Source organism: Paenibacillus sp. FSL K6-1558, assembly GCF_038002565.1.
GTDB classification, from domain to species: domain Bacteria; phylum Bacillota; class Bacilli; order Paenibacillales; family Paenibacillaceae; genus Paenibacillus; species Paenibacillus polysaccharolyticus.
The window spans coordinates 1,672,475-2,133,847 of record NZ_JBBOCV010000001.1 but is presented as its reverse complement, the minus strand read 5'-3'; the positions used below and the strand labels follow the sequence as shown (position 1 = coordinate 2,133,847).

Sequence of the window (461,373 nt, the reverse complement as noted above, 5' to 3'; positions counted from 1 at the left end):
CAACATTTCTATCGTGGAATGGGATATGTGGATGCAGGAGCTTTACTGTTAGATACACAGCCATTAGAAATTATACTGATGAAGAAAATTGAAGCAGTCATAGTTGAAGGAGAATGAGATATGCGTGATAACATGATAGAGAAACAAGTCACTTTGCAACCGGTTACACAGGAAAATGAAAGTGAGTGCATCCTTCTGCAACCGAAGGAAGATCAGCTCACACTGGTAGCGAGCAATGCGGATTCCTTAATCCATGCGACCAAGGAAGTAACTTCAAGACCTTACGGGATCTATGCAGGGTATGAGATGGTCGGGTTTATTTTATTTGATAACGAGATCTATACAGATGGGCATTATTGGATTCTTCGTTTTATGATTGATGGAAAACATCAGGGTCAAGGTTATGGGAAACGTGCCATCCAGGAAGTTATTCACATGTTGCAGGAGCGAAGGGATTGTCGGCAAATCAGGGTATCTCATATCCCGCATAATGTTGCGGCTAATGCACTGTACAAGCGTTGTGGGTTTCAGGAAACAGGAGAATTAGAGGATAATGGTGACATTATTTTAGGTTATCAAGTTAGAGAGTAGAGGTGGCAAAAAAATGATCAGAGAAGCCGAAGCCAGGGATGCAGCAACTATTGACAAATTGTACAGGGAGCTGTTGCCCAACCACGCGCATACTGAGGTGCTTGCTGAACGAATTGAAGAGATCAGGCGTCACGAACACAGCTTCCTTTTTGTGTACGAAGTCCGGGAGCAGGTGGTAGGTACGGCACATTTACATATCTGCCTAGACGCTCTGGCAGGAAATCGGCCGTTTGGTTTGGTTGAAAGGGTTGTTATGTCTAGCGAGTTGCAGGGCAACGGATACGGAACAGAATTAATGGAACATGTGGAACAGGTATGTTTGCAGGTGAATGCATCCAAGATCCTCCTCGCTAGCGGAGCTTCCAGGCAAGGGGCCCATCAATTTTATCAAAAGCTAGGATACGATGGCGAGTCCAGCAAAGCCTTTAAAAAATATCTATAAATTTATTTCCAGAAGAAGGACTAGTCCAACAAGATGATAGATAAACATGATCGAATTTTGAACAATAGATTTATTGCCTTAGCGTTCTCATTGCTACTTACGACGTTATGCTGTCTTGGCATTGCGGTGTATCTGCGTGCAAAGTCAGGATCGAATATGTATGCCTTCCTAGACTGGGATATGTTTCTGGCATGGGTTCCGTTTCTCATTTCAACGATGATTGCTCTTATCTTTCGACGTAAGGCTGTGAGACCCGGATGGATGGGCATGGCGTTGACAGGTTTGCTCGGAATGATCTGGCTGTTCTTTCTGCCTAACGCGGCCTATCTGTTTACAGAAATGTTGCATGCATTCCGGTATTTTACTGCTCAGCCTGAGAGTGCTTTTTGGTTCGAGATGGATTTCTGGTACAGTCTGACCCTTACGTTTGGTGTAGCTACTTTAGGGTTGATGCTCTCCACATGTTCTATAAGGCAAATAGAACATGTGCTGCAATTGTTCGTACACAGGTTCGTTTGCTGGATTATTGTCGGATTCATTTTACTTCTAAGTGGTCTGGGCGTATATATCGGGAGATTTAATCGCTGGAATTCATGGGATATCGTGTCCAGACCCGGGCAGGTTGTTATGGATTTGATGAATGATTTTAGTTCAGAAAGCGGTCTTCCGGTGGCGTTTGTTACGCTGATGTTTGTGATCCAGGCATTTGCATATGTCATTATTTCATTGATAAGTGGTTCGATTACTCGGGAGGTAAGAAAATGAGCAATACTTCTGATTTTATCCATCAATTGCCCAGCATTTCTGAATGTCAGCGAATCTTCAAGGCAGTAGCGATGCTGGATGCAATTCTAATGCCAGAATGGGAGTACAGGTATTATTCGTACAATGCGCAGTGGGATGCGAACGAACAGATGGCTTCGATGAGAGATGGGGAGGGAGATCACTATTTCGCGTTATTTGATTCGAGCAACCGTTTAATCATCAAAGGTTACGACAAAGCTTATGCTTCCCTACATAAAGATCAACTTGGTGATGTATTGGAGGGTGTGCCGGCAGATTTCAAAAAGACGTTTCTGGACGAGCCTGCTTTTATGATGGATCAGATCACCTTCTGCGTCTGGCATGAAAAGGTACATAACGAGTGGACTTCGAGTCAACAGCTCGCGGATGAAGCTTATGTTCTTCTACAAGTTCTTGTGGGCGGTGCGGAGCACTACCATGCCTGGGCTCAGGAATACTATGAGATTGAACTTAATTTAGAGCCGATCCAGCATATTTTTGCCATGAAACCGTTGAACGAACGACTGTTGCAGGCATTAAACCCGGAGATCGAGTTAGATGAGTTGGAAGAGGACATCGCGGAAATCGGATACCCGGTTAAGGAGGAATGACATATGACTTTGACAGAGTGGTCTGCTGACACGCTTCAATATGATTTATCAGATGAATACTCAATTCGGCTTGCGGATGTTACGGAGTGGGGGTTATTTTGCACCATTTATTATGATATGGGATACGTCGGATTTTTTAGGGAAGAAGAATTCAGTTCCTCAAGATGCAGTGCGTACTGGATCTATCGCGGGGAAAGTAAAATAGGTGGTGTGCGAATGGAGCCTAACAAGATGTATCATTTGTTTCTCATCCCGCCATTCCAGCAAGGCTTTGAGATCGTCAAGCTGCTGAAACAGAAATTAATGCAGTGGTCGGATCGGAGTAAACGAATTCTGACATTTGAGATTCTACCAGGTCAAGTGGACTGGTTTGCGAGAGCGGGATTTTGGCCGGCCGAATTCAGATGCCGCTGGATGCAGCGTCCTACGGATCATTTCGAGGTGGATTGGGACAGCAGAGTGACTGTTAAGAGCCCAGAGATTATTGGAAAAGAATCAGGTGGCTTCAAATATGTAAACGAAGAGGAAATTGCCCAGTGTGATCTGGAAAGTTTCGGTGGAAGTCTAGAAGCAACGCGCAGAAAGCAGAGCTCTCTTGAAGATTTTACACCTGACGAAGATCCTAACTATACAAATGAAATCCTGACTCAGGCATCTACATTGGTATACGATCAAGCAACGGGTCAACTGGTCGCCAACTGCCGCTTGTGTTTACAGGACAATCAGGCTGCGGTATACAGTATAGGCGTAATCCCCTCGTACAGAGGCAGAGGAATTGCTACCCAAATGTTACAAAGAGCATTAACGATGCTCAAGGGGCACTATCCATTTTTGCGACTGTATGTGATGGAAGGCAATGATGCCGAGTCGGTATATCTGAATCTGGGTTTTGTTCAAGGTGTGCAGGAGATTCAGACGATGTATGTTCCTGAGGAGAAAGCGGAATGAAGGTGGCCATTTTTACCGATATTCACGGAAATGCTCCCAGGAGTTCCTTATGACAACAGGTAGCATCTTCAAGCGTATCGAAAAAGAAAATAATTAGCGAACAGGGGCGATCTGGTGAGATCGCCTTATCTTGTTGAAGAGGTGAGGGTATGATTCATGATTTAAAAGGGGAGGAAAATATGTCTTCTGTCACGGGGATGCTTTTCGCCGTGGTTAAAGAGAACAGTGATCGCCTGAAATCCATCACGGATTCCATGTCACAGGAGGAGGTCGATTACAGAGGACCTGGCAACCTATATAACAGTACAGCTCAGTTACTGAGACATATCACGTTCGTTGACCTGAACTGGGTGTATCGCATCAAAGGAAAAACGTTACCTTACGATATGTTGGAGCAATACGGTCCCATGATTGATGAAAACAACAAACTTCCTTTCATAGCGGGGATATCCAGAGACACCCTTATTTCTCAACATCAGTTGATCATGAACATGCTACAGGAAACGTGCACAATTCTTACGGATGCGGATATGGATATCGTAGTTGCTTTCGGGCATAGGAATGAAAAGCAAGCTTCTGTTCGCTGGGGACTTTGGCACATGGCTGACCACAATCGTTATCATCAGGCGCATATAAATCAGTTGCGGAAATGGTTCCATACTCATACATCTGATCGATGAAGAGAGGCTGCCATTGAATAAATGATAAAATAGGTTGTAACTAAAGTTCAATTCAGGTTGTTTTTATTATAAGAATAGTGGAAGCCCGTGGAAACGTGGAACAGAAGATTATAGAACATCATAATTCGGTGCTGAGCATGTTTGCTCATGTGGTGGACATGGCACACATTACGAGGTGATGAAGAATGAATAACACACGAAATATCAAACGATTCTGGTTGATTATAGGCATTATGGCAACTGCGCTAGCCCTGTACTTCGTGTATATGAACAACCGGTTTGTGGATATTGAAACCCCTTTATCTAGCGCGGAGGTTGTCCGTGCAGATACGAGCAAAGCGATATATACCAAGGGTGGCAGCGGAGTACAGATCCGTTTTGATGCAGCTGTTTTAAATGAAGCAGAAACAAGCAGAGTTGTTGATTGGTTGAATGAAGCTCCAGCGTCAGCGAAGACGGCTGTAGATCGCATTGAGGGCAGCATTCATATGGGCATCGCTCTGAGATTGAAGCATAACAATCAGGTCATGATACAATACAACGGCAAACAGATTTATGTTACGAAGATTGGCCGTTTCAGCAAAATTTCGAGGTACGCACTGCACCATCAGGCGTTGGAGAGTTACCTGGATCAAGAGCTGGAGGGAACCTATTACGGAGGAAATCTGGCTAAGGAGGAACAGGGGGAGACATAATGAAGATACATAAAAAAATATTCAATTTGTCGGCTTGGCTCGCTGTATTGGCTGTCTTTTTTATTCCGGGAACGCTGAATAATGATAACGAACCTTTACGAACCGAGTATGGATTCCCGCTTCGTTTTTTGACGGACTATCATGTCTCGAATTCAAACGGATCAATCTGGTTTATATCCAATATGCATATTAATTTACTGGTTTATTTCGTGAATGTTCTATTTATTTATGCTGGAATACATGTGATTGTCTATATCAAAAAAAGATTAACTAACAAATCAGTGGAATGAATAATAATTTATTGAATTGATCAAGAAGCTATAATGACCTAAGTACAGCAACATAGGAGGCTACGGTATGGAAACCTTTTTTCGATACAACTGGATCGTGCGTGAACAGTGGTATGCATGGTGTGCAGACCTGCCGCCAGAAGAATTACTTCGACCGCGTATAGGTGGTGTGGGAAGTATCCTGAAGACTTTTTTTCATATCATTGATGTGGAGTGGAGCTGGCTTCAACTGTTACAAGGAAAACCGGATACTGCGGAGGATTTTGCAAACTACCAGACGCTCGAAGCTGTTCGTGAGCTGGACCATAAGCTACATCAAGATGTGGAAGCATTTGTTTTATTGTGGGAGCCGAGTATGGAAAAGAGAACTTACATCGACCGCCGAACCGACGAACACGTGCATATCGATGCTTGGGGCGAAGTTATACGTCATGTAATTGCACATGAAATTCATCATATAGGGCAGTTATCTGTATGGGCAAGAGAACTTGGCCGAGAGCCCGTATCTGCTAATGTTATAGGCAAAGGATTGATTGAACCTAACCATGATGAAGGGCCGTGAGGTGAGTACAAGTGATACAACTTAGCAGTATCCGCTGGGTTCAACTGGATGAAGCGATTCGGCAGGGAATAGGTCAGGAGCATCGGATGATCCCGCTTAAGCCTGGATTGGAAGCGGATGTTATGCGTGTTGAACTTCATGATCAGCTATACGTACTGAAAATCTGGAATAAGGACTCACACCCGGATATTAGAAAACAATATCAGTTGTTGCACGAGCTGAGTCAAAGCGGGATTCAGGTTTCCAAGCCATATGGCTGGGGAACAGATGAACATCAGAATCAAGTGCTACTAACAAGTTACGATGGTGTGCCGGTTACCCGGCTAGATCATGGAATATTAAGACGGCTTGCTCAGACTTTAAATGATATCCACCAGCATCCAATCCGTGTTAAACAGCCGCAAACGAAAGAAGCAAAACAAGATTACATTCCTCATTACAATTTTATCGACTATTTTTTTCCTCAGCTGGCTAAGCACCGAGATATCCATCACATTGTTCATGACTTAATGAAACGTGTAAAGATCAGACAGGATCACTTCATTCATGGTGACTACAACCTAGGAAATATCGTAGAGATGGATGGAAAATACACCGTTATAGACTGGACCAACGGACAGTACGGAGACCCGAGATATGATGCGGCATGGTCTGTTTTTCTAATCACCATCTATAACGGAAGAGAGTTGGGAATGTTTTATCAGGCCGAATTACGAGCGGCTGCCGGCAATACGCTGGACGAGGAGGAGGGGTTTGAAGCATTGGCCTGGTTACGCTGGGTGTTGCTCTCGCGCGAAGGCGATGTTCCGAGAAATGCAGAAGTCATGCGGCGAGTGTTTGATGTAGCTACTCATAACCCTTACCTCCAAGCAGACTTGTTGTAAATGAAATATCCTCCCTATAGAATTTTTTCTTAAAGTCCTAAAATTACGATTTGGTATTCGAAATATCTTTTTAAGGTGGCCTACAAGCCTGTCCTAAACTCATATTTTCTGCATACCTATGGTAGTAGAGGAGTGTGATAAATAATGGAACAGAAGGTGCAGGCTTACTTTGAACTAAAACAGCAGCAGAAAGAGATCGAACAACAGTTATCTGTATTGAGAGATGAGATTGTGGCGTACTGTGCGCAGCAAGGGGTGTATGAGACCGAAGTAGGCGGATATAAGGTGAAAACGGTGCTCCAGCACCGCAAGGAATATGACGATCAGAAGCTATATGCATCCCTGCCCGACCCGGAGATTTGGAGGCTGCTGTCCAAGGTGGACAGCCATAAGCTGAAAAGCCTGATCAAGCTTAATGTACTCTCTGAAGAACAAGTCAGCCCGGCATGTACAGTGAAGCAAGTGACTTTGCTACAGATAGACAAGTTATAACGTATATTGCCTGTATTTCTTCTTTTTGTGCTGAAATTGGTAGAATTTCAGGGGGGAGAAGGTTTATTTTGTTCAGGGAAAGCGCATTCATTTTACGTTATGATGAAGAAATAAATCTGCGAGGAGGAACCAGGATGTCTACCGAAATTCCGTCCCTACATACTGCTTATGCCGATGCGTTCAAAATAGGTGCAGCAGTACATACAAGAATGCTACAATCCGAAGGGGAATTTATTGCGAAGCACTATAATAGTGTTACTGCGGAGAATCAGATGAAGTTTGAAGAAGTTCATCCGCGAGAACATGAATATACGTTTGAGGCAGCAGATGAGATTGTTGATTTTGCAGTGGGCCGTGCGATAGGTGTACGTGGTCACACGTTGGTATGGCACAACCAGACGCCGGCATGGGTGTTTGAGGATGCTTCCGGCGGACCGGCTTCGAGGGAACTGATGTTGTCCCGCTTGAAGCAGCATATCGATACCGTTGTTGGCCGTTACAAAGGACAGATCTACGCATGGGATGTGGTAAACGAGGCGATCGAAGACAAGACTGACGTGATCATGCGAGATACAAAATGGTTGCGATTGCTGGGAGAAGATTACCTGGCACAGGCATTCCATATGGCTCATGAAGCTGATCCTGATGCATTGCTGTTTTACAACGATTACAACGAGACTAATCCGGTCAAACGGGAGAAAATATACAATCTAGTAAAATCACTGCTGGATCAAGGGGTTCCGGTTCATGGTATTGGAATGCAGGGTCATTGGAATATTCATGGACCGTCCATAGAAGAGATCCGTGAAGCCATTGAACGTTATGCTTCACTGGATGTGCAGCTTCACGTCACTGAATTGGATGTATCTGTGTTTCAACATGATGATACGCGAACTGATCTGACAGAGCCAACGTCTGAGATGATGGAGCTTCAGGAGAAACGGTATGAGGAGATTTTCAAGCTGTTCCGGGAGTATCAATCCAATATTACTTCTGTAACATTCTGGGGTGCGGCTGATCATTATACGTGGTTGGATCATTTCCCGGTACGTGGCCGCAAAAACTGGCCATTTGTGTTCGATACCAAGCAGCAACCGAAGGATTCATTTTGGCGCATTCTCGGGCAAAAGTAAGAAGAAAGCTAAGGCAAAATTTCAGGCTCAATTTAAATATACGTTTAAGCTAAGCATACAGCGCTCTGCTGAGTGTTTCGGAATTACAGCCTTACATGCGGACCCCATAAAAAGGGTTAAGCCTGTAAGGCTTTTTTGAAGTATCTTATATATAGAGCAGATTTATTCGAATAATAGCATTGTCACATGGACGGTACGATGCCATACTGGAGAAAAAAAGGGGAAATGGCAGGTGAATCCAATGTACAAGGTCATTGTAGCAGATGATGAGCCGTTTATGCTGGAAGGCTGGAAAACGATGATCGATTGGCAAGGCTGCGGATATGAGTTGTGTGGAACTGCGACCGATGGAGAAGAAGCACTGGAACTGATCAATCATGTAAATCCGGATTTGGTGGTAACCGATATCCAGATGCCTGTGCTTGATGGACTGGGGTTGATCCGAACCATGCGTGAAGAGTTAAAATATGATTCCCAGATCGTGATCGTAACAGGGTATTCCGAGTTTGGTTATGCACAGCAGGCGATACGATATCGGGTGAATGAATATGTGCTCAAACCTTTGGTGCCAGAAGAAATTCACGAGTTATTACGGAACCTGATCGTACCGCTGGATACCCAGCGGCAGGAAATAGAGATCAAGCTTGCGGAAGAGCAATATCACGCCATGGAGATGCTGGACTCAACTACGGATGACGACGGCATGTTGGATGAGGCGGATCTGGAGAAAATGGCATCGCGGGCACGGCAGTTTATCGCGTTAATCGAGGCAGGAGATGTAACAGGCGTTGCTCGCATTGTTGATGATATGCTACAGGAGATACAAGAATCTCGGGCCGCGATGATCTGGGCTCAAAGCGCAGTCAGATACATCCATGGAGAACTACTACGCAGATATAGCATGATCGGAGCAGATCAGACTCTTCTCCAAGTGCGAACCTGGCATCATACAGAGAGTTGGTTCATGGGGGACTTGAAGAAATTGTTTATTCGGATTACGGAAACGTTTGCTTCAATGGCTCAGGCTGATCCAGGTTCCAGTGGTCTGGTGGCAGAGGCTGTCCAGTATCTGAAGGAGCATTATCGTACCAAAATCAAGCTGCAGCAGCTCGCTAATCACATTCATGTCAACTCGGCTTATCTAGGTCAGCAGTTCAAGCGTGAGATGGGAGTCAGCTTCAGTGAATATGTTCATCGTCTTCGTATTGAAGAGGCACGCAGGATGCTCCGCCGAACCAATATGAAAATCTCAGATATTGCATTTGAATTGGGCTATCATGATGCGGAGTATTTTACAGAAAAATTTAAAGCGCTTACAGGTGAGCTTCCATCTCTATATAAAAACAACAACCAAGGGTGATTATGTGCATAAGAAGAAGAGGACTTTTCATACGGTAAACGACATCCCCCTTCGATATAAATTTCTGCTGATCTATGTGGTCAGTATTCTGCTACCGATTATTGCGATTAATCTGTTTTTCTATCAACGAACATCTGCAGATATCAAAGTACGGGAACAGGAAAATCTGCGCAAATCGATTGATAGAGCCGCAGGAGAATTGGTTGGTATGATTGATGAGAGCGTGGCGCTAAGCCGTATGATTGCCGCCGATGATTCCTTATATGAAGCTCTGGATCGTACCTACGCGTCACCTGTGGATTATTACAACGAATATCATGTTTTCCTGCGTGACAAATTGACACGGTATATGTCGGCCAATATTTTGGAAGTCCGAATTTATACGGATAACGATACCATTCAGACCGGTAGTCACTACATCGTCATGAAGGACAAAACGACGTCGTTGCCGGGCATGGAGCAGTTAAATCAAGCAAACGGCGATATTTTAGTTATTGATTACGAAGAACAGTCTGGATTTAGCCGCGGGAAGCGAATTAGTGTCATTGGAAAAATGAAGACATTTACTTCATATGCTACCTACGCGAAGTATTCCAAAATTGATCTCGAAGTGAATCGCATTTACAGCATCCTTAATCGGGAGACAAACAGCCTGCAGCTCAGACTTGTGGACGGAAATAGCCGTCCGGTCGTTTCCAGTGCACGCTTCCCGGCAGAGGGATGGTCTTCCGATGCGAAGTCCGAATATATCATGGAGAAGTCACTTGGTAATCTGGCTTATCTGGACGGCTGGAAGCTGATCGGTGTTGCGGATACGCGGCATGTGGATCAGTTGTTGGACGAAGCGCGTAATTCCATTTTGTGGCTGGCGATTATCAGTGTCATCGTACCATCGGTGCTCATTTACTTTATTTTGCGTTCGTACCACTACCGTATCCGTAAATTGTCAAGGCATATGGAGAAAGTGCGGAATGAACGTTTTGACCTGATCGAGATCCAGGAAGGTCGGGACGAGATTGGCGGGTTAATTCGCACGTTTAATATGATGATCAGCAAAATCCATTCCCTGATTAACGACGTATACAAACTGGAGATCAGGCACAAGGATCTGGAACTGGATCAAGTCCGAACGGAGTTATCTATGCTCCAGAGCCAGATGAATCCACATTTTCTGTTTAATACACTGAACGCATTACTCGTCGTAAGCACTAAAAACGGCTATACCGAAGTATCTGAGATTATTAAAAGCTTATCTTTACTCATGAGACAGTTGCTCAGCAGATCAGACAACTTGATCCCACTCGAAGAGGAGTTACAATTCACAACACTTTATCTTCAAATTGAGAAGTTCAGATTCGGAGAGTTGTTTGATTATACTCTGGATATTGATCCAAAGGCTGCGGGCAAACGTATTCCGCGTATGAGTATTCAGCCGCTGGTGGAGAATGCGTGCAAACATGGATTGCAAGCACGCAAAAATGGGCGATTAATTCATATTACCGCAAAGCTAGGTGAATCCGGACTGGTTATTCGGGTTATCGATAACGGGATCGGGATGGAGCAGGATAAACTGCGGCAATTAATACAGGACGTACGCTCGGATCAGGCGAAGGACGGTTCACATGTGGGCATTCGTAATGTCTATCGCCGCCTGGAATTATTTTATGAAGGGGATGCAACGTTCACGATTCGCAGTGAGAAGGGCAGCGGTACGGAAGCCGGATTTCATATTCCGACAGATAGACTGTGACTGATGAACAAAGGGGGACAGCAAGATGTATAAAGTTCTATTGGTGGATGATGAGCCGTTTGCGATTGAAGGCCTGCAGTTGTTAATTGATTGGCGAAAATTCGGTTTTGAAATTAACGGTGTGTGTACGAATGGAGAAGAGGCAGTCGAAGCGATCCGTACGAGTAAACCTGATCTGGTTGTCACGGATATTCATATGCCAGCGATGAACGGACTGGAATTGATTGAAGAGGCACGCCGTCTGGGGCACGATTCCACAATGTTTGTCATTACAAGTGGCTACAGCGATTTTAATTACGCGAGGCAGGCTATTCGTCTTGGCGTCAGTAATTACTTAACCAAACCTGTGGATACGATGGAAGCGGACGATATGCTGGAGCGACTGGCGCAGGAGTTGAAGGAGAAGCAAGAGCGTGAAGTTGTTCGTGAACAGGCCAAAGTACAGGAAACACGGCATGTTTTGGCTACACTGGTTACCGGACAGGAAGTTGAGGATGCAGAACAGATGGCTCACGATATCGCTCATTTGTATGAGCAAGCTCAGAAGTGGACGTATGTGAAAGTGAGATTTCAGCGTGCTGATTCTGGTCAGATTCGCTCGGTGATTCATGAGACCGTAAGCCGTGAACCGTGCTGTTATGTGGTGGAAAATGAACAGGATGCCTGCGGTATTGTCTGGGGTGAAGTGTCCTCAGAGTTAGAAACATGGCAAGGAAGAGATCATCGGGATTTTGCGGAAAGGTTGTTGTCTGACTTAAATGAATTTGTTCCAGACGGAGTTCAGTTTGCCGTAGGTTTGCCTGTGCAGCAACCGGAAGCCTTATCTCTTTCCAGAAGTATGGCTGTCGAGACGGAGCGTTTTTTGTTTTTGCACCAAGGGAATTTGCTATTCGCCGAAGATCTTCAGGAACAACGTCTAAGATTTAATCCCGAATCTCTCTGTGAAGTGGATCTCATTATGGAGCATCTGGAGAACGGTTCGCCAGAACAATTAAGTCTGTCGATTAGAGAAGCATTCCATCAATTTGTAATGAACAAGACTGCACCTGAATTTGTGCACATATTCATGACCCAGATTTTATTCCGCGGTTTTTCTCTATGCAAGGAGCTTGGAGGAGAAACGAAGGATCTGTTGCTGGATACAGCCTTTCATTCCGATGACCGGTATCACTGGAACATCGAAAAATCAGCGAGTATGATGGAAAAGTTTTGCTTGAAGTGTCAAGCTGTGGCATCATCTCTACGTCAAAAACAGCTTGGCGGAACACAGGCGATGGTAGCTGAATACTTGCAAGCGCATTTTAGAGAGACCTTTACCATTAAGGAGCTTGCCGAGCGATTCTTCATGCATCCTGTGCATCTGGGCCAATCTTTTATGCGCAAATATGGCAAGGGTGTTCTGGACATGGTACATGATCTTAGGATAGAGGAAGCGATGAGACTGCTCAGAGATTCAGACGATGCTTCATGTGCGATTGCAGAGCAGGTTGGTTATAAGAGTTACCAGCATTTCCTGAAACAGTTCGAGCGGAGAACAGGGCTGAAACCGGCTGAGTATCGCCTTAAGCATGCTAATTAGAGCACATATAAGGAGGTATGATCCGGTTCAAGACCTCCTGCAATTAAGGGGGGGAGATGCTTAAATCTGTTTATTTTGAAACCGCATACATTTCCTCATAATGAAATCAGTAAGGCAAACCACTTCCAAGGAGGCGCAATACATGGGGGGATTGAAGAAAAAGAAACTTTGGGGTTCCGTTTCTCTTGTTCTGGCACTAACTCTGGCACTGGCAGGATGCAGTGGAGAAGAGGCCAAAACGACGACACCCGATGGTAAGGAAGTATTAAACATCTCGGCATTTATTGGTACACCAAATCAGGCACCGGCAGCGGATAACCGCATCTACAAAAAGATTGAAGATGAGCTGGGTGTCAAACTAAACATGGAGTTTCTGGTCGGTGACTTGCAACAGAAGCTAGGTGTTATGGTTGCGGGTGGAGAATACCCGGATCTGATTACAGCAGATACCAAACTGGTTGCGGCTGGCGCGGTTATTCCACTGGAGGATCTGATCGAGCAACATGCTCCAAATCTCAAAAAGCATTACGCAAAAGACTGGGAACGGATGAAAGATTCCAGTGATGGACATATCTACTGGTTGCCAAACTACGGTGTATACACGGGTGAGTTCATCAGTAACTACTATTCCGGTCCTGCGTTCTGGATTCAAAAGCAGGTACTGAAAGAAGCCGGATATCCAACACCGAAAACACTTGATGAGTATATGAAACTGATTCGTGATTATACTGCAAAACATCCAACAACAGCGGATGGACAGCCAACGATTGGTTTCACAACTTTGGCTTCCGACTGGAGAACCTTCCCACTGCTCAATCCGCCAGAGCACTTGACAGGTCATCCGAATGATGGCGGGGTTGTGGTTGATGATAAAGGTGTTGCAAGCGTATTCGCGGATAAAGATATTTCGAAAAGATATTATAAAGAGCTGAACAGTCTCTATAATGAAGGACTGCTTGATAAAGAAGCTTTCGTTCAGAACTATGACCAGTATCTGGCTAAAATCTCATCTGGACGCGTTGTCGGTATGTTTGACCAGCACTGGAACTTCCAGCAAGGTGAAGATCCACTCGTAGCTCAGAACAAAATTGGTGAAACGTATGTTGGTTTCCCACTTGTATATGACACAAGCATCAAGGATCACTACCTGGATCGTCCGGTTATCAACTTGAACAACGGTTTTGGTATCAGTAAAGATGCTAAAGATCCTGTTGCAATCCTGAAATTCCTGGATAAGTTGATGGATGAAAAGTACCAAAAGTTGCTGTCTTGGGGTGAAGAGGGCGTAGACTACATGGTTAACGATAAAGGCAGATTCTATCGTACACCTGAACAACGTCTTCAGCAGGAAGACCCGGCATGGAAACTGGCTAACAAAGCAGAAGGTTTCTACGGTGCAGCACCGAAAATGGAAGGTACTTTCTCGGATGGCAACGCGATTGGTGCAACCAATCAGCCTGAAGAATTCTATGATGGGTTGAAAAAAGAGGATAAAGAATTGCTGGATGCATACGGTTTCAAAACATGGAGTGATTTCTTCTCTCCTGCACCTGAAAACCCAGTGTATTATCCAGCATGGCAAGTGGACTTGAAAGAAGGTTCAGATGCTTCGGTAGCCAACAAACAAATGACCGATACATCGCTGAAGTACTTGCCTAGAGCGATCATGTCCAATTCAGATCAATTTGATTCGATCTGGAGCGAGTATGTGGACGCTTACAAGAAAATCAACGTGAAAGCGTATGAAGACCGAATCAATGAGCAATTACAATGGCGGATTCAGAACTGGACCGTGAAATAAATAAAAGCGGTTGTTGAATTAGCTCGGAAGGTGTCAGGTGCATGGATGTAAATCATGCCTTGTGCCTTCTGAGCAATTCATCCCCAAATCCGCTGTACGTTGATAGGAGGAGTGAAAGATGGCGAATACGCCGGGAGCCATACAGGAAAAATCTGCTCCAACCGTTGTGACCAAGACGCCTCTGATGAAGCGCCTGCGCAGTCAAAAACAACTGATGTTTATGTCTCTGCCCATCGTCGCTTATATTTTGGTTTTCTCGTATTATCCGATCTGGGGCTGGGTTATGGCGTTCCAGAATTACAGTCCAGCGAAGAAATTCTCGCAACAGGAGTGGGTCGGACTTAAGCACTTCAAGTTTCTGCTTACGGACGACGCGTTTCTGAACGTGCTTCGCAATACGATCGCGATGAGCTTAATTAACATGATTCTTGGCTTCGTGACAGCCATTGTTTTTGCGATTTTGCTGAATGAAATCAAACACAAGCTGTACAAGCGCACGATTCAAACGATCTCATATCTGCCTCACTTCCTGTCATGGATCATCGTTACGGGCATTGTAGCCAGCTCGTTATCGGTTGATGGCGGGATTGTGAACGTGGTGCTGATGAAGCTGGGATTCATTAAAGAACCGATCATGTGGCTCAGCGTTCCAGAGTATTTCTGGGGTATTGTCGGTGCATCACACGTGTGGAAAGAAGTCGGCTGGAATGCAATCATCTATCTGGCTGCGATCACTTCCATTGACCCTTCACTCTATGAAGCGGCTGAGATTGATGGAGCTAACCGGTATAAAAAAATGTTGTATGTTACGTTGCCTGGCATCAAGTCCATCGTCATTATCTTGTTGATTATGAACATGGGATGGATTCTGGAAGCTGGATTCGAAGTCCAGTACTTGCTTGGAAATGGTGTCGTTGTTGACTGGTCTCAGACCATTGACATCTTTGTCTTGAAATACGGGCTACAGATCGGTAACTATTCACTAGCTACCGCAGCCGGTATATTCAAAACGGTCGTAAGTATTACCCTGATATTTGCGGCTAACTCAATATCCAAACGATTCGGTGAAGACCGATTAATATGAGGAGGACACATCGATGGGAATAAACAAATCTCGAGTTGAGCCGATTGTCTTCCACACATTTAACGGCTTGCTGATGATCTTTATTGCAGTAGTAACCTTATATCCATTTTTGAACACACTGGCTATTTCTTTTAATGCGGGTAACGATACGATTCGGGGCGGAATCTATCTGTTGCCGAGGGAGTGGACTACCCAAAACTACAAAGCTGTATTTGCGGGTGGAACCATATTCGCGGCTTTTGGGGTCTCGGTTGCCAGAACTGTACTAGGTACTGTTCTCAGCTTGTTCCTCACTTCCATGCTGGCATATACGCTGAGCCGCAAAGACTATATTCTGCGCAAACCGATCACGATTATCGTTGTATTGACCATGTATTTCAGTGCAGGTCTCATTCCAACATACTTCCTGATCAAAGATTTGCACTTGCTTAACAACTTCCTGGTATACATCATTCCGGGTCTGATCAGTGCGTTTAATATGATCGTTATTCGGACGTATATCCAGACGTTGCCTGAAGGATTGATTGAGTCAGCCAAGATTGATGGTGCCGGCGATTTCAGAACGTTTATGTCGATCATTTTACCGTTGTGTCAGCCTGTACTTGCAACGGTCGCGTTGTTCATTGCGGTAGGGCAATGGAACTCTTGGTTTGATACGTTCCTGTACGCTTCATCCAAGCAAAACCTGAGTACGTTGCAGTACGAGTTGATGAAACTGCTGTCCTCTTCTATGAATACCAACAGCAGTGCTGCGGTATCCAGCGGGGCTGATATGGGGCAAGCGCGTAACATGGTTACGCCGATATCGATCCGGGCAGCGATCACTATTGTTGCAGCATTGCCAATCCTGGTCGTGTATCCGTTCTTGCAAAAGTACTTTGTACACGGATTGCAACTGGGTAGTGTGAAGGAATAGTAAGAAGCAGCAACGATGAGTTATCATCGTTAGGAAACGAATTATAGTAGAATCTAAAGAAGTCGGCCAAATGAGGTCGGCTTTTTTGTTTGGTATACGCATGTATAAGCAATATGAGAAGAAAATGACATCCAAACATTTGCTGTATATGTTATTATTTTCAATAATACAGTGTAATCTTGCGAGTCAGCGGTTCAATGGAATGAAGATCGAGCCGAAACGATATATCTTGAAGAGTTATAAATTGAATTCAAGATGGAGTTGAATAAGATGGAAAGTATCCGTAATAATGCGTTAACGTTTATCGGAAATTTCGCAATGGCCTATTTTATTTTCGGAGAGGGAAGGGTCGTTAAACCGCTGATATTTGCGTTCTGGATGTTTATCTTAATGATGGGGATAGACTGGTATAAACGTAGAGGGAGTCATACGCTGAATTAGCATATGGTACCATGGAGCCGGTCCCGGCAGAGGATTGGCTATTTGGTGTACAATTTTGGAGAGGAGGTGCTGGATTGCTGTCACGACCGTTTTCGCTGGATTCATTCCGATGCTGGATGCAACGTAAACAGGAACAACTGCAGGTGCTCCAGATCTCTACGGAAGAGAGAAAAGGAAGTCCTGAAAATGAGAAGGAGTGTACTCCCGATCCTTTCATTGGATATGTTCATGAATCGGAGAGAGCTATGGGGCAGGTCACGATATGGGCCTCTCGGCAGATGGAGTTTGAGGTAATAAACATCGACACAGAAGAACGTTTATTGTGGACGTATGTTGAGCAGATTGAAGAACAAGACGCAATTTTCGAAACGATGTTGAAGCCTTACTTCGGCGCGTTGCAGTCTGGAGTTAAAGCCTAACAAAGCTTGTCGGAATTGTGTATTGAAGACAGAATGAGGACACCCATTTACATCCGAGCCGTTGTTCATTACACTTGATAAGTAACGCTTATAAATAGGGTATATGTAATATCAATTCAGATTATCAGGAGGACGTTATTATGCATCAATCAGCACACATTCAGGAAGCACGCGATTACATATTAAACCGGATCAACTCCAAGCCAGTGGTAGGTATGATTCTGGGTTCAGGACTGGGAGCACTTGCGGACGAGATTGAGAATGCAACAGTGATTCCTTATACAGAGATTCCATATTTTGCTCAATCCGAAGCCATTGGACACGCTAATGAATTGGTGATTGGAGAATTAATGGGGAAGACCGTTGTAGCCATGAAAGGCCGTCTTCACTACTATGAAGGTTTTACCTTAGATGAAGTAACATTCCCGGTTCGCATTATGAAGGCACTTGGCGTTGAACAACTGATCGTCACCAACGCTTGTGGTGCGGTCAACACCGGTTTCGAACCAGGCCAGCTCATGCTGATTACGGATCATATTAATCTGGTTGGCAACAATCCCCTGATTGGACCAAACAATGCTGATCTGGGCGTGCGCTTCCCGGATGTGTCTCAAGTATACAACCGTGAATTGCGTAGTGTCGCTCTACAGGTTGCTGAAGAGCAAAATGTAAGCCTGCAACAAGGGGTATACGCGTGGTGGAGTGGTCCAGCTTATGAAACACCTGCTGAGATTCGCATGATTCGCACGATGGGTGCGGACGCTGTAGGAATGTCTACTGTACCAGAAGCGATTGTTGCCATTCATGGCGGCATGAAGGTATTAGGAATCTCCTGTCTGACAAACATGGCATGTGGTATTCTGGATCAACCTCTCAGCCATGATGAAGTGATTGAGGTCGCAGCCAAAGTGAAAACAACGTTCATTGGCTTGGTTAAAGGTATTTTGCAAAAAATGTAACATCGCATCGCGCTATACTAGTAGAATCCATTCGCAGGCATTGTCTCATCAGAAACTTCTGGTGGGGCAATGTTTTTTTTGCAGAGAGGAGGCTGATGCAAGAATATATTCCTGCATCAGCTTGTGTGACTTATAACTTATAAGTTTTTAAAATGCCTGAAATGCGGTCCAGATGGCAAGAAGCATGCACAGGACGCCTCCTATTTTGCACATAACATAATAAAAATCACTTGGCTCGGGATTATTCACCCATACCCATTGGAAAGAAATCCAGAAGAGAGCCCGCTGAAATGATTCGTAATAAAACGTGCACCATCCGTAGATGAATACCGCAATGGCGAGGAATAGAAAAGCAGACATACCTGGTTTCTCGTGGTACTCTGGGAAGGCGGCCGTTACGAGCATAACCGGTGTATATTGTTCCTCGCCCTCTGCAATGATGCGTTCCCCGTTTAGAACGTCACTTTGCGGAGGAGCCATATGACCTTTTTCATCATAACTCAATAAAGTGCCGTGTTGTTGCTCGACTTCATATTTGTGCCCCTGCGGGTAAAATACATTATATGTTGCAATAGGTGTGGAAGCGGTTTGGGTAACCATATAATTCTGCTCGTCAATCGTAACGATACGTTTGTGCTGTTCGACTTGTACCTGAATGGGGACTGCATCTTGGCTTAGATAGGTGATCCTTGTGCCATGCTCATGGTCTGAAACATATTTATGTTCATGGATATAGAATACAGGCTGTGTAAAATAAGATTTCGAACTGATCCCGACAATGATGGATAAAACAGCAAGACAAGCTAGCATAATGAGGGTAGGCCCATGTTTTTTAAATAGAGAATTCACAGATGAATATCCAATCCTTTCCTGTAAACGAATGTTCTTTTTAATACGCAATGTTTGGTGAAGGGTTGCGTTTGTTCTGTTGGGGAGTAGGCATTTCGTATACAATGGAATAAGCATCTAAAAGGACTGACAGGAGGCGAAGGGATGATTAAGGGATTGACCAAGGCAGGACTTGGCAAGCTGGAATCCGATGAACAATATATCACGTATGCAGCCAGGTATGGTTTTGGGGCAGTTGATTTGAATCCGCTCTCATTCTTACAGACGTATGGCATAGGACAAGCCCAGCATCTGCTGGAAAGCAATCAGGTTAGCATTGGCTCAGCGGATTTTCCAGTAGAATGGCGCTCAGACGATGAACAATTCCGAGAGGGGCTGCCGAATCTCGTCGCGATGGCCGAAGCAGCTGCCGCACTGAACGTAGACAAGTGCTGTACCTACATTCTACCCTCTACCGATCAGCCTGCTGCGCTATTTATGGCTGTAGCGACCAAACGACTAAGACTTTGTGCTGATATTCTGGATGCTTATGGTATCCGGCTCGGACTGGAGTTTGTAGGATGTCATCACTTGCGTACGCAATGGAAGAATCCGTTTCTTTGGCGTGTAGGGGATACGTTGGACTGGATCGATACGATACATGCACCCAATGTGGGTCTGCTCGTCGATTCGTATCACTGGCACACGAATGGGATGGAGATGAATGAGCTACTGAAGCTAAAGCAGGAGCAGGTGGTTCATGTACACATCAATGATGCTTATGACCTGCCTATTGAGGAATTGAAGGACGGAGAACGGCTTTATCCGGGAGAAGGTATCATTAATCTAACAGGTTTTCTGAAAAATCTGCAGGCCATCGGTTATAACGATGTTGTGGCTCAGGAAGTGCTTGCACCTGCATCCGAACTGGATGTGGAGACACGGTTTGCCAAGTCAAAGGCAGGCTTTGATCGGGTGTTTGCTTCCCTTTAAAAAAATACGCTAACCTTTGACCCATGCAATTCGTATGGGTTATTTGTGTTGCAATCACGAGGCGAGCCGAATTGTAATGAAAATTTTACAATATGAATGTGTTTATATGAAAACATTGACAACACGTTAACAATTCCAAGATTTCCCGTTTACAAATCCCTCCTATAATTACAAACGTGATAGGTCATTTTTACTATGAACGTGGATAGTTTGGGGGGATGAGGCGAACTAGCTCTCATATAGACGATACATGCAAACATACCAAGCAGGGCACAGCAATATCAGGCAAGATTATATGGAGAAAAGAAGGGTGACAAAAGCCAATGTCAATGAAGAAGACGTTAGTAGTGTCCATGGTAGCCACAGTATTAACAACCTCTGTGGCTCACGCAGTATCGGCTGCTCCTGCAACAAAATCTGTAGCTAGTACGAGTGCAGCTCAGGTGAAAAACTCCACGTTTACCATAAACGGTAACAGTATCATTGTACGTTCCATTGTGAAAAATGGAGAAACACTTGTAGCCGTTCGTGATGTGATCCAAGCGATCGGTGCACAAGCTGAAATTGCAAACGGAGCGACGGTGATTCAATTGAATGGTCACACGGTTAGCTTGCAGAACAAGTCCAAGCAGCTTGTCGTGGACGGGGCTAAGGTGAATCTGAATCAGCCGGTTACGATCATTGGAGGAGTAAGCTACGTTGCACTTCGTCCGCTCGTGGCAGGCGTAGGCGGTACCGTTGGTTTGAAGAACGGTCAGCTTGAAGTCAGCACGATTGCTCTGATTGAAGGTACAGAGAACCCGCGTTTTGCCGGAGCAAATGAGCTAATTGTCTCCAAAAATGACGATGAGGGCAGAAGTGATTATCTCATCAATACGGCTACTGGAAAATATGAGCTGTTGTTAACGACTGAAGGTGGTTCAGACCTCGTTGTATCCCCAAGCGGCAATCAGGCAGCCTATACGAATGCAGAAGGAGCCGTATACGTTATTGACTTGAAAACGAAGGCTTCCAAGCTCATTACGAATGATACAAGCATCAAACCGGAACTGGTCTGGTCTGCGGACGAGAGTTCGATCTATTTCCTGCAAGGAGATAAAGGATCGGTGATCGCGAACTTGAATCTGGCGGACGGTACCATCAAGAAACTGGTGGAAGATAAAGTCGATTACAAAGAAAACTTGAATGTGTCACTGAGCGGCAAACGATTCGTCTATACCGTGACTACTCTGGGCAAAGTAACCGCAGATTCGACGAATGTAGATGCAGACAATGTGGATATTGATTTCTCGGCGAATCAACAGCAATTATTTTCGTATAACAACGGTGATGACAAACCATCGGCAGTGAAGTTAACCACTTCAACGGATGATAAAGTATTTATTTATTCTGCAGATGGTCAGAAAGCTTACTACGTAAGTGTACCTTCTGAGGATGGTAATGCTTCACTGATGTCTGTAGATGCATCCCAGAAACCAGTCACCGTGTACAACGAGCATGATGTAGAACAAGCAGTTTTGTCAGGCGGTACCTTATACGTACTTGCTGCGCAGGATGACAAGAACAGCGTGATTCTTTCCATCGATACGGTAACCGGACAACAATCCAAGTTGTACACCGTGTCCTCTGATGTATCTTCTATCGTTGTGAAGGGTTCACAGATTGCTGTCGTTGAGAACGGACGAGTGCTGGTGCAAGCAGATGGAAGCTGGAAAGCTGTAACGAAGTAAAACTAAAATGTACTGAAAACTAAAATAGAACGTTAAATTCGAGAGGAGCTTTTTACAATGAAAAAATGGATTAAACCTTTCACAGCCATGCTGATGGCTGTATCCCTGGTTGGTGGACTTGGTGGTGCAATGACAGCATCGGCTGCCAAAAGCACAGAGAAAGGCAAAATTGTCATCAATGGATCTTCTGCACTCCTTCCATTGACGCTTCAAGCTGCAAGTGAATTCAAGAAAGACAATCCAAAAGTTAAAATCTCGGCATCTGCTGCGGGTTCCGTGACAGGGCCACAATCCGTTCGTAAAGGCATTGCAGATATCGGTGCGGTAGACTGGGATGCATCCAAGGATGTTCCTGGCTTCAAAAAGTTCGACGGACAGGTTGCTCATCCGGTAGCTGTAACCGTGTTTACAGCGGTAGTAAATACAAACGTGGGTGTAACGAGTCTGACTACGAAACAATTGCAAGACATCTTCTCCGGCAAAGTAACCAACTGGAAAGAAGTTGGCGGTTCAGACGGTAAAATCGTTGTGGTTAACCGTAAGTTCGGATCAGGTACACGTGTTAACTTCCAACAAAAAGCACTCGATGGTAAAGACTTCATGAGCAAAGGTGACAACTACAAAGAAGTAGGTTCAAGCGGTGACATGAAAACGACGATCGAAACGACACCTAACGCGATTGGTTATATCGACCTGCCTTACGTAACAAGCAAAATGAAAGCTGTATCCATCAATGGCGTAGCTCCAACAGAGAAAAACGTGCTGAACAAAACATACAAAGTATGGGGTATCGGATACTACATGACGAAAGGTCAACCAACGGGTGCAACGAAGGCATTCATCGAATACATCCAAAGCAACAAATTCCAGAACGGTTCCCTGAAAAAGCTGAAATTCATTCCGCTCGCAGCCGTTAAGTAAAACGTTCAGTCTGATCTGAATCAGACTTCAACATCCTGCACCTGCATTTCATAAGAAAGGGATAGCCAGCTTCCGCGCGTGGTCGCCAAGCTGGCTTCTCTATGTGAAAGGAAGAGTCCTCTATGATGGAAATGAATCCACCGGCGAACAGCCCGGCTCCGAATGAGCTGGGTTCAAGCCTTGGCAAAGCGCCCGAGAAGAGACGACGTTTTGACCGTAAAGCCCGGCTCCGGTGGTCTAACCGCATGTTTCGCATCCTCTGCATTAGCAGTGCGGCCTTTGTCTGCCTCGTTCTGTTCTGTATTCTGGTGCTTATGCTTCGTACAGGTGTCCTCACTTTTGCAGACGTCTCGCTGAAGGAGTTCTTTTTCTCCACGAACTGGGACCCGGAAAATGAGCACTACGGTGCGTTGACCTTTATTCTGGGTACGTTTGCTCTCACTGGACTTACGATGCTGATGGCGATTCCTCTATCCGTAATCATTGCTGTATTTTTGGCGGAAATGACACCAAAATGGCTTCGTCGCCTGTTGCGTCCGGTGCTGGATCTGCTGGTGGGTATCCCGTCCGTCGTATACGGTTATCTTGGTTTGACGGTATTGATCCCATGGCTTAGAGACTTGAGTGGACGTGATCTGGCAGATGGTCTGCTTGCGGCGTCTATCGTGCTCACCATTATGGTGCTACCGACAATTAGCCGAATTAGTGATGATGCCATCTCCGCTGTTCCGAACAAATACCGGGATGCGGCGTATGCACTCGGTACGAATCGGTTTCAAACGATTACCCGGGTTGTGCTTCCTGCGGCAAGAGGCGGCATTATGTATGCAGTTATTCTGGGCATGACACGTGCCATTGGTGAGACGATGGCAGTGGTTATGGTTATTGGTAACACGGCGCAGCTGCCGACCAGTCTGTTTACGCCAACTGCCGTGCTGACCAGTAACATTGTGATGCAAATCTCCAGTGTGGAATTCGATTCGATCTGGAATCATGGCTTGTATATGATGGGCTTTATTTTGCTGGCGATTTCCATCCTGATGATTGTTGCCGTGAGAATGCTGCAGAAGAGAGGGGGACGCCACCTGTGAGTATGAAAAGAGAGGTTAATCTGGCTACTGCGTATTCCTTTGGCAAACGGCGATCGTCCTCGGCATGGATGGATCGGCTGTTTACGGGGACGGTGTGGGGCGTAGGTATTATCGTCATTTTATTTATTGTGGGATTGTTGTTCCTGTTGTTGCAAAAAGGATTGCCGATGCTCAGCTGGGATTTCCTGTACGGTGTACCGAGTGAGATTGAAGAAGGCGGAGGCATTGGCCCTGCGCTGTTCAACTCTTTCTATGTGCTGATTCTGTCCCTTCTCATCTCGATTCCGATCGGGCTTGCAGCAGGTATTTACCTTGCAGAATTTGCACCAAACAACAAATTGATCGAGGTTGTGCGTATATGCGTGGAAGGGCTGTCGTCCGTGCCATCGATTATTTTTGGTTTGTTTGGGATTGCACTGTTTGTCGAATATTTCGAGATCGGTCTGACAATTCTTGGAGCTGCGGTCAGCCTTGCCTTCCTGAACTTGCCTGTATTGACACGGGTAACAGAGGAAGCTGTTCGTGCTGTACCAACCGAGCTTCGTAACGGTTCGTTTGCACTGGGTGCAACGCATCTGCAGACGATTCGGCAAGTGGTTCTTCCTGTTGCGCTGAACGGAATCATGACAGGCATCTGTCTGACCGCAGGCCGTGCTTTTGGCGAAAGTGCCGTTATTATTCTGACCGCGGGTGTATCCACGTCCGGCGAGATGTGGGATTTCAATCTGTTGTCGCCAGGCGGTACGCTTGCGGTGCATCTGTGGTATATCCAGTCCGAAGCTATTGTGCCCGATGCGGAGCAGATTGCCCAGAAATCCACAGCCGTACTGATCTTTGTCGTGCTGCTGATCAATATTTTATTCCGTGTGCCACTGTGGTTTAATTCTCGTAAAAATCAAATGTAACGTAGAGCCAAAGTATGTGCGGCATACCTTGGCCTACAGCATTCGCTGCAAAATAGTATATTCCAATTCATCGCCAGGAGGGCACATGGTGCAATCGATTATTGAAACGAATAAGCTGAACTTATTTTACGGTACCTTTCAGGCGCTGAAAGAAGTATCTATTGAAATTCCCGAACGCGCCATTACGGCATTTATCGGTCCATCCGGCTGCGGCAAATCTACTTTGCTACGCACCCTGAATCGTATGAATGACCGGATACCTGGCACACGAATTGAGGGAACGGTGGCTGTTGGTGGAACGGATATTTACAGTGGTGATGTGCATGTAGAGACACTGCGCAAGAAGATCGGTATGGTCTTCCAGTCACCGAATCCTTTTCCGAAATCCATCTATGACAACATTGCATTCGGACCAAGACAGCATGGGATTCATGGCAAAAAAAAGCTCGATGAGATCGTTGAACGCAGTCTGCGTTCCGCTGCTCTCTGGGATGAAGTCAAGGACAACCTGAAGCGCTCAGCGCTTAGTTTGTCAGGTGGACAACAGCAACGCCTGTGCATCGCTCGTGCTCTGGCCGTGGAACCGGATATTCTACTCATGGATGAAGCGACGGCTTCCCTTGATCCCGTCTCCACCTTCAAGATTGAGGAACTGACACATGAGCTGAAGGAGCGTTACACCATCGTGATGGTCACCCACAACATGCAGCAAGCCGCGCGTGTCTCCCAGCAGACCGTGTTTTTCCTGAACGGCGAAGTTATAGAGTATTCGCCTACGAAGAGCATGTTCTCCGAACCTGTCGATGTGCGCACACAGGATTATATCAGCGGCCGATTTGGTTGAGATGGTGCTGCTTAAGCAGTAGACGAGAGCCTTTCAGAAATGGTCTGAAAGGCTCTTTTGTGATTTACATTTTCCAGGGGAGACGAGGGTACTTGTAACGAAAAACGGTGTTGTTCTCATGTTTAACATAAATCCATGGAGGTGGGACGGGGGTGCCAAACGCTTTGTATAAAGTTGTTCCGTCATCACTTGTTGAATATGGTTCTATGCTGTCCAGAAAGTCTTCCGCGTGCAAGTTTCCTTGATAAGACAAGGTCTGCCCCTGCGTGCTGATATGAGGTGCACCTGAGATGAATCTGTAGGTTGTATTGATCAAGCCCACCTTCTGGGAAGATAACATTACGAGTTCACTTAGAAGTAGTACGCTGATGAAAAGCATAAGAATTGCACTCGTAATCCAGCGTTTTTTCTTCATTTGCAGACCTCCAGGATGTTTATGATAGAATAAATAATTAAGGATGATGAAACGGTAGAGGACGGAATGAAACATGAATAAAACAGAACGACAGCTCGCCATTACCCTGGAACTACAACGAACAAAACTGATCAGGGCGGAGGATCTGGCCGCTCAGTTTGAGACAAGTGTTCGTACAATATATCGTGACATTCAAGCATTAAGCGAGGCTGGAGTGCCCATTGCAGGTGCACCGGGTCATGGGTACTCTCTGATGGATGGATACTTTCTTCCCCCGGTTAGTTTTACTGCGGAGGAAGCCGTGTCGCTGCTCATGGGAGCGAAGTTTATCGAACAGAGATGGGATACCGCGTATGGTATTCAGGCTAAGTCTGCACAGCGTAAGATTGAAGCGATTCTACCAGAAGCTGTTCGCAAACAGTCCACACGTGTACAGGAAACGATGCGTGTGCTTCATCCGATGGGACCTGATACAACCGGGATGGTGAGAAGTTACCTTAACGATATACGTAATGCCATTCTGGAGCAACGCAAAATCAGCTTGATGTATCTGAAAAAAATGCCGGGCTCGGACGGGAAACGCTCGAATCAGCGTGTCGTGTCGCCATATGGGCTTACCTTGGTGCGGGAAAATTGGGTGTTGATCGGAAGGTGTGATCTGCGGCAAGATATTCGTCATTTTCGTTTGTCCCGCATGTCGGAGCTTTCTGTTCTGGAAGAGAAATTTCGTCTGCCGCCAGATTTTGATCTGAATCGGTATCAGCCGCCGGATGATCGTAGCGAACATGTGCTTGTTCAAGCAAAATCAGAAGTTGCTGACAAAATGATGGAGACCCTTCATTTTTATATTGACCGTGTGGAGGAGCACGAGGACGGTATTCATTTCCACTTTCGTGTCCGCTATCCTGAGGAAATTATGCATCATCTACTTGGTTTGGGCGGAGATATCCAAGTGATGGAGCCGGAGTCCCTGCGTGTACGTATGCGGGAGATGGCGAAAAATATCTTGAAGCACTACTGACATACCCTTGTCAGTAGTGTTTTTTTATACTGGAATTAATCAAGATGAAGAGGAGTTGTTTGTAGGATGAAGAGCACAAATGAAATATTACAATCTTTCGAGACTACAGTAGAGAGGTATGTAGCAGAATTAAATCTTTTGAATATGGATGAGTTACTACAAAAAGAGAATGAAGAGGAATGGTCGATCGGGCAGATGTACATGCATTTGATTCAATCGGCGCTGTTCATGCAATTGCGTAACATTGACCATTGTTTGGCCAAGAATGAGAACACAGTAGATTTTGATGCTGAAAAAACAGAACTGGGCAGTCAGGTATTCGAGGCAGAACAATTCCCTCCTGTTCGGGTTAAAGTACCAGCTTCTCCGCAATATACACCATTGCAACCCGAAAGTAAGGAACAAATTGCCCAGGGACTGCAGCAGGTTGTGGATCGGATGCGAGCTACAGCAACTCTTCTTGCTTTAGAAGAAGCGGACACAGGCTCCAAAGTGCTTCACCCCCGTCTTGGAGCGTTAAATGCTCATGAGTGGTTCCACTTGATCGAGATGCACTACAAACATCATTTTTTACAGCTGGATCGGTTGAAAATGAATCTGGTAATGTAAATCGAATAGTCAATTATATAAGTCTAACCATCTATGTACACTTTAACGGAGAAGGCTTTATACATTTGCAATTTTTCTAAACAGTATGAAAAGAAATGGCTCATAAATTGTTTTATGAGCTCTTTTTGTGCGCTATAGATCAAGCTAGATTGAATCCAAATCACAATAAAGAGCTCAATGGCAGGATGTGACATCTAAAGAAGGGGATAGTTAAGCGTTGTCGAATGAAGTAGTAATACTTCAAAGGAGTTGTCAGTTTATGCAGTATGATCGGGATATATTAACGGTTGATGATGTTTTTGACTATGAGTCTCATGAGGTAAGAAGTGTGTTACGGTCTGTTAGATATAGTATAAGGGTAGGAGACCCTTTTTTTATTATTACTCCTTACAATGATGAGATGTATGTTGTAGAAGAGATCGAGGAACATTATGACAGTTGGACTGTTATTTATAATGGAGGAAGAAGAGTAGCAGAGAAAGATGTATTTCCCCTATTCACCGTGGGTTCATTAATAAACATGTTATCTTATGATAATGAGTTTGATTTACGGACTGCTGGGGCTAAGTGGATTGTAATTATTGATCATTGCCATGAGTATGCTTCAGAGGAAAGTGAGCTTCTTGTTACATTTTTATGGTATGTGCTTGTTGATTTAAGTGTACGAGGACTAATTAGTCGTGATTAAGCAGACGAGAGGAAGATACCTGTGGTAGTCCCAAATACCAATCCCAAAGTAGATGAATATTTAAGCAAAATCAAAACGTGGAAAGAAGAATCCGTGAAGTTAAGGGAGATTATTCAGGAGTTCGACCTGACCGAAGATTACAAATGGATGCATCCATGCTACACGTTGAACGGGAAGAATGTGGTGCTGATTCATGGCTTTAAGGAGTACTGTGCGATCCTCTTTATTAAAGGAGCTTTGCTCAAGGACACCCATGGCCTCTTGGTTCAACAAACGGAAAATGTGCAAGCGGGTCGTCAGATTCGTTTTACTAATTTGCAGCAGATTGTAGAGCAGGAAGACATGCTGAAATCGTATATTCAGGAGGCAATTGAAGTCGAGCAAGCCGGATTGCAAGTAGAGAAAAAGAAAACAGAGGAATATGCGGTTCCTGACGAACTCCAGCACCAATTCGATGCCAATCCTGCCTTCAAGGAGGCATTCGAAGCACTAACCCCTGGTCGTCAGCGGGCGTATCTGTATCACTTTTCACAGCCAAAACAATCCAAGACCAAGACAGCTCGCATTGAAAAATGTATGCAGCCTATTATGGAGAGAAAAGGGTTGAATGACTGATGCTCCAAGCGCTAACGATCTCCACGGAGCTTATTTGGCAGATTTCTCGCGTGATAAAATTCTAACGATCCTCAGGAACGCTATTTAAGCCAAGCTAGGTTTCAAGTCTTGAAAAAGGCCGAATCTCGTCAAACTAACCTCCGTACGGATCGTTAGAATTCACAACTGCTCGAAAAGGGGCAAATAGCGTCTTCTGTGATCGTTAGAATTTTTGAAACAATAAAAGGCTATCTCCTGTCGTCTGCATGACGTATAGGAATAGCCTTTTTTGTTTTGTTAGTACTTTTGATAGAAACACATGATTATTTTACACGATTCTACAAACTACACCTTGTTAAGGATAATCATATCCCCCGCCTGTGATATTACATCTCCGAAGGCGCTTAATACCCAGTGAAAGGCCCTTGACAGTTCCATACTTCTCAATGGCTTGAATCATATACATGGAACAACTGGGCTCATAACGACATTTGTCCCGCAACTCTAAAGGAGCGAATCGTTGATAGATATGGATAATCCAGACTAGAATGGCTCTGGCTCGAATCAGAACGATGAAGAACATGCTTGCTGCAAAAACCAATGGGACACTCATTGAAGCATACGCTGGAATGAACGGCTTGGAGCTATAAAAAAAGATTAACGATACCAGCAAAGAAATACATAATGATAGGGTAACCTTGCCAATAACATTTAACCAATTCACTTCCGGGATCACATGAGTTCTAACATAAAAATGGCTTCGAGGGTCATTATTCTCTTGATGTCTATGTAAGAGTTTTATTAGTTCTTCTTCGGATGGCATCGTATTGTAAATAGGTTCCTCGGATGCTGAGCTTTTCATGAATCTTGCACGCTTATTATACTTCTCTGTAGAATATTAGCATGTAATGGTGTGTTGTTACGGGTTGTTGGAGACAACCGGGTTTTTCGGTAACCGCAAGGGACTCCATGGATTGGTAGATCCATCCTGACTCTGCTTTGTGATTAATAATATCCGCAAATAAATTGACAGCGGCTTGGGTATCCCCTCGATTCACTTGAACATTTTTGGGGCCTGGTACTACAGTGTACTCTCTCATCTGAATTCATCCTTTTCTAATGTGAAATATAACAATGGGCATTCCATTATTTTACTATGAATACAGGTGAACTGTCGATTAGAACTTATCCATCCTGTCATAGCAGTCTGTTGATAAAAGGAGATATTCTCATATGATTCGAACCTACAAATATTACGCCATTCTTAACTTTGCAGACGACGGAATTAACGTCTCGTTCCCTGATCTGCCAGGTTGCCTTACCTACGGTCATACCCTCGAAGAAGCATTGATCATGGCAAAAGATGCGCTAGAACTATATCTGGATGGAGAAACCGTGGAAAAACCGTGGAAAAACCGTGGAAAAACCGTGGAAAAACCGTGGAAAAACCGTGGAAAAACCGTGGAAAAACTCCCGCCTCCTCAGACCATGCCTCAGTTATCAAACCCTAATGATAAAGCATATTTAATTGAAGTAAATATTCATTACTAAAGACATGGACTGTACAGGACGCAAGGGAAGAGCTTGATTTTCACCCATTCTACTCTAACTCTGACTTAATTCTTCTTACTAAGTAACGCTGGCCTTACCACACGGTATTTGGCTGATTAAATAATAACTTAGCAACTCTAGTAGTTGTGTTGTAATTAATTTTTGTTAGTATCATCAGAAAGTTTTTTTTTGTTCTCATTTAAAGTTCTTTTTAGATCCAAAACCTCATTTTGTAAATGATCAATTTTTGATTTTAAACCTGAATTATTAAGAACAGAGCTAACAACAAAATAGATGATTAGATAGTTGGCGGCCATTATCATTAGAAAAATAATGAGCTCAGGTACTCCTCGTACAACTAGTGGCATATCATTTTCCTTTCTTCAAAATATTATTTTAAATTCCCTCTTTATATGGATAATTGTAACATAATACAATTTTTTATATATAAGTCTTCGATATCATTGAACCGGTGCAAAACTAAACTTCAGTAATATATTAAGCGGATTTTAAGAATGAAAAGAACTAAGAAGCAATTCATCGTTAGAAGATTTATGTTATTGCTAGTTCAATGAGAGTATATGTTTTGCAGTTAAAGAAGAAAATCTACTCCATTGTTGGCTCACCACACGGCATTAAGAACCTCATCTACCTCTTTGATGCGTGTGACGGATGGATTCTGAATCAGATTACCTTTGACCATAACCAGCGACATGTTGGATAAAGCTTCGATCTGTTCTAGCGGATTTTGATCCAGGACAATCAAGTCGGCCTGTTTGCCGATATCCAACGTACCCGTCACTTTGTCGATCCCGAGAATTTTGGCATTGTTACGGGTGACCATGTCAATGACCTCTTTATTGGTCAGTTTGGTCTGTCTCATATAATGATCCATCTCTCTCCACATATCGTAGTGGGTCACGTAGGACATGGCTGCATCGTTTCCGATTCCAAAAGTGATGCCGTTGTCGATGGCCTGTTTCACCCCTTTGAGCATGGAGTCGTAGACCAGTCTGGCGTTTTCTTTGACCGTCGGACTTAACTTGGTCACACTTGGATCGAGCGAAGCGGATGGATAAGCGGCTTGCAGGGTAGGGATCACTGCGGTGTAACCATGAAGAGCCTTGGGGTTATTTTTATACAACTGAATAATCTCGTCATCCATCTCAGCCCCATGCTCAATCGTATCCACGCCCCCTTGAAGCGCAACGCGCACACCTTCCGTGCTCTCCACATGAGCGGCAACCTTCATTCCAATCTTATGTGCTTCATCGCAGACCGCCGCGACCTCGTCCACCGTCATCTGCAGTCGTCCAGCTTCCCCAACCATCTTGGCATCCGTTACGCCGCCCGTCACACAGATTTTGATCCAGTCCACACCGTTCTTCACATTAATTCGTGTATTTTTGCGCATTTCCCAAGGTGAGTCACCCTCCAGCGCCAAGTAAGGAGCACCATGTCCACCTGTCACACTCAGGAAAAATCCTGACACCAGCAGATTCGGACCGACCCACTCCCCACGGTTAATCTCATCCCGCATCTGCACATCGGTATAAAAGAATTCGCCCACACTGCGCATGGTTGTTACCCCCGAATGGAGTGCGGTAAGTGCGTTACGTTTCATGCGTTTCTTCAAAATATTTCGACCGAATCGGGTATTCAAAATCCGATGATAGGCAAAATTCAGCAATCCTTCACTGACGGAGAGGGTGAGCGGTTTACCATCGGCGAATAGATGCACATGTGCGTTGATCAGCCCTGGCATCACATATTTCCCGGTAAGGTCGATTGTTGTATAGTGACTGGGGATATGCAGTTCCTGATCTGGGGCGATGTTTTCAATACTTCCCTGTTCGTTGACGAGAATCGTCATGTTGGGCTGCAGATGGCGGCTGGAGTCGCCATGGATCAGGTTGACATTTTTTAAAGCATAAGCGGTGTTCATGGTGTGTTCCTCCTTGGGTGTGGGTGGTGTTACATGATGTTACTTGTTGAATCAGTCGAGTGATACGGTTCTGTGTTATTTGGTTTCTCTGTGCAAAGTATTCTGGTGTTCTAAAAGTGAATTAATAATTCATTTTTGGGTTAAAAAAATAGATTGGCTTGCCTATGCTTAATTTTTGCGTGCAAATCAGGGGAAAGTACAACTGATCTGCACGCTTGGCGACGAGTAGTGATCTATGGTAAAAGTGGACTTTTACTTTGTAGCGTTCAAGCACTATTCCTTATTCATTCAAGCTTTTCATGCCGTAAAGTCGGTATATATACAACGCTTCAAAAATCTGCTTGCGGCTGTCCTCGCTCATGTCTCGTTTCAATAAATCCAGATTCATGTCAATGACGTTATGTGCCAGAATGTTCAGCAGAATCAGGTTCTCCTCGGTGCCGATCTCATAGTGTTTGTATTGATTTTTGAGATAGGCTTTCTTCGTTTCAATCATCAGCTCAACCAGCTCGTTCTTGGCGTTGGTGTAGATGGTGCCTTTGTTCTTTTCAAAAATAATGATGATCTGATTCCGATACTTCCGCAGAACATCTACCTGTTCCTGCAGTAGGACAGATCGCTGCTCGCTGTTCGTTTCCTCAAATGCGTTCTGGTTATCAAAATGAATCGTCTCCACCAGTACCTTTTTCAGATATTCCACCAAATTCGGCGGAACAACGGCGTAGAATAGTTCCTTCTTATTCCTGAAATAGGTATAGATATTGCCAACCGATATATTGATCTCATTCGCAATATCGTTCATCTTGGCATCCGCATAACCCTTCTCAAAAAAGACCTTAAGCGCCGCGTATTCAATCTCTTTCCTGACTTCGTCTTTCTTGGCCTGCACCATCGGGAACGACTCCTTAATAGTGAATGGATGATTCGTTATTAGGATAGACCTTTTTGGAGAGGGTGTCAAATGGGGAGAGTAAGTATAGAAAAAATACTTCAAAAAAGTAATTTTAATAATAAAATGGGTATATAGGAGGGGTTTTAGGTATAATTGGCGAATGTTGTGAGTGAGTTGTTTTGAAAATAGGACTATTTTATCAAATTCCTACAGAGGCACTGTGGAGGTAAATAAATTGCTTAACGAATTTAATCCTTATGTAGACGATAACTTTTTGGACTTGTTCTATCATGAAATTAAAAATTTTGATTTAGATGGTTTGAATACGAAGGTGAATCTCCATACTTTAAAAATTGAGAATAATGCATTTGTTTATTCAGAATTGGTGGACAAATTGTTTGATTGTGTAGTGACATATTGTTTGTCTAGAAAGGAATTAGAAGTATATAAAAATAATAGAGGGGTATATGTTAAAGCAATTCAAAAATTGAGAAAGTGGGAACATAACGATGGAGAGCTAGGTGAGGTTTTACTCTACTGTTTCTTAGAGTCTCATTTACGCGCACCAAAAATTTTCACGAAAATGGAGCTGAAAACATCTCCTAATGACTATGTAAAAGGATCTGATGGAGTTCATATTTTACAGATAGATCATAATAACTATCAATTGATATTTGGCGAATCTAAACTTGAAAAATCCCTACAAAGAGCACTGTATGACGCATTTGGTTCCATAAATGATTTTATGAATAGAGGTACAAATAATATTCATGATGAAATAAAATTACTAAATACACATTTGGAAAGAGAGAGTATTTCACCAAATTTATATGAAATTTTAAAAAAGATCATATTCCCAAGTGCTAGAGAAGAAGAAATATTTAAGGATAACGCATTTGGTATCTTTGTGGGATTTGAGGTTTCTATTGATGAAGAGTCCCGAAAATTAAGTAATTCAGAGTTTAGAAAGTTGATACGATCAAAAATAAAAGCTGAGGTAGAAAGTCAATATAGTTATATACAAAAGAAAATTAAGGAGTATAACTTACATGGGATATCATTTTATGTTTATGCGTTCCCATTTGTCGAAATAAGCGATACTAGAAAGAGAATTATAAAAAACTTAATGGAGGCCAACAATGATTTTTGATGATCTCTCTAAAGATGTATTATTAGATGATTATTTTAATCAGTTATATAAAATATTATTGAAAAATATCGTATCGACAGAATTATTAATTGATGACCCTTCTCCTATAGATGAAAAGCAATTAGTTCACTTATTAAGGTTTAGTGACATACTATCAAACTCTACTTCTAATAGTAATAGGAATATTGCTTATAGGATAGTTGCATCTTTAAGTCCAGCTTATAAAGATAACCCTATCTTTAAAACATATTCGACCGCAATATTGAGCAAATTAGGTAATTTCCCAGCTATTAAAAATTTGCAACATATTGTAGAACTTCCTTTTGTAAGGGAGATAGAAAAAGTTGTGAAAAAAGAGATACAGAGGATTCCAGGTGCTGAGGATCAATATTTTACTGATTCACAATATGAGTTGTTTGAACGATTAAAGGACTCGAACTTTTATAGTTTTTCTGGGCCTACATCAATGGGCAAATCGTTTATATTCAAGACCTTCATACGTGAAAAAATAATTGGAGGAGATCTAGGGAATTTTGTGGTAGTGGTACCTACTAGAGCATTAATAAATCAATTTTCGTTTGAAATTAAAGGTGAGTTAAAAAACTTGTTAGAAGATTTTGATTACAAAGTTATAACTAACTCTACTGTTAATGATAATAATCAAGAAGAACTTTCAAAACGATACATTTTTGTAATGACACCAGAAAGACTACTAAGCTACATATCTAATAAAGAAAACCCCGTTATAAATTACTTGTTTGTAGATGAAGCACATAAGTTAGCTGCTGAAAAAGACTACAGAAGTATTACAATGTATCTATCAATAGAGAAAAGCTTAAAGAAATATAAAGAGTTGAAAGTTTACTTTGCTTCGCCAAATGTCTCCAATCCAGAGGTGTTTTTGGAATTATTTCAAAAATCTAGTAGAAAAACTTTTAGCACAATAGAATCTCCTGTTACGCAGAATCTTTTCTTTGTAGATCTGCTACTAGGGAGAGTTAGTTACTATAATGATGGTACAAAATACAATTTCGATGATATTTCTGTTGATAAGTATTCAACATCAAACGAAATCATTTACTTTATTGGTAAATCAACATCAAATGTTATTTATTGTAATTCAGTTGAAAATACAATTAATAAAGCAAAAGCTTTCGTCGATTATTTGAAAAAAAGCACCATAGATTCACAGAAAAATAGGAATGCTCAATTGGATAATTTGATTTTGGAAATCAGAAAGATGATTCATAGCGATTATTATCTAGCTGAGTGTTTAGAATTTGGAGTAGCATTTCATTTTGGAAATTTGCCACAAGTTATCAGAAATAAAGTGGAGAAACTCTTTAAGGAAGGTAAGATAAAGTATTTATTCTGTACTTCCACATTGTTAGAAGGGGTGAATTTGCCAGCTAAGAATATATTTATTTTAAATAATAAAAAACATAAATCAATAATGTCGAAAATTGATTTTTGGAACTTAGCTGGTAGAGCTGGAAGGTTAAATTACGAGTTGTTTGGTAACGTATTCTGTATTAGGGAAGAAAATAAAGATTGGAAAAATTTAAAGGTTTTAGATGGTACATCAACTACCAACTTGCAAGTGAATGTTACTCATCAATTAGATAAGAATCAAAAGAATATAGAGCAACTATTGTCAGAAAAACAAATTGACTCTCCAGAAGCAGAAAAAGAAGTGCTTAAATATATAGCCAACATTATAAGCATTGATTCATTGGAACAAAATGATGAATATAAAAGTCCGGTTATTAACAAATTGTATAAAGATGGGAAAATGGATGTGCTTTCTAAAGCCCAAGAGAGTATAAAGGATCTAACGGTGCCCTTCGAAGTGTTAAACAATAATCAATCGATTATGGTTAGGCAACAAAATAATGTCTACGAATTTATAGTTAGATCTCAATCATATGAAGAAAAAATTCAACTTCCAAGTGAAATTAATTACAACAACTGTATTGCTGCCTTAGAACTGTTACATGATAAATACAACTGGGGAATAAACGAAAGTAAAAACGATATAGCTAACAAAAATTCATTGAAATATTATGCCCTTCTAGTTAACCAATGGATTAATGGACAAAGTTTAAGTGAGATGATTAATTCAGCATTGCATTTTTATGAAACGAATAACAGAAATTTAATGTTTTATGAGAACAATACTCCAGTATTTGAGCCATACAATAAAAGTAAGCGACATATTAATAAAATAATTAATAACCTGATATCGGATATTGAAAATGTTGTGAGATATAAGTTGGAGAAATACTTCAATAACTATCATGCTCTTTTGGTAGCAGTGCTTGGTGAAACTAAAGCAGGTACAAACTGGAATATTTTTCTTGAATATGGGACTAGAGATACGGTTGCAATCTATTTGCAAAATATGGGGTTTTCTCGTCATGTTTCTTCAATTCTGCTTAAAAATTATAAAGATGCATTTGATATTAAGGATGGCAAATTGATCTCAATAGATAGAAAGAAGCTAACCAACCAATTAGTAAGTGGATCTCCAGAATACGACGAAGTGATGATGTTACTCTAACCGTAAATGTATATAAAGGTGGGGTGTTTTTGAGAGAAGAAAAAGATGAATTGATAAATTTCGTGAAAGAATGTAAAAATGCATATTTAAGTAAAATGAATAATTCAACTTTTAAAATGAGTACACTTGTATTTTTTCTTACTGGTTCTTTAATTTGGTTTATTAATACTACTCCCAGCTCTAAACCAACATTTGACCAATATTATGTATTACTAATCTCATGTACAGTTTTTTTAAATATTGTTGTACTAGGATTTGATTTGATAAATCGGATTTTTAGAAGGAATTTGGTTGAAAAGAATATTTTTGGTGAGCTTAGTAAACTTGAACGACAATATATGAAACCAATTTATATTACAACCTTTATTTTTAATATTTTATGGATCTTACTACTTATATCTAGTAGTGTAATTATGTTCTTTTTTAGTCACAAACTTTGGTTTTTGGCGCTACCCAATATACTAGTAATCAAATTAGCTTTTATGACCTTAATAAATTGTCTAATTCCACTTTTTAATAACTATACTAATTACAAGATACCTGTTCCAAATGAAGCAAAGGAGAGTAGTAAGAAATACTCTTTTGCTATTGTGTATTATAATTTACTTCCAACATCAGTGTTGATCTATTATTTATTGTGTTTTATGTTAAGTGACTTTTTCTTTGAATATAAAAAGACCATTTTATTTTCTTTGTATCTAACAGGTGGAATTGTATCTATATTACTAATAGCAAGAGAATGGTCAAATAAAATAATCTATTCATGGTTAGAGGACCTTTACATTGCAATCTATATGAAGAATCTTTCCTACTCACAAATTAAAAAAATTCTTAAAGAAAATTTTAGTGCTGGAAGAAATATTGAAACAATGGTTTATACTGAGGACGATTGATTTAGAATAGGAATGTATACAGTTGATTAGATTTATATATCATGAATCTCAATAATTTCTCTAATATCATCAATATCCAACGCTTCCGCAATCCGCTCAATATGAGCAAAATTGATATTCTCACGTTTCCCAGACTGTAACTCACTTAACGCAGCGTGGCGGATATCGGCCAAACGTGCTAACTCCCGTAGTGAAATATTATGTTTCTCTGTGAGTTTGTGAATGTTGATAACAACCTTTTTCGCCATCATAAATCACTCCTAAAATTCCCATATGGTCTTGACGTTACGCATGAGCGTACCATATACTTTTTGTATATCTGGTACTCTTATGCGTACCAATTTTAGGAGTGGTGACATGACAAGTACCTACAGCGAAGATATGGCTTCGCAGTACGCACAACTCGTAAAACAAGAAGACGATTACGTCGATCAACTGGTCACGTGTAACAAACTCATTCTGGATGCTATGGACATTATCGCGAAGCGGGCAGGGGTGCTGCATATGGATACGGTGAAACAGGCGGCATATCACCTTCACGCGATGGAACAGGATTTGAACCGCAAGTTATTTGAAGTCAGGCTGGAGAAGAGCATCTTGGCCCATCACATGAGCCAGTCTACATAACCGTATGAACGAAAGGGACAGTACAGGATCATTCTAGGGATGATCTTGACTGTCCTTTTAATCTTTTTAAGGGCTCCCAAATCATTCCCCCATATAAGCATTTCAATGGACGTAGGCATGGAGACTTCCAACGCAAACCTGATTATTAACTAATCATTTTTCTTTATTGTATTCATTTTATTTTCCAAGTTAGAAACTCTTTTTGAGAGCCCCGACACCTTACGAAATACATAGTATATTCCGAATAAAACCAAGATAAGACATATAGTTAAAATGATAAATTCCGGCCAATAGAACCAACTCATATAAATCCACCTCCTTGACACTTAAGCTGAATTTTATCATTTAGTAACAATTATGTTAAATATAATAAAACGTACAAGCTAATTCTTCTTTCTTGCTAGCTCAATCTTGTTAGTAATAAGCATTGACTTTCCATACCAATCCCCCTAAACTTCAATTATTAAAATACTTTTAAAAACCACCCTCCAATACTTTCTCGAATACGCGATCACCCTTCAATATAAAAACGAAAGGAGGCACACCACAAACGATGTTACCCACATCCCACAACACCCAACAGGTCAAACGGATTAACGTTGAAATTGTAAAAAACACACTTCGGTCGATGGGCGTAGGCACGAAGGCTTCCATCGCAAACCTGACCAAACTCAGTGTGGCAACATGCGGAACGATACTAAACGAATTACTCCAGACAGGGGAGATCATTGATCTCGGCCCGGATGAGTCGAGCGGGGGCAGACCGGCGAGTCGGTATCAGTTTAATGCGGACTACGCGAGTGTGCTGTGTCTGATTATTCGTACGGAAGGTGGCATTCATTCGATCACACATACATATGCCAACCTGAGCGGAGATATGGAAGACGAACGGACGCTTGTTTTAGATGAGATTAATGTCACGGTGGTGGAGGAACTCATTGCCGGGCTGATCGAGCAGCATCACAATGTGCAGGCCATCGGAATCGGGATACCAGGGGTGGCGCACAATGGTGTGATCGGTATCTGTGACGTACCAGAGCTGGCTAATCAGCCGCTGGGGTTAAGACTCAAAGAGCAATACGAAGACATCGAAGTGGTCATTGGCAACGATATGAATCTGACGGTGTACGGACTGTACAATGAACAGCAATTTGAGCAAGAGAAGAACTTTGCGGTGGTGACGTTCCCTGAAAATCATTTTCCGGGAGCAGGTTTTATTATCGATGGTCGGCCACTCACCGGGAATACGCAATTTGGGGGAGAGGTGTCCTTTTTGCCATTTGGCGTGTCACGGGAAGAGCAGCTGCGCATGTTGAAAACGACAGACGGATTGCAGGAACTCGTCGTACAGACGCTGGTCTCCATTATTGCCATCATCAACCCAGCGGCCATTGTAGTGACGGGCGATACGATGGACCCCGCGATGCGGGATGGCCTGATCCAAGGTTGCCGAGATCACCACATTCCACAGGAGCATATGCCTGAACTCACGATTCGCCGCGACACCCGGCGCGAGTATGTTACCGGGCTAGTAGCCGTAACGTTGGAAAGCCTGACCTACCGTATTCAGGTAGTTGAAAAGCAGTGGTAGAAACGACTTATTATGAAGTGAAGTTAAGCAAAATTTTTTACACGAGAGCGGAGAGGGCAGAGCCAATCTGGAGAACGCCTTTATCAATGTATTTTCACCTTTAGAAAGAAATTCAAAAAATACAGGGATAACAGCGGGCGGAAGGTAGCACTGCAATCGGAGGTACAGCGTGTAACCATTTTTCTGGACACAATGGAGGAACTTATTTTGAATCAGCAAGCAAGTACACAAGGCAACAAACGAAAGTTTAACAAGCTGTACGCCATGCAGCTGGCAACGATCTTTCTTGGATTTATCGTATTTGGCATCTCGGAAAATATTAAAGGCCCAGCCATTCCGCGTATTCAGTTCGACTTCAATCTGGATGAGAAACAGCTCGGGACGTTGTTGTCCCTGAACGCTCTGGGATATCTGATCGCCTGCTCGTTTACAGCTATATTGGTTCGTAAATGGGGAATTAAGGCAGTCAGCATTATTTCTTTTACCTCGATGATTCTGTCTGGTGTGTTCATTTATGTATCGCATACGTATCCGCTCTTTGCGTCATCGTACTTCTTCATGTACATCGGTAACGGGATGCTGGAGATTGCGCTGGCGATTCTCGGGGCGCGGATTTTTGTGAAAAATACAGGCACGATGATGAACCTGTCCCATTTCTTCTATGGACTCAGTTCAACGGTAGCGCCGTTGCTGGCGACAGGTGTGATGTCGCTGACGGTATTTGGGCACCTGCTGGACTGGCGCGGCATGTATCTGGTTATGCTGTCGCTGTGCCTGCTGCCGATCATTGCGGCACTGCGCAGTAAATTCCCCGGGGATGATCTTGCCCATGAAGATCGCACCTCGCTTAAGACGTTAACACGTGATCCGGCCCTGTGGCTGATGGTGCTTATTCTTTCTTTTGGCGTGGTATCGGAACTGGCGGTTGGAGGCTGGCTTGTTAACTTCCTGGAGAAAGCCTACACGTGGGACACGGTTAAAGCCTCTGGTCTATTGTCGGCATTTTTCCTTACGTTCTCGCTGGGGCGTTTGCTGCTAGGACCGTTGACGGATCGCATCGGGTTCGTACTCTCATTGATTTTGTTCTCGGCTTTCTCGGCGATATGCACGTTTGTAGCACTTGCAGGGGGAGAAAGTCTGGCGATCTTCTTCGCGATATCGGGCGCAGGCATTGCGATGATCTATCCCACAGTAATGGCCTTTATCGCCCGCAGATATCCGAACGGCAGTGATACGGCAATTACGTTTACGGTAACGCTCATGGGGGTTGGTAGTGTTATAGGCAACTATGTGATTGGCTGGGTGATTGAAGGTGTGAAAAACATTTACGGTGCCACAACTCAGCTGGGTCTGCTGCGCGGACTTCAGGCTGGGTATGGATTCATTGGTTTATGTGCGGTCATTTGTGCGGTATCTGGCGTGGTGCTGTATGTTTATTTGAAAAGAAGACGGGAACTGATTTAGAAAACTCTTGTTAAGTTAGGAAATGAACCCGTTACCAATCTACATTAATAACAAACAAACATTGTTTGAACTCTCTCTTTTGCCTCGTGTAGATGAGAGAGTTTTTTTAATTCATGAACTCAAAAAATAGGACTGTGCTTTTTATTATAGCAAGTTGACAAACTATCATTTCTCGTTAGATTATGAGTTATATTAAATTTAAAGGAGAGTGAACACATGGAGAAAAAATTAGAGATTCAAACTCCCTCTATTCAAACCTTTTTAAATCATGCATACCCGCTAGCAATCCTAGAGAAGAATGAAGCTTTCTCAGGTTGGTTTTTTACAAACTATACTCAGCTTTATACTTTTTACAATAGGAAGAACCCAGTAGGAGACTTTAAAATTGATTTCTATTCTCACAATGGAAAATACCCTACTATCCCTTTTCTCGAGTTCGGAAGTATTGATGGACATACAATTAAAACTTTAGGAAAAAGTATTCTGGATATAGTGATAGAAAATATCGATTTGAATTACTATTTAGAAGTTGGTATAGATGAATATTACTGGTCTAACAAAGCAAGTTATATGCAAGAACACTTCCATCATGACAATTTAATATATGGTTACAATAATAACGATAGGGTATTGTATTATCTTGGTTATAATAAAGACATGATCTTTGGTCAATATTCTGTTCCATATGAAGAATTTGTTTTATCATTCATAGAAAATCCGGTCTCGAATATTAAATTTATTAAAAATATAACTCCAGAATTAACAAGTACTACTACCAAGTATGTCTATCATTTTAATTTGAATTTTGATCTGGATATTTTCAGAACATATTTAGAAGACTTCCTTAAATCCAGAAATTCTTTCCTTACACATAGAGGCAGCGAAGACTCTGTTTTCGGATTAGCAGTATATGATGAATTGATAAGAAGATGTTCCAATGACACCATTCTAATTGAGGATATGAGACTATATAGAATAATATGGGAACATAAGAACATTTTCAGTAAAAGAATAGATTATTTAAATTCTAAAGGGTATTTAAAAGCTGAGAATTATGAAAGCTTATCAGATAAGTCTAGATCTCTCTGTAATGATTGCTTGTTGTTGAAAAATTTATCAATGAAATATGCTATTACTAATGATATGAAAGTTTTTTCGAAAATTTTAACAAAATTAAAGGAGATACAACTGTCTGAAGAACAATTGGTAACAGATTTATTAGTATGTATTACATAGTAACTTATTGGGTTCATTTGAATAAATATGCTTATATTGAAGATGTTTCTTATTCTCAAAAACAAAAGCCCCGCCGATTCTCATAATCGCCAGGGTTTACATTTAATTTCAACAAGTGAGAAAGTTTAAGCTAACCGTAACGTCCCATCTCACTTCCCTTACTTCAAGCAAGCCTCTACTTGTCTAAGCGGGTCTCTTTTTCCAACGTTTCAGTAGCATGTATAGTCCAAATCCAATCAGGAAGATCATGCCTGCCGGGATGACATACGGTTTAACCACTTCGCCGACGTTTTCCCATTGTGCACCCAGTTTGTAGCCAAGGTAGACGTAGATGGATGTGATCGGAAGCATGGCTAAGAAGGTAAATATACTGAATTTGAATACGTTCATCTTTGCCATTCCGCAAGGGATGGAGATAACCGTTCGAATGCCGGGTACGAAGCGTCCATAGAAAGCGACCCCGCTGCCGTATTTTTCGAAAAACTTATCGGAAGCCTCAACATGGTGGGGGCGGATGAGGAAGTATTTGCCGTACTTCTCGACCATCGGTCTGCCACCGTAGCGTCCGAGTGCATATAACGTTAATGGGCCAAATGTGCCGCCAACGGTTCCTGCCAGAATAGCCAACCACAGCTTCATATCCCCGAGATATACCCAATATCCCGCCATGGGCAGAACAAGTTCAGCAGGGACGAATTCAAACGATAAGGCAATAACAAGACCTGCGTATGATAAATCCTTAAAAAAAAGTATGAATTGCGTAATCCACTCCGTCATGCTTTCCCTCCATGAATCTATCTATTTTTGATATAAGTAGACACTGCTCTCTTCAGAGTACCAAGGGCGAACAGCGCTTGTCAAAACTCACAGGCAAGACCATTTATCCTGTTAACACCGTATATGTTAGCCTATACATAAGCCAAAGACAGCCCCTAGTTAGATACGAACAATCTCGGTCTAAGGTTTCTTATTTACTTATAATCGTTCTGGAGCCAATATGAATCTAGGTGATGAAGACACTCTGAAAATGTTTCCAAATATAGTATGATAAGACTATCGCTAGATTTGCCATACAGAGCCTGAATTAGTTCTGAAGCGATCAGACGAAGGCTAGTATAGTGTTCACGAAGACCATCCTATATATAGAGAGAAGGAGAACCGAACATGAACGTACAATCACAAACCATCATCGATCAGATTCGTATTGTTGAATACAACGCTTCTTATGCGGCTAGCTTGGCAGATATGTGGAACCAAAGTAATGAGAGCTGGGGAGGCGGTACAAGGCAGCGGACAGAAGAAGCGATTCGTCAGGAGATGGAGAACTCCTCCAATCTGCATGTTTTTCTGGCGGTTCATGATGAAGAGGTCGTCGGTTTTTGCAGCTTTGCCCACTATCGTTTTGACGAGAATGCACTATATGTCCCGCTGCTCAATGTACGCCCCGACTACCACGGTTACAAGATTGGCCGCAATCTGATCTTAAAGGCAGTGGAGAAAACAGTCGAGGCCGGATGGCCGCGTCTGGATCTGTTCACATGGCCGGGCAATACGAAGGCGGTGCCGATGTATAAGAAATGTGGATTCTTTTGGGAGAAAAAAGACGATAGCGTACATCTAATGAACTTTATCCCGACGGTATTGCAGACCGAGGCACTAGCACCTTACTTTAAAACATTGGATTGGTACGCTGACAGCACCCGTGAACTGGTGATCGAGCCGGATGGACGTCAGGAGCAGGGCTTCGATTTCTTGGATTATACGTGGCAAAAAGGAGAACTCTCCCTGCGGGCATCTTTTGAAAAAACAGGCCGCGGTCTGGCCGCGCTCGAAACGCCGGATTACAGCATCCACACCGAAGTAGACCATCATGATCTGGTGTTTGGTTCGAGTTATCCCGTGCGTTATCATATCCAAAATAAATCTAATTCCGATCTTGAGTTTGAGATCAAAGGACAGGACGACAAAAATATCCGTTTTGCTATGGATGTCGTGCAAACGTTGCAGCCAAGCGAAACGATTACCGTAGAGGGGGAATTTTACCTCGACCCGGTGACCGAAGAACAGAACAAGAATAAAACACATCCAGTCATTAGCAGCACTTGGCTTATTGGCGGGAAGAAGGCTCAGTTCCGTCTGGGCGTTCATCCTAAATTCCCGGCGAAAATTACGCCGGTTCTCCCCGTGAAGGAATTATATCCGGGTATTCCGGCAGAGCTGATCCTTAACGTGGAAAACAATGTGGATGTGGAAACAGAATTTGTTATGGAACTACCGACAGATGCCTTTCTAGACTGGACAGAACGTACGTTGCGTTTCAGTGTGCCTGCGAAGGGCAAACGCTCGGTGTCCGTTCCGTTTACACTGCATTCATATGGCATCTATGCACAGGATGTGGAGATTACCGCTGTTCCGGCGGGGGGATTGGAGATTTCTTTTAGAAGAAAACTCTCAGTGCTGATGAAGGGCATTGAAGGAAGATATGGCGGTGAGGCGAACGGCCAGTGGATTGCGGTGAACGGGGCCTACTCCCTTCATATGAACAAACATGATAATGTCATGTGGATCGAATACCCTGGGTCGTATCACTCCTTCTGGTGGAATTATCCGAAGCTGGGGAAACCGTACTCGGAGGAGTTGTCCCTAAAAGAAGCCAAAGAAGTACAGATCGTGGCTGAAGGGAATCATCAGGTTATGGAAGCGGCCTATGAATTGGAAAATTTCCCGGGATTACTGCTGAAGACGGTTGCCAAACTGTCCGCTAACGGAATCGCTACGTTCTCCCATGAGGTTGTGAATACACGTGATACAGCATGGGAAGAAGAACTGTTCCTGATGGATCACTTTGGTTTCTTCGGCAATCGGCTCATTCTGCCCTATCAGGGTCGTTTTGTAGATATGGGGGATGATTATGCCGGGGATCCAAACCATTGGGATACGGGACAGATTACGGAGAACTGGCTATTTTGCAAGGAAGAGTACGGAGCGTGCGGCATCTATTGGGACCCTTCGCTGAAGCTGATCAAACCCGAATATACGCTGGCATTACAGCACGAGCTGGGACGTTTGGAGGCCGGGGCCTCGGTAGCCACGAAGGAAACGGTATTTGCGCTTAACACGTTTGCCAAGTGGACGGATTTCCGCGCATTCGCCCGTAAACAACCTAATGGAGTTATTCCGATGCTGGACAGTCATCTGGATGTGACGTTGAATGATGGCAATCCATTTGCTGCGGACGTACTACAGGCTGAATTGGTTGAGCGTAAGCTTGTTAAGCTTGCTGGTACGCTGGAGCTGTACGTACAGCAAGGTAAGGAACCCGAGATTAAAGCTCGTACGATCGAGTTCGATACGACGGAGCAGTTGAACTCGTATAAGCTGGAGTTTTCGCCTGAGGAAACGGTAGTGGGAGCGCCGAAGGCAATGACAGCGGACCGCCTTGACCCGCAAGGGTCTGACTCCCCTGACAGTACCAACCCATATGAGCAACTGAATATATGGAAAGTACGGGGCGTGTATCGTGGAGAAGATCGGATTCAGGAACGAATCTCTCTTTGGTTCCCGCAGACACGATCTGAAGTGCAGCAAGGGATTGAAAAGGGAGCAGACGGTTCAGGGACGTTATATACCGTCAACAATGGTGTGTTATCTATTACGGCTGATCCGGCATTCGGGGGGATTGTACACTCTCTGAAAGTTCAAGGCGAGGAGTGGCTGGACAGCTCATATCCTGAACCTGCCGCTCGTTCGTGGTGGAATCCTTGGTATGGTGGGATGGCTGTTGATATTCCAGGCATGAACGGCTTTAGCCGTCAATTGGAGCAAACGAGTCTATCGTGGTCGGAGCAGAAGGATCAATTCGGTAATGTTTGGAAAGGCTTGAAGGTGACCACCCGCATCGAGAAACATGAAGCGAACCGGGGAATGACCATTCATCAGCATTATCTGATGCTGCCTGGCGTTCCCGTACTTTGCACCTTACTTGCGGTGACCAACAAGTCTGGTCTGACACGAGCAAATTATGCTCTTACAGAAGGTCGTTTCTTCAAACCTTCGGAAGTATATACAGAAGGCTGGATCGAGCAACCGGGTCAAGATCGTTTTCCGCTCGGCAAAGTAGACATTGGGCTGCCTTTGAAGCACATATCCCGAATAGGCTCGCTTTCACGTCAAAACATGCTGCATGCGGTGAATCGTTATCCGAACCAGAGTGCTTGGGCTTTTGCTAACAATCTGGTGACAGGACATAACATAACACATGAGCTTACGATACAAGATGGCGAAACCGTCTGGACGGAGCCCACTTATCTTGTTCTGGGGCCGATCCCGCTTCATACGATGGATATACATGATTTGTTAAAACTGAACTTTGTAACATCAACAAGCGAAGAGGAGGCCTTCGATGCCCATCATTGATATTCACATTCATCTATCCGATATCGACAGCTTTCACCGTACTGCGATTGATCTGTCCAAAGTAGACTACAGCGCGGCGGGTCTCAAGGCAGAATTTGATCGCAATGATGTTATTCTTGGCATTGGCATGGGGGTGAGCGAGCAAACGAAAGGGGCTTTCCCGGATTCCAGTTCCCCTAACCCGATGGGACTGGATCTGGAAGAACAGGTTCCATCGTTTCTGATGGAATGTGTAGGCATTAACCCTAACCGACTGGACGGCAAACAAGCTCAAGACGAGCTGGACCGGATCGAAGCCAGATTGCAATCGTCCGAAGTTGCGGGAATCAAGCTGTATGCCGGATACTATCACCACTATGTGTATGACAAAATCTATACCCCGGTCTATGAGCTGGCTGCAAAATACAATCTGCCTGTGGTCATCCATACGGGAGACACCTACTCCATGAACGGGCTGCTCAAATATTCGCATCCGTTAACGGTGGACGAGCTTGCCTTGCAACAGCGCAGCGTAAACTTCATGATCTGCCATCTCGGTGATCCCTGGGTGATGGATGCAGCTGAGGTGGTTGCTAAGAACCCTAACGTGTACGCAGATTTATCTGGGCTTGTGGTGGGGGATCGCCCACACTTCGAACGCTTTATGAATGAGCCACTGTTCATGGATCATTTCCGCAGGGCTTTGGTTTACTCGGATCATTATGAGAAGATGCTGTTTGGAACCGATTGGCCGCTTGCACCTATCGATCTGTATGCAGAATTCGTCCGCCGGCTTGTGCCAGAGCAGCATCATGAGAAGGTGTTTTACGAGAACGCATTCAGCCTGTTTCCACGTATCGGTCAGCGTATTGCGGAACTGGGGAAGTAATCTGTCATAAATATATTCTGTATCGTCCTGAACTCAAAAAATCCCAAACGGATATCCGAATTATAATCTGGATATCCGTTTGGGAAAATATAACGATTAAGATCAATTAGTCAGCAATAGGTATGGAATACTGGCTTTTGATTATGCCCTGTTTGGTGAAATCGGCGAGGATTAGCTCTAGCGCTTCTTTTTCCAATTGGTACAGAGAGTTAAGTTTATCAATTAATTTATTAATATTGATATCTTTTTGGGTTATTAAACATTTCAAGAATTGGTTGAGTAGGATAGTTGTTTCTTTTTCGACTTGAAGATAGTTATTTTTAAAAACATCTGGGAAATAATAGTGTCCTTCTTGTTCAATATAATTTATTTTTAGATTCATAAATTTTTTATGTTCTTTGAGTGTATATAGAAAGCGTGTTTCAAGGTTCAGTTTTTCGGAAAGATTTAACGCTAAGAAAGCAGTTAGTTTTTTATAGATATTCAAACCAAAGGTTCGGTCTGAGTAAAGCTCGGGAGTGTAAAAACTTTGGAAATTCTTCATTTCATTAAATGAGGTATAATAGTTTTCCATGCATTCTGCAAAATAAGAAATAGAGAAATTATATATTTTTCCATTATGGTATTCTGGATTGATTTTCAGCAGATGAGTGAAGTTAAGATAATCATCATAGATATGGCATTCCTCGAATGCTTTCTTGAATTCATCGTATGAAACAGTTGTTTGAGAGTAGATGCGGTCATTGAAAAATCCTGCAAGCTGAAACTCCCGGGTCGAGTCATCATAGCCAAAAACCATAACCGCGTGAGTGTACCTATCGTTATTATATGAATTCGTGTTAGGGATGAAGTACTCATCAACGTGTGTCAAAATGTAATAATTTGAGTTGATTTGATCTTTAATAAACGAGATTAAGTCGGGTATGGACTTCAATATCAGGTCGCGATGTAATCTTTGTGAATCTTTAAACCATGGGTTGAAGTGATGTTCAGGTGTCTGGACAAAGAAATCAAGGAAAAACTCATTGTTTGGTAATTCTGATAAAAACAAATTCGTATAATTTGAATAAATCCATGGTTGACATTCCTTATTTTCAGAAATAATGGATAGATAGAAGGCATGTTGAGGATAATTTGAAATTAGAGGTTTACAAAGTGGTAACGTTTTCATTAGTGGTTTCTCCCCATTTAGGTGATATTTTTTTGTGTAATGCAATTAAACTAATTAACTGAAAAGCAGGCGGCCTTTTTTTGAGCTTCAGTTGTCGTGTTTTAACTAGATTTTTTAAGTGATGTGAGTGGGGTTTTTGTTATATTATTCATAAATCTAACTTAAATGAGAAATATTAACTTGGTTCTTTTTAGTATTTTAACATATTCTTAGTTTAACTTGTATGATGGAGTGTAATATGAAGTGACGTCCAGCTATTTGGATGTAATACAGGATTGATAGTAATTGATTTGCTTTATGGAAAGTACAGGTCAAATAATGAAAAAGAAAGGAAGATAGCTATTGCCAACCCAAAAAGTATTGCCTATAAAGTATCCTTTAATTACTTCTCTGCCAGCATTTGCTAATACAAATGCTATACTTTGCACTTATGAGGAAGCATATTACCCATGGTTTATTCATAATCATATTCAACTAGTAGGCTGGGGAAATCCAGAGGTGTACCTACAATTTTACACGCCTGTTTTTCGGGAATATTATAGACTGTTTACGATGCACCATTACGAAAAAAGAGTCTTGTCCAAGTGGTGTGATAATATAGTGCAGTTTATTATTGATGCAATAGATGATGGGAATTATGTGTATTTGAGTATTGATCAATACTATATTTCATCCTATCGAAGTTTTAATAAGTGGCATGGGGCACATGATATGCTCATTTATGGATATGACCAAGAAAGGGGAATTTTTTACATAGCTGATTTTTTTGATACCACCTACTGCTTCTCGGAAGCTGATTTTAAAAGCGTTAACAAAGCATTTTTAAGTCCCTATTCCGAGGGGGAGTGGTTTAAAGGCGTACAACTGTTGAAGTTTAAAGATCACAAAATAGAATTTAAGTTTGATCTCAAACTTCTAATAAAACAATTAAAAGAATATTTATATGAGACTAAATCTTCTGTTGACTACAAACTGATCGAAGAGCCGGGCAATGATTCAGATAGCTGGGGAATCGGCGTTTATCCATTTCTTATCAACTACATTAAAGAGAATGAAGAGTTTGTTTTCAGCCTGGTTAGATCTGTACATTTACTTTCAGATCATAAAGAAGTCATGCTGAGAGGTCTGGAATATCTGAATACTCTAAACCTTATTACTGAATATGATTTACATTTTGAAGCATACACAGACATTAAAAAGCAATGTTTGGTGCTAAGAAATATATGTCTAAAATATATGCTCACAGAAAGTACAAAAGATATACAACATGTTATTGATTTCATAAATCAGATTGAGATTAAGGAGAGGAAGGCGATACAAAAATTAATTTTAGATCTTGAAAAAGTAAAATAGAATAAATGAGTGAGCATTTAAGCGAAATGAGCTGGTCTACTTAGGTTTCAAATTCAAATTCTTTTTTTGAAAACGCTTTATTATCTATCGAACGATTTAATAAAAACCGATATTAAAATATCAAATATTATATTGGTTCATACAAAATCGGGATGGATGGTGGAAGTGTTTATGTTTTTTGCAAAAGTAGGACAGCGCTTAAGGAATATGTCTTTTCGGGTCAAATTACCATTAATGATCAGTCTCCTCGTGTGTATCGTACTGACCGTAACGGCTGTGCTGTGTTATAAGATAGCTGAAGGTATTACACAGGATAAAAGTAAAGATGAAATTCATGCCAATTCGGATCGGATCGGAGCGGGATTGTTTACCTCCCTGCAGTTGTCTAAGCAAGCCGCATTTCTAATGACCAAACATAAGGCTTTTGAACAATTGCTGGCGATTCGGAGTGCGAATCAAGGGCAGGATGCAAATGTCTTTTTCGAGGAAAATCAGAGCTTAATTAGTGAATCCAATGATATATTAGCTCAAAGTTTAGAAGGTATTGAGGGCGCTGTTGTGCTCATGCTGATTGATAAGAATGGCACGGTAGTCGCAGCGAACGACCCTAAGGCCGTGGGCGGAGATCGGGCAGATCGGGCTTATTTTAAGGAAGCAATTCAAGACCGTCAGGTAATCAGTGAAGGCATCATTTCCAAAACGCTGGGTACACTTGGCACGGTTTTTGCCTCTCCAATGTATGATGAAAACAAGCAAGTAAACGGAGTACTTATTGCCACGATATCTACGTCATTTTTTGTGAACCAATTGCAGAACGTCAAGATTAATGATGAAGGTAAAGTGATTGTTCTGGATCGGGTGGGTAAGGTGATGTATCACTCGGCAGATGCAGATATGGCAGGGAAACCGTTAGAAAGCGGGGAATACAAGTCTCTTGTGGATTTGGCTCCAAGTGATAAATTACAACAGGGCGAGGTAAGCACGGACGAGAAAGTGGTGTTTTATTCCAAAATTCCACAATCGGATTGGACGATTATAGTTGAGGATTCCTACGTAGACGTCAATCAACCTCTAACAAGCATGGCGAATAAAATGTATATTGTTCTATTCAGTTCCATTGCCTTTTCCATCATTGTAGGGATTCTTCTCTCACGCGTGATGACCAGACCAGTCGCGTCCATTACTACGTTGTTTAAACAGCTTGCTGGTGGAGACTTGACGGTACAGGCGAAGGAGAAATACAGTGGGGAGTTCGGCGAACTCGCGGATAGCTTTAACACGATGGCTGAAGGAAACAGACAACTGATTGCCAGTATGAACGCTTCTATTGGTGTTTTGAATAAAAGTACGGCGGAACTGGATCAGTCTGCACAGCAGACATCTACATCGATTACCGATACCACAGCCACTGCACTTGAAATATCCCGGGCGATGGAGTCGCAGGCTAACGATACAGAGGCGATCGTGGATCAATTTATGAACGTGGGTAGCAAAATTGTAAATGTAAACGAGATGTCCCAGTCTGTCATGGCTCAAGCGGATGAAATTACGGATGCATTCCGAGATAATCATGACGTGATCGATGCCCTTATCGCCGTTAATGATCGGAACGAAGCAGAGGTAAATAACATCTCGAAGATTACGGTTCAACTTGCTGCGAGCTCATCCGGTATTCAGCAAATCACAAGTACCATTGCCGAGATAGCGAATCAGACCAAGCTGCTTGCGCTGAATGCATCGATTGAGGCGGCGCGTGCAGGAGAACAGGGCCGTGGATTTGCCGTGGTTGCGTCCGAAATACGCAAACTGGCCGAACAGACAACGGCGCAATCCGAGGACATTCACCGTATTGTTATGCAGACGATTGAACATGTGGAGCAGAATAACCAGAGCGTACAGGCCATTGAGGCCATTGCCGAGCAACATAAGAGTAGCGTGATGCAAACCAAGGAAACCTTTAATTTTGCAACGCGAAATATGCAAAATATGATGAATCAGGTGCAGGCGATCGCATCCGAGATCGAGTCCATTGAACGGGATAAGGACGAAGTCCTTGGCGCGGCACAGAACTTGTCTGCTTCGGGCGAGGAAGTGTCCGCATCCATTGAAGAAGTCACCGCCACGATGGAAGAGCAGTCTGGAATGACCGAGCATTTGGCAGAACTCGTGCAGACCATCGATGCTTTGACCAGACAGCTCGCTGAGGAATCAGCACGATTCAAGACGAGCTAGCAAGGATTGAATGAAGTATACCCAATGATACAACTTGAAAGATTTCATTAAATACATTAAACCTCATATCCCAAATAGTGGATTAGGAGGTTTTTTATGTGTTTATGCTCGCACGGTAAAAATATCTATTGTTGTTAAAGGAGTATCTTTATTTTTTGCCTGGCTCTGATACCAGCGTGAAGTTATTAATGAACCCTTCTTTTTGCAGAAAAACAGTCACTATCTCATCCGTTTTCATATCATAATAGTAAATACCTCTCTCGGTATCGCCATTTCCTTTTTCCCCAAGAAAATAAAATCCGTTACCGTTTTTGTCCAGAAATAATTCACTACTGGCCTTGATCGGCAGATAAAGTTCCTTTCGTTGTCCTGTCTTCAGATCCACAAGACTATATCCGATGGGCATTTTATTAATGTGTTTTGCCGTTGCGATGAGAAGCTGGTTTCCTCTTGAGGATAAAGTGAGAATCTGTTCATCTTTGAGTTTGATGATTGCACGAGTTTGATTCGTTACGGGATCAATTTCGATAATGGTATGACTTGGTGGAACCATCGGTTTTTGGGTCTGATTTGATTTTTCCATCTGCTCATATTGTTCTTCCTCAGAGTATTGGATGGCGTATGCTTTTTCTGTTTCTGGGTTATATGCGATGTCCCATGTGGTCGTATCTGAATCTTGCTCATTTAATATCGAGATTTTTTGTGTTGCTTTATCCAGAAACATGACCTTTACAGGGCGTTCTCCTTTTTGCACAGCAGCCATCATTAGTGTATTCTCAGTGACATCCGGGATTATTGCATTTATCGCAAATAAATTAGAACTTAATTGCTGTACTTGCTGTGTTCTCATATCATAAGCGAATAGCTCATCCCCTTTATTTTTGCCCTCACCCGAATAATACGTGGTGTCTTCTGCCAACGAAACTACGGTCAAGGGATATTGTGAGTTATATGGCAAGTCAGTCATTTTATTGAGAGCTTTGGACTCTAAGTCGTATGTATACACATTCATTTTCATTCCATCCGTGGAATCTGTCTCATTGACGTATTCGGTGTTAGTAATGGAAAGGTATTCGCGAGTCTGTGCTTCGCCAGGCTTAATTGTTGGTGGAGGGGCTTTAGTGCTACTTTCACCGCTACTGCATCCTGAAATAAATATGAGTGAGAGTATGAGAATAGCTTGGTACAGGATATGATGGTTTCTCATCGGTAGTCCTCTTTTCTTGAGTCGTACTGTGTTTAGGGCGCTTGTAAAATAAACGTTACAAGTCGTAGAAGGGTTTGGTTATCAATCAACATAATAATATAAAGAACTTGCTTGCTCTGGAATTTGGTTAATAAAGTAGATTTACCAACAAAACCTCTCTTTCCGCAACATTGTGGGAGAGGGAGGTTCTGTTTCTAATCTTCATCCATGCAAAGTGATTATTTAACAGACCATTCCGTAGATTCAGACGTTACATTAGCTACATCCCGCAGATCATACACCTTTACGTTACTTCCGTAAATCGTCGAATCACTGCTGAGACGGAAGGAAGGGAAATTATTTTCGGATTGCAGACGTAAACAGGCTTCAAAGTGAATTTTTTGCTCTTTATTAATCACAAACGGAAGTGAACCAGCCTCAATAGGCACGTCATCACTGTCTCGTTCATTTAAAATCAGAAGTACCGCAATTCCATCAGAACTGCAACCAGCAGTATCATAGAACAATTTGAAAAAGCCGGGCCGATTCCCCAATTGCTCCATAAGTCGTGCTTCTGCTTGCGGACTCACTTGAATGATCATGGCGTCGTCACACTCCTTTGTTTCCCAATGAATTCGCTTACAATTTAATATATGGACCATAATTGCCGATTAGAATGTAAAATAATATATAAGGAAAGGGGGAGAGGTAAGTTGAAAATACAGCAACTGAATCATGATCCCATTGAACATTATGCGTATTTGAATGCGATTCCCGGTGGCGAGGTCATTCAGGCTCAGCTTCCGATCTATCATGGTACATTAGATGGCTTGCCTGAAGGTATCGATGCACTGATTGTCACTTCAGATTTGCAGGGAATTGTACCTGTGATGGAGAAGGAATCTGATGCCGCCTCTGACACGGGGGCTACGGATAAGCTTTTGGGTGAGATGTTGCCTGCCTATATTCGTCTGCTGATGGAGGTGGAGTGGCCTGAGCTCGATCCGCAGAAGACGGGTGTGCTGTTATGTGGAGATATGTATGCCCTGCGCGGGAAAAGGGGAGCGACTGGCAATCCGGTTCCCGTCTGGCTTGCCTTCAGGGCAGCCTTCGGCTGGGTTGCCGGCGTCCACGGCAACCACGATCTAACCGATGATGCAGACGCTCATCGGTTACACCACAGCGAGGGCATCCATTGCATGGATGGCCCAGCTGCGATTATTAGCGCTGGCCACCCACCGGGTGGCCTTGCGCCCCACGCCGCCAAGGCGCGTCAGCTACGCATCGCGGGCCTTGGCGGCATCATCGGCAGGCCGGACAAGCCGAACCGGCTGCCGGCAGAGCCGTACCTGCAATCCGTGCGCAAGCTGCTGAAGCAGCAGCCGGATTGCTTGCTTTTGCACCAAAGCCCGGGCATCGCCGAGCTTGGGCTTAGGGGTGAACCGCTCATCCGGCAGGCCTTGGAGGCCGGGCCGGAGACGCTGGTGTTCAGCGGGCATACCCATTGGGATATGCCGCTGGTTCAACTGAGCAACGGCACACAGGTAGTGAATGCCGACAGCAAGCTGTTTATTTTCACACGCCATATAAGTTGAACTATTCTTTTACACATTAACGAAGAGGACAGAAAAAACCTGAAAAAGCGGAGCGTTCGCCTTTATTACCGGATTTTTCCCTTTAGAAAGGGGAATCAAAAAGAATCTGGGGATAACAGCGATTGGAAGGTTATTCTGTCATCGGAGTGGCTTGTGTAAATTCTTTAGTTCAACTTATATAGCATCTTGTAGAATGAAATGCATTTCATTCGTGATATCTTATCTGGTATGATAAGCAGGTAAATAGAGAAAAAAGGAAGGTTTCCCCCCTATGACATCGATCACCATATATGATATTGCGAAAGAAGCAAACGTATCTGTATCGACCGTCTCCCGGGTGTTGAATGATACGGCTCCGGTTCGTGCCAGCACGCGAGAGAAGATAATGTCGATTATCGAGAAACATCAGTTTCAACCGAACGCTCAGGCACGCAGCCTGATCAAGAAAGAGACGGGCACCATCGCCATCATTTTGCCGGATATCACCAACCCTTTTTTCCCTGAAGTGTTCTGGGGGGCAGAGAATGAAGCACGTGGACTCGGATATACGTTCTTCTTATGTAACACAGCAGGGGACTCTAATCGTGAGTCTGAATATCTCTCCATTTTGCGGGAGAAACGGGTGGATGGCATTATCTTTCTCGGCGGACGTATCAATTTACAGGTCTGCCCTGATAACATGGCACAGGAATTGATGGATATGAGCAGGCATATGCCTATTGTGCTGGTCAATGGTAATATTGCCAAGAGCGGACTTCACCGGGTATACACTGACGAGGGAGCCGGTGCGGCTATGGCTGCAGAGCATCTACTTGAGCTGGGGCATCGGGAGATTGCTTTTGTCGGGGGAATGAAGGAGCTATCTACCACGATGGTCAAGGTGAAAGCGGTACAGAAGAAACTACGTGAACATGGGATTGAAATACCAAAAGAACGCCAGCTGTTAGGCGGTTTCTCGATTGACGACGGCAAGCGGGAGATGTCCAAACTTCTGCAGCAGGACAATCCGCCAACGGCAGTGATTTGTGTCAACGACAATAATGCGATTGGTGCAATTAAATCGACCATTGAGTATGGTTTGTCGATCCCGAAAGATATTTCGATCATCGGTTTTGATGATACACCGCTAGCGAGTGCCGTGATTCCTGAACTGACAACGATATCCCAGAATACGTATCAATTGGGCAAACAGGCAGTGGATATGTTACATGACCTGATCAATCAAGGCAAACCGAAGAAACAGAATGTATTGGAACCTAGGCTGATTATCCGCCAAAGTACAGGACCTGCCGCCCGGTAGTGGGTCTGCTTCTCAAAAAAAGAAAGCGTTGACATTTCTTTGAAGCGTGAAATATAATGAGGGCGTAAATGAGACCCTTTTCATCCTGTGGAACGGGTTTTAATTTTCAACTTAATGAAACCGATTTCATGAAATGGGTTTCAAAATGTACACAACACGAGCAACTTCACAAAATGAACTACATCAACTTAGAAGATCTATGGATCACGAAAGAAGGAGTCACGATGGCACATCATGAACAGCGTTTCAGGGGCAGACGAGGTTTGGTATTCGCAGGTACAGCCTTGCTTGCCTTGGTAGCCGTAGGAGGAGTTGCTATCAATCATTATATGAATCCATCCCCCGAGGTACTTGTATTTCAGGAAGATCCGGTGCATCTCAAGCTGGAGCAGTCGTATGATCATTTTGAAGGCTGGGGTACGTCGCTGGCTTGGTGGGCGAATGATCTCGGTGGCTGGAAGGATCAGGCGAAGGTGGATGAGGTTATGGATCTGATATTTGATCCGGCCAAAGGCTTGGGACTTAACATCGTTCGTTACAATATAGGCGGTGAAGAAAACCCGGAAATGAACGCGCTTCGTCCAGGTGGTGACGTTCCAGGTTTTCAGCCTGAGCCGGGCAAGTGGGATTGGGAAGCGGATGCGGGTCAGCGTTCCGTAATGCAGGGTGCGATCAAACGCGGAGTCAACATCACGGAGGCCTTCTCTAACTCACCTCCGTATTGGATGACGATTAGTGGCTCGGTCACTGGTGCCGAGGATGGAGGTAATAATCTGCGTGAAGATCAGTACGATGCGTTCGCCGACTATTTGACGGAAGTGGTGAAGCATTATCGGGATACGTGGGGCATTACATTTCGCACCCTTGATCCGCTGAATGAACCTTCTGCCGACTGGTGGAAAAAAGGTAACCAGCAGGAGGGCAGTCATTTCAGTACCGAGAAACAGGCCGAAATTATTAAGAAAACGGCCGCCTCGCTCAAAAACAAAGGACTGGATGGCACGGTAATCAGTGCCGCGGACGATAACAGCATCGATGAGACCGTATTTAATTTCAGCTTGTATGACCAGGACACGCTTGATGCGGTGCAACAGATGAATACCCATTCGTATAACGGCAGCAAAATGGAAGAACTGCGTGCTCTGGCTGATAAACTCGGCAAAAAGCTCTGGATGTCCGAATATGGTACCGGCGGCAGTGAGCCGCATAACCATGAGGACATGACCTCGGTACAGGAACTGGCAGACAGGATCATGTTTGATCTCAAAATCATGCAACCGTCCGCCTGGGTATACTGGCAAGCTGTTGAAGACGAAGGAGCGAACAACAACTGGGGCTTCATTCATGCGAATTTTAACGGTGATGAGCAATACGAGTTGACCAAGCAATATTACGGTATGGCTCAGTTCACGAAGTACATTCGTCCAGGTGCGGTCATTATTCCGACGGATGAAGGCAGAACACTTGCGGCTTATGATGCCAAGGCACAGCGGCTTGTACTGGTGATTCGGAATGAGTTGTCAGCGGAAAACAAAGCATTTGACCTGACCGGCTGGGATGTTGCCAAAACAGGCTCCGCCCAGGTGTACCAGACATCACCGGAGCTCAATATGCAGAAGCTGGAGGATATCCCGGTGTACACCAACGGCATTGAAGTGCCAACCGCAGATAACTCCATCACTACTGTCGTGCTTGAAGGTGTTCTGCCATCTGCAGAGTAATAGCGGAGAACAGCACCGATCTGCAAGTTATTCTGACATCGGAGTGATCCGTGTAAATTCGAAGTTCAATAGAGAGCGTTCTTTATCTATAAATAAGAGAAGGAGGGGATCGCGTTGACAGAACCAACATCACTTTTGTTTCAAGAACAAGAGAATAACAAGCTCAGCAGCAAGAATGATGTTCATACGGAGCTGACATATGATGCGCGCAGCTTTTATCTAAACGGTGAACGTATCTTCCTGAACAGTGCGACCATTCATTATTTCCGTATGCCGAAGGAAGAATGGCGTGATGTCTTAATGAAGGCCAAGCTGGCAGGTATGAACTGCATTGATACCTATTTTGCATGGAATGTACACGAACCGGAAGAGGGACAATGGTCCTTCGAAGGCGATAACGACTGCGGTGCATTTCTTGATCTGTGTGCAGAGCTAGGTATGTGGGTTATTGCACGACCGGGTCCGTTTATCTGTGCGGAATGGGATTTCGGTGGATTTCCGTACTGGTTGGGAACGAAAGAGAATGTAAAATTCCGTGAAAATAATGAAACGTACCTTCATTATGTGCAGCTCTACTTTGATCAGATCATCCCTGTTATTCGTAAGCGTCAATTGTCTGCCGGAGGTACGGTAATCCTCGTCCAGGTCGAAAATGAGTACGGTTATCTGATGGATGATGAGGCGGCAAGCACACATATGACCACACTTAGGGACGGGATACTGGAACGAGGGATAGACGTCCCGCTGATTACATGTGTTGGCGGAGCGGAAGGAACGATTGAGGGAGCGAACTTCTGGTCTGGTGCGGATGGACATTATGCGAATTTACGTTCGAAACAGCCAGATACACCAAAGATTGTTACTGAATTCTGGACCGGCTGGTTTGAAAATTGGGGAGGACCTTCGGCAATCCAGAAGACGCCTTCTCTGCTGGACCGAAGAATCATGGAAATTCTGAGAGCCGGATATACCGGAATCAGTTATTACATGTTCTATGGGGGGACTAATTTCGGTGGATACGGTGGAAGAACGCTGGGTGACAGTGATATTTTCATGATCACATCGTATGATTACGATGCTCCGCTGAGTGAATATGGACGTGTGACGCCGAAATATGCCGTGACGAAAAACCTCTCTTATTTTGTGCGTGCGTTTGGATCACTGCTGATGGAATCTGAGGAAATCGCTGCTGAACAGATTCAGGTGCGGCATCCGGGCGGCATATCCGTGCGCGGTAGACAGACGGGGCAAGAAAAAATCTGGTTCGTGGAGAGTCACAAGGATGAGCGTGAGACGGTGAACGTTACGCTTGAGGAAGGCCGTACGTTGCCGATATCGATTCATCCGGGACAGATTGTTCCATTGCTGGATCGCGTGCAAATTGCTGAACAGGTGTACCTTACCGCAGGAGCTTTAATAACCGGTAATGAGATGATTAATGGAGAACTGACGTTGTTCATCACAGCTGACAGAGGACAACGCTCGGTAGTTGAGCTGGAACTGGGAACAAGAAGGGAATCGGTCGCAGGAAATATCATTCTGAAAGAAAGCACGATGCAAGTACTGATTGAACAGGATGCGGGGAGAAATGCATATCGTTTTGACCTATTCCATTTTCAGGAGCCGGGAATAATGCGTTTTGAAGCCAATGGCATGTCCATTCGGTTCATCATTCTGGATCGTGACGCGATGAATCGCACATGGCGAATGGAATCTGCTGATGGCCAAAGCTTGCGTTATGCCATCGGTTTTGACGATGTGGATGTCACGGGGTCCGGGCAAGTGAAAGGCATGATCTCTGATCCCGAGCGTACAATGATGTTGCTGGGCGACTGGCTAAATGGTGAACAGGCACGGACTGGACGTGAGTTTTTTACTCAAGAAGTGGAGACACAGCCTGAATCGGCATCTATTGCAGTTGAAGATCAGCCTGCTTGGGTGATTCCTCCTGCGCCGCCGGCTCCGGTGTTGCGCAAATCTCCTGAGTTCTCCCGTGTTACATTAACGGCAAAGCAACGCTCTGCGAGCGGGCATCCTATCGATTTTTCCGAGTACGGTCAGGACTTTGGCTACCTGCTGTACGAATGTGATTTTGCCAGTATGGTGGGTGGAATGATGAATCTCGTGCTGCCTAGCATACAAGATACCGCGAGAATTATCGTAAACGGTGCTGAGCAAGCGCTAGTGCGCCAGGTTGGTGCGGCGGCTGTTCCCATTCAGGTAACTCAGGGGGAGAATACGTTGCAATTGCTTGTACAGCATATGGGCCGACTGAACTTTTCTCCTTATCTTGGGGAACACAAGGGTGTAGCAGGAGCGGTGTACCTTGGCGGGCAAGTACAGGATATTCGCCGCGATTGGCAGATGGAGCCAGAGACAGGAACAGAAATAGGAACTATACATTTGGATGAAGTGAACTCCATTCGGGGAGGAACGGTGCTTCGTCGAAGTTTTACGCTGGATGGTATGGATCGGGCTGTACTTGTGGGTGCTCCGAGCAAAGGTTTGCGTATTAACGGCATTGAAATTCCGATGCCTGCTTATCAGGACTGGTTTGCGTTCCAGACGCTGGACATATCCGGCTACGTAAAGTCTGGAGTTGTAAATACGCTTGAGATGCCATATAGTCGGTCACCACTCAATCGACTTGAGCTGATTACTTATCTTCATGAGGGTGAGCTTCAGGATTGGCGAATGGCTGGTACGGATGCGTTACTTCCTGCGTCATGGGAGTCATGTGATCTCTCAGAGGATACACCAGGAGTGACTACACCGGGCGCTTCATACGGTCAGCCGGTATGGTATCGCTGGCGTTTTGCCAAACCTGTCACAGCCGGGCATCACAAAGTAAACTTGATGCTTCGCTTGACAGGCATGAGCAAAGGAACGATTCATGTCAACGGACACCATTTGGGCCGATACTGGCAGATTGGGCCGCAGGAGGATTACAAAATTCCTGTTGCGTGGCTGAGGGAAGAGAATGAACTGCTCATTTTTGACGAGGAAGGCAGAACACCCGAACGGGTAAGATTGCTGCTGGATGAGATGTCACGATATCCGTGGAGTACAGTGGGACAATAGAAATAGCAACTAAAAATAGCATGTAAAATAGAAGGGAAATACAGAATTTAAAATAGAATTGAAAATAGAAGTAAGAATATAAGTAAGAATAGAACTAGAAATTAGAAATCTTTTAAGAGCCATGCATCTAAGATGTATGCAATAGAGCAAGTATAAATAATATTGGATAACGATAGCCCTAGGTGTTAGCAATAGCCTTAGACTGTAGGAAATTGCCCCTCATTCTTATATATAAATCTAAATCATAGGAGAATTTGGTATAGATAGCGACTCTTGGTTCAAACTGATTTATATGAGAATGAGGGGATTTAAGCGAATTCATAAAGAAAGAAAAGTAGCAGTGCTTCATCTCTATGTTCAAGAGAGGGAGACAAAGATTATATTTTGTAAGCGTATACATAAAGCGTGTATTCCTGTAAAGGGGGTGATGTTTCATGTAAATGGGACGGGAGCAGATACCGTAACAGCTTCTTGGCAAAAGGAAGTATGTTTATGCACACACTTCGTTCAGTCAGAAGGTAGTCCAATATGATTCTTATGCAGGATAAGGAGCTGGGTTCATGTTAACCAAAAGGAAACGCAGGGCACAGCGATGGGGCAAACATAGAGCTGTACTCCTACTCACGTTAGGATTGTTGATGATATTCACGATCACATTCCCGATTACGGTGAAAGCAACAACCAGTGTGTATACGATGACGGCTTTTACGAACACAAGCGAGTCCAACATGTATATCTATGAGTCATATAACGCGAAACACTACGGTTTGCTGAAAGGTCCAGCATATACCCCACCTGCGGCGGACTTAATTCGCGATCCCAGCATCATGAAACACACCGATGGTTTGTATTATGTGGTGTACACCACCAACTGGTCAGGCAATACGGTTGGCATCGCGTCCAGCCCGGACAAGATGAATTGGACGTTTGTCCGCAATATTACGTTGTCTACTACAACCCCGATTGCCCATACCTGGGCACCGGAATGGTTCAAAGACACGAATGGTAGTGTGAACATCATCGTCTCTCTCTCTCCTGGCAACTATGAGAACTTCAAGCCACATGTCATCACCGCATCAGGAAGCAATCTGGCATCCACAACGTGGTCTTCCCCTGCGGTGCTTACAGGTCTTGCTTCCAATTATATTGACACTTTTGTAGTAAAGACAGGCTCGACCTATCACGCGTTTACGAAGAACGAAACGACTAAATACATTGAATATGCCACGTCCAACTCGCTGAAAGGGCCATACACGTTTAAAGGCACAGGTAATTGGGCGGGCTGGGGTTCCTGGGTAGAAGGACCGGCGTTGATCCAACTCGATAATGGTTCTTGGCGAATTTATTTTGATGGGTATGCAGATCACAAATATTATTACAGCGACTCGGCGGACAACTTTCAGAGTTGGAGTGGCAAACAGGAGATCGCGGGTCTGTCCGGCATGGTACGCCATATGACCGTACTGAAAGAATCCGGTCAGCCGGGTGATATTCGCAAGCTTGAATCGTTTAACGTACCAGGCAGTTTCATTCGTCACTATAACTATCAAGCTCGGATTGATGCCAGCGTGAGTCCAGCAGAGGATGCGCAGTTTCGGATCATTCCTGGTTTGGCGAATGCGATGGGCATCTCGTTTGAAGCGATGAATTATCCTGGTTATTTCCTGCGCAATAATAATGGCAATGTTGTGCTGGTGAAAAATGACGGAACTGCTGCGTTCCGCAATGATGCGACGTTCAAACGGGTTAACGGGCTGGCGAATGCAAACTGGTCTTCGTATAGCTTATTTAACAATCCGAATCTGTATCTGAGACATTACGATCAAGTGTTACGTTTGCAACCTGTTGTCACGGCTCTGGATAAATCCGATGCAACTTTCCGGGAGATCACTCCATAGCTATTGGCAAGTGTCAAGAATTAGCAGACGATTTCGATTTTAATAGTCAGGATGGTACCCGAATGTTTTTACCCAATGACTTATCTAAAAAATGTATAAGGAGTGAAGTGGATGAAGTGGTTGAAACGAATGAGTGCGGTGCTATTAAGTGGCACACTGCTGGTTGGAAGCTTGGGTTCAGGGTCCGAAGTATCGGCTGCTGGAGCTTATACGGCTGTGGCTGATCCATCGAAACAATATCAGACAGTGGAAGGTTGGGGAACATCGCTGGCTTGGTGGGGTAAGGTCGTTGGTGAATATTCAAATCGGGATGAATATGTGGAGAAAATGTTTAATCCAGCGACAGGAATTGGCATGAACATTCTGAGATATAACATCGGAGGCGGGGATGACCCTTCATCCAATGTCCTTGAATACCGTAAAGCGGTTCCTGGTTTTCAACCTTCTCCAGGTGTGTACGATTGGACTGCCGACGCTAATCAGCGTTACATGTTGCAAGCTGCCAAGGCACAGGGAGTCAACATCATTGAAGCTTTTGCTAACTCGGCACCTTACTGGATGACGATCAGTGGCGGTGTCTCGGGAGCGCCGAATGGCGGTAATAACCTCAAGCCGGATTATTATGATGATTTTGCTGATTATTTAACGGAGGTTGTGAAGCATTTCTGGGATCATTGGGGCATTACATTTGATACGGTGACACCACTGAATGAACCAATCTCGAATTGGTGGAAGCAAGGGAATGATCAGGAAGGCATGCACTTCGGCCTTGCTGAGCAGAATGCGATTCTAAGTCAGGTTCAGGCATCATTGATTGCCAAAGGACTAACCACCAAGCTAAGTGCACCGGAAGAAAACAATCTGGATGATACCAACACCTCCTATAAAAGCTACAGCACTGCCGTTCAATCAGCGATCAGCCAGATTAACACACATACGTATAATGGTAACAACCGGACAGCAATGCGTAATACGGCAGCATCTGCGGGCAAACACTTATGGACATCCGAATACGGAGATGGAGATGCAAGTGGTCTTACCATGTCACGTATCATTCTGAAGGATATGCGTAACATGGGAGCTACGGCTTGGGTGTACTGGCAGGCCGTAGATAGTGCGGAAGGCTGGGGATTTTTCAAAAACGTGCTGAACAATACAAAAACGACCAGTTATACGGTTAATCAGAAATACTACGTTATGGGGAATTACAGCAAATTTATTCGTCCAGGTTACAAAATCATTGGCATGAGTGATGCGAATACCCTTGCGGCGTATGATGCGGCATCCGGCAAAGTGGTACTCGTTACGACAAACTCGGAATCTACCGATACTTCGGTAACCTATGATTTGAGTCGCTTCTCAAGTGTAGGTTCGTCCGTACAAGTGTACCGAACTTCGGCAACGGAGAAATTACAACAGCTTACGAACATACCGGTCCAAAACAAAAAGTTTACAACGACGTCTAAAGCGAATTCGGTAACTACTTATGTGATCTCTGGCGCAGCCTACAGTGGCAGCACAGGGTATGAAGCAGGGGCTATTTACAAGCTTGTTAACCGTAACAGCGGTCTTGTACTGGATGTGAATGGTGCTTCATCAGCCGGAGGCGCGACCATTATTCAATGGAATGATAACGGAGCAGCCAATCAGCAATGGAAGTTGGAGCCGGCAGGCAACGGATATTACAACATCCGGAACGTTGGCAGCGGATTGTTGCTTGATGTCAATTCCGGTTCCACACAGGGCGGAGCATCGCTAATTCAGTGGCAGGCTAACGGAGGTTATAACCAGCAGTGGCTGCCGATTGATGTAGGCGGATATATTGTTTTGGCGAATCGCAACAGCGGCCTTACTGTCGATATCAACCAAGGATCGATGAGTGCGGGTGCTTCTACGATTCAATGGGAGGATAACGGCGGAGCGAATCAACAATGGAGTCTGGTTAAGGTGAACTAGAGTACAATCTCTTCGATTGTAGGATGATGCACGAGGAACAGCTTGCTTATAGCAGGCTGTTTTTCATTTGAGAGGATCTACTGGCTTAGCATTTCGGGATTGCAACAAAATGAATCTCCCTTACGTTACAAAGGATATACCATTTTTACTGGGGGTGGGTACAAATGAAGCATAAATTCATATTAAGTAAGATGCCAGTTATGTTAGTAACAACTATGTTAGTAACGACCCTTATTCTCATCGGATGCGAGACTGAAGGTGATCGTGGAGTCATGGCTACCGGTGATGCAGGGATTTCAAATGAATCTGTCCAACAAAAAGTACATGAGGAACCCAATTTCGAAGCTATGGTTCTGGATAAAAATGAATCAACGATAACCGTATCACCTACTAAAAGTACGGAACAACAATACATATTGGGAACGACAGGAGTAGATTATAGTGCTCAGGTTGGTGACGTAGTGCGGGTATGGACAACAGGTCAGTATGAGGATAGTTACCCTAGTCGAGGGGTAGCTACCAAAATAGATCAGGTGAAATGAAGTTATAGTTATAGTGGATACATCTGCCTTTTGATGTCTACTTAACCGGGCTATGACCACGTGCAAGCTGCTCTTTTTTTCTATAATGTAACCCTAATCCCCATACTGTGCAGCCATGGCTTGCAACTTGGTGCGAATCTGGTCACGGACCTGCGGGGGATGCGTCACATGGGCATCTGTTCCCAAGCCAAGAAAGAAACCGACCACCCAAGGGGTGTAGCTTGTGCCTATATGAGCATGAATTGTTCCTGAGCCGTCCTCGTTGACCTTCAAAAATTGTGATAACCACACATCCGATTGACATCTTCGCACGCCTTCTGGCGACAGTGAGACTTTAAGTTCCAGTGGTGTTTCCAGATCCTCACGTATGATCCATTCTTGAATATTTTCTTCGTTCAGATCGACTTTTTGGCTTTGATCCACTTCACATTGCAGTCCACTAACCCGGTCAACCCGAAATACACGATGATCCATTGCACGAAAACAATAGGCCCTACAATACCATAAACCATTCATCGTATACAGTCCAAGAGGTTGAATCAATCGATCCTGGACCGAGCTTGCTTCATAGCGAATTTGTACGATTCTCTGTTCCAATGCCGCCTCCAATAGTTCCTTCAAGTAACGAACATCGAGTTCATGCGGTGGTACCCAGAATATGAGTCTTTGCTGCATTCGTTCAATTTTATGTTTGAGGTCACTGGATAAATAATGGAAAAACTTGCGTAACGCACTTTGTACTTCATTGTTAAAAGGTAGAGATTTATAGTTCTGTAACGATTGAGCGGCAAAAAACAAAGCCATAGCTTCATGCTCGGAAAAACTGATGGGTGGGAGCACCTTTTCTCGTAAAACACGATACCCACCATGAGGACCAACTTCGGAATAAAGGGGGATGCCCAGTTCGCTTAATTCCGCCAAATCTCGAATCATGGTTCGACGTGATACTCCGCATTCATCGGCCAGTTCTTGTACGGTAAACGTTCTGCGTTCATTCACTAACATAATTAACTGAACAAGCCTTTGCGCTTTGTGCATATATACTCCCTAAAATTAATTTATAATCATGCCAGTACTTGTCACTATTATCTATTATGCTTAATTTCGAAGTCAAGACGAGTTGCCTTCGATTCGTGATATAGAAACTTTGGGAGGAATAATAATGAATGAAGTAACGGTTATTGGTTTAGGAAAGATGGGGGGAGCTATAGCTCAAACATTACTGGAAAAGGGATATCATGTGACTGTATGGAATCGTACAGCGACAAGGGCAGATTCCATCGTTGAAAAAGGAGCAGTACTCACATCTACGGCGGCTGAGGCAATTCGTGCTAGTCAGGTATCCATTATCTGTGTGTCTGATTACAAGACTTCATATGAAGTACTGCATGTAGAAGACGTACATGCGGCCTTGTCGGGGCGAGTGCTCATCCAACTTACTACAGGAAGCCCTGAACAGGCTCAAAAGATGGAAATCTGGGCAAACACCCATGGTGCTGCATATATAGATGGAGCAATAGCGGCTGCCCCAACCCAGATCGGTGGCTCTCATGCAACCATCTTCACTTCTGGATCGGTGGAAGCTTTTGATCAAGTAAAGCCGGTTCTCGGTGCACTAGCAGGTCATGTCCCTTATTACGGAGAACAGGTTAGTGCGGCTGCTTCAATTGACCTGGCATTCCTCTCTTATCTGTTTGGATCATATCTTGGATTCTTCCACGCATCACGAATTCTTGAATCCGATGGTTTGCGTATTGATGATTTTGGTTCTATGATTGCTGGAGTCTCGCCTATGATTGGCTCCATTCTTCAATACGAAGGTGAGGTCATTCAACATTCCAAATACGAAAATCCACAAAGTTCTCTTCAAATGTCTATGGTAACGGTTGGTCTGCTCATGGAACAGGCGCGTGAGAAGAGTATGAATAACGAGTTTCCGTTGTTCTTGCAAAACATGTTTCATAAAGCTATAGAAGCTGGTTATGGCGAGCAAGATATAGCATCACTTGTGAAAACGATGCGTTAACAATTCAATAGAGGGCATTTATCTTGAAGAATGAATGCGCCGATCTATTCAATCGAATATCTAAAATTAGTTATAAATTACTCGCGACCATTCCCGATTAGCCAGGGGGTGGTCTTTTTTACTCCTCTTAACCCATGGTGATCATTCTATTATATGACTTGGTTAGATCTAGTTGACGTAGTAAAATAACACAGGGACTATAACATACATAAATGGAAGAGATTTTGCATGTAAAGGAGATTACGTATGGATACATTATTTACATTTGACACGTTTCCGCAAATAGAAACAGAGCGATTTGTGCTCCGTGCAGCAACAGACAGTGACAGTGGGGATCTGCTGGCACTGTATTCAGATGAGACTGTCGTCGAATATATGCCCTTCACACCCTTCGAATCCGAACAGGATGCATTAGATGAGATGAGCTGGTATAAGAAGATTTTCAATCAACAGACGGGTTTACGCTGGATGATCGAAGATAAGCAGTCTCATCAAGTCATTGGAACGTGCGGATATCTGGAGTATGAAGAGCAACATCATCGCGCAGAGATTGGTTATGATCTGCTTTCATCGTGCTGGGGCAAAGGGGTGATGACTGAGGTTGCTCGAGCTGTGCTGGAATTTGGATTCAACCAGATGCAATTGAACAAAATTGAAGCGAAGGTGGACCCGGGAAATGAGGCGTCCATTCGTCTACTGCATAAGCTGGGGTTCCGGCAGGAAGGTCTGCTACGGCAGCATGAGTTTGAGAAGGGCAGATACGTTGATCTCGCTGTTTTCTCGAAGCTACAGAGTGACAACTAGCCCCTGTCTTCCATTTTCATGTCCATCACATACTCAACTCCCATCTCAGTCCTTGTCACCATAATGTGATGTCTTGTCCCGTGAATCAGGCTCATGTTATATTGGAGAGATGTGAGGGGATGAGAATATGAAGCTGGTGTCCTGGAATGTGAATGGACTTCGAGCGTGTGTGAATAAAGGATTTATGGATTATTATCAACAAAGCGAGGCCGATATTTTCTGCCTTCAGGAGACGAAATTACAGGCTGGACAGATCGAGATGGATCTGGGCGAAGACGTCTATCAGTACTGGAATTATGCGATCAAAAAAGGATACTCCGGCACGGCTGTATTCAGCCGCATCAAGCCCTTGTCTGTGTATTACGGTATGGAAGAGGACAGCGAGCCGGAAGGCCGGATGATTACGCTGGAGTATGATGCCTTTTATCTGATTAATGTCTATACTCCCAATGCCAAACGTGATCTGACCCGGCTGCTTTACCGTCTGGAGTGGGAAGACCGCTTCCGGTCCTATGTCCTGCAACTGGAGCAGACGAAACCTGTAATCATCTGTGGGGATCTGAACGTGGCTCATCAAGAGATTGACTTGAAGAACCCGAAGCCAAACATGGGCAACTCTGGATTTACGGATGAGGAGCGAGGCAAGATGACTGACCTGCTTGCATCAGGATATGTGGACAGTTTCCGTCATCTGCATCCAAATCAAACCGATGTGTACAGCTGGTGGTCGTATATGCCTAAGGTCAGAGAGCGGAACGTGGGCTGGCGCATTGATTATTTTCTTGTGTCCAATCAGCTTGCACCAAGTGTAGCTGAAGCCTATATCGACTGTCATGTCATGGGCAGTGATCATTGCCCGGTAGGCGTTAAGCTGAAACTGTGAGAACACACACTTAGCAAACAGAACCTGACAACCGTTTGTATCCCGATAAAGGGATGCAAGCGGTTTTTTACGTTATCCTGCGCCTCAGAGGTAGGGGAGAGGAACTGGACTTTGGTTGGGGAAAGGACTGGACTCCGGATTGTTTCAATCCCGCCATTTCTTGGGTACGATTGAATCATACATATATTATAAATTGAATTGTTCAATGATACAGAAGGAGGAGGGTTGTATGAAAAAGTTCAAAGTCATCACCCGATTCCTATCGATCCTTGCAATAAGCTGTCTGATATCTTTGACGGTGTTATCGTTGTCAGTCATCTGGATTGACATACCGTAGATGTGTACACGTTATTCAGCAGACAATGGAGTTCGACTAAACGAAGGAGGGATGGGCAATCAGCATACAGAAGCATACTTCAGATGTAAGAATGTGATTTGGAGAATGACAACATAAAACAACCAGAAGGAGTGATTTTTAATGGTGAAAAAGAAAAAAGTTTTGCTGGCCTGTGCTGCGCTGGCTATGATGGTGGCTTTAAGTGCGTGCAGCAGTGCTGCTGACGAGCCCAAAGGTGAATCTGAGAAGGTAAATAGTGAAGCAACATCTGGAACCGCTGAGCCAGCTGCTACAGAAAATACAAGCGAAGCAGCGACAGATACAGATAAAGGAGCCGCATCCACGCCGGCAACTTCGGAATCATCTGCAAGTAAAGGTGAAAGTAGTGCGGCGGAAGGCATGCCGGAATACTTGCCTAAAGATTTCCCGTTACCGGACGATGCCAAGATTACGACAGCGACTTCCGGAGAGAATGAAGGGAAGAAATCGGCAATGATGATTTTTACTACGGAACAGGACATGAAGACGGTATCGAAGCTGTACAAGGATTATTTTACAGAGAAGAAACTGACAGACTCCGGACAGCTGATTGATGAGAAAAATATTGTTATTCAAGGGACTGATCCGGATACGAAGCAGGAATGGTCTATGATCGGTGGAGCACTGGCGAGTCAGGAAGGTGTCGTTGAACTCACGTTAACCTGGTCTGAGTCGTAAAATCAAAATAGAATCTTTATACATGAACTTGTTTATTTACCCACACCTTGTGGTGGTACAGCGTTAAAGCTGTCCCTCTGCAAGGTATTTTTGATTTACATCTGGAAACCTGACAAGTTACATGTTATGTTATATCCTTAGATAGACTTATAGACAAAAGATTCAGACAGGGAGAGGATTAAACATGATTAAAGTTGGTATCGTAGGTTACGGTAACTTGGGTAAAGGTGTCGAGAAAGCAATTACCCAGAATGATGATCTAGAGCTGGTTGCTGTATTTACACGTCGTAATCCAGAGCAAATGGTGGCTGAAGGTACAGAAGTTCGCTTTGAGCATATCTCTGCGGCTGAGCAGTACATAGGCAAAATCGATGTCATGATCTTGTGCGGTGGTTCTGCGACGGATTTGCCGGAGCAGACACCTGTAATCGCTAAGCTATTTAATACGGTAGATAGCTTTGATACCCACGCAAAGATTCCTGAGTTCTTTGAAGTTGTGAATGCGGCGGCTGAGCAAGGTGGACATGTAAGCGTGATCTCAACAGGCTGGGACCCAGGCTTGTTCTCGATGAATCGTCTTCTCGCGCAATCTATTCTGCCGGAAGGGAAAGAGTATACATTCTGGGGCAAAGGGGTTAGTCAGGGTCACTCCGATGCTATTCGTCGTGTACCTGGCGTGAAAGCGGGCGTGCAGTATACGGTTCCTGTAGAAGAAGTGATTGACCGCATTCGTTCAGGTGAAACACCAGAATTGTCCACACGTGAGAAACATCTGCGTCAGTGTTATGTGGTAGCAGAAGAGGGTGCGAACCAGGATGAGATTCGTGAAACGATTGTGAATATGCCTAACTATTTCTCGGACTACGATACGACAGTTACCTTCATCAGTGAAGAAGGATTGAAATCCGAGCATGCAGGTATGCCACATGGTGGCTTCGTTATTCGCAGTGGAATTACAGGTAACGGACAAAAACAAATTATCGAATTTGGTCTGAAGCTCGACAGCAATCCAGAGTTCACCGCAAGTGTACTTGTGGCATATGCACGTGCGGCGCAGCGTTTGAGCAAGGAAGGACACAAAGGCGCGAAGACGGTATTTGATATCCCGCTGGGTCACCTTTCTCCAAAATCCGCTGCGGATCTCCGTCGTGATCTGCTGTAATCTTAGTTAGTTCGGTAAAATAGTCTTAGAAAAATAGCTCGTCCTTCGGTGGAAGGACGAGCTATTTTTCATTGTGCGCGTTTTTTAGCGCCAATGGGAGGGTTTACTCAAATGGTCAGGTAGCAAGGTATCCGCACTTCCCATAGCAGCGTTCAGCTGAGACTGTGTCAAGAAAATTCCGCCGCGTAGATCGGCTCCCCCAAGATCTGTATCCCGCAAGTCTGCACCAATCCAATCGGCGTTTCGTACATCGGCGTTACGCAGGTTCGCCGCAATCATAAGCGCGCCCCGGAAGCTTGTACCTCTCAGGTCTGTTCCTTGCAAGTTAGCCCCCAGAAAATCCATTCCACTGCGTTTCTTGCCTTTGGGTTTTCCTTTTGCTTTTGTTGTTGCTGGAGCACTGCTACGTACGATCTCACTAGCCTGAATCAGCAGGGTATTCACATTTGCTCGATGGCTCGTGATGTCCAACTGTAGCAGAGCTGCCGGTTCCAGATCACTCAGACGCGCTACATCAGGATAGGCTTTTTCCAGTGAGGCATGTAGCGAAGACGTATCGGGCCGCATCATAACCTCTCTCATATAACTGATCAGCTCATGAATTTGACGTAGTACAGGCAGGCAATCATACATTTCACGTGCCGTTTCGGGATGGGTACGCCAGCTTCTGTCCGCATACGTCACTTGTGATAGCTTCTGACCTGCACCAAAACAGTCATACACGGTGCAACCTTTGAAGCCCTTCTGTCGGAGCTGGGTGTGGATACCACATCGGTAGTCCTCCCGCAGATTGGGACAAGGTGTACCGCTGGACTTGTCAAAAGCAAAGTCAGAGGATTTGCCATAAGGCAAGGCCACGCAACATAATCCGTAACACTGCTCGCAGTCTGCTTGCAGATGAGGATGTTCAATGTGGTGTAAAGAATGGTTAGACAACATACACACTTCCTTATCATAATAAGAACCTGCTGATCTCAATTGTAACGATAAAATCATGTCATTTTCACTTTACCATTGTAAGGAAGTCACTTCAATGAAATGCATTATGTTAAAATATGAAAAGAGTATTATAAGTAAGAGAACATGGGATTGACCACGAATGGAGGTAGCAGAACATGGATGAATTCAAGATACGTCAAGCTACCCGGGAAGATCAGGAGCAGCTGGCTAATTTACGGGCACTGGTGCTCTATGATGATTTGACGCGTTTAGGGCGCTATGATGAGATTCGGGTGAGGGAGCGTTTCCGCAATACGTTCCAGCCGGAACATACACAAGTGCTGGAGCTGGAAGATACGTTAATTGGATGCGTGTCATTAAAACCGGGAGATGGAGAGTTTTTGCTAGAGCACTTCTACATTGATCCGGACTATCAGGGCAGGAAACTAGGCACAAAGGTGCTTAACATGTTGCTCGAACAGGAATCAGTCAAGGGCAGACGTGTGACGTTAAACGTGTTGCAAGGAAGTCCGGCGAAGCGTTTATACGAACGATTTGGGTTTACGGTGGATGATGAAGATGAAGTAGATGTGTTCATGTCTAGAGATTATCAAGGGATCTGGACCTCTAATAGTTGAGTATATTGCACGATAAAAAAGAAGCCTCTTCTCTACTAGGCCGCTAGGCGACCATTGCATGAGAAGGTAAGGCTTCTTTTTGTATGAATCATTTAAGAATGCGGTGAAAAAAATTACACGACGCCTTGGGCAATCATCGAATCGGCTACTTTGAGGAAACCAGCAATGTTTGCTCCAGCAAGCAAGTTGCCTTCGCAGCCGTATTCTTCAGCTGCTTCTACGCAGCTTTTATAAATATTTTTCATAATGTCATGCAGTTTGGCATCGACTTCTTCAAATGTCCAGGACAACCGCATGCTGTTCTGTGACATTTCAAGAGCGGACACGGCTACACCGCCGGCGTTCGCAGCTTTTGCAGGGCCAAACAGCACGTTAGCACCAAGGAATACATCAATGGCAGCCAGAGTGGACGGCATATTCGCTCCTTCACCAATGGCTTTGACACCGCCTTGAACCAGAAGGTTTGCCGCTTGCTCGTCGATTTCGTTCTGTGTTGCACACGGCAGCGCGATATCACAAGGGATAGACCAGATGCCCTCGAAGCCTTCGGTATACGTCGCATGCGGGTGTTCTTTGACGTATTCGCTGATCCGCAGACGCTCAACCTCTTTCAGACGTTTTACCGTATCCAGGTTAATGCCTTGCGGATCATGTATGTAACCGCCGGAGTCGCTGCATGCTACAACGCGAGCACCAAGCTCCTGCGCCTTCTCGATAGCATAGATGGATACATTGCCGGAACCGGAGACAACAACGGTGCTGTCCTTGAAGCTAAGCCCTTTGGATGCAAGCATTTCATTAACGAAGTATACGCAGCCATAACCCGTTGCTTCTTTACGTGCGAGACTTCCACCGTACAACAGACCTTTGCCAGTCAGTACACCTGCTTCATGTCCGCCGCGAATTCGTTTGTACTGACCAAACATGTAACCGATCTCCCGAGCGCCTACACCAATATCACCCGCAGGTACGTCAGCGTCCGGACCGATGTATTTGTACAGCTCTGTCATGAAACTTTGCGTGAAACGCATGATTTCCTGATCCGATTTTCCTTTTGGATCAAAGTCAGAACCGCCTTTACCGCCGCCGATTGGCAGGCCAGTCAGTGCATTTTTGAAAATTTGCTCAAAGCCCAAAAATTTGATGATGCCCGAGTATACCGATGGGTGGAAACGAAGTCCGCCTTTGTAGGGGCCAATCGCGCTGTTGAATTGTACACGGAAACCGCGATTCACCTGAACTTTACCTTGATCATCGACCCAAGGCACACGGAACGTGATAACCCGTTCCGGCTCAACAAGTTGCTCTAGCAGACTGTGGTTTCTGTATTTGGGATGTGCTTCGATGACGGGGATCAGTGAATCCAGGATTTCCTTAACAGCCTGATGGAATTCATTCTCGTTCGGGTTTCTTGCGATAACTGATTCATAGACGGAATGAACATATGCTGCGGCAGTAGTAACTTGAGATGACGTTGAACTTTCTTTAGTAATCGTGGACACTTTTTCAATGCACTCCTTTATCGTGTTAAAGTATGTAGATACCTATTTGTACAATTTGCATAAAAGTTTGTAGTTAAATATACAGGAAAGGAAATAAAAATACGAGACAAAAATCCATAAAATGTTTTTTATGAGGCAATTAAAATGTTCTATAGATCTATCATTAAATGTAAAGAATATCGTGAAATGTTGGATAATATACCCAAAGTATAGAATTAAAATCCAAGTTAGCGGAATTGATTGGATTAATAATTTCATTTTGGTAAGATGGTAAGAAGGGCTCGTAATTCGGGCTCTTTTATTATAAGAAGGAGGACAACAGGATGATGATGGGTAACAACAAGCGAATCAACGTGGAGAACAAGGCATGTATAGGAGGTGAGATCTACTATGAACCGTAGGACTCCACTTGACAATTGCAGAGAAATGCTGGTGAGTCAGCTGTTGACCCTGGGCGAAGAGAAAAGAACTTTTCTTGACGCTTATTTTGACGTGCGTAATCCTGAGCGTATACTGCTGGATAAACAATTAACAGCCTATACAGACCGAGTAGAGCGATTACTTGCTGGTCCGGATGAGCTGTTAAGCTCCGTTGTGCTGATTGGTAGTCAGATTGAACTGGAATATGTCGATTTTCATACATCGGATAAGTTAACGATTGTTATGCCAGAGGAAGCAGACCCGGACGAAGGACAGATTTCATTCCTTTCTCCTGTGGGACGTCAACTGCTTCTGGGGAACAAAGGCGAAATGAGAGCCATCTCTACCCCTTCGGGTGACATGAAAATACGTATAGCAGACATTCAATGGGCTTTTGAACAAAGCTCAGAGCTGGTGCAGGAGCTTGAGCAGGCTGATGAGGCGAAACCAAATCCGCTGAAAGGCTTGACTCAGGGAGGTGCAAATCATGCACTTTAAAGAAACGGATCTGCCAGGCATTGGACGTAAATACTGGCTGCATACTCGCAGCGGGGAGCATCTTGTCATCGTGGTTCATAATGATGAGCGGCGCGATTTATTCCATATGGAATCTGGAGATCAAGCGGAAGATCTCGGAGATATGGTCTCTCTTGTAACCCTTGACGATGATGAGGCAAGAGCCGTAGCTGCTATAGTCGGTGGCATGACGTATAAACCTCAGTTCCAGAACGAACGGGAAGTTATGCTGGAAGGGTTGCTGATTGAGTGGCTACGCATCGAACCCCATGCGGCGTGCATCGGGAAGACGATTGGAGAGATGAACATCCGTCAGGTTACCGGTGTGGCGATCCTGGCGGCGGTTGACAAAGAGAAACAGAAACAATTCAACCCCGGGCCAGAGTATGTGTTCACCAGTGGGGCAACAATTGTTGTTGCTGGTGAACGTGACCAGCTTAAGCAGCTCAAACAATGGTTGACCGATGGGCGGATGTAGCGTATGGATATGCTCATATTTGAAGTGGGGGTTGCCATTGCGCTGATTACACTTACGGGATTAATATCTGCACGACTACGATTTTCGGTTATTCCATTTTACATTCTGGTCGGTATGGCCGTTGGACCGCATGCACCACAGTTTGGCATTGTGGATTTACGATTTATCGAAAGCTCGTCTTTTATTGAATTTATGGGCAGGCTGGGTATTTTATTTTTATTGTTTTATCTGGGATTGGAATTTTCGGTCTCACGGTTATTGAAATCGGGGAAAGCCATCCTCACCGGTGGCATATTCTATGTGGCTCTCAATTTTGTCTCAGGATTGCTACTGGGCTGGTTCATGAATCTGCCACTTCAGGAAACGATGGTCGTATGCGGGATCATGACCAGTTCGTCGACGGCTATCGTTGCCAAAGTACTTGTGGATTTGAAACGTACCGCGAACCCAGAGACAGAAATTATTATGGGCATGATTATGTTTGATGACTTGTTTATTGCCATTCATATTTCCATTCTGACTGGACTTGTGCTTAGCGGAGCAACTTCATTTGGAAGTGTACTGCTGGTATCTCTCTCGGCTTTGCTGTTTATTGTACTGTTCCTGATTATTGGCAGGAAGAGTATTAAGTATATCGATAAAGCATTGAACATTAAGTCCTCGGAGTTATTCCTGCTTACGATTATGACATTGCTCTTCCTCGTAGCAGGATTCTCGGAAACCTTACATGTGGCTGAGGCTATCGGTGCGTTGATGATCGGCCTTGTGCTTGGGGAATCCAGACATGTTAGCCGAATTGAGCAGCAGATTATGCCGTTCAAAGACTTTTTTGGTGCCCTGTTTTTCTTCAGCTTTGGCCTGACCATTGAGCCATCCTCCCTCGGTGGAGCTGTAGGGATGACACTGATTGCCGTCGTGCTGACGATTCTGAGTAACTTCGGTGCAGGCATGATTGCAGGAAAAATGGCTGGAGTATCGAACAAGGCCTCGTTAAATGTGGGCTTTACCCTGGTATCTCGGGGCGAGTTCTCGATCATCATGGCGAACATCGGCAAGGCTGGAGGTCTGATGGCATCCATTCAATCCTTCGCTGTGTTATACGTGTTGATTCTGGCTGTCCTTGGGCCTATTCTGACGAAAGAATCTCCTCGCCTCTATGCGAGGTATGAACGATTCCGAAATCGGGAGAAACGCAAGGAAACTGGATAAGGGTTAGAGAAGCGCGTCGCACGTTGCTGGAGAATGAATGTTCTCCCAAGTGTGGCGCTTTTTTATGCGATATAAAGCAGGACTTTAGATGTGATTTTTCGAAAATATATTTAAATATTTTAAAAATTATGTAAAATAATGTTATTCATTGTCTGTGACAAGGAAGAACTATATTTTAGAATCACAGCCAAAATGATAGGGAGGGAATAACACAATGAGCAAGAAAAGTAGATTCCAGCGTTTCAGAAGGTCTGCCACAGGTATACTGCTCGGTCTTGTTTTGTTTGCTTTACCTGCATCTGCTGCTTGGAATGATACATATCAAGGGTATGCAACATACACGGGCTCGGGATACTCGGGCGGTGCTGTATTGCTGGATCCGATTCCAGCAGACATGAAGATTACCGCGCTCAATCCATACCAGCTTAATTATAATGGTGTCAAAGCTGCTTTAGCTGGAGCCTATCTGGAAGTACAGGGGCCCAAAGGGAAAACCGTGGTATATGTAACCGATTTATATCCGGAAGGAGCTAGTGGAGCACTTGATCTCTCACCGAATGCGTTTAACCAGATTGGAGATCCCAAAGCAGGGAAGATCAATATCAGCTGGAAGGTAGTCAAAGCGCCGATTGAAGGGAACGTATCTTATCGGATTAAGGAAGGTAGCAGTCAGTGGTGGGCAGCCATTCAAGTCCGTCATCATAAATATCCGGTGCTGAAGTTTGAAGTGAAGCAGAAGAACGGCTCATGGCTTAATCTCGAAAAACAGGATTATAACCATTTCCTTGGCACGGGATTAGGTAAGGAACAATTAAGTATTCGGATCACCGATATTCGTGGTAAAGTGGTGTATGATTCCATTCCGGCTCTGCCAAACGATGGATCAGGCGGTGCATATATCGTACCGGGTAACGTGCAGTTCCCGGATTAAATGAAATGTGGCATCAAAATAAGTATGATCATGGATGAGTCATAAAGTCGTACATCGTACGGCTTTTTTGATGTAGAAAAAGGAGCGTACATATGCGAAAAAGCTTGCCTTCTTATAGAACAACACATTTATATTGGAAGCAGTATCAGTCATTTTTTCCTGAAGAAGTAAGATTGGATGAAAACAACTCCCCGGAGGAGGAGTGGTGGGAAAGCCATGGAATTCATCTTCATATTGATCGTTTACCCGTGCCAGAATCACCTATCAAAATACTGTTCATTCATGGTGCCGGGGGGAATGGCAGGTTACTCGCCCCCTATGCACGAATGCTACAGCAACATGGATACGAGGTGATATCACCTGATCTGCCGCCGTACGGTCTAAGCTACGCAATGCACGGCACGCGGATGAACTATGAGTTATGGATTACACTGTTAGATGCCCTTATGGAGATGGAATACAAGAAAGACGGAAAACCTTTCGTTGTATTGGGGAGTAGCATTGGAGGCATGTTGGCCTATCATGTCAGTGTAAGGAACAAACATGTGAAGGGATTAATCGCAACAACATTTGTAGATACGAGTGATCCACATATGCGTGATCAGATTGCTCCGAATCAGTTCGTCAGTCGTGCAGGTAAACGTATGATGGATCTTTTCCCTGGTGTATTAGATGCTGTACGAATCTCGGTTAAACGGGTTTCTCGAATGGATCTGATTACGAACAACAAGGACCTGACCCGTCTCATTATGAATGATCCACAGGCGGCGGCCACGTCTGTTCCTCTGGAATTATTAAGAACTTTCCTGAATAAAACGCCAGAAGTGAGCCCGGATCAATTCAGTCAGTGCCCGGTTTTGCTGGTTCATCCTGAGATAGACCCGATGACTCCGTTACATTTCAGTCAATCTTTTTTTGATCGTCTGACCGTGGAGAAGGAGTGTGTCATTTTGGAGGGAGCAGGTCATTTTCCGATAGAGCAACCGGGTCTGAGACAATTGAAGGAAGCGGTTCTAAGATTTTTGCGAAAAATTCATTAGCTTTCATAACGTGCCCTGATTTATGGAATGAAGGATATGATATTGCATGAAATACATAGTTCACTATGCTTATTACGGATAACATCTCCCTTTAAGGGAGGTGAATGATAATGTTTTTGATATGAATTGCGCTACCGCCAACCTGAATCTGAGTAATTTTATTGAAGCTGTCCAAAGTTAATCTGGCTCGGATCTCGGAGGGACAGTTCATAGTGTACCCCTGTCTAATTGTGTACGTGTGATGAAGAGGAGCTGTAAGCTGGTTGTAAAGATATAAATAACAGAGCATGGCGCCATTGGATGTGCCCGTTGCGCTCTCTTCCGGTATATCATACAGTGGTGCAAAATTACGACATTCTGTCAGAACGTCCATAACATTTGATTCGAGTGTAAATACGTGATAACCGATGGCATGATGAGCCCTGCTTATTTCTGTGATACGTTGGAAGTCAGGATCAATTTTGGTTAGAACATCAATATCTTTAACGGCTATCATGATATCGGGTAGTCCGGTAGACACAATTTGTACAGGCAGTTCAGAATGCAATTCTTCCGTAGAAATACGTAACGAATCGGCAATCTGCTGTCGATCGACAATCTCCTCAAACTCCGGCAACGTCTGAGACAGATAGACTCCTCCATTGACTTCAATAACGACTTTAAGAATTCCGGCTAGTGTCTCCAGTGTATATGTACCAACATCAACGAGATGCTGTGTCTTCATTAGATAAAATAAAGCAATCGTGGCATGCCCGCAGAGATCAACTTCGTCACTTGGAGTGAAGAAACGCACTTTGAAATCAGCCTGATCCGATGGCATAACAAACGCAGTCTCTGAAAATCCGACTTGTCTGGCAACCTCCTGCATCTGGGATACAGACAAATGCGCTGCTTGTAAAACAACCCCTGCGGGGTTTCCACCAAGAGCTTTGTCCGAAAATGCATGTAATGTATTCACTTCAACCTCCATATGGTTACCTCGCTTCTTCAACTTTTAGATTAAGTAATGGACTAAGGTTTAACATAATCGATAATCGACATTATATCACGATTGTTGAACTGTATAGGAATCCCGGATTGTTATGAATTTTGAATGAATAGGTCAAGTGACCAATGGGAAGGGGTAATGAAGGGAGAGATAGCATAATGATAATCTAACGGAAAGGCTGGGATTTTTAATGAAAGCAATTGTGATTGAGGAATTTGGTGGAGCGGAACAATTGAAGGAACAAGAAGTAGCCAAGCCATCCTGTGGAGTCAATCAGGTGCTTATCCGAACGCATGCCACGTCGGTCAATCCGGTGGATTTCAAAATCAGACAAGGTTATATGAAAGAAGCAGCGGATCAGCTGCCGATGATTTTGGGCGGTGACGTGGCAGGGACTGTGGCTGAAGTAGGTTCGAATGTCACGCGGTTCAGAGAAGGTGATCGGGTATTCGCCCGCCCACGTCAATTCGGAACCTATGCGGAATATGTTGCTGTAGATGCAGATATCGTGGCCCGCATTCCTGAGCAACTCAGCTTTGAGGAAGCAGCAGCGATTCCACTTGCCGCGATGACAGCTTGGCAGGCACTTGTTGATCATGGTCGTTTGGGCAAAGGACAAAAGGTGCTCATACATGCCGGTGCCGGTGGAGTAGGCACATATGCCATTCAAATTGCCAAATCGTTGGGCGCTGAAGTGGCTTCCACGGCGAGTGCAGCAAACGAAGAACTGCTCCGCTCGTTGGGTGTGGATCATTTCATTAATTATAAAGAACAGGATTTCTCACAGATCCTCTCAGACTACGATGTTGTCCTGGATACGATGGGCGGTGACATCCAGCGAGACAGCTTCAAGGTGTTAAAATCTGGAGGACGTCTCGTATCTCTTGTACAACAGCCGAATGAACAACTGGCGAAGGAAGCTGGCGTGACGGGTAACGTGTTCATGATGGAGCCGAAGGGAGATCAACTGGAACAGTTGGCCGAACTTGCGGCTTCCGGGAAACTGAAGTCGATTATTGATGAAACCTATCCGCTCACTGAGCAGGGTTTACGTGATGCTCACGAAAAAAGTGAATCCCACCATACACGGGGCAAACTGATCATTATTGCGGATTAGTCTGGAAAGGGTGATTGTAACTTGAGAGGTCGAGGATGTGGGCCCGATTGATTGAACAAATCAATCGATTTAATGAATGACTTTTGTTGACCTACCCTAAAATTCAATCAGAAAATTAAACGCCGTTCTCCAAAAAGGAGAGCGGCTTTTTTGTCTTTCTTGTTTGGTTATATGCAGTTTGCGGAGTTTGACAAAGATCAATGTAATATGGTGGGTAAATATTCTTCAGCGAAGATGGACACTCGGACTGTGAATAAGAGTATTTCTGAAAAAACAGGCTGTATTAATCATGCCAAATGAATTGTTTGATAAAATTGGTTAGGTAACAATGGTATTTGCACACGGCATGTGGTCACAAAAATGAGATCGAGACCAGAGCTGCTCGTAGAACTGAGAGTTACATTGAGCTAATATGACGACATCTATGAGGATTGGGACGAGAGGGCGAATGATTGTCTTAAGCCAGAGCGGCTCAACCCCTTAATATTGTTCTGAGATGTGATTAAAAGGCGATGCCATTAGGAGACGGAAATTGAACCCTTTCTTCTTAATAATGGTACTGAGCTTGAGGCTTGAAGTTTTTTTGTTAATCCTCTTTGTAAGATATGGTTTTCTAACTTTAGATCATGAATCCAAGGGATATCATCTTTAATAAAGTGCTATATTTTAGTCGTAAATAGATAATTAGTAGGGGTGAGAGGGATGTCACCCACAATTAGATCTTATGCAGCAATTTTTCTATATTGCTTATCAACGAAGCTATGTAATAAGATTAATGATGTGTTTAAATCTCAAATTTGAAGGAGATAGGAATCATGTTAGTTATTGTCATTCTATTATTTCTTTTTTTTGCACCAACTCTAGGTATATTTATCGCCTATGGTTTTGGTTCTTTACTCCTATTGAGTATTCCTATTATGCTTCTTTTATGCGGTGTAGCTGGCCTTATACTATGGCCAATCAATAAGTATTTTGATAATCCTAACAATGAGCGTAAATATCGAGCGTGGGTTGATTCTTTATTCGCGAAAAGCGATGCGAAGAGAAGACGAGAAACAGGTGATGTTACAACTGAAGAAACTAATGCTGTCATTCAATACTTTGATGAACACCGCTCATTTAAAGCCTGCCCTACATATTTGTCACTCTCACCTCCGCAGAAGCAGACCATGCTTAAGCATATGTATTCGTATAATTCTTATAGTGTCATGGTTATAGCTAAAGATTCAGAGCGAGTATCTCAGCCTAGATAAAGGTTTGAGACGATCATGGTTCAGATTCAACCGTTTTATAATGAAGTGATCCCGTAAAGTTAGACAGATTACATTTTTAAGCAACTTGTTGGGCATGAATCCCGTACCGTACCGGACTCATGCCTTTTAGTTTTGCCTTAATGCGTTTGTTGTTGTAATAATCGATTTATTTGGATAGTTCTTGTTTAAAATGCGAGATATTTTCAAATGGCTTTAAATACAAAAACTCGGATTTCATGATGCCAAAGAAGTTCTCCATGACGGCGTTATCGCAGCAGTTCCCTTTACGAGATATACTTAGCGTAATGCCACGTTTTTCAAGGGCATGACGATAAGGTCTCATCTGGTAGTGCCAGCCTTGATCTGAATGGATAAGGAGTTTATCTTCTTTTGTTAAACTGCAAAATGCTTGATCTAACATCGTGGAAATAAGCGAGTAGACCGGTCTTGAACCCATCGTATATGTAATAATTTCTCCGTTATACAGATCAAGTATGGGAGATAAATATAGTTTTCCTCCGAACAATTTAAACTCTGTAATGTCCGTAACCCACTTCTCGTTTGGCCTCTCAGCGTAGAAATTGCGTTCTAATAGGTTCTGGGCAATCTTGCCAATTGTCCCTTTATACGAACGATATTTCTTCACACGTACCAAACATTTTAATCCCAATACTTTCATCAAACGCTGTACCTTTTTATGATTCACACGGTGTCCACGATTGGTTAACTCATCGCGAATACGACGATAACCATAGCGCCCCTAATGCTCCTTATAAATCGCTTGTATCATGTCTTTTAGCTCTAAATCCTTGTCTACCGTACCAAACGCTTTTATGACGTAATAATACGTGCTACGAGGGATATCTGCTAGCTGTAGAAATGCTTTCACTGAAAATTCATTCCTTAGTTCATAGACTACTTGAGCTTTGTCTTGTTTGGTGAACTTGTGCAGGAGAAATTGTCTTGAATAATCGCTGCAAAGATGTAATCAATATTGTACCGTTGATCTTGCGACAATTGTACCTTCTAACAAATTAAATCAGCTTCTTCACCAATGTGCAGCGTTGAGATATAATAGGGGAAATTTATTCCATTCTGCATATGAGGTGAAACGGATGACCAACGAACTTATTCAAGCCATTCAGCTGTTGAAAGAAAAGAAATGGGTAGATCTAACCCATACCTTCGGTCCGGCATCGCCGCATTTTTCTGCCTTTGATGCTGCGGAGTTTGATACCCTATTTAACCACGATCAAGGTTTCTTCGCTCAAAGCTTCAAGTTCCCGGGCCAGTACGGCACCCATCTGGATGCACCGATTCATTTTGTTCGTGATACACGTTACTTGGATGAACTAGGACTTAAAGAACTAGTGTTACCGCTCGTTGTAATCGATCAGTCTGTTGAAGTGAAGAACAATCCCGATTTCACCTTGGAAGTGGAGCATATCCTCGAATTCGAGCGGGAGCATGGCAAGATTGAAGCCGGCAGCTTCGTAGCTCTGCGAACCGATTGGAGCAAACGCTGGCCGAACCATGAAGACTTTGATAACAAGGATGCCGATGGGAACAGCCACGCACCCGGATGGTCTGTTGCTGCACTGAAATTCCTGTTCGAAGAACGGAACATTAAAGCGATCGGTCACGAGACGTTTGATACAGATGCAGCGGTAGATTATCAGAAAAATGGTGCCCTATTAGCAGAGTATTATGTGCTTGCACAGGATACATACCAGGTCGAACTGTTAACGAACCTCGATCAGGTTCCCGCTACAGGAGCTGTCATCTTCAATATCGTTCCGAAAGCGGAGAAAGCATCAGGATTCCCGGTGCGCTCGTTTGCTATTCTGCCTTAAAGTTCTACAGACCAAAACGTAAGTGCAAGCTGCTATAACATTGAAAAATATGTAGTGAATCAAAGGAGGCTTAACAAGCCTCCTTCTTTGGTTGAATTCTATCTATTTATGACTTGAAGAGGTATCAGAGCTAAATCGCTCAGAGATGTTTTTCTTCGTCTTTCGCCGGCGCATCCATCGCTTGACCAAACCTTCCTCTTTGCGTTCCTGTAATGTTTCCTTCATGCCCTGAATCATGAACTCGGAGCGGCGTCTGTCGTCGCGGCTGATCTTACGTAATTCCTTGATAAATTTGTCGTCCATCGTATTATGCCTCGCTCATTCAGTGTATAAAACCATTATACCGAACATACGTTCTTTTATCAAGTTTTACCATATAATGAATTGCATTAACCCTACCCGTGAAAATAAGCACAGGTTTATTCGTCTATTTGTGAGAAGATGGCACAGTAAGTCCATTTATTTCAGTGGCCTGTGCAAATTGAGAATACGAAGGGAGCGGTTCGCAATGACAGATCGATCAGAAAACTCAGGAAATTCAGGAAACTCAAACAACTCAGATAAATCATATCTTCTTGCAGCGATGCATGGCTTGCTGGGGCTTGGAGCAGTGATTGGGGGGTTCATGCTGATCTTAGATCCGTCGGGGAAAATGTTGAATATGCCTGTTTCTCTACTGGAACGCTCTCCTTTTTCCGATTTTTTAATTCCTGGAATGATCTTGTTACTGGTCCTTGGTTTATTCCCTATCGTTATTTGCATTGCTCTCCTGAGAAGAATTCATTGGACATTAGTGGAAAAGCTAAATCTTTACCCTAAACGCTACTGGGCGTGGACGTTTTCCTTGTATACGAGTTATGCTCTGCTCATCTGGATCATCGTGCAACTGTACATTATTCAAACTGTTTCCCTCATTCATTTGTTCTATTTTGCCTGGGGACTGGGTATTCAGATGGTTACTTTACTGCCTGACATACAACGAAGATACAGCATATAATCAGAGGACAAGGCGGTGCTTAGTCTAAATGATGAGGTTTATTTTTCATATTGACAAGGAGATGTGATGTCTGCATACTTACGATATAAACTTTATAAAGTGTATTTATTAAGTTCTGAAAAGTAAGCATTCGCATCTTGAGAGGAGCAATGCCGTTGGCAACCTGGTTTTTATTGATCATCTATTTGGCATTTATCAGTTTGGGGCTCCCGGATTCTTTGCTCGGTTCTGCATGGCCGGTCATATGGCCAGAGATTGGCTCCTCGGTTGGAGCAGCAGGTCTTGTATCCATGATTGTTGCAGCTGGAACGATCGTCTCCAGTCTCGCAAGTGGTCGTATAATCCGCAAGCTGGGTACAGGCAGCATTACATTACTTAGTTGTTTGCTCACGGCCGTTTCTCTGCTTGGATTTTCCATGGCTCCCTCTCTGGTCTGGTTTATTATACTGGCTATTCCCCTTGGACTGGGAGCGGGTGCGGTAGATGCAGCGTTGAATCATTATGTGGCAGAACATTATAGGGCTCACCATATGAACTGGCTGCATTGCTTTTGGGGTGTAGGTGCAACAACGGGACCGTTCATCATGGCTGCCTCTATTGCAGGTCAGCACTCCTGGAGAGGTGGGTACGCAGCCGTTGCCGCTATTCAATTTAGTCTGGTCATTGTGCTCCTGCTTACCTTGCCATTGTGGAAACGTGTGGCAGCGACCCGCCAGACTCCGAATCTGCTGGACAGCAAAGCGGTGGATGAAGCGGACGAGACCTTAACGACAAAGCTCCTGAATATAAAAGGGGTTAAACCTACACTTTTTGCTTTTCTGTTCTATTGTGGGGTTGAAATGACTGTTGGACTCTGGGGGGCTAGTTATCTTGTCGGTACAAGAAATGTTTCGGCAGAAGTGGCTGCAGGATGGGTTTCGCTCTATTATGCGGGGATCACATTCGGAAGGCTCATTACAGGCTTTATTACCTTAAAGGTATCTAACCTGCTGCTCATCCGCTACGGTCAATGGACCACCATTATCGGTGGAATTGTCTTATTGCTGCCCTTGCCTTCCGGGTTTGCTGCTGGCGGTTTGGTACTGATCGGCCTCGGATTGGCTCCAATCTATCCTGGACTTTTGCATGAAACCCCCACCCGTTTCGGTAAAGGCAGTGCAGCGAGACTAATGGGTTATCAGATGGCAGTTGCTTATACAGGCACCACATTGCTACCGCCGCTTTTTGGATTGCTGGCATCGAAAGCAGGAACGGCTTCTTTTCCGATTGTTGTGCTTGTACTACTTGTTCTTATGCTGGTTTGTGCAGAAATTGTCAATCGCTTAGTCGTGAGACCACAACAATTACACAAGAATTAAGGAGGAGGAGAGAAAGATGGCTTATTTAATTATGGCTGTTGTCATCTGGGCAGGTGTTTACGCGAACATGGCTTTGTCCAAACAGTCGATGGACGTACAACCTGTACGATCTATAGATGATCTGTTTGAATGAGCATTATGTGCAAAGCAATGTATAATGTTATGATATCGAGTACGATAACATGAATACGATTGCTTTGGTCTTTTGAACCAGAGTGGAAACGAGAGGGTTATGAAAAAGGCAAACGCTACAATGATGAAACACATCAATATGAATAATGTGCGTGAAGTCATGCAGCAACAGGAAACCGCAACGAAACCGCAGCTTGCTTCATTAACGAATCTTAGTGTAGTTACCATTAACGCTCTAATTCAGGAGTTATGTGATGGCGGAGAGCTGATTCAAGATCAAATCGTTCCCTCGAACGGTGGTCGCCCTGCCCAAGCATACCGATACAATTACAATTATAGACTTGCGTTGGTTTTGTCCATGAAAGAAATGAAAGGTCAGGGGTTAATCTCGGCCACGGTAATCAATCTCGAGAATGAGATTGTGCTGAAGGAAGAGAACATGCTACCTGTTTTTGATAAACAGCATGTGCTGCAACTTATAGCACGTTTCATTGCGGCACATCCTTCCATCCAAATGATCGGAATAGGTATCCCGGGTCAGGCTGTCGACGGGGATATCACGGTAAGTAGCCATGATGAGCTTATTCATTCCCATCTGATTCGGGAGATTGAGCGTGAATTCCAGTTACCTGTTATTGTCGAGAATGATGTCAATGCAGCGGTTAGCGGCTACTACACACAACATATGCATACAAAGGGGCAGGATGTAGCGGGCATTTATTTTCCAAATCGTTACCCGCCTGGTATGGGCATGGTGCTGAACGGACAAATCATCCGTGGCAAAAACGGGATGTTCGGTGAGATCAAGTATCTTCCGTACTCACCCGACTGGAAACAGGAAATGAGCAACGAAGACTATACGGGTCATGTGTGCCGGATTCTACAAACGGTTAATGCGGTTGTTGCCCCTCATCAGATTGTCATCTATCAGGAGCGAGTGGAGACTGAGGTGCTCGACGCGGCGTGGAGACAATATGTAAAGGAGCATATGATGCCGACACTGCCTGAGATTGTATACCAGAACTCGTTTCAGGATGACTTTGATGCAGGGTTGAGAGGTGTGGTTCTTCAAGCTTTGAAATCCTCCATATTATCTGAAGTGTTATGATCCGCAGGACGAGTTCTGTGGATTTTTTTGCTGACATGAGTACACGACGTTCTTCGGAAATTTCTTGTTGACATGGAACCAGTTACACGGGATACGATTCTATTACGGCAAAGAGAACTTTCTGCATACTTTATAAATATTGTTTATAAACATCACCTATCAATCAACTGGAGGGACACATCATGATTAAACTGGTTGTAACCGATTTGGACGGAACTTTTCTAAACAGTAAAGGATCATTTGATATGGAGTTATTCAACGAAGTTCATGAGGGGATGAAACGTAAAGGCATTACTTTTGTAGCATGTACCGGAAAGCAGTGCGAGCGTGTTGAAAAATTATTTGGTGAGCACGGCAAGGGAGTTTGGATACTTGGAGACAGTGCGGCCAGAATCAAGAAGGATGGGCAGGTGGTTCGGGAGTTTAGCATGGAGCCTGCACTAGCATTGCAAGCTATTCAGGAAATTCAATCATTTGATCCCCAAATGACGATTATTGTCTGTGCAAGCGATGCAGCTTATGTGCATACTTCGATTTCGGATGAGATGTATGACGTTGTGAAAGGCTCGTATGAACAGGTCATCAAAACGGACTCTTTTGCAGGCATCAGCACTTCTTTTATTAAAATTACGGTATTCGATACCCAAGGTCGTTGCACAGCATTACGAAAACATGTGGAGCACACGATGGAAGGACAAATCTATATTGTTGATTCTGAGCCAAGGTGGCTTGATATTACGGCACTGCACACACACAAAGGTGAAACGGTCAAAACATTGCAGGAGATGCTGGGCGTAACTTCACGTGAAACGATGTCCTTCGGTGATGGCGAAAATGATGTGGAACTGATGGCTATTGCCAAATACAGCTTTGCTGTGAGCAATGCATGCGAGAATACCAAACGTGCCGCGCAATTCATTACGAAATCCAATGATGAAAATGGCGTATTGCGAACGATTCAGGCGATCATGGATTTGCAGGCATAACCTATAGATGAGGGGGAATCGCGATGCGTGAAGAAGAGAGAATTATGAAGGGCATGTTATTCAGTCCGGCTGATCCGGAACTGAAGGACATCAAAAGAAAAGCTCATCATCTCAGTCAGCGTTATAGCCAAACCTTTGAAGAACAAACGGAGGAAAGACAGCAAATCGTACAACAGTTGCTGGGGGAAATAGGGGAAGGCGGATTTATGCAGGGCCCGATTTTCTTTCACTATGGGGTGCATACCCGGATCGGCCATCACTTTTTTGCGAATTACAATCTGACCATACAGGATGATGCACAAGTGACGATTGGAGATTACACCAGCTTTGGTCCCAATGTTACTATCGTTACGCCTGTTCACCCTTTGATTGCGAGTGAACGGAGGCAGATGCTGAATCAACATGGTGAGCTGAAATCACTCTGTTATGCCAAACCGGTCACCATCGGTAATGATGTGTGGTTGTCCGCGAATGTGAAAGTATGCGGCGGCGTCACGATTGGAGACGGATGTGTCATTGGGGCAGGGAGCGTGGTTACACGTGACATTCCACCGCATTCGCTTGCAGCTGGTGTGCCGTGTAGAGTGATCCGCAGCATTACAGAAGCGGATAGCATGAGACATTATCCCGACATTTTGGCAGATTGCCAAGTGCCGGAATGATGGATAGGAAAAAGGCTGTCACCGATGGATCTGCATGATCCTGGTGACAGCCTTTTGTGTTCAGGCGGTTTATTTTGACGCGTTATACTTGCTCAGGAATTCTTTCACTTTGGCTGGATCAGCCTTAAGTTCATTCCCGGTTTGTACAAGCGAGCTTACGGTGGAGTAAGCTTTCAGTTTGTTGTTTTTGTAGAATTGCAGAATCTCATCCTGATTGATGGAGTACAGCACTGCTTTTCTCAGATCACTGCTCTTGGCCACTTCACGATTGGCTGTGTTAAACAGCAGATAGGATACGGCATTACTTGGAATGCTTTGCAAGTGCAATTTGCTGTCATTCTGGATAATGTCGTATTTCGTCTCAGGTACACCGTAATACAGGTGGATTTCACTGCTGCGAAGCGCAGAGAGAGCACTGTCAGCATCGGCAATGAAGCGTACGTTTACCTGATCAATCTTGCCTGCGAAGTCGGAACCTTTGCGGTATCCCGGGTTTTTCAGGAAGACGCCTTCGTAGTCATTTTTATAAGAGAGGATATAAGGGCCGCTTGTATAAAGTGTGTTGTTATAGTTGGCACCCTCGGTCACGGTGTTCTGATCGCCATAAGGGATATCCTTGTTCACATCGAAGGACGCGACATCATACGTATTGATGCTTTCGACTTGTTTCTTGGATACGATACCAGCCGATTGGTGAGCCAGATAGTTCAGCACTTGCGGGAACGGTTCAGTTGTCGTCACTTTAACCACTTGGTATTTGCCTGCACCGTTATTAGCCTGTTTTTTGTCGCTAACCAGTTCCTTGATATCGCTGTCGAGCCCTTGATTCAGAGCTTCCAGCACGGTTCCGCTACCCCCGGACTGTTTCACTGACTCCAGTGCGCTCAGGTCTGTAACGAGTTCCGCTTGTTTGATATGTTCATGCAGACTGTACGTGCGGTGATCCGGAACGGAATCTTTATTTTTGGCACGGTCGAGGGAGAAGATAACGTCATCTGCGCCTACACGTTCTCCGGTATCGACAGCCTTTTTGTTTTCGATTTTAGCAAAATTGATATCGTCACGAAGTACAAAATAGTATTCGGAATTGCCATCTGCAATTGTGAAATTACGTGAGAGCGATCCATCCGCTGTCAGTTGATCGTCATCCGTCAGATTCACCAAACGCACGTACATATTGGTATTGAGTTGGTTGATGGAACCGTCGTTTCCTTTGATCGGATCGAGGGAAGTCAGTACAGATGCTGCTTGTGTCAGAATCAACGGATCTTTACTGTTTTTGGAGCTGTCCTTGAACTCAATCGGTTCCCACGCCATGGCACGGGATTTGGACAGACGAACGGTATCGACATTCAGAATGTCCTTGTTCACCGCCTGACTTTTCAGAGAAATATACAGCGGAGCGATGTACGCCTGATCTGTAACCAAATGGTCTTCCAACTTTTTATACGTTTCTTTGTACTCATCAGGTGTCTGCGTAGCGGCCTGATCGATTAATTTATCGATCTCTTGATCCGCCAGAATGCTGTAATCCCCGCCTGTTTTGAAAAGAGAGCGAACCGCATAGTCCGGATTGCCCGTTACCGTTGTCCAGCTGGACAACGCGATATCATAGTTGCCTGCGTCCTGCTGGGACTTAAAACTTCCGTAATCCGGTTGCAGATTCAGCTTTACATTGAAGCCGTTTTTGGTCAGCTGATCACGGATGATGTTGACATCATTCTCGGAAGAGCTCATGGCGAGCAATTCAATGTCAACCGCTTTTGGTGCGGTCTCTGTTGTATCGGAAGGTTGGTTCTGCTCCTGCGATTCGGTTTTGGTTTTCACATTGCAGCCGGAGATCACCAGCACGAGAATCAGCAGCAAGGCGACAAGTGTACGTTTTTTCATGAGAATACCTCCATTTTGTTAATAGATGTGATGTATCGATTTTTTCTATGGAAATTGAACTAAGGGTTTACACGGAGCACTCCGATGACAGAATAACCTTTCAATCGCTGTTATCCCCAGATTTTTTTGATTCCCTTTTCGAAAGGGGAAAATCCGGTGATAAAGGCGAGCGCTTCGCTTTTCCAGGTTTTTTCTGTCCTCTCCGTTTCTGTGTAAAAGAATAGTTCAACTTTTAAAAATCATGTAAATTTAAAATCATCGTCACGCCTTCTCAAGCTTGGGATCAAGCGCATCCCGCAGTCCGTCACCGAGAAAGTTAAACGAAAGAACAAGCAAAATAATCGCCAGTCCCGGATAAATCGCTAGATACGAATGAGTCTCCAGATAGGTGCTTCCCAGCTTCAGAATGTTGCCCCATTCCGGAATATGTGGTTCTACACCCAGCCCGAGATAACTCAAACTGCTGGTTGCAATGACAGCTCCGCCAATCGTCAGCGTGGATTTGATAATCATCGGTGCGAGCGAGTTGGGAATGATGTGTTTGAAAATAATCGTACGATTGGTGTATCCCAAGGCACGCGCCGCCTCGACAAACTCAAAGGTAGATACATAAAGAACACTGGCCCGCATTGTTCGAGCATACGTTGGAATGGAGCCCAGGCTTAATGCGATGATCAGATTTACCGTGTTAGCACCGAAAGCCGCGATAATCGCGATGGCGAGCAAGATTCCCGGAATGGCGTACAGAATATCCAGCAGTCGCATGATGATGTTATCCGTATGTCTTCCGTAAAAACCCGAGAAGGCACCCAGCACACCGCCAATCACAACCGGAATCAGGGTTGACATCAAACCGACGATCAAGGAAATCCGTGCACCAAACACGATTCGGGAAAATAGACATCGACCGAAATCATCCGTTCCTAGCGGATAGGCCAGAGAAGGTGACTGAAGCAGGGCCGAATAATTATTTTCCACCGCCATGCTGTAGTCGAAGGTGACGAAACTGCAGATGGAGATCGAGAACAGGAAGATGATGAAAAAGAGTCCGGACATCGCGGTCATATTGGGAGCAAGACGCTCCCACAGATCATTCCAGAAATTCGTTCCATGTTTCCCTTGTCTGCGGAGCCGGCGAAGGATCGAGATCCCCAGCAGCAACGCGAAAACGTTGCCCGTAATTACGCTAACGATCATCACTGCACCTACAACCATCATCCAGCGAGGCAGAGGAGAAGTCGCATCATACCTTGATACAATGATCAATACGATCAAATCAATGACGAGAATACATAACAGCGCCGCCATCGAAGGCAAAAAGGTATCCGCAACATAAGGCTTGAACACATTCAGAGCCGATACACCGATCACAAATAACTGGGTTAACAGTGCGTATACAGCAAATGTATATTCAATACTTTTTCGTTTTCGAATCAGGTGGAAGGCAGCCGTTACAATGAAAATATTACCTGTCAAAGCAGCCAGCAACTGTACCCATGCGAGTCTACGTGTCAGAACACGTATAACCCCGCGCTGTATTAAATCCTGTCTGATCCGAATAAGAAGCAGACTCTGAATGAGGGTGAAGAATAGATAAATGCCGGCCACTCCAGCTATAAATGGCTTGAACGCCTGCCCGCTCCAGTCATAACTGTTCAACAACAATAACAGAGTCAGTAGAACCGAAGTGATCCATGCGAAGCTGGCTTGACTGTATTCTTGCGAAGACTTGAGCCGGAAAAGCATTTCCTGTGTAAGGGAGCTTGATTTTGTCATAGTACACCTGCTTTAATATTGTTTCATTTTGGAGCGAACCCTTGGATCGATAAATGCGTAAAACAGATCAACCACAACATTCACAATGGAAATCGTGATCGCTGTGTAGATTACTCCGCCCATGATACTCGGAATATCGGGTATGAATTGCTTATCCACGATGTAACTTCCCAGTCCGCTGATATTAAATACCTTCTCTGTTACAGCGGCCCCGCCAAGCATAGCTCCGAATTGAAGACCCACGACAGTAATGATAGGAATCAGCGCGTTACGCACCGCGTGCTTCAGCATCACTTGTCGCTCACTCAGCCCCTTGGCCCGGGCAGTCATGACATAATCCTCGTGAATGACCTCCAGTGTGGATGAACGGGTCATCCGTGCAACCGCAGCCGTAAGTCCTGTCCCCAGCACGATGACCGGCATAATCATGGACAGCCAGTTCTGAGGATTAAAGGTAGCGGGAAGCCACTGCATTTTAATCGAGAAATTCAGAATGAAGATCAGACCTTGCCAGAAGTTCGGAATAGACAGTCCAATGAGAGCGATGAACATAAATGTGTAGTCAAACCAGGAGTTAGGCTTGAGCGCCGAGATAATGCCAATTGGTAAAGCAATGACAATAGCTAACAGCAGGGAAATCACGGCAAGGGTTAGCGTAATGGGAAACTTTCGGGCGATTGTATCCGTCACGATCTCATTTCCTGCAAACGACTTGCCAAGATCAAACATGGCAACACCCTTGATATTATTCCATAGTTGTGTTAGATAAGGCTGATCCAGGCCGTACACATGATTAAAGGCTGCAATCTGTTCTTGTGTTGCCGTTACGCCGAGAATGTTGGCCGCCGGGTTGAACGGAGACAAGTACAATATCGTAAATACTAGCGTTGCTACACCCAGAATGACAAAGATGGTCATGAGTAGTCTTTCAAATATGTACTTTAGATAAGCATTACCATATATCAGAAGAGTCAGATACATTAGACATCCCGGGATGATCGATAAGGCTAGAAACCAAGGTTTTGCTAGTAAGGTACCGAATGTATCCTGAATTCCGAGACGATGTTTTCCCTTTTGTTCTAACTTGTGGGTCGTTCGTTCCAGCAGTTCCTTCTGAAAAGTTTTCTCAAGCCAGCTCTCAGCCTGTTGTTTGAATGCTGCCTCGCTGACCTCTTGCTTGAAGAAGCGATGCTTGCGCCTCAGTTGTTCTTCCAGTTCCAATCGTTTGGTGTCACGGTAGGATGAGGTATGCATCTCCTGTTCAGCCTGTTGTTTTACAGCTGACCAGTCATCTTGTTTACGCTTGGAAAGCCAGACCATATAAACGATCAGGTTGATCGGTAATCCGAGAACGATCAATACATAGCGATAGACGGGATGAAGCAGCATTTTACCATAAATAAAACGTAGATGATTCACCAGACGGGAGGTGTGATGACTTTCCGCTTCAGCTGTCAAACGGTAACCCTCCTTTCACTGAAGTATAAATTGCATTATTCCGATCAATATAGTATATATTATGTAGGGTATGTTTAATTGTCAAGGTATGGAATTGATTACATATGAGAAGATAGAGCAGATATGAAAGGAATGGTGCACGTCGTGGAACCTTTGCTGAGAGTAAATGATTTGTCCGTCTCTTTTTACACGGGTGATAGTGAGTTTCAGGCGGTCAAGCAGGTTAGCTTTGAACTGCGGAAAGGGGAAACGCTGGGCATTGTTGGAGAATCAGGCAGTGGTAAGAGCGTAACCGCACGCTCCATTATGAGGTTGCTTGCCTCTCCCCCATCACAGATGAAATCGGGTGAAATTCTATTTAAAGGTATGGATCTCGCCGGGAAATCACAAAAAGAGATGGAGCATATTCGTGGCCGGGACATCGGTATGATTTTCCAAGACCCCATGAGTTCGCTTAATCCAACGATCAAGATTGGTCAGCAAATCGCGGAAAGTTTGATCAAACACCAGAAGTTATCGAAAAGGGAAGCGAAAAAACAAGCCATCGCCATGATGGAACGAATAGGCATCAAACAAAGCGCTATCCGTTATAATCAGTATCCGCATGAATTTTCCGGTGGCATGCGTCAGCGGGTGATGATTGGTATCGCCCTTGCTTGTCGTCCTGAACTATTAATCGCCGATGAGCCGACTACGGCTCTGGATGTAACGATTCAGGCACAGATTTTGAACCTGATGAAGGATATGCAAGAACAGATGGGTACGTCGATTATTCTGATTACACATGACTTGGGTGTGGTTGCCGGCATGTGTGACAGGGTGGTTGTAATGAAAGAGGGAGAGATCGTGGAGACGGGCACCACGGTGGAGATTTTTGCGAATCCTAAACATCCGTATACCATCCGTCTGTTGAACGCACTGCCTAGGCTGGATGAGAAGAAGAAGCCGAAGCTAGTCTCGCAGGTATTCAAAGATATGGAAGATGATCAGCCGTTGCTGGAGGTCAAATCTCTCAAACAGTATTTTAACCTCGGCAAGGGCAATACGTTAAAAGCCGTGAACGATATCAGCTTTCATATCCGTCAAGGGGAAACACTTGGCGTTGTAGGAGAGTCAGGTAGCGGGAAATCTACCACGGGACGAGCGATTCTGCGTCTGCATGAGCCAACGGGGGGTGATGTGCTGTTCAAAGGCATTCCGTTGCAGCGACTCTCGACTGGTGAGATGAAAACGATGCGACGACATATGCAGATCATTTTCCAAGATCCGTATGCTTCTCTAAATCCCAAAATGAGAATTATGGACATCATTGGCGAGGCGCTTGATATCCATCAGCTTGCAGGAAATGCGGCTGAGCGACAGAAGCGAGTGGAAGAACTGCTGGAGATGGTGGGGCTTGAACCGTCACATGCACAGCGATATCCCCATGAGTTCTCAGGAGGACAACGTCAGCGAATTGGCATTGCAAGGGCGCTGGCGGTAGAGCCTGAATTTATCGTTTGCGATGAGCCGTTGTCGGCACTCGATGTCTCTATTCAGGCGCAGATTGTGCAGTTGCTTGAAGAGCTGCAACAGCGCTTGGGTCTAACGTATTTGTTCATCGCGCATGATCTGTCGATGGTCAAACATATCAGTGATCGTGTCGCTGTCATGTATAACGGGAAAATTGTGGAGCTGGCCGAGAGTGAAGAACTATATGCCAATCCGCAGCACCCGTATACGAAGGCCTTACTATCGGCAATTCCGGTTCCTGATCCGGCGGTGGAGAGGAATAAGCCACGTATCGCTTTGGTAGATCAGGAGAAGGAAACCAGTGGTACGGGAGACCGATATAATCTGGAGCATTCGCACTGGGTCGAAGTGAAAGAAGGACATTGGGTTGCCCTGTCTGGTTAAAAAAAGAACAAAGAACCCCGGCGTGATCTGTTCAGATCGCTGCCGGGGTTTTGGTTTTATTTGAATTGAACGGACTTCTTAATATTGTCGATCTCGGCTTTGGTTTGATCATCGAGATATGTGAAGATGAAGTTGAACGCATAACCTTCAATAATTGTGCTGTAGTATTCCTGAGTGATTTTGCTTCCGTCCCCTGCATCCGTCGTGATCTGCATTAGGTCCATTTCTTTGCCACCGATGGTTTCTTTTGTGAAGTCCTTGTATTCATAAGGGAAGTTGCTGTCTTCCATGAACTTCTTGGTAGCTTTCAGGTAGTCTTCCCCTGTACGAATGCCTTGCAACAAGCTAACTTTCTCGGCAATGGCCATTGCCGAAGGGCCGATCTGGCCGCCATCGAGCGGATATTGGGATGCCATAAGCAGGTTCAATGTCTTGGTTTGAGATAGTTCCATCTGTTTTTTCTTCTTTTCATCGTCACCGGCAATGGCTTCAGAGGAAGCACTCGTCAGTTGGTTCATGCCCTCGGCATCCTGATACTCCCATGCTTCAGGGAATTTCAGGGATACGCCAAAATAGTCATTAGTGTAAGAACCCTTTTGCGTTGTCCCCAGTTCTACTTTGGATGAGTTGTCAGATTCTTTGTTATCTTCGCTGGACGCTCCTGATTTGTCGGTATCGTCGGTTTTGGCTGTGCCGGCATCTGCGCCTGTAGTTGTTTTGGTTGCGGCAGGATCGTTTGATTTCGCATTGTTATCTGCTTTGTCTCCGCAAGCAGCGACTACGATCATCATCATGATGAGCATAGCGAATAAAGATGTTTTTTTCGTAATAGACATAATACCCTCCTGAGATGTGTGAGTTATTCTCTCTTTGTTGTGCTTACTAAAATTGTAGCACATGTGTTCTCTATTGCCACCTATAGGAAACTATAGGGGTCTCCTATAAATAAGACAATTGACTCGCCATTGAAACAGCTTCTGTGCTGGATTGAACGCCTAACTTGTTAAAAATGACTTTTTTATGATAATTGACCGTACATTCCTTGATCTTAAGTTGCAATGCAATCGCCTTCACAGTCCATCCGCGGGATATCATCTCTAGAATCGTTAGTTGCCGCTCTGTGAATTCGACTTGGAGCTTTTTCTTCTGATGTGCCATGCTTTGGCTCTGGTAACGGTTCTGCATATTTGCCGGGATCAACTTGGCTATGGCCATGAGTTCACGCTGCATATCCGCGTTTATTGTAGACACATCGAGATAACCGAAATGCTGTGACCCCTTGTATAGAGGAACGGCATAACAGTGCCAGCTTTGAAAAAATGGACTTTCATGCTGCTCTGGTAGCAAAAATACGGGCGCATTATCCTCCATCGTTCTGGAGATGGCATTAACGCCACAGCTCTGGGCTGAAAAACTCAGTCCCGGTCGAATAGGAGATTGCTTTACGTGCGGTTCCAAATTAGAGCTGTAATCCATGGACAGCAGCACGCCGTTAACATCTGTTAGCAGGAACAGATAAGTACCTGTCAAATTCTCTTTGATATCCAAAATACTGCGGCGGAACGCTTGAATTAGAAAATGATTGATTTTGCATAGTCGGTCTATTCCGCTTTGAGCTAAATAGTGAAAGGAAGCAGGAGTTCCAGTATGAACTCCCGTACCGTATTCCAATGGCCTTGAGACCGATGTATGAGCAGACATGTCATTCCTCCTTGATGCAATTGCGTTGATTAGCCGATCGTTTTGATCACATTCCCTTCCTGATCTTTAATCTGCGTGGGCACAATCTCAATAAGGAACTTGTCCAGTGAAGGGATCTGAAAGGAGCTGGCTTGTGGACGAAGTTGCTCTACAATTTCGTTCAGTGCTTGCTGATTCACAGTCAATCTGACCTCTCGCTCCGTTTCCACCATAGATGCATGCTCCCCAGCTTCAAAGACAATGTTGATATCCGGCCCGATCAGGGACAACGTTGCTTTTTTGGCGATTCGGCTCCGCAGGATGCTGCCCAGAAGAGTTGCCTGTTGGGCACCTAGCTGAAGCTTGGCAGGGATGTTTTTCTGTAACAGTTTTTTGCGTGGAGACTCCCAGCTCAATTGTTGGATGAACAAAAAGGCGGTGCTTGATCCGTCTTCCTCAATGCCACGCTCCGTAGCTTGGATAACCGAAGGGATATCTGCGTAGGAATTCCTCATCAGATCCGTTACATATTTAGGCATATAGCTTTCACAGGCAGCCAGGAAACCGCGGGTATTCCAGCTCTGAATCATCTCCAGTTCACGGCAGGTCATACCGACCATTTGGATAAATTGAACAGAACCATTCGGTGTATTCAGTTCAGGTAAATCTGGATCTTCTATGAATGCAAGTGCAGTCAAGAGTGTATCGGAGTTCAGGCAGATCGGGCCGTTGGCATCCAGATAATCTCCGGGCTGAAACAGGTTACCGCTGTTGAAGACATATCGCCCCATATTTTGGAGTAGATTGAGTGCCCAGGCCGGCGGTTCTGATTCATTTTCACAGCGTGTAAGGCGAAAAGTAAGTTCGAAACCATATCCACTTCTCGATGCATCATCGCCCTCTTTGCCGTAGAGCTCCGAGAAACCATAAGTTACAAAATGCCAATGAGGCATCGGTGTATCTACCGCATAGGCACTTATCCCGTCCAGTGGGTCAGGTCCGCCAAGCATATATGGAATGGCTGTGCCATAATGTTTAGGTTCCTGTTCTCCGTACAATTGCTGTATAGCGTGGTCGATGGCGTCCCAGCCCGATGTGTTTTCTTCTTCGGTCATGATGTGTTCCTCCTTGATTGTTCTCTCCCTGAAAATCATTTAAAATTAAGTCTACTAGTTATAACAGCGACTACAAGCGGCTTAAGGATGAATTCTCTGAGATAGGACCAGGGAGTTACATATCTTAATGAGAAGGAGAAATGTTACATGAGTATGCAAGATATGTATTTGTCTGCATTTAAACAGGAGCACTGGGATACCTTTGTTGAACTATTTGATGAATGGTACGCTCAATTGCCCGATGAATGGAAAGAAGAGGCACGATTAAGAGGTATTCCAGAAGATATAGGCCGGGTACTTTTATGTGAAATGAAAGATTCCGCATTGAAATGGATAGATAAAAAGGTTCCAGCTCTGGGGGACCAAAGTCCTGCAAGTTATCTGGAAACGGAGGAAGGAACCAATGCCCTACGGGCAGCAATTTTGCGAATGCCACGTTAGAAATAGTTTTAGAAATGATGTTAGAAATAAGATAATAATTATTATAAATACGTTGTTAGATGATCTTAATGTGGCCGAAGGCCGCATAGTTTTGGTGAATTTGATTTTACAAAATAAATATGTTACGCTTACATCACAAGAGCAAAACAACAGAATACGTTATAACATCTTTTGATGGATTGTAACTGTGCAGACAGGCAAAACCTAAACTGATGGTGAAATGAAAGCCCCTTTTTTTGGTGCTATTTTACCCTGAGTTTAGGTTTTTCTTGTTTTCTGCTCTGTTTTGGAGTTGCTCTTACGTATGGAAAACCAAAAATTATTTCGAAAAGAGGTTGTTATGATGACCACGGCAAAAAAAGGATTCCCTGAAAACTTCTTGTGGGGCGGCGCTACAGCTGCGAACCAATTGGAAGGCGCATTCGATAAGGACGGAAAAGGTCTCTCCACAGCGGACATGATCGCTCATGTGCCAAAAGAAAAGCGTACGGGTGGACATGCCATGGAAATTTCCTCTTCCCGAATCGAAGAGATTCTCGCTGGCAAAATTGAAGAACGTTTCCCGAAACGTTTTGGTATTGATTTCTACCACCGTTTTAGAGAAGATATTGCACTGTTCGCTGAAATGGGCTTCAAAGTATTCCGTTTGTCCATTCACTGGGCACGTATTTTCCCGAACGGTTATGACCAAGAGCCAAATGAAGCAGGTTTGAAATTCTATGATGAAGTATTTGATGAATTGCATAAATACGGCATTGAACCGCTCGTAACACTGTCTCACTATGAGACTCCGCTTGGTTTGACGCAAAAATACAATGGCTGGGCAGGCCGTGAAGTGATCGGACATTATGTTCGTTACGCTGAAACGGTATTCAACCGTTATAAAAACAAAGTGAAATACTGGCTGACATTTAACGAGATCAATGTGATGGTGTTCAGTCCGTACACTGGCGGCGGTATTCTAATCGATAAAGTGGACAACAAACTGCAAACCACTTATCAAGCATTGCATCATCAATTTGTAGCAAGTGCTATGGTGACGAAGCTTGCACATGAGATCATTCCTGGCTCCCAAGTGGGCTGTATGCTTGCGCGTATGGAAACTTATCCAGCGACTTGTAATCCGGTAGATGTTCAACTGGCTCAGCATGAGAATCAGCTTAATCTCTTCTTTACGGACATGCACGCTCGTGGTAAATACCCGAACTACATGGCGCGTTATTTTGATGAGAATAACATTGTCATTCAAAAAGAAGCAGGCGATGATGAGATTTTGCTGAACAACACGGTAGATTTCATCTCCTTCAGTTATTACATGTCTGTGACCAAGTCGGCTTCTGCGGATGCGGCTGAGACGGCAGGTAACCTGACAGGCGGCGTGAAAAACCCTTATCTGGAAGCATCTGACTGGGGCTGGGAGATCGACCCGATCGGCCTGCGCGTAACGTTGAACAACTTCTGGGATCGTTATCAAAAGCCACTCTTTATCGTAGAGAATGGTCTGGGTGCGTATGACAAAGTGGAAGAGGATGGTTCCATCCATGACTCGTACCGCGTCGACTACCTCAAAAAGCACATCGAACAGATGAAAGAGGCCATCAAAGATGGCGTTGAGCTGATTGGTTTTACGGCATGGGGCCCGATTGACCTCGTGAGTATGTCGACATCCGAGATGTCCAAACGTTATGGCTTTATCTACGTGGATCTCGATGATGAAGGTAACGGAACACTTGCACGCTCCAAAAAAGATTCATTTGATTGGTACAAAAATGTGATTGCCAGCAATGGTGAGCAACTGTAAACACCTGAAACAAAGATCTGATATTCAGCGATGACATTCTTAGGATTGTTACCGCACAGGGGCGGGCAAAACCTGACTTAAAAGTGTGATATGAGCTTTCGCTTCATACAACCCTTTTGGTTGGCGCTTGTCCGCTTTTTACTTTGCAATCAAACATCACATGAGCTGGAGGGGTTCTTTTGAAGAAATGGAACAAAGGCATCAAACACGTTTCCTGTATGTTAGCACTAACGCTGAGTCTAAGTGTGATCTGGCCTGGGACAACAGGTGCAGCAAGCGCACAAGTGACGCAAATTCAGGCGAATACGTTTGTTGGTGATCCGGGTGAGATGGTCGAATCTTTCGACATTACGGTTTCAGACGTGGAAAAATACAAAAATCTGAAGGTATCTGACTTTGATATTACAGGGAATTATGACGGTTATCCGTTAAATGCTGCAGGAGAAATTGTGCAAGACAACTATGAAGATGACGGCATCACGTTATCCATGAAGGATCATACGATCCACATGACCGTGAAACCTTTCAAATATCCTGGAGGTCTGAAATCCGAGTTTGCCGTAACCAGCAAAACGTATCCAGAGCTTTCTTTTGATAAAAAAAGTGTTACTCAGGTGAAAACACGTACCGTGGATGAGTTTGAAAAAGCACAATTCACAGCGAGCAACGGTGTAACGTTATCTTATAACTTGAAACGCAGTCCTTCCAAGGAAGCGAAGCCGCTTATGGTATGGCTTCACGGCGGTGGTGAAGTTGGAACGGACGGACGCAATCATTTAACCGCGAATCGCGGTGCAGTAGTCTGGACGGAATCAGGGTATGATACTTCTGTACTTGCGGTGCAATATCCTGAGAATTACAGCTTCAAAATTTACAACAATGCAGAGCAACTACCAATAATGAAGGCATATTTTGAAGCTCAGGTTGAGTTGATTCAAAAGCTTGTTGCCGAAGGTGAAGTAGACCCTGACCGGATCTATCTGTCTGGTGTATCCAGTGGTGGTGGAGGTGCATTCCGCTTCCTGATGCAGTATCCTGACTTGTTTGCTGGAGCAATTATCGTTGCTGCCAAAGATACCATTGCGGACTATACGGGTTCCGTTGATGCATTCAAGCAAGAACTGAAGGGCATTGTGGATGTGCCGATATGGATTATGCACGCTCAAAATGATCCAACAACAGATAGTCGTACTAGTTCACTTGCTTATCAGGCATTGACGGAGATGGGTGCTAAACAGGTGCATTTAACTTTATACGATGATGCATACATGGATAGTCATAGATTCTATGGAGGTTTGAAACATTGGTCATGGGTACCTGCTTTCAACAATAAAGAGGTTATCGCGAGTCTGTTCAAACTTCATAAAGGCACAGCTGGAGAGCAGACAGGTTCCTCATCAGAGCATGCTGTACAACCCTCTGAACCTGTAACACGCGCGCAGATTGCAATGGTTCTGGCTGATGCTCTTCAACTTTCGGAAGGAACTGAGGAATATCCTTATGTGGACAGCGCTCCCGACTGGGCTGCTCAAGCCATTGCAAAGGTGACCAAGGCGGGACTGATGAAAGGCATCGGCAATCAAATGTTTGCTCCAGAGAGCGAAGTAACACGAGCGCAGATGGCAGTTATTGTAGACCAGATCCTGACTAATAAGGATTGGAAGCCTGCTACAGATTCAGTGGAGCTGATGTTTGGCGATGTCGACAGTAAGCATTGGGCATATGCGGCGATTCAGAATAGTGCTCGTGCTGGTGTAATGGCGGGTGTGAGCAAAGGCAAGTTTGATATGAAGCAAATCGTAACAGGTGCACAGCTTGAGCAAATCATGCAGCGACTTGAGCAAGTGGGCACAAAATAAAGTTTGGAACGGAAATAAAATACATTCTAGATATTCAATTGTTGAGAGGATGAAGCAAAATGACTACACCATTTCCGAAGGATTTTCTGTGGGGCGGCGCGGTAGCGGCCAACCAGCTTGAGGGAGCTTATAATGCCGATGGCAAAGGTCTGTCTGTACAGGACGTTATGCCACATGGAATTACAACACCAAGAACCGAAGGCCCTACCGAAGATAACTTGAAATTGATCGGTATTGATTTCTACAATCGCTACAAAGAGGATGTCAAACTGTTTGCCGAGATGGGCTTTAAGGTGTTCCGTACATCCATTGCGTGGTCTCGCATTTTCCCTAAAGGGGACGAACTGGAGCCTAACGAGAAAGGTCTGCAATTCTATGATGACCTGTTCGATGAGTGTCACAAATACGGCATTGAACCGCTCGTAACGATCTCTCACTACGAGACGCCGCTACATTTGTCTAAAACCTATGATGGATGGGTTAACCGTAAAATGATCGAGTTTTACGAACGTTATGTCACTGTGCTGTTTAATCGTTTTAAAGGCAAAGTGAAATACTGGTTGACGTTTAATGAGATCAACTCCATTCTGGAAGAACCATTCATGAGCGGTGGTATTTATACACCGAAATCCGAATTGTCCAAGCAGGATCTGTACCAGGCGATCCATCATGAATTGGTAGCCAGTGCGCTTGCTGTCAAACTGGGCCATGAGATTATGCCGGAAGCGAAAATCGGGTGCATGGTGCTGAGCATGCCGACATATCCGCTCACACCGAATCCAGACGACGTTGTTGCAGCGATGCACGCGGAGCAACGTAATGATATTTTCGCCGATATCCATGCACGTGGGTATTATCCAAAATACATTAATCGCTATTTCAAAGCGAATAACATCAACATTAAGTTCGAAGATGGGGATGAGGAAATTCTCAAGCACACCGTAGATTTCATCTCCTTCAGCTATTATGTAAGTATCTGTGAGACCGGTGATCCGGAGAAACGTAAAGAGGGCAAAGGAAACCTGTTTGCAGGAGTTCAGAACCCTTACTTGAAAGCAAGTGAATGGGGCTGGCAGATTGATCCTCAGGGCTTGCGTGTAACCCTCAATAAATACTGGGACCGTTATCAGAAACCATTGTTTATTGTCGAAAACGGTCTGGGTGCTGTCGATGAGCTCATTACAGATGAACACGGCAATAAAACAGTCCATGATGACTACCGCATTCAATACTTGAATGATCACCTGGTGCAAGTTGGTGAAGCGCTTGAAGATGGTGTCGAAGTCATGGGATACACGTCATGGGGCTGCATTGACTTGGTAAGTGCATCTACAGCAGAGATGAAGAAACGTTATGGTTTTATCTATGTAGACCGTAATAACGACGGTTCAGGAACACTAGAGCGTTATAAGAAGAAATCGTTCCACTGGTACAAAGAAGTTATTAGTACAAATGGCGCAAGTCTTGTCGATAATAATGCAAAAGCATAATTCCAAAGTCATTGTTGTATGAGTGCCTTTTATGTCGCATTAACGCACATTAACCGCTTTCAGAAAAACGTTGTCACATGCGATTTAATATGGTAAGATAGGCCCAAGGCTAAAGAATACTGGATTGTTACTGTTCAATCAGGCAAAACCAGAGGCAGGCATACTTCATGACCTGTTTTGGTTTTGCCTTTTACTACTTTGACGGTGCAAGGTGATGTGAAGAAATGAAAATTGAGAAGGTGCTTAACAACAATGTAGTCACTGTAATTGACCCGGGAGGTAACGAACTGGTCGTTATGGGGCGTGGAATTGCCTTCAAAAAGCATACTGGTGAATTCATCGACGAGAGTCTCGTCGAAAAAATATTTTCGCTCGAAAGTAAAGAAGTATCTCAGAAATTGAAGACGCTTCTGTCTGATATTCCGGTGGAATATGTGGAATGCTCGGATGAGATTATTCGTTACGCTGAGACGGTACTGGGTGAGAAGCTTCATGAAAGCATCTACATTTCACTGACGGATCATATTCATTTTGCTATTGACCGACATCGTCAAGGATTGCAGATCCGCAATGCATTATTTTGGGAAATCAAGCGTATGTACCGGAAGGAATATGCGATCGGTCTCAAGGCATTGCAGATTATTGAAGAAACGCTAGGTGTTCTTCTTCCCGAGGACGAATGTGCATTCATCGCGATGCATCTGGTTAACGCCCAGATGAATGGTGAGATGAGAGAAACGATCAGCATTACGAATATCGTGAAGGATATTCTCAACATCGTTCGGCGCAGTTTCGTGATCGAACTCGACGAAGATTCACTAAGTTATTACCGATTCCTGACCCATTTGAAGTTTTTCGCTCAACGGGTACTGCAAGGTACAGCGATTGAAGACAAGGAAGAGGATAATCCGCTTCATGATCTGGTGAGTAAACAATATCCGGAAGCACATGCTTGTGCAGTCAAGATTAACGATTATACACGTAAAATCTATAATCGGGTCTTGTCGAAGGAAGAAGTGTTGTATCTCACGATCCATATCGAACGTATTGTCCGAAATGAACAAACAATCGAATAATTTGGGATTGTTACTGCAAAAAAGGCAAAACCTAAACGTTGAAACATGATAAGCTATTCTGCTTTGTCATGATTCGGTGTTTAGGTTTTTTTTAAACCTTCAATACACATAAAAGGAGCAAAACACAATGGATAAACAACAATTGTCCAAAGATATTCTGAAGCTTGTTGGTGGCGAAGAAAACGTAGATCAAGTGACCCACTGTATGACAAGACTCAGATTTAACTTGAATGACAACAAAAAAGCGGACAAAGAAACATTAAAAAATACACCTGGAGTTATGGGTGTTATGGAGAATGGCGGACAGTTCCAGGTTATCATCGGTAACGATGTACCGAAGGTATACAACGCGCTGGTAGGCAACATGTCCAAAGGTGCAAACGCCGGATCTTCTACGGCTTCTACAGGCCCGAAACAAAAGAGAAATCCAATAAGTGCCCTGTTTGACTTCATCTCAGGCGTATTTACTCCAATCCTCCCGGCGATTACCGGCGCAGGTATGATCAAAGGGATCGTGGCAATCCTTGTTGCGTTTGGCTGGCTGTCTGATAAGAGTTCGACTTATGTTATCTTATCTGCGATCGGTGATGGTGCATTCTACTTCCTGCCAATCATTCTTGCCATCAGTGCTGCTAAGAAATTGGGAAGCAATATGTATATCGGTGCAGCGCTTGCAGCCGGGATTATGCATCCAACCATTACAGCTTTACTGGCAGAGGGAAACTCATCGTTCGCGGGGATTAAAGTCGTCGCAGCAACCTATTCCTCAACGGTTATTCCGATTGTTATTGCGATCTGGATTGCTGCTTACGTGGAAAAAGCGGTTGACCGCATTACCCATTCATCAGTAAAACTCATCGTCGTACCAACGGTGACCTTGCTGATCATGGTTCCACTTACATTGATTGCGATTGGACCACTGGGTTCCATTATCGGTAATGGTATGTCTGGCGGTATTGCTTGGTTGTTCGATAATGCGTCCATCCTTGCAAGTATTCTGATTGGTGGTACAATGTCGCTGTTAATCATCACAGGTATGCACTACGCCTTGTTGCCAATCATTGTAGGTTCTATGACACAATTCGGTTATGACTTTATTATTCCTTTGATGTTAGCAGCAAACTGGGCTCAAGCGGGTGGAGCCCTTGGTGTAGGGCTTCGTTCCAAAAATGGACAAACGAAATCACTGGCTTATTCCACAAGTCTGACAGCATTTATGGGGATTACTGAACCAGCGATGTATGGTGTTAATATGAGATACAAAAAACCGTTTATTGCGGCACTCATCGGTGGGGCAATCGGTGGTGGCTTTATGGGTATTGTTAAGGTTAAAGCATTTGTACTAACAGGCCTTGTAGGTTTGCCGGGACTTGCAGCATTTATCAGTCCGTCCATCAGCACATTGATTTATGGTATACTGGGTGGTTTCATTGCGATTGCTTCTGCAGCATTAATTACGTACATCTTGGGATTCCAGGAAAATAATGCTCCGCAAGCAGCTGCAACTTCAGCTTCTACAGAAACTGTAACGTCAGCAACAACGACTGCTCCAGCAGTAACGGAAGAAACACAAGCACAAGATGAGCAAGTATTTAGCCCGATCACGGGTGAAGTGAAACCGCTTAGTGAAGTTCCTGACCCTGCGTTTTCTGAAGAAATTATGGGTAAAGGTTTTGCAATTCAACCGACAGAAGGCCGCGTTGTTTCTCCAATCAACGGAACGGTATTCTCATTATCGAAGAGCGGACATGCCATTGGTCTCGTAAGTGATACAGGTGCGGAAATGCTGATTCACATCGGGATTGATACGGTGAAGTTGAAAGGCCAGTTCTTCTCTCCTAAAGTTCAGGCAGGCACCAAGGTTTCTGTGGGTGATGTCTTGATGGAATTCGACCGGGAAGAGATTGAAAAAGCGGGTTATACAACGATTACACCGGTAATCATAACCAATATGCATCAATATGCTTCTATTGAGTCTGCTGGTCGTACAACCGTTAAGGAACAAGAACTGTTGTTCACGGCAAAAGCATAATTCAATATAACAAAAGCAGTTGCTTCCTGGAATATATCCAGAGAAGCAACTGCTTTTTTCATTTTAATTATGCAGATTTCTCTATGTACATTGTAGAGAGGCCTGTGCAATCTGAATCAGTTTTATTTTAAAGGAAACATAGTTAGATGGTTATTTGACGATAATTTTACCTTGTCCTGCGAGCATGCGCATTTCCCGGGACAGGCGATCCTGATCTTCAACTGCGATTTCAAGTTGCACACCGTAACGCCATACCATGTTATATTCCATCCCCCAGCGAAGTGTGCCCTCAATATATAATAAGTCTTCAAACAGCTTCAAGTTGATGCCGATGCGAATATCGTTATCTTCTACAGGGAGGGACAGTGGAAAAGCAAGCTGACAGCCCGAACGACTGATATCACGTAATTCGGCCTGAATAGGCTTGGAAGGACCGTCCATGCCATTAATGCTCAGGATATAGATTTCGAAGTGCATAGGTTCTTTCAGAGTATAACGAAAAGGTTCTTTCCTATTATTAATTGGCATAGATTCCTCCATCAAGTTCAAAAAAATTCCGTTATGGATATATCGTCAGTTGTTAACCAGAAATGAAGAGTAACGTTACAGAGATGGTTCGGGAGTTCGATTTTATGTGTGGGGCTGGCTTGTTATAATAAAAAAATGAAGGAGAGGATGAATATGCAAGGAACATTTCAGATGGATACGGATACAGCCACATTATGTTGTTATGATCTGGCGTCATTAGAGCATCGTCTCCAGGATACACCTGACTGGTGGTCGATCCCGGATGATGAACTGGAGGAGGTCAACGCAGATCATTGTCTGTTCCTGAATCTGGGTGAGGACGGAACGTATGAAGTGCACTGGAATGTGCAAGAAACGGTTTTGGAAACCGGGAGTGAAGCGGAGCCGAGACAGATATATTATTTTCAGGTTCCTTCGGGCACAGTTTACTTAGGGGCAGCAGATGATGTCAGTGGCGGTGAACTGGAACCGGATGAATTATCCCAAGGGGTTTTCTTACAGCTAAACTCTGGAAATTATGCGTGTACTGTGTTTAAAAAGGAAAATCAGATATCGGTTACGATCCAACCTAGTGACCAAGGGAAGAACAAGCTACAGGATTTGATCCGACTATAGCATGGTCTTGCATGGATTAATTTAATTACACTACATACTTATATAAGTCATTTTTAGGAGAGATGGATATGCATCATTGGAGCGGGACACCGATCATGAATGCTTCTCTTTTGCACCAGCGGATAAGAGCGCTTGCGGCACTTGATATCATTCTGTCAGAGGAGGAATGGCTCCGCGTACATCGTTATCACAGTAACACACTCCAGCCAGATAGTGCATGGGGAAGTGTAGATAACGGGGCAGGGGACCATCTGCATGCTCTGTTTACGAATACGGGCACGTTACTCAAAGGGGTTGATCATGAATCCCCGCTTAGTCCGCATAACCGAGAGGATGATGCAACTTATCCGGGAATGTACGATGAGGTACCAGAGGATTTCATACGTCTGTTAGATCAACACGAGGAAACGCTGGCTCGAGAGGATGTGACCTTCTGTATTTGGCAGGAAGTGCACAGTCCTGAGTGGAAAACAGGCAGTTGGATTGGACTTGCTATGGCTCAGGAGAACGAATCGGATGCTGAGGGTGGGGTAGCATTTCTGCTTGGTTATATCGAGGAAACACCGGAATCATACATCGATTGGGCAAAAGATTACTACGATATACAGGATATGTCTTTGACTGCTGTGACTGAAATATATAACGATGCACCGATTAGTGCTGACCTGATCCGAGAATTGAATCCAAAGCGTGATGTGTTCGTTGCAATGGATGAACTACAGCAATCTGGATACACAGTGCAGCGAAGTGAAGCCCGGTAAACGATGTTTGAGGGAGGAATCACGTTATGGGTTGGGAATATGGGATCAGAACGAAGGAGCAGGAGCACGGCAGGTTGACTGAGATCTTGACGCGACTGGCGGCTTCGCTGACACATAACAGGATGTACAGCGTAGAACAACATATGGATGGTTTTGTTCTTTTGCGTGACGATGCATCCTGGCCCAAAGCTTTGGAAGTATGGCTGGAGGAAGCGAACAATTTGGATGAAGTAGCGGAGGGTGAAAAATACATTTACTGCCTGTTCCATATATGGGGGGAGGAAGGACGAACCTGGAAGGAGCAGATGGAGGGTGTGACGAATCAGTATCCAGAAGTATTTGAATGGTTCGAATTGTGAGTGCCTGAAGTGGTGTTCCGGGAAAGGAGTGAATGTTGTGCAAAGACAAGCCAAAAGTAAAATTCCGGTGCTCCTTTATCAGTATGAAGGCCCGGAGAGGAATATCGGGTTTACCTTGTCTCCCCTATACCTGAACGAAGAGATGCATGAGATAAGACAGGAGGATAGGCTGTTCATCTATGATGAGGATTTCAAGCATATTCGTCCGGCAATCCATCGTGTTTTCCCTTTAACGGACCCGCAAAGTGGAGAAGAGCTGCAGGCGTTTGATCCCTGTTGGGATAATCCGATGGTGAAAGAGGTATGGCCGGGCATTTTAGCTGAGTTGGATCAGGTGGAAGTTGTTGAACCGGAACTGCGGGTGTTCCTGGATTCGTTGACAACCTGGATTCGGAACGTGCTGGCTTCAGCTGACGGGATTGAAGTTACGGGTAATCTGTGAATTTCATGAAATTTAGAGTGCAAGAAAAATAGAAGCTCCCTGATGCTGTTAAGGAGCTTTTTTGGTTTTAAGGAAAAAGATGAGACCCGTTCAAGAGCTAAGCCTGAACGGGTCTCATTTTCTGTTTTTTCACGATATCTGACCTGCTGTTGCAAAAAAGATAAAATAATTGTCTTTTTGCAATGATGGTATTGTCACAATGCAGGTTACAAGCTATAATCGAGTTGTTTAAGGGACAAATTACAAAGGATGGTGATATTTTGAAGAAGTTTTCATTACTTTTACTCGCAGTCACTTTATTGTTGTTAACGGTTTCAACAGCCCCTGCTACATATGGTGCGGCTAACTTTCCCAACACGGGCACAAATGGTTTAACTGGTTTTGCAGGTAATGCGAAGAATGAGAACGGTGTATCCAAGGCGGCGACAACAGGAGGCAGGAACGGTCAGGTCGTGTATGTCAGTAATCTGAATGATCTGAGAACACACATGGCAGGCTCTACAGCTAAGATTGTCGTTGTGGAACAGAATATTTCTTCATCCAGCTTGCAAAAAGTTGAATTTGGTTCCAACAAAACATTGGTAGGTTCTTTTGACAGACATACATTAACGAACATTCACTTCAGATCCACTTCGGGATCAAGCAATGTGATCTTTCAAAATCTGACGTTTAATCACTCTGCGAACATCAATGCCAACGATGATATCCAGATGTACATCACTTCCGGCTCCAACTATTGGATCGACCATGTTACCTTCTCGGGTCATAACTACAGTTCTGGCGGCAGTGACCTGGATAAGCTTCTGTATATCGGTGACCGCGCAGACTATATCACGATCAGTAACTCCAAATTTGCGAATCACAAATACGGCATTATTCTAGGACACCCGAATGACGGTAATAGTAGTTATAATGGTGTGCCACATGTGACCATGTCCAATAACTATTTCGAAAACTTGTATGTACGTGGCCCTGGACTTATGCGTTATGGTTTCTTCCACATCAAAAACAATTACGCCAATAACTTCAATCAAGCGATCACGATCGGAGAAAAAGCCCGTATTTATTCCGAAAACAACTACTTTGGTGCAGGAGCTGAAAAAGGCGGCATTCTGGACGACAAAGGTAAAGGAGAATTTACGGATAAAGGTAGCACACCTGCTCTGAACAGCCCGGTTTCTCCAAAAACCAACTGGAGACCAAGCAATAACTACAGCTATCAGGTTGAAAGCGCGGCCTATGCACGTGAGTTTGTTACGAAATATGCCGGATCATCAAATACAACATTGGTATTTGGCAAGTAACAGCCGGAAGGCATATGAGATCACTATAAAAGATAAAGATGGAGTAAAGAGTCTGCTTTTATGCGTACCTACGCATGAGCAGGCTCTTTTTTTTGGTGCACATTCAGGGAATTTTATTTTGTTAACATATATTTATTAAGACATATTAATTTTAGACATAAATTGCCGATATACATAAAGTGGCGCTGACTGCACGTTTATGAAGTTAATATGTACTATGCTAAAGGCGCAGGAGTTACGGAACTACGTATAAGCAGGACTATGGACTGAGAATAAACTTATAGTGGCCTACATGTGTTAATTTTTTTAACTTACATAAAGGACGGGGTAAGCATGAATCGTATTGATGAGATCACTTGGCAGAGAAACAAACTAGTAAGTTACATGATGTGGGCCATAACGGCCATCAGCGCGGGGATTACGATTATTGTTCCCGATCTATGGCTATCCACGCTACTCTCCGTTGTAGTTACTCTAGCAGTTACTGTATGCAATTTCATGAAAAAAGGTATACATATCATTCCATGGTTTGTGACCGTAGCGGTGATCGCCAGTGGAATTTACGTAAGTCGTGACGCGATGAATGCCGTGCAAGGCATTCTAATTGTTTCACCGCTCCTGCTGTATCCGAATAGCAAGCACTATAACACTGCTTTTTCGGTGATGCTTGCCTTTTTCACGGTTCAGTTGGTTCTTGTGTCATCTGCAAGTATCGAGCAACTCTTTGCCGATTTGATTAATTTCAGTATGTATATCGTAACCGGAATTATTATGATCACCGTGTCAAGGGTAAACAAACGATTGTTCATGGACAGTGAAGCACGGGGAGCGCAGGTGGAAGAGTCACGCACCCGCGTGGAAATCATGTTGCAACGGGTGAAAGAAGCTGTTGCAGGGTTGTCCCGCTATACGGAGCAATTGAAACAAAAAGTGGATGAGACCGGTGCCATCACCAACGAAGTGACGGTCGGATTCAGCGAAGTTGCAAGAGGTGTCGAGTTTCAGGCGACCAGTATTGCCGAAATCTCCGAATCGTTATCTCAGTCTGACCGTCATATTAAGGACGTAGCGTCATATTCTGAGCAGATGAAAGAGCTGTCCGCAAGTATGGCCTCAAGTACACAGACGGGTAGTGCGCAGATGGGTTACCTGAACGAACAGATGCATGAATTGTACGAGACAATTAACACGACAGCTGATGATATGAAGAAATTCAATGATCAGAGTGAATCGATGACGTTAATGCTGAACAGTATCTCGGATATCGCCACTCAAACCAATCTGCTTGCGCTGAATGCAGCTATTGAAGCAGCACGGGCAGGTGAGCATGGACGCGGATTTGCCGTCGTTTCAGAGGAAGTCCGCAAGCTCGCTGAGAGCTCAGGCCAATCGGCGAGTGAGATTACCTCGATCCTCACCAGTCTGAGAACACAGACACAAGCATTGACAAGCCGGTTTGAAGGGGTTCGTCAGTTGTTGCAAGTTGGAGCAGAAAGTGTTCTGACAACGGAGCGGGTATTCCAGTCCATTAACAACAATTCACAAAATGTGTTGACTCAGGCCACAGAAATTGAAACAAGTTCAGCAACGATGAAGGAATCCTCGACTCGGGTGGTTAATGAAGTATCCGAAATTTCCAGTGTAACGCAACAATCCAGTGCTGCAACGGAAGAGATTCTGGCGAGTATGGAAGAGCAACGTAATCTGACACAAAATATGGTGGCAAGCTTTACCGAACTGGAGAAGCTTATTGTTAATCTAGGTGATCTCGTGTCCAATCATCATGCTTCGAGACCAGATAACAAATCCGAGATAGATTCATCCCTTGCGGCAAAGGTTGTTCCAATCCCTACGATATCAGCCTAAGTCTGACTTTCGTCTTGCAAGAGATTGTTAACCGATCATATTAGGTTTATGCCAATAGGCCCGTCCATGCGTAATTACTCGCTTTGCGGGCTTTTTTGGCGTTCAAAGGTCTCTTGTAGCGATCTATATTTTTAGATAGAGTAGGTGTAGAAATAGAAAAGTAGTGAGGAGAGATCATTTTGAATTGGACAGATATTAGTAAAATCAAAGATATAGAGCATCTTTGTGAAGTTATAGCTTCATCCTCATTGGATGTCAATGAACGGGATGAACGCGGACGAACACCCCTTATGCTCTTCTTGACTAATCGTGCGCCTCTTGAGGGCATTCGCTGTCTGCTGCAAGCCAATCCTGAACTGGAATTGGAGGACAAACTCGGGGATACCGCTTTGAAAAAAGCCGTAAGGTTCAACCAGCCTGAAGCGATTCGTTTATTGCTTGAACATGGGGCGAGACTGGATTCTCCCAACGGCATTCTAGCTACAGCCTGGAACCTGGCAAGAGGGCGCAATCCAAACATGGCAGAGATGCTGCTAGATACACCTGGAGCCATACGTTTGATTTTGACGGCTGAAGAACAACAGATTGTGGATGACATTGTTTACGAGGAGTCTTCCGATGCAGCCTGTGAGAAAATTCGGATGCTGGACTCAGAAGTGTTGATACATGCAGTGGTGAATGGCTTTAATTGGGATGATAGTCCCGGACCGATGGTTGTAGCAGCTGAGCATCCCAAATGTGCCGAGATCACAAAGCTTGATATGGCTGAATTGATGGAGGCAGACTACTGGCTGGAAATGGATATGGAAGAAGTGAATACAAGAGCTGATGGGTCTACATATCGCCACCTCGCGGCATTTTTGACTAGAAAGGGTTGATTCAAAAATGGGGCATGACTCTTTCCATGAGCAGAACCAAAAGCTAGGGCAGTTGCAACAGGAACTGAAGGAAGGTAACATCGAGCATTTTTACATTACGGAGCCTATGCAGCATCAGAGCCAGCAGTTGGTGCTGGCAGGCAGTTTTGACTTTTCGTATTATCACAATGTGGAGATCACCTTTCATGAGGTAGAGTTCATTCTGTGTCCGGCGACGATATTTATCGTGGAAAGGTTTCGACTGGCCACGGAAGAAGAGATCGTTCAGTTAAATTCGGTGATGCATGGTTTTGAAAGGAATGGTACAGTCTTCTGCCTGGAAAATGAATTTGAAGAACAACGATTTTATATCGTGGCGAAGCAGATGACCTATCAGTTCGGCATGGTTTATTACTATGATCGGCCGAATCTGGAACCGGGAGAACGGATTGCTACATTTGTGACCAAATCGGAGAACGTTCATGAGTAAAGCTAATGAGGAGACTCGCGTTCGATTATACGATCGGCATTCGCTTCATACCATGGATTGGCCCGATACGGAGGATGCGAGGTACGCAAGGGCGTATTTAGAACCGATGATGATGCAAGGAACTACAGAATACATGACTAACGTAAAGACCACGTTGCTCCTTGCCCGGATAGATAATCTTGTGCTGCCGGTGACCGTGAATGATGAGGAATATGATAATGCTTATGTCTGTTCCCCGTATACTCACTATGTGCGGTACGCCAAACAGGAGCTGACCATGTTACAGAAGCCGATGCTGGAAAAAGGACTCTCCATGCTACTCAGTTTAATAGGCTGGGGCATGAAAAAATCCCGGATCAACAAGGCTGTACATGTGAACAACTGGCTGTTATCTACTAATCTGTATCCTGCAATGACAGCTGAGCAGGCCACGAATTTACTTGAGACGGTAAAAGAGCGCTATCCGGGTCATACGGTGATCTTTCGTTCTTTGAGTTCCGAACTGCACGCGAACCTGATAAAAGGGCTTCAGGAAGCGGGATGCCGCTCTATACCGAGCAGGCAGATTTATATGTATCAGGCGCATGATCCGAATTTCGGCAACGCCAAGTCGCGCTGGTTGCTTAAAAGGGATCAGGCATTGCTGAACAAACATGGCTATGAATTGGTTTCTGGTGCAGATATTGCGGAATCAGATATCCCGCGAATTGTGGAACTGTACCGGATGCTTTATTTGGAAAAGTACTCCTATGACAACCCGCAGTTCAACGAGCGTTTTATTGCTGGAGCCAGAGCGAACGGAACATTGAGTCTACAAGGCTTGCGTAAGGAAGGGCGCTTGGATGCAGTGATGGGTTATTTTTCCCGCAACGGTGTGATGACCACGCCACTGTTCGGCTATGATACCACCATTCCCCAATCTGTCGGTTTGTACCGCATGTTGTCTGCTTGTCTCATTGGACAAGCCCAAAACAACAGAGTGTTACTACATGAGAGTGCTGGTGCAGCGCAGTTTAAACGTAATCGCGGCGCGATAGCGGATTTTGAATATTCCGCAGTATACGACCGGCATCTCTCATTCCGCAGACGATGGTGCTGGGCATTACTAGACCGATTGTTGAACAGCATAGGTGTGCCACTGATGCGTCGCATGAAGCTGTAAAGTGGATGTATGCCCTATTTCAGATGCTCGGCCAGCTGTACCTCGAACCCATCCGGGTCTACAATGTAGATAAAACGTAGACGTGGGTTCGGCTCTACAGGTCCGCGCAGAATAGGGATTTGCATGTTTTCAAGATGCTTCATGGTTTCATCCAGTGACGTTACTTCGTAACCGATTGAGATGCCAGCATCCGGCTTCAATACCTGCTCACTACCTTCAATTAACTCTAGTGAGGTCTCACTCGTCTTACCCAGACCAAGCATGGCAATCTGACGCCCACGGCTTTCAAATCTGCGCTGAACGATAAGTCCAAGTAAATTGTGGTAGAAGTGAATCGATGCTTCCAGATTACGCACACGTAGTGTAATCCAGTTGAGTTTGATTAACATGTTGGGTCTCTCCTTCGGAGTTGCGTAGTGTCGGTTCTTGTTTATTATACAAGAAGAAAGGCAGTTCATCTGAATTTATTGAAAAAATTTACAAAAATATATATGTAAGCGTTATTTCAAAGTGTATAATACAAGTTAATATTGAGAGGAGGAATGAAATGAAGACGAAGGTGTTTAAAAAAATGAGTTCAACCCTGCTGGCAACGATGCTGGTGATGACGACGGTTCCTTTTCAGCAGGCTGCTTTTGCGCAAGAACAACAGATTGAACAGGGAGCAAGTTCTGGGGCTGCGGCGGTTTCTGGGCAGAACCTCAAGGTGCTTCAAACCGATTTTGAGGATGGGACACTTCAAGGCTGGCTTCAGCGTGTTGGCAGCGAAAGTTTGACCGTTTCAGAGCAGGCAGCGCATCAAGGTACTCGGAGTATGCTTGTCTCGAACCGTCAGCGCTCCTTTCATGGGCCAATGCTGAAAATGAAAGGTCTGTTGAAGCCGAATTCTACTTATAACATTTCATTCTATGTCAGGTTTACGGAGAAACCAGCTTCAGATCAGACGATTCAGCTAACGGCCTACAAGAAGAATGGGGCAGAGAGCTGGAACATGCTGGACAAGGTCACGATTCCCAAAGACGACTGGCAGCAATGGCATAAGGTTACGGCCACGTACCAATACAGCGATAATCCCGAGGAGTTGAATTTCTTTATTGAAACACCTTATGTTTCCGACGACACGGTAGATACATTGTCATTTTATGTGGATGATTTCACAATTGAGGAAGCCGCACCACTCGCTATTGAGACCGATATTCCTTCCTTGCAAGATCTGTACCAGACTGAATTTCCGATTGGAGCCGCGGTATATCGCTGGCAACTTGAAGGAGCTTACGGTCAATTGTTAACCAAACACTTTAACAGTTTGACCGCAACGTATGAGATGAAACCGAAGTTTGTGTCCCCTTCCAAAGGCGTGTATGACTTCCAAGCCTCGGATGAATATGTGGACTTTGCACAGAAAAATCAAATGGGTTTACGTGGACATGCCTTGCTCTGGCATATTGATGCCGCAGAGTGGATGTTCAAGGATGACCAGGGCAACCCTGCGAGCAGGGATCTGCTACTCAGTCGGGTTCAGAACTACGTAGATACGGTCATGAAACGATATAAAGGCAAAATTTACGCCTGGGACGTTGTGAATGAAGCCATTGCAGATAGTAACGGGGATGCAAACGGAATGCGCAAAAGCCCGTTCTACGAGCTGATTGGCCCGGATTATGTTGAGAAAACGTTTGAGTTTGCACGTGCCGCCGACCCGGATGCGAAATTATACTACAACGAGTATTTCACCGAAATTCCTGAAAAAAGAGAGCATATGTATCAACTGGTGAAAAAGTTGAAAGAAAAAGGGCTGATTGATGGTGTGGGTCTGCAATCCCACTATAATCTTGAATCTCCGCCGATTGATGAGATTGAGAAAACAATCAATCTGTTTGCTGGTCTTGGACTGGATATCCAAATCACGGAACTGGATGTCGATAGCGGAATTCCTTATGGTGAGACATTACCTCAGGACGTTGCTGTGAAGCAGGCATATCGTTATAAAGAGCTGTTTGACCTGTATCAAAAACATAGCGATGTCATCTCATCGGTGACCTTATGGGGATTACAGGATGAAAAATCGTATAACAATCAAGCCTTTTTATTCGATAGTGCTTTGCAATCCAAACCGGCCTATTGGGGGTTGGCAGATGAATCAAGCCTGCCTATTTTGACGAACCGGGCGGTTACGTTGTCTGGTACACCAAATACGAAGGCAGCCAAACAAGATCCACTCTGGAACAAGGCTGTTTCCACAGCTTTGAAAGGCAATTCGGGTTCAGCGGCGTTCCGTACGTTGTGGGATAAAAATAATTTGTATGTTCTGGTTGACGTAAAGGATACGACCAAACATGCGAAAGATAAAGTGGAGCTGTTCGTTGATCTGAACAATGGCAAAACTCCTGTGTATGAGGCAGATGATCGACATATCACCATAAGCCGTGAAGGCAAAGTGACAGGAGCTAAGCCAAATACGTATCGCGTTCGTGAAGCGGCGGACGGTTATCAGGTTGAATTATCCATACCATTGACTAATGCACAAGGGGCACTTGCACGTGAAGTTGGCCTGGATGTACGGGTGACGGATGGTGGAAACAACAGTTCAGGAGGACAGCAGGTTCTGTACTGGAATGACCGCACACTATCCCAGGATCAAGACACCAGCAAATATGGCGTTATTCAGTTTGCGAGTATGCCTAAGTCTGCGAAAGCCTTGCAAGGAACAGTAACGATAGATGGTGAGAAGGATGCAAAATGGAATAAGGTTACGCCATTCCATATTACACCACTGAATCAGAGCGGAGGAGCATCCGCTGAGGCCCGTGCGATGTGGTCTGGTCAGGATTTATATCTGTTCATTGATGTCACTGATCCACAAATTATAACCAACGCTCCTGATCCATGGGATCAGGATTCGGTTGAGATTTTCCTGGATGAAAATCATCAGCGTACACCGTTCTATCAATACGATGATGCCCAGTTCCGAATCAGTGCAGACAACGTAGGTACGTTTGCGGGCAGTGCTTCGCCAGGACGACTCCAAAGTGCTGTGAAGAAAACCTCCAAGGGATATCAAGTGGAAGCCAAAATCAGATTTCAATCCCTCGTTCCGAAGGAAGGTCAAGTCATGGGATTTGAACTTCAAATTAATGATAATCAAGGAAACAATAACAAAAGTACGGCTAAATGGAATGATCTCACCAATGACAGCTGGAAGAACACTTCCCAGTATGGCATTCTGACGTTTTCAAAATAAATCGTTTGACTGACTATGAATAAGTAAGCAAGAAGAGTCGCACATTCAGTCATTCTATCTATCATCCAATCATCAGAACAACCCCCCAAGCCTGACAAGTTCGTCTCGTCAGTGTTCGGGGGTTTGTTTATTCGCTATGCCGCTTTTATTGGATCAAATCCACAGCGCCTTGCGGTACAAAAGCATCTACGCCGTTATACACGATCACACCTTCAAGAGCTGTCTTTTTGCCATTCACGAGTGCAATGTTTTTGTAGATTTGCAACTCCAGTTTGGTGTTGTCTTTTGTTACGAGAATCTTCGGATTTTTGACATCCGTCAGATCCAGTTTGGTTGTGGCCCCTTTGGCTGTAAACGCCTGTTTGGCAGGTACGAACAGTTGCTTGCTTACACTGTCTAGATCCAGATTGAGGACACGTGCCATGTATTTGGCTACATCTGTATTATCAATGACACCAAATGGACGATCATTATTTGGAGCATAAGTATACAGTACAACGTCTCCGCCCGTGTGTCCGCCAGTTGTCCAGCCGATACCCGCGCGTTTGCTGATCATTGGGCCTACGACATAGTTCAGGCTACCTGGCTCGGCGGATTTAATTGCAGCAACCTCTTCGGAAGTCAGATCGGAAATGCCGTAGTATTGTTTCATGACTGCTTTGATGTTGGTGCGTTTCGCATCCAGTTTCGCTTCTACACCTTCACCTGTCAATTTAGCCTTTTTCAAAGGTCCGATAAAAGTGGACAACGGTTCTTTGTCATACGTGCCTGTTGTAGATGCATTACCAATCGTAAGTCCACCATTTTGATGGTCAGATACGGCTACAACAGCAGTTTGCCCATCGGCTTTGGCGAAGTCCATTGCTACTTTTACAGCATCGTCAAAAGCGAGCACGTCACTGATAATACCAATCGGATCATTGGCATGAGCAGCCCAGTCTACCTTGCTGCCTTCGACCATGAGGAAGAAACCGTCCTCGTCTTTGGAGAGAACTTCAATCGCTTTGGATGTCATCTGAGCAAGACTTGGTTGCTTGGCTGGATCACGATCCATGTTGTATGACATGCCTGCAGGAGAGAACATGCCCCACAATTTGTTGGAAGTTGATGCTTTCATCGCCGCAGGTGTAGTTACATAATCGTAGCCGAGTGCTTTAATGGAGGCAACGAGATTGTTACCGTCTTTGCGTCCAGCTGGTTCCAGATACTTACTGCCGCCGCCCAGTACAACATCGATGCCATTGAAGACTTGTTGTTTGCTGAGTGCATCGTAGTTTTTACGGTCAGGATAATGGGCAGAGAAGTCTGCCGGTGTTGCATGCATAATTTCGGAGGTAGCTACAATGCCCGTTGCTTTACCCGCAAGTTTGGAAGCTTCTAATACGGAAGCGACTGGTTTCCTTTCGTCGCCTTTTGCAATCGGTTTTTGTCCAGGCATGGTAGCCTTGTCCGGCAAAACACCGACAAAACCGGTATGAGATTTATGTCCTGTTGCAAAGGCTGTTCCTGCAGGAGCCGAGTCCGCAATCGGCGCATCCGCGGAGTGTGTACGAACCATGCCGCTTGCCATGGAATCAATGGTCAGGGATGAACCTTTATACCAACGAGCCAGTGCAGTAGCATCATTAGCCATACCGTCAGGAATAAGAATGATTACATTTTTGATAGGTGATGCAGAAGTTGTTGAAGTACCGTCTTCCGCAGCCCAAGCTGCACTACTGCCTCCCAGCGTAGCCGTAACAATGGTGGTGACCGCGAGCATCATTTTGGCTGCACGGGTATTGAAGCGATTTAACATGAACATCCTCCTAATAAATATGTATAGTTAGTCCCAGAACCCAGTGTATAGGGCAATTGCTAAACGAGCGTTAGCTTTAGGTTAATTAATTGTAAAAATTACGATTATAAGTCAAAGCTTACATAATAGACAAACTGGACAAAACGTTGAGCACTCTAGTATGGTAAGGATGAAATCGGACATGCAGGAACCAAAGTCCAATGATCATTTTGAGGTGGTTCAACATGAAAGAATGGTCAGAAGCCATTCGGTGGTGGAATAACAATCAAGTGAAACTGATCGATATTCGCCATAGCGTATTACATTCAGAACAAGAGTTATCGACAACCATTTTGCCTGCTCCGGCTTTTTTGATCATAAGTAAGGGCGAGGCGGACATTCAATTCGGGCTAAACCGATTTACATCGGACCAGACTCTCATTCTACATGGTGAAAAAGGTACGTCGCTGCGGATTCGTTGTATGCAACAACCGCTAGATTATTATTTACTTCTATATAAACCGCAATCGGCTACGTTACGTTTCGACTCCTCGAAAGATGAAAGTATACGAGGCGTGAATGCGTTTCAGGGTGGAGAGCCTTATTATTTTGCAGCATCATATCCATTAACGCTTCTTACGATCGTGGAAAAAATGGCGGAGTTCTGGATGTCTAGTGATGAACTGGAACGGTTGCAGGTGACAGGATTGTTCTATCAATTTGTGTACGAGCAATTTCGGCAGTGGAAGATGGCACGTCAGCGGCAGGTCGAATCGCTAGAGCTGGCGGAGCAGATTGAAGCTTACATTCAGGAGCACTACTCTCATTCTATCTCCATGGAAAATATGGCTACGCATTTTCATTACAGCACGCATTATCTGGCCAGGGTATTCAAACGCAAGTACGGATGCAGTCCCATGGACTATGTCATTCAGACTCGAATCAAGCAAGCGAAACGTTTGCTGACCGAGACAGAAGCACAGATCCGGGAGGTGGCTGAAAGTGTTGGTTACAAGGATTTGTACTACTTTAGCCGTATTTTCAAACGTATAACAGGTGAGACGCCAGCACAGTATAAAATGCACAGTCATCGAATCAAAGGTTCAAATCGTACGAATAAGAAGTCTGAATCGTTCATTGATGACAGGGTCATCGATAGTTATATTGGTAATAACGATAATCATTATCAATACAACACATGGAGCGTGGACGAGTTGAACCTTCGTTTTAAGCCAACATTGGCGGTTAGTTTATTATTTAGTTTATCGCTGCTGCTCGCAGCATGCGGGGCGGGAACTGAACAGTCACAGCCTGCAACGAGTGCAGAACCGGTACAGGAATCTACTCGAACGTATACAGATGCTACAGGAAGAAAGGTTGAGATTCCGGCGCAGCCTTCCAAACCAGTTATCATAACCTATGGCGGATATCTGTTACCTCTCGGAATGAAGCCAGCAGGTGCAAACACGGAAACACTGGAGCAATATCCAGAAGAACTCACAGGTGTTCCGGACATCGGCTCAGGCAACGGTAACGTTGAAATGATATCAGGTCTGGAACCAGACGTGATCATTGTACCGGACTACACAAGCAAGGAAATTGTAGATACGTATGCCAAAATCGCACCAACGATTACGGTGGCCTGGGGCGGTGATCCAGATGTCATTAATACCCTGAGAACGATGGGAGATATTATGGATCGTAAGGATGAAGCCGAGCAATGGATTTCGAAGTTTGAAGCGAAACTGAAGAGCATTCGCAGTGAACTGAACATTAATATTAAACCGGGCACAACAGCCATGTCGTTTGTGATCTACAATAAAGAGGTATTGCTTGGCGGCGAGGGCGGTACGTTGGGCAAGCTGATCTATGAGGATTTTGGTTTCTCCATGCCTGAGCAGTATAAAATCTATTCGGATGGCGGCACAGTACTGTCCTTGGAAAAACTGGCAGACAAGCCTGCCGACTACTTCTTCACTCAGATGGAAGATGAAGAGATGGATCAGATGATGGAACTGTTCGAGGAACCGGTATATCAGAGCATTCCCGCGATCAAACATAATCGAATTATCAACGTGTCCAGGAACTACTGGAACTATGGGCCGTATCTGGCGGATAAGGGTCTGGACAGTTTGATTGAACAAGTGAAAAAGCTCCAATAGCTGTAATTGCTGTACTAGCAATAACTGAGAGGTTAGCTAATACTGCCTGATCGTAACAGAATACCATGCACGTAACACCATGAATGTATCCATCCGGATTTGTTCATGGTTTTTTTTATAGCATGAGCCGAGAACTGTAAGCAGTGATACTTTTTTTAAAAAGATATTGCTAGCGCTTTCATTCTGTGCTAATATCACGGTAATAACAGGATTGTAACCGATCTCAGGGCAAGACCTGTTCCAGTTCATTCGCTTCGTTTGGAAAATCAGGCGATTGATTGCGTTTTACTATATAAGATAAATGATTTCTTTTACACGTTAACGAAGAGGGCAGAAAAAACCTGGAAAAGCGAAGCGTTCGCCTAAAAGCTTTCTGCAAGAAAGCTACATCGGAAGCATATACTTATCACCGGATTTTCCCCTTTAGAAAAGGGAATCCAAAAAATCTGGGGATAACAGCGATTGAAAGGTTATTCTGTCATCGGAGTGGATTGTGTAAAATTTTTAGTTTAACTTATATAGAGTGACAATAATTCCATATTACACCTCATTATTCTCAGGGTTGTTACGTATTGCAGGCAAAACCTGAATTGAGGGCAATAGACGATGTGATCCAACGTCTGTGTGCCTTTGATTCAGGTTTTTTTTTATATATGATCTGCCTGAATGTCATAACCGAAGGGTTGCAACAGTTCATGTCAGCAGAAAGGAGGGCCGCTCTTCCGTTCTTCCAAGACCAAGAAATAGAATGATCCAAACCTTGGAATACTGTACCGAGCGGTGCAATATTTCGAAACTATTTTTCCATCATACACGACTAGACAGCGAGGAGAATAACCAATGAAAAAAGTGAAACGTTCTATTGCAGTAGCAGCGATTCTGAGCATGTGTGTATCGGGTCTACCCGCTTATGCAGCAGGGAATACAGCTCCATCCTTGTCCCCGGCTATGGACAAACTGGTAAAAGCCGAGCTTATTCGCGGGAATGGGCAAGGCGTGAACGCGGCTTACCTGAGTAAACATGCCACACGTATTCAAGCCGCGGTGCTTTACTTGCGTTTATCAGGTCTGGAAAAAGAGGCTCTGGCCTATCAAGGAACCGAAACGTATACGGATGCCGCTCAGGCAGGCAAGGTGTTGCAACCCGTCGTTGGATACTTGAAGCAGCATCCTTATTTAGCTGGTGTGGTCACGGATACGGAACATTTTGCGCCTAATGCTCCACTGACGGCAGAGGAATATGCAGATTTGCTACTCAAGGCTCTTGGTTATGAAGCAGGCACGGATTACATTTCAGGAGAAGCTTCCGCATTCGCGGCAAGCCATGGTATCAAATCCCTTCAAGGAAAAGGAACGACACAACTGACCAACCGTTTAATGGCTGAAGCCACGGCACAGGTTTTGCAGGCTCAGCTCAAAAATGGTACAGGTACGCTCGAACAACTCTGGTCCAAACATAAACAGGCGGGAGCGTTTAAACCTCAAACGCTGCAACAAACAAAATACGGTGCCATTGATGGTAAAGCCTATGATCAATACGGCACGCTTGGCTGGCTTGGCGTTCCATATGCGGCGCCTCCGGTAGGCGAACTACGCTGGAAAGCACCACAAGAACCGAAGGCTTGGACAGGCACAAGAGAAGCCAAAGAGTTCGCGGCAAACAGCTTGCAAATTTCCGGTAAAACTACAGTGGGTAGTGAGGATTCCTTATATTTGAACATCTGGCGTCCGAATACAACTAGCACAAAACTTCCGGTCATGGTATTCCTGCACGGCGGCGGTAATATGACTGGATCAGGCAAGGACTTCCAGGGAGAACAGCTTGCACGCAATACAAACAGTATCATTATCTCGGTGAACTACCGTTTGGGAGCACTAGGTTTCTTCCAGAATGCTGCGCTGAAAACAGGCAATGCTCTGGATGATTCCGGCAATTATGGCTTGTTGGATGCGTTCCGTGCATTAACGTGGGTGCAGGATAATATTGCAGGTTTTGGCGGCGATACAGGAAACGTGACACTTGCGGGTCAATCTGCCGGGGCACGTGATGTTCTCGCAACGCTTATCTCACCGCTTAGCAAGGGATTGTATCAAAAAGCGATTGCGTTCAGCGGTGGTTTGACGACGGCTTCACCTGAAGAAGGACAACAGAAATCCGAGGATGCGATCGTGAAGCTGCTTGTACAAGAAGGCAAAGCTGCAAATGAAGGCGAAGCCAAAGCTTGGATCAGCAAGCAAACACCTGCACAGCTGGAAACTTATCTGCGTGCATTGCCTGCGGATAAACTGGTGACGGTATTTGGCGCAACGGCCATCCGTATGCAGCCATTCCCGCATTTGTTCCGTGATGGTACGGTCATTCCAAAAGAAGGTTTTGATGCGATCAACAGTGGCAAATATACGAAAGTGCCTGTATTGCTGGGTAGCTTGGAAACGGAATTCTCTGCTTTTGCCTTCGGTGATCCAAACTTTGCTCCATCGATCAATGATGGTACATTGTTTACGGATCAGACGAAAGCAACTCAATATGCGGCTGCAATCAAATATGGTAGCGAGGCATACGCAGGCTTTAATGCGGAGCGAGTTGCTGAAAAGTTAACCAGTGCGGCGGGTCAGCCGCCGGTATATGCTTATCGTTTTGCATGGGGGACCCAACCTGGCGTCATCTCTGAACGTTTGCGCACCCTGTTAGGGGCTCCGCATGGTGCCGATATGGACTTCTATACAGGAAAAGCAGCAGGTATTGCGGCTTACTTCCCTGAAGGTTATTTCAGTGATGCCAACAAGCCGGGACGTGAGCAACTGTCTGCTGCGATGGCAGCTTACCTGAAGCAGTTCCTGTATACGGGCAAGCCAGGTACGGGCGGAACGTCTGAACTTGCTAAATGGACGCCATGGACGAAAAACGCCAAAGCACCGATCATGCGCCTGGATGCGAATAACACAACTGCCGAGATCGGCATGTCCTCCCAGTACAATCAAGGCAAAGAAGCTGTGAACGCGAAGATGAAGCAAGAGCTGCCTGAAGAGACATACGAACTGTTGAACGAAAAAGTGCTTGCAGGCCGTTTCTTCTGGGAGTAAATGAAAAACCACAAAAATTAAGTTAAGAAAAATGACAGCAATTAACTTAAAATGAGAAGGAAGGACAGGGGATCCATGCTCCTGTCCTTTTTATATTGCCTTAAGAATTGATTACTAACTCTGACTTTATGTTCTCTAGCATGCTACCCTTGACTTTCCCCTGCACGGGAGACTGTATACTCACGTTAAGCTAATGGATTGGAGATGATACATTGTTCAAAATCAGTACGTTTGCCAAACTCAGCAAGCTTTCTTTAAAAACGCTGCGCTATTACGACCAGATCGGTATCCTCAAGCCGCGTAAAGTAGACGAGGACACGGGTTACCGATATTATTCCGCAGATCAGTTGCTCGAACTTAACCGGATTCTGATCTACAAGGAATTGGGCTTTACACTGCCGCAGATCACGCAGCTAGTGAAGGAAGACATCTCGCATGAGCAGATTCAGGGCATGCTGAGACTGAAGCGAAGTGAGATTCAGCAAATGATTGATATGGAACAAGCCAGGCTTGTCCGCATTGAGGAACGCATCCAGCTTATGGAAAGCGAAGGACTATGGGAGACAGGCCAGGAGATCCGAATTAAAGCCGAGGCTGCTCAGACCTTCCTGTTCTTTACTGGAAACGGGGGAGAAGAGCGTATTCCGGAACTGCTGGGTCATCTGGATTCACTGCTAACCAAAGACCTGCGCCAATGGATTCAGGGACCACAGGTTGTGTTGTGGCGAGAGGTGGATGGAAAAGAGGATGAATTCGAGTACGAAGTAGGTTACTTCTTAACGGGTCAGCCTCCTGCAGTTGCTGAGCCGTTTCAGATCAGGAATCTACCGCCGGAACCGATGGTCGCCTCTATGGCGTTTCATTCGCATTCGACATTTGATGGGGCAGCCTGTGTGCATTTAGCACGGTGGATCGAGAAAAACAACTACCAGATCAAAGAGAATGAGCCGGGCAGAGAATACTATTTGCCCTTATCTCCTGAACAGGATGCACAGTACATCGAGATTCAGATTCCTATCACATGCAGGTAACGGTATAAGTTGAACTAACTTATATAGAAGGCTTAAGTGAAAATGAACATATAGTAGATGGAGTGAGAAGGATTGAAAAATAAAGGCACGATTTATATTCTGGCATTGGCTGTGTTTCTAATCGGCACCATTGAATACATTATTACCGGAATTATTGAGATGATGGCCGCCGATCTTGGCGTATCTACGGCGGAAGCGGGATTGCTTGTCACGGTATTTGCTCTTGCAGCAGCTATTGTTGCACCTATTTTGATCGCCGTAACCATTAATGCTGACCGAAGGAAACTATTGCTCCTAACCTTTGGGGTATTTATTGCCAGCAATGGCATCATGATGTTGGATCTCTCGTATGAGGCGATGATCTGGATACGCGTCATTCAGGGAGCAAGCGGTGGCATGACCACAGTCGTTGCGATGGCGGCAGCGACAAGGCTTGTGGAGAATGAAAAGCGAGGTAATGCGATTGGAATTATTCTGATGGGATTAAGCAGCTCGCTTGTGCTTGGTGTGCCGATCGGTACATTTTTCAGTGAATGGTTTGGCTGGAGGATGTTATTTATCGTCATTGGTCTGCTCAGTATTGTTCCATTTCTGATTATCTATCGAAAGGTACCTTCCATCCGAGAACAAGAGAAGGTAACCGTGAGCATGCAGCTCTCGTTGTTGAAAAATAAATCGATTATAATCGCATTGATGATGTCACTGTTATATGTGGGCGGCTACGCAACTTTGTTCACGTATATCACGCCGTTTTTGCAAACGACTTCGTCCCTTACCATGACCGAAATTAGCCTGATCTTGTTTTTGGCAGGGATCTGTAGTTTTATGGGTTCCAAATTGGGCGGACAACTGGCGGATGCCAGAGGATCGAAGTTCACCATTTTCCTTGGGTTAGTGTTGCAAGGTCTGACGCTTCTATTATTTGCTGTAACGGGTACACATCTGATCTTGCTGATCCTGGTGCTGATGATATTTATGTTGGCTACATGGAGCATCTCTCCTGCCCAGCAATTATACCTGGTGACGTTAGCCCCTCGTAGTCCGGACATTGCGCTAAGTTTGAATACGTCATTTATCCAATTTGGCTTTGCACTGGGTTCCGGGTTGGGCGGGATTGTGATCAGCCGTTCATCGGTTCTGGCATTGAATTGGGCAGGCTTTGTTGCGGTAGGTTTAGCCGTTTTATTAGCAGTACTACAGTTTGGGGGAGCAAGCAAGAGGAAAAGATTAGCGACTTCTGGACAGGAGATCAATACGCAGTGAGTTGCGGTGAAGTATCAAAAATTGGTCAGACAAAGTCAGAAGGTCAGATTTGGTCAAAATAAATGATACAACGATCTATGTTAATGTATTTAACCGAAATCGCAGATTATTGCCTTAAATCGCATTTTATCGGCTTTGAACCATCGTAGCATCATGAATACAATAATAGATGTAAGCAACAACAAACCCAACCACATTTAAGGAGATGATGTTCATGTTTGATCTGATTCCATTTCGCAGAAGAAATGATGACCCGTTCGGACAGATGCTGAAATCCTTCCATGACATGGTTGACACTTCATTCCTCTCTTCGTTTGGAAGCAGTATGCAACCATTCCGTACCGACATTCGCGAGGAAAACGGCAAATATCTGGTCGAAGCCGAATTGCCTGGCTTTGCCAAAGAAGACATCGATATTCAGGTGCAAGGCAATGAACTCGTCATTCGCGCCAAACGTAATGAACTGGTTGAGCAAAAGGACGACGATAATCGAATGATTCGTCAAGAACGTCGTGCCGGGGAATTTGTCCGCCGTTTCTATGTGGATCATATTGATGAAGAGAATATCAAGGCACGGCTGGAAAATGGAGTGCTGAAGCTGGATATTCCGAAACGTCCAGATGATGAACAGACACGCAGACGTATTCAGATTGACTGATGAAGGCATAAGCATAGTCATTCATAGGAATGCAAGATAGGATTTAAGACGTAAAATGAAATGCAAAAGGACTTAACATCAGAGAACTGATGTTAAGTCCTTTTTTATGTAATACATGTTTCATGTTCCGCAGGCAGGCAGGAACGAATTCCCTTGAGACGATTGGTGGAGCAAGTACATGAAAGGAGTCTGTTCCTGAACAGGAATGCTGGTTTTATTTTTCAGCAGCGGCTTGCATAAGCGCATAAATTTTACGCGTCGTATTAACGTTTCTAACCGTCATGTACGAATAAATCTTCGAGCTTGCAAGTTTATTCATGCCGCTCCGTGTTGCTTCCTCTCGACCAACTGAATACAGGAGCGCACCAGGTACATAAATAAGCTCGCCTACACCGGGTTTCAGAGGCAGCTTCTCCAGAATATCGACATCGTTAATTGCCTCCCACAAAAAGAAAACATCACTTTTGGCCTGATCATCATTGGTCCAACCGGAAGGCAGTGCCTGCATGACAGATGTGATCTCATCCATGTCACGCACGAGAACTTTAATCTGTAAGCCAAAATCCGCAGCAATGGCCTGTTCCAAAATGGCAGATAATTCGGCATGGGCATCGCTTCGTGCCTGATCATCGGCAAAGATGATATTGCCAGAATTGATGTAAGTCACTACCTCTTGCATACCAGCCTGTTCAAACGTTTCTTTCAGCTGTTTCATCCCGATTTTGTTATTGCCGCCCACATTAATACCCCGTAGCAAAGCAACGTAGATCATGTATACATCCCCCAACCACTTGAAAATTTTTAAAAATGAAAAACGCTACTGACTTACTGTTGGCAAGAGAGGGTCTTTATAATCAAGATACATATCAAGCAAGCGAGGTTATGTATAAGATCTTAGCAATCTTTGATTAACCCAATATAAAGGAGGACGTTATTATATGTCAGTCATTGGACCCGATTTCATTTCACTTCAGGTGACCAATCTTGAAAGCTCGGCAACGTTTTATCAAAATCATCTTGGTCTGGTCCGTTCACAAGCTGGACCGCCTCATGCAGTCGTTTTTGAAACAAAGCCCATCGCGTTTGCTCTTCGTGATCTTATGCCAGGAGTAAAACTCGGTGCAGACACGCAGCCTGGGCTTGGTGTCGCTCTGTGGCTGCATGCCCCTGATGCACAAGCCATCCACGACAAGCTTCTCGCAGCAGGTGTAGAGATTACATCTGAACCACTCGATGGACCCTTCGGGCGCACCTTCACATTTGCTGACCCCGATGGTTATTTAATCACTCTTCACAGTAAAGCCTGATATACGACTCCCCAAGTGGAACACAGCTAAATTGTAAAGCTGTTACTGTAAGGGGAGTTTTTTTAGTTCCTTATTGTTTATAAAACCATCCCAATTCTCTTCCTCATTCTCATATGCTTCATAAAGATAGATACTCGATAAGGTGTTTTGTATGTACTTCTCCGAGCAGTTCCCTTAATTTTGGCTGAACCTGGACAAGATATTCAGGTTTGGTTTCGTAAGTTTCTTCGTCCTTCACTTCTCCTGAAAATGAACACGCGCTTTCAATCAGGATGGCAAGCGCGGTAAAAAAGTCGGCTAGGGAATCCGCAACTCGTTGTGGTTCTCCACCCTCAAATGCAGCATAGACAGGAGAAGAGGGAGCTTGTGCGTCAACGATAATAGGATCATCATTCACATTGGCGATCACAACATGATGTGGCGGCCAGGAATCGGATTCTTCGTAAGGTTCCTGCATACCGATCCAGCGAAATCCCAGCTGCTGGCGATGCAGATGCTCGGGAGCGACGAAAAAGAGCAGAGCGGCATCGCCGATTTCGACAGCTGCGCTTTTCATTTTCAATGTTCCTTCGGCTTGAGCGTCTACCATCTCGTAGTGACTGTAGAGGTACTCAAGCTCCGGCGAAAGGGAAATACGCTTGTCCACTTCTGGCTGAACTGGAAGCACCCGAGGGCGAAGATCGTGATTTTGAAAAAGCCCGTAGGTTTCATTATATAAGTCTTGTTGTTCTACGAAACGGGTTAAGGCCGCATTCAGTGATTGCATGATATGCCTTCCTCCTAATCAGTTTGTTATGACTCATGTAATAGTTACGAAGAGGGACTGCTTTAGCTTTGGATGCCAGACCAGAACACATTCCAGGTAATAGCCATCGCTTGCTCGTATGATTGCCTTGTCTCGTACACGAGCTGTATATCAAGACCGTCCATCAGAGTGACAAAAGCTAGCGTTGCTTCTTCCGGGCTCAGACGAATCCCCTCATGACTTGCGAACAAAGCGGTTACTTCTTTTTTTAAGGTGCCGAGATATGTCCGGTATTGAGCCAAAACAAAATCATTCACTTCTAGCGGCGCCATAAAGGACAGAATGTACATAAAGGCTACATTGGGCTGAGTAAGGAAGCGATTTTTATGTTCGAGCAAAAAGGCATATAATCTCTGCTCCAGCGTATCTCCTGCAGTGGAAATTCCCAAGAAATCTTGTACAAACTGTTGCTCCTCTTGCACAACTTCCTCATATACTTCCAGCAACAAGTCCTTTTTGGAAGAATAATGATAAGCCAGTGATTGTTTGCGGATACCGGCTTCTTCGGCAATCTGTGCCATCTTGGTCCCTTCATAACCAAAACGATTAAAATGCTGAATCGCAATCTCTTTAATTCGTTTTTTACTCAATGTGTACCCCCAGTGATCGGTCTTCGAACTGCTTCTGCTTTAGAGCGTATACCGAATATAACAAGATGTATATCACTAAAACAGCGATAGAGATAGTATACACTACCGTGTAGGAGAATGCAGATGCCACCAGACCCAGAACCAAAGAGCCGCCGCCGATGCCGAGGTCAAAAAAATTAAAGAATGAAGCCATTGCATTCTCATGCTCATGTTCTTTCACGAGATTGACACACCATGTTTGGATGGCGGGGAAAATGGCACCAAACCCAAAACCGTACAGTGCGCCAGCAATCAGAAAATGGATCTGGTTCTGTGAGAGGATCAGAACGAGGATTCCGGCGATCGCGAAAAGTGCCGAAGGAAGAAGTACAGACCCTGGACCTAGGCGATCAAACATAGTTCCTGAGAATAGTCTGACGACAAAGCTGGCAATCGCCACAATAAAGAAAAACCAGGCAATATTGCTGAACCCCTTCTCCGCAGCAAACAAAGCGACAAAAGACATGATCGAACCGGCCGCAACGCCAACCATCAGGATGAGCAATGAAGGAAATAATACCTTTTTCTCAATAAGTTTGACGGAAGTGGCAAGATGAACGGAAGATTTGTCCTCAGACTCCCTCCGAGAGTTTCTGGATACAAAAACGGTCATCAGAAGTGCCAATAACAAGATACACATTCCGCCCAAGAACAGGCTCTGGTAGTTGTATTGAAGGAGCAGGCTTGTTCCAATCAATGGACCAACAGATATAGCGACGGTTTCTCCAACTCCGAAATATCCCATGCCTTCCCCACGTCGGCTTTTCGGAATGTTTTCTGTAGCAATTGTTGCAAAATAAGTCGTTGCCAGACCAAAACCGAATCCGTGGATTACACGTAGTACAAGAATTATTCCTATACCTGACGAGAGGTAGTATGCGCCAGTAGCTAATGCACAGATGGCGATGCCAATAATCAAGAGGTGCTTTTTGTCCATCTTTGTTGCCAAAACGGAAGTGAAAGGTCGAACTAATATGGCTGAAAACATAAAAATGCCGGTTACAAGCCCGATCTTTGAAGCATTTCCTCCCAAGCTGGAAACGAATAAAGGTAAGGTGGGGAGCAACATTTCAAAGGCCATAAACAAAAGTGCATTGGCCAGCATGATAAAGATAAACGATTTTCCCCAAAGTTTCTGCGGTGATATGTCTGATGTTAGGGTGTTCATGATATTCCTCCAAAATATGTTCTAATATCGCGCGATATGATGGTTGATTTTATCTGACGATAGTCAGGTTGTAAAGGTGTTTTTTCAATTTGAAACAACTATTTCATGTTTAACAGAGTAAAAATATTAACATTTTTAACCCTAATTCCAACATTTTCCGATATAATACTCTGATAAATTAAAATTATAATCTCTCTGAGAGGTGAGTGAGATGACGGTTGATGTCCTTGTACGCAACAATGTAAATGTACTTGGTACAGGCAGTCAGACGATTATGTTTGCGCACGGCTTTGGGTGTGATCAGGATATGTGGCGACATATTGTGCCTGCTTTTTTTGAACAGTACCGGGTTGTTCTCTTTGATTATGTAGGCTCCGGGGAGTCCCAAATTAACTATTATGATGCGCTTAAATATAATGATCTTCATGGCTATGCCCAGGATGTACTTGAGATTATGGAAGTGCTGGAACTTCGGGATGTCATCTTTGTCGGGCATTCCGTCAGCAGTATGATTGGTATGCTTGCCTCCATTCAGGCACCACATTTCTTCAAAAATATCGTTATGCTGGGGCCTTCTCCGCGTTATTTGAATGATCTGCCCCATTATTATGGTGGATTTGAGCGGCAGGATATAGATGAACTGCTGGAGATGATGCAATTAAACTTTATCGGCTGGGCAAGTTATCTGGCCCCTATTGTGATGCAGAACCCGGAACGCAAGCATCTAACGGAAGAGTTGGAAAAGAGCTTTTGCTCCCGTGATCCGCACATCGCCCGGCAATTTGCCGAAGTTACATTCCTGTCTGATTGCCGGATCGAACTGGATCTGGTGTCGGTGCCTACCTTGATTCTGCAGTGCTCAGATGATAGTATCGCTCCTGTAGAAGTGGGAGATTATTTGCATTCCCATCTGAAGAACAGCAGGCTCACTCAGATGAATGCCAGAGGACATTACCCTCATCTGAGTGAACCCGGCGAGACGATCCGATTAATTAAAGATTATCTGGCTAGTGCATAACGTATAGAGGAAAGGCTGTTTATATGGACATTCAATTAGATACTGCACCTTGTGGATATTTTTCAATATCCGATTCGGGCGTCATTATGTCGGTAAATCAAACGTTGCTGGACATGATTGGGCTTGAACGGGATGAATTGATGGGCAAACATATTGAATCCGTGATGTCCGTCACCAATAAAGTGTTTTTTCATACGTATTTCTATCCGTATATTCAGTTGTATGGTCATGTGGACGAGATGTACTTTTCCTTTCGCAATCGCGAGCAGGAAGACGTCCCGGTGTTGCTCAACGGGGTGCGTCAGATGCGGGACGGGCAACATATAGTGGACTGCGTAGTCGTCATTATGCGTAAACGGATTGAGCATGAAAAGGACATTTTAAATACCAAGACCAAGCTGCAGGAGTTATATCAGGCAACACAAGAGGCGAACCAAGAGCTGGAGCGTCTGCATGAAGAATACAAAATCAAAGAGCAGGCGCTGATTAAAGTCAATGAACAATTGGAATTGATGGCGTCTACGGACTTGCTGACAGGTCTCAAAAACCGTCGGTTTTTCCAGGAAAAAATGGCTCATCATCTATCTCTTTATCATGAGGAACAGCGTGAATTCTCCCTGCTTGTGATGGATATTGACCACTTCAAAAGCATTAACGACACCTACGGACATCCTATCGGTGATCTGGTACTGGGTAACTTGGCTACTCTATTACTATCCATTTCGCGTGAGGTCGATGTGGTGGCACGTTACGGTGGTGAGGAGTTTGTGATCATTCTGGCAAATTGCGGAGAGGAACAAGCCATCAGCATCGCAGAACGATACCGGTCACAAGTAGCTTCTGCGGATTGGGGGGAATATCACGTTACGGTGAGCATTGGCGCGGCAACGATCTCGGCAGCAGATACGGAGCTGTCTGTGTTTCAAAAGGCAGATGATGCACTCTATGCATCCAAGACGGGCGGGCGAAATAGGGTAACCCATGCCGCTAGTTTGGTCCGGCGTTAAGCCGGGCTAAGCATCATAAAAACGGATCAGCAGGCAGAGAATCTTTGCTTACTTGATCCGTTTGTTTATTAGTATAGACGATGGTTAGAAAAGGAAGACAACGTCTATCTCGGGGCCAGATAGCCGTAAGCTTTGGCTGGAGAGCCTGTTTGCAGGCGATAATCTCCCTTTGAGCTGTTCACAAACGCTGGATTGACGTAGCGTGAATGTGTGTCATTGCCTGTTCCTTGTTGGTACGCTGTAACACCGGAATAGCTTTTATTTTTCCAAACCCAAAGGGCCTCCTGCGCCTCGCCGTTAACGTAATAAAGGTTGTGGTCGAACACATTGCCTGTATTGCTTGTGTACTCGTTGTAGATCAACACGTCTGAGCTGCCAGCGGCAACAATATTACGGGTGAAGGTGTTATTTTGGGTATGTGACTGGATCAGGAGCTGTCCATTGCCTGCGTTTAACGTATCATTGTGTGCGAGTGTATTGTACATGATCTGGCTGTTTTCCGTTGCGCCCCGCTCTTCGTCATAACCTCCTATAGCAATACCGGTTAGTCGATTGGCATAGATCAGGTTATCACGAACGGTGATGTTGCTGGTGGAACGACCGGCGTGCTCCGAAGCTATCTCGATTCCGATATCATTCCGGTATACTTTGTTGCGATCGATGATATGATGGGTGCCGCCGTCTACATAGATCGCTCCGGCCGAATTACTTTTATTCGGAAGTGGAAGCCCGTAAGATGGATTGCGGGTTGATGTGATGTTGTAGATGGTGTTGCCGCGAACGATGCCGTTTCTCGCCCGATCATACGTGTCATCCTCTGAAATGCCCTCATATCCAATCAGATCAATACCGATGTTGTCCGTATCATGGATGGTATTGTTTATAATGGCGAAGGTGTCAACATTGCCGTTAACCGCAAGTGATTCGCTGGAACCTAACACGAGGTCATATAATTCGTTATCTTTAATGATGATATCGCGTAGGGCCTGTGGATGCTCTGTGCCATAGATGGCGATTCCGTGTGCATCTCTGCCTTGCAGTTCATCGCCTTTTGGCGTTGCCCGGCTAGCTATGGCATGAATTTGGTTGCCGAGAAGCTGCACGTTCTCCCCTGCTCCATGTACATAAATGCCGACAGGGACTTGTCCCGTCTGAGTGGTGGAGAAGCCACGAATCTCCAGATTTGAGATCGTAACATGGCTGACATTGTCCAGTTCGACCATGCCTTCGACGCCGCGTACAGATAATTTCTTGCCATCGAGAATTGCTTTCTCTCCAGGATAACTGGAGATTAGCGTAGGTTTGCCTGAAGAAAGCCCGCTACGGGTTATTTTGACTTTCTGGGGGTAGACGCCTTGGCGCAGATAGATCGTACTACCGGGAGAAGCATGATCCGCTGCATACTGAATCGTCTTCCATGGAGAATGGACGGTTCCGGGATTCTTATCGTTTCCCTGTGGTGAAATATAATAGATGGTCTGATCATTCGTTTCGGTTCGGACATCTGGTTGTTGAGGAATAGAGAAGGCTCGATCCTGGCAGCCCGAAGATGTGAACAACGTGAGGATTAGAGCAGGGAGCAGGATGAAACGAAACAAGGATATTCCTCCTTTAATTACAATCTGAAAGCTAATTATATCAGATTTGAATGGTAGAATAAGCCATGATATGCTTGGAAAAGTCATGAAATGGAGAGGAGTTGTGGAATGATGAATAATCTGTCTGCTGATGAATTAATGGATCAGGAAAATCACGCCTGGCCGGAGCTCAAAGCGCTTATGGATCAGGGGGAGAATACATATACCTATGTTCCGGCAAAGCCGGAGATGGGCAAGAATACGCTGCACCAGCTCCAAGTGAGCACGCGTTCCTATCTGGGGGCTGTCGCCTATGAGACGGAGGGCATGGTGGTGGATTATGGATGGATTACGTTGCTGGGCGCAGGCGGTGAGAGTGTATATGGCAGTCTGGCCAGCTGGAATGGCTTGAGTGCTGAACCTGCTGTAGAGGCATTGCCGGGCATGATGGTCGTGGCCTATGATGTGGCAGGAGGCTTTTTTGCTCTGGATACCGGGAAGTTCGATGGCTCGGGACAGATTTATTATTTTGCACCGGATGCCTTGGAGTGGGAATCAACAGAGCTCTCGTACTCCGAGTTTATGACTTGGCTGGCTGAGGGTGATCTGCAATTATTTTACGAAACGTTTCGCTGGAAAGGCTGGCAGGAAGAGATGGCGCAACTGAACAAAGGCCAAGTGTTTGCTTATTTTCCTCCGCTCTGGACGAAGGAAGGTAGCGGAAAGAAAAGCAGCAAAACGCCAGTTGATATTGCTGAAGCTTGGAAAGCGGCACTTGAAGCGAAAAACTGATCAAGCTGAGAGAGGGCGAATAGGGATGAATGAGCAGAATGATCGTGCAAGTGTGACGCGTATTCAGTCTCATTATGGTATTGTTTTTCCACAGGACTATCTGGACTTTATTCAGCTACACGGCGATGCTTCCTTTGATCTGATCCAGGGCACAGAGACGGAAGATTGGGACATTCGTTTTCATGTACTGGATGATCAGTTTATTGCCAATAATGCTGCGTTGGTGGATGAAGTCAATCCTGATCCGCGGCGAATTATTCCGATTGCGTGGAGTGTCAGCAGCGGCAACAACTATTTGCTCGATTATCGTGAGAACGAAGAGGTGCCCTCCGTGCTGGTGATGGAACATGAACTGGCGATGGTTCGTGAAGATGCGGAGAGTGAAGCCGAGACGATGGAAGAGGCACAGCAGCTGATGGAGGAAAATGTGAAGCCGCTTGCTGCTCATTTCCAGTCATTTGCGGCCCTTCTCCAGTTACGGTCATCACAAGCGTAGGGTTTGTATTGGAGAAAGCAAAAGAAGCAAAAGGCTCGCAAACAGGTGCGAGCCTTTTTTACATAAGTTGAACTTGTAATTTTAGCGGTACACTCCGACGACAGGAGCACGCTACATTAGCGACCCGAGGGTACAGAGGTTAAATCACGATTCGAAACTGAAGTAGCTTTACTATGCCATAACGTCAGTCCAAGCGAAATGAGACATACGACCAGCAGGCAGCCGTATACTACATGATAAGCTTCTTGTAGCGTTACTCCGGGTATGGCGTGCAGAAGCAAACCACACACGGCGACAGACACCGAACCACCAAAGAACTGGATCAGCTGCAACAAGCCCATGCCAGAACCAATCTGGTTTCTAGGCAGTACACGTGAAGCTTCGTTATTCAGGGAGGCCATGGAGGCTGATAGTGCTGGCGAGAAGAACACGTAACCGCCTGTAATGATCAGGGCAGACTGGTCAAGTCCAAGCATAAACAACACCAGAACTGCCGCCAGCATACACTGCCCGATCAGCATAAACCGCATATTGCCATACCGATCTATCCAGCGACCGACATAACGGGTACAAAATGCCGAGATGATCGCTCCGGGGGCAATGAGCAAACCGATGGCAAGAGCAGAGCGATGGTACAGATCCGCAAGCACTAACGGCATAAGGAACAGATTTCCGAGATTAACCACGAGTACGCAGAACCCAATGATAATAAGCCTGGTGAAACCCGGTGTCCGAAATACCTGTGGGTTCACAAAAGGCAACCTTGCTTTGCGAATATACAGAATATGAGTAGCCAGAGAGACTATGCCGATGACAAGCCATATCCATGACCGCTGTGTGATGGCTACCAGCAAGGTGGTTGCATTAACAATGGTGAGTAGTGCGCCTGTAAGGTCAAATGGCTGTTCTTTGTTCACGGTCTCCCGTGGTAAAAAATAGAGCAATACCGGCAGGGCCAGTAGCACCAGCACCGTAATCGCAAACAATCCGTTCCAGCCCATGTACTCGCTGATCAGTCCGCCAACAATGGGACCAAGACCAAAAGCCATTGCGCTACCTGATGAGATGAGAGCCAGAGCTGCACCACGTCGTTCCACCGGAATGTATCGGCTTGCAATGACCAGACCGAGTCCAGCCATAACTCCGGCCCCTGCAGATTGCAGAATACGCGTCGTGAGCAACAAGGCAAAGTTATGTGCGAACAGACCAAGTACGGACGAGCAACCGAGAATCAAGAGCCCAACGGTGACCAGCTTACGTACCGGAATTCGGTCAGACAAGCGGCTGTAAATTACGGTAGACAAGGCATATCCGATAGAATAACTGGAGATAACCCAGGAGCCCAGGTCAGAAGTGATCTGAAGATCACGGATAATGACAGGCAACGAAACATTAAACATGGTTGTGTTCATGACCACGATGAACAGACAACATGTCCAGAGTGGCATTACAATTTTTTCTTTCACGTAACCATTCCTGTCTTGTATGAAGTTATTGTATGATATGAACAGACTTTGACATTAGTATTACATACGATGGAGACAAAACAATATTCTATTTTACACCTCCAATGTTAATATGGCAATAGTGTCATATTTATTCGAGTGACTACATAACAGGCGTAATCAGGTTTAAGAACAATTAGGATGAAGGAGATTAGTATTATGAAGCCAGAATTATTAGAGTCCCACAGTGTGTTCCCAACCCTTGATATGAGGAGAACGGCTGCATTTTATGAAGAAAAATTAAAATTTCGTGTCGTTGAATACTTGGATGTCGCAGAGCCGCATGTCTGTCTGTACCGTGATTCTACCGAGATTATTTTAACCCAAAGCAATGGACAAAAGGTGATTCCGAATAGAGAACTGTATGGCTACGGATACGATGCCTATTTCATTACGAAACAGCAGGAAGAACTCGAACAAGAGTTGATCGATGCGGGTGTAACGATTGTTCGTTCCTTCCATCATTCTGATTATAATAACAAAGAATTTGTGATCGAGGATATTGATGGAAGATGGATCGCCTTTGGCATCAAGCAGGGGTTGTAGAAGGTACTGGCCAATCAATCTATCTATGGTATGAAAAATAACCCGGATAAACAAACAGGCGCCCTTCCAAAAAGGGGCGCTGTTTGTTTATCCAATCTATAAAAGCTTACAACGGTGTACAACGATACATCGTGTATCAACTAAGCCGCCGTGGTTTGTTTGCCGCGATTGCGAATCCATTTGATGACATCCATCAGGATAACCGCGCCGAGCGCAAGCCCACCTGCGATCAGGAGCTCATCCCAGCCGAAGGTGTCAGGAATGGCAAAGATGCTGCGAACACCCGGAATCAGTGTAATGCCATAGAGGCAGAGACAGACCACAATCGAACCAAGCACGAGCTTGTTGGTCAGGAAGCCAACCTGGAAGATGGTCTGGGTGTTGGAACGTGCCGCGAAGGTTTGCAGACTGCGCGCCAGGATCAGTGTAGTAAACGCCATCGCAACACTCATCTCTTCCGAGATACCGAGACCGATATATTGCGACACAATTACGGCAACGCCGATGAGCAACCCGCGGGTGATAACAGCCTGCAACGTTCCGCCTGCAAAAATGCCCTCGTTAATGTCACGCGGCTCGCGTCGCATCACATCCGGTTCAGCCTTCTCCGTGCCGAGCGCAATAGCCGGCAAGGAGTCGTTGACCAGGTTGATAAACAGCAGCTGTAGCGCTGTGAATGGATTGACCCAGCCGACAACCAGTGCGAAGAGGATGGCGATAATGGCGCCGAGGTTTCCGGCGAACAGATAGGCGATAGCCTTTTTAATATTATCAAATACCATCCGTCCAACGCTGACCGCATTCACAATGGATACAAAATTATCGTCAGTCAGGATCATCGCCGCCGCATCTTTGGCGACATCCGTTCCACTTCCCATGGCTACGCCGATATCGGCCTGTTTCAGTGCAGGAGCATCGTTGACGCCATCTCCGGTCATGGCTGCAACTTTACCTTTGCGCTGCCATGCACGCACGATCCGAATTTTATTTTCGGGGGATACCCGTGCATAGACGGAGATATGCTCCAGCTGCCCATCCAGCTCTTCATCCGTCATCTTATCCAGCTCGGCACCGGTGATCGCGAGATCATCTTTGTTTGCCAGTCCGATATCAATACCAATAGCCTGAGCTGTAGTTTTGTGGTCACCCGTGATCATAATGGTGCGAATGCCTGCTTTTTTCGACTCCTCAATCGAGCCATAAACCGCTTCACGCGGTGGATCAATCATGGCTGTCAGGCCGACTAATGTCAGTTCGGATTCGTCTTCGGGAGTGACCTCTTTTTTGTCATTGAAACGTTTGTAAGCGTAGGCTAGCACCCGGAAAGCGCGTTTGGAGAAGGCCTCATTTTTTTCTTCGAATTGAGTACGAATCTCAGGAGTCAACGGTTGTACTTCACCATGGATAAATACATGACTGCAGCGACTGAACAACACATCCGGGCCACCTTTGGTCAGCAAAGCAGTCTGTCCCTCAAAGGTATGCACCGTGCTCATGAGCTTGCGGTCCGAGTCAAACGGAAGCTCGGCTTCCCGTGGAAACTGATCCCGGATTTCGTTGTAATCCTTGTTCACGCTGTTGCTAAACGCAATGAGTGCAACTTCGGTGGGATCACCAAGCTCCTTGCCCTCCTGGTTGATGTTCGAATCATTGCAAAGTACGGCAATATGTAACAACCGACGTTCTTCTTCCGACCATTCGGCAGGATCATCGGGAAACTCGTCTTTTGTACCATGGGGAATGTAATAATCCACAACGGTCATTTTATTCTGAGTGAGTGTACCGGTTTTATCCGTGCAAATAATGCTGGCCGATCCCAACGCTTCCACCGCGGGCAATCTGCGAATAATTGCATGTTGCTTGGCCATCTTGCTGGTACCAAGAGAGAGTACAATGGTGACGATGGACGAGAGAGCTTCAGGTATGGCGGCCACAGCGACGGCTACAGCAAACATCAGCGCATTGATCAGTGATGGTCCTATATTTTCGGTGCCTTCTGTCAGCCACACCCGTCCTGCTTCAATGGCAAAAATAAGAATCGACAGACCCAGGATGAAAAAGCCCAGTTTTTTGCTGAATGATTCCAGTTTGCGTTGCAGTGGTGTTTCCTTCGCCTCCGCATTTTCAATCAATTCAGCGATTTTACCGATTTCGGTTTTTAGTGCCGTACCTGTAATGACAATCGTGCCGCGACCATATACAACTAGCGATCCACTGAATGCCATATTGCGCCGATCCCCAATTCCAGCCTCTTCCGGAATCACATCCGCATGTTTTTCTGCAGCTTCGGATTCACCAGTCAGCATGCCTTCGTTGATTTTGAGACTGCCGGATTCCAGAATACGCCCGTCTGCCGGTACGTAATCCCCTGCATCTAATAGAACGATATCACCTGGAACCAGTTCCCGTGCAGGAAGCGTCTGCTTCTGACCATCTCGAATGACCTTGGCCTCGGGGGCTGACATCTGGCGAAGGGCATCTAGTGAGCTTTCCGCTTTCTTGGTCTGCACCACGCTAATGATAGCGTTAAGCAGAATGACGAGAAAGATGATCAAGGATTCGATCAGATGCCCAAGCACAACTTGTACAGCAGCTGCGATGAGTAGCACGATGACCATCGGATCTTTAAAATTTTCAAGGAACAGTTTCCAGATCGGTGTTGCATCTTTTCCTTTTAACTCGTTATATCCTACGGATTCTAATCTTTTCGTTGCTTCGGATGTGGAAAGACCTCTCTCGGAACTTTGTACCTCCTGCAATACTTCGTCTGCACTGCGCCTGTAATGTTGCAATCGACCAGCTCCTCGGCATGTGATTTATATGTGTATTACCCGGATGGACAAAATCTAGAATCGCCAAGGGATGTTGTTTTTCAACATTTTATATGTAGTTTGACGATAAACTTGGGCGACATTAGTTGTCTATGTCATTATTCATATTTCCAGTGATACTTATGCGTAGAGACAGCATCACTGGAATGAAAGTTTTGATTTTAGATCGGACCTTGATGCCAGATCGATCTCGTTTCAAAGTGTGTCGTCATACTGGTAATTGGATGGATGATAGTCTGATATAAGTTTCAAAAGGGATAATATGGGTGTTAGTTTGAAAAACTGTGTGTAATATCACAATTGTCTGCCTCCAGCTCTGTTACGCTATTTCATAACAAGGAGTTCATTTGGTTTGGAGGGAATTAATATGTTTTGTTATCAATGTGAACAGACACCGAGTGGTGGATGTAAAGTAATTGGGGTATGTGGTAAAAACGAAACGATTGCCAGCTTGCAGGATACGATGATCTTTGCACTGAAAGGGATTGCGGCTTACGCAACACACGCACGGCAGCTTGGTTATACCGATCCTGAGGTGGATCGGATCACACACGAAGCTTTATATATGACGCTTACGAACTCAAACTTTAATCAGCAGGAACATTTAGAGATGGCGATGAAAGTCGGTAATGCTGCTATTCGAATCATGGATGTATTGGATCGTGCGCATACCGATCGATTTGGTATTCCACAGCCAATCACGGTGAGTCAAAATCAGATTGAAGGTCATTGTATCGTCGTGACGGGTCACAATCTGTACGCCCTCGAAGAATTACTGCGTCAGACAGAAGGCAAAGGCATCAACATCTACACGCATTCCGAAATGCTGCCTGCGCATGGTTATCCGGCATTAAAGAAATATGCTCATCTTAAAGGGAATATCGGTAAAGCCTGGTACGATCAACGCAGACTGTTTGAGGAATTCCCGGGTGCGATTCTGGCAACAACCAACTGCGTTATGCCGATCAAAGGCACATATGCCGATCGATTCTTCTCTTATGAAGTAGCTGGTCTCGAAGGAGTAACGAAAATTGAAGGCGAGAATTTCTCACCTCTTATTGAGCGAGCGTTGTCACTGCCAGTAGCGAACATCCAATCCGAGCAAGTATTAACGACAGGTTATCATCATGAGACCGTGATTGGACTTGCACCCGAGATTATCCAGGCCGTCAAAGACGGACATATCCGTCGTTTCTTTGTCATTGCAGGCTGTGACGCACCGGGTAAGGGCGGTAACTATTACCGTGAACTCGCTACGTCGCTACCGAATGATACGGTAATTCTCACTACCTCTTGCGGCAAGTTCCGTTTCAATGATGTGGATTACGGTACGGTGGGAGACACGGGCATTCCGCGCTATATCGACTTGGGTCAATGCAACAACTCCGGTTCAACTGTGAAAATCGCAATGGCTTTGGCCGACGCTTTTGGCTGCACGGTGAACGAGCTTCCTGTAAGCATCGTGCTGTCATGGTTTGAGCAAAAAGCGGTAGCAATTCTGCTTGGCCTGTTCAGCCTTGGCATTCAGGATATCCGGATCGGGCCTAAACCGCCTGAATTTATTTCAGAAGGTGTACTGGATGTGCTCGTAGACATGTTTGGTCTGAAACTGATCACAACAGCAGAAGAAGATATGAACGCAATGCTGGCTTTGTCTTAATTAAACCTAGCTATATGAGTTAGATTGGATAAAAGAGTCGTGCTTCCTGCACGGCTTTTTTTGACGTTGTGAACCAATTCCGGCATAGGATTGCACAGCGATTGCGATTCAGGTAGGATGAGTTCAAACGTTGGATGTGTGTATGGGGAGTATGACGAATAGAATAGTTGGATCAGGAATGGGCCTGCATGCGTGTAGCCTTTTTTCAGGAGTATGATCGTGAAAGGATAAGGATATGCCTCAGAATATGGAATGGATTGCTCAGTGGAGGTCAACCAAGGCATTAAACAATACATGGATATCCACCGGGGAGCGGCATTACTTTGCCAGTCACAGCCTGATATTTATTCTGGATGGCAAAGCGACATGGAGTATTAACGGCCAACGTGTTCACGCCTCCTTTGGAGAATTAATTGCGCTTGAAGAGAAATCGGTTCTGGAGGTCATTGACGGAGGAGATATGGATCTGGCAGGATGGCATGTTCAGTTCGATACTTACGCTGTATTTGAGGAAGGAAGAGAAGTAGAGAAGTACGATTGGCATGTACCCTCGGGGGAAGCCTATCAGAAAGTGCAACTTCCAGGGGGAAGTCTGGCTAGCATTATTCAGCATATGAGTGAAGAAAACACGGGTGAGGGGAGGGTGCCATGGGTTGGAAATCAGCACTTGTTATATGAACTGTTGAATAATCTCTATCAGCAAAAGCGGGATAACGAACTGAGACCGGAAGATGGTATACTCCGTTCCATCGATTATATGCGGGAGCATTATGATCAGGTGATTACGAGGGGACAGTTGGCGCAGATCGCAGGCATTACGCCGTGGCACTATTCCCGCAAATTCAGTGAGCAATATGGTAAGTCGCCCCTGGATTATCTGGCTCATTATCGGATCTATCGTGCTCAGGAAGAACTGTTATTAACTTCAGCCACCTCACAGGATATTGCTAAAAAGTCCGGGTTTGAGGATGCTCATTATTTCAGTCGTCGCTTCAAACAACTAACAGGGGAATCACCGAAACAATATAGACAACATTTGAAGCATCGTAGAATAGTAGTGCTTTCCCCAATCTGTGCAGAGATGATGATTCATCTGGGTGTTATTCCATATGCCGTTATGGTCACTGAGATCCTGTTGTCTCCACATCAACGTGAGCAATTTATCGTGCATGGGGTGAGACTGCTTGAGGTTACGCAATATGATATGGATCTGGAACTTGTAAGGCAAGTCCAACCAGAGATTATTGTGAGCAATAGTATGACAGAAGAGATTAAAAGAAAACTGCGCACAATTGCACCACTTTTGACAGGACTTCATCAGAACATAGAGCCTTTGCTCTATCAATTGGCAGCTTGGTTCCATAAGGAAGAAGAAGCCCAAGGAATTCAGTTACAATTGAAACAACAACTTAGCGTAGCACAACAGAAGTTGCAACCCATCATTCAATCCGCCTCGACAGTTATGCTGCTAAGGGTAGAAGCTTTTGGTTACCGTTATTTGGGTGGGCACTCATACGGAATATCACAGTTGATATATAATCAGCTCGGATTAGCAATTCCGCAAGCACTGGAACAAGGTACAGCCTGGTTCAATCCTTGCTCACTTGACTTGTTGGTAAAGGCCAATCCGGATTATCTGTTTGTTGAGAAACGAATGATGCAACATTTCAGTGCGGACGAGAATATGAGAAAACTGGTGGAGAGTTCTCAATGGAATGAACTGAAAGCGGTAAAAAACAAGCGGGTATTCTACATCGATACTCATCTATGGGTCGACGGTCATGGCATCACGGGCCAAAATTTGATTCTAAATCAGATGATCAGCAATCTGGTAGATACCGTATCAGAATGAGCACAATAATCCATCTGAATACGCACGATAAGCTATGGATGCAACACTTCTTATTTGATAGTATTTGATAATAATTATCATTATCAATAAATATAAGGGGCGAAGCATAATGTTACGAAGTTTTAGAGGATTCGGTATCATGCTGGTGGTGATCTGCATTTTGCTGGCGGCATGTTCCAGCGGAACCAAAGAGGAGACAACAGCGGGTATATCAGGAACTCAGAGTGAGGAAGCAACAAGTACAACAAAAGTTGAACCGAATAACAGTGAAACCAAAGTGGTGAAGGATCAGTTTGGAGAGGTGACCATCCCTGCCCATCCTCAAAATCTGGTTGTGTTTGATTCGATCTATGCCGAGTATTTAATTGAGATGGGAGTTACACCACAGATCGTATTGTACACGCCAGAAGTCGAAGCGGAATATCGACCCGCCTATTTTAAAGAACACGGTGTTCAGACGATAGAAGTAGAACAATATCAATACAATTATGAGCAGTTGCTTGCATTATCTCCGGATATGATTCTTACAGCCGGCGAGGGTATGGAACAGGGCGTATACGACGAATTATCCAAAATCGCTCCGACTGTGGCACTGGATGCCAATAGTGAAATGGAGCGGGCGATGCCCAAATTAGCGGCCATCTTCGACAAGACTGAGGAATCTGCTAAGGTACTGGCCGAATTTGAAGAGAAGGCTGCACAGGCCAAAGATAAGATTGCAACTGCTCTGGGGGACAAGACGGTATTAGTTCTGCGTGTGGAGCACAATCGTTACCGTTTCATGGGTCCCAAAGGGGGAAGCAGCAGTGTCTTTTTCTATGAAACCCTCGGTTTAAACAGCCCGGAGGCCATTAAAGACTCTACAGATTGGTTCAGTCAGTTCTCTCTGGAATTTTTGCCTGAGTTGAATCCGGATTATATCTTCTTGGAAGACAGAACCCTCGTAGGTTATGACACGAAGAAATCCATGGAAGATCTGAAAGCAAGCCAGGTGTGGGCGAATCTGAAGGCAGTAAAGAATGATCATGTTTTCCCACTGAAAACCAGTGAATTTGTATCCGGTGTGGGCCCGATAGGTTCGGTTAAATTAATGGACTATGTTGTTGGAAAGTTGGTGCCTTAATGAATACAGAGAAGCAACTGGACATTTATGATATTACGATCGTAGGCGGTGGGCCTGCTGGAATGTACTCTGCATTCTACAGCGGAATGAGAGCCATGCGTACTAAAATCATTGAAGCCAAACAGGAACTCGGCGGATTTATGCGTACCTATCCAGAGAAGTTAATCTGGGATGTGGGGGGAATCGAGCCTGTACGTTGTGAGAAATTGATTGAATCTTTGGAGGTACAAGCGAGAACATTCGACCCCACTATTGTATTCGGCCAACAGATTGATCAGATGCATCGGCGTGAAGATGGTGTATTCGTGCTGACAACCAAGACGGGAGAGCAACATTACACACGCACCATCCTTTTATGTGCAGGTCGGGGAATGACACAGGTTCAAAAGCTGGACATTGAGGGTGCGAACCGTTATGAACTAACCAATCTGCATTACACGGTTACAGACGTTTCCCGTTTTATCGGCAAACGGGTTCTGATCTCGGGAGGTGGCGATTCTGCCATTGATTGGGCCAATGAAATAGCCAAAATTGCGAATGAAGTGGTTGTGGTACACCGGCGGCATGAGTTCACTGCACATGAAACGCCAGTCGCCCAGATGAAAGCTCATGCTCAGGTCTTTACGCCCTATGGGATATCTCATTTATACGGTGCGGGTGACCGGATAAACCGTGTTGAACTCAAACATATGGAGACTGGGGAATTGAAACAGCTGGGCATGGATGAAGTTATCGTGAGTCATGGGTATGATCGCGACTTCGGCAATCTTGTAAAGTGGGGACTCGAACGTGAAGATTATGGGGTGAGCGTTGATGCGCGCATGCGTACCAGCATTCCAGGTGTGTTTGGAGCCGGTGATTTTATCACTTATGGAAGCAAAGTGCGACTGATCGCAGGAGCCTTTAACGATGCAGTGCTTGCAGTTAACAGTGCCAAGATGTATCTGGAACCTGCAGCATCCGATATGGCGGGTGTGTCTTCTCATAATGCCCGGTTCTTTGAGAAAAACAAAGCTATTACCAACAGATAGACAGTCCTATGTGTCTGTCAGGAATAGGAGAGAGTGCGAGGTTCATAGGATGAAAGTCAATATCCTTGCCAGCCACCCGAGAAGTTCTTGGTGTGGCTGGCAAGGTTTTTTTGTTATATTTCAAGTTATATTGGCAAGTTAAATGCGGGATTGCAAGATTAGGCGAATCGCCTGTTTTATTGATTGGAATCAAGGAAAGGGAAATATTTTTCTGTCATTATGGAATTATAAATCATCCATGGGGGGGCGCAACGATGTTGGAATATACATTTGAGGATATGAGAAAGATGAATCGTGAAAAGCTGGGAAATATGGTGCCGCTGGAACTGTTCCGTACGATTCGGTTAATTGGATTAAATCAGGGTTTGCCGATGGGCGGCAAAGGTACCACACTTACCATTGGACGTAAAATTGGAGAGAATCTGCCTGTACATACGGTCGAGGAATTATTGCAAATGTTTGAAAAACTGCGGATTGGTATTCCTCGGGTAATAGAAAGAAATGAGCATAAGATCATTGTTGCCGTGGATGACTGTTTCTGTAAAGGACTGCCTACACTTGAAGATGAGAAAATGGTATGTGATCTGGAGGGGGCAATTCTCGAAGGGGCACTGACTAAGATGATGAAACGAAGAGTGACAGTAAAAGAAACCAAGTGTAACGTAAGCGGTCATGAACATTGCGAATACGAGATCAAGCTGTAATTACATGATATAATTATTTCAAGATGGCTCAATCAAAGAACCAAAAATGTGAATATATGGTGAAATGATCTATTGAATTCGTCCGGGATATCTCCTTTTCTTATATAATTAAAGCAATAAGAAAGGGGGTGCCAAATGAAAAAATCGTTATGGATTATTGCCAGTGTGGCACTTGTAATCGTACTCGGAACATACTTGATCGCCAATACGGCAGGCCAAAAGAAGACCGAACAGGCGGATGCACCGGATATCCGAAAGCTGGTTGAAGATATCAGTACAGGCCGAGAAACACCGCAGTCTGCTTCAATCAGTGCGACAACGTTAACCGTGACAGATTCAGGAAACCAGGAAACGTCCTACGATTTGCCCGAAGATGAGTTTTTCCTCTCCATTGCTCCTTATGTAGAGCAGACGCATCCTTGTGAGATTCATAGTTTAACGGGTTGCCAAGGAGAGATGGCAAATGAACCATTCCGTGTGACGATACATGATTCCGAAGGCAACACCTTGATGAAAGATGAAGTGTTGAAGTCCGGTGCCAATGGATTTATGGATTTGTGGGTACCACGTGATAGAACGTATTCAATCCGTATTGTTCACGGCGGAAAGGTGGCTGAAACACAATTATCTACATACAAAACGGATCAGACCTGCATTACGACAATGCAGTTAATCTAAGCTGAGGTTCAACCCTAACAAGTATCAAGCCAAGAATAGGCAGATCAACATAAGAACTAAGGTTATAAAGATACGATAAAGACAAGGAAAGGCTGGCCTACATGGCATGTCTTTCCTTTTTTTGATGTCATTAAAGAATGTGAAAATTATGAGGCAACGTTGACAAAAAAGAATAGCATGGGTGATAATGATAATTGTTATCATATAAATACATACAAACATAGAGGAGATTAGAGATATGAAAAAAGGGTTACATGCACTATTCATCATGATGGCATTTGTTTTAGTTCTGACGGGATGTGGTAAAAATGCCACAACAACAGAACCAACTAAAAATACGGTTTCGGGCGGTGCTCCTGCTGAAGAGTCTGCTGGACCGGTTACTGTCCAAGATAATCGTGGGGAATTTACATTGGACAAGCCGGCTAAACGTGTCGTGACATTGGAATGGACATATACGGAGGATGTTGTTGCTCTAGGAGTTCAGCCTGTCGGTAATGCAGATAATGCCAACTATAAAGTGTACGTAACGGACCAAGCTGCTCTGGATGACAGTGTTACGGATATCGGAACACGTAGCGAGCCGAATATGGAGGCTATTGCAGCACTCAAGCCGGATCTCATCATCGCCAACGCAGACAACAATTCGAATGTGTATGAACAGTTGAAAGCTATTGCTCCAACACTGGAGTTTGATCCATATAACGGTGATGGTTATAACTATGACAAGATGACGACCATTTTTAATACAATTGCAACTGCTTTGGGCAAAGAAGATAAAGCAAAAGAAGTGCTCAGCAACTTGGATCAGCATTATGCAGAAGCCAAAGAAAAGCTGGCAGCTGCCGGGAAAGAAAACTTCCACTTTGCACTAACACAGGCATTCACGTATCAAAATGCAGCTTCCCTGCGCATGTTCAGTGACAACTCGGTTGTAGTGGGTACGTTGAACAAAATCGGCATGGTGAATGACTGGCAGCCGGATAAACTTGAAAATTACGGTTTCTCTACAGTCGGGATTGAATCTTTATCGACAGTGCAAGATAGCAATTTTATCTATATTACACAGCCAGACGATGATGTATTTGGTACAGCGATGAAAGATAATTCCGTTTGGAAAGGTCTGAACTTTGTGAAGGAAAAGCGCATCTATCAACTGGGAAGTACGACATGGACATTTGGCGGCCCGATTTCTTCCAAGGTATTGGTAGACGGCGTGGTTGAGGCGATTACCAAATGAGTCTGACTCAACAAGGAACGAAGCCAGCCACGAACTGGCGAATGATAAGCATCTATGGGGGCGGTCTAACCGCCCTTATCGTGCTTTTTTTTGTAAGTCTGTGTTATGGTGAGGCAGCAATTTCGTTGCATGACGTTTGGGGCGCGCTTACAAACAGACAAGACACACTCGAACATAACATGGTATGGGATCTGCGTATGCCGCGCACCGTAATTGGTATTCTTGCAGGAGGTGCACTGGCTGTTGCCGGTGCATTGCTACAGACGATCACTCGTAACCCGCTTGCGGCTTCGGATACACTCGGGATTAATGCCGGAGCGTATTTTGTTGTAGTGCTTGGGGTTATTCTATTTCCAAATGTACTCAGCCAGTCCCCGTTTCTTTTTGCCGCCATGGGAGGTCTGCTTGCAGCATTCGCAGCTTATTTTATGGGCGGTGGACGTACGTCAACGCCGGTACGACTAGCGTTATCGGGTATGATCGTGTCCATGGTGCTAGGTTCATTTACAAGTGCCTTGCATATTTTTTTCTCAATGGAAACTCAGGGCTTATTCCTATGGGGTTCAGGGACCCTAGTCCAGAATGATTGGACAGGTGTGAACTATGTCTGGCCTTGGGTTACGGGAGTAACGCTGCTTGCGCTTATTCTGTCCAAACAGTGGGATATGTTGGAGTTGGATGAATCAACCGCCTCTTCTTTGGGTCAGAGAGTTGGACTTGCTCGAACAGGTGGGCTGATCATTGCCGTTATTCTGGCTGCCGTAATCGTCAGTGTAATTGGGCCTATCGGCTTTGTAGGTCTGGTTGCTCCACATTTGGTTCGTCTGAGTGGAGTTCGCTCCAATCGGCTTTTAATTCCGGGTGTATTCATCTGGGGGGCAGCGTTGCTGGTGGGGGCAGATGTCATTGCCAAGATGATACATAACTCCAGTATGGAATTGCCAACCGGTGCTGTGATGGCGATCATTGGTGCACCTTGGCTGATCTGGCTGGTGCTGACTCGCATGAAAACAGGAAATGGTGCTGGCATGACGACATCGATGAGTACGGGTGGGCGAGTACGGCGTTTTGCCTTTACACCTATCGCTATTCTGTTTTCTGCCATTACGATTATATTGCTGCTGCTCAGTACGATGTTCGGTGGAATGCGTATTCCACTAGCCGACCTGCTACCGAGTTTATTTCAATCGGATGGGTTATTCTCTGGAATTGTACAGCTTCGAATCCCTCGTACCTTGGTGGCTGCAGGAGCAGGGGCGGCTCTCGCCATCAGCGGGGTGTTGATCCAGATGGCTGTACGTAATCCACTCGCTGATGCATCGATTGTAGGTGTATCTTCCGGTGCGGGACTTGGTGCCATGATGGTGTTCATTCTATGGCCTGGACTGCCAATGTATGTGTTGCCTCTTGCAGCCATTGCAGGTGCCGCTATTGCCGCTGCGGTTGTATTCTCGCTTTCTTGGAAAAAAGGATTGAATCCTTCCGCCGTTGTATTGCTGGGCATTGCCATGTCGGCCATTGCTGGCGCAGGTATACAGATTCTGATCGTACGCGGTGCCGTTTACGGTAGCAGTGGTTATATCTGGCTGACAGGTAGCACATATGCCCGTACATGGGACCAGGTCAAAGTAATCGGTATATTCCTGCTCATTCTGGTGCCAGTGGCCTGGTGGCTTGCTCGCAAGTTTGAACTGCTTGTCTTTGACGACAATAGCGCTTCCGGGCTTGGGATGAATGTACGTCGTACTCGCTTGCTGGCAATGACTGTAGGAGTACTGCTCGCGGCTGGTGCGGTCGCTTGTGTTGGAACAGTTGGATTTATCGGCCTGATTGCACCACATATGGTTCGGCTGCTGACAGGACATAAACTGAGACAGTCGATGTTTCTGTCCGCGCTGGCTGGAGCCGTGATGCTGGTGCTCGCAGATACGATTGGCAGAACGGTGATGGCGCCAACGGAAATACCGTCAGGCATTCTCATTGCGATCATCGGTACACCTTACTTCCTGTATCTGATGTACCGATCGAACTGGCGCAAAGCAGTGAAGTAAAGGTTGAAGTAAAAAAGCACCAAACCCGAATCAGAAGGGTTTGGTGCTTTTACTTTTGTTTCAAAACAAATCTGTATTACATGCCACACTACATCCTAAAAACTACAATCTACCTGCTTAACTCTTCAGGAATCAACATACCGCTCGCTTCTACGTAGTGAAGAGCTTGTTGCAGTTGATCCATATCCTGAACGAGAGCAAGTCTGACGTATCCTTCACCTGAAGGACCAAAGGCACTGCCTGGTGTAACAATGACACCTGCCCGTGTGACGAGATCGGTGGCAAATTGCTCTGAGGTGTCATAATGTGCCGGGATTCGTGTCCAGATGAACATTGTAGCTTCGGGTTTGCTGATCGGCCATCCTAATTTGGCAAAACCTTCGCAGAGCATGTCCCGTCGTTCTTTATAGATGGATCTTACTCGCGCTACATCACTTTGGTCACCTGAAATGGCCGCTATTGCTGCCTTCTGAATCGGGATAAACATACCGTAATCCATATTGGATTTCAGCTTTTTAAGCATGGAAACAACTGCCGAATTCCCCATACAAAAACCGATTCGTGCTCCCGCTAGCCCATACGTTTTGGACAGGGAGTTGAATTCAATGCCTACATCCATGGCACCGGGAAAGGTCAGAAAACTACCGCATGTTTGTTGGTCAAACACAAGCTCGCTATACGCGTTATCATGTAATACGATAATATCGTATTTCTTGGCAAAAGCGATCAAATCCTCATAAAAAGAATCTGGAGCCATCGCAGTTGTTGGATTGTTCGGGTAGGATACAAGCATAAATTTAGCTCGTTCAGCCACGGATTCCGGGATGTCCTGCAATTGGATAACATAGTTGTGTTCCTCTTTTTGCGGCATATAATATAGCTCAGCCCCAGCCAGAAGGGGGCCATCTGCAAACACCGGATAACAGGGATCAGGTACAAGAACCAGATCACCTTCATCGACAATCGAGAGAGAGATGTGCGCAAGTCCTTCCTGCGAGCCGAGTAGCGAGCAGATTTCTGTCGCCGGGTTCAACTCGACTTGATATCGCTGCCTGTACCAGTCACTTGCCGCCTGAAGAAGTTCCTTCTGGTCGTTTACAGCATAGATGTAATTGGCCGGATCAGCGGCGGCTTCACCGAGTGCTTTCATAATGTGCGGAGCCGGCGGGATATTGGGTGTTCCGACGCTAAGATCGATGACAGGTTGCCCGTTGTCCAGCCGGCGGCGCTTTATGTCCAGCAATTTGGTGAAGATGCCTTCACTAAAGTGATCCATTCGTTTTGCAAATCTCATGATAAGTCCATCAGCCTCCAGTGCTCTTCGTACGCATGTATTTAATAATAAATGGATCGCGTACAAAAGAGAAGAGCAGGAGGGGAGTACAGCTTATTCCACTTTAAAATGACTCAATTCTTCCTGCAGTTTAGCAGATAGTTGATTCAACTGATTGGACAGATCGGCCACTTGTTGAATACTTTCCAGTTGTTCCTGTGTGCTTGCGCTAACTTCTTCCGTGGAGGCAGAGTTCTCTTCAGTAGTGGAGGAGATAATCTCCAGCGCCTGAAAAATCTCATCTTTGTGCTGATGCACACTAGAGGTGCTGTTCGTGATCTGTGCCATACGCAGCTTCAGTTCTTCCAAATCTTTATTGATGTTGTAGAACACCTGCTTGGTATCTTCTACAGACTTGGTATTCTCTTCGGCAATTTTCATTCCTCGCATCGTGTGTTCTACAGACAAGGATGTTTTCTCTTCGATGACACTTACTTTTTTGTTAATCTCCTCTGTAGCCTGAGCCGTTTGTTCTGCCAGTTTGCGAACTTCTTCTGCAACGACAGCGAATCCTCGGCCATGTTCCCCGGCGCGTGCAGCTTCAATAGAAGCGTTAAGCGCAAGCAAATTGGTCTGAGAAGCAATTTGTTTTACCGTATCTACAAAACTGGAAATCTCATTCCGGCTCTGATCGATCTCTTGAATAATGGAAGAGATGGATTGAGTGGAACTGTGGTTCTCCGCGGACCATTTGGACAGTTGCTCCACAACCGCAAGTCCTTGGCCGCTTTGATCAACAGAGGTTTGCACCATAGACCCCATCGCTTGTGCATCAGCGGCAATTTCATCAATTTGGCTTGATAATGAGCCTGTTTTACGTAAAATGTTCTCCGTTTCAATCGACTGATAATTGGTTGCATTCGCGATCTCATTGATCGCCGTAGATGTATCGTTCATGGTTACAGCGGTTCTGGAGGATATCGACTGCAAGTCATTGGATGAATGATTCAGCACTTGAGCAGAATTGCCAACAATCTTCAACATGTCTTGAATCTTCTTCACCATGGAGTTCAGGCCAGTCGCAATTTGCCCAATCTCATTATTGGATTTGATCTCCAGTTCAACGGTTAAATCACCTTGCTCAATCTGTTTGATCTTACTAAGTAGCTGCGGGATGGTGCGCAATAGACGACGAAGCGTAATATAACTGATAATGACCAAAAGAATTGCAGCTGCAGCAAAACCGCCAAGGGTAATCCAGGTGAATGTTCTGAGTTCTGCTAAAACTTCTTTCTCCGTAATAGTCAGACCTACGGACCATCCCGTGTCTTTACTGGTTGCATACCCGACGTAACGACGTTCCCCATTGTCGTTGATCAGCTGTATACCGGATTCACCAGCGATCATTTTTTTACCGACTTCTCCCATATCACCTGTAGTGTTCTTGATATTTTCCTTCAGAACTTTACTCTCGTCCGGATGATACAGAATATCCCCACTCTTGGATAACAATATGGAATACCCGGTGCTACCCAGAGAGTAACTCTCCATAATACTCGGGATGTTACTAAACAGAATATCTGCTGCGGCAAAACCGATCATGTTGTTGTTATCATCCTTGATTGGATAAAAAATACCCATGAGTACTTTGCCTGCCGAAATGTCAATGTACGGATCAGAAAAATAAAGTCCATCGGCATCTTTCACCGGTTGGTAGTAAGGTCGTGCCTGGATATCGAAATCCGGTGCTGAAACGACCCCGTCATTTTGTATCCAGAAGCCTTTACCATCCATACCGCCAATCCAAGCATCGTTGAAAGAGGGCTCTGCCTCTACAATCTTGGCCAGTGTATCCCTTGTTTCTGCAGCATAAGTAGAAGTGGCTGCTTCTGCGGCTGATTTCGTTGTTTCTATGTATTGCCTGAATAATTTATTAGTGGACATTTGTTTAACGAGTGAGCCTTTTTCCTTGAATAGGGCATCGAACTCACTGACAATCGCTTGTGTTTTGGTCTGGAGCATGGATTCCTGCTGTTGAACCAGAATGTTCCGAGTACTTGTGAACATGAATGTTCCGAGTACAGCGAATACGACAACAATAATGATGAGTAGCACAAGAGCCAGTGTGTTCGCCATACTGGATGTACGAGCTCCTGTTTTCCCCCGCCTTTTTAAAGTCTTTAACATATTCCATCTCCCCAGATTCTTAATAAGAAGTTCCCAACTCCTGAGTTATATGTCGGCATATAATATAGATTTATGTATATTTTTGTCGAATGAAAAAAAATTTAATGAAAAGCCAGAACATCGTTGGGTGGTTCGTCTAGAGAAGGTTGTTTATAATGGAGTGAAATGGAATGGAGTTAGGATAGGATGTAAACCAGATGGAATGGGAGGATGGCAAATGACCTCGATTTGGCATGCTTCGATACAGGGAATGCCATGGAATGAAGAAAAAATGAATCAGGCGGTGCAGCATTTGCGCCGTAGGGCAACGGTTCATTTTCGTGTTGGCGTGGATACGTATGAGAATTTGACCGAATTGGATATGAACGTTTTTGCAGCCAGGCATGATCTGATTCTTCATATTTCGAATGCGGATCCTAAAGCGGAGTTTCCATCGAGCTTTCTTGGGCGATTAGCGCAGTTGAAACATGTATCCGCTTTACAGCTGGACTGTGCACAGGTGCAGGATCTGACAATACTCGGCTCGGTGCGGAAACCGATGAGTATCCAGGGACTAGAGCAGATGCACGGACTTGAGTATCTGCATGTATCCTTGCCGAAGCTGGAACAATGTTGTGATTTCTCGCAGATGCCCCGGCTCAGACAGCTTGAACTGGTTTACATGAAATCGCTTCAAGATATCGAGTGTTTATGGACAGCCCGTGCACTGGAAGTCTTGGAGCTGAAAGAGATCAATACAGCCATCAAAGCCGCTTCATTTGTTAGACTAGCAGAGCTTGAGCGGCTTCGGCAGGTGGATTTCCGCTTTATTGACTTTAATAAAGGACGCATTGCAGCTATACGGGAACAGCTGATCCGACAGGGAAAGTCACATATCATCTATGAACATATTCCTGAACAACAACGACTACAATCGATGGCGATTGAGCATTTATCTCAATATTTAATGTGAAGAAACGCGAATGTAATACAATAGATCAATCCTGTTTACTACGTATTGATATCCGTAAGGGCAGGAACGTTAATCTCTTTCACACAGGCTGCATTGGACAGGCTGACGATACACCGGACGATCGAAACCATGTCTTGAAGCGGAATGCGCGTTCCGCCATACTCGGATAGTGCGCGTTCCATTCCTTCTTCATAGGGGATCTCTGCTGCCAGTTCTCCCGGATTAATGCAGGTTACGGCGATGTGATCCCGCCGGGTATGTTCTCTCAATGCTTCTGTAATTCCACGGATCGCAAATTTGGAGGCAACAAAAGAAACCTGAGTATTCCCCGCATTGCTTAGGCCTGCTGTAGAGCCGATGAGAATGATCTTGCCTGCGGCAGACTTGCGAAGCTGAGGCAGTAGAGCTTGGATGCATACAATGGTGGACGTTATATTCACATGGATCAGCTCTTGAATATCAGAAGGCTCATCCTGATCAAAGGTGTAGTGTTCCTCAAATCCTTCCTTTTCCCAAATACCTACGTTATAAATAAGCACATCCAACGTTTCGTTGCGTAGCTGCTCTGCAATCTGTTTGGCAGCCTGAAGCTCCGAGAGATCGGCCTGAATCCATACGCGCTGTACACCGTCCTCCAGTTGCAGACTTTCTGGTTTGCTGCGGGATACAACCCACACTTTATCTCCTGCCTGCGGCACCCCGCGGACAAATGCGTCTCCCAATCCTTTACTAGCGCCAAATACAATATATTTTTTCATAAGTAAAAACCTCCTGATGGCACAGATGGGATTCATTACTCCAGCGTCCTGTTTGCTATGGCAAAGGCGTTACTTCAAATGAGTGGGGTATAAGAGGAATCCAACCTACATCAAAATTAATAATTATAATGATATTTTACTATATAAGAGGGATATGGGAGATGAAGGTTACATGAGAGATGCTTCATTCGTAGAGCTCCGTTTGTTCATCAGATAACAAAAAAATGTCTTCTCCTCGTTGCTGCCTGAGCGCAATATTATCTCTTCCCCAGGTACACATCACATCCACAATTGTATTTGCTGTCACACCATATTCCGTAAGACTGTACTCCACCTTGGGCGGCATTTGCTGATACACATGTCTTGTGACAAGACCATCGCGTTCTAGTTCGCGTAATTGTTGAATCAGTACTTTTTGAGAAATGCCGGGCATGCTGCGCTCTAATTCTCCTGTTCTTTTGACACCGGACATTAATAAACAGATGATGATGGCTTTCCACTTGCCGCCAATGATTTCGAGTGTGGCTTCAATGCCCAAACGATATTCCTTCATTCATATCACCTCGTTGTATTTATACGTATTTACAGGGATAACTATTTATTTTCTCACAGTTACAAAACAGAAGTCCATACACACCTTGAGGTAAGTATCTTACTTCATTGTGTGTATTTTCTTTTGGGGTGACGGGGTGGATAATGATCCGTAATCAAGGAAAGAAATCAAATTGTTTTGGAGAGAGGAAGGCATGCAATGAAAACACTGGTTATTCTGGCACATCCGAATATGACAACTTCAAGAGTGAATCGCCGCTGGAAAATGGAGCTGGAGCAGCACCCAGATGAGGTGAATATCCACGAATTATATCAAGCTTATCCTGACTGGAACATCGACATTGCTCACGAACAGGAGCTACTGGAGGCACATGATCATATTATCTTGCAGTTTCCGTTCTATTGGTACAGTTACCCGCCGCTACTCAAAAAATGGCTGGATGAAGTATTCACGCATGGATGGGCTTATGGATCAAAGGGCAATCGATTGCATGGAAAGCAGATGGGACTGGCAATGACAATCGGGGATCAGCGGGAGAATTACGGAAAAGGACAGCCGGTAGGTTTTAGTGTAGAAGAACTGATTGCACCGTTCAAGGCAAGCATGAATCATGTGGGCGTTACGGCACTGCCGCATTATGCTGTCTTTGGTGCCTCGTTCCAGGCAAGTGATGAAGAGATTAACCAAAGTGCTGAAGCGTATATTCAATATATTAAAGCGTTCAAGTGAGATGTTTCCGTAAAAATAATGAAAATGACCTGGCTCCGCACATAGCGGAATTCCAGGCCACAGTTGTACTTCAAGTGTACTTCGATTCGCAGTACTGATTCTAAAAATCAGCAGTACGTTCATCACGCTTACTCCACACGGAAGAAGTCAAAATCAGCGTAGCCTCCGGTAGATTTGGTTGCGTAGTTAAACAATGCAAAGCGATAACCCATAAAGTGTGGCAACGTATAGGACATCTGTAGCGTATTGCCAATGGTTGTCCAGTTCGTTCCATTCAGACTATAAGCAAAATAGGCTTTATCTGTCTGATTGGTGAAGTCACAGATGACCCGCAGATAAATTTTATTCTGGTTCAGGGGCACACTTGCCACCTCTGTCATCGTGCCGGAACTGGCATTTGTCATTACGATTGACTTGGTATTGCCTGTCATCTTGACGCCTACAAAGCCATATTTGGCCTGAAAAGCGGCTAGGCCGGCATAATCGCCATCCTTCATACCTGCCGTTTCCAAGGCGGTAATGCCTGTACTTTTCGGCCCAAACGTGCGTTGTGTCAACGTATTGCGAGCCTCCAATATATTTTTGCTGAGTTTGCCTGTGGTCAGCCGCATGAAACCTGGACGCTGGCTCAAGGACCATTTTGACGGGTCAGGATTATGATTCCACTGCCAGAACTTCGAGAGAGTAGATGTACCCGAAGGCGCATTAAACTCATCTGAACCGAAGATTTTAGCGGCTGGCTGTCCTTCCACAGGCATGTTCATTGTCAATGGAACTTTGCCATTCACCCCGAATACGGGCCAGTTATCCGACCAGGTTACCGGTACCAGATATGGAATGCGTCCAACGGCTCCTCGGTCGCGAAACAGGAAACCATACCATGCACCAGAAGCGGTATCCACAATACCTCCTTGCGCGATGCCCGAATCTCTGAGCACCACTTTGCCAGTATACGGCCCTGTCAATGAGTTCGCACGATAGGCGAGCTGGATTCGTCCATCACCGGAAGGCCAAGCAATCAGGAAGACGTAATACATGCCATTAATCTTCTGAATGTGTGCGCCTTCTGCTTTTACAATCATATTGGAGCCAGCGATATGACTAGCATTCGGGATCAACACCTGATTCAGACCGCCGGATTTCACAGCTTTGGCATCAGGTGTTAACTCAACGATGCTGATGTTATCACTGCCGTGGACAAGAAACGTACGGTTTCCGTCAAAGAGCAGGGAGGGATCATGGTAATAACTGTTCAACGTGTAAGGCGTCCATGGTCCGGTTTCGATGTTACTAGTCTGATAGATGTACGTTCTTCCTGTGGAAAGGGAACCGAATGCGACGTAGTAGGTGCCATTGTTGTAGCGAAGGCTACTGGCCCAAGATCCGCGCCCGTATTCGTTCTGACCGTTATTCAGGTTCTGTACATCACCGTTGCCAAGTGTGTCATATACATAGTTCACAATGCTCCAGTTGACCAGATCGGTTGACTTCATGACAGGAACGCCCGGGTTCATATGCATGGTGGTACTGGTCATATAAAAGGTATTGCCCACGCGGATGACATCGCTGTCCGGCACATCTGCATAAATGACCGGATTGTTAAACGTTGCCGCAGAGGCAGACTGCGGGGTCAATGGCAATGATGTTAACAGCAGAGGAAGTGTGAGCAGGAGCAACCCGATTTTTTTCCACATAACTAAACCTCCTGGAATGTCAAAATCGACAGATCATTATGAATGATTACGAAATTTCAAGATAATCGATGTAAGCATCCCAGGTACCATTATCCGTGGTCACAACCAGTTTGATTTCCTGATTCCCTGTGGCATGTGTGATGTTCGGCAAAGTTTGTACCGTTGGCTGTGTTCCGGTAAAAAAGAACGAACCAGCGGTTACCCCGCCAATAACGAGATCAACACGGGCTGTACTATTGTTGTTGGAAGCCCCGCGAAGAGAGAACTGATGTGTAGGGTTAGCAAAGAATTGATTGTAAGACGCAGAATCATTGTTAGCATAGAGCGCCACACCGTTAAAAGGAGAACTAATCAACCCGGCATATTGACCGGCAAGGGTCATGCTTTCCGCTTCAACGCGAGTCACGTTTGGATTTGGATTAGGGTTTGGATTGGGGTTACCACCGGAACCGGAAGTAAACTGCCAGTAATCCAGATTGAACAGATTTCCGTTGCCTGAGCCTGTAAATACCAGATACAGATGATGACGTCCTGTTGTGTTGGTGATATTGGTTTCGAGCTCACGCCAGTTCTGCATGCCACCTGTTGAAGTAACGTTAAGCGTGCCGATCAGAGTACCTGTCGGGCTGCCAAGGCGGAGTTCAATGTTACCATTTCCGGTAGAAGCTACGTTGGCCTTGAATTTCGATGCACCTGTTGAACCAAAATCCACATTACTAACAGCGACCCAGTCCCCATTATTGATATTCGTCACATTTTGATTGGCGGTTGGTCCACCGCTTGCTTGAGTCGGCTGTGTATTGATGCCAGCTTGCCAAGCAATGGTCTCGGCTTCCACTCTGTTATACGGATTAAGGTTAGCTGTCTGAGGCACACCGGTCATGTTCCCCTGCACTTCCTGAATCGATCCGTCTGCGTTATGTGTCAGTCTGTTGATGTGGGTAGAACGGTATCCTTTGCCATCACCGAGGAAGGCTTTACTCACGGTTTGTGCATGATATGCGACATACCATTGGTTATTAAACTGGAACACGGCATGGTGGTTGTTACCGCCTACACCGAAGAATGCCCCCGGATTTTTGAGGAAATGTCCTTTGTATGTGAAAGGCCCCATCGGGCTGTCACTTACCATATATCCGATTTCACCTTTTGGGTAGGCTGCCGGATGGTTTCCAGCAAAGTTGATGCAATATGAATAGTAATATTTGCCGTTGTACTTATGAATACCTGAATCTTCGAACAGATAAGGTGCATCAATGGTCGTGGCACTACCAACTACACTGGTCATATCGGCGCCAAGACGAATGACACGTGCTGTTTTTGGATTTGCAATGGAAGCTGCATTATTTTCGTTCGGAATACCGCCGCCTGCATACAGATAAGCGGAGCCGTCGTCATCAACAAGTACAGCCGGGTCAAAGAGCCAAGTTACACCCGACATGCCAGGCGTTCCATGTGTGACAAGTGCACGTCCGAGTGGATCAGACCAAGGGCCGATTGGAGAATCAGCAGTCAGAACACCGATACCTGCACCCGAGTTGGCGAAATACAGGAAAAACTTATCTTTGCCCGCGATGGTTTTCTTGGCCATCGCTGGTGCCCAAGACTGGCTTGCCCATCTGGCAATGCCTTGTCCATTGTTGGCATTGTTTGCACCGGCTACCGGAATGTAGCCGTGGTCGGTCCAGTTCACCATGTCAGCCGAGGAGATCACGCTGATTCTGCCGATGGTGCCGTAGTTGTTTTCGCGAACAGATCCGTCGTTGTTGTAGAGGTAGGTATCCCCTGTCATATATACGTAGACCCGATTGTTGTGAACGAGTACGTAAGGATCAGCTCCCAATTTGTGATCGACGAGCGGATTGGCATTTACAGGCGTTTTGGCAACAGCATTATTTGCTGCATAGCTTGACTCGGCAGGTAGAGTGGAAAAAATCAAAATTAGTGACATCAGCAGAGCTAATGGTTTACGGATCTTCATACGTTCGCCTCCATTGAATTAGTATGGAATAGTGTTATTGAGTGTTACGCTGAATGGTTGAACAGAGCTGTTTGATGAGGGAGCTACAGTGAGAAGAAAAAGAAGAATGATGAGTAAATGTTCTTTATCACACCTCCTTTCAAAGAAGAGATCGATTGAATCGTACATGTTTGTGATCTATGGCTTAAGCCATACAACCTGTACAGAGAATAGCTATCTACTGTAGCAAGTTGACAGCGGTAACCCAGGAATAGGGTGGGGGAAGTATGAACTTGTGTGTGAAAAAGTATATAATTGTCCTGTTGTGCAATGTAATCGCTTTCAATAGAATGGTTTTAAAAAGAAAAAAACAGAGTTGTGACTCGTTTTATGTAATTATTTTTCATTTTTGTTTAAAAATGTTTTTTTGTATTTGACGATATCATATCACATTTCTGCCACAATACAATCATTTTCTATCAAAATTTGTAAGAAAAAGTTGGGTGGAGGTTTATTCATTTGTAAGAGTGACATCAATAAGATGTATCCAATGGTGGCCGTAGCTCCATCATTTCATGAGGAACGGTCATTTTTGGGTTGAAATAAACACGGATTATACATATTTGCAAGCTCTGTATGGATGAAGTTTTAGGTGTTAATGGCACTTATGGCTTGATAATGGTGAACTGTCCCCTGTCTATGGTCCACACCGCTGATCTAGTGAATGAATATGACTAATATGTGATCCATGATGTCAAGTAATGCTAGAGTAAGAGGTTCACAAAAGGTGGGATGGGAAAATGGCTATATTATCAACTGGACCGATCGAAAATAATGCCGTTTCCGGGGTCAGACCGACACAACAGGTAACGATCAGATTGGTGAGTCGGGCTGCTGTAGATGCGGTAAGTGTATCCGTTCAGGGTTATGTGCTGAGTACAACAAGAACGCTGTATGTAAGTGAAGTAATCAGTATTGCACCTAATGAAGCAGTGACCCGAAATTATTTTGCAAATCTAGATGCTTTTGAATTTGTGTTTGGATTAAGCGATGCACGAGTGGGAGACGTCGGAATTTCAGTGTGGGGCAAAGATGCGTCAGGTCAACTGGTGGATGCACACCGGGTAGTGGAGCACGAACAAACAGTTAAAGATCTGTAGAAAATACTTTTTTCGAAAGAAGGGAATGTAGCGATGAGCTTTTTATCGACAGGGCCGATCGAAAATAACGCTGTTAGTGGTGTTAGACCAACTCAATCCGTAACGGTTAGAATTGATAACCGCAGTGAAGTTACATCCTCAACTGTACAGATACAAGGGTATTATATGAGTAGCGGATTGAGAGTTTTGTATGTCAGTGAATCTTTGGACATCGCACCAAATCAAGTGATAACGAACAACTATTTTGCCAATCTGGATGCCTTTGAATTCACGTTTACTACTACAGCGACGGTTAATGATCCTCTTCAAGTCTCCGTATGGGGAAAAAGCAGCACAGGCTCTTTGGTAACAGCACATCGTTTAGTTTCTTCTGAGTTGCTGGGAGAAACTCCAAGTATGACAGGAGTCACAGGCGCAACCGGTGCTACGGGCGCGACGGGTGTGACTGGAGCTCAGGGAGTAACCGGGGCGACAGGTCCGACTGGTGCAACGGGGGTAACCGGGGCGACGGGGCCAGCAGGAGCAACCGGGGGAGCTACGGGAGCAACAGGAACAACGGGTGAGACCGGAGCGACAGGTCTGGCGGGAGTAACGGGTGCGACTGGAGCCACGGGTCTGGCAGGAGTGACGGGTGCGACTGGAGCAACAGGTCTGGCAGGAGTGACGGGTGCGACTGGAGCGACAGGTCTGACAGGAGTGACGGGTGCGACTGGAGCAACAGGTCTAGCAGGTGTAACGGGTGCGACCGGAGCAACGGGTCTGGCGGGAGTGACTGGTGCGACCGGAGCAACGGGTCTGGCAGGAGTGACTGGCGCAACCGGAGCAACAGGTCTGGCAGGAGTGACGGGTGCGACAGGAGCAACAGGTCTGGCAGGAGTGACGGGTGCGACTGGAGCCACGGGTCTGGTGGGAGTAACGGGTGTGACCGGAGCGACAGGTTCTGGAGCGATTATCCCTTATGCATCTGGGTTACCAGCTTCGTTGACTACGGTGCTGGGCGGACTTTTGAATACCTCCAGCTTGGTTGGCTTTGGTAATAATGCGTCTGGAGTGACGATTAATGGAGGAATCATTGATCTCACAGGAGCTGCCGGAACCTTGCTGAACTTTGCTTTCTCTGCTCCGCGTGCAGGGACGATAACTTCATTGGCTGCTTATTTCAGTACGACAGCTGGACTTAGCTTGGTTGGATCTACAATAACGATAACTGCACAATTATTCCGTTCAACTACACCGAACAATACATTTACGGCTGTACCGGGAGCCCTTGTAACTTTGGCACCAGCACTGACAGGCGTGTTGTCATTAGGCACGATCGCCAACGGTTTGACTACAGGGTTGAGTATCCCGGTAGCCGCCGGTGACCGTCTGCTTATGGTCTTCTCTGCATCAGTAACCGCCGGAGTTGATGTGGCTTCAACGATTGCAGGATATGCAAGCGGTGGCCTTACCATCACTTAATGAAATCTTTTACAGTACAATTTATCAATTCTAGAACACACAAAAAGAACCTTTCGCCATATGGTGATAGGTTCTTTCATCTGAGTTTACTTATAATTATGCTCACTTCATTTACATGCAGGGTCTGTAGTTATTTCATAACGGAGAGCATGCCAGAATGTAGAGTAAAAGGATTGTTCTATTTTTAAATTCAACTTACAATAGATAATGTAGAAAAATACATAATTTAGGGAGAAAAGAATGAGAAGAAAATGGTTGGTAGCGTTATTAAGTGTGATCATGTTGTTAGGTGTAGTACCTGTATATGGGGCTGAGGATTCCGCTAAAACTTTAGTATGGGAAGGTTATGAAGATGACGGAGATTTGATGGGCATCAACGTTACAACATTCACAGGTAATAGAAGCAAAACAGAGTCTATATTCCCTAAGCGAGTTTCAGATGTAAAATGGGTTGGAGAGTGGATCTATTTTCTGATTGAAAATGAGCAAGACCCTTGGAATCGTCAGATGGCTAAAATTAAGAAAGATGGATCGGCATTAACCTCACTTAACAAAGAGGATAATTTTGCAAGGTTTACTGCTGTAGGAGATACGATTTATTTTGTTAAAGATGAAAGGACTGCGGAAACGCCAGATGCGTTGTCTTTCGGCTCAATGAAAACAGATGGTTCAAACGAACAAACGATATTGTCTAAATCTCCTTTTTATAATTTTAAAATAAACAACGGACATATCTATTATACAAACAGGGATAATGACAAGTTTTATCGTATGAATTTAGATGGTACAGGGTTGAAGAGCTTATCTTCTAAAGGTGTGGAGTTATACGAATTTTATGGGAATGTTATGTTTTTTTTGGAGATCGTAGATGGAGGTTATAGCTACAAAGGTCATTTTTCCGATTTAAATGCAAATATAAAAAAAACATTTGCCTCTAAAGAGTATATTGATCCCGTAGCATATATAAATAATAAGTTTTATTATCGAAGTTTTTCAGTAGACAAGAATGGCAAAAATAAGAGTGACTTGTATATTTATAATCGTTATACAGGCAAGAAGAGCAAGCTACGTTCTTTAGACTCAAATGATCGATTTATAGGTTTAGTAGGCGACGGTCTTGCATTCCTATCTTTTGATAAAGGTACTGTTTATAAGCTTGGATATGATGGTAAAATCAAAAAGTAATGATTAGCCTGACGATGGGCATTCTATCATATATCACAAAAGGAAACAGGGATCTCTTGCCGATCGTGGCTTGAGGTCCCTGTACTTTTTTACATCTTTAGTTATAAGATGTGCTGAATTTGAATCTTTTAAAGTTTAGTCATTGGTTCAGCGTATCAACGGTACACTCTCAATTCAGCAATAGACCACCACCACTCGGGAGTATCCGCAGTCAAAGCAATTTTGACATATCGTGCCTGGTGGGTCGTAAACATCACGGAGATTACAGGATCAGTTCCCAAAGCTTCGGAAACTAAATTCCATTGCTCTCCATCCGTTGAAGTGAAGACTTTATAACCTCGGGCATAGTCATTGGTGCTGCTACCTGAGTCCATAGTTAACCGGCTGAAATTCTGGATGCTTCCCAGATCAATCTGAATCCATTGGTCTGGTTGTTGTGCAGATGCAGAGGTCCAGCGTGAGTTCAGATCATCATCCAGCAGTGCGCTAACGTCTTCGGACGTAGAAGCCGTAACTGTCCAAGACGTCCGATCCAGTTCAGTAGGCAACAAATGATCCTGTTCCCCGGGTGTCCATGGCGTCTGATCAGCGGTATAAACTGCGATTTCAGCTACAGACCACCAGTGGGAATCCGTTCCGGTCTGAACTATTTTGATATAGCGAGCCTCATGGGGAGCAAAAGCAATAGAAAGCACGGCATTTTTCCCTTCACCAGCTACCACAGCTTTACCCCAATCCGTGCCATCCAGAGAGGTGTATACTTCGTAACCACGAGCATAATCGTCACTGCTGTGAGCACTATCCAGTACAATCCGATTCACAATCTGTGAGTCACCCAGATCGAGCTGAATCCACTCGCCGCCTGTTTGTGTCTGGCCAGAAGTCCAGCGTGTTTGATCCGTACCATCCAGTATCGCCGTTGCAGCCTCCTCATTGGAAGACGCTGTAACGGACCATGCATCTGGCAGGAGACGTTTTTGTTTTCCTGTTCCATAGTGCTGAACGAACAACTCAGAGATCGACCACCATTGGTCGGATTCACCCGTCTGCATGATTTTCACATAACGAGCCTGTTGCTCAGGGAAGGTGATGGAGAGACGTCCTGACGCTCCTTCGCCTCCAGCAATGGATGTTCCCCAGTTTTGCCCGTCATCGGAAACGAAAATGCGATATTGCCGTGGATAGTCATCCTTGGCGTTCCCAGAGTCCAACTCGACTGCATCAAAAGCACTTGTTTGCCCAAGATCAATCGTGATCCATTGTCCCTCCGCTTGCTTTCGCCCGTTCGTCCATAATGTCTCTTTTTTTCCATCCAGCATATGAGCCGTGATATCGGTTCCTTTTGTGGAGGAAGCGGTCACGATCCAGGTTGACCGATCGGGCAATGGAGCTGGAGCTGGATTTGGATGTTCAGGTGCTTGGACCAATTTACCAAATCGGGCGAGCTTAAGTTCCGAGATGGACCACCAACTGTCTGCGGGAGCAGTCAAAACAATTTTGATGTAACGCATAGTCTGCATCCCCAAATCAACGGACAAGCTCGGCGATGTTTCTGTTCCCTGTGCAATCGGCTTGCTCCAGTTCTCATTGTCTTTCGAAACGTAAACTTCATACCCGCGGGCATAATCACCCCAGTTATTGCCGGAGTTCATAAAGAGAGTATCCAACATCTGCTCACTGCCCAGATCAATATGGAGCCAGTCTCCAGGCTGTTGCGTTTGTCCAGATGACCAGCGGGTAGCCAAATCTCCATCAATCATGCGTTCCACTGCTTCCGAACTGGAAGAGGCGGTAATCGTCCATGTGCTACGATCCAGATAAGTGACGCCTTGCGAAGCATCCGGCTGCTTGACTACCGTATGCTCCAACGGATTGACCTTTACTTGAGCCTTCGCATAGACGGTAGCTGAACCCAAAGCTCCGCTGGCATTATAAAATCGAACTGTTTTGGCGGTATCGGACGGATTCCAGATTTGCGCTGTGTAGACGCCGTCCTTTTCGTAGACGGTTACTGCCGGAGAATCAGCCCAAATATCCATTGTACGTGTTCCCGTGGATGCCATACTGTGCATGAACCAGTATGCGTTAAAGACTTCGTTTTGCTGCATGTCTTTCGTATTCCACTTTGCAAGAGCAGCCTCCGGGTCCCCGATGGATTGGAAAGGCCAGATGATGTGTTGCCATGTGCGCTCTTGCTGACCACCCAGATCCTTGATCAGACCGTTGTAAAGTGCGGCGGTATTCTTCGGATCACGGCCATAATAGGTCATCCACTCCGCCGGCGGCAGCCAGTGAATGCCGTAAATATGCTCTGCATCATTGGAGAAGTATGTGCCATAGAGGTAGGCACTGCCGTATACATGCCCTACAGTAGCGTGTTTGTATCCTTCCAGCCAGTTGTCTCCATCATAGTTGAACCAATATTGCTCGGCTGCTTTTTCTTCGGTGACGAAGCCCCATATGCCTGTATCGCGATAGGCTTTATTGCCTGTGACCTCGCCCCACATATATTGCCCGACCCAGCTAAACAGAGCTTCGCCAGCCGCTTCCTGATTGTTTCCGCTGAGATTGTCGGCATAACCGCCTGCCCAGGAATGGCCTGAATAAGGATCAAAATTACGCATCCATGGGAATTGATTGTCTGTTCGCGAAGGATTGGCGTAATCTCGGATCAGCAACTCAACCATATCTCCATAATCCTCTACAAATGTCGGATCATACATAGCCAGTACCGCAGAGGCAAAGACGTAATAGCCATACGTAAAATGATGATCCGTCAGCCCGGTGTTGACGCCGAACCCGCTTCCGTAAGGGAAGATCGTTCCCCATTGCTCCGAGTAATAAAAATAATAGGAGTGCAGACGTTCATCCGGTGAGTAAGTGTACCAGTCTGTCAAAATGTTTCTTAACAGGGACAGGTAGTGGTCCCGACGTTCGTGATCCCCAAGCTGGTCGCTAATGAGCACACCCAGCGCAAGCGGATGAAGCTTTTTCCCCTGCCAGTAGGGATCTTCGCTCATTAAATTGCCTGACGTATCTGCATCAAGCTGATCCAGATAGCTGATTAATTGCGCGCGTGAGTATGTCGGATCATCCGGCTCCACGAATTGCGGAATAATGCCGTAGAAACGATCCTGTGTCGTAAAGCTGTTGCCTTCGCTTACTTTCATCATCCCGCGAATGGAAGGATAAGTGAGCTCCGTAAGTGGAGTTGTTGCAATTTTCCACTGGTGCGGGAACAAAGCCATTAATGTGCTGGTGGAAAAGTTGGCACGCTTCGTTTGTGTAACGGAGCTGAAGGTCGTTGTAACTTGGGAAGTGCTCTCGCTGTAGTTGTAATCAACCTTCGTATCCGTCACAAAAGCATAGGCATGCTGATAATAGTATGCTAATTCTGATGCAGACGGCAGGGTAGCCAGCGACAAATAATTTTCGTTTGATCCCAGCTTGATCTTAAGTGTATTGCCAAGCTTTATAAGTGTGGTACCCTCTGGTGCATAAAGGCCGTAGTTTCTTGTAAAGGTTTGGGGCGAAGGAGCCCTGTCTTGATTGGTGACTTCTATACCGATATGATCTCCAGTCCATGATTCCCCGTCCTTGAGCATAATCTCACGGTTTTGATCATCAAAAAGACGTGTGATGTTCGGTGAACGGAGCAGGATCGTGTCCGGGTTCTCGAACGTGTTGTACAGGAAAGGGGAGCCTTTGACAAAAGTTGTACTGACCTTCGCCGTGTCGTCATCACTCATGATGATGTTAGCGGAGTAATCCCCGTACCCTGCTACCTTGGTATTAACCTTAGCTGGGTTTATATTGCTTGTAGTCAGGATAAGGTCTGCTTCACCATCCGCATCCATCGAGTTGCCGTCAGCAGAAAGGTATCCCGCACCAGGATTCAAAACATGAAGCCCCTGCTTGGTGTATCGATTTTTGAACGGAAGTGTAACGAGACTATTTCCATCACCTAAATCCGAAACAAGAATTGACTGCCACCAGTCATTAGATGGAATCGGAGTAGTGATGTCAGTTGTGCGATTTTTCGGGTTTTTCGGTTGTAGCATCGTGATGTCATTAATGGCATAACTGCCGGCCCCAACCTGTACTGAGCTCATCTCCGGGATAGCCGGAATGGTGTAGACCGGTTGTTCATCACCTTGAATATACTCATATACATCAAAGGCATAGAGCGAATAGCCATTGGTTGTACCTCGGCCAAGTCCTGCGAACTTTACATATCTGGCTTCTGCATATACAGGAATGTCATCTCGTCCACCATTACTGTGTAACTCCCGAAACAACGTAGTCCATTGCTTTGCGTCATTGGATACCTGAATGTCATAAGCGCGTCCAAACGCATTTTCCCATTGTAGCGAAATTCCTCCGATTTCATGACGCTCGCCAAGGTCCACAACAATCCATTCCTGATCCTTGTAGATGGAAGACCAGCGTGTACCCGGGTCACCGTCTGTCACATTGCGCGCTTCGTAATTGCGCTTTTCCATCTTGGCCTTATCTTCGGCGGAGCGGCTAGGTTCGTCAATCTCTTCCGATGAAGCTATGACCGTTTTACCAAGGGCAAGGTTGGTAGCAACCGGTTTCGGAGGTGGATTTGCTCCGCCCGTTCCATACACATTGAACGCGTACAGAGATACACCGTAGGCTTGCTGTGCTCGTTCATGACTGAACAAACGTACGTATCGTGCATTGGCGGAAACCTCAACTTCCGTCATACCGCCTTGACCCTTCGTTGTGGAGTATACTTGCGTCCAGTTCACCTCGTCATCGGACACTTCAAGGTCGAAGGCGGAAGCATAAGCATTTTCCCACTCAATCGAGATGTTCGAGATGGAAGCCACTGCACCCAAGTCAACATAGATCCACTGAGGGTCTTGCTGCCAAACACTTTCCCACCGGGTATTTTTGTTGCCATCCACGGCATGATCGGCTGTATTTCCGCCAAGGGATGAGGAACTATACACCGGTCTGTTCAGGGATAAGAGATATGACCCTTCTGCTGCAGCGTTTGCTGCCTTGCTTGGCCATAGCGGCACACTGCTGATCAACAATAGCATAGATAACAGCAGGTTCACGCAGATACTGCGTTTGTTTCGTTTGTGACTCGTTCGTCCCTTCACATCTTCGTCTCCTTTGTTAGCTCTTGTCTTTCCATTAGACAGAACTTTCTCTTTTTCCTAACAACCTGTTATATGTATGATTCTGTTCTCCCGTGCCGCATTCCTGAGATCGATTTCAGGTTGCAATCATGGGATATGCGGATGTTCATTTGTTGTATATCGATCATTTGGAGTGGATTATAAAGTTTTTTTAATCGTTTTCGGAGAAAAAGAGACATATGTCCTACAGGAGGCAAGCGTGGTGTGTAACTATGAAATGCCGAATTAGGATTACGGTCGGATAGCAATATAATGTTTTCTTTTTACTTTTATCTAAGCGAGATACTATCCTTCCTCAGGCACCTCTGATCGAGGTAAGTTGTTACAGGCAAGTCAAAAAGCTCGCTATTCGCGAGCTTCATGAATTTCTATAGGGAAGATTGAACCCCCGATACATAAGTTATTGCTCTAGCATAGAAATGATTGCTTGTTGCACAAGCTCAGGTTGTTCAAGGTACACATAGTGTCCTGAGTTTGGCGCAGTGACATGAGTAGCCTGATTAGACAAGGATGCTAAATCTTGTTGCATTTCAGCCCATTTGATTTCCATTTCTGGTCCCATGCCATGTTCTGTTGCAGAAATTACGGTTAATGGTAAATTCCGCATTGCATCCTTGGCACGCAGTTTTTCGATATATTTAAAGCTCTTGGTTACTTCTGCATAATCCCCTTCCGCAGTAAACTGTGACTGGTACATCTCTATAAATTCGGGCGGCAAGGTTGCCAGAACAGCTTCCTCTTGCTTTTCGTGAGAGGCATCGATCAGCACAGCTCCTGCAACTTCATTGGTATAACGATCAGCAAATCCTCGCACATTTAATCCGCCAATGCTGTGTCCTACCAGTACATATGGACCTGGAATATTAGCTTTTCGAAGCAGCTTATGTAACTCTTTCACCTGTTGTTTTGTTGTTTTATCTTTGGTAGTATCGTCACTAAGTCCGAGCCCAGCACGATCATAAGAAACCGTTAACGTTTTATGGGATATCTTGGATTGGATACCAGACCAGACGGATGAATCGTCACCGTATCCGCTAATGAAAACAACGGTAGGGAGAGACGTTTTCACTCCTTGAATATTCGCATACAAAGCAACCCCTGTACTTACTTCATAGAGCCCGCTAGAGCCAACCTGATTCGTTTTCCCTTCTGCAAGTGGAGCTGCCATCAGAAAAACCAGACAAAAACTTAGAGTTAAAGATAGCCAACGTTTCATCATACATACCCTCCTAATATGGGAATAATTAAGATATTCATTCATATCAGAGTATATTCTTTTGAGGTAAAAATGTAAATAATTATGTTAATTATATAAAATTTTAATAAAATATTGATTAATTGAAAATTGAGTCTTGGAGGGATACGATGAAGCATACTTACCTTGTTTTATTGTTAATAACGATGTGGCTTACTAGTGCATGTGAACAGTCTGATCGTAGCAAGGGCAAAGGGGGACATGGAGATTCTGCTTCTCTGATAGGGAGGGGAACGACCAACAATCCAAGTTTATCTACTTTGGATACGGAGAAGGCTTATGAACTCTGTGCAGAGGTTTTATCTGGATATTACAAAGTCATATGGAACGGTCTGGAATTTGACGTTAGTAGATATATTGATAACCCGAACCTCAAACTATATACGGAAAAGAAGATCAGATCACAATATAATCTGTTTCGCAAGAACAATTTAACTTATAACCAAGTGAGAGAGGTCAAGATGGAAGCTGAAAAAGTGGATTATATTGAAGGAGAGCAGAGTTTTTATTATCTAAAAATGAATGCACGTATTATAAAGGATGTAGGTGAATATGCGGAGTCTACTGAATTCTTGGTACAAGATCTGAAAGGAAAGGTAGTTATTGTGGACTGGTATACATCTGGAAAGGATAGTTACGATTCTATTATGCGTGGGAAGAGTCAGGTGATTAATAATCCTGCCATCTGGGAGAATAGTGAACGGGTGGATAAATTGAAATAGTGGATCAGGTATTGTAGAGCCGTTATACTTGTTACTTACTACACTCTGGCTTCAAAGCCCGAAGTCTGTGTTAATGTCCTTCAGGCTGTTGGTAGAGTATCGACAAGTGTTAGTGTCTCCGAATGCAGGCTCTATTGTTTCATCTGCTTGGCCCTGCAGCATGTTGCACGGTCAGTGATTCGGCGTCAATGGTCACCGTAAGATCGAAAAAGCGGTCACTGTGCCCCTCTCTCCAGTCCTCCGGTACATCTTCGGAATAAAACCAGAAGCGAAGCAGTCGCCGCTCAGGGTTTTGCAGGAGTTCAACAGCGCAGTCAATTGAGCATATGGACAGATCAAGGATAAGCGGCGGCGACCATCGCTGTACTGCTTCAGTCCATTCTGATACTAGTTGCTTAGCAGCTTCTACAGCAAGGAGTAAATGAAGTGCATACTCCGAACCAGTCAGTTTTTCCGCAATGGTCTCCTGGTGCTTGACGTTCGTAGCTTCCAGAAGTGCTGGAACATCCTTGCGGTCGATATTAAAGATGCTACTTGGAAATTGCAAATTCGAATGTATTCCATGATATGACTCCGTCATCGTTGTTCACCTCTTCTTGATGGATTGAGGAGGTACCCCTCAATAAGTTTAGCAGGTCTAAATCCTATTTTAGCACGTTTAATAGATAACAAAATTAGGGGCGATTTTTATTATTTAAATGAAGTCTATAGAATGAATTTGATAGATCACGACGTGTACCCCAACCAATATAGTGCCTAAAAAGCCGATGAATAAATACGGGCAACCACCGCATTCCCCTCATAACTGATATCTGAAGAATGTTCATTAAGTTTAGGAAACATATTTAAGTTTTACACGCCTTTCATATGTTAGATATATTAACATTTGTTTATGATTTAATAAGTTTTTCTCGGGTTATAGCCCTTTTTTGTTACTTTTGTTAACAAGAAAATATTGTTTTAAATAGATTTATATGTTACTGTTTATACGTGTTATATAATATTACATAATGTTGCATAACCTAGGGGGGACGTGATGTTTATTAACCGAACGATTAGGAAAATTGGTGTTTCAGTAGGGATTGTGGGTATGTTTACATTTGCTCTACCTTCAGTGGGATTTAGTATGCCGTTGCAACCAACAACATTTGATAAGGTAGAAGGTGATTATTATGTAACGTCTGCGATTGAAAACGTTCGCTGGGGATCACTGCCTAATCGAGATAGCTCTCCGATTCTCACAGTACCATCAGGAAGTGCTGTAACATTTGATACGGTATCGCATGAGGGACTGATTGAAGATCAGGGGAGAAATCCAGTGGAGTACTTCGGCAAATTCGGTATCTCCCCCGATGGCGTGTTGGATGATGCTAAGGCAATTGCGGCTTCTCCAATTAAGCATGATTATGTAAAAGACGGACCTCATATCATCACTGGGCCAGTAGCCGTTGAGGGAGCAATGCCAGGAGATGTTCTTAAAGTAGAAGTCCTTTCGTTGCAAACTCGAGTTCCCTATGGTGTCATTTCTAATCGTCATGGTAAAGGTGCCCTTCCTGACGAGTTTCCAGAAAATACAGGCCCACAAGAGGGGGCTAGCGCAACAAAACCTGAACTATATAATAATGTATCTATATTTACACCTATTGAAGAGATCAACGGTAATTGGTATGGTTTGTTACCAACAAAAGCTGGGAAAAATGTACGTTTCCCCATTAACCCGTTTCTAGGTGTTATGGGGGTTGCACCGAATACCAGCGAAGTAGTGAGTTCGATCCCGCCTATTGAAACGGGAGGGAATATGGATATTAATGAGTTAGGTGTCGGTGCAACTATTTATTATCCGATTCAAGTCAAAGGCGGTTTATTTTATACTGGAGATCCACACTTTGCTCAAGGAGATGGGGAAGTAGCGTTAACTGCATTGGAAGCTTCCTTAAGGGGGACAGTTCGGTTAACGGTGTTAAAGAAAGGTGATCCATCGATCCCGCATCGTGGAGAATTCACGCAACCCTTTGCTGAAACAGAGGATTATTGGATTCCCATTGGACTTGATCCTGATTTGGATGAAGCAATGAAAGAATCAGTACGTGAATCGATTCAATTCTTATCCGATAAGCTTGATATGGATAGAAGTGTAGCTTATGCGTACCTATCGGCGGCAACGGATTATGAAGTATCCCAGGTCGTAGACCGAACGAAAGGGGTTCATGGGCTCATTCGAAAGAGCGATTTCCTTGAATATGTTGACGTTGCAATGAATGTAGGGGGTACGACCATCAAACCGGTTGTTCATAACGATGAATTTTACGTACCGATTCGAACCATTTCGGAGCTATTAGGTGGCGCAGTTGAATGGGATAATAAGACGCGTACAACGAAAATTAAATTAGGCACGAAAGATATAAGTGCCCAAATTGGTTCGGATGTGTATTCAATTAACGATAAACTAGTGTTCAATAGTAAAGTGCCAAAGCTTTTAAATGGCGAAACCGTAGTTCCGGTTTCTGTTATCAATGAAATACTAGGTGCTTATGTAAACTGGACGACGATCGACAAGACGTTAACAGCAAACGTATCGTTAAGTAAAAAGCAATAATCGATTTCATTGTTCAATCGTGGTGGACGGATGTCCATCGCGTTTTTTCTTTTAACGTGAATTAAAAAAAGGGACTAACTGGGAGTTTGTTAACTCTCAGATTAGTCCAGAAAGCCTTTTCTAAGAATATCATCAAAATATTTATTCTTCCCATAACCCGCTTGCGATTGCAATCGAAGATATGTCTACATCAATTCAGACATTCCGACCTAGACCACTGAATCTTATACACTAAGTCCACCGTCCACAGGCAAAACGACTCCAGTAATAAAAGATGAATAATCACTAAGCAACCAAGCGGCTGCATTAGCAATCTCAATAGGTTCAGCAGGACGCCTCAGAGGTGTCTTCGCACGAATCTGTTCAATGATATCGGGGTTGATAGAAACCCACTGCTGAATCATATCCGTCATTGTGGTCCCCGGAGCAATTGCATTGACACGGATACCCGCTGGACCATATTCGACTGCAGCTGTTTGAGTCAGACTGTTTACCGCTCGTTTAGATGCCCCGTAAGCTCCCAAGCCCGGATTTCCCTTCAGACTACCCACGCTGCTGGTGTTAACAATAGAACCTGACCCTGAAGTCTCCATCATAATTTTAATCTGGGCTTTCATGCACATCCAGACTGCTTTATAATTTACGGACTGGATCAGGTCGAAGTCTTCTTCTCTTTCATCCACCAGCGATGATACCGTGACTCCAATACCTGCGTTATTAAAAGCGGCATCAAGACGGCCATATCGTTCCACTGTAGCTTTAACAACTTGTTCAACATTGCGTGAATCGGACAGATCGGCTGTGAAATATGCAGCATCTCCACCCGATGTCACAATTTCATCCCTGACTTTACGCAACTCAGACTCTGTCCTCGCGACGAGCATCACAGAAGCCCCTTGCTGTACAAACAGTCTTGCTGCCTCAGCTCCAATGCCTCGCCCCGCACCTGTAATCATTACTACCTTGTTTGCCAACATTTGTCCTGCAATGGTTGTCATATTCATTCTCCTTGCCTGGAATTGTTGATCTCATCAACTGCCTTCAGTATAATTTGACTACTAAACGGTCACGAGAACCTGCTTAATGGTAGGTTTGTGAGTGATAGGATAAGGGGGAGGTTTACTTGAACGACAGTGAGCGCCGTTTAGCGCTAGGTAATTTCTTAAGAGATTTACGCGCCTCCGTTTCTCCCCTTGATGTTGGCCTTTTGCCTGGCAATCGTCGTCGCACACGAGGCTTGCGGCGAGAGGAGGTCGCCGGGATCGCGAATATAGGGCTCTCATGGTACACGCGCCTTGAACAAGGTCGTGATATTCGTCCGTCGGTAGGTGTACTGGAAAGCTTGGCTTCAGCACTCCAGCTGACACCCAATGAGCGAAGACATCTCTTTTTGCTTGCTGGAGAATCACTGCCTCCTCAATCAACGATCATTGAAGAGAAACTGAGCCCATCCATTCAGGACATGCTGAATGAATTGCATCCTAATCCGGCCTATGTCATCGGGAAAAAGTGGGATTTTTTAGCTTGGAATGAAGCGGCAGCTGCTGTATTTATGATTCATAGGGTGTCACCCCCGCATGATTATAATTTGATGTGGCGCCAATTTACGGATTCTATTTGGAAAGAAGGATCGGAGGATTGGGAGAGTGTCTCACGAAGAATGATTGCTGAGTTCAGAACGGCAAGAGCACGGTATCTGAATGATGATTCATTCGACAAGTTAATTGAAGATCTGAAGAGGACAAGCGATGATTTTACAAGAATGTGGCAGTATCATGAAGTGCCAGGCTCCCTTGACGGCTACAAGAAGCTTTTGCACCCCACGTTTGGAGTTATTGAATTCGAGCATGTCACCCTTCAATTTCCCAATGAACCAGATCATCGAATGATGATTTATATGCCTCATCCGGCAACCAAATCTCGTTTAAAGCATTACTTCACGGGCGCGAGTGGGCCACCGTAAAAGTTGAAAATCACTAGCCATCCCGTGCAACGATGCTTTTACCACTCCTGTATTCCCGGCTCGCGCTCAGGAACGGAAAATACACCGCCCCAGACATCGGCCTGCAAGGCGGTGTATTTGTCATTGAGAAACTGTAGACTTGTCCTCCGAACTACTCTTCCCCCGTCGCTACTGTATTTCCCTCATAACTAATCCAGTCGCTCCAGCTCCCGGAATACAGCTTCACATTCGAGAATCCCGCTTCCTCCAGCGCAATCACGTTCGGGCAGGCGGATACGCCAGAGCCGCAGTACACGATAATGGCATCATCTTTCCCCAGCTTCACGAACCGCTCCTCTAATGCCTCAACACCAGACCAGCGACCATCCGTACCAAGCACTTCTTTCCAAAAATAATTCACTGCCCCCGGAATATGTCCGGCCTTCGCATCGATCGGTTCCTCCAGCCCTGCATAACGGCGGGCATCACGGGAGTCAACCAGCACGGCGCTACCGCTTGCCGAAGCTTGTTGCGCATCCGTAACGCTTGCGAGCATCTGTGGTTGCAGGTTCACGTCAAACGAAGATGGAATCTGTACCGGGATGTCCGTTGTCACCGGGAACTTGGCATTCTGCCAAGCCGAGAAACCTTCGTCCATGACATAAACTTGTTCATGTCCCAAGTAACGAAGCAGCCACCATAAACGTGATGCGTTCATGCCGCCTTGATCATCATAGGCAATGATGCGACTATTGGAGCCGATGCCTGCTTTAGCGAGGCGGCTTGCGAGTGCAGCCGGATCAGGGAGTGGATGGCGTCCGCCGTGCTCAGTGACCGGAGCGGAAAGGTCCTTTTCCAGATCAAGATAGACAGCCCCCGGAATATGTCCGGCTTCATAAGCTTCACGTCCGGCATCGGGTTGACCGAGCAGGAAACGGCAATCTACGATAGCAACATCGGATTCGTACATTCTGGCGAGCAGCCAGCGCATGGATACTATATTTTTCATAACAACACACCGCCTTCATATGTAATGAATTTTTTTACACCGTCTTCGGTTCAACAGGAACTGGAGCGGCGATGGGCGCATCAGCTGGAATGGCCTGGGGTTTGGTTTTGCCGTACCGAATGAAGATCCACACCCCGAACAGGATCACGACACCTGCCGACATTTGAAGTGTACTCAATGCTTCGCCCAGCAGTACCCAGGCCAGCAAGGAGGAGAATACAGGCTCTCCGAGAACGCCCATAGATACCGTGGTCGCGTTCATATATTGCAACAACCAGTTGAAGAGGTAATGTCCAAAGATGGTAGGCACGATAGCCAGTAACAGGAAGATTCCCCACTCCGAAGCCGCGTAACCGCCGAACGGATGCCCCATGAACAGATTGTACACCGCGAACGTACAGGCAGCGACAAGAAACACCCAGAAATTATACGAGAATGCACTGAGACCTGTTCGCAAAAATTGTCCCAGCAACATATGCACAGCCACTGCCATCGTGCCAAGTAATGATAAAATATCTCCCTGTAGCGCGGTCCCTGCCACCTGAAAATCTCCTGCACCGATAATGATCGACCCCAACAGCGCGATACCCATGCCAATGAGCATCATGCGGTTGATTTTGGCTTTGAACAGCCACACCGATCCGGCCAGAATCAGAATCGGCTCGAGAGCAAGGATGACGGTGGAACTGGCGACACTGGTTAATCTCAGTGATCCCATCCAGAGCAGGAAGTGTAGCGCAAGCATCACACCGGAAGCGAGTAACAAAACCCACTGACGAACATTCAGACGAAGCATCTCATGCCTGTGTGGCCAAACGAAAGGCAGCATGAGCACATTAGTTAAAAACAGGCGATACATGGCAATGACCGCAACATCTGAGTCAGACCAGCGTACAAAAATAGAAGAGAAAGAAATGGCAATAATGCCGACAAAAAATAACAAATAGATGGATCTGCCGGCACGGTTCATGCTTGTCATAGGTGTAGCTCCTTCTTGTAAATAGATAACCTAAATCACCTCATTATACAGGAGAAGGTCAGTGCAGGGAAGACATCAGCAGGTAAAGATACTTCACCACGCAGCAGATATCTTGATATATATAAATGTTGTATGGACGCTGAAAAAATTGGAAGCAGCATCTCGGCCATGAAACACGTTTTACTTTTAACAACGAATAAATTCAGTTGCACATCCGTGGTTAGAGAAACATGGAAAAGAGATAAGTAGATTGTAACCGAGCTTGTAACTATTCTGTCATTCACAGCGACGGTTTTTCTATTAATCTTCTATATAGAGACGTGAATCGATATAATATTCCATTCATCGGGAAAAAAAGACAGTTGGGAAGTGGCTAGGTCGTGAGAGTACAACAAGAAACAACGCGAGACTATGGAAATGCGATTCGCAGTGTCAGTCGAAAACAAACTCATAAAAAAAGGAAAATCCGCTACGGCAGATTGAGCGTGGCGATCATGCTCTTGCTTGTGTTTGTTGCGGGCTTGACATATGTGTTTATCGGTATGACCCATTGGATGAAAACGGTAATGGCACCACCGCCAATTGCTGTTATTGAGCAACCCGCAAAGCTGGGGATGATTCAGGTTACACCGGAGTCGAAAGAGGAGCCGGCACGATTTATGGGTCAGGTTCGAAAAGTGGTGTACATAACATTTGACGATGGACCAAGTCAATATACAGATCAATTGCTGGATATTTTAAAGCAACATGAAGCGAAAGCGACGTTTTTCATGATTGGACGGCAGTTAAATGAGCATCCGGATGCGGTGAAACGTTTGCTGAAGGAAGGTAGTTATCCTGGTTTACACAGCATGACACATAACTATAAGAAACTCTATAAGAGCGGAAGTTCGGCGAACTTTGTGAATGAGTTCAAAAAGGAACAGAAAATGGTCGAGAAACTGATCGGATACACACCGCATCTCATCCGTGCTCCTTACGGTAGCAGTCCGCAGATTGGTGAAGCATTCAGGGGAGACATTGCAGCGGCAGGTTTCAAAATGTGGGACTGGACGACAGATTCCCTGGATTGGAATCTTCCCGGTCAGCCGGATAAAATTGTAGCCCGAGTGAGCAATAGTGTGCACAGGGATAAGGAAGTTATTTTGATGCATGAACGGGAACAGACTGTGCAGGCGCTGCCGCGCATTATGAAGCTGCTGGAAGATCGGGGCTACGAATTTGAAGTGTATGATCCGAGCGCACACTGGGTTGCCAATTTTAGCGGGGATACACGTCTGTAGACGTTATGGCAAGAGAGGGAGAACACATGTTAATTACGAGCAAAAAAATTACGCTAGCAGCATGCAGTCTATTGCTGATGCTTTTACTTAGCGGGTGTGGAGAGCCGCAGGAGCCTGCGGCCAATCAGGTGAATCGTTTGGTGCAGAGCGGTCAGGAGATCGACAAAAGTCTGAAGGATTTGACACGGTATGAAGCAGAGGATATGGAACTATACAAGAGTATTTTGAGCAATGGAAAGAAAAAGAACAGCAATATCGAAGCGCTGCTGGATCAAGCAGAGGCTGATATTCAGCAACGTCGAGCGTTGCTTGAACAGACGGGGAAGGTTATGCAGGAGACAGGAGAGAAGATTGAAGCACTACGCGGTTCTCTCAAGGAGCTTACCATTGAGAAGGAAGAGACGCTTGCTCACGCAGGTAAAGTGCTGGATCAATATGAGGCAAGAGCCAAAACCTATGAGCTATTTGTAGTTTCATATGAACATAGCCTGAATGCTGAAGAACAACTGTACGGGCTTATGCGAGCAAGTGCTAAGCCGAATCTTGTTAAAATTAAACGTGCCATCCGCACACGTAATGAAGAATACGCCAAGCTTGCGGAAGTACGTAAACAATTCAACTTGCAGACGCAAGCTTTCAACGCGGCGCATGCGCAATTGGTTAAGCTTGATCAGGCGGGCTAGGCTGGAGAGTTGGCCTTTGAATACCGTTTATGCGTGATTGAGCTGTCTGATTCCCGTGTAAGTAAATATTATACGAAGCTATATAAATGGAACAAACAGTCTTTGCACAAAACAGCGATTGCAAGATCCCGCCGCTATCCGGAGTGATCGTGTGAAGCATCGTTGGTTCAATGGATGTAGCAACATGGACAAGCAGCATTGCGTTTAAGCTAACGGAGGTGTTCATATGCGAAAAAGGAATAGGGTAAAGGTCAGCACTACATTAGTGGTTCTACTTATGGGATTCTCACTCGTGGCTTGTGGGAGCAGTGCACCTGCACTTCAACCATCTGTGAACAATACAAAGGAAACGTCACCAGCGCCGGAACAGAAGCCGGAGGAAAGTGATGTCATTGAAGCAGAGGGCATTCTGACGGGTTGGGCTGACCCACACACGGTTGAGATTCGTGTAAAGGATAAAGCGATGTCTTTCCAGGTGGGGGAGGATATGCAGAAATTACTGGACGATATCGATGATGAGGATTCGGTTCGTTTCAAATATGTAGAAAAAGCAGTGGATGCATCAACCAAACAACTGGTACTCACCGGGATTACCAAAATTGCATCTGAGGATGGCGATAAAACGGGTACTGGGGCAGGAAATATCGTTACATCTGATCGCGCCAAAACGTCAGAACTGGAAGTGACGGTGGAAGGGATCACGGAGAAGCGGCCAGTAACTCTGGCACAGACCAAAGGGTATTCGCTATATATCTTTGAGCCGATGGCTTTTGATGCAAAAGACCATGAGTTAACGATGAAGATTGATCCTAGATACAAGGTAGAGATCGAAAAGTTGCCTTCGGACTTTAATCTGGATTATTTGAAGATGGACGCGAAGGAAGAGTTGTCCGAGGTGGGGGAAGTCAAAGAATTAACTCCTGAACAGCTTAGTAATGGGCCGATGAAAGATGCAAGACTGTTTATGATGTCTCAGAATGGGAAGAAAACGCAATATTTCATCGTCAAGGAACTGGACGGGAATGGATTCATTTTCCACATTGATGCGCCGGTTGGTGAACCTTCCGAAGGTTTCCTGCCTATGGTGTATGCATCAGTGAACTCGATTATGAATGAATAAAGCGATAACCGTGGGCAGCGTGTCTCCTGAAAAGAGGGGATACGCTGTTTTGTTGAGCCGGAAGGAACAAGAGCAAGCACACGTTCCTCCCGGCTGTTTGCCTTGTTCATGATGTTGCTGTTGGTCAACGGAGATGGTCGATCCACAGGCTGAACTCAAGTTCAGGTAAGTACCTTCGGTACCTTATGCTCTTGAAGCTCTTCATAACAGGTGATAATGTGCTGGTGAAGGACATGTTCTTCGGGAATGTCCATGCGTTCGCGGATAAAAGGAGAGAGTCCATCTTCATGAATAAAATGTTGCAGCTTCATGGCTTCCTCATCGCGTTTGTCATCAAACAGCATTGCGGCCGCCATCGCAGAGGTTAAGTGAGGAATAGCGATTCCGAATTCACTGGCCTGCATCGCTGGGCGAACAAGCCGATCATGAGGTGAAAGCTTGCGAAGTGGAGAACGTGCAACCCGGGTCACTTGGTCGGTGAGATTGGGGTTAGCGAACCGTCCCAATATAGTATCGATATATTTTTGGTGTGTTTCCGCGTTGAAACCGTGTTTACGGATCAGCATGGCTCCCGTCTCTTCCATGACATGACGCACCTTGGCGCGAAGGGCCGTATTGCTCATGACCTGCCGGATGGTCTTCAAGCCTGCGAGATAACCGAAGTATGCGGCGACACAATGACCCGTGTTGACCGTAAACATTTTGCGCTCAATATAAGGTTCCAGTGAATCAACATAGTGAACGCCTTCGATTTCTTTAAACCCATCCAGCAGGGCCGGGCGGTGAACAACCCATTCATAAAAAGGTTCAACCGTGACCTGCAGCGGGTCTTCGTGGTTCTGAGCCGGAACAATCCGGTCCACAGCTGCATTGGGGAATGAAATATAACGTTCGGCTTTGGCCCGGGTGGGCTCATCCAGAAAAGGATAGATACGCTTTTTCAGCCGGGTGCTACCGCCGATCGCATTTTCACAAGCGATAATGTGCAGAGGATTGTAATTATTAGCTTTCATGCGCAGATAGATGCCTTTTGCAATCGGTTCGGCGATATCCCCGAGGGCAGATACACCTACCGCTGTCGTAATGAGATCAGCGGATGCAATCTCTTCCGCGACACGATGTTGCTCGTTTACGTTAATCGCGGTTACGTTATTCACAATGGTTGTGTCCTGTTCGTTATTGGCAAGGGTGATCGGATACTCTTGCCTCTTCTGAAGCAATGATATTTTCTTTGGGTTACGTGCGACAAAGCAGACGTCATAGTCGGAAGCGGACAACATATGACCAATAAACCCACGGCCTATATTGCCCGCACCAAAATGTACAGCTTTCATGTGTGAACTCCCCCTTTAAGATTGGATGACGAAATTCGTGCAGACCTTAGGCGGTGGTGACGAGTGGCTTCGAGATCAAATCGTTAAATGGCAGGTCGGTCAGGCAGGATAGTCGCTGGTGAGGCATATCGAATGCCAACGTTCCGGTGATGGTATTCGAGATGACAACGCAATGCATACCAGCAGAAGATGCTGCACGCGCGCCGTTAGGTGAATCCTCAATGGCTACGGCCTCGTCTGCAGTTACTCCAAGGGCTTCGAGTGCTTGATTGTACAGTTCCGGATCAGGCTTTACATTGGCAACATCATCTGCCGTGCGGATCACTTCGAAATAGTCTTTTAATTTCAGTTGCTCCAGGTGTTGCTCTACCCATTCACGTTTGGAGCTGGAAGCTACAGCGAGCTTTATACCGGCTTTGCTTGCTTGTTCCAAATATTCCTGTATACCTGGGCGAACCTTTTCTTTGTTCATCAATGCAGCATGCTGCAATTGGACCGATTCCCTGAACGCATCCCGATCAATCGGAAGGTTCAAATCTGTGATGAGGTACTCATACGGATTGAAGGTTTTGAGACTGGTACCAATGCACTTGGAATACATCTCCAGTGTTAGATCAACACCATGTTCTTTGTACGCATCCCGAAATGCGATATACCAAGCTGTCTCTGTGTCAATAATCGTTCCGTCGAAGTCAAAAATCAGTGCCTTAATCATCAATTTGTTCCTCCTGTTTTCAGAATTTGTTTTTGGGTTGGAAAATGAAACACTAACTTTCGTGAATTCTCTGCAAATTAATTCCCGTACATTCATTAACTCGCGGAATGTTAGTTAACGCAAAAAGCGGGATAGGGATATTAATTTGGGAAAAAATATGCGTTGAATCTAATAAAACCGTACCACAGGACAAAGAATAGGGTCAAGTGTGTCATGAATGTTTACATTGAAAATTTTCACATGTGTGACTTACTTTCAGAAAATGTGAAACCTTGCAAACCGTTAAGCCCTTTGCATGTAAGCGGTGTAATGGATGAACGGTTTTTTCAACACGAAAAAAATAAAAAAAATTGTTGAAAATGAATCGTATTGGGCCATTCAACAGCTTTCGACACGTTTATAATAGAAGAAATGAATCGGCAACTTTAGTTTAATTTGCTTTACGCCAGATCAGCGCATGTGGGACAATAAGGCCACAAGTTGCCTGTTGGATAAGTGATGTGAAGGAGGAAGAGAACATGCTGCAAAGAGATCGTTTTGAGGGCGGTTTGATCGGGCTCGCAGTAGGAGATGCGCTAGGAACAACTGTTGAATTCAGTAGTCCGGGTACTTTTGAACCTGTCACAGATATGATAGGCGGCGGAGTGTTTGGATTAAAAGCTGGAGAATGGACGGACGATACCTCTATGGCTCTGTGTCTGGCGGAAAGTCTGGTGCGTCAGGAAAATTTCGATCCCGCTGATCAGATGCGCCGCTATACGAATTGGTATAAGATCGGTTATATGAGCAGTACCGGAGATTGTTTTGATATTGGTGGAGCTACGCGAAGCGCGCTGGAACGATTTGCTCGAACCGGTGAAGCCTATAGTGGATCAACTGACCCCATGACTGCCGGGAATGGCTCCATCATGAGGCTTGCTCCAGTTGCCATGGCTTATGCGCTTCAACCGTCGGAGGCGGTTCGTTACGCAGGGCTGAGTTCGCGGACAACACATGCAGCGACGGAAAGTGTAGAGGCCTGCGAAGTGCTGGCAGCCATTCTTGTGGCGGGATTCCATGGAGCAGACAAGGCCGCAATGTTATCTCCAGAGACGATGAAGCGCTGGCGGACGGAGAAAGGGAGTTCTTTTTCGCCTGCCATCGAAGAAGTGGTTATGGGGTCATACGAGCGTAAAGAACCGCCCGAAATCCAAGGCAGTGGGTATGTGGTTCGTTCTCTGGAAGCAGCGCTTTGGGCGTTCAACAAGTCATCCAGTTTTTCGGATGGGGTGTTGCTTGCCGTTAATCTGGGAGATGATGCAGATACAACCGGCGCTGTCTATGGACAGATTGCGGGTGCGTATTACGGGCGAAGCGGGATTCCATCCCATTGGCAGGACAAGCTGGCAATGAGAGATACGTTTGCTCAATTAAATGAGGCTTTATGGTTAAAAGCATCGGGCAATGCCGCGCAGAGAAAATCATAGAACATGGAGAGAAAGAGCTTAGCGTAAAACAATAGATATATGAAGGACAGGAGAAGAGAAAACATCATGAGTAAGACAGAACAATCATTAGAACCTGTTGCGGGTGAACGGGAGGAATCCACGAGTACATCACAGACCACAACATCCGGTAAAAGAAAACCGTTTCCTTTGTCGCTGCTGTGCTTGACGATTGGGGCATTCGCCATTGGCATGACTGAATTTATCATTATGGGTTTGCTGCCTAATGTGGCAACGGATTTGAACGTTAGCATTCCACAGGCGGGACAACTAATTACGGGATATGCACTCGGCGTAGCCGTAGGCGCTCCCATTCTAACCGTTTTCACGCACAAGATTCCGCAGAAAAAACTATTGGTGCTGCTGATGTGCATTTTCATAATAGGTAACGCCTTGTCTGTCATTGCGCCTACGTATGGGCTGCTCATCTCGGCACGTATCCTGACGGCATTTGCTCACGGCACGTTCCTTGGCGTAGGTTCAATCATGGCTACCAAGCTTGTAACACCAGATCGGAGAGCTGGTGCGGTGTCGGTAGTGCTTGCGGGACTGACCATCGCCAATATTATCGGTGTTCCGTTTGGTACATTTATCGGTCAACAGCTTGGCTGGCGTTCCTCTTTTGGGGCGATTACCATTCTGGGCATTGTTTCACTGCTTGGTATTATTCGTTTTATCCCGGTTATTCCGCAAGGTACACCAGCTAACCTGGGACAGCAGTTCCGTAACCTGATCCGCCCACAGGTATTGCTTGTGCTTCTAATCGGAGCAATGGGCTGCGGAAGTCTGTTTGCAGTTTTCACTTACATTACGCCGATGCTGGTTGATATTAGTGGTTTTGCAGAGCAAAGTGTAACCTGGATTCTGGTGCTGTTTGGCTTCGGTGTTACGCTCGGGAATATGGTTGGTGGTCGTCTGGCGGACTGGAAGCTTATGCCTTCACTGATTGTGAACTTCGGTATTCTTGCTGTACTACTCGCTGCATTAACGCTGACACTACACAATCCGGTGTTGGCGGTAATCACGATCTTCTTCTGGGGTGTCGCAGCCTTTGGCATTATGCCGGGGCTTCAGCTTCGCATTATGAATATGACGCGTGAAGCTCCGCTGCTGGCGACGACATCCAGCCACTCTGCATTTAATCTGGGGAATGCGGCGGGGGCTTATCTCGGCGGATTCGCCATTACACATACAGGACTGATCTCAGTGCCGATCTACGCCGCAGTAATTGCAGCACTTGGCTTGCTTGGATTGTTACTCAGCTTGTTTAAGCAGGATAAGGAAACTTCACCGGAAGGTGCAGATGGCGTTCATCCCGTATCGTTGCATTAAATTACAAATTATAGACTAATGATAATGAAGAAAACCTCAGCCTCTTGTTATAAACAAGAAAACTGAGGTTTTTTCTGTTGTATTTTAATAGATTTCAAGCTCGTTAATTCGAACATAGGTTGACTGATGTGAAGGTCCCCTGTTAGCGACGACACGGACCTTGGAGGTGTTAACTGCTGCAAATGTATGTGATCGTGTCGTCTCCTGGTTGCCTGTGACTTGAACCAGGTTTACCCAGTTTGAACCATTCCAGTATTGCAGGTCGTAGTTGGCAAGGACATAACCCTTGGTTGTATATAGATCGATCCGCTGAATGGAACTGGATGCAGGCAGATCAAGAGTGACATATTGCGGTAATGAGGAATTACGATTATTTGCCCAGCTATAACTTTCCCCAAGTGCCGTGTTACGGTCGCCGTCATTGATTCGGGCTGTTGAGTACCCCGGATAGGTGGAGGATGCGGTTATGGTGGCATTTCTCGCCAGGTTCTGCCCGGTTCCCGGATTGATAGGATTTTTCACCAGTCTTACGAGATTCCAGCGTAGCTCAAAGAGTTTGAAGGATTTATTAAATACAGCTCCTTCCCCCTTCACGAGCGCATCGATGCTAAGGGACATGGTGCTTGGAACACTGTTGCTACTTGTCCACTTTCCTGTGGCCTCAATGCCTGCGAACACACTGACCTCTAATATTTTCTTGCCTGCAATTTTCAAACTCACTTCAGCTTTGGCTCCTGCCCAAGCCGTAACTTGTCCTTCAATTTTATGTGTGACGGTAAGATAACGGCTCACATTGCTGTAAGGCTTGATTTGTACAGGGATATAAGCCCGTGTTTTACCTTTTACGCCTAGAGTGACGGTATACCCCTGATCCACTTGGAATTCAAATGTGACATTGCCATCAATACCGATGACAAGGAATACCCCAACGGATACGGAGCCCAGGCTGCCTGCACCGATATTGAAGCCCATAATCGGCACTTTAACTTCTTTTTTGAATTTGGCGTCGCCTTTAATGTAGACGTTCGCTTTCTCACCTGCTGTGAATTTCAGATCGTATTTTCCCCAGAAACCGTATTTTCCCGTTACCTTGGGTGCGATCAATGTAAGTTTGCCGCCCGCTTCAACGTAAACTTTGTTGCCGTTTGCATTTTGTTGATTTACAAGTACTTTTTTGAAATCACAGACAAACTCATTTCCGGATTTTTTACAAGTGGCAAAATCACCTGCTCCAGCGGTGCGAATAAGCTCATTCATATCTATGGCATTTGCATCAGTGATGTCTGCGGAATTTGTTTGATTCAAATCAACGGAAGCATCTTCACTCTGATGGATCGTAGTTTCGTCACCCTGTTGAATCAAGGTTTCGTTACTTAGACCCATAGGATCTATAGTTGTGAAGGCTTCCTCGGCAGGTTTTTCTGAATTTGAGAGATTAGCGTCTTGCTGGAGCGTGTTGTCGATGTTGAAATGTTTTATTTCTTGATCCGCATTGATCTGCTCATCGGATACAGACAAAGCGCCAAGCCGTTCATTGCTTTCCAGCACCATGTTCAGATCAGGCATGACGATATTTCGCTCTTCCAAAGAAACTTCCTGCTCAGGAATATCATAGTAATCAAACAGTTCATCTACTCCAGGTGTGGTGTAATCCACCAGTAATCCATCTTTACTTTTGCTGGTGCTAGCAACTTTTATTGCCCTGGCGGAAGACTCATCCAGAAAAATCTGACCAGGGGAAAGCAGGTTTCCAATCTGAGCGGCTTCTCGGGAATTCAGTTCGATTGAACCTTTATCTTCCACCGTTTCGAAGACGGAATTAACGACGGGTAGTTTTTGCACGATGGAAGATGGCATAGGTTGTGTCGGTTTTAATTGATAATCCACCTGCTCAAACTGGCCGGAGGATGTAATCGGATTACTGACCCCCAGGCCGTCTTCCGAAATGGTAAACGTAATGCGGAAATAAGCTTCCGCAATCGGGGCATCCACATTTGTTTTGCCTGCCCAGATCCAACGTGCACTTGTCTCTTCCGGCATGCCTTGGATTTGTTTCCATGGATCACTGCCATAACGTCCAAAATCTGAAGCGCGCGCCCAGGATGTATCATCGAATCTTGGTTGTTCCCAACCCTCAACGTATCGTTCAGATACTTTCCAGTTGAAGTCAGTAACCAGATTTTCATCTTCATAACTGAGATCTGCCAGCAGTCCGGCATACGAACCCCAGTCCTTGGCTTGGACCGCAATAACATTGGTGCCAGGTTGAATGGGGACAGGGAACGTATAGGCTTTGGTCCAGTCATCCCCTTTACCTGCTTGTTTACCGTTAACAAAAAGCGAGAATTCATTGTCGGCTGTTATGTATAGTTTTCCCTCGTTGTTAGAAGCAGAGTAGGCATTGGTAGGCCAAAGACCGACAAGTAAAGGCAGCAATAACGTGAAAACCAAAAATGAGGCCCATGTCTTTTGAATAGATGAGCGAAGTTTGTTCACAATCATTTCCCTCCCAAGAAATAGTTGGTTTGCAGAACAATCAATCATGCCGCCTGACTTGGTGAATTAAATGCCTGTAGACAGGAAAAAACGAGAAAATATTGTAATTTGGTATAGACACCTCCTTGTTTGAGACTATAATAAGGTAAAATATTCAATTTAACAACAGTATTTTACATTTTTTATAGTGTAGTTTTGTTAGAAAAGAGAAGCGTGAATTCTTTGCTTGATGTTAAGAAAGATTACGTGTAGATACAATGTGTCGAATATAGTTGCAAAAATTGGATAAATAAGTTTAAATATACTATATAAGTAATTTTGAGAGAGAATTCAAGTCAAATCTACAAATTTCAACGTATTCTATCCTCAGTGCGTGTGACGGAAGGGAGGTGGTGGATTTATTTGTAAGGGCTTTCATTACAGAAGTGTTGCTTGTGATTAACCCAATTGAGAGGAGAAAAGTGAATGAAGAAACGTGTTTCTATCCTTTTAAGTCTTTCTATGGTTGTTGCTATGCTTGCTCCAACGATGGCGTCTGCCACGGAATCTAGCGAAATTTCTGCTCAGAACACTGCATATGAATCCACCAATGCTTCCACCAATGAGGTTAACAATACTCTAAATTCTACGCCGGTTGTACCGGCACCAGCGGGGTATGATGGCTATCGGAATAACATTCCGCATGGGAATATGAACCTCATTACCTACTATTCTACGACAGTTGGCAATGCACGGAAAGCGATGGTGTACACGCCGCCTGGATATTCACCTAATAAAAAGTATAGCGTGCTGTACCTGCTGCATGGGATTGGCGGGGATGAGCACGAGTGGGCTAACGCGATGAAACCGAAGAACATTCTGGACAACCTGTATTCGGAAGGAAAACTGTCGCAGATGATCGTGGTTATGCCGAATGGCCGTGCGATGAAGGATGATCGCCCGGTAGGTGATATTTACGCACCGGATAAAGTTGCCGCCTTTGAACGGTTCGAGCAAGATCTGCTCAAGGATCTCATCCCGCATATTGAGAGAACTTATCCCGTGTATAAGGATAAAAACAATCGTGCACTTGCTGGCCTGTCCATGGGTGGCGGACAATCTCTCAACTTTGGATTGAAGAATCTGGATACGTTCGCTTATGTAGGTGCCTTCTCGGCAGCTCCGAATACGAAGCCTGTGAACCAGTTGATCACGAATCCCGGACAGGCGGCCAGTAAATTGAAATTGCTCTGGATTTCCTGTGGAGGAAGTGATGGCCTGTTGTGGGTGAGCCAGAACTTTAAAAATGGTCTCAGCAGTATGAACGTTCCACACATTTGGTATCAGGATGTGGGTGGACATGAGCCAAAAGTTTGGAATAGTGGCCTGTATCAGTTCTCGCAACGCATTTTTAAATAGTACACCAGCTTCCATCCAAAAGTAATCATCTGAACGTTCCATCCACACTATTCTCTAAGAAGAGGGTAGCGTTTAAGAGGGAGTATTGGGATGAGCATCAGCCTCAGGCTTGTATTATACAGCGCCTGAGGCTTTATGTATTTTTCTCGGTGAAGCAGATTCAAATCAGAAGGGTAAATAGTATAGTATAAGATGAGGCGTACATAGGTATTTTCGTGAAAGTGAGGGACTGGTTGACGATGTTTTATTATAAAGGGGCATTTCGGGAAACGGATAACGTTATCTATTTTAAAAGCGAAGTTCCGCTGGTACAGCATGATGTGATTTTGTTTGGGGAGAGAACATACTTTATTGAAAGTGTGGAGAAAGAGTTTTTGTTGCTGGAGAGAGTGGGTTCAATTGTTACGGTGAGTGTGTAACGTGTTTATTTTGATGCGGATTTATTGGTACGTGCACTTCTAGGCCTCTGCCCACATACAATAGATTGACCCTGTTCCCTTATGTGCTCAGGCCAGATCGTTGTAAAACTGCAGGAGGTGTCATCTGTGCCCGGATTGTTTACCGCAATAGCTCTGTTCATCAAAGAATTAACGTTACTCGTTTCATATGTCAAAAACAATGCGTTTCCTCAGCCGCTCGCTGAGGATGACGAAGCCAAGCACCTGCGCCTCATGGCTGAAGGCAATGCCCACTCGCGCAATCTGCTCATTGAACACAATCTGCGTCTTGTGGCGCATATCGTCAAGAAGTTTGACAATACCGGAGAAGATCAGGAAGACCTGATTTCCATTGGAACGATTGGATTGATCAAAGCGATCGAAAGCTTTCAGCAAGGCAAAGGCACAAAGCTGGCGACATTTGCAGCGAGATGTATTGAAAACGAAATCTTAATGCACTTAAGATCTCTGAAGAAAACACGTAAAGACGTATCCCTGCATGACCCCATTGGTACGGATAAAGAAGGAAATGAAATTACACTTATTGATATCCTCGGCACCGAAGCCGATGATGTGGTAGATCGTGTGCAGCTTAAAATTGAAAAAAGCAAAATTTATCGCAATCTCGACATTTTGGATGATCGGGAGAAAGAAGTGGTCATTGGCCGCTTTGGCCTGGAAGCTGGGGGAGAAGAGCGCACGCAGCGCGAGATTGCCAAGGAGCTTGGCATTTCACGCAGTTATGTTTCGCGAATTGAGAAGCGGGCGTTGATGAAACTGTATCATGAATTTTATAAGCAAAAATAATGAAAAAAAACAAACTGAAATAGAGATAAAAAAACAGACTCCTAAGGGATCAAGAAAAGCTTACTTTTGATCTCTTTGGAGTCTTATGTCATTTAGTATTCATTAGTGATGTTGTTTCGAAGTATGGCAGCTCCAGCAGTTGGAACCCACTGGACGTCTATTCCGAGTTCTTCTGCTACAAACCGAAGAGAAACGTATGTCCTACTATTCTTCATATAGGGTGCTGCATCAAGTTCTTTATTTTGTAATGTATTGCTTGTCTCACTTGTTAGGACTTTCTTCGAATTAAGGAAAAGTTGTATAGAACGGTTTCCCTTTTCTAAATGTATAGATTTACCGTCCGAAGAGATGGTTGTATTAAAGCGCAGAGCCTCGGCTATTTGACGGAGAGGAACCATAATTCGTCCTGATTTTATCTCAGGGGAAGTATCAAACTTGATCTGCTTATCCTCTAAAACAATGTTAATTCCAGAGGTTTTATTCATATTTGTGGGTAGTGTATAGGGTGAAATCTTTTTAATGATATTATTGCCTGTATCTGCAACGTAGATGATTCCCTCAGATGTAATGGCTACATCTTGTGGGGAATTAAAGAGTGCTACTCGCTCGGGACCATCTTGGTCACCCGATTCACCTGTCTGACTGCCCGATACTGTAGTCACATTTCCATTTTTGATATACCTTATTACATTATTTAGAGAATCAGCAACAAGAAGGCCTCCTGTTTTGTCTAAGACAATTCCTCTGGGCGTGTGAAAGGCGGCCATTTGTGATGACCCATCCGTGTAACCTCCAGAAGCATATAATTCATGTTTATCATAGATTGAATTATCTTTTACATGTAACTGACCAGCTACAGTTGTGACATTATTAGTCGAAAAATCAATATAACGAATGAGCTGGTTACCAGAGTCACTGACATATAAATTTCCCTTTTCATCTAAAGCAAGGCCGGTGGGTTCGTTAAATAAAGCTTGTTGGATCGAACCATTTTTGTAATCACCAGCCGGTGATACAAACCCAGGGTGAATCTCGACAACACGTTTTGATGCTGCGGTTAACGTAGTAGTGGTGCCGTCTGGCATAATTTTGCGGATAGTATGGTTCAAGGTATCAGAAACGTAGATTAATCCCTCTTTCGTAACTGCAATTCCCTGAGGATGATTAAATAGAGCCTCTTTTCCCTTTCCGTCTGTAGCACCAATTCGGCCATTTCCTGCAACTGTAGTCACTTCACCCGTGAAGGATATTTTCCGGATTGCATTGTTTGCGGTATCTGCAACATACAAGCTCTTGTCTGTGCTGTAAGCTAGAGCAGCAGGAGATTGGAACATGGCGTTTAATTTATTCCCGTTAAGAAGGGTTCCAATAGGCTGGCCTCCCGTATCAACGAGTAAAGAGGATGAAGGGCCTGCGTAAGTATTGGTATTACCATTGCTGAGTTTAAAGATTCTGTGGTTCCCCGTGTCTGAAACGAAAAGCTGATTCTTTTCCCCAATAGCTAATCCTGTCGGTTGTCTGAAGGAAGAATTTAAGGCTGGCCCTTCCTGTTCTCCATACATCCCGTTACCAGCAATTCTTGAGACGGTTGCAATCATATTCCCTTTATCATTATATAATGGGGCAGCATTGGCAGCTGAACCGATACTCGAGCTAAAGATAATGATTATAGCACTGAGCGAGAGAAATGTTTTGTGTAGTAAGGTCATAAGAACTCCTTGTGCTGTATTTTTATTTTGGGAATATCTGTATCTTACTTGGTGAAGTGAAATGCAGGTGGCAAATCAGCATTTGAATCATTTAATTCTAAGATAGTTCTGCCTGTATGGTCCACGATCTTCACATAGAATAGCTTAAATGTTCCATCCCCACTTATGGAGAAAGGAATAGTAGCTAAGATCCCGTCCGAAATCGCAATGTTTGATGTAGTGCCGAATTGGGTTGCAGCATATATCGTTTCTTTTTTTTGAGTTAGGCCGTTATCTGAATTTCCAACATAGGTTTTGGTAATGTCTACACTATTTGAAGGATTGAAGTAGGAATCATTCAAAAAACGGTTCGCTGGATTAGTTACATCTACACCAGTATCACTAATAAAGTGAAATTCCGTGCCAAAGATAGCACTGGACCCCGTGAAATCCTTTAAACGAATAGACAATTCGAATCCTTTTGCTGTTGGCGTCTGCACCAACGTGACTTTGGGTGTATTCGGTTTCCCAGCTGAATTGCCAGGAGAATCAGGAGCTGTTACAACCGGTGCAGGATCAGAATCGGAATGATTCAGTCCTAATTGTTGTTTGTTTTTTTCAAAGGTTTTAAGTTCCTCTGGCGATAATTGAGCTGTGTAAGTCTTTTCAGCACGACCTTGAATTTGATCTAATATCGATTTATTTACTGAATCAATCTTTTGTTTGTTATCTAAAATGGTTTCCAAAGAAGAATCTAACCTAGCCTTGGCTTCTTCTTTTAAGACCTGTTGCTGCTTTTGTATTTCTTTTTGTAATGATTCTAATCGTAATCTTTCTGTCTCCTTATTTTGAAAACCTTCTGGATTGATACCTCCCATCGCATGAAGAGGTTTGACGTTCTGTAAGCTTATTTTTCTTTCGATATCTATAATCTGTTGGTTGACCGTATTAAGAATTACGTTCATTTCATTATTATTTATCTTGTTAAGTCGAACAGATTCAGAAGCGATATTCGATATTAGTCTATTGATGTTATCTAAGTAGTTAGAGAGAGCTTTTTTGTTATTGATTGTCATGTCAGCTTGAATTCCATCTCGTTGAATCAAGGGAGAGATATTTTTATTCATATCATCGTTAAGCTGCTTCTCAAGCTTTGTATTCTCTGTGATGATAGCAGGAGTACTGAATAGCATCGCTTTTAGAATGAAAGGGTCCGCTTGTTGTGTTAGCTTTGCGACATCAGCTACAGTTATAGCATCCTGCATATTTTTCGGTGGAGCAACAGAATTAAAGCTGATCTGCTGCGCGGGTGCGACCAGAAAGGATGCCTTGGAAGCATGGATATCACTTGTAGATCCAGCAACAAGGCCAGAGGCAACGAATACCGTTAATGTACCATCTGATTGGACCATAACGTGAAAATTGGTTCCTCGTACACGTAATTTGGAACCAGGGGTTTCAATGTAATCCGTATCGGAATCGGCCAAGTGGGATACGGAACTCCAGATTGAACCTGTCCATAATTTAATGGAAAACTCATTTCCTAAAGTGTTGTGTTTTAATTTAGAGATGACAGCGTTAGAGTTTTTCCCTAAAGATCTTTCTGACTCTGGATTGCTTACCTTAAACGTTACTGCGCCAGTATTTCCAGTAATTATTCGATCACCTTGATAGAGTTTCATATTTGAAAAAGCAGGTATTTGTTTTAGTCCTCCAGCTCGCGTTATCGTTACTTCTCCTTGAACCGTTGTGATAAGCGCACTCTCGATTACTCGCGTTGCTGCCGAAACATTCAAAGAGCTTAAGATAAACGTTAATAAGGCGAGGAAGAGCGTTAAAGTTCCAATCCGTTTTAACAAAGTAACATCACTCTTTCTTTAATTTGATCATCCTTACGATTTGTTTGATACAAGTTGAACCTGTTCATTGATGAATGTTAATTTTCTTTCTACAACCTCTAAATTCGGGAATTTCTCTTTTAAGGCTTGTAATATAGTCACTGCTTCGCCAAAATGACCATTCAAAACAAGGATATCGGAGCGTAGTAACTCGGATCTCCACAAATAAATGTCTTGATCAGGAGCAATGGTTCCGCGATAAGAGTGAAAGCCAGTGGTAGCCTTATTCACATGTGAGTAGGCTCCTTCTAGCAATTTTTGAGCTTTGGAGACCGTTATATTTGCTAATAAGAAATGTGCATCAGGATAATCTGGGTGTATGGAAAGGGCTTGAGAATAACATTTTTCAGCAGCTTCAAGGTTGTCTTGAGTAGTATAGATTTTACCCATTAACACATGAATTTCTGCGATTCTTCCAAAATGTGAATTCATTTGCCCTAGTTCAATGGCCTTTGTGAAATAAAATAATGAAGCTTGTTTATCATTCGTGTTCATTGTTTCACGTCCAAGGAAGTACCACCAACCTGGGTTGCTCGGCTCTTCCTTTGTCATTTTTCTTAATAGCTCGATATTACGTGCTATCTTGTTTTTTTTAGATTTAATCTCGGGTTCATAGCCGTCATGATGTAGGCGAATCCCGACAGGTTTATGAATAATGTTGGAAGTGAAAATCCCTTCCTTTTCTGTAGCGATCTGCTCATGAATTCTGCCACTAAAATGAATACCTTTATTGGTTTGAAAAAGGCGTGGAACGGAATATTCTGATAAACATTTATTTCCTACATAATTCATAATGGCAGGCTGGAGGGCTGGAACATAGGTTTTCATAGAGCTATAAATTCCTGCTGCCAGTCGAATGAGTTCTTGATCTTCCTCATGTAGCCACTCGTCTGCATCCAGCCAGAACACCCATTCTGAACGAACATGGCTTAATGCTTCATTACGTAATTCCGCAAAGTTGTCGTTCCATTGCACATGATACACTTGGACTTGCGGATATTTTTGCAGAATCGATAAGGTTTGATCGGTTGACCCCGAATCGATAACAATGACCTCATCAACCGCGTTCAGAATGCTTTGAATACACCGTTCTATGCTTCGTTCTTCATCCTTGACAATAAGAGCAGCTGAAACAGTGACTTTTGGTGTACTTAGAAGTAATTGTATTTCCTTACTCACTATTTCATTGCAGGGTACTTTTTGTAACTCTTCGCGCATGAAGGGCATCCACTGCCCTTTAGGATCAAGAAACAAGGCCCGATTGAACAGGAGTTGGGCCGTTCTTCCCTTACCTTGTTTCATCAGTGATTCTCCAAGTAAAAGCCAGCCCTGACCATCTAATGGGAATTCCTGAACGTGTTTTTTAGCCGCTAGTTCAGCTGAATGATGTAATTGTTTTAATATTAAGTCTGATATGTGATTGTGTCTGGGATCCATAACAATTCCTTCCGTCTAAAGTTTTTCTATTTTAATTGCTTTTCGGTTCAATGTGCACAGTGTTGTTAATCTTAAAATGATTGCTGTCAGTAGCTCTAATATTTAGTTTCACTGAGGAATTAATGATGCCTGATACAGAAAGCATGTTGCCATCTACCCAGGCGCTAATTGAACTACTACTGCTAATTCCATCAATAACAAACGTTAACGGATCGTTGTCCCGATCCCGGAAAAAGGCGTTGAGATCGACCTGCGTCTGTGAGCCGGTCGCGTCCACCACGGCATGGGAGACGGGTTCAGGTGCAAACTGGAGTGTACTGGTCAAATCGGCATACAATCCCCGAGGGTCGGTCGCCCGCACGGTGAAGGAGGTCGGCAGGGTCGGCACACCGCCGAAAGCCAACTGTTGTCCCCCGTTTAAGCTGAGACTGAGCCCGCTCAGATCATCCGGCTGTTGGACAATCGCGTAGGAAAGCGAATCCTGATTCGGATCGCGGAAAAAGTCCGATACATTCCAGAACCCGGGGTAGAATCTATTTATTTTCGGGTCAAACGTCAGGACAGGGGAACTGACGGTAAGAGGCGCAACATTGTCCCCTTGAATTTCCACTACATTATAAGCCGACCATCCCTGCGGATCGGTGGCAGTGACTCCCATGCGAACGGGTGCAAGGATGGTGCCGCTATAAGTCAACAGGCCCCCCTCAATCCGCACATTCGCCGCATGACTGGTTCCGTTTAATTCAAACGTTAACGGATCGTTATCCCGATCCCGGAAGAAGGCATTTAAGTCCACTTGTGTCCGTGTCCCAGTCGCATCCACTATCGCATGGGAGACGGGTTCAGGCGCAAACTGGAGTGTACTGGTCAAATCGGCATACAATCCCCGAGGGTCGGTCGCCCGCACGGTGAAGGAAGTTGGCAGGGTTGGCACACCGCCAAAACCCAGCTGCTGTCCCCATTTCAAGCTAAGGCTCAATCCGCTCAAATCATCCGGCTGTTGGACAATGGCGTAGGAAAGCGAATCCTGATTCGGATCTTGGAAAAAGTCCGATACATTCCAGAACCCGGGGTAGAATCTATTTATTTTCGGGTCAAACGTTAACATAGGGGAACTGACGGTGAGAGGCGCCAGATTGTCCCCTTGAATTTCCACTACGTTATAAGCCGACCAACCTTGCGGATCGGTGGCAGTGACTCCCATGCGGACGGGTGCAAGGATGGTGCCGCTATAAGTCAACAGGCCCCCCTCAATCCGCACATTCGCCGCATGACTGGTCCCGTTTAATTCAAACGTTAACGGATCGTTGTCCCGATCCCGGAAGAAGGCATTTAAGTCCACTTGTGTCCGTGTCCCAGTCGCATCCACTATCGCATGGGAGACGGGTTCAGGTGCAAACTGGAGTGTACTGGTCAAATCGGCATACAATCCCCGAGGGTCGGTCGCCCGCACGGTGAAGGAAGTTGGCAGGGTCGGCACGCCGCCGAAAGCCAACTGTTGTCCACCGTTTAAGCTGAGACTGAGCCCGCTCAAATCATCCGGCTGTTGGACAATGGCATAGGAAAGCGAATCCTGATTCGGATCGCGGAAAAAGTCCGATACATTCCAGAACCCGGGGTAGAATCTATTTATTTTCGGATCAAAGGTCAGCACAGGTGAACTGACGGTGAGAGGCGCCAGATTGTCCCCTTGAATTTCCACTACATTATAAGCCGACCATCCCTGCGGATCGGTGGCAGTGACTCCCATGCGAACGGGTGCAAGGATGGTGCCGCTATAAGTCAACAGGCCCCCCTCAATCCGCACATTCGCCGCATGACTGGTTCCGTTTAATTCAAACGTTAACGGATCGTTATCCCGATCCCGGAAAAAGGCGTTGAGATCCACTTGAGTCCGTGAGCCGGTCGCGTCCACTATCGCATGGGAGACGGGTTCAGGTGCAAACTGGAGTGTACTGGTCAAATCGGCATACAATCCCCGAGGGTCGGTCGCCCGCACGGTGAAGGAAGTTGGCAGGGTCGGCACCCCGCCGAAAGCCAACTGTTGTCCCCCGTTTAAGCTGAGACTGAGCCCGCTCAAATCATCCGGCTGTTGGACAATTGCGTAGGAAAGCGAATCCTGATTCGGATCGCGGAAAAAGTCCGATACATTCCAGAAACCTGGGTAGAACAAATTCGAATTCGGATCAAAGGTCAGGACAGGTGAGCTGACAATCAGAGGCGCAAGGTTTGAATCGGGGGTGCTCGGATTGGAGAAAGCACGGGAGTTGATCCCCATTAACATATTTTTAACATCACTTGCGACAGCAGAAGATGGGGAGATGTTTAGGAAATTTACAATATCCCCTATATCCAAAACCCCATCATTTCCAGTATTTAAGTTATTGACTATAAAGGATTGAACGAAGGTATTATCTATATTAGAAACGATTAAATTAAAGAAGGGGCTTCCTTTTTTTAAAGGTTCTAAACTTAAAGAGTTCCCGGATTCAGTTGAAACTTTAATTATGTTATCACTATTGTTATGAGAAACTATGTAGTTGTTTCTATGGTCCATCTTAAGTTCTACTTTATTGTTAGCGATCGAATGTAAATTCTCCTTGGGTTCCGGATGAGGAGAAGCTCTCATAATTTGAACAAATGGAGATACTTGAGAAGTTAATATCATTGCTAAAGATAGGGCAGCTGTTGTTTTTTTTCTTATATTTCTCTTATTATGTCGTTTTTTCATTATAGACCTCCAAAATCAAAAAATTCATCTTGTATATATCGACATTAGTTGCTATTTTGATTAGAATTTTTGGCTTGTAAATAAAAAGGTTTAATAGAAACTATTAATAACTTTGTATGTTTTTTAAATTATTTATGACTAATTGCCATAAATATATTTAAAGAAGTATAGGTATCGCCTGCAGAATAATATATATTAGATGGTATATTATTTTTTCATCACAGAGAGCATGCGCAGAAAGAGAGTGGTGGTGTACCATGCAGGAAGAAACGTTGACAAGAGGACTCAAGAACAGGCATGTGCAGTTGATGGCGATTGGAGGGGCGATCGGAACAGGATTATTTCTTGGAGCGGGCAAAACGATTCAACTCACCGGCCCATCGATCCTATTCGCATATATCATTACAGGTATCGTATTATTCCTTATTATGAGAGCGCTTGGAGAGTTATTGCTGAGCAATCTGCAGTATCACTCCTTTGTGGATTTCGTGCGTGATTACCTGGGAAATATGGCGGCGTTTATTACGGGCTGGACCTATTGGTTCTGCTGGATATCTATCGCGATGGCAGATATTACTGCTGTTGGTCTGTACACACAATTTTGGTTTCCGAACGTACCTCAATGGATGCCGGGACTGATTGCCTTGGTCATTTTGCTGGGCATGAATCTGGCTACGGTCAAGCTGTTTGGAGAGATGGAGTTTTGGTTTGCCTTGATTAAAGTTATCGCTATTCTGGCACTGATCGTGGTCGGTTTGTATATGATCTTTACAGGTTTTACAACAGATCAGGGTGCTGCAAGCTTCACGAACCTCTGGAGCCACGGGGGCTGGTTTCCGAATGGGATGCATGGTTTCATCATATCATTTCAGATGGTCGTGTTTGCGTTTGTAGGCATGGAACTGGTGGGGCTGACCGCAGGGGAAACGGAAAATCCGGAGAAAGTCATTCCGAGAGCTATTAACCAGATTCCCATTCGAGTGTTGCTTTTCTACGTGGGAGCCTTGCTGATTATTATGAGTATCTATCCGTGGAGTGCGATTGTGCCAACCGAAAGTCCGTTTGTACAGGTATTTGCGGCGGTAGGGATTGCGGCGGCAGCCGGAGTGGTTAATTTTGTCGTGCTGACGTCTGCCGCATCGGCATGTAATAGCGCTATTTTCAGTACAAGCCGTATGGTATATTCTATGGCCAAAGACCAAAATGCCCCTGATTCATTTGCACGTGTAAACAAAAGAAAGGTTCCAGCCAATGCGCTTTTTTTCTCCACCATTGTGATCTTTATCGCGATTGTGCTGAACTACATCATGCCCGAAGGGGTTTTCACACTGATTACCAGTGTCTCAACGGTATGTTTTATATTTGTCTGGGGAATCATGGTGATTTGCCATCTGCGATATAAGCGTACTCAACCCGAACTGGCACGTCAAAGTCGGTTCAGACTGCCGCTATATCCATTTTCCAATGTGTTAATTCTGGCGTTCTTGGCCTTTGTGATCGTTGTGTTGGCGCTCGCAGAGGATACAAGGGTGGCGTTGTTTGTAACACCCGTATGGTTCCTGATCGTTTCAGTTATTTATATGATCAAGAAAAGAGCGAAACAGTAAGGGGAAATGTTCATTCTAATTGAAGCAGAACACCCGTTGGGGAGTAAGGAACTAAGGAACTAAGTAAATAAGTATTAAGAATTAAGGGAATAAGGAAAGAAAATAGAGAAAAGAGAGAATAGAGAAGAGCAATCTCCAAGGAGGTTGCTCTTTTCTTTCAGCCCGTTTTTTTACCCGAATAATTGGAATCAAGCCACTCCAGAATCACATCTACAGCTTCCTTATATCGCTGACCCACAAGTAGACCTGTATGTGTTGTACCCCAAAGCCCAACATAACTGGCTCCTAGTTGCTTCGCGGTTAATCGGCCTCTTTGTTCCTCGTCCTCAGACAACACAGCTTTGATCACCAGACCGGGACAAGTAATCAGGCTTCCATCAATGGATATCCCTTTTGCCCCGCAGAGTGCGGAGAAGGTTCGAAATGCTTTTGCCGATTCCATTTGCAGATAGTGTCGTTGAAAAGCGATATCCTCTGCGGTTTCATCGATCGTTTCGTTCTCCTCGCGCAGAGGTGCTGGCATAATTATTCCTGGTTCTATTCGATCCGCCAGGGGGTAAGGGAGAGCATCATGGACTTCTCTGCTGATACTGGTGTCAATGATTATTAAACCTGCCAAGTCAGCGGTTTCCGCAACCTTTTGGCTAAGTATGCCGCCCATGCTGAAGCCCACCAATATAGGAGGTTCATCAAGCAGAGATAATACCTCACGAATGTCTTCCAAATAATCCTCCACCGTAATTCGAGTCATGTCCATCACCCGGCTTCTATAATGGCTTCTGAGATTCATTGCATAACAAGTCCATCCATGCTCTACAAAGTGGGGGATATACTTACTCCACATCCAGCTACCTGTGTATGCCCCGTGAACCAATAACAGCGGAGGATGCGTGCTTATCGATGTTGTGCCTGATCCTTGATTTCGATTTCCCCTGTAAACTTCAACGTGAAGTTCATGTTTACCCATTCGCTCTACCTCATGTACAGGTAAAAATTGTGTGTAATCAATCATAATAAATCCTCCCTGATAATTAGTTTTATATCAAACTATTAATTCAAAAAAAATTAAAAGTTATCGTGTATTTTGATCAGAATGCGAAGCAGTTCATTTTTCTCATCATCTGTAACGTCCGTATAGAAGGTGTCCAGCAATCGCTGTGAAATATTCTCAAAGATCGGTTGTAATGCTTCGCCCTTGGCAGTTAACGCCACATGAACAATACGGGAATCGCCTGTATCTCGTTCTTTAGCAACGTATCCGGTTCTCACCAATTTGTCCACAAGTGCGGTTACTGTCGATTTATCTTTGCGAATTTTCTTGGCAATCTCCGCCATGGTCATGCGCCGATGGTTGTAAAGTGCGTAGATGATATCTCCATGAGAGGTAGCCAGATCGTGAATGCCCTGTGCTGTCATCTCGGTCAAAATAAAACGACTTGTTTTCTCTTTAATTTTGGATATAAGTGAAACAGCATCTCTTGTTTTCATACTTGTAATATAATTGGATATCAAACTAATGTCAAGTGACTCATATAAGTGGAAAAAACTCTTGTTTGAGTCATAGAAAAACGGGTTACCAGGGTGGGCGATGAAAAGCGCTAATGTTTATAGTGAAAAGTGTATCTATTGGAGTTTGGGACTAACAGGGTGAGTGTGATCTCCGCTCTTGACCTCTTCGAAAATGTCTGTTGAATTCGTACTCGTCTCTGTGGGCCTTTGTTTACTGAACTTGTGTTGTAGATCCGTATCAGGTTTAGTTGTAATGGTGTAATTACGCAAAATCTCTTCCAGATCGCCAACGGTCACTGGGCGAGCGTGTCGTTTCAGGACATACCCGAGTTGCCCGTTGGGTTCGACCGTTGCTGTCTGCAAATCATCTATACTTTTTATTCCTGCCTGTCTTAAATGCATCTCTAGCTGATCCATCGTATAACGCATTCGTTTCAGATTCGGAATGATGACTTTACCATCTTCCACAACAACCTTGGAGCGCCCGCTCATGATACGTTCAAAAAAGTTAAATTTCATTTGTAGTTGCTCTACGATGAGCAATGTTGCAATAAACACGGCTGCGGAGCCAATTGCTTTCCCCAGTTCATGGTTGGCAATCGGCTGCACAATCGTGGTTCCGATGGAGATCATAATAACGGTTGTGGCAACACTCATCTGAGAGATCGATTTACGACCTGCGATTCGTAGCAGGATCATACCAATGAGAACAAGTAAGACGGATTTCCAGATCCAATCCATGCACAACATCCTTTCTCTTCCGGTGAGCGTACTCTGTTTGTTAGAATGTTCTGGAATAGGAGGGAATATACCCAATTCATTCATTATGGTTATACCTCTGTTATGATGTTCAACCAATAACGAACTTTCATTGTAACTACTTCTTCGTTTACAATAGGGTATTGATGCAGTAAACAAAGGAGCGGTTACGCATGGCAAAACAGAAATATTACGTGGTATGGGAAGGGAAGCAACCCGGCGTATATGATACTTGGGCGGCATGCAAAGCACAGACAGATCAATATGCCGGAGCCAAATATAAATCATATGAGTCCAAGGCAGCTGCCGAAGCAGCATATCGTGCTGGCTGGAAAGGGAACTGGGGTTCAAGTGCAGGTGGCGCTTCCAAGTCCAAGTCGAAGTCAGGCAGCAGCGGCAGAAGTGCCGGGATGGAGACATCCGAGGAAGTGGACTATGATAGCATCTCTGTTGACGTAGGCACACGAGGCAACCCAGGGCCAGTAGAATATAAAGGTGTGGATACCCGCACAGGTGAGGTGCTTTTTTCCGTCGGCCCGATCTCGAAAGGCACCAACAATTTGGGAGAGTTTCTGGCGATTGTGCATGCGCTGGCTTATCTCAAAAAAGAAGGTAGTAATAAAACGGTCTACACCGATTCGGTGAATGCGATGAAATGGCTGAAACAAAAAAAAGTTGCGACAACACTCCCACGTGACAACTCAACGGAAGAAATCTGGTTGATGATTGACCGGGCAGAGCAGTGGCTTCGCACGAATACGTACACGAATAAAGTGCTCAAATGGCAGACGAAACAGTGGGGCGAGATCAAGGCGGATTATGGCCGAAAGTGACACTTCTACTCGAGTTAAAAAAAGATAAGCATGTCTATTAGAAACGATATTTACAATTTCCAATTTCCATTCTATAATCATCAGCATATGATAAGTCGCACATATGGAGGAGCCTGTCATTTTAACAGGCCCTCTTTATCTTTTTGGGCCGGGATTCCGGCTATTGATCACTGGAACAGGTGAGATGAGTATACATTGCAGGAGGCAGACATGAGTTCCATTTATAGAAGTGAAGAAGGCAAGAGCAGTATTCTGGAAGAATACGAAATTTATTTGAGTGAGCTGGGTGAAGGATTTACAAGAGAGTATGTGGAGACACGTTTTGGGAAAACACATGTGTTGCTGACTGGGCCGGAAGATGGCAAGCCGTTATTTATTCTTCAGGGTGGCAATTGTGTGAATCCAATGACTCTGTCCTGGTTCTCTTCCTTATTTCAATCCTATCGGATTATTGCGCCGGATACGATCGGCCATCCCGGGTACAGCGAGGAAACGAGCATTTCGGCTCGTTTTGACAGCTTGGCGATGTGGGTATCCGATCTGCTGGATCATTACGATATTGAACAAAGTGCGTTCATTGGTCCTTCTTTCGGCGGCGGCATCATTCTGAGATTGGCTACTTATATTCCGGAGCGTATTGCATGCTCGGTGCTGGTAGCTCCCGCAGGTCTTGCGGTCAACTCCAGAATGAAAACTGCCCATGATATTACACTTCCACTCGTTAAGTATCGTATGACTTCTTCGCCAGCTTCTTTGCAAAAGATTACGGATAACCTGTCATGCCATTGTATGAAGGAAGCAGATAAAAACTTGATCGGCAAAATATTCAAATATGTCAGTCTGGAGCAGGATTTACCCAAACTCGCAGAGAGAGAAGAACTTGAAAATTATACCTCGCCTACACTACTTCTGGTGGGTGAGAAGGATGTCTTTTTCCCAGGAGATAAGTGCATTGACCGTGCTCAGAAAATTATTCCGAATGTACAGGCGATTAAATATGATACAGGCCACTTCCCTTCTCAGGATGTACTAAGAGAGATGAATGAGGAGATTCAGCAATTTTTAAATAAGCATTATTAAAGGCGATTAACATAGGAACATGGGGCAGTTCGCATTTTTACGAACAGATTAACGAAACTGCCCCTTTTGTCGATACTATGTATAGAAGAGTGCTTGCATCTTCGATATAGAAAACGGAAGCTTGAACGAAAATGCACTTTCCGCGAGAAAAATGTTTCAAACGGTGGTGTATGGTTTATAAAGATGGTTAGCGATGATTCGACTGTCTGATTGGATTTATTTCCGATGCGTTCCAGGCTCGAATTCGTCGTTATGTGGCAAGTCTTCCGATCGACAAGCTTGAAAAGAGGTTTGGGATGAGAAAAAATAACTGGAATATGGCTTTGCAACGCAATGTCATTTTGAATGATACATATCAGGTAAGACAGGTATTGACTAGTAGTGAATTAGCGATTGTGTATGTTGGGCGGAATCGGCATACAGGTGCCAAAGTCGCTATAAAGGAATTTTTCCCCCATCGGATTGCTGCACGTCAGTCAGACAAGCGCAGTGTATTTTGTGCATCCCGAGGATACGGCGGACAATTCCATGAACTGTTATCTGTATTTCTTCAGGAGGGTGAGTTGTTGTCATCTCTTAATCATCCTCACATCATTACATATGTGGATCATTTTGAGGCCAATGATACGGGATATCTGGTCACAGAATATTGCGCGGGCATGATCTTGACCGATTATTTACAGGAGCGTAACCATGCGCTGCAACCCGAGTTTATTACCGATACGCTACTGCCGCTCGTGGATACGCTGGATTACATTCATAAACAAGGCATTCTCCACCGGGATGTCAAACCTTCCAATGTCATGGTGATGGAGGATGGCACGCCCAAATTGCTGGACTTTGGTGCGGCTGTGCGCTGGCCGATGCAGACCGGAGCAAAACAGGCAATTTTTACCTCTAAAGGGTATTCGCCGCTTGAATTTTATTCCGAGAAAGCGGTTCAGGGACCCATGTCAGATATCTATAGTTTGTCTGCCTTGCTTCATTACTGGACTTGTGGTCAGCCGCCTATGGATGTGAAGCAACGTTTGTTCCAAGATGAATTGCCTTCCGTCCGCAAGCACAATGAATATGTCAATCCGTGGCTTGCCCGGGTCATTCATTGGGGACTTATGGTGCGTTCGGAGAAGCGTTGTACCTCTCTGTTTTGGGTGAGAAGATCACTTCGCATTCAGGCCTTGGTGTGGAAGGTTCGCAAACCAGGTATGGTGGAGTGGATGCATGAGGAAAACGAGCATACTCAAGTCTATGAGCCAGAGCCGAAGAACCAACATGAGACGGCATGACCGTGGTGAGTCTCAATGAAAGTGGAGTAAGACTGTGTTGCGTATAGCTGTGGTGTTTAAAGGAGACCAAATCGACTCTATCTGCAGAGAAGATTTGGTTTTTTTACTATTTTGGGTTTTACTATAATAAAGGTAGAGTTAATCTAGTATAAGCACGTTGGAGGAAAGAAGGTTGTGAACGAATGGAGTTTGAATTTCATGTTACCCTGAGTGACCTGAGCCCGCAAGAAAAGCAAACTTTTATCCGTATCTGTGAAGAAGAGAACGTAAAACCGGTCCTGATCGAACTCGATCAGGGAGAGCACATCCATCAACCCATGATTACGGGCATTGTCCATAGCGAGGATTTTCAGGATGTACAGCGTATCATTGAAGAGATTTCAATAACATTTAGGAATAACGGGTTCACTGTGGTACGTACAAAAGTAGAGATACCGGCTAAGGAGGAACGGTTTTTCAAGCAACCGATGGTGCCTCATTCCAGACCTTATTTTGAGTGGCATGGTAAGGTTCAAGTCGAAGATGTGAATAGGCTGAAGCGTATATGTGCGGGTACAGGTGGCCATATCTCCCGTAATTCGCTCCATAAGAATGGCAGTATAAGGTTTGTAACTGCGCGTGAGTATGAGCATGCAGATCACTTTTATCGTAGCGTCGAGGAAATTCATAACATTTTGCAAAGCAATCAAATTGAACTAATCAAGCAACAATATGAGCTGTGTATATATGATAGTCGGGAAGAGTTGGATCGGGGCTGGATCTGATTGAACCAGCTTGATGTGTTTAAGATAAGATTGGAGGAACAGTTGTGACGAGAAACGGGAATGAAATACCCATACATCGCTTCAATGAAGACGAGAGATTAATTATTGTTTTGGAAGCGCTATTGAAACGGGCTACGCTAGTCCATTCATCCTTTATTTTGAAAGGTAGCCTGTTAACGAGACAGTACTTGGAGAATCCAAGTCTGCGCTATGCTGAGGATATCGACTTTTTGTATAAAGGTACGATTGAACATGCGGATCAGGCCAAGCAGATTTTTACGGATTGGATGATTCAGGTGACCAAACTTGATCTGAATGATGGAGTCCATTTTCGCAGCTTTCGGGAGAATGCATTCTGGCGTGAAATTGATTACGCAATGGATGATGACTTTCCAACGGTGAATACCGATATCGCCTATGCGATCCAGAGTGAGTCCAGTGAAGGGAATCGGTACGAAGATGAGCTTTTTCTTGATATTTCATTTAATCTGAAGCTGGATGCAGAGCCTGTGGAGTTAAACTACCGACCGTTAAGAGGTGAGCCTTTTGTAGTTCCCTACACGGTTCCGTTGTCCACTCAAGTCGCTTGGAAGTTGCATCAGACGATTGTGAGACCGAGGTTCAAGGATCTATATGATCTGCAGTATCTTGTATCTCACCCGTCCTATGACAAGCAGGCTGCAGAAGATACGCTGCAGACACTCGTCAATGAATGTAGCATGACGGCTAGTATTACGAGTGAAGATATGAAGAAAATATTAGTCGAAGATTTGCATCCACTGTATCAAGGTTTGGAAAACGATTATCTATTGAAGCAGCTTGCAGGGGATCGGGTACCTGAAATTTATTTCATGGAAGTTGCTACTCGCTTGCGAAAAGCGCTGAATCGTGCGGGTATCCATCAAGAGGCTTTCAAACATCTGCCGTCCCCGATATGGAATAAAGGATAGAACGGAGAGTATGGATATGAATGATTTTATGAACAAGGATGATAAGAATGATGTTATTTTGGGCGCAGCAGCCCATGAACTGGAGCAGATGGTAGAACAGGTCTGCGAACTGATTGGCACACCACTCGCAGAAACGACAGAACTGCAACGTCAAGTGCTCGCCGCTTTTGGTTTTGGTGCGGTGTACAGCATTACTCATCGTGATCGGCTGGCCGAACCCCAGGCTCATGCGCTGAGCATTCGGATGTTGATCAAACCGTTTAATTACAGTGAACAACAGGCAGTTGATTTTGCTGACGATCTGATTCGTGTTGCATCCAAGGAAGAGGTTCATCCAGTGATGAATACGATTATTCATCGCGGTATTAATGGACATATCCAGTTTACGCAGGAGGATCACGAAGCTCTTGCTCGTAACATTCAGGAGATTATGGCGGCAGTTCAGCAACAAGGATAGATGTGGGAAGGTGAGAGACATGGACTACATGAAACTGAGCAAAGAGCTTTCCTATGCATTGAGACATGCGCCATGGGAATACGAGCTTGAGCTGGATGAAAAGGGATGGGTAGAGATTTCACAACTGCTCGTCGCTTTGCACGAAAGCCCAGGGTGGCGTAATGTAACAGAAGATGACCTGAAACATATAATTGCAGTTTCGGAGAAAAAAAGGCACGAGATCAATGCTGGACGAATTCGTGCACTTTATGGTCATTCTACTCCGCAAAAAATATCCAAAATAGCTACACAGCCTCCCGAATGGTTGTATCACGGTACACCCGTACGTGCTGTGTCTTCCATCATGGAGCACGGTTTGCAGCCACGGCAACGGCAGTATGTGCATCTATCGGCTGATATGGATACGGCACGTCAAGTTGGACAAAGGCGAGATGATCAGCCTGTTATTCTACGCGTTAAGGCAGGGCAGGCCGCACGTGAGGGTATTCTTTTTTACCATGGCAACGAGAGTATTTGGCTGGCTGATGTAATTCCATCGCGTTATATTGAGCAAGGTTAATCGATTAGTTAGGTTAAAGAATGTGTAAGTTTTGTTCGAAGAGCTCCATAATAATGTATACGAAAAGGGCTGTTCCCCGTCATCATGTGACGTATGGAACAACCCTTTTTCTATATCCTGTATGTTACCGTGAAGGGGACATGACGAATTTAATTACCCAAAATAGCTTTAAAACCTTCGCTTAACGGTTGAGCTGGACGCCCAAGCAATGTTTCCAATGCATCGCTCTCTACAGCCAGTGCGCCTTGGCGAATCGCGCTTTGCATTTCAACCAGCATGGATACAACAAAATCAGGCAAACCTGCACCTTTCATGATGTCCGCATAAGCCGCATCGTCGACATTTTGTACGTTGATTTCCTGCCCCAACACTTCACCAGCAATGGCAGCAAGCTCAGCTTGTGTGCGCAGTTTACCAGACAATTCATAGACCTTGTTCTCATGTCCTTCGCCTGCAAGTACAGCAGCAGCAGCTTCAGCATAATCACGTCGAGTAGCCCAGCCGACCTGACTGTCATTCGTGGCATGTACCCAAGGAGCACCATGTGTTACGGCTTGTACACTGCCAGCTTCATTTTCAAGGTACCAATTGTTACGCAGGAACGTATAAGGGATGCCAGACTCACGAATCGTTTGTTCTGTCTTGCGGTGTACCTCAGCAAGAGAGAGCGGGTTATGCTCGGCGTTGACCACACTTGTATAAGCGATATAACCGACGCCTGCTTTTTTGGCAGCTTGAACAGCAGTCTGGTGCTGACGGATACGTGTCTCGTTATCACCGTCTGTGGAGATCAGTAGCAGGCGGTCTACACCGGCAAAAGTTTTCTCCAATGTTTCCGGTTGATCAAAATCCCCATGACGAACGTCTACACCCTGCGAGCGCAATGCTTCTGCTTTTTCTGGTGAACGAACACTAACAGCCAAGTCTGTTGCAGCTTTTGTCTTCAACAACGCGTCAACAACCAGTGAACCAAGTTTACCCGTAGCGCCTGTGACTAACAATTTCATTGTGTTTCCTCCTAAAATGTGGTTTGCAACATTTGCATCGTTAGCAGCTTCATTGTCATTGTTGAACAATCGTGTATGTACAGCGTACCTATGGAGTATTAAGGCAATACCACCTCCAAGGAGTGGCTGTGGATGTGTGAAACGAAAGTGTTTATCTATGTAACTATAATAGTTACATAATAAAGTGTTGTCAAATTTAATATCTATAAATACGACTAAAGTAGTCTGAATATATGGGTAAAGGAATCAACCATTGGTTATTAAATTTTTTCGACTATGGAATAAATGAGAGGTGGTTCTTTTGGAGTGTTAAAAAAGAAACATATATTGGTTGAATATATGTAAAAATGGTATATAAGACCCAAAAATTTCAAGTTATATAGAACTAAGTACGATAGATTCATTGCGTATAAGAGAAGGAAAATGGTAAAACCTTCGACAAAATAGAAAATTATGTACGAATTGACAAATGTAAAAGCGATTATATAATGTGGGTATCTACAAATTAATCCATTTAGTTACAAATGATTCCAAAATAACAAATTGGCAGGAGTGAAACAGCGATGTGGTTTTTGGTTTTATGGTTATTTGGGCTTATTTCAGGAACGATTCATCTTTGGATGCTCGGTTTCCCTGGCGAAATGAGCGAGATTAGCAGAGTGTTATTGCTTCATCAGTTTGTGGTTACATTTGGACTTGTAGGTGTTATTGGTTACGTGGTTAACATTGCTAGAGCAGAACAGACAGCCAAAATGCTAGGTTGGCCAGGAGGACCGTTTCAGGTCAAATATGGATTCTCGCAAGTCGGACTTGGCGTTATGGGTATTATGGCGATCTGGTTTCAAGGGAACTTCTGGGTGGGTGTATTGGTTACGATGTACATATATGGTTTGAGTGGTCTGTGGTCACATACTTATGTCATGATCAAGAATCGTAAGGCAGATGGGGACAGTATCGGCAATTTGATAATGGATGTTGTCTATCAAACGTTTATCACCGTTCTTTCCATATGGGCTGGCGGCATCTGGGTAATGAGCTAGACAGAGACTGGATTTATGACAACACAGCTTGAATCTCAATTAATGAATGAGGTGTGGTCGTGATGGTACGTAAAACCGTGGAACTCTCCGAAACACAAAAGGGAATCTATTTCGATTGCCAAGTGAATGATCCATCTTCTTATAACATCTCCGCTTCGATACAAATCGAAAGGCTTCAACTTGAAGCCTTTCGACGTTCCATCGAGTTGCTCATGCATGAACAAGTCGTGCTCCGCACGCACATTGAGATACAGCAGGACAGACCAGTTCTGGCGATCCACGATGATATGGAGTACTCACTGATTTTGCGGGATCTGAGTCAAGCTCATCAGGATGGCAAGGAACAGCAACTGGAGGGATACATTGAAGAATGTATTCAGGCTCCCTTCATATTGGAGCAAGGCCCTTTATTTCGAATCATGCTTGTACATATGGACGAGAACACACATGTTCTTACTTTATGTATCCACCATTTAATCTGTGACGGTATGTCTCTGGAAATTTTTAAAAATAAACTTCTCCATGCGTACACCTGCATCCTGCAGGATCTACCTTTGGACATAAAGCAGGATCAGGGCTTTATCTCTTATATCGAATCAGAGAATACGAAAATACAAGAGAACAAGTATAACCGTGAGCGTGAGTTCTGGTTATCCAAAATGAACGGTGCAGAGCCCCTGGCACTGCAGCATGACTATCCGGCTGGCGGTTCGCAGACCGGTGTGGGACATGAGCTACGTTTTGATATTCCAGAGGCGTTGATGGCGGATATTACAGAGATGTCAAAGGAGCATGAGGTTACGGTATTTATGTTTTTCATGGGGGCATTCAGTATTCTCTTGAATAAATATGCAGGCAAAGAGGATATCACGTTTGCTTCTCCGTATTCCCATCGTCCGGATATCGAATTGGAAGAAACGATTGGCTGTTTTGTACATATGTTGCCGATGCGGTTCCAGATTGACCTAGAATCTAAATTTGGTTCTCTCCTTGAGCAAGTCACTGCAGCCTGGATCGATACGTATAAACACATTGGATATCCTAATAATCTAATCGTCAGAGACAGTATGTTGCAGGTGCAACCAGGCTCACCATCTGTATTTGATATCTCCTTTGTGTATGACTCATATGAGGAGGATTTGCCAGGAAGCCAGCTTGTGGAACAGGATAAGGTTACTTTCCCAGGTGATCTGATGGTTGTATTGAACGGCACACCTCAAGGCACACAGCTGAAGCTGCAATATAAACCGAATGTGTTTCGAACAGACTCCATTGAACGAATGGGTCAGCGCTTCTTATTCCTCATGCAACAGCTGGTAACTGCACCAGAGAAGAGCATTGGTGAATACAGCCTGCTGATGCAGGAAGAGCAGGAGCAATTGCTGCATCAATTTAACCAAACTTCATATTTTCCCTACACTCCGCAGCATATCATCGATGTTTTTCATACAAAAGTAACAAAGCACCCAGAACGAGTCGCTCTACTCGAAGGAAAAGAAAAACAAACCTACGCACAAGTTAATGCAAAGGCCAATCAATTGGCAAAACAGATCATCGCACGGAAAAAGACCGAAAACGAGGCAGTCGGCGTACAAATGCTACGTTCTTCCGATCTGGTCATCGCCTTGCTGGCTGTTCTGAAGGCTGGATGTGCTTTTGTTCCCCTAGACCCTTCCTATCCGGTATCCAGAAAAGCCTACATTTTATCCGATGCGAATATATCCACCGTTATTGCCATCCGGCCAGAAGCAGAGGATGACTCGCTTCCGGCTCACTATATCTACACAGAAGATGGGATGGTATACACGGGAGACAGTTCCAATCTCGAAGAGCCTCTAGATCCTTACAGTCTCGCCTACATTATGTACACGTCAGGATCAACGGGCAAACCTAAAGGGGTCATGATTGAAAACCATAGTGTGGTCAATACATTGCTTGATTTGGAACGTCGTTTTCCAGTACAAGCGAGTGATGTGTATATGTTAAAAACAGCGTATACCTTTGATGTATCCTGTACAGAATTGTTTGGTTGGTTTATGGGTGAGGGAGCATTAAGTATTCTGCCGCCAGGCGAGGAGAAGAACCCGGACCAGATATTGACTACAGTAGCTGAACATCAGGTGACTCATATCAACTTTGTGCCGACACTATTCCGTCTTTTTCTCGAGACGATGGAACTTCGTTCTGATCTCTCAGGACTGGACACGCTGAAATGGGTATTTGTGGGCGGAGAGGCCGTCACACCCGATATCATTAAAAAATTCAACCAACTGAATATCCGGGCAAGCCTGGATAATGTATACGGTCCTACGGAATGTACGATATGGGTCTCCCATTATCCATTGAGTGCCTATGAAGGGCATGGAAACATACCCATTGGTTCCCCATTGAACGAGTCCAGATGGTATGTCGTTGGAAGCCGGGATGAATTACAGCCTTTGGGCATTCCGGGGGAACTATGTCTGAGCGGTGTAGGTCTTGCACGCGGATATTTGAACCTGGAAGAAATGACAAGAGATAAATTTGTTCCTAACCCTTTCTTTGACGAAGAGAAGGACCCTGAGTATTTCAGAATGATGTACCGCACTGGGGATATGGTTCGCTCCCTGCCAAGCGGAACGATTGAATACCTGGGGCGCATTGATTTTCAGGTCAAAATTCAGGGTGCAAGGTTAGAGACAGGTGAGATCGAAAATACTCTTTCATCCTACCCGGGAGTCATTCAAACCGTCGTTGTGATGAAATCCTCCGAGACAGGGTCCGGTTTACTGTATGCCTATTATTTATCGGAGCAGGAATTGCCTGTGGCTGATCTGAGAGACCATTTGTCCAAATCTCTGCCAGCTTATATGATTCCATCTGTTTTTGTACATAAATCGGAGTTCCCACTCAATAGTAGCGGGAAAATTGACCGCAATGCACTAATTGCAGATACCACGCATATTCACACTTCAAGCACGGCTTACGTTGCTCCAGCCACGGAATTAGAGCGGCAGATTGCAGCGGTATGGGCAGAAGTGCTCGGTGTCGAGAAAGTCGGGAGAGATGATCATTTCTTTGAACTTGGTGGCAATTCATTTTCCGTTATTCAGGCTCATAATCGTTTAAAGCATCGTACTGATGTGGATTTCCCAGTGCCCCGCTTTTTTGAGCGTCCTACACTGCGGCAGTTTGCAGCATTGGGACAGAAACAGGAGACAGCACGGATACCGATGTTGCGAGAAGAACGTTTTGTACGGAAAGCGGGTATTCTGCGTGATGATATTGCCATTGTAGGGATGTCCGTGAATGTACCCGGAGCAGAGGATATTCATGAATTCTGGCGTAATCTGATGGCACAAGAGGAGAGCATTCATTTTTACAGTGATGAGGAACTGAGGACACTCGGTGTAGACGAGGCATTGCTGCGTTCTCCTCGTTATGTCAAAGCCAAAGGGCGAGTCAACGGGATTGAGGAGTTTGATGCTGGCTTTTTCGACTATACACCTGGCGAAGTTAAAATGATGTCCCCTCAGTTCAGACTAATGTATCAGGGAATATGGGAAGCATTTGAGGATGCTGGGTGCAGACCTGATGAAGCAGGAAAAGTCGGCGTTTTCCTCGGTGGATCGGATGACTTTGAGTGGTATCGACAAGTGCTGTTCGGGGATGCGGGATACAGCAGCAAATATGAAGCATTTACACTCAGTACCAATCATTTTTTGGCTACTCGCATGGCCTACAAGTTGAACCTTAGAGGTCCTGCTTATACAGCTCTTACGGGATGTTCAACGTCTTTGGTCACTCCACATCTGGCATGCCAGTCTTTAATCGTTGGAGAATGTGATGTCGCTGTGGCTGGTGGAATTACAGTAGAGCTGCCGAATGAAGGTGGCTACGTGTACGAAGATGGCATGATGTTTGCCTCGGATGGCCATTGCCGTCCATTTGATGCAGCTGCAAGCGGCACGGTGTTCTCGAATGGGATGGGGATCGTGGTGTTGAAGCGGTTAAGTGATGCATTGCGAGATACAGATCATATTTACGGTGTCATTAAAGGTTCAGCCATTAATAATGACGGTCAGGAGAAGCTTAGCTTCCTTGCACCAAGTGTAAGCGGTCAGGCAGAGGTCATTCAGGATGCGTATCAGGCAGCCGGAGTTGATCCCGAAACGGTTAGTTACATTGAGGCGCATGGCACAGGCACACTTCTGGGTGATCCGATTGAAGTTGAATCGTTGACACGTGCTTTTGCCTCCGAGAAAAAGCAGTTCTGTTATCTTGGCTCAGTAAAAGGCAACGTGGGACATATGGATACAGCGGCTGGCGTTGTTGGTTTGATTAAGGTTGCACTTAGTCTTGATCAAGGATATATCCCGGGTACCGCGAATTATGAACAACCGAATCCGAAGATTGATTTTGCAAACACGCCCTTCAAGGTCAACTCGCAGGGGGTGGACTGGAAACCAGGTGAAGCTGGTGTTCTGCGTGCAGGGATTAATTCATTTGGTGTAGGAGGCACGAATGCTCACATGGTGTTGGAGGAGGCTCCAAAGATGGACAAGTGCAGTCCGGATGATGATGTCAATGTATTGCTTTTTTCAGCCAAAACAGAGTACTCGCTGAGCCGCACTGCTGAACAAATTATGGAGCATCTCGTGCAGCATCCAGAGCTATCCATTTCGGATGCAGCGTGGACATTGCAGACCGGTCGAACGGATTTTGCTTATCGTAAGGCACTGGTTCTGGATAAAAGCTGGAAAGATGATCCCGAGCAATTCATGCGTCAGCTGGAGAAGGCAAAAATGGTTCATTCGCCGCAAGATCGGCGCCCGGTTTATTTTATGTTCCCTGGGCAGGGCAGTCAGTATCAGGGCATGGGTGCAGCATTGTACAAATCGACAGAACAGTCAGGCATTGCACCACTGTTCAAGAAGCATGTACAGCAGATTGTGGATCTGCTTCCTGAAGAAGAGCGAGAAGAGATTCTGTCTGTTGTATACGGTAATCAGCATCCAGAGCGAATTAACCAGACGGAGTACAGCCAATTTGCGCTATTCATGACCAGTTATGCCATGGCTCAATCCTTGATTGATCTGGGCATCAGGCCAGATGGCATGATCGGACATAGCATCGGAGAACTGACAGCAGCTGTGGTTGCAGGTGTATTTGATCTTGCAGATGCTGTACAGATCGTAAGGCTACGGGGACGTTTGATGCAGCAACAACAGCCAGGTGTCATGCTCGTCATCATGGAGGACTCTCCGTTGGTAAAATCCCAATTGGAAGAAGGTACGTGGCTGGCTCTAGTCAACACAACAGGTTCCAGTGTCATTGGCGGGACGGCAGAGGCGATTGACCGAATGGAAGATAAGGCCGGAAGACTCGGCTGGAAATGCGTTCGTGTAAAAACCTCTCATGCCTTCCATACGCCAATGATGAAGGATGCAGCGATGGAGTTCAAACACAGTCTGTCGACTTATTCGCTACACAGCCCGCGGATTCCATTGCTTTCGAATACGAGCGGAACATGGGCTTTGCCGGATGAGATCGTAAGTCCAGACTACTGGGCAAGGCATATTTTAGAGCCGGTGTTGTTTGAAGCAAACTTGGCTGAAATGTTAAAGGAAGAACAAGCTGTATTCATTGAGGTTGGGGCAGGACGGACATTAAGCTCGTTTGTGAGACAGCACATTAAGTCCAAGGAAACACAAACCGTATTGAATATGTTGCGTCACGTTAGAGAAACAGAACCGGACGTGCTATATACAAACCGCAGAATCGCCGAGTTATGGTGCGAGGGCCTTCAGCCGGACTGGAAAGTACTCAAGGGACAGAACGTGCGCCGCAAATGCTCCTTGCCAACCTATCATTTTGATAAGCAGCATTATCCAATTGGCCAGTCGCTTATTGGTGGTTCGACGTTGGAAGGAACAAGCAGTAGTCGACATACACCTCAGTCGAGTGAACAATATAGCAACACGTCCCTTTCCGTTGCGGGAGGTTATGCAGGTAGTCTGGAGGCCATGAAACGGGTTGTTCTGGAGGCGTATGAAACGATTTTTGGCATAAATGACCTGGAAGAGCATGTTAATTTCTTCGCCGTTGGTGGAGACTCGCTCAAAGCAGTCAGTTTGTCCGCATCGATTCGGTCTTCCATCGGGATTCAGGCAGAGGTTGCGGATGTGTTTAACCATGCTACACCAGCCCAACTGGCGGAACATCTCTTTGCAATGGTTGAGCCGCAAGTACAGAAGCAGAACATGATTGAGGCTGCGCCGATAATGGATGCCTATCCAATCTCATCTGCGCAGATGCGTATGTTCACTCAATCCATGCTGGATCCAAATAGCACGGCGTATAATTTGCCGTCGGCTACCCTGATCGAAGGAGATTTGGATCATGCCAGAGTAGAGGCTGCACTGGAAAAGCTGGTGCAATGTCATGAAGCGCTTCGAACGACGTTTGCAATACGCGGAGATCAGGTGGTGCAGATGGTTCATGCATCCGTTCCTTTAGATTTCAGCTTTACCGAGCAGTATTTAGCCGATGAACAAGAGACTTCTGCTTTGATTCAGACGCTGATTCGTCCTTTTGAGCTTCATCAGGCTCCACTCATGCGAGTGAACCTGATTAGAACAGGAGCGCGCAAGCATCTGTTGTTCTTTGATATCCATCATATTATTGCGGACGGTACTTCCGTTGAGTTGATTACACGCGACTTCAATGCACTGTACTTTGGGGAGGAACGCACTGTCCGGTTACATTACAAAGATTATGCGGTCTGGCACCAGGAGCGTCTTACTTCTCAGGCATATCAGCCGCATCAAACATACTGGCTGGAACGGTTGAGTCCAACACCGCCTGTACTGCAGCTTCCACTTGATCATGATCGTCCATTACAGCGAGAGATGAAAGGTGAACGAGTTCATTTCACGTTGAGCCACTCGTTAACGGAGCGATTGCACAAGCTGGCTTCATCCACGGAAGTTTCCATGTATATGGTGATGTTGAGTGTATGGAATCTTCTGTTAGCGAGTCGAACAGGTCAGCAGGACATCGTAGTCGGGACCCCCGTAGCGGGTAGGTTACAGGAAGAATGGAAAGAAACAGTCGGAATGTTTGTGAATATGATTGCCATGCGGAATTATCCAGCATCAGATCGGACCTATACCGCTTTTTTACAAGAGCTGAAACAGCATACACTCGATGCTTTTGCACATCAGGAGTATCCATTTAATGAGCTTGTAACGCAGCTTGGACTTAAGCGGGAACTGAACCGTAATGCCATCTTTGATGTGTGTTTTGATTATCAGAACATGGAACTGCATGATCTTGAACTTCATGGACTTCAATTCAGTTCTATTCCTGTGGAGACCGGAGTCTCAACTTATGACCTGTTGTTAACATGTCAGGAGAACAGGGAGCAGCAAGTCATTGAAGGGTACATTGAATATGCGTTAGACCTGTTCCGAGGTGAAACGGTTGAACATATGATTCAGGAATTCATTGAACTATGTGAGCAGGTTGTGCAACAACCGGACGCACCTCTAGGTAAGCTGTATGAACGAGTCCAGCGTGCTTCGGGAGCTGAGGTTCATCGGTTGGCAGGCCCCATTTTACATTATGATCATACCCTGAGCTTGCATCGTTTGTTTGAACTACAGGCAGAGCGTACACCAGACCAGACTGCACTTATTGTTTCTTCAGGCAAGGAACTTACCTACCTTGAGCTTAATGAGCGAGCGAATGCGTTGGCTTGGAAGCTGATCAATCGAGGGGTACGCAGAGATGAACCCGTAGGCATATTAACTGGCCGGGATGAAACTCTCATTATTATGTTGATCGCAGTACTCAAAGCGGGTGCAGCTTACCTGCCTATAGATCCAGCATTTCCACCGCAGCGTATTCTGGACATGATGCAAGATAGCAAGATGAAGTTGCTACTGTGCACTGCTAATGAGGCCAATGTCGTGGCTTTTGAAGGCGAACGCATCGTTTATGAGCCTGATTTTGCTGACGAACGTTCAACTATTAATCCGAATGTGGACGTTCTATCTTCTGACTTGTCTTGTGTCATCTTCACCTCTGGATCCACCGGAAGGCCTAAAGGGGTAATGATTGCTCACGATGCGATGGTCAATTTTGTGGAAGACATCAGGCATCGAAACATTTTTGAATATGAAACAGATCGAATGATTAGTGTAACAACGGTATCTTTTGATATTTTCGGATTTGAAGTGTGGGCACCATTGTGTACAGGGCATTCTCTATATTTGGCAGACGAGCAGGAACAGCTTGATCCCGTTCTTGCCGCGCGCCAGATAAGGCAGCATGGCGTAACGCATATTCTCAGCACGGTATCCCGGATTAAAGCGTTTGTTGAAAATTCGGAATTTGCGAAGGTACTTTCTCATCTTCGGTGTGTTCTTACCGGAGGAGAAAGTGTTCCGGCAGGACTTCTGATTGATATTAAAAAATATTCGTCTGCCCGTGTCTTTAATATGTATGGCCCTACCGAAACGACGATTTGGTCAACGACCAAAGAGTTGCAACAATCTGGACTCATCACGATTGGCAAACCTATTGCTAATACGGAGCTTTATATCGTGGATGAAGAGGGTGAATTATTGCCTCCCGGAAATTATGGGGAACTCTGCATTGCAGGCCGTGGGGTGTCCAGAGGTTACCTGAATAATCTGACCGAAACGACTGCCAAGTTCATTGACAATGCAAAGGTTCTGGGTGGACGTATGTACCGGACAGGTGACTTGGCTCGTGTGTTGCAGGACGGGGAGGTCGAACTAGCAGGACGTTTGGATCAGCAAGTGAAGATCAGAGGATACAGGATCGAATTAAACGAGATCGAGCAAATGGCTATGAGCTATGAACGTTTGAGAGAAGCCGTCGTGAAGGTCGAAGGAAACCAGCCTGAGCAGTCGCAACTGGTGCTCTACTACAGCTTGAAGCCGGACATAAGTGTATCGAATATGGAAGAGCAGGACACTTTGCTCAGGTCTTGGCTGAAACAGAGGTTGCCACAGTATATGATGCCTTCACGCATCATTCGTCTAGACAAGCTGCCAGTTCTGCCGAATGGCAAATTGAATCGGAATGCCCTTCAATGGACTGACTTTGGAGCGATTGAGGCGATCGAAGCTAATGAGAAGCCAGCTCCATCTTTAATGGCTGGTTCTTCTTCTCCAGTGGGAAGAGAACAGGCTCGCAAAGAGCTGGAACAGATGCTGGTTGAAACATGGAAAGAGATGTTGAACCGGGATCATGTCGGAGTACAAGAGCACTTTTTTGATATTGGCGGTAACTCGCTAGGTCTGATCTTGATTAATAACCGGTTAAACGCTTATCTTGGGAAAAATATTCCGCTTGTGCAGTTGTTTGAACACTCTTCCATTACTTCGCTCGTTGATCATCTGATGTCTGAACAGATGTTAACTTCGGTGGATGTCCCTGTTCAGAATAAACATGAGCAAGAACATGTATCCGGGGAATCCATCGCGAGTACCAGCACTGCGGTCAAACCTGATCCTTCAATGATGCAAGAAAGAGTGATAAACATCAAAACAGATGCGGATGTGAACAGCAGGAACAGAAGCACTTCCCCATCGGATATCGCTGTTATAGGTATGGCCGGTCGTTTTCCAGGATCAAAAAATATCGAGGAGTTCTGGGATAATCTGATGGCAGGTAAGGACGGCATTACCCGACTGACTGAAGAAGAATTGGCAGCAGCAGGGGTGCGGCCTGAAGAGTATAAACATCCTGAATATGTTCGAGCCAAAGGCGTTTTGCAAGATACCGAGTTTTTTGATTCCGGATTTTTCGAATACCCGTATCAGGAGTCCGAAATGATGGACCCGCAGATTAGACTGCTTCATCAGTGTTCCTGGGAAGCGCTTGAACATGCGGGCTGTGATCCATACCGGTACTCAGGTTCCATCGGTTTATTTGCCGGAAGCGGATTGAGTTTACCATGGATGGTTCAATTCCTGGGTCGTTCAGGTGATCTACTGCAAGCTTTTGAAGCGATGACGCTGAATGAGAAGGATTATATTACGACACGTATATCTCACAAGCTGAATCTAAGAGGGCCAAGTATGGCTGTGCAGACGGCATGCTCGACCTCGCTCGTCGCGATTCATCAGGCAGCAGAATCACTGATCCGGGGAGAATGTGACGTGGCTCTCGCAGGGGGAGTGTCTATCTCTTATCCGCTCAAAGAAGGGTATCGCTGGCATGAAGGCATGATCTATTCCAAAGATGGGTATTGCCGAGCATTTGACGAACAGGCATCAGGTACCGTTTCGGGGAACGGGTGCGGCATGGTTGTGCTGAAGCCGCTTCATGATGCTTTGCGCGATGGGGATCAGGTCTTTGCGGTGATCAAAGGCTCAGCGATTAACAATGATGGATTGGATAAAATCGGATATACTGCGCCAAGTGTTACCGGACAGGTGAAGGTCATTCAAACCGCACTTGACCGCTCGGGAGTGTCTCCACAGGAAATCAATTATGTGGAGGCACATGGGACAGGCACCAAGCTCGGTGATCCCATCGAGATCGAAGCACTTAGACAGTCCTGGGGAACGGATAAACGTAATTATTGCGCCCTCGGTTCGGTCAAAGCAAACATCGGTCATCTGGACGCTGCAGCTGGTGTTGCCGGATTTATCAAAACCGTTCTAACGTTGCATCACCGAACAGTTCCGCCGCAGATTTATATGGAAAGAAGCAATCCTATGCTGGAACTGGAACGCAGTCCTTTCTACATTAATCAGGAGCCGCAACATTTCAAAGATCAGCAGCAGGTTCTGCGCGCAGCGGTAAGTTCCTTCGGGATCGGCGGCACGAATGCTCACGTGATTTTGGAGCAACCGCCCGTACGAGAGAGTCAAAGTGTGTATCAGCCTGTACACTTACTCCCGTTCTCGGCCAAGAGCGAATCCGCTCTGGATCGAACGTATCATTCGGTTTTACAAGCACTCGAAAAAATGCCGGAACAGATGCCGAGCGCTGCTTGGACATTGCAAGAGGGAAGAAGTCGATTTAACTATCGTAAAGCTCTTGTCGTTGTGGATGGCTACGTCCCTTCGCAAGATCAGGTGGAGGAACATGAAGCACAAGCGAGTGTGAACCAGGGGGATAAGCCTAAAGTAATGTTCTACATCCGTGGGGATGTTTTATGGGAACCACACGTGATTCGGGAACTTTATGCTTCCAGGTATCGCAGTCTAGTGTCTGAACGATTCAAGCAACACTTTGAAGAAGTACTGAGCTTTTTTGAATCCAAGGAACAGTATGCACTTCGTCAAAGTATAGGCAGGCCAATTCGGGATTCAGACCTGAAATTTATGTATTGCTTTGTGGTGCAGTACGCTCTGTTTGCAACGTTGATTGAGTCAGGGGTTAAACCGGATGGAATGTGTGGAGAAGGTGTCGGTGAACTGGTCGGACAGGTCATTAGCAATACGCTTGAGTTGGCTCATGCAGTGCGTCTCTTATATAGCCGTGAAGATTCGCAGATACAAGAGGGTGCCTTCTCTGAGGCAATGAGTACGATCGACACATCAAAGAATTCTTTACTGTCTGCGGAAAAGATACTTTGGGTATCAGCCTGTCCGCTACAGAACGGAGAGCTTGTAGACAACGATATATTGAAGGATGCGCAGGTTATCTCTCTTACCGGAGATCGTTCCAGCTCGCTTGAAGCCGATATCTATTTCATGAAAACACTGGGATATTGCTGGTGCAGAGGCATCGAACTGAATTGGGCACATATTAACGGACATAGCTCTGGGCAAAAGATATCTCTCCCGACTTATTCGTTCGATCCAATCGTTCATAAGCATGATGTTCCGCTGTACCTGCTTACGGGTGTGCCTCAAACTGCGGCTTCTCTGACTTCATTACCAGAACAGGCGAACACGGGTAAGAGTAGAGTCCGTTTGAATGTGGATGAAGTATATGACACCACTGCTCAGCTCTGGCAAGAGTTGCTTGGTTGTGAATCAGTGAACTCCGAGGATGATTTCTTCCAGCTTGGTGGACATTCTCTCAAAGCTATCACTCTGGCATCCCGAGTCAAGGAAACATTCGGAGTTGCTATGGGACTAGAGGATGTGTTCGATCATTCTGTCCTTGCCCGTATGGTGGCATGGATTGATCAGCAACAAGACAATGGGTTGGATTATTCGGGATCAGGAGACAGCATTTTCCCAGCAGCATACAAAGACCGATACAAGACGACTTCTGCGCAACGAAGAATGTTCGTGGTACATGAATGGATGCAAGGCGAGAGCACAGCCTACAATCTTGCAAGTTCGTACCGGTTGAAGGGAGCGCTCGATACGGCACAATTTACAGCGGTGATGGATGCTCTCGTACAGCGGCATGAGGCGTTCCGTACGCGCTTTGAAATGCTTGAAGGTGAACTATACCAGGTCATTGAGGATAAGGTTTCAAGTGTAGTGGAGTTGCTGGAACTTGAAAAAGAAGAGCCGGAGCAGCAGTTTATGCAATGGCTGCAACCATTTGATCTGACCCAGGCACCACTGGTTCGTGTAAAACTTGCCCGCCTGTCCGATGACGAACATATTCTGTTCATAGATATGCATCATATTATCTCTGATCAGAGTTCCATCGCGATTCTTATGCAAGAATTTGCCCGGTTATATAGTGGGGAATCTTTAGAACCATTATCGATTCAGTACAAGGACTATGCTGAATGGATTGATCAATCTACATCAGACGGGCATGCTGCCGAAGATGAGGCGTTTTGGCTTGAAGAATTCAAGGATGTGCCTGCGTCTGTCGAATTGCTTACAGATTACCCGAGACGTGGAGAACTTTCTAACCAGGGCGGCCGAATTAGCAGTGAGTTTGGAGAACAGTTAAGTGAACAGATTAATGATTTTTGTGCAAAACAGGGATTGACTCCCTACATGTTATTCATGGCGGCTTTAAATGTGTTGATCTCCAAATACACGGGACAGCATGATCTGGTCGTTGGCACAGCTGTAGCCGGAAGAGAGAAGCCAGAACTGAATAACGTCATGGGAATGTTTGTAAACATGCTCGCCATTCGTACTATGTTAGACAAGGATCAGCCTGTTGAGCTTTATCTGAACGAAGTTCGTAGCAAGCTGTTAACCTGTTATGAACATCAGCAATATCCATATGAAGCGTTGGTTGAGAAGCTTGATCTGATGGGTGATGGGAGCCGTAATCCACTTTTCGATATTGTTCTTAATTACATTAATATGGGTACGGATGAGCTTGAAGCAGGGACATTACAAGTTGAGTCCTGGATGGATGGAAAGGTGCATGCCAAGTTTGATCAGACCTGGACGGTCGTTGAACACCACCAACAGTATACGCTTGAACTGGAATATCGTTCTGAATTGTTCCATGCACGATCCATGGAAATGATGATGGACAAGTTCCGGTATATCTTAACTCAGATGGTCACAGGAGAGGTAGAGCGGGTTCGTCAGATCAAGCTTACTGTGCCTGAAGAGGATGAATGGCTGTTGTTCGGTGTCAACGACAACCACATGGACTATCCGCGGGAAGCAACAATTCCCGAACTATTTGAGGAACAAGTTCAATTACATCCACAGAAGACAGCCTTGGTGTGGGGTAACGAGGAGTTGAGTTATGCTGATGTGTACGCACAGGTTCAGAAGCTTGCATCTCGAATACTCGGACAAGACGTGGCATCAGGCTCAAGTATTGCTTTGATCCTGGACCGCGGACCGATCCAGATGATCAGTATCCTTGCTACACTAACAATAGGTTGTCAATATGTACCAATTGATCCGGCATCACCGCCGGCTCGCATTGAGTTCATTTTACAAGATTGCAATGCGTCTATACTTTTGAGCGAAGAATCGTATGCCTCGGCATGGAAATCAGCGGTTCCACGTGTCATGATCCCGTCCGCAGAACTGGAATCGTTTGTTTCAGGAGAGTCTGTAGAGCCTATAGTCCAGCAGATAAAGACTGTTGCAGTCGATCCGGCATATATCATCTATACGTCAGGCTCGACCGGAACGCCAAAAGGCACGGTCATGAGTCACCGCAATGTCATTAAAGTGATGAAGCAAAGCAATTTTGTGACAGTAGTGCCTGGGGATCGGGTATTACAAGTTTCCAATTATGCGTTTGACGGTTCGATCTTTGATATTTTTGCTTCCTTAATTAATGGGGCTACTCTGGTACTTATTCCAAAAGAGATCATTCTCGATATGGCTCGTCTGGCGGAAGTCATTCGTCAGCAGCAAATATCTGTATTTTTCATTACAACCTCGTTGTTTAATATGCTGGTGGATTGGGATGCAGCATGCCTGAAACAGGTTCGCAGAGTGATGTTTGGGGGCGAAGCGGCATCCGTGAGCCACGCAAATAAAGCAATGGCATGTGTCGGACCAGGCGTACTGTTAAATGGATACGGACCAACGGAAGCGACCTTCTTTGCCTCCTATTATTTACTGGAGCAAACAGAGCCGTATACCGACTCTCTGCCTATAGGTTATCCATTGTCCAATACAGCTCTATATGTTCTGGACGAGGATATGAATCCTGTTCCTGCCAATGTGCCAGGCGAGTTATATATTAGCGGGGATGCGGTAGGTATTGGATATTTGAACCGGGAAGAGCTGACCTTAAAACATTTTATAGCTGATCCTTTCCGCAAAGGCGAACGGATGTACCGGACAGGAGATATCGTCAAGCGTCTACATGATGGCCATTTGATCTTTATTGAACGATCTGATTTTCAAGTGAAAATCAGGGGGTTCCGAATTGAGTTATCAGAGATCCACAATTGTCTGGAGCAACTTCCGGGAGTCAGGGATGCTTTTGTGATGACAGCTACAGATGAATCTGGAAGTTTATATGTCACTGCATTTTATACATGTGAATCCAACATCTCACGAACGGTTGATGATGTTCGAGCAGAGTTGCACAAGCGACTGCCTGAATACATGGTACCTGCACAGATCTGGCGAATGGATCATCTGCCTATTAATGCTAACGGCAAGGTGGATCGGAAGGTTTTAGCCGATCTGGCAGAAGCGCAGTGCGTTCCTAGAGCGACTGATTCTGTCCTGACGGAGATAGAGCAAAAAATCCTTGCAGCCATGAGAAAGGTGCTGAGTAATCCGAACTTTGGCGTAACCGATCATTTCTTCCAAAATGGTGGACATTCGCTTAAAGGTATCGCACTCACGCAAATTTTGTCAAAAGAAGGAATTGCCATCAGTGTGAGCGAATTATTCCAATATCCTACAGTTAGAGCGTTAGCGAATTCGCTGGAAATGCTGAATTCTCCACCCAGTTTATTCGAAGAAAGCCTGCAAATTCAGTCCCCTATCGAAATTCCCCAAGACATTACACTTCATGAGAAACAATTAGACAGCCTGGTATCACATGTCTTGAATAATTGTAATCAGGTTTCAAGTTTCATGGCGGGAACACCTGTTATTGGTCGCTTCCCACTATCTCCAATTCAAAGAGCACATGCTTCTACAACTGCACGAGCAAGCGGTTTTACAACCATATTGGAGGGTAATTTAAATGAATTTACTGTGAAAAGACTGATTCTCGGGGTGATTGCCCGTCATCAGTTGCTACACAGCATTATATATGAGGAAGACACGTTACAGTGGCATCAGTGTGATTTGTCCGAAGCAGCAGATATGTTGCAACAACTCATTCCATATCTTGATGTTCGTCACTACGCTCTTGCTACGCTGGAAAAAATGGAGCACAAACTAATTCAGTCGCTATTACACAAGTCGCATACACTCGATGGATTGCCATGGCGTCTGTGTATTCTGCGAACAGGAGCTAGTAAGCACAAACTGATTTGGAGTTTCGATCACCTTGCCTTTGATGGCATGAGCGCCGAGATCATTAAGCAGCAACTTGAGTCGGCAATTGCCCGTAATCAGCAATCTGGAATGATCGCTGCAGAAGGTTCATTGGAGATACGCAAATATGAGGATTATGTAAACATGCTGTCTCGAGGGCCTGTTAACATCACTGAGCATGAACTCGAGGAGCGGTATTCCATTCAGGCTTGGCAACATTGCAATAGTAGCGTTATGAATCAACTGTTAATCACCACAGGCGAGTCAGCGCCTTCAGCGATGACGGTTGAAATACCGCGTACAGATATTACAGACCAAGATCTTAATGAGTCCTGGTGGAACTATTTTAAATCCTTTGCTGGCATTATCGCTTCTTATCTGAATGCGAAAGAGTTGCCTGTTGCGCTTGTGCATTATGGCCGAGAGTATGGACAAGAAACGTATTATGATCACGTAGGTGAATTCCTCGATCTGATTCCGATTCTTGTGCATGCTGATTTTGCTCAGGAAGATTTGGTGGAACGCTTGGACTTCACGAAACGACACAGCATTAACTTTATGGCGCTGACAGATGAATCGGTCATGACGTCTCCGTATTCCAAAATTCAAAGACAATTGGCTACAGCCTACAGACAGACGGGTCAGGAGCCAAGGAAACTTATTTTGTTCAACTTCCAGGGCTTTATCTCCAGCGAGGAGACCATCCCAGAGTTCGAACAGATCGATGACTCCGGGTCTAATCCGAGCCTCGCATACATGGAATGGGTCATTCGATACGATGAAAATTCTGTGTACGTGCACCTGGGGTGTCATACAGGTCTGGATACGGAGCGCTTGAAACAGCAGATTGAGGAGCAACTCGGCAGTTACGTGAATGTAAAAGTGAAAGTTCATAATGAGGCAGCGGAGGTGCAACATGTCCAGTAAGTCCATACAACGAGGGCCGGAGTTGATTGTGCCGGAGCATTATGCAACAGTTGCTGAACTTCTTATGTATATCGCTGACAAACATCCGGATAAGGGAATCACTTATATCAGTTCATCCGGCGAAGAACAGTTTGAATCGTATCCTGAGCTGCTGAAGCAAGGACGTCTGTATCTCCAAGGCCTGCTTGAGAGCGGGTTAACTAAGGGACAAGTCGTTATATTGGAGATTGATCATTCACAGCAGTTTTATCGTACATTTTGGGCTTGTATTCTGGGCGGCATTATTGTCGCCCCGGTCAGTCCTCCTGCCTCCTGGGAGCCGGGTTCAGCTGGTCTGGAGAAATTCACGAAAATATGGGGAATCCTCGGGAAACCTGTGGTAGTCGTAGAAGAAGCATTTTTGCCAAAATACGAACAGCTTACTGAGAGTCCAATTTTTGAGGGATTGAACTGCATTAGCGTCAGCAAGCTTCAGACAAGTTATACACTTGCTGAAATAAGTCTGACTGCTCCTGAAGAGGTCGTATTTCTACAGTTTTCGTCAGGAAGTACAGGTATCCCTAAGGGAGTACAGTTAACGAATCGGAATATTATTGCGAACAGTATTGCATGCAAGACCTTCCTTGGTGCTGAAGAAGGAGATAACGTGTTTACTTGGCTGCCTCATACGCATGACATGGGAATGTTCGGGCAACACCTAACGACTGTACTAAGCGCTGCTAATTTAATGGTTATGTCTCCGTATACCTTTGTACGATCCCCTTACTTGTTCCTACGCAAAATTACGGAACATCAAGGGAAGTGGTTCTGCTGCACAAACTTTGGTTTTGAATGGATGGTTCAAAAGATCCCGGATTCCAAACTGGCTTCGCTTGATTTGTCTTCGCTGCGCATGGCCCTAAACGGTGCCGAGCCCATATCGACCAAAGTTATTGAACGATTTGCTCAAAAATTCAGTTCCTGTGGTTACCGCACGGATATGATGTTTCCTGCTTACGGCATGGCTGAGGCAACTGTGGGTGTGTGTACCTGGAGGTTGAAAGAGGAGCCGCGCATCGAACAAATATCACGTAAAGCGCTTGTGCAACAAGGAAAAGCGATTCCGGTGGATGCCGCTGTTCATGACCCGGCAGATCTGATTGAGTTTGTGCATGAAGGTTATCCCATGACGGGAATCCAGATTCGAATAGCCGATGAGTACGGAGAAGTTGTCGATGAGCGCACGGTGGGTGAAATCCAGATTCGCGGGGAATCCGTAACCTCCGGATATTACAATCTGCCAGAAGTCAATCGAGAGCTATTCGTGGACGGATGGCTGAAGACGGGGGATCTCGGTTTTATGGCGGAAGGTTCCCTTGTTGTAAGTGGACGAATCAAGGATATCGTTTTCATCCGTGGTCAAAATCATTACGCACATGATTTGGAAGAAATTTTATATCAAAATGGCAGTATTCCAAGAGGCAATCTGACGGTTGTGGGACATTTCAATAACATTTCCCAAACTGAAGAACTGCTTGTATTTGTAAAATATAAATCGAACACTCCGCAGTTTCTGGAAATAAGGCAGGACTTAATAGATCGGATGAGGGCTGGTCTAGGAATAGAGATTACTCATGTTCTTCCAATTAAGGTTATTCCGAAAACGACTAGCGGCAAAGTTCAGCGTTTTATGCTGAGAAACGAGTATGAGGGCGGTGCATTTAACAAGGATATCGAGGCCATTGAAGCTAGGCTTCTTCAAAACCAATCACAGTCCATTGCGGAGAGCGTTCATCCGTTAACCTTGGAGCAGACTGTGCGTGGGGCTTGGGCTGAGGTTCTACAGTTACCTGTGGGGAAAGTAGCGACGGATATTTCGTTTCTGGCACTAGGGGGAAATTCCATTCTTGCCTACCAATTGCTTGACAAGCTGTCTGCACACATGGGACGTGAACTGGGACAGGAAGTACTCGTCTTTGGCAGAACGGTACAGGAAATGGTCGAGTATCTTCAGGAACTTCCCGAAGAGAACAGGTCACTCGAAAATGAAATACGCCCGGATAATCAGTTGAACGTACACCGAGCGATTGCAATAACAGGGTTGTCCCTTCGGCTTCCTGATGCAGATACACAAGAGGAGTTCTGGAGCAATCTCGTTCAAGGATTGGACAGTGTGGATCAGGTGAGTCCGGAACGAGCTGTACGCTCCAAACGGCCGGATTGGACAGATTGGATTGGAGAATTAAAGAACCCGGATACTTTTGACCACGAATTTTTTGAAATGCCGACGGAACAAGCTGCATTTATGGATCCGCAGCACCGCAAATTGCTGGAGGTTGCCTATGAGGCGCTCGAGGATGCAGGCATGATCGTGGATCAGGAGGAAAAACGTGATGTCGGTGTATATGTTGGTATTAACCCCAGCTCCTACTTTGATCTCGTTGTAGATTACATGAATCGTAGCAAGGGATTCGAGGTGCACTCTCATGCGATGGTTGGTAATATGTCCAATATCGCAGCGGCATCGATCTCACACTTATACAATTTCACGGGCCCGGCGCTGGCCATTGATACCGCTTGTTCTTCCTTTCTCGTAGCCTTGACGCAAGCAGTGGCAGCGATTCAGGACAAACGTATCTCTGGCGCAGTTGTAGGCGGAGCAAGCATTTTGGCAACACCTCATGTGCACCAGTTATCACGTAATGCGGGAATATGCTCTTCTACACAACATACCAAGGTGTTTGATCAGGGAGCTGATGGTTCGGTTATTGGTGAGGGTGCAGTAGTTGTATACCTGGAGCTGCTAACAGAGGCAGTTCGCGCGAATAAACATATCTATGGCGTGATCCGTGGCACAGCGGTGAATAACGATGGGTACTCTTTAGGTATTATGGCACCTAATCCTCAGGGGCAATATGAAGTGCTACGAGCTGCATATAACGATGCCAATCTGAATCCAAAAGAAATCTCGTATATCGAGGCGCATGGATCAGGAACAAGAATTGGAGATCCCATTGAAGTGAATGCGTTACTCCGTCTGTTTCAGGAGAAAGGATACGGCGAAGGCACCTCTATCGGTCTAGGCTCGGTCAAAACCAATATAGGACATTTATTCGCAGCATCCAGTGGAGCTAGTCTGGCCAAAGTTTTGCTTAGTATGCAGCACAAGGAACTTCCTCCAAGTCTGCATATGAATAACCCTAATCCAGCTCTTCGCCTGGAACAGTCTCCTTTTTATATCGTTAATGAGCATAAAGATTGGACGGTACCCCAAGGAAAAACGCGTAAAGCTGGTATTAGTTCATTTGGTCTTGGCGGCACGAATGCCCATATTGTGCTGGAGGAGTGGAATGCACCGGCAGTCTGGAGACAGGACACGGAACGGGATCAATTGTTAACCTTCTCTGCCAAGTCAGAGCAGGCGTTGCAGAAGCTGATTCATAGTACGAAAAAGTATCTGGAAGAACATCCGGATCTCCGACTAACGGACGTGTGCTTCACACGGAACAGGTATCGAAAGCATTACCGTTATCGTGCCGCTGTCGCAGTAAAAGAGACCGGGGAGTGGAGTCAGGAAAGCTTGCAATTTGGCTTCAAAAAGAGAAGCCGAGCCGCCCGTGTCAACATCGTTGTTGGAGGAAATAAGTTGGAACTGGCTGATCAGGAGTATTGGGCGAACCTGCTCGAATCCCTCATGCGTGTCGTACCTTCCATCCAGGAGGTTCGTGGCATTGACGGTGGAGAACAAATGCTATCCCAGCTCAAGCTGAACGATAAGGCGGATTCCACCCAGGCTCCAGATAAGCCGACAATCACGCTGAATCGCAGCAAAATAACATCCGGAAGTATTCAGGATACAAACTGCCCGATGGCGAGTGCAGATATTGTTGTAATGCTGGCTACTTGTGAAGGGGTCGAACCTGCGGGAGGTACAGGCAAAGAGAGTTATATCCATTTGTCTGGAGCGACAACGCTTACTATGGAAACACAATTAGCCTTGTTGCTGGGAGAGCTCTACGTGCGTGGTGCTTCACTGGATTGGGAACAGTTGCATTCCGATGGAACGGGCCAGATCGTGCATTTACCAGCGCATCCATTCGAGCCACATGTACATTGGGTAGGGGCGAATCAGGGAACGGAGGTCTTGATATGACAAGAGAAGAGATTGAAGGGTTTATTAAAGGGGAAATCGCTGCCGCACTGAAACAGGAACCTGATGAGATTGATGAAGAAACGAATTTCTTGAAAATAGGGGTTTCTTCCGTCCAGGCACTCAAAATTATAAATCGTACACGTAAACATCTGCAGGTGGATATTAGTCCTGTTGCGTTGTTTGAATACAAGACGATTGCAGAATTCGCTTCATATCTTCATGAATCGCTTCTTCAAGGGGAGGCAGTCGAATGATTGAACTGGATTCGAAACAGGAGCAAGAGATTCTCCATGAAGCCGAGTTATTTGCTACCCGTGAGATTCGTCCTTATGCCCGGCAAATTCAGGAGCAGCAGTCTATCCCCCGCTCGTTAATTCGTGCTATGGCCGAAAGAGGGTATTTAGCTGCATCTATTCCACATGAGTATGGGGGAATGGGTCTTGGTCCCAAAGCATACGGACTGTTAACGGAAGTATTTGGTAAAGCACTTCCGGCGGTTCGAAGCTTATTGACGGTACATACTTCACTGGTGAGCGAAACTTTGGTACGTTTCGGATCGCCAGATCAAAAGTCGTCCTGGCTACCCAAGTTGGTCCGTGGGGAATGGATCGGAGCGTTTGGACTGACAGAGCCCGAGATCGGGTCGGATGCCAAAAACGTAAAGACAACTTGGCGGGAAGAAGCGGACTGTTATGTACTTAATGGAAAGAAAAAGTGGATTACCTTTGGAGACGTAGCGGATGTGTTCATTATTGTTGCCTCCCAAGAAGGGAGGAGTACAGCATTCTGGGTTGAACGTCAGTTTGACGGTGTGCAGACGCAAGCCATCGAGGGTGTAATGGTTGGTGGCGAGACAGGAATCGCTGAAATTGATCTTCATGAAGTTCGTGTGCCCAAAAGCCATCTGATTGGGCGTATGCACGAAGGCTTTGAGTACATCGTAAGCGGCGCGCTTGATCAGGGCAGATATAGCATCGCTTGGGCAGGACTCGCTATAGCGCAGGAGGCTTTGGACTCCATGGTGACCTATTCACGCAAGCGAAAGCAATTTGACCAGAAACTCAGTCATTTCCAGCTCATCCGCGGCATGATTGGTGATGCAGTAACGAAAGTCCATGCAGCAAGAGCGCTATGTTTGCGGGCAGCCGAGCTTAGAGAAGCCAAGGACCCGCAGGCTGTCATGGAAACAACGATTGCTAAATATTTTACATCCAAAATTGCAGTAGAAGTGGCAAATGATGCGCTCCAGGTTCATGGAGCCAATGGAATTAGCAGTGAGTATCCGGTATCCAGACTGTACAAGGAGGCTAAAATCCTGGAGATTATTGAAGGCTCCTCCCAGATGCAGCAGGAGATGATCTCACACTATGGGCTGAAAACCTATTACAAGCGTGGCGGTGGGCTATGACGATCTGCGCATTATTTCCAGGGCAAGGTAGCCAATATATCGGGATGTGCAGTGATCTCTTAGAGAGAGAAACGGAAGTCCGGTTGATTTTTGCCGAAGCGAGTGAGGTTATCGGGTTTGATCTCAGAGATTTGATTCTGGCCGGCTCACTGGAGCAACTGACACAATCCGAATATGCTCAGCCCGCTGTACTTACAGCAAGTTATGCGTTGTTTGATTCCTTCGTTCGCCGGACTGGAATTAATCCAGATTATGCGATTGGTCACAGCCTGGGTGAGATTTCTGCTTTGGTGGCTGCTGGTGCATTAAAGTTTGCAGATGCAGTCCGCTTTTCGGCTTCACGGGGGGCATTGATGCATCGTGCAATACAGGAACAGAAGGGCAGAGCAGGAATTGTCGTTGATATGAGTCAAGCAGAACTCGAAAACATCGTTGCCAATATTCGAGAGGTTCATTACGTGACTATCTCGGGGTATAACTCACCTAACCAATTCGTTGTTGCAGGTGAGGTGGGAGGTTTGCGTTTGCTGGATGATCTCGTGGATCAAGCTGGAGGGGAATTTATTCCCTTCCGCATGATGCCTATGAAAGCAGATGCGCCATATCATAGCGAACTGATGCAATTTATCCAGCCTGAGATGGAAGCGATGGTATCTAAGCTTTCCTTTACCGAGCCTGCATTTGCGATATGTTCCACCGTGAACGGAGAGTTCATCCAAGCAGCAGAGGATATCCCAAGGTTACTGACAGCTCAGCTGTTGCAGCCGATTCACTGGATTCAGGCTTTAGCGCAAATTCGGCGGTTGGGTGCGAGCATTTGGATGGATGTCGGCCCAGGCCAGAGTGTGAGAAATATGATTGCCGAGTACGACACTGCAATCACTGCCTATTCGCTGGATGATTCGCAGGATCAGTCGAAGCTCCTGGCAATGTATGCGGCAGAGTTTCAAACATACCGGGGAGGCGAAGCGCGATGATAACTACAAATATGATGGCGTATAACCAGCGAGTGAAACAACACCTTCCTGGCGGTGTGCACTATAATTTCCACCTTCCCTGGGAGGAGACACCGCTACACTTTGCCCATGCATCCCGAAGCAGGGTAACCGATATGAACGGCCGTGAGTATCTGGATCTCTATGCTCGCTTTGGTGCACTTATTGTAGGGCACGGTAACGAGGAATATAACGAATGCCTGAAGGATACGATTGATCGTGTTCTGTCGGTAAGCCATTGTGATCTGGACGCTGAGGCATTGGAGTTAATCCACCAATATGTACCTTCAGCTGAGATGATCCGGTTTGGGTTGTCGGGTACAGAAATTGTGCAAAATGCACTGCGCCTTGCCCGCGCCTGGACAGGCAAAAATCGCTTTGTTCGTTTTGAAGGTCATTATCATGGCAATTCAGATAACATTATGGGCGGTAAAACGCCCAGAACAGGTTTGCCCGTACCTTCGGACTATCCTGGTGACATGAAGGGAACACAGGGAAGGGCGAGGGATGTCATGGAATCCCAATCCTATCTGCTACCTTGGAACGATGCTGCCCGTTTGGAAGAATTGTTTGTTGAACATGGTGATGACATTGCAGCAGTAATCATGGAGCCGGTTTGTGTAAACGGAGGCGGAGTCATGCCAGCTCCAGGTTATCTGCAAAGGGTGAGACAACTATGTGATCATCATCAGGTTGTACTTATTTTTGATGAGATCATTACAGGGTTTCGCATGGGACTTGGCGGGGCTCAGGAGATGTTTGGTGTTACGCCCGACCTGACTACGCTGGGCAAAGCGATTGCTGGCGGCGGTGTTCCCGTGTCTGCTCTAGTTGGACGAGCCGATATCATGAAGCTGCTGGTGGACAAAAAAGTAATTCATGCGGGAACGTTTAACGGTTATCCGTTAGGTACAGCCGCGGTGAAAGCAACGCTCGAAATGTTGGGCCGCAATGGAGGAGAAGCCATGAATCGTATGAATCTTCACGCCGAGATGATTCATGACATTCTCACAAGGGAAGCGGCGAAGGTGGGGCTCCCCCTTATTGTTCAAGGCCCGGCGGGATGCGCTTCCTATCATTGTTGCACCGAAGAACTTAGCAGTACGGCCGATTATACATTTGAATTGATGTCCTTTGATATTTTGTTGAATGGCAAGCTCGCGGAACACGGTATTCTTGTATCGACACTCTCTCGCATGTATCCGAACATTATGCTGGACATGAAAGATGTGGCCTGGTTCAGCGAGCGTGTCCCTGCGGCGATTGCGGAGATGAAAGAGCTCTACGATGAACTTGTCTAATACCGCCAGATCAATAGGAAGTGAGGTTAGGTATGCATAATCAGCTCATTGCAATCATTGGCGCAGGCGTTATGGGATGTGCTACAGCACTGGATGTTGCCAGAGCGGGGTATCGGGTCATTTTGCAGGATCATTCAGAGTCCGTGATCCTTCAGGCACCTGATGTCATACGTCGTGAATACCGTTCAGCCTGTTTCTTGAAACAAGGATACGGTGAGGTCCCGCTCGATATCATCATGGATCGAATTTCGTTCCAAATACAGGACGAAGGTGTGGAAGAGGCTAACGTCATTATTGAAAATGTGACCGAAAATATAGAGTCCAAAAAGGAAGTTTATGCGCGTTTGAGTCAAAAGGCCCGTCCAGATGCTCTTTACGCGTTGAATACAAGCTGTATTTCAGTAACCAAGCTGGCCTCCTTTTTACCTGATCCAAGACGCGCCATAGGTGTACATCTGATGAATCCGGTTCCGGTTAAATCGATGGTGGAGGTGATCAAAGGGCATCATACAACACCTGAGACAGAGCAAGAGATGGTAGCGTTTCTGGAGTCTCTCGGCAAAAATCCGGTCGTCATCGAGGATCTGCCGGGTTTTGTATCGAACCGACTCTCGCATTTGTTAATGAATGAAGCAGCCTTTATTGTGCAGGATGGTATCGCTACAGCTGAGCAGGTCGATGCCATTATGAAAAAGGGGTTTAGTTATCAGATGGGCCCGCTGGAAACAGCAGATCTGATCGGTCTCGATACCGTTGTGCATTCGCTTAAAGTGCTGTACGACAGTTATCAGGACCCCAAATTCCGCTGTTGTCCGCTATTGCAGAAAATGGTGGATGCTGGACACTGGGGACGCAAGACGGGGCAAGGGTTCTATGCCTATTAACGAAAGGGAGGCATGACCATGGAGAGGTTGAAGGATATCAAATGTGTCGTATGGGATCTGGATCACACGATCTGGGATGGAGTCTTACTTGAATCCGGAGATGTGAAGCTAAGGGCGCGCATAAAGGAGGTGATTGAACAATTAGACCGCCGCGGAATACTGCACTCCATTGCCAGTAAAAATGACGCAGAGCTGGCTTGGGCCAAACTTACCGAATTGGGCATTGCCGAGTATTTTTTATACCCCGAGATTCATTGGGATGCGAAGTCCATATCCATTCAGCGTATTCAGCAGAACATCAATATCGGAATGGATGCCATCTTGTTTGTGGACGACCAGCCTTTTGAACTGGAGGAAGTGAAAAGTGTACATGCGGATGTTCAGGTTCTTCATGCAGATCACTATGAGACGATGCTGAATGATCCGAGACTGATGCCTCGCTTTATTACAGCAGACTCTTCCCGCAGAAGACAGATGTATCAGGCAGATACACTTCGAAAGCAGGCGGAAGAACAGTATGAAGGTCCTTCGGAGAAGTTTCTGGCTTCACTTGGTATGAAGTTTACGATCTATGAAGCGACAGAGGATGATCTTCAGCGAGCGGAAGAACTCACGGTTCGTACCAATCAGTTGAATGCTACAGGGATCACTTACAGTTATGAGGAACTACATCAGTTGATGACTTCACAGGATTACTTGCTATTGGTGTGTGAACTTGAAGACAAGTACGGAACATATGGAAAGATCGGGCTCGCGCTTATTCATAAGCAGCCGGATATATGGAGACTGAACATGTTGCTGATGTCATGCCGCGTCATGTCAAGGGGGGCAGGAAGTGTATTGCTCACTTATATTATGCGTGAAGCGAGGCAACAGGGTAAGCAGATGCTTGCTGATTTCAGAGAAACCGGGAGAAACCGGATGATGAATATCAGCTATCGTTTTGCTGGTTTTACACAGCTGTCTGCAGATCCTGACGGAAAGATCGTCTTTTCGCATGATCTGAAGCAGGTTGTGGAGTTTCCGGACTATATTGAAGTTTGTGTGCCTGAAAGACAACATCAATAACAAGGGGGAAGAGCAGTGGATTATCGTCAGGAAATTCGAGAGTTTATTGGAAACAATCTTACCATGGAACATGAGGACGCTCAAATTAGCGACAACGACAACTATTTTGAAATGAGATTTGTCAACTCACTCTTTGCGATGCGTTTAGTGGATTTTGTAGAGCGCAGATTCCAGATTGAGATCGGAAATGATGATCTGGACTTGGCCAATTTCAGTACCATTAACCGTTTGCATGATCTCATTGAGAGAAAGCTTGCTGCCAAGGAGGTGGCACGATGATAACAGCCAATCAGTCATCTGTTCGTCCAGTGTCTAGCCCGGCAGCCAGTCCTTCCAATAAGTATATGTACCTGTTTCTGGCGATGTCCTTCGGTACTTGTTATGGTATTGCCAGCTTGTTCATGTTCTTTCCTGATTTTATTGTACCAATCACTGGTGAACTGCATCTGATGCATCCGTTAGCTATCGTTGCTCTGTACTCTCCTTCCATTGCCGGATTGATTACATGTTATTTAATGGGTGGCAAAGACGCGCTGAAAGGCATGTTCTTGAAGCTGGTTCCGCGAAAAAAAGATCTGTTCTGGATTCCTGTAATTATCGGTATTTCCATCGTATTTGCTTCATCGATGCATTTTGGCTCCCTGCTATTCGGCATACCGGTCCCCGATCTGACATATAGTGTACCGGAAATGATCTGGCTTGGCATTTTGAACTTGTTCAAGGAGACGGGGCTCATCGGCGGTTTATTTGGCTGGATTGGATTCTTACTTCCCTTCTTGCAAGGCAAGTTGAAAAACAATGTAACAAGTGGTCTGATTACAGGATTCCTGTTTGGACTATGGGTGCTTCCGGGTTATCTGATTTCATCTTTTGGCACCTCAACCACATACATATACTACGTGGTGCAGCTTATGGCGTTTATCGTATTTCAGAGCTACATCTTCAATGCTACCAGAGGTACGCTGTTATTTTACCTTTTGGCTTTCTGGCTTGTTGCTACAGGAAGTCAGATCGATCTGTATTACTTCAATCCGCAAGTACAGATCATGCAATTTTTCTTTTTCGTAACCTCGGCAATTATCATTCATATCGTCTTTAAACGCAAAAAAGTTGACACAACGCTCCAGACATTTCCTGCATATGTTCTAGACGCGAAATAAGCAATTAACGGTGGTGATGGAGTGATGGCAGAGACTTATCTTGAACGACTGCAGAAGGGCAGGGGGAACAGGCAGGTGATCTGTTTTCCTTATCTGGGTGGACACTCTCGGAGTTTTTATCCTTTAGTATCTCACCTTCCGGATACGGAAATATGGGCATTTACACCTCCCGGTCACGGGATGAATTCGGAAGAGCCTCTGGAACATATGCAACAACTTGTAGAGCTTTATACGAACGAACTGTTGCCTATAATTAAATCTGGCGCAACCTTGTTTGGGCACAGCTTGGGCGGAATTACAGCTTATTATGTTGCTCAGCGGTTACAACAGGAGCTTCCAGATGTAGCAAAGACATTGCGTCTTGTATTATCTGCCTGCAATACGCCTGCTGAATGTGGATTGAACCGTTATGACCAGATGTCTGATGAGCATCTGATTGATCACCTTTTTTCCTATGACGGTCTACCTAAAGAGCTCATCCACGAAAAAGAACTTTTGCAGTATTTCATGCCTGTAATTCGGGCAGATTTTCGCATGCTGGAATCCGCAGCGACACTTGAATGTCAGCCGCTTTCAGTGCCAGTGCTGTTTCTGTGGGGAGAACGGGACAATGCCGTTCCCCTTCAGTCAGCGCTCAAATGGGAACGATATTTTGATGTACCGATGAAGCTTCAGACCATTCGAGAGGGGACACATATGTTCATCATGCACCACCCTTCAACAGTGGCGCATTATCTGACAAGCTTTATGACTCCAGAAGTAGAACGACTGAACATAGTAGATAGATGAGAGGAGCCATGTTAGTTTATGCTGCTGAGAATGCTGAGAAACGACTTAATGAGGAAAAAAGGAATTACGGCTGCGCTGTTTATTTTTGTCCTGCTCGCTGCTTTGCTGGTATCTTCCGGTTCTCGAATGATCATGGAACTGACGAGTTCCATTCAGTATTTGTTCTCTGAATCGAAGACACCTCATTTTGTGCAAATGCACTCTGGAGATCTGGATCAGGCCAAAGTGAACACATGGGCTGAAGGAAATGCAATGGTTGAGCAACATCAGATTGTCGAGATGGTTAACATCAATGGAGCCAACCTTTATCTTGGTACAGAGTCCGAGAAAAATACCGTCATGGATATTGACTTTGTTACACAAAATCAGCAATTCGACTATTTACTGAATCTGAATAGTGAGATTATCCAAGTTCGTGATGGCGAGATTGCTGTACCTGTGTATTATTTACAGCAAAATAAATTAAATATCGGTGACCAGGTTCGGATCAATAATGGGGCTTTTGAGCGTTCATACACCATTGTTGATTTTGTGCGTGATGCACAGATGAATCCATCTGTTGTGCACTCGAAGCGTTTTATCGTAAGCCCGGATGATCTGGGGCAATTGAAGCAAGGGGTCGGAGAGATGGAATATCTCATTGAGTTCCGACTGCATGATCCTGCCAAAACAAGTGAGTTCACCCAAGCCTATCAAAATGCAGGGCTTCCTAACGCTGGCCCGGTGGTGACCTATGGTTTGTTCCAGATTCTCAATGGGATGACAGACGGAATTATTGCAGCCGTTATTATTTTGGTCAGTCTGGTGCTGATTCTGATTGCGATGCTGTGTATTCGTTTTACCATGCTTGCCACTATTGAGGAAGATTACCGCGAGATCAGCGTCATGAAAGCCATTGGTATCTCAGAGAAAGATATCAAGCGGCTCTATTTGGTCAAATATGTGTTTATGGCGGGTTTGGCTTCCATCTTGGGTTACATCGCTTCCCTCGGAGTGAACCAGCTTTTTGTATCTAATATTATGCTGTATATGGGGAAAGCACCGGCTACATTACTGCATTTCGCCGTGCCTCTACTCGCAGCAGGTTTGATTTTCACCATGGTTGTTCTATTCTGCCGCGCTGTGCTTCGTCGTTTTCGTTCGATCTCTGCTGTGGAGGCCCTTCGCACTGGAAGTTTGGGGGATACACAGATCGTTCGCAACCGTTTAAACCTGTCACGTAATCGCTGGTCTTCCGTGCCTGTTTTCCTTGGGTTAAAAGACGTGATGCAGCGTGTCAAAATGTTCCGTTTGTTATTATTCGTATTCATCGTCAGCTCATTTATTATGATCGTACCGCTTAACTTTTTGAACACACTTCAGGCTCCAAGCTTCATATCTTATATGGGTGTAGGGCAAAGTGATATTCGAATTGATCTTAGGCATACGAATGATGTAGAGCAGCGTTATGCTCGTTTGGTGAATCAAATTGAAAACGATGCAGATGTTCAAAAATATTCACCTCTCGTAACAAGCCAGTTCAAGATTCGTAATGCAGAAGGTAGCTACGATAATCTGAGCGTGGAGAGCGGAGATTTCAGTATATTTCCTTTGTCTTATCTAAGTGGAAATGCCCCAGCAACAGATCGTGAGATTGCTCTCTCGGATGCAAACAGCAATGATCTCAAACTTAAAACGGGGGATCAGCTGACCTTGCAAGTGGGCGGTCAAGACCAAGTGATGACGGTCAGCGGCATTTATCAGGATGTGACGAATGGCGGAAAAACAGCAAAGGCGCTTTTGCCATACAACAAAGATAGTGTGCTCTGGTATGTAGTCAGCTTGGATCTGAAAGACCGCGGTGTGATGGCTGCCAAAATTGCAACATACGAGAAAGATTTCTCGCCAGCGCGTGTAACGGATCTTCAAGGATACTTGAATCAAACGCTTGGTGGTACGATTCAGCAATTAAAGCTGGTGACCACACTTGCACTGGCCATCGGAGTATTCATTTCTATTTTGATTACCTCACTGTTCCTGCAGATGATGGTTGCCAAAGATAACAACGATATTGCTGTATTGCGAAGCATCGGCTTTGCGTTATCCAAGATCAAATTGAAGTATGTCGTCATGTCACTGGTCATCCTCATTGTAGGTGTAGCCGCAGGCACAATCTTATCCAATACACTGGGTCCAATGCTGGTGAGTGGCATTATGTCCTCTTTTGGTGCTTCAAAGATTGTATTTGTAATTGATCCGGTGCAGGCGTATGTACTCTGTCCATTGCTGCTGGCAGGAACGATCATTATTACAGCCTGGATCAGCATTCAGTCGATTCGGGAAACTAGCATTTCGAAAATGATAGTGGAATAGGGAGGCATAACGAAGATGACAACAATACTAGAAGCTAGAGATGTGAATAAATCCGTAGCGATTGGCGAGAATGAAGAACAGCGCATTCTGAAAGATATTAATCTGCAACTCAAAAAAGGAGAGTTTGTCTCCATTATGGGCCCATCCGGTTCGGGTAAATCGACCCTGCTCTATAACATCAGTGGCATGGATCAAATCAGTGCAGGCAGTGTGTTTTTCAACGGTAAACAAATATCGGCTTTCCCGGAGAAAGATTTGGCGAGTCTACGCTTGACCAAAATGGGTTTTATTTTCCAGAACATTCATCTGCTCAAAAATTTAAATCTGCTCGACAACATCATCCTTTCTGCTTATCTGGCCAAAAACAGCAACCGGGACACGATTAACAACCGTGCAATGTCATTAATGAAAAAAATGGGAATCGACGAACTGGCTGAGCATAACATTACCCAAGCTTCAGGGGGACAACTGCAACGGATTGCGATATGCCGGGCTTTGATCAACAATCCGGATATTTTGTTCGGAGATGAACCTACTGGAGCGCTGAATTCAAAATCAACACATGAGATCATGGACATTCTTGGAGATATTAATGCCACAGGAACAACGATTTTGCTCGTTACACATGATGTTAAAGTTGCAGCCCGCTCGGAACGAGTACTGTTTATGATGGACGGCAATCTGGTTGCAGACAAAAACATCGGAAAGTATGACCGGGACAAACAGGATTTGAAGGCGAGAGAAAGTCGGTTAGGACAATGGTTGACGGAAATGGGGTTCTAAACTTAGAGCTTCATGACTAGAATAGACCGACAGTCGGTCGAGAGGTAATGGAGGACAGAATATGAGATTGATGAAAAATCCGGAGGAACGCAGAAATGAAATTTTGGATGCAGCCGAAATTCTGTTCGTGACCAAAGGGTATACCAAAGCAACGATTATGGATATCCTTCAGGCTTGTGATATTGCCAAAGGCACATTCTATTACTACTTCCAGTCCAAAGAGGAGGTTATGCATGCCATCGTTATGCGTTTTATTATGAGCGGCGAAGCTGCGGCGAGGCGTGTCGTGGCAGATCCCGAGCTCAACGCGCATGATAAAATTTTCCGCATCATTATGACCCAGAATCAGCCTGATGATCGCAAGCTTGGCGTGATCGAGCAACTGCACAGCGTGCAAAATGTAGAAATGCATCAAAAAAGTCTGGTTGAAACGGTTCTCCGTCTCAGTCCCATTCTGGCAGAAGTCGTAGAACAGGGCATTCAGGAGGGGGTATTTCATACCCCTGCTCCTCAGGAGAGCATTGAGTTTTTACTTGTTTCCTCGCAGTTTTTGCTGGATCAGGGCATTTTTCATTGGCAGGAAGAAGAGTTTCAGAAGAAGGTTAGAGCTTTCAGTCAGATTATGGAACGGGTTCTGGGTGCTGAACATGGAAGTTTTGCCTATGTAACGGAATTATATTTCCCACATCAAGCTTAACAAGTAAAGGAGTCGTAACCATGGAACAAACTGCTCACAAATCATTTGGTAAATTTCTGATTGTCTGGTTTGGTCAATTGATCTCGATGATTGGTATCGGACTGACCGCGTTCTCTCTGGGGGTATATGCCTTCGAAAAAACAAATACGGCAACCAGCGTTGCGCTGATTACGCTATTTACGTTTTTGCCCAACATCTTGCTTCGCCCGATCGGAGGGGTGATGGCTGACCGATTTGACCGCCGTACGATGATGATTATTGGTGACCTTGGCTCTGCGGCTGGTCTGGTCTTTATTCTGTCGATCATGCTCACGGGTGATATCCAGTTATGGCATATCTATGTGGGTGTGGCGTTCAGCTCGGTGTTCTCGGCGCTGCAAAGTCCGGCATATAAAGCGTCAGCAACTGACTTGCTGGATAAGGATCAGTTCTCCAAGGGCAGTGGCCTAGTGCAACTTGCTGAATCTTCCAAGTTTTTGTTTTCACCGATTATCGCAGGTATTCTGCTTAGCGTGACAACGATTGAAGTTATTATGATCATTAACATTGCGACGTTCCTGGTTGCCATTCTGGCCGTACTCGTTATTCGCAAGAGCATGAAGGTGGAGCGAGAGGAAAAGGACGATCGCAACTGGATGACCGATATTCAGGAAGGCTGGAGAGAGGTTGTCACCAACAAAGGTGTGTTGCTACTCGTTATTATCATTTCTCTGGTTACCTTCTATCTCGGGTTCCTGGAAACACTCATTGGCCCAATGTTGCTCTCATTCACCGATGCCAAAACACTCGGAACGTTTCAGTCCGTTAGTGCGATCGGTATGCTGATCAGCAGCTTGTGCATCGGTATTTTCACCATGACGAAGAAATATGCGAGTGTGCTGGTTGCAGGTTTGGTCATGTGTGGTCTGGCGTTCTCCTTACTGGGTGTATCGACGAACATTTACTTTATTATCTTTGCGGGTTTTCTGTTCCTGTCCTCCCTACCATTTGTTAATATGAGTGCAGATGTGTTGGTGCGGAACAATATTGCCAATGAAAAGCAAGGCAGAGTGTGGGGGATTATCGGTATCCTGTCCCAGCTTGGTTTCATTATCGCGTACAGTTTGGCTGGATTTCTGGCGGACCATGTGTTTAACCCACTGCTAGTGGAGGGGGGAGCGCTGGCATCCTCCGTGGGTCAGATCATTGGAACCGGACCTGGCAGAGGCATAGCGTTGCTGTTTATCATTGCGGGCCTGTTCGTTATTCTGATTGCGATTATCACGTCACGTTTGAAAATGATCAAATCACTGGAGCAGAGCAGTGATATCGCTTCACCTCCCGATGTGGGCGGTCTTGCGCATGATTAATACATTTATAGTGTTGTAGGAAGCAAGATAGCCCTCCGTCTGATCCGTGTATACCGTTCTTAACCTTAAACGGCGTACAGTTGGTTCAGACGAGGGCTTTTTTATATAAAAGCTACAATCCGGTCTAACCTTTCACTGCACCGGAAGTCAGACCTCCTACAATATACTTTTGCCCGATGAGGAATACGATCAGAACTGGCAGCGAGGTGAGTACGATATCGGCGCTGACTAGATTCCATTTGGCGCTGAATTGTCCGAAAAAATTGTAAACCGCCAGCGTCATTGGCCACATCTCTACGGTGTTCAGCATATAGAGCGGCGCAGTGAACTCATTCCAGACACTCAGAAAATTCAGAACAAATACGGTAACCAGCACCGAGGTTAACAAAGGTACAATGATTCGAAGAAACAGCTTGATTCCATTGCAACCATCCATAATTGCAGCTTCATCCAGCTCTTTCGGAATGTTGCCCACAAACGCATACGTGATGAACAGGGAGATGGGAATGCCCATGGCGGTATAGAGCAGAATCATGCCTGCGTGGGAGTTGATCATCCCGAGTGATTTCATCACTTCCATGAGCGGAATATAGTTTAGTGGCAGTGTGATGCCCAGAATCAGAAAAAAGTATAAAAACTTGCTCAGTTTCGAATGATTGCGGGATAACGTGAACGCAGAGAATGCCACGACAAACACCAGCAGCAGAGATGACACGCCCGAGTGCAGCAGACTGTTAAAAAAGGAACCTCCCAAGTGTCCTTGCTCATAGACGATTTTATAATTTTCAAACATAAATTTCTCGGGAAGCGTAAGCCTCAGTACCTTGGCTTCGGCGTCTGACTTGAATGAATTCAATAGGATAACGGCAAATGGAATCAGTACAACCAGACTTAATAGCCAAGCGAGTACATTTAACGTCAGAGAGATAATCTTTTTTCGAAACCGCATATCAGTATTCCACCTTTCGATTCATCAAACGAATGATGAAGAAAGAGATGATCGCCATGATGACAAAGAGAATGGTAGATAGCGCGCTCCCGAGCCCCCAGTATCCTTTGGCAAAAGATGAATAAACGGCCGTATTGATCACATCCGTAGCATTGCCCGGGCCCCCGTTTGTCAGAACGTATACCGCATCAAAGACACGCAGGCCATACGTAATATTGAGCACGGTGGCAATGGTGATGGTAGGCAGCAGCATAGGTATGGTAATACGGAACAGCTTTTGAATAAAGCCCGCACCATCGATGGATGCAGCTTCATAATAATCCCGTGGAATGGCGAGCAGTCCCGCGATAAAAAGCACCATGATATACCCCATGCCTTTCCACGTATCGACAGCCATAATCGATGGCATCGCCCAAGTGAGAGAGCCCAGCCAGTTCTGGGCGAGTGCATCCAAACCGATGGAACGCAGGGTAACATTAACGAACCCGTTGTTCGGATCAAGCAGGCTTTTGAACACCAGACCTACAATCAAGAAGGAGAGGACTTGGGGCGAAAAGATAATCATCCGATGCCAATTGGCAGCTTTTACACCGCTGACCAGCAGCAGGGCAAGGAACAAGCCCAGAACGGTTTTGGCGATGGAGGTAACCACCGTAAACAGCACTGTATTTTTAATGAAAAGCAGATAGGTCGGATCACCTGCCAGAATCGTGCGGAAATGCTCCAGACCAATAAAGTTTTTCTCCGAACTATAGCTGTTCCAATCGGTAAAAGAATAGTAGATACCCAGCAGGGCAGGAGCAACGATGAACAACAGATATAGTAAAATCGCTCCGGATGAGAAATACCAAGGGTAGATTTTGTTCGTATTCATAACCCGTAACACCAATCCTTTCTGCAAAACGGGAAGAAGTACCCCAGCGTTTGACCGATGGAGTAACTCCATTCCAGTTGTGCATTTGTTTCCGAAATAACCTCCGGCTGTTACTGCCACTTCTCATCCTTCAGCACTTTGGCTTGTTCGGCGCGGCGTTTATCAATATTTTGCAGAATCTGATCAGGGGTCATCGCTCCCGCAAACATGCCTGACAAGTCTTTACCGATATCCATCCACTGTGGATCGATATATTTTACGGCAGCCTGCATGACGGTGCCCTTTTCATGATTTTTCTCATAATCAATGTAGTCCTGTGTCAGCTTCGGTTCGATCTCGGGCCAGCAGATCGTCAGATTTCCTTCGCCTCCATCAAACACCTGTTGCAGATGATCATGCTCGGTAATCCAGCGGAAAAACTTCAACACTTCTTCGGGATGTTTGCTGTTTTTGTTGCCAAACATGGCCGCTGAACCGCCGGGGTTCACACCAATTGTCTGATTCTCTCCCCAAGGCATCACGAAGAATCCCATATTATCTTTCATCGCCGGATAGGCTTCAGAGACTTCCTTTTCCGTGCCTGGAACACGCAGCAGCATTGCAGCTTTTTCCTGTCCAAATGCTTCAATTCCCGCTTCTACTGTATTGGATAAAAAGTCTTTGCCGAAATAGCCAAGATCAGCAAATTCTTTCAATTGCTCGATAACGGTCTTCAATTGGGTCAAGTCTGCGACCTTCATCTCATTATTATTCAGCTTTTCATAGGTTCCTGCGGCCTTTTGCTCATAGTTCGGCCCGGTCTCGAACAACGGCAGCACCTGATACCAGCCGCTCGCTGGAGCTTGATAGAATGGAATGATATCTTTATCTTTGATTTTCTGGCTAATGTCTTTGAATTCGGCATAGGTCGTAGGAGGTTCAATACCCAGGTCAGCAAAGATACGTTTGTTATAGTACACATACCAGATTTTCGTAGGGGCAAATGAAACCCCGTATACCTTGTCTTTATGACTGACGGTAGGCAAAATCTCTTCAGACATCCGTCCCGTAAACCCCTCATTGGTCAGATCAATTGCATTTTCTTCTGGTCTGACATTGGCTGGCATGCTCAGCGGGTCGACATCCACATTGAAAATATCAGGAGCCTCACCGGAAGCCAGCTTTACCTTGATCAGATCACGCCACTGCGCGTCTGGAACCACCTGAAAATCAATTTTGACCCCGGTTTCCTGCTCGTATTCCTTCGCCATCGTCTGCATAATCCCCGTTCGTGGAATACCGGATTGGCTTGTGCCAAAGGTCAGTGTGACCTTGCCTGTGCCTTCCGCGTTTTTGTCCGAGTTGCAGCCGGCAAGCAGCAGGACGGAGAGAAGCAGCAGACTTGTCATTAAAAAAAGAAATCGTTTTCTCATTTTGAACCTCCCTGAAATTCAATCATTTATTCACTTGCCGAAACGCTTTATGTAAGCGTATTCTTATGTGGATAACTTTACTTTGAATAACGAATAGGCTCAATAGACAAAAGCGTTCTTCGGGGTGGACATTTTCGAAACCATCGCAGATACGCAGATGTTGATAATGAAGACGGGGGTATGGAATTGCGGTATCGATTCAGAACATTACAGCAGAGTTTGTTTGCGTATTATTCAGTGGTATTTATTACGTTTTCCCTTATTGTGGCTGGGCTGTTATATGTGTATCTCACCAGTGATATTCGTCATCGAAGTGAAGAGCAGCAAAAACAATTGGGGTTGTCCATTGTTAGTCATCTGGATCAGGAAGTTGTTAAAATGAATAATTTCTCCATGAACATCGTATATTCCAATCTGGTCAAGGAGCATTTCAGTCATTATTTGGCACCGGCAGAGGGGGTTGAACGAACGATGACAAGTAACCCCGCGCTGTATAAGGACACGACTACACTCATTGATGTCATTATGGCGATTATTAGCAGTTCCAATACGGCCAAACAGGCTAACATTTACGATGTGAATGGAAAGATGCTGGGGGCGGGAGTATTCAACGGACAGCTTCCGGTAGATCTGAAGCAGCGCCCCTGGTATAAGGAAACCTGGGAACGAAGCGGCTGGCGTGTCATTCGTCTGCTGCAAGGTGGCGCATTGCCCATGCCTACCGGGGAAGGGAGAACGGATCAACCCTATATCTCGCTTACACGGGTTTACAAGGATGGCAATTACGTCAGTCAGGGTGTCGTTGAAATTTTGCAGCTTGCCGAAGAACTATTCCAGTATTTGCACGAACTGCAAGCAGGTAATAAGGAACTTCGAGTCTATGTGCTGGATGAGCAGGATACCTTGTTGTACCCGCTTCCTTCAGCCACGTTAGCTGCTGATTCCTCTTCAGCTTCAGCTGGCTATTCGGAAGATATGAAGCTGATTCAACATCGTACATCTCCGCCTGAAACGATGCAGGAAGTGACCTATTCGTCTACGGGGTCAAGGCAGATGATGACGTATATGACATCCCAGGAAACCGGATGGACTGTTGTTGTCATGCAGTCCAAGCAGTCCCTTTTCGCCAATCTGAACCGGATGGCATGGATCTTTGCAGGTGCTACGCTAGCTACCCTGTTGATTATTTTGTTGTTTTCGTATCTGATTTCGAAAAGGGTTACCCTGCCGCTTCATCGGTTGCAGCGCATTATTCAGAAAACAGGTGAAAACGACCTGATGTCAGGTCAGGAGGCTGGTCGGTTGTTATTCAAGCTGGACCATCCTGCGTCCATCCGGGAATTGGCAGAGCTGAATGATACCTTCATCCGGTTGAATCAGCAGCTTGTGCAGTCTTTTCAGGACCAGATGGCCATCAAATCCCGGGAAACAGAGGCGAGGTTGCTGGCATTGCAGTCACAGATGAACCCGCATTTTCTATACAACAACATTACCAATATAAGCATCATGGCGGAGGAGGGCATGAATAAACAGATCGTGGTGTTCTGCGATCATATCGCTTCTATGCTTCGTTATATCTCTACTTCTGGCATAAACGGCGTCCCGTTATCTCACGAACTTGAGTATTGTGAACGGTATCTTGAATGTATGAAAATTCGCTTTGAGGATGATTTGCACTACGAGTTCTCGATCCCTGATGAGATGAAAGATATCCGGGTTCCGATGTTGATCATTCAGCCTTTGCTCGAAAATACGATGAAATACGGTTTGAGTGATACACTGCCATGGAAATTGCATATCACAGGTGAATTGCATATCGATCAGGAGAGCTGGCAGATTCACGTTGAAGATAATGGCCCAGGCATGGAGCCTGAAACGCTCGCACAACTTGTGCATTATATCGATGAATCTCAGGAATGGGATCAAATGCCTCAGCTTGAGATTAACGGGATGGGGCTCAAAAATATCTGGGCTCGCTTGAAGTTATGGTATGGTCCGGCAGCCAGGATGTGTATCGAAAACAAATCTACCGGCGGTGTCAGCATTCGTATAAGAGGTTCCATTCGAAAGGAGTAGGGTCGAACGTATGAATATGATGATGAAATACAGAACCATAATTGTAGAGGATGAGGCTTTAATTCGTCGTAATGTGTCACGAAAGTTCAAAGAGCTGAATACACGGTTTGAAGTCATAGGGGAGGCGAGAAATGGTCAGGAGGCGTTGCAACTTATAGAACAGAGTGTACCTGATCTGGTCATTACCGACATTCAGATGCCCGTGATGAACGGGCTTGAACTAGCGAAATATCTTTATTTTGCTTACCCGCATGTTAAAATTGTCATTCTTAGCGGGTATCATGAGTTCGAATATGCACGGCAAGCTATCCATTATAAAGTTGAAGATTATCTACTTAAACCGTTGTCGGAAGAACAGCTTCGTGCGCTGCTGGATGCGATGGAGCTTAAGCTGGGAAGCGCTGTGGATTCACTGTCTCATGTAAGTGTCGTGCTGGAGGATCAGGTGAAAACGGAAGATATTGCAGCGTCGGTTAAGCTCTATCTCAAACAAAACTACATGCATGAGATTACATTGCAGGATATGGCAGCACAGATGCATTTCAGCGTAGACTATCTGGGGAAATGTTTTAAAAAGGTAACAGGGGAGACACCATTGAAATACCTGACGGGTTTGAGACTAAACGAGGCAAAACGTCTGCTTGCAGCGTATGAGCATTTGGATATCAAGACCATTGGCGGAGCGGTAGGGTATGCGGATTCACATTATTTTAGCAGGATTTTCAAAAACAAAACGGGCCTGTATCCGAGCGAGTATCGGCAACAGTGGCAGGTACAAAAAAAGCTCTGTCCATGGATCAAGGCAATCCGGATGGGCTGAGCTGATTATTGGGATAATGCTTCTTCCGTAATTTTGCGGATATCAAACGGGGAGCGGTTACCTTCTTCGATAATATCGGGCAGGATGTGATTCAGGAAATAACGAACACAGTGGAGGTCGATATTTTTGATCTTGATCAATGCGTAGCGGTACATGACAATGAATTCTTTTTCCGTATTGCCGCGTTGTAGCTCCGCAAATGCTTCATACACTTGATCCATTTTATCAGCTACTTCAAGGATAAGCCCTTCAACGGAGTTGTCTTTACCTTCGCGCAGTTGTCTGCGGAAAATATCTTGAAACTCAGGTGGGATATTCTCATTAATAAAATGGGATACCATGCCTTCTTCCACCTGTTGCAACATGGAACGAAGCTCCAGCGAGTAGTGTTTGACCGGTGTTTTGATATCACCAATGAAAATTTCGCCATAATCATGGCTACTGGTGATCTCGTATAGCTTCTTCCAATCGATACTTACACCTTGCTGTTCTTCGATATCGGCGAGTGTTTTGGCGTATTGTACGACTTTCCAGGAGTGAGCAGATACACAATGTTCTTCGAATTTGAATTTGCCAGGGGTACGAATGATACGTTCAAGATCGTTCAGTGATCGGAAGTACGTATGGATTCCCATAAATGTGATCATCCTTTGCTAGTTTGGGTGGTCGATACACCGACTATACTGTGGTTATGTTAACCGAAGATTAACGATCTATACACCCTATGTAAATTTGTAAAAGGAAGATCAAAAAGCCATGTGGGATGCTGAATCAGATTCAGTATCTCACATGGCTTTGAGTATATGTGAAAGTAAGGATATCTTGTATTCATGAAACTATTGATAGTAGTACTATCAGGAACATAATCTGCAGGAGGTGTATTATGCTTTTTTGCGTACCGGTGAAGTGTACCAGTAGGCCATACCAACAAACAAGGCGCCGCCGATGATGTTACCAAGTGTGACCGGAATCATATTGTGGAACCAACCAGCCAGCGAGATCGTATCCGGGTGGTTAGGCAACAGCCACGCCAGGGACAGGAGGGTCATGTTGGCTACACTGTGCTCATAACCGCTTGCGATAAAGGCATACAGACACCACCAGATGAGAACCAGTTTGGCGATATCTTCTTTGGAGCGGGCAGACATCCAGATGGCTAGACATACGAGCCAGTTACAGAGAATGCCGCGGAAGAAAAGCTCAGTTACTGGAGCACTCATTTTTTTGGCAGAAACAACGAACAGAAGATGCTCCGGGGTGGCTGCTTTGAACAGACCGCTCCCTACAATCAGCAGGCTGAGCAGGACGGCACCGATCAAGTTGCCGAGAAAAACAAGTCCCCAGTTTTTTAGCGTATCATTCACTGTGGTTCGTCCGGCGAGTGTGCTCATCGTAAAAAACATGTTGTTCCCTGTGAACAGTTCTGACCCGGCAAAGATCACCAGCGTCAGGGCGAGTCCGAAGGACATGCCCATCAGCATCGTTTGCAGTGGTGAGTGTGCGGCAAGCAGCGGAGCCCCGATACTAAAAATCAGGATAATGCCGAGCCCCACATATGCGCCTGCCATTAAGGCAGCGACCATGTAACGTGGCAAACTTGCATTCATCTGATCTCTCTTTTTGACGGCAGCTTCAATAATTCCTTCAACACTTGGTGTATACATCACGGTTTCCCCCATTAGTCAACATCAATCGCAATCCCCATTGTTACGGTAGAGCAGAGGTTATACAGCAATCCAGACCTGGTCATTCTCTACCTTGACCGGATACATCTGAACTTGACCGTTGTCTGGTGCTTGCACCTGACCTGTTGTCAAATCAATTTTCCAGTCGTACAGCGGATCATAGAGATAGTGTCCAGAGACAATGCCTTCCGCCAGCGGCCCACCCTTAGGGTGGGGGTTATGGTTGTCAGCAGCAAAGATGGTGCCATCCGAAGCACGGAATACCGCAAGCTGCAGATCTTCGATCTCGACAACTCTGCCAATGCGTGGCAGGAATTCATCTATAGCTCCAGCCGGGAAATACGTGCCTGTTTGTTTGGTTGTCATCGTAAACCACTCCTTTTGTATCAATTTGTTTCTCTACTTGAATCTCATATAATCTACTTTGGTTTACGGGCGAGCCGTAACTTCAATGCTATGGAACATTTTGCTTTGGCCTTCTTCATCACGAATCGCTTTTTGCCATGGTTCTTCCACCTGTGCAAGGGCAAACTCGATCCGTTCCATCAACGCTTTACGTTCCTCAACGTTATCCACAACAACCGAGCGGATGTGCTCCAGACCCATACGTTCTACCCATTCGGAAGTACGCTCCAAATAGTTACCTGTCTCGCGGTAGTACTGCATGATAGCTCCGCACAATTCGATCAGTTCATCATCGGTTTTGACTTTGCACAGCGAGTCAGCAAGCCTTGCTTTGATTCCGCCGTTACCACCGATGAAGATTTCCCAGCCGCCGTCATTGCCGACGATCCCGATATCCTTCGTGCATGCTTCTGCACAGTTCCGAGGACAGCCGTTCACGGCATATTTGAATTTGGCTGGCAGATCGAGACGTTCAAATTTACGTTCGATTCTCGCACCCATGGCCATCGAATCCTGTGTACCGAAGCGGCAGAATTGGGAGCCAACACATGTTTTAACCGTACGAAGCGATTTCGCGTAAGCGTAACCCGAAGGCATATCCAGCTCAGCCCATACTTTAGTCAAATCTTCTTTTTTGACGCCGATGAGATCAAGACGCTGACCGCCTGTCACTTTAACCGCTTTGATATCATATTTAACCGAAACGTCAGCGATCTTTTTCAGATCGGCTGGTGTCGTTACCCCGCCGTACATCCGAGGTACAACGGTGTATGTTCCGTCTTTTTGAATGTTGGCGTTCATACGTTCGTTAACAAACCGGGATTCTTTTTCATCCTCGTGTGTGTCCGGATAGATCATGCCCAGATAGTAGTTGATGGCCGGACGACATTTCGAGCAACCCTCAGGCTGGCTCCAGCCAAGTACATTCATGACTTCCTTGCTCGTTTGCAAGCCTTTTTCCCGGATTTCAGCTACAATCTCATCCCGTCCGAGAGTTGTACAGCTGCAGATTCCCTGTTTGCCACCGGCAGTGAAATTATCTCCAAGCACGTATTGTAAAATCTGTTCAACCACTGGTTTGCATCCTCCGCAAGAGCGGGTTGCACCTGTGCAGGCTTTAATCTCGTCAACTGTAGTTAGACCCTGGTTGGTAATGACATCCACGATGGCGCCTTTGGTTACGCCGTTACATCCACATACGATTTCATCCACCGGCATCGTTTCAACAGACGTTGTTTTTTTATGACCGCCGCAACCTGTACCCATAAGGGAACTGTACAATTCATCTGTCATTTCAGTCTGGTTTTTGATCAGTTTCTGCAGTTCAGTGGAATCCGTAATGTCACCAAAGAGTACAGCACCTACCATTTTGTTGTCACGAAGCAGGATTTTTTTGTACGTTCGTTTCCAGTCGTCTTTTTGCGAAATTACGTTATGTTCCGGGCTATCAATGAATTCGCCAGTAGAGAAGACGTCTACACCCGAAATTTTCAATTTGGTGGATACAACCGAGCCTTCATACGGAGCTGTTTCGACTCCGCAAATATGTTTCGCAAGAATCATTCCTTGTTCAAACAGTGGCGCCACAAGTCCGTAACACACACCGCGATGTTCATTACATTCTCCGACAGAGTAAACGTCTTTCAGTGAAGTCTGCATGTAGTCATCCACAATGATACCTCGGTTGACTTCGATCCCACTCTCCCGAGCTACCGCTATATTCGGTTTAATACCAACCGCCATGACCACAAAATCAACATTCAGCACAGATTCGTCGGCAAAACGTATACCTTCAACCCGTTCACCACCCAGTAGTTCGGAAGTTTGGGCGCCCATTTTGAACTTGATTCCCTGACGTTCCAGTTCAGCTTTCAACATGGCAGAAGCCTGAGGATCGAGCTGGCGTTCCATCAGATCATCCATAAGATGCACAACAGTAACGTCCATACCGAGTTGCACAAGTCCTTTGGCAGCTTCCAGGCCTAGCAGTCCGCCCCCGATGACAGCTGCTTTTTTGTATGCTTTTGCAGCTTCCAGCATGATATTGCAATCGGCGATATCGCGGAAACCAACGACACCCTGCTTGTCATGTCCGGGTACAGGGAGGATGAAAGAATTCGACCCTGTTGCAATGATAATTTTGTCATACGGAGCACGGTGTCCATCTTCGGTTACTACTTCACGAGTCTCGGCATCAATGCGGGCAACCGTGGTTCCTGTGTGAAGCGTAATGCCGTAGTCCTCGTACCAGTGGAGATCATTAAGGACAATGTCATCCAGCGTTTTACTACCTTCAAGTACGTAGGACAACATAATACGATTGTAGTTAGGATAAGGTTCTGTACCAAAAACCGTAATATCAAAGCGTGAAGTTAATTTTAGAATTTGTTCCACCGTGCTGATTCCGGCCATACCATTACCGATGACGACTAATTTTTCTTTATTTCCGTTCATGTGTGTAGCCCTCCCTTGGATAAACCTGTACATTTACCAACATTTTTAATGGCTTATATTTGAATTATACATCGACTGACTCAATCATAATGTGATTTATTTCACTAATTACGATAGATCATTCATATTAAAATAAGTGTGATGACCGTCACGAAAACAAAAATATTTTTAGAAATGAGAAATACGAACTATTGTTCTTATTTTTGGTTCGAGGTATGATCATAGTGGGGTCGGTTACGTTCCCTATTTTCTCGAAAGGACGTTTTTGCATCATGATGGGAAGATCCCACCTGATTATCGGTACAGGCGTTTCACTTTCAGTGTTGCAACTCCTTGGAATGCAGGTTACTGCTCCGGCTGTAACCGTTGCACTAATAGGATCGTTGTTGCCAGATATTGATGAGCCTAATTCATTGCTGGTATCGAAAGCATTGCCGAGCAGTTTGATTCGACTGTTGCAGACGATTCTTTTGCCTGCGGCTGTGTTTGTGTATTTTTACGTTCCGGCCAAACCGTGGAATCTGCTACTTGCTGTATTCATTGGGCTTGTGTCGTTCCTGCCTTCGCGATCACTGCGTAAAGTATTGATGTTTGCCATTGGACTGGGCTTGGTCTTTTATGGTCATGCTTTTGCTCCGTGGAATCTGATTGCAGGCAGCCTGCTTATGCTGTGCACAACACTTACACACAGGGGCTTAACCCATACCTTGTATGGAACAGCTGTTTGGGCGGGGTTACTGTACAGTACAACGCAGCAGCAAGGCCCAGAAATTTGGGTCGCTGGAGGTTCCGCTTATGCTCTTCATCTGCTTGCCGATTCCTTGACGAATCGGGGGATTCGTCCATTGCCGCCATTAAAACTGCGTATACGGGCAAATCTGATGAGTACGGGAACCAAACATGGAGCAGCTGTAGAAAATGTCTGCGTAATCCTGACACTGATTTTGGCATGGTTTGCATTCTCGCCTTTATTTCTGTAGTACAACCACAAACGCCAGCCCATTATTTATGGACTGGCGTTCTGAAATCAAGAGCTTAACTTGAGTAGTCGCTATGTTGACACGTCACGAAATCGCTGTTGTTTGATTACACATCAAGAACAAGCAAGTTAGACTTTAGTAGGTGTACCGCTAAGTGTATCGATATCTGTAGAACCAAAGGCTAGTAAAACAACAAGAATAAGTACAATTAGCATTTCGGCAAAACCGACTCCATCAAACTCAGACATCACAGCCACCTCTTTTCATGCTTGCATTTAGGAATTTATACGCTGCTGAAAAGCCTGAATGACATCGTTCAGGGTCATATCTCGGCCCGTTTCATCCAAAAATTGTACTAGTTTATCTGAATTAGAGGGTTCAATCTTTTGGAGTGTTTTATACTGGCCCACTAATTCTACAACTAATGTGGCTTCTCTAAACAGCGTGACCGCATCCACTCTTAATTTCCCGCTAACCAATAACGCGGCAACAATCAATTCAAGTTTTTTACCTTTTAAATTGCCACTCAGAAGGGTATTTGCGGCATTAGTTTTTCTGGAACCTTTATTTGATTTTCCGTTCCTTCCCATTGCCATACAAAGTTCCCCCGCTGTTTGATGTGTTGGTTCTTCATCTTTAGTTAACTAACCTTCCATTATCATATCTTATGTATCTCGTGCTCAACATGTTCAAACGATCCATATATTTATGTGACCATTAAAAAAAGAGATACCCCAAAAAAGATTCAATGAGGTATCCCTATAGTTTAAAGCTTTAAATCGTTGAATTATGCCTATATCAAGCGTTATTAATAATGGTTTCCATCGTTGTACGATCGAGACCTTTCACGAGCTTCACAATTAATTCTTTAGCCGCATCGTAATCATCGGTATGAATAATGGAAGAAGAGGTGTGAATATATCGGCCGCAGATGCCAATTACGGTGGAAGGTACACCAATACCGCTCAAGTGAACCTGACCTGCGTCCGTACCGCCCGGCGAGATGAAGTATTGCGTCTTAATCTTATTGGAAGCGGCAGTGTCCTTAACATACTCCACCATTCCACGATGCGTGAACATTCCTGGGTCGAAGATACGGAGCAATGCGCCCTGACCGATATGACCAAAGGACTGTTTGTCACCCGTCATGTCGTTCGCCGCACTACAGTCTAGAGCAAAGAAAATGTCCGGCTGAATGAGATTGGCAGCTGTACGTGCTCCGCGAAGTCCCAATTCTTCCTGAACCGTTGCACCGGAATAGAGAATATTCGGTAGCTTCTCTTTATGCAGTTCTTCCATCAGTTCAAGCGCTAGACCGACACCATAACGGTTATCCCAAGCTTTGGCCATTATTTTCTTAGGGTTTGCCATCGGTGTGAATTCACAGATCGGTACGATCTGCATTCCCGGATGAATCCCCCACGATTCTGCCTCCGCACGATCATCTGCGCCAATATCCAGATACATTGAATTCAAGTCTACCGGCTTGCTGCGCTGGGATTCATCCAGCAAGTGGGTAGGTGTAGAGCCGACAACGCCTGTAATCCTGCGCTCAGGAGTAATAATCTGAAGACGCTGTGAAAGCACAGCTTGACTCCACCATCCACCGAGCGGACGGAATTTGATCATACCTGTTTCCGTTATGCCTGTTGTCATGAAGCCGACTTCATCAAAATGTCCGGCCACCATGACTTTAGGGCCGGATTCATCTCCGCGTAGAACACCAAAGAGACTTCCCAGGCGATCTTGTACAAATTCATCGGTATATGCGGACAATTGCTCTTTCATCCAGCCGCGCAGTTCACGTTCGAAGCCGGAGGCGGAAGGGAACTCCGTTAATGTGCGAAACATGTCCAACGTTTTTTCATTCATGTGTTAACAACTCCTCTGTTGATATGTATATCAGGTCACAGTAAAACGGTTGCTGGCCTGGTGTCCTTTTTTTCGTACAAAGGACTCGTTATTAACCACTGGTCACATTATAGTATGAACCTTGCACAAGTGAATGTCCATGTTTATGTTACGTTTTTAAGGCATGATTTTGCGTGTTTAGTCTGGATTTTCCGTTTTTCTGTCCGCTGTTGTCTCAATCTTAGAGTTGCCTTCATGCATATGATTATAAAAGGGAGCCATATTCTTTGTAATCAGGCTGTCCTGTTAAACGACGTTTTAAGCGTAGGAAGGAGCCGGGATACAAGATGAAGCCTCCTGAAGAAGGAAATGAGAAGGTGCTGTTCATTGTACTCTTTATTTTACTCGTCATCATTCTTCTTTATTTATAGACCAAACAGGTTGTGAACTACAATTAAGCGGCGTGATCTATATAACTTCCCCATCTCTTTCATTTTGGAAACATCTGCTGTTTCTCGCCGGATACATAACCTTCCCGATAATAACAAACAATGTATAGAAGTGCTCCACAATCGCCATTCAGCTATAACTGCAAACCATTCACATAAAGGAGGTCCTGTGCTTGCCAGAACAATCTGCAACTGGAAAGAAGAAAACTTCATCGCTGTCGATGGATGAGAAGGAATATAAAAAAGTCGCCAAAAAACATGAACCTTCACGCCCAATTTTCAAAAATTGTATCAAAGCTTTTCTGGTGGGGGGAACCGTCTGTTTGATTGGACAAGCGATCCAGGAAGCGTTTATGGCTGGGTTGGACATGACATCTAAGGAGGCTTCCAGTCCTACTGTCGCGGTCATGATCCTGATCTCCGTGATTCTGACCTGTCTTGGTGTGTACGACAAAATTGCGCAGTGGGCGGGAGCGGGTACGGGTGTACCGGTGACGGGATTCGCGAATTCCATGTGTTCTGCTGCCTTGGAGCATCGTGCGGAGGGTCTGGTGCTCGGTGTTGGAGCAAATATGTTCAAGCTTGCCGGTTCCGTCATTGTTTTTGGGGTCGTTGCAGCTTTCATCATTGGAATTGTATATGCCTTTTTGGGCTTCGGAGGTGGACATCTATGAAAAGGCTGGGCCGCCAGACCTGGGAGTATGAACATCAGCCGCGAATTATAGGCAGAGCTACCGTTGTAGGCCCAGATGAAGGTAAGGGGCCGTTATCTTCTGATTTTGATTACATTTATGATAACCTTGAGATCGGTGAGAAAACGTGGGAAAAAGCAGAGCGTAAATTGCTGGAAAAAGCCTCTCAGCTCGCATTGGTGAACGCCAATATTACGAAGGAAGAACTGCATTATTTTGTCGGCGGGGATCTGATGAACCAGATTATCAGCAGTTCATTTTCGGCAAGGCAATTGGGTGCACCCTATCTTGGTGTATTTGGAGCCTGCTCAACCTCAATGGAGACGTTAGCCCTTGCGTCCATGATTGTCGATTCCGGTGCCGGCGATTACGTACTCGCTGGAACGGTGAGTCATAACTGTACGGTGGAAAAACAGTTTCGATATCCGACGGAGTATGGTTCCCAGAAACCGCCGTATGCACAGTACACCGTCACGGGTTCTGGCTGTGGTGTTGTTTCCCGCACAGGACAAGGCCCATATGTAGCAAAAGCCACGATTGGCCGGATTATGGATCTTGGTATCAAAGATCCTTTTAATATGGGTGCAGCGATGGCACCGGCAGCCGCCGATACGATTATTTCTCATTTTAGAGATACCGGGCTGGAGCCAGGATACTATGATCTCATCGTTACAGGTGATCTGGCTTCCGTCGGTTTGCCTATAACGAAGGAACTTTTGCATAAAGAAGGGATTCCGATGGAGCAGACTGTTTTTAACGATTGCGGACTCATGATCTATGATCGGGAAAATCAGCCTCAAGTCGTTGCCGGAGGAAGCGGCTGCGGGTGTTCTGCTACAGTTACTTATGGTCACATCCTGAACCGGATGCATAAAGGGGATCTGAAGCGTGTGCTTGTAGTTGCAACAGGAGCGCTCCTGTCTCCACTCTCATACCAGCAGGGTGAAAGTATTCCTTGTATAGCACATGCTGTCGCAATTGAACAGGAGGGGTAAGAGATATGCAATTTCTATGGGCTTTTATCGTAGGTGGTTTGATCTGTGTAATTGGACAGCTGTTGATGGATGGTGCGAAGCTGACACCCGCGCATACGATGAGTACGCTAGTGGTGGCTGGAGCGGTAGCTGATGCCTTTGGTTTATATGACCCTCTGGTGAAATTTGCTGGTGCAGGGGCATCGGTTCCCATTACAAGCTTTGGAAATTCTTTGGTGCACGGAGCTTTAACTGAACTGGAAAAAGAGGGATGGATTGGCGTGATTACCGGTATTTTCGACCTCACCGCGGCAGGGATATCGTCGGCGATTATCTTTTCTTTTCTCGCGGCACTGGTTGTTCGTCCAAAAGGTTAAATTTAAAATATATACTGTGATAAGCAAAGGCTTCGGATCTATATGATCCGTGGCTTTTTTTTGTCGTACCGATGCGGTAAATGCGGTGAAGCTGACGACTGGAAACAAATTGTGAGTTCCTTCGAGTGTACTCGTGACGTTGGATCATGTACAATAAAAGGAAATCTGTATGCTTTTTTAGGAGGTTAGACCACATGCCTGTGCGCAAAGAGTCGATCCAAATCATCTCTGCAGTTCGTTCAAATCTGGAGTCCTGCATTATGGGGAAGTCCTTTGAAATTCAACTTTTACTTACAGCTTTGCTAGCAGGTGGACACGTTCTGATTGAAGACGTACCGGGAACGGGCAAAACACAGCTGATCAAAGCACTATCGAAATCCATGCGCGGGGAATACCGGCGTATTCAATGTAATCCTGATATCCTGCCAAGTGATATTACAGGAGTTTCTGTTTTCCATCCGAAGGATGAGCGTTTTTATTTCCGACCGGGTCCGGTTATGACCAATATTTTGCTCGCAGACGAGATTAACCGTGCAACGACGAAAACGCAATCTGCATTGCTGGAGGTCATGGAAGAGCGCAGTGTGACCGTAGACGGTGACACGTACGATCTCCCGCATCCTTTTATGCTCTGTGCTACACAGAATCCGATTGACTTTGAGGGGACGTATACGTTACCCGAAGCACAACTCGACCGCTTTATGTTAAAAATCAGTCTAGGTTATCCCGACAAGGATATTGAAAAGACGTTGCTGAAGCAACATCAGTCGGGCCAACCGGTAGATCGGCTTGAATCCGTGACTCACATGGATCAGATCTCGGCTATCCAGCAAGAGATTAAAGAAGTGTTCATCGGAGATCCTGTGATGGACTATCTGCTGGATGTTGTTCGCCACACGCGCACACACCCTTCTGTTTTATTAGGAGCTAGCCCAAGGGCTGCGATTTCCTTCATGATGGCCGTAAAAGCTTTTGCCTTCTTGCAAGAAAGAGACTACGTGCTACCGGATGATGTGAAAACGATGGCTCCGTATGTCATCTCTCATCGTATTGTACTTCGTCCCGAATCCAGATTGGACAGCATGAGCTCAGAGGCCGTTCTGAACGCTGTATTACAGCAGGTTCGTGTGCCTGTATCGATGGGGCAATAGTTGATGAGACCGCTTTTGACTACAGTCAATCGAGGCTTACGCCACCCTCGCGTATGGGGCATCGCCGTGGTGTGGATGTGCTGCGTTGCGTACGTTTTATTTCAAGGAGGAAAGACCTCACTTATGCTTTTGTCCATGGTGACGCTACTTTGCCTGTATCTTGCGATTGCTGGATTCAGCGGTGTGAAACGGGCTCAGGGCGTACGGAGGCTCTCTTCCGGACAGGATCATGAAGAACTGCTTCATGCCGGTGATCAGGTCCGCGTGAAGCTGAACTTGACCATTCCGGGATTTCTTCCGCTTCCTTATGTGGTCGTGCGTGAGATGTTACATCGACATAATGGGGAATCATGGTCATTTAAGGAAAGTCTGATCCCGAGTATGCGGGGAACGGGTGAACTTTCCTTTCAAACTCCGCCGCTTGAGCGGGGGAAATATGTTTTCTCGGAAACGGAATGTGCTAGCGAGGATATTTTTGGATTGATCGAACATCGTGGAACATTCAAGGCCAGCGGTGAATTTCGTGTTTTACCTCGTACGGTATTTATTCCTTATTGGCAGCTTTATGATCGCAAGTCACGCTTGTCTGGACCACAAACAGCCTTGACACGTTCACGCAGGGAAACAACCCAGATCAACGGTGTGCGTGACTACGTTTACGGGGACCGTCTTTCTCGCATTCACTGGAATGCCACAGCCAAAACAGGCAACTGGAAATCTAAAGAATTTGAACATGAGTCTGTGCCTAAAACCATCCTGGTACTCGATGCGCTCGCCGGAAGTTATCCGCACGGTGAAGCATTCGAACTGGCCGTTTCTACTACAGCTTCTCTGCTAGACTATGGCAGTAGGGAGCGCATGGGCATGGGGTTGTTAACCTTGGCTGATAAGTCATCCTTCATGCCTCCAAGTGAAAGTCTGATTGAACGGCAGAAGATGATGCATCATCTTGTGGATATTCAGGATAACGGCAAAGATGCTACCTTGTTGCCTGGAGTTGAGAAAATAGCGCGTCAGTTCCCACAGGGAGCTTATTTTGTTGTCGTTTCTCCACAAAAAGATGAAAAGATAATTGAGCTACTTCGTTGGGCAGATACACGTGGCATGACTCCATGTCACATTTTGATTGATTCCAATGAATCCCGCCAAAGTAAGGAATGGAATGCCATGTTGCGTGGCAGGGGCACGAGATCATTCACCGTTGCTCATCTGCAGGAGCTTCCAACGGTTATGGGGGGAGGTTCGGTATGAATGCCATAAGAAATGAAAGTTTGGGATTAAAAAGATCCTGGTATCATGCGGCATCTTTGCTATGGATATTTCTCATTGCGCTGCAATGGATATCGTTCACCCAGGAGTCATGGTATACCGAGACAACTTCGCTGGTGCTGTGGACTCTGGCGGCTGTAAGTATTCTGGAGGTCATTCTTCCCTTTAGAATGCTGTATCGAACGATAATCAAGGCGGTTGTTCTCTTATATATTTTGCATAAAACGTTGATTGATTACATGGTTTACATCCCTTATGGAACGCTAACAGAGCGTGTGGAGCAATTTATCTTGCATATGCCTCCGTACGTCTGGTTTTCCTTGTGTGCATGGGTGATGTTGGAGGCTGCACTTCGCCTTGTAAACTCAACCCGCCGTATCCTGGTGTTCCTGGGAGTTAATATCATATCTCTAGGTATCCTGGATTCATTTACTCAAATTCCGCTCTGGGTTGAGATCGCTTGGGTAATGTTTGCAGGTATGGGGTGGCTCGTATGTCAGCACTTCCGTAATTATCAGCTGCAGTACCCGCAGGGCTGGAAACGAATGATTCGGTATCCTTATAAAATACTGGCGAATATTGCTATCATTTTCTCATTAATTATTGTTGCCAGTGTGAACATGCCGGAAATTCCGCCAACCTTGACCGATCCGTACACCGCTTGGCGGAATTACACGGGAACATCCGCAAATCAATCCAGGAATGGAGTACTGGATATTCCTACAGCGACGGAGTCAGGATACAGCCGCGAGGACAGTCAGCTTGGCGGAGGATTTAACTTTGATTACACCCCAGTCATGTCAATCACGACCAGTGACCGAAGCTACTGGCGAGGGGAAACGCGTTCTGAATATACGGGTACGGGCTGGGATGAGCCTGGACGTGCTTCTATGGAGAATTTGTCAGCCAGTCAAACGCTGGAAAATGAAGAGGCTGGTAAAGTAAAAACGAAAAAAGTCACGCAGAAAGTTACGATGTTGAATGACACGGTATATCCCATTTTGTTTGGTGCGTATTCCATATCACAAGTGAGCTCGGTGAATGGTGAAGAAAGAGCGGATCGTATGCTTTGGAATACAGAGCGGGCGGAGTTGCACGTGGTCACATCGCGTCAGCAACCGCAATATCCCAAAAACTATACGGTTGTATCCGAAGTGCCGATTATCGTGGAAGACGAGCTTCGTACCAAATCAGCAGATGCCCTGTATACCAGCAATCCGGCAGAGGACAAGTATTTACAATTACCTTCCCGATTCCCCGAAAGGGTAAAGGATCTCGCAGCCGAGGTTACTGCGTCTGCAAAAACACCGTATGAAAAAGTAGCATTACTGCAAGACTATTTACAACAAAACTTCAACTACACCAACAATCCGGATCTGTCCCGGAAAGTGAGCAATGATTTTGTTGAAGGTTTCTTGTTTGATATTCGTGAAGGGTATTGTGATTACTTTTCCACCGCGCTTGTGATGATGGCAAGGGCCGAAGGCATCCCAGCCAGATGGGTAAAAGGTTATGCACCTGGACAGATGTCCCTGAACTCGGACATGCAGGCTCCACGTCAGCCGGGTGCGCCCATTGAAACGACCTACACGGTTACGAATGCGGATGCTCATTCGTGGGCAGAGGTATATTTTGGCGAATACGGATGGATTCCGGTTGAAGCAACCCCGGGATTTGATATGCCATTGCTAACCGAATCATCTGAAGTCCAGCCGGCTGATCAGCCAGAAGATCAACCAGAGGAAGAACCGGTTCAAGAAGAAAAACAAGCCCCAACGCCTGAGCAGACTTCAAACATGATTCCAACCTTTGTGATCTGGATTGCCGCTGCTGTTATTGTACTGTGGGTAGCCTATATGTTCTGGCGCAACCGCCTTTCGTTGCGATTCTTGTTACTTCGCCTGCGGACCGGCAGACCGTTGACACCTGAACAGAAGGTGCTGGCTGAAACAGAACGCTGGATTCGTTATGCGAGAAGACGAGGTCTAACGCGCAGTGGTGACGAAACGCTTCGTGAGTCAGTAACTCGCTGGAGTCAGCTTAGACCATCTGCCCAAACGACTTTTGAAGAGCTATTAATGAAGTTTGAACAGACCCGCTACAGTCCGGCAACGGTAACCGCCGATGATTGGAAGGTTGTCTATCAGGCAGCTTTGAAGCTGCGGAAGGAACTGAAAGCGGAACGGGCATAGAACATGCCCGTCCCGTTTTTCCTTTTTTTAACGTGATAAAGGGTGTTTTCATTTTCAGGAAAGACAGATTTGTGATATAGTGTGTCGTATGAAACTGAGGTGACTTCTTTGTTTAAAATGTTAATGCCCAAGCTGCGTGTAGACACAGTTTTTGATATTGATTTGGATGAACTGTACGCTCAAGGGTATCGTGGAATCATAACTGACCTGGATAATACGCTTGTTGGAGCCAAAGCACCTGATGCTACACCAGAATTGATCGAATGGTTCGCGCGTGTAAAAGAGGTGGGATTCAAGCTGATGATTGTGTCCAATAACAATCTGAATCGGGTGTCCCTGTTTGCGACTCCGCTGGATATCCAGTTTGTGCATAGTGCACGCAAACCATCGAATGTACCGTTTCGTAAAGCAATGAAGATGATGGAGCTTGCTCCCGAAAAAACGATTGTTGTAGGGGATCAGATGCTTACCGACGTTTATGGAGGGAACAGACTTGGACTCTATACGGTTCTGGTGCTGCCCATTTCCATCGGAGATGAGGGCTTTATGACTCGCTTTAATCGGAGAGTAGAACGGATTGCCCTGTCGAATTTGCGTAAGAAAGGCTTATGGCTTGAGGAGGAAAAGAAGAAATGACAGAACCGCATAACGGCAATATTGCCGTAAGATGCAGTGGATGCGGCGTGAATTTACAAACGGAAAATCCGGATTTGCCCGGATATCTTCCAGAAAAAGCACTTGACCGTGAACCGGTCATCTGCCAGCGCTGTTTCCGTATCAAAAATTATAATGAGTCATCATCTGTAACGGTGGATCAGGACGAGTTCCTGGCTCTGCTCAGCAAAATCGGGGATAAGGATGCACTCGTCATTCATATCGTTGATTTGTTTGATTTTGACGGCAGTATTATCTCTGGCTTGCAACGCTTTGTTGGAAACAATCCGGTACTGCTTGCCGTGAACAAAACGGACTTGTTGCCTAAAGTTACCAACTGGAACAAAGTTCGGAACTGGGTGCAAAAGCAAGCCAAAGAACAAGGCCTGCGGACAGTAGATGTTGTGCTCTGCAGTGCGAAGCAAAACCAAGGCTTTGACCGTCTGCTTGAGCTTGTTGGCACGTACCGTGGAGATCGGGATGTGTACGTTGTCGGTGGAACCAATGTCGGTAAATCGACACTGATTAACCGTTTGATCCGAGACTACAGCGATCTGGAACAGGAACTGACGACCTCGCGTTATCCGGGAACGACACTGGATATGGTGAACATTCCGCTAGACGATGGAAAATATATTATTGATACGCCGGGAATTGTGTATCCTTGGCGCTTCAGTGAAATTGTATCCCGTAAGGATCTGGCTGCAATTATGCCTGAGAAACCGCTTAAACCTGCGGTATATCAATTGAATTCCGGTCAGACACTGTTCTTCGGTGGGATGGCCAGGTTTGATTTTATTGAAGGGGATCGCCAATCGTTCACTTGTTTTATCAGCACTGCGCTAGATATTCATCGGACAAAATTGGAACGGGCAGATGATCTGTACCGTGATCACCTCGGAGAATTGCTTTCTCCGCCAACCCGTGAGAATGCCGCTGAGATGCCGGAATGGACGAGACATGAATTCCGGATTAAACGTGGCAGTCAGTCGGACATATTCATCTCTGGTCTGGGCTGGATCAAGGTTAACGGAGATAAGGGTGCTTTAGTGGCTGTCCATGTTCCAAAAGGCATTCGGGTGCAGATTCGTCCTTCCCTGATCTAGTTTGGATGGCGGGACCTAATTCCAACAACGGATCAGATCGGAGGCGTATCGATGTCAGCAGAAAATAAGTTCAATTCTTCACTTCCCGTACTGCTGGGTGTAATGGGTGACCCGATTGCTCATTCCAAATCTCCGGCCATGCATAATGCTGCTTTGCAAGCAGCAGGTGTGCACGGAATGTACATGCCGCTGCATGTGCAGCCTGATCAGCTCGAAGCTGCTATTCGTGGCATTGTTGCCTTGGGTTATCGTGGTGTTAATGTCACGATTCCGCATAAGGAGCAGGTGATGCAATACCTTGATGTGATCGATGACAGTGCTCGCTTAATTGGAGCAGTCAATACGATCGTGAACGAAAATGGCAAGCTGACAGGGTACAATACCGACGGAATCGGATATGTGCGCTCGTTGAAAGAAGAGGCTGTTCCTCAGCTTGAAGGGAAAAGGATCGCTGTTCTTGGCGCAGGCGGCGCGGCAAGAGGTGTTATCTATGCGCTTGCTCTGGAAAAGCCCGAACAGATCAGCATCCTGAACCGCACAGCTGACAGAGCACTTACTCTTGCTACGGATCTGCGAAGCCATGGTCTGGGAGACATCTCCGGCAACGGGATGCAGGATGCTCAAGCTGTTCTTGCCACGGCAGATATCGTTATTAATACAACAGCAGCGGGCATGCATCCACATGTGGATGATGTTCCAGTTGATCCTGCATGGATTCGCGAAGGGGCAGCTGTTAGCGATCTGATATACAACCCGCTCGAAACCCGTCTGCTCCGTGAGTCCCGTTTGCGCGGATGCACCGTGCATGGCGGACTCGGAATGTTTGTTTATCAAGGGGCCGTTGCATTTGAACACTGGCTTGGCATTCCCGCCCCTGTTGACACGATGAGACGAGCAGTACTGGATAGTTTTGAAAAATAATAATTGAACGGCCAGGCTCTGAATCAGTCTAGGGCTACATGCAGGGCCTGCTCAACATAAGGAGTATGAAGTATTCATGTTAACTGGTAAACAAAAGCGCTTTTTGCGGTCACAAGCACATCATCTGACCCCTGTGTTTCAAATTGGTAAAGGGGGCACGAATGAGCATTTGTTCCGTCACATCGAAGAGGCCATTGAGAAGCGCGAACTGATGAAAGTTCAAGTGCTCAACAATAACCTTGACGATAAAAATGAAATTGCTGCAGAGGTAGCTCGTGAAACAGGCAGTGAGCTCGTACAAGTGATTGGGAGCACCATTATCCTCTACAAAGAATCACGTGACAATAAACAAATCGAACTTCCAAGATAAGGAGCGTGGCGCGGGTGAAGATCGGCATCATGGGCGGTACGTTTGATCCGATCCACATGGGGCATCTGCTGGCAGCAGAAGCGGCAAGGGATTCGCATGCTCTGGATGAAATCTGGTTTATGCCGTCTCATGTCCCGCCTCACAAACCCAGTGCAGGTGCGACGGGGCAACAGCGCCTGGAAATGACTGAGTTGGCTGTGAAGCAAGCTACTCAGTATGAGGTACTAGGTATCGAAATGGAGCTTGGCGGCGTATCTTATACGATTGACACCATGCGTGAATTGTGGCGCCGTTTCCCTGAGCATGAGTTTTATTTTATCATTGGGGCGGATATGGTGAATTACCTTCCCAAATGGGAAGAGATTGAAGAATTGGCGTCCAAAATGACCTTCATCGGTGTTGGACGTCCAGGCTTCCAGCTACATCTGGACGATTTACCGGATGCATTGCAGGGACGGGTTCTGCTGGCCGAGATGCCTCTTGTTGATATTTCATCTACGGCGATACGCAGACGACTGGCGAAGGGGCACTCGGTGCGGTTTATGATCCCCGATGCAGTTCATCAATACATTGTAAGGAGCGGTTTATATGGCACTAAGCCGTGAGGGGTTAATCGAGGCTGTCTCTGCACAGATGCCGGCCAAGCGCTGGAAACATACGCAGGGTGTCATGGAATCAGCCGTTGTCTTGGCTGAAAAGTATGGTGCTGATCCGGTAAAAGCGGATATAGCAGCGATTTTACATGACGTGGCCAAATATTGGCCAGTAGCCGAGATGGAAGCCGTTATTCGTGATAACGGATTAAATATTGAACTTTTACATCATGATAAGCAGCTTTGGCATTCGGAAGTGGGTGCCTTTGTAGCTGAACGGGATTATGGTGTGTCCGATTCAGAGATTATTAACGCCATTCGGTGGCATACTTCTGGTAGGGTAGGGATGAGCCTGCTGGACAAAGTGGTATGCCTTGCCGATTATATTGAGCCGGGACGTGATTTCCCGGGTGTAGAGTACATTCGTGAGCAGGCACAGCGCAGTCTGGAGGAAGGTTTGATTGCCGGTTTTGATTCGACGATCAGCCTATTGCTTTCCCAGCGCCGTGTTATCTACCCGCTTACGGTGCTCTCACGTAATGACTTGATTGCACAATTATAGATTATGGAGGTTGGTTCATGACAGTATCATCGAAAGAACTTATGAACATGGTGGTTACCGCCGCTGACGATAAAAAGGCATCAAACATTGTAGCACTTGACCTGAATAATATTTCACTGGTTGCCGATTATTTTGTGATCTGCCACGGTAACTCCGATACCCAGGTACAGGCGATTGCTACAGAGATTCGTAAACAGGCTCACGCAGCTGGTGCGACAATTAAAGGCATTGAAGGCATGGACTCTGCACGCTGGGTGCTGATGGATCTTGGCGATGTCGTGGTTCACGTATTCCACCGCGATGAGCGTGAATATTACAATATCGAGCGTCTCTGGTCTGATGCCAAAGTGGTGGAAACGGTATGAGTTTGATTGCAGGAACAGTCGTCTCGCTACCGGTTTCACGTGAAGTGTCTCCATTTGGCTATTTTTTGACGACAGGATCGGAAGATGTATTGCTTCACTACACCGAGCTGACTCGGGATATCAAGATTGGTGAAACGCTGGAGGTTTTTGTATTCTTTGATACAGAAGACCGCCTTGCTGTTACGATGAAAAAACCTTACCTCACGCTGGGTGAGATGGCTAAACTGGTCGTAGCTGATGTGCATCCGCGCCTTGGCTGCTTCCTGGAAATGGGTCTTGGTCGCCAGTTGTTGCTTCCAATCCGTGAGTTGCCTGAACTTGAAGAACTGCGTCCCCAAGTTGGGGATGAGGTGTTCGTGATCATGGAGCATGATAAGCAAGGACGTCTGCGTGCCAAATTGGCCGGAGAACGTGAACTTGCTCCGCTTGCCTTCCACGCGCCAACCACATGGTTGAATGAGTGGGTGGAAGCTCTGGTGTACAAGCCGCTTCAGATGGGTACATTTGTACTTGTTGATGGTGGTGTGCTTGGTTTTGGAGCGATTGGCATGATCCATTCTTCGGAGCGCAGTCATATGCTTCGTTTGGGTGAAAAGGTGAAATGTCGGGTTACGCTGGTGCGTGAAGACGGTCGTGTAAATTTGGCGATGACACAACGCAAAGAAGTTGGGCGTAACGAAGACGCAGACAAGCTGCTTGCTTTTATGAAAGAGCGCCCTATGGGCGGCATGCCTTATTCCGATGCGACACCGCCAGATATTATCAAGCAACGTTTTGGTATTAGTAAATCCGCGTTCAAACGTGCTCTCGGTAAGCTGATGAAAGATGGATTGGTGGTACAAAAGGAAAACTGGACGTACTTGTCTGATTCTGCGCCAAAATCACAGCAGGAAGAGAAGTAGACACAGATAAGGTATAGCCGAGTACGGCATGGATGTTTTGAGTTAGAGCATTCATTTTGGTTGAAATATTGCATGTATCATGGAGCCGATGCTTTATGCATCGGTTTAAGTAAGGCAGGGCCAGACTGGGTAAACACCGGAAGCCCTGCTTTTTAGTTTGAATTTTGATCCGATCCGATGAGGAAAATGAAATTGAAAGTGCGGTGCCGACATGTCTTACCGGAAATTTGCCTACGTTTACGATGAATTAATGGAAGATATGCCTTATCCGGACTGGATAAGGTTTGCAAGAACAGCTTGGGAACAACATGGCATGCCCAAAAGTGTGGCTGAGCTTGGCTGCGGAACGGGATCCATTACGATCCCGCTGGTGAACTCTGGCTTTGAAGTGACGGGTATTGATCTCTCCGCAGATATGTTATCTGTTGCGCGTAGCAAAATGGAAGCGACACCTCAGGGACACCGTCTGTACAGGGAAGGCAGTGTACGCTGGGTACAGCAGGATATGCGGGAGTGGAGAGTGCCTGAACCTGTAGACTCGGTCATTTCGTTCTGCGATTGCGTGAATTATTTGCTGGAATCTGAAGATGTCATTCGAACATTCGAGCGGACGTATGAAATGTTGAAGCCAGGAGGTACATTTCTGTTTGATGTACACCATCCAAATACATTGATTCGGTATGATGAGGAACAGCCTTTTGTGTTAGACGAACGCTCGGTCTCATATATCTGGACGTGCGATTTTGATCAGGAGCGGTGTGAGATTGAGCATCATCTGAGCATTTTTTCTAGATTGGATGAGGGCAACAGAGATACGTATCAGCGATTCGAAGAAGTTCATACGCAACGCGCTTATGATCCGGACTGGATGAAGCTTGAATTAAGCAAAGCGGGTTTCCGGGATGTGAGGGTGTATGCAGACTTTGAGTGGAAAGAAGCTGGAGATCACGCACAGCGTCTGTTCTACGTGGCTGTAAAATGATTGTTTAAAGAGAAAATTATAATGAGCGACGCTAAACTAATTTATATGCATATGAATATGAAACTGTCCTTGTGCAACGTGTAAGTATGTTGCTCGAGGCAGTTTTTTTGAACATATATGATAAAAAGTATTGCCGCTTGAAGCAAAGAGAGACATAATGAATGAAAAAAGGAAAGCGTTTTCTTAACATGCAAACTATATTCCAATCACAGGGAGAGTTGTAGAGATGGAAAGTACATATAAAACGAGATTGTCCAAAGAACAGCTGGATCAGATCATTAAGCATCACCTTGCTGTAACGATTCAAGATTACGAGGAAATGATCGATGGCTGGGCAAACCATGCTTATAAAATTTTGCTTGACGATGGACGAAAAGTTGTTCTAAAAATCGCACCTGCGGCTACGACCAATCTGATGCGTTGTGAACAGGATTTAATGACGGCTGAAGTGGAAGCACTCCAGCTTGTTGCTGAGCTTAAGGATGTTCCTGTGCCTCTGGTACTCGCATATGATGCTTCACTACTCATGGCTCCCGCGCAGTATTTCATTATGGAGTTTATGCCCGGGGTTCCATACAACCAGGTGAAAGAAGATTTTACTGCCGAAGATCAGGAAGTGGTTGAACAGCAGTTAGGCTGGTACAACCAGCGAATTAACGAGATTAAGGGAGAGCGGTTTGGTTATTTTTCCGGAAAGGACAGACAACGCGCGACGTGGAGAGAAGCTTTCTTGATGCTCATGCATGATATGCTTGCAGATGGTAAAGAGGCAGGAGTTGATATCGGCATCGATTACAATGAGCTGAGACGGTTGATTGATGAGAAATCAGATGCACTGGATGAAGTGACAGAACCTTCCCTGATTAGCTGGGATCTGTGGGATGGCAATGTGCTGGTCCAGGATAAGCAAATTACGGCCATTATTGATTTTGAACGCTCATTATGGGGCGATCCGCTCATGGAGCATTATTTCAGTCATTTTAACTATACTCCGGGTTTTCTCAAAGGATATGGACGTGAGGTTGAGACAGAGAACGAGCGGAAGCGCAGAAGTTTATATGATTTGTATTTTGATCTTGCGCTCCGAATTGAATGTGATTACCGTAAGTATGATAACAAGGAGCATATTGAATCTACGATCCGTAATATGCAGGAAGGCATTGAACGGTTTAGAAAAATGTGAGAATGCCAGTTGACATGTGAAGGGCAATAAAGTCTGACTTGTGAGAAAGAGATTGTGACATGTCATATTGACTTTGAGCTTGCATTTTTATATAATGCTTCCTATATTGTATACATATTTCGATGATAAGGATCAGTAGTGGGTGCTGTACATGACAGAGAGTCGGCGGTTGGTGCAAGCCGATTGACAGTATTTTGCGAACTCGCCTTGGAGAAATGCGGTGATTACAAAGTTCTATGCCTTGGGTGCAGGACTGGAAATCCGCATCGGTTAACCGCCGTTACAGGTCTAAAGGGAGTGGATGACGAAGCACGTTCGTCCGCTAACTAGGGTGGTACCACGGGAATTCAACCTCTCGTCCCTAGCGCTGCAAACGCTACGGGATGCTGAGGTTTTTTTGTTGTTATAAAGCGCGTATAACCTGAAGGAGGAATTATAGATGAGTGAGAATCATCAGCCGAAGCACGGCTATCAGCCGCAAGTGATGGAGAAAAGTTGGCAGCAATATTGGGATGACAACAAAACGTTTAAAACAGGTGAGGACCCGTCCAAACCGAAGTTTTATGCACTGGATATGTTCCCATATCCGTCCGGTTCAGGACTTCACGTAGGTCACCCGGAAGGATATACTGCAACGGATATCGTATCCCGTTACAAACGGATGCGTGGATACAATGTGCTGCACCCAATGGGCTGGGACGCTTTTGGTCTGCCAGCAGAGCAGCACGCACTGGATACGGGGGAGCACCCGCGTCATATCACATTCCGCAACATTGACAATTTCCGTCGTCAGATCAAATCTCTCGGATTCTCATATGACTGGGATCGTGAGATCAGTACAACAGACCCTGAGTATTACAAATGGACACAGTGGATCTTTATTCAGCTGTACAATAAAGGGTTGGCCTATGTCGATGAAGTGCCGGTGAACTGGTGTGAAGCATTGGGCACGGTTCTGGCGAACGAAGAGGTTATTGACGGTAAGAGTGAACGTGGCGGACACCCGGTTGTACGTAAACCGATGCGTCAATGGGTACTGAAAATTACGGAATACGCAGAGCGTTTGCTGGAAGATCTGGAAGAGCTGGACTGGTCGGAAAGCATCAAGGATATGCAACGTAACTGGATCGGCAAATCGACCGGGGCTGAAGTGGTTTTTGCCATCGAAGGCCGTGAAGAAGTGATCAAAGTATTCACAACCCGTGCAGATACATTGTTCGGTGCAAGCTTTGCCGTTCTGGCTCCAGAGCACGAATTGGTTGACGCGATTACATCCGAAGAACAGCGTGAGGCAGTAAAAGCTTATCAGGAGCAGGCTGCGCGTAAGAGTGATCTGGAACGTACGGACTTGGCAAAAGACAAAACAGGTGTGTTCACTGGTGCATACGCGATTAATCCGGTTAACGGAGCGAAGCTGCCGATCTGGATTGCTGACTATGTACTTGCTGGCTATGGTACAGGAGCTGTTATGGCTGTTCCGGGCCACGATGCACGTGACTGGGAATTCGCGAAGCAGTTTGACCTGAATATCATTGAAGTCATTGCCGGCGGAGATGTTACAAAAGAGGCGTATACAGGTGACGGCGCACATGTGAACTCCGATTTCCTGAACGGTTTGAACAATGAAGAAGCTGCGGCGAAAATGATCGCTTGGCTCGAAGAGAACGGCAAAGGACAAGGAAAAACAACGTACCGTCTGCGCGACTGGCTGTTCAGCCGTCAACGTTATTGGGGAGAGCCGATTCCGATTCTGCATCTGGAGGACGGGACGATGAAGACTGTGCCAGAAGATCAATTGCCACTGTTGCTGCCTGACATTGACCAGATCAAACCTTCAGGTACAGGGGAATCCCCGCTGGCAAACGTGACCGATTGGGTAAATACGGTTGATCCGGAAACGGGTATGAAAGCTCGCCGTGAAACTAACACGATGCCACAATGGGCGGGAAGCTGCTGGTATTACCTGCGGTTTATCGATCCGCACAATGACAAGGAACTGATCTCACAAGAGAAACAACAGCAATGGTTGCCAGTTGACCTGTACATCGGTGGGGCAGAACATGCTGTACTACACTTGTTGTATGCTCGTTTCTGGCACAAAGTGCTGTATGATCTGGGTGTTGTACACACGAAAGAGCCGTTCCATAAGCTGGTTAACCAAGGTATGATTCTGGGAACCAACAATGAGAAAATGAGTAAATCTCGCGGTAATGTCATCAACCCGGATGAGATTGTTAACGAATTCGGTGCAGATACACTGCGTCTCTATGAGATGTTTATGGGTCCTCTGGAAGCGACTAAACCTTGGAACGCAAACGGGGTAGAGGGAATGTATCGTTTCCTGTCACGCGTATGGCGACTGTTCATTAACGAAGATACTGGTGCGATTAATGAGAAAATTACAGCTGACGGTGGAACCGACGAGTTCAAACGCACGGCACACAAAACGATTAAAAAAGTGACGGAAGATCTGGAACATCTGCGCTTCAACACGGCGATCAGCCAATTGATGATCTTCATCAATGACGCGTACAAAGCAGAGACGCTGCCTCGCGAAGCGATGGAGAATTTCGTTCAATTGCTGTCACCTCTGGCGCCGCATATGGCAGAGGAACTGTGGAATCGTCTTGGACACGAGGGTGGAATCTCTTACGTGGCTTGGCCTGCATACGATGAGTCCATGACTGTGGATGCAGAAGTGGAAATCGTAGTTCAAGTGAACGGCAAAATTGTAACTCGTGCGACGATCGCGAAGGATCTGGATGCACAGGGAATGCAGGACTACACGATGGAGCTTGCACCTGTGAAACAGGCGCTGGAAGGCAAGACTATTCGCAAAGTCATTGCCGTTCCAGGCAAACTGGTTAATATTGTTGCCGGTTAATCTCGCTGGCACGGAATACCTCATCCAGTTTGACTAAATCTTCATCGTATTTTTCATGTGTTGTATGGATCAGACTATCAAAAACACCATCGAGGTTGTTTCTCAGCAGCGCAAGTGCCTGAGCGGTTATTCCACCAGGTACGGCGACACGGGCTTGAAGTTCTTGTGGAGTATAACCTCCCTCAGTGAGCAGTTTGCCTGTACCTAGAAGCATCTCACCGGCAAGGGCGCAGGCGTCGGCACGTTTGATACCTGTCAAGCGCACAGCACTTTCAATCCATTGCTCCAAAAAGAAGGATATGAATGCAGGGCCACAGCTGGAGAAGTCAGATGTGATTCGAGTGCAGGCTTCATCCACTTGATAAGGTTTGCCGATATGACTCATTAGGCCTTCGAGCAGTGAGCGATCTTCTGCCGTCATACGTTCACCATGGATGAATAGGCTTGCTCCGCTGCCGACCTGATGTGTAACACTGGGGATAACCTTGGAGACTTTGCAAGGAAGCGAAGATTCCAGATGGCGCAGCTGCACGGGGCTGGTGATCGAGACAATTATGTGATTGGAATTCACAACAGGCAGGATATCATCAATGACATGTCTGAATTCCAGCGGTTTCACGCACAGGAAGATGATGTTGCTGCGAATGACTGTTTCCCGATTGCTCTGTGATTCATGCAGCCCTGGATAACGGAGGGAAAGCTGACGTACTTTGGATGGGGTTCGATTGCTTGCTGCAATCTGACGGGGTTCGAGTGCACCGGATTGGATCAGGGCATAGATCAACAGACTGCCCATGCTGCCGGTTCCGATAAATCCAACCTTCATTGGTTTAGGCCTCCTTTCATGCTTTACGGTAATGGCGCAGTTTCTTCCCTCTATTGTATGCATCAGGGTCTGGTTCACATGACATGAAATTATGTAACTTAGATAAGCGAAATCATGAAACGGTTCGGAAGCACCGCCCGTGTTCGAAATGATCTCTATTTTGAATATGAGGGAGTGTGCGGAAGATGAGACGGAACAAAGCGTTGTCCATTGCTGCAGCAGTGGTTGGATGTGTACTAATATTATGGTCGGGCAAAAGTGAACAGCCACCTAGCAGCTGGGAACCGATGCAGCTCGGCTCCAATCAGCCGACAAGTGAGCAGAATTCTTCTGCGATACAGTCGGCTGCTTTGGTTCCCGAGAATGTAGCTGATGCTGCGCCTAAAGGTGTGGTGAGCGGTAGGCAATTGGACGACGCAGCTCCAGCACAGGAGTCGAAGGTTCGGGAGCCTAATGTTGCTCCTGCTGTGTCAGGCAATGCACCAGCTCAACCACAGGCTCAGGTGAATGAAAGCCGTTCATCTGTATCTGAAGCAGAGGCAACATCTAAACCAGCTGACGAAACAACCAGTGAGACGGCAGATCACGGTAAGATCGATGTGAATACGGCACCTGTCAACAAACTCACGGAGCTTCCGGGGATTGGACAGAAGAAAGCTCAGGCCATTGTGGATTATCGCAATGCGCATGGTCCTTTTGCCAAAGTTAGCGATCTTACCAAGGTGAAGGGCATAGGCATGAAGATGCTGGAGAAGATGGCTCCCTATGTACAGATTCGTTAAAAGTTCAGCATAATAGTAATAGGTTCAAGGCGAGAGGAGAAAACTGCATGAGTGCAACAGAGCTTCGCAAGGACTGGGATACGTATTTTATGGACATTGCTTATATGGTATCGACACGTTCCCGTTGTCCGCGCCGGCACGTAGGAGCTGTGCTGGTTCAAGGGAAAAAGTTGCTGGGTACTGCCTATAACGGAGCACCGATGGGAGTGGCGGATTGCTCTGAGGCAGGCTGCATGATATCGGAAGAATATGAACTTGTAGTCACGGACGGACAGGAAGAAATGGTTAAAAAGCAACGCTGTATTCGTACCATCCATGCGGAGCAGAATTTGCTTTTATTCACGGATCGGATTGACCGCGAAGGTTCCTCTGTATATGTAACCGATGAGCCTTGCTGGACATGTGCCAACATGCTGGCGAACAGTGGTGTTACGGAGATTGTATTTCATCGCTCATATCCCAAAGATACGAGTAAAGTAAAAAATATGATGCATCAGAAAGGCATTTCGTTCCGTAGACTGGAGAATTACCAGCCTCCACGGGAGACGATGATGACCGTAAGCAATTAGCAAGAACTTATATAGAACAGGTTAAATGATTCAGATCATGTCAGAACAGATGACACCTGGGATATCTTTTATTTTCAATATTAATTAGTTTCATACGTATGGGGAAGAACCTCCGGCTAGCCTGAATGGGCTTCGGGGGTTTTTGTGTATTTATTGCCTTGGAGATGAGCAGAAGGGAGAGGGACGGAATGAAAGGCAGACCATTGCTTCGCTTTACAATTTTTTGGTTGTGCGGTAGTGGCATGGCGTGTTTATTGACGGAGGGATGGACTTTATTTTGGGGAGTAGTCGGGGCGATGGCATGTCTTCCACTCTTACTTCGTTTCATGAATATTCGTGGGTGGTCGATTCTTCTTTTAGTTATTGCTTTTGCAGGTGGTTTAATACAGTGGGAGTGGAATGATTTTCGTAATTATAGTACATTGCCAGCATATTTACATCGATCTACTGACGTAATTGATGGGTTAGATGTTCAAGTTGAAGGGGAACTTGTATCGGATGTGCAGGTTGACGGGGATCGGGCAGGTTTTGAGATGCAGGTTTCTTCTCTTAGGCTGTATGAAGAGACAGATAAGGAAGTCAAGAATCAAGATTCTTCGCCAGATCCTTCCTTGCAATCACTAAAGTCACAAGCGACTTCGGACAAAATGAATGAAAGAGTCATTGTACAAGTCCGATTAATGGAAGAGCAGGAACAGCATACAGCAGCATCTTGGAAGCGAGGGGATAAGCTGAAACTGTCAGGCTCGATAGTTCTTCCTGGTGAAGCCAGGAATTTTGGGGGATTTGACTATCGTAGCTATCTAAGGACGCAGTATATCCATTGGATGGTCAAAGTGAAGGGGGCCAGTTCGGTTCATGCTTCGTCTCCTGAAGGGCTGGGGAAAATAAACATTCTACGGTGGACAGATTCGGCAAGACTACTGCTCGGTTCGGCGGTGGACCGGTTGTTTCCTGAACCGCATGCCGGTTACATGAAAGGTCTGATCATCGGAATGGCGAAGGATATTGATCCAGGTACGTACGGTCAATTCTCACAGCTCGGATTAACTCATATCCTCGCCATCTCGGGTACACATGTTGCAGTGTATGTGGCTTCATTGCTCATGCTTTTATCATGGCTGAGATTAACAAGAGAGACAGCTCTAACGATTGTGCTGGTTCTCGTGCCAGCATATGTACTGCTCTCGGGCGGTTCTCCATCGGTCATTCGGGCAGGTATGATGTCGATGATCGGTCTGTATATGGCGAAACGCGGATTGGCCAGAGATGGTATTCAGATCATCAGTGCAGCGGCTTTGCTCATGCTCTGGTGGAATCCTTATTTTTTATTAAATGTGAGTTTTCAACTCTCTTTTCTGGTGACGGCGGGACTGATGATTTATATGCCGCTTATTAACAGGTTGTTCAGCAAATGGCCCAAATCGCTGGCAGCGACAGCTTCGGTTACGGTAACAGCGCAGCTGATTTCTTTCCCAGTGACGATTTTGTACTTCAATCAGTTCTCGTTGCTGTCTTTTGCAGCCAATTTTTTGCTGGTGTCTTTGATTAGTGCTGTAGTGCTTCCCTTAGGTACCGTTGCGATGATTCTATCATTTGTGTGGCTTCCGCTTGCGAAACTTCTGGCATGGATTGCGATTCAGTTGAATCAACTTACCTTTCTCAGTGTGGAATGGATGAACAGTTTGCCAGGTTTTGTGATGATCTGGCCTACACCTTCCTTATTATGGATTGCAACCTATTATGTGATTTTATATGTGTTGCTTTATTTGCTCTATCAGCGGAGCGGCGGTGAGATACCCCAAAATATTCATGTTGCAGAAGAGGATACAGCGCCACTTGATATGTCTTCACGAGGTGCTACACAAAGGGGCTCTACACTAGCATTAGGCTTCAATTCTTCACGGTCTGCTGACACTCAATCACTTTACACAGCGAAAGCGAACAATCGCTTGCAACTTTCAGCGCCCGATCCCTTGCCTACTCCAAGAGCAACATCAGATCATGGTTCACTCTCTACTCTTGGCGCAAGTATCGCCTGGCCTGAGTATGCAAGTGCATTTACATCTAGAGGTGCAGCCTTCTATAGCGAAGTACGCATGAGCCAAGCGAAGCGATGGTTATGTGGTGTGCTTGCCGTCAGTTTTGTAGCAGGATTATGGTGGGCATATCAGACGCCACGTCCTGCGGGAACAGGTGTAGTTCAATTTCTGGACATTGGTCAGGGAGACAGTACATTGATAACAACACCAGAAGGCAAACATATCCTTGTAGATGGCGGAGGCACGGTTAACTTTGGGGGGAGCGAACACTCGTGGAAAACAAGGCGTGATCCGTATGAGGTGGGAGCTAAAGTTGTTGTTCCTTTATTAAAAAAGAGAGGCATTCACCAGCTTGATGCTGTCATTGTGACTCATGCGGATCAGGATCATGCCGGTGGCCTTCAGGCTGTACTGGAGCAAATTCCAGTGAAACGCTTCATCTTTAACGGAACGACGAGTGGAAAGGAGAAATTCGATCAGTTGCTGGACACAGCGGTGCAACGCCAAATCCCACTATTCGCTACACATCAGGGCATGACCTATAAGCCCGATTCAGAAACGGCTTTATATTTTATCTCACCAGAGCGGAGTGGACCTAATCCAACAGGAGATCTGCCTGTTCTTGAGAATCAGAACGGTGGGTCGGTTGTTTTTTTGCTGGAGATGGCGGGTACGTCTATGCTATTCACCGGAGATATGGAAGCGGCAACGGAACAGGATGTGCTGTATGACATTCAGGATGGTTCGCTGGCGACCTCTTTTCAGCAGGACGTTCAAAAATCGGGGAGAACTGTTGCGGACAGCGAGACGAATATAGTTGTGCCTGAATGGATGGGGAGTCTAGCGGACAATGGCAGAGATCATCGTTCTTCAACGGTGGTTACCGTACCGCGATTACAATCACATCGATCTATAGATGTACTCAAGGTCGCCCACCATGGTAGCAAAACATCATCCTCAGAAGCATGGCTTCAGTACTGGAATGCCAAATCTGCACTGATCTCTGCAGGGGTTAACAATACCTATGGTCATCCCAACCCAGACGTAATGAAACGTTTGGAAGCAGTAGGTTCCCGGATTTATCGGACGGACCAGATGGGTGAGGTACAGATGAGCGTGAAAGATGGAGAGATAAGTGTGCGGTATAAGCTGGCTCCGAGATAAGAGTGGAATCATAAAGTCTGAAGGATACCTTGAAGGATATTTGGTTATTTTTGCCGAATAGTATTAGGCTTGGCTTAGGAGGGGCTGAAAATAAAGATGAATTGTTTTGAGATACATAAGGAGAAGGGGAAACTACGGAATGGAATTATTAAAAAAGTTAGAATGTAGTATTAATAATATGATTAAAAAACACAAAAAAGGATTGAAGAGAAAGATTGCAACATTTTGGATTGGAATGGCGATTTTCAGTCTTATGGCTGGACTACCCTCTTCATTCGCCTTGTCTGATTCCGGTCGTACCATTACTTCAATTCTTGATCGGAATGACTATTTGCTGGATGACGGCACAATCTGGTCTAAAAACAATATTAACGGAACATGGACACAAAATCGTAATCTGATTGGCATTTCAAAATTAGATAGTTATTCTATATATGGATGGACTGCAGATGATCAGGTTATTAGGTGGGATAAGGATAATCCAGATAAACCTGTAACGAAACAATTTAAAGGAATTAAGAAGGTATATGGAAATGGATTAGTACTTCTTGAGAATGGGGATCTATATTCGTTCCGTGAGCAGAATAAAGTTTTGGAATCGATTATTGATGTGAGTTTTTATCAGGACTATTCTGGAAAATATTCTTCCTATGGTGCCTTGTCTTCTTCGGGAGATATATACTACGATAATTACAACAAACCACAGAAGGCTGACAATGTAACCAACGGTAAGGCGATTGCTATGAATAGTTCTTATGCAGCGGTGCTGAAAGATGATGGTTCTGTAGTTGTCGTGACTACGTTGTATAAGGAAAAGCAGGTTACCGTTACGAACGATGTACAATCAATGATTTGGTGGGGAGGAACACACAAACTACTCACAGTGAAAAAGGATGGAACAGTTTGGAGTTATAAACGATCTTCCCAATATAAAGAAGAGCAATTATCGGGGTTAAGTAATGTGTCTCGTATGGTGTATTCTTTTGATTTTGATGAATTATATGCACAGTTAAAGGATGGAACATGGGTTTCATATAAAGATGGCAAAGTGATGTCATTATCGGCTCCGGAACTAAGTCAAGTGACGCTGACTGCATCTACGAACGAAGCTAATATCGGGGATACAGTCACACTTACTGTTCAGGAGAATTATAGCAACGGGTTCAAAACGAAACGTACCCCTTTACCCGAGGAAGTTACAATAGAGCAACCACAGATTGCACAATTGCAAAAGGATGGTAAGTTAAAAGCAACGGGGATAGGAACGACGAACATAACAGTAAAGTTAGGTGATAAGTCTTCCAATCTTCAACTTACAGTTAATACCGAGCAGAGTTTGACAGGGGCTGAACTTTTAAACGGAGATGTCTATTTGCCTGTACAAGCTGTCTTTAAAACACTGGGGGCCAAAATCGATGTTCAAGGCGATCAATTTAAGGTTCAGATGGGCGACAGTCTCATCACATTAACAAAGGGAAGCCCGGTAGCGGAGTTTAATGACAAAGCAGTTACAATGAAAGGCAAGGTACAGACAATCAACGGGCAGACTGTATTTCCTGCGGAGTTGTTAAAACAGGTTGCAGGTATACAGGTGAATTGGGATGCTACGTTGAAACAGGCCAAAGTGTTCGTTGGAAATTCTGTTATTGTAGTAGAATCGAAAGACACACTTGCTTTGATTAAGAAACAAGAGCTTGGCAATCTAAGTCGGTTTATTGGTAAGTCTTATTGGATTAACAATACTACCTATTTGGGACAGCGTTTTAGTAAAGTAACTATCACAGATATTCAAATTGAAAAAGGGAATTACGGTAATCGAAGCTACTCTATCGTTTTCCGTAATGCCAAGAGCAAAACAGTCATTGCTTTTGCAGGCGTTTCCCCTTCTAGGGTTACCGAGATGTTAGCGAATTCCGATCAATTTTTCTCCTACGATCCCTATAAGAAATTTAATTGGTCTTCGGCTACATGGAAGAAAATAATCGCGGGTGAAGTAGCCGTAGGGATGAACACCACACAAGTACGTCTGGCATGGGGAGCTCCAAACAATATTACGTATGATACAATTTCAAAAGGGAAGATTGAGGTTTGGGTATACTCAAGCACCTCGGGGATCAGAGCTTTGGGTTTCCTTAATGGAAAGCTCATGAACGTCTATTAATTTTCGAATCATCATACAGCTCAACTTTTGTTAATTACTATAAACACAAGAAAAAGCCCTGTTCTCCATAACTCTCTTCAAAAGAGAATTAAGAGAAAGGGCTTTTTTCATATTCGTTCTGATTACTGAATATAAATGGGAATATTGAATTATTCCACGCCGTCCTTGAAATGTTTATCCCAATGTTTATCACCTTTGTGCAAAATGTCTTCAACGGTTTTTTCGAGTGTCGCCAGTAGTTGTGCTCTGACATCCAGTACCGTTTCTCTGTACAAGCGTTCTTCCGATCCGACGATTTTATCGCCGTATAACGCCTGCGCAGCTACATATTTCCGATGTTCCTCAACCAGGGTGTCGATTGATTCCAAAGCGTGCTCCACAAAGTGGGAAATGCTTTGATATTCCTTTGGCATTTGTTCTTTTAATTGTTGAATTTTCGCTAGAGCTGGCATGCTCATCACCTCGTCTTATGAATGTAAATTTACAATACACCATTTTCATGAAAAATGCATTAAAAAAAGCTTAAATTTGGACAAATTTCGACTTTTTTTATTTTTAGGCCTTTAAAAGTACTTAACCATAATGTATGCCGTTGCATTTATTTTGAGTCGTGTAAGTACTGGAATTCGTGATGTCAGACGTTTGATGACTACGTTTGCATTTTCTGTTATTCTAAGATAAGATTCGGCGGCCCTTATACATATGCCGTTATTTTGTGATGGAAAATTAAAATATACTTAACTTTGCAACAATTTTATCGATGATTACGTCAGTAAGGTTGCAGGGAGAGGGGGATCCTTTGTGGTAGAGCCGGAACTCATCAGAGCCGCTCAATCGGGCGATCGCGACGCTCTAATTACCCTATTGCGGGAGATTGAACAGCACGTCTATCGGACCGCATATTACATTCTAAATAATGAACAGGACGCCTTGGATGCTGCGCAGGAAGCGTTGATCCGCATTTACACCAAGATTAATTCTTATGAAGAAAAAGCCCAGTTCAAAACCTGGGTGCAACGCATCGTAACGAATATCTGCATTGACAAGTTCAGAAGAACCAAGCCATCGGTGTCCATAGATGAGCATGAAATGGTTTTTCAGGATAAGCAGGATGTAGAATTTGAAGTGATGTCTACTTATGTAGCCAAGGACATTCAAGATGCGATCAACAAGTTGCCAGAGCATCATCGGACCGTCATTGTTCTAAGATATTTGCAAGATTTATCCTATAACGAAATTGCGGATTGTCTCGATCTTCCGCTAAATACGGTAAAGTCTTACTTATTTAGAGCCAGACAACAGTTACAAAATCTACTACAGGAGTATCAGAAAGGTGGTGTGACAGGATGAAATGCGAAGAGGTGGTGGAATGGATGCACCGGTATCTGGATCATGATCTGGGCGAGGCGGAAACGACGCAGATGCTACAGCATGTGGCCAAGTGTCCGGAGTGCGCCGAAAATTTTAGTATGCTCAGAGCTCTATCCAGGGAACTGGAAGATTTGCCGCAAGTAAGCCCGAAGTTCAGTCTGGTTGATGCGATTATGCCTCAATTGGATGCGATTGACGAAGCGCGAAAAGAACAAAGCAGTACCGTGCAAGAAATGAGTCCTGTCCCTGCGGCATTTGAGAGTCTAAAGCGCTCAAGTTCTAGTGAGCAGAAAGCGAAAACCAAATGGCTTAATTCGATGGTGGGACGGATGTCTGTGGGTGCAGCGGCCGCGGCTGTTGTATTGGGATTTGCCATCTGGGGATATCAGCCAGAGCAGATTGAGAATGCAGATTCGATGCTTATGAGCTCGGGGGCACCGCAAGATAGCTACAGTGAAGAGCAGTCTGCACAGAGGATGTATCTGAAAAGCGATCAAGGAGACATAAGGAACCAAGCAGAAGGCAGTGCGATTGCGCCTGACTCGTCAAATGATCCGGTGACGGAAGGTTCAATGCAACCGAATGCGGATCAACCTGACGAGAGCAACGGAACAGAACTTAAAACTCCAGAAGCTCCAGGTGATCAAGAGTCAGTAAAACCTTCCGCAGAAGGGCCGTCATCTCAAGACAAAGGCAAGCAAGAGGTAAATTCAAGTCCTTCTTCTGACTCTGGTAATACTCAGAAGAGCATGGATTCAGGTCAGGGAACGGAGCAGAAAAAGCCGGATACAAGTGAAGGTAGTGCCTCCACTCCTAATGACAAGGATGGAAGAAGTGCGTCCGAATCAAACGATGAGCTCGACGAGACATTTTCGGCTCAAACGATCATTCCAAACCAGGATACCCCGGCTCAAGGCAGTGAAACTGACAATGCAGGAACTGGAACGGAATCGGGTGCCACTGGAGGTCAGCAGGGACTAATGGCTCCTGAACAGGGAATCGCTGCACCGACAGGGACAAAAGAATGGAAATCACCGGATGGTTCTTATGTTGTTATGCTACTCGGTGACCAGTTAAGTATTTATGCGAAATCTGCGAATGATCCGGATGTTCTGAATCTGATTGAGCAACGGAGTGTAGAAGGTACGTTAAAGTCGGGAAGTTGGTCCAAAGACAGCCAGCAGTTCAATTATGAAATGGACAAAGACGGAGCGACTACAAAGGATACCTTCAAAGTCAGTACCTCATCTAATGTATCACCTGCGAAATAGCTCCATTATAAGGTTTCTGCAGGGCAATTAGAGAGAACCTTTTCTAATGAACAAGCATATACTGGATCTAACTAAAGAACGTCCTATCTCTGATCCAACAACTGACGTCGTATGACCGCACGCCAGCTATTTCTAGAATGGCTGTGCCTGCGTTTATATAGATGCAGAACAGTGGGCCTTTATCCATACATGGATGAAGGTCCCTTTGTTGTCTTGTGTATTTTCTGGTAGGATAAAAGGGATAAGGAGGCACGGTGGATGGATGTAAAAAGCGCAACAAAGGCAATACGCAGCGGAGAAACTGCGCCAATCTATGTGCTGTATGGAACGGAGAAGTACCAGATACAGCAGTTCACAGAGATGTTAAAAACGCATGTTATTGAAGAGGAGCATCAGGATTTTGCGGTTATTCCCTATGATCTCTCCGAAACACCGATCGAGGTTGTTGTGGAAGAAGCAGAGACGGTTCCCTTTCTCGTTCCGCGCAAATTGATTATTGTAAGGGACACCAGTTTGTTTACCGCGGGAAAGGAATCCAAAATAGAGCATCAGGTGGATCGCTTGATTACATATATGGATAATCCCGCTGATTACAGCACGATCGTTTTTTTGGCGCAAGGAGATAAGTTGGATGAGCGGAAGAAACTAGTAAAAGCAGCCAAGAAACAAGCGGTTGTGTTGGCCTTTGCACCGCTAAGTGGAGAAGAATTGGTCCAATGGATTGTGAAACTCGCGAAACAGAGAGAGGTAACCTTTGAAGCTGGGGCAGCAGATACGCTAATCAGTTATGCTGGAACGGGACTGCAAGGGTTATCTGCCGAAGTGGATAAGCTTTGTTTGTTTGCAGGAAACGGAGGAACGATTCGCCGCGCAGATATCGAGTCACTGGTGGCTCGTAGCACGGAGCAGAACGTATTTGCACTTGTGGAGGAACTGGCTAATCTGAGGTTAGAAAAAGCACTTGCACTCTTTTATGAACTTTTGAAGCAACGTGAAGAACCGATCAAGATTGCAGCGCTGATTGCGCGGCAGTTCCGTATTATGATTCAGGTCAAGGAACTTGGGCAACAAAGTTACTCACAGCAGCAGATCGCCAGTCAACTTGGCTTGCATCCGTACGCTATCAAAATTGCCGGGGAACAGGCTCGGAAATTCGATGCTGACCGGTTGCGAAAGATTTTGAGTCACTTGAGTGAGCTGGATTATCAGATGAAAACAGGAGCCGTGGATAAGGTTCTTGGCCTGGAGTTATTTTTGTTAAGACTTGGAGCATAGCCGTAGGCAAAAACAAAAAAACAACCTGAGAGTTCTCCATCTGTTGATATTTCAACAGATGATCAGAGATGTTCAGGTTGTTTTTTTATGGTATGTTCTTTTACTTGGCGGAACAGATGCTAAAAAATCCTGAAAGCCCATGCTGTTCAGGATTTTTCCATTGGTTCGTATAAGTAACGCTTCTTACGCTTGTGCGGAAAGAGCGTTCAGTTTTTTCGCCAAGCGAGACTTTTTGCGTGCAGCTGCATTTTTGTGAACCAGACCTTTAGTTACAGCCTTGTCCAGCTTTTTGGAAGCAGCTTGAATCGCAGCTTTAGCAGTGTCAACTTCGTTGCTTACCAGAGCAGCATCAGCAGCTTTAACAGCTGTGCGGAGTGCAGACTTCTGAGAAGCGTTGAGTGCGCGGCGCTTGTCGCTCGTTTTTACGCGTTTAACAGCGGATTTGATGTTTGGCATTACATTCACCTCCTGTAAGGCATTCGCATGAATACAAACGTTTCACAACTTAAAATATTCTATCACGCTAGCATGTAAATTGCAACAGATTTTGCATCGTTGTTTGGTATGTTGCATAAAGCCCGCCTTTTTCCCACACAATATGCTCAAATGGAATAAGGGAGGCAGGGACACAGATGACACTGGATTTACAAAATTATACCGTACGTACCGATTTGGCCATTGACTCCAAAGAAATGGCACAAGGCAGTCAGAAACAGACGATCCCCGGATTACGTGAGGATGTAGATAAGAAAGAGGGCATTACGATTACACGGATTGATGTGTTGAATGATGAAGCAGCGAAAGCCATAGGGCGTGTAAAAGGCCATTATGTCACACTTGAGGTGCCCTCCCTTCGCAACGGAGATACTGAACTGCAGGAACGGGTAGCCGCCGAATTCACACGAGAAATGGAAGCGTTTATGACCAAGGCGGGCATCGGCAAGGATTCCAAGGTACTGATCGTAGGTCTCGGCAACCTGAATGTAACTCCAGATTCTCTTGGTCCGTTGGTTGTAGAGAATTTGATGGTTACCCGGCAGTATTTTGAATTGGTACCAGATCAGGTGGCGCCTGGATATCGTGAGGTCAGTGCTATTGCTCCGGGTGTGCTTGGTACAACGGGAATCGAGTCAAGTGACATTGTGCAGGGCATTGTTGAGCGTACCCGTCCTGATGCCATTATCGCCATTGATGCGCTCGCTTCCCGCTCACTTGAACGAGTGAATACAACGATTCAGGTGGCTGATATCGGGATTCATCCTGGTTCTGGTATTGGTAACAAACGTCGTGGATTAACGAAGGAAATTCTGGGTGTTCCCTGCATTGCCATCGGTGTGCCAACGGTATGTTATGCTTCGACCATCGTGAACAACGTCATCGAAATGATGCGTTCTCACTTTCGTCAGGAAACTGATCAGACAAAACAAATCATGGGTATGCTCGATGACATCGGTGAAGAGGATCGTTTGAGTCTGGTAAAAGAAGTGCTTGAACCGCTCGGACATGACCTGATCGTAACTCCGAAAGAAATTGATGAGTTCATTGAAGGCATAGCGAATGTCATTGCAACCGGACTTAATGCGGCTCTTCACGAAGCAGTAAACCCTGATAACGTTGCGGCTTACACACACTAGAGCAAATCCCCTAATATGGAACGGAGAAGAAGGTCCGAATCTATCGGACTTTCTTTTTTTTGTCCACTTTATCTTTCTACTTCCTGTTCTATCAAATCGAATACTCTCATAGAGTTGAAGTATAAGAGTTGTTCTGCAAGGGAAGGAGACATAAGAATGAACAAGATATTGGCATGGAACATTGGTAAGTGGAAAAAAAGATGTCTGCATGTGCTGGCCATGGGCCGTACACTGTTGCTGCTTATGATCATATCTGCCCTCTTTTTTGTTGCACTCGGGCTCGGAGGCATGGCGGAAAAAAGGTTGAATAGTTCCCCGGTTTCTTCCATGAAGGGATTTGCAGGTTCAGTCTCAAGCCGCTTTTTTGTGGACATGTTGGGTATGGAAGTGCCTCATCTTACTCAGAAGGAACAGAACACTGCAATTTCCGGTGAAAATCTAACTTCTTTTGTGTTTCAATTGCTCACGAATGTGAATCCTCAAGATCCCAAAAGTTTAATCGCACGTGAAATGCCAGGCATGGGTGCAAATCAGCCCGTTCTGCTTAGACCAGGCTCTGGCAATACCAAGGCAGAAGCACCTGAAGATTATCAGCCAGGTCCAGGCCTGACAGAAACAGCCTCATCAGGTGAAGGTAAGCCAGGAAGTGAACTGCATGTTCCCCCGGGTAAGGATGATCCAGACGTTTCCAGTGAGGATGATCCGGGAAAGGGTACAGTCGATGAAGATCCACCAGCAAAAGGGAATGGGCAAGACAAGGGGAACCCGGCCATTACGAGAAAATCCGTCCTTATCTATCACTCGCATCCGCGTGAAGGATATAATCCACTGCTAGGCACGGATAGCGATAATCCATCTTCCGGTAAAGCGACAGGTAATGTTTTTCAAGTGGGAACCTATCTATCGGATAGCTTGGAGAAGCTGGGCGTCGGAGTAGAGCATGCGAAGGAAGATTATCAAACGAAAATCAAAGATTACAATTGGAACTTTTCCTATAAATATTCCAGACAGACTGTCAAAGCGGCGCTTGCTCAGAATGACGATCTGACCTATCTAATTGATATTCACCGCGATTCCCAGCGACATAAAAAAACGACAACCACCATCGGTGATCAGAGTTATGCCAAGGTATATTTTATTATCGGACATGAGAATCCAAATTGGCGTAAAAATGAAGCCTTTGCTGCGAAAATCCACAAAAAGCTGGAAGCGAAGTATCCGGGGGTATCCCGAGGGGTGTGGGGGAAGAATGGCGGAGGAGGCAACAATGGAGAATATAACCAAACGCTTTCCCCGAACAGCATTCTCATCGAAATCGGTGGCATTGACAATACGGCAGCTGAGCTGAAACGAACGTCCAAAATTCTGGCGGATATGATCGCGGAAGTATACTGGGACGAGCAGAACGTAGATAAAGCAAGCGCAAAACCGGTATCCAAGGGCGGATAAATTATAGAAGAAGGGAGATCTGAGGGATGTCCAGATTTGGCAAAAAAATGCTGTCTGTCAGTGTGCTTATGTTGCTTGGTGTATTGCTTGGCATGCAGCTGGCAGGCAGTGGTTTTCAGCATAACAACCCTGTGGAAAGTGTCCCCGTAGTGGCGACCACAGAAACCGCACCTGAGAAAAATACAACTGTATCCACTGAGCCTGTGCAGACCGAGGTTAAAAAGCCGTTTGTTCCTGTCCAGACCCCGAGCCAGGTGCTTGGGGCAGACCAGCACAAGGCCCCGGTGGATGTGCTGGCGGAAAAAACGGCTGGATTGCTGCAAAACTTGTCAAACAGCGGCATCAAGTGGGTGGTCTCTCTTTTTGGCGGAGTAGATGAATAGAAGCGGGCGGATTAAAGGAAAACTAAACCTCCGGGGCACTCTTCAAGTAACTTTATTATAAAAGTAAAATCATCATGGGATTGATGCACCTTGAAGCAACTGTTATAATGAAGTGATTGACACTAGGCTGTTTCTGGGGGTAAGGAATGACTGACATTCGGGAAAGACAACGTAAAATTCGTAACTTTTCAATTATTGCACATATAGATCACGGTAAATCAACACTTGCGGACCGGATCTTGGAGTACACAGGTGCGCTGACATCACGTGAAATGCAGGAGCAAGTACTGGATCAGATGGATCTGGAACGCGAACGCGGAATCACCATTAAACTGCAAGCAGTTGCCCTGAATTACAAAGCGGACGACGGTGAAGAGTATCTACTGAATCTCATTGATACGCCTGGACACGTAGACTTTACGTACGAGGTATCACGTAGTCTTGCTGCATGCGAAGGGGCGTTGCTTGTCGTTGACGCGGCTCAAGGGATCGAAGCGCAGACGCTGGCTAACGTATATCTTGCGCTCGACAACAATCTGGAGATTTTGCCGGTTATCAACAAAATTGACTTGCCAAGTGCTGACCCGGAACGGGTGAAGCAGGAAGTTGAAGATGTTATCGGACTGGATACCAGCAACGCTGTATTGGCTTCGGCCAAAGCCGGCATCGGGATCAAAGAGATTTTGGAGCAAGTGGTACAGAGTGTGCCCGCACCTGTAGGTGATCCGGATCAACCGCTTAAAGCGCTGATTTTTGACTCGCACTATGACCCTTACAAAGGGGTTATCGTGTATGTGCGTGTTATTGACGGTAAAATCAAGGCGGGTTCCAAAATCAAAATGATGGCAACAAACAAATCGTTTGAAGTCATCGAAGTAGGAGCGTTCAAGCCACGCATGACCATTGTGGACGAGCTGAACGTCGGGGATGTAGGATTTATCGTTGCGGGTATCCGTCACGTCGGCGATACTCAAGTCGGGGACACGGTTACTGACGCGAAAAATCCGACACTTGAACCACTGCCCGGTTATCGTAAAATCAATCCAATGGTATATTGCGGTCTGTATCCGATTGAGACATCGGACTATGTGGATCTGCGTGAGGCATTGGAGAAGCTGCAGTTGAACGACGCATCGCTCAGCTTTGAGCCGGAGACTTCCAGCGCGCTGGGCTTTGGATTCCGTTGTGGATTCCTGGGATTGTTGCACATGGACGTTATTCAGGAACGGATTGAGCGCGAGTTCAACATTCCGTTGATCACGACAGCACCGAGCGTAATTTACCACGTAACGCTGACTAACGGCGAGCAGATTCAAATTGATAATCCATCCAACTACCCTGAGGTAGGACGGATTGATTACGTTGAAGAGCCTTATGTGAAGGCTTCAATCATTGTACCGAATGATTACGTGGGAACCATTATGGAATTGTGCCAAAATAAACGTGGCGAATTTATCAATATGGAATATATGGACACAACACGGGTTACGATTACCTATGAGATCCCGTTGTCCGAGATTGTATATGACTTCTTCGACCAGTTGAAATCAAGCACCAAAGGTTATGCTTCGTTTGACTATGAGCTGTCCGGTTACCGCCAGTCGAATCTGGTGAAAATGGACATCCTGCTTAACGGCGAACAAGTCGATGCTTTGTCCTTTATCGTTCACAGAGATCGTGCATACAATCGCGGCCGTATCATCTGTGAGAAACTGCGCGAACTGATTCCGCGGCAAATGTTTGAAGTACCGATTCAGGCGTCTGTGGGCACCAAGGTTGTGGCTCGTGAAACAGTTAAAGCGATGCGTAAAAACGTACTTGCCAAGTGTTACGGCGGTGACATCTCGCGGAAACGGAAACTGCTGGAGAAGCAGAAGGAAGGTAAGAAGCGGATGAAGCAGGTTGGTAACGTAGAAGTGCCACAAGAGGCATTTATGGCGGTACTGAAAATTGATGATTAAAATGCAATCTCTGGGTACATCAAGATCTTGCGTATCAGAGAATGCATTAATAATGCATTTTAGGTACAGCATAGATTGTGTGTATTAAAAATGCATTCTAATAATTTAATTTTGGGTACAGCACAGATTGTGCGTATCGAATTACTGGTAATCAAACTATATAAAGTGAACTATTTTTACACATTAACGGAGAGGACAGAAAAAACCTGAAAAAGCGGAGCGTTCGCCTTTATCACCGGATTTTTCCCTTTTGGGAAAGGGAATCAAAAAAATCTGGGGATAACAGCGATTGGAAGGTTATTCTGTCATTGGAGTGGAATGTGTAAATTGTTAGATCACTTTATATAAATTAACATTTTAGCTGAAAGGGAAGCCAACTGGCTTTCCTTTTTTCAAATCAAGGGGGACTTACCGTGACACTTGCAGCACACAACCAGAAAACAGGTGCGCCCCAAGCGGTGTACCTTCACATTCCATTTTGTACAAATAAATGTTTTTACTGTGACTTTAATTCTTATGTTCTGAAAGATCAGCCCGTGATGCAATACTTGGAGGCACTGGAACGGGAGATGGAACATACCGTCAAGGCGAATCCGCCAGGCGAAATTAAAACGATCTTTGTCGGCGGCGGAACGCCAACCGCATTGAAACCGGACGAGATGGCTTATTTCCTGCGTTCGGTCAAAACCTACTTCCCGAATTGGGCAGACGATATTGAATTTTCGATGGAAGCCAACCCGGGAACGACCGATGCGGAGAAGCTTGCGGCGATGAAAGAGGGCGGTGTTAACCGTGTCAGCTTTGGCGTACAGGCTTTTCAGAATGATCTACTGACGGGCATTGGCCGGATTCATAATACAGATGATGTATATCGCAGTTTAGAGAACGCACGTAAGGCGGGACTGGATAACCTGTCGATTGACCTGATGTTTGGATTGCCAAACCAGACGGTGGAGATGTTGAATGAAAGTATCGATAAAGCGCTGGAACTGGATCTGAAACACTATTCGATCTATAGCCTGAAGGTAGAAGAAAATACACTTTTCCATACCCTGTACCAAAAAAATCAATTACCTCTTCCACACGAAGATGATGAGTTGCAGATGTATCTTCTATTAATGAAGCGCATGAAAGAAGCAGGTTATGAACAGTATGAGATCAGTAACTTTGCCAAACCTGGCTTCGAGAGCCGTCATAATATCACCTATTGGCGCAATGAGGATTATTACGGACTTGGTGCAGGTGCACATGGTTACGTGGGCCGTGAACGCCATATGAACATTAAAGGGATTAATCCTTATGTGGAAGCCTCACGTGCGGGACTGCCTCGTTTGGATCATTTCGAGATTGGCCGTGCGGAAGCGATGGAGGATTACTTAATGGTAGGACTCCGTATGTTGGAGGGCGCTTCATCTTCAAGATTCCATAATCAGTTCGGGGAATCCATGGAGGATGTATTTGCGAAACCGCTGGGCAAAATGTTGCATGCAGGATTGCTTGAGCGGACAGCAGACGGCTTTAAACTGAGTGAACAAGGTATTCTGTTCGGCAATGACGTTTTTGCGGAGTTTATCGGCTCTATATCGCTAAATTCGTAGCTTGAAATTCTATACGCTCTGTTGTATATTTATTCATATTGTTTTACAGGGCGTGTTAATTTAAACAACTACGAAGCTAGCTTTCCTCGGAAAGCGTCGTTATAGGAGGAGAGCTGGATGTCGGTTATATGCAGGAAAGCTGTACCGGAAGATGTTGAACCACTGTTTGAAATGATTAAGGGATATGCAGAGCGTGGGATCATGCTTCCGCGTTCACGGGAAGTACTGCATCGACAGCTGGAGCATTTTGTTGTGGCTGAGGTGGATGGGGTTGTCGTAGGCTGCGGCTCATTATGTCGTCTGGGCAATGACCTGGTGGAAGTAAGATCACTGGGCATTTCAGAGGGGTATAAAGGGCTTGGCATCGGGTCCCGTCTACTTGACCGGCTTGTAGAAGAGGCGGAGAGACAACAGATTCCAAAGGTGATGGCTCTCACGTATGAAGTTTCCTTTTTTCTGAAAAATGGTTTTGCTGTTGTGGAAAAAGAAATCTTCCCTGAGAAAGTATGGACGGACTGTGTTCATTGCAGCAAGCAGGATTGCTGTGACGAGATTGCGGTTCTAAAAGAACTGAATGTGTCAGCGTAGTTATACGTTTATATGAATAAAAAGATAAAGATCACAACCCAAGAAACCTAAGGTTTCAAAGGGCTTGTGGTCTTTTTTTGGTGCTCGTTTTTTTCATATACTTTTCACACACTTATTCCATTATTCTCACACATCCTCTTGTTAAGATGAACTTACATAAGCGATCTGCAAAAAACTTCACAGTGGAACAGTTGAAGAACACGGATAAAAACAAGGTTTTCAACGTACGAAGCAGGGAGTATTGCAGATAGCTCAATCTTAAGAATGAGGTGACCGATCATGAAAAAATGGACAAAACATGTAGCAGCTTTGGTAACAGCGATGAGTGTAATTGGTGGAGCAGGTAGTGCTTTTGCCGCAACGCCTGTTGTGAATTCCGTAAAACCGTCTGAAACACAAAAAGCTGGAGCATCGGCTAGCTCAACGAGCAAATCTACAACAACAAAATCAACAACCACTCCAGCAGCCAAATCTACTGTAGCGCCGACAAAAACGACAGGAGCTAAAGCGGACCCTTCCAAAACAACAGCTACAACCAAGAAGGAAACAACAACTCACAAAGCGAGCGAAGTAACGCATAAAGCCAAAAAGACTGCTCATAAAGCAAAAGTGGCGAAGCATAAAGCGAAAAAAGCTGTGCACAAATCAAAAGTGACTCACAAAGCAAAAAGGGCTTCTCATAAAACAACAGCAATGCATCACAAGGGCAGAAAAACTGCTCATAAAGCAAAAACAGTAACACACAAAGCAAAAACAACGACACATAAAGCCAAAGCTGCGGCTCATAACGCCAAACAGGCTTCACACAAAGCTTCAGCAACAGCAAAGGCTACTGCGCATCAAGCAAAACAAACGGCACACAAAGCGAAAAAAGCCGCTCACAAAATCGCAGCGCACAAAGCAACTTCGCCAAAAACTGGAGTGAAAACAACAACTCCAAAAACAGCAACACATAAAACAGCTACCGTGACAACTCATAAAGCTGCAACATCTGCTACGAAAGCACCAGCCAAAACAAATGTTACAAACAAAAACGAGGCAGCAAAATCAAGCTCATCCCATAAATAAGAAGTTGTGCTCTGATGCTCTCACTGTACCAGATCCAGTCCATAATTTAACGCATCAGTGACATTATGATATACGGCGTACACAGGCGGAGCTCTCTTAGGGGGAACTCCGTCTTTTTCATGTTGAATCGGGTGTTTGTAACGTTATATTTAGGCCATTCATGGAAGTTTGGAATCTGAGTACAGACTCTGTTACATTAGTAGTAATATATTTAATAAAAAACATATCAGAAGTGTTATATTCATGCCGAGGTGAACGCCGATGCCGCATATTTTTGTAGTGGATGATGATCCGTATATTTTGCAACTTATTGCAGGTTATTTGAAGAAGGAACAATATGAAGTGACCTCCTTTGCACACGGCAGAGAGCTGGTCGGGGAAGTGCGCTTGAGAAAGCCGGACTGTTTGATTCTCGACATTATGATGCCAGGGGTTGATGGGCTTACACTCTTGACGGAACTGAGAACCTTCACTGAAATTCCCATTATTATGGTCTCGGCTCGAGGAGAGGAAATTGATCGTTTAAATGGGCTTGAACTGGGATGTAACGATTTTCTGAGCAAACCTTTCAATCCTCGTGAGCTGGTTGCGAGGGTAAAAGGTATGCTTCGTTTGATACACAGCAGTCGTTTATCACAAGGGATTGAACTAAAAGAAACGGAGCGGCATCAGCCTAAGGAAGGGTCGTATTTTAGTATAGGCAACGTGCAGATTTCAGAAGAATTCCGACGTGTCAATGTTAGTGGAGAAGAATTGGGGCTAACCGGAAGGGAATACGAGCTTTTGTTATTTCTATCCCAACACCTGGATCGTCCATTCAGCCGTGAACAGTTGATCCAGCAGGTCTGGAATTATGATTTTTACGGTGAAGTGCGTGTAGTGGATGATCTCGTGAAACGGATTCGTAAAAAGCTTGCACAGGTTCAAGCTACACTGACCATTGATACCGTGTGGGGGTTCGGCTATAAAGCAGCTGTACATACACGATGAAGACAATACGCAGCAAAATGCTGCTCGCCTTGTTTGCAAGTATGCTGGTTACTGTGGCGTTTACGGTACTGTTTTTTATACACCTCTTTGATGATATTTTGCTCAATCAGGTCAAAGAGCAATTAAATGGACAAACGAAGAAGGCTGTCAAGATCATTCGTGTAGATGATCTGGAGGATCTGGACAATGACAGTTTTCGTTTTTTTATTAAAGATATTCTCTTTTATGCGGACTATTTTGTAATTGATGGGCAGGATAAAATTGTCGCCTCAAGCAGTGCGGGGCGTGTGGGGATGAAATTGGAAGGATTTCCAGGTACACACGAAGGGTATATGATTTTAAATGGAAAAAAGGTCCTATACAGTGAGGCTGAGTTGTCACATAAACAGTTTCGAGTGATCTTGTATTCTCCGCTATCGTCACTCAGGGCAATGTACATTCCGTTGTTTCGAACAACCCTTCTGTCGATTGCCGCAAGTTTTGTTGTCATTCTGTTGATAGGATTATTCGCCGTGTGGCGAACGGTACAGCCGCTCAATCGGTTGAAAGAGGCTGTTAACAAGTATGAGCCAAACATGCCTGACAGAGATCAATTCCTACAGGCTGACCATACAGAAATCGGCGAATTGATCCAGACCTTTCAATTAATGAGTAACAGAATTGATGACCATCACCGGCATCAGCTGGAGTTTTTGCAAAATGTATCCCATGAACTTAAGACACCATTGATGTCCATTCAAGGTTACGTGTATGCCATTCAGGATCAGGTCGTATCCACGGATCAGGGACTTGATATTATTGCTACCCAGTCGCAACGCCTCATTGACATGGTTGGAAAACTGATTCAGCTCTCCAGACTGGAAACTGTGGATGAGGAATGGCCTGTGGCAGTCATTGACCTGAAAAACATGGCCGAAGAAGCAGTGTATCTGCTTATGCCAACTGCGCTTCAGCGAGGAATACATTTGACAGCGGAAGCCAATTCGTTCATCGTGGAAACAGCAGGTGAGCAATTGTTTCAGATTTTGCTAAACTTGTTGCAAAATGCTGTGCGCCATACCGAAACGCAAGTGAAATTAACATTGGAACTCTCTGCCGATGATCACGCGGACTGGATTTTTCATGTCGATGATGATGGGCCAGGCTTGAATGAGCATGATGGACAGCATATTTTCCGTCGTTTTTACACAGGAAATAATGGTGTGACAGGATTGGGGCTAACCATTAGCAAGCAACTGGCAACGCGTCTCCATGCAGATTTGGTGTATAGTGACTCACCGCTAGGTGGGGCACGTTTCAGTCTGAGACATTATCCTGCGGAGCGAGAAATCCAGCATCAAGGTGCATAATATACGTTATAAGTGAAGGTTATTGGCCTATACTATAAATAGATGATCCCATTCCGCAAACTGACTTGACAATGATCATGTCAGTTTGGTATTTTTGTATTACCGATTAGCACTCATCTAACTTGAGTGCTAACGACATGGGACAGTACAGTCAGAAGGAGGGAATACTCACCATGTTAACAGAGCGTCAACGAATGATTCTGAACGCTATAGTGGATGACTATATCCGTTCAGCTGAGCCCGTAGGGTCCCGAAGCATCTCCAAAAGAGGAGATGTTGGATACAGTCCGGCAACGATTCGTAATGAAATGGCCGACCTTGAAGAGATGGGTTTTCTCGAACAGCCGCATACTTCGGCTGGACGCATTCCTTCTCATAAGGGTTATCGATATTATGTCGACCATTTGGTTCCCTGGAATCAGGTGGAGCCACAGGAACTGGATGATCTAAAGTCATTTTTTGCAGAGAAGCTGAATGTTATGGAACAGGTTATTCAGCATGCTTCCAACATTTTGTCTCATATGACCAATTATACTTCGATTCTGCTTGGACCTGAGGTTTTCCACACCTCACTGCGTCACTTCCAGTTGCTCCCGCTGAATGAGAATGAAGCTGTAGCGATTATTGTGACGAACACCGGTCAGGTGGAAAACAAGACAGTTCAGATCCCACCCGAGATTTCGGTTGCTGAGATGGAGAATGTGGTTCGTCTGTTAAACAGCAAATTGGTAGGCGTACCAATCTACAAGCTGAAGTCACGTCTTTATACCGAGCTGGGCCAAGAGATGGAGCGTCACATTACACGTTATGAGGAAGTTATGCAGGTACTTAATAGCGCGTTTGACAATGAGCATGACAATCGTCTATTCCTCAGCGGCGCTACCAATATGTTGACACAACCTGAGTTCAGAGATGTAGAAAAGGTTAAGGACATTCTAGACTTGTTAGATGAGACACCAACATTAATGAAATTGATGATGCCAGTGCCCGGCGGGTCTGGGATTCAGGTGCGAATTGGCACAGAGAATGATCATGAGGCCTTTGCGAACTGTAGCTTGATTACAGCGTCATATTCGTTGGACGGCGAGGCACTTGGCTCCATTGGAATTCTGGGACCAACCCGCATGGATTATGCACGTGTCATCCATATTCTAAATACATTATCCCGTGATCTTACAACGATGCTGACGACTCGCTTCAAATAAGCAACGGGAATTACGATTCATCGATTCATTCTTATAAGGAGGTGAACATCTTGAAAGAGGAGCAATCATTCACAGAAGAGCAAGAAGTAACAGCCGCTGAGCAGGAACCGGTCAATGAGGCTGCAGCTGCAGAAGCACAGGCTGAGGAGATAACGGATCAGGAGCAAAATGAATTGTCACGTTTGAAAGCAGAGGCTGAGGAAACACAGCAACGTTTTGTACGTGCGCAAGCTGATTTTGATAACTTCCGTCGTCGCACCCAGAAGGAAAAAGAAGAGCTTGCCAAATACGCTTCGATGAAGCTGGTCACCGAACTGGTTCCAGTTATGGATAATTTCGAGCGCGCTATGGCTACTGTACCGGAAGGTACGGAGACTGAATCTTTTGCCAAAGGATTTCAAATGATCTTGCGTCAATTGGAAACCGTGCTGACGAACGAAGGACTGACTCCAATGGAAACCGTTGGACAACCGTTTAATCCTGAATTCCACCAAGCGATTATGCAAGTGGAGAGCGATGAGCATGAAGAAGGCATCGTTGTGGAAGAAGTTCAAAAAGGCTACATGCTGAAAGATAAAGTACTTCGTCCGGCTATGGTTAAGGTAAGTTCTTAATTTAAGCTGAGCAGAGGGACGAGTTTTAATATACAGGTTTTGTACACATAGAGCAGATCACTTACTAACTAACACAATAAGGCTTATAAGTGCCTATTCATTTTAAATTGTTGAGGAGGAAATTTTCCGATGAGCAAAGTAATCGGTATTGACTTAGGAACAACGAACTCATGCGTAGCCGTTATGGAAGGCGGCGAGGCTGTAGTTATTCCAAACCCGGAGGGTGCGCGTACCACTCCTTCCGTTGTAGGTTTCAAAAAGGATGGCGAGCGTGTCGTTGGTGAAACAGCGAAACGTCAAGCGATCACCAACCCGGATCGTACAATTATCTCCATCAAACGTCACATGGGTACATCCCACAAAGAAACGATTGACAGCAAAGATTATTCTCCACAAGAGATCTCTGCAATCATCCTGCAAAAGCTGAAAGCTGATGCTGAAGCATACTTAGGCCAAACGGTAACTCAAGCGGTTATTACCGTTCCAGCTTATTTCAATGACAGTCAGCGTCAAGCGACGAAAGATGCAGGTAAAATCGCAGGTCTGGAAGTACTTCGTATCGTCAATGAGCCAACAGCAGCAGCTTTGGCTTACGGTATGGAAAAATCCGAAGATCAAACGATTCTCGTGTATGACTTGGGTGGCGGTACGTTCGACGTATCCATCTTGGAACTGGGCGATGGTTTCTTCGAAGTTAAAGCGACTAGTGGCGACAACCAACTGGGCGGTGACGACTTCGACCAAGTAATTATCGACTATCTCGTAAATGAATTCAAAAAAGATCAAGGTATTGATCTGAGCAAAGATAAAGCAGCGGTACAACGTTTGAAAGATGCAGCGGAAAAAGCGAAAAAAGAGCTTTCCGGCGTATTGACTACAACGATTTCCCTGCCGTTCATCACGGTTGCTGATGGCGTTCCTCAGCACTTGGAATTAAACCTGAGCCGAGCGAAATTCGAAGAGCTTTCTGCTGGTCTGGTTGAACGTACGCTTGAACCAACTCGCCGTGCATTGAGCGATGCGGGCATGACACCTAACGATATCGATAAAATCGTATTGGTTGGTGGTTCCACTCGTATTCCTGCTGTACAGGAAGCGATCAAAAAACTGACAGGTAAAGAGCCGCACAAAGGTGTTAACCCGGACGAAGTTGTTGCCTTGGGTGCAGCTGTACAAGCGGGCGTACTGACAGGTGACGTGAAAGACGTAGTATTGCTGGACGTAACTCCGCTGTCCCTGGGTATTGAAACTGCAGGTGGCGTATTTACGAAAATGATCGAGCGTAACACGACGATCCCTACAAGCAAATCTCAAGTGTTCTCCACTTATGCAGATAATCAACCTAGCGTTGAGATTCACGTCCTGCAAGGTGAGCGCGAGATGGCAGCTGGCAACAAAACGCTTGGTCGCTTCATGTTGGGAGATATCCCTCCAGCACCACGCGGTGTACCGCAAATCGAAGTTAGCTTCGATATCGATGCTAACGGTATCGTTAACGTGTCTGCAACAGACAAAGGTACAAACAAAACACAAAAAATTACAATCACTTCTTCCAGCGGTCTGAGCGATGCTGAAGTTGAGCAAATGATGAAAGATGCTGAACTTCATGCTGAGGAAGACAGAAAACGTAAAGAGCTTGTAGAAGCGAAAAACAGTGCAGACCAATTGATCTACTCTGTAGACAAAACAATTAAAGATCTTGGTGAAAAGGCAGATGCAGGCGAAGTAGAAAAAGCAAATGCTGCCAAAGAAAAATTGCAAGGCGTACTGGCTTCCGACAATCTGGAAGACATCAAAGCCGCTACAGAAGAACTGACTGAGATTGTTCAACAGTTGTCTGTTAAATTGTATGAGCAAGCTCAAGCTGATGCACAAGCGACTCAAGGTGCTGAAGAGCAACAAGGTTCTGCTAAACGTGACAACGTTGTAGACGCTGATTACGAAGTTGTAGACGAAGATAAAAAATAATTAATTCGCGATAGCCTGCGAGTTAAAACATCGGTGACGTTCGGATTAAAGGGAAAGTCATAGCCGGGGCTCCCGTGCTTTGACTTTCCTTTTGTCACGATGTGCGATAAGGTGAATGTTATGGGGGTGGAAGAGTGGCTGAAAAACGTGATTATTATGAGGTACTCGGACTAAGCAAAAATGCAAGCGACGAGGAAATCAAAAAGGCTTACCGCAAGCTCGCCCGTCAGTATCACCCTGACGTAAACAAGGCAGCAGATGCAGAGGCCAAATTTAAAGAAGTAAAAGAAGCTTATGATGTCGTAAGTGACAGCCAGAAGCGTGCTCAGTACGACCAGTATGGTCACATCGATCCGAACCAAGGTGGTTTTGGCGGTGGAGACTTTGGTGGCGGCGGATTTGGCGACATCTTTGATATGTTCTTTGGCGGTGGTGGCGGGCGCCGTGACCCGAATGCTCCGCAACGGGGGAACGATCTGCAATACACCATGACCATTGAGTTCAAGGAAGCTGTATTTGGCAAGGAAACGGATATTACTATTCCGCGTACAGAAGGCTGTGACACTTGTCACGGTTCAGGTGCCAAACCAGGAACGAAGCCGGAAACATGTACGGTCTGCAAGGGTAGTGGACAACAGGAAGTCGTTCAGAATACACCATTTGGTCGTATGGTCAATCGCCGCGCTTGTTCGAACTGTAGCGGTACTGGACAGATTATCAAAGAAAAATGTACAACGTGTAGCGGTAGCGGCAAAGTTCGTAAACAGCGCAAAATCAATGTTCGCATTCCAGCTGGTGTGGATGACGGTGCACAGTTACGTATGACAGGTGAGGGTGAAGGCGGTCTGCGAGGTGGTCCTGCAGGCGACCTGTACATTGTTATTCGTGTGAAGTCTCATGACTTCTTTGAGCGCGAAGGCGATGACATCTACTGTGAAATTCCGTTGACGTTTGCTCAAGCCGCGCTCGGAGACGAGATTGAAATCCCGACACTGACCGAAAAAGTGAAGCTGAAAATTCCGGCGGGTACACAAACCGGAACGTATTTCCGTCTCAAAGGTAAAGGCGTGCCACGCCTGCGCGGTATGGGACAAGGAGATCAGCATGTGAAGGTTGTTGTGGTTACACCAAGTAAGCTGAATGACGAACAGAAAGATCTGCTTCGTCAAATTGCTGCACTGGATGGAGAACAAACTCATGAGCATGAGCAATCGTTCTTTGATCGAGTAAAACGCGCCTTTCGCGGCGACTGATTCATATATGAAGTAGTTATGAGGACACCATCGATGATCTTTGATGATCGATGGCGTCTTTTTGTATGTAAATTAGTTTGCTTCGAAGTGTTCCCAAGTGTTCCCACATGTCAGAAATTCGGTATATTCTGGACTCGGTTGCGGAAAGATAGCATGGCGGGAACGATCTGTGAAATAGATACAGATTGACAGAATTACAGGAAGCAGGTGAAGCGAATGACGGAGAAAAATATTTTGGCCTATTTTCATAGCCCTGAGCAGGCACAGGGAGCGGTCAAAAAATTGGAGGCGCTGCGAGTGGAAGACTTGTCTATTAATCGTTTTAGCCGTTATGCGGGTGTTGGGCCAAGCGGAGCCTCCTATAAACCAGGTGTCTCCGGCAGTTACTCATCATGGATACCTGATGCGATGCAAATGAGTGGCAGCTCAGGCATTATGGCTGCGGCAGACCCTGCTGCAAGCGGAATGAGTGATGGCGGACAAGGCGGCCCTACAGGCAGGGACATCCTATTAACTGTCGTTGTAGATGAAGAGGTGCATCACCGAGCAATGTCGATTATCGAACAAGCCGGTGGAATGATCTGATTTTGAAAAGGAGGAAGAACAACATGGCTAATCGACAACGACCAGGTGAAATTTTAACAAAAACGGAAAAGATGAAGCGTCTGCAGTCTGCGAAAAATGAGGATGTGGAGTTCAGCGCAGAATTGGCCGATCACGAGGATATTGAAGCTTTGCGCCGCAGTGAGGCAGCGGATCGTCGTCAAGGAAGGGAAATCAATGACTGAAGATCGCTCTGCGGTCACACTAGAGGCTGTATTCACGAGTTGGTCTGAAGCTGAATCTGCTCGCAGAGCTCTGGAGTTGCTGCATCCGAACCAGTTACGTATCGAGAGTCTGCGTGAGCATGAAGGAACAGGCGGCTCAACTGATATTAAGGAAGAAGAGCATTCACCAACAGCGGTTGTTGGCGGCTTCAGCGGCGAGCTAAATGTACTCGCTCTAATCAGTGATGAGACCGAGATGTTATCGGGAGGACAGGTGTATGAACATACACCAGAAGATGCAACGCGAAGTGTGAAGCAGGGCATTCTGCTGACGGTATCCGTTTCTCACGATTCTTTACCGCAAGCTGCAGAGATGATCACACAGAACGGCGGACGTTTTTATTAGTTGTGTTCAAGAGAAAGATCGACAGCAACGAAAAATGGGACAGGATATTCGAGCGGTTTCACTGCGGATATCCTGTTTTGTTTTCTTTTACGAGTATGCTTTGTGCTTCGGCTTGCAAGTGTAGTACAATAGTTGGGATGTTTGAATAATGAGGAGGCAAAACCACGTATGTTATGGCATGAACTAACAATACATACCACAGAAGAAGCTGTGGAGATGATTTCGAATTTTTTGCATGAAGCGGGTGCTGGAGGGGTGTCGATTGAAGAGTCCGGTACTTTAAATAAAAAACGGGATACGACGTATGGCGAGTTATATGACGTTCCTTTGAATGATATTCCCGAAGGTTTTGCGGTCATCAAAGGTTATTTCTCCGAAGGTACAGACATGACTGCCTTGCAGGCAGAAGTAAATCCGAGAATTGAAGAATTGCCCGACTTTGGAATTAATGTCGGAGAGATTCGTTACGAAACACGTACAGTGGATGAAAATGACTGGGCAACGGCTTGGAAACAATACTTCAAACCGGTGCGCATATCCGAGCGTCTGACGATCAAGCCAACGTGGGAGGAATATACACCGGAGAGCCCAGATGAAAAAATTATTGAACTTGATCCAGGAATGGCTTTTGGTACCGGGACGCATCCAACGACAACGCTCTGTTTACGTACACTGGAAAAGGTCATTCAGGGTGGCGAGGAAATGATTGATGTGGGTACAGGTTCCGGTATCTTGGCCATCGGCGCGGTACATCTAGGTGCTAAGCATGTGCTGGCACTTGATCTTGATCCGGTTGCGGTAACAAGTGCGATGGAAAACGTGGAGCTGAACAAGATGCAGCAGCAGATCACGGTCAAAGAAAGTGATCTATTGTCTGTGCTTGGAAGTCAAGACCCCGCTCTAGGTGTCAAGCTGCCAGTCAAAATTATTGTGGCCAACATCTTGGCTGAAATTATTTTGCTATTCGTTGATGATGTGTATAATGCACTGGAGTCTGGTGGGATCTATATCGTTTCGGGCATTTGGAAGAACAAGGAGCAGGTTGTACGTGATGCACTGGTGGCATCAGGATTTGAAGTTCGTGCGATCGAGCGTGAAGAGGACTGGCTAGCCTTTGAAGCCAGAAAGAGGTAGTCTATGGACTTCTTAGATCGGATTTTCCGCCTTCCGCTGGATCAATTGCCGTTTTTCCTGGTGACCATTTTGATTGCATTTACGATTCATGAATTTTCGCATGCGTATTTTGCTAATAAATTCGGTGATCCAACAGCCAAGTTGCTTGGAAGGGTCACCTTGAATCCGGTGGCGCACTTTGACCTGCTTGGGGTGCTTTTGCTTGTGATTGCAGGTTTTGGATGGGCACGTCCTGTGCCTGTAAACCGTGCGAACTTTGACAAACCGCGACTCATGGGAACGATTGTTTCTGTAGTAGGTCCACTCAGCAATCTGCTACTGGCTATTATTGGGGCAGTAATCTATGGAATATTGTTTGGATCAGGCGTGCTGGGGAACATTGAAAATGAGCGGGTAGTCACAGCTGTGATGACATTCTTGCCGATGTTCAGTGTTACGAACTTTTTCCTGTTTATGTTTAATCTCATCCCGTTACCACCACTGGACGGTTATCGTATTCTTGAAGATGTGTTGCCGCCTTCAATCAGTCGCAAGCTGCAAGGTGTGGAACAATGGTCCATCATTGTCTTTCTATTGATCTTAATTATTCCGCCATTACAGGCAGTCACAATTCAACCCCTATATTTGTTTGCTAATGACATGTACCGGGATTTAGTTGGTCTCGTTATTGAATTATATCTTTAATATAAGCTCATAAATGGTCAGTAATCGAACCGTAGTGCTGGTCATAAGCACATAAAAGTTGTATGATCATCTGTGGCGATTGGATTCTTGCCTGCTTCCAGCAGGAAGAATTCCAGTCATAACAGGAAAGAATGGGTGGACAACATATGCAGCGATATTTTGTATCTGCAGAGCAGTTCAGTGAACATGCAGTGGTGATAACAGGCGATGATGCCCGTCATATCGGCAAAGTCATGCGTGGCAAACCCGGAGACAAGCTGATTGTCAGCGACGGAAGCTCCAAAGAAGCATTGGTCGCCATCGATAGTATTGAGGCAGGGGAAGTAAAAGCGACTATCCTGGAACCGCTGGTTATGGATCGCGAAGCAAGGTTGAATGTAACGGTAGCACAAAGCTTGCCCAAAGGGGACAAGATGGAGACGGTCATTCAGAGATGTACGGAGATCGGCGCCGTATCCTTTGTGCCTTTTCTATCCGAACGTACGATTGTGCAATACGACGCTAAGAAAGAAGGCAAACGTCTGGAGCGTTGGCGGAAAATCGCCAAGGAAGCTGCTGAACAGAGCCATCGTAACCGCATTCCAACCGTTGAGCAGCCGCTTTCCTGGAAAGGGCTGTTATCTTCTTTTGGGGACTACGATCTTGTATGTTATTGTTATGAAAAAGAGGACGGCAAACATCTTAGAGATGTTCTGAAGCCGTTTGTGGGAGAGCTTGCTCCTGATGCAGGGGCAAATGTGTTGATTGTTGTTGGACCTGAGGGTGGATTTTCCGAGAAGGAAACGGCTCAGGCCGATGAGGCAGGTGCGATATCTGTTGGACTGGGCAAGCGCATTTTGCGAGCCGAGACGGCTGGTATGGCTGCACTAACTTGTGTTTTATATGAATCTGGAGAAATGGGGGGAATGTAATTATGCCATCCGTGGCGTTTTACACCTTGGGCTGCAAAGTTAACTTTTATGATACAGAGGCGATTTGGCAATTGTTCAAAAACGAGGGCTACGAACAGGTAGACTTCGACGAACAGACAGCCGATGTCTATTTGATTAATACGTGTACCGTAACGAATACAGGTGATAAAAAGAGTCGTCAAATTATCCGCCGTGCCATCCGTCGCAATCCGGATGCGATTGTAGCGGTAACCGGATGTTATGCACAGACATCTCCTGCCGAGATTCTGGATATCCCTGGCGTGGACCTGGTCATCGGAACCCAGGATCGGGATAAAATTTTGCCATATGTAAATGAAATTCAGGAATCCCGTCAGCCCGTCAATGCGGTCCGTAACATTATGAAAACACGTGTATTTGAAGAAATGGATGTACCGGATTTCGCGGATCGTACGCGTGCGTTCCTCAAAATTCAGGATGGTTGCAATAACTTCTGTACCTTCTGCATCATTCCGTGGTCCCGTGGATTGTCCCGTAGCCGTGAGGCAAACAGCATTGTTCAGCAGGCACATCAGCTCGTACAAGCGGGTTACAAAGAGATTGTCCTGACGGGTATTCATACAGGTGGGTATGGAGATGACATGGATAACTATGATCTGACCGACTTGCTGTGGGATCTAGACAAAGTGGAAGGTCTGGAACGTATCCGGATCAGTTCGATTGAAGCAAGCCAGATTGATGACCGGATGCTGGATGTTATTAAACGTTCGGATAAATTGGTCCGTCATTTCCACATTCCGCTACAAGCAGGAGATGACACGGTTCTGAAACGTATGCGCCGCAAATATACAACCGAAGAATTCTATAACAAAATGTTGCGTATACGTGAGGCTATGCCGGATGTTGCGATCACGACCGATGTTATCGTTGGTTTCCCTGGCGAAACAGATGAGATGTATCGTAACGGTTACGAGTTGATGCGTAAAATCGGTTTCTCGGAAATGCACGTATTCCCATACTCCAAACGTACAGGTACTCCGGCAGCGCGCATGGAGGACCAAGTGGATGACGAAATCAAAAATGCACGTGTGCATGAGCTGATTGAACTGTCTGAGCAGATGCAACTGGAGTATGCTGAGAAATTCGTTGGGCAAGTGCTCGAGGTTATTCCTGAAGGTGAAGCAAAAGGCCGCGAAGGCAGTGGCAAGTTGCACGGATACAGTGACAACTACATTCAACTGGTGTTCGATGGAACGCCGGATATGGTAGGCAAGGTTTGCCGCGTGAAGTTGACTGAAGCCGGTGCCAATGAAAGCCAAGGTACGCTGGTTCGTGTACTGGAAGAGAATGTGAAACCCGCCGCGATGTAATTCAGGCGCTATGTACAAGGATTTCATTTCCTTGGGGAAAATACCCGAGGAGATGAGGTCCTTCTTTGCCAAGAAAAGAAATTGAAGTCAGATGGGGGAAAACATTATGAACAAAAAAGAAATTTCAGCAGGCGGCGTTGTATACAGAACAGCTGAGGATGGCCAGATTCAAATCCAGCTCATCGTAGACCGTTATGGTAAAACGACACTTGCCAAGGGCAAAATGGAAGATGGAGAAACGATCGAACAGACGGCGCTCCGAGAAATTTTGGAAGAAACGGGTATGGTGGGCTGCATTGTGGAGCCTATTAATATTATTGCCTATACGTACGAGCATGCCGAGTTTGGTCCAGTGGACAAAGAAGTGCACTATTACCTCGTGGCAGCAGAAAGTGGTGACTTGCAGCCTCAGATCGAAGAGATTAAAGGTGTGGATTGGTATGCTCCGGAAGAGGCATGGTCCAAACAGCGGCAGAATGGATACGATAATAACGATGACATTTTGCGCATTGGCTTGAACAAACTGGGCATTAACGTATAAAACAGCACGACATTACGTTTGAATGATGGTCTACTGACCTACACATTCTGTCGCCAATAATGCGGATATCGTGAGGACTTATTAAGCGACAGGTTTCTTTGCCGACGGGGCAAGCACAGGTGTTTTTTTGTGCCAGATGGGCAAGTAACAGAACGGTAAAGCCAGCAATGAGCTGATGATGTTAAAAAGGGTCTGGGCATGCGCAATCTGTGCCCCGTGGTCCGCTGACAGCCAGGCTGACGCTGCATGCAGCTGGCCAATCAGCGGCATAAACAGCAGTGCTCCCGCAATGTTGAGTACAACATGGGAGGCTGCTACAAATTGGCCTGCGGAAGCTCCGCCCGCGGCTGCAATAACAGCGGTGATACAGGTCCCGACGTTAGACCCGATCACAATGGCGATGCCGATCTCTACAGGCAGTACGCCTGTCGCTGCTAGTGTAATCGCCATGCTAATAACTGCGGCACTGCTGTGAATCAGCGCAGTCAGGCACGCACCGGCAAGAAAACCCCACCATAGGCTATCGGTCGAACGCTCCAGAAACCATTGGAATACACCCATGCTCCGAAGTGGAACGGCGATGGATTGCATGACTTGAATGCCCGTCATGACGAGAGCAAAACCTGCTGCTGCAAGAAAGTTGAATTGGATCGTCGCTAAAGTACGGCGAGTACGTTCAGGAGCAATCTGGTTGCGTTCACCAAGGATAACAAAAACAGCCCAGCCTGTTAGAGATATAAGCAACAAAGGCAGTGCGGCACGTCCGATCTGAAGACCGACAAGCTCTGTCGTTAAGCAAGTTCCAATGTTGGTTCCCAAGATAATGCCGAGTGTGCGTCCGTAGGTAATTAAGCGCGCATTAGCTAGTCCTATGGTGAGTACCGTTACGGCAGTGCTGCTCTGTAGTAGAGCGGTCGCGCCTGCACTGAATGCCATGCCCTTCCATGGGGCAGAAGTGGCTCGGTTTAACCAGCCTGCCAGCATCGGTCCCGCCATGCGCTGTAGCGCTGTCTCCATCAGCTTCATACCGCCAAAAAAGATTATAAGTCCATATAACAGAGGCAGAATTACTTCTCTGAACATTCCGAATCATTCCTCCCGTCCCATTCCTTATCACTTATCCTATGAGGAAGCAGAGACAAGCATGACAAGCACAAGAGGAATTGAAACTGCCATCCCCCATTCAAAAGATACGGTGATTCGGCAAACGTAGCGGAGGGGGCGAAATTGAATCCGAAGAAGCGAAGTGCTCGCCTGAGAGCTTTCTGAAAGAAAGCTACATCGGAAGCATAGGCTTGTCACCGGATTTTCCCTTTGAAGAAGGGAATCCAAAAAATCTGGAAACAACAGCGATCGTAGAATCAATTCGTTCCCGGAGTGTCATAAAACTGCCAGCTCCCAATTCAAAAGATACGGTGATTCGGCAAACGTAGCGGAGGGGACGAAATTGAATTCGAAGAAGCGAAGCGCTCGCCTTTGACATCGGATTTTCCCTTTGGAGAAGGGAAACAGAAAAATCCGAGGACAACAGCGATCATAGAATCAATTCGTCCCCGGAGCGGTCTTTGCCGTCCAAACCTATCTTTTCAACTAACTTACGAAAGAAGTGGATCAATCTTGCCATCCGTAACACTGGAACGAAGCCGCAAAAAGCGGCTGGAACATGCACATCCCTGGATTTTTAAAAATGAAATTGCATCCGTAGACGGCAACCCGGAACCGGGCGATATCGTCAATGTACTGAATCATCAAGGCCGCTATTTGGCGACAGGTTATTATAATCCGGCTTCCCAGATTACCGTTCGTGTAGTCTCGTACCAGCCTTTGGAGTTTGAACAGATGGATACCGCCTTTTTTGCGGCTCGTTTCCATGACTGTCTGCGTCACCGGGAACGCTTCATTCAGGATGGCGAAGCCTACCGTCTTGTTTATGGTGAAGCTGATTTCCTACCTGGATTGATCGTTGACCGGTTTGGTAGCATTTTAGTTGTGCAGATCCTTACACTAGGTATGGACCGTTGCCGTGAAGCGATTGTCCAGGCTCTCATTGAAGTGATGCAGCCGGAAGGTATCTATGAGCGCAGTGATGTATCGATCCGTGAACTCGAAGGCCTGGAGCAGATCAAAGGACCACTCTATGGGGAATGCCCGCGTCATGTGACTGTGACTGAAAATGGGCTACTTATCAAGGTTGATATCGTGGAAGGACAGAAAACGGGTTACTTCTTCGACCAGCGTGAAAACCGGGCTGCCATTGAACCATTGATGAAAGGCTGGGGGTACAAAAGCGGCATCACCGTGCAACAGGTCGAGCATGAAGGAACAGAACAGCTGTTGCCTGTGAACAAGGGTGGCAAAGTGGTTACTTTTCCGTATTGGGACGGTGCCACCGTGCTTGAATGTTTCTCTCATACCGGCAGCTTTACGCTGAATGCGTGCAAATATGGAGCGAAAAAAGTAACCTGTCTCGATATTTCCGAGCATGCGATCGAGAGTGCGCGAACGAATGTGGAGCTAAATGGATTCACAGATCGGGTCGAATTCGTGGTAGCCGACGCCTTTCAATATCTGCGTGAGCAAGTCAAAGGACTTGATGAGCGCAATGCGCGAGCACGAGCATCTGAGCAAAAGGTAGATACTTCCAAAGCGTTGTCCAGTGCTGGAAAAACGTTTGATGTCGTTATCCTTGATCCACCTGCCTTTGCCAAAACAAAATCAGCTGTCAAAGGGGCTTGCCGCGGCTACAAGGATATCAACTTGCAGGGCATGAAACTGGTCAACGAGGGTGGATATTTGGTAACCGCAAGCTGTTCCTACCACATGCGTCCTGACCTCTTCCTGGAAACGATTGCGGATGCAGCTGAAGATGCAGGTAAGGTATTACGTTTAATCGACTGGAAAGCAGCTGGCAAGGATCACCCGCAAATTTTGGGCGTAGATGAAGGGCATTACCTGAAATTCGCTATTTTTGAAGTGAGAAGCAAAAAAAATTAAGAATACTCTAAATTATAGAATGACACATGTACCCTGTGAGATAGACACTTTAAAAAGTCCATCTTATAGGGTATTTTATTATGAGAAAAAGCTTGGTCTTGGCGAGTAGCTTATATTATTGGTTGAAAAGGAACAGCGTTCACTCTTCGTCCTGACTCGTTTATGTCTAGGTTAACAACCGAAGGAATTAATTTCGAAAAAGGAGGAGGTCTGCTCGATATGGTTACGGGGATATTATTTGAAACGCGTAATTATAGACGTAGCAGGCGTACATTGACATGCGAAATCTAAAAGAAGGTATTCGAAAACAATTTTATACTGAATTGGGGAAATTCATTGCACCGGAAGGGTATGTGGAATATAGAGAGGCTGATTCGAGCCCAACGGACTATACTTTCAAAAAAAATGTTAAGCCGGGTGTAGTTTGGAGCTTACATAGTCATCTCACTCATTCAAAACCGCCATATGCTGTATTTACAATCATGGCCTGCCGTTATGAAGCTGCCACTGAACGTTTACGTACTTTTCTTGAAAAGCATCAAATCACGTTGATCTCAAATGCTCCAGTCGGCTTCGGCAATAGTGTTGAAAGGTATACACAGCAAAAACATTCTGTTCTTGTTTCCTCTGAAAATATACAAGAAGCTGCTCAGCAAACAGCAGACAGGTTCAAGGAAGCTGAAAGCAAGTATTTGCTGCCGCGCATAGATCAAGCTGTTGCTGTTGATGAATATTTGACCAAACGACCGCATCACTGGCCTACGGGTGATCTTTTTAACTGCTGTGTAACGATTTTAAGCTACGGGTTGCTTACCAATGATCGGGCATTAGTGCAAAAGGGGATCGAACGTACATTTGAGATTTTGAACAAGCCGGGATATAGCCAGAGAAACCGGGATTTTTTCGAGGCCTTACAGAAGGTTGTAGAGCATGAATTCATTTAACGAAATTGTAAACTTGAAAACAACTACTAGGCGTATCTGTCACCGAGTTTGGTAATAAACGTCAATCCATAGGGAGCTGCTGGCTGTATTGAACAGGCGGCGGCTTTTTTTAATAGCCATATTGTGTTCTTATTAGGTGGATCATGGCAAACGTATGTTCCGAAGCGGAGAAGGTATGGTATACTGGAAATTAAAATCTTGTACGTGCAGTTTGGAGGATGACACATGTCCGTACGCTTTGTTATTGGCCGGGCAGGCAGTGGTAAGAGCACACTGATTACCCGAGAAATCACATCTCTGCTTAGGCATGAGCCCCAAGGAAAACCGTTGATTTTACTCGTTCCCGAACAAAGCTCGTTCCGGACAGAGCAGGCGCTGGTATCTTCGGGAGATATCAAAGGTACGATGCGTGCCGAAGTTCTTGGATTTCGTCGTCTGGCTTATCGCGTCATGCAGGAGGCTGGCGGTTCTGCTCGCGTTCCGATCGGAGCCGAGGGCAAAAAGATGCTTTTATATAAAGTCATTCAGCGTAGGAAAGAAGAACTGAGACTGTTTGCTGCTTCGGGAAGCCAGCTTGGCTTTATCGGGGAATTGACTAATTTATATAGTGAGTTTAAACGTTATGAAGTTCATGCTTTGGCACTCGAAGAAGGGCTTGCAACATGGAGCATCGCATCGGCCTCACCTATTTTGAAGGATAAGCTCCATGATTTGAATCTGATCTACCATGATTATGAGAAGGAATTGGCGGATTTATATATAGATGATGAAGATACATTGAATGAACTGACAGGTCGTTTGCCAGAAAGTACATGGTTGCAGGGGGCCGAGGTCTGGATTGACGGATTCCATGGATTCACTCCGCAGGAGATGAGTGTAATAGGACAGCTCATGTTACAAGCTTCGTCTGTAACGATTTCCCTGACGCTTGATCGCACGTACGAACAAGGTGTGCTCCCTGGGGAACTTGAATTATTTTATCCAACGGCAAGTGCATATGTGCGTCTCAAAGGAATGGCTGAACATTTGGGTGTGTCTGCCGATACAACTGTTCTCCATGATGAAGTCTTGCCGAGATTCAAGGAGCGGCCAGGGCTTGCCCATCTGGAGGCCGGTTTTGATCGGCGTATTCGCTGGAGAAGTCAGGGTGAGGATTCAGGTATACGCTTGATGGCTGCGGAGAATCGCCGGGCAGAGCTGGAGGGTGCACTACGTGAGATGCGTCGCCTAACCCAAGAAGAAGGAGCAAGATATCGGGATATGGCGGTATTGGTTCGCGGATTGGAGACCTATGCTGATATTGCGGAACCGTTATTCAGGGATTATGATGTTCCGGTCTTTCTGGATCGAAGACGAAGTGAGTTACATCATCCATTATCCGAATTTATTCGTGCTGCATTAGATATCGTCCGCCGTAACTGGCGTTATGAGGATGTTTTTCGCTGTGTCAAGACGGATCTGCTGCTTCCGCTCGATGGTTCCATCACGCGTGAGGATATGGATCAGCTGGAGAACTATGTGCTTGCTTGCGGTATTCATGGATATCGGTGGAACGATGGAAAGCCGTGGAAATATGTGCCGAGTCTCTCACTGGAGGATAATGCACAGGAAGAACGAAGCCGAGGACGAGATGCGGTGTTATCGCTGATGGAAAGCTGCAGAACCTTGATTACGTCGGCACTCGGCACGTTTGAGAAACGAATGAAAAAAGCAAAAACGGCTACTGCTCAGTGTGAGGCATTATTCAGACTGTTAGAGGATGCAGATATTGCGCATAAGCTGGATCAGATGTCTGCTGAAGCCAAGGCACAGGGAGACCCGGAGCGTTCCAGAGAGCATCGTCAAATGTGGGGGGCCGTGTTGGATCTTCTTGACCAGATGGTCGATATGATGGGCAATGAACGCCTGGACATCACTTTGTTTGCGGGCATGATGGAGACGGGACTGACTGAGCTCAAGCTGGGGCTTGTTCCCCCGGCCCTTGACCAGGTGCTGTTTGGTTCGATGGATCGTACTCGTCTGCGTGATATGAAATATGTATTTATTCTTGGGGCGGTTGATGGGGAATTGCCAGCGATCCCTCAGGACAACGGAGTACTAACGGAGCAGGAAAGATTGTTGCTGACAGAGAGAGGTATGGGTCTGGGACCTGGTGCAACGAGACTGATGCTGGATGAACGTTTTCTCATCTATACCGCTCTGACCGCTGCCAGCAAGCAGTTATGGCTGAGCTATCCTGTCGCAGATGATGAGGGTAAGTCATTACTCCCTTCCGAGATTGTGCGCCATGTACGCAAAATGTTTGGATTGCAAGAGCAGCCTTTGCTTGCTCAGCCGCCCGTCTCGGATCTGGAATCCGTGCACCTCTCTTACGCGATTCATCCAGAACAAAGCCTCTCCATGCTGATTGGACAATTGCGCAGATGGCGTAGAGGAGAAGACATTCCTGAAATATGGTGGGCCGTCTACAATTGGCATGTGAACCGGGAAGCGAGTCGTCCTCAGCTGGAGCGGTTGCTGGGTTCTGTCTTTTATCGTAACCGTGCGCGGCGACTGGATACTTCGACCAGCCGCAGGCTGTACGGTACGGAGGTGAGAACGAGTGTTTCACGGATGGAGCGGTTTGTAGCCTGTCCATTCTCTCATTTTGCATCACATGGACTGAAGCTGAAGGATCGGCAATTATATCGCCTCCAAGCTCCGGATATCGGGCAACTATTCCATGCTGCACTGAGTCAACTGGCGATGCGCCTGCGTGAGGAAAATCGGAGCTGGGGCAGTCTGACACCCGAACAATGTCGCCAGGAAGCCGAGCAGACGGTGGAGCAGATCGCTCCGCAACTCCAAGGAGAAATTTTGCTTAGCACAAAGCGTTATGGGTATATCTTCCGCAAATTAAAAGATATCGTCAGCCGGGCATCCGTTATTTTGGGCGAACAGTCCAGACGCGGTAGTTTTGAACCGATTGGATTGGAGCTGGATTTTGGTCCAGGGAAACCTTTGCCGCCGTTGCGTTTTGAACTGGAGAATGGGTGTGTACTGGAGATTGTCGGCCGGATCGATCGCGTGGATGTCGCTGAAGGAGAGAACGGTCTGTTGTTAAGAGTAATTGACTACAAATCAAGTCAGACCGATCTCAAGCTTCATGAAGTCTACTACGGGCTATCGTTGCAAATGCTCACCTATCTGGAGGTGTTGCTTAGCGCTGCTGAAGAGTGGTTAGGAGAAACGGCGATGCCAGGAGGCACCCTCTATTTCCATGTGCATAATCCACTATTGCAATCCGCAAACGGCATGACATCGGAACAGGCAGAACAAGAACTTCTGAAACGTTTTAAAATGAAGGGTTTGCTGCTCGCTGACCGTGATGCTGTTGCTCAAATGGATAATACCCTTGATAAAGGACATTCCGCCATTATTCCGGTGGCATTAAAAGCAGATGGCAGCTTTTATAGCAGTGCTGCTGTCGCGACGCCAGAACAATGGGATACGCTGCTTGCTGCTGTTCGCGGCAATATTCGTGAGATTGGAACTCGTATTACAGATGGAGATACAGCCATTGAACCCTATCGGATACAGCAGGAGATCGCCTGTACGTTCTGTTCATACAAATCACTCTGTCAGTTTGATGAAAATATTGAGGGGAACGACTATAAACTGCTGTCCAAACCGGGCAAACAGCAAGTTTGGGACATGTTGTCTCACAGCAAGGAAGGGGAAACGTTATGATGCATATGCCTAAACCGGAAGGCAGCTTCTGGAGTGATGATCAGTGGAGCGCCATTGCTGAACATGGAGAAGATATTCTGGTCGCCGCGGCTGCAGGATCGGGAAAAACGGCTGTTCTGGTGGAGCGTATTATTCGCAAAATCGCAGACCCTTCCCAAGGATTCAGCGTGGACCGCTTGCTGGTAGCCACGTTCACGAAGGCGGCGGCGGCCGAGATGAAACAGCGTATTCGCGAAGCGCTGGAGCGTGCGCTTGAGGAGCAACCGGAGGAGGAGCATTTGCGCAGGCAGTTGTCGTTGCTTGGACGAGCATCCATTACAACGCTGCACTCCTTCTGTATGGAAGTCATTCGCAGGTATTATCAGCAGATTCCGCTAAATCCGGCTTTTCGAATTCTGAATGAAAATGAGGCTGAGATGCTTCGTCAGGAATTGCTGGAGGAGTTGTTTGAAGAAAAGTATGGCGAAGAAGACGAGGGCAGTACGTTTCGCGAACTGGTGGACTGGTTCAGTGGAGAGCGAAATGATGATGCAATGCACCGGCTAGTACAGCGTTTATACGATTTCTCGCGAAGCCATTCCTGGTCAGATCACTGGCTGATGGAGATGGCTGAAGCTTTTCAGGTGGAAAGTGTAGAGGCACTGGGGCAATCGGCATGGGTGCAGAGCATTTTACGGGATGCGGCTCTCGCTTTAAGCGGGGCGGCGGGTTTGTTGCGTCAAGGGATTCAGATTTCGTTGCAACCGGAGGGTCCTGCACCTTATGCGGAGACACTCAAAGAGGATTTGGCGATGGTTGAAGAGCTTTTATCCGCTGTTGAGGTCATGCCTTGGGATAGGTTGCCTGAGGTGTTCCAGCCAGCTGCATTCGGCAAATTGAAGCCTTGTAAAAAAGATCAGACCGATCCTGGGCTACAGGAACAGGTGAAGGAGTTGCGGGAAACGGCCAAAAAGGCTGTCGCTGACCTGAAAGGTTCACTTTTTGGCAGGAGTGCATTCACTTTTTGGCAGGAGCTGGAACAGGCTGCGCCGCTGATGCGGGAGCTTTCCCGTCTAGTTAGCACCTTTGGCGAACGGTATCTTCAGGCGAAGCAGGAACGCGGACAAGTGGATTTTAACGATCTGGAGCACTATTGTCTGCACATTTTGCGCCATGAGGATTCGACCCCTGAACATTCAATGCCGTCAGATGCGGCGATGGAATATCGTGCACGTTTTGATGAAGTGTTGCTCGACGAATACCAGGATACCAACACGGTTCAGGAGGATATCGTTAGGCTAATCTCCAGAGAAAATCCAGGTAATCGATTTATGGTTGGTGATGTTAAACAGAGCATATACCGTTTCCGCTTGGCTGAACCGGGTCTGTTCATGAACAAATATCGTAACTACACTCCGAGTGTTCATGTGGATACAGGTGATAACGAAGAGAGTGGTACAAGAACGGGTATAGCAACGGGAACAGGGAAACGAATCGACCTTGCCCGCAATTTCCGTAGTCGTGCCGAAGTGGTGCATTCCGTCAACGTCATATTCAGACAGTTGATGAATGAAGGGGTCGCTGAGATCGCTTATGATGAACGAGCTCAGCTGGCTTACGGGGCTTCCTTTCCAACAGATACACTTGGAAGTGAGGCCTACACACCTGAGCTTGTGTTAATTGATCGCCAAGGCAGCGGAATCGATGGTTCGGAAGGTACGGAAGACGGTGTGGATGCAACCGCAGTTGCAGAACTGGAGAGTGCCGAACTCGAAACGGCTCAATTGGAAGCGCGCGCCATCGCAGGGCGTATTCGAGAGATGGTCGGAGAGACAGACAAGCCTGCGCTGAGTGTGTATGACAAGGCTTTGCAAACGATGCGTCCGGCACGTTATGGAGACATTGTTATTTTGTTGCGTTCCACGCTGATGTGGGCACCGCTGATGATTGAGGAATTCAGACAGCAGGGTATCCCTGCAGGTGGAGAGCAGAGCAAGGGATATTTTCAAGCTACGGAAGTGGAAGTGATGTTATCTCTGTTGCAGCTTGTGGACAATCCAAGACAGGATATTCCTCTGGCCTCCGTACTTCGTTCTCCCATGGTTGGGTTAGATGAAGAAGAGCTTGCTCAGATTCGTCTGGGGGATAAAAGACAGTCCTTCTATGATGCCGTTGTTTCGGCTACAGGGGAGTGGAGAAATGCCCTCGATGTGACTGGTCAACGTTCTGAGTCGGGAAGGGATTCGTATGTTGACGATTTGGTTCAGATGCAGTGGCCAGAAGGCTGGTCCGAAATCGAACAGGCTCAGCGTCAATCCGCTGTTACTGCGGAGATGGAGATTGATTCAGAAGAATATCTGCAAACTGAAATTGGTGAACAAGATGCAGGCTTTATGGGTGGAATAGAAGAAAAAGAACTCGCGCACTCGCAGTTGCAACAGAAACTCATTCATTTCATGCGTCAGTTGGAACAGTGGAGACTTGAGGCAAGACAAGGCAGTTTAAGTGAGCTGATCTGGCGCATTTATAGGGAAACCGGATATTTGGATTGGGTTGGCGGGCTTCCTGGTGGGCAGCAGCGTCAAAGTAATCTGAAGGCTCTGTATGATCGGGCGCGTCAATATGAGGAAGCAACTGCAAACCGCGGGCTGTTCCGGTTCCTGACTTATGTCTCAAGACTACGGGAAAATGGCGGAGACCTGGGCACCGTAGCCAGCGGTTCAGGGGAACAGGATAATGCGGTCCGAATTATGACGATCCATCGAAGCAAAGGGTTGGAGTTCCCGATTGTGTTTGTTGGCGGTATCTCCAAAATGTTTAATCAACAAGATCTGCATGCACCGTTTCTGATGCACAAGGAACTTGGCTTTGGGCCGAGGTTTGTGGATCGTGACAACAGGGTGGCCTATCCTACATTAGCCAATCTGGCTATTCGTCGCCGTGCTCAGTTTGAACTGCTGGCGGAAGAAATGCGAGTGCTGTATGTGGCTTTAACCCGTCCAAAAGAAAAGATGGTGCTGGTAGGCACCGTGAAGGACGCTGCCAAAAAGGCACAAACCTGGTCACAGGTTAAAGACAGTCCAGAGCTTGCGCTACCCGATTATCTGCTTGCTGCGGGACGAAATTATCTGGATTGGATCGGGCCAGCGCTGATCAGACACCGGGACGCCGCGGTGTTGCGTGAGCTTGCAGGTGATCGTGATTCTTATGCGGCTTGCCTTGCGAGTGATGAATCACGCTGGAGCATATCCGTGGTTGCTGCGGATCGGGTATCTCTCCAGCAACACGCCGACCTTGTGGAGCGTGAAGAAGATGAATTAACTGGATTGCGGAGAGAACGATTGGCTGCTCTGCATGCGGCGAAACCCGTCAGATTAAACCCATCGACAGAAGTGATCGATAACACCGGGAGCATACAAGCCAATCCGGTTTCAGAGATTGAATCGGTAACGACAGATCAGAAGACGGATGAACGGACAGAACTAAAAGCGAACAGTGAAGAGGTTCTGGAAGTTAATGTTCAAAATGCACTTGTGCGTGAGATAGATAAGCGGCTTTCCTGGACCTATCCATATGAATCAGCTTCACAAGTGGCGGCGAGCACTTCAGTAACCGAAATCAAGAGTCTGTTATCGACGCAGGAGGATACTTCATACCCCGTTATGGAAGAGCTGCAGGAGCAAGCTTGGACTGGAGGCAGTGATAGTAAGTGGAATGGAAGCAATGATAGTAAGACGAGTCCAGCGACACAAGCTTCGTTCAAATTACACTTGCGTCGTCCCAAATTCATGGGAGAGCGGCAACTGACAGGAACAGAACGGGGAACGGTGTACCACACGCTCATGCAGCATCTCCCTGTAGACGGATCTGTTGTGGATGAAGTGATTGTTGATGAGACGATTTCGCGCCTGCTGGCGATTCAAATATTGCTTCCTTATCAAGCAGAGGCGATTGAACGAAGTGAACTGATTGCTTTTTTTGATACACAACCAGGAATGGAGATGTTGCGTGCGGCGTGGATTCGAAGGGAAATCCCGTTCACGTATGGTCTCCCGGCAGATCAATCTCCTGAGGAATGGATTCGTGGGTTACGGCCAAACGAGGAGCAGGAGATACACAGTGAAAACGATAGAGTACAGGCTGTGCTGCAGGATGAAACGGTGCTCGTCAGGGGGATTATTGACTGTCTCTATGAGGTTGATGGTGAACTTGTTCTGCTAGATTACAAGACGGATCGAGTGCTTGAACATCGCGGAGGAGTGGAACCTCTGGTTGAAAACTATCGTTTCCAGCTACGGCTGTATAAACGGGCAATTGAAGATATATTGGGTCGCCAAGTCGACCACATGTGGCTTTATTTTTTCGATGGCGGTCATGCGGTTAAATTATAAAAGGTTTAGAGAGTTTTTGCGTTTTGAATACCTCTTGTTCAATGAGCGACGGGCGAGAGATGGAATGATAGAAGATGTAGTGGAAAGAGGTGGAGCGGACGATGCGTATCTTGCATACGGGAGACTGGCATCTGGGGAAAACACTGGAGGGACGAAGCCGGCTTCGTGAACAGGAGGATTTCGTCGATGAACTCGTCAAAATAGCCGACGATCAGCAGGCTGATGCCATATTGATGGCTGGGGATGTGTACGATTCGGTAAATCCGCCTGCGTCGGCGGAACAGCTGTTTTATGAGGCGGCAGCACGTTTGACTGAAAACGGCAGGCCACTTGTTGTCATTGCAGGCAACCACGATCAACCCGAACGTGTAGCCTCGGTAACTCCGCTTGTGAACAGACAAGGAATTACGTTAGTAGGTACACCGGTGTCAGAGGCTGTGACTATTCATACTCGTCGAACCGGGGAGACAGCACATATTGCGGCTTTGCCCTATCCATCAGAAGCGAGATTAAATGAGCTGTTAACTACAGATGGTGACGAAAATGTACTACGTCAAGCATACAGTCGCAGAGTAGGGATGTTAATGCAACGTTTGGCTTCTTCCTTTCGTCCGGATACAGTGAATCTCGCTATGAGTCATATATATGTACTAGGCGGAGTAGAGAGCGATTCTGAACGGCCTATCCAGGTGGGTGGAGCGTACACCGTAGACCCTTCTTCCCTGTCTACTGGTGCTCAATACACGGCTCTGGGACATCTCCATCGTGCGCAAGCCGTCAAAGGAGACGGTGTGATTCGGTATAGTGGTTCTCCCCTGGCGTACAGCTTCTCGGAAGCGGGGCAGAGCAAATCCGTTACGATGATTGATCTTACGCCAGGCGGAGTCGCACAAGTAGAAGAAGTATTGCTTGCCTCAGGCAACCCGCTTGTTCGTTGGAAGGCGAGAGGTGGTCTGGCAGAAGTGTACCGTTGGCTGGATGAGGGGCGTGACTCACAGGCATACATTGATATGGAGGTCTGGTTGGAGGATGCAATGTCTCTAAAAGAGATTCAGCAGTTGCGTAAAGCTCATGAGGGTATTATCCATATTCGTCCAGTATATCCGGAGATGGAGGCCGCAGGGTTCATAGAACAGCGTTCAGAACTGCCTGTGCATGAACTTTTCCGCAAGTTTTACCAGCGCCAAACGGGTGGAGCCCTACCAGAAGATAGTCTGGTACAGCTTTTCCTGGAGCTGGTCGATGAAGATGAGCCAGGCGTGCGTGAGGAGGTCGAAGGCCGATGAGACCGATTTTATTGAAAGTCGCCGGGCTACAAAGTTATCGTGAGATGCAGGAGATTGATTTTACGGTGCTGACCGAAACAGGTTTGTTTGGTATTTTCGGGCCTACCGGTAGCGGAAAATCTTCTTTGCTTGATGCGATCACCCTTGCCATGTATGGCAAGGTGGAACGGGCAGTCAATGGTACACAAGGCATTATGAACCATGCTGAAGATTCGCTATCGGTTGCTTTTACATTTGAGCTTGCTTCGGCAGCGGGAACTCGTAGATTTCGGGTCGAACGGCGTTTTAAGCGTAACAATGAAGTGTCCGTTAGTAATACGGTCAGCAAGTTTATTGAAACGATTGATGGGGAAGATCAAGTGCTTGCTGATAAGCTGGCAGAAGTCAATCGGTGCGTTGAAGACGTCATTGGTCTGAAAATGGATGATTTTACGAGAGCCGTAGTATTACCGCAAGGGAAATTTGCCGAGTTCCTTTCCCTGAAAGGCAGTGAGCGGAGGCAGATGCTGCAACGGCTCTTTCATCTGGAGAAGTATGGGGATCAACTCGCCATTAAATTAAGTCGGCGGGTCAAAGATAATGATATGGCTCATCAATCCCTTGCTGCGGAGCAGCAGGGACTTGGCAATGCCAGTAAAGAAATGCTTGAAGAAACAAAACATTTGCTTAAGGCAGCGGTTCAGTACGCCGAATCCTCACGGAAAGAGCTGGATTCGGCGGTGAAGGAAGCAGAACAATTCGGCCGGATTCGTGAGCTGAGTAAGGAACAACAAGTGCGATTGCAAGAACAGCAACAACTCCATGCCAAGGCGGAACAGATTGAAGCCGATGAGGAGCGTTTGAAACGGTCGGGAGCAGCGGAGAAGATGCTACCTGCGCTTCAGTCAGCTCGGGACGCGTCAGAAGCCCACCAGCAGCGACAGTTGGAGGCAGAAACTGCTGGAAAACAGGCAGCGGAGCATGAACGTTTGGCTGTGCAGGAAGCTGAAAAGGCAGAAGAGGCAAGGCAACAGCTTGGAGCAGAAGAGCCCAAACTGCTCCTGCGTCTGGATCAATTGGAACAGGCCAAAGAGCTGCAACGGGAACGTGATGTTTTGCAGGCGGATTGTTCACGGCTTGCACAGTTGATGGAGAAAGGGCAGGCCGAACAGGCAACGCTGAGACAACAGCTGGATAAAGAGCGGGAACTGCAAATGCGTGGACGCAAACGGCGTGAGGAATTGCAGGAGAGTCTCAAACCGAATGAAGTGAAGTCTGATGAGCGCAGACGGCTACAAACAGCACTTGAGCTGAAACATCGGATCGATACAGCATTGGAGCAGGTGAAACAGCATAACGCGGACATGCAGACCTATCAAAAGTCTGCAGAACAAGGGGCTGCCAAACTGGAGGCGGCGGCTGCGGAAGAGGGACGCCTGACCGAACAGCGCCAGCAATTGGTGGAACAGGCGTCAGCAGGTCTTGAGGCCTTGCTTGCCTGTGAGCAGGATATTAACAGTGAACAGCGCTTGCTGGGCCGTGCGGAGGAGCAGCTACGCCGTTCGATGCGTGAGCAGGAGATGCACCGGCTGTCCGCTGCCTTGCGCGCCGAATTACGGGACGGCGAGCCATGCCCGGTGTGCGGCTCCGCACACCACCCGCTCCCGGCTGCCCCGCCGGGAGATGGTCCGCACGCAGACGATGCGGACCTGGAACTGCTGCGCAGCCTGCACGCGGAGCTGCAGGAGCTGCGCTTTGGGCTGCGCCAGCAGCTGCACGAACGTCGCAGCCTGCTGACGCAGCTTGGCGCCGCGGCCGGCGATGCCACGGCCGCAGCCGAGGCCGCGCCTGCGGCAGCGGAGCCCGAGCCTGCCGGATCGCCCGAGGATGGGCGATCTCCGGCGGGCTGGGCAGCGCGTGCCGCTGCGCTGCGCGAAGCCGCGCAGGCGCTGGCTGCCGCAGCAGCGCCGCTGCAGAGCGAAGCCGCAGCGTTGCAGCAGGCGGCTTCGGGCGCGCAGCAGCGCCGCATGGAAGCGGCAGCTGCGCAAGAGGCCGGCCGTGCCGGGCTCGCCCAGGCGGAGCGCAAGCTGGCCGAGAGCGAAGCCGCGGCGGCTGCGTTGCAGGGCCGCTGGGCCGCGGAACTGCCTGACATCGCACAGGAGGAGGCCGCAGGCCTCTATCAAGCGATGCAGGAGCGCGATGCACGCGCCGAAGACATCAAGGAACGTCTAGCCAAAAGCGTGACGTTCCTTGAGGAGAAAGAGCAGCTTGTCCAGTCATTGCAGCAGAAGCTGGTGGAACTCGACAAGCAGCTGATCCAGTGGCAGACCGAATGGCAAGGCGGCAGCAAACAACTGGCCGAGAAAGAAGAACGTTTGCGCCAGTGGGTAGGAGAGCAACGGGTAGAAGATCTGATCCGCGAGACACAGGCTCGCCTGGATGGACTGCGCAAGACTGCTGAGGTAGCTGCACAGCGATTCAAACAAGCGGATGCACAGAAGCAGGAATCGGTGAAACGTGACGTAATGGCTGGGCAGGCCGCCGCATCAGCTGCAGAACATCTGGAGCTGGCACAGGAGCGCTGGCGGCTGCTCTTGGAGCAATCCGCGTTCGAGACAGATATCGCTGTCACTCAGGCGGCGCTGGCTGCCGAGGAAGCAGAACGGCTACAGAAAGAAATTCAGCATCATCGTGAACGAGAACGTGAACTTGCTTCTCAGTTACGTGAACTAGAGCGGAAACTGGATGGTGCGGTTGTGACCGAGGAACAGTGGATCGCTTGCACAGAACGTTTGAAACAGGCCAGATATGAGGATGAAACTGCCTTGCAAGTGAAAGCACGTGCCGAAAGGGATCTGGAAGATGTACAGCAACGTCATGTTCGCTGGACGGAGCTGGAGACGAAACGGCTGGAGATCAGTCACCAGGGCGAGTTGCTTAGCAAGTTGCAGACCGCGTTCCGGGGGAATACATTTGTGGAGTACATTGCCGAAGAGCAGTTGATGCAGGTAAGTCATGCGGCTTCCCAGCGTCTGCGCTTCCTCACCAAGCAGAGGTATTCCCTTGAAGTGGATTCGGGCGGCGGCTTTGTGATCTGTGACGATGCCAACGGTGGTGTGAAACGTCCAGTATCAACCTTGTCTGGTGGAGAAACGTTCCTGACCTCGTTGTCGCTGGCGCTGGCACTATCCGCCCAGATTCAGTTGCGTGGGCAGTATCCGCTACAATTTTTCTTCCTGGATGAAGGGTTCGGCACATTGGACCCGGAACTGCTGGATACGGTCATTACTTCACTGGAAAAATTGCATGACGATCGATTGGCTGTGGGCATCATCAGTCACGTTCCTGAACTGCGTGCGCGTTTGCAACGCAAACTGGTCGTGATTCCGGCTGGTGATGCGGGGACAGGCTCCAGGGTTGTAATGGAAAACTTATGAGTCTAGGAAGTTAATAAATAATTCATTTGTAAAAATATTTCTTTTTTTGATATCTCACGATAACAAGTGAGTTTCATCACACATACAGGTTCAACCTGCTGTTATACTACAGCTAAGCCGACAAACTTGTTTTAAGCCCCCCGACGGACATCTGTTCAGGAAGCTTCCTGTATAGATGTCCGCGTAGCCGGACTTCTTCGGAAGGCCGCTCACGAGGGGCTTCTTTTTCATTCTTTTTCAAATCGTCTTTAACACAGTGTCAATCCGCCCAGAGTTGAATAGGATGAAGGGTGAAGAAGAGCTGAACTGGGAGGCGATTAGGCATGGATAAAAGTACGGCAAAAAAACTGTGTAAGGATCATATCCATCGTTATGTATGTATTCAGATGAATGATGGTTCACATTATGATGGTATTGTAGAGAACGTGGATGATGAGATGATTTATTTGGCTGTTCCGGTTGGCAATGAAGTCATGGCAGGCCATGCAAACGGAGCTCCAAATATGATGCCGATGGTTCAGTATCCGGCGACACCTGCTCGGGGATTTTATCCTGGATACGGGTACCCTGCTCCTTACCCTTATTATGGATATGGCCGCAGACGCTTCAACAGGCTGGTTCTGCCTTTATTTGCCCTGACGGCGTTAACCTTACTGCCGTACTATTAAAATGGTTTAAATTCCTTTTTAATCCGTATCAAAGAAATCATAATACAATCACGGTCATACCTCGGCAATGGGATACCCCTGCCTTCAGGTGTGGCTTTTTCTTTTACAGATGATTACAGAGAGGAAAGAAGTTATCTGCCAGGCATTGGACGTACGATTTTACTTTTAGTATGATATAGGAGTATACATAATTCGAACTCATAGGAAGGAGGGATTGTACGATGGATTGCTTATTTTGCAAAATTGTAGAGGGCACCATTCCCTCCAACAAAGTACTGGAAAACGATCATGTAGTCGTATTTCACGATATTCATCCTGCGGCACCGACCCATGTGTTGATTGTTCCGAAGAAACATATCGCTTCCATGAATGATGTAACCGCAGAGGAACTGCCCTTGATCGGAGAAATCCATATGGCTGCACAGGAGGCTGCCAATCGGCTCGGCGTGCAACAATCTGGATACCGCCTGATTAACAATTGCGGCCAAGATGGCGAGCAGACAGTGCACCATTTGCACTACCATTTGCTGGGCGGAACCAGACTTGGGGCGCTCACAAGTTTGTCTGATTCACACCAATAAGATCACGATATGATGCACTCAGGTTGCAATATTGTTTTTGCACTTGATAAATTGCTGTAGCTCAGCTAATATTAAGGGATCACGTTAAGGTTGACACTTTTATTGCCTTTCGCCTATAATGAAAGATGATGAACCGTGTTATTGCTCTTGGACGGTCTGGTCGGAGGGAGGGAAAACTGGTGTCTGAAACTAAAGTTCGCAAAAACGAGACTATTGATGCTGCACTTCGCCGTTTTAAACGTTCCATCGCTAAAGATGGCGTCTTGGCTGAGGTGAAGAAACGTAAGCATTATGAGAAGCCAAGCGTAAAGCGCAAGAAAAAGTCCGAGGCTGCTCGTAAGAGAAAGTTTTAGGAGGATTTTAACTACATGAATCTTAGCGAACGATTGAACGAAGATATGAAGCAAGCGATGAAGAGTAAGGACAAGTTCAGACTCTCCACCATTCGGTTGATTCGTTCGACGATCAAGAATCTTGAAATAGATTTGAAAAGAGATTTGGATGACAACGAAGTGCTTGATATCCTGAGTCGTGAAATCAAACAGCGCAAAGATGCCCTCCAAGAATTTGGCAAAGCAGGTCGCGAAGAACTCGCGGCAAATGCCGAAGCGGAAATTGAAATACTTATCCAGTATCTTCCTGCACAGCTTACCGAAGAAGAAATTAAAGTTATTGTACAGCAGACCATCCAGGAAACCGGTGCTTCTTCGAAAGCCGAGATGGGGAAAGTGATGGCGGCCCTTATGCCGAAAGTTAAAGGCAAAGCGGACGGCAAACTGGTTAATCAAGCAGTTCAACAATTTCTGCAATAAAGCAAATTCAATAAACACCTCCTGACTTGTCAGGGGGTGTTTTTTCATGCTCTCATCGAATGTACATAAAAATTATAAATATTGGTTATAAAACATGATTTTGGATATATATTTCTTGCATTTGCTGGAGTATTCAAATATAATTTTAAGTTTTTGAAACGTAATGTTGCATTGTACGTAATAAATACCATAAGCTGGACAGTATAACATTATTGGAAAAGGGGGGACTAATGTGAGGGGAAAGCGCCGGAAGAAGCTTACGGGGTCAATGATGCTCTTGATGCTGCTGACGCTTTTACTTCCTGTCTGGATTGGAATACCGTCAGCACATGCAGCTGAGAAAAACGGCGCCGTATACGTAATTCCGGTGGATAAACCAATCGAGCAGGGATTAGGCAAATTCATGGAGCGTGGGTTCAAGGAAGCAGAGGAAATGAATGCTGGTTTGATCATTCTTGATATCAATACGCCTGGAGGCCGTGTGGATACTGCAGATGCGCTAGGCACGATGATTAAAGACAGCCCTATCGAAACGTTGGCATTTGTTCGGGGCGATGCTGCATCGGCAGGGAGTTTTCTTGCGCTAAATGCAGATAAGATCGTAATGTCACCAGGCAGCATGATTGGTGCTGCCGCCATGGTAGACAGCACAGGCAAACATGTTGACGATCCCAAGCTGGTTGCATTCTGGAAGAGCAAAATGCAAGGAGCGGCAGAGAAGAGCGGCCGTGATGGCGAGATCGCAGCTGGCATGACTGACGTCAATATGGTTGTAGAGATGCCGGAGATCAATAAAACCAAACAAAAAGGTGAAATTATTGCTCTCTCTGCTGAGGAAGCGCTGAAAGTGGGTTATGCAGACCATATCAGCAATACACCTGAAGAAGCAGCAACATGGCTTGGGTATAGTCAAGGAGATGTGTTCAAATTGGAACGCACTGCTGCAGAGAATATTTCTACCTTTTTGACCAATCCAATTGTGATGACCATACTGCTGTTCCTTGGTATTGCCGGTGTCATTATTGAACTGATTGTGCCTGGGTTTGGCGTTCCGGGAATCGTTGGGATTGTATGTTTTGTGCTTTATTTCTCTGGAAACTACATTGCGGGGTTTGCAGGGGCTGAGACATGGGTATTATTTACGGTCGGACTTGTCATGATGATTCTGGAGATGTTTATCCCGAGTTTTGGTATCCTGGGCATTTTGGGTTCCATTGCGCTGGTGGCCGGGGTTGTCAGGGCGGCTTACGACACAAGTGATGCATTCGTGTCCTTGGGAATTGCTTTTGGAGCTGCACTGGTCGTAATCGCAATTATCGCTGTAGTCTTTAAGGATCGAGGAATATGGAATCGATTCATATTAAGCGATAAGTTATCAGCTGATCGAGGATACTCCTCGGCGGCAGAGCGTAAAGAGCTGATCGGCTTGCAAGGCATCAGTCTGACACCTCTTCGTCCAGCAGGAACGGCGATGTTTGATGGTGAACGTGTCGATGTGGTCACAGATGGTGCATTTATTCCTGTGGATACACCCGTAATTGTCATCAAAGCGGAAGGTTCCCGGATTGTCGTACAACAGGCTTTGCCGGTGTAATTCTGCGTTTGCCGGAGTGATGATATCGCTTCGGCAAAGTACATAACCTTTTGCCAAGCTGCGGGCAATGTGGTGGAGTAATGTTTCAGCAGCGGATTAATCAGCGTCATTTCTGATGCTCTCTTTTACAAAAAACATATTGCAAACGGAGGAATTAAATCTATGGATCCAATGATCACGATTTTGCTCATCGCGGTGCTGGCTATTATCGTACTGAGCGTCTTTTTCAGCTTTTTCCCGGTTATGCTCTGGATTTCGGCCATTGCATCCGGCGTACGTGTAGGTATCATTACGCTGGTGGCGATGAGATTGAGACGTGTAACACCAAGTCGAATTGTTAACCCGTTGATCAAAGCAACAAAAGCAGGTCTTGGTTTAAATATTAACCAACTGGAAAGTCACTTCCTAGCTGGTGGTAACGTTGACCGCGTTGTTAATGCTTTGATTGCTGCGCAACGTGCAAACATTCCACTCGAATTCGAACGTGCTGCTGCGATTGACCTGGCAGGCCGTGACGTATTGCAAGCCGTGCAAATGAGTGTTAACCCACGTGTTATCGAAACACCAATCGTATCTGCCGTTGCCAAAGACGGTATCGAAGTTAAAGTTAGAGCACGAGTTACGGTTCGTGCCAACATTGATCGCCTCGTCGGTGGTGCTGGTGAAGAAACGATTATTGCTCGTGTCGGCGAAGGTATTGTAAGTACGAACGGTTCTTCGAACTCTCACAAAGATGTCTTGGAAAATCCGGATTTGATCTCTCGTACTGTATTGTCCAAAGGATTGGATGCAGGTACTGCATTTGAAATCCTGTCTATTGATATTGCGGACGTAGACGTAGGTAAAAACATTGGTGCCTTCTTGCAAACCGAGCAGGCGGAAGCAGATAAACGTATTGCGCAAGCAAAAGCGGAAGAGCGTCGTGCGATGGCCGTAGCACAAGAACAAGAGATGAAAGCGCGCGTTGTTGAGATGAGAGCGCGTGTCGTTGAGTCCGAGTCCCAAGTACCACTCGCCATGTCCGAAGCGCTTCGTAGTGGCAAAATTGGCGTAATGGACTATATGAACCTGAAAAACATTGAAGCGGATACTCAGATGCGTAACACTTTGGGGAAACCTGCTGAAAGTTCGAATTCCAATGATCAGGGTGATTCCAAAAACGGAAGATAGGCGGTGAATGTAAATGAGCCTATTTGAATGGATATTTAACAATCTCTATGTTGTAGCAGTTATTGCTTTTGCCCTCTTTTCATTCCTCGGAAAGCTTGGGAAGTCTGCAAAACCGAATCAGAAGCGTCCTGGTAACGGGATGCCCACATTTGGCGGTGGCGAAGATGCGAATCGTCGCTCAGAAAATGACTCTCAGCAACAGTCATCCAGACCGGATGAACGCCGTTATGAGGAGCAATATGATGAGCGTTACGACGAACGGTATGACCAGCCGTACTCTGAACCAGCAACATCCTCTAGTCCAGGAGATGAGTTTAGAGGTGACCAATCACTGGATAGCATGCGGAGTTCGGTAGATGAGCAGATGAGATTGATGGAAGAGCAGCAACGTATGATACAGGACAGACTGAATCGTATTTCTTCAGCGACTTCTCCATCTGTATCGAATTCAAGTATAGAAGAGGCAGATACAACGGATTCAGTGCCCTCTCTTCTTCGTCAAGAGGAGATTCGTACGGGAGTGCTTTGGGCGGAGGTACTGGGTTCTCCTCGTTCGAAGCAACCTTTTGGAACGAGAGGGAAGTTGTAAAAGTAAGTGAGAATAAAGACGATAAGCGATTCGCCCGTTTTAAAATAGAACGAAGCCTTTTCTGGGAGCATAAAGCCTCCAGAAAAGGCTTTTTTCGTATGCCTTTATTTTCAGCAAAATATGTACGTAACCGCTCACCAATTCTTCATAATTTCCTGAATTTGCGCATAAGTTGAACTGTAGAGGAAGGGGGAAGACCTTCGAATGACCCGGATCAGCCGCAAGCTGCGCAGATGGACCAGTGAGGTGCTGGATCTGCCGCAGGATGTGCTTTATGATATGCCACGGTTAACCCTGATCGGCAGTAAGCAACTGTATATAGAGAATCATCGCGGTGTCATCCATTTCACGCCGGATCGCATCGTACTGGCTCTTTCACAAGGTCAATTGGAGATTAGAGGTAACGCTTTGGTCATACGTAACATTTTGCCAGATGAAGTAGCTATAGAAGGTACGATTCTGGATATTCATATGAATGGAGTGGAGGGGAACGGATGAAGCAGCCTAGTCTGTATAAATTGCGTGGAGCTGTGCGAATCAAAGTTACAGGCGGAGATATCGAGACATTAATTAATACGATAACAGAGCAGAGACTGAGTGTATGGGATCTACGTGCACAGGATGGACGCCAGGCGGAGATGAGCATTTTGCTTCCGCACTTTTTCAGACTGCGTCCTATTGTAAAAGGGACAGGCTGCAGAGTGAAAATTGTGCACCGTAGCGGTTTTCCTTTTTTTCTGGCTCGTCTGTTTCGCAGAAAGTTTTTTGTAGGGGGCATGCTGTTCTTTGTAGCGGCATTATTTGCGCTATCGTCTATGATCTGGAATGTAGAAGTGAAAGGGAATGTAACGATTCCGACAGACGAAGTGCTGGCCGCGGCTAAAAAAGAAGGCATCTACCCCTTTCAATGGGGGTTTCGAATGAAAAGTCAGGACAAGCTCTCCAGACAGCTGGCGCTGGCATTGCCCGATGTGACCTGGATTGGCGTAACGAAAGAGGGGACAAGGGTTACGATTCAAGTCGTTGAGTCAGCACAGCCTAAGCGCGAGCCTCTACTGAATCCAAGACATCTCATCAGTAAATCAGATGCGGTGGTCACTCAGATCTATGCTGAAGAGGGTCGCCCCGTAGTACAGAAGAACGCGCGTGTAAAGAAAGGACAAGTGCTGATCTCAGGCATTCTGGGTGATGAGGAAAATACAAAAACGATTGTTGCCAAAGGCGAAGTCCGGGGCATGGTCTGGCGGGAATATGATATACAGGTTCCCTTGATTCAGAAACATCAGACGATGACTGGAGAAAGCAAAGAGCGGTTTTACGTGGTGCTGGGAGATTGGGCAATTCAATTATGGGGGTACGGAAAAACTCCTTTTAGTTCATATGACACGGATACGTATCACAAACCTCTGACCTGGCGTTCATTTACCTTGCCGATGGGATGGATGACGGAAAAGGATATGGAAACGAATTTCCATCAGGAAGAGCAAGGTGTGGATTGGGCTAAAACGAAGGGATTGGAAGGGGCAAGAAATGATATTTTAGCCAAAAACGGTAAAGGCACAAAAATTTTAAGTGAAAAAATTTTGCATGAGAAGAAAGAGAATGGTAAAGTTTATATGAAAGTATTATTTGAAGTGGAAGAAAGCATCGCGGAAGAACTTCCGTTAGTCCATAGTCAAGGAGAATGAGGATATTTGTCAGAGCAAACACGCAGTATACAAATCTCGCTCCAAAGTGCGGGAGAGGGGCAATCTCTGTTTGGACCCCAAGATATTTTTCTGAAACTGATTGAATCCGAGATTCCAGCCCAGATCGCTTCACGCGAAGCAGAGATTAATATCTTTGGTACTGTGCAACAGGTGGAATCACTTGAACAACTATTTGATGTATTACTGCAATTGATTCGCAATGGGTATGTGTTGACTGAAAGAGATGTCCAATATGCGATAGAGCTTGCTAAAGATTTGCGTGCGGATCAGCTGCTGGATCTGTTTAAAGGTGAAATTACGACGACATACCGTGGTAAACCGATTCGTGTAAAAACGATTGGACAGAAACATTACGTAACCACGATTAAAAAACGGGATATTGTATTCGGGATTGGTCCTGCCGGAACCGGTAAAACGTATCTGGCTGTTGTGCTGGCTGTAGCCGCTCTTAAAGAGGGGAGTGCCAAACGCATTGTGCTTACACGGCCTGCGGTTGAAGCGGGCGAAAGTCTGGGTTTCCTGCCAGGTGATCTGCAGGAGAAAGTAGATCCGTACCTAAGACCTCTGTATGACGCTCTATACGACGTTATGGGACAAGAACAGACGGCTAAGGCTCTAGAACGCGGATTAATTGAAATCGCTCCCTTGGCCTATATGCGTGGGCGTACGCTCGATGATTCCTTTATCATTCTGGATGAGGCCCAGAACACAACGCCTGAACAGATGAAAATGTTTTTAACCCGTCTTGGGTTTGGTTCCAAGATGGTCATCACCGGAGATGTGACACAGATTGATTTACCGCGTGGCAAAAAATCAGGACTTGTGGAAGCGAGTACGATCCTGGGTGAAGTTCAGGAAATTGGATTCGTGCATTTCGCCGAACAGGATGTCGTGCGTCACTCCCTCGTCCAGAAAATCATTGTGGCTTACAACCACGCCGCAGAAAATCAAGCATAGAAAGGGATTGTCTAAAGTGACCTCGAAAGAAATGTCAAAAGGCAAATCTTTTCAAAATAGAGCGACAGGATGGAAGTATAGCGTGTGGGCGCGCTATCTTCTCTTTTTGTTTTTAGTGATCCTCTTTTACGTGAGTCTTTCTTCCAAACTGTTACCTGAGCGCTACGACATTCAGGAAGGCACTCGCAGTGAGGTAGACATTGTTGCGCCAATGCAGATTCCGAATAACAAGGCTACACTGAAAGCACAGGAAGAAGCGGCCGAACGTGTGCAGCCAATATATCAGATCGTGCAGATGCGTAACGAAAACCTGATGACAACGCTACTGGATCGCATTGACCGTTTGAATCAGGACGACCAGATCTCAAGCCAGGATAAGATTGATATCTATCGGGATGAGATCCCGCAACGTCAGAAAGACTTTGTGTCTAACTATATTAATAACAATCGGAAAACAGGTACATACTCCGACACTTTACTGGAAGAGATCCGAAACGTCGTACAGGAACAAAGTTACCGTATTCCTGAAGAAACGTATATCAAAATCTCACGTCTGACTTCAGATGATATTCAGGAAATGAAACCTGTTGCACGAGACATTGTGGCGAGATTGATGACAGATCAGGTTAGTGAGGCTACAACTGCACGGGCGAAAGTGGCGGAGATGGTCAGCGCAAGCTCGCTTAGCAAACGTACGCAGCGTGAAGTGGTACAAGAACTTACGCGGCTGGTGGTAACGGCTAACCGTTTTTATGATGAAGAGGGTACCAAGGAAGCGAAGGTCCAAGCTCGTGAGAATACACCGACGGTGTTTATCAAGCAAGGGGACGCGCTTGTATCTAAAGGGGAGATGATTACCCCGGAAATGTATGCGCTGCTTAATGAAAATGATTTGCTGAAAAACGAAGTCAACTACTGGCCGCAGCTTGGATTGCTTTTGTTCTCCTGTATGCTGTCGGCAGCGATTTTAATGTTTATTCAGCAAGGCAGTGGAACACATTTCAAATATAATAATGCCCAACTGCTTATGCTTGTTCTCATCTTTATTATTTCGATTGTTGTCATGCATGTGACAGCCTTAATTCAGACCAATGAACGACCATTTATTGGGTTTCTAGCACCGGTGGCTGTCGGAGCGATGCTGATCGCGCTATTACTGGATACATCCCTTGCATTTGTGTGCTCGATTCTTATCGGTATGCTGTCCAGCATTATTTTGAATACACACCAGGGTCAGCTTTTTGACTTTGAACTTGGCTTCTTTGCAGTTGTCGTTTCGTTTGTGGCGATTTTTGCAACGCACCGAGCGAGCCAGCGGTCAACCATCTTAAAAGGGGCTATCATGGTCTGTCTGTTCGGATCTCTGGCTGTCTTTACGTTGGCTTTAATTGACACAGGGGACTGGAACAGAACAACAACGCTGTACGGCATCGGATACGCATTTGCAGGCGGGGTACTGACAGCTATTCTGGTTATCGGGCTGATGCCGTTTTTTGAAACGTCGTTTGGCATTCTATCCGCACTTAAACTGGTTGAGCTTTCGAATCCGAATCATCCATTACTTCGCAAGCTGCTTACAGAGACACCGGGTACGTATCACCATAGCGTTATGGTTGGCAATCTATCCGAAGCGGCTGCCGAGGCTATAGGTGCAAATGGATTGCTCTGTCGCGTAGGGTCGTATTATCATGATATCGGGAAGACCAAGCGGCCTATCTATTTTATTGAGAACCAAAACAACATGGAGAATCCGCATGATTCGATTGATCCCAAACTAAGTAAGTCCATTATCGTAGCGCATGCGCGGGATGGCGTTGAGATGCAGAAGGACTATAAGCTACCGAAGCCGATACGGGATATTGCCGAACAACATCACGGTACTACATTCCTCCATTACTTCTACCACAAGGCGCTACGTCAGGCGGAAGAAGCGGGGATTGAACCGGATTTCACGGAAGAAGATTTTCGTTATCCGGGACCGAAGGCACAATCGAAGGAGTCTGCTATTGTAGGGATTGCCGACAGTGTTGAAGCGGCCGTTCGTTCGTTACGCAAGCCTACGGTGGAGCAGGTAGAGTCTATGATTGAAAAAATTATCAAAAGTCGCCTGGATGATCATCAGTTTAACGATTGTGACCTTACGATGCGTGAGCTGGATATCGTGGCCAAAACATTAAAGGAAACGGTCATGGGCATTTTCCACTCCAGAATCGAGTATCCGGAAGAGATCAAGAAACCTAAACCGACGGCACCTGAAGCCGGTTAATCAATATTACGAGCAGACAGGAGTTATGAAAGAATGAGTCTTAACCTAGCATGGAATAATGAACAACAGGATAAAGAAATTACAGAACCGATGATCGCGATGCTGGAGCAATTGTTGACTCTCGCAGGTGAAGCTGAAGGAATCACGGAAGGAGAAGTTGCGCTCACGTTTGTTGATGATGAGCAGATTCACGAACTGAACCGTGATTATCGTGGTATCGACCGTCCTACAGACGTATTGTCTTTTGCGATGAACGAATCGGTGGATGAAGAGCTCGACATTATTTACGAGCTTGATGAGGACGAGGAAATGGAAGAAATGCCAGATGTCCTTGGAGACATCATCATTTCTGTTCCGCGGACGATATTGCAGAGTGAGGAGTATGGACACTCTTTTGAGCGTGAGCTTGGATTCCTGTTTGTTCATGGCTTCTTGCACCTGCTTGGTTATGACCATCAAGATGAAGCAAGTGAGGCAGAGATGATGGGGAAACAGGAAGCTGTTCTTGCTCAAGCCGGGTTGACACGATAATGAAGAGGCGCTCCTGGGGTCTTGTATTTCTCAACGCTCTGGAAGGAATTGCTTACGGCTTGCGTACGCAGCGGAATGTTAGAGTTCACACAGGAGTAGCTATTTTGATGTGCGCAGCCGGATTTTTTTTCCACATCTCCAGAACGGACTGGATGTTTGTGTTGACAGCTGTATTTATGGTGCTGGTGACTGAATTGATGAACACAGCCGTAGAAGCCGCGGTTGATTTGGCCCAGCCTGATATTCATCCGCTCGCAAAAGCGGCAAAAGACACCGCGGCTGGAGCAGTTTTACTGGCTGCGGTGTTCGCTGTGATCATAGGATGTATTGTTTTTCTCAAACCAGCGCTTGCTTGGTTGAGAGTTTTGTTGGGATAACAACCATCAAAAGGTCATTCTGTCATCGGAGTGACTTAGTGTAATCAAAGGTTCCAATGTTCTAATTGCACACCACCAATAAAAGTGTGCCTCTGTTTTTAGTTGGTTTCCCAGAGATTACACGATAACGGAGAGGACAGAAAAAACCTGAAGAAGCGGAGCGTTCGCCTTTATCCTCGGATTTTCACTTTGGAAAAAGTGATCGAAGAAATCCGAGGATAACAGCGATCGGAAGGTTATTCTGTCATCGGAGTGCCCCAGTGTAATCCCCAAAGGTTCGAATCAACTTAACTCAAAGAGCACACCTTTATACACACCCTAAGGGAGAGAAAAATAAATGGACAATGGTTTGTTAATGCAGGAAGCAATAAAGGCACGTACAAAGGCGTACACGCCATATTCCCATTTTGGGGTAGGCGCAGCTTTGCTGGATAGCGACGGACATGTGCATCATGGTTGCAACATTGAAAATGCGGCATATACACCGGGTAATTGTGCTGAGCGCACCGCGATGTTCAGTGCTATTGCCGGAGGGCACAAGCCGCGCAGTTTCAAAGCGATGGCTATCGTTGGAGATACCGAAGGACCAATTGCTCCATGTGGCGTATGTCGTCAAGTGATGTATGAATTGTGTGAGCCGGATATGAAAGTCATTTTGGGTAATTTAAAAGGTGACTTGTTAGAAACAACAGTTGCTGAATTGCTACCATGGGCGTTTGGTCCCTCAGATCTGAACTCTGCCAAAAAATAAAATTCCAGGCCTAGGCGCCTGAGGAGGAACATATGAAAAAACAAGCATTTAAATCCGGATTCGTTGCAATTATTGGACGTCCTAACGTGGGTAAGTCTACTTTAATGAATCAGGTGATTGGCCAGAAAATTGCAATTATGTCTGACAAGCCGCAAACCACGCGTAACAAAATTCATGGGGTTTACACATCCGAAGAACAACAAATCGTATTCCTGGACACGCCGGGTATTCACAAACGTCAATCCAAGCTCGGGGATTACATGAATGAAACAGCTTTGAACACACTTGGTGAGGTTGAAGCTGCCTTATTCCTGATTGATGCATCTGAAGGTATGGGGGGCGGAGATCGATACATTGCGGAACAACTGAAAAATGTGCGGACACCTGTCATTTTGGTCATGAATAAAATTGACAAAATTGCACCGGAGGCGTTGCTGCCACTGATTGAGGAATATCGCAAACTGCATGATTTTGCAGAAATTGTGCCTGTCTCAGCTATGCTTGGTAGCAATGTGAGCACGCTACTGGAGCAAATCGGTAAGTATTTGCCGGAAGGGCCTCAGTACTACCCTGAAGACCAAGTGACGGATCATCCTGAGCAGTTTGTCTGTGCAGAGCTTATTCGTGAGAAAATTTTGCAAATGACACGTGAAGAAGTGCCTCACTCCATTGCCGTGACGATAGAAGATATGAAAGTTCAGGATAATGGTGTCGTTTATATATCCGCAGTTATCTTTGTAGAACGTGATTCCCAAAAAGGGATCATTATCGGCAAGCAAGGGGCGTTGCTTAAAGAAGTAGGTAAGCGTGCTCGTCAAGATATCCAAAATCTGCTGGGCTCCAGAATTTTTATGGATCTGTGGGTTAAAGTGAAAAAAGACTGGAGAAATCAAGACCGCGTTTTGCGTGACCTTGGTTTCGGCCGAGAGTAGTTGTTACTACGAAATGTGATCTCGGGGCAAAATGTTTATCCATTAATTGCAACACATAGTTTTCCTTGCAGGACTCCATCCTATCGGGTATAACCAGACGTCATTTCCGAAGAGAGGATGAATTTCCGATGCGGGATTTTTCATGGAAGGTATTTTCAATGACAGGGGATGTAGAATCCTATTTGTTATATACCGAGACGTGTAACTCGTCAGGACAGGAGTCAGATACTGCAAGGGAAGTGAGTGAAGATGAAGAAGCGAAAGAATAAAGAGCTGATTCAGGAATGGTTAGGTGACGAGGCATGTTATACAGAGTGGAAGGCATTGTCATCCGCAGCATGGACTATGGTGAGGGAAATAAGATTGTAACGCTTTGCACTGAAAGCGGTGGAAAAGCAGGTGTACTCGTTCGGGGTGCCAAAAAGCCCAAAAGTCGGCATGCTGCACTAGTGCAGCCCTTTACTTATGGTCAATACGTTTATTTTCGCAATACTGGTCTCGGTACACTGAATGCTGGAGAAATTATCGAATCCAATCATGAGCTCAGAGAAGATTTGGTGAAGGCTGCTTATGCTTCTTATGGATGTGAACTGCTCGATCGAGTGCTTCAGGATGAAGAAACGGGAGCGTTTTGGTTCAAGCAACTAAAAGCCTGTTTACAGGCTTTGAAAGAAGATAAAGATCCGTTGGTCATTATAAGTCTGTATGAGATGAAAATATTACAGGCAGCTGGTTACGGACCACAGCTGGATGAGTGTATCTCGTGCAACCAAGAGCGGCCGGATGAGCAGTTATTTATCAGCCCCAGACTTGGCGGTGTCTTATGCAGGGCATGTAAACATTTTGATCCGCCAGCGATGTCCGTTAGTCCAAAGACCTTAAAGTTGCTTCGGTTGTTTGTACAGCTGGATCTACAGCGGTTGGGAAATATATCGGTAAGTGACTCTACCCGTAATGAAATTAAAAAAATAATGCGTGCCTTCATGGATCACCAGCTAGGTTTGCATCTCAAGTCCCGTTCTTTCCTGGATCAAATGGAAAAGTACGGGATTTGAACTGTGGTCACACATGAAAATAGTTATTGACTTCATCTTTAAATTTATATATTATGAAATATAAATTATCTTTTTGGAGACATGCATTGAACGAGAAAGTAGGAAACTCGATTTAGAATATGATTGATACACGTATGAGCGTGAGATAATTTGCTTGTGCATCAATGATAAGCGAGTCAGGGACGGTGAGAGCCTGATTGAATCGGTTTGTGAACAGGGCACTCGGGAGCATGAATGGACACGGAAAAGTGGGCCGGGATCAGACAAGGATTTGTTTGACTCAGGCCAAGTAGGGTGGAACCGCGGGAATAGCTCTCGTCCCTACGTCTGTACATCAGGCGTAGTGGGCGAGGGCTATTTATTATTGCCTGCACACCTCCTATGCTTGCTAACAAACTACCCGAAAAGGAGCATGATTATGAATTTTCAGCAGATGATCTTGACGCTGCAACAATTCTGGGCCGAGCATAACTGTATTATCGTTCAGCCATATGATACGGAAAAAGGGGCAGGCACGATGAACCCGATGACCTTTTTACGTTCACTTGGACCAGAGCCTTGGAAAGTGGCTTATGTTGAGCCTTCCCGCCGTCCATCCGATGGACGTTATGGCGAGAACCCTAACCGGTTGTATCAGCATCACCAGTTCCAGGTCATTATCAAGCCTTCTCCGGATAATATCCAGGAAATCTACTTGGAAAGTTTGAATCGTCTGGGAATTGATCCGCTCAAGCATGATATCCGGTTTGTTGAAGACAACTGGGAGAACCCTTCGCTTGGTTGTGCAGGTCTTGGTTGGGAAGTGTGGCTTGACGGGATGGAGATTACGCAATTTACGTATTTCCAGCAGGTCGGTGGAATCGAAACGAATCCAGTAGCAGTGGAGATCACGTATGGTATGGAGCGTCTTGCTTCTTACATACAGGAAAAAGAAAATGTATTTGATCTTGAATGGGTCGAAGGTATTGCCTATGGCGACGTATTCCGTCAACCTGAATATGAGCATTCCAAGTATACATTTGAAATCTCTGACGTAAAAATGCTATTTACCCTTTTTAATATGTATGAAGAAGAAGCGAACAAAGCGATGGCACAGCACTTGGTATTCCCGGCATATGACTATGTGTTGAAGTGTTCCCATACGTTCAACTTGCTCGATGCGCGCGGGGCGATCAGTGTTACAGAACGCACAGGTTACATTACCCGTGTCCGCAACCTTGCTCGTCAAGTGGCAGCAACATATGTGGAAGAGCGTGAGAAGCTGGGCTTCCCGCTGATCAAGAAAGGGGGAGCCGAGAATGTCTAAGGATCTGTTGTTTGAGATTGGCCTGGAAGAAGTGCCTGCTCGTTTTATGCGCGCAGCTATCGCACAACTTCAGGAACGCATTGTGAAATGGCTTGATTCATCCCGTATTGCCTATGGTGAAGTGCAGGCTTACGCGACACCACGCCGTCTAGCCATTCTGATTCAGAACGTAGCCGACAAACAGGAAGATGTGGAAGAAGAGGTAAAAGGGCCTTCCCGCAAAATAGCGCTGGATGACAGCGGTAACTGGAGCAAAGCAGCACTCGGATTTGCACGCAGTCAAGGTGTTGAGCCTGATCAATTTACCTTCAAAGAACTGAACGGTGTTGAATACATTTATGCAACGAAAAGTAGCAAAGGTGTAGAGACAGCATCCGTTATTGGCGAAGGTTTGTTATCCGTATTACACGCAATGACTTTCCCGAAATTTATGCGCTGGGCGTCCTACGATTTCAAATTTGTTCGTCCTATTCGCTGGATTGTTGCATTGTTTGGCACGGAAGTGATTGATCTTGAAGTAACGGGTGTAAAAGCGGGTAACGTAACGCGTGGGCATCGTTTCCTGGGCAATGAAGCTGTGGTATCTGAGCCTTCGGTGTACGTAGATGTGCTTCGTGCTCAGCATGTCATTGCAGATATTTCTGAACGTGAGCAGATGATTGTATCCCAGATTGAGGCGCTGGCTGCCGAGAAAGACTGGAATATTGCAATCAAAGAAGATTTGCTTGAAGAGGTACTATTCCTTGTCGAAACACCAACCGTACTGTTTGGTACATTTGATTCCTCGTTCTTGAACATTCCGCAGGAAGTTTTGATTACTTCAATGCGTGAGCACCAACGTTACTTCCCTGTGTTCAATCAGGAAGGTCAGCTGTTGCCTTACTTTGTTACGGTTCGTAACGGGGGCGCTGATTCCCTTGATGTTATCGCCAAAGGAAACGAGAAGGTGCTGCGTGCCCGTCTGTCAGATGCAAAATTCTTTTACGAGGAAGACCAGAAGCTGGAGATTAAGGACGCATTGTCCAAACTTGAAAGCATCGTATTCCAAGAAGAACTTGGCACAGTGGGAGATAAGGTTCGCCGCATTCGCAAAATTGCTGACAGCCTGGCTACGAAATTGCAAGTATCTGGTGATGTGGCTGAATCGGTTAGCCGGTCCGCAGATATCTGCAAGTTCGATCTGGTTACGCTGATGGTTGGCGAATTCCCTGAGTTGCAAGGTGTGATGGGTGAGGATTACGCTCATAAAGCTGGTGAAAAAGAAGAAGTTGCTAAGGCTGTATTCGAGCATTATCAACCTCGTTTTGCTGGTGATCAATCTCCTGCATCTCTTGTGGGTGCGATTGTTAGTGCGGCAGATAAAATGGATACAATTGTAGGATGTTTTTCTATTAATATTATTCCTACAGGTTCTCAGGATCCGTACGCACTTCGACGCCAGGCAGCAGGTATTGTACAAATTTTGCTGGATCATCAACTTCCGCTGACCTTGTCTGATGTCTTCGGCGCAGCACTTGAAGTTCACGCTCAGATGAATCTGTTGAAACGTGCAGATGCAGAGGTGCGTAAAGATTTACAGGACTTCTTCGCATTGCGTGTGAAAAAATTGCTGTCGGAAACGGTTCGTTATGACGTTGTTGATGCAGTGATTGCTTCCGGATTCGATGATATTAGTGCAATCGTTCCAAAAGGTGAAGCGTTGATGAAAGCTGTGCTGGCAGCGGAAGAATTCAAAACAACACTGGAATCGTTCAACCGTGTAGGAAACTTGGCTAGCAAAGCATCGAACGCTTCGGTACATCCTGAACTGTTTGTAGAAGATGGAGAGCGTCAGCTATTTGATGCCTGGAATCAAACAAACGAAGCCTATCGCGATGCATTGTCCAAACATAACGCTTCAGAAGCTTTGGCTATCGCTTCAGCATGGAAGAAAGCCATCACGGTGTTCTTTGATTCTGTTATGGTCATGGCCGAAGATGAAGCGGTACGTGCGAATCGACTGGCTCTTCTTGCTGCCATAGATCAAGATTTGAAAGGGTTTGCTGATTTCTCCAAACTGGTTGGATAAGTACTGCAGTTCAATGATTATCTTTGTACAATTCAGCAAAACATAAATACAGTATTAAAGAACGAAATATGAGGGTATAAATATACGGAACGGGTTGCTCAATGATTTGGACAACCGCTCCGTATTTTTAGCCTCTGTTTTTTCTCCATTAGACTCAGAAGGATTTTCAATGACTGAGGTCGTATATTACAATATGCAGATATTTTATGAAACCGGGTGGTATAGGTTTGAGTGAATTGAATATACGTCACATCGTAGTTGATGGAGATGCTTGCCCGGTCAAGACGGAGATCGCTAACACTGCACGTCTCTTTCAGGTTCCTGTATTACTTGTTTCTTCCTTTGATCATTTGTTGCAAGGAGGGGAAGGTGTACGAACCGTGCAAGTGGATCGTAGTGATCAGAGCGCAGATCTGTACATCGCGAATCATATTAAGCCATATGATGTGGTTATTACGCAGGATTATGGACTCGCGGCGCTGGCTCTTGGCAAACGTTGTTATGTTTTATCTTTTAGAGGCCGAGAATTTAACGATCGAGATATTGATTTTATGCTCGATTCCCGCCATACTGCGGCCAAAGCTAGGCGCAGAGGGCATTATGGGAAAGGCCCAAAACCCTTTACAGAGCAGGATCGAGAAATTTTTCAACATAAACTGACAAAACTTTTGAAAGATTTGCAGGAGAATGTGTAAGTTTATCGAATTATATTTACGTGTTAGAAGAGATGAAGGTGGCCGAGATGAGTACCGGACAAGGCGGAATACCCGAAAGTATTATTGAATCGGTATTGCAACAGCATGATATCGTCGATACGGTAAGCCGATTTGTGCATCTGACCAAGCAGGGGAAATATATGAAAGGCCTCTGCCCTTTTCATTCCGAGAAGACGCCTTCGTTCACCGTTACACCTGAGAAACAGATTTTCTATTGCTACGGTTGCGGCACGGGCGGAAATGCCATCAAATTTAGGATGGAAATCGAAGGGTTATCCTTTCCCGAGGCTGTCAAAACGATGGCAGAAGAAAGTCATATCTCCATGGGTGACTGGCAGGGTCGTGAATCTGCTCATGTAAATCCGGAGACGGCGCGTCTGCTGGAAGCTTATGAGCTTACCTCGAAGCTGTATCATTTTCTGTTGAAAAATACAGAGCATGGCAAAGTGGCAATGGAATATTTACGCTCGCGAGGTATTGGTGACAAATTGATTGATCAGTTCCAGATTGGTTATGCGCCAAATCGTTGGGACACGCTCGTACAATTTCTGGAGAAGCGCACTTATCCACTCGATGAGATGGAACGAGGCGGACTTCTGTCAGAACGAAGTGAAGGTCACGGATATGTGGACAAGTTCAGAGATCGAATCATGTTTCCGATCCATGGTAGAAGTGGCAAGCCGATTGCATTTGCAGGGCGGATCTTGGGGGATGGACAGCCGAAATATTTGAACTCGCCAGAAACCAGGTTGTTCAACAAAGGCCGTGTTCTCTACAATCTGCACCAAGCTAAAAATGCAATACGGAAACAGAGACAGGTCATTTTGTTTGAAGGCTACGGTGATGTGATCTCCGCGTGGGATCAGGACGTTCAGAATGGTGTCGCAGCCATGGGAACGGCGCTTACGGAGAATCAGGCTTTAATGATCAAGGGCATGTGTGATGAGGTTATCCTCTGTTATGACGGCGACCGAGCCGGACAGGCTGCCGCAATGAAAAACTTCCCCATTTTGGAGGAGGCTGGATTGCAGGTTAAGGTGGCACTCATTCCTGAGGGACTTGATCCAGATGATTTTATTCGCAAGCACGGCGGTGAACGATTCCGTAACCAGATTGTTGATGGCGCCGTAACAACAACAAAATTTAAGCTTATAAACCTCAAGAAAAACCATATACTGCTAGAAGGCGGCGGACAAATCGCTTATTCCAAAGAAGCAGTGAAATTGATTGCTCCCTTGTCCTCACCAACAGAGCGTGAAGTGTATCTTCGTGAACTTGCTGCTGAAGTCGATGTTTCTTTCGAAACATTGAAGCAAGAATGTAACGAGGAACGGGAAGCGATGAAAAATAACGAGGATTATGGGGATAATAACCCGAAAAGGTGGAATAATGGTAGGCAACAAAATAGGCAGGTGCCTACACCCAATCTGTTGCCGGCATACCATGCTGCTGAGCGCAAACTGATTGCCTGGATGTTACAGGATGATGAAGCGGCTCAGTATGTAAATGAACATCTTGGCGAAGCTTTTAACTTGGATGATCATGCAGCAATTGCTGCTTATCTATATGCCTATTATGCACAGGGCAAACCGCCGGATACAAGTCGTTTTATGTCTTCGTTGCATGATGATCGTCTGGAAAAGACGGTCAGCTCAATCTCGATGATGGATGGCCCGGGTGAATGGAGCGTCCAAGTGCTCGATGATTGCATCAGGGAAGTGTTGAAGTATCCGCGCAAAAAACAGTACGATTTAAAAAAGGAAGAAATGATTGCTGCAGAGCGGGCAGGTGATTCTGTACGCGCGGCACAAATTGCACTTGAGATGATTGCCCTAGAGAGACAGTGAACGTCTGGATGACTTGGATGTTTCTAGGGAGGAGGGAGTCGAGTTATGGCGAATGATCAGCATACTGAACTAGAAACAGAATTGACACTGGATCAGGTTAAAGATCAATTGATTGAATCAGGTAAGAAAAGAGCTTCACTCAACTATAAGGAAATTATTGAGAAACTTTCTCCGTTTGAGCAGGATGCAGAACAAATGGATGAGTTTTACGAACAACTCAGTGATCTCGGTATTGATGTTGTTAACGAAAATGATGAAGAGGTAACCCTTCGTCCTAGCGAGGATTCCGAAAACAATGGTCGAGAGGGAGACGATGAGTTCCACTTTGATGATGATCTAAGCTTGCCTCCTGGTATCAAAATTAATGACCCTGTGCGGATGTACCTCAAGGAGATTGGACGTGTACCGTTGTTGTCAGCTGATGACGAGGTGCAACTCGCAAAACGGATCGAAAACGGGGATGAAGAAGCGAAGCGCCGTCTGGCTGAAGCGAACCTTCGTCTCGTTGTAAGTATTGCGAAACGTTATGTAGGACGCGGAATGCTGTTCCTGGATCTGATTCAGGAAGGTAACATGGGTCTGATTAAAGCGGTAGAGAAGTTTGACCATAAAAAGGGTTACAAGTTCAGTACGTATGCGACATGGTGGATTCGTCAGGCGATTACACGTGCAATTGCTGACCAAGCACGTACGATCCGTATCCCTGTGCACATGGTAGAAACCATTAATAAGCTGATTCGGGTATCCCGTCAACTATTGCAGGAACTTGGACGCGAACCGACTCCTGAAGAAATCGCTGCGGAGATGGATCTAAGCGTAGAAAAAGTGCGTGAGATTACAAAGATTGCTCAAGAACCGGTTTCCTTGGAAACACCAATTGGTGAAGAAGACGATTCCCATCTGGGTGATTTCATCGAGGACCAGGAAGCATTGGCTCCAGCAGATGCTGCTGCCTATGAGCTTTTGAAAGAGCAGCTTGAAGATGTTCTGGACACATTGACGGAGCGTGAAGAAAATGTTCTTCGTCTGCGTTTTGGTCTGGACGATGGACGTACGAGAACACTTGAAGAAGTTGGTAAAGTTTTTGGTGTTACTCGTGAGCGTATTCGTCAGATTGAAGCCAAGGCTCTTCGTAAATTGCGTCACCCGAGTCGAAGCAAACGACTTAAGGATTTCCTCGAATAATTAAACTGTGGGAGACTTTCTGCGAGACGCTTTGGCGGCGGCGGGGTCTCCTTTCGTTTTAATTTGAACGGTTAGATTTCTTTCTTTTGGAAATTCATCCTTGAAATGTTTGATTGGATTTTATTTTATCGCTTTTCTTTACGCAATGCAAATCAATAAATTAAATGAATGGTGTAGGTGCCCCATGAAACTTTCGAATCGATTACAACAAATACATGACCAAATTCCTGAAGGTAGTCGGCTGGCGGATATTGGATCAGACCATGCTTTACTACCCGTCGCTGCAATCCGAAGTGGAAAAGCGGTGAGTGCAATCGCTGGGGAAGTCAATCCGGGTCCTTATGATGCGGCTTCTAAACAGGTCAGTGATGCCGGACTTCAATCGCAAATCACGGTACGTCGTGGAGATGGTCTCGATGTCATTACTGCTGGAGAGGTTGATGTAATTACCATTGCTGGCATGGGCGGCGCACTGATCGCCTCCATTTTAGACCGGGGAATCTCCAAACTGGAAGGTGTACAGCTTCTGATTCTGCAACCCAATGTAGGCGAGGATATTTTGCGACGCTGGCTACTTCAGCATCATTGGGTTGTCGTGGCTGAGCAACTTCTTGAAGAGGATGGCAAGATTTATGAAATTATTACCGCAATGCCGCAAGCAAGCAGCCCAATCACGAATGAAGAGGTATATCGTGCTCGCCCGTTACAGGGTGACGTGGAGTTAACTGAAGATTTGCTACTGCGTATGGGGCCGTACTTGGTGGACCGTGCAACAGACGTATTTTTTGCCAAATGGGAAAGTGAGATACTTAAATTACAGAGTGTGGTACAGTCCATCTCCAAGTCCGATCAGGATTCTTCCAGAGACAAAGCAGCAGAGGTGGAACAGCTTATCATGAGTTTGAAGGAGGTATTGGCATGTTTGCCAAAGGTCAAACCGTAATTCAATGGATGGAGCAACTTGCTCCTAAACATCTGGCAGTACCCGACGACCGTATTGGCTTGCAGCTGGGAAGTCTGCAAAAGGACATTACCCATGTGCTTGTAGCGTTGGATGTCACGAATGAGGTTGTGGATGAAGCAATTCGGATCGGAGCCAATCTGATTATTGCCCATCATGCTATTATTTTCCGTCCCGTAAAATCACTCAGCACCGATACGCCTATGGGCAAATTGTATGAAAAGCTGATCAAGCATGACATCGCGGTTTACATCAGTCATACGAATCTCGACGTGGCTGAAGGTGGTATCAATGACTGGATGGCTGAGGCGCTTGGCATTGAGAGCAAGGAAGCGCTCGAGGATGTGCACACAGATCAGTTGTACAAGCTGGCGGTATTTGTGCCTAGGACGCATCATGAGCAGGTACTGCAGGCGATTTTGGAAGCTGGAGCAGGTAGTATCGGTCAATATAATAAATGCAGTTTTAGCACCGAAGGAACAGGCACATTTGTACCTGGTGAAGGGACTCAGCCTTTTATCGGATCACAGGGACAGTTGGAACGTGTGGAAGAAATGCGGATTGAAACGGTTGTACCTCAAAGTTTGCGGGGCAAGGTCATTCAGGCGATGTTAAAGGCGCATCCCTATGAAGAAGTGGCATATGACCTTTATGCAATGGATTTAAAAGGGCGTACACTTGGCCTAGGACGTCTTGGTCCTCTTCGGGAATCTAAAACACTTGGCGAGCTGGTAGAGGTCGTGAAAGCCCAATTAAATGTGCCTCATGTGCGCGTTGTCGGTGATTTGAACAAAAGAATCAAGAAAGCGGCTGTGCTAGGCGGCTCGGGTAGTCGTTATGTGCTCACTGCACGTTTCAAGGGTGCGGATGTCATTGTAACCGGAGATATTGATTACCACACGGCACATGACGCGTTGATGGCAGGGATGTGCATTATTGATCCGGGTCATAACACGGAGAAGATCATGAAACCTAAAACAGCAGATTGGCTTCGTGGCCGACTAGCCGATCAGCGATACGAGACACAGGTCACTGCATCCGAGGTGGATACTGAAGTATTTCGTTTCTTGTAAAAGAGAGAGCATGTAGCCTGATTTCCATTAATATTTAGCTTGTGTAGGACAGCAAATGCCTGTATACTATGTAATGTTGTTCGGAAAGCTTGACAGACAATCGCTGGTGGCCTTTGTTGCCACGAGAGGAAAGTCCGGGCTCCACAGGGCAGGATGCTGGATAACGTCCAGTCAGCGCGAGTTGAAGGATAGTGCCACAGAAATGGACCGCCGATGGCCGGGTTTCCCGGCACAGGCAAGGATGGAACCGAGGTGTAAGAGACCCCGAGGAACGCTGGTGACTTCGTTCCTGGTAAACCCCATCTGGAGCAAGACCTAATGGGACACGGTCGCCTCTTTGGAGGAGACAGCCTTAGCCCGAGGTGTGTCTAGGTTGGTCGCTTGAGCTGTGTAGCAATGCATGGCCTAGATAGATGATTGTCGCTTCTGGTGGGAGGGTAGTTCCCGTTTGAACCACGAAGAGCACAGAACCCGGCTTACGGTAAGCTTTCCTAACTGCAACAACAACTTTTAAAATGAAATGTTCCTGTTCACGACGGGACAGGTTATATAAAATAAGGCAGCAGATTCGGATTAACGAATTTGCCGCCTTATTTTTTTGTCTTTAAGGAAAACCGCCTATCCCATATATGGAATAAGCGGTCAACTGTTATGGTGATCAATTACAGATGATTACAGTTTTCATGCTTTACCGATCAGTTACATGGTAACGACATGGTCTGATTGATTGGAAGCATGCCAGCGCTGAATCGCGCGATCCATTCGCTCCACGGCCTCAGGAAGAAGTTCAGGGTCAGTATGAGTAAAGTTGATACGCATCCGGTTAAGCTCTGGCGTGCCGGCATAGAAGGAATCTCCAGGCACGATGCACACTTTTTCCTGAATGCCATAAGTAAATAGATTGCTGGCGAGCATACCTTCAGGTAATTGTAGCCATAGGAACATTCCGCCTTGTGGGGAGTTCCATGTAATGCCATCCCAGGATTTAGAAGCCATGAGTGTGGTTAGTTTTTTCATGCGCTCTTCATAGTCCTGAGAGATGTGGCGAATGTGGCCATCCAAATCAAAGGTCTCAAGCAAGGCATGGAGTGCCCGCTGATCAATGCTACTCGAATGCAAATCTGCGCCTTGTTTGGCCCGAGCAGCGATTTTGACAATGTCGGGAGCAGCCAGAATCCAGCCTGTACGAAGACCTGGGGCTACTGTTTTGGAAAAGGTGCTGGTGTAAATCACGTTAGATGGTCCTTCATAGGAAGCGGCATCGAGTGCAGCGAGAGCGGGTACGTCCAGCTGTTCCGGGTTAAAGCGGATTTCGCCGTAAGGGTCATCTTCCAGAATAAGTACACCATATTTACGGCACAAATCTACGGCTTGTTGTCTTCTTTCCCGTGACCAGACTTTTCCTGTCGGATTGGAGAACGTTGGGTTAATGTAGACGAGTTTAGGACGATGCAACTGAAGCTGTTCCTCGAGTGATTCAGGCAACATGCCGTGATCATCACAAGCGACTCCATAAGATACTCCTTGATAGGATTGAATGACTTGCAAGGCAGCTAGATAAGTGGGTGATTCCACGAGCACGCGATCACCGGGATCTAAAAGAATTCGGCAGATGAGATCAATTGATTGCTGTGATCCAGTAGTCAAAAGCATATGATCAGGTGAGGCCGCAAGTCCTTTCGATTCCAGACGCTCGGCGATTTTGACACGAAGAGGACGGTAACCTTCCGTTTCAGCATATTGAAGAGCGGCTGATCCGCTCATAAATACTTTTTCATACGCCAGGCGTATAGCTTCCAGTGGAAATGAAGTCTGTGCTGGCAATCCACCAGCAAGTGATATCATTCCAGGTGCCTGAGCAGCCTGCAACATGTCGCGAACGACAGAGGACGGGGTGTTTTGTGCCATTTTAGACCAAGGTGTACTCATATTATTCTCATCTCCTGTTATTCACTGTTATACTGATATTATAAACTATATTAGACGTAGCGCACTATAACAGTAAAACAACGATCATAACAGTTAGGGGGATGAGTAGACATGCATATTGAGCTTAAAAGGGGAAGCAGTACCAAATTATATATGCAGATTGCTCTGACCATTGCAGATCGTATCCGCTCAGGTTTGATTGAACCGGGAACGAGGTTGCCATCTGTTCGTAAGATGACCGCTGATTTAGGCGTTAGTTTGGTAACTGTAACTAAAGCATATGCGGAACTGGAGGCTATACAACTCGTTCGTTGCTCTCAGGGAAAAGGCTGTTATGTAAGGGGAACAGAGCCTTCGGATCAAATGTCCAGAGAAGCAGTTGCCCATAGCAAAATGAGCACCAGCGACTCCGGTGTTTCGTTGAACTGGCAGATGACACTGGTAGATTATTTACCCAGAGCACAACTGTGGAGACATTTTGACGCATCCCCTCAAGTCCGATATGAACTGCATATGTCAGCGATTCAGCCTGAGTTATTACCTACGCGTGATATTATCAATAGCGCCTATCACTTGTCCTCAGATCATGCAGAGCGCATGGCGGCCTATGGATCATTTCAGGGGGATTGGGAACTAAGACAGACTTTTGCAACACATTTTGCTTCTCGCGGACTGCAAGTTACGCCCGAAAGAATGTTAATTACAAGCGGAGCACAGCAGGGGATTGATCTGGTAGCTCGTACATTTATCGGTCCTGGAGATGTCGTATATATGGAGGCACCAACGTATACAGGGGCTATAGATGTGTTCACGAGTCGAGGAGCCAAAATCATTACCGTTCCTATGGACAATGAAGGTATGCGTATCGATCTGCTTACCCGCTTGTGTGATACATACCCGCCCAAGTTAATCTATACGATCCCTACATATCACAATCCGACAGGTGTGACGATGAGTACTCAAAGACGGGCCCAATTGCTAAATATCGCACAAAGTTATCACTGCCTCATTCTGGAAGATGATCCGTTTGCAGATTTATACTTTCGTGAGCCTCCACCGGCTTCGATTAAGTCCATGGATAGAGCGGGGCATGTGGTTTACATTAAAAGTTTCAGCAAAGTACTCTCCCCCGGTTGCCGTATAGCTTGTGCTATAGCCGATGGAAGTGTGCTTACCCGGCTTGTGGCCGCGAAGTCTACGGCCGATCTTGGGAGTCCGTTATTAACTCAGAAAGCAATTCAGGCTTATATTCAGGAACAGTATGACACTTACGTTTATCAGCTCCGAGAAGAACTCTACTCGCGCTTGTGTGTTGCCTCAGAGGTGCTCGAGCAGTATGCAACGGACGAGATGCAGTGGCGTCTTCCTGAGGGAGGGCTTAATTTGTGGCTCGAATTGCAGGGGAATATGGACATGCATGAACTGCATCGGCAGTCTCTCGCTGCTGGCGTGTCTTTTTTGCCTGGTTCAGCCTGTTATGTTGCGGAAAGTGACACAACGAGTTTACGGATATGTTTCACTGTGACGAGTAGTGAAGCGCTGAAGCAAGGGCTTCGAATTCTGTGTACTGTCATTGAGAGGGTCTCATCACAACAAGTTGGGGCAACGGCGGACAGGCTACCGCTCATTTAATTTTTTAGAATATGGACATCCATCCATACCACATCGGGTTCATTGCAATAGGTTATAGTATCACTTGAAAGGGAGTTGGTTTGAAATGAACCATTGTTGTCCGCAAGTTTCACCGATTGTATGTGACCCGATTCAGGTTGTTCAGGATTATTACATTCCACAGATCGTACCTGTAATCCACCCGATTGAAGTTGTGAAGCAACATCACTGTGTTCCAATACCTCATCATATGTACCCCGTTGTTATCAGAGAAGAAGGTCCAATGTATGTATCCAGTCATAAGAAAAAATCCGTGAAAAAATCAAGCAAAGCCCGCTCGACTTCTCGCAAACGCTAATCGCAGTTAACGCCCCGGGAAAAAGAACAAACCAAAGAGCAGCATACGCCCCGGGGCGCAGCTGCTTTTGTTTTTGGTATAATTCGACCAGGAAAACGTACACAGTCCACTCTGATGTCCGAATAACCTGGAGATTAACGCTTATCCCATAAGTTAAGGTTATTAAATAAGATATTATTGGATATATTTTTTCATCGTGTTATCCATCTGCTGTCTGACATGCTGAGGCCAGAACTGTAACGGAGCACTGCTTCCCGATGCGGCTTGCAACGCTTTGTATACATCGATCTGACCATAACCGTAGTACTTATCATGGCCGGGTTCCCCTAGATCAATTACACTTTGCCGCATCAGATCCATAACCTCCGTATTGGTCAGATCCGGGTTCAACGAGCGAATTAATCCTGCAAGTGCTGCGACGTGCGGACTAGCCATGGATGTGCCTGACAGAGCAGCGTACTGATTGTCCGGGTACGTACTGGCAATACTTGATCCGGGAGCCATGACATCCACATAGTCTCCATAGTTGGAGTAAGAGGCTTTATTCATATCCGGGTCTGTAGCAGAGACTGCAAAAACTTCGGGATAAGCAGCAGGATATCCTGGGCGCTCGGTATTATCGTTGCCGGTTGCAGCGATAAGTACGATATCCCGGTCAAAAGCGTATTTAATAGCATCATGGAGAAATTGAGCGTCCGCATAGTTACCAAGACTCATATTAATGACTTTGGCGCCATGATCGGCTGCCCAAATGATGCCCTCAGCAACCGCATACGTTGTACCTGATCCCGAGTTGTCCAGTACTTTTACAGGAAGCACCTTATTGTACCAGCTCATACCAGCTACACCTTCGTTATTGTTTACAATCGCTCCGATGATACCGGCAACATGGGTACCATGACCGACATCATCGAGCGGTTTGTTGCCCGGATTCACGACATTGTACCCCTCGAGCAATTTTCCTTTGAGATCCGGGTGATTCACATCAACACCTGTATCTACCACGGCTACGATAACATCTTTGTTGCCCTTCGTAATATTCCACCCGCGATTTGTCTCAATGGCAGGCAGATTCCACTGATAATCCGAGAACAGTACATCGTTAGGGATAGGTACATCCGGTTGTTCAGTGGCCGTTTCATTGGTTAAGTACATATAGTGGGGTTCCATATACAGCGGATTCCATTTACTTCCGAAATATTCTCGCAATTGTTTATAATTCATCGTTTCAGACCGAAAAACATACGTATAACCGAGCTTGCGAGCAGACTGCGTTTTCACGTCAGAACGAATGATGCGCATATCTCGTTCACCCGGATCTTGCCGGAAACGAATGACGATTTCATTTTCGTAAAAATGGCTTGCATTGGCGTTGTCATGCCCTGTTTTTACCGTGATTTCGTTTAATGTGTCGGGATGAACCGATTCGATTTTGAATTTCCCTTCACGTGGATAAGGAATCATCCGCAAATTTTTACGCTGATGCTCTTCCACGGCATTTAATACACTTTGACTAAACAGAGCGATGATGGCTCGTTTGCCATCCTTGGAGGGTTGTCCCATGACAAAGTATTTTTCTTTTCCAAGTGGAAACGAAGAGGACTCGAAGCTTTGACGCTTGTGTACCGCTTTTTTTGCCAAATTCATTGCATGAGATAATTTTTGTTGCTCCAGTTTACTGCCTTCTTTGAACGCACGATCAAATCGTTTACTCGATGAGTCATCCATATTCATTAATTGAATAGACCGCATGTGCCCGTGTGAATCTTGAAGATCTTTCATATAACGGGTCACCTGTGCATCTGTCATCGTGTTCGTTTTATCCAGTATGATCCCGAGGTGCTGTTTGGCATCTACACGGGTCAGCAGATCGGTGGCTTTGATATCCTGAACTTTCAAACGCTGTTTACTTGCATGTTCCTTCTGAGGATTCTCCTGCATAGCGCTTGGCTTGGGTACGGTACGATTGGATGTTGGAAGCAGTAAGGTCAGCGCTAAGGCGCCCGCACCTGCTGCGAGAGCCCAGTTGATCCACCTTGGTCTGGACATAAGACAGAACCTCCTCGTTCATTTTGGACAATGACTTATACGGCGTGCTTGAACGCATCGTCGTTGTCACGGATGTAGTTATCGTTAGGAGAAGCACATATTTTTATACAAAAGAGTTTCGAGTCATTGCATGTTCCGAAGCATATATCATGACAGGAATGGAAAGCACGATTAAGGGATACCGCTCGTCAACTTTTTATGGTAGGATTATATCTGAGTATTCAAAAGGTCAGGAAACAAACATGGTTTGGCCTACCTAGATGTAAAAATGTAAGGACTTATTTAAGGGGGAGCTACCTTTATGTCAGCAGCCAATGTACAAAAAACATGTGAGTCAACCAGAGAAAAGTTAAAACCGGCGATCGATCGGATCGAAAAGTTTTTGAATGAAAATGCTTTGCCTGAACTGGATCAGAACCAGACGGAGGAGTCAACCGCCTTCTACAAAGGTTTCCTTTCAGATCTCCGTCATTTGCTCGTTTTTTCTGAAGTTTCTTACGAAAAACTTGGCGTTGTGCTGCGTCGTGCCAACTTTGATGTCGAATTTGCCGAAAAGGCTCTTTATAATACGTATCACCAAAGTGTGAACAGCTTTTTCTATCCGAAAAATGAGTGCTACTCTGAGGACGGAAGATATGCTTACACAGGTCAGGATGCCATCCGTTTCCGTGATAAGCCGATTCGGGCTGTACGCGACGTCATTTTGGAAATTTCCAAGACTTATGAAGAACTTCGTGACGACTTGGCCTATTACGAGAGTGATTATCTGACCCAGCGTCGTATGCAAAGCCAACGTAACCACGCCTAATATTTCGTAACAGACAGACCGCCCTTGTGGCGGTTTTTTTTGTTTGGATGTAAGGATGGAACGTTCGTTTCGAACTGAATGGCTTTAGATAAATACGTATCCTGATACATGTTATCATCTGGCATTTCGGCGAAGAATATCGGATTTGGCGCGTGGGAACATTAGATGTCGAGGTGATAAAAAATGAGCCATGACAAACCAATTGTCAAATGCAGCGTTTCCAACTGTCATTTCTGGGGAGAAAACAACTTTTGCCAGGCCGATGCCATCATGATTGACATTGACCAGCACGCTACCCGTCGTCTGCATGAGGAATTTGCCGGAGAGACTTTTGACTCCGATCATCATGATCATGCGCGTACCTCTTCAGCAACATGCTGTCACACATTCAGACCCAAGTAAGCAGTCATCCAATCCATTAACGGAGGTGCTTTCACGTGAAGAATGATGATTTCAATGACGAACATTTGGATCGTTACAACACAGAATCGCAGAGCCAACAACAGCGCCAGCGTGTGGATTATCCAAGAAAAGCATATCGTGAGGAATACGGTGCGGAGATTACGCCGAGAGCAACCGTGCGAACCAGGGAGAGCAACCGTGTCGATTCAGATGCAGTACCGCAGAAACATGAGGCTGATCGTGTAATGGAATCCACAGGCCGTGTTGCAGGGTATATGGGTCTTGCTTTTGGTATCGCGTCGTTGTTCATGTGGTCCATTGTATTGGGTCCCGCTGCGGCTGTACTTGGTTATTATGCTTATGTGAATGGACGCAAGACAGCAGGAGCCTGGTCCATCGGACTAGGTATCGTCGCTACACTGAGTTACTTTTTTATGATTCCTTTTGCACGTTAAAAAAAGCGGACATTCGTTCATGGGATGGGAGAGTTATCCTCGGATCTCAGGACAATAGAAAAGCCTTCTGTATTCACTTCCTTATGGTGAATCAGAAGGTTTTTTTCACATTTGCGCATATTTTTAACGTCTAATCAGCTATTTTTTATGAAAATGATGGAACCTGTCTGTAAAACCATGTAGAATAAAGTCATCTAGCTTGAATGAAACGGGAGTGGAATTAACTCATGCAAATTGATCCACGCAATTCGCGGCAATTATTGGAGTTGCAATTGTCCAATATCAATAATCAAACAAACGGATCAGCTGTGCCAACTGGTTCGACGACTGACTTTTCAAATATGATGGATGGATTGTTAAATGCGGATAATCGTAGTCTGAGCGATGCGGAAAATCAAACTTCGACCTCTAAGCGATCCAATGACGGTTTGTTGTGGCTGCAGCTTGGCAGTACCTATAGTCCGGATACGAATATTACGGGTTCCTCCCAAGCAGGTAATCTGGATTCACTGTTTGCTTTGAGTAATACAGGACAAGCTGATTCCGGCAAATCCGTGCCTACGGATTTCGAATCACTGATCTCACAGGCCAGTGCGAAGTACGGGGTCCCTGAATCTTTAATCAAAGCGGTCATCGATACAGAATCGGGTTTTAATCCGAATGTTGTCTCTTCGGCAGGTGCGAAGGGGCTGATGCAATTAATGGATGGTACGGCAGCCGGACTTGGTGTGAGTGACTCCTTCGACCCGGGTCAAAATATCGATGCAGGCACCAAATATTTATCCCTTCAGCTTCAGCGTTTTGGCGGGCAGGAGAAAATGGCTTTGGCAGCCTATAATGCTGGCCCAGGTCGGTTGTCCAGACTGGGCGTTACCAATGATAATGAACTGATGAGCATGCTCCATTTGTTGCCTGTGGAGACGCAAAATTATATTACCAAAGTTGAACGGGCTCGTTCCAAATATTCGATCTAAAATGGACATCTTCTGAGCATGTCCCAAACAAAGAGATCCAGCTTAAAAGGCAGGCCTTCATTGCCTACTTTCAGTTGGTCTTTTTTTTGTGTTGTACGGAGATCGTGGTACAATGCTCACTATAGGTTAATGAACGAACGAATAAGGAAGGTGCACCTTGTTTTGAAATATTTTGATTATGCTGCAACGACTCCTCCATATCCCGATGTGGTTCGCACGATGGCGGAAATTATGGAAACACAGTTCGGAAATGCGTCGTCGATTCATGGATACGGTGAACGTGCAGATCAATTACTACGCCGAGCGCGGATAGGCTGTGCAGCCACAATCGGTGTAAAAGCAGATGAAATCGTATTTACATCCGGAGCAACGGAGAGTAATAACCTCGCGATTAAGGGGGCTGCACTTCGGTATCGTTCACGGGGAAAACATATTATAACTACGGCAACGGAGCACGCGTCTGTGTATGAGAGTGTGTTGCAGTTACAGCAATGGGGATGGGATGTAACCTTTATCCCTGTAGATTCAAGAGGTGTCGTTACTGCTGAGCAGGTACTAAAAGCTGTTCGTTCGGACACCGTGCTTGTTAGTCTGATGCATGTGAACAATGAGACGGGTGCGATTCATCCGGTAGAAGAGATTGGTAATCTGCTCAAAAAAAACGCGCCACGGGTTCTTTTTCATGTAGATGGCGTACAAGGTTTCGGAAAAGTGCACGTTGCACCAGCCAAATGGAAAGCGGATCTGTACAGTTTGTCCGCTCATAAAATCCGTGGGCCGAAAGGTGCCGGGCTCCTCTATGTGAGAAGTGGCGTAGAGCTTATACCACTGCTATCCGGTGGCTCACAGGAGCATGGGCTAAGAGCAGGCACAGAGAATACGGCTCTGATTGTGGGTATGGCCAAGGCAATGCGAATCGCAACAGAAAGGCAGATTGATTTTTCGAGTCAAATTCGCATACTTCGAGACCGGGTGATGAAGACGATTGCTGCTATCCCGGAGCTCGAGCTCAACAGTACGCATGACGGAGCGCCACATATTGTACATTTTTCCTATCCTGCTATGAAAGCAGAAGTAGCCTTGCATACCCTGGAGCAACTTGGCTGTACGGTGTCTACCCAGTCGGCATGCTCCTCGCGTTCGGCTGAGCCAAGCCGGGTGCTGCTTGCCATGGGAAGAGATGTTGCCTGTGCCGCTGGGGGATTGCGAATTAGTTTCGGTGACGAACATACAGAAGAGGATGCAGCCATGCTGGAAAAGGCACTGCATCAGATGGTGGCACAATTACGGCCACTCGAAAGGCGGATGTAAATTAAATGTTGAATTATGATATGCTACTTCTCCGTTTTGGAGAGTTTATGTTAAAAGGAAAAAATCGTGCGCGATTTGAGAAAACGATCATCACTCAAGTCAAGGCACTGCTTAAGCCTTATCCAGGAGCAAGTCTGCGTAAAGAATACGGACGAGTCTACGTGGATCTTGGTGGTGAATCCCACACACAGCTTATTCCCGTGCTCAAACGTGTATTTGGTGTAGCGTCTATCAGTCCTGTGAAAGTAACACCTTCCGAGATTGACGAAATTGTTCAAACTGCGGTTGCGTTTATGGATGAACGAGCTGAAGAATTCGGTGAAGTCACGACCTTCAAGGTAAACGCGCGTCGAGTGTGGAAGGCCTTCCCGCATTCTTCTCATGAAACAAATCATCTCGTCGGTTCACCGATTCTGCGCAAATTTCAGCAGTTGAAGGTCGATGTGCGTGACCCTGATATCGAGTTACGTGTAGAAATCCGGGAACAAGGCACTTATATTTTCAGTGAAGTCATTCCTGCCGCAGGCGGATTCCCGCTTGGAACAAATGGCAAGGCAATGGTCCTCTTGTCTGGAGGGATAGACAGTCCCGTAGCTGCATGGTCTTCCATGCGCCGGGGACTCGAAGTCGAGTGTGTGCATTTTTATAGTTATCCTTTTACCAGTCAGCGGGCCAAAGAAAAAGTGATTGATCTTGCCCGTGCGCTTGCAGATCACGCGGGTTCGATCAAATTACACCTGGTTCCATTTACAGAGATTCAGACCGCATTCACCCAGTTGGGTCAAGATAATCTGATTATTACCTTAATGCGGCGTTCCATGCTACGAATTGCCACCAAGCTGGCAGAACGTGAACGTGCTCTCGCGCTGATTACTGGTGATAGTCTGGGTCAGGTGGCAAGCCAAACCCTTCCGAGCATGAATGTCATCGGCCGCGCTACGGACCTGCCTCTGCTGAGACCGCTGGTCATGATGGACAAGCAGGAGATTATTTCACTTTCCAAACAGATTGGAACGTATGATATCTCGATTCTGCCTTATGAAGATTGCTGTACATTGTTTGTTCCAAAATCACCATCCACCAACCCGAATCTGCGGATTGTGGATAAAATCGAAGCAACGATGAGCCATCTGCCGGAATGGCTGGATCAAGCGGTAGAACAGACAGAAACGATAACTTTGTATGCCGGGGAAGCTTCAGTATTGACGGGGCAGCCAGAGAACAGTGAAATGAAGGATGACTGGTTTTAAATGTGGTGGTTATTTGGGGCATGCCAAATTAGAGGTAGACATAACAAATGAAATGTAAATAGAACACAAAAAGAAAAGGACTAACCAAGGTGAGAAGGGGGTAGTCCTGTTCTTTTTGTGAGACGTTATTTCGTAAATGAATTGCTTGTATTGCCTCTATTTCCTTGGCTCGTCTATGAATAGGAACGTTGCTGTTTAGCTTGGGCTTTCTTACTTGTAGTTCGTTTACGGTAACCAAGAAAAACAACACCTCCAATCACTACAGCGATGAACAGGATGCGGATTGCCGGATGCTCCGTGAAAAAAGGCATAATCCGTTTCTCTTCAGTAATCATATTTGCAGCAGTATAACCTAGTACCATAGCGCCAACATAGATAATCCAGGGAAAGTGGTTCATCAGTTTGATGAACAAGGTGCTACCCCAAACGATAATCGGGACACTGATCAGCAATCCGAGGATAACAAGTACCAGATGTTGTTGCGCAGCCCCCGCTACGGCAATCACATTGTCTAGTCCCATGGCTGCATCCGCAATGATGATTGTACGAACAGCGGCCCAGAGGGAAGTATCGGCTTGAATGTCATTGTGCTCATCTCCCTGATCTGCCAGCAGTTTATAGGCAATCCAGACCAGGAGTAGGCCTCCTGCGAGTAAGAGCCAAGGCACTTTGAGCAACCATAATACAACGACGGTGGCTGCAATCCGAATGAGAAGTGCACCGCCTGTGCCGAACAGGATCGCCTTTTTTTGCACGGAAGGATGGAGATTTCTAGCTGCAAGACCAATGACGATGGCATTATCGCCAGCCAGGATCAGATCAATAAAGACAACATTCAACAAAGACAGCCAGAATGTTGGACTAAGTAGCTCCATGTGATATGTCACTCCTTATATATTCTTCAAACACTAAGAATAGCATGTACATCTTTCACATACAAGTTAGAGTGGGGGGATGAGGAGATGGATACGCTATGGCTGTTAACACAAATTTTAATGATCAATCTGGTATTGAGTGGCGATAACGCGGTTGTCATTGCAATGGCGAGCAAAGATTTACCTCCAGCTCAACGTAAAAAAGCAGTATGGTGGGGAGCACTTGGTGCAGTACTTCTACGTTGCATACTTACTTTCGCGGCTGTACTGTTGCTGGGGATTCCTTTTATTCAGGCGGCAGGCGGGTTGTTATTGTTCTGGATTGCGCTGAAGCTGCTGCTTCAAAACGATGAAGAGGTACATATCCGTAACGCATCCACAACCTGGAAAGCGATTCAGACAATATTAGTTGCTGATTTTGTGATGAGTCTGGATAATGTATTAGCGATTGCTGCATTGGCGGATGGAGACCTCGCTCTAATTGTTATCGGGATTGCTATTAGTATTCCTATTGTAGTATGGGGTAGTGGTGTCATTGTGGGACTGCTCAAACGCTTTCCGATTCTGGTGTATGCGGGATCAGGAATACTTGCGTTTACCGCAGGAGAAATGTTGATGAGAGACCCGAAGCTAGGGGAGTGGCTGGGCGGAATGGCAGCACAGGCTCATGCAATGTTGCCAGCAGCTTTAGCTTGTCTGGTTATAGCGGCGGGAGGGGCACATAGATTCGTTCGCCGAAATACTTAGATGACAACATGAGTTGGAATTTGCTTTTTGTTTGAGAGGTATCCCATAAGGGATACCTTTTCTGTTTTTAGACCTGCCTGAGGGGGCGCGAAGAAGAGTCGGCGTTTTTTTTCGCATGTGAACGATAAAGGATAGAGCAATGAAGAGGGGAAGTAATCTTCGTATCGTAAGTTTATCTGATATTATATATGGTGTCTCTAAGGGGAATACAGATTAAGGTTGGAGGCATAATGTATATTTCGCTTAAGTTAGGACGACTCATTTTCGACATCAGTATAGTTTTTTGTGGAAACATCAGATACACTGTTAACATCAGGTTATAGCTTGTTTTTACAATTCAAAATGTGTTTAGTACTGGGAGAGTCAGCATAGTTCGGAATTACATAATTAACGAAAACAGAGGTGATTATAATGAAGAATGAAAGAGCGATCGGATTATTTATTGTAGTTGCTGGTCTTGTCATTTTGCTCGGTAAATTAGGAGTGTTTGGGTTTATTGGTCGAAATTTCTGGCCTCTGTTGCTATTGCTGCCAGGTATTGCTCTTTATGCATTGTTTTATGCCCGAATTGCGCCGTCCTGGTCGTTAATGCCTGCGGGAGTTCTCACGGTGTATGGTGTACTGTTCAGCATAACGAACATATGGGGAGCCGGGCTAATGAGAAATTTGTGGCCAATCCTATTGCTTGGAATAGCTGTCGGCTTGCTTGGATATGGTGCAGTTGAGCGGCGAAGACCCGAATTTGTCTATCCTGCTGCCCTAATTATCGGAGCGGTATCCATCGTATTGTTGGCGTTTACGCTGTTACAGACAGGGATCATTTATGTACTTGCTGTTCTGCTTATTTTGGGTGGAGTCTGGTTGCTTGCTGGGCGAGGGCGTATAGGCCGAGGCAGGGGATGGTAAACATCTCCGGTCTTAACCAATGGAGTTTTCGAGCGAAATATCTTGATTTTTACCTATGATAAACTATAATATAAGGGATATAGACATGCGTCGGGTTATCACCGACGCTTATTTTGTGAGTAACCTGCGATTTTGCGGGAAGTTTAGTAGATAAGAATTGAAATTGGAAAGGATATGGATACAAACCATGCATTCAAGAGAACACATTCGCAATATTGCGATTATTGCCCACGTCGACCACGGGAAAACAACACTCGTCGACAAGTTGCTCCAGCAATCCGGTACATTCCGTGACCACGAGACTGTACAGGAGCGCGCAATGGACTCCAACGATTTGGAGCGTGAACGCGGTATTACGATTTTGGCCAAAAACACGGCTATAACGTATAAAGATTACCTGATTAACATTGTAGATACACCTGGACACGCCGACTTCGGTGGTGAAGTAGAACGTATCATGAAAATGGTTGACGGCGTATTGCTCGTTGTTGACGCTTATGAGGGCTGCATGCCACAAACGAAGTTCGTACTTCGTAAAGCACTGGAGCACAACCTGACTCCAATCGTAATTGTAAACAAAATTGACCGTCCAGCGGCTCGTCCGGCTGAGGTTATTGATGAAGTACTTGACCTGTTCATCGAACTGGGTGCCAACGATCAACAACTTGAATTCCCTGTTGTATATGCTTCCGCATTGAACGGAACATCCAGCATGGAAGACGATCCTGCCAAACAAGATGACAACATGATGGCGATCTACGATACCATCGTAAGTCATATCCCTCATCCAACAGAGAACGTTGAAGAGCCACTGCAATTCCTCGTTACGCTGATGGACTACAATGAATACCTTGGACGTATCGCTATCGGTCGTGTAAACCGCGGTGTGATCCGTCAAGGCCAATCCGTTACTGTTATTATGCGTGATGGCAAAAGCAAAACAGCTCGTATCGAGAAACTGTTCGGTTTCCAAGGTCTGAAACGTGTAGAGACAGAGGAAGCTGGCGCAGGTGACATCGTGGCGATCGCAGGTATTAAGGATATCAACATCGGTGAAACGATTGCTGATCCGAACAACCCTGAAGCTTTGCCGGTTCTGAAAATTGATGAGCCAACACTGCAAATGACATTCCTCGTAAACAACAGTCCATTCGCAGGCCGCGAAGGTAAATGGGTTACTTCCCGTAAACTGCGCGAGCGTTTGTTGAAAGAATTGGAAACTGACGTATCTCTTCGTGTAGAAGAAACAGAGAGCCCGGATGCATTTATCGTTTCCGGACGTGGTGAACTTCACCTTGGTATCCTGATTGAAAATATGCGTCGTGAAGGATATGAGCTCCAAGTATCCAAACCAGAAGTTATCATCAAAGAAGTTGACGGTAAGAAAATGGAGCCTGTTGAGCGCTTGTTGATTGACATCCCTGAAGAAAGCATGGGTTCCGTCATGGAGAGCCTGGGCGCACGTAAAGCAGAGATGGTTAACATGATCAACAATGGTAGCGGTCAAGTCCGTCTGGAGTTCCTGATTCCTGCACGTGGTCTGATTGGTTATAGCACGAACTTCCTCACATTGACTCGTGGTTATGGCGTAATGAACCATGCATTTGACAGCTACGCTCCAGTCGTATCCGGTCAAGTGGGTGGACGTCACCAAGGTGTACTGATCTCAACGGAAACGGGTACATCTACATTCTACGGAATGATGGGTGTTGAGGATCGTGGTACGCTCTTCCTTGAGCCTGGAACAGAAATTTACGAAGGTATGATTGTTGGTGAGCATACACGTGACAATGATATCGTTGTTAACATCTGTAAAGAAAAACAACTGACTAACGTTCGTTCTTCCGGTAAAGATGATACGGTTAAAATTAAAACGCCAATTATCTTCTCGTTGGAACAAGCGCTTGAATATTTGAACGATGATGAGTACTGTGAAATCACGCCGAAATCCATTCGTCTTCGTAAGAAGCTTTTGAACAAATCCGAGCGTGAGCGTGCAGAAAAACAACGCAAAATGGCTCAAAATAACGCGTAATACCCACTACTCTAAGAGATACAAAAGTCAATGTTTGAAGGGACATTATTGCACGATGGAACGATTCCTGTCTCTCGCCACGGTAGTGGAGGGAGAGGAATCGATTCTGCAGAAGCGAAGCGTTCGCCTTTGTCCCCGAATTTCAACACTTGATAGAGTGTTCACAGAAATTCGGGGACAACAGCGATCAAAAGAACGATCCGATCTCGGAACGGTCGAACGAGCGACGAAGAATCTCATTGTGCAGCAGTAAAGTCCCGCCAATGGTTGAGTTTTGTACAGCATGATCATGAAAGGAGATGCCTTAACATGCAAGCATGGTTTGCATCACACCCGATCATCGCCTATATCGTCATCTTTGTACTGATTACTTACGTGTATAACAAGGTCTTTCGGGTACGTCAGAAATTGCCAATCGGTAAGGAAATTGTGTTGTATATCTTGATGGCGATGGGTACGTTCATGCTTCTTATTTTTCAGATCGATAAGTTGCCCATCATTCAATGTTTGTTGGTAGCTGTAGGTCTGATGTTGTTAGTGCGCGTGCGTTATTTCGTTGAAGGTCGTCAAAAGAAAAAAGCGGAAGCTTCCGCTCGAAACTCATAATGCTGTCTATGCATAAACACATCCGTTTTCCCTTGGGAAAGCGGTTGTGTTTTATGTAGACCAAACAGATGTGATAAAGGTGTTGAGAACATGACTTCAAATTCAAACGGACTGCCTCCACGAAGACAACCTTCGAATGCATCCGGTAATTCAGGCAACAAGAGCGGTAAGGGTAAGGCGCCGAAGAAGAAACGTATGCGCGCATTCTTCAGGGTGTTCCTCAGCCTGCTTGTGATCGGTATTCTGGTCGGTGGGGGATATATGTACTGGCTATACAACCAAGTTGCGAATACGGGAATAGATAAACCCGTTCCTCCAGGCATGTCGGCTACAACCAAACCGCTTACGATGTTGCTGCTTGGTACAGATAATCGTCCCGAAACAGGTACGTTTTTATCAGATGTTGTGATGGTTGCTGCACTTAATCCGAATACAAAGACTGCCACCGTGGTATCTTTACCGCGTGACACGCGTATTCAGCTGGACGGATATAAGTCGAACAAACTGAACGCCTATTATCCGCGGTTTAAAACACAAGAAAAAACATCTGGCAAGAAGGCAGAAGACCAGATGAAGGATATGATGGGTAAGTACCTCGGTGTGGATATTAACTATACAACTGTTCTTAATTTTCAGGCTTTTCGTGATGCGATAAACGCTGTCGGTGGAGTAGATGTTACGGTGGATAAAAACATGTGTTACCGAGATACGGCTGACAATACAGATATTAATCTGAAGGCAGGAGCTCAGCACTTGGACGGAAAAGAAGCACTTGATTTTGTTCGCTATCGTAAGTCCAACTGTAAGCCAAAGACGGCGGAGTCCAATGATTTTGATCGGAATAAACGTCAGAGCCAGGTAATGAATGCCATGCTGGATCAGATGAAGTCGCTTGGCGGAATCACCAAGATTGGCAAAGTGATCAGTGCGGTAGATAAAAATATGACCACGGATGTGGAATCCGAACAAATGAAAAACTTTATAGCAACCTATTGGAACATTTCCACCGCAGATGTACACTTTACTCCGGTTACAGGGGAGTGGAGAAGTCCTTATGTATATATCAATGAGACAGAATTGGCCAATGCCAAACAGGCACTGCAAGATACACTTTCAGGTAAAGTCACAGCGTCATCTCCAAAAGAATAGCAATCGTTTTGGGGATTGGAAGCTCGGTTCGCGGTGTGATATAATAACATCAACCAAGATGAGAATTGCATAAAGAAGGTTAGGGGGCTGGTTGAATGTCCGAAGCCGTCACACAGTTAACAGAATCGCTTTTACAGCAATTTAAAGACGAGACCTTTGTGCTTCTTAACACCGTGGATGTGGAATCTGGAGGTCCGACTTCTACAGCAATCTCCTGGATTTATGCTGAAAATGCATCAACTTTTCGTTTGGCGATTGATCATCGTTCCCGTCTGGTAAATAACATGAAACACAATCCGCTGGTTACAATTACTGTTTTTGGCGAAGAAATGGTGTATGCAGTCAATGGACGTGCTTCCGTGCAACAAGATCCATTGCAAGACGTACCCTTTAATATGTGCTGTTTCGACATTCGAATTGAAGCGGTGAGGAATGCGTTGTTTTATGGCGCTCAACTGTCCTCTGTGCCTCAATTTGTCAAAATATACGACCAACGTGCTGCTGAGAAGCTCGATGAGCAAGTCTTTGCGGCCATGAAAAAAGCCTAGTGAGAGATCACTGGGCTTTTTGTTGTCTTTTTTCCGATGTGTGTTGTTGCATGTACTGATCCTGGGCAGGTTCATCCGGGTTTTGACGAACTTTGACGTCTTTCGGAAGCTGTGGAATGATACGGCCTACCATATCGGCAAGTTCTGAAGCAAAACCGGAAATGGGATGGCCCTTACGAATATGCTCACCAATTTCTTTGATACGCTCCGTGACATCAGCATCGGCGGTTACGATGGAATCTACACCTTCCGGATCTTTGCGCAAAGCTTCTGCAACGGCATACTTAATGGTGCCAACGCGTGCCCGTTCGAGATCACCATCAACATCAATGCCGACAACTGCTGTGTTGCCGAGTATAACGCAGTTAGCATCCTGTACACCCTCAACTTGCTTGGCGAGTGCTTTGAGGTGACTCACTCGTTTTTTATTTGTCATTCGGCCCATTTCTGTATCATCCGCACCATTGAGATCATGTACCTCGCCCGTATTTTCGTTGAAGTGATCTAAGCGTGAAGGATTCATTCGATCTTCTTGCTGTGTTGTTATGTTTCCTCCGTAACTTCTAGGATGCATCTCATGCGGTTCCTGTGAAGCGTTACGTGTAGAAGTATTACAGCCGGTAAGAACAAAGATTAGAAGCAGCGTGCATATCCCCATTTTCATAAATGTTCATCCTTTCTTGGAGTTTTTCAGAATGGTTGACAATTATTTTGCCCTAGTCGAATACATTTATGTATGGGAGCATGATTGTCCATGCCGCTGCTGAAGATCACACGATCAAGATGAACTCGGGAATGAGGGGAAACGGAAGGCTCGTAAGAGCAACTTCGTCATTCCCGAGAACACGTTCCAGCCCATGCCTTTAACGACGCCGCTTTGGAGGGGATTGAATGAAAAAGATTTTTGTATTGGATACCAACGTGCTTCTGCATGACCCCAATGCCATATTTGCCTTTGAAGAACATGAGGTAATCATTCCCGCGGTTGTACTGGAGGAGATTGACTCCAAAAAAAGAAATGCCGATGAGATCGGCCGTAATGCACGCAACGTGTCCAGACTGCTGGATGGACTCAGGGAACTGGGTCACTTGCACAGTGGCGTACCTCTTGCGAATGGAGGCAATCTAAAAGTTGAGCTTAATCACCGCAGTTTTGTGAGAGTTCAGGAAATGTTCGGGGAAGTGTCCAATGACAATCGAATCTTGGCCGTCGCGCTGAATTATCAGATTGAAGAGAATGAAAAAGAAGTGGTGGAGCGACAAGTTGTTCTTGTCAGTAAAGACGTTCTGGTACGGATCAAGGCGGACGTACTTGGACTGAACACACAGGATTACTTATCGGATCGGACTGCTGGGCTTAGCGAGTTGTACCCTGGATATACAGCGCTGAAAGTTCACCCGTCTGTCATTGATGAGTTTTACACATATCGTTTCTTGCCGATCAAACCGTTGCAATTGTCCTATTCTCTCTACCCGAATGAATTTGTCATTCTGAAAGATGAGATGGGTACGAACAAATCCGCTTTGCTTAAAGTGAATACTGAAGGTACAAAACTGGAGCCATTGTTCCTCAGTAATGATAATGTCTGGGGGATCAGCGCCCGAAATGCACAACAACGGATGGCGCTGGAGCTTCTGCTGAACGACGATATTCCGCTTGTGACGATAACGGGTAAAGCTGGCACGGGTAAAACACTGCTCGCCTTGGCAGCAGGATTGCTGAAAGTAGAGGATGATCACAAATACAAAAAGCTGCTGATCGCGCGTCCTGTAGTACCTATGGGCAAGGACATCGGGTATTTGCCAGGGGAAAAGGAAGAGAAGCTTCGTCCGTGGATGCAGCCGATCTATGATAATCTTGAATTTTTATTTGATACGAAAAAGGCCGGAGATATAGATAAAATACTGATGGGTCTCGGCAGTATCCAAGTTGAAGCACTGACGTATATCCGCGGAAGATCGATTCCCGGCCAATTCATCATTATTGATGAAGCTCAGAACTTGTCTCGTCATGAAGTAAAAACGATCGTATCCCGGGTGGGGGAAGGTAGTAAAATTATTTTGATGGGTGACCCTGAGCAGATTGACCACCCTTACCTGGATTCCGCAAGTAACGGATTGACCTACATTGTCGAACGTTTTAAACAAGAGGGAATCAGTGGGCATATTATGCTTGAAAAAGGAGAACGTTCCAAGCTGGCACAGCTTGCGGCAGACTTGTTATAACAAGAATTTGATTGTAGATAGCTGGATTTATTTCCCGGAAAATGTTTTAAAGCAAGCCGACTTTTAAAGTCGGCTTTTTTTGCTGAAAAAATTAAAATCAAATGTTATACAGAACTGGATATGCTCTTAATATGCAAAATACAAGAAAAGTGTTTTTTGGCAGGGTAGGACAAGAGCACTACATATTTGTTACAATAATGGTTGCGAGAAAATATAAAACAAGTTATTTCAAGGGGGAGAGTGAATGAAGCGTAGACATCAGGTTGTTTTATTTGCAGTTTTACTGCTTTCGCTAACCATCCTTTCACCTAGCTTTGATTTTAGAGGTTCGCAGCATAATCAGGGACGAAATCAAGAGAAAGATACATACACGGGTGTTTCATCCCGTAATGAGGATACAAGTGCCCCTCTCGATGTATTGGTATCTATGTCAGAAGAGGAGTTTGCGTCTTTTCAAAAAGTGGCTAAAGAAGTAGCGGCTTCTATTTATGTTGAGGTTAATCTCCGCAATGTGGAACCGAAGGAGTATAAAGAGGTGCTGGATCGGGAGTTTTCTTTGGGAGAGAACGGAGATATTATTTTATTGGATAGTGACCAAGTACAACATTATGCCAGAAAAGGATATTTGCTTCCTTTGAATGCGACAACGCTTTCCAAAGCTCTTGGTGATTCAGCTGCTGAGTTGCGAGGAATGACAGAGTGGAATGGATATCAATGGGCAATGCCCTTTGATGTAGATCCTTATGTGATGGGAATAATACCCTCATACTTGAATGAGGCTGGATTGCAGGGCTTTCCACAGAATAGGGAGCAATGGTCCAAATTGATCAAGGAATCTCAAACAAAGAGCGCACCTTTGATTTCGTTAAATATAGATGATATTTACGAAGCAAGTGCGTGGTTGAGTTATTTGCCGCCAGGAATGAGTCCCGACCAGATACTAACCATGCAACTTACCTCTATGACAAATGAATTTCAACAGGGGGTAAGCTTACTCGGCGAGCTTCAACCCCATATTGTGACTATGTCAGTAGATCCAGTATTATCTGCTTCGGATTATAAGGTGCAAACTCCGATGTTTGTATCTACACTATCTCGTATTTTACATGCAGATGAGGTTGCCAAAGGTCGGGGGACGTTTAGTTCACCTGTCTCTTTGCAGGCTTTGCGGGCGGTAGAATCCAGAAGTCTGGTCATTACAGCAGGAACTATGGAAGCCGATGCAGCAAGTCGGTGGATTGAAGGCATGGCTTCGGCAGTAACGCAGAAAAAGTGGTATAAACAAACCAAACGTTTGCCTGCAAGACAACAAGAGAGTGAGAAGGAAGTTGGGGAGGTTAGAAGTCGGTACAGTATGGTTCTAAATCAACCCTGGTTTGGCAAAGAGTCTCCGGTACAATGGATTGAAAACAAAACGATGATCGAACGTTTTCAAAAACGGGTTCAACAGGTTCTCGAAGGGGAGATCAGTGCTGCCCAGTATGTGAGCAGCATCAGAAAAACGGTTAACCCCTAGAATGAAATTGCTAATTTCACTTCCAAAACCCCTTCATCTGTAGAAACATCCGTAGCTTTGACAAAGGACAGAATTTTTTGCGGATAAAAACCGAGATCAAACTCTTTCTCCAACATGTTGCGTGTTGTGTCAGGCAGTTCAAGCTGATTGAACACCAGCTTATCCACATGAAAACGAATTGAATTTTGCGGTTCGTTCTCGACCGTATAGTGACCTTCAATGCTTAATTGCAACTGATCACGCTTACCCGAAGCTGTAATTTTATTCGAATCAAATGTGAACGCAAAATCGTTAAAAATTTCATTTTGTGAACGCAGAAACGTATTTAGTTCGTCCTGAGCAATACGAATGGTATAGGTTGTTCCTGTGGTGGATATCGCTCCGTTTTGTTTTTGTACAAAATCAGGCAAGTTTTGCATGGCTGACGCCAATGCCTTGAAATAACGTTTTACCTCGTAAATGCCCACGTTCTCCCAATACAGCGTTAATTCATTCATTAATTTTTGAATAGCTGCCGCGTCACCGCTGGCGGTTATTTGCTTATCCACTTCTTTTTGCAGCAGGGCCACCCTTGTTCGCTGGTTTTCCAGATTGGTTTTCATCTGGGTAAGCTCCATAGAGGTTTGGCGGATTCGATCAGACGTATGTTGCAATTCATTATAGCGAGTCTGATACTTGTCCAAAACAGCTTGATCTTTACCAATGATGATTTGATAGTAGTCATATAGAACAAACAAATCCTTAAATGATCTTGCTCCAAGCACTGTCATGAGCAGGCTATCGCGCTCTCCTGTGTAATAGGATCTTACGACAGCTCCGGCCCGTTCTTGCTGGATATGTATTTCCTTTTCCTGTTGTAGCAGTTGGGCAGATAATGTCTCATGTTGCTTGGCTAATTGCGTCTGCTGTTCACTAATACGTTTAATTTCATGATCAATCTCTACAATAGATAATGTTTTTTGAAGAATGGCTTGCGTGTCTTCGGGCGAAGTCTCTCCATAAACGTATGATGAGGCGGATTGCACAAACAATATGATAATGAACAAGATGGCGATTAGGCCATATCGATGCTTCACAATCATTCTCCTTTCTTTCATCCTTGTAAAATCATGCAGATGAGAACTCTTCCAAACAATATATGAAATCCATACGAAAAATATCCTTAGTGGTTACATACCATTATATCTTCATATGTAATCTGACAACAAAAAAACAATCCGACAAGAGCCGGATTGTTTTGATGCTGCTGGCGGATTAGAGCGGCAGTCCCATTTGAAATACAGTCCAGTAGCTGAACCCTGTGAACGTTACGATCATATAACCCCAGAAGAGCAATATATACGTACGTTCTGTAAACTTCAAGTATCCCAAAAGGACAAAAAACGCAGTCTGCAGGAAGAAAAGCAAAGCCATTTCAACTAAGTCTCCTGCAAAAGCCATCAGGCCAATCGCAAGCGTGAAGAACCCGAGTACCCGAAACATGCGTGCCACGGTAAATCCTCCTCTCTTATGTACGTTCATAGATTGTCTACATAATATTATACCGACAAAGGAAAAACGTGTAAACAAATTTGGGTATGAAAGCGAATTCTTTTTTTATTAGCTTAGGATTAAAGTGTTCAGAATTATACCGATCACGTATGAGGGAACCTGAATGTGGAAATACATTTTAGTATGAAATCAATTCTATGAACTCTATGAGAGGCATAAGATTGAGTAAAGCAACTTTTATACCTAATTCACATAACGGGTTACCGGTTATGGGGACGGTTATTTCAGGATGGTGTTAGGAGGGTATTATAGCATGACTGCAGTGAGACAGGATGCTTGGAGCACAGAGGATGATTTGATTTTGGCAGAGGTTACATTGCGTCATATTCGGGAAGGCAGTACGCAGCTAGCCGCTTTTGAAGAAGTGGGAGAAAAAATAGGCAGAACTTCGGCCGCCTGTGGGTTCCGTTGGAACAGCTGTGTGCGTAAGAAGTATGAATCAGCGATCAGCAATGCTAAAGCACAAAGGCAGAAGCGGAGCTATCTTAGAAAACAGCCGGCAATGCTTGGTCCACAGGTTGCTGCACTGGCAACATTAGACGCCGAGGAAGGTCTCTTTAAGACGGAAGGTGTGTCAGATGAAACCCTATCTATGGATGCGGTCATCCGTTTCCTAAGGCAGTGGAAAGGAACTGCACAGGAGAGCAATCGTCAGCTTAAAATGCTTGAGAAGGAATTGCGTGAGAAGGAAGACGAATTGCTTGAATTACGTTGTGAGAACGACCGACTTTCCAAAGAAGTTAATGAGGTTCAAACCGATTATCGTGTCGTGAACGATGATTACAAAGCATTGATCCAGATTATGGATCGTGCACGCAGGCTTGCTTTTTTATCCGAAGAAGAAGAAGAACTCAAGACAAGGTTCAAAATGGATGCTAACGGAAATCTGGAACGAATCGAGTAGCGATATTCAAAATTAAAGTAACCTTGTAATATTTGCCCGCCAAACCTCCGTAATCATACGGCTGGTATGACGGGTTTTTAGTTGTGTGCATTTTGTACTATTATAGAAGAAGATTTTTCGGTTTGATTCAAAAGGTACAGGAAATGACCAGAACAGGGGGATCAGATGATTATAGATGTAGTAGGAGCAGGTTCGCTAGGACTTCTATATGGAGGGAAGTTGCAAGCATCGGGTGAAAGAGTACGTTTTTGGACTAGAACATCAGTGCAGGCCGATCAGCTTAAACGAGACGGAATTAGGATTACCGAGAAGGATGCGGAAATTCACATCAGGCCGTACGAGATTCAAGCTTACCCGATATCCCAACTGGCGAATCATTGGAACAAGACACCTGGAGACTGGATGCTGCTTACTGTGAAGCAAACTCATATTAATGATTTTATTGAACAGGCAGCAACGTTAACGTTAGAGATACGGCAGCCATTCAAGATTGCTTGTTATCAAAATGGTCTTGGTCATCTGGAGAAGCTACAGGCTGCTTTGCCGAGTGCATTGCTGTGCAGTGCGATTACAACCGAAGGGGCTAAACGTACCAAGGGTGAGGTGAACCGGGCAGGTTACGGAAAAACACATTTGGGCCTGAGTATGAGTTTGGCGAAAATGAACGTGGGAATAATAGATGAACAACAAATATTTACTTTAGCCAGGGTTGTGCAACAGGCAGGATTTGACTGTACAGTGTCGAATGAAATCGATAAGCTGATATACAGAAAACTGCTCATTAATGCGGTTATCAACCCGCTTACGGCAATATGGAGAATCCCCAATGGTGAATTGCTTCACATGAAGGAACGAGTTAGCATTATGCACCAGTTGTATGATGAGGCAATGACCGTGTATGGAGCTATGAACGTACAATTGGAAGGCGATTTATGGGATCAAATTCAGGGGGTATGCCGCGACACTGCTTCGAATACGTCCTCCATGCTGGCAGATGTACTACATAAACGCATAACAGAGGTTGAATCAATTAACGGATCAATTATCAGAATGGCAAAGGAGTTCAATCTGAAGGTACCTACACATGAAATGCTTTTTCATTTGATTCAAGGGATGCAATCAGAAGGGGTGAGTTAATGGGGTTTTTCATCGTATTGAGTTTATTGCCCTTTTTTCCTTTTTTACTCGTGTATTGGGGCATGATGGTATGGAAGAAAGATAAGGCGATTGCATTGCGAGCAGCTATGGACGTCACTACATTTTTCCTTATTTTCTCCGTGTCTGCGTTATTCAACTTAACATTTGATTCGAATTTTGGTTTTTATCTGACATTAATACTCATACTAATAGCGCTTGGTTTTATCGGAGGTGCGCAAAATCGACTAAAAGGAAAGGTCGATGGGGGAAGAATGTTCCGGGCCGTATGGCGCATATCGTTTGTGATGATGAGTTTTGGATATGTTTTGTTTACTTTATTTGGATTATTTAGATACATTATGAATCAGATGTGAGGTTACATAACGCAAAATCCCGAAAAAATGTGGCGATTTTGTCGAAAACTGAAAAAAACATTACTTTCTGAAAAAGTAATGTAGATTTTTTTGACCGGTGGTTGTATAATCTATAAACATAAACCACATCAATTTAGGGGGAAAAGTTAGATGAAAAGGAAAAGTCTATTAGTCCTTTTGACGCTGATCTTGGCGTTCGGTACCGTACTTGCAGCGTGCGGATCGAAAAATGAAGGCACAGGTACCACACCAGATAACAATTCTGCAAGCGGAGAAAAGGGTCTTGCCAAAGATCAAGTTCTGAAAATTAACTTGTCAGCTGAACCTCCTACGTTTGACCCGGCTCAAGCCAAAGACAGCCAAACTAACACAGTTTTGAAATTCTTGTATGAAGGTCTTGTACGCATCGATGAAAACGGCAAAGAAGCTGCTGGTGTTGCTAAAGACTGGAAAATTTCTGAAGATGGTTTGAAATACGTGTTCAACCTGAACCCAGATGCAAAATGGAGCAACGGTGATCCTGTAACGGCTGAAGATTTCGTTCGTTCTTGGGAACGTGCTTTGAAACCGGAAACAGCTTCTCCTTACGCATACCAATTGTACTACATTAAGGGTGCTGAAGGCTTTAACATGAGCAAAGATGCAAACTTCAAAGGTACTAAAATCACTGATTTCTCCCAAGTAGGTGTGAAAGCTACGGATGAGCACACACTTGAAGTAACTTTGGAAAACCCAACTCCTTACTTCTTGGGTCTGACAGCATTCTATACGTACTATCCAGTACACAAATCTGCTGACACTAACGATAAATTCTTCTCTGACTTCAAAAACATGATCGTTAACGGACCATTTGTAATGGATCAATACGCTAAAGGTCAAAAAATTGTTGTGAAGAAAAACGATGGTTACCATGCAGCATCCGACATTAAATTGTCTGAAATTGATATGTCTTTGACAAACAGCAGTGCTTCCGAACTGCAAGCTTACAAATCAGGACAATTGGACTACACAGGTGCACCTAACGGTGAGATCCCTTCTGACCAAATTCCTTCTTTGAAAGCTGAACTGCCAAACGAGTTTAAAGCTACTGGTATTGCAAGTACTTATTACTACCAGTTTAACGTAAATGAAGCACCGTTTAACAACGCTAAAATTCGTAAAGCATTTGCAATGTCCATTGAGCGTCAACTGATTGTTGATAAAGTAACACAAGGTGGACAAATTCCAGCATTCGGTTTTGTACCTCCTGGTATCCGTGGTGAAAAAGAAGAATTCCGTACGGAGCACAAAGATGATTACTTTACTGAAAATGTAGATGAAGCTAAAAAGTTGCTTGCTGAAGGTATGCAAGAAGAAGGTTATACTACTCTGCCTGCAGTCACTTTGATCTACAACACAAGTGACGGTCACGCGAAAATCGCTTTGGCCATTGCTGATATGTGGAAAAAGAATCTTGGTGTTGATGTGAAAACAGAAAACCAAGAGTGGAAAGTCTTTCTGGATAACCGTCAGAAACAAAACTTCCAAATCGCTCGTGCGGGCTGGTCTGCGGACTACAACGATCCGTTCAACTTCTTGGAAATGTGGAAAACTGGAAACACAAACAACGACTCTAAGTTCAGCAATGCACAGTATGATAAAGACCTCGAAGATACTGTGAAAACAACAGATGTAGCTAAACGTATGGCTGCTTTTGCTGATGCAGAAAAAGTTCTGATTCAAGATGAAATGGGCGTAATGCCAGTTTACTACTACACTAACGTATCTTTGACTAAGCCTTACCTGAAAGGTGTACAACTTGATTTCAGTGGAGCAATTGACTTCACTCGTGCATATCTGGAAGAGAAGTAAGTTTGTTCTGAAGTCTAATATGATTGCTTCGGGATATATATGTGGAATTCCATATATATCCCGATTTTTTTGTATGTGCGTTGATTTTCCTTATAATTCTTGAAATTTCCGATAAATGGATTGGACTTTATTGCGGTCTGATTCTACAATCGATTTGTATACAAAATATTGTTTGTGGAGGTGTGCAAGGGTTGGTTAAGTACGTTTTGAAAAAACTGCTATTTATGCTGCTATCGCTTTTCATACTCGCATCGATGACTTTCTTCCTGATGAAAGCCATTCCTGGTGACCCTTTTACATCGGAGAAAAGAGTATCACCTGAGATTCGGGCCCTTCTTGAAGAGAAATATGGTCTGGACAAGCCGATGTATGTACAATACTTCAAATACATTGGTGATATTGTACAAGGCGACTTTGGGGTTTCGATGAACTACCTCAACCAAGGTGTCACAGACATGATTACGAAAACATTCACAGCATCCTTGAAAATTGGTATTTTTGCGATCGTTATTTCCATTATTGTAGGGGTTCTGCTGGGACTTCTTGCAGCAGTGTATCATCGCAAACTAATTGATGATGTAACGATGGTTCTTGCTGTTATCGGGATTGCTGTACCAAGCTTCTTGCTCGCATCCTTATTGCAGTATGTGTTTGCATTCAAACTCGGATGGTTCAACGTTATGGGCTTTGATGGTCCGCTTGACTATGTGCTTCCGGTTGCCGCTCTATCTGCATCACCAATTGCCTTTATCGCACGTCTAACGCGTTCAAGCATGCTGGAAGTTCTACATGCAGACTACATTAAAACCGCGAAAGCTAAAGGTTTGAAATGGCCTGCCATCATGTTTAAGCACGTTGTACGGAACGGTATTTTGCCAGTTGTTACGTATGTAGGTCCAATGACCGCTAACGTTATCACAGGTTCTGTTGTTATTGAGCAAATCTTTAACATTGGCGGAATCGGTAAAGTGTTTGTGGAGAGTATCACAAACCGTGACTACACCATGATTATGGGGATTACTATTTTCTACGGTATTCTCTTGATGTTTGCACGTTTCCTTACAGATATCGCTTACGTATTGGTAGATCCTAGAATTAAGCTGGAAAGCCGGAAGGGGGCATAACGTTGTCTGGCACGAATAATAACAATAATGGAACGGCGAACACTGACCTGAACAGTCAGGCAGCGGTGAAGCCGCAAGAAAGTATTTCCCTTTTTAGAGACGCAATGTACAGACTGGCAACGAATAAAGCTGCAATGATTAGCCTTAGTGTGCTGGTGCTTGTTGTACTGTTTGCTATATTTGGACCAACTTCTTTGTTTACGAAGTACAATTATTATTCTAATGACTTGCTTAATTCGAATGCTGCTCCCAGTGCGGAACACTGGTTCGGCACGGATGATCTGGGTCGTGATGTATGGGTAAGAACATGGGTCGGTGCACGTGTTTCCTTGACTGTAGGTCTTGCTGCGGCCCTGATTGACCTTGTGATCGGGGTTATCTACGGTGCGATCATGGGTTACTATGGCGGACGAGTTGACGGAATTATGAATAAGTTTTCCGAGATTTTGTACTCTTTGCCTTACATGCTTGTAGTTATCCTGTTGCTGGTTGTTTTGGAGCCAAGTCTTACAACGATTATTATTGCGCTTACCATTACAGGCTGGATTAGTATGTCATGGATTGTACGTGGTGAGATTATGCAACTGAAAAATAGAGACTTTATCCTTGCTGCAAGATCGATGGGTGCAAGTACTGGACGTCAATTGTTCCGCCACTTGTTGCCAAATGCGGTTGGACCGATTATCGTTACATTGACATTGTCTATTCCAAATGCGATCTTTGCAGAAGCGTTCTTGAGCTTCCTCGGTCTGGGTGTATCTGCACCAAGATCTTCCCTTGGATCCATGATTAACGATGCACTTACAGGCTGGACACTGTATCCATGGCGGATGTGGTTCCCGGCTGGTTTGATGGTTATTACAATGCTTGCATTTAATTTGCTCGGTGATGGACTGCGGGACGCACTTGATCCGAAATTACGTAAATAGAAAGAGGAGGTGGGATTATGGAGCCGATTTTAACAGTCAAAGACTTAAGTGTATCGTTTTCGACGCGCTCGGGTGAATTTGATGCCGTTAAAAATGTGAGTTTCGAAATTGGCAAAGGAGAAACACTGGGGATCGTAGGTGAATCCGGTAGTGGTAAGAGTGTTACCGCCCAGACGATCATGAAATTGATCCCTTCCCCGCCTTCGAAGGTTAAGAGCGGAGATATTACGTTTCACGGGCAAGATTTGCTGAATAAGACAGATAAACAAATGGAAGCCATTCGTGGTAAAGATATTGGTATGATCTTCCAGGATCCAATGACTTCCTTGAATCCTACGATTAAAATTGGTAAACAGATTACCGAAGTATTGCGTAAACACCAAAACATGTCCAAGCAAGCAGCGAACAAAGCTGCTCTTGAGATGCTTGAACTTGTAGGAATTAAAAATGCAGCGATTCGTATGAATCATTATCCGCACCAATTCTCTGGTGGTATGCGTCAGCGTGCGATGATTGCAATTGCACTTGCTTGTCGTCCATCTTTGCTGATAGCAGATGAGCCGACAACGGCACTCGACGTTACCATTCAGGCACAAATTCTGGATGTCATGAAAGACATGCAGAAAAAGCTTGGTACATCCATTATGCTGATTACGCATGATCTTGGCGTTGTAGCCGGCATGTGTGACCGTGTGGTTGTCATGAAGGAAGGCGAAGTTGTAGAAACAGGGACAACAGCTGAGATTTTCAGTAACCCACAACATCCTTATACGATTAAATTGTTGAACGCTCTCCCGCGTCTGGACGAGCCGAAAAAAGAAAAGCCAACTCCGGCTGGTATTGTCAAAGGAAGTAACAAACCTTTGGTTCAAGTGAAAAATCTGAAACAATACTTTAACCTTGGCAAAGGTAACATCCTTAAAGCTGTAAACGATGTGAGCTTCGACATCTTTGAAGGAGAAACACTTGGTGTTGTAGGTGAGTCAGGTTGCGGGAAATCGACGACTGGACGCACCATTCTGCGCCTTTATGAGCCAACTGGCGGAAGTGTGAACTTCAATGGTACGGATATTTACAAATTGTCCCCACGCAAGATGAAAGAAATGCGTAAAGACATGCAGATGATTTTCCAGGATCCGTATGCCTCACTGAACCCGCGTTTTAACGTTATGGATATTATCGGAGAGTCTTTGGATATTCACGGGCTGGCAACAAGCTCTAAAGAGCGTAAGAGACGTGTAGAAGAGTTGTTGGACCTCGTAGGTCTTAATCCAAGTCATGCTTTGCGTTATCCGCATGAATTTTCCGGTGGACAAAGACAGCGGATCGGGATTGCGCGTGCTCTTGCTGTTGATCCGAAATTTATCATCTGTGATGAGCCGCTTTCTGCGCTGGATGTATCCATTCAAGCTCAGGTCGTTAAATTGCTTGAGGAGTTGCAGCAACGTCTCGGATTGACGTATCTCTTTATCGCGCATGACTTGTCCATGGTTAAACATATCAGTGACCGTGTTGCGGTTATGTATATGGGTAAAGTGGTAGAATTGGCCGAGAGTGAAGAACTGTACGCGAATCCAATTCACCCATACACCAAAACATTGCTTTCTGCGATCCCTGTTCCGGATCCGGAAGTAGAAGCAAATAAACGCCGCATTTTATTGCCAGATGAACAATCTGGACCAATCCAGAATGCTTCGGGCGGTCCTAAAAATGATCCGTATAATTTGGAAAATGCTCAATTGATTGAGGTTTCCAAAGGACACTGGGTTTCAGAACCTTACGTATAATAGTTTCGAAAAACGAATATGCTATTATATACATCATAACCGCCGATTTAAATCGGCGGTTTTTTTCATATATTTGTGACTTTGTTTTGACGAAGAGCTACTGAATTCGGTACAATCAAGGAAGGCTCTTTAGAAGCAGAATAGGAGGCAGACCTCATGAAAGGGATCACCGAGGCGCTCCGCAGCGGATCAAAGCTTGCAGAGGATTATCTCTGTACGACAGATGCTGCGCGAAGCCTTTATGAATATGACATTCGCTGGGAAAACGGCCTCCACGCGCGTGCTGAATGGCTGAAACAATCGGAGCATACACGTGTTGACCGTCATGAACTGGCGGCGTATTTACGTTTATATAATAAGCGAGTAAATGATCATGACAAGGTTCATGCTTCGATTACCCGCCTAGTTGAAGAAGATGCACTCGTCGTTACAGGTGGACAACAGAGTGGCTTGTTCACCGGACCATTGTTTGTGATATACAAAGCAGCCAGTGTGGTCGCCGCTGCGCGTGAAGCTGAACAGCAATTGAAACGTCCTGTAGTTCCAGTGTTCTGGATTGCGGGAGAAGACCATGACTGGGATGAGGTAAATCATACGTATTTGCCTGATAAGCAAGGACAGATTCACAAAGTTAAACTGCAAGGGCATTTTAAAGGTAAGGATTCGGTAAGTTATGTGGAAGTAAAGTGGGATCAGTGGGAAACGGTGTTGAATCAAGTGGAACAATTATTGCCTGATACCATGCATAAGCCTGGATTAATAAAGCTGATTACGGAAATCCATCAGTCAAGTACAAATCTAAGTGATGCGTTTGCCCGAATGATATCGGCCTTGTTTGCAAAGACTGGACTGGTACTCATGGATGCTGCCGATCCTGAATTGCGTAAGTTAGAAAAGCCCATATTCGAGCGGTTGATCCGGAAGAATGATTCGTTGCGGGAAGCCTATTTACAAGGAGCATCGCTTGTAGAACAAGCGGGTTATTCGACATCAGCAGAAGTGGCGGAAGATGGGGCCAACCTCTTTTATATTCATGAAGGCACCCGTTTGCTTTTGATGCTGAAAGATAACTTGTATCAGGATCGTAAGGGGTTAGTTTCCTTTACAGAAGAACGTTTGTTACAAGAATTGGAAGATCACCCTGAGCGTTTTAGTAACAACGTACTCACCCGTCCTTTGATGCAAGATTCATTGTTGCCTGTCGCTGCAGTTATTTTAGGGCATGGAGAAATTGCATATTGGGGTCTTACACGTGAGGCGTTCCGTACTTTTGGGCTACAAATGCCGATATTACTGCCTCGTCTATCCTTCACGATTATGGAGGAAGTGCAACACAAATATATGAAACAATACGGACTTTCTTTCCAGGATGTACAGAACCAACTGGAAGAAAAGAAAGCACAATGGCTAACGCAGCAGGAAACCTTCCAAGTTGATGAACAATTCACGCAGATCCGTGAGCAGTTTATGACGCTCTATCGTCCGCTATTGGATCAGGTTGCAGAAGTGCATCCCGGATTGAACCGGATTGGTGAAGCGAATTTAGCCAAAATGAATGAACAGATTCAGTATCTGGAACGTCAGACTCGCAAGGCAATTGAGGATAAACATCAAGTGAGTTTGAGGCATTGGAACGGTATTCAGAATGCTCTATTCCCAATGGGCAAACCCCAGGAACGAGTACATAATGCACTCTTTTACCTGAATCGTTATGGAACGGACTGGATTGAGGAATTGATTAAAGCATCTGCTGAATTCCGGGGCGAACACAAGGTTATATCCTTGTAAGTATCTATTTAGACTATATTGATCTTTATAATAGAAGAAACACATTTGAGGAGGAGATAAAGTGACCACATCTTCATTACAAAACAGCATCGTCAAAGATATGGGACTTGCTGCTGAGGGCCATTTGAAAATTGATTGGGTTGAGGCGCATATGCCGGTTTTAAACCGGATTCGTCGTCAATTTGAACAGGATTTGCCTTTTAAAGGTCTAAAGGTAGCGATTTGTCTTCACCTGGAAGCTAAAACCGCATATCTGGCAAAAGTCATTCAGGCTGGCGGTGCTGAAGTGACGATCACACATAGTAACCCATTGTCTACTCAAGATGATGTATGTGCGGCTTTGGTAGAAGACGGTGTGACTGTTTATGCGAAATATAACCCTGAGCCGGCTGAATTCAAAGCACTGCAACTCCGTGCTCTTGAAGTGAAGCCTGATCTCATTATTGATGATGGTGGGGATTTTGCAACCATTATTGCTTCCGAACGTCCTGATCTTGCAGCTACGATTCGCGGGGGCGCAGAAGAAACGACAACAGGCATTATTCGTTTGAAGGCACTGGCGAAAGAAGGACAACTGAAATTCCCGATGGTTGCGGTAAATGACGCATATTGCAAGTATTTGTTTGATAACCGCTATGGCACTGGGCAATCCGCTTTTGACGGTATTATTCGGACAACGAACCTGGTGGTTGCAGGTAAAAATGTTGTCGTAGCTGGGTATGGCTGGTGTGGTAAAGGTGTGGCTATGCGTGCAAAAGGTTTGGGTGCCAATGTCATTGTAACTGAAATCGACCCGATCAAAGCCGTGGAAGCACATATGGATGGTTTCCGGGTTATGACGATGCTGGAAGCAGCAAAGTTGGGTGATTTCTTTATTGCTGTGACAGGCAACAAGGACGTTATTACAGGTGAACATTACGATGTTATGAAAGACGGAGCTATTCTGAGTAATGCAGGTCACTTCGATGTTGAGGTTAACAAACCGGAGCTTGCCAAACGTTCTGAGTCTATTCGTACCGTTCGTCGCAACATTGAGGAGTACCGTTTCAAAGATGGTCGTAAAATGTATCTGCTCGCGGAGGGACGCTTGGTAAATCTGGGAGCTGCTGACGGACATCCGGCCGAGATCATGGACACTACGTTTGCACTGCAGGCACTAGGTTTGCGTTATGTGAGCGAAAACTATGAATCTCTTGGTAAAAACGTAGTGAACGTTCCTTACGAAATTGACCAGCAAGTGGCGAGTTACAAGCTGGAGAGCCTGAATATTGCCATTGATTCTTTGTCCGCTGAGCAAGAAAAGTACCTCGATAGTTGGAAATTTTAAAGGGTTATCCAATAATTACAAACGGATAAACTGTTTCAAAAGTAGTAGAATGGTGTATTGACGATATGGCTCATGTACGGGTGCACATACGATCACCCGTAACCGGGAAACGTCTTTGGTCCTGAATGACAGGATCGAAGGCGTTTTTTTCGGTGAAATCAAATAAAAAAACAGAAAAGTCAAGAAGGGTTTTGATTTTTTTAATCGAATCTATTATGCTTAGGTGGTGGAAAGTGGGGCAAAGTGGGGGAAATGGGTGGGGGAGTGAGTGCGGCAATGTTTATGGGCGAGTTTCAACATAGCATTGATGATAAAGGTCGGGTCATTATTCCGGCTAAATTCCGCGAATCTCTCGGATCCACTTTCGTTGTCACACGAGGTTTGGACCAGTGTCTTTTCGTGTACCCCATGGAGGAGTGGGGGGTCATGGAACAGAAACTGAAAGCACTGCCGCTGATGAAATCCGACGCACGTGCGTTTACCCGGTTTTTTTTCTCAGGTGCCACTGAATGTGAACTGGATAAACAGGGCAGGGTAAATCTGCCGGGTAACCTGAGAGAGTATGCCAAATTGGACAAGGATTGCGTTGTTCTTGGTGTGTCGAACCGGGTGGAGATTTGGAGCAAAGGCATATGGGAAAGTTATTTTAATCAATCCGAAGAAGCATTCAACGACATTGCCGAAAAGCTGGTCGATTTCAATTTTGACTTATAAAGTAAGGAGGGGTGCAGGTTGTTTCACCATATAACCGTACTCAAAGAAGAGGCAACCGAGGGATTAAACATCAAGCAGGACGGTATATACGTGGACTGCACTTTAGGAGGGGCGGGACACAGTTCCGTGATTGCATCCAAGCTAGGTCCGGGGGGACGTCTGATCGCACTTGATCAGGATGACTGGGCTTTGGACAATGCACGCGAGAAGCTCGCTGCTTATGAAAACCAGGTTACATTGGTGAAAACCAATTTTAGAGATTTGGAGCAGGTTCTCAAAGACCTTGATGTTCCTATGAAGGACGGTATACCACAGGTCGACGGAATTCTGTATGACCTTGGGGTGTCGTCACCACAGTTTGACGAAGGAGAACGCGGATTCAGTTACAATCACGATGCACCGCTTGATATGCGTATGGACCAGGACGCACTTCTGACAGCCAAAGAGATAGTGAACGAATGGCCGGAAGAAGAGATTGCGCGAATTCTGTATCGCTATGGTGAAGAGAAATTTTCCAAACGGATTGCTCGTGTTATTGTGGGTCGACGTAGCCAGTCCGAGATCGAAACGACAGGTGAACTTGTGGAATTGATCAAAGAGGGTATTCCTGCAGCAGCCCGCCGTACAGGTGGACATCCTGCGAAGCGAAGTTTTCAGGCGCTGCGTATTGCTGTAAATGATGAACTGGGGGCTTTTGAAGAAGGACTGCATCAGGCTGTTCGTTGTTTAGCGCCAGGGGGGCGCGTATCTGTTATCACCTTCCACTCCCTTGAGGACCGGATATGTAAACAGATCTTCAGCAGCTATCTTGAAAAATGTACATGTCCACCTGACTTTCCGTTATGTGTATGCGGTGGTAAAGGGACTTTACGTCTCGTGAACCGAAAACCGTTGATTCCATCAGAAGCGGAACTGACCGAGAACTCTCGTGCGCGATCAGCCAAGCTGCGTGTAGCTGAGAAATTGTAGAACAAAAGAGGAGGAGGAGCCTTCAAATGGCATATACACGTGGCAATCTAGCGGTCAAAGAAAAAGCCCAGGAACGTGTAACGCAGCAAAGGTACAAGGAAACTACTAAAGTTGTGACACGTCGCACAGGTCTGCCAGGCCGCGAAAAGTTTTTATACCTGATCACACTCTTAGCCGTCATTATTGTGGGTGGTGCCCTGATGTCTCGTTACGCTCATATTTATGAACTGAACAAGCAGGCTCAGTCGACCATTGTAAAAATTAAAGAGGCTGAGAAGACCATTGCCGATTTACAGGTGGAGAGAGAAACATTGAATAATCAGGTTGTCGAGAATGCAAAAAGACTGGGTTACGTGGAAGCTTCCGATAAGGATGTTATTTTTGTACCACGCTCAACAACGAATACATCGACAGGTACTGAATCATCCTCGAATGCAACCAGTGGCAAGTAAAGAGGTGTTTCGATGGTAAAAAGAATAAAAATGCGCACGTTGTTAATAGGGGGATTCATTACCCTCTTTTTTCTTGTACTCGTAACCCGTATATTTTTCATTCAGGTGGTTAATGGTGACAAATGGCAGGAGCGTGCGGCGGGTCTTATCGAAAGGGAACAGACGATCAAGGCTGCTCGCGGAACGATTACGGATCGAAACGGGAATGTGCTTGCTACGGATTCGCCGGCTTACACGGTTTCGGTTAACCCGCTTTTGATTAATCAACTAGGTATTGAGGATGAAGTGACGAAGAAGCTATCGGCACTGCTCAAGAAAAACGAGAGTGAGATGCGAGCTCTTGTTACAGCGAAAAAAAGTGATGGTGATTTTTTTCAACAACGCGAAGTACGCAGTGAAGGATACAAAATTAGTCCTGCACTTGCGGAAAAGGTCAATGAGTTGCGCGAAGAGCTTCAGGAGCAACACAAGGCAAAAAATGCGATCGTCATGACGCAGGAGTCCAAACGTTTTTATCCGGAAGAGTCGCTGGCCTCTCATGTGCTAGGTTATATGAGTCGTGACGGTAAAGCTGTCAATGGGCTTGAAGTCTCGTATGATGACGTGCTGACAGGCACAGATGGTTTCCTGAATTACCAGAAGGATGCCAAAGGCATCAAACTTCCGGATTCACAGGATAATTATTTGCCTCCGAAAAACGGTAAAAACCTGAAGCTGACGATTGATGATACGATCCAGTTTTACATTGAAAGTGCAATGAAAGAGACAATTGCGAAATATAACCCGCTGAGTATGACCGTCATTGCGGCTGATCCAAACACGATGGAGATTCTGGGGATGGCCAACTGGCCGACCTTTAATCCGAATACGTATGCGAGCACACCGGATCAGAAAAATTTTATCAACCATGCAACGCAGTCGATCTATGAACCAGGTTCCACGTTCAAAATTGTGACACTTGCGGGAGCCGTGGAGGAAAAACTGTTTGATCCGAATGCAACGTTTGAATCCAAGCGCATATACATCGGTGGTTTCCCGATTAGTGATAACGGACATACGTACGGAAGAATCTCTTACCTTGAAGGTGTCAAACGCTCCAGTAACATCGCTTTTGTTAATCTGGGGTACAACATGCTCGGGGGAGAGCGGCTGCGTCACTATATCGATCAGTTCGGTTTTGGTAAAAAGACGGGCATTGACCTGCCAAGTGAAGCGGCTTCGCCAATCAAACCCTTGGTATACAAATCAGAGATTGCTACCGCTGCATATGGTCACGGTCTCGTACAAGTGACGCCGATCCAGCAGTTATCAGCCATCTCGGCCATTGCAAACGGCGGTAAGTTGCTCCAGCCCCATCTCGTGAAGGAGATCATTAATCCGAATGATGGCACAACGGAAGCAATCAAACCCAAAGTGATTCGACAGGTCATCTCTAAAGAATCGGCCAAGCTTGTTGGCGGGTATCTGGAGCAGGTCGTAGCAGATCAGACGATCGGTACAGGACGTAATGCCTATATTGAAGGATACCGGGTTGCAGGCAAAACAGGGACAGCGCGAAAAGTTATCAACGGTCAGTATAGCAAAAACAAAGACGTCGTTTCGTTTATTGGATTTGCACCAGTCAACAATCCGAAGATTGCGATGTTGATTGTGATTGACCAGCCAGATGGCACAAACATTGGCGGAGGAACTGCAGCGGCTCCAGTGTTCAAGAAGGTTGTGAGCCAGACGTTGCAATATATGGGTATACCGAAAGATACAGCCAAAACGACAGACAAAAAGTCAAAAGAAGCTCCTGTTGTACAGGCTAAGGCTCCAGACTTGAGTGGTAAAACGGCCAAACAGGCCAGAAGCCAGCTTCTCAACTCCGGAATTGCTTATGTCACGCTTGGTCAGGGTGAAAATGTGATTCGCCAGTATCCACAAGCAGGTGCTTCGATGAATCCAGGACAACGAGTCTACCTACTGACGGAAGAGAGCAGTAAAATGAAGATTCCAGATCTGACGGGTGAATCGCTTCGTGATGCGTTGGAGGTTCTCTCACTGATGAAGGTAGGCGTAACAGTCAAGGGTGAGGGATATGTCGTGAAACAGAAGGAGCAGGTATCGGGTGAGCAACGAACGGTACAGTTAACCTTACAGACAGCGAAGGCAGCGGTAACCGGTATAGCTGATGAAGCTCCAGATTCTTCTGATCCGAATGCGAAAAACCAGGACAAGAATACGAAAACAGCTGATGAGGGGAAAGCGGATGGGGATGATCCGCCGGGAAGTGCCTCAAATCAGAGTCAGTCTGACAAGCAAAAGGGTCAAGACGAAACATCTGGTAAACCAGCCACTGAAGGGGCTTCCCTGCCATAGACTGTATAGACAGCTTGTTCTAACCCCCGGTTGTCCTGAATATTCATGAATGAGACAGTTCATGATTTTGGGACGAGTGGGGGGATCTTTTCGTGAAGGGAACAAGTGTGAATCTGCGCCGCAGGTTGCTGTGGAGTTTGTTAATTCTGGTTATGTTATTTTCGGCCTTGGTCATCAGGCTTGCTTATGTTCAGTTGGGGAAAGGGCCGGAACTATCGGCCAAAGCGGAAGAATCCTGGCGTCGTAATATTCCGTACACAGCTAAAAGGGGAGAGATTCTGGATCGAAACGGGACATCTTTAGCCTACAATGTGACAACCCCAACAATCATGGCGATCCCGGCTCAAGTTAAAGAAGCGGAGACCACAGCCAGGGCGCTGGCACCGCTACTAGGTATGACAGAAGAGAAAGTACTGGCAACCATCAAGAAACGAGAATTGATTGTAAGACTACAACCCGGTGGCCGCAAAATTACGATGGAGAAAGCTCAGCGCATCCGTGATTTGAAGCTCCCGGGTATCGTTGTTGCCGAGGATAACAAACGTTTCTATCCGTATGATGATCTGGCTGCTCATATTCTCGGATTTACAGGGATTGATAATCAGGGACTGACTGGTGTTGAAAAAAGATATGACGACAAGCTGAATGGTTTAAATGGCAGTGTATCCTACTTGTCCGATGCGGCCGGAAGGCTCATGCCGGGCTCATCTGAGAAGTATGTGGAACCGAAGGACGGGCTCAACCTCAAGCTGACCATTGATAAATCCATTCAATCGATTATGGAACGGGAATTGGATCAGGCGATGGTTAAGTTTCAGGCTAATTCCGCTTTGGCTATTGCAATGAATCCCAAAACAGGCGAAATTCTAGGGATGTCTAGCAGACCGGGCTACGAGCCGGCAGATTATCAGCAATATCCTTCAGAAATTTATAACCGGAACTTGCCCATCTGGATGACGTATGAACCAGGTTCAACTTTCAAAATTATTACACTGGCTGCTGCGTTGCAAGAAAAAAAGGTAAATCTGCAAAAGGATCAATTTTTTGATCCCGGATTTGTAGAAGTCGGCGGAGCACGCTTGCGCTGTTGGAAGAAAGGTGGACATGGAAGCCAGACTTTCCTTCAGGTGGTGGAGAACTCCTGCAACCCCGGATTTGTTGCTTTGGGGCAGAAGCTTGGTAAGGAATCGTTGTTCTCCTACATTAAAAATTTCGGTTTTGGTGCCAAAACCGGGATTGATCTTAGCGGAGAAGCAAGTGGTATTCTTTTCAAATTAGCAAACGTAGGTCCTGTTGAACTTGCAACGACCGCCTTTGGGCAAGGTGTATCCGTAACTCCTATTCAACAAGTAGCAGCGGTATCGGCTGCCATCAATGGTGGGAAGCTCTATAAACCTTACGTTACGAAAGCCTGGGTACATCCAGAAACCGGAGAGGTACTGGAAGAAGTACAGCCTGAACTCGTTCGTCAAGTCATCTCGGAGGATACGTCCAAACAAGTACGAGAAGCACTAGAAAGTGTCGTGGCCAAAGGAACAGGACGTCCAGCTTTTATCGATGGCTACCGGGTTGGAGGTAAAACAGGTACAGCCCAGAAAGTTATTAATGGTCGTTATTCGTCGAGTGAACACATCGTTTCGTTTATTGGATTTGCTCCGGCTGATGATCCGCAGATCGTGGTGTACACCGCTGTAGACAATCCGAAGGGGATTCAGTTTGGCGGTGTTGTTGCAGCCCCAATCGTACAAAACATTCTGGAAGATTCGCTGCATTATATGAAAGTGCCTGTGCGTAAGGACCAGCTCGCGAAAGAGTACAAATATGGTGAAACCAAAATTGTGACGGTTCCTGATCTTACTGGGGCTACAGTGGAAGATTTGTACGAGGATCTCAACATGAATTTTATGCTCGCGAAGTCGGGCAGTGGCAAATACGTAATTAATCAGGCCCCTAAACCAGGAGCAAGAGTAGAGCAAGGCTCAACGATACGTATCTATATGGGTAACGTCCTGAAAGATGATGGGCATGATCATTCGAAGCACGAATAAAGTTCTCAAATGGAGCTTTAAGTAAGGATGCAATGTAGGCTTAAGCGGAGTTTCCTACTCCGACCGCAACAAAATTCAGGGGATCGCGTTTCATTATTTGGTGGTCTGGTCGATATTAATACTATAGGAATCTGTGGATACAGAAGTATATTTGGAAAAGTGAGGTTATTCATGTGCTTTTAAAACAGTTTGAATCCAAGTTGATTACCGCCCGTCTCGTGGGCGCCCCCCATACAGAATGTCACAACCTTCAGACAGATTCCCGGCAAGTCAAACCGGGGGATCTGTTTATCTGTCTTCCGGGACATACGGTCGATGGACATGATTATGCAGATAAAGCAGTGCAGGCCGGAGCGTCTGCTCTCGTTGTGGAGCGGCAGCTTGACTTGCCTGTACCACAATTGATTGTAAGAGACAGTCGCTTTGCTATGGCTGTTTTGTCGGACTTCTTTTTCGAATCACCGAGTCACAAGATGAAAATGATCGGAGTAACGGGAACGAACGGCAAAACAACAACGACTTATTTGATTGAAAAAATTATGAGCGACTACGGTCAGAAAACCGGGCTGATCGGAACCATCCAGATGCGTTATGATGGACGCACTTACCCGATGTCGGGAACAACACCTGAAGCTCTGGATTTGCAACGTAGTTTGCATGATATGGTTCAGGCTGGTACGGAATGCTGTGTGATGGAAGTTTCTTCTCATGCATTGGAGCAAGGGCGGGTGAAAGGCACGGATTTCCGTACAGCAGTATTTACAAACCTGTCGCAGGATCATCTCGATTACCATCATTCCATGGAGGAATATCGCGGAGCTAAGGGGTTGTTTTTTGCTCGCCTGGGTAACGGTTATGCAGAAGATGCTTCCGAGCGGAAGTATGCAGTGATCAATGCGGATGATCCGGCTGCGGATTATTATATCTCTGTAACGGCTGCTGAGGTTATTACATACGGCATGGGAGAACAGGCGGATGTTCGTGCATCTGCAATTTCAATCACAGCTCAGGGGACGACCTTCCATGTAGATACCTTTGCGGGTAGCACAGACATTGAACTGCGTATGGTAGGCAAGTTCAACGTGTACAATGCAATGGCGGCCATCTCGGCAACGCTGGTGGAAGGTGTGCCACTGGAAGAGATCAAGCGTAGTCTGGAGACCGTACCGGGTGTGGATGGCAGGGTGGAAGCTGTCAATGAAGGTCAGGCATTCGCGGTCATCGTTGATTATGCCCATACACCTGATGGACTTGAGAATGTATTGCGTACAGTCAATGAGTTTGCGGAGGGCCGTGTCATCTGCGTATTTGGGTGCGGCGGTGACCGGGATCGCACAAAACGCCCATTGATGGGTAAAATTGCTGCGAAGTACAGTGACTTTGTATTAGTGACTTCTGACAACCCGCGGACGGAAGATCCCGATCTGATTCTAAAAGACATTGAGCAAGGTTTGCTGGAAGAGTCCGTTCCGTCTGAGCGTTACACAATGATCGTGGACCGGCGTCAGGCCATTCATGAAGCTATTGAAATGGCAAGCCCGGCCGATGTAGTATTGATTGCGGGCAAGGGTCACGAGACTTATCAAATTATCGGAACAACCAAGACCGATTTCGATGACCGGATCATAGCTAAAGAAGCGATAAGGGGCAAATCCAATTGATAAAACGAACATTGGCGCAAATCGCCGACATGTGTGGTGGCACACTAAGTGATGCCGCAGTTCATAGTGAAGTTATCGCCGAAGGGGTATTTACCGATTCACGTAAACCGGTGGCAGGCAGTTTGTTTATCCCTTTGGTAGGTGAACGTTTTGATGGGCATGAGTTTGTGCAAGCTTGTCTGGAGCAAGATGCTGCGGGGGCGTTGTGGCAAAAAAATCATGGTGCTCCGCCGCAGGGAGCTGTTATTTTGGTGGACGATACCCTGACTGCATTACAGGCACTTGCATCGGCTTATCTTTGTGAGAACAAGGCATCTGTTGTTGGCATTACAGGCAGTAACGGGAAAACAACAACCAAGGATATTGTAAACGCGCTTCTCTCTACCACATTCAAGGTGCATAAAACGCAGGGGAATTTCAACAATCATATCGGTCTGCCACTAACGGTATTGAGTATGACACCGGATACGGAGATCATTATTTTGGAGATGGGCATGAGCGGTCGCGGTGAAATCTATGACCTTTCTGTCATTGCTCAGCCGGATGTAGCAATCATCACGAATATTGGCGAATCCCATTTGCTTCAGCTTGGCTCAAGACTTGAAATTGCTAGAGCCAAGGCTGAAATTGCTGCTGGTATGAAACCTGGCGGGTTACTCATATACAACGGAGACGAGCCTTTAATCGCGCAGGTGCTTGAAGAGTCTGCAACGAAGCAACCTGAAGGCATGCAGCGGTTTAGGTTTGGATTACAAACGGATAATAACGATTATCCAACTGGGCTTATGAATGCACAGCACGGGATGGTGTTTACAACCAAGCAGTCTGGCGACAAAGCTTATAACCTTCCCTTGCTGGGTACGCACAATGTAATTAACTGTCTGGCTGCCATGGCCGTAGCACGTCATTTTGGGGTGACTGAGGAAAATATGGCAAAAGGCTTGTCGCAGCTAAAATTGACAGGGATGCGTATTGAGGTCACCCAGGCGGTCAGCGGACTTACTCTCCTGAATGATGCATATAATGCAAGCCCGACTTCCATGAAGGCTGCTATAGATGTGTTGGAAGGGTTAAAAGGATATCGGATGAAAGTGGCTGTACTGGGAGATATGCTGGAGTTAGGTTCGGAGGAGCAGCAGCTTCATCATGAGATCGGGATGTATATTACTCCTGATAAATTGGATAAAGTGCTGGTATACGGTCCATTATCCTTGCATATTGCTGAGGGAGCAAAAAAGCATATGGTAGCTGAAGCTGTGCATGCTTTTGATAATAAAGAAGAATTGACCCGTTATCTGTTGGAGAATCTTCATCCGAAAGATGCAGTTTTGTTTAAAGCCTCGCGAGGCATGAAACTGGAGGATGTAGTTCAAACACTGCAGACGGCACCATTACAGAATCGAGTAGACTAGAGGGGTGAACCCATGGATTTTCAGGTATTACTGTTAACAATCGGCGTTTCATTTATTTTGGCGGTGATTGCCGCGCCGCTACTTATTCCGCTTCTGCGGCGGATGAAGTTCGGACAGCAGGTCAGGGAAGACGGGCCTCAGAGCCATTTGAAAAAAAGCGGAACACCAACGATGGGCGGAGTTGTTATTTTACTTGCGTTCACGCTGGCGTTTCTTAAATTCTCAGCGGTCAAAAACACAGACTTTTATGTGTTGCTTGTCGCTACGCTTGGATTTGGTCTCATTGGTTTTTTGGATGACTATATCAAAATTGTATTCAAGCGTTCGCTTGGATTGACAGCCAGACAAAAAATGCTGGGGCAGCTGTTCTTCAGTGCCCTCATGTGTTATTTACTTATTCAAAATGGACACAGCACCGCGATTTCTATCCCGGGAACTTCGGTTTCGTTTGACTGGACAGGATGGTTTTATTATCCGTTTGTTGTCTTTATGATGCTGGCCATTACCAATGCGGTTAATTTTACGGATGGCCTGGATGGTCTTCTCTCCGGTGTCAGTGCGATTGCTTTTGGCGCGTTTGCTATTGTGGCCATGCAGGCAACGTCGATGCCGGCGGCGGTGTGCGCAGCTGCCATGATTGGGGCTGTTCTCGGATTCCTGGTTTACAATGCACATCCGGCCAAGGTGTTTATGGGCGATACGGGTTCGCTCGGAATCGGCGGTGCAATCGGCGCGATTGCAATCGTTACGAAGACAGAACTTCTGTTTCTGGTTATCGGCGGTATTTTCGTAATTGAGGTCCTTTCCGTTGTGATCCAAGTTGTATCCTTCAAAACCCGCGGTAAACGTGTATTTAAAATGAGCCCGATCCACCATCACTTCGAGCTTAGTGGCTGGTCAGAATGGCGGGTTGTCATTACCTTTTGGGCGGTAGGTGCTATTTTGGCCGCTCTTGGACTTTATCTCAACAAGGGGTTGTAAATTATGAATCATCCAGAAACATATCGCGGACAACAAGTCGTCGTGCTTGGGCTTGCGAAGAGCGGCGTACAAGTTGCCAAGGTGCTGTATCGTGCCGGGGCTAACGTTATCGTAAATGATAAAAAAGACAGGGAACAGTGTCCCGAAGCTTCCGAATTGGAGGCTTTGGGAATTTCTGTTGTATGCGGGGGCCATCCGGATGATCTCATTCATAGTGATGTGAAGCTGGTCGTCAAAAACCCCGGCATTCCTTATCAGGCTGCTCCTGTGCAGCAAGCTCTTGAATTAGGTATTGAGGTGGTAACCGAGGTGGAGGTTGCATATCACCTTTGCGGGGCACCTATGATCGGTATCACCGGTTCTAACGGAAAAACAACGACCACAACTTGGGTAGGAAATATGCTGGAACAAGCGGGCTTGAATCCCATTGTTGCTGGTAACATTGGAACCCCTCTCTGTGAAGCTGCAGAGCAGGCTACCGCTGATAACTGGATGGTCGTCGAACTAAGTAGCTTCCAGCTCAAAGGCACGGTAGAGTTTCGTCCGCGTATTGCTGCGCTTCTTAACGTGGCAGAGACCCATCTGGATTATCATGGCGGTATGGAAGATTACGTGGCTTCCAAAGCAAAGCTGTTTGCCAATCAGAAACCAGATGACGTCGCTGTTCTCAATTGGGATGATGCGGTATGTCGTGAACTCATTCCTTACATCAAGGCGAGGGTGATTCCTTTCTCACTAACGGAAAACCTGGAAACAGGCGTGTATGCAGATCCGCCTTATGTCGACGGAGAAGAGGATGATGTGAAACGTCAGGTGATCTATGCGGATGGTGCAGGCAATCGAGCAGTGATTATCGATGTGCAGGACATTGGCATACCTGGACGTTTTAATGTAGGCAATGCGCTTGCTGCAGTAGCTATTGCAATCGCAGCGGGTGCTGACCCGTCACAGCTGGCTGATCCGCTAGCTGATTTCAGAGGTGTTGAACATCGACTGGAGTATGTGCTCAAGCATAATGGCTCAGTTTATTACAACAACTCAAAAGCTACCAATTCAAAAGCAACGGTCATGGCACTGAATTCCTTTAAGGAACCTGTTGTATTGATTGCAGGCGGACTAGATCGCGGTTCAGATATGATGGAGCTGTTGCCGGTATTGGAGGAACGTGTCAAAGCGTTGGTGGTTCTTGGTGAAAACCGTGCTAAAATTGCTAAAGTCGCAGAACTGGCGGGACTAAAGCATATTAAGGTCGTCGATAATGAGGAGGACGCTGCCCGTACGTTGACGGTTGCTGTTCAGGAAGCAGCAAGTCTTGCCGAACCAGGGGATGTTGTTTTGTTATCCCCTGCGTGTGCAAGCTGGGACATGTTTGCCTCCTATGAAGAACGGGGACGCATTTTTAAAGAGGCGGCGCATAACTTGTAAGTAGGGGGGTGGAAAAGCCCCTACTTCCATGCAAGGGGTGGCCTCCTGATGAAACAGACGCGACCGGCGCCGGATATTTGGCTCCTGATTTGTATTTTGGCTCTGCTTGCCATCGGCATCATTATGGTGTACAGCGCAGGTTCAGTACTTGCGTTCCGAAACTATGGCGACTCATTTTATTTTGTGAAAAGGCAGATTTTATTCGCCGTGCTTGGGCTGGTAGCCATGTTTGTGACAGCGAATGTGGATTATAGGGTATGGAGAAAGTATGCCAAGCCGATTTTAATTATCTGTTTTATTATGCTCATTGCCGTATTAATTCCGGGAATCGGAGTCGTTCGCGGCGGTGCACGTAGCTGGCTGGGGATTGGCTCTTTCGGTATCCAGCCCTCCGAATTCATGAAACTGGGCATGATCTTGTTTTTGGCTCATTGGCTGAGCAAAGATCCTGGTAAAATTAAAACTTTTACAACGGGGCTGTTGCCTCCGCTTGGGCTAATGGGGCTTGCTTTTGGCATAATTATGTTACAGCCCGATTTAGGTACAGGCACCGTGATGATGGGGGCATCCATGCTTATCATTTTCACAACCGGAGCACGAATGAAACATCTCGCTCTGCTTGCTCTGGGTGGAGTTGCAGGATTCGCGGCACTTGTTGCAGCGGCACCTTATCGGTTGCAACGAATTACAGCTTTTCTGGATCCATGGTCAGATCCGCTTGGTGCAGGTTATCAGATCATTCAATCGCTCTATGCGATTGGTCCAGGTGGACTGGCTGGTCTCGGGCTGGGGATGAGTAGACAGAAGTACAGTTACGTGCCTGAACCGCAGACGGACTTTATATTTAGTATTTTGGCGGAAGAACTCGGTTTCATTGGTGGAATGATTGTATTATTATTGTTTCTGGTGCTGGTGTGGAGAGGAATGCGTGTAGCGATGACGGTTCCAGATTCCTTTGGCAGCCTGCTAGCTGTGGGGATTATCGGTATGGTTGCTGTGCAGGTCATTATTAATATCGGCGTGGTGATTGGACTTATGCCTGTCACAGGAATTACACTGCCGCTGATCAGTTATGGAGGTTCATCACTGACACTCATGCTCACCGCACTGGGCATATTATTGAATTTATCCCGTTATGCGAGGTGACTTATACGATGCGAGTCGTTCTTAGTGGTGGCGGCACGGGTGGGCATATCTATCCGGCCGTAGCCATAGCAAGACAATGTGAGGCGGAAAATGCCGACTCGACGTTTTTATACATTGGCGGTACACGAGGACTTGAAAGTAAGCTGGTTCCTCAGGAAGATATACCTTTTAAATCGATTGACATCACCGGTTTTCGGCGTAAGTTATCCTTTGAAAATGTGAAAACGATCATGCGATTCGTTCAAGGGGTAAGGAGATCTAAAAAAATGCTGAAGGAATTCAAGCCGGACGTTGTCATCGGTACGGGCGGATATGTCTGTGGTCCCGTTGTATATGCGGCGGCAAAGCTGGGAATTCCAAGCGTGATTCATGAACAGAATGCGATTCCAGGTCTGACGAACAAGTTTCTCATGCGTTATGTAGATACAGTTGCTGTCAGTTTTGAAGGTTCTGAAAAATCATTCTCTGGTGCAAAAAAGGTTATCTATACTGGGAACCCGCGGGCAACAACAGTAGCCCAGGCCAGTCGGGATCGTGGATTCGCCACATTAGGTGTTCCGATGGACAGCCGTGTTGTGCTAGTCGTTGGGGGTAGCCGGGGGGCTAAAGCGATTAATCAGGCGATGATTGAAATGGCACCGATGCTGGAACAGCTGGATGATGTACATGTTGTTTACGTTACAGGCGAGACCTATTTTGATGAAACCCGTGAAGCGATCCGTAGTTCTTTGGGAACGATGCCTAATCATCTGCATGTACTTCCTTATGTACATAACATGCCCGAAGTACTCGCTTGTACCTCTTTGATTGTGAACCGTGCAGGAGCCTCGTTCCTTGCGGAGATTACATCTCTTGGTATTCCGTCGATTCTGATTCCATCACCAAACGTAACCAACAATCATCAGGAGGCTAACGCGCGTACCCTTGAAAAAGGAGGAGCCTCACTCACAATGCTGGAGAGAGAGCTTACAGGCAAAGGCCTGTATGAAGCAATTGCAGGCATTATGAATGACGAATCAGGACGTAAGCAGATGGCAGAGGCTTCTCGAAAATTAGGGAAACCAGATGCGGCCAAAGTGCTTGTAAACGAAATTAAGCGTCTTGTTGCAAAACGATAATAGGTGTTTGGACGCATTCATGGGCGATTGTCACACACCAGACGGGACTCACATAAGATACGGTATAAATCGTGACAATCGTTCCATGATACCGCAGTACAGCATCATATCGGCAGAGGTGCAACTAGGGTGAAGACCGTGAATTCCCGACATGGTATTGCTGGAAATGACTGGTCGAACCGAGGGATGGATTGCGGAGCCTCATGGATCGGATGTGTCACGGATAATTCAATTCGCTGAGATTGACTGGGAACAATGGATATCCATTTTATTGTTCAATCAGGCCAAGCGACAGCAGAGGACGTCATCACCCTTATACAGTCTATTCAGAGCACTATATCATCTCATGGCGGTATCCACCGGGTACCGTATGTTATCGCAGTGGGTGAGCGTAAACCCCGGAGGTGATACATTGGACAAATTGGTGATTGAAGGTGGGAGACCCCTATCAGGATCCATACGCATCCATGGAGCAAAAAATGCCGCTTTACCGATTATGGCCGCAAGTTTGCTCGCAGACGGAGAAATTACGCTGCACAACGTTCCACACTTGCTGGACATCGAAGTAATGCTGTATATCCTGGAACGACTTGGATGCACATGTCGGCATGAGCAGGGAACAGTGACGATCAATACGTCGCTTGTCCGGTCACATGATGTGCCAGAGGATCTTATGAAGCAAATGCGGTCTTCCATTTTTCTGATGGGGCCATTGCTTGCGAGGTTTGGGAGAGTATCTGTATATCAGCCGGGTGGCTGTGCGATCGGAGAACGTAAAATTGATCTTCACCTCCGGGGGCTGGAAGCACTCGGAGCACAGATTGAAGAGCAAGATCAGCAAATTATCTGTCATGGAGCTAATCTGTCAGGTGCGGATATTCATCTTGATTTTCCGAGTGTTGGAGCCACTGAAAACATCATGATGGCTGCTGTGCTTGCAGAAGGCACAACGACAATTTTCAACGCAGCGAGAGAGCCTGAAATTCAGGATTTGCAGCATTTTCTGAATGCGATGGGGGCACGAATTATGGGTGCCGGCACGGATACAATCACGATAAATGGTGTTGAGAAGTTGCAACCTTGCACCTATGAAATCATACCTGACCGGATTGTCGCTGGAACCGTTATGATTGCTGCTGCTGCAACCCGAGGCAATGTTACGCTTACACACTGCAATCCTGCACATCTTACTTCGCTTATACATGTGTTAAAGCGCACTGGTGTTCAAATCACAGTATGCAATGATATAATGACTGTGAGTTGTATGACCCGCCCAAAATCAGTGGATCGTATTGTGACTTCCCCGTATCCATCGTTTCCAACAGATCTTCAATCACAGATCATGGTGCTACTCAGTTTGGCAGATGGATTCAGCGTGATGAAGGAAACCGTGTTCGAAGGAAGATTTAAACATGTGGATGAACTGAATGTCATGGGAGCGGATATTTCGGTTGACCTGAATGCAGCTTTTATCCGTGGAGTTCCAAGACTATATGGGGCTACTGTAGAGGCGACAGATCTTCGTGCGGGTGCAGCTTTAGTTATTGCAGGTCTGGCGGCTCAAGGTAAAACCATTGTGGAGCAAGTACATCACATTGACAGGGGATATGATCAGATCGAAAAGTTATTCCAGAGTCTTGGAGCCTCAGTGGAGAGACAGTCGACTGTTTCGAAACAGTTGGATTTTGCCAATTAACGTCCTTGGCGTCCCCTTCTTGGAAGAGGAGGGGGCCTGAGGCTTTGTGGAGCGTTATTATGCCTAAAAGTCAAATTCCGGTTCTCAAGGAGAATCGCCCAAAAGGAAACACAAGCCGTAAGATTGTAATTATCCTATTATTATTATTTATTGCATTGCTGGCTGTATTATTCTTTCGTTCTTCGGTAAGTCGCATATCAGCGATCGAAATTACGGGTAATGTATACACGGCCACTGCGGATTTACTTGAAAAGAGTGGTTTGAGGGAAGGCGATCAGTTTTTTGGAACAAGTGCTACTGAAATCATAGAACGTCTTAAAACGATTAAAGCTGTCTCAACAGTTACTGTGGACAAGCAATTTCCGGGTACGATTCATATCAAGGTTCAGGAGTTTCCTACAGTCGCTTACGAACTGGACACAACCGGGGCGCTTAAAGCCATATTGTCTAATGGGACAAGCCTGAATGTTCCGCCAACGATCGGTGTTGCTGTAGAGAAGCCGATTCTGACACAATGGAAACCGAATGATCCGCTCAAGGCAAAGCTGAGTGAGGCGCTGGCTCAAATTCCAAATGAACTGACAACGGACATATCCGAAATTATTCCGAATCCGACACCCTCTTTTCCGGATCAGATTCGCATGTACACCAAATCACAGTTTGAAGTGATTACAACGATATCGCTGTTAACGGATAAAGTGGAGTATTTGAATCAGGTGATCGAGACCGAACGACCTGGTAAAATTACGATGCTTGAGGCGGATACGTATGTCCCGTTTGTACCGGATAATCCTGAGGATGACGCTGAGCCGGGAGCAGGGCAATGATGCATGTTGCTGATTGGCGGTTTATTGCGTAAAAGTGTAGACAGGATCGGGCTTTAGCACCGGTTGATGTGTGAAACTTGTTCTTTCTGAGATGAAGAAAAAATGGTACACTTAAACTTACGGCACATGAGTTGCCTCCTTCTTTTTTCTTCAAAGTTTTATGTTTCACATCCAGAACTTGGCACCCAAAAAAATTGTAGAAAAAAGAGGGAAAGCCTAAGCTGTGTTGAATATGTTTTAATGTGTGTTTAAACCCGAACGTATTTTACTATTGGAGTCAGGAGGTGCCACAGACTTGAGCAACAATGACATCATTGTTAGTTTGGACATCGGTACATCCAAAATTCGCGCTATTATTGGGGAAATTAATAATGGAACCTTTAATATTATTGGAGTTGGATCTGCCGACTCGGAAGGAATTCGCAAAGGTGTAATCGTAGATATCGATCAGACGGTGCAGTCGATTCGCAATGCAGTCGATCATGCAGAACGTATGGTAGGTATTCAAATATCCGAAGTATATGTTGGAATCTCAGGCAATCACATCGGACTGATGAGCAGTCACGGTGTGGTGGCAGTATCGAACGAAGATCGTGAGATCGGAGAAGAAGACATGGAGCGGGTGTTGAAAGCAGCCGAAGTCATTGCGGTTCCGCCCGAACGGGAAATTATTGATGTTGTCGCCAAGCAATATGTTGTAGACGGCTTGGAAGGCATACAAGACCCGCGTGGTATGATTGGTGTTCGCCTGGAAGTTGAAGCAACCATCATTACGGGTGCTAAAACCGCGATACATAATCTGTTGCGCTGCGTGGAAAAAGCGGGATTAAAAGTGAGCGACCTGGTCCTCATGTCACTCGGAGCAGGTCAACTGGCCCTGTCCAAGGATGAGAAAACGATGGGCTCTGTGCTCGTGGATATCGGAGCAGGAGCAACAACCATTGCTATCTTTGAAGAGGATAGCCTGGTTGCGACTTCAACACTGCCAATCGGCGGGGAATTTGTAACCAATGATATTGCTTATGGTTTGCGTACTTTGACCGATCAAGCGGAGAAAGTTAAGCTGAAATATGGTTGTGCCTGGCTTGATGATGCTGCCGCAGATGTGATGTTCAAAGTGACGCGCATCGGTAGCAACGTGGACAAGGAGTTTTCCCAGGAAGATCTGGCGGCTATTATTGAGCCTAGGGTTCAGGAGATATTCCAGATGATCGGCACAGAGGTCAAACGCCTTGGTTACAACGAGCTTCCTGGCGGTTATATACTAACGGGAGGTACGGTCTCCATGCCTGGTGTTCTGCAAGTGGCACAGCATGAACTTGCTGCTTCGGTGCGTGTCGCCGTTCCGGATTACATTGGTGTGCGTGACCCTGGATATACAAGCGGCGTTGGTATTTTACACAATGTTATTCGCAGTTTGCGTATCAGGCCCTCGAGCAGCAATGGCGGTAACAACAACACTAACAGCAAGAAACCGACGAACCGTCCGAAGCCAAATACGGCACAGGAATCGGAGCAAAAACCCGGTCTGTTCGAACGACTGAAGAATATGTTCAGTGAATTTATATAACAGGTTGGATCCATTTCATACATTCTTGAAGCCGTCTGAATGCGCTGGTACTAAAATAAACGCTTTCGTTCGTCGATATATGAAATTGATTCGGTTCAAATCAAAAATTGGACGGGCCATCCATGCACATTGAGGGGGAGATGGAATAATATGTTGGAATTTGATTTTGAGATGGAGAGCTTGGCTCAGATTAAAGTCATCGGGGTAGGAGGCGGCGGAAGCAACGCTGTAAACCGAATGATTGAAAATGGTGTACAAGGTGTTGAATTTATTACGGTGAACACGGATGCTCAGGCATTGCACCTGGCAAAATCCGAGCATAAATTGCAAATCGGTGATAAATTAACTCGTGGTCTTGGTGCAGGTGCCAATCCGGATGTAGGTAAAAAAGCAGCGGAAGAGTCCCGCGACCTGATCATGAACACGTTGAAAGGTGCAGACATGGTCTTTGTTACAGCCGGTATGGGCGGTGGTACAGGTACAGGTGCAGCTCCTGTGATCGCTGAAATTGCCAAAGAGTGTGGCGCCCTTACTGTAGGTGTGGTGACACGTCCCTTCACTTTTGAAGGCCGCAAGCGTTCAAGCCATGCAGAACAAGGCATTGAAGCACTTAAGGAAAAAGTGGATACACTGATCGTCATCCCGAATGACCGTTTGCTTGAGATCGTAGATAAAAAGACGCCGATGCTGGAAGCATTCCGCCAAGCAGATAACGTATTGCGTCAAGCGGTACAGGGTATCTCCGATCTGATCGCAGTACCTGGTTTGATCAACCTTGACTTTGCAGATGTCAAAACGATCATGCACGAGCGTGGATCTGCGCTTATGGGGATCGGTGAAGCGACTGGAGAGAACCGTGCAGCCGAAGCGGCACGCAAAGCCATCATGAGTCCTTTGCTTGAAACTTCCATTGAAGGCGCACGCGGCGTAATCATGAACATCACAGGTGGCGTGAATCTGTCCCTGTATGAAGTGAACGAAGCGGCAGAGATCGTAACGTCGGCTTCCGATCCGGAAGTGAATATGATCTTTGGTGCGATTATTGACGAAGATCTGAAAGAGGAGATCAAGGTTACGGTCATCGCCACTGGATTTGAGGATAAACCTTCTGCTCCGCCAGTACGTAAACCTGCTACAGCATCAGAGCCGGCAGAGACACGTTCACCGAATCTTCGTCCATTCGGAAATCAGCCAAGCAATGATCAGTTGGACATTCCGACATTTTTACGTAATCGTTCCCGCAACAATAACAACGAATAATCAGGTAGTATTATACTTGGAAAACCCGGTGCTGCTTTTGCAGTTGCCGGGTTTTTTGCTGTTTTTTTATATAGTTTAACATACTGGAATGAACAAATTCTGAACAACTCGGCTGCGTCATTCCGACAAAAATAGTTGAAGACAAGCTCCCACATTTAGACAGACTTTGAACAGGAGGCTACGTATACTTGGGAATATGCTCATGAATATCGAGACGATGAAGCATTTAGGTTTATTCAATCCGAAGCATTTAGGTTGATTCAATCTGAAGCGTTCAGGGCGATTCAATCTAAAAGCATGTGAGATTCGTTGTAACCTTTCGTTTCGATAGGTTGGAAGCAGGCAGGTGAAGAGCGTGGTTGTGTATGTCGATCTGATCTTTCTAACAAATCTATGCATGGATGGAGCGCTCATTGGACTGACGGCCTGGATGCGCCAAACGAAGCTGGTCTGGTGGAGATGGCTGCTATCGGCTATCGTTGGGGCGTTATACGTCGTGATGATGTTTGTACCACAGTTTGATTTCCTGTTCACGTTTTTGATCAAGTTTGGTTTTTCTCTTGTGATGTTGAGTATCGCGTTTGGATATAAGGGACTGCAAGCTTTTCTGAGGACGCTGGGTACATTTTACGTTATTAATTTTGTTGCGGCTGGAGGCATCCTGGGTGTGCATTATATGCTTCAGAATTCAGGAGAACTGTTCAATGGCATCTGGTTCACAGCATCTGGGGGTATGTCGTTTGATCTGAAGATTGCATTCTGGTTCACTTTCATTGTATTCTTCGCGGTGCTCATTTTATTCAAAATTGTGCAAGGAGCCAAACGTAAATCAGATCGCATGACCACTTACCTTGGTCAAGTCGAGGTTTGCATCGATGAGGTTGTTGTGTCTTGTACAGGCCTTTTGGATACAGGGAATCAGCTCACAGACCCTTTATCACGGATGCCGGTGATGGTTATGGAGGTTTCATTGTGGCAAACGATGCTGCCTGATTCATGGAACAGTAGACTGAAACACGAATCACCGGAAAATCTCATCATGGAACTAGATCAGAAACATTTTCGCTGGCAGGATCGTCTGCGATTGGTTCCTTATCGGGGGATTAATAAAGGAACAGCATTTATGATGGCGGTCAAGCCCGATCGGGTTAAGGTGACAATGGACGGAACAGATTATGTGACGACAAAAGTTCTGATTGGACTGGATGGGGGCGTTTTGTCCTCGGATGGGAAATATCAGGCCGTGATTCATCCTGAACTGGTGCAAGAAGCTGCTTCTGCGCAGTCTAAGGCTCAATCCGCAGAACCCACAGAAAAGCCGCTGAATGTGGTATAGGAGGAACCTACATGCTTGTGAAATGGAAATTGGTTGCCCAGCTACAATATTATCGTCTGTTATTCCTGTTTGGGCTGAAAAGTGAAGAGATCTATTACATTGGTGGAAGTGAGGCACTTCCACCTCCATTGACACGGGAAGAAGAGGAGTACTTGCTACAGAAATTATCTTCAGGGGATTCAGCGATCCGAGCCATGTTAATTGAGCGTAACCTGCGTTTGGTGGTATACATTGCACGTAAGTTCGAGAACACAGGTATTAACATCGAGGATCTGGTATCTATAGGTGCAATTGGACTAATCAAAGCTGTAAATACATTCGATCCGGAAAAGAAGATAAAGCTCGCAACTTACGCTTCGCGCTGTATCGAAAATGAAATTTTGATGTATCTGCGGCGTAACAGTAAAATTCGTACTGAAGTTTCTTTTGATGAACCACTGAACATTGACTGGGATGGAAATGAGCTTTTATTATCCGATGTACTTGGTACAGAAAACGATACAATCTATCGAAATATTGAGGAACAAGTAGATCGAAAGTTACTGCATAAGGCGCTGGAAAAACTGACCGATCGCGAGCGAATGATTATGGAGCTTCGTTTTGGCTTGACGGATGGTGAGGAAAAGACGCAGAAAGATGTGGCAGATCTGCTTGGAATCTCCCAATCCTATATCTCCAGACTTGAAAAAAGAATCATTAAGAGGCTGCGAAAAGAGTTCAACAAAATGGTCTGATCCAGTGGGGAAAGAAGAATGGGTATTACTGGCAAGGGTTCCAACGACGAATAAAAAAGCCTGCCCCGGAGATAATGTACATTAATGTTTCTCCTTGGGAGGTAAATCACGATGACCCGAAACAAAGTCGAGATTTGTGGCGTGGACACCGCAAAGTTGCCTGTTCTCACCAATATTGAAATGCGGGAATTATTTCATTCCCTTCAGCAGCACCATGATCGCTCAGCAAGAGAGAAATTGGTGAATGGCAATCTGCGTCTGGTACTCAGTGTCATTCAGCGTTTTAACAATCGGGGGGAGTTTGTCGATGATCTGTTCCAGGTTGGATGTATCGGCCTGATGAAAGCCATTGATAATTTTGATTTATCCCAGAATGTCAAATTTTCGACCTATGCAGTACCGATGATTATCGGTGAGATTCGCAGGTATCTGCGTGACAATAATCCGATTCGGGTATCCCGTTCCCTACGGGATATTGCCTATAAGGCGCTTCAGGTTCGTGACAGCTTGACGAATAAAAATTCACGCGAACCGACGATATTTGAAATTTCGGAGGCACTGAATGTGCCGAAGGAAGATGTTGTTTTTGCACTGGATGCCATTCAAGATCCGGTATCGCTGTTTGAGCCGATTTATCACGATGGGGGAGACCCGATCTACGTGATGGATCAGATCAGTGATGACAAAAACAAGGATGTGTCCTGGATTGAGGAGATTGCATTGCGGGAAGCGATGCACCGTCTCGGTCAACGGGAAAAGATGATTTTGTCGATGCGCTTTTTCGAAGGGAAAACCCAGATGGAAGTTGCAGATGAAATCGGGATATCTCAGGCTCAGGTTTCACGTCTGGAGAAATCAGCTATACAGCAGATGCAGAAACATGTAAAGTCGTAGGATGACATTAGACAAGAAAGGCGATCAGTCGGAGAATCATTCCATTGATCGTCTTTTTTGCGCAAAAGGAAGGGAAGCCCCCTAGTCCAGTGTAATCTTGCCCGAGTTGGCTGTTGTAACAAACAAGCGAAAAACAGGACATTTTTCGCCTACAGAACATATATTGGTATAGAGGCATGCTGAACGGACAGATGAGCTGTAAACAGGGGGCGGGTAGAATGAGAGTGAACACGAATGAGGCAACGTCACGAGGTATGAAAATCTCCGATTTTCAAACAAAGGATGTCATAAATATTACGGATGGCAAACGTCTTGGCCAGATCAGTGACCTGGAACTGGATCTTAAACAGGGGCGAATCGAAGCCATTGTTGTTCCAGGATATAGCCGTTTTATGGGGTTGTTTGGAGGAGGGACAGATCTGATTATACCTTGGAGAAATATCGTTAAGATCGGCTCGGATGTCATTTTGGTTAAAATGGATGAGGTGAAAGAACAAGCTTATGATGAGCGTGAGCGAGAAGCAAGATTATATGATGAGCAGCAACAGGGCCGCACGGAGCGTACCGAACGATTGGAACGGCTGGATCGGAGTCAACGGAGAACGATATAAATGAGACAGAATGCACCCGCATTTGGTAAACTGGAAGTTGTGAGGTGATGAAGAATGGAACCCTTTGTATTGAACAAAAATGTCATGAAGGATATAGAAGAGAAAACGTATCATGGTGATCAAGATCCGCTGTTATTATATATTGAACCTTGGAAACGGTTGTTTGAGCGGTTAACGGCGGGATTTACAACCAGACATGGCGGCGTTGGTCAAGAACCGTACGCTACCCTTAATTGTGCGTATCACGTTGGAGATGATGCGGAGGCAGTGCTCCGTAATCGCCGTCTTCTGACGGAGAAGCTTGCTTTTCCGCTGGAGGCATGGACTTGTGGAGAACAGGTGCATGGTAAAGCGGTGGCTGTCATTACAGCTAAAGACAAAGGCAGAGGACTGCTGGATCGTCAATCGGCATTGCAGGATACGGACGGACTGGTTACCAATGTGCCTGGTGTACTGCTGACTTCGTTTTATGCTGACTGCGTTCCCTTATATTTCTATGATCCGGTGAATCAGGCTGTAGGTCTTGCTCATGCAGGATGGAAAGGGACTGTGGCGGGTATTGCCGTCTCTATGGTGGAAACGATGGAGCGGGAGTATGGAAGCCGGAGAGAGGACATTCGTGTGGCTATTGGTCCCTCCATTGGGGATTGCTGTTATGAAGTGGATGAGGCTGTTATGCGGCATGTTCGGGTTTGGCTGGATGAACCTCAGGGTAATGATGAATACAAGTATTCTGCTTCAAAGCGCATATATACACCTGTTGCGAACGGAAAAACGATGTTAAACTTGAAAGAATGTAATCGACACATTATGATGAAAGCAGGAATATTGCCGGATCATATCGAATGTACAACATGGTGTACAAGTTGTCATCCCGAACTATTTTTTTCCTATCGTAAGGAAAATGGGGTAACGGGGAGAATGGCAAGCTGGATTGGGCTGGAAGAGAGGTGACCCTCTGTGTCATTGGAGGAGCGTATACAACAAGTGAATCAGAAGATTGAAGATGCGTGTAAGCGCAGTAACCGCCCTTTTGAGGATGTGAATGTGATTGCGGTCACGAAATATGTCTCATTGCAAACGACGGGTGCTGTGCTGGATCATGGTCTTGAGCATATTGGAGAAAATCGCTGGCAGGATGCACAGGCGAAATGGGAAGCCTTTGGTCAGAAAGGCACGTGGCATTTTATTGGTCATTTGCAGACGAACAAGGTGAAAGACGTCATCGGCAAGTTTGCGTACATCCATTCACTGGATCGATTGTCACTTGCCAAAGAGCTGGATAAAAAAGCTGCTTCACTTGGAATTAAGGTGAACGCGTTTATGCAGGTGAACATTTCAGGTGAAGAGAGCAAGTATGGTCTGCAACCTGAACAGGCAAGTTCTTTTCTGAAGGATATTCAATCGTTCAACAACCTTAAGGTCATTGGTCTGATGACAATGGCGCCTCATGAGGAAGATCCAGAGTTGACGCGTCCTGTATTTCGAGGTTTGCGTGAGCTGAGAGATGATTTGAATGGACAAGCATTGACAGCTGAGCCCATTACCGAGTTGTCTATGGGCATGTCCAACGATTTCGAAGTGGCCATTGAAGAAGGAGCAACCTGGGTGCGGCTTGGATCAATTCTCGTAGGAAAAGAGGAGGGAACACGATGGGCGTAATGAATAAGTTTATGAATTTCCTGGGACTTCAGGAAGAGGAAGAGATTGTAGAGCGGGAGCGTCTTGCTGCACAGGAAGAACACGAACCTGAACAGCAGGAAAATGAAACCTCTGCACTTGATAAACGTAGAAACCAAAGGGGTAATAATGTGGTTAGCATTCATTCCCAGAAAAATGTAAAAGTTGTCCTTTATGAGCCTCGTTCTTATGACGAAGCACAAGAGATTGCCGACCATCTGCGGTCGCATCGTACCGTTGTTGTGAATCTGCAACGAATCCGTCAGGATCAGGCTTTACGTGTTATTGATTTTCTAAGCGGTACGGTATATGCATTAGGCGGCGGTATATCTAAAATTGGCGGCAACATTTTTCTCTGTACGCCAGATACGGTTGAAATTCAGGGAACCATTACGGAGATACTGGCTGACAGCGAGCAAGATTATAACAGAATGAGGTGAGCCTTTTTTGTATCAGATGATTGAAGGTATATTGGGTACGCTATACCAGATTTATTTTTACATGGTTATTGTCTACATATTGATGTCATGGCTTCCCAATGCACGGGAGAGCTTCATCGGTGAATTGTTAGGCAAATTTGTAGAGCCTTACTTAAGTCCTTTCCGCCGGTTTATTCCGCCTCTGTTCGGTGTGCTGGATATTTCCCCGATCGTCGCGTTGCTTGTTCTTCGACTGGCGCTGGTTGGGTTACTCTCTATAGTTCAGTATTTGACATTTTAAGTTAGGGTGACATAGATGAGCGGTGATATGTACGAACATTTTAGCCATGATGAGCGGGACTTTGTAGATAAAGCCAACGATTGGGTTGAACGGGCGAGCAAGGTTCATGATATGAAGCTCACCGATTTCCTTGATCCAAGACAGGTGTTTATTCTGCAATCCTTGGTCAATCGTAGCCAAGACGTTCAGGTTCGTTTCGATGGCGGATATGAAGCTGCTGAACGTAAGCGTGCATTGATTGCTCCTGATTATCGTTATCTGGATGAAGAAGATATGGGGATGCAGGTCCTCAGCATTACGTCTGACGATCAGAAAATCTCGGAACTGGAGCATGGGGACTATATGGGTTCCCTGCTCGGTCTCGGGATGAAACGAGGCAAGATTGGAGATATTCAAGTGCTGGAGGATGGCTGCCATACTGTAGTGGCAGCAGAGACCGGCGCTTTTTTATCGCTTCAATTGAATCAGGTGCATCGGTTGCACGTATTTACAGAACTACTGCCATTGAATCAGATGAAATGGTCTGCGACGAAATTGGACACTATAGATATTACCGTTGCCTCGATGCGACTGGATGGTATCTGTGCAGATGTGCACCGATTAAGCCGTAGCAAAATACTGATTCCAATTAAAGCAGGACGCTGTAAAGTGAACTGGAAAGTGGTGGAAGACCCCTCAAAGCCGCTTAAGGCAGGAGATGTGGTATCCATTCAAGGATTTGGTCGTTTTAAGGTGCTTGAACAGGAAGGAATGACCAAAAAGGGACGTTGCCGGGTAAAGATCGGTAAATTTGCTTGATGTTATTGCAGGATAATCCGAATTCTTGTCGAAATGTTAAACGTAAAGGTAAAAAAATATCCGGTGTTTCCGATATACATTAAAGTACAAGATGTGGATCTCTGCAGATCGTGAGAGCAGATTCTGCTATTCCGTAAAAAGTTACCAGTTCAGGTTTCTTTCTTACGGCCCCTTGGGTGGAACCCATATGCTGCAAACCTTCTCTATAGTGAGAAGGAATTTTTACAGGAGGTGGACAGCATGCCATTAACGCCGCTGGACATACATAACAAGGAATTCTCCCGACGCTTGCGTGGGTATGACGAGGATGAAGTCAATGAATTCCTGGATCAAGTCATCAAAGATTACGAAGGCGTCATTCGCGAGAACAAGGAGCTGAGCAATCAGTTGCTGTCCGTTCAGGAGAAGCTGGATCATTTTGCTACCATCGAGGAGACTCTTAGCAAAACGATCATCATTGCGCAGGAAGCTGCTGACGATGTGAAGAATAACGCAAAGAAGGAAGCTCAGTTAATTGTGAAGGAAGCAGAGAAAAATGCAGACCGAATCGTTAACGAAGCGCTTGGCAAGTCCCGTAAGATTGCTTTGGAAGTGGAAGAACTGAAGAAGCAGGCATCCATCTATCGTGCGCGTTTCCGTACGCTCGTTGAAGCTCAGCTTGAATTGCTGACACAGGATGGCTGGGAAGCACTGGAGAGCCGTGAGCAGGAAGTGCGTGACCGTGAGCGGGAGATGAAAGAGATTTATTAGTCTGCTGCCCGGTTGACTTTTGCGGGTAAAGAAGCTATAACTATATTCATATTGAATAGTGATTCCATGACGGGCTCAGTACGTTATGATCTCATCCCTCAGAGAGTTGGTGTCTGGTGCAAACCAACGGATGAGTTATAGCCGAATATCCTCCCGGAGAAGTGACGCTGAAGCGGTGAATGCATTGCCGTGTGTAAGCTGAACCGTAAGCCGTACGTTATAACGGTACCCTGCAGTAGTTTAGCGGGGCTTAAGCGCTGTTGATGACAGAGCATACTCGGGGTAACCTGAATGTGGTTTGTGATGAACAGAATTAGGGTGGTAACGCGAGATGAACCTCGTCCCTTTCCAGGGATGAGGTTTTTTTGTGTTCTAAAACGGTGAGCGGAATCTATGAGCTACGATGGTGTATGTTTAATGTTTTACAATCGATTCATCTTAACAACAGAAAGGAAGTCGAACAGCATGCAACGAGTTGATGTCAAAGAAAAAGCACGTGCAAGAGAACTGCGTGTGTTAGATAAATGGAAAACGGAGAATACGTTTAAACGCTCCATTGAGAACCGGGAGGGCAAGCCGAACTTCGTATTTTATGAAGGCCCACCTACAGCCAATGGTAAACCACATATCGGTCACGTGCTTGGTCGTGTAATTAAAGACTTTGTTGGACGTTACAATACGATGAAGGGTTACCGCGTTGTGCGTAAAGCGGGATGGGATACACACGGCTTACCTGTAGAGCTTGGAGTTCAGAAAAAATTGGGTATCTCCCACAAGTGGGAAATCGAAGATTATGGCGTGGAGAAATTTATCAACGAATGTAAAGCAAGTGTTTTTGAATACGAGCAGCAATGGCGTGATTTGACGGAAGGGATCGGATACTGGACGGATATGAACAATCCGTACATCACTCTCGACAACAACTACATCGAAAGTGTGTGGAACATCCTAGCGACGATCCATGAGAAAGGTTTGTTGTACCGCGGTCACCGCGTAAGTCCATACTGCCCTTCTTGCCAAACAACATTGAGTTCGCATGAAGTTGCACAAGGATACAAGGACGTTAAAGATTTGAGTGCGACGGCAAAATTCAAGCTGGATGACAGTGGCGAATTCGTATTGGCCTGGACGACGACCCCTTGGACATTGCCTTCTCACGTTGCACTTGCTGTAAACCCGGCAATGGACTACTCTCGTGTACGTCAAAATGATGAAGTGTATATCATGGCGACGAACTTGGTGGAGAAAGTTATGAAAGATAGCAAAGGCGATTATGAGATCATTGGTGCACTGAAAGGTGCAGACTTGGTAGGTAAAACGTACAGCCCGCCATTTAACTACGTAGAGGCCGAGAAAACCAACATCATTCTGGGGGCAGGATTTGTTACAGACGCAAGTGGTACGGGTATTGTTCACATGGCTCCTGCACATGGTGAAGATGACTACCGTGTCTGCCGTGAGAATGGCATCAGTTTTGTGAACATGGTTGACCTGGAAGGCAAGTTTGTAGCACAAGTTACTGATTTTGCAGGTCGTTTCGTGAAGGACTGCGACATCGACATTGTGAGATACTTGTCTGAGCATGGCCGTCTGTTCAGCAAAGAGAAATATGAGCACAGCTACCCGTTCTGCTGGCGGTGTGATACTCCACTTCTCTACTATGCTATGGACAGCTGGTTTATCCAAACAACAGCAATCAAGGATCAGTTGATTGCAAACAATAGTGAAGTGGAATGGTATCCGGGTCATGTGCGTGAAGGACGATTTGGGAAGTTCCTTGAGGATCTCGTGGACTGGAATATCAGCCGTGACCGTTACTGGGGAACACCGCTTAACATCTGGGTGTGTGAAGAGACAGGCGAACAGTTTGCTCCTCATAGCATTGCTGAGTTACGTGCGCGTGCGGTAGGCGATGTGCCGGAAAACCTCGAGTTGCATAAGCCGTATGTAGATGAAGTGAAGGTGCTCAGCTCTTGCGGCAAATACGAAATGAAGCGTACACCTGAAGTCATCGATGTATGGTTCGACAGCGGCTCCATGCCGTTTGCGCAGCAACATTATCCTTTTGAAAATAAAGAAGTGTTTGAGCAGCAATATCCTGCAGATATGATCTGTGAAGGGATTGACCAAACGCGCGGCTGGTTCTACAGCCTGCTCGCGGTATCTACACTTTTGACAGGCAAAGCGCCTTATAAAGCTGTTATGGCAACAGGACACGTACTGGACGAAAATGGCCAAAAGATGTCCAAATCCAAAGGTAATGTTATCGATCCTTGGGAAGTTATCGAGGAGTACGGTACGGACGCATTCCGCTGGGCGTTGTTGTCTGACAGTGCACCGTGGAACAGCAAACGTTTCTCCAAAGGCATCGTAGGAGAAGCGAAGTCCAAAATGGTGGATACGCTGGTGAACACTCATGCATTCCTGACGCTGTACGCAACGATCGATGGATTCGATCCACAGGAGCATCCATTCCAAGTGTCTGCTCACAAATTAGATCGCTGGATTCTGTCCAGATTGAACAGCCTGATCCTTGTGGTAGAAAAAGCATTGTCCGTGAACGACTACCTGAACTCTTCCAAAGCGATCGAAGCCTTTGTAGATGAGCTCAGTAACTGGTATATCCGCCGTTCCCGTGATCGCTTCTGGGGAAGTGGTTTGACAGAGGATAAACTGGATGCGTATCGTACCCTTACCGAAGTGCTCGTGACTACAGCGAAGCTGGTTGCGCCATTCACTCCAATGCTGGCTGAGGATATTTACCTCAACCTGACAACGGGCGAAAGTGTGCATATGGATGACTATCCTGTAGCGAATGAAGCATTAATCGATGCGGCTTTGGAGCAAGATATGGAAACAGCTCGCCGCGTTGTTGAGCTTGCTCGTAACGTTCGTAACGAGACTGGTATCAAAACGCGTCAGCCATTGTCCGAGTTGATCGTATCCCTTGACAAAGGCTTTGATCTGGCAAGTTATGAAGAGATCATCAAGGAAGAGATCAACGTCAAAGGAATTCGTACAGAGCATAACGATGCCGAGTTTGTTGATTTTACACTCAAGCTGAACCTTAAAGTCGCGGGTAAAAAATACGGCAAAAACGTAGGTTTCCTGCAAAACTTGTTCAAAGGCATGACGGCAGATGAGACCCGTAAAGTGGTAGCGGAAGGTGCATTTAACGTCGTTTCTCCGGAAGGCGAGGAACTACAGGTGACGGATGAGGAGTTGCTGGTTGAGAAACAGGCTAAATCGGGCTTTGCTTCTGCATCCGGTTATGGTTTGACGGTAGCCCTCAACACAGAGATCACAACGGCGCTGGAGCAAGAAGGCTGGGTTCGTGAAGTGGTTCGTGCGGTACAGGATACTCGTAAACGTCTGGATCTGCCAATCGAGAAAAGAGTGCGCCTGACGCTGGATGTGGATGCCGATCTTCAAGCAGCTATTGAAGCATTTGACGATGTTCTGCGTGAAAATGTACTGGTGACTGACGTGACATTTGGTAAGGTGGATGGCATGGAGCAAGTAGAAGCCGGAGGCAAAGGCATCGGAATCTTTATTGAAGCGTAGTGAACAAGAATAAGTAAGATTAAAATAAATGAGCCACAGCTAAGGGGCAATTCCTGAAGCTGGGCTCATTTGTTTTTGTTTGTTTTTCCACAGATCGGGCAATGATTAAATTGTGCAGTTCTTTTTAAAAAAGTAACAGTTCGTTTGATCTATATTGATGCAAGGATTGGAGCGAAACATGAGCAAACAGGATAAGTCAGCTGAGTCCAGTGCAACAGAAACAGCGGAAATAGCTAAGGTGGACACACCGCATGATAAAATTGAAGAATTACATACGTTAACCAACCGTCTTGCGAGTGAGCTGGAGCGTTCACGTATTGCCCAATATACGGAATTGCTAAATCGGCCGTGGAAGCTAATTGGGCTGAATCTCTTGTCCGGTGCAGCCAGAGGTGTAGGAATTGCCATCGGATTTACTTTTTTCGCGGCCACCATTATCTATGTGTTACAGGTTCTTGGTGCATTAAACCTCCCTATCGTCGGAGATTATATTGCTGATATTGTACGAATCGTACAAAGGCAGCTTGATATGAACACGTATTGAAAAATAAGGCCTGTAGATGGCTCACCTGTAAACTCAATACGTGTCATCATCATCTGAGTCGGGTTCAAGTAATCCTAAGCCCTCACCCTTCTCCAGGTATTGTCGGTACTGACGATTACGTACAATCGAAACATCGTGACCGTAAATATCCGTTGCGACAAAGCTTTCGTAAGCCTCCACAAAGCCGTCCAGCTCTTCCGTAGCTTCAATAGCCATCACATCATAGCTGTCGATATTACCGTTTTCCGCCATTGCCGGGGAATTCGAGTTGCCCCAACTCTCCACGATCTGCCAAGCGTCTTCGCCGTCAAAACCATTCTGATCATCCCGCTCGTCCAGACTGGTACGTCCAAATGATGGGGCGAGGAACTCTTCTTCCACAGGCCGATTCTCGGAAACGATGGTTTCCGGTTGATGCTTTTTACAGTACTTTGTGTATGGAACGGCCTCCATACGCTCATAAGGGATCGGTTGCTGGCAGACAGCGCATGTACCGTAATGACCTTCTTCAATCGAGTGCAAGGCGGAATCAATACGTTCGAGTTGAAATTCATCATGCTCCAGCAAGGAGATGTCTTTTTCTCGTTCATATACCTCTGTGGCAAGATCACCAGGATGATTATCAATCGGTGACAGTTCACCTGTTTGTAGTTTTAATGAGTCTCCAAGGCCGTAGTGTTCGTTCTCTGACAACCGGTGTTCGATATCCCGTTTATCTGACAATAGCTGGGAACGCAATGATTGCATTTGCTCGGTTGTAAAATGTGACATGGCTTTCCCCTTTCTATTCCATTTGGAATCCGGTTTTTTCTCCATTCTAGGATGTGCCTTTTGGAGCAGGATTACAGAAGGCAAATGTTATCGGTTTTTCCAATCCGCCTAAGCCAATATTGCTTCGCAAGGTTGCCACGTCATGGACGATCTCTGAATAGCTGTGCTACAATAAATAAGTCTGGCGAATGCTTGGTATCGCTGGAAAAGACAAGAACGGAGTGACAACAAACGTGGTGTATTATATCCTTGCTTTTATCGTATTTCTAGTGGATCAGGGAACAAAGTATCTGATTGCTACCCGGATGGAGCTTAGAGAAGAAATTCCGGTCATTGGTAATTTTTTTGTCATCACTTCCCATCGAAATTCAGGTGCAGCGTTTGGTATCCTGCAGGATCAACGCTGGTTCTTTATTGTGGTGACCATTATTGTGGTTGTCGCCTTGATTTGGTATTTGCAAAAAGTAAAAGATACCCCGCACAAATTGCTACCAGTAGCGCTTAGCCTAGTGCTTGGAGGAGCGATTGGTAACTTCCTTGACCGTGCGTTGACGGGGGAAGTTGTAGACTTTGTGCAGCTTAATTTTGGGAGTTACACGTTTCCGATTTTCAACATTGCTGACTCGGCCATCTGTATCGGGGTAGCTTTGATTATTGTGGAGACATTATTGGAAGGACGTCGTGAAAAAGCGGCCGCGAAGATTGAAGGGAATGAGCATCATGAGTAATTTGAATGAGGAACAACGCAATAACGATGAGCAATTTAATGGCGAGGAACGTATGGAATGGATCGTTGCCGCTGAACATAAGAAGGAACGTGTGGATAAATATATTACAGATGCTGTAGATAACGTGTCTCGCTCGCAAGTGCAACTATGGATTGCAGATGGGGCAGTTACAGTCAATGGTACTCTGGTGAAGTCCAATGCGAAGCTGTCAGAAGGAGATCAGATCGTATTACAGATTCCCGAGCCTGCTGCGGTGGAGATTATTGCGGAAGATATCCCGCTTGAAGTGGTTTATGAAGACAGTGATCTGATTGTCATTAACAAACAACGTGGACTGGTCGTACATCCTGCACCGGGACATACATCAGGAACACTTGTGAACGCTCTAATGTACCATTGCAAGGATCTTTCCGGTATTAACGGAGAACTGCGTCCAGGGATCGTACATCGGATTGACAAGGATACGTCAGGCTTGATTATGGCGGCCAAAAACGACCGGGCGCATGCTTCACTAGCTGCCCAGTTGAAGGAGCACAGTGTGAACAGGCGTTATATTGCACTCGTTCATGGGCATCTCAGTCATGATCAAGGTACCATCGATGCACCGATCGGAAGGGACACGAATGATCGTAAAATGTACACAGTCACCGAACGTAACAGCAAACATGCAGTGACTCATTTTACAGTGACGGAGCGCATCAACGATTATACCTTGCTCGAGTTAAAGCTCGAAACAGGGCGTACCCATCAGATCCGGGTGCATATGAAATTTATCGGTCATCCTCTTGTTGGTGATCCGACGTACGGGCGGAACAAAGGTATCAAAATGAATGGACAGGCTCTGCATGCGGCAACACTTGGTTTTGTGCATCCTTCCACAGGAGAATACATGGAATTCAGTGCACCGATTCCGCAGGATATGGAAGATGTACTCGCTTCGCTGAGAAGCCGCTGACCTTTGAAGAAAGTACAAATGTTCGGATATTTTGTCCATGGTGTTGAATGCTCAAATGCTTCATATTAAAACATGAGAAATTTGCGTCAAAATGAGGAGATGAACACATTATGAGTATCGATAAATATCAGGAAACGTATATCCAAACTAATTTTGCCGACCGTATCGGCGGCTCCAACTATGGTAAAGACACGAACATCTATAAATTCGAAAAAATCAAACGTGCGAAAGCTTCGGCCAAAAAAGACTTTCCCGATGTCGAACTGATTGACCTTGGGGTTGGTGAACCCGACGAGATGGCTGACGCAGGCATCGTTGCTGCACTTGCTGCAGAAGCGGCTAAACCAGAGAACCGCGGGTACGCCGATAATGGTATTCCTGAATTCAAAACAGCCGCAGCTGCTTACCTGAAAAACGTATTTAACGTGGATGGTATTGATGCGGATACAGAAATCGTACATTCCATCGGTTCCAAACCGGCTTTGGCAATGTTACCTTCTTGCTTCATTAATCCAGGTGATGTAACGATTATGACTGTGCCTGGTTATCCTGTAATGGGCACACACACGAAATATTTGGGTGGAGAAGTATTCAATATTCAATTGACCAAAGAGAACAACTTCTTGCCTGATCTGACAGCTATTCCTGAAGATATCGCTAAACGTGCAAAATTGCTTTATCTGAACTATCCAAATAACCCGACTGGTGCTAGTGCAACAGTGGAGTTCTTTACAGAGGTCGTTGAATGGGCGAAAAAATACAATGTCGTTGTTGTGCACGATGCTCCATATGCAGCATTGACGTATGATGGCAAAAAGCCTTTCAGTTTCCTTTCTGTACCAGGAGCCAAAGATGTAGGTGTAGAACTGCACTCTCTCTCCAAATCTTACAACATGACAGGTTGGAGAATTGGCTTCGTAGCCGGTAATCCTCTCGTTGTCAAAGCATTCAGTGATGTGAAGGACAACAACGATTCCGGTCAATTCATCGCGATTCAGAAGGCAGCGGCTTACGGATTGAATCATCCTGAAATTACGGAGAAAATTGCAGAAAAGTATTCCCGCCGTCACGATATGCTGGTTGCAGCACTCAACGAGCTGGGCTTCCAAGCAGAGAAACCAAAAGGTTCTTTCTTCCTTTATGTTGAAGCACCAAAAGGTGTGGTCGGTGGACGTCGCTTCGAGTCAGGAGAAGACTTCTCCCAATTCCTGATTCGTGAGAAGCTGATTTCATCCGTGCCTTGGGATGATGCAGGTAACTTTGTTCGTTTCTCCGTTACATTCATTGCGAGTGGCGAAGAAGAAGAGAAACGTGTTATTGCTGAAATCAAACGTCGTCTGAGTGACGTAGAGTTTGAATTTTAATTCAAACATGCGTTAATATAGACTATAAAGAGTAAAAAGAGACCGGAAACGGTCTCTTTTTTATGTCAAAATATATCCTTTATCCTCTTTACAAAAATAACCAAGCAACTTATGATTAAGTCTTTACGTTATTTGTATAGACTAATCCGTTAGAATTGTTGTTGAAGGGAGTTATTGCTATTGTTTTCATCACGGCAAGATACCGCGTCTTCTGCTGTAGGTAATGCTGGAACCGTTTCTGGTTTATTTAAATTGCTAAGGCCTAAACAGTGGACAAAAAATTTGCTGTTATTTGCAGCATTGTTATTTTCATTTGAGGAAATCCGAACGGAGACCATTGTTTCAACAGTGATTGGCTTTCTGTTATTTAGCCTTGTTGCAGGATGTGTGTATATACTGAACGACTATGTAGATCGGGAACGGGATAGGCAACATCCGACTAAGCAATTCCGTCCAATCGCTTCAGGGCAGGTTAATCCTACACATGCAATAGTATTCGGAATGGCTCTCCTTGTGTTTTCCTTGGGAGCTGCTTTTGTGATGAATCCGTTGTTCGGTGTATTGTGCATTGTGTATTTCCTACTGAACGTATCTTATTCTTTTGTACTGAAACATCTCGTTATTCTGGATATGATGACCATTGCGGCAGGTTTTGTGCTTCGTGCAATTGCTGGTGGTGTATTGATTCATGTGCCGTTCACCCCTTGGTTTCTGATTTGCACGATGTTGTTATCGCTGTTCCTTGCGATTGGTAAACGGAGAAATGAACTTACATTGCTCGAAGGCAACACAGGATCACATCGTAAAGTGCTGGATAATTACTCGATAACGTTACTGGATCAGTTCAACACGATCGTCACGACAGCAACCATCATCAGTTATTCACTGTTCACCTTTACGTCAGATCGCACTATTCATCTGATGTGGACCATTCCACTGGTGATTTATGGCATGTTCCGGTATTTGTATCTGATCCATATGAAAAATCAGGGCGGATCACCGGACCGGGTTTTATTTGAGGACAAGCCTATCCTGATTACGGTTATTTTGTATGTAGTGAGTGTGATTACGATTTTTGCCATTTTCGAATGATCATAGAGAGATTTAGTATAGAGGGGGATCAGGGTGAAACGAACGAAGGTTGCGATCTTTGATATCGATAAAACGATTATACGCAGTGACTCCATGTTTCAATTTGTATTTTATAGTGTGCGACGTTATCCTTGGCAAGTATGGCGTCTGCCTGTCATTGCATTTCATACCTTCCTATTCAAAGCGGGTATTATGACGGTTGAACGAGTTAAACGTTCCTATTTTCAAGAAATCAAACGTATGTCTGAAAAAGACCTGGAGCATTTTTTCGATACCCACCTCCGAACTTCCATATTTACGGAGGCGAGTGTAGAGATGCAACATCGGAAGGAAGCTGGATATCACGTGTTGCTCGTAACGGCTTCTCCGCATGCGTATATGAAGTATTTCAAAAATTTCCCTTGGGTCGATCATGTGATCGGAACCGAACTTGTTCGACATGAGAATGGTTATACCTGCATCATTGAAGGTGCCAATTGTAAGGGAGAAGAAAAGGTACGCCGGATTCAAGCTTATTTGGCCGAGAAAAACATGGAAATTGATTATGAGCAATCCTGCTCCTACTCCGATTCTTTATCTGATCTTCCCGTCATGCAGCTTGTGCGTCAGCGGTATTTTGTAAATAAACGTGTTCCTGAGATGGAGGCGTTGACGTGGGGGAAATAGGTTCACGTCACACCGGCAAATGGTTGATGCTGGCTTCTGCTTTCCTGACGGCGACAGGGCAATTGTTCTGGAAGTGGGGATTGACGGAGTGGATCTACATGGGTGTGGGTTTTCTATGTTACGGCATGGGAGCCATTTTGATGATTAAGGCATTCGCGCGCGAAAAGCTCTCGGTAGCCTATCCGCTCATGTGTGCCAGTTATGTTTTTGCTTTAATCTATGGATATTTCTTGCTTGGTGAAGAAATTACGGTACAAAAGCTTGCGGCTGTTGTGCTCCTGGGAATCGGGGTGACGTTAACCAGTGTGGATCGATAGTTGGATGATTGCTGTGTTAATCGTGATGACCCTATGCGGAGCGATGGGCGGGGCTGGGTTGAAATTTTACGCAACGAGTCGTAAACGACTACATGTGCTGATCGGACTTGGTTTTTATGGAACGGGTGCACTGCTTAACATTGTGTTACTGAAGTTTCTGCCTTTAACCGTGGTGTTGCCTGCGAACGCTTTAACCTACGTCTGGACCCTTATTATTGCAAGGTGGGCTTTTAAGGAGACGGTAGGACCAATGAGATGGATCGGCGTTATCTGTATAATGGGCGGGCTATGCTTGCTGGTACTCTAGACCGGATTTTATATTTCTAATCTTTATCATTAACTATTGGATGTGAACGCATGAAATTTCTAGATTACATATTTTATGACCGTAGAGTGACTTGGACTGCTTTTGTTTTGTTCGCCGGTTTTGCTCTTTTTTATGGTTTGATGAATGGTTCTTATATTATGTATATCAGTCAAAACGCAGAGATGCTGGGAAAATATACACCGTTTAATACAGCGGTATTTCCACTTAACCTGTTTAATTTTGATCCTTCGATGTATTACGGAGATAACAGTTCTTCGGTTATTCACCCCTTAATATCTTATTTGGCGGTTACGCTCGGAGCTATTTCCAAGCTGCTGGGGGGCAATTGGTTTTTTCTGATTTTACAATCCCTTGTGAATGCAGGTTCAGTTGTTCTGGTTTTTATTTTTCTTAGCCAAAATGAAAAGAAATCTACACATACACCGTTGTTGTTCGCGTTGCTGTTTGGGTTCAGCTCGTATTTAATGTTTACGGCCTTTATCCCGGACTCGTATCCGTATGTGCAGTTTGTTATTCTTCTGTCTGTTCTGTACTTGCAGTATTCGCGGGCACAGCAGGACGTCCGTTATGTCCCGAATGCACTACTTGCGACAATTAACTTTGGATTAACTTCGACTAATATCGTACCGTTTGCCGGAGCTGTCTTCTTTAATATGCAGGCATGGCGTAGTAAGGCAGGTTGGAAAAAATATATCGGCATTATGTCACTCGCCGTACTGATGATTCTGGTGTTAACAGCCATTCAGTATGTTGCATTTGGCGGCCGAAGCTGGATAAGCAACTGGTTGTTAGGTATTCAAAATGGGGGCACCAGTTATGCGACACCTTTCCAGTGGGCGGCACATTATAAAGCGTTGGTATTGCTGACCATCAATCCGATGTTATCTCCCCAAGTATACTTGCTTGATCCGGGTATGGTCGCATTTGTCACAGACCTTACCCGCTCTAATCCGCTTTATGTTCAAATTACGGGTATATTTCTTTTGTTCCTTGCGCTAGCAGGTTTCATTCGTGGTATACGCGAGCGTAGTGTGTGGACGTTAATGCCGTACATTATATTTGCTTTCCTGCTTCACCTTGTTGTAGGATTCGGGCTGGCTGTGTATCAGTATGATATGTACCTGTATGCCGGACATTATTTGTTTGCTTTTTATCTGCTTGGTGGTATGTTTATCAGCAGTCTGCGCTCCGGGTTGGGTAAAAAAGTACTGATTGGACTGCTCGTAGCATCCTTGCTCGTCACGGTTGGCAACAACATCTATCGTCATTTCGAAACCCTGTCGACGATTAAACAATCTTATGAACAGCTGGAACAGCAACGTTCAGCACAGCGATGAGCAGATCGGGAAAGAATTGAAAGAACAGCGTGGCACAGCACATGATGATATCCTGTGTAGTAATACAAAAAGAAAAAGGCTTCTTGAACTTACGTTCAAGAGGCCTTTTTTGCGAAACTCAGGTACTGCTAAATACACAAATCAAGCAATGATTTTCGTTTTTTTCGCATTTTCAGCAGAACGTTTCGTTAAGCTGCTTAATGGTCGTTTTAACAAGAGAGCAAGAATAAGACTAAGCGCTATGAACAGACATAACCACAGGATGTCCTTTATGGCTGTTGACCATAGAATACCACCGACAGCTTCACGTAGCAGACTGATAGCATAAGTGAACGGCATGAACGGATTTAACGCTTGAAAAAAGGGCGAAGTCATGCTGATCGGGAAAGTACCACCCGAACTGGAGAACTGAAACACCATGAAGATAATAGCGATGCCTTTGCCAATATTACCGAATACAGATAAAAGCGTATATGTGATCGTGACAAACACTGCACTCACTAGCATGGCAAATACAATAAACAACCATTGATCTGCGACATACGTTCCCAGAATCCAGATGTCTCCCGCTGTAACGCATATCGCCTGCAATAAACCAACGGTTAGGAAAGTAGCTAGGCGACCGAGATACAGTTCATATCCGCGGTATGCGCCCTCCGGGTTTTCTGCTTCCGCACGCAACAGGGATATTAACAATGTTGAACCTACCCATAGTGATAATACGGCATAGAATGGTGACATGGCTGAACCGTAATTCGGAATGGGGTACAGGTGTTGTTCCTTAATCTGTACTGGACTCGCGAGGAATGCACTTTCCTCCTCAATATCCCCCCGCAACAATTTGGCGAGCTCGGCAAATTGATTATTGCCCTCGACTTCTCTTAATTTCTCGGCAGCCTTGCGGATTGCACTTTCCAACTCTGGCAAGTCCTTACGAACAAGAGTAGCTACGCGATGTACTCCTTGTTGCACATCGGGCAGTTGATGCTGCACAAAGCTGAACGCTTTGCTAATTTGCTTCTCAGCCTGAGGCAGATCATTACGAACAAAATCGGCAGCCGCATTTAATTTATCCTCCAGCTTGGGCAGATCACGTTGAATAAGGGAAGACACCACATTCCAAGCACGGATAAAGGATTCACTCTTAGTGCCAACGGTTTGTGAAATCTCATGCACCTTAGCCTGAATGTCGGGTAGATCACCCTGAATTTTTTCCAGCTCCGTTTGACCAAATTGAATGCCCTCCTTCGCTGTAGCGAGAATTGCTGCAATGTCGGGAAGACGCTCCTTTGCTGCTTGCAACGTATTAGCTGACGTAGAGAGAACAGACTTTAGCTGATCGGTTGCATCCGTAAGCGCAGGAACAATCTGGCTATCAAAGGTGCTTAGGAAGCGATCGATCCCGGTGTTAATGTTTCTATTCATTTCATTTAATCGGGCAACAACATCTGCGGGAGGGATTGTATTCTCGCGCAAGGCTGTACTGATGATTCCGGCCAGTTTTATTTGTTGCTGAAGTTGTTCGAATATCGTTTGTAATTGCTGTATCCTTGTTGCCAGTGGATGAGAGGGCAATAGAGCATCGATTTTGCCTAACAGATCAGACATACTATCCATGATTTTTACTGCAGTGCCTAGACGAGAAGTAAGACGGTCGATGTCATCAGCGCTTGGCAACTTACTCCAATCGGTTCCTTTTAATTGTTCAAACATATCGCCAGCTACGTTTGTTATTTGCTGCACGAACATCAGATTTTGCCGAATCGTTGGCGTAATCGATTGGAAGGCTTCCTGACTGGAACTTGCAAATTGATTTAATCCATTAGCAAACTGCACTGCGTTATCAGAAATTTCGGACACCTTATCCAAATCCTGCTCAGCATCAGAAACGATAGCAAGAGCTTGATTGGTCTTATCCAGGGCGGTTTGAATTACTCCAGAAACTTGTCCGAAGTTGGCATCAACCTCTTGAATGCGGGCGACGGCTTGCTCTATTTCCGGTATTCGATCTTGTAAGGCTACCACCTCTGAAGCAGCCGCTTTAATCTGAGGCCAATATTGCTGTACTTTTAGTACATATCCAGCAGCTTCATTAATTTCAGGCAGTCTTTTCTCTAATTCAACAATTTTTTGAGCCTGTTTTACAATCTCCGGCATGGCTTGGTCAACTTCGAGCACTTTCTGACCAGCTGTCTGGATTTCAGGCAGATTTTTCTCCAGCAAAAAGATGCCACTTTCCATTTTGCGTAGCGTTGGCAACTGTGCATTAATCTCTACGCCAGCTTCCTTCAGCTTGGTAAGCACTGCTTCACTGACGGCTTCAGTAAAATTCTCATTAATCTGCGTTGTAATGGCGGATACACCCGAACCGGTTATTTTGGGAGCGATGGCATTGACTTTTTCATTGACTGTGTATATGACTTCCGGTCGATCCAGTTTTCCATCCACAATGCCCGTGATCCGTGATGAAAAATCAGCAGGAATGAGCAGGCTGGCATAATACTCACCGGTCTGAACACCTCGGTTAGCTTCGGCTTGATTCACAAATGTCCATCCCAGCTTGTGGTTGTGACTTAAACTATACATTAACTCATCGCCAATATTAATGGCAGTACCCGTAACCGTGGCACCCTTGTCTTCACTAGTTACGGCGATTTTGATGCCTTGTGTATTACTGTACGGGTCCCAAACGGATTTGACATTTACCCAGTCGTATACACCTGGCAGTAATATGATTGCGACGATCAGAAATACACCTGTGGGTACTTTGAAAATATGTAGCCAGTCTGTCTTGTAAATTTGCCATATGTGACGCATGGTGTCCTCCTTCAAAATAATGAAGGGAGCTATAACAGTGGAGGGATAAGGTCACCTTCCTTACGTTGTTACTCCCTAAGCTATATGTATATCGGAAAAAAGGCGGATTTATTAAATGAACGTGTGTATAAACTTCCCCAATTGAAAGGAGACTGATTCATCAACTTCATAGATTCAGGAGAAGTGTTTGAAAATAGGGGACAGGTGGTGTTATTTGGATTAGAAACAGGTTGTAATTGTCTATGGATAAATATGCAGGTTTGTTGTATAATTATAAATGACGAATGACATGTGATGTGACATGGATGTTTTGTCGCCTAAATGCTGATTCTAATAAGACGAAGCAGAGGATTTGCACCTGCGAGGTGAGGTGTTGACAGAGGGTTGTCTTTCTGTCATAATTCATGAAGACAAACGGGCATATTGAGATAGAACTCTGTGAGGTTCCTCATATGCACGACATGAATAGCACCTTTAAATCAGTCCCGTGAGACTGGCAAGGTAACGTGAACGATTCATCATTTATTTGCTGCGGCAGATATAATGATGCATCCCGAGAGTAAACTTTCTTCAGCGACGTCTGAAGTTCGGAGACTCCTTGCCAATAAACACGGCAAGGAGTCTTTTTTGTTCTCCTCGTCACGGGGCCATGGTTTCGAAGGAAAATCCTGAGGAGGCTGAACGCATGAGCACAGAGACACATGTCATTATGGATGAAACGGCGATTCGCCGCGCATTGACAAGGATTGCCCATGAAATATTGGAGAAGAACAAAGGCATCGACGATTGCGTGCTGGTTGGAATCCGCACCCGCGGAGTGTATCTGGCCGAACGAATCGCCGCCAAGATCGAAGAGATTGAAGGCGCCAAAGTTCCCTGGGGAGAACTTGATGTAACCCTCTATCGTGATGACCGACTGGATGATAACCAGGCGAATCGCAAGGAACTGTTGATTATGACACCTGAATCACTTTCCATTCATAACAAAAAAGTGATTTTGTTCGATGATGTGCTATATACCGGACGCACAATACGAGCTGCGATGGATGCGCTGATGGACTGTGGAAGACCACAGAACATACAGCTGGCAGTACTTGCAGACCGTGGACACCGGGAACTACCGATCAGACCTGATTTTATTGGCAAAAACGTGCCGACATCCAAATCAGAAGAGATCGAGGTTGCACTCATGGAGACAGACGGACAGGATGAGGTCAAAATCATACAGAACCGAGGGGAGCAGGCATGATGATTACACAGACAGCGCTGAAAGACCGAAGCTTGCTTGGATTAAAAGACATTAGCCGTGACGAGATCGAGTCGATTCTGAATCGTGCAGCCCACTGGGAAGCACAGAAGGAAAAACTCGTTCCGGTCCTTGAGTCCCGCTTTGTAGCGAACATGTTCTTCGAGAACAGTACCCGCACCCGATTTTCATTTGAAATGGCAGAGAAGCGACTGGGAGCTCAAGTGTTGAACTTCACAGCAGCTGCGTCAAGTGTAGAAAAGGGCGAGTCGATCTACGACACGGTTCGAACACTTGAATCCATGGGGATCGATGCAGGGGTCATTCGCTTGAAACCGGCTGGTGTCTTGCAACAACTGGCTCAGAAGGTCAGTGTGCCGCTAGTGAATGCGGGAGATGGCAATAATGAGCATCCGACGCAGGCGCTCCTTGATCTCTACACGATGCGGAAGGCATTTGGTGAGCTGAAAGGTTTACGTGTCTCAATCATCGGAGATATCATGCATAGCCGGGTAGCACGCTCTAACTTGTGGGCACTGCAAAAGTTTGGTGCAGATGTACGTTTCTGCGCACCGCAAACAATGCAGGCGCCAGAGCTTGCAGAGCACGCACCTTATGTAGGTCTTGAAGAAGCGCTGGATGCTGATGTAGTCATGATGCTCAGGGTTCAACTGGAACGTCATCAACATGGCCTGATCACTTCAGCTGAGGATTATCGCGAACACTACGGATTGACGGAAGAACGGGCATCACGCCTGAAGCCAAGTACGATTATTATGCACCCTGCACCTGTGAACCGTAACGTTGAAGTGGATGATGCGGTTGTAGAGAGCGAAGCTTCACGAATTTTCCCACAGATGGCAAACGGAGTTCCGATCCGCATGGCGGTTATGGAACGTGCGATGAAGCTGTAACAGGGCCTAGCATAGAGTCATAGGCTGGCGAGACGATGTTCTTGCACACCAATGAAGAGAGAGTAGACGATAAAACATTCATCTAGCGGATCTACCCTGCTGGACAGAACCGAAGCGGAGGGCAATTATGGTACAGGTGATAAAAAACGCAAACGTCTTGAATCAACAAGGGGAACTTGAACGGAAAACCATTCTTATAGAAGAAGGTAAAATTAAAACGATCGCTGGCCCGGAAGATGAAATCGTACGGAACGCCGAGAAGTCAGCAGAGCAGGTAACCGATGCATCAGGCAAGCTGGTGATCCCTGGATTAATCGATATGCACGTGCATCTACGCGAGCCTGGATTCGAACATAAAGAGACGATCGAAACAGGAGCTCGCTCCGCTGCGCAAGGCGGGTTTACAACCATTGCCTGCATGCCAAATACAAGACCGGTAACCGACACACCTGAGGTTGTAGAACTGGTACTGAACAAAGCGAAGGAAGCAGATCTGGTTAAAGTGTTGCCATATGCGGCGATTACCAAAAACGAACTAGGCCGTGAATTGACCGACTTTGCCGCATTAAAAGAAGCGGGTGCGATTGGCTTCACGGACGACGGCGTAGGTGTACAGAATGCGCAAATGATGAAGGATGCTATGAGCCTCGCAGCCAGCATGGATATGCCCGTGATTGCCCATTGTGAGGATGATTCTCTGGTAGTTGGCGGGTATGTCACCGAAGGTGAATTCTCCAAACGCCATGGCATCAAAGGCATCCCGAACGAGTCCGAAGCCATTCACGTAGGCCGCGACATTCTGCTAGCAGAAGCAACAGGGGTACACTACCATGTGTGCCATGTCAGTACAGAACAATCGGTTCGTCTGATTCGTCTTGCGAAATCGATCGGCATCAAGGTGACTGCAGAGGTATGTCCGCACCACCTCGTTCTATCTGATGAAGACATCCCAGGCATGGATGCCAATTGGAAAATGAACCCACCGCTACGCTCGCCACGTGATGTGCAGGCTTGTATCGAAGGTTTGCAGGATGGAACCCTCGATATGATCGTGACCGACCATGCACCGCATAGTGAAGAAGAGAAAGCAAAGGGCATGGAGCTCGCGCCATTTGGTATCGTTGGATTCGAAACGGCCTTCCCGTTGCTCTACACGAAGTTTGTTCAAACAGGATTATGGACGTTAGACTTCCTGGTAAAACGCATGACGGCTGATCCGGCTCGCGTATTCAGACTGGATACGGGCAAGCTGGAAGCAGGAGCACCTGCCGACCTGACGATGATTGATCTGAATCAGGAAAAGGCTGTTGACCCGGCAACGTTCGCAACAAAAGGCAGAAACACACCGTTCACAGGCTGGAAGCTGAAAGGCTGGCCGGTACAAACATGGGTGGATGGCAAAAGTGTATGGAATAACACGTTAGAGCAATAAAACAGCAACATGCTGACGTAACACATCGTTAAAAAGATACAATGGAACTCATAACAACTATTTTTTAACGAACTAAAAGCTTGATCAGTAAACACTTTTTATGAACAAACTCAAGGCAAGTCAAGCCTCGAGTCAAAATAGACGCAACAAAGAAAAGTTGAATCCTGCTTTTGAACATAGACGCGGGACGTAACTGCGGAGTGGGCAGAAAGAACCCGAAGAAGCGAAGCGATCGCAGGGTTTTCTGACCATGAAGCTACAGCTAACGTACATCACTTATGTTCAACTCCAAGAATTCAACTTGGATAAACACAGAGGGAGTGAAATGGGATGCAGGGACAGGCAAGATTATTGTTGGAAGACGGCACGCTGTTCACCGGAAAAGCATTTGGTGCGGAAGGTGAAACGACAGGAGAGGTCGTTTTTAATACGGGAATTACAGGCTATCAAGAGGTACTTTCAGATCCTTCATACTGTGGCCAGATCGTAACGATGACGTATCCATTGATCGGTAACTACGGAATTACCCGAGATGACTTTGAGTCGATTCGTCCTTACGTGCACGGTTTCGTGGTACGACGCCATGAGCCAACGCCGAGCAACTGGCGTGCAGAGTACAGCGTGGATAATCTGCTGAAAGAATACGGCATCGTAGGGATCAGCGAGATTGATACACGGATGTTGACTCGCCGGATTCGTCACCACGGTACAATGAAGGGAATTCTCACAACAGGATCGAAACCTGTCGAAGAACTGCTGGAGATGATGGGGGACACTACGATTGAGCAATTGCGTAATCAGGTGCCTATGACGTCTACAGAGCATGTGTACAACAGTCCGGGAACAGCAGAACGTATCGTTCTGGTCGACTACGGCGCAAAAACAGGGATTTTGCGTGAACTCAGCAAACGTAACTGTGATGTTGTTGTCGTGCCTCATGACGTAACGGCTGACGAGATTCGTCGTCTGAACCCGGATGGCATTCAATTGTCCAACGGCCCTGGGGACCCGAAAGACGTACCTCATGCCGTGAACATGATCAGCGAGTTGCTCGGTGAATATCCGATCTTCGGTATCTGCCTGGGTCACCAGTTGTTCGCCCTGGCAGCAGGCGCAGACACGGAAAAACTCAAGTTTGGACACCGCGGAGGCAATCACCCGGTTAAAGAACTGGAGAGTGGACGTTGCTTCATCACATCCCAAAACCACGGTTACACGGTAAACGAAGAGTCTGTGAAGAGCACAGATCTTGAAGTTACACATATCAACAATAATGACAAGACCATCGAAGGTCTGAAACATAAAAAATATCCTGCCTTCTCCGTACAATATCACCCGGAGGCAGCGCCAGGACCTTATGATAACAGCTACCTGTTTGATCGTTTCATCGAGATGATTCGTGAGCACAAGATCACTAACCCGCAAAAGCCGCGTCAAGCCGTATTGGCAGCCGCAGTGAAAGGAGCGCAATAACATGCCGATTAACAAAGATCTCAAAAAAATCCTGGTGATTGGTTCCGGTCCAATCGTCATCGGTCAAGCAGCCGAGTTCGACTATGCCGGTACGCAAGCTTGCCAGGCTCTGAAAGAAGAAGGCGTGGAAGTTGTACTCATTAACAGTAACCCTGCAACAATCATGACGGACACCAATATGGCTGACAAAGTGTACATTGAGCCAATTACGCTGGATTTTGTAACCCAAATCATTCGTCAGGAACGTCCGGACGGCTTGTTGCCAACACTGGGCGGCCAAACAGGTCTGAACATGGCTGTTGAACTCGCACGTGCGGGTGTGCTTGAACGTGAAAACGTGAAATTGCTCGGAACACAACTGACGTCCATCGAGAAAGCGGAAGACCGCGATCTGTTCCGTGATCTGATGCGCGAACTAGAACAACCCGTACCAGAAAGTGTCATCGTTACAACGCTGGAAGAATCGCTGGAATTTGCTGGTGAGATCGGTTATCCAATCATCGTACGTCCGGCCTATACCCTTGGCGGAACAGGCGGCGGAATCTGTGCAAACGAAGAAGAACTGCGCGAAACCGTAGCAGCCGGAATTCGTTACAGCCCGATTGGTCAATGTCTGGTAGAGAAGAGCATCGCCGGTATGAAAGAAGTCGAGTACGAGGTTATGCGTGACAAAAACGATAACTGCATCGTAGTTTGCAACATGGAAAACTTTGACCCGGTAGGCGTTCATACAGGTGACAGTATCGTTGTGGCTCCAAGCCAAACGTTGTCTGACCGTGAATACCAAATGTTGCGTTCCGCTTCCCTGAAAATCATCCGTGCCCTGAATATTGAGGGAGGATGTAACGTTCAGTTCGCGCTCGATCCGCACAGCTTCCAATATTACGTAATCGAGGTTAACCCGCGTGTAAGCCGTTCATCGGCGCTGGCTTCCAAAGCAACAGGTTATCCGATTGCGAAAATGGCTGCCAAAATCGCAATGGGTTATACGCTGGATGAGATCATTAACCCGGTTACAGGTCAAACGTACGCTTGCTTTGAGCCAACACTTGACTATATCGTAAGTAAAATTCCACGCTGGCCGTTCGACAAGTTCACATCGGCGAACCGGAAACTGGGTACACAGATGAAAGCAACAGGCGAAGTGATGGCGATTGGACGTACGTTTGAAGAGTCCATTCACAAAGCGGTTCGTTCCCTGGAGATCGGTGTACACCGTCTGTACCTGAAAGGTGCAGAAACACTGGATGAAACGACGCTGAACGAACGTCTGATGAAAGCAGACGATGAGCGCATGTTCCTGATCGCGGAAGCATTCCGTAGAGGTTATACGCTGCAACAACTGCAGGATCTGACCAAGATCGACTGGTGGTTCCTGGATAAAATCGAAGGGCTCATTAAGTTCGAAGACCGTGTTCGCGCAGAATCCGAATTGACTTCCGAAACGCTCTATCAAGCGAAACGTCTTGGTTTTACGGACCGTGCTATCGCTGAATTGCGTGCCGAAGGTCAACCTGGAGGTACATTGACGACTGAAGCAGAAGTCAGAGCACGTCGTGAAGAGGAGAACCTTCGTCCGGTTTACAAAATGGTAGATACCTGTGCGGCTGAGTTCGAAGCGACAACACCTTATTACTATTCGACATATGAGACAGAAAATGAAGTGTTGCCTTCGGACAAGAAAAAAGTGGTGGTGCTTGGTTCCGGCCCGATCCGGATCGGTCAAGGTATTGAGTTCGACTACTCCACAGTACATGCAGTATGGGCTTTGCAGAAAGCAGGATACGAGGCGGTTATTATCAATAATAACCCGGAGACTGTATCCACAGACTTTAACACTTCTGACCGCTTGTACTTCGAACCGCTGTTCTTCGAGGATGTCATGAACGTCATTGAACAAGAGCAACCGGTAGGCGTTATCGTGCAGTTCGGTGGGCAAACGGCAATCAACCTGGCAGCACCGCTGCGCAATGCAGGAGTAACGATCCTCGGAACGGATCTGGAAAGCATTGATGAAGCAGAGGATCGTAAGAAGTTCGAACGCCTGCTCTCCCGTCTGGAGATTGCACAGCCAAAAGGTAAAACGGTCACTTCCGTAGACGATGCTGTGGAAACAGCTCAATCACTTGGATACCCTGTACTCGTTCGTCCTTCGTATGTCCTGGGCGGTCGTGCAATGGAGATTGTATACTCCGATGCGGAACTCTTGACTTACATGGAGCAAGCGGTAAAAATCAATCCAGAGCATCCGGTTCTGATCGACCGTTACATGCTGGGTAAAGAGGTGGAAGTAGACGCCATCTGTGACGGTGAAACGGTACTGGTTCCAGGCATCATGGAGCATATCGAACGCGCAGGGGTACACTCCGGTGACTCGATTGCGGTATACCCACCGCAGCATCTGTCGGCAGATCTGAAAGAAAAAATTGTAGAGATCACGATCAAAATTGCCAAGGAACTGAAAACCATCGGTCTGGTTAACATTCAGTTTGTTATCCACGAGGGTCAGGTTTATGTTATCGAGGTTAACCCGCGTTCTTCCCGGACGGTTCCTTTCCTGAGTAAAGTAACCAACATTCCAATGGCGAACCTGGCAACACAAGCGATCTTGGGTGTGAAACTGAAAGACCTGGGTTATGTAGATGGTCTGTGGCCGGAAGCGGATCACGTATCGGTAAAAGTACCTGTGTTCTCCTTCGCGAAGTTGCGCCGTGTTGAACCGACTCTCGGACCTGAGATGAAATCAACAGGTGAGGTTATGGGACGTGACCCGAACTATGCGAAAGCTCTGTTCAAAGGTCTGATCGGTGCGGGAATGAAAATTCCAGCAACTGGAGCCATTGTGGTCACTGTCGCAGACAAAGACAAGGACGAAGCAGTACCTTTGCTCGAAGGTTTCTACAGACTGGGATACAAAATCATGGCAACTGGCGGAACGGCAGCTGCGCTTCAAGCGGCTAACATTCCAGTAACCGTTGTGAACAAATTGAGCGAAGGCTCACCTAACATTCTCGATATGATCCGCAGTGGTGAAGCGAACTTTGTGTTCAATACCTTGACTAAAGGTAAAACGCCACAACGTGACGGATTCCGTATCCGCCGTGAAGCGGTTGAGAATGGTGTGGTATGTATGACTTCCCTGGATACCATTCGTGCGTTGCTGATTATGCTACAAACGATCAACTTCTCCTCGGAGGCTATGCCAGCCTTTGTATAATGAATAGTCACTTGATGAAGGACATCAGTCAGCCTGCGGGCTGGCGGGATGTCCTTTATATCGGGCAAAAACGGAAAAAATGAGCACGCGGAAGGGGCGCTGGGATATGAATCACCCGAATTTCAATGAAATGGCTGGACGTCTGATGGTTGCACTCGATTATCCGGGGGCAGATGAGGCACAGAAACTGGTACAGGCTCTTGAGGGTATTCCTTGTTATCTCAAGGTTGGCATGCAGTTGTTCTATGCAGCGGGTCCGGACTTTATTCGGGAATTGAAAGCGAGAGGGTACTCCGTGTTTCTTGACGTGAAAATGCATGATATTCCAAACACCGTGCGTGGCGGAGCCGAAAGCATCACACGTCTTGGAGTGGACATGTTTAATGTACATGCGGCGGGTGGGGCCAGCATGATGCGTGCAGCACGTGAAGGCGCGGAAGCTGCCCTTGCTGCAGATCCTTCGCTGAAAAGACCTGAGATTATCGCTGTGACACAATTGACCAGCACCAGTCTGGAAACGATGAATAACGAGATCGGTATCCCTGGGAGTGTAGAGCAAGCGGTAGTTCGTTATGCCGGGCTGGCTCAGGAGGCCGGGCTGGATGGTGTGGTGGCTTCTCCGCTCGAAGTGCCAGCAATCCGGGTAGCATGTGGCAGTAATTTTCGCACGGTAACCCCCGGTATTCGTCCTGCAGGCAGTGGTCTTGGCGACCAGACACGTGTCCTGACACCAGGTGAAGCTATTAGCAGAGGCAGTCATTACATCGTTGTGGGCAGACCCATTACCGGTGCACCAAACCCGCGTGAAGCGGCAGAGACCATTTTGAAGGAGATGTTGAACGTATGATCGAACTTAGCCAAATTCCAAACCATATCGCTTCTCAGTTGCTAAAAATAAAGGCGGTGGCACTGCGTCCACAGCAACCATTCACATGGACATCCGGCATCAAATCACCAATTTATTGTGATAATCGTCTGACGATGTCTTATCCTGAGATTCGTAACGATATTGCCGAAGCTTTTGCCGCAATCATTCGTGATCAATATCCAGATGCTGAAGTGATTGCAGGTACAGCGACCGCGGGCATTCCACACGCTGCATGGGTAGCTCAGAAGCTGAATCTGCCGATGGCCTATATTCGAGATAAAGCGAAAGGTCACGGCAAGGAAAATCTGATTGAAGGTTTAATCAGCGAAGGACAGAAAGTAGTCGTGATCGAGGATTTGATTTCAACCGGAGGAAGTTCGATTAAAGCGGCAGAAGCTGTACGCGTAGCAGGAGCGACACCACTCGCAGTTCTTGCGATTTTCAGCTATCAGCTGGATAAAGGTGTGAAAGCGTTCGAGGAAGCCGGCATACCTCTACAAACGCTGTCCAATTATACAGCGCTGATGGATGTTGCGTTGGCTCAAGGAACCATTCAAGAGAGCGATTTTGCACTGCTTCAATCGTGGCGTGAAGATCCTTCTTCATTTGGTAAATAATATCATCCCATCAACAATAAACTGTTGCTCAGCAAACGGTATCAAAATTGTAATGATTCCCGTAATGACGGCAAAACTATCGAATAATCAAGAGGCATCCCGTAACTTGGGGTGCTTTTTTGTTATGTTCATCAAAATATTAACTTTTTCACACTGACGATGTAAAAAGCTTGTAACTTTTAGTGGAGAGCAGTCGTTTATAATTCAGTGTAGCATGGAACAGATTTCTAGATTTAGGGCGCATGAAGGAAATGCGCGGCATAACAAGAGAGGATGAGCGTGATTGCTGGCATGAAAAAGTTATTTTCAAGGAAAAGAACTGCCAAGAGCCAATCGGGTGATAAACGCGAACAGGAACAACCTAAGCTGGAGAAAAGGGCTACATCGGAAGAACCTTCGTACATAACGGAGCCCGAGCCTCTAAGCGCGGAAGCGCTCACGTCAGATGAGGTATCTGCTATGGAGGAGTCAGCAACGGCTATAGCCATAGAGGAAAAACCGCAGAAGACCAAAGCGAAGCCGAGAAAGGAACTGTTGCCTCCGTATGATGGACCCGTGTTGGAGGTACGCAACGTTCATCGTAGCTTTCAGACAGGCAGTCGTATCATTCATGTGCTCAAAGGCATTGATATGGAAGTAAAGCCGCAGCAGCTTGTTATGCTGAAAGGACGGTCTGGCTCAGGTAAAACAACATTGCTGAACATGCTCGGCGGACTTGACCAGCCTTCTAGTGGAGAGATTCTATTCTCCGGACAGCCTCTTCAGGATTGGGGAGATCAACGGCGAACCGCTTTGCGGCGCAGAGAGATTGGATTTATTTTTCAAGCGTATGCACTCATGCCTTTATTATCTGCTTGGGAAAATGTAGAGCTGTCGCTCCGTATGGCGGATGTACCGCGGTCGGAATGGAAAGACAGAGTAGGTCACTGTCTGGATCTAGTTGGACTGAGCAAACGTGTCAAGCACCGGCCTTTTGAGATGTCCGGGGGGGAACAGCAGCGGGTGGCCATCGCTAAAGCGATTGCACACAGGCCTCGGTTGCTGCTTGCGGATGAACCAACGGCGGAGCTGGATTCCAAAATGGGTGCACAGGTTATGGCTGTGTTCCGCAATATCATTGAAGTAGAACAAGTAACGATATGTATGACTACACACGATCCTACAATTTTGGAGGTTGCGGACCATGTTTATGAAATGGCGGACGGCAGATTTCTCACGTAAAGGTGCCGTTCCGAAGAGGGGGAAACGCACAGCGCTTATTGTACTTGGTGCAATACTCGCTGCAACGATGTCAGGCTGTTCATTGCTACCATCTGAGTCGGAGGAAGAGGTGCTCCCACCAATAACACCGCCAACGATCTCCAAAAAACCGGAATATGAAGTCCGTACGGAGACGCTGGAGAAAAAGGTGAGCGGTAGTGGCAAGATGATGAGTCAGCGTGAAGAAAAAGTATATTTTACGCTGGATGGCATGCACATTAAGGAATTGAATGTAAAAACGGGGGATAAAGTGAAGAAAGGACAGGTTCTCGCTGTCCTTGACGTAACAAGTGTGGAAAAGGAAATTCGCGGCAAGCGGCTTCAGATTCGCAAATCGGAAGTACAGATGAAGGAAACGCTGCGCAAGAAGGACGAGATGGACCCGGTGGAGTTTGAAGAAGCGACCATTGCTTTTGAAGAACTTCGTCAGGAGCTTGCTGATCTGGAAGAAAAGCTGGGACAATCCACGTTGACGGCTCCCTTTGGAGGTACCGTGATTGCGGTTCAAGTGGAGAAGGGCGCATCGGTCAAAGCGTATGATCCTATTGCGACCATTGCGGATACGTCCAACCTGGTTGTGGCGGCTACATTTGCCAAGGAGGATCTAGAGAAATTTACGTCTGGCATGAAGGCTGAAGTTGACATCAACGGTGCTGGCAAAGTGGCCGGCAAGATCAAAGCAATGCCTACGGCTGAAGCTTCAAGTAACAATAATAGCAATGGATCAGGTCAGGGCCAAGGAGGCTCACCTCCGGCGAAGGAAACGCTGGATCAATATGTCCTTGTTACTCTGGCGAAGATGCCTAAAAATGTAGAACGCGGTACGCCTTTAACGGTTTCGATCGTAACTCAGCGCACCGAGAACGCGATTGTCATTCCTGTATCTGCTTTGCGCTCCATCGGTTCCAGAACCTATGTACAGGTGATCGAGAATGATGGAAGCAAGCGTGAAGTGGACGTTGAGGTTGGACAGCAGACATCAACCGATGTCGAGATTCTGAAAGGTCTGACGGTTGGTCAGAAAGTTGTGGGACGCTAATGGGGCTGCCATTGCTTCGGCTGCTGTTCCGCAAAATGTGGAACACACGCTGGATGACTTTCAGCACATTAATCGGCTTGATTGTGGCGGTAGCGTTCACCGTCAGTATTCCAATGTATGCCGATGGTGCGTTGAAACGGGTTGTCGCGCAGACGCTGCAGGATAACAGTGAAGGTTTACCAGCAGGATCGCTGTTGATGAGTTACCAAGCACCCGGCGGTGCAAAGACCGATACCAGAGGACTGGATGAGGTGAATCGCTACATTCGCGAGGATGTTCCTCGCGACATTGGATTTCCATTTCATACGTATGTGAATTCGAGATCCATTCGCAGTACAGAGGTCAGTCCTGAAGATCCGACCAAAGTGGATGCAAGCCGTGTGCGGAGTATGACACTGGGTACGATGAGTGGACTGGATGATCAGGTGAATTACTCGGCGGGTGTCAAACCTGGGAATCAGGTCAAGGACGACATCATCGAAGCTGTGATGCTGGAAGAAGGGATGTACCGGAATGATCTTCATGTGGGGGATATTCTGGAATACCCGATCTACAGCGGTCTGAATATTACGTTGCGTGTGAAAATTACGGGTTCCTTCAAGGCCGACAATCCGAATAGTCCGTATTGGGTTCAAGGCTTCGACGGTATGATGAATGGACTTTATGTGAATGAATCGGTTTTTAATGACGTATTACTCAAAGAAAAGGGTATTCCACTACAGAATTCACGCTGGTACTATGCATTTGATCTTAAAGAGGTTCAAACCAGCCAGTTATCTGGCCTCAGCTCTGTGCTGGAACGGCTGGATATTGATCTCTATCAGCGGCTGAAAGATACCAAGGTTGATATTACCTTCGGCGATCTGCTCAAACAATTCCGTAGCCAGAGTCTGCAGCTGCAGACGATGCTGTTTACACTTGCTGCACCGATGATTGCGATGGTCTTTTATTTCATCGCAATGAATGCCAGACAATCCCTGCAAAAGCAGGAAAGTGACATCGCTGTGCTACGTAGCCGTGGAGCCTCGGCTCGTCAGATCTTCTCGCTCTATCTGCTTGAAGGCATCTTCCTGGGCGCGATTGCACTGGTTGTTGGGCCGCTACTCGGATGGTTCATGGCGAAGAGTATCGGCTCGGCAAGTGGATTCTTATCCTTTGTAGATCGAAAATCCATTCCGATTGGCGTATCCAAAGAAGCGATTCTGCTTGGCGTGGCAGCGGTACTGGTTGCTATTATTGCATCACTGATTCCGGCAATTACGTACGCACGGGCAACGATTGTATCCGCTAAAAGGCGCCAGGCACGTACCGATCGTGCGCCGCTGTGGCAACGATGGTTCCTCGATGTGGGGCTGCTCGGTCTAGCGGGATACGGATACTATCTGTTTTATGAACGTCAGATGCTGACGTTCCAGACGGGGATGACGACAGATCAGTTACAGGTGCAGCCGTTTCTGTTCTTTGTACCTGCACTAGCGATCTTTGCGCTTGGCCTGTTTTTCCTGCGTTTGTTCCCATGGATTTTGAAACTGATACAGTTGATCGGACGCAAGTTATTACCAGTTCCAATGTATCTGACGTTGACACAGTTATCCCGTTCATCTTCATCCTATTATCCGCTCATGATTCTATTAGTGCTGACGCTCGGCCTTGGAGTGTATAACTCGGCCGCAGCGCGAACCATTGATTTGAATTCAACAGAACGTACGCTTTACCGTTATGGCTCGGATGTTATTATACAAACGGTATGGGAAGGAACTCCCGAGGTGAAGCCAGGAGGTTCTGGACAAGGCGGCGGATCAGGCGGCGGTCAGCAAGGTGGAGGCAACGGAGGGGCCGGTGGTGGCGCTGGTGGAGGAAATGGCGGTGGTGGAGCTCCAGGAGGTGGCGGCGGTGGCGGTGGCGGTTCATCGCAACCAACCAAAATCATATACTCCGAGCCCCCATTTGAAGTGTTCCGCCAATTAAACGGTGTGGAGCATGCTGCACGGGTACTGCAAACGAAGGGCAACATTATTGTCTCAGGGAAATCCGGCGGACAAGGGATGCTCGTTGGTATCGATAATGTAGACTTTGCCAAAGTAGCTTGGTTCCGTAACGATCTATTCCCTGCACATCCTTACAAATATCTTGATTTGCTTGGTAAATATGAAGGGGCTGTACTGATCTCTTCGAAATTTGCTGACAAGTTCAAGCTCAAAACGGGAGACATGGTCTCCATGGGGATACAAGGTCAAGCGATAGAATTTGTAGTTTTTGGCATTATTCCATACTGGCCTTCACAATACCCGGATCAGATGCCATTCTTCGTGGCTAATCTGGATTATATTTATGATCAGGTTCCGCTAATGCCCTACGAGGTATGGTTAAAAATGAAACCGGATGCCAAGGTAGCTCCATTAATGGAGAAACTCGCGGCAGAAGGCATTGAGCTATCCTCTGTCCGTGATGTGCGGACTGAACTGGTCACTCAGGGAAAACATCCATCCAGGGGCGGGGTATTCGGCATTCTGAGTCTGGGATTCCTTGTATCGGTGATCATCTCGTTAATCGGTTACGTGCTCTATTGGTTCTTCAACCTCTCGGGACGCGTGGTACAGTTTGGTGTCCTGAGGGCTATGGGTCTATCCAGAGCACAGCTTAGCGGTATGTTATTGCTGGAGCAGGTGTTCACCGCTGGGCTTTCGATCTTGCTGGGGATTAGTATCGGTCAGGTTTCAAGCAGGCTCTTCCTGCCATTCTTGCAAACGACCGATAATGTGTCTGCGCAAGTTCCGCCATTCCGCATCGTCTTTGAACAGCAGGATATGTTGCAACTGTACGGCGTAACCGTAGTTATGCTGATTATCGGAGCATCGATGTTGCTCTGGCAGATTCGCAGGCTCAGAGTTCATCAGGCGGTCAAAATGGGAGAGGAGAGGTAAACGTGATCCAATGCGAAGGACTTGTCAAAATTTTTAAATCCAGCGATGTGGAAGTCGTTGCCCTTCAAGGTCTCAATCTGACCGTCAATCAAGGCGAAATGATGGCGATTATTGGCAACAGCGGTAGTGGTAAATCAACGCTGCTTAACATCCTTGGCGGCCTGGACCGCCCTACCGCTGGCACGGCGGTGGTTGGGGACTGGGATCTGCTTAAAATGACGGATGCTCAACTCGTGGAATACAAACGTCACACGGTTGGATTCATCTGGCAAAATAACGGTCGTAATCTGCTGCCCTATCTCACCGCACTGGAAAATGTGGAAACACCGATGATTTTGGGTGGCAAACGTGATCGTAAGTACGCTATGCAGTTACTTGAATGGGTTGGTCTGAAGGATCGTATGCATAACAAACTGCATCAACTGTCGGGCGGGGAGCAACAGCGTGTAGCGATTGCGATCTCCTTGTCCAATCGGCCAAAAATTTTGCTGGCAGATGAGCCTACAGGTTCCGTCGATTCCGAGACGTGTGATACAATCATGAACATTTTTCGCAAAATGAATAAGGAACTTGGCGTCACCATTGTCATTGTTACCCATGACTTGACGCTTGCTGGCAAGGTTGATCGGATCGTTGCGATTCGGGATGGCCTGACCAGTACTGAATTTGTGAAACGCAATCCGAATCTGGATGACGATCAGGGGCTGTCTGAAGCAGGCGCGCCTGACGTTCATGAAGCTTTTGTCATTATTGATCGTGCGGGGCGGCTTCAGGTGCCAAAAGAGTATCTGGAAGCCTTGTCCATTGATAGCCGAGCGACATTGGAGTTTGACGGTGAACGTATTGTTATTACACCGCCAAGATAATTTAAGAGGGGGAACTGGGAGATGAAAAACAGGTTGTGGGGAAAACGTGTGCTGGCCATCATGGCAACAGCAACACTGGCATTGCCACTTATCGCAGGATGTACAGCGAGTGAGAATACAGATAATGAACAGCGTGTGCTGCGTGTAGCGACACTCTGGGGAGGACAGGATGACAGCTATTTCCGTCAGCAATTTACGGATGCTTTCGAACTCACACACAAAAATGTCACGGTAGAAATCGTGCCTGCGGTTGATCAGGGCAGTATGTATGGCTTTGGGAATTCCGAACAAGCAAACGAAATGCCAGATACCATGGAGAGTTTGAAGAAAATTATGACAGGAGATAATCCGGTGGATGTCGTTGTAGCAGATACGGCTACGATCAAGTCGTTGATTCAGGAGAACATGGTTAAGCAACTTGATCCGTTAATGCAGGAAGACAAATTTGACACCAGCGACATTGTGCCAAGTGTGCTTGAAGGGATCAAAGATCTGGGTGACCAGAACATCTATGCGCTGACACCAACCTTCTCTTCTTCTGCTCTGTTTTATAACAAGGGAATGTTTGAAAAAGCGGGTGTTGAACCACCAACGGACAACATGACGTGGGACGATATCTTTAATCTGGCGACTCGCCTTACTAAAGGCGAAGGTAAAGATCATGTCTTCGGAATGTCGTTCAGCACATATAACGGCGGCTCTCCGTACTACTCTATGCAACAGTATTATAATTCGCTGCAGTTGAAAGTCTTTGACGACAAGGCAGAAAAGATGACCGTAGATTCTCCGCAATGGGAGAAAGTGTGGAGTACGGTCAGCAAGCTGGCGATTGATAAAGTCATCCCGAAAGGTGACGAGCCACAAGATCAGCAAACAGAAGGACGCTACAATCCTGTTCAGGGCGACTTGTTCCTTAGTGGCAAAACAGCAATGGCGATCGGGGATTACAATTACATCAATCAATTAATTGATGCGAATAAAAATGCAGATAAAATGAAAGATTTTACGAAAATAGATTGGGATGTAGTTACACCTCCCGTTCATCCAGAAGCTCCTGAGGTCGGAGGCAACATCTATCTTAGCAGTTTGATGGCAATCAACAGCTCCGCTCAGAACCCGGATGATGCCTGGGAACTGATCAAGTATATGAATAGCGAGGATTGGGCTAAGATCAAGGCACGTAGCAGCTATGAATTGGTATCCCGGAAAAGCTTCATTAAACCAAAAGACGGACTTGATTACAATATTCAGGCGTTCTACACGTTGAAGCCGGTGCCGCCAACCAACACGAATCTGGATAAAATGTATCAGAAAATGCCTGGACTGTGGCAGGTAAGTGACAAAGGTATGGAGTACTTTAATCAAGTGTTAGAAAATAAAAAGACACCAAAAGAAGCACTGGGTGAATGGGCAGCCAAAGGGAATGAGATGCTTGCGAAGTTGAAAAAAGATCCTAAAGCAACATTCCAATAAGTTATGCACCAGTAACATCCAAGTAACCTTCGTCTATTACAAAAAATAATGGCCGCTGGAGATTTTATCATCTCTGGCGGCTATTTTTAGGAATTTGGGGTATTCTACAATTAACAGCAGTATATGAACCCTTTGGAAAGGACGAGCAGGATGAAATGGATATATTTCAGCAAGCTGTATGCAACGAAATTTCAAGCAGGTTGCCTAGCAAAAAGACTGGAGCAGGATGGCTGGATTTACGGACACAATGAGCCTGAAGAAGTTGAAGTGTATCGTTCACGTAAAGGTCGGTATGGTGTGCGATTTATTCCCTGAGATTACCCCTTGACTTATGATGGAGTAATAGTGTATATTAATTAAGTCGCTGTTTATTAATTTTAACGACGCGGGGTGGAGCAGCCCGGTAGCTCGTCGGGCTCATAACCCGAAGGCCGCAGGTTCAAATCCTGCCCCCGCAATATAGCTTTACTGGATGGTTTACAGCGACCATCTACACTGTTATATATTATTTGTTCAGGGCCCTTAGCTCAGTTGGTTAGAGCGGTCGGCTCATAACCGATTGGTCACAGGTTCGAGTCCTGTAGGGCCCATATTTTAGAACCCTTGCGATGCAAGGGTTTTTTTCTGTTTTCATAGACTTCTATTTTCATAGATGGGAACGACGTATAGTTTAGCTAAGGAATAAAAACAGTACGATTCTATTTTTTTATTGGCTTCTATACGACTTTTTTTCAATGATGGGATGGATGTCCATGCCAGATGATCATTCTCGCATATACTATCTCAATTCCACCTATAGGAGGTAGATTTCATGACTCAGTTAATTGATGCAAGAACCTCGCAAAATGCGAGTTTGGCTAACTCCATCGCTATTCCGATTCTCGTTATTAACACACCACAGTTGTTTGGACAGATTGGATTGGTGACAACAGCCACAATCGGAGCGAACCCTCGGGTTCAATTCAAAGGAACCGTGACTCTGCAGCTTCCTTTGGCACTCGTTGGTGTAACGATCACGGTAGTTCGGGGAACCGTCTCCACAGATCCTGTCATTTATTCTGCAACGTCCACGTTTAACTTGAGCGTTCTGGCACCACAAGTTATTACATTCTCTGCGGACGATTACAACCCACCAATTACACCACAATTAACGTATACGGCTTTTATCAGCACGAACTTGCTGGGTACCGTTCGTGTAGGTCCAGAGAACTTCGACGGTGTCTTGTACTCTGACTAATGGTTACTCTTTTGTTAGAAACATAAATGCGAGTCCAAACTGTTTTTGATTTACTACGAAGTTTATAGATATTCATTTTATAGGCGCTGTGCCTGTTTCCATAAGGAGCAGGCTTTTTTTTGTAGAGAGGGTAGAAAGGAATGACGCTCTGTATTCGGGGAAGAATAAATAGAGTATAGAAAGTAAAATAAGAAGGATATGATATAATTGTTTTTCTTCATAGAATTAGATGACTTGGTCCTAATAAATAGATAGAAAGCGAGTTTGATATAAGTGATGATGAAGAACGAAGGCCGGTATGTCCGGTTTAGTGAAGCGCCGGTTTGGGATTGGCAGAGAGCTTATTATGAACAGATGGGATTGGAAGCTTGGGAGAATCACCAGGTGCCACAGTATATTACGAGCAATCCATTCATTGCAACAGCCTATGCTGAAATGATTTTCAGCTTTTTACAGGATCTGATGCTCAAAGGTGAACAGCATGAGATGGTTACCATCGTTGAACTTGGTGCAGGAGCAGGAAGACTGGCTCACCAGGTGCTCAACAAGCTGTGTGCTTTGAAGGAAATTGCGGGTATGGAGCTACCGCCTTTCCGTTATGTGATGACAGACCTGGCTATGGAGAATGTGATTGCCTGGAAAGAGCATCCTTCGATGCAAACATACATAGAGCAGGGAGTACTGGATTTTGCACGTTTTGATGCGGTGCACGATACAGCGTTGAATCTGGTTATGTCCGAAAAAACAATAAGGCAAGGGGATCTACAACAACCGCTGCTACTCATTGCCAATTACTTCTTCGATAGCATTCCGCAGGACTTGATTTACATTGGGGAGGGGCAAGTATTTGAGTGTGATCTACTTGTAGAACTTCCACAGCATGTAGCAGAACAGAACCCTGCCGAGATCCTGGAAAATATGACACTGAAATATAACTATCGTCCCGCACCCGAGTATATGGAAGAGACCTACCCATACGCCGAGCTGATTTCGCTGTACCGTGCTGAGCTAGAAGATTCGCATATTCTGCTTCCCTCCACAGGACTAGGATGTCTCGAACGATTAAGCAAGCTTTCCCGGTCAGGTTATGTGTTAATTACGGCGGATAAAGGGGATCATCGGCTGGATTACTGGAAATATGCAGAGCCGCCTGAATTCGCATTTCATGGCAGTTTCTCGCTCTCAGCTAATTATCATGCGATAAAGGTTGTAATGGAACAGCAGGGTGCTTCTACGTATTTTACGGCACATCATTATAAGGATCTGAACGTTGGCATGATTTTAATGCTGGATGATTCAATCAGCTACGCGAATACAAGGCTGGCTTATCATCGCTTTGTTGAACGCTTTGGTCCAGACGATTTCTTTAGTCTAAAAGAATGGGCAGATTTTAAAGTGGAACAGATGGATCTTAGACAACTTCTGGCTTTCTGGCGATTGGGCGGGTACGATGCCGAGTTTCTGATGGTTGCGTGCTCTCGGTTCAAAGATCTTTTGGCGGATGCGAGCGATGAGGAGATGTTTGACCTTCACTCTGGCATCAGACGGATGTGGTCCTCCTATTATCCAATGGACCATCGGAATCAGGTTGCTTTCGTATCAGGTCAGTTATTATTGGAGATGTTTATGTATGAAGAGGCTAAAACGTTCCTGGAGGAATTGCTGACTGGTGACCTTGACGCACTGAATGCTGAATCTGATGCTCAACAGATAACGGTGTTGTATGATTTGGCTGTGTGCTGTTATGAGTTGGAACTGGAACAGGATGCTCTTATCTACGTTCGCCGTGTACTTGAAATAGATCCGAACCATGAAGAGGCGGCGGCACTTCTGGACGGTTTGGAATGAATCCCATTTCACAACCAGCTATATTAGTTGAATTCAAGTGAAACCCTTCTCCATTTTTTTAAGTATTACTAAAAGAAATCAATTCCAAATTTAAGTAATTATGAGAGGGAGGAGGGAGAGCGATGGAAAAAGTCCTATCAATTTTGTTATTTCCGTTGTTATGGCTTGTAGGGGCTCTTAGCATTCTCAGTGGAAATAGCACCAGTATGACTGATCTCGTATTACTTAAGAAAGATATAGAACGAGACTCTAGTTATGATGGACAAGCCATTTTTGATCAAATCGAAGGAATTAAAGGTTAGTTACATAAGACGATTTGGACTATAGGCCAAGTCGTACCTGAACCGATGAGGTGATTCTGCTTTTGTTCTAGATTCAACGTACAGGCCCGGCAGAAAAGCCCTTATCATTGAAGATGATACACTCCCAAGGATTGGGCCATGAGACTTGGACATTCGCCCGGTCACTGGAGGGAAATACGCATATGTTATGGCATACCTTGAAATTCAAAGGAGGCCAATCAAATGAGTCATGTTGGATACGGTTGTGGCAATGTTGGTGGATTTGGCGGAGCGTGGACTTCGACTAGCGCAATTCTCGTTCTCTTCATTTTGCTCGTCATCATCACCAAATCTTTCTGGCTGTAAGATAACGGTCAGACGCGCGTGCATCAGCTCCACCAAGACTTTGGTGGGGCTTTGCTCTTGTTTTACAGTCCAATATGACATGAATGACATTTGACAACTGAAAACAATGTGCTTAAAATCACATAAGGAGACTACTAACAGAGATTGAAGGGATAGCAATGCCGTTTATACGATTTAAAGGATTTACGGGTTCAGAGCTGGAGGAAGTTGTGCCTCAAATTACCGAACAAATGGCCTTAATCACTCATATTCCGCAGGAACGAATGAAAGCAGAACGTCATGATGTACAAGCTTTGACACCTTCCCCGGCATCCATAGAGATTTTGATGTTTCAGCGTGATCAGGAGATACATGATCGAATTGCAGCATCCATGCAGTCTATTCTAGAGAAGGCTGAACTGCCGGATGTGCATATTTTTTTCAATATATTATCCCCTAATTTGTATTATAAGAAAGGCAAACCGCTAACAGATTACCGATTGGATTAGACAGCGGGTGAGATGTGAGAAGTTCAGGATCCATTTCGGAAAAAGAAAACGAATAAGCTGCTCGAAAGAGAAGCAGCCTGGTAACCCTAAGACGAGCAGTTTTGACCATGCTCGTCTTTTTTATTTATGCAAGGGGCGTCTGATGTCCAGACTTATGGAAGTATTGGAGCGTTTATGAGTTAAGTGATGAACGGTCACGGTAAGAGCGAGTGCAACGAGTGAAAGGGCCACAGCCGCCCAAAGCACCTGTGCTCGCCCTAAATATAGGATCGCGATGATCGTCATGACGAGTCCAATACCAGCCACTGTATAGTTTGAAAATGAGAGCAGGCTACTCGCCTTAGCTATATCTTCGCCTCTCATCAGTCTTGACTGGAGTTTCTTCAGAACCAAGGCTTCCCAGCAGTTGACTATAGCGAGAAGTGCAGCCCCCAGAAACATAACTGCAATATGTAATCTCAGGTAGGGAAGAGAGGACGCGATGCCGATGAGCAACAATGTTTTGGTCACAGGAATACCGATCAGGAGTCTTGAAAATATACAGTGTTTCATCAACTTATGGAATGTGAATTTTGCTACCGCATAAGCTAGCAAGTAAACGCACAGGAGTAGCAGTGCAAATCCAATCGATTCCGTTTGTTTGTAGATTAGGCAGGTCAAGGTTGTGATTGAGATCACTTGTATAAGTGAGAGCAGTGTTCTGGCCGCCCAGAACGGATAAAATGCGATGTTCATACCAATGTGTCCTTTCTGCAACGATACATCTATATCATTTATCTTACGGCGCACACTGTAGTAACACCACAAACAAAGTTATCATATTCCCGTCAGTGCATACGAAAAACCAGCTGCGCAGGAGGCAACTGGTCTTTTTACAAATGTATTGTTGTATTACGCCATAGCAAGAGTAAAAGCAGTAAGCAGCATAAACAGACTAGACATTCGCACCATCGTCATGTAAGATTTGCTGGGTTCCGTCTCACCTTGCGCAATCCAGCCATAACGAAGATACCAGCCAAATTTGGGGAAACACAGATTGATGATACACAACATCATAAATATAAAAAAGAGAGTTTTCATCGTCGATCTTCCTTCCTCGTCGGGCTATTAACGACCCCGCCTTTAAGGTCTGCGCCTGGAAAAAATGTAGACAATCAACGCCGGACGATGATGAATAAACTTTATCTATGTGTTTTTGAGTGTAGGCAAGTTATTGTAAATGGATAAAGATTGATATGATTAAGAACTATTACCCAAGAACTACATTGTTTGAATAACTGTGGTACAATAAAATAGATTGTTTAATATCAACACATACCATCTGGAGTTAAGGATGTGAGATGGGGGAGACACAGGCATGAGTTTATATAATCAACTTCCCTTGCAATGGGAATTTATTATCTCGAAATTAAAATCCTCCGTTACCGTAGTTGACGCTACCTCGCCTGAGCTTCCGCTCATGTATGTTAACGAACATTTTACCCGTCTGACCGGATATACGCACGATGAGTCGATCGGGCGGAATTGCCGATTTCTACAGGGTACAGATACAGATCCCGAAACCGTTTCAAGCATTCGGGAAGCAATAAGTAAAAAACAATCCATTAAGGTTGAAATTTTAAACTATACCAAAAGTGGTCAGAAATTCTGGAATGAGCTGAACATCGATCCCATTTTCAATGAATCTGGTGAGTGTATTTATTTTGTTGGTATTCAATATGACATCACTGAACGGAAATATGCGGAGCAGCAGCTGAAGACGGCAGCTTCTATGGCTGAGAAAACAAGCAGAGGGCAGCTGGAATTCATCGGCAAGTTGAATCATGAGCTTCGTACACCGTTAAACGGCATCATGGGCATGATCGAGCTTGCGGGAATGGGCAAGGTTACCGAAGAGCAAAAAGAATACCTGGATCTGGCACGTCAGTCCGGGGAGGCGCTCCTGAACATCGTAAACAACAGTCTGGATATGGCGAAGCTTGGCAGAGGCAAAATGGGAGTGGAGCATATTGAATTCCAGCCATTGAAGCTGATTCAGCAAATCGTGAAGACACATGAGCTGGCGGCCATGAATAAACAAATTCGTTTAGTTTGCCATGCTGATCTGAATGTTCCTGATGTGCTTTGGGGCGATCCACTGCGATTAAGGCAGGTATTGGATAATTTGCTGAGCAATGCCATCAAGTTTACGGAGCAAGGGGAAGTGCAGCTTCTCGTGGATGTCAAGCAGCAATCGCATGAGATGACCACGTTGGCTTTCTCTGTACGGGATACAGGGATCGGCATTCCGTCTCATCAGATGGACCAACTGTTTGATGCCTTTACGCAATCGGATATTTCACATGCAAGAAGGTTCGGAGGCAGCGGGCTTGGATTAACAATCTGCAAAGAACTATTAGAATTAATGAACGGTAGTATTACTGTAGATAGTGCTGAAGGAAAAGGAACAGAGTTTCAGGTGACAGTGCCTTTTCTAAGTACACAGAGTATTTTTAACGCAGGATAAGATATGCAGTGAGCGGCCGGATGGATCCGGCTGTTTTTTTTATGTTGAATTTTGTTGTGGAATAGATTGTTTTACGAACTGGCGTTCTGTTATAATGCTATGGATGTTAGTGTTACATGGGGGAGGCGCATCATGAGTAAGAGACGTAGCAGAAGAAGCAAGAGAGGAAGCCGGGGATTCAAAAGTAAAATACTGACCTTAGTCGGCATGGTTGTGATTGCTCTATATGCCTTGGCAGGAGGAGAGTGGCCGCTGGATATTCCTTCTCCGTTCAAAACAACCGACAAGAGTGTAGATCATACGATTACTTTTCCGGCAGAGCGGTATCCCGAAACAGCAAACCATATCCGAAAGGCGATTCAAGCGGGGCATTCCGATGTCTGTACAATTGACCGGAAAGGTGCTGAAGGAAACAGGGAACTGTCACTGAAAGGTGTACCGGTCAAAAAAGGCAAGGATCGGGATGAGTGGCCTATGGCGATGTGTGCGGAGGGTGGTAAAGATGCAGATATCCAGTACATTACGCCAAAGGATAATCGCGGTGCAGGCTCATGGGTAGGCAATCAACTAAGTACATATCCGGATGGTACGCGTGTTAAATTTGTAGTGAAGTAATCCGCATCATTAGTTACCATAAGAAAAACCAGACGTTGGAGGCGTCTGGTTTTTAAATATAAGTTGGCTGTAGTAGAAACACCGAGGTTCTCACCTACAGTGTATCTTTATCTATTAGTGTCTGTCTAAGTTCTCTGTAAGGAGAGCAAATGAATTGAATGTGCTTGCGCACAAGTGCCTAAACGAGTTGCATCGTGCCCAGATGGTGAGAACGAAGGGTTAACAGGCGAGTGACTTGTTCGACTTCATCAAACGGAATCCACACATTTCCCTGTACAGTTCGTAAGGAGAGAATAGAGCTGTCTGCTGAGCGCTCTGGAAAACCGGTTACGGTCTGTCCGCTTGTATTCCGAACCATGATCTGTTGATTGCGGCGAATGGCAATTTCTACCTCTTTTTTCATAAGTCATTGCTCCTGATTTATAAGATGTTCATCGATATGTCGATATTTTCAATGGTTAATTTGTCTTCTTTATCTAGTCTATCAGAACTAGGTATAGATTTCCAGTAGAGAAATGATTAAGCTGATGTAGGTGAATTGACTTAGCAAGTGAAGATACGTTACTAAACATAAACTACAGGGTTATATAAGGTATCAGGAAGAGGAGGGGAACCGCATGACGAAACTGTTTGTTGGGCTTGCTCATTCGGAGCACGAAGCAATTATTATGTTGAATGCCTTAAAGAAGGAAGGCATCCAAGATCAATATTTGGGGGCTGTAGGCAAGGAACAGCTGGATTTGGAGATGATCAGTGAGAGGACAGGGTTACCCAAACCGCTAAAAGGTGCTGGAACGGACGGAGCGTTTGGAGCGTTGAAGGGCATATTAGCAGGGCTCGGAAAACGAATGGATCAGACCGCATCCATCGGGAAGGCAGTGCGAAGATTAGCGGGCAATGAGATCGGAAGTGAGACGGATGATCTGGTCCTAACGCTGACAGAAGCAGGCATTCCGGAAGTTGACGCACGTCATTACGAGGACTGGCTATTGCAAGGTCATATGCTAATTTTTGTAGAGTGTAGTGAGGAGCAGGTGGAGCGTGTGAAGCCTATTTTGCTTTTTTAGTTTAATTTAATGCTGATTTTAGGTTCCTTTAATGTTGGAGAGGTATTCTTATCTCACACCTCCCTTAATATAGATGGTTTACCGGAAGTCCGGGACCGCAACTCGGACTTTCTAGGCACTGTGAGCTGGCGCTTGCAGTGCCTGTTTCATTTTTTTAGGAAAAAGGGTTGCATTATTAATTTATTCATGGTAAGATATTTCTTGTCGCCAAGAAAATATTACATACGCCGGGGTGGCGGAATTGGCAGACGCACAGGACTTAAAATCCTGCGGTAGGTGACTACCGTACCGGTTCGATCCCGGTCCTCGGCATCTAGGAAAGACCCTGAAATCCCTTGTCCCTCAAGGGGTTTTTCTTTTTTTTATAATTCGGAATGGAATGCCTAATTCACCGTGAATGAGTGGATTTTTCATCTTTGGGGACGGATTGGGGACGAACTTTTGGATCGAACACGTCAAGGTGGGCTGTGGTTTGACGGCTCAACTTCTTGGTTACGTGGGTATATGTGTCTGTGGTCACCTGAGAAGTCGAGTGTCGCAATCGATGTTGGATCTCTTTAATGGATGCGCCTTGTCCTAGCAGATAAGTTGCATTCGTATGTCGTAACCCGTGCAAAGATACATTCCGGAATCCATTTCGTTCACACCATATTTTCCACTGTTGGGTTGGTGTTGTGTGATAATAAGGTTTTCCTGTCCCTGAATGAAAAACAAAGTTTCGATCTCCTCCTTGCCATTTTCCGTTCGCTTTTGCTTCGAAGCGTAATTTGCGCATGGACTTAATATGAGCTGCTAATTTTTCCATATACCATTGCGGCATATCTACATAGTCATCAGATGCTTCGTTTTTAGTGTCGGTGATCTCCGCTTGGCCATTCTCTGTATGTGAGATACTCTCATCAATACGCAAACGATTATTCTTGAAGTCACAGTCATCTTCATCTAAAGCGATTAACTCTCCACGTCTAAATCCCCCAATTATTGCTCCGAGAAAGTAGAGTTTCCAGTGTGTGTTGCTCTGTATTAATGTTTCAATGACCTCAGTGGCTTCGTCTTCCTCGAAAAAGTTCTTCCTGTCTCTTCGAGCTTTCTTGTCCTCCTTGCTGATCTGAGGGCGCTGTATGCCGTTTAGGGGGTTTTTGTTAAGGACGCCCCATTCTACAGATCGCTTGAATACACTCATAGTCACATCATAAATATATTGGATTGTACGAGAACTGATTGTCTCTTTACCGCCTCGTTTATCAATTCGGACACCTGGTTTCCTTAAATCATTGAAAAGTGTTACAAGCCTCATTGTTGTGATTTCGTCAATCTTTAAATGGCCAATGACCGGTAACACATAATTCTCAATTTTAGAACAGTGTGATAAGAATGTCGTACGCTTCAATCTTGGTTCAGCATCTTTGGGTTTCCATTCGTTTTCATAGAACTCTTTGAATGTGAGCTTAGAGGGTGCGATGTAGCTGCCGCTAAGGACCTCCTGCTTAAACTTGGCGAGCTCGTCTTCTAAATAATCTCTAAGCTTCTTTGTTGTCTTCAAAAGCGCCTTATCTTCCACAGTTATCGTTTTACGCGGACGATAACGACTGCCATCATTATTAAGTCCAAAGTCTACTGTGAATCGCCACTTGTTTTCTCCTCGTTTCTCTATGCTTCCTTTTGCCACTTCTTTCCCTCCGTTCCGAACATCAGTTCTATTTTTATGTATGGTAAACAGCCTTGCGGCTGGAAAGCGCAAAGTTACATTTCGAGATGATGCAATTGCCTCGGTACTCCACAACGTAATAGGTAAGCTTCTTGGGTTTCACCTAGAATTCGTTCTGTGTAGTAGGTTAAAAGTTTAACGGCAAAAAGATTTGCCTGTCTTTCATATTTGCCCATGTTGAAAAATGTATGTTCATCTATCCAGAATTGGCTTAAACCTGAATGAAGTCGATCATGCCCAAGCTCATGAGCGCATACTACACGCTGCCACTCTTCAGACAATCCATTGTGAATGACAATAAATCTCCTTCGTAACCGCCTATAGTAAAACCCCCTAGTTCCAGGATCCAACTCCGCGTGACGAATTAATATGTTCAGACCTTTGGCTATTTCAAAAGGATCGTTTGTTTTGAATCTACGAACAAGCTTGTGAATGATGTCATCCAATTGGGTCACCTACTCTTTGTCTTTAGGGTTTGCCTTTTTTTTACGTCCGTAAGTTTCTTTGTTCAGTTCTTTGGCTTCCCAGAGTAGACCAGTAAGGATATCCATGGCTCTTTGTCGCTTTTCGTCTGTGATCGGCACTCCATCAAACAAGACGGGTTGATCTTCTTCAAGAATTTTCTTAATGTCCGCTAGATCTTTGGGAGTAGCCCAATCAGGAGACGGCTTTTCTTCTTCCTGATCCATAAAGTAATCAAGTGGTTTACTGAAAAAATTTGCAATTGCCTGAAGCGAATCCACTTGAGGGTGTTTTGTTTGTCCAGAAAGAATCTTAGTAAGACCTGTATAGGAGACACCAGTTTCTTTAGAGAGTCGGTATTTAGTGATACCTTGTTCATCCATTAGTTCTAATATCTTGTCTGCTAAATCCACCTAAATGGCCTCCTATATATGACTCTAATGTGTTATAACTCTATGAAGTTATAATAAAACAGAAAAGAGAGATAAGTCAAGCGAATCAAAGTAAACGGGAGATAATGTCGGATTTTGCAACTCTTTTGAGTTATAACTACGATTGTATATAACACCATAGAGTTATAAAATGTGTTCAGGAGGTGATCACATGGGGTTGGAAATCGAAGCAAATATTAAGAGGTTGATTGATAAGAAGGAATGGACAATTTACCGCCTATCCAAAGAAAGCGGAGTTGCCGTATCAGCACTTTACAGCATCGGAAAGAAAAAACAAGGTCCATACGCGGAGACTTTAGTAAAACTGTCTAATGCTCTTGGATGTACCGTTGATGATCTGGTAAGAGGCCATATCTAAAGTGCATTATAGCACAGTTGGAAAGGAGAATTGGTATGGATAAAATGTTAACCGCTCTTGAAGATGCGATCAGGTCTATCGTGAATGAGCAAGTGGGCATAGTTGAGAAAAGGCTTAAAGCAGAGTTTTCTGGGCTAATAGACAAAACGCTTGACGTGATTGAAGCAGCAAAGCACATAGGTGTTTCAGAAAAACTGATTTACCGTATGTGCCAGGAAGGAAGAATTCCCCATGAACGTTACGGGGCAACCGGTTCAAGAAGACCAACAATAAAGTTCCGTCTTGCTGATTTGGAAGCTTGGAGAGCTGAACAGAGAGCGGCGAATTACTACAGGAAAGAAGAAAGAGCCCAATAGCAGCATAAGAAACGATGTATTGTGCCGGTAACAATGTGTTGGAAGGTGTATGAACTGAAGAAAGGGGCTATTGAATGGAATCGATTAATTGGTTCGCTTGGGTTCACCTACAAAGTCTTGTAAAGTTTCGGCAAAGTAGAGACCTGAGTTCGAAAAGTATTTCATGGCTTGATAAGGAAATTGCTGAATTGAAGCAGGATCTCGGAATACAGGAGCGTGGACAACATGCCAATACATCAGCAGTTGCTTCAGCGTATTAAACTCCTTCAGCAGATGCAACTTGATTCTCCAGAAAAAGCGAATTGGTTTGATGAATCTCTTGAGTACCTAATTAACGAGGATTGCAACAAAGAGACTGAATAAGGGGGGATAGTAGTCGCCCTGAAGTCGTATCAAGACAGAACCCCCCGGGCTAAGTATTAAATCAGGTTCTGCCTATGAGGTAATCGCTAGAGACATCAAGTGCATTTGAGATTTTCAGCAAGTTTCGTTGTCTAGGCTCGAACTTGCCATTAAGCCAACGTCTTACAGTGAGAGGTGAAACGTTGGCAAGCATAGCCAAAGCAGTATGGTCTAGGTCGCGTTCTTCCATAACGGATTTCAGCCGCTTGGAGAACTCAGAATCATAAAAAAAGAAAATGAAGAACATGCATCACACTCCATTTGCCCGGAGGGTTCTGCCTTGATACGACAACAATAGGACACTTACAGTTTAGCATATTTAGGAAATTGATAGATTAGCAACGATGTACTGGAAAATGTAACGGTGTGTTGGAATGAAGGATATGTAATTTAGCGTAGGGAGGTATGTCACTTGAAGGATAAGAGGCGTGAGCTTCGCAAGAAGCATAATGAGATATGCAGAAACATTATGAATGAAACAGATGCATCAGACATCAAGAAGCTTCAGGCAGAACGAGAGCGGATAGAAAAAAAGATTAAACAGACGGAAGGTGGTTCTGGTGTCAAAGACAAAAAGCGCCAGAAACGCGATATCGGAAATTGTCTATTATGTTATCGGCGTATCAAGTACGGCGAACCATATGTAGAGTCAAACAAACGCATTTTCTGCAAGGAACGTCATTTAAATGAATACATTGCCCTTAAAAATGAAAAATGACCACGCCTGGTCCGCGTAGTCATTAGTTAATTGCTATACAAAAAATATTACGGCAATCATATCAAATTTTATTTTGTAGCACAAGGAGGTAAGTCTTGGACATTAACGATTATCTCCGTGAAGTATTCAGTTCACGTACAAGTGCGGAACAAATGGACGAGTATATCAAGCAGATAAAACGCCTCCGAAAAGAGGCCACGGAGTACGACGAAGATTCTCCGGGTGGAATGATTGAAATGATCCGTCTGCTCACAGATGCACATACGCTCATGGGGCGTGTGTCAGCTCAGAAGGAGGGCGACTACGCCAAGATACATGTATTGCGCGATAACGTTGACGCTGAAGCACGGGCTACAGCAAAGCGCGGTGAGAAGGAAGTAGCGGCTGCTCGTGCAACTGCTGAACTCCGCATGATTGAAGCTGATGCACTGGAACAAAAGGCTTATTGGAAGAATGAGCTTAATTCGGTTAAGGAAAAAATCTATGAACTGCGCCTTCGGGTGCGGATTGAAATGCATATAACAGGAGGCGGAGTACATGGCTAAGTTTGAGTTCGGATTGAATCCTGCGCCTAAACCTAAGCACAAGCGGCGTAAGCTCACTCAGGGGCAACACACGGCTATTACAGCCAAGGTGGACAAAGAAGTATACAGACGTTCCAGTGAAGCAGGATACACGAAATGTGAGCGTTGTGGCTGTAGTGTGCCGCTTTACCGCTTCGAGCGTGCTCATATGATCAACGCCAGCCAGTACGGAACCGGACGCGCTCCATGGAACATTGTTGTTCTGTGCGGCCCCAAAACCGCATCTGGTACGTGTCACCAGTGGGCTGATGAAACAACTGAAGGTCGAGCTTGGAAAGTGAACAAGCAGGCTGAACTTTACATTTACTACACAGTTGGAGAGGGACAGAAATATTGGAAATAGGACAGTCATTGTCCCTCGGATGTCCCCGGGGACAAGTTGGGGACAGAACAGGGATGTGCTGGGGATGTCTCGTTTCTGTCCTGATCATGTCCATTTGCAGGAGGCGGTGAACAGCATAGATGTTATGGATTAAGAGTTATCAGGCGACAGACAGGGACCCCCAGACACGAAAATTATGCCGTTTGACGGGTATGGATGTACCTCATGCAGTGGGCACGCTGCACATGATTTGGTGGTGGGCACTTGATTGGGCGCCTGATGGTGATATAAGCAAATTTGAGGCAATTGATTTGGCTGAAGCAGCTCATTATGACGGAGATGCGAATAAACTGTTCGACGCTTTAATTGAGGCGAAATATATCGGGAAAACCCTTGTCGGACATGAAATTTTGAACTGGCATAAGATTGGTGGTCAGGTGATCGAGGGGCGAAAAAAAGAAGCTGAGAAGAAGGCAAAACAGCGTGAAAAAGCCGCTGCTAAAAAAGCCGCTGAAGCTTCCGTTAAACCTTCTGTCCCTATGGATGTCTCCGGGGACAACCTAGGGACATCCCAAGGAAGTCCACCCCCTGTCCCGGTATATAAAGAATTAGATATAGATTTAGATAAAGAAGTAATTAAAGAAAGAGAAACCTCAGAACAACAAAAAAATGAAGACCCAAACCAAAATCAAGATCAAAACCCGAAGTCCGAAAAGACCGCGGAAAAAGTGGCCCCGAAAAATGAGCCAAGTGGAAAATCGGAAAAAGGGAAAAAAGGGTCCCGAAAAATAAAGGAGTACGAGCCGGACAGCCCGTTTCTGAAAATGGCACTTTACTTCAAAGAAAAAGTTGATGGATTCGCAGAAGAAGAAGGGGTTGCCCATTTGTTGAAAAATTCGAACATGCAAAAATGGGCGAATGAGTTCCGGCTACTGACTGAAAAGCAACCTGAGAAACGCTTGATATTTGATGTGATGAACTGGTTGCCTACAAGTACATTTTGGAGGAAGAATGTGCTATCTGGCGCAACATTTCGAGATCAGTTTTTGAAATTGGTTTTAGCGATGCGTGAAGATGAGGCAAAACGTCGAAAGGGTTCCGGCGGCGCGGGAGGCGGCAAAGGCGGAAAAACACCGATTCCTATCGTGCAACATGATACTAATCCGGATGATGGGCCAAGTGATGAAGAATTTGAAGCAATGATGCGTGAAGCAGCGGCTTCTCAGGCGTCCAAGGCTGGTGAAAGACCATGAACCCACTACACCGTTGGTTGAACAAGCTAGAAGTGGCGAGCA

The 461,373-nt window shown here is 45.6% G+C and carries 398 protein-coding genes, 3 tRNA genes, 1 other RNA gene, 3 pseudogenes and 2 other annotated features (2 of these 407 only partly in view); of the genes and pseudogenes, 320 read left to right on the top strand and 85 right to left on the bottom strand.

Translation table 11 applies throughout. From position 1 onward, the window contains the following. The 22 genes from MHI38_RS09140 to MHI38_RS09035 all read left to right on the top strand — a co-directional run. On the top strand, positions 1-117 hold the 3' end of the coding sequence (locus tag MHI38_RS09140; RefSeq protein ID WP_154887646.1) for a GNAT family N-acetyltransferase. 312 nt of this gene lie to the left of the window's left edge; the window shows 117 of its 429 coding nt (coding positions 313-429); its start codon lies beyond the left edge, outside the window; the stop codon is at positions 115-117. Between the two features lie 3 nt (positions 118-120). After that, complete coding sequence (locus MHI38_RS09135) at positions 121-591, top strand: GNAT family N-acetyltransferase (RefSeq protein ID WP_154887648.1); 471 nt, start codon at positions 121-123, stop codon at positions 589-591. Positions 592-604: 13 nt separating this feature from the next. Continuing rightward, on the top strand, positions 605-1,033 hold the full coding sequence (locus tag MHI38_RS09130) for a GNAT family N-acetyltransferase (protein WP_154887650.1): 429 nt from the start codon (positions 605-607) through the stop codon (positions 1,031-1,033). Positions 1,034-1,213: 180 nt separating this feature from the next. Continuing rightward, positions 1,214-1,798, top strand: a complete 585-nt coding sequence (locus tag MHI38_RS09125) for a DUF1361 domain-containing protein (protein ID WP_341181202.1) — start codon at positions 1,214-1,216, stop codon at positions 1,796-1,798. Beyond that, entirely contained in the window at positions 1,795-2,427 is a 633-nt protein-coding gene (locus tag MHI38_RS09120; protein WP_154887654.1) for a hypothetical protein, read from the top strand. The genes MHI38_RS09125 and MHI38_RS09120 overlap by 4 nt, the downstream gene beginning before the upstream one ends. 3 nt (positions 2,428-2,430) lie before the next feature. Continuing rightward, positions 2,431-3,375 (top strand): GNAT family N-acetyltransferase, encoded by a 945-nt coding sequence (locus MHI38_RS09115; protein ID WP_154887656.1) that lies wholly within the window; start codon positions 2,431-2,433, stop codon positions 3,373-3,375. Between the two features lie 149 nt (positions 3,376-3,524). Further along, positions 3,525-4,055, top strand: a complete 531-nt coding sequence (locus MHI38_RS09110; protein WP_154887658.1) for a DinB family protein — start codon at positions 3,525-3,527, stop codon at positions 4,053-4,055. 185 nt (positions 4,056-4,240) lie between these two features. Beyond that, the gene (locus MHI38_RS09105) at positions 4,241-4,750 is read left to right on the top strand and encodes a hypothetical protein (RefSeq protein ID WP_154887660.1); all 510 of its coding nucleotides are present in this window, start codon (positions 4,241-4,243) and stop codon (positions 4,748-4,750) included. Continuing rightward, complete coding sequence (locus MHI38_RS09100; RefSeq protein ID WP_090915361.1) at positions 4,750-5,040, top strand: hypothetical protein; 291 nt, start codon at positions 4,750-4,752, stop codon at positions 5,038-5,040. Before MHI38_RS09105 ends, MHI38_RS09100 begins: the two co-directional genes overlap by 1 nt. A 67-nt stretch (positions 5,041-5,107) precedes the next feature. Further along, a complete protein-coding gene (locus tag MHI38_RS09095; RefSeq protein WP_154887663.1) occupies positions 5,108-5,602 on the top strand; it encodes a DinB family protein in 495 nt (164 codons plus the stop codon). Between the two features lie 11 nt (positions 5,603-5,613). Further along, positions 5,614-6,486 carry a phosphotransferase gene (locus MHI38_RS09090; protein WP_154887665.1) on the top strand — a complete coding sequence of 291 codons (873 nt, stop codon included), beginning with the start codon at positions 5,614-5,616 and terminating at the stop codon, positions 6,484-6,486. 144 nt (positions 6,487-6,630) lie between these two features. Beyond that, entirely contained in the window at positions 6,631-6,978 is a 348-nt protein-coding gene (locus tag MHI38_RS09085) for a hypothetical protein (RefSeq protein ID WP_154887667.1), read from the top strand. 134 nt (positions 6,979-7,112) lie between these two features. Beyond that, on the top strand, positions 7,113-8,111 hold the full coding sequence (locus MHI38_RS09080; protein ID WP_090915353.1) for an endo-1,4-beta-xylanase: 999 nt from the start codon (positions 7,113-7,115) through the stop codon (positions 8,109-8,111). 241 nt (positions 8,112-8,352) lie between these two features. After that, positions 8,353-9,471, top strand: coding sequence for a response regulator transcription factor (locus MHI38_RS09075; RefSeq protein WP_090915695.1), 1,119 nt, complete (start codon positions 8,353-8,355; stop codon positions 9,469-9,471). A 4-nt stretch (positions 9,472-9,475) separates the two neighbouring features. Continuing rightward, the gene (locus MHI38_RS09070) at positions 9,476-11,221 is read left to right on the top strand and encodes a sensor histidine kinase (protein WP_244159176.1); all 1,746 of its coding nucleotides are present in this window, start codon (positions 9,476-9,478) and stop codon (positions 11,219-11,221) included. Between the two features lie 25 nt (positions 11,222-11,246). Then, positions 11,247-12,800 (top strand): response regulator transcription factor, encoded by a 1,554-nt coding sequence (locus MHI38_RS09065; RefSeq protein WP_154887669.1) that lies wholly within the window; start codon positions 11,247-11,249, stop codon positions 12,798-12,800. 142 nt (positions 12,801-12,942) lie between these two features. After that, positions 12,943-14,601, top strand: a complete 1,659-nt coding sequence (locus MHI38_RS09060; protein WP_154887671.1) for an ABC transporter substrate-binding protein — start codon at positions 12,943-12,945, stop codon at positions 14,599-14,601. Between the two features lie 184 nt (positions 14,602-14,785). Continuing rightward, positions 14,786-15,685: an ABC transporter permease gene (locus MHI38_RS09055; RefSeq protein ID WP_090915693.1), complete on the top strand. Its 900-nt coding sequence runs from the start codon at positions 14,786-14,788 to the stop codon at positions 15,683-15,685. A gap of 13 nt (positions 15,686-15,698) precedes the next feature. After that, on the top strand, positions 15,699-16,601 hold the full coding sequence (locus MHI38_RS09050) for a carbohydrate ABC transporter permease (protein ID WP_090915344.1): 903 nt from the start codon (positions 15,699-15,701) through the stop codon (positions 16,599-16,601). Positions 16,602-16,871: 270 nt separating this feature from the next. Beyond that, positions 16,872-17,042: a hypothetical protein gene (locus MHI38_RS09045; RefSeq protein WP_186809601.1), complete on the top strand. Its 171-nt coding sequence runs from the start codon at positions 16,872-16,874 to the stop codon at positions 17,040-17,042. A gap of 11 nt (positions 17,043-17,053) precedes the next feature. Continuing rightward, a complete protein-coding gene (locus MHI38_RS09040) occupies positions 17,054-17,461 on the top strand; it encodes a hypothetical protein (protein ID WP_341181201.1) in 408 nt (135 codons plus the stop codon). Positions 17,462-17,601: 140 nt separating this feature from the next. Continuing rightward, on the top strand, positions 17,602-18,420 hold the full coding sequence (locus tag MHI38_RS09035; protein ID WP_090915340.1) for a purine-nucleoside phosphorylase: 819 nt from the start codon (positions 17,602-17,604) through the stop codon (positions 18,418-18,420). Between the two features lie 147 nt (positions 18,421-18,567). On the opposite strand, the gene MHI38_RS09030 is transcribed toward MHI38_RS09035, so the two are convergent. Further along, positions 18,568-19,269, bottom strand: coding sequence for a DUF6199 family natural product biosynthesis protein (locus MHI38_RS09030; RefSeq protein WP_341181200.1), 702 nt, complete (start codon positions 19,267-19,269; stop codon positions 18,568-18,570). A 144-nt stretch (positions 19,270-19,413) separates the two neighbouring features. On the opposite strand from MHI38_RS09030, the gene MHI38_RS09025 reads away from it, so the two are divergent. The 6 genes from MHI38_RS09025 (at position 19,414) to pstB (ending at position 25,732) form a co-directional block, all read left to right on the top strand. Further along, positions 19,414-20,241, top strand: a complete 828-nt coding sequence (locus tag MHI38_RS09025; RefSeq protein ID WP_154887677.1) for a TIM barrel protein — start codon at positions 19,414-19,416, stop codon at positions 20,239-20,241. A gap of 329 nt (positions 20,242-20,570) precedes the next feature. Next, positions 20,571-21,971 carry a stalk domain-containing protein gene (locus tag MHI38_RS09020; protein ID WP_261769217.1) on the top strand — a complete coding sequence of 467 codons (1,401 nt, stop codon included), beginning with the start codon at positions 20,571-20,573 and terminating at the stop codon, positions 21,969-21,971. Between the two features lie 57 nt (positions 21,972-22,028). Further along, complete coding sequence (locus tag MHI38_RS09015; protein ID WP_090915333.1) at positions 22,029-22,892, top strand: phosphate ABC transporter substrate-binding protein; 864 nt, start codon at positions 22,029-22,031, stop codon at positions 22,890-22,892. A 122-nt stretch (positions 22,893-23,014) separates the two neighbouring features. Then, positions 23,015-23,983: a phosphate ABC transporter permease subunit PstC gene (gene pstC, locus MHI38_RS09010; protein WP_154887679.1), complete on the top strand. Its 969-nt coding sequence runs from the start codon at positions 23,015-23,017 to the stop codon at positions 23,981-23,983. Between the two features lie 2 nt (positions 23,984-23,985). Further along, on the top strand, positions 23,986-24,888 hold the full coding sequence (gene pstA / locus MHI38_RS09005) for a phosphate ABC transporter permease PstA (RefSeq protein WP_445667230.1): 903 nt from the start codon (positions 23,986-23,988) through the stop codon (positions 24,886-24,888). Positions 24,889-24,976: 88 nt separating this feature from the next. Further along, on the top strand, positions 24,977-25,732 hold the full coding sequence (gene pstB / locus MHI38_RS09000) for a phosphate ABC transporter ATP-binding protein PstB (protein WP_341181198.1): 756 nt from the start codon (positions 24,977-24,979) through the stop codon (positions 25,730-25,732). Between the two features lie 64 nt (positions 25,733-25,796). Here the strand turns inward: pstB and MHI38_RS08995 are convergent, their stop codons facing one another. Beyond that, positions 25,797-26,147 carry a hypothetical protein gene (locus tag MHI38_RS08995; RefSeq protein WP_341181197.1) on the bottom strand — a complete coding sequence of 117 codons (351 nt, stop codon included), beginning with the start codon at positions 26,145-26,147 and terminating at the stop codon, positions 25,797-25,799. 73 nt (positions 26,148-26,220) lie between these two features. On the opposite strand from MHI38_RS08995, the gene MHI38_RS08990 reads away from it, so the two are divergent. From MHI38_RS08990 to MHI38_RS08975, 4 genes are all read left to right on the top strand, one after another. Beyond that, the gene (locus tag MHI38_RS08990; RefSeq protein WP_341181196.1) at positions 26,221-27,168 is read left to right on the top strand and encodes a helix-turn-helix transcriptional regulator; all 948 of its coding nucleotides are present in this window, start codon (positions 26,221-26,223) and stop codon (positions 27,166-27,168) included. 66 nt (positions 27,169-27,234) lie between these two features. Beyond that, a complete protein-coding gene (locus MHI38_RS08985; RefSeq protein ID WP_341181195.1) occupies positions 27,235-27,777 on the top strand; it encodes a DinB family protein in 543 nt (180 codons plus the stop codon). A 259-nt stretch (positions 27,778-28,036) separates the two neighbouring features. Beyond that, positions 28,037-28,465, top strand: a complete 429-nt coding sequence (locus tag MHI38_RS08980) for a hypothetical protein (protein WP_154887691.1) — start codon at positions 28,037-28,039, stop codon at positions 28,463-28,465. Between the two features lie 21 nt (positions 28,466-28,486). After that, positions 28,487-29,080 carry a YdeI/OmpD-associated family protein gene (locus MHI38_RS08975; protein ID WP_341181194.1) on the top strand — a complete coding sequence of 198 codons (594 nt, stop codon included), beginning with the start codon at positions 28,487-28,489 and terminating at the stop codon, positions 29,078-29,080. Between the two features lie 334 nt (positions 29,081-29,414). Here the strand turns inward: MHI38_RS08975 and yidD are convergent, their stop codons facing one another. Both yidD and MHI38_RS08970 read right to left on the bottom strand, forming a co-directional pair. Beyond that, positions 29,415-29,642, bottom strand: coding sequence for a membrane protein insertion efficiency factor YidD (gene yidD, locus MHI38_RS28755; RefSeq protein WP_154888570.1), 228 nt, complete (start codon positions 29,640-29,642; stop codon positions 29,415-29,417). 295 nt (positions 29,643-29,937) lie between these two features. Further along, positions 29,938-30,159: a hypothetical protein gene (locus MHI38_RS08970; RefSeq protein WP_090915311.1), complete on the bottom strand. Its 222-nt coding sequence runs from the start codon at positions 30,157-30,159 to the stop codon at positions 29,938-29,940. 133 nt (positions 30,160-30,292) lie between these two features. On the opposite strand from MHI38_RS08970, the gene MHI38_RS08965 reads away from it, so the two are divergent. After that, on the top strand, positions 30,293-30,610 hold the full coding sequence (locus MHI38_RS08965) for a type II toxin-antitoxin system HicB family antitoxin (protein WP_341181193.1): 318 nt from the start codon (positions 30,293-30,295) through the stop codon (positions 30,608-30,610). 155 nt (positions 30,611-30,765) lie between these two features. Here MHI38_RS08965 and MHI38_RS08960 read toward each other — a convergent pair whose 3' ends face one another. The 3 genes from MHI38_RS08960 to MHI38_RS08950 form a co-directional block, all read right to left on the bottom strand. Next, on the bottom strand, positions 30,766-30,978 hold the full coding sequence (locus MHI38_RS08960; RefSeq protein ID WP_341181192.1) for a hypothetical protein: 213 nt from the start codon (positions 30,976-30,978) through the stop codon (positions 30,766-30,768). Positions 30,979-31,232: 254 nt separating this feature from the next. Next, a complete protein-coding gene (locus MHI38_RS08955) occupies positions 31,233-32,555 on the bottom strand; it encodes an amidohydrolase family protein (protein ID WP_154887697.1) in 1,323 nt (440 codons plus the stop codon). A 280-nt stretch (positions 32,556-32,835) separates the two neighbouring features. After that, positions 32,836-33,447, bottom strand: a complete 612-nt coding sequence (locus MHI38_RS08950) for a TetR family transcriptional regulator (RefSeq protein ID WP_154887699.1) — start codon at positions 33,445-33,447, stop codon at positions 32,836-32,838. 235 nt (positions 33,448-33,682) lie between these two features. On the opposite strand from MHI38_RS08950, the gene MHI38_RS08945 reads away from it, so the two are divergent. Genes MHI38_RS08945 through MHI38_RS08935 form a run of 3 tightly spaced genes read left to right on the top strand, consistent with a single transcriptional unit; the run spans position 33,683 to position 38,050 of the window. After that, positions 33,683-34,597: a Hachiman antiphage defense system protein HamA gene (locus MHI38_RS08945; RefSeq protein WP_154887701.1), complete on the top strand. Its 915-nt coding sequence runs from the start codon at positions 33,683-33,685 to the stop codon at positions 34,595-34,597. Continuing rightward, positions 34,587-37,157, top strand: coding sequence for a DEAD/DEAH box helicase (locus tag MHI38_RS08940; protein WP_154887704.1), 2,571 nt, complete (start codon positions 34,587-34,589; stop codon positions 37,155-37,157). Before MHI38_RS08945 ends, MHI38_RS08940 begins: the two co-directional genes overlap by 11 nt. Positions 37,158-37,186: 29 nt before the next feature. Beyond that, complete coding sequence (locus MHI38_RS08935) at positions 37,187-38,050, top strand: hypothetical protein (RefSeq protein ID WP_154887706.1); 864 nt, start codon at positions 37,187-37,189, stop codon at positions 38,048-38,050. A 32-nt stretch (positions 38,051-38,082) separates the two neighbouring features. Here the strand turns inward: MHI38_RS08935 and MHI38_RS08930 are convergent, their stop codons facing one another. Further along, complete coding sequence (locus MHI38_RS08930; protein ID WP_154888572.1) at positions 38,083-38,298, bottom strand: helix-turn-helix domain-containing protein; 216 nt, start codon at positions 38,296-38,298, stop codon at positions 38,083-38,085. Positions 38,299-38,407: 109 nt separating this feature from the next. Here MHI38_RS08930 and MHI38_RS08925 point away from each other — a divergent pair, with 109 nt between their 5' ends. From MHI38_RS08925 to MHI38_RS08910, 4 genes are all read left to right on the top strand, one after another. After that, complete coding sequence (locus MHI38_RS08925; RefSeq protein WP_154887708.1) at positions 38,408-38,677, top strand: hypothetical protein; 270 nt, start codon at positions 38,408-38,410, stop codon at positions 38,675-38,677. Positions 38,678-39,230: 553 nt separating this feature from the next. Continuing rightward, on the top strand, positions 39,231-40,268 hold the full coding sequence (locus MHI38_RS08920; protein ID WP_154887712.1) for an ROK family protein: 1,038 nt from the start codon (positions 39,231-39,233) through the stop codon (positions 40,266-40,268). 264 nt (positions 40,269-40,532) lie between these two features. Continuing rightward, a complete protein-coding gene (locus MHI38_RS08915; protein ID WP_154888575.1) occupies positions 40,533-41,732 on the top strand; it encodes an MFS transporter in 1,200 nt (399 codons plus the stop codon). A gap of 216 nt (positions 41,733-41,948) precedes the next feature. Continuing rightward, entirely contained in the window at positions 41,949-42,968 is a 1,020-nt protein-coding gene (locus tag MHI38_RS08910; RefSeq protein ID WP_154887714.1) for a hypothetical protein, read from the top strand. 183 nt (positions 42,969-43,151) lie between these two features. On the opposite strand, the gene MHI38_RS08905 is transcribed toward MHI38_RS08910, so the two are convergent. Next, a complete protein-coding gene (locus MHI38_RS08905; RefSeq protein WP_154887716.1) occupies positions 43,152-43,745 on the bottom strand; it encodes a DedA family protein in 594 nt (197 codons plus the stop codon). 387 nt (positions 43,746-44,132) lie between these two features. On the opposite strand from MHI38_RS08905, the gene MHI38_RS08900 reads away from it, so the two are divergent. Continuing rightward, positions 44,133-47,384, top strand: a complete 3,252-nt coding sequence (locus MHI38_RS08900) for a GNAT family N-acetyltransferase (protein ID WP_154887719.1) — start codon at positions 44,133-44,135, stop codon at positions 47,382-47,384. Continuing rightward, positions 47,371-48,252 (top strand): amidohydrolase family protein, encoded by an 882-nt coding sequence (locus tag MHI38_RS08895; RefSeq protein ID WP_341181191.1) that lies wholly within the window; start codon positions 47,371-47,373, stop codon positions 48,250-48,252. Before MHI38_RS08900 ends, MHI38_RS08895 begins: the two co-directional genes overlap by 14 nt. A gap of 106 nt (positions 48,253-48,358) precedes the next feature. Here the strand turns inward: MHI38_RS08895 and MHI38_RS08890 are convergent, their stop codons facing one another. Continuing rightward, positions 48,359-49,423: a hypothetical protein gene (locus tag MHI38_RS08890; RefSeq protein WP_341181190.1), complete on the bottom strand. Its 1,065-nt coding sequence runs from the start codon at positions 49,421-49,423 to the stop codon at positions 48,359-48,361. Positions 49,424-49,765: 342 nt separating this feature from the next. Between MHI38_RS08890 and MHI38_RS08885 the strand changes: the two genes are divergently transcribed. Further along, complete coding sequence (locus MHI38_RS08885; RefSeq protein ID WP_154887724.1) at positions 49,766-50,776, top strand: BtrH N-terminal domain-containing protein; 1,011 nt, start codon at positions 49,766-49,768, stop codon at positions 50,774-50,776. Positions 50,777-50,947: 171 nt separating this feature from the next. Continuing rightward, on the top strand, positions 50,948-53,008 hold the full coding sequence (locus tag MHI38_RS08880) for a methyl-accepting chemotaxis protein (protein WP_186809603.1): 2,061 nt from the start codon (positions 50,948-50,950) through the stop codon (positions 53,006-53,008). 148 nt (positions 53,009-53,156) lie between these two features. Here the strand turns inward: MHI38_RS08880 and MHI38_RS08875 are convergent, their stop codons facing one another. Next, positions 53,157-54,215, bottom strand: coding sequence for a hypothetical protein (locus MHI38_RS08875; RefSeq protein WP_261769218.1), 1,059 nt, complete (start codon positions 54,213-54,215; stop codon positions 53,157-53,159). Between the two features lie 218 nt (positions 54,216-54,433). Next, positions 54,434-54,796, bottom strand: a complete 363-nt coding sequence (locus MHI38_RS08870; protein WP_154887728.1) for an iron-sulfur cluster biosynthesis family protein — start codon at positions 54,794-54,796, stop codon at positions 54,434-54,436. Positions 54,797-54,847: 51 nt separating this feature from the next. Between MHI38_RS08870 and MHI38_RS08865 the strand changes: the two genes are divergently transcribed. From MHI38_RS08865 to MHI38_RS08835, 7 genes are all read left to right on the top strand, one after another. Continuing rightward, positions 54,848-55,789: a metallophosphoesterase family protein gene (locus tag MHI38_RS08865; RefSeq protein ID WP_154887731.1), complete on the top strand. Its 942-nt coding sequence runs from the start codon at positions 54,848-54,850 to the stop codon at positions 55,787-55,789. A 271-nt stretch (positions 55,790-56,060) separates the two neighbouring features. Then, on the top strand, positions 56,061-57,089 hold the full coding sequence (locus tag MHI38_RS08860; RefSeq protein ID WP_090915238.1) for a LacI family DNA-binding transcriptional regulator: 1,029 nt from the start codon (positions 56,061-56,063) through the stop codon (positions 57,087-57,089). Between the two features lie 224 nt (positions 57,090-57,313). Further along, a complete protein-coding gene (locus MHI38_RS08855) occupies positions 57,314-58,810 on the top strand; it encodes a glycoside hydrolase family 30 protein (RefSeq protein WP_341181189.1) in 1,497 nt (498 codons plus the stop codon). Positions 58,811-58,924: 114 nt separating this feature from the next. Next, positions 58,925-61,891: a beta-galactosidase gene (locus MHI38_RS08850; RefSeq protein WP_341181188.1), complete on the top strand. Its 2,967-nt coding sequence runs from the start codon at positions 58,925-58,927 to the stop codon at positions 61,889-61,891. 560 nt (positions 61,892-62,451) lie between these two features. Next, complete coding sequence (locus MHI38_RS08845) at positions 62,452-63,789, top strand: glycoside hydrolase family 43 protein (RefSeq protein ID WP_341181187.1); 1,338 nt, start codon at positions 62,452-62,454, stop codon at positions 63,787-63,789. 111 nt (positions 63,790-63,900) lie between these two features. Next, complete coding sequence (locus MHI38_RS08840; protein ID WP_341181186.1) at positions 63,901-65,745, top strand: RICIN domain-containing protein; 1,845 nt, start codon at positions 63,901-63,903, stop codon at positions 65,743-65,745. A gap of 215 nt (positions 65,746-65,960) precedes the next feature. Further along, a complete protein-coding gene (locus tag MHI38_RS08835; RefSeq protein ID WP_341181185.1) occupies positions 65,961-66,287 on the top strand; it encodes a hypothetical protein in 327 nt (108 codons plus the stop codon). A gap of 93 nt (positions 66,288-66,380) precedes the next feature. Here MHI38_RS08835 and MHI38_RS08830 read toward each other — a convergent pair whose 3' ends face one another. Further along, a complete protein-coding gene (locus MHI38_RS08830) occupies positions 66,381-67,325 on the bottom strand; it encodes a helix-turn-helix transcriptional regulator (protein WP_341181184.1) in 945 nt (314 codons plus the stop codon). Positions 67,326-67,449: 124 nt separating this feature from the next. Here MHI38_RS08830 and MHI38_RS08825 point away from each other — a divergent pair, with 124 nt between their 5' ends. From MHI38_RS08825 to MHI38_RS08805, 5 genes are all read left to right on the top strand, one after another. After that, positions 67,450-68,313, top strand: a complete 864-nt coding sequence (locus MHI38_RS08825; RefSeq protein WP_154957909.1) for an NAD(P)-binding domain-containing protein — start codon at positions 67,450-67,452, stop codon at positions 68,311-68,313. Positions 68,314-68,559: 246 nt separating this feature from the next. Continuing rightward, a complete protein-coding gene (locus MHI38_RS08820) occupies positions 68,560-69,117 on the top strand; it encodes a GNAT family N-acetyltransferase (protein WP_154957908.1) in 558 nt (185 codons plus the stop codon). A 127-nt stretch (positions 69,118-69,244) separates the two neighbouring features. Further along, on the top strand, positions 69,245-70,000 hold the full coding sequence (locus MHI38_RS08815) for an exodeoxyribonuclease III (RefSeq protein WP_341181183.1): 756 nt from the start codon (positions 69,245-69,247) through the stop codon (positions 69,998-70,000). Positions 70,001-70,478: 478 nt separating this feature from the next. After that, positions 70,479-71,054 (top strand): hypothetical protein, encoded by a 576-nt coding sequence (locus tag MHI38_RS08810; protein WP_154983303.1) that lies wholly within the window; start codon positions 70,479-70,481, stop codon positions 71,052-71,054. Between the two features lie 184 nt (positions 71,055-71,238). Further along, positions 71,239-72,216, top strand: coding sequence for a diaminopimelate dehydrogenase (locus MHI38_RS08805; RefSeq protein WP_341181182.1), 978 nt, complete (start codon positions 71,239-71,241; stop codon positions 72,214-72,216). Between the two features lie 84 nt (positions 72,217-72,300). Here MHI38_RS08805 and MHI38_RS08800 read toward each other — a convergent pair whose 3' ends face one another. Continuing rightward, positions 72,301-73,152, bottom strand: coding sequence for a pentapeptide repeat-containing protein (locus MHI38_RS08800; protein WP_341181181.1), 852 nt, complete (start codon positions 73,150-73,152; stop codon positions 72,301-72,303). 179 nt (positions 73,153-73,331) lie between these two features. Here MHI38_RS08800 and MHI38_RS08795 point away from each other — a divergent pair, with 179 nt between their 5' ends. Further along, the gene (locus MHI38_RS08795) at positions 73,332-73,793 is read left to right on the top strand and encodes a GNAT family N-acetyltransferase (protein ID WP_341181180.1); all 462 of its coding nucleotides are present in this window, start codon (positions 73,332-73,334) and stop codon (positions 73,791-73,793) included. 113 nt (positions 73,794-73,906) lie between these two features. Here the strand turns inward: MHI38_RS08795 and gdhA are convergent, their stop codons facing one another. Further along, positions 73,907-75,295 (bottom strand): NADP-specific glutamate dehydrogenase, encoded by a 1,389-nt coding sequence (gdhA, locus tag MHI38_RS08790; RefSeq protein ID WP_418792660.1) that lies wholly within the window; start codon positions 75,293-75,295, stop codon positions 73,907-73,909. 390 nt (positions 75,296-75,685) lie between these two features. Between gdhA and MHI38_RS08785 the strand changes: the two genes are divergently transcribed. The 5 genes from MHI38_RS08785 to MHI38_RS08765 all read left to right on the top strand — a co-directional run bounded on the left by MHI38_RS08785 (position 75,686) and on the right by MHI38_RS08765 (position 79,889). After that, the gene (locus tag MHI38_RS08785) at positions 75,686-76,213 is read left to right on the top strand and encodes a GreA/GreB family elongation factor (RefSeq protein WP_154887758.1); all 528 of its coding nucleotides are present in this window, start codon (positions 75,686-75,688) and stop codon (positions 76,211-76,213) included. Then, entirely contained in the window at positions 76,203-76,709 is a 507-nt protein-coding gene (locus tag MHI38_RS08780) for a cation:proton antiporter regulatory subunit (protein WP_186809605.1), read from the top strand. The genes MHI38_RS08785 and MHI38_RS08780 overlap by 11 nt, the downstream gene beginning before the upstream one ends. A 3-nt stretch (positions 76,710-76,712) precedes the next feature. Then, on the top strand, positions 76,713-77,918 hold the full coding sequence (locus tag MHI38_RS08775) for a cation:proton antiporter (protein WP_154887760.1): 1,206 nt from the start codon (positions 76,713-76,715) through the stop codon (positions 77,916-77,918). 214 nt (positions 77,919-78,132) lie between these two features. Continuing rightward, complete coding sequence (locus MHI38_RS08770; RefSeq protein ID WP_154887762.1) at positions 78,133-78,849, top strand: expansin EXLX1 family cellulose-binding protein; 717 nt, start codon at positions 78,133-78,135, stop codon at positions 78,847-78,849. A 92-nt stretch (positions 78,850-78,941) separates the two neighbouring features. Continuing rightward, positions 78,942-79,889 (top strand): alpha/beta fold hydrolase, encoded by a 948-nt coding sequence (locus MHI38_RS08765; protein WP_154887764.1) that lies wholly within the window; start codon positions 78,942-78,944, stop codon positions 79,887-79,889. Between the two features lie 91 nt (positions 79,890-79,980). On the opposite strand, the gene MHI38_RS08760 is transcribed toward MHI38_RS08765, so the two are convergent. Beyond that, positions 79,981-80,847, bottom strand: a complete 867-nt coding sequence (locus tag MHI38_RS08760; protein ID WP_318294936.1) for a PhzF family phenazine biosynthesis protein — start codon at positions 80,845-80,847, stop codon at positions 79,981-79,983. Positions 80,848-81,067: 220 nt separating this feature from the next. Between MHI38_RS08760 and MHI38_RS08755 the strand changes: the two genes are divergently transcribed. Together MHI38_RS08755 and MHI38_RS08750 are read left to right on the top strand one after the other, a co-directional pair. Then, positions 81,068-81,994 (top strand): zinc-binding dehydrogenase, encoded by a 927-nt coding sequence (locus MHI38_RS08755; protein WP_154887768.1) that lies wholly within the window; start codon positions 81,068-81,070, stop codon positions 81,992-81,994. An 815-nt stretch (positions 81,995-82,809) separates the two neighbouring features. Further along, on the top strand, positions 82,810-83,247 hold the full coding sequence (locus MHI38_RS08750; RefSeq protein WP_090915201.1) for a hypothetical protein: 438 nt from the start codon (positions 82,810-82,812) through the stop codon (positions 83,245-83,247). A gap of 76 nt (positions 83,248-83,323) precedes the next feature. Here the strand turns inward: MHI38_RS08750 and MHI38_RS08745 are convergent. Then, a pseudogene (locus MHI38_RS08745) lies at positions 83,324-84,193 on the bottom strand (IS3 family transposase); the annotation flags it as partial. Positions 84,194-84,362: 169 nt separating this feature from the next. Between MHI38_RS08745 and MHI38_RS08740 the strand changes: the two are divergent. Next, a complete protein-coding gene (locus MHI38_RS08740; RefSeq protein WP_154887770.1) occupies positions 84,363-85,100 on the top strand; it encodes a cyclase family protein in 738 nt (245 codons plus the stop codon). A 102-nt stretch (positions 85,101-85,202) separates the two neighbouring features. On the opposite strand, the gene MHI38_RS08735 is transcribed toward MHI38_RS08740, so the two are convergent. After that, the gene (locus MHI38_RS08735; RefSeq protein WP_154887772.1) at positions 85,203-85,403 is read right to left on the bottom strand and encodes a hypothetical protein; all 201 of its coding nucleotides are present in this window, start codon (positions 85,401-85,403) and stop codon (positions 85,203-85,205) included. A gap of 205 nt (positions 85,404-85,608) precedes the next feature. On the opposite strand from MHI38_RS08735, the gene MHI38_RS08730 reads away from it, so the two are divergent. The 5 genes from MHI38_RS08730 to MHI38_RS08710 all read left to right on the top strand — a co-directional run bounded on the left by MHI38_RS08730 (position 85,609) and on the right by MHI38_RS08710 (position 90,343). Then, positions 85,609-86,097: a hypothetical protein gene (locus MHI38_RS08730; RefSeq protein ID WP_090915194.1), complete on the top strand. Its 489-nt coding sequence runs from the start codon at positions 85,609-85,611 to the stop codon at positions 86,095-86,097. Positions 86,098-86,246: 149 nt separating this feature from the next. Further along, entirely contained in the window at positions 86,247-87,455 is a 1,209-nt protein-coding gene (locus MHI38_RS08725) for an MFS transporter (RefSeq protein ID WP_154887776.1), read from the top strand. A 256-nt stretch (positions 87,456-87,711) separates the two neighbouring features. Beyond that, complete coding sequence (locus MHI38_RS08720) at positions 87,712-88,695, top strand: ROK family protein (RefSeq protein ID WP_341181179.1); 984 nt, start codon at positions 87,712-87,714, stop codon at positions 88,693-88,695. Positions 88,696-88,877: 182 nt separating this feature from the next. Next, positions 88,878-89,681 (top strand): HAD-IIB family hydrolase, encoded by an 804-nt coding sequence (locus tag MHI38_RS08715; protein ID WP_308722892.1) that lies wholly within the window; start codon positions 88,878-88,880, stop codon positions 89,679-89,681. Positions 89,682-89,704: 23 nt separating this feature from the next. Then, entirely contained in the window at positions 89,705-90,343 is a 639-nt protein-coding gene (locus tag MHI38_RS08710) for a sugar O-acetyltransferase (RefSeq protein ID WP_341181178.1), read from the top strand. 69 nt (positions 90,344-90,412) lie between these two features. Here MHI38_RS08710 and MHI38_RS08705 read toward each other — a convergent pair whose 3' ends face one another. The 3 genes from MHI38_RS08705 to MHI38_RS08695 all read right to left on the bottom strand — a co-directional run bounded on the left by MHI38_RS08705 (position 90,413) and on the right by MHI38_RS08695 (position 95,398). Next, positions 90,413-92,233, bottom strand: coding sequence for an ABC transporter substrate-binding protein (locus MHI38_RS08705; RefSeq protein ID WP_341181177.1), 1,821 nt, complete (start codon positions 92,231-92,233; stop codon positions 90,413-90,415). 261 nt (positions 92,234-92,494) lie between these two features. After that, entirely contained in the window at positions 92,495-94,009 is a 1,515-nt protein-coding gene (locus MHI38_RS08700; RefSeq protein ID WP_341181176.1) for an ABC transporter permease, read from the bottom strand. A 12-nt stretch (positions 94,010-94,021) separates the two neighbouring features. Beyond that, complete coding sequence (locus MHI38_RS08695) at positions 94,022-95,398, bottom strand: ABC transporter permease (protein ID WP_341181915.1); 1,377 nt, start codon at positions 95,396-95,398, stop codon at positions 94,022-94,024. 213 nt (positions 95,399-95,611) lie between these two features. Between MHI38_RS08695 and MHI38_RS08690 the strand changes: the two genes are divergently transcribed. After that, a complete protein-coding gene (locus MHI38_RS08690; protein WP_341181914.1) occupies positions 95,612-97,363 on the top strand; it encodes an ABC transporter ATP-binding protein in 1,752 nt (583 codons plus the stop codon). 56 nt (positions 97,364-97,419) lie between these two features. Here the strand turns inward: MHI38_RS08690 and MHI38_RS08685 are convergent, their stop codons facing one another. The 3 genes from MHI38_RS08685 to MHI38_RS08675 form a co-directional block, all read right to left on the bottom strand. Continuing rightward, positions 97,420-98,199 (bottom strand): hypothetical protein, encoded by a 780-nt coding sequence (locus MHI38_RS08685; RefSeq protein ID WP_154983291.1) that lies wholly within the window; start codon positions 98,197-98,199, stop codon positions 97,420-97,422. 103 nt (positions 98,200-98,302) lie between these two features. Next, a complete protein-coding gene (locus tag MHI38_RS08680) occupies positions 98,303-99,064 on the bottom strand; it encodes a LuxR C-terminal-related transcriptional regulator (RefSeq protein WP_308722888.1) in 762 nt (253 codons plus the stop codon). Between the two features lie 29 nt (positions 99,065-99,093). Next, positions 99,094-100,158 (bottom strand): suppressor of fused domain protein, encoded by a 1,065-nt coding sequence (locus MHI38_RS08675; protein ID WP_308722887.1) that lies wholly within the window; start codon positions 100,156-100,158, stop codon positions 99,094-99,096. 147 nt (positions 100,159-100,305) lie between these two features. On the opposite strand from MHI38_RS08675, the gene MHI38_RS08670 reads away from it, so the two are divergent. From MHI38_RS08670 to MHI38_RS08645, 6 genes are all read left to right on the top strand, one after another. Beyond that, entirely contained in the window at positions 100,306-100,599 is a 294-nt protein-coding gene (locus tag MHI38_RS08670) for an antitoxin Xre/MbcA/ParS toxin-binding domain-containing protein (RefSeq protein WP_154887795.1), read from the top strand. 343 nt (positions 100,600-100,942) lie between these two features. Beyond that, positions 100,943-102,400: a glycoside hydrolase family 1 protein gene (locus MHI38_RS08665; RefSeq protein WP_253499952.1), complete on the top strand. Its 1,458-nt coding sequence runs from the start codon at positions 100,943-100,945 to the stop codon at positions 102,398-102,400. Between the two features lie 179 nt (positions 102,401-102,579). Continuing rightward, complete coding sequence (locus MHI38_RS08660; protein ID WP_341181175.1) at positions 102,580-104,259, top strand: S-layer homology domain-containing protein; 1,680 nt, start codon at positions 102,580-102,582, stop codon at positions 104,257-104,259. A gap of 59 nt (positions 104,260-104,318) precedes the next feature. Beyond that, the gene (locus MHI38_RS08655; RefSeq protein WP_341181174.1) at positions 104,319-105,749 is read left to right on the top strand and encodes a glycoside hydrolase family 1 protein; all 1,431 of its coding nucleotides are present in this window, start codon (positions 104,319-104,321) and stop codon (positions 105,747-105,749) included. Between the two features lie 224 nt (positions 105,750-105,973). Next, positions 105,974-106,825 carry a BglG family transcription antiterminator LicT gene (gene licT, locus MHI38_RS08650; protein WP_090915167.1) on the top strand — a complete coding sequence of 284 codons (852 nt, stop codon included), beginning with the start codon at positions 105,974-105,976 and terminating at the stop codon, positions 106,823-106,825. 127 nt (positions 106,826-106,952) lie between these two features. After that, a complete protein-coding gene (locus MHI38_RS08645; RefSeq protein ID WP_341181173.1) occupies positions 106,953-108,857 on the top strand; it encodes a beta-glucoside-specific PTS transporter subunit IIABC in 1,905 nt (634 codons plus the stop codon). 150 nt (positions 108,858-109,007) lie between these two features. Here the strand turns inward: MHI38_RS08645 and MHI38_RS08640 are convergent, their stop codons facing one another. Then, on the bottom strand, positions 109,008-109,385 hold the full coding sequence (locus MHI38_RS08640; RefSeq protein ID WP_090915162.1) for a PilZ domain-containing protein: 378 nt from the start codon (positions 109,383-109,385) through the stop codon (positions 109,008-109,010). Between the two features lie 153 nt (positions 109,386-109,538). Between MHI38_RS08640 and MHI38_RS08635 the strand changes: the two genes are divergently transcribed. From MHI38_RS08635 to MHI38_RS08595, 9 genes are all read left to right on the top strand, one after another. Beyond that, complete coding sequence (locus MHI38_RS08635) at positions 109,539-110,000, top strand: DUF6386 family protein (protein WP_341181172.1); 462 nt, start codon at positions 109,539-109,541, stop codon at positions 109,998-110,000. A 68-nt stretch (positions 110,001-110,068) separates the two neighbouring features. After that, positions 110,069-110,761 (top strand): hypothetical protein, encoded by a 693-nt coding sequence (locus tag MHI38_RS08630; protein ID WP_341181171.1) that lies wholly within the window; start codon positions 110,069-110,071, stop codon positions 110,759-110,761. Between the two features lie 26 nt (positions 110,762-110,787). Continuing rightward, the gene (locus MHI38_RS08625; RefSeq protein WP_090915156.1) at positions 110,788-111,120 is read left to right on the top strand and encodes a hypothetical protein; all 333 of its coding nucleotides are present in this window, start codon (positions 110,788-110,790) and stop codon (positions 111,118-111,120) included. A gap of 37 nt (positions 111,121-111,157) precedes the next feature. Next, a complete protein-coding gene (locus tag MHI38_RS08620; protein WP_221790268.1) occupies positions 111,158-111,562 on the top strand; it encodes a hypothetical protein in 405 nt (134 codons plus the stop codon). A 260-nt stretch (positions 111,563-111,822) separates the two neighbouring features. Further along, positions 111,823-112,866, top strand: coding sequence for a pectate lyase family protein (locus MHI38_RS08615; protein ID WP_090915149.1), 1,044 nt, complete (start codon positions 111,823-111,825; stop codon positions 112,864-112,866). A gap of 333 nt (positions 112,867-113,199) precedes the next feature. Continuing rightward, a complete protein-coding gene (locus tag MHI38_RS08610) occupies positions 113,200-114,732 on the top strand; it encodes a methyl-accepting chemotaxis protein (RefSeq protein ID WP_341181170.1) in 1,533 nt (510 codons plus the stop codon). 179 nt (positions 114,733-114,911) lie between these two features. Next, entirely contained in the window at positions 114,912-115,610 is a 699-nt protein-coding gene (locus MHI38_RS08605; protein WP_341181169.1) for a DUF4274 domain-containing protein, read from the top strand. Positions 115,611-115,617: 7 nt separating this feature from the next. After that, entirely contained in the window at positions 115,618-116,079 is a 462-nt protein-coding gene (locus MHI38_RS08600) for a hypothetical protein (RefSeq protein WP_341181168.1), read from the top strand. Further along, positions 116,072-117,241 carry a GNAT family N-acetyltransferase gene (locus tag MHI38_RS08595; RefSeq protein WP_341181167.1) on the top strand — a complete coding sequence of 390 codons (1,170 nt, stop codon included), beginning with the start codon at positions 116,072-116,074 and terminating at the stop codon, positions 117,239-117,241. Before MHI38_RS08600 ends, MHI38_RS08595 begins: the two co-directional genes overlap by 8 nt. A gap of 14 nt (positions 117,242-117,255) precedes the next feature. On the opposite strand, the gene MHI38_RS08590 is transcribed toward MHI38_RS08595, so the two are convergent. After that, the gene (locus tag MHI38_RS08590) at positions 117,256-117,630 is read right to left on the bottom strand and encodes a VOC family protein (protein WP_336120736.1); all 375 of its coding nucleotides are present in this window, start codon (positions 117,628-117,630) and stop codon (positions 117,256-117,258) included. Positions 117,631-117,788: 158 nt separating this feature from the next. Here MHI38_RS08590 and MHI38_RS08585 point away from each other — a divergent pair, with 158 nt between their 5' ends. Next, a complete protein-coding gene (locus tag MHI38_RS08585; RefSeq protein ID WP_341181166.1) occupies positions 117,789-120,482 on the top strand; it encodes an endo-1,4-beta-xylanase in 2,694 nt (897 codons plus the stop codon). 145 nt (positions 120,483-120,627) lie between these two features. On the opposite strand, the gene MHI38_RS08580 is transcribed toward MHI38_RS08585, so the two are convergent. Further along, complete coding sequence (locus MHI38_RS08580) at positions 120,628-122,247, bottom strand: alkaline phosphatase (RefSeq protein WP_445667229.1); 1,620 nt, start codon at positions 122,245-122,247, stop codon at positions 120,628-120,630. A 257-nt stretch (positions 122,248-122,504) separates the two neighbouring features. Between MHI38_RS08580 and MHI38_RS08575 the strand changes: the two genes are divergently transcribed. From MHI38_RS08575 to MHI38_RS08555, 5 genes are all read left to right on the top strand, one after another. Beyond that, the gene (locus tag MHI38_RS08575; protein WP_341181164.1) at positions 122,505-124,421 is read left to right on the top strand and encodes an AraC family transcriptional regulator; all 1,917 of its coding nucleotides are present in this window, start codon (positions 122,505-122,507) and stop codon (positions 124,419-124,421) included. Between the two features lie 840 nt (positions 124,422-125,261). After that, complete coding sequence (locus tag MHI38_RS08570; protein ID WP_341181163.1) at positions 125,262-127,505, top strand: carboxylesterase/lipase family protein; 2,244 nt, start codon at positions 125,262-125,264, stop codon at positions 127,503-127,505. Positions 127,506-127,717: 212 nt separating this feature from the next. Beyond that, on the top strand, positions 127,718-128,536 hold the full coding sequence (locus MHI38_RS08565) for a MerR family transcriptional regulator (protein WP_341181162.1): 819 nt from the start codon (positions 127,718-127,720) through the stop codon (positions 128,534-128,536). 72 nt (positions 128,537-128,608) lie between these two features. Further along, a complete protein-coding gene (locus MHI38_RS08560; protein ID WP_308722870.1) occupies positions 128,609-129,799 on the top strand; it encodes an MFS transporter in 1,191 nt (396 codons plus the stop codon). A 214-nt stretch (positions 129,800-130,013) separates the two neighbouring features. Beyond that, positions 130,014-130,457 carry an Hsp20/alpha crystallin family protein gene (locus MHI38_RS08555; protein ID WP_154887840.1) on the top strand — a complete coding sequence of 148 codons (444 nt, stop codon included), beginning with the start codon at positions 130,014-130,016 and terminating at the stop codon, positions 130,455-130,457. A 214-nt stretch (positions 130,458-130,671) separates the two neighbouring features. On the opposite strand, the gene MHI38_RS08550 is transcribed toward MHI38_RS08555, so the two are convergent. Next, positions 130,672-131,229, bottom strand: coding sequence for a DUF1697 domain-containing protein (locus MHI38_RS08550; protein WP_308722869.1), 558 nt, complete (start codon positions 131,227-131,229; stop codon positions 130,672-130,674). A 166-nt stretch (positions 131,230-131,395) separates the two neighbouring features. Here MHI38_RS08550 and MHI38_RS08545 point away from each other — a divergent pair, with 166 nt between their 5' ends. Further along, positions 131,396-131,764, top strand: a complete 369-nt coding sequence (locus MHI38_RS08545) for a VOC family protein (RefSeq protein WP_154887844.1) — start codon at positions 131,396-131,398, stop codon at positions 131,762-131,764. A 118-nt stretch (positions 131,765-131,882) separates the two neighbouring features. Here the strand turns inward: MHI38_RS08545 and MHI38_RS08540 are convergent, their stop codons facing one another. The 3 genes from MHI38_RS08540 to MHI38_RS08530 form a co-directional block, all read right to left on the bottom strand. Then, positions 131,883-132,530 carry a hypothetical protein gene (locus MHI38_RS08540; RefSeq protein ID WP_154887846.1) on the bottom strand — a complete coding sequence of 216 codons (648 nt, stop codon included), beginning with the start codon at positions 132,528-132,530 and terminating at the stop codon, positions 131,883-131,885. A 62-nt stretch (positions 132,531-132,592) separates the two neighbouring features. Next, a complete protein-coding gene (locus tag MHI38_RS08535; RefSeq protein WP_154887848.1) occupies positions 132,593-133,159 on the bottom strand; it encodes a TetR/AcrR family transcriptional regulator in 567 nt (188 codons plus the stop codon). Next, a complete protein-coding gene (locus tag MHI38_RS08530) occupies positions 133,152-134,366 on the bottom strand; it encodes an MFS transporter (RefSeq protein WP_341181161.1) in 1,215 nt (404 codons plus the stop codon). The genes MHI38_RS08535 and MHI38_RS08530 overlap by 8 nt, the downstream gene beginning before the upstream one ends. 211 nt (positions 134,367-134,577) lie before the next feature. Between MHI38_RS08530 and MHI38_RS08525 the strand changes: the two genes are divergently transcribed. Both MHI38_RS08525 and MHI38_RS08520 read left to right on the top strand, forming a co-directional pair. Beyond that, positions 134,578-135,384, top strand: coding sequence for an alpha/beta fold hydrolase (locus MHI38_RS08525; protein ID WP_154887852.1), 807 nt, complete (start codon positions 134,578-134,580; stop codon positions 135,382-135,384). 23 nt (positions 135,385-135,407) lie between these two features. Then, the gene (locus MHI38_RS08520) at positions 135,408-136,391 is read left to right on the top strand and encodes a sensor domain-containing diguanylate cyclase (RefSeq protein WP_154887854.1); all 984 of its coding nucleotides are present in this window, start codon (positions 135,408-135,410) and stop codon (positions 136,389-136,391) included. A gap of 104 nt (positions 136,392-136,495) precedes the next feature. Here MHI38_RS08520 and MHI38_RS08515 read toward each other — a convergent pair whose 3' ends face one another. Next, the gene (locus tag MHI38_RS08515; RefSeq protein WP_261769227.1) at positions 136,496-137,989 is read right to left on the bottom strand and encodes a right-handed parallel beta-helix repeat-containing protein; all 1,494 of its coding nucleotides are present in this window, start codon (positions 137,987-137,989) and stop codon (positions 136,496-136,498) included. A gap of 111 nt (positions 137,990-138,100) precedes the next feature. Here MHI38_RS08515 and MHI38_RS08510 point away from each other — a divergent pair, with 111 nt between their 5' ends. Continuing rightward, positions 138,101-138,760, top strand: a complete 660-nt coding sequence (locus MHI38_RS08510) for a DUF2625 family protein (protein WP_154888596.1) — start codon at positions 138,101-138,103, stop codon at positions 138,758-138,760. Positions 138,761-138,785: 25 nt separating this feature from the next. Continuing rightward, a complete protein-coding gene (locus MHI38_RS08505) occupies positions 138,786-139,256 on the top strand; it encodes an SMI1/KNR4 family protein (protein WP_341181160.1) in 471 nt (156 codons plus the stop codon). Between the two features lie 116 nt (positions 139,257-139,372). Here the strand turns inward: MHI38_RS08505 and MHI38_RS08500 are convergent, their stop codons facing one another. After that, entirely contained in the window at positions 139,373-140,722 is a 1,350-nt protein-coding gene (locus tag MHI38_RS08500) for an MFS transporter (RefSeq protein WP_221790241.1), read from the bottom strand. 198 nt (positions 140,723-140,920) lie between these two features. Here MHI38_RS08500 and MHI38_RS08495 point away from each other — a divergent pair, with 198 nt between their 5' ends. Then, entirely contained in the window at positions 140,921-141,307 is a 387-nt protein-coding gene (locus tag MHI38_RS08495; RefSeq protein WP_341181159.1) for a VOC family protein, read from the top strand. Positions 141,308-141,447: 140 nt separating this feature from the next. Here the strand turns inward: MHI38_RS08495 and MHI38_RS08490 are convergent, their stop codons facing one another. Further along, a complete protein-coding gene (locus MHI38_RS08490; RefSeq protein ID WP_341181158.1) occupies positions 141,448-144,099 on the bottom strand; it encodes a cation-translocating P-type ATPase in 2,652 nt (883 codons plus the stop codon). Positions 144,100-144,505: 406 nt separating this feature from the next. On the opposite strand from MHI38_RS08490, the gene hcp reads away from it, so the two are divergent. From hcp to MHI38_RS08450, 8 genes are all read left to right on the top strand, one after another. After that, positions 144,506-145,798 (top strand): hydroxylamine reductase, encoded by a 1,293-nt coding sequence (gene hcp / locus MHI38_RS08485; RefSeq protein WP_090915103.1) that lies wholly within the window; start codon positions 144,506-144,508, stop codon positions 145,796-145,798. A gap of 247 nt (positions 145,799-146,045) precedes the next feature. Further along, positions 146,046-147,650: a helix-turn-helix domain-containing protein gene (locus MHI38_RS08480; protein WP_341181157.1), complete on the top strand. Its 1,605-nt coding sequence runs from the start codon at positions 146,046-146,048 to the stop codon at positions 147,648-147,650. Positions 147,651-147,759: 109 nt separating this feature from the next. Then, a complete protein-coding gene (locus MHI38_RS08475; protein ID WP_221790236.1) occupies positions 147,760-148,773 on the top strand; it encodes an ABC transporter substrate-binding protein in 1,014 nt (337 codons plus the stop codon). Then, the gene (locus MHI38_RS08470) at positions 148,773-149,804 is read left to right on the top strand and encodes an NAD(P)/FAD-dependent oxidoreductase (RefSeq protein WP_308722865.1); all 1,032 of its coding nucleotides are present in this window, start codon (positions 148,773-148,775) and stop codon (positions 149,802-149,804) included. Before MHI38_RS08475 ends, MHI38_RS08470 begins: the two co-directional genes overlap by 1 nt. Positions 149,805-150,058: 254 nt before the next feature. After that, entirely contained in the window at positions 150,059-150,508 is a 450-nt protein-coding gene (locus tag MHI38_RS08465) for a V4R domain-containing protein (RefSeq protein WP_308722864.1), read from the top strand. Positions 150,509-150,643: 135 nt separating this feature from the next. Next, positions 150,644-151,186: a CueP family metal-binding protein gene (locus tag MHI38_RS08460; RefSeq protein WP_154983267.1), complete on the top strand. Its 543-nt coding sequence runs from the start codon at positions 150,644-150,646 to the stop codon at positions 151,184-151,186. A 238-nt stretch (positions 151,187-151,424) separates the two neighbouring features. Continuing rightward, complete coding sequence (locus tag MHI38_RS08455) at positions 151,425-152,426, top strand: ABC transporter substrate-binding protein (protein ID WP_308722863.1); 1,002 nt, start codon at positions 151,425-151,427, stop codon at positions 152,424-152,426. A gap of 2 nt (positions 152,427-152,428) precedes the next feature. After that, a complete protein-coding gene (locus MHI38_RS08450) occupies positions 152,429-154,477 on the top strand; it encodes an iron ABC transporter permease (protein WP_445667228.1) in 2,049 nt (682 codons plus the stop codon). Positions 154,478-154,586: 109 nt separating this feature from the next. On the opposite strand, the gene MHI38_RS08445 is transcribed toward MHI38_RS08450, so the two are convergent. Continuing rightward, the gene (locus MHI38_RS08445; protein ID WP_341181155.1) at positions 154,587-155,771 is read right to left on the bottom strand and encodes an aminotransferase class I/II-fold pyridoxal phosphate-dependent enzyme; all 1,185 of its coding nucleotides are present in this window, start codon (positions 155,769-155,771) and stop codon (positions 154,587-154,589) included. A gap of 93 nt (positions 155,772-155,864) precedes the next feature. Further along, positions 155,865-157,937: a methyl-accepting chemotaxis protein gene (locus tag MHI38_RS08440; RefSeq protein ID WP_308722860.1), complete on the bottom strand. Its 2,073-nt coding sequence runs from the start codon at positions 157,935-157,937 to the stop codon at positions 155,865-155,867. A 217-nt stretch (positions 157,938-158,154) separates the two neighbouring features. On the opposite strand from MHI38_RS08440, the gene MHI38_RS08435 reads away from it, so the two are divergent. Beyond that, the gene (locus MHI38_RS08435; protein WP_341181154.1) at positions 158,155-158,889 is read left to right on the top strand and encodes a hypothetical protein; all 735 of its coding nucleotides are present in this window, start codon (positions 158,155-158,157) and stop codon (positions 158,887-158,889) included. Between the two features lie 38 nt (positions 158,890-158,927). Here the strand turns inward: MHI38_RS08435 and MHI38_RS08430 are convergent, their stop codons facing one another. Together MHI38_RS08430 and MHI38_RS08425 are read right to left on the bottom strand one after the other, a co-directional pair. Next, positions 158,928-159,647 carry an SDR family NAD(P)-dependent oxidoreductase gene (locus MHI38_RS08430; protein ID WP_090915079.1) on the bottom strand — a complete coding sequence of 240 codons (720 nt, stop codon included), beginning with the start codon at positions 159,645-159,647 and terminating at the stop codon, positions 158,928-158,930. A gap of 184 nt (positions 159,648-159,831) precedes the next feature. After that, entirely contained in the window at positions 159,832-160,200 is a 369-nt protein-coding gene (locus MHI38_RS08425; protein ID WP_308722858.1) for a winged helix-turn-helix transcriptional regulator, read from the bottom strand. A gap of 198 nt (positions 160,201-160,398) precedes the next feature. Here MHI38_RS08425 and MHI38_RS08420 point away from each other — a divergent pair, with 198 nt between their 5' ends. Then, positions 160,399-160,929 carry an NAD(P)H-dependent oxidoreductase gene (locus MHI38_RS08420; protein ID WP_341181153.1) on the top strand — a complete coding sequence of 177 codons (531 nt, stop codon included), beginning with the start codon at positions 160,399-160,401 and terminating at the stop codon, positions 160,927-160,929. A gap of 128 nt (positions 160,930-161,057) precedes the next feature. Here the strand turns inward: MHI38_RS08420 and MHI38_RS08415 are convergent, their stop codons facing one another. Continuing rightward, complete coding sequence (locus MHI38_RS08415; protein WP_154983263.1) at positions 161,058-162,623, bottom strand: glycoside hydrolase family 43 protein; 1,566 nt, start codon at positions 162,621-162,623, stop codon at positions 161,058-161,060. 46 nt (positions 162,624-162,669) lie between these two features. Continuing rightward, complete coding sequence (locus tag MHI38_RS08410; RefSeq protein WP_154887892.1) at positions 162,670-164,604, bottom strand: carbohydrate-binding protein; 1,935 nt, start codon at positions 164,602-164,604, stop codon at positions 162,670-162,672. A gap of 779 nt (positions 164,605-165,383) precedes the next feature. Here MHI38_RS08410 and MHI38_RS08405 point away from each other — a divergent pair. The 3 genes from MHI38_RS08405 (at position 165,384) to MHI38_RS08395 (ending at position 168,389) form a co-directional block, all read left to right on the top strand. Beyond that, on the top strand, positions 165,384-165,743 hold the full coding sequence (locus MHI38_RS08405) for a hypothetical protein (RefSeq protein WP_308722855.1): 360 nt from the start codon (positions 165,384-165,386) through the stop codon (positions 165,741-165,743). A 33-nt stretch (positions 165,744-165,776) separates the two neighbouring features. Continuing rightward, positions 165,777-167,204, top strand: coding sequence for an exosporium glycoprotein BclB-related protein (locus tag MHI38_RS08400; RefSeq protein ID WP_308722854.1), 1,428 nt, complete (start codon positions 165,777-165,779; stop codon positions 167,202-167,204). 240 nt (positions 167,205-167,444) lie between these two features. Continuing rightward, entirely contained in the window at positions 167,445-168,389 is a 945-nt protein-coding gene (locus tag MHI38_RS08395) for a DUF5050 domain-containing protein (protein ID WP_253492301.1), read from the top strand. 155 nt (positions 168,390-168,544) lie between these two features. Here the strand turns inward: MHI38_RS08395 and MHI38_RS08390 are convergent, their stop codons facing one another. Further along, entirely contained in the window at positions 168,545-173,524 is a 4,980-nt protein-coding gene (locus MHI38_RS08390) for a discoidin domain-containing protein (protein WP_341181152.1), read from the bottom strand. A 439-nt stretch (positions 173,525-173,963) separates the two neighbouring features. Next, positions 173,964-174,782, bottom strand: a complete 819-nt coding sequence (locus tag MHI38_RS08385; protein WP_186809607.1) for an alpha/beta fold hydrolase — start codon at positions 174,780-174,782, stop codon at positions 173,964-173,966. A 146-nt stretch (positions 174,783-174,928) separates the two neighbouring features. On the opposite strand from MHI38_RS08385, the gene MHI38_RS08380 reads away from it, so the two are divergent. Beyond that, positions 174,929-175,540 carry a hypothetical protein gene (locus MHI38_RS08380; protein ID WP_154887898.1) on the top strand — a complete coding sequence of 204 codons (612 nt, stop codon included), beginning with the start codon at positions 174,929-174,931 and terminating at the stop codon, positions 175,538-175,540. 139 nt (positions 175,541-175,679) lie between these two features. Here MHI38_RS08380 and MHI38_RS08375 read toward each other — a convergent pair whose 3' ends face one another. Continuing rightward, positions 175,680-176,120: a hypothetical protein gene (locus MHI38_RS08375; protein WP_154887899.1), complete on the bottom strand. Its 441-nt coding sequence runs from the start codon at positions 176,118-176,120 to the stop codon at positions 175,680-175,682. 456 nt (positions 176,121-176,576) lie between these two features. Between MHI38_RS08375 and MHI38_RS08370 the strand changes: the two genes are divergently transcribed. Further along, positions 176,577-178,136: an acetamidase/formamidase family protein gene (locus MHI38_RS08370; protein ID WP_154887901.1), complete on the top strand. Its 1,560-nt coding sequence runs from the start codon at positions 176,577-176,579 to the stop codon at positions 178,134-178,136. A 224-nt stretch (positions 178,137-178,360) separates the two neighbouring features. Here MHI38_RS08370 and MHI38_RS08365 read toward each other — a convergent pair whose 3' ends face one another. Beyond that, positions 178,361-179,140 carry an SDR family NAD(P)-dependent oxidoreductase gene (locus MHI38_RS08365; protein ID WP_341181151.1) on the bottom strand — a complete coding sequence of 260 codons (780 nt, stop codon included), beginning with the start codon at positions 179,138-179,140 and terminating at the stop codon, positions 178,361-178,363. A gap of 119 nt (positions 179,141-179,259) precedes the next feature. Here MHI38_RS08365 and MHI38_RS08360 point away from each other — a divergent pair, with 119 nt between their 5' ends. Next, positions 179,260-180,099 carry a helix-turn-helix transcriptional regulator gene (locus MHI38_RS08360; protein WP_154887905.1) on the top strand — a complete coding sequence of 280 codons (840 nt, stop codon included), beginning with the start codon at positions 179,260-179,262 and terminating at the stop codon, positions 180,097-180,099. Positions 180,100-180,250: 151 nt separating this feature from the next. Here the strand turns inward: MHI38_RS08360 and MHI38_RS08355 are convergent, their stop codons facing one another. Together MHI38_RS08355 and MHI38_RS08350 are read right to left on the bottom strand one after the other, a co-directional pair. Then, entirely contained in the window at positions 180,251-181,087 is an 837-nt protein-coding gene (locus tag MHI38_RS08355; protein WP_154887907.1) for a sulfurtransferase, read from the bottom strand. Positions 181,088-181,121: 34 nt separating this feature from the next. Continuing rightward, the gene (locus MHI38_RS08350) at positions 181,122-182,066 is read right to left on the bottom strand and encodes a DMT family transporter (RefSeq protein ID WP_308722850.1); all 945 of its coding nucleotides are present in this window, start codon (positions 182,064-182,066) and stop codon (positions 181,122-181,124) included. 380 nt (positions 182,067-182,446) lie between these two features. Between MHI38_RS08350 and MHI38_RS08345 the strand changes: the two genes are divergently transcribed. The 3 genes from MHI38_RS08345 (at position 182,447) to MHI38_RS08335 (ending at position 185,152) form a co-directional block, all read left to right on the top strand. Further along, positions 182,447-183,349: a polysaccharide deacetylase family protein gene (locus MHI38_RS08345; protein ID WP_244159166.1), complete on the top strand. Its 903-nt coding sequence runs from the start codon at positions 182,447-182,449 to the stop codon at positions 183,347-183,349. Between the two features lie 26 nt (positions 183,350-183,375). Next, positions 183,376-184,032, top strand: a complete 657-nt coding sequence (locus MHI38_RS08340) for a YkyA family protein (RefSeq protein WP_308722849.1) — start codon at positions 183,376-183,378, stop codon at positions 184,030-184,032. A gap of 226 nt (positions 184,033-184,258) precedes the next feature. Continuing rightward, complete coding sequence (locus MHI38_RS08335) at positions 184,259-185,152, top strand: hypothetical protein (RefSeq protein WP_253492362.1); 894 nt, start codon at positions 184,259-184,261, stop codon at positions 185,150-185,152. Positions 185,153-185,313: 161 nt separating this feature from the next. On the opposite strand, the gene MHI38_RS08330 is transcribed toward MHI38_RS08335, so the two are convergent. Both MHI38_RS08330 and MHI38_RS08325 read right to left on the bottom strand, forming a co-directional pair. Then, on the bottom strand, positions 185,314-186,486 hold the full coding sequence (locus MHI38_RS08330) for a mannitol-1-phosphate 5-dehydrogenase (RefSeq protein ID WP_336120712.1): 1,173 nt from the start codon (positions 186,484-186,486) through the stop codon (positions 185,314-185,316). Between the two features lie 46 nt (positions 186,487-186,532). Continuing rightward, on the bottom strand, positions 186,533-187,201 hold the full coding sequence (locus tag MHI38_RS08325; protein WP_221789837.1) for an HAD family hydrolase: 669 nt from the start codon (positions 187,199-187,201) through the stop codon (positions 186,533-186,535). A 518-nt stretch (positions 187,202-187,719) separates the two neighbouring features. Here MHI38_RS08325 and MHI38_RS08320 point away from each other — a divergent pair. Next, complete coding sequence (locus tag MHI38_RS08320; protein WP_253492367.1) at positions 187,720-188,667, top strand: ADP-ribosylglycohydrolase family protein; 948 nt, start codon at positions 187,720-187,722, stop codon at positions 188,665-188,667. Positions 188,668-188,733: 66 nt separating this feature from the next. Next, complete coding sequence (locus MHI38_RS08315; RefSeq protein WP_261769229.1) at positions 188,734-190,017, top strand: MFS transporter; 1,284 nt, start codon at positions 188,734-188,736, stop codon at positions 190,015-190,017. An 84-nt stretch (positions 190,018-190,101) separates the two neighbouring features. Here MHI38_RS08315 and MHI38_RS08310 read toward each other — a convergent pair whose 3' ends face one another. After that, positions 190,102-192,513, bottom strand: coding sequence for a galactose-binding domain-containing protein (locus MHI38_RS08310; protein ID WP_341181150.1), 2,412 nt, complete (start codon positions 192,511-192,513; stop codon positions 190,102-190,104). Positions 192,514-193,203: 690 nt separating this feature from the next. Here MHI38_RS08310 and MHI38_RS08305 point away from each other — a divergent pair. The 3 genes from MHI38_RS08305 (at position 193,204) to sigK (ending at position 195,155) form a co-directional block, all read left to right on the top strand. Continuing rightward, positions 193,204-193,911 (top strand): alpha/beta hydrolase, encoded by a 708-nt coding sequence (locus MHI38_RS08305; protein WP_373323258.1) that lies wholly within the window; start codon positions 193,204-193,206, stop codon positions 193,909-193,911. Between the two features lie 221 nt (positions 193,912-194,132). Next, entirely contained in the window at positions 194,133-194,330 is a 198-nt protein-coding gene (locus tag MHI38_RS08300; protein ID WP_341181149.1) for a hypothetical protein, read from the top strand. Positions 194,331-194,456: 126 nt separating this feature from the next. Continuing rightward, entirely contained in the window at positions 194,457-195,155 is a 699-nt protein-coding gene (sigK, locus tag MHI38_RS08295; protein ID WP_090915017.1) for an RNA polymerase sporulation sigma factor SigK, read from the top strand. A 92-nt stretch (positions 195,156-195,247) separates the two neighbouring features. Here sigK and MHI38_RS08290 read toward each other — a convergent pair whose 3' ends face one another. Genes MHI38_RS08290 through MHI38_RS08275 form a run of 4 tightly spaced genes read right to left on the bottom strand, consistent with a single transcriptional unit; the run spans position 195,248 to position 202,456 of the window. Beyond that, complete coding sequence (locus tag MHI38_RS08290) at positions 195,248-196,864, bottom strand: stalk domain-containing protein (protein WP_341181148.1); 1,617 nt, start codon at positions 196,862-196,864, stop codon at positions 195,248-195,250. Between the two features lie 44 nt (positions 196,865-196,908). Next, positions 196,909-198,702: a FecR family protein gene (locus MHI38_RS08285; protein WP_308722845.1), complete on the bottom strand. Its 1,794-nt coding sequence runs from the start codon at positions 198,700-198,702 to the stop codon at positions 196,909-196,911. Between the two features lie 33 nt (positions 198,703-198,735). Next, positions 198,736-200,178 (bottom strand): glycosyltransferase, encoded by a 1,443-nt coding sequence (locus MHI38_RS08280; protein ID WP_308722844.1) that lies wholly within the window; start codon positions 200,176-200,178, stop codon positions 198,736-198,738. Positions 200,179-200,209: 31 nt separating this feature from the next. Then, on the bottom strand, positions 200,210-202,456 hold the full coding sequence (locus tag MHI38_RS08275) for a hypothetical protein (RefSeq protein ID WP_341181147.1): 2,247 nt from the start codon (positions 202,454-202,456) through the stop codon (positions 200,210-200,212). A 710-nt stretch (positions 202,457-203,166) separates the two neighbouring features. On the opposite strand from MHI38_RS08275, the gene MHI38_RS08270 reads away from it, so the two are divergent. Beyond that, the gene (locus MHI38_RS08270) at positions 203,167-204,516 is read left to right on the top strand and encodes an amino acid permease (RefSeq protein ID WP_090915014.1); all 1,350 of its coding nucleotides are present in this window, start codon (positions 203,167-203,169) and stop codon (positions 204,514-204,516) included. Positions 204,517-204,673: 157 nt separating this feature from the next. Here the strand turns inward: MHI38_RS08270 and MHI38_RS08265 are convergent, their stop codons facing one another. The 3 genes from MHI38_RS08265 to MHI38_RS08255 form a co-directional block, all read right to left on the bottom strand. Next, positions 204,674-205,528: an alpha/beta hydrolase family protein gene (locus MHI38_RS08265; protein ID WP_253492379.1), complete on the bottom strand. Its 855-nt coding sequence runs from the start codon at positions 205,526-205,528 to the stop codon at positions 204,674-204,676. 53 nt (positions 205,529-205,581) lie between these two features. Then, positions 205,582-206,004 carry a MarR family winged helix-turn-helix transcriptional regulator gene (locus tag MHI38_RS08260; protein WP_339831748.1) on the bottom strand — a complete coding sequence of 141 codons (423 nt, stop codon included), beginning with the start codon at positions 206,002-206,004 and terminating at the stop codon, positions 205,582-205,584. 135 nt (positions 206,005-206,139) lie between these two features. Further along, positions 206,140-206,766, bottom strand: coding sequence for a DUF421 domain-containing protein (locus MHI38_RS08255; protein ID WP_221788877.1), 627 nt, complete (start codon positions 206,764-206,766; stop codon positions 206,140-206,142). A 191-nt stretch (positions 206,767-206,957) separates the two neighbouring features. On the opposite strand from MHI38_RS08255, the gene rnhA reads away from it, so the two are divergent. From rnhA to MHI38_RS08220, 7 genes are all read left to right on the top strand, one after another. After that, positions 206,958-207,617, top strand: coding sequence for a ribonuclease H (gene rnhA / locus MHI38_RS08250; RefSeq protein ID WP_253492387.1), 660 nt, complete (start codon positions 206,958-206,960; stop codon positions 207,615-207,617). Between the two features lie 210 nt (positions 207,618-207,827). Next, positions 207,828-208,697 (top strand): alpha/beta fold hydrolase, encoded by an 870-nt coding sequence (locus tag MHI38_RS08245; protein ID WP_253492389.1) that lies wholly within the window; start codon positions 207,828-207,830, stop codon positions 208,695-208,697. Positions 208,698-208,993: 296 nt separating this feature from the next. Continuing rightward, entirely contained in the window at positions 208,994-209,983 is a 990-nt protein-coding gene (locus tag MHI38_RS08240) for a serine/threonine protein kinase (protein WP_154887929.1), read from the top strand. Between the two features lie 182 nt (positions 209,984-210,165). Next, complete coding sequence (locus MHI38_RS08235) at positions 210,166-210,747, top strand: hypothetical protein (protein ID WP_341181146.1); 582 nt, start codon at positions 210,166-210,168, stop codon at positions 210,745-210,747. Positions 210,748-210,791: 44 nt separating this feature from the next. Continuing rightward, positions 210,792-211,697: a nucleotidyl transferase AbiEii/AbiGii toxin family protein gene (locus MHI38_RS08230; RefSeq protein WP_261769231.1), complete on the top strand. Its 906-nt coding sequence runs from the start codon at positions 210,792-210,794 to the stop codon at positions 211,695-211,697. Between the two features lie 16 nt (positions 211,698-211,713). Then, the gene (gene imm48, locus MHI38_RS08225) at positions 211,714-212,154 is read left to right on the top strand and encodes an Imm48 family immunity protein (protein ID WP_154887933.1); all 441 of its coding nucleotides are present in this window, start codon (positions 211,714-211,716) and stop codon (positions 212,152-212,154) included. Between the two features lie 19 nt (positions 212,155-212,173). Further along, positions 212,174-212,713 carry an RNA 2'-phosphotransferase gene (locus MHI38_RS08220; RefSeq protein ID WP_154887935.1) on the top strand — a complete coding sequence of 180 codons (540 nt, stop codon included), beginning with the start codon at positions 212,174-212,176 and terminating at the stop codon, positions 212,711-212,713. A gap of 149 nt (positions 212,714-212,862) precedes the next feature. Here the strand turns inward: MHI38_RS08220 and MHI38_RS08215 are convergent, their stop codons facing one another. Then, on the bottom strand, positions 212,863-213,720 hold the full coding sequence (locus MHI38_RS08215) for an SDR family oxidoreductase (protein WP_154887937.1): 858 nt from the start codon (positions 213,718-213,720) through the stop codon (positions 212,863-212,865). Between the two features lie 563 nt (positions 213,721-214,283). Between MHI38_RS08215 and MHI38_RS08210 the strand changes: the two genes are divergently transcribed. From MHI38_RS08210 to MHI38_RS08135, 18 genes and pseudogenes are all read left to right on the top strand, one after another. Further along, positions 214,284-214,760: a DUF6790 family protein gene (locus MHI38_RS08210; RefSeq protein ID WP_167375605.1), complete on the top strand. Its 477-nt coding sequence runs from the start codon at positions 214,284-214,286 to the stop codon at positions 214,758-214,760. Between the two features lie 62 nt (positions 214,761-214,822). After that, positions 214,823-216,133, top strand: a pseudogene (locus MHI38_RS28750) (condensation domain-containing protein); the annotation flags it as partial. Further along, positions 216,119-217,654: pseudogene (locus MHI38_RS28745) on the top strand (non-ribosomal peptide synthetase); the annotation flags it as partial. The pseudogenes MHI38_RS28750 and MHI38_RS28745, both read left to right, overlap by 15 nt. 12 nt (positions 217,655-217,666) lie before the next feature. Next, complete coding sequence (locus MHI38_RS08205; RefSeq protein ID WP_445667227.1) at positions 217,667-231,556, top strand: amino acid adenylation domain-containing protein; 13,890 nt, start codon at positions 217,667-217,669, stop codon at positions 231,554-231,556. Then, the gene (locus MHI38_RS08200) at positions 231,546-235,688 is read left to right on the top strand and encodes a beta-ketoacyl synthase N-terminal-like domain-containing protein (RefSeq protein WP_341181145.1); all 4,143 of its coding nucleotides are present in this window, start codon (positions 231,546-231,548) and stop codon (positions 235,686-235,688) included. Before MHI38_RS08205 ends, MHI38_RS08200 begins: the two co-directional genes overlap by 11 nt. Beyond that, complete coding sequence (locus MHI38_RS08195) at positions 235,685-235,942, top strand: acyl carrier protein (RefSeq protein ID WP_090914993.1); 258 nt, start codon at positions 235,685-235,687, stop codon at positions 235,940-235,942. Before MHI38_RS08200 ends, MHI38_RS08195 begins: the two co-directional genes overlap by 4 nt. Next, on the top strand, positions 235,939-237,096 hold the full coding sequence (locus MHI38_RS08190) for an acyl-CoA dehydrogenase family protein (RefSeq protein WP_251507400.1): 1,158 nt from the start codon (positions 235,939-235,941) through the stop codon (positions 237,094-237,096). Before MHI38_RS08195 ends, MHI38_RS08190 begins: the two co-directional genes overlap by 4 nt. Continuing rightward, the gene (locus MHI38_RS08185) at positions 237,093-238,073 is read left to right on the top strand and encodes an ACP S-malonyltransferase (RefSeq protein WP_341181144.1); all 981 of its coding nucleotides are present in this window, start codon (positions 237,093-237,095) and stop codon (positions 238,071-238,073) included. The genes MHI38_RS08190 and MHI38_RS08185 overlap by 4 nt, the downstream gene beginning before the upstream one ends. After that, on the top strand, positions 238,070-239,392 hold the full coding sequence (locus tag MHI38_RS08180) for an aspartate aminotransferase family protein (protein WP_341181143.1): 1,323 nt from the start codon (positions 238,070-238,072) through the stop codon (positions 239,390-239,392). The genes MHI38_RS08185 and MHI38_RS08180 overlap by 4 nt, the downstream gene beginning before the upstream one ends. A gap of 32 nt (positions 239,393-239,424) precedes the next feature. Next, positions 239,425-240,276 (top strand): 3-hydroxyacyl-CoA dehydrogenase family protein, encoded by an 852-nt coding sequence (locus tag MHI38_RS08175; RefSeq protein ID WP_090914987.1) that lies wholly within the window; start codon positions 239,425-239,427, stop codon positions 240,274-240,276. A gap of 18 nt (positions 240,277-240,294) precedes the next feature. Further along, complete coding sequence (locus MHI38_RS08170; RefSeq protein WP_154887949.1) at positions 240,295-241,344, top strand: HAD-IIIC family phosphatase; 1,050 nt, start codon at positions 240,295-240,297, stop codon at positions 241,342-241,344. Between the two features lie 15 nt (positions 241,345-241,359). Beyond that, positions 241,360-241,623, top strand: a complete 264-nt coding sequence (locus MHI38_RS08165; RefSeq protein ID WP_090914983.1) for an acyl carrier protein — start codon at positions 241,360-241,362, stop codon at positions 241,621-241,623. After that, complete coding sequence (locus MHI38_RS08160) at positions 241,620-242,504, top strand: hypothetical protein (protein WP_186811628.1); 885 nt, start codon at positions 241,620-241,622, stop codon at positions 242,502-242,504. The genes MHI38_RS08165 and MHI38_RS08160 overlap by 4 nt, the downstream gene beginning before the upstream one ends. A 24-nt stretch (positions 242,505-242,528) precedes the next feature. Continuing rightward, positions 242,529-243,293 (top strand): thioesterase II family protein, encoded by a 765-nt coding sequence (locus MHI38_RS08155; protein WP_341181142.1) that lies wholly within the window; start codon positions 242,529-242,531, stop codon positions 243,291-243,293. A gap of 18 nt (positions 243,294-243,311) precedes the next feature. Beyond that, complete coding sequence (locus MHI38_RS08150; protein ID WP_341181141.1) at positions 243,312-245,645, top strand: ABC transporter permease; 2,334 nt, start codon at positions 243,312-243,314, stop codon at positions 245,643-245,645. Positions 245,646-245,660: 15 nt separating this feature from the next. Next, complete coding sequence (locus MHI38_RS08145) at positions 245,661-246,428, top strand: ABC transporter ATP-binding protein (protein WP_090914977.1); 768 nt, start codon at positions 245,661-245,663, stop codon at positions 246,426-246,428. A gap of 61 nt (positions 246,429-246,489) precedes the next feature. Further along, positions 246,490-247,125 carry a TetR family transcriptional regulator gene (locus tag MHI38_RS08140; protein WP_154887955.1) on the top strand — a complete coding sequence of 212 codons (636 nt, stop codon included), beginning with the start codon at positions 246,490-246,492 and terminating at the stop codon, positions 247,123-247,125. A 20-nt stretch (positions 247,126-247,145) separates the two neighbouring features. Then, positions 247,146-248,474, top strand: a complete 1,329-nt coding sequence (locus MHI38_RS08135; protein WP_154887957.1) for an MFS transporter — start codon at positions 247,146-247,148, stop codon at positions 248,472-248,474. Between the two features lie 124 nt (positions 248,475-248,598). Here the strand turns inward: MHI38_RS08135 and MHI38_RS08130 are convergent, their stop codons facing one another. The 3 genes from MHI38_RS08130 to MHI38_RS08120 form a co-directional block, all read right to left on the bottom strand. Then, positions 248,599-249,423: a carbohydrate ABC transporter permease gene (locus MHI38_RS08130; RefSeq protein ID WP_090914971.1), complete on the bottom strand. Its 825-nt coding sequence runs from the start codon at positions 249,421-249,423 to the stop codon at positions 248,599-248,601. Position 249,424: 1 nt separating this feature from the next. Further along, the gene (locus tag MHI38_RS08125; protein WP_154983234.1) at positions 249,425-250,297 is read right to left on the bottom strand and encodes a carbohydrate ABC transporter permease; all 873 of its coding nucleotides are present in this window, start codon (positions 250,295-250,297) and stop codon (positions 249,425-249,427) included. A gap of 110 nt (positions 250,298-250,407) precedes the next feature. Then, entirely contained in the window at positions 250,408-251,709 is a 1,302-nt protein-coding gene (locus tag MHI38_RS08120; RefSeq protein WP_341181140.1) for an ABC transporter substrate-binding protein, read from the bottom strand. A 180-nt stretch (positions 251,710-251,889) separates the two neighbouring features. Between MHI38_RS08120 and MHI38_RS08115 the strand changes: the two genes are divergently transcribed. Then, positions 251,890-253,785 carry a cache domain-containing sensor histidine kinase gene (locus MHI38_RS08115; protein ID WP_341181139.1) on the top strand — a complete coding sequence of 632 codons (1,896 nt, stop codon included), beginning with the start codon at positions 251,890-251,892 and terminating at the stop codon, positions 253,783-253,785. A gap of 22 nt (positions 253,786-253,807) precedes the next feature. Then, positions 253,808-254,605 (top strand): response regulator transcription factor, encoded by a 798-nt coding sequence (locus MHI38_RS08110; protein ID WP_341181138.1) that lies wholly within the window; start codon positions 253,808-253,810, stop codon positions 254,603-254,605. A gap of 5 nt (positions 254,606-254,610) precedes the next feature. Here the strand turns inward: MHI38_RS08110 and MHI38_RS08105 are convergent, their stop codons facing one another. From MHI38_RS08105 to nirB, 4 genes are all read right to left on the bottom strand, one after another. Continuing rightward, a complete protein-coding gene (locus tag MHI38_RS08105) occupies positions 254,611-255,240 on the bottom strand; it encodes a YfbR-like 5'-deoxynucleotidase (protein ID WP_090914967.1) in 630 nt (209 codons plus the stop codon). Between the two features lie 246 nt (positions 255,241-255,486). Next, positions 255,487-256,269, bottom strand: a complete 783-nt coding sequence (locus MHI38_RS08100) for a formate/nitrite transporter family protein (RefSeq protein ID WP_145332246.1) — start codon at positions 256,267-256,269, stop codon at positions 255,487-255,489. Positions 256,270-256,329: 60 nt separating this feature from the next. Continuing rightward, on the bottom strand, positions 256,330-256,656 hold the full coding sequence (gene nirD, locus MHI38_RS08095; RefSeq protein ID WP_154887965.1) for a nitrite reductase small subunit NirD: 327 nt from the start codon (positions 256,654-256,656) through the stop codon (positions 256,330-256,332). Between the two features lie 63 nt (positions 256,657-256,719). Then, positions 256,720-259,149 (bottom strand): nitrite reductase large subunit NirB, encoded by a 2,430-nt coding sequence (nirB, locus tag MHI38_RS08090; RefSeq protein ID WP_154887967.1) that lies wholly within the window; start codon positions 259,147-259,149, stop codon positions 256,720-256,722. A 272-nt stretch (positions 259,150-259,421) separates the two neighbouring features. On the opposite strand from nirB, the gene MHI38_RS08085 reads away from it, so the two are divergent. After that, a complete protein-coding gene (locus MHI38_RS08085; RefSeq protein WP_154887969.1) occupies positions 259,422-260,129 on the top strand; it encodes a metal-dependent hydrolase in 708 nt (235 codons plus the stop codon). Positions 260,130-260,404: 275 nt separating this feature from the next. On the opposite strand, the gene MHI38_RS08080 is transcribed toward MHI38_RS08085, so the two are convergent. Further along, positions 260,405-260,725, bottom strand: a complete 321-nt coding sequence (locus tag MHI38_RS08080; protein WP_154887971.1) for a hypothetical protein — start codon at positions 260,723-260,725, stop codon at positions 260,405-260,407. 202 nt (positions 260,726-260,927) lie between these two features. Further along, complete coding sequence (locus tag MHI38_RS08075) at positions 260,928-262,001, bottom strand: M42 family metallopeptidase (RefSeq protein WP_154887973.1); 1,074 nt, start codon at positions 261,999-262,001, stop codon at positions 260,928-260,930. A gap of 649 nt (positions 262,002-262,650) precedes the next feature. Here MHI38_RS08075 and spoVAC point away from each other — a divergent pair. The 17 genes from spoVAC (at position 262,651) to leuS (ending at position 279,606) form a co-directional block, all read left to right on the top strand. Then, the gene (gene spoVAC / locus MHI38_RS08070) at positions 262,651-263,103 is read left to right on the top strand and encodes a stage V sporulation protein AC (protein ID WP_090915634.1); all 453 of its coding nucleotides are present in this window, start codon (positions 262,651-262,653) and stop codon (positions 263,101-263,103) included. Continuing rightward, positions 263,100-264,116: a stage V sporulation protein AD gene (gene spoVAD / locus MHI38_RS08065; protein ID WP_154887975.1), complete on the top strand. Its 1,017-nt coding sequence runs from the start codon at positions 263,100-263,102 to the stop codon at positions 264,114-264,116. The genes spoVAC and spoVAD overlap by 4 nt, the downstream gene beginning before the upstream one ends. A gap of 5 nt (positions 264,117-264,121) precedes the next feature. After that, complete coding sequence (gene spoVAE / locus MHI38_RS08060; RefSeq protein WP_090914950.1) at positions 264,122-264,472, top strand: stage V sporulation protein AE; 351 nt, start codon at positions 264,122-264,124, stop codon at positions 264,470-264,472. Positions 264,473-264,666: 194 nt separating this feature from the next. Beyond that, the gene (locus MHI38_RS08055; RefSeq protein WP_090914948.1) at positions 264,667-265,623 is read left to right on the top strand and encodes an AAA family ATPase; all 957 of its coding nucleotides are present in this window, start codon (positions 264,667-264,669) and stop codon (positions 265,621-265,623) included. 3 nt (positions 265,624-265,626) lie between these two features. Then, positions 265,627-266,874, top strand: coding sequence for a DUF58 domain-containing protein (locus tag MHI38_RS08050; protein ID WP_154888615.1), 1,248 nt, complete (start codon positions 265,627-265,629; stop codon positions 266,872-266,874). Continuing rightward, positions 266,871-269,084, top strand: a complete 2,214-nt coding sequence (locus MHI38_RS08045) for a DUF4129 domain-containing transglutaminase family protein (protein WP_341181137.1) — start codon at positions 266,871-266,873, stop codon at positions 269,082-269,084. The genes MHI38_RS08050 and MHI38_RS08045 overlap by 4 nt, the downstream gene beginning before the upstream one ends. Positions 269,085-269,192: 108 nt before the next feature. Next, positions 269,193-269,720: a YqeG family HAD IIIA-type phosphatase gene (locus MHI38_RS08040; RefSeq protein WP_090914942.1), complete on the top strand. Its 528-nt coding sequence runs from the start codon at positions 269,193-269,195 to the stop codon at positions 269,718-269,720. Further along, complete coding sequence (yqeH, locus tag MHI38_RS08035) at positions 269,717-270,844, top strand: ribosome biogenesis GTPase YqeH (protein WP_154887979.1); 1,128 nt, start codon at positions 269,717-269,719, stop codon at positions 270,842-270,844. The genes MHI38_RS08040 and yqeH overlap by 4 nt, the downstream gene beginning before the upstream one ends. Positions 270,845-270,895: 51 nt before the next feature. Continuing rightward, a complete protein-coding gene (gene aroE, locus MHI38_RS08030; protein WP_154887981.1) occupies positions 270,896-271,765 on the top strand; it encodes a shikimate dehydrogenase in 870 nt (289 codons plus the stop codon). A gap of 76 nt (positions 271,766-271,841) precedes the next feature. Continuing rightward, positions 271,842-272,135 (top strand): ribosome assembly RNA-binding protein YhbY, encoded by a 294-nt coding sequence (yhbY, locus tag MHI38_RS08025; RefSeq protein ID WP_090914936.1) that lies wholly within the window; start codon positions 271,842-271,844, stop codon positions 272,133-272,135. Between the two features lie 14 nt (positions 272,136-272,149). Next, positions 272,150-272,740, top strand: a complete 591-nt coding sequence (locus MHI38_RS08020) for a nicotinate-nucleotide adenylyltransferase (RefSeq protein ID WP_090914933.1) — start codon at positions 272,150-272,152, stop codon at positions 272,738-272,740. Beyond that, positions 272,724-273,290, top strand: coding sequence for a bis(5'-nucleosyl)-tetraphosphatase (symmetrical) YqeK (yqeK, locus tag MHI38_RS08015; protein ID WP_154887983.1), 567 nt, complete (start codon positions 272,724-272,726; stop codon positions 273,288-273,290). The genes MHI38_RS08020 and yqeK overlap by 17 nt, the downstream gene beginning before the upstream one ends. 17 nt (positions 273,291-273,307) lie before the next feature. Beyond that, positions 273,308-273,655 (top strand): ribosome silencing factor, encoded by a 348-nt coding sequence (gene rsfS, locus MHI38_RS08010; RefSeq protein WP_090914928.1) that lies wholly within the window; start codon positions 273,308-273,310, stop codon positions 273,653-273,655. Beyond that, positions 273,652-274,557 carry a CvfB family protein gene (locus MHI38_RS08005; protein WP_090914926.1) on the top strand — a complete coding sequence of 302 codons (906 nt, stop codon included), beginning with the start codon at positions 273,652-273,654 and terminating at the stop codon, positions 274,555-274,557. Before rsfS ends, MHI38_RS08005 begins: the two co-directional genes overlap by 4 nt. Before the next feature lie 211 nt (positions 274,558-274,768). Continuing rightward, positions 274,769-275,539 (top strand): class I SAM-dependent DNA methyltransferase, encoded by a 771-nt coding sequence (locus MHI38_RS08000; protein ID WP_253492454.1) that lies wholly within the window; start codon positions 274,769-274,771, stop codon positions 275,537-275,539. Positions 275,540-275,765: 226 nt separating this feature from the next. Continuing rightward, complete coding sequence (locus tag MHI38_RS07995) at positions 275,766-276,722, top strand: phosphotransferase family protein (RefSeq protein ID WP_154887987.1); 957 nt, start codon at positions 275,766-275,768, stop codon at positions 276,720-276,722. Positions 276,723-276,835: 113 nt separating this feature from the next. Then, positions 276,836-277,088, top strand: a binding site (T-box leader). A 73-nt stretch (positions 277,089-277,161) separates the two neighbouring features. Next, positions 277,162-279,606 (top strand): leucine--tRNA ligase, encoded by a 2,445-nt coding sequence (gene leuS / locus MHI38_RS07990; protein WP_090914920.1) that lies wholly within the window; start codon positions 277,162-277,164, stop codon positions 279,604-279,606. On the opposite strand, the gene comER is transcribed toward leuS, so the two are convergent. Next, a complete protein-coding gene (gene comER / locus MHI38_RS07985; protein ID WP_123062606.1) occupies positions 279,587-280,432 on the bottom strand; it encodes a late competence protein ComER in 846 nt (281 codons plus the stop codon). The genes leuS and comER overlap by 20 nt on opposite strands. Positions 280,433-280,617: 185 nt before the next feature. Between comER and MHI38_RS07980 the strand changes: the two genes are divergently transcribed. The 4 genes from MHI38_RS07980 to MHI38_RS07965 all read left to right on the top strand — a co-directional run bounded on the left by MHI38_RS07980 (position 280,618) and on the right by MHI38_RS07965 (position 287,150). After that, positions 280,618-281,214, top strand: a complete 597-nt coding sequence (locus MHI38_RS07980) for a ComEA family DNA-binding protein (RefSeq protein ID WP_341181136.1) — start codon at positions 280,618-280,620, stop codon at positions 281,212-281,214. Between the two features lie 47 nt (positions 281,215-281,261). After that, positions 281,262-281,783, top strand: a complete 522-nt coding sequence (locus MHI38_RS07975; RefSeq protein ID WP_090914912.1) for a deoxycytidylate deaminase — start codon at positions 281,262-281,264, stop codon at positions 281,781-281,783. Between the two features lie 188 nt (positions 281,784-281,971). Beyond that, a complete protein-coding gene (locus MHI38_RS07970) occupies positions 281,972-284,989 on the top strand; it encodes a ComEC/Rec2 family competence protein (protein ID WP_186809611.1) in 3,018 nt (1,005 codons plus the stop codon). 139 nt (positions 284,990-285,128) lie between these two features. Further along, a complete protein-coding gene (locus tag MHI38_RS07965) occupies positions 285,129-287,150 on the top strand; it encodes a copper amine oxidase N-terminal domain-containing protein (RefSeq protein ID WP_339831673.1) in 2,022 nt (673 codons plus the stop codon). A gap of 149 nt (positions 287,151-287,299) precedes the next feature. On the opposite strand, the gene MHI38_RS07960 is transcribed toward MHI38_RS07965, so the two are convergent. Next, positions 287,300-287,602, bottom strand: coding sequence for a hypothetical protein (locus tag MHI38_RS07960; RefSeq protein WP_090914824.1), 303 nt, complete (start codon positions 287,600-287,602; stop codon positions 287,300-287,302). Between the two features lie 349 nt (positions 287,603-287,951). Here MHI38_RS07960 and MHI38_RS07955 point away from each other — a divergent pair, with 349 nt between their 5' ends. The 3 genes from MHI38_RS07955 (at position 287,952) to holA (ending at position 291,067) form a co-directional block, all read left to right on the top strand. Continuing rightward, entirely contained in the window at positions 287,952-288,500 is a 549-nt protein-coding gene (locus MHI38_RS07955; RefSeq protein ID WP_090914823.1) for an RNA polymerase sigma factor, read from the top strand. Next, the gene (locus MHI38_RS07950) at positions 288,497-289,792 is read left to right on the top strand and encodes a zf-HC2 domain-containing protein (protein WP_154887992.1); all 1,296 of its coding nucleotides are present in this window, start codon (positions 288,497-288,499) and stop codon (positions 289,790-289,792) included. Before MHI38_RS07955 ends, MHI38_RS07950 begins: the two co-directional genes overlap by 4 nt. A 258-nt stretch (positions 289,793-290,050) precedes the next feature. Continuing rightward, entirely contained in the window at positions 290,051-291,067 is a 1,017-nt protein-coding gene (gene holA, locus MHI38_RS07945) for a DNA polymerase III subunit delta (RefSeq protein WP_308722836.1), read from the top strand. Positions 291,068-291,250: 183 nt separating this feature from the next. On the opposite strand, the gene rpsT is transcribed toward holA, so the two are convergent. Then, on the bottom strand, positions 291,251-291,523 hold the full coding sequence (gene rpsT / locus MHI38_RS07940) for a 30S ribosomal protein S20 (protein ID WP_024628504.1): 273 nt from the start codon (positions 291,521-291,523) through the stop codon (positions 291,251-291,253). Positions 291,524-291,699: 176 nt separating this feature from the next. Here rpsT and gpr point away from each other — a divergent pair, with 176 nt between their 5' ends. From gpr to MHI38_RS07835, 21 genes are all read left to right on the top strand, one after another. Next, the gene (gene gpr / locus MHI38_RS07935) at positions 291,700-292,701 is read left to right on the top strand and encodes a GPR endopeptidase (protein WP_154887994.1); all 1,002 of its coding nucleotides are present in this window, start codon (positions 291,700-291,702) and stop codon (positions 292,699-292,701) included. 156 nt (positions 292,702-292,857) lie between these two features. Then, a complete protein-coding gene (locus MHI38_RS07930) occupies positions 292,858-294,150 on the top strand; it encodes a stage II sporulation protein P (protein WP_154957804.1) in 1,293 nt (430 codons plus the stop codon). A 26-nt stretch (positions 294,151-294,176) separates the two neighbouring features. After that, positions 294,177-294,533 (top strand): hypothetical protein, encoded by a 357-nt coding sequence (locus MHI38_RS07925; RefSeq protein WP_090914809.1) that lies wholly within the window; start codon positions 294,177-294,179, stop codon positions 294,531-294,533. A gap of 146 nt (positions 294,534-294,679) precedes the next feature. Then, on the top strand, positions 294,680-296,494 hold the full coding sequence (gene lepA / locus MHI38_RS07920) for a translation elongation factor 4 (RefSeq protein WP_090914807.1): 1,815 nt from the start codon (positions 294,680-294,682) through the stop codon (positions 296,492-296,494). 413 nt (positions 296,495-296,907) lie between these two features. Next, complete coding sequence (hemW, locus tag MHI38_RS07915) at positions 296,908-298,092, top strand: radical SAM family heme chaperone HemW (RefSeq protein WP_145332173.1); 1,185 nt, start codon at positions 296,908-296,910, stop codon at positions 298,090-298,092. 117 nt (positions 298,093-298,209) lie between these two features. Next, a complete protein-coding gene (locus tag MHI38_RS07910) occupies positions 298,210-298,680 on the top strand; it encodes an N-acetyltransferase (protein ID WP_308722835.1) in 471 nt (156 codons plus the stop codon). Between the two features lie 279 nt (positions 298,681-298,959). Further along, positions 298,960-299,748: a hypothetical protein gene (locus MHI38_RS07905; RefSeq protein WP_341181135.1), complete on the top strand. Its 789-nt coding sequence runs from the start codon at positions 298,960-298,962 to the stop codon at positions 299,746-299,748. A 261-nt stretch (positions 299,749-300,009) separates the two neighbouring features. After that, positions 300,010-300,738, top strand: coding sequence for a response regulator transcription factor (locus MHI38_RS07900; RefSeq protein ID WP_251507280.1), 729 nt, complete (start codon positions 300,010-300,012; stop codon positions 300,736-300,738). Then, the gene (locus tag MHI38_RS07895) at positions 300,735-302,087 is read left to right on the top strand and encodes a sensor histidine kinase (RefSeq protein ID WP_154957799.1); all 1,353 of its coding nucleotides are present in this window, start codon (positions 300,735-300,737) and stop codon (positions 302,085-302,087) included. The genes MHI38_RS07900 and MHI38_RS07895 overlap by 4 nt, the downstream gene beginning before the upstream one ends. 173 nt (positions 302,088-302,260) lie before the next feature. After that, positions 302,261-303,292, top strand: a complete 1,032-nt coding sequence (gene hrcA / locus MHI38_RS07890; protein ID WP_090914795.1) for a heat-inducible transcriptional repressor HrcA — start codon at positions 302,261-302,263, stop codon at positions 303,290-303,292. A 23-nt stretch (positions 303,293-303,315) separates the two neighbouring features. Then, positions 303,316-303,906, top strand: a complete 591-nt coding sequence (grpE, locus tag MHI38_RS07885; protein WP_139168822.1) for a nucleotide exchange factor GrpE — start codon at positions 303,316-303,318, stop codon at positions 303,904-303,906. A 129-nt stretch (positions 303,907-304,035) separates the two neighbouring features. Next, positions 304,036-305,874 (top strand): molecular chaperone DnaK, encoded by a 1,839-nt coding sequence (gene dnaK / locus MHI38_RS07880; RefSeq protein WP_090914791.1) that lies wholly within the window; start codon positions 304,036-304,038, stop codon positions 305,872-305,874. Between the two features lie 134 nt (positions 305,875-306,008). Beyond that, positions 306,009-307,127: a molecular chaperone DnaJ gene (dnaJ, locus tag MHI38_RS07875; RefSeq protein WP_090914789.1), complete on the top strand. Its 1,119-nt coding sequence runs from the start codon at positions 306,009-306,011 to the stop codon at positions 307,125-307,127. 216 nt (positions 307,128-307,343) lie between these two features. Further along, a complete protein-coding gene (locus MHI38_RS07870) occupies positions 307,344-307,712 on the top strand; it encodes a hypothetical protein (RefSeq protein WP_341181134.1) in 369 nt (122 codons plus the stop codon). A 23-nt stretch (positions 307,713-307,735) separates the two neighbouring features. Beyond that, positions 307,736-307,915 (top strand): YfhD family protein, encoded by a 180-nt coding sequence (locus tag MHI38_RS07865; RefSeq protein ID WP_090914785.1) that lies wholly within the window; start codon positions 307,736-307,738, stop codon positions 307,913-307,915. Then, positions 307,908-308,300: a hypothetical protein gene (locus MHI38_RS07860; RefSeq protein WP_090914783.1), complete on the top strand. Its 393-nt coding sequence runs from the start codon at positions 307,908-307,910 to the stop codon at positions 308,298-308,300. The genes MHI38_RS07865 and MHI38_RS07860 overlap by 8 nt, the downstream gene beginning before the upstream one ends. Positions 308,301-308,468: 168 nt before the next feature. Next, entirely contained in the window at positions 308,469-309,434 is a 966-nt protein-coding gene (gene prmA / locus MHI38_RS07855) for a 50S ribosomal protein L11 methyltransferase (RefSeq protein ID WP_341181133.1), read from the top strand. A 3-nt stretch (positions 309,435-309,437) separates the two neighbouring features. After that, positions 309,438-310,118: a site-2 protease family protein gene (locus tag MHI38_RS07850; RefSeq protein ID WP_090914779.1), complete on the top strand. Its 681-nt coding sequence runs from the start codon at positions 309,438-309,440 to the stop codon at positions 310,116-310,118. Between the two features lie 146 nt (positions 310,119-310,264). Continuing rightward, positions 310,265-311,029 (top strand): RsmE family RNA methyltransferase, encoded by a 765-nt coding sequence (locus MHI38_RS07845; RefSeq protein ID WP_154957796.1) that lies wholly within the window; start codon positions 310,265-310,267, stop codon positions 311,027-311,029. A 2-nt stretch (positions 311,030-311,031) separates the two neighbouring features. Then, the gene (gene mtaB, locus MHI38_RS07840) at positions 311,032-312,378 is read left to right on the top strand and encodes a tRNA (N(6)-L-threonylcarbamoyladenosine(37)-C(2))-methylthiotransferase MtaB (protein ID WP_090914775.1); all 1,347 of its coding nucleotides are present in this window, start codon (positions 311,032-311,034) and stop codon (positions 312,376-312,378) included. 103 nt (positions 312,379-312,481) lie between these two features. Continuing rightward, positions 312,482-312,919: an NUDIX hydrolase gene (locus tag MHI38_RS07835; protein WP_445667226.1), complete on the top strand. Its 438-nt coding sequence runs from the start codon at positions 312,482-312,484 to the stop codon at positions 312,917-312,919. Positions 312,920-313,000: 81 nt separating this feature from the next. On the opposite strand, the gene MHI38_RS07830 is transcribed toward MHI38_RS07835, so the two are convergent. Then, positions 313,001-314,002 (bottom strand): Na/Pi cotransporter family protein, encoded by a 1,002-nt coding sequence (locus MHI38_RS07830; RefSeq protein ID WP_253492522.1) that lies wholly within the window; start codon positions 314,000-314,002, stop codon positions 313,001-313,003. Positions 314,003-314,536: 534 nt separating this feature from the next. Between MHI38_RS07830 and MHI38_RS07825 the strand changes: the two genes are divergently transcribed. The 31 genes from MHI38_RS07825 (at position 314,537) to rnpB (ending at position 353,300) form a co-directional block, all read left to right on the top strand. After that, positions 314,537-315,913, top strand: a complete 1,377-nt coding sequence (locus tag MHI38_RS07825; RefSeq protein WP_341181131.1) for a class I SAM-dependent rRNA methyltransferase — start codon at positions 314,537-314,539, stop codon at positions 315,911-315,913. Between the two features lie 323 nt (positions 315,914-316,236). Next, the gene (locus tag MHI38_RS07820) at positions 316,237-316,857 is read left to right on the top strand and encodes a hypothetical protein (RefSeq protein WP_341181130.1); all 621 of its coding nucleotides are present in this window, start codon (positions 316,237-316,239) and stop codon (positions 316,855-316,857) included. A 225-nt stretch (positions 316,858-317,082) separates the two neighbouring features. Further along, positions 317,083-320,586, top strand: coding sequence for a helicase-exonuclease AddAB subunit AddB (gene addB / locus MHI38_RS07815; RefSeq protein WP_341181129.1), 3,504 nt, complete (start codon positions 317,083-317,085; stop codon positions 320,584-320,586). Further along, positions 320,583-324,956 (top strand): helicase-exonuclease AddAB subunit AddA, encoded by a 4,374-nt coding sequence (gene addA / locus MHI38_RS07810; RefSeq protein WP_341181128.1) that lies wholly within the window; start codon positions 320,583-320,585, stop codon positions 324,954-324,956. The genes addB and addA overlap by 4 nt, the downstream gene beginning before the upstream one ends. 101 nt (positions 324,957-325,057) lie before the next feature. Then, positions 325,058-326,242, top strand: a complete 1,185-nt coding sequence (locus MHI38_RS07805) for an exonuclease SbcCD subunit D (RefSeq protein ID WP_339831629.1) — start codon at positions 325,058-325,060, stop codon at positions 326,240-326,242. Further along, positions 326,239-329,658, top strand: coding sequence for an SMC family ATPase (locus MHI38_RS07800; RefSeq protein WP_341181127.1), 3,420 nt, complete (start codon positions 326,239-326,241; stop codon positions 329,656-329,658). Before MHI38_RS07805 ends, MHI38_RS07800 begins: the two co-directional genes overlap by 4 nt. Positions 329,659-329,981: 323 nt before the next feature. Continuing rightward, on the top strand, positions 329,982-330,326 hold the full coding sequence (locus tag MHI38_RS07795) for a hypothetical protein (RefSeq protein ID WP_154888029.1): 345 nt from the start codon (positions 329,982-329,984) through the stop codon (positions 330,324-330,326). Positions 330,327-330,547: 221 nt separating this feature from the next. Continuing rightward, the gene (locus tag MHI38_RS07790) at positions 330,548-330,907 is read left to right on the top strand and encodes an HIT domain-containing protein (protein WP_154888031.1); all 360 of its coding nucleotides are present in this window, start codon (positions 330,548-330,550) and stop codon (positions 330,905-330,907) included. A 179-nt stretch (positions 330,908-331,086) separates the two neighbouring features. Further along, positions 331,087-331,260, top strand: coding sequence for a 30S ribosomal protein S21 (gene rpsU, locus MHI38_RS07785; protein ID WP_005547957.1), 174 nt, complete (start codon positions 331,087-331,089; stop codon positions 331,258-331,260). Between the two features lie 15 nt (positions 331,261-331,275). Beyond that, on the top strand, positions 331,276-331,719 hold the full coding sequence (locus MHI38_RS07780; protein ID WP_090914751.1) for a GatB/YqeY domain-containing protein: 444 nt from the start codon (positions 331,276-331,278) through the stop codon (positions 331,717-331,719). 268 nt (positions 331,720-331,987) lie between these two features. Continuing rightward, the gene (locus tag MHI38_RS07775; protein WP_221789132.1) at positions 331,988-333,313 is read left to right on the top strand and encodes an NfeD family protein; all 1,326 of its coding nucleotides are present in this window, start codon (positions 331,988-331,990) and stop codon (positions 333,311-333,313) included. A gap of 162 nt (positions 333,314-333,475) precedes the next feature. Beyond that, the gene (gene floA, locus MHI38_RS07770; RefSeq protein ID WP_154888033.1) at positions 333,476-334,483 is read left to right on the top strand and encodes a flotillin-like protein FloA; all 1,008 of its coding nucleotides are present in this window, start codon (positions 333,476-333,478) and stop codon (positions 334,481-334,483) included. A 13-nt stretch (positions 334,484-334,496) separates the two neighbouring features. Continuing rightward, positions 334,497-335,072: a hypothetical protein gene (locus MHI38_RS07765; protein WP_221788930.1), complete on the top strand. Its 576-nt coding sequence runs from the start codon at positions 334,497-334,499 to the stop codon at positions 335,070-335,072. Positions 335,073-335,276: 204 nt separating this feature from the next. Next, positions 335,277-335,570 (top strand): sporulation protein YqfC, encoded by a 294-nt coding sequence (gene yqfC / locus MHI38_RS07760; protein WP_154888036.1) that lies wholly within the window; start codon positions 335,277-335,279, stop codon positions 335,568-335,570. Further along, positions 335,567-336,760 (top strand): sporulation protein YqfD, encoded by a 1,194-nt coding sequence (gene yqfD, locus MHI38_RS07755; RefSeq protein ID WP_221788931.1) that lies wholly within the window; start codon positions 335,567-335,569, stop codon positions 336,758-336,760. Before yqfC ends, yqfD begins: the two co-directional genes overlap by 4 nt. A 6-nt stretch (positions 336,761-336,766) precedes the next feature. Beyond that, on the top strand, positions 336,767-337,738 hold the full coding sequence (locus MHI38_RS07750; RefSeq protein WP_090914740.1) for a PhoH family protein: 972 nt from the start codon (positions 336,767-336,769) through the stop codon (positions 337,736-337,738). Between the two features lie 16 nt (positions 337,739-337,754). Next, positions 337,755-340,004 carry an HD family phosphohydrolase gene (locus tag MHI38_RS07745; protein ID WP_308722824.1) on the top strand — a complete coding sequence of 750 codons (2,250 nt, stop codon included), beginning with the start codon at positions 337,755-337,757 and terminating at the stop codon, positions 340,002-340,004. A 33-nt stretch (positions 340,005-340,037) separates the two neighbouring features. Continuing rightward, positions 340,038-340,535 carry an rRNA maturation RNase YbeY gene (gene ybeY, locus MHI38_RS07740; RefSeq protein WP_154957785.1) on the top strand — a complete coding sequence of 166 codons (498 nt, stop codon included), beginning with the start codon at positions 340,038-340,040 and terminating at the stop codon, positions 340,533-340,535. Continuing rightward, positions 340,535-340,912: a diacylglycerol kinase family protein gene (locus MHI38_RS07735; protein ID WP_308722823.1), complete on the top strand. Its 378-nt coding sequence runs from the start codon at positions 340,535-340,537 to the stop codon at positions 340,910-340,912. Before ybeY ends, MHI38_RS07735 begins: the two co-directional genes overlap by 1 nt. Positions 340,913-341,249: 337 nt before the next feature. Beyond that, positions 341,250-341,663, top strand: coding sequence for a cytidine deaminase (locus MHI38_RS07730; protein WP_253492568.1), 414 nt, complete (start codon positions 341,250-341,252; stop codon positions 341,661-341,663). A 32-nt stretch (positions 341,664-341,695) separates the two neighbouring features. Then, positions 341,696-342,595 carry a GTPase Era gene (gene era, locus MHI38_RS07725; RefSeq protein WP_341181126.1) on the top strand — a complete coding sequence of 300 codons (900 nt, stop codon included), beginning with the start codon at positions 341,696-341,698 and terminating at the stop codon, positions 342,593-342,595. 128 nt (positions 342,596-342,723) lie between these two features. Further along, entirely contained in the window at positions 342,724-342,864 is a 141-nt protein-coding gene (locus MHI38_RS07720) for a YqzL family protein (RefSeq protein WP_090914728.1), read from the top strand. A gap of 33 nt (positions 342,865-342,897) precedes the next feature. Next, positions 342,898-343,650, top strand: a complete 753-nt coding sequence (gene recO / locus MHI38_RS07715; RefSeq protein ID WP_154957782.1) for a DNA repair protein RecO — start codon at positions 342,898-342,900, stop codon at positions 343,648-343,650. A gap of 418 nt (positions 343,651-344,068) precedes the next feature. Continuing rightward, positions 344,069-344,956, top strand: a complete 888-nt coding sequence (gene glyQ / locus MHI38_RS07710) for a glycine--tRNA ligase subunit alpha (RefSeq protein ID WP_090914724.1) — start codon at positions 344,069-344,071, stop codon at positions 344,954-344,956. Then, positions 344,949-347,024: a glycine--tRNA ligase subunit beta gene (gene glyS, locus MHI38_RS07705; protein ID WP_341181125.1), complete on the top strand. Its 2,076-nt coding sequence runs from the start codon at positions 344,949-344,951 to the stop codon at positions 347,022-347,024. Before glyQ ends, glyS begins: the two co-directional genes overlap by 8 nt. 227 nt (positions 347,025-347,251) lie before the next feature. Continuing rightward, positions 347,252-347,719 (top strand): YaiI/YqxD family protein, encoded by a 468-nt coding sequence (locus tag MHI38_RS07700; RefSeq protein WP_373323246.1) that lies wholly within the window; start codon positions 347,252-347,254, stop codon positions 347,717-347,719. 47 nt (positions 347,720-347,766) lie between these two features. Next, positions 347,767-349,587: a DNA primase gene (dnaG, locus tag MHI38_RS07695; RefSeq protein ID WP_090915624.1), complete on the top strand. Its 1,821-nt coding sequence runs from the start codon at positions 347,767-347,769 to the stop codon at positions 349,585-349,587. Between the two features lie 45 nt (positions 349,588-349,632). Continuing rightward, positions 349,633-350,772: an RNA polymerase sigma factor RpoD gene (gene rpoD, locus MHI38_RS07690; protein ID WP_154888049.1), complete on the top strand. Its 1,140-nt coding sequence runs from the start codon at positions 349,633-349,635 to the stop codon at positions 350,770-350,772. 184 nt (positions 350,773-350,956) lie between these two features. Continuing rightward, positions 350,957-351,715: a tRNA (adenine(22)-N(1))-methyltransferase gene (locus tag MHI38_RS07685; RefSeq protein WP_221788932.1), complete on the top strand. Its 759-nt coding sequence runs from the start codon at positions 350,957-350,959 to the stop codon at positions 351,713-351,715. Continuing rightward, positions 351,691-352,806, top strand: coding sequence for a Nif3-like dinuclear metal center hexameric protein (locus MHI38_RS07680; protein WP_221788933.1), 1,116 nt, complete (start codon positions 351,691-351,693; stop codon positions 352,804-352,806). Before MHI38_RS07685 ends, MHI38_RS07680 begins: the two co-directional genes overlap by 25 nt. An 84-nt stretch (positions 352,807-352,890) precedes the next feature. Further along, positions 352,891-353,300, top strand: an RNA gene (gene rnpB / locus MHI38_RS07675) — RNase P RNA component class A. Positions 353,301-353,505: 205 nt separating this feature from the next. Here rnpB and MHI38_RS07670 read toward each other — a convergent pair. Continuing rightward, positions 353,506-354,735 carry an aminotransferase-like domain-containing protein gene (locus tag MHI38_RS07670; protein WP_341181124.1) on the bottom strand — a complete coding sequence of 410 codons (1,230 nt, stop codon included), beginning with the start codon at positions 354,733-354,735 and terminating at the stop codon, positions 353,506-353,508. A 111-nt stretch (positions 354,736-354,846) separates the two neighbouring features. On the opposite strand from MHI38_RS07670, the gene pdxR reads away from it, so the two are divergent. Both pdxR and MHI38_RS07660 read left to right on the top strand, forming a co-directional pair. Further along, on the top strand, positions 354,847-356,367 hold the full coding sequence (gene pdxR, locus MHI38_RS07665) for a MocR-like pyridoxine biosynthesis transcription factor PdxR (RefSeq protein WP_341181123.1): 1,521 nt from the start codon (positions 354,847-354,849) through the stop codon (positions 356,365-356,367). A gap of 85 nt (positions 356,368-356,452) precedes the next feature. Beyond that, positions 356,453-356,704, top strand: a complete 252-nt coding sequence (locus tag MHI38_RS07660; protein ID WP_123062555.1) for a hypothetical protein — start codon at positions 356,453-356,455, stop codon at positions 356,702-356,704. A 174-nt stretch (positions 356,705-356,878) separates the two neighbouring features. Here MHI38_RS07660 and MHI38_RS07655 read toward each other — a convergent pair whose 3' ends face one another. Continuing rightward, positions 356,879-358,753, bottom strand: coding sequence for a S8 family peptidase (locus MHI38_RS07655; protein ID WP_341181122.1), 1,875 nt, complete (start codon positions 358,751-358,753; stop codon positions 356,879-356,881). Between the two features lie 301 nt (positions 358,754-359,054). Between MHI38_RS07655 and MHI38_RS07650 the strand changes: the two genes are divergently transcribed. The 6 genes from MHI38_RS07650 (at position 359,055) to thiI (ending at position 363,953) form a co-directional block, all read left to right on the top strand. Then, on the top strand, positions 359,055-359,561 hold the full coding sequence (locus MHI38_RS07650; protein WP_090914707.1) for a YpuI family protein: 507 nt from the start codon (positions 359,055-359,057) through the stop codon (positions 359,559-359,561). A 183-nt stretch (positions 359,562-359,744) separates the two neighbouring features. Then, complete coding sequence (locus tag MHI38_RS07645) at positions 359,745-359,963, top strand: DUF1540 domain-containing protein (protein WP_090914705.1); 219 nt, start codon at positions 359,745-359,747, stop codon at positions 359,961-359,963. Positions 359,964-359,998: 35 nt separating this feature from the next. Continuing rightward, positions 359,999-360,418, top strand: coding sequence for a hypothetical protein (locus MHI38_RS07640; protein ID WP_445667206.1), 420 nt, complete (start codon positions 359,999-360,001; stop codon positions 360,416-360,418). A gap of 227 nt (positions 360,419-360,645) precedes the next feature. Next, positions 360,646-361,392: a lytic transglycosylase domain-containing protein gene (locus tag MHI38_RS07635; protein ID WP_221788938.1), complete on the top strand. Its 747-nt coding sequence runs from the start codon at positions 360,646-360,648 to the stop codon at positions 361,390-361,392. Between the two features lie 162 nt (positions 361,393-361,554). Further along, positions 361,555-362,703, top strand: a complete 1,149-nt coding sequence (locus MHI38_RS07630) for a cysteine desulfurase family protein (RefSeq protein WP_341181121.1) — start codon at positions 361,555-361,557, stop codon at positions 362,701-362,703. A gap of 8 nt (positions 362,704-362,711) precedes the next feature. After that, positions 362,712-363,953 (top strand): tRNA uracil 4-sulfurtransferase ThiI, encoded by a 1,242-nt coding sequence (gene thiI / locus MHI38_RS07625; RefSeq protein ID WP_154888627.1) that lies wholly within the window; start codon positions 362,712-362,714, stop codon positions 363,951-363,953. Between the two features lie 173 nt (positions 363,954-364,126). Here thiI and MHI38_RS07620 read toward each other — a convergent pair whose 3' ends face one another. Further along, the gene (locus MHI38_RS07620; protein ID WP_154888066.1) at positions 364,127-364,828 is read right to left on the bottom strand and encodes a TerC family protein; all 702 of its coding nucleotides are present in this window, start codon (positions 364,826-364,828) and stop codon (positions 364,127-364,129) included. Positions 364,829-364,915: 87 nt separating this feature from the next. On the opposite strand from MHI38_RS07620, the gene MHI38_RS07615 reads away from it, so the two are divergent. The 7 genes from MHI38_RS07615 to MHI38_RS07585 all read left to right on the top strand — a co-directional run bounded on the left by MHI38_RS07615 (position 364,916) and on the right by MHI38_RS07585 (position 370,819). Further along, complete coding sequence (locus tag MHI38_RS07615) at positions 364,916-365,575, top strand: TerC family protein (protein WP_154888068.1); 660 nt, start codon at positions 364,916-364,918, stop codon at positions 365,573-365,575. A gap of 405 nt (positions 365,576-365,980) precedes the next feature. Continuing rightward, positions 365,981-366,481: a hypothetical protein gene (locus MHI38_RS07610; protein WP_154888630.1), complete on the top strand. Its 501-nt coding sequence runs from the start codon at positions 365,981-365,983 to the stop codon at positions 366,479-366,481. A 187-nt stretch (positions 366,482-366,668) separates the two neighbouring features. Further along, the gene (typA, locus tag MHI38_RS07605) at positions 366,669-368,516 is read left to right on the top strand and encodes a translational GTPase TypA (RefSeq protein WP_090923779.1); all 1,848 of its coding nucleotides are present in this window, start codon (positions 366,669-366,671) and stop codon (positions 368,514-368,516) included. A gap of 55 nt (positions 368,517-368,571) precedes the next feature. Beyond that, positions 368,572-368,769, top strand: a complete 198-nt coding sequence (locus MHI38_RS07600; protein WP_222592167.1) for a hypothetical protein — start codon at positions 368,572-368,574, stop codon at positions 368,767-368,769. 56 nt (positions 368,770-368,825) lie between these two features. Next, a complete protein-coding gene (locus tag MHI38_RS07595; protein WP_090923778.1) occupies positions 368,826-369,122 on the top strand; it encodes a YlaH-like family protein in 297 nt (98 codons plus the stop codon). Positions 369,123-369,212: 90 nt separating this feature from the next. Next, complete coding sequence (locus MHI38_RS07590) at positions 369,213-370,271, top strand: LCP family protein (protein ID WP_154957772.1); 1,059 nt, start codon at positions 369,213-369,215, stop codon at positions 370,269-370,271. 95 nt (positions 370,272-370,366) lie between these two features. Beyond that, complete coding sequence (locus MHI38_RS07585) at positions 370,367-370,819, top strand: pyridoxamine 5'-phosphate oxidase family protein (protein ID WP_090923776.1); 453 nt, start codon at positions 370,367-370,369, stop codon at positions 370,817-370,819. Between the two features lie 7 nt (positions 370,820-370,826). Here the strand turns inward: MHI38_RS07585 and MHI38_RS07580 are convergent, their stop codons facing one another. Beyond that, a complete protein-coding gene (locus MHI38_RS07580) occupies positions 370,827-371,483 on the bottom strand; it encodes a YhcN/YlaJ family sporulation lipoprotein (protein ID WP_154888075.1) in 657 nt (218 codons plus the stop codon). A 227-nt stretch (positions 371,484-371,710) separates the two neighbouring features. Between MHI38_RS07580 and MHI38_RS07575 the strand changes: the two genes are divergently transcribed. Next, positions 371,711-373,045: a PhoH family protein gene (locus tag MHI38_RS07575; RefSeq protein ID WP_090923774.1), complete on the top strand. Its 1,335-nt coding sequence runs from the start codon at positions 371,711-371,713 to the stop codon at positions 373,043-373,045. A gap of 244 nt (positions 373,046-373,289) precedes the next feature. Continuing rightward, the gene (locus MHI38_RS07570; protein WP_341181120.1) at positions 373,290-374,561 is read left to right on the top strand and encodes an ABC transporter substrate-binding protein; all 1,272 of its coding nucleotides are present in this window, start codon (positions 373,290-373,292) and stop codon (positions 374,559-374,561) included. Here MHI38_RS07570 and MHI38_RS07565 read toward each other — a convergent pair. Then, positions 374,558-375,637, bottom strand: a complete 1,080-nt coding sequence (locus MHI38_RS07565) for a hypothetical protein (protein ID WP_154888079.1) — start codon at positions 375,635-375,637, stop codon at positions 374,558-374,560. The two genes, MHI38_RS07570 and MHI38_RS07565, sit on opposite strands and share 4 nt — an antisense overlap. A 178-nt stretch (positions 375,638-375,815) precedes the next feature. Next, positions 375,816-376,052: a DUF2626 domain-containing protein gene (locus tag MHI38_RS07560; RefSeq protein ID WP_090923772.1), complete on the bottom strand. Its 237-nt coding sequence runs from the start codon at positions 376,050-376,052 to the stop codon at positions 375,816-375,818. A 313-nt stretch (positions 376,053-376,365) separates the two neighbouring features. Here MHI38_RS07560 and MHI38_RS07555 point away from each other — a divergent pair, with 313 nt between their 5' ends. From MHI38_RS07555 to MHI38_RS07380, 36 genes are all read left to right on the top strand, one after another. Beyond that, complete coding sequence (locus MHI38_RS07555; protein ID WP_090923771.1) at positions 376,366-377,016, top strand: RsfA family transcriptional regulator; 651 nt, start codon at positions 376,366-376,368, stop codon at positions 377,014-377,016. A gap of 165 nt (positions 377,017-377,181) precedes the next feature. Further along, entirely contained in the window at positions 377,182-378,153 is a 972-nt protein-coding gene (locus tag MHI38_RS07550; RefSeq protein ID WP_154888081.1) for a ketopantoate reductase family protein, read from the top strand. After that, positions 378,153-378,527: a DUF3397 domain-containing protein gene (locus tag MHI38_RS07545; protein ID WP_253492593.1), complete on the top strand. Its 375-nt coding sequence runs from the start codon at positions 378,153-378,155 to the stop codon at positions 378,525-378,527. The genes MHI38_RS07550 and MHI38_RS07545 overlap by 1 nt, the downstream gene beginning before the upstream one ends. Positions 378,528-378,677: 150 nt before the next feature. After that, entirely contained in the window at positions 378,678-380,378 is a 1,701-nt protein-coding gene (locus MHI38_RS07540) for a peptide ABC transporter substrate-binding protein (protein WP_154888085.1), read from the top strand. 191 nt (positions 380,379-380,569) lie between these two features. Next, complete coding sequence (locus MHI38_RS07535) at positions 380,570-381,502, top strand: ABC transporter permease (protein ID WP_154888087.1); 933 nt, start codon at positions 380,570-380,572, stop codon at positions 381,500-381,502. Positions 381,503-381,549: 47 nt separating this feature from the next. After that, positions 381,550-382,431: an ABC transporter permease gene (locus tag MHI38_RS07530; protein WP_373323256.1), complete on the top strand. Its 882-nt coding sequence runs from the start codon at positions 381,550-381,552 to the stop codon at positions 382,429-382,431. Positions 382,432-382,448: 17 nt separating this feature from the next. Next, a complete protein-coding gene (locus MHI38_RS07525) occupies positions 382,449-384,218 on the top strand; it encodes an ABC transporter ATP-binding protein (RefSeq protein WP_154888091.1) in 1,770 nt (589 codons plus the stop codon). A 156-nt stretch (positions 384,219-384,374) separates the two neighbouring features. After that, positions 384,375-386,006, top strand: coding sequence for a bacillithiol biosynthesis cysteine-adding enzyme BshC (gene bshC, locus MHI38_RS07520; protein WP_308722817.1), 1,632 nt, complete (start codon positions 384,375-384,377; stop codon positions 386,004-386,006). 61 nt (positions 386,007-386,067) lie between these two features. Beyond that, entirely contained in the window at positions 386,068-387,333 is a 1,266-nt protein-coding gene (locus MHI38_RS07515; protein WP_154888095.1) for an adenosylhomocysteinase, read from the top strand. A gap of 276 nt (positions 387,334-387,609) precedes the next feature. After that, the gene (mraZ, locus tag MHI38_RS07510) at positions 387,610-388,047 is read left to right on the top strand and encodes a division/cell wall cluster transcriptional repressor MraZ (RefSeq protein WP_154888632.1); all 438 of its coding nucleotides are present in this window, start codon (positions 387,610-387,612) and stop codon (positions 388,045-388,047) included. 18 nt (positions 388,048-388,065) lie between these two features. After that, on the top strand, positions 388,066-389,016 hold the full coding sequence (rsmH, locus tag MHI38_RS07505) for a 16S rRNA (cytosine(1402)-N(4))-methyltransferase RsmH (protein ID WP_154888097.1): 951 nt from the start codon (positions 388,066-388,068) through the stop codon (positions 389,014-389,016). Between the two features lie 26 nt (positions 389,017-389,042). Continuing rightward, entirely contained in the window at positions 389,043-389,468 is a 426-nt protein-coding gene (locus MHI38_RS07500) for a hypothetical protein (RefSeq protein ID WP_145332060.1), read from the top strand. Positions 389,469-389,480: 12 nt separating this feature from the next. Further along, positions 389,481-391,829 carry a penicillin-binding transpeptidase domain-containing protein gene (locus MHI38_RS07495; protein WP_154888099.1) on the top strand — a complete coding sequence of 783 codons (2,349 nt, stop codon included), beginning with the start codon at positions 389,481-389,483 and terminating at the stop codon, positions 391,827-391,829. Positions 391,830-391,981: 152 nt separating this feature from the next. Next, on the top strand, positions 391,982-393,877 hold the full coding sequence (locus tag MHI38_RS07490; RefSeq protein ID WP_373323255.1) for a stage V sporulation protein D: 1,896 nt from the start codon (positions 391,982-391,984) through the stop codon (positions 393,875-393,877). 173 nt (positions 393,878-394,050) lie between these two features. After that, positions 394,051-395,538: a UDP-N-acetylmuramoyl-L-alanyl-D-glutamate--2,6-diaminopimelate ligase gene (locus MHI38_RS07485; RefSeq protein ID WP_445667205.1), complete on the top strand. Its 1,488-nt coding sequence runs from the start codon at positions 394,051-394,053 to the stop codon at positions 395,536-395,538. Beyond that, entirely contained in the window at positions 395,538-396,950 is a 1,413-nt protein-coding gene (locus tag MHI38_RS07480; protein ID WP_154888635.1) for a UDP-N-acetylmuramoyl-tripeptide--D-alanyl-D-alanine ligase, read from the top strand. The genes MHI38_RS07485 and MHI38_RS07480 overlap by 1 nt, the downstream gene beginning before the upstream one ends. Before the next feature lie 12 nt (positions 396,951-396,962). Further along, entirely contained in the window at positions 396,963-397,931 is a 969-nt protein-coding gene (mraY, locus tag MHI38_RS07475; protein ID WP_090923756.1) for a phospho-N-acetylmuramoyl-pentapeptide-transferase, read from the top strand. A 3-nt stretch (positions 397,932-397,934) separates the two neighbouring features. Then, positions 397,935-399,356 carry a UDP-N-acetylmuramoyl-L-alanine--D-glutamate ligase gene (gene murD, locus MHI38_RS07470; protein WP_154888103.1) on the top strand — a complete coding sequence of 474 codons (1,422 nt, stop codon included), beginning with the start codon at positions 397,935-397,937 and terminating at the stop codon, positions 399,354-399,356. 48 nt (positions 399,357-399,404) lie between these two features. Then, positions 399,405-400,502 carry a stage V sporulation protein E gene (gene spoVE, locus MHI38_RS07465; protein ID WP_154888105.1) on the top strand — a complete coding sequence of 366 codons (1,098 nt, stop codon included), beginning with the start codon at positions 399,405-399,407 and terminating at the stop codon, positions 400,500-400,502. An 8-nt stretch (positions 400,503-400,510) separates the two neighbouring features. Beyond that, on the top strand, positions 400,511-401,620 hold the full coding sequence (gene murG / locus MHI38_RS07460) for an undecaprenyldiphospho-muramoylpentapeptide beta-N-acetylglucosaminyltransferase (protein ID WP_154888107.1): 1,110 nt from the start codon (positions 400,511-400,513) through the stop codon (positions 401,618-401,620). Positions 401,621-401,990: 370 nt separating this feature from the next. Continuing rightward, the gene (murA, locus tag MHI38_RS07455; protein ID WP_253499982.1) at positions 401,991-403,316 is read left to right on the top strand and encodes a UDP-N-acetylglucosamine 1-carboxyvinyltransferase; all 1,326 of its coding nucleotides are present in this window, start codon (positions 401,991-401,993) and stop codon (positions 403,314-403,316) included. A gap of 59 nt (positions 403,317-403,375) precedes the next feature. After that, on the top strand, positions 403,376-404,143 hold the full coding sequence (locus tag MHI38_RS07450) for a cell division protein FtsQ/DivIB (RefSeq protein ID WP_090923799.1): 768 nt from the start codon (positions 403,376-403,378) through the stop codon (positions 404,141-404,143). A gap of 295 nt (positions 404,144-404,438) precedes the next feature. After that, the gene (gene ftsA / locus MHI38_RS07445) at positions 404,439-405,713 is read left to right on the top strand and encodes a cell division protein FtsA (RefSeq protein ID WP_090923752.1); all 1,275 of its coding nucleotides are present in this window, start codon (positions 404,439-404,441) and stop codon (positions 405,711-405,713) included. 150 nt (positions 405,714-405,863) lie between these two features. Further along, positions 405,864-406,973 (top strand): cell division protein FtsZ, encoded by a 1,110-nt coding sequence (gene ftsZ / locus MHI38_RS07440; RefSeq protein WP_090923751.1) that lies wholly within the window; start codon positions 405,864-405,866, stop codon positions 406,971-406,973. Positions 406,974-407,328: 355 nt separating this feature from the next. Further along, positions 407,329-408,309, top strand: a complete 981-nt coding sequence (gene spoIIGA / locus MHI38_RS07435; RefSeq protein ID WP_154888637.1) for a sigma-E processing peptidase SpoIIGA — start codon at positions 407,329-407,331, stop codon at positions 408,307-408,309. 11 nt (positions 408,310-408,320) lie between these two features. After that, a complete protein-coding gene (gene sigE, locus MHI38_RS07430) occupies positions 408,321-409,043 on the top strand; it encodes an RNA polymerase sporulation sigma factor SigE (protein ID WP_090923750.1) in 723 nt (240 codons plus the stop codon). A 111-nt stretch (positions 409,044-409,154) separates the two neighbouring features. Continuing rightward, on the top strand, positions 409,155-409,937 hold the full coding sequence (sigG, locus tag MHI38_RS07425) for an RNA polymerase sporulation sigma factor SigG (RefSeq protein ID WP_110898501.1): 783 nt from the start codon (positions 409,155-409,157) through the stop codon (positions 409,935-409,937). A 218-nt stretch (positions 409,938-410,155) separates the two neighbouring features. Next, complete coding sequence (locus MHI38_RS07420; protein ID WP_244159411.1) at positions 410,156-410,548, top strand: YlmC/YmxH family sporulation protein; 393 nt, start codon at positions 410,156-410,158, stop codon at positions 410,546-410,548. A gap of 54 nt (positions 410,549-410,602) precedes the next feature. Next, on the top strand, positions 410,603-411,502 hold the full coding sequence (gene pgeF, locus MHI38_RS07415) for a peptidoglycan editing factor PgeF (protein WP_154888125.1): 900 nt from the start codon (positions 410,603-410,605) through the stop codon (positions 411,500-411,502). Between the two features lie 6 nt (positions 411,503-411,508). Beyond that, positions 411,509-412,210 (top strand): YggS family pyridoxal phosphate-dependent enzyme, encoded by a 702-nt coding sequence (locus tag MHI38_RS07410; RefSeq protein WP_090923747.1) that lies wholly within the window; start codon positions 411,509-411,511, stop codon positions 412,208-412,210. Then, the gene (locus MHI38_RS07405; RefSeq protein ID WP_090923746.1) at positions 412,201-412,668 is read left to right on the top strand and encodes a cell division protein SepF; all 468 of its coding nucleotides are present in this window, start codon (positions 412,201-412,203) and stop codon (positions 412,666-412,668) included. Before MHI38_RS07410 ends, MHI38_RS07405 begins: the two co-directional genes overlap by 10 nt. A 16-nt stretch (positions 412,669-412,684) precedes the next feature. Then, the gene (locus MHI38_RS07400) at positions 412,685-412,948 is read left to right on the top strand and encodes a YggT family protein (RefSeq protein WP_090923796.1); all 264 of its coding nucleotides are present in this window, start codon (positions 412,685-412,687) and stop codon (positions 412,946-412,948) included. Positions 412,949-412,963: 15 nt separating this feature from the next. Further along, complete coding sequence (locus tag MHI38_RS07395) at positions 412,964-413,746, top strand: YlmH family RNA-binding protein (protein WP_154888129.1); 783 nt, start codon at positions 412,964-412,966, stop codon at positions 413,744-413,746. A 240-nt stretch (positions 413,747-413,986) separates the two neighbouring features. Next, positions 413,987-414,496 carry a DivIVA domain-containing protein gene (locus MHI38_RS07390; RefSeq protein ID WP_090923744.1) on the top strand — a complete coding sequence of 170 codons (510 nt, stop codon included), beginning with the start codon at positions 413,987-413,989 and terminating at the stop codon, positions 414,494-414,496. Between the two features lie 57 nt (positions 414,497-414,553). Then, positions 414,554-414,845 (top strand) — a binding site (T-box leader). A gap of 116 nt (positions 414,846-414,961) precedes the next feature. Beyond that, positions 414,962-418,060: an isoleucine--tRNA ligase gene (ileS, locus tag MHI38_RS07385; protein ID WP_154888131.1), complete on the top strand. Its 3,099-nt coding sequence runs from the start codon at positions 414,962-414,964 to the stop codon at positions 418,058-418,060. Positions 418,061-418,238: 178 nt separating this feature from the next. Continuing rightward, a complete protein-coding gene (locus MHI38_RS07380) occupies positions 418,239-418,604 on the top strand; it encodes a DUF5665 domain-containing protein (protein ID WP_090923742.1) in 366 nt (121 codons plus the stop codon). 33 nt (positions 418,605-418,637) lie between these two features. On the opposite strand, the gene MHI38_RS07375 is transcribed toward MHI38_RS07380, so the two are convergent. Beyond that, complete coding sequence (locus MHI38_RS07375) at positions 418,638-419,375, bottom strand: TraR/DksA C4-type zinc finger protein (RefSeq protein ID WP_154888133.1); 738 nt, start codon at positions 419,373-419,375, stop codon at positions 418,638-418,640. A gap of 233 nt (positions 419,376-419,608) precedes the next feature. Here MHI38_RS07375 and lspA point away from each other — a divergent pair, with 233 nt between their 5' ends. From lspA to MHI38_RS07335, 8 genes are all read left to right on the top strand, one after another. After that, positions 419,609-420,103, top strand: a complete 495-nt coding sequence (gene lspA, locus MHI38_RS07370; protein ID WP_090923795.1) for a signal peptidase II — start codon at positions 419,609-419,611, stop codon at positions 420,101-420,103. Between the two features lie 52 nt (positions 420,104-420,155). Then, entirely contained in the window at positions 420,156-421,058 is a 903-nt protein-coding gene (locus MHI38_RS07365) for an RluA family pseudouridine synthase (RefSeq protein WP_253499985.1), read from the top strand. 110 nt (positions 421,059-421,168) lie between these two features. Continuing rightward, positions 421,169-422,422: an LL-diaminopimelate aminotransferase gene (locus MHI38_RS07360; RefSeq protein WP_090923739.1), complete on the top strand. Its 1,254-nt coding sequence runs from the start codon at positions 421,169-421,171 to the stop codon at positions 422,420-422,422. Between the two features lie 180 nt (positions 422,423-422,602). Then, complete coding sequence (locus MHI38_RS07355) at positions 422,603-423,514, top strand: decaprenyl-phosphate phosphoribosyltransferase (protein WP_154888140.1); 912 nt, start codon at positions 422,603-422,605, stop codon at positions 423,512-423,514. Between the two features lie 33 nt (positions 423,515-423,547). Further along, positions 423,548-424,180, top strand: coding sequence for an HAD family hydrolase (locus MHI38_RS07350; protein WP_253492623.1), 633 nt, complete (start codon positions 423,548-423,550; stop codon positions 424,178-424,180). 26 nt (positions 424,181-424,206) lie between these two features. Beyond that, positions 424,207-424,497, top strand: coding sequence for an EamA family transporter (locus tag MHI38_RS07345; protein WP_090923793.1), 291 nt, complete (start codon positions 424,207-424,209; stop codon positions 424,495-424,497). A 4-nt stretch (positions 424,498-424,501) separates the two neighbouring features. Further along, on the top strand, positions 424,502-424,804 hold the full coding sequence (locus tag MHI38_RS07340; protein ID WP_090923794.1) for an EamA family transporter: 303 nt from the start codon (positions 424,502-424,504) through the stop codon (positions 424,802-424,804). Between the two features lie 50 nt (positions 424,805-424,854). Further along, a complete protein-coding gene (locus tag MHI38_RS07335; RefSeq protein ID WP_253492625.1) occupies positions 424,855-426,162 on the top strand; it encodes a DUF6080 domain-containing protein in 1,308 nt (435 codons plus the stop codon). A 141-nt stretch (positions 426,163-426,303) separates the two neighbouring features. Here the strand turns inward: MHI38_RS07335 and MHI38_RS07330 are convergent, their stop codons facing one another. After that, positions 426,304-428,979 carry a YhgE/Pip domain-containing protein gene (locus MHI38_RS07330; RefSeq protein ID WP_341181119.1) on the bottom strand — a complete coding sequence of 892 codons (2,676 nt, stop codon included), beginning with the start codon at positions 428,977-428,979 and terminating at the stop codon, positions 426,304-426,306. A 685-nt stretch (positions 428,980-429,664) separates the two neighbouring features. On the opposite strand from MHI38_RS07330, the gene pyrR reads away from it, so the two are divergent. From pyrR to MHI38_RS07230, 20 genes are all read left to right on the top strand, one after another. Further along, the gene (gene pyrR / locus MHI38_RS07325) at positions 429,665-430,228 is read left to right on the top strand and encodes a bifunctional pyr operon transcriptional regulator/uracil phosphoribosyltransferase PyrR (protein ID WP_090923734.1); all 564 of its coding nucleotides are present in this window, start codon (positions 429,665-429,667) and stop codon (positions 430,226-430,228) included. Then, positions 430,228-431,139, top strand: a complete 912-nt coding sequence (locus tag MHI38_RS07320; protein ID WP_418792763.1) for an aspartate carbamoyltransferase catalytic subunit — start codon at positions 430,228-430,230, stop codon at positions 431,137-431,139. The genes pyrR and MHI38_RS07320 overlap by 1 nt, the downstream gene beginning before the upstream one ends. A 127-nt stretch (positions 431,140-431,266) precedes the next feature. Beyond that, positions 431,267-432,571: a dihydroorotase gene (locus MHI38_RS07315; protein WP_154957750.1), complete on the top strand. Its 1,305-nt coding sequence runs from the start codon at positions 431,267-431,269 to the stop codon at positions 432,569-432,571. A 330-nt stretch (positions 432,572-432,901) separates the two neighbouring features. Next, complete coding sequence (gene carA, locus MHI38_RS07310; protein ID WP_090923731.1) at positions 432,902-434,044, top strand: glutamine-hydrolyzing carbamoyl-phosphate synthase small subunit; 1,143 nt, start codon at positions 432,902-432,904, stop codon at positions 434,042-434,044. Position 434,045: 1 nt separating this feature from the next. Further along, positions 434,046-437,261 carry a carbamoyl-phosphate synthase large subunit gene (carB, locus tag MHI38_RS07305; protein WP_253492642.1) on the top strand — a complete coding sequence of 1,072 codons (3,216 nt, stop codon included), beginning with the start codon at positions 434,046-434,048 and terminating at the stop codon, positions 437,259-437,261. 106 nt (positions 437,262-437,367) lie between these two features. Further along, positions 437,368-438,108 carry an orotidine-5'-phosphate decarboxylase gene (gene pyrF, locus MHI38_RS07300; RefSeq protein WP_154888154.1) on the top strand — a complete coding sequence of 247 codons (741 nt, stop codon included), beginning with the start codon at positions 437,368-437,370 and terminating at the stop codon, positions 438,106-438,108. Beyond that, the gene (gene pyrE / locus MHI38_RS07295; RefSeq protein WP_090923728.1) at positions 438,105-438,746 is read left to right on the top strand and encodes an orotate phosphoribosyltransferase; all 642 of its coding nucleotides are present in this window, start codon (positions 438,105-438,107) and stop codon (positions 438,744-438,746) included. The genes pyrF and pyrE overlap by 4 nt, the downstream gene beginning before the upstream one ends. Positions 438,747-439,019: 273 nt before the next feature. Beyond that, positions 439,020-439,967, top strand: coding sequence for an ABC transporter ATP-binding protein (locus MHI38_RS07290; RefSeq protein WP_261769239.1), 948 nt, complete (start codon positions 439,020-439,022; stop codon positions 439,965-439,967). After that, the gene (locus tag MHI38_RS07285; RefSeq protein WP_154888156.1) at positions 439,930-441,045 is read left to right on the top strand and encodes an efflux RND transporter periplasmic adaptor subunit; all 1,116 of its coding nucleotides are present in this window, start codon (positions 439,930-439,932) and stop codon (positions 441,043-441,045) included. Before MHI38_RS07290 ends, MHI38_RS07285 begins: the two co-directional genes overlap by 38 nt. Continuing rightward, positions 441,045-443,969, top strand: a complete 2,925-nt coding sequence (locus tag MHI38_RS07280; RefSeq protein WP_154888158.1) for an ABC transporter permease — start codon at positions 441,045-441,047, stop codon at positions 443,967-443,969. The genes MHI38_RS07285 and MHI38_RS07280 overlap by 1 nt, the downstream gene beginning before the upstream one ends. Before the next feature lie 2 nt (positions 443,970-443,971). After that, positions 443,972-444,835, top strand: coding sequence for an ABC transporter ATP-binding protein (locus tag MHI38_RS07275; RefSeq protein WP_090923725.1), 864 nt, complete (start codon positions 443,972-443,974; stop codon positions 444,833-444,835). A gap of 21 nt (positions 444,836-444,856) precedes the next feature. Further along, positions 444,857-446,308, top strand: coding sequence for an ABC transporter substrate-binding protein (locus MHI38_RS07270; protein WP_090923724.1), 1,452 nt, complete (start codon positions 444,857-444,859; stop codon positions 446,306-446,308). A gap of 150 nt (positions 446,309-446,458) precedes the next feature. Continuing rightward, the gene (locus tag MHI38_RS07265) at positions 446,459-446,623 is read left to right on the top strand and encodes a hypothetical protein (RefSeq protein ID WP_167375813.1); all 165 of its coding nucleotides are present in this window, start codon (positions 446,459-446,461) and stop codon (positions 446,621-446,623) included. A gap of 69 nt (positions 446,624-446,692) precedes the next feature. Further along, positions 446,693-446,766 (top strand) — tRNA-Met (locus MHI38_RS07260). Between the two features lie 58 nt (positions 446,767-446,824). Further along, positions 446,825-446,898, top strand: a tRNA-Ile gene (locus MHI38_RS07255). Between the two features lie 221 nt (positions 446,899-447,119). Next, entirely contained in the window at positions 447,120-447,545 is a 426-nt protein-coding gene (locus tag MHI38_RS07250; protein ID WP_154888160.1) for a hypothetical protein, read from the top strand. A 276-nt stretch (positions 447,546-447,821) separates the two neighbouring features. Further along, positions 447,822-449,393 (top strand): tetratricopeptide repeat protein, encoded by a 1,572-nt coding sequence (locus MHI38_RS07245; protein ID WP_341181118.1) that lies wholly within the window; start codon positions 447,822-447,824, stop codon positions 449,391-449,393. Between the two features lie 122 nt (positions 449,394-449,515). Further along, complete coding sequence (locus tag MHI38_RS07240; RefSeq protein ID WP_341181117.1) at positions 449,516-449,695, top strand: hypothetical protein; 180 nt, start codon at positions 449,516-449,518, stop codon at positions 449,693-449,695. 222 nt (positions 449,696-449,917) lie between these two features. Next, positions 449,918-450,040, top strand: a complete 123-nt coding sequence (locus tag MHI38_RS07235) for a sporulation protein YjcZ (RefSeq protein ID WP_090923721.1) — start codon at positions 449,918-449,920, stop codon at positions 450,038-450,040. Positions 450,041-450,198: 158 nt separating this feature from the next. Then, a complete protein-coding gene (locus tag MHI38_RS07230; RefSeq protein ID WP_090923720.1) occupies positions 450,199-450,528 on the top strand; it encodes a DUF1904 family protein in 330 nt (109 codons plus the stop codon). A gap of 120 nt (positions 450,529-450,648) precedes the next feature. Here MHI38_RS07230 and MHI38_RS07225 read toward each other — a convergent pair whose 3' ends face one another. Both MHI38_RS07225 and MHI38_RS07220 read right to left on the bottom strand, forming a co-directional pair. Beyond that, positions 450,649-451,317 (bottom strand): hypothetical protein, encoded by a 669-nt coding sequence (locus MHI38_RS07225; RefSeq protein ID WP_341181116.1) that lies wholly within the window; start codon positions 451,315-451,317, stop codon positions 450,649-450,651. Between the two features lie 102 nt (positions 451,318-451,419). Beyond that, positions 451,420-451,608 (bottom strand): DUF6199 family natural product biosynthesis protein, encoded by a 189-nt coding sequence (locus MHI38_RS07220; RefSeq protein WP_308722811.1) that lies wholly within the window; start codon positions 451,606-451,608, stop codon positions 451,420-451,422. A gap of 277 nt (positions 451,609-451,885) precedes the next feature. On the opposite strand from MHI38_RS07220, the gene MHI38_RS07215 reads away from it, so the two are divergent. Continuing rightward, on the top strand, positions 451,886-453,034 hold the full coding sequence (locus MHI38_RS07215; RefSeq protein ID WP_308722810.1) for a sensor histidine kinase: 1,149 nt from the start codon (positions 451,886-451,888) through the stop codon (positions 453,032-453,034). A gap of 132 nt (positions 453,035-453,166) precedes the next feature. Beyond that, complete coding sequence (locus tag MHI38_RS07210) at positions 453,167-453,649, top strand: NucA/NucB deoxyribonuclease domain-containing protein (RefSeq protein ID WP_090923716.1); 483 nt, start codon at positions 453,167-453,169, stop codon at positions 453,647-453,649. 178 nt (positions 453,650-453,827) lie between these two features. Here the strand turns inward: MHI38_RS07210 and MHI38_RS07205 are convergent, their stop codons facing one another. Beyond that, positions 453,828-454,052, bottom strand: coding sequence for a hypothetical protein (locus MHI38_RS07205; RefSeq protein ID WP_145331980.1), 225 nt, complete (start codon positions 454,050-454,052; stop codon positions 453,828-453,830). 214 nt (positions 454,053-454,266) lie between these two features. Here MHI38_RS07205 and MHI38_RS07200 point away from each other — a divergent pair, with 214 nt between their 5' ends. Together MHI38_RS07200 and MHI38_RS07195 are read left to right on the top strand one after the other, a co-directional pair. After that, a complete protein-coding gene (locus MHI38_RS07200; RefSeq protein WP_308722809.1) occupies positions 454,267-454,716 on the top strand; it encodes a general stress protein in 450 nt (149 codons plus the stop codon). Between the two features lie 226 nt (positions 454,717-454,942). Continuing rightward, positions 454,943-455,028: transfer RNA gene (locus tag MHI38_RS07195), tRNA-Leu, on the top strand. A gap of 76 nt (positions 455,029-455,104) precedes the next feature. Here the strand turns inward: MHI38_RS07195 and MHI38_RS07190 are convergent. The 3 genes from MHI38_RS07190 to MHI38_RS07180 form a co-directional block, all read right to left on the bottom strand. Further along, the gene (locus MHI38_RS07190; protein ID WP_341181115.1) at positions 455,105-456,385 is read right to left on the bottom strand and encodes a site-specific integrase; all 1,281 of its coding nucleotides are present in this window, start codon (positions 456,383-456,385) and stop codon (positions 455,105-455,107) included. A 74-nt stretch (positions 456,386-456,459) separates the two neighbouring features. Then, a complete protein-coding gene (locus tag MHI38_RS07185) occupies positions 456,460-456,870 on the bottom strand; it encodes an ImmA/IrrE family metallo-endopeptidase (protein ID WP_341181114.1) in 411 nt (136 codons plus the stop codon). Between the two features lie 9 nt (positions 456,871-456,879). Continuing rightward, positions 456,880-457,299: a helix-turn-helix domain-containing protein gene (locus tag MHI38_RS07180; RefSeq protein ID WP_341181113.1), complete on the bottom strand. Its 420-nt coding sequence runs from the start codon at positions 457,297-457,299 to the stop codon at positions 456,880-456,882. 190 nt (positions 457,300-457,489) lie between these two features. Between MHI38_RS07180 and MHI38_RS07175 the strand changes: the two genes are divergently transcribed. The 3 genes from MHI38_RS07175 (at position 457,490) to MHI38_RS07165 (ending at position 458,312) form a co-directional block, all read left to right on the top strand. After that, positions 457,490-457,696, top strand: a complete 207-nt coding sequence (locus MHI38_RS07175) for a helix-turn-helix domain-containing protein (RefSeq protein ID WP_175397639.1) — start codon at positions 457,490-457,492, stop codon at positions 457,694-457,696. A gap of 35 nt (positions 457,697-457,731) precedes the next feature. Further along, on the top strand, positions 457,732-458,052 hold the full coding sequence (locus MHI38_RS07170) for a helix-turn-helix transcriptional regulator (protein ID WP_341181112.1): 321 nt from the start codon (positions 457,732-457,734) through the stop codon (positions 458,050-458,052). Between the two features lie 74 nt (positions 458,053-458,126). After that, the gene (locus MHI38_RS07165) at positions 458,127-458,312 is read left to right on the top strand and encodes a hypothetical protein (protein WP_341181111.1); all 186 of its coding nucleotides are present in this window, start codon (positions 458,127-458,129) and stop codon (positions 458,310-458,312) included. 164 nt (positions 458,313-458,476) lie between these two features. Here the strand turns inward: MHI38_RS07165 and MHI38_RS28740 are convergent, their stop codons facing one another. Further along, the gene (locus MHI38_RS28740; RefSeq protein ID WP_445667204.1) at positions 458,477-458,701 is read right to left on the bottom strand and encodes a helix-turn-helix domain-containing protein; all 225 of its coding nucleotides are present in this window, start codon (positions 458,699-458,701) and stop codon (positions 458,477-458,479) included. 165 nt (positions 458,702-458,866) lie between these two features. On the opposite strand from MHI38_RS28740, the gene MHI38_RS07160 reads away from it, so the two are divergent. The 5 genes from MHI38_RS07160 to MHI38_RS07140 all read left to right on the top strand — a co-directional run. Next, entirely contained in the window at positions 458,867-459,172 is a 306-nt protein-coding gene (locus MHI38_RS07160) for a hypothetical protein (RefSeq protein ID WP_341181110.1), read from the top strand. A 95-nt stretch (positions 459,173-459,267) separates the two neighbouring features. Further along, the gene (locus MHI38_RS07155; protein WP_341181109.1) at positions 459,268-459,717 is read left to right on the top strand and encodes a hypothetical protein; all 450 of its coding nucleotides are present in this window, start codon (positions 459,268-459,270) and stop codon (positions 459,715-459,717) included. Beyond that, positions 459,710-460,099 carry an HNH endonuclease gene (locus MHI38_RS07150; protein WP_341181108.1) on the top strand — a complete coding sequence of 130 codons (390 nt, stop codon included), beginning with the start codon at positions 459,710-459,712 and terminating at the stop codon, positions 460,097-460,099. The genes MHI38_RS07155 and MHI38_RS07150 overlap by 8 nt, the downstream gene beginning before the upstream one ends. Positions 460,100-460,290: 191 nt before the next feature. Continuing rightward, positions 460,291-461,331, top strand: a complete 1,041-nt coding sequence (locus tag MHI38_RS07145) for a hypothetical protein (RefSeq protein ID WP_341181107.1) — start codon at positions 460,291-460,293, stop codon at positions 461,329-461,331. A gap of 17 nt (positions 461,332-461,348) precedes the next feature. After that, positions 461,349-461,373, top strand: the beginning of a protein-coding gene (locus MHI38_RS07140; protein ID WP_341181106.1) for a hypothetical protein. Its footprint extends 590 nt past the window's final position; 25 of the gene's 615 nt are visible here — the first part of the coding sequence; the start codon lies at positions 461,349-461,351; its stop codon lies beyond the right edge, outside the window.

Excerpts from the sequence above, each read along its gene's own strand:
- MHI38_RS09135 (WP_154887648.1), top strand. The coding sequence starts at position 121 with ATGCGTGATAACATGATAGAGAAACAAGTCACTTTGCAACCGGTTACA.
- MHI38_RS09130 (WP_154887650.1), top strand. The coding sequence starts at position 605 with ATGATCAGAGAAGCCGAAGCCAGGGATGCAGCAACTATTGACAAATTG.
- MHI38_RS09125 (WP_341181202.1), top strand. The coding sequence starts at position 1,214 with ATGTTTCTGGCATGGGTTCCGTTTCTCATTTCAACGATGATTGCTCTT.
- MHI38_RS09120 (WP_154887654.1), top strand. The coding sequence starts at position 1,795 with ATGAGCAATACTTCTGATTTTATCCATCAATTGCCCAGCATTTCTGAA.
- MHI38_RS09115 (WP_154887656.1), top strand. The coding sequence starts at position 2,431 with ATGACTTTGACAGAGTGGTCTGCTGACACGCTTCAATATGATTTATCA.
- MHI38_RS09110 (WP_154887658.1), top strand. The coding sequence starts at position 3,525 with ATGATTCATGATTTAAAAGGGGAGGAAAATATGTCTTCTGTCACGGGG.
- MHI38_RS09105 (WP_154887660.1), top strand. The coding sequence starts at position 4,241 with ATGAATAACACACGAAATATCAAACGATTCTGGTTGATTATAGGCATT.
- MHI38_RS09100 (WP_090915361.1), top strand. The coding sequence starts at position 4,750 with ATGAAGATACATAAAAAAATATTCAATTTGTCGGCTTGGCTCGCTGTA.
- MHI38_RS09095 (WP_154887663.1), top strand. The coding sequence starts at position 5,108 with ATGGAAACCTTTTTTCGATACAACTGGATCGTGCGTGAACAGTGGTAT.
- MHI38_RS09085 (WP_154887667.1), top strand. The coding sequence starts at position 6,631 with ATGGAACAGAAGGTGCAGGCTTACTTTGAACTAAAACAGCAGCAGAAA.
- MHI38_RS09080 (WP_090915353.1), top strand. The coding sequence starts at position 7,113 with ATGTCTACCGAAATTCCGTCCCTACATACTGCTTATGCCGATGCGTTC.
- MHI38_RS09075 (WP_090915695.1), top strand. The coding sequence starts at position 8,353 with ATGTACAAGGTCATTGTAGCAGATGATGAGCCGTTTATGCTGGAAGGC.
- MHI38_RS09065 (WP_154887669.1), top strand. The coding sequence starts at position 11,247 with ATGTATAAAGTTCTATTGGTGGATGATGAGCCGTTTGCGATTGAAGGC.
- MHI38_RS09060 (WP_154887671.1), top strand. The coding sequence starts at position 12,943 with ATGGGGGGATTGAAGAAAAAGAAACTTTGGGGTTCCGTTTCTCTTGTT.
- MHI38_RS09055 (WP_090915693.1), top strand. The coding sequence starts at position 14,786 with ATGAAGCGCCTGCGCAGTCAAAAACAACTGATGTTTATGTCTCTGCCC.
- MHI38_RS09050 (WP_090915344.1), top strand. The coding sequence starts at position 15,699 with ATGGGAATAAACAAATCTCGAGTTGAGCCGATTGTCTTCCACACATTT.
- MHI38_RS09045 (WP_186809601.1), top strand. The coding sequence starts at position 16,872 with ATGGAAAGTATCCGTAATAATGCGTTAACGTTTATCGGAAATTTCGCA.
- MHI38_RS09040 (WP_341181201.1), top strand. The coding sequence starts at position 17,054 with ATGGAGCCGGTCCCGGCAGAGGATTGGCTATTTGGTGTACAATTTTGG.
- MHI38_RS09035 (WP_090915340.1), top strand. The coding sequence starts at position 17,602 with ATGCATCAATCAGCACACATTCAGGAAGCACGCGATTACATATTAAAC.
- MHI38_RS09025 (WP_154887677.1), top strand. The coding sequence starts at position 19,414 with ATGATTAAGGGATTGACCAAGGCAGGACTTGGCAAGCTGGAATCCGAT.
- MHI38_RS09020 (WP_261769217.1), top strand. The coding sequence starts at position 20,571 with ATGAAGAAGACGTTAGTAGTGTCCATGGTAGCCACAGTATTAACAACC.
- MHI38_RS09015 (WP_090915333.1), top strand. The coding sequence starts at position 22,029 with ATGAAAAAATGGATTAAACCTTTCACAGCCATGCTGATGGCTGTATCC.
- pstC (WP_154887679.1), top strand. The coding sequence starts at position 23,015 with ATGATGGAAATGAATCCACCGGCGAACAGCCCGGCTCCGAATGAGCTG.
- pstA (WP_445667230.1), top strand. The coding sequence starts at position 23,986 with ATGAAAAGAGAGGTTAATCTGGCTACTGCGTATTCCTTTGGCAAACGG.
- MHI38_RS08995 (WP_341181197.1), bottom strand. The coding sequence starts at position 26,147 with ATGAAGAAAAAACGCTGGATTACGAGTGCAATTCTTATGCTTTTCATC.
- MHI38_RS08990 (WP_341181196.1), top strand. The coding sequence starts at position 26,221 with ATGAATAAAACAGAACGACAGCTCGCCATTACCCTGGAACTACAACGA.
- MHI38_RS08985 (WP_341181195.1), top strand. The coding sequence starts at position 27,235 with ATGAAGAGCACAAATGAAATATTACAATCTTTCGAGACTACAGTAGAG.
- MHI38_RS08980 (WP_154887691.1), top strand. The coding sequence starts at position 28,037 with ATGCAGTATGATCGGGATATATTAACGGTTGATGATGTTTTTGACTAT.
- yidD (WP_154888570.1), bottom strand. The coding sequence starts at position 29,642 with ATGTTCTTCATCGTTCTGATTCGAGCCAGAGCCATTCTAGTCTGGATT.
- MHI38_RS08970 (WP_090915311.1), bottom strand. The coding sequence starts at position 30,159 with ATGAGAGAGTACACTGTAGTACCAGGCCCCAAAAATGTTCAAGTGAAT.
- MHI38_RS08965 (WP_341181193.1), top strand. The coding sequence starts at position 30,293 with ATGATTCGAACCTACAAATATTACGCCATTCTTAACTTTGCAGACGAC.
- MHI38_RS08960 (WP_341181192.1), bottom strand. The coding sequence starts at position 30,978 with ATGCCACTAGTTGTACGAGGAGTACCTGAGCTCATTATTTTTCTAATG.
- MHI38_RS08955 (WP_154887697.1), bottom strand. The coding sequence starts at position 32,555 with ATGAACACCGCTTATGCTTTAAAAAATGTCAACCTGATCCATGGCGAC.
- MHI38_RS08950 (WP_154887699.1), bottom strand. The coding sequence starts at position 33,447 with ATGGTGCAGGCCAAGAAAGACGAAGTCAGGAAAGAGATTGAATACGCG.
- MHI38_RS08940 (WP_154887704.1), top strand. The coding sequence starts at position 34,587 with ATGATTTTTGATGATCTCTCTAAAGATGTATTATTAGATGATTATTTT.
- MHI38_RS08930 (WP_154888572.1), bottom strand. The coding sequence starts at position 38,298 with ATGGCGAAAAAGGTTGTTATCAACATTCACAAACTCACAGAGAAACAT.
- MHI38_RS08925 (WP_154887708.1), top strand. The coding sequence starts at position 38,408 with ATGACAAGTACCTACAGCGAAGATATGGCTTCGCAGTACGCACAACTC.
- MHI38_RS08920 (WP_154887712.1), top strand. The coding sequence starts at position 39,231 with ATGTTACCCACATCCCACAACACCCAACAGGTCAAACGGATTAACGTT.
- MHI38_RS08915 (WP_154888575.1), top strand. The coding sequence starts at position 40,533 with ATGCAGCTGGCAACGATCTTTCTTGGATTTATCGTATTTGGCATCTCG.
- MHI38_RS08910 (WP_154887714.1), top strand. The coding sequence starts at position 41,949 with ATGGAGAAAAAATTAGAGATTCAAACTCCCTCTATTCAAACCTTTTTA.
- MHI38_RS08905 (WP_154887716.1), bottom strand. The coding sequence starts at position 43,745 with ATGACGGAGTGGATTACGCAATTCATACTTTTTTTTAAGGATTTATCA.
- MHI38_RS08900 (WP_154887719.1), top strand. The coding sequence starts at position 44,133 with ATGAACGTACAATCACAAACCATCATCGATCAGATTCGTATTGTTGAA.
- MHI38_RS08895 (WP_341181191.1), top strand. The coding sequence starts at position 47,371 with ATGCCCATCATTGATATTCACATTCATCTATCCGATATCGACAGCTTT.
- MHI38_RS08890 (WP_341181190.1), bottom strand. The coding sequence starts at position 49,423 with ATGAAAACGTTACCACTTTGTAAACCTCTAATTTCAAATTATCCTCAA.
- MHI38_RS08880 (WP_186809603.1), top strand. The coding sequence starts at position 50,948 with ATGTTTTTTGCAAAAGTAGGACAGCGCTTAAGGAATATGTCTTTTCGG.
- MHI38_RS08875 (WP_261769218.1), bottom strand. The coding sequence starts at position 54,215 with ATGAGAAACCATCATATCCTGTACCAAGCTATTCTCATACTCTCACTC.
- MHI38_RS08870 (WP_154887728.1), bottom strand. The coding sequence starts at position 54,796 with ATGATCATTCAAGTGAGTCCGCAAGCAGAAGCACGACTTATGGAGCAA.
- MHI38_RS08865 (WP_154887731.1), top strand. The coding sequence starts at position 54,848 with ATGGACCATAATTGCCGATTAGAATGTAAAATAATATATAAGGAAAGG.
- MHI38_RS08860 (WP_090915238.1), top strand. The coding sequence starts at position 56,061 with ATGACATCGATCACCATATATGATATTGCGAAAGAAGCAAACGTATCT.
- MHI38_RS08855 (WP_341181189.1), top strand. The coding sequence starts at position 57,314 with ATGGCACATCATGAACAGCGTTTCAGGGGCAGACGAGGTTTGGTATTC.
- MHI38_RS08845 (WP_341181187.1), top strand. The coding sequence starts at position 62,452 with ATGTTAACCAAAAGGAAACGCAGGGCACAGCGATGGGGCAAACATAGA.
- MHI38_RS08840 (WP_341181186.1), top strand. The coding sequence starts at position 63,901 with ATGAAGTGGTTGAAACGAATGAGTGCGGTGCTATTAAGTGGCACACTG.
- MHI38_RS08835 (WP_341181185.1), top strand. The coding sequence starts at position 65,961 with ATGTTAGTAACGACCCTTATTCTCATCGGATGCGAGACTGAAGGTGAT.
- MHI38_RS08830 (WP_341181184.1), bottom strand. The coding sequence starts at position 67,325 with ATGCACAAAGCGCAAAGGCTTGTTCAGTTAATTATGTTAGTGAATGAA.
- MHI38_RS08825 (WP_154957909.1), top strand. The coding sequence starts at position 67,450 with ATGAATGAAGTAACGGTTATTGGTTTAGGAAAGATGGGGGGAGCTATA.
- MHI38_RS08820 (WP_154957908.1), top strand. The coding sequence starts at position 68,560 with ATGGATACATTATTTACATTTGACACGTTTCCGCAAATAGAAACAGAG.
- MHI38_RS08815 (WP_341181183.1), top strand. The coding sequence starts at position 69,245 with ATGAAGCTGGTGTCCTGGAATGTGAATGGACTTCGAGCGTGTGTGAAT.
- MHI38_RS08810 (WP_154983303.1), top strand. The coding sequence starts at position 70,479 with ATGGTGAAAAAGAAAAAAGTTTTGCTGGCCTGTGCTGCGCTGGCTATG.
- MHI38_RS08805 (WP_341181182.1), top strand. The coding sequence starts at position 71,239 with ATGATTAAAGTTGGTATCGTAGGTTACGGTAACTTGGGTAAAGGTGTC.
- MHI38_RS08795 (WP_341181180.1), top strand. The coding sequence starts at position 73,332 with ATGGATGAATTCAAGATACGTCAAGCTACCCGGGAAGATCAGGAGCAG.
- MHI38_RS08785 (WP_154887758.1), top strand. The coding sequence starts at position 75,686 with ATGAACCGTAGGACTCCACTTGACAATTGCAGAGAAATGCTGGTGAGT.
- MHI38_RS08780 (WP_186809605.1), top strand. The coding sequence starts at position 76,203 with ATGCACTTTAAAGAAACGGATCTGCCAGGCATTGGACGTAAATACTGG.
- MHI38_RS08775 (WP_154887760.1), top strand. The coding sequence starts at position 76,713 with ATGGATATGCTCATATTTGAAGTGGGGGTTGCCATTGCGCTGATTACA.
- MHI38_RS08770 (WP_154887762.1), top strand. The coding sequence starts at position 78,133 with ATGAGCAAGAAAAGTAGATTCCAGCGTTTCAGAAGGTCTGCCACAGGT.
- MHI38_RS08765 (WP_154887764.1), top strand. The coding sequence starts at position 78,942 with ATGCGAAAAAGCTTGCCTTCTTATAGAACAACACATTTATATTGGAAG.
- MHI38_RS08755 (WP_154887768.1), top strand. The coding sequence starts at position 81,068 with ATGAAAGCAATTGTGATTGAGGAATTTGGTGGAGCGGAACAATTGAAG.
- MHI38_RS08750 (WP_090915201.1), top strand. The coding sequence starts at position 82,810 with ATGTTAGTTATTGTCATTCTATTATTTCTTTTTTTTGCACCAACTCTA.
- MHI38_RS08740 (WP_154887770.1), top strand. The coding sequence starts at position 84,363 with ATGACCAACGAACTTATTCAAGCCATTCAGCTGTTGAAAGAAAAGAAA.
- MHI38_RS08735 (WP_154887772.1), bottom strand. The coding sequence starts at position 85,403 with ATGGACGACAAATTTATCAAGGAATTACGTAAGATCAGCCGCGACGAC.
- MHI38_RS08730 (WP_090915194.1), top strand. The coding sequence starts at position 85,609 with ATGACAGATCGATCAGAAAACTCAGGAAATTCAGGAAACTCAAACAAC.
- MHI38_RS08725 (WP_154887776.1), top strand. The coding sequence starts at position 86,247 with ATGCCGTTGGCAACCTGGTTTTTATTGATCATCTATTTGGCATTTATC.
- MHI38_RS08720 (WP_341181179.1), top strand. The coding sequence starts at position 87,712 with ATGAAACACATCAATATGAATAATGTGCGTGAAGTCATGCAGCAACAG.
- MHI38_RS08715 (WP_308722892.1), top strand. The coding sequence starts at position 88,878 with ATGATTAAACTGGTTGTAACCGATTTGGACGGAACTTTTCTAAACAGT.
- MHI38_RS08710 (WP_341181178.1), top strand. The coding sequence starts at position 89,705 with ATGCGTGAAGAAGAGAGAATTATGAAGGGCATGTTATTCAGTCCGGCT.
- MHI38_RS08705 (WP_341181177.1), bottom strand. The coding sequence starts at position 92,233 with ATGAAAAAACGTACACTTGTCGCCTTGCTGCTGATTCTCGTGCTGGTG.
- MHI38_RS08700 (WP_341181176.1), bottom strand. The coding sequence starts at position 94,009 with ATGACAAAATCAAGCTCCCTTACACAGGAAATGCTTTTCCGGCTCAAG.
- MHI38_RS08695 (WP_341181915.1), bottom strand. The coding sequence starts at position 95,398 with ATGCTGCTTCATCCCGTCTATCGCTATGTATTGATCGTTCTCGGATTA.
- MHI38_RS08685 (WP_154983291.1), bottom strand. The coding sequence starts at position 98,199 with ATGTCTATTACGAAAAAAACATCTTTATTCGCTATGCTCATCATGATG.
- MHI38_RS08680 (WP_308722888.1), bottom strand. The coding sequence starts at position 99,064 with ATGTCTGCTCATACATCGGTCTCAAGGCCATTGGAATACGGTACGGGA.
- MHI38_RS08675 (WP_308722887.1), bottom strand. The coding sequence starts at position 100,158 with ATGACCGAAGAAGAAAACACATCGGGCTGGGACGCCATCGACCACGCT.
- MHI38_RS08670 (WP_154887795.1), top strand. The coding sequence starts at position 100,306 with ATGAGTATGCAAGATATGTATTTGTCTGCATTTAAACAGGAGCACTGG.
- MHI38_RS08665 (WP_253499952.1), top strand. The coding sequence starts at position 100,943 with ATGACCACGGCAAAAAAAGGATTCCCTGAAAACTTCTTGTGGGGCGGC.
- MHI38_RS08655 (WP_341181174.1), top strand. The coding sequence starts at position 104,319 with ATGACTACACCATTTCCGAAGGATTTTCTGTGGGGCGGCGCGGTAGCG.
- licT (WP_090915167.1), top strand. The coding sequence starts at position 105,974 with ATGAAAATTGAGAAGGTGCTTAACAACAATGTAGTCACTGTAATTGAC.
- MHI38_RS08645 (WP_341181173.1), top strand. The coding sequence starts at position 106,953 with ATGGATAAACAACAATTGTCCAAAGATATTCTGAAGCTTGTTGGTGGC.
- MHI38_RS08640 (WP_090915162.1), bottom strand. The coding sequence starts at position 109,385 with ATGCCAATTAATAATAGGAAAGAACCTTTTCGTTATACTCTGAAAGAA.
- MHI38_RS08635 (WP_341181172.1), top strand. The coding sequence starts at position 109,539 with ATGCAAGGAACATTTCAGATGGATACGGATACAGCCACATTATGTTGT.
- MHI38_RS08630 (WP_341181171.1), top strand. The coding sequence starts at position 110,069 with ATGCATCATTGGAGCGGGACACCGATCATGAATGCTTCTCTTTTGCAC.
- MHI38_RS08625 (WP_090915156.1), top strand. The coding sequence starts at position 110,788 with ATGGGTTGGGAATATGGGATCAGAACGAAGGAGCAGGAGCACGGCAGG.
- MHI38_RS08610 (WP_341181170.1), top strand. The coding sequence starts at position 113,200 with ATGAATCGTATTGATGAGATCACTTGGCAGAGAAACAAACTAGTAAGT.
- MHI38_RS08600 (WP_341181168.1), top strand. The coding sequence starts at position 115,618 with ATGGGGCATGACTCTTTCCATGAGCAGAACCAAAAGCTAGGGCAGTTG.
- MHI38_RS08595 (WP_341181167.1), top strand. The coding sequence starts at position 116,072 with ATGAGTAAAGCTAATGAGGAGACTCGCGTTCGATTATACGATCGGCAT.
- MHI38_RS08590 (WP_336120736.1), bottom strand. The coding sequence starts at position 117,630 with ATGTTAATCAAACTCAACTGGATTACACTACGTGTGCGTAATCTGGAA.
- MHI38_RS08585 (WP_341181166.1), top strand. The coding sequence starts at position 117,789 with ATGAAGACGAAGGTGTTTAAAAAAATGAGTTCAACCCTGCTGGCAACG.
- MHI38_RS08580 (WP_445667229.1), bottom strand. The coding sequence starts at position 122,247 with ATGATGCTCGCGGTCACCACCATTGTTACGGCTACGCTGGGAGGCAGT.
- MHI38_RS08575 (WP_341181164.1), top strand. The coding sequence starts at position 122,505 with ATGAAAGAATGGTCAGAAGCCATTCGGTGGTGGAATAACAATCAAGTG.
- MHI38_RS08570 (WP_341181163.1), top strand. The coding sequence starts at position 125,262 with ATGAAAAAAGTGAAACGTTCTATTGCAGTAGCAGCGATTCTGAGCATG.
- MHI38_RS08555 (WP_154887840.1), top strand. The coding sequence starts at position 130,014 with ATGTTTGATCTGATTCCATTTCGCAGAAGAAATGATGACCCGTTCGGA.
- MHI38_RS08550 (WP_308722869.1), bottom strand. The coding sequence starts at position 131,229 with ATGATCTACGTTGCTTTGCTACGGGGTATTAATGTGGGCGGCAATAAC.
- MHI38_RS08545 (WP_154887844.1), top strand. The coding sequence starts at position 131,396 with ATGTCAGTCATTGGACCCGATTTCATTTCACTTCAGGTGACCAATCTT.
- MHI38_RS08540 (WP_154887846.1), bottom strand. The coding sequence starts at position 132,530 with ATGCAATCACTGAATGCGGCCTTAACCCGTTTCGTAGAACAACAAGAC.
- MHI38_RS08530 (WP_341181161.1), bottom strand. The coding sequence starts at position 134,366 with ATGAACACCCTAACATCAGACATATCACCGCAGAAACTTTGGGGAAAA.
- MHI38_RS08525 (WP_154887852.1), top strand. The coding sequence starts at position 134,578 with ATGACGGTTGATGTCCTTGTACGCAACAATGTAAATGTACTTGGTACA.
- MHI38_RS08520 (WP_154887854.1), top strand. The coding sequence starts at position 135,408 with ATGGACATTCAATTAGATACTGCACCTTGTGGATATTTTTCAATATCC.
- MHI38_RS08510 (WP_154888596.1), top strand. The coding sequence starts at position 138,101 with ATGAATAATCTGTCTGCTGATGAATTAATGGATCAGGAAAATCACGCC.
- MHI38_RS08505 (WP_341181160.1), top strand. The coding sequence starts at position 138,786 with ATGAATGAGCAGAATGATCGTGCAAGTGTGACGCGTATTCAGTCTCAT.
- MHI38_RS08495 (WP_341181159.1), top strand. The coding sequence starts at position 140,921 with ATGAAGCCAGAATTATTAGAGTCCCACAGTGTGTTCCCAACCCTTGAT.
- hcp (WP_090915103.1), top strand. The coding sequence starts at position 144,506 with ATGTTTTGTTATCAATGTGAACAGACACCGAGTGGTGGATGTAAAGTA.
- MHI38_RS08480 (WP_341181157.1), top strand. The coding sequence starts at position 146,046 with ATGGAATGGATTGCTCAGTGGAGGTCAACCAAGGCATTAAACAATACA.
- MHI38_RS08475 (WP_221790236.1), top strand. The coding sequence starts at position 147,760 with ATGTTACGAAGTTTTAGAGGATTCGGTATCATGCTGGTGGTGATCTGC.
- MHI38_RS08470 (WP_308722865.1), top strand. The coding sequence starts at position 148,773 with ATGAATACAGAGAAGCAACTGGACATTTATGATATTACGATCGTAGGC.
- MHI38_RS08465 (WP_308722864.1), top strand. The coding sequence starts at position 150,059 with ATGTTGGAATATACATTTGAGGATATGAGAAAGATGAATCGTGAAAAG.
- MHI38_RS08460 (WP_154983267.1), top strand. The coding sequence starts at position 150,644 with ATGAAAAAATCGTTATGGATTATTGCCAGTGTGGCACTTGTAATCGTA.
- MHI38_RS08455 (WP_308722863.1), top strand. The coding sequence starts at position 151,425 with ATGAAAAAAGGGTTACATGCACTATTCATCATGATGGCATTTGTTTTA.
- MHI38_RS08445 (WP_341181155.1), bottom strand. The coding sequence starts at position 155,771 with ATGAGATTTGCAAAACGAATGGATCACTTTAGTGAAGGCATCTTCACC.
- MHI38_RS08440 (WP_308722860.1), bottom strand. The coding sequence starts at position 157,937 with ATGTTAAAGACTTTAAAAAGGCGGGGGAAAACAGGAGCTCGTACATCC.
- MHI38_RS08435 (WP_341181154.1), top strand. The coding sequence starts at position 158,155 with ATGACCTCGATTTGGCATGCTTCGATACAGGGAATGCCATGGAATGAA.
- MHI38_RS08430 (WP_090915079.1), bottom strand. The coding sequence starts at position 159,647 with ATGAAAAAATATATTGTATTTGGCGCTAGTAAAGGATTGGGAGACGCA.
- MHI38_RS08425 (WP_308722858.1), bottom strand. The coding sequence starts at position 160,200 with ATGAAGGAATATCGTTTGGGCATTGAAGCCACACTCGAAATCATTGGC.
- MHI38_RS08420 (WP_341181153.1), top strand. The coding sequence starts at position 160,399 with ATGAAAACACTGGTTATTCTGGCACATCCGAATATGACAACTTCAAGA.
- MHI38_RS08415 (WP_154983263.1), bottom strand. The coding sequence starts at position 162,623 with ATGTGGAAAAAAATCGGGTTGCTCCTGCTCACACTTCCTCTGCTGTTA.
- MHI38_RS08410 (WP_154887892.1), bottom strand. The coding sequence starts at position 164,604 with ATGAAGATCCGTAAACCATTAGCTCTGCTGATGTCACTAATTTTGATT.
- MHI38_RS08405 (WP_308722855.1), top strand. The coding sequence starts at position 165,384 with ATGGCTATATTATCAACTGGACCGATCGAAAATAATGCCGTTTCCGGG.
- MHI38_RS08400 (WP_308722854.1), top strand. The coding sequence starts at position 165,777 with ATGAGCTTTTTATCGACAGGGCCGATCGAAAATAACGCTGTTAGTGGT.
- MHI38_RS08395 (WP_253492301.1), top strand. The coding sequence starts at position 167,445 with ATGAGAAGAAAATGGTTGGTAGCGTTATTAAGTGTGATCATGTTGTTA.
- MHI38_RS08385 (WP_186809607.1), bottom strand. The coding sequence starts at position 174,782 with ATGATGAAACGTTGGCTATCTTTAACTCTAAGTTTTTGTCTGGTTTTT.
- MHI38_RS08380 (WP_154887898.1), top strand. The coding sequence starts at position 174,929 with ATGAAGCATACTTACCTTGTTTTATTGTTAATAACGATGTGGCTTACT.
- MHI38_RS08375 (WP_154887899.1), bottom strand. The coding sequence starts at position 176,120 with ATGACGGAGTCATATCATGGAATACATTCGAATTTGCAATTTCCAAGT.
- MHI38_RS08370 (WP_154887901.1), top strand. The coding sequence starts at position 176,577 with ATGTTTATTAACCGAACGATTAGGAAAATTGGTGTTTCAGTAGGGATT.
- MHI38_RS08365 (WP_341181151.1), bottom strand. The coding sequence starts at position 179,140 with ATGAATATGACAACCATTGCAGGACAAATGTTGGCAAACAAGGTAGTA.
- MHI38_RS08355 (WP_154887907.1), bottom strand. The coding sequence starts at position 181,087 with ATGAAAAATATAGTATCCATGCGCTGGCTGCTCGCCAGAATGTACGAA.
- MHI38_RS08350 (WP_308722850.1), bottom strand. The coding sequence starts at position 182,066 with ATGACAAGCATGAACCGTGCCGGCAGATCCATCTATTTGTTATTTTTT.
- MHI38_RS08340 (WP_308722849.1), top strand. The coding sequence starts at position 183,376 with ATGTTAATTACGAGCAAAAAAATTACGCTAGCAGCATGCAGTCTATTG.
- MHI38_RS08335 (WP_253492362.1), top strand. The coding sequence starts at position 184,259 with ATGCGAAAAAGGAATAGGGTAAAGGTCAGCACTACATTAGTGGTTCTA.
- MHI38_RS08330 (WP_336120712.1), bottom strand. The coding sequence starts at position 186,486 with ATGAAAGCTGTACATTTTGGTGCGGGCAATATAGGCCGTGGGTTTATT.
- MHI38_RS08325 (WP_221789837.1), bottom strand. The coding sequence starts at position 187,201 with ATGATTAAGGCACTGATTTTTGACTTCGACGGAACGATTATTGACACA.
- MHI38_RS08320 (WP_253492367.1), top strand. The coding sequence starts at position 187,720 with ATGCTGCAAAGAGATCGTTTTGAGGGCGGTTTGATCGGGCTCGCAGTA.
- MHI38_RS08315 (WP_261769229.1), top strand. The coding sequence starts at position 188,734 with ATGAGTAAGACAGAACAATCATTAGAACCTGTTGCGGGTGAACGGGAG.
- MHI38_RS08305 (WP_373323258.1), top strand. The coding sequence starts at position 193,204 with ATGAACCTCATTACCTACTATTCTACGACAGTTGGCAATGCACGGAAA.
- MHI38_RS08290 (WP_341181148.1), bottom strand. The coding sequence starts at position 196,864 with ATGACCTTACTACACAAAACATTTCTCTCGCTCAGTGCTATAATCATT.
- MHI38_RS08280 (WP_308722844.1), bottom strand. The coding sequence starts at position 200,178 with ATGGATCCCAGACACAATCACATATCAGACTTAATATTAAAACAATTA.
- MHI38_RS08275 (WP_341181147.1), bottom strand. The coding sequence starts at position 202,456 with ATGGGGATCAACTCCCGTGCTTTCTCCAATCCGAGCACCCCCGATTCA.
- MHI38_RS08270 (WP_090915014.1), top strand. The coding sequence starts at position 203,167 with ATGCAGGAAGAAACGTTGACAAGAGGACTCAAGAACAGGCATGTGCAG.
- MHI38_RS08265 (WP_253492379.1), bottom strand. The coding sequence starts at position 205,528 with ATGATTGATTACACACAATTTTTACCTGTACATGAGGTAGAGCGAATG.
- MHI38_RS08260 (WP_339831748.1), bottom strand. The coding sequence starts at position 206,004 with ATGAAAACAAGAGATGCTGTTTCACTTATATCCAAAATTAAAGAGAAA.
- MHI38_RS08255 (WP_221788877.1), bottom strand. The coding sequence starts at position 206,766 with ATGGATTGGATCTGGAAATCCGTCTTACTTGTTCTCATTGGTATGATC.
- rnhA (WP_253492387.1), top strand. The coding sequence starts at position 206,958 with ATGGCAAAACAGAAATATTACGTGGTATGGGAAGGGAAGCAACCCGGC.
- MHI38_RS08245 (WP_253492389.1), top strand. The coding sequence starts at position 207,828 with ATGAGTTCCATTTATAGAAGTGAAGAAGGCAAGAGCAGTATTCTGGAA.
- MHI38_RS08240 (WP_154887929.1), top strand. The coding sequence starts at position 208,994 with ATGAGAAAAAATAACTGGAATATGGCTTTGCAACGCAATGTCATTTTG.
- MHI38_RS08235 (WP_341181146.1), top strand. The coding sequence starts at position 210,166 with ATGGAGTTTGAATTTCATGTTACCCTGAGTGACCTGAGCCCGCAAGAA.
- imm48 (WP_154887933.1), top strand. The coding sequence starts at position 211,714 with ATGAATGATTTTATGAACAAGGATGATAAGAATGATGTTATTTTGGGC.
- MHI38_RS08220 (WP_154887935.1), top strand. The coding sequence starts at position 212,174 with ATGGACTACATGAAACTGAGCAAAGAGCTTTCCTATGCATTGAGACAT.
- MHI38_RS08215 (WP_154887937.1), bottom strand. The coding sequence starts at position 213,720 with ATGAAATTGTTAGTCACAGGCGCTACGGGTAAACTTGGTTCACTGGTT.
- MHI38_RS08210 (WP_167375605.1), top strand. The coding sequence starts at position 214,284 with ATGTGGTTTTTGGTTTTATGGTTATTTGGGCTTATTTCAGGAACGATT.
- MHI38_RS08200 (WP_341181145.1), top strand. The coding sequence starts at position 231,546 with ATGTCCAGTAAGTCCATACAACGAGGGCCGGAGTTGATTGTGCCGGAG.
- MHI38_RS08195 (WP_090914993.1), top strand. The coding sequence starts at position 235,685 with ATGACAAGAGAAGAGATTGAAGGGTTTATTAAAGGGGAAATCGCTGCC.
- MHI38_RS08190 (WP_251507400.1), top strand. The coding sequence starts at position 235,939 with ATGATTGAACTGGATTCGAAACAGGAGCAAGAGATTCTCCATGAAGCC.
- MHI38_RS08185 (WP_341181144.1), top strand. The coding sequence starts at position 237,093 with ATGACGATCTGCGCATTATTTCCAGGGCAAGGTAGCCAATATATCGGG.
- MHI38_RS08180 (WP_341181143.1), top strand. The coding sequence starts at position 238,070 with ATGATAACTACAAATATGATGGCGTATAACCAGCGAGTGAAACAACAC.
- MHI38_RS08175 (WP_090914987.1), top strand. The coding sequence starts at position 239,425 with ATGCATAATCAGCTCATTGCAATCATTGGCGCAGGCGTTATGGGATGT.
- MHI38_RS08170 (WP_154887949.1), top strand. The coding sequence starts at position 240,295 with ATGGAGAGGTTGAAGGATATCAAATGTGTCGTATGGGATCTGGATCAC.
- MHI38_RS08160 (WP_186811628.1), top strand. The coding sequence starts at position 241,620 with ATGATAACAGCCAATCAGTCATCTGTTCGTCCAGTGTCTAGCCCGGCA.
- MHI38_RS08155 (WP_341181142.1), top strand. The coding sequence starts at position 242,529 with ATGGCAGAGACTTATCTTGAACGACTGCAGAAGGGCAGGGGGAACAGG.
- MHI38_RS08150 (WP_341181141.1), top strand. The coding sequence starts at position 243,312 with ATGCTGCTGAGAATGCTGAGAAACGACTTAATGAGGAAAAAAGGAATT.
- MHI38_RS08145 (WP_090914977.1), top strand. The coding sequence starts at position 245,661 with ATGACAACAATACTAGAAGCTAGAGATGTGAATAAATCCGTAGCGATT.
- MHI38_RS08140 (WP_154887955.1), top strand. The coding sequence starts at position 246,490 with ATGAGATTGATGAAAAATCCGGAGGAACGCAGAAATGAAATTTTGGAT.
- MHI38_RS08135 (WP_154887957.1), top strand. The coding sequence starts at position 247,146 with ATGGAACAAACTGCTCACAAATCATTTGGTAAATTTCTGATTGTCTGG.
- MHI38_RS08130 (WP_090914971.1), bottom strand. The coding sequence starts at position 249,423 with ATGCGGTTTCGAAAAAAGATTATCTCTCTGACGTTAAATGTACTCGCT.
- MHI38_RS08125 (WP_154983234.1), bottom strand. The coding sequence starts at position 250,297 with ATGAATACGAACAAAATCTACCCTTGGTATTTCTCATCCGGAGCGATT.
- MHI38_RS08120 (WP_341181140.1), bottom strand. The coding sequence starts at position 251,709 with ATGAGAAAACGATTTCTTTTTTTAATGACAAGTCTGCTGCTTCTCTCC.
- MHI38_RS08115 (WP_341181139.1), top strand. The coding sequence starts at position 251,890 with ATGGAATTGCGGTATCGATTCAGAACATTACAGCAGAGTTTGTTTGCG.
- MHI38_RS08110 (WP_341181138.1), top strand. The coding sequence starts at position 253,808 with ATGAAATACAGAACCATAATTGTAGAGGATGAGGCTTTAATTCGTCGT.
- MHI38_RS08105 (WP_090914967.1), bottom strand. The coding sequence starts at position 255,240 with ATGGGAATCCATACGTACTTCCGATCACTGAACGATCTTGAACGTATC.
- MHI38_RS08100 (WP_145332246.1), bottom strand. The coding sequence starts at position 256,269 with ATGTATACACCAAGTGTTGAAGGAATTATTGAAGCTGCCGTCAAAAAG.
- nirD (WP_154887965.1), bottom strand. The coding sequence starts at position 256,656 with ATGACAACCAAACAAACAGGCACGTATTTCCCGGCTGGAGCTATAGAT.
- nirB (WP_154887967.1), bottom strand. The coding sequence starts at position 259,149 with ATGAACGGAAATAAAGAAAAATTAGTCGTCATCGGTAATGGTATGGCC.
- MHI38_RS08085 (WP_154887969.1), top strand. The coding sequence starts at position 259,422 with ATGATGGGAAGATCCCACCTGATTATCGGTACAGGCGTTTCACTTTCA.
- MHI38_RS08080 (WP_154887971.1), bottom strand. The coding sequence starts at position 260,725 with ATGGCAATGGGAAGGAACGGAAAATCAAATAAAGGTTCCAGAAAAACT.
- MHI38_RS08075 (WP_154887973.1), bottom strand. The coding sequence starts at position 262,001 with ATGAATGAAAAAACGTTGGACATGTTTCGCACATTAACGGAGTTCCCT.
- spoVAC (WP_090915634.1), top strand. The coding sequence starts at position 262,651 with ATGGATGAGAAGGAATATAAAAAAGTCGCCAAAAAACATGAACCTTCA.
- spoVAD (WP_154887975.1), top strand. The coding sequence starts at position 263,100 with ATGAAAAGGCTGGGCCGCCAGACCTGGGAGTATGAACATCAGCCGCGA.
- spoVAE (WP_090914950.1), top strand. The coding sequence starts at position 264,122 with ATGCAATTTCTATGGGCTTTTATCGTAGGTGGTTTGATCTGTGTAATT.
- MHI38_RS08055 (WP_090914948.1), top strand. The coding sequence starts at position 264,667 with ATGCCTGTGCGCAAAGAGTCGATCCAAATCATCTCTGCAGTTCGTTCA.
- MHI38_RS08050 (WP_154888615.1), top strand. The coding sequence starts at position 265,627 with ATGAGACCGCTTTTGACTACAGTCAATCGAGGCTTACGCCACCCTCGC.
- MHI38_RS08045 (WP_341181137.1), top strand. The coding sequence starts at position 266,871 with ATGAATGCCATAAGAAATGAAAGTTTGGGATTAAAAAGATCCTGGTAT.
- yqeH (WP_154887979.1), top strand. The coding sequence starts at position 269,717 with ATGACAGAACCGCATAACGGCAATATTGCCGTAAGATGCAGTGGATGC.
- aroE (WP_154887981.1), top strand. The coding sequence starts at position 270,896 with ATGTCAGCAGAAAATAAGTTCAATTCTTCACTTCCCGTACTGCTGGGT.
- yhbY (WP_090914936.1), top strand. The coding sequence starts at position 271,842 with ATGTTAACTGGTAAACAAAAGCGCTTTTTGCGGTCACAAGCACATCAT.
- yqeK (WP_154887983.1), top strand. The coding sequence starts at position 272,724 with ATGGCACTAAGCCGTGAGGGGTTAATCGAGGCTGTCTCTGCACAGATG.
- rsfS (WP_090914928.1), top strand. The coding sequence starts at position 273,308 with ATGACAGTATCATCGAAAGAACTTATGAACATGGTGGTTACCGCCGCT.
- MHI38_RS08005 (WP_090914926.1), top strand. The coding sequence starts at position 273,652 with ATGAGTTTGATTGCAGGAACAGTCGTCTCGCTACCGGTTTCACGTGAA.
- MHI38_RS08000 (WP_253492454.1), top strand. The coding sequence starts at position 274,769 with ATGTCTTACCGGAAATTTGCCTACGTTTACGATGAATTAATGGAAGAT.
- MHI38_RS07995 (WP_154887987.1), top strand. The coding sequence starts at position 275,766 with ATGGAAAGTACATATAAAACGAGATTGTCCAAAGAACAGCTGGATCAG.
- leuS (WP_090914920.1), top strand. The coding sequence starts at position 277,162 with ATGAGTGAGAATCATCAGCCGAAGCACGGCTATCAGCCGCAAGTGATG.
- comER (WP_123062606.1), bottom strand. The coding sequence starts at position 280,432 with ATGAAGGTTGGATTTATCGGAACCGGCAGCATGGGCAGTCTGTTGATC.
- MHI38_RS07980 (WP_341181136.1), top strand. The coding sequence starts at position 280,618 with ATGAGACGGAACAAAGCGTTGTCCATTGCTGCAGCAGTGGTTGGATGT.
- MHI38_RS07975 (WP_090914912.1), top strand. The coding sequence starts at position 281,262 with ATGAGTGCAACAGAGCTTCGCAAGGACTGGGATACGTATTTTATGGAC.
- MHI38_RS07970 (WP_186809611.1), top strand. The coding sequence starts at position 281,972 with ATGAAAGGCAGACCATTGCTTCGCTTTACAATTTTTTGGTTGTGCGGT.
- MHI38_RS07965 (WP_339831673.1), top strand. The coding sequence starts at position 285,129 with ATGGAATTATTAAAAAAGTTAGAATGTAGTATTAATAATATGATTAAA.
- MHI38_RS07960 (WP_090914824.1), bottom strand. The coding sequence starts at position 287,602 with ATGCCAGCTCTAGCGAAAATTCAACAATTAAAAGAACAAATGCCAAAG.
- MHI38_RS07950 (WP_154887992.1), top strand. The coding sequence starts at position 288,497 with ATGAAATGCGAAGAGGTGGTGGAATGGATGCACCGGTATCTGGATCAT.
- holA (WP_308722836.1), top strand. The coding sequence starts at position 290,051 with ATGGATGTAAAAAGCGCAACAAAGGCAATACGCAGCGGAGAAACTGCG.
- rpsT (WP_024628504.1), bottom strand. The coding sequence starts at position 291,523 with ATGCCAAACATCAAATCCGCTGTTAAACGCGTAAAAACGAGCGACAAG.
- gpr (WP_154887994.1), top strand. The coding sequence starts at position 291,700 with ATGACACTGGATTTACAAAATTATACCGTACGTACCGATTTGGCCATT.
- MHI38_RS07930 (WP_154957804.1), top strand. The coding sequence starts at position 292,858 with ATGAACAAGATATTGGCATGGAACATTGGTAAGTGGAAAAAAAGATGT.
- MHI38_RS07925 (WP_090914809.1), top strand. The coding sequence starts at position 294,177 with ATGTCCAGATTTGGCAAAAAAATGCTGTCTGTCAGTGTGCTTATGTTG.
- lepA (WP_090914807.1), top strand. The coding sequence starts at position 294,680 with ATGACTGACATTCGGGAAAGACAACGTAAAATTCGTAACTTTTCAATT.
- MHI38_RS07910 (WP_308722835.1), top strand. The coding sequence starts at position 298,210 with ATGTCGGTTATATGCAGGAAAGCTGTACCGGAAGATGTTGAACCACTG.
- MHI38_RS07905 (WP_341181135.1), top strand. The coding sequence starts at position 298,960 with ATGAAAAAATGGACAAAACATGTAGCAGCTTTGGTAACAGCGATGAGT.
- MHI38_RS07900 (WP_251507280.1), top strand. The coding sequence starts at position 300,010 with ATGCCGCATATTTTTGTAGTGGATGATGATCCGTATATTTTGCAACTT.
- MHI38_RS07895 (WP_154957799.1), top strand. The coding sequence starts at position 300,735 with ATGAAGACAATACGCAGCAAAATGCTGCTCGCCTTGTTTGCAAGTATG.
- hrcA (WP_090914795.1), top strand. The coding sequence starts at position 302,261 with ATGTTAACAGAGCGTCAACGAATGATTCTGAACGCTATAGTGGATGAC.
- dnaK (WP_090914791.1), top strand. The coding sequence starts at position 304,036 with ATGAGCAAAGTAATCGGTATTGACTTAGGAACAACGAACTCATGCGTA.
- MHI38_RS07870 (WP_341181134.1), top strand. The coding sequence starts at position 307,344 with ATGACGGAGAAAAATATTTTGGCCTATTTTCATAGCCCTGAGCAGGCA.
- MHI38_RS07865 (WP_090914785.1), top strand. The coding sequence starts at position 307,736 with ATGGCTAATCGACAACGACCAGGTGAAATTTTAACAAAAACGGAAAAG.
- MHI38_RS07860 (WP_090914783.1), top strand. The coding sequence starts at position 307,908 with ATGACTGAAGATCGCTCTGCGGTCACACTAGAGGCTGTATTCACGAGT.
- prmA (WP_341181133.1), top strand. The coding sequence starts at position 308,469 with ATGTTATGGCATGAACTAACAATACATACCACAGAAGAAGCTGTGGAG.
- MHI38_RS07850 (WP_090914779.1), top strand. The coding sequence starts at position 309,438 with ATGGACTTCTTAGATCGGATTTTCCGCCTTCCGCTGGATCAATTGCCG.
- MHI38_RS07845 (WP_154957796.1), top strand. The coding sequence starts at position 310,265 with ATGCAGCGATATTTTGTATCTGCAGAGCAGTTCAGTGAACATGCAGTG.
- mtaB (WP_090914775.1), top strand. The coding sequence starts at position 311,032 with ATGCCATCCGTGGCGTTTTACACCTTGGGCTGCAAAGTTAACTTTTAT.
- MHI38_RS07830 (WP_253492522.1), bottom strand. The coding sequence starts at position 314,002 with ATGTTCAGAGAAGTAATTCTGCCTCTGTTATATGGACTTATAATCTTT.
- addB (WP_341181129.1), top strand. The coding sequence starts at position 317,083 with ATGTCCGTACGCTTTGTTATTGGCCGGGCAGGCAGTGGTAAGAGCACA.
- addA (WP_341181128.1), top strand. The coding sequence starts at position 320,583 with ATGATGCATATGCCTAAACCGGAAGGCAGCTTCTGGAGTGATGATCAG.
- MHI38_RS07805 (WP_339831629.1), top strand. The coding sequence starts at position 325,058 with ATGCGTATCTTGCATACGGGAGACTGGCATCTGGGGAAAACACTGGAG.
- MHI38_RS07800 (WP_341181127.1), top strand. The coding sequence starts at position 326,239 with ATGAGACCGATTTTATTGAAAGTCGCCGGGCTACAAAGTTATCGTGAG.
- MHI38_RS07795 (WP_154888029.1), top strand. The coding sequence starts at position 329,982 with ATGGATAAAAGTACGGCAAAAAAACTGTGTAAGGATCATATCCATCGT.
- MHI38_RS07790 (WP_154888031.1), top strand. The coding sequence starts at position 330,548 with ATGGATTGCTTATTTTGCAAAATTGTAGAGGGCACCATTCCCTCCAAC.
- MHI38_RS07780 (WP_090914751.1), top strand. The coding sequence starts at position 331,276 with ATGAATCTTAGCGAACGATTGAACGAAGATATGAAGCAAGCGATGAAG.
- MHI38_RS07775 (WP_221789132.1), top strand. The coding sequence starts at position 331,988 with ATGATGCTCTTGATGCTGCTGACGCTTTTACTTCCTGTCTGGATTGGA.
- floA (WP_154888033.1), top strand. The coding sequence starts at position 333,476 with ATGGATCCAATGATCACGATTTTGCTCATCGCGGTGCTGGCTATTATC.
- MHI38_RS07765 (WP_221788930.1), top strand. The coding sequence starts at position 334,497 with ATGAGCCTATTTGAATGGATATTTAACAATCTCTATGTTGTAGCAGTT.
- yqfC (WP_154888036.1), top strand. The coding sequence starts at position 335,277 with ATGACCCGGATCAGCCGCAAGCTGCGCAGATGGACCAGTGAGGTGCTG.
- yqfD (WP_221788931.1), top strand. The coding sequence starts at position 335,567 with ATGAAGCAGCCTAGTCTGTATAAATTGCGTGGAGCTGTGCGAATCAAA.
- ybeY (WP_154957785.1), top strand. The coding sequence starts at position 340,038 with ATGAGTCTTAACCTAGCATGGAATAATGAACAACAGGATAAAGAAATT.
- MHI38_RS07735 (WP_308722823.1), top strand. The coding sequence starts at position 340,535 with ATGAAGAGGCGCTCCTGGGGTCTTGTATTTCTCAACGCTCTGGAAGGA.
- MHI38_RS07730 (WP_253492568.1), top strand. The coding sequence starts at position 341,250 with ATGGACAATGGTTTGTTAATGCAGGAAGCAATAAAGGCACGTACAAAG.
- era (WP_341181126.1), top strand. The coding sequence starts at position 341,696 with ATGAAAAAACAAGCATTTAAATCCGGATTCGTTGCAATTATTGGACGT.
- MHI38_RS07720 (WP_090914728.1), top strand. The coding sequence starts at position 342,724 with ATGCGGGATTTTTCATGGAAGGTATTTTCAATGACAGGGGATGTAGAA.
- recO (WP_154957782.1), top strand. The coding sequence starts at position 342,898 with ATGTTATACAGAGTGGAAGGCATTGTCATCCGCAGCATGGACTATGGT.
- glyQ (WP_090914724.1), top strand. The coding sequence starts at position 344,069 with ATGAATTTTCAGCAGATGATCTTGACGCTGCAACAATTCTGGGCCGAG.
- glyS (WP_341181125.1), top strand. The coding sequence starts at position 344,949 with ATGTCTAAGGATCTGTTGTTTGAGATTGGCCTGGAAGAAGTGCCTGCT.
- dnaG (WP_090915624.1), top strand. The coding sequence starts at position 347,767 with ATGAGTACCGGACAAGGCGGAATACCCGAAAGTATTATTGAATCGGTA.
- rpoD (WP_154888049.1), top strand. The coding sequence starts at position 349,633 with ATGGCGAATGATCAGCATACTGAACTAGAAACAGAATTGACACTGGAT.
- MHI38_RS07685 (WP_221788932.1), top strand. The coding sequence starts at position 350,957 with ATGAAACTTTCGAATCGATTACAACAAATACATGACCAAATTCCTGAA.
- MHI38_RS07680 (WP_221788933.1), top strand. The coding sequence starts at position 351,691 with ATGTTTGCCAAAGGTCAAACCGTAATTCAATGGATGGAGCAACTTGCT.
- MHI38_RS07670 (WP_341181124.1), bottom strand. The coding sequence starts at position 354,735 with ATGAGTACACCTTGGTCTAAAATGGCACAAAACACCCCGTCCTCTGTC.
- pdxR (WP_341181123.1), top strand. The coding sequence starts at position 354,847 with ATGCATATTGAGCTTAAAAGGGGAAGCAGTACCAAATTATATATGCAG.
- MHI38_RS07660 (WP_123062555.1), top strand. The coding sequence starts at position 356,453 with ATGAACCATTGTTGTCCGCAAGTTTCACCGATTGTATGTGACCCGATT.
- MHI38_RS07655 (WP_341181122.1), bottom strand. The coding sequence starts at position 358,753 with ATGTCCAGACCAAGGTGGATCAACTGGGCTCTCGCAGCAGGTGCGGGC.
- MHI38_RS07650 (WP_090914707.1), top strand. The coding sequence starts at position 359,055 with ATGTCAGCAGCCAATGTACAAAAAACATGTGAGTCAACCAGAGAAAAG.
- MHI38_RS07645 (WP_090914705.1), top strand. The coding sequence starts at position 359,745 with ATGAGCCATGACAAACCAATTGTCAAATGCAGCGTTTCCAACTGTCAT.
- MHI38_RS07635 (WP_221788938.1), top strand. The coding sequence starts at position 360,646 with ATGCAAATTGATCCACGCAATTCGCGGCAATTATTGGAGTTGCAATTG.
- MHI38_RS07620 (WP_154888066.1), bottom strand. The coding sequence starts at position 364,828 with ATGGAGCTACTTAGTCCAACATTCTGGCTGTCTTTGTTGAATGTTGTC.
- MHI38_RS07615 (WP_154888068.1), top strand. The coding sequence starts at position 364,916 with ATGGATACGCTATGGCTGTTAACACAAATTTTAATGATCAATCTGGTA.
- typA (WP_090923779.1), top strand. The coding sequence starts at position 366,669 with ATGCATTCAAGAGAACACATTCGCAATATTGCGATTATTGCCCACGTC.
- MHI38_RS07600 (WP_222592167.1), top strand. The coding sequence starts at position 368,572 with ATGGAACGATTCCTGTCTCTCGCCACGGTAGTGGAGGGAGAGGAATCG.
- MHI38_RS07595 (WP_090923778.1), top strand. The coding sequence starts at position 368,826 with ATGCAAGCATGGTTTGCATCACACCCGATCATCGCCTATATCGTCATC.
- MHI38_RS07590 (WP_154957772.1), top strand. The coding sequence starts at position 369,213 with ATGACTTCAAATTCAAACGGACTGCCTCCACGAAGACAACCTTCGAAT.
- MHI38_RS07585 (WP_090923776.1), top strand. The coding sequence starts at position 370,367 with ATGTCCGAAGCCGTCACACAGTTAACAGAATCGCTTTTACAGCAATTT.
- MHI38_RS07580 (WP_154888075.1), bottom strand. The coding sequence starts at position 371,483 with ATGAAAATGGGGATATGCACGCTGCTTCTAATCTTTGTTCTTACCGGC.
- MHI38_RS07575 (WP_090923774.1), top strand. The coding sequence starts at position 371,711 with ATGAAAAAGATTTTTGTATTGGATACCAACGTGCTTCTGCATGACCCC.
- MHI38_RS07570 (WP_341181120.1), top strand. The coding sequence starts at position 373,290 with ATGAAGCGTAGACATCAGGTTGTTTTATTTGCAGTTTTACTGCTTTCG.
- MHI38_RS07555 (WP_090923771.1), top strand. The coding sequence starts at position 376,366 with ATGACTGCAGTGAGACAGGATGCTTGGAGCACAGAGGATGATTTGATT.
- MHI38_RS07550 (WP_154888081.1), top strand. The coding sequence starts at position 377,182 with ATGATTATAGATGTAGTAGGAGCAGGTTCGCTAGGACTTCTATATGGA.
- MHI38_RS07545 (WP_253492593.1), top strand. The coding sequence starts at position 378,153 with ATGGGGTTTTTCATCGTATTGAGTTTATTGCCCTTTTTTCCTTTTTTA.
- MHI38_RS07540 (WP_154888085.1), top strand. The coding sequence starts at position 378,678 with ATGAAAAGGAAAAGTCTATTAGTCCTTTTGACGCTGATCTTGGCGTTC.
- MHI38_RS07525 (WP_154888091.1), top strand. The coding sequence starts at position 382,449 with ATGGAGCCGATTTTAACAGTCAAAGACTTAAGTGTATCGTTTTCGACG.
- bshC (WP_308722817.1), top strand. The coding sequence starts at position 384,375 with ATGAAAGGGATCACCGAGGCGCTCCGCAGCGGATCAAAGCTTGCAGAG.
- mraZ (WP_154888632.1), top strand. The coding sequence starts at position 387,610 with ATGTTTATGGGCGAGTTTCAACATAGCATTGATGATAAAGGTCGGGTC.
- MHI38_RS07500 (WP_145332060.1), top strand. The coding sequence starts at position 389,043 with ATGGCATATACACGTGGCAATCTAGCGGTCAAAGAAAAAGCCCAGGAA.
- MHI38_RS07495 (WP_154888099.1), top strand. The coding sequence starts at position 389,481 with ATGGTAAAAAGAATAAAAATGCGCACGTTGTTAATAGGGGGATTCATT.
- MHI38_RS07490 (WP_373323255.1), top strand. The coding sequence starts at position 391,982 with ATGTTATTTTCGGCCTTGGTCATCAGGCTTGCTTATGTTCAGTTGGGG.
- mraY (WP_090923756.1), top strand. The coding sequence starts at position 396,963 with ATGGATTTTCAGGTATTACTGTTAACAATCGGCGTTTCATTTATTTTG.
- murD (WP_154888103.1), top strand. The coding sequence starts at position 397,935 with ATGAATCATCCAGAAACATATCGCGGACAACAAGTCGTCGTGCTTGGG.
- spoVE (WP_154888105.1), top strand. The coding sequence starts at position 399,405 with ATGAAACAGACGCGACCGGCGCCGGATATTTGGCTCCTGATTTGTATT.
- murG (WP_154888107.1), top strand. The coding sequence starts at position 400,511 with ATGCGAGTCGTTCTTAGTGGTGGCGGCACGGGTGGGCATATCTATCCG.
- murA (WP_253499982.1), top strand. The coding sequence starts at position 401,991 with ATGTTATCGCAGTGGGTGAGCGTAAACCCCGGAGGTGATACATTGGAC.
- MHI38_RS07450 (WP_090923799.1), top strand. The coding sequence starts at position 403,376 with ATGCCTAAAAGTCAAATTCCGGTTCTCAAGGAGAATCGCCCAAAAGGA.
- ftsZ (WP_090923751.1), top strand. The coding sequence starts at position 405,864 with ATGTTGGAATTTGATTTTGAGATGGAGAGCTTGGCTCAGATTAAAGTC.
- sigE (WP_090923750.1), top strand. The coding sequence starts at position 408,321 with ATGCTTGTGAAATGGAAATTGGTTGCCCAGCTACAATATTATCGTCTG.
- sigG (WP_110898501.1), top strand. The coding sequence starts at position 409,155 with ATGACCCGAAACAAAGTCGAGATTTGTGGCGTGGACACCGCAAAGTTG.
- MHI38_RS07420 (WP_244159411.1), top strand. The coding sequence starts at position 410,156 with ATGAGAGTGAACACGAATGAGGCAACGTCACGAGGTATGAAAATCTCC.
- pgeF (WP_154888125.1), top strand. The coding sequence starts at position 410,603 with ATGGAACCCTTTGTATTGAACAAAAATGTCATGAAGGATATAGAAGAG.
- MHI38_RS07405 (WP_090923746.1), top strand. The coding sequence starts at position 412,201 with ATGGGCGTAATGAATAAGTTTATGAATTTCCTGGGACTTCAGGAAGAG.
- MHI38_RS07400 (WP_090923796.1), top strand. The coding sequence starts at position 412,685 with ATGATTGAAGGTATATTGGGTACGCTATACCAGATTTATTTTTACATG.
- MHI38_RS07395 (WP_154888129.1), top strand. The coding sequence starts at position 412,964 with ATGAGCGGTGATATGTACGAACATTTTAGCCATGATGAGCGGGACTTT.
- MHI38_RS07390 (WP_090923744.1), top strand. The coding sequence starts at position 413,987 with ATGCCATTAACGCCGCTGGACATACATAACAAGGAATTCTCCCGACGC.
- ileS (WP_154888131.1), top strand. The coding sequence starts at position 414,962 with ATGCAACGAGTTGATGTCAAAGAAAAAGCACGTGCAAGAGAACTGCGT.
- MHI38_RS07380 (WP_090923742.1), top strand. The coding sequence starts at position 418,239 with ATGAGCAAACAGGATAAGTCAGCTGAGTCCAGTGCAACAGAAACAGCG.
- MHI38_RS07375 (WP_154888133.1), bottom strand. The coding sequence starts at position 419,375 with ATGTCACATTTTACAACCGAGCAAATGCAATCATTGCGTTCCCAGCTA.
- MHI38_RS07365 (WP_253499985.1), top strand. The coding sequence starts at position 420,156 with ATGGAATGGATCGTTGCCGCTGAACATAAGAAGGAACGTGTGGATAAA.
- MHI38_RS07360 (WP_090923739.1), top strand. The coding sequence starts at position 421,169 with ATGAGTATCGATAAATATCAGGAAACGTATATCCAAACTAATTTTGCC.
- MHI38_RS07345 (WP_090923793.1), top strand. The coding sequence starts at position 424,207 with ATGCTGGCTTCTGCTTTCCTGACGGCGACAGGGCAATTGTTCTGGAAG.
- MHI38_RS07340 (WP_090923794.1), top strand. The coding sequence starts at position 424,502 with ATGATTGCTGTGTTAATCGTGATGACCCTATGCGGAGCGATGGGCGGG.
- MHI38_RS07335 (WP_253492625.1), top strand. The coding sequence starts at position 424,855 with ATGAAATTTCTAGATTACATATTTTATGACCGTAGAGTGACTTGGACT.
- MHI38_RS07330 (WP_341181119.1), bottom strand. The coding sequence starts at position 428,979 with ATGCGTCACATATGGCAAATTTACAAGACAGACTGGCTACATATTTTC.
- pyrR (WP_090923734.1), top strand. The coding sequence starts at position 429,665 with ATGAGCACAGAGACACATGTCATTATGGATGAAACGGCGATTCGCCGC.
- MHI38_RS07320 (WP_418792763.1), top strand. The coding sequence starts at position 430,228 with ATGATTACACAGACAGCGCTGAAAGACCGAAGCTTGCTTGGATTAAAA.
- MHI38_RS07315 (WP_154957750.1), top strand. The coding sequence starts at position 431,267 with ATGGTACAGGTGATAAAAAACGCAAACGTCTTGAATCAACAAGGGGAA.
- carA (WP_090923731.1), top strand. The coding sequence starts at position 432,902 with ATGCAGGGACAGGCAAGATTATTGTTGGAAGACGGCACGCTGTTCACC.
- carB (WP_253492642.1), top strand. The coding sequence starts at position 434,046 with ATGCCGATTAACAAAGATCTCAAAAAAATCCTGGTGATTGGTTCCGGT.
- pyrF (WP_154888154.1), top strand. The coding sequence starts at position 437,368 with ATGAATCACCCGAATTTCAATGAAATGGCTGGACGTCTGATGGTTGCA.
- pyrE (WP_090923728.1), top strand. The coding sequence starts at position 438,105 with ATGATCGAACTTAGCCAAATTCCAAACCATATCGCTTCTCAGTTGCTA.
- MHI38_RS07290 (WP_261769239.1), top strand. The coding sequence starts at position 439,020 with ATGAGCGTGATTGCTGGCATGAAAAAGTTATTTTCAAGGAAAAGAACT.
- MHI38_RS07285 (WP_154888156.1), top strand. The coding sequence starts at position 439,930 with ATGTTTATGAAATGGCGGACGGCAGATTTCTCACGTAAAGGTGCCGTT.
- MHI38_RS07280 (WP_154888158.1), top strand. The coding sequence starts at position 441,045 with ATGGGGCTGCCATTGCTTCGGCTGCTGTTCCGCAAAATGTGGAACACA.
- MHI38_RS07270 (WP_090923724.1), top strand. The coding sequence starts at position 444,857 with ATGAAAAACAGGTTGTGGGGAAAACGTGTGCTGGCCATCATGGCAACA.
- MHI38_RS07265 (WP_167375813.1), top strand. The coding sequence starts at position 446,459 with ATGAAATGGATATATTTCAGCAAGCTGTATGCAACGAAATTTCAAGCA.
- MHI38_RS07250 (WP_154888160.1), top strand. The coding sequence starts at position 447,120 with ATGACTCAGTTAATTGATGCAAGAACCTCGCAAAATGCGAGTTTGGCT.
- MHI38_RS07245 (WP_341181118.1), top strand. The coding sequence starts at position 447,822 with ATGATGAAGAACGAAGGCCGGTATGTCCGGTTTAGTGAAGCGCCGGTT.
- MHI38_RS07240 (WP_341181117.1), top strand. The coding sequence starts at position 449,516 with ATGGAAAAAGTCCTATCAATTTTGTTATTTCCGTTGTTATGGCTTGTA.
- MHI38_RS07235 (WP_090923721.1), top strand. The coding sequence starts at position 449,918 with ATGAGTCATGTTGGATACGGTTGTGGCAATGTTGGTGGATTTGGCGGA.
- MHI38_RS07230 (WP_090923720.1), top strand. The coding sequence starts at position 450,199 with ATGCCGTTTATACGATTTAAAGGATTTACGGGTTCAGAGCTGGAGGAA.
- MHI38_RS07220 (WP_308722811.1), bottom strand. The coding sequence starts at position 451,608 with ATGAAAACTCTCTTTTTTATATTTATGATGTTGTGTATCATCAATCTG.
- MHI38_RS07215 (WP_308722810.1), top strand. The coding sequence starts at position 451,886 with ATGAGTTTATATAATCAACTTCCCTTGCAATGGGAATTTATTATCTCG.
- MHI38_RS07210 (WP_090923716.1), top strand. The coding sequence starts at position 453,167 with ATGAGTAAGAGACGTAGCAGAAGAAGCAAGAGAGGAAGCCGGGGATTC.
- MHI38_RS07205 (WP_145331980.1), bottom strand. The coding sequence starts at position 454,052 with ATGAAAAAAGAGGTAGAAATTGCCATTCGCCGCAATCAACAGATCATG.
- MHI38_RS07200 (WP_308722809.1), top strand. The coding sequence starts at position 454,267 with ATGACGAAACTGTTTGTTGGGCTTGCTCATTCGGAGCACGAAGCAATT.
- MHI38_RS07175 (WP_175397639.1), top strand. The coding sequence starts at position 457,490 with ATGGGGTTGGAAATCGAAGCAAATATTAAGAGGTTGATTGATAAGAAG.
- MHI38_RS07170 (WP_341181112.1), top strand. The coding sequence starts at position 457,732 with ATGGATAAAATGTTAACCGCTCTTGAAGATGCGATCAGGTCTATCGTG.
- MHI38_RS07165 (WP_341181111.1), top strand. The coding sequence starts at position 458,127 with ATGGAATCGATTAATTGGTTCGCTTGGGTTCACCTACAAAGTCTTGTA.
- MHI38_RS28740 (WP_445667204.1), bottom strand. The coding sequence starts at position 458,701 with ATGTTCTTCATTTTCTTTTTTTATGATTCTGAGTTCTCCAAGCGGCTG.
- MHI38_RS07150 (WP_341181108.1), top strand. The coding sequence starts at position 459,710 with ATGGCTAAGTTTGAGTTCGGATTGAATCCTGCGCCTAAACCTAAGCAC.
- MHI38_RS07145 (WP_341181107.1), top strand. The coding sequence starts at position 460,291 with ATGGATGTACCTCATGCAGTGGGCACGCTGCACATGATTTGGTGGTGG.